This is a genomic window from Nocardia sp. CDC519, assembly GCF_059509835.1.
On record NZ_CM183377.1, the window covers coordinates 4,724,192 to 5,178,853 of the forward strand.

Consider the following 454,662-nt stretch of genomic DNA (forward strand, 5'->3'; position numbering starts at 1 on the left):
CCGTGTCGATGCGATCGAACTCGATCCGCAGCGTAAGGCCCGCGTGGAGTTCTCGGTGCAGTCGCGCCAGCAGCTCTACACCACCACCAAGGCCCTGATCAGGTATCAGAATCTGATCGGACAGCGCTATATCGCGCTGGCGCCGGGCGAGGGTGCGGGCCGGCGGCTGACGGCGGGCGCGTCGATTCCGTTGGAGCGCACCGAATCCTCCTTCGATGTCTCCACGCTGCTGGCCGGGTTCGAGCCGCTGTTCAGCATGTTGCAGCCGGATGAGGTGAATTCGCTGTCGGAGACGATGGTGCAGGCCTTACAGGGCGATGGGGTGTCACTATCGGCGCTGATCACCCGGGCGGCGAGTCTGGCGGGTACGTTCCGTGAGCGCGACGAGATTCTCGGCGCGGTGATCACCAACCTCAGCGGCGTCATCGCGGGGCTGGCGAACCGCAGCCAGGAATTGGAAACCCTCATCACCCAATCGCGTGCGCTGGTCACCGGCTTGTATGAGCAGGGCGAGACATTGAAGGGCGCGGTCACCCAGGTCGCGGATTCGACGGACACGCTCACCGAGCTGATCGGACAGGTGGCGCCGGGGATGGCGCAGGCGCAGCTGGATGCCACCGCCGGGGTGAATCTGCTGCTGTCCAATGGAGCCCGGCTCGACCGCGCGGCCGTCGAGCTGCCGGATGTGCTGGCCGGGCTGGCCCGGATCAGCGGCAACGGCACCTACATCAATTCCTATGTCTGCGGACTCGATGTGTCGCTCTGGGGCGTGCTGTTCCCACAGGGGCTGTTCTCGCAGGTCGGCGGGAACTCACATTCGGAGGTGTGCCGGTGATGCGGAGGTTCCTCGCACGGTTCCGATTGATCAACCGCATTCTGGTGCGGTTCGGGCTGCCCACGATGCCCGAGATGTGGGCGGCCATCCCCAGCTATTCGCAGAATCGGCACTGGTGGCTGGGGCTGACGGCCGGTGCGGTGGTGCTGGCACTGCTGGCCGGATCCGGTCTGCTCACCCGGGCGGGAATCGGCCACCGGACGGTGCGGGCGGAGTTCGCGCAGGCCGCGGGCCTGCGTCCGGGTGACAGCGTGGACGTCGCCGGTATCGAGGTGGGGACGGTACGGGCGGCACAGCTGCGGCGGGACCGGATCGTGGTCGAGTTGTCCATCCGCGACGATCTCACCCTCGGCGCGGACGCCGGTGCGGCGATCGAGATGTCGACGATCCTCGGCAAAATGCACGTCGAGCTGAATCCCGGCACCGGCAGCGATCTGCCCGGCGAGCTCATCCCGCTCGAACGCACCACCGTTCCGTACAACCTGTCCAAGGTCATCGACGATCCGGTCTATCAGAACTCCTTCGAGCACATCGAGCGCCTCGACCCGGACAAGCTACGGGCCGCGCTCGAGGCGGTGCACCAGCAGATGGGTGATTCGCCCGAGCTGACCTCGCAGGCGCTCGACAGCGTCGGCGTGCTGGCCGGGGTCATCGGCGATCGCCGTGCCGAGGTGGACAGTCTGCTGAAGAACATGGATGCCGTCGCGCAGCTGGTGGCCGACAACCAGAACGGCGTGCTCATGCTGCTCACCCACGGGCAGGCCATCGGCGATGCGGTGGCCCGCAGACAGGATTGGATTCGAAACCTGCTCGACGATATCGGAGCGGTATCGAAGACATTGCAGACCATGGGTGTGCAGAACAACGGCCAGTTGGGTCCGCTCATCCAGAACCTGAACACCATGTCCGAGGGCTTGCAGAAGAACCGCGACAATCTCGACGCCCTCTATCAGGTGATGCCGGTGGCGTTGCGGCAGTTCAACAATGCCTTCGGCAACGGCCCCTACGGCGAGGTCTATCTGCCGTGGGTTTTCCCCGACAACTGGCTGTGCCTGGCGCACGCCGTGGAGGAGTGCCGATGATCGGCAACGTTGTTCGTTTCGCCGTGCTCGCCCTGGTCGCGGTGTTCGCGGCCGGCTGTTCGGCGCTACCGCACAGCCTGACCTCGCTGCCGGATCGCCTGCGCGGAAATCTGCTGCGGATCAGCGCGGATTTCGAGAACGTCGCCGGACTGTACGCCGGTAACGAGGTGTCGGTGCTCGGGCTGCCGATCGGCCGGGTGGACGCGATCGAGGCCAAGGGCGCGTTCGTGGAAGTGCGCATGACCATCGAGGATGTCGGGCTACCCGCCGACACCAAGGCGGCGCTCATCTCGCCGCAGCTGATCACCAATCGGCATATCGAACTCACCCCCGCCACCACCGAGGACGGCGCGATGCTCGCCGATGGTGCCCATATTCCCCTGGCCCGCACCAGGACTCCGGTCGAGCTCGACCGCATCCTGCGCACCTTCGAACAGCTCGGCGACGCGTTGAAGGGCAGTTCCACCGAGGGCCCGATGGCGAGCCGGGTGCTGTTCCCGATGCTGGACGGCAATGGCGACAAGATCCGCGAAACCCTGGACGCGCTGTCGTCGGCGTTCGAGGTGACGCTGGCCAATAAGGACCAGATCTCCAACACCATCGTGAAACTCAACGACATCACCCAGGTCGTCGCCGAGAACGATCGGACCGTCCGTGATTTCAGTGCACGGCTCACCGAACTGGTGACGTTGCTGAGCGATCAAGCGCCCGGCTTGCAGGCGGTGCTCACCCAGCTCAACGACTTCGTCGCCAACACCAGTGCCGTCGTCGCAGAGAATCGCGCACCGCTGACGGCGGCACTGAACCGGCTCACCACCATCACCGCGCAGATGCGCGCCCACGCCCGCGGGTTGACCGAGATCGTGGATGTGGGCCCGCTGTTCTTCCAGAACTTCGCGGCCGCCATGAGCCCGGAGCATCGGGCCCTGCGACTACATCTGCTCACCGATAAATCCCTGCTGGACAACGAGACCCTGGCGCTGTTCTGCGAGCGGGTGCAACTGCGGTCGGACGGGTGCCGCACGGGGCGGCTCGCGGACTTCGGACCCGACTTCGGACTGACCGCCGCCTTGCTGGGGCTGACGGCATGAACGGCCGGCTCGCCCATATGACCGGGGCCGCGCTCGCCGTGCTCGCCGTCGGCGGCTGCGCGGTCACCGTCGACAACCTGCCGCTGCCGCAACCAGGAGTGGACGGCCCGACCTACACCCTGCACGCGGTCTTCGACGACGCGCTCAACCTGCCCGAACGCGCGCGGGTCAAGATCGGCGGCACCGACGTCGGCGTGGTCACCGAGATCGACACCATGGATTTCCGCGCCGAGGTGCGGCTATCGATCAGCAGCGGTATCCAGCTACCCGAAGGCACCCGCGCCGAGCTGCGCCAGGCGACGCCGCTCGGCGATATCTTCATCGGCCTCACCCTGCCCGCGAAGCGCCCCGGCTCCCCGCTGCTCGCCGACGGCGACACCATCGACCGCGAGCACACCTCGGCCGGCGCATCGGTCGAGCAGCTGATGATGTCGATGTCGATGCTGCTCGACGGCGGCGCGCTCAATCAGGTCGCGCGGATCACCAGCGAGATGAACTCGATGATCGGTGGTCGCGGCCCGCAGCTTGCGCATCTGCTCACCGAGCTGACCGCGACGCTGGACGCGTTGAACCAGCGCACCGGTCAGATCGATAGCGTGCTGCACGGACTGACCGGGCTCACCACCGTGCTGAACGCCCGCAAGGCCGAATTAGGCTCTGCCGCCGAGCAGTTCCCGCCGCTGATCGGGGTGATCGCGGAGAACAACCAGGCCATCGTCGACCTCACCGCGAAGGTGTCGGTGACCATGGCCGCGCTCGGCGATTTCACCACGACCACCGGCGAACAGTTCCGTAGCTTGTTCGACAGCGTGCAGCGGCTGATGGGCGGGTTCACCCGGATGGGCGACAATCTGGCGGGCACCCTCGACGGCCTGCACATCCTGTATCCGTCGCTGCAAGCGACCGCCGAGGGCACCAGTCTCGCGGTGGGGGCGCGGATCTCGTATCTGAGTCTGGGTGCACTGACCGATCCGAGCGGCAGCCGACTGCCCGACGGCAGCGATCCGGCCGCCTTCGTCGGCAGTCTCGCGCAGGTGCTGGCCCGGGTCCAGGAACGATTGCAGGGCGGGCACCGATGAAGCGGCACCTGATCTATCCGCTGCTGCGGCTGCTCGATGCCGGGCTGCGGTTGGCGGATCGCTGGCTCGATCGCGGGGCGAGTGTGCTCGTGCGGGTCGCGAGCTGGCTCTCGGACCGGGTGACGGTGGTCGCCTCGATCGGCCTGATCGCGATGTTGCTGCTCGGTTCCGGCTATATCGCGGTCGACATCGTGCGGTTCAACCCGTTGCGGGAGACCTACCGGGTGACGGTGATGCTGCCGGTGTCCGGTGGGCTGCTGGCCGACAACGACGTCACCCTGCGCGGAGTCCGGGTGGGCCGGGTGCGGTCGGTTGAGTTGTCCGATTCCGGGGTCACGGCGATCGCGGAAATCGAGTCCGGTACGCGGATCTCACAGCACACCACCGCCGCCGTGCAGCGGCTGTCGGCGGCCGGTGAGCAGTATTTGGATCTGCGGCCGAGCACCGGCGACGGCCCCTATCTGGCCGACGGTTCGGTGATCGACGCGGCCCGGGTGTCCACGCCCGTGACGATCGAATCGTTCCTGTCCAACACCAGCGCGCTGATCTCCGGGTTGAATCCGCAGCGCCTCACCGTCATCGTGGACGAACTGGACAAGGCCCTGGCGGCCGGACCCGACCAGCTGCGCAGCGTCATCGCGGGTATCAGCCAGGCCATGGCCGGGCTCACCGGGATGCTGCCGCACACCACCCAGCTCATCCGGAACCTGAGCGTCATCGCCGAGACCACCACACACGCCCAACCCGATCTCGGCACGCTGGTGCGCGGTTCCGGCGTCCTGTTCGATCAGATGACCGCCGCCGATCAGGAGGTGCGGCGCCTGCTCGACCTCGGCCCCGGCCAGCTGGCCACGCTCGGCGGCGTGATCGGCGAGACCACCGATCCGATCACCGATCTGGTGACCAACTTCGTCGCCATCACCCGCGCCGCCCGCCTGCGCACCCCGGCCATGCGAGCGCTGTTCCCGGCGATCCGGCTCGGATCGGCCGCCATGGGAATCCCCGCCCACGACAATGCCTTCCACACCCTCACCGATATATGGCCGCGCCCGACCTGCGAATACGACACCATTCCGGTCTCCCCCGCACAGGTCTCCGACGGCCGGGTCCGCCTGTACAACTACTGCGTCACCACCCGCCCGGAAATCCAGATCCGCGGCTCCGCCAACGCGCCACGCCCGCAGGTGCCCGACAGCGGTGCCGGCCCGCCGCCCGGTGTCAGCGGCGACGAACTCTCGGTCCCGTTGCCCGCGAAGTGAACTGCCACGAACCACAGGAGTGTCCATGAGCACCACCGATCCCGACCCGAACCGCTCGAACAGCGATACGGCCGCGGAACCGGCCGATCAGGCCGACGGGCACGCGGACGCGCAGCCGGATGCGACCGTGGCCGACGCCGACGACGCACCGACGGCGGAGGACACCGCAGCCGCCGCACCAACCCCGCGGCGGACGGGGGCTCGCGACAGGTTGCGCGGCAGTCGGATTGCCATGGCCGCCGGTGTCGCCCTGGTGATCGGTGCGGTGGGCGCCGCCGGATACTTCGCCGTGCGTGCCGAGCAGGTCAGGTCCCGCGAGGACGCCAAGGAGGCCGCTCGGCTGGCGGCGTGCGAATACGCGCCGGTGCTGGCCGACTACAACGCGCAGAACCTGGACACCTATTTCGCCGCCGTGCTCGACGGTGCGACCGGCGCGTGGAAGCAGGAATTCGACGCCACCAGCAAGGTTTTGCGCGAGGTCTTGACGAAGGGCCAGGTGGTGTCGAGGCCGGGTGAGGTGCAGTGCGCCATCGAATCCGGCGATGAGCACACCGCCCGCGCGGTCGTCGTCATCGGGCAGTCGATCAGCAGCGTCGGCACTCAGGGACAACCGCGCGAAGGGCAGCTCGCGGTCACCTTGTCCATGCAGCACGTGGACGGATCGTGGCTGGTGAACGAGGTCAGCTCGCCGCTGCTGCCGCAGTGACCACCACCTATCGAGGGATACGGCCCATGAAACAACTCGTCATCATCGCCGCGGTGCTCGTCGCCGTCGGCGCGAGCGCCGGGCTCATCGCCCTGATCGTCCTCCGTGCCAGAGCACGGAAACTGCTGTCCGCCGAGATCGAACCGGAATCGGAGACGCTGCTGCGCACCTTGCGATCGCGGCGACCCACCTTCGAGATGACCGTGGTCCGCCGGTTCGAGGCCCCGACGGAGCGGGTCTACGACGCCCTCGGCGAGGGTGCGTTCTCCTGGTTCCCGCTGATCGGCGGCGTCCGCTATCAGGGCCGTGAGCGCGGCGTCGGCGCCGTGCGAACCCTGGACGCGCTGCTGTTCGCGGCGGCAGAACAGGTCGTCAGGGCCGAGCCGGGCCGCCGCCTGACAGTGGTCGGCGTCCGCACGTCGGTGCCGCTGGTGGTGCTCACCTACCAGCAGGACTTCCGCCTGGAACCCACCGCGGACGGTGGCACCGAGGTCTCCTGGACCGTCGGCGGCCGCCCGGCCATCTTCGCGTTCCTTCCGGCGAGCTGGGCCGCCCCGTTCGTCCGCCCATTCGCCCGATTCGCTCTCGGTCGGCTCTCGACGCGGGTCTCGGAGCAGGCGGCATGACCGAAACCATCACCGAACCGGGACCCGACACCACCGACGCGCCCACGGACAGCCTGCTCACCAGCAGCTATCGAACATTGCGTACGGTGTGGAGGTGGTTGCGCCGCAAGGCTCTCGCGGTGCGCGCCGATCTGCTCGACCGCCTCCAGACCGCCCTCCTCGGCGCTGTCGCGCTCGGTGCCGCCGCCGTCGCGCTGGGGTGTGCGGGCTACCTGCTGCTCGCCGCCGGTGTCGAAGTGCTCGACCTGTGGGTGCCGCGCTGGGCTGCCCTCCTGATCGAGGGCTGCGCACTGCTGCTCGTCGCGGCAGCCGCGGCAGGCGTCGGCCTCTGGCTCCTGGCCCGCGCCCGCCGCCGGGGACCCGGCGCACCCGGCGGTCGAGTTCAGCGCCGCTGAATCCCTCGGCCGCTCACCGACTCTCGCAGTCGACCCACTCCATGTACCCGCTCCCGTCGACCGGCCGCCCCCGCCAGCTGCCCGCGTAGGTCATGGCGCCGGCGTATCCGCGGCCGTGGCCGTAGCGCAGCGGGGCGTCGACCGTGACGGTCAGCGCGAAGACCTCGCGGTTGCCGTCGCGCACCGACCAGCGCAGTTCGCGCGGTACGCGCATGACGCGGCCGAGTTCGTCGACGGCGTTGCGGTCGGCAAGCACCTCCATGCGCACGTCGGTGAAGGCGCGGGCGTCGCCGTCCAGTGAACGCAGATGCGCCATCCGGCAGGCCGTGGCGCCCGCGGCGCGGACGTCGGTGAGCAGCAGTTGGGTGCGCCGGTCGAGGTTGATGATCTGGTAGGTGAAGAAGTCGACCGGCACTTTGAGCGCCTCGGGCACCGGACGCGCGGTCAAGGCCTGTGGCGAGAGGCAGCGGGCGTATTCGACAGTGCCGAGGGTGTCGAAATCGGTGCTGCCCTCGGCGTCGGTGAGAGTGCCGCGGCAGGTGGCCAGCAGGCTGAAATGATCGTAGACGGGGGTGCGGATGAACCACGACACCTGCGGTGTCGCGGTGATCTCGGCGTCGACCCGGAAACCGGGATAGCGCCCGGTGAGGGTGAAATGCGGGTAGCTGCCGGTGATCTCGAGGTCCTCGCCCCAGCGCAGGGCCGAACCGTCGGCCGCGAACTCGCATTCGGTGCGGGTGTCGTAGGCTCGGTAGTGACGCTGCGCGGCGTGCGCGGTCGAGGAGAACACGGTGCTGGTGTGCCTGGCGTCGGCGACGGCCAGATAGTCGTTGTCGAAGCAGACCGAGCCGGTGGCGCCGATGAGCGTCATCGTGTTCAGGTAACGGTGGCGCCCCGGCAGACGGGGCAGGAAGACCCCGTAGTGCGTCCACGCCCACAGCGACGAATCCTGGTGCGGCCGAAGCATCTCCGGCCGCCCGAACGGGCGACTGGATTCGATGACCCGTCGATCCACCCGTGGCGCCAGCCCGGCGAGCAACGCCTTCGCCGCGAGCCGCACCGGCAGGCTGCGCTGTCCGGGCCGGGACCGATCGGTGATACAGGTTGCCGACATACGAGAACGTCCTCTCGACCAGCGTGGACGTCCACCGCAGCAGTCGTCCGGTGCACGCGCCGTTGCGTGACCTCACGGTAATTTACCGATCGGTCAAACACAGGTCAAGGGGTCGCCTGCCGATCGTGCATGCCCGCCTCGGCGATCAGGTCGACGATGCGCAGGCAGCGCGCGGCCATCTCCGGCGCCGACTGCTCCGGATGCCGCAGCCACCACCGCACCACCGAGCCGACCATGCCCGTCCACACCTCGGTGAGCACGGCCAGATCGTCGGCGTCGATCGTCCGCGGCACCGCTTCGCCGACGACCGCGACGCCGCGCGAGGCCTGTTCGACCAGCCGCCGACGCACCCGCATCGCCTCTGCCAATGCGTCTCCGTCCTCGGGCAAACCGCGATCCCAGATGACGTGCCAGTCGTTGGGCCGTGGTTCCAGGGCGGCGAAGATGGCGGTGAGCACCAGCGCGGGCAGCCGCAGACCCGCTGCGCCGTCGGCCATCGCGCGCTCGATATGGGCGGTCAGGTTGTCGCCCGCGCGGCGTACGCAGGCCGCGTACAGCCCGTCCTTGGAGGAGAAGTACGCCAGCACCATCGGTTTGGAGACGCCGGACCGAGCTGCCACAGCCGCCAGCGAGGTACCCGCGTATCCGTGCCCGCCGAACTCCTCGGTCGCGGCGTCCAGGATCTGCCGTTCCCGCTCCGCCCGCGGGACACCCTTCGTACCTGCCGTGCCCATTCATCTATCAGACCACAGGCAGCCAAGGATGCCGGTCACATTACTTAACGCACGAACTATTAATGCGCTAACGTGGTGGGCATGAACGGACAGCCGACGGATCTCGAGCTCGACGATCCGCTGCGCCTGGACCGCCAGGTGTGCTTCGCGCTCGCGGTGGCCAACCGCGCGGTGCTCGCGGTCTACCGGCCGCTGCTGGAACCGATGGGCCTGACCCACCCGCAGTATCTGGTGATGCTGGCGCTGTGGGGTTCGGCGCCGATGTCGGTCAAGGAGATCGCCGAGGCCATCCAGCTCGACTCCCCCACTCTGTCGCCGCTGCTCAAGCGGTTGCACAGCGCCGGGCTGATCACACGGGAACGCGATCCGCGCGACGAACGCAACCTGGTGATCGATCTGACCGAACAGGGCCGCGCGCTCCGCCGGCAGGCCGAGGCCATCCCGCCGGCGGTGGTGCAGCGGCTCGGGGTCAGCCTGGCCGACCTGGAGGAATTGCACACCGTGCTGACCCGGGTGAACCAGGCCGCGCGCCGATGGGTGCTCGCCGAGCCCGAGGCGACCGAAGCGAACACCCACCACACGCGCACCGAAGGAGCCCGCTCATGACCCGCGAACGCCGCCGCCCGAACCCGATCCAATGGCTCGGCTACGCCTGCGGGCGCAAGCTGCCCGATTCCATGCGCGACTGGGTCCGCAACGATCTCACCGGCAAGTACGCCTTCCCCCGGCACGTGCTGCGCGGCCTGGTGCCGTTCGTCCCGCTGTTCGCGGTGTTCCTGTTCTTCCCCGGTGAGCTGTGGTTGCGCGGTTCGATGGTGCTGCTGGCGCTGCTGCTGGCGCTGTTCTACACGGTGGCGTTCATGCCGATGAACCGCGCGCACCGGCTGGCGAAACACGGCCTGCCCGCCGACCTGGAGAACCCCGAGCGCGCCGACCGCCGCGCACGCGAACGCGCCAGGTACGCCGCACAACATCCGCACTGAGCGCCGCGTTTCGCGAACAGCGCCGCTGACACGCTCGACGAACTACTTGACGGTGACGCGGACCTTGACGGCGTCGTCGTCGGTGGACTCGAGCGCCTGCGCGATGAGCGCCGAGAGATCCAGGCGCGGGCCGGTGGCGGTGACGGCGTCGGCCAGCGGTTGCAGTCCGGGCAGCAGCGAGGCCAGCTCCGGGCCCACCTGGTGCACCCATTCGGTGAGCCTTTGCAGGAACGGCACCAGGCCGTTGCCCTCGAGGTACATCTGCGGGGCATCGCCGGTCTGGATCAGCCTGCCCACCGATTCGACCAGTTCGTCGAGGCGCTGGGCGAACTGGGTGAAGGCCGGAGCGGCGGCCGCGGTGGCCGGACCGGCCCAGTCGATGTCCTGGGAGACGGCTTCGAAATCGTTGAGCAGCTGCGCGATCTGCGGTTCCCTGGAGACGATGGTCGAGGCCAGCAGGTCGGCGGCGCGGGTGAGTTCGGGCATCACCGCGTCGGTGCCGTGCAGCGCCACGCTCATGGTTTCGGCCAGTGAACCGACCACCTCGGGGTCGAGCTGGTTCATCGTGTCGGTGACCATCCTGGCCGCCTCGGGAATCGACAGCGGGGTGCGCACGTCCTGCGACTGCAACCGCTGCCCGTCCTCGAGGTACGGTCCCGCACCGGTTTTCGGCCGGAACTGCACATACGGCTCACCGAGCGCGGACAGATGCTCGATGGTGACGACGCTGTCGGTGGGCACCTTGTGCTCGCTGTCGACGCGCAGCCCCACCTCCACACCGGCGGCGGTGCGGTCCACCGAGGTCACCCGGCCGACCTCGATACCGGTCAGCAGAATCGGCGAACCGACGCCGAGCCCACCGGAATTCTTCAGCACCATCGACGCCTCGGTGTAGTCGGCGAACGGATCGACCTGCACCACACCGAAGGTCAGGTAGCTCGCGCCGAGCACGGTGATGGCGGCGATTCCGCCGAGGGAAGCCAGCGGGCCGATCTTCATCGGATGGCTCCGATCATGCGCAGGGTCTCGATGATGCGGTCGATCTGGTCGTCGGCGGAGATCGGTGCGCCGCCGGCCGGCGTCACCTGGACGTCGGCGATGTTCACCTTGGCACCACGCTCGACGAACGGAATGATCTTGTCCCGCAACAATGCGGTGAGCAGCGCCAGATTCGATGGCGAGGCGGTGTTCAGCGGTGCGCCGGTGATCAGCGGTGCGAAGGCCAGCGCGGCCGCGTCGCCGGCCTGCACCAGCGGCGTCAGCCAGGTCATCGACGCACCGACGGGCGCGAGTGCGCCGAAGATATCGGTGACGCCGCCGATGGAGTCGGTGGCGTCGGTCATCTGCCGCACCGATTCCGGCCGCAGGATGTTGTCGAGTTCGGGCTGGATCTGGTGCAACACACTGGAATTGGTTTCCAGGCCGTAGAGCAGCCGGTCCACCTGATCGAGATTGGCCGCCAGATCGACGACGTCACCCGCGATCACCTGCGTGATGCGCTGGGTTTCCCTCGGATCCTGCGGCAGCACCGAGTTGAACCGGTTGATGATGTCCTGCAACTGACCGACCGCACCGCCCTGCACGAACACCGCCATGGCGGCCATCGTGTCCTCGAGCTGCACCGGCGGTTTGGTCTGCTCGAGGGTAATGGTGCCGCCGGGCGCCAGCAGCGAGTCGAATCCGTCGGGCGGGGTGGTCAGTGCGATGTGGATATCGCCGAGCACGGTGTTCTGCCGCAGTTCGGCGATGGTGGTGGCGGGCAGGCGCACGTCATCGGAGACGTCGATGTCGACCACCACGTAGCCGCCGCGCCCCTCGGGAGCCTCGTCCGCCGGCACCACCCGCACCGAATCCACGGTCCCGACCTGGGCGCCGTTGGCGATGACCTTGGCGCGCGCGGGCAGATTGAGCACATTCGCGAACTCGATGCTGACCTGGTAGGTCGAGCCGGACACCGAGGTACCTGGCACCGGCACCTGGGCCGGATCGAACGCACAGCCACCGGCGAACAGCGCTGCGGACAACGCGACGGCGATCGCGGCCGAACGCATCCGCTTACCGAGCAGCGCGGTCATCGCGCACCTGCCAATCCCAGCACCAGCTGAACGAGTTGGACGTCGACCATGCCGTTGCCCGCGCCCGCGCAACGGCCGGGCGCGACCGCGTTGATCGCGGCGCAGACCTGCTCGGCGTCGCGCTGGGCGATGGCCACCTTCGGCGGTGCGTAGACCAGGCCGGGTGCGCCCGTCGCCGGATCGGTCACCGAACGGAAGGCCGAGGTCAGCGCCGGCGCCATGAGGACGATGTCGCGCAGCGATCCGACGTTGGCGCGCAACATCTTCACCAGCGGGACCAGCCCGTCCAGGGTGCCCATGAGCGGGTCGGCCAGGATGGTGGTCAGGTCGTTGAGCATGGGCAGCACCTCGCGCAGCCCATCGAACAGGGCCGCACCGGGCACCAGCAGATCGTTGCTGGCCTGGTTGAGCACCGGCGCCAGCCGGGTGAGCATGGTCTTCAGGTCACCCCAGTGTGTGCTGACCTTCTGCGACACCGAGGAGAACGCGTCGAAGATGCCCGCGAGGTGGCCGATATCGGCATCCGGGGATTTCAGCGTCGAACCCAGCTTCATGACCAGGTTGTTGATCTGCGCGCCGGTACCAGCGGTGGCCGAATCCAAGGCGCGCAGACCGCCGGCCAGCGCATCCGGCTGGGTCTGCGGGGTGCCGCCGATCTCCTCGGACAGGGCCGCGAGCGCGGTGATGGTTTCGGTGAGGCTCTTGGGCGTCAGCGTTTTGGTGATGCACTGCCCGGCATCCCACTCGTCGGCGGTCTTGCCGCTGGCCAGCACCGCGAGTTCGCGGTCGGCGACCACGCTGTCGGACAGGGTGGTCGCGGAGGCGTCGGCGTAGACCGGGTGCTCGGCGTCGACCTCGAAATCGACACGCACGGCGGCGCCTTCGGGCCGGATGCCGGTCACGGTGCCGACGTCGATGCCACGCATCGAGACCTTGTTGCCCTCGTACAGGCCGACGCTGTCGGGCATGATCGCGCAGTAGGACCGGGTTTCCTTGATCGGATCGAACGCGACGACATAGCCGACCACGGCGAGCAACGCGATGACCAGCGCGCCCGCGATCGACATGAACGCCTGTGAGCCGAGAATCCGCTTCACCATCAGCACACCTTCCCCGGCACCGGAACACAGATCGGCCCGAGCGCCGCACCCGGATCCAGCCCCGGTGGCGCGGTGACGGTTTCCCCCGAGCGGTCGATCGTCACCGGACCGTCCGGGATCACCAGCCCACCCAGCCGGTCGCCGAGCCCCTGCACGGCGGTGATGAGCGGTTCGAGCTGGGTGCCGAACTCCTGCAGCCGCGGCAGCGCGTCCGCCAGTTGCTGCGCCTTCGGTTTCAGCGTGTCGTCCCAGGCGGGTGCCAGCGTCGCCAGCCGCTGCACCACCGAGGACAACAGCCCGACCGCCGCTTTCAGCTCGGCGCGCTTGTCCAGCAGCACGGTCTCCATCAGGTTGACGTTGTCCATCAGCCGGCCGAGATCGGTTTTCGCGCCGTCGTACATGGTGACGTACTCGTCGGCCACCGCGATCGCGTTGGACACCTGGGTGCGCTGACGTTCGATGGCGTCCAGGTACTGGCCGAGGGTGTCGAGAGTGGTGCGCAGCGTGTCGGGGGCGCCGTCGATCGAGGTCTGGATGGAGGCCAGGTTGCGGCGCAGGGTGTCGCCGTCGGTGGCCTGCAGGGGCGCGGTGGCGTCCTGGAAGGTTTCGATCAGGCTGTAGGGCAGGCGAACCCGCTCTGCCGGAATCGGCGTGTCCCCCAACGGCTGATCACCGGCCGGGAACAGCGCGACGTAGTGGCCGCCGACGATGGTGAGCATGCGGATGTCGAGCGAGCTCTGATCGCCGACGAACACGTCGGAATCGACGGTGAACCGCATGATCACCCGATCCGGTTTCAGCTCGAGCGATTCCACCGTGCCCACCGAGATGCCGGCCAGCCGCACATCATCGCCCGCCTTCACCGACTGCGCTTCGCTGAGTTCGGCGGTATAGGTGGTCTTGCCGAACGGCACCACGTACACCACGCCCGCGGCGACGGCGGCGATCACCAGCGCGACGGCGCCGATGATGCCCAGCCGCAGCTCCTTACGCAGCCGGGTGGGCTCGTCCATGATCGGGGTGTCGCCGTTGACCATGCGGCGGATCCGGTCGAGGCCGGGCAGTTTCACGCGTTGCATATCGCGACCTTCTGTCCGCCGATGAGCACCTGCACCGGCTCGGGCAGTTCGGCTTGTCCTTTACTGCACTCGGGCTTCCAGCCCGCGACTGTGCGCGGCAGGGCGTTGTCCACCGCGGCGAGCAGACCGGGCAGCCTGCCGAACACCTCGACCGCTTCCTGCGGGTCCGGGAACAGCCCGCGGATCATCGCGTCCACATCGGTGCTGCCGTCGGTGGCCAGGCCGAGCGCGTCCAGCAGCCGGTCGATGGGGCCGAGCACCGAGGGCGCGGTCATGGCGAATTCGGCCAGTCCGCCGACATTGGTGCGCAGCGCCTCGAAGATGTCGGACAGCCGTGCCAGCAGCGGCACCAGATGATGCACTCGCCCGCCGACCCGGTCGGCCAGATCGGACATGTTGCCGACCAGGGTGGCGATCACTTCCTGCCGGTTGCCGACATGCTCGCTGAGCTTGCCGATGGCGTCCAGCGCCGGACCCAGCCCCGCGCCGTCACCCTCGATCACCGCGAGCATGCTCTCGGTGAACTGGTTGATCGCCTCCGGAGACATGGTGGCCAGCACCGGCTTCAAACCGTTGAACAGGCTGGTCACATCGAACGACGGCAGCGTCATATCGGTACCGATGCGGGCGCCGTCGGGCAGCCGGGCACCGGGGTTCGGCTGCTGCTGCAGATCGATATAGCGCTGGCCGGTGAGGTTCTGGTACCGGATGGCCAGGACACTGTTGTCGTAGATCGGGGTCGAGGTCTCGACCGTCAGCCGCACCTCGGCCTGATAGCCGTCGAGCTCGATGCCCTCGACCTTGCCGACCTGCACGCCGTACATGCGCACGTCATCGCCGACCTTGAGGCCGTTGGCGTCGGTGAACAGCGCGCTGTGCGCCTCGGTGTCACCGTCGACCGGCCGCTTGATCGCGGTGATCACCACCAGCAGGATCACCACCATGGCCGCGGCGAACACCGCCAGCCGCCAGGCCGCACCACGCACCGTCATCGGGCGCCTCCCTTCACCGGCAGCCCGAGCAGCGGCACCGCGATACCCGGCACGCCACGCAGTTCCAATTCGAGATCGAGGACCGGACCGTCCGGGGTGTCCTTCATGGCGGCGCCGAGCCGGGTCAGCAGGGCACGCAGATCGGCCGCCGACTGCTGCGGGGTCGACACCGTGCGTGCCAGCACCGTGAGCATCGGCGCGAGCATGTCGGTGTAGCCGGAGAGCTGGCCGGCTTCGGTGAGGGTGGTGGCAAGCGCGGGCAGGATCTGCCCGGTCAGTGCGGCCACGCCCGCGTCGAGACGCTCGCGATCGGTGTTGAGCACATCGATCTCGACGAACTGATCGATCACCTCGATGGTGGCGCCGGCGAACTTGCCGCCGCCGTCGAAGGCGCCGCCGAGCCGGCCGACCAGGTCCGAGGACGGCATGGACTGGTTGTCGGCGACGGTGCGCGCGGCCGCGATCAGGGCCTGCGCGAGCGGCGTGAACGCCTCCACGTCGGCGGCGGCCTGCGCGATGACGGTCGCCATCTGCGGGGTGAACACCGTCGCGCCCACCTGCGACATACCGCGCAGCAAGCTGCCCATGGTGGCGTCGTAGACGTCGGCCGCGCGGTCACCGGTCAGGTCGATCACCATGTCCGCGCGCAGCGGGGAACCGCCGGAGCCGGGCAGCAGTTCGAGTTCGCTCACGCCGAACAGATTCGACGGCGCGTAATCGACCCTCAGGCTGTCGTCCAGCCCGGACAGCCGGGACTCGTCGAGGTCGAGGGTGATGCGCTGGGTGCCGCGCGCCTCGGGGGCGATCTCGGCGACCTCGCCGACCAGCACCCCGTCCACGCGCACCGGGGTGCCCGCGATGATGCCGTCACCGATCTGCTCGGTCTGCAGGGCGATGCGCAGCCCGTCCTCGGAGCGCAGCGTGCGATAGCAGACGGTGGCGAGCAGCACCGCGACGACCACGCCGACGATGGCCGCCCCCACGGTCATCGCGCGCGTCCGATCCGCTGCCACTCCTGGCATTCCGTATTTCGGCATCTGTCCCTATCCCGTGAAACTGATCGGCGCGTTGAAGCCCCACAGGGCGATGGACAGCAGCATGTCGATCGCGATGATCGCCACGAAGCTGGCGCGCACCGCGCGACCGGAGGCGATGCCGACGCCTTCCGGGCCGCCGGTGGCGAAGAACCCGTAGTAGGAGTGCACCAGGATCACCACCGTGCCGAAGATCGCGACCTTGATCACCGCGGCGATCACGTCGAACCCGGACACGAACTGGAAGAAGTAGTGGTCGTAGACGCCCGCGGACTGGCTGTGCACCAGCGTCAGCAGGCCGCGGCAGGCCAGGTAGCTCAGGATCAGCGCGATCAGGAAGGTCGGCACGATCGCGATGGCGCCCGCGATGACGCGGGTGGTGACCACGAACGGCACCGACCGCAGGCCCAGCGCCTCGATGGCGTCGATCTCCTCCGAGATGCGCATGGATCCGATCTCGGCGGTCATCCGGCACCCGGCTTGGGCGGCGAACCCGATGGCCGCCGCGATGGGCGCCAGTTCACGGGTGGAGGCGAAGGCCGACACGATGCCGGTGACCGGCCCCATGCCGAGCATGTCCAGGATCGCGAACGATTCCACGCCCACCGAGGCGCCCATCACCAGGCCGAGCACGATCATCATCGGCACCGTGCCGCCGCCGACGATGACCGAGCCGCGGCCCCAGGTCATATCGGTGATCGCGCGCATCGTCTCCTGGCGGTAGCGACGCATCGTCAACGGCACCGATGACAGCACCTGCCAGACGAATACCGCGACGAAACCCAGCGATTCGACACCGCGCAGCACCCGGCTGCCGCGACGGAAGTAGCGCGCGGCCCAGCCGAGCCCCTTCGGGACATAGGACGAGGTCGACATCAGACCAGCCTCGTCGGCATGAACATGGCGCTGATCTGCGACATCGCCAGGTTCACGATCACGATCGACACCACCGACAGCACCACGGCGGCATTCACCGCGTCGGCCACACCGCGCGGGCCGCCCTTGGCTTCCAGCCCGCGCTGGCAGGCGATGACGACCACGAGGAAGCCGAAGATCAACGCCTTCAACAAGGAGACCCACACGTCGGCGACGGTGGTGAACGAGCCGAACGTCGCCCAGTACGAACCGGGCGTGACGCCTTGGCCGCCGACGGCGACCAGGTATCCGGCGAGCACGCCGACGAAGATGATCAGCACGTTCAGCAGCGGCGCGACGATCAGCATCGCGACCATGCGCGGAATGACCAGCCGGTGAATCGGGCTGATGCCCATGGTGTTGAGCGCGTCGATCTCTTCCCGGATGGTGCGCGCACCGAGATCGGCCGCGATCGCCGCGGCACCCGCACCACCGAGCAGGAACCCGGTCGCCATCGGGGCGCCCTGTTTGATCACACCGAGCCCGCCGGTGGCGCCGAGCAAGGTGTCCGCGCCGAGGGTGTGGATCAGGTTGCCGACCTGCACCGACACGATCACACCGAACGGGATCGCCATCAGGATCGCCGGGATCGCGGTGACGGTGATCAACCGCCACGCCTGCACCAGCGTTTCTTGCCACTGGAACTTGCCACGCGCGATATCACCGACCGCGCCCGTCACCGACTCCTGCGCCATCCCGACCGCGCGACCGAAGGTCCGCAGCGACGACACCACCGTGCCGGAGAAATTCTTGCGCACGATCGCGACGGCGGAATCGCTCGGCGGCTTCCGGGTATCCAGCGTCATCGGCGAAGTCCTCGCGCCGCGCTCGCGATGCTCGAGCACCCGCGCGGGCGGCGGCGTGTTTCGGGGTTCATGGCGCACTCTCTGCTTTCGGCGTCGATGCCAACCCTCAGGAAGCTAATCGTTACGAGAGGTGACATACAAATTGACAGGTGGGTGACCCTGAACACAAAGAAACCGAATATGACATCACGCGAGAGGCTCGGTGTTATAGGTCACCATCGGGTGTGGAGCGGTCGGCTCGACATGCACCCACGCGCATCGAGCACCCGACGCTCGCAGACTGTTTGCGCACGTCAGGACGATGTGCCCGCACGGTTGGACCGCATCGTCGGCTCCCACAACAAGCACGCCTGACCGATTACCGTGAGTCTCCCCGCGCACCGACCGATATCGCCGGTGCGGTGACATCGGTGGGGCATGTGCCGGTCGACGACGACGTTGCCGCGAACCCGGCAAACGGCCCGCGAACCACTGATTCGTGGGCCATCTCAGGGGTGTTCAGACCCGAGAACGACGAGGAGCCGCCGGCCGCCACGATCCGCTCGTCGGCGCGATGCTCGCGCCCGTCGCCCGGTCCGCGGCGGGTCCGGAGGAGCGCCCGGCCGGGGTCTAACGGCCGGCGTCGGCGGCGCGCTCGCCGGTGGGCGATGGGCCGGCCGAATCCGCTGGCGCTCCGGCGGGTTCGGCGGCGGCGGGTTTGTCTACGGAAACCGCACGCGCCGTCGCGGGCGCGGCGGCCACGGACGACGCGGCGGCTGCACGCCCGGCGGCGTCCCATTTCTCCCGCAGGGCGGACACTTTCGCCATCAGGCTGCCCGGTTCGATACCGCGTCCCACCATCCACTGGGTCACCGCCGCCAAGGCGGAGACCACCGCGACGGCGGCGGCGGCCACGGCCGAGGGGGTGAACCGGGACGTCGCGACGTACTGTCCCTGGCCCGCGCCCGGCAGGATGAACTTGCCGTTTCCCTTGACCCAGCTCAAGAACTGGCCGACCTGACCGCCGAGGTCGTATTTGCGCGCGGTGAGAGCCTTGAGTTCGGCGCCCTTGCTGTCGAGGTACAGCATGGTGAACAGCACCAGCACCGCGACGCCCACCGACGACAAGGCCACCAGCCGGGCGAAATACTCCGAGCGCATCCGGAAATAGAGCACGACCAGACAGATCGTCAGCACGATCACGGCTGCCGTCGCGAACGCCCACAGTCCGCTGATCTGCGGGGTTTTCGGCGCCGACTTCGACCACACCGTCAGGTATTTGGTGGACACATCGATGCGCCCGAAGGCCGTGGACTCCACCGAACCATTGGCGCCCGTCGCCACCAGCCACGGTCGCGTCATCAGCACGAGCGTGATGAACGCCCCCACTGCGGCCACCAGATAACCCCAATGCCCGCGCAACGGAGTGCTCGCGCCGCGCACCGCCGCTGCCCTGGCCCGGACCGCGTCGGCCCGCCGCCTGCGCGATTCGCCGGCGCCTTCCGTCGCGGCGCCCCCGGCGACGGCCGCGCCACCACTGCCCGCTACGCCTTCCGGCGAATTCACCGCCACCGACTCAGCGCGTGTGTGCTCTGGTTCATCCCCTTGGCCCGCATCAGCTGATCTGGCGGCCGCGCCCTCACCGGCACCCGCTCCGGCATACTTCGGCGCGCCTGCCGCACCCGAGCGCGCCGCGCCCGATTCGACCGCTCCCCCGCCGACGAACTCACCCGAGACCGCGACACCACCGGCGGAACCCGCTCCGAAGAGCCCGCCGGATTCCGGGCTGTTCTGCTGATCGGAGCTGTGTCTGCTCGCGGATTCTCCGGTGTCTCGGGCAGCCTTGGCCTGCCAGGGGTTTGGGCCCGCCATTACCGCAGTTTATGGTGCCTGCACTGGTGGGAATACTGGTTGACCGGGTCGAATGGGCGCATCGCGGACGGGCGCGGCGGTGCGTCCAGCGGGGTCGCGGCAACGAAGATCACGCGATCAATCGACCGGCGGGGTGGACATAGGCGACAATTTGGCGCGTGCGGACCCAGTTCACCAATGAGCTCGTCGCGTTGACCGATGAGTTGACGCAGATGTGCCGGCTCACCCAAGACGCCGCCGAGCGCGTCACCGATGCGCTCGTCGAGGCCGATCTCACGGCGGCCTACGAGGTTTTCGCGCTCGACGAGCGCCTACAGGCCATGTACGCGGCCTGCGAGGAGCGCACGGTGGTGCTGCTGGCGCTACAGGCGCCGGTCGCCCGCGATCTACGGCATGTGGTGACCGCCATCCAGATCGCCGGTGAGCTGTCCCGCATCGGCTGGCTCACCAGCCGGGTGGCCGATCAGGTCTACAAGAGCAGCCCCGATCCGGTGGCGCCGGAGCCGATCGTGGCCTTGCTCGCCGAGATGGGCAGGCGCGCGGCCCGCGCGACCGCGCACGCGCTGCGCTCGGTCGCCGCGGGTCAACAGCCGCCCGAAGAGGCTCCCGATCCGCCTGCCGAGACCATGGAAGAGCTCAACCACCGACTCCACGCGGCACTCAGCGCCCCCGCCTGGACCGGAAGCACCGATACCGCAATCGAACTGGCCCTGCTCGGCCACCATTTGGAGCGCTGCGTCGATCACACCGCCCGCATCGAACGGCTCATCCGCTTCCTGGACACCGGCATCCCGCCCACCGCACAGCCCATCGAGGAAGAAAGGGACTGAACGTGGGCGGCCCGAAGCTGGTTACCCGCACACACCGCCGAACGCCCTATCGAGCGGACGACCCTGCCCTGCGGGCGATCGCGTAGAGGTCGCGCGCAGGCCCTGTCGGTCGCGTCCCCGCAGGCCAGACCGCCCGCAGCACTCGGTCGAGGTCGAGCCCGGTCACCGTCGGCGCGACCAGCGTGCCCGCCGCGACTTCGGCAGCCACCGCGAGTGAGCTGAGCACGGCCGGGCCGACGCCCGCGGCGACGGCCGTCTTGATCGCCGTGGTCGAGGACAGTTCCAGCGCCACAGCGGGCCGCACCCCTGGACGGGTGCGAGCCAGCGCGTGCTCGAACCAGTTCCGCGTCCCGGATCCGGTTTCGCGTTGCAGCAAGGGTGTTTCGGTCAGCTCGTCGACGCTCACCGAACCCCTGCGTGCCCAGCGATGCCCCGGCGCCACCACCACGACCAGGCGGTCCTTACCCACCACCCGGCTCTCCAGCCCCGCGAAACTCTGCCTGCTCTCGATGAATCCGATGGCTGCGCGCCCGTCGAGCACCGCCTGCGCGACTTCCACCGAGTTGCCGGATTCCAACGCGATGGTCAGATCGGCGGCCGCGGCCCGCAGGGCGGTGAGCCAGCCGGGGAACAGGTATTCCGCGACGGTCTGGCTGGCGGCGACGCGCAGGCGGGAATCGCGTTCGGAGCGCAGCGTGTCGATCCCGGCCTCCAGCTGTCCGGCGGCGTCGATGACGGCGCGGGCCCATTCCACGATGAGCGCGCCGGCGCGAGTGGGTCGCGAGCCGAGCGTGGTGCGTTCCAGCACCGGCACGCCGACCAGTTTCTCCAGGGTGCGGATCCGCGAGGACGCCGAGGGCTGGCTGATGCCGTGTGCCTGCGCGGCGCGCCCGAGGCTGCCGAGCTCGACCACTGAAAGCAGCAGGTCGAGCGCGGCGAGATCGGGCACCCGCGGCGACAAAGGCATAGAACCATTCTATGTACCCATAGACCGATGACGCCTACCAGCCACGCGGCAGGCCCGCGAGCCTGGATCCATGACCCTCACCGCGACCCACCGGCCCGTCACCGTCACCCGCCGCACCGTGTCCGCGCGCACCGGCGCGCTGGCGCAGGTCGGGCTGAACTGGTTCGCGATCGTCATGGGCACCGGCATCCTCGCCAATGCCGCCGCCACCCTGCCGCTGCAGCTCCCCGGGCAGCGCGCCGCCGCCACCGGCGTCTGGGTGCTGGCCACGCTGCTGCTCGCCGCACTCGGCCTCGTCTGGGCGGTGCGGATGATCCGCCATCGCGGTCACGTGCGAGCCGAACGCGATCATCCGGTGCTCGCCCACTTCTCCGGCGCGCCGCCGATGGCCCTGCTGACGGTCGGCGCCGGCGCGATGCTGCTCGGCAAGGACGTCATCGGCGAATCGGCGGCGGTAGCCATGGATTGGGTGCTGTGGCCGCTGGGCACCGCGCTCGGCCTGGCCACCGCCGTCGCCGTGCCCTATCGGATGATCACCCGCACCCCGGCCGGTGCACCCGATGCGGCGTTCGGCGGCTGGCTCATGCCCGTGGTGCCGCCGATGGTGTCCGCAGCCACCGGCGTCCTGCTACTGCCGCACACTCCGCCCGGCCAGGCCAGGGTGACGTTGCTGGCCTGCTGCGGCGCGATGTTCGGACTGAGCCTGATCGCCGCACTGATCACCACCACCATGATCTGGTCGAAGCTGATGCATTTCGGCGCGCCCGCGGCCGCGCTGGTGCCGACGGTGTGGATCGTGCTCGGCCCGCTCGGCCAATCGGTGACCGCCGCCGGCGCGATGGCCGATGCCGCCCCGGCCGTCGCCGCGCCCGCGCAGGCCGCCGGTGTGGCCTTGGCCGCCACCGTGTTCGGGATCGCCACCTGGGGTTTCGCCATGCTGTGGTTGACGTTGGCGCTCGCGGTCACCGTGCGCACCTTCCGGGCGGGCGGGCTCGGCTTCTCGCTCACCTGGTGGGGTTTCACCTTCCCGCTCGGCACCTGCGTCACCGGGAGCACCGCGTTGTTCGCGCACACCGGCGCCGAGCTGTTCGCCGTCGCGGCTGGCGCGTTGTACGCATTGCTTGCCGTCGCCTGGTGCACGGTCGCATCGCGCACCGCGCTCGGCGTGCGCGACGGTTCGTTGCTGCGTCCGGCCGCTCCGGCCCCGGTGTGATCGTGCCCACCGAAACCCGCAGCTCACCGCATACCTGACCGATGCGTGAGCCGACGAACCCCCAGCCTGTTCGGCATTTCCGTACTCCAACCGTAGATCTGACCGCCATGACCAGGACAAAACTCCCAATCCTGGGAAGTGGGTAGGGTGTTTGCAGAGAAGAAATCAGACATCTACTATCCAAATACGTAGATGAAAGCTTGGTCTGGGTAGCTCCCGGACCGCGAGCGTCACGACGAGTTCGCGCTCGTGCGACACGACACCCCGGGACTACCCCCTCATCAGCCTCGAGGTGTCGTGGCCGCGGCCCGGTCTGGACAACCGGCCGCCCTCAGTCGCGCGGGCGGTGATCGAATTCGCCCGTGGCACGCCATCCCCGGCCCGGCGCCGGCACGCCGGTCCGGGGATGGTCCACGCGGCCGTGTCATCGGCCTGTGCGTAATCTCATAGCCGTCAGTGCCTTCGAGTGCAGCTGGCACCGGGTAGCTTGACGCCCGGTAATTTTCGGGCGCAGGACAAGGAAGTCAGTTGAGTTTCACCGCACTCCAGATCGGTTCCTTCGTCCACGGTGAGGTCGCCCGGTGAACGATCTGCTCGCACGCACCTCCGGCCGCACCCGCACGATCATCGCGGCTGCCGTCTGCCTCATCGCGCTCGCCATCGTCGGCTACGGCTATGTCGACGACCTGTTCGCCAAGCGTGGCGCGGGTTCCGCCGGCGCGGCAACGACCACCGGGCGCGACGTCAGCGAGCTGCTCGGCCGCCTGGCCGTCTCGGCCGAGGGCTCGATGAGCGGCTACAGCCGGGAGAAGTTCCCGCACTGGGACACCAACAAGCCCGAACACGGCTTCGGTCCCGAATTCGCCCAGTACGCCAAATGCACCACCCGCGAAGTGATGATGCTGCGCGACGCCACCGGCAAGGTCACCCTCGACGCGAAGACCTGCGAACTGACCATCGGCACCGACGGCGGCTGGCGCGACCAGTACGGCTTCACCGACCGTAAGACCGGGCAGCTGAAGCCCTACAAGTGGATGACCGATCCGGCCTCCGTCGACGCCGAGCACATCGTCCCGCTCGCGGAGGCGTGGCGGTCGGGTGCCGACAAACTCGACGAGGACACCCGCCGCCGCATCGCCAACGACGCGGGCAACCTCATCGCCTCCGACCCGTCGGCCAACCGGTCCAAGGGTGACCAGGATGCCGCGCACTACCTCCCACCGGGCAATTTCCGGTGTGGCTATATCGATCACTACGTCAAGATCAAGGTAAAGTACGGCCTCACCGTCGACCCCGACGAGCAGAAGGCCCTCCGTACCGCCGTCGATGATTGCGTCAAGCGAGGAGAATTCCGATAAGCGACATCATCGAGCTCACCGCCGCGGCTGCCGTCATGACCGAAGAGGAAGGCACGGTATCCGGCGCCCTCGATGTCACCGTCGACGAATCCGGCAAGGGCTTGGTGCGCTACCGCGACACCGAAACCTGGTACACCATCGGCAACCTCGACGCCGAACCCCCACGGACCTGGACCTCCGTCACCGAACTGGTCGCCGCGATCGAAGCGGGCATCGGTGAGCGTGACGCTGCGGGTAACACCATTCCCTTCGAGGCATAGGCGGGTTCGCGCCGGGTGGACCGGATCCCGCCGGCCCACCCCTGCGGGTCCGCGATCAGCGAGCCGACACCGGCACCGCACCCAGTTCCGTACCGACCGGGGCGTCCCAATCGATCACGTACCGCTGCTCGGCACCCATCGTCTTCTGCTGACCCTTCATCATTTTCATCATCACCGGCATCACCGCCCGCATGATCCGGCCCGCGATCGGGCCCGGCGTCTTGGATCGGTTGATCTTGGCCGCGCGGGCCGCGATCCCCTCCACCCGCGGACGGCGCAACGCCTCATACGCGGCGAAAGCCTCCTCGGGACCGGCCAGATCGCGCAGGCAACGCGCCAATTGGACGGCACTCTCCACCGCCAGCGACGCGCCCTGCCCCGAACTGTTGGACGGCGCATGCACCGAATCGCCGGCCAGCACCATCCGCCCGCGATACCACCGCGGGACCGGCGGCATGATGTGCAGCGCGCCCGTGATCTGCAACTGGTCGGCCGTAGTGGCACGCGCCAACTGGCCGCCGGGGGTGTCCTCGGCATAGGTCTCGCGCAGGAGCGTCAGCCAATGCTCGGCCGGTATCGCGCGGGCATCGGTGAGCGACAGGTACTGCTTGTGCGGCAGGTTGGCGCCCCACGCGATCGTGCCCGCACCCTCCGGCCAGTACAGGTAGTACGCGCGTTTGCCGAACGCGAAGACCATGGTCTCGGGTGGGGTGTCGATCTCGCATTCGGTCAGCGCGCCGAATCCGAGCATGCCGGTGTATTCCGGGCCGGGCGCGTCCGGATCGATCAATCCGCGCACGGTGGAGCGGATTCCGTCGGTGCCGATGAGAACGTCGGCGGTCGCGGTACTGCCGTCGGTGAACTGGGCGGTGATGCCGTCGGCATGCTCGTCGACGGCGGTCAGCCGCTTGTCGTATTCGATCGGCACACCCGCCGCGATCGCGTGATCGTGCAGCACGCGATGCAATTCGCCGCGGTCGACGACCTGCATCGGCTCCACATCGGGCAGCGTCGGCACCTCGATGCGCTTGCCGCCGACGGACAGGTTCATCTTCGGGATCGGCACCGCGATCGCCCGGACGCGATCACCGGCGCCGATCACATCCAGGGCGGCAAGGCCATTGGGTGCGAGCGCGAGCCCGCTGCCGATGGTGATCGACGGCCCGGAATAGGCCTCGTAGACGCGGGCCTCGATTCCCGCCTTGCGCAGCGCGGTGGCGGCGACCGGGCCTGCGATGCCGCCGCCGATGACCAGCGCGGAACGAACTGTGGACATGAATAACTCCTGGTGGGGTCGTGTGTGTACGGCGAACCGCACCGCGAATCACCCACCCGGTTATCCTGTGGTTGCCAAACTCTGGCCGGGTGTGCGAATGCGGGCACGGTCCGAGACGGTTCCCCGAGTTCGGCGGCGGTGTTGCCGCACCTCCGCCGGACTCGGTCTCGGTGTTTGCTATGGGTGTGGCTTCCCCCCTTCCATGAGGTCGCCGGCCTTGGCCAGATCCATGCCTTCGCTGTGCCAGGTGCGCCAGCCTTCCAGCCCGGGGAACTTCCCGGACACCAGCTCGTCGCGGAATGCGGCGGTCCACGCGCGTTCGGCTTCGAGCATGGCCAGCCCGTATTCGGTCTCGACCATGAACAATCGCGGCAGGGAGCCCGCGGCCGCGTCGAATTCCGCACGCACGGTGGTGATCTGTTCGTCCAGGGCGTCGACCCGGCGTCCGAGCAGGTCGATCACCTCGTCCGGCGGCAGTGCCGCGAGAATCGACAGTCCGGCCACGTATTGCCGCTGTTCGGGCTGTGGTTCGGCGATGAGCTCCCTGGTCCAGTCGATCAGTTCGGCGCGGCCGGCGTCGGTGATCCGGTAGATCACGCGCTCGGGCCGCGCACCTTCCCGTTCACTGCCGACGACCTCGAGGAATCCGGCCTTCGCCATGTTCTGCACGACGGTGTACAGCGATCCCCATTTGATGTCCATATCGCGGTCTTTGCCGCGATCGCGCAGCGTGGACGCGATCTCGTAGCGGTGCATGGGCCGTTCGATGATCACCGAGAGCACCGCCAACGCCAGCAGATTGCCGACCTTGCGTTTGGTCGCCATGCACACCTCCTTACTCGTCTACGAATATACGTGCGCGAGTATTAGCGCCGCAAGAGGTGTGTCCGCTTTTCGGGGCTGGAGACGCAGGAGGATCCGAGCCTCGACCCATCCGGGGTGCCCCGTCGCGGTGGCGGTCAGTGTGCGGGGACGAGTTCGTGCACGTCCTGGTCGAGCAGTTTGATGGCAATGCTCTCCAGTGCCTGGTCGAGCAGCATCCGATCGGTGGGATCGGTGCGGTCCCAGTCGTCGAGCCGCACATCCAGCCAGCGCCGCCAGGCCGCCCTGATCCGGTCGACCTGCGCCTGCCCGGCCGGGGTGAGGGTGAGCAGTGGGCCGTCCAGGGCGAGGTATCCGGCGGCGCGCACTTCGCCGAAGACGGGAGCGATCACCTCGTCGGGCAGCCGGTGCACGCGCGCGATCGCGTCGAGGGTGGCCTCCCCGCGAATCCGGTTGTGCAGATATACCTGTCCGAGCGCCCAGGCCTGACCTCGGGTGAGGTCGGTGCCGGCGTCGGCGAGAACCACCGGGCCGATCGGGCCTTCGGCGCGCGCGGATCGCAGGGTGGTGGCGATCGCGCGTTCCAGCAGCACCACCCGATCGGCCGAGTCCGGCACCGAGAAACCCTCACCCACGTCGCGCGCATCCGCGCGGGCACTGTCACGCAAAGGCACTTCCCTCAGGAACCAGGCGACCGCGAAACCGGCCAGCGCGACCGGAACCACCCAGAGGAACACGTGGTCGATCGCCGCGGCGTAGGCATCGATGATCGGATCGGCCTGCTCCGGCGGCAGCGCCCGCAGCGCCTCCGGATTCGCCGCCACTTCGGGCGGAACCACCCGCACCTCGGTCAGCGCGCCGGCGAGTTCGGGATCGAGCTTGTTGGTGTAGAGGGTGCCGAAGACGGCGGTGCCGAACGCGCTGCCGAGCGTCCGGAAGAAGGTGACGCCCGAGGTGGCGGTGCCCAATTGTGCGTACGGGACGGTGTTCTGCACGACGATCGTCAGCACCTGCATGGCCAGACCGATGCCGAGACCGAGGATCAGCATGTACAGCGATTCCAGCCAGACGCTGGTGTCGCGGCCCATCGTCGACATCAGCAACAGCCCGACCGCCATCACGCCGGTGCCCGCGATAGGGAACCAGCGATAGCGTCCGGTCTTGCCGACCACCTGGCCGGACAGGATCGAGGTGACGAACAGGCCGAACACCAGTGGCAGGGTGCGCACCCCCGAAGCGGTGGCCGAGACACCGTCGACGTATTGCAGGTAGGCGGGCAGATACGTCATCGAGCCGAGCATCGCGAACCCGACGATGAAGCTCAGGATCGAGCACACCGTGTACACCTGGCTGCGGAACAGCCCCATCGGCAGCATCGGTTCCCGCGCGCGCAATTCCACCCAGACGAACGCCGACAACAGCACGACCGCCGCCACGAACAGCCCGATGATCTGCACCGAACCCCACGCGTATTCGGTTCCGCCCCATTCCAGGCCGAGAATCAGGCTCGACACACCGAGCGCCACCAGGCCGATGCCCGCGTAGTCGATGATCGGCTTGGCCATCGCTTTGACATGCGGGATGGTGCGCGCGGCCAACGCGATCATCAGGATCGCCAACGGGACATTGACGTAGAAGCACCAGCGCCAGCTCGCATGGTCGGTGAACAGCCCGCCCAGCGTGGGCCCGATGACGGTGGTGACGCCGAAGACCGCCCCGAGCGCGCCCTGATACTTGCCGCGTTCGCGCAGCGGAATGATGTCGGCGATCAACGCCATGGAGGTGACCATCAGCCCGCCCGCGCCGACCCCCTGGATCGCACGCGCGACGATCAACAGCAGCATCCCGTTGGCCAGGCCCGCGACCATCGAACCGACGATGAAGATCAGCGCACTGAGCTGGAAGATCAGTTTGCGCCCGAACAGATCACCGAGCTTGCCCGCCAGCACCGTCGCCACCGCCTCGGCCAGCAGGTACGAGGTGACCACCCACGCCATATGCCCGGCCCCACCCAGATCGGCCACGATCGTCGGCAGCGCGGTGGACACGATCGTCTGATCCAGCGCGGCCATCAGCATCCCCAGCACAATGGTCCCGAACACCACATTGGTCTTCGCCCGGCTCATCGGCTCAGGTGCCCGTTCAGCGACTGCCACCGCATCGCTCATCGGCCAAGTATGGGCCGCGTCCCCATCCCCAGGAAGGCAGCGACACGGCAGCGAATCCCGAGGTGAAGTCGGCCGGCCGGGCGTCGGCAGCGCGGGCGATCGGCTACACCGCGCCGGCGATGTCGCCGATCAGCGCACCGCGTAGGTCCCCAGGGATGGTTCGAGTGCGTCGAAGGCCGTCGCGATGTAACCGGTGAGGGCGGCGGCGATCTCGTCGTTGGATCGGCCGGCGAGGGTGCGGCGCATGGTTTCGTCGAACAGCACTCGGTGCACGCCGCCGAGTTGGGCGGCGGCGACGCGCGGGGTGATGTCGTCGGGGGCGGCGCCGGTTTCCTCGGCGAGGATGCGGGCCAGGGCGGCTTCGCGGTCGTCGTGGAACTCGCGTAACCGGGCGACCAGGGCCGGGCTTGCCGTGATCATCGCGGCGAATGCGGGGCCGGAGAAGCCGACGACGGGGTCCTGTTCGGCGGCAGCGGTGAGGTAGGCGCGGCGCAATGCCGCCAGCGCGGATTCACCCGGTTCGCGCTCACGGACGGTACGGGCGAGCTGATCGACGAACACCTCGCCCAAATCCAGCGCGAGATCTTCCTTGCGGGGGAAGTAGTTGGTCACCGTCATCTTGGCGACCTGCGCGGCCGCGGCGACGTCGGCGATCGTCACCTTGTCGAACCCGCGCTCGAGGAACAGCATGGTGGCCTGGTGGGAGATGTTTTCCCTGGTCTGCAGCTTTTTCCTGGCGCGAAGGCCCTGCGTTTCGGCGGTCTCGGTGGTCATGCGGACCAGACTACCTGAACTCGTCATAAATTTATGCTTGACATATTTTTAGGTCCACTCTAAGTTTGTCTTCGCGCTGCCACGGCGGCGCGGAACAGTCGAAGGAGAACGCGCATGACTCACGGCCCCGACAGCACCACCCGCCCCGCCAGCACCCACCGAAACGGAGCAGTCACCTTGGCCGAGAAGTCCACCCCGCAGTCCGCGTTCGATGCCGCGATCGAGCAGATGCTCAGCGCAGGCACCCAGCCACCGGCCCCCGCGGCCGCCCCGCGCACCCGGCGCACCGAAGCCGGTTTCCCGGTCGTCGGGCGGCGCCGGAAGGCTCGCGACGAGCGCAGCCTCCCCCGCAGCCAGCAGTTCCGCTCCGCGCCACACCGGCCGCTGCGCATTCCGGGGCGCTGAAATCGGCGGCGCCTGGGTACCTCCGTAGCGGAGGTGTCATCCAGGCCTGCGCGCGCACGCCGAGTCTTCGAGGCGGGCCAGCGGTGCCGACGATGCCCCGCCCACTGCGAATTCCGGCGCTGACACCGGGGGCGCCTGCATCCCATCACGCGATGCAGGCGCCATCCATGGCTGCCGTCCGCACGCCGAATCGTCGCGGCGGGCCAACCAGCGGGGCCACCGACGGCCCACCCGCTGCACTGCGCCGGTAGCCCCACCGAAATCCCGGATGAGATGCGATTCACCGAACAGCGCCGCAGGAGATTCCGCACAACGCCGCCTCGTCGCTGACCGCAGGCCACCACCGCGGATTCGCCCCGCACTCCCCGACTTCCGAGAGGAATCCTTTGACCACCCGATGCCTCCCCTCCCGCCGTACCGCCTCGCCCACCCTCGGCTCCGTCAGCGATGACCCGATCCGCGATTACCTGCGCGCCATCGGCCGCACACCACTGCTGAGCGCGGCGGAGGAAGTCGCGCTGGCCGAGCGAATCGAGGCCGGCGTCCGCGCCCAACAGCGGCTCGACCGATCCGGCGAGCTCCCGCCCGCCGAACTGCGGGCCCTGCGCCGCACGGTCGCCGACGGAGCGCGCGCGAAGGAACACATGATCCAGGCGAACCTGCGCCTGGTCGTCTCCATCGCCAAGCGCTACCCGACCAACACCGGCATGTCGCTACTGGATCTGGTGCAGGAGGGCACCTTCGGCCTGATCCGGGCGATCGAGAAGTTCGATCACCGGCGCGGATCGAAACTGTCCACCTACGCCACCTGGTGGATCCGCCAGGCCATCGGCCGCGCGCTGGCCGATCAGGGCCGCACCATCCGCATCCCGGTGCACGTGGTGGACGTGCTCAATCGGGTGATCCGCACCCAGCACACCCTGTCCCAGCGGCTCGGCCGCGACGCCACCGCCGCCGAGATCGCCGCCGACCTGGCGATGACGGAAACCCAGGTGACGCAACTGCTTCAGCTGGCGCGTGACCCGATCTCGCTGCACACGCCGATCGGCGAAGACGCCACCGAATACGGCAGTCTGATCCCCGACACGGCCCCCGGCCCCGACGAACTCGCCACCGCCGCCACCATCGGCACCCAACTGCGCGCCATGCTCGCCGCCCTGTCCGACCGCGAGGCCGAAGTACTCACCCTCCGTTACGGCCTCGATCACGACGCACCCCGCTCACTCGCTGAAATCGGTGCCGCGCTGGGTGTTTCGCGTGAACGCGTGCGCCAGATCGAAGCCAAGGGCTTGACGAAGCTACGCACGCCGGGCCGGGCGAAGGTGCTGGCGGGGATGCTGGGATAGCGCTCCACCGCACTTCTCATTCGCGCCGCCCGGGGCCGCTCCGGCTTCCCAGGGGGCACGAGGCGGTTGCTGCCAGTAATCTGGCGTCGGAGGGAGGGCACCATGTTCATCGATTTCGTTCCCGACAGGGATGTGTACCCATTCGAATCCAGGTGGTTCGACTCATCCGCCGGACGGGTGCACTACATCGACGAGGGGGCAGGGCCGACGATCCTGTTCTGTCACGGCGCACCGGCGTGGAGTTTCCTCTACCGGCACATGGTGCAGGCCCTGCGCGACCGGTACCGGTGTATCGCCCTTGATTACCTGGGCTTCGGATTGTCCGAGCGCCCCGAGGGTTTCGGCTACACCATCGCCGAGCACACCGCCGTTCTCGGCGAGTTGATCGATCATCTGCGGCTCGACGATCTCGTTGTGATGGGGCAGGACTGGGGCGGGCCGATCGGGCTCGGCGCGGTCACCACCCGCGCGGATCGCGTGCGCGGGATCGTGCTGGGCAATACGGCGCTCTGGCCCATCGACGCACCGGCCAATCGGGCGTTCAGCACGATCATGAGCAGCCGACCGATGCGCAAGCGAATCCTCGAACGGAATTTCCTGATCGAACGGGTTCTGCTCGGCGAACTGGGACGCACACTCAGCGCCACTGAGGCCGACCACTACCGCCTGGTGCAACCCACCGCTCGAGCCAGGCAGGCCCTCGCCGAGACGCCGAGGGAGATCCGCCGGGCCCGCCCGCTGCTGGCCGAACTCGAACGCGACGTGCCCGCCACGCTGGGCGATAAGCCGGCCCTGCTGGTGTGGGGAATGAAGGATGTGGTGTTCCGCCCGAAGGCGTGCATCCCGCGGATGCGGGCCATGTTCACCGACCTCGAGGTCGTCGAGCTGCCGAACGCACGGCATTTCATTCAGGAACACGAACCGGACGCGATCGCCACGGCTATCGCCGAGCGGTTTCCGTAATCACGGGCGCTGGCGAGAACGCTCGGCCACCCTTGCGACCGAAGCGGTGCCCGCCGGCCCGGCTAGCTCAGCGGCGCTGGTGCAGAGCCTGCGCGGCCGCTCGGGCAACGGTTTCCGCGACGAGCGCGAGCGCGGGCACGTCGAGCTTCCACTGCTGCCAGTACAGCGGCACATCCACCCACTTGCGGCGGCCGAGCGCGACCAGCGCACCCGATCGCAGCAGCGGCACGGCTTGCTGTTCGGGGACCAGGCCCCAGCCGAGGCCCGCGACGATGGCTTCGCAGAAGCCCTGCGAGGTGGGTATGTAGTGGCGCAGGTCGCCGGCCGCTGCCTGACCGGCGGTGATGGTGCGGACATAGCGGTCCTGCAGTTCGTCGCGCCGGTCGTAGACGATGACGGGCGCCTCGGGCAGGCGACGCCGCAGCGTTCCCGAACCGAAATGCCGGGCGACGAAATCCGGGTTCGCGACCGGCAGATACCTGGCCAGGCCGAGCAGCCGCGAGGTACAGCCGGTCCCCGGCTCGGCCGACGACGTCACCGCCGCCATCACCTGCCCCTCACGCAGCAGGGTCGCGGAATGCGATTCGTCCTCGCGGTGCAGCTCGAAGCAGATCGGCGGGTCCTGTGGGACGCGGGTCAGGGCGGGCAGGAACCAGGTGGCCAGTGAGTCACCGTTCACCGCGATGGACAGTCGCGCCGGATCGGATTCGTCACCGATGCCCAGCTCGCGCTGCGTGTCTCGTTGCAGCGCGGCGATCTGGCGCGCGAATTTGACGATCACCTGCCCGGATTCGGTCGGTTGCGCGGGCTTGGTGCGGGTGAGCAGCACCCGGCCGGTGCGTTGTTCGAGCGCCTTGATGCGCTGACTCACCGCCGACGGCGTGACGTGCAGTGCGGCCGCGGCGGCGTCGAAGGTCCCCTCGTCGACCACCGCCAGCAGCGTGCGCACCTGATCGAACGGCAACTCTGTCATCACAGCAGCTAATGATAGTTAAGAAACTTTAGCTGTACTGATTCCGTGGATCTCCCTAGCGTCGGGTGACGTGAACAGCGGAATCTTCCCGGCGGCGCTCGCCGGATTCGGTGCGGGGTTGTCTCTGATCGTGGCCATCGGCGCGCAGAACGCCTTCGTCCTGCGCCAGGGTGCGCGCGGGCACGCGGTTCCGGTTGTCGTGGCGATCGCCGCGATCTCCGATGCGCTGCTCATCGCCCTCGGTGTGGCCGGGTTCGGCTCGGTGATCACCGCCTGGCCCGCCGCGCTGACCATCGCCGGCCTGGCGGGCGGAGCCTTCCTGATCTGCTACGGCGCCATGGCCGCCCGCCGCGCGCTGCGACCGCCCGCCGGCCAGGCCCTGATCAGCGCGTCCGGCGCCGCGGGCACCCTACGCAACGTGGTGCTCACCTGCCTGGCCATGACCTGGCTCAACCCGCACGCCTACATCGACACCGTGCTGCTGCTCGGCACCGTCGCCACCCAACGCGGTTCGCTGCGCTGGATTTTCGGCCTCGGCGCCATGCTCGCCAGCTTCACCTGGTTCATCACCCTCGGCTACGGCGCCCGCCTCCTCGCCCCCATCCTGTCCCGCCCCACCGCCTGGCGTTTCCTCGACACCCTCGTCGCCATCACCATGCTCACCATGGGCGCTGCCCTGGTCGTGCGCGCACTGTGACATGCAAGGGCAACCGCGAGGACCCAACGCCAGCTGCGCCCAGCCACTACCACCGAGTTCCACTGCCCAAGAACATCTCCCGCCGACCTACTACCCAAGCCACCGCTACTCGCGGCCCGCGGCGGATGCTGGTTCCGAGTACCCGGAGTGACGGGCCCGGACGGTGAGCTGCACGTCGGCGTCGAACAGGACTTCCGGCCCGCTACGAAGGCGCACCCCGCCTTCATCGTCGACATCGACGCCACCGCAGCCGCAGTGACCGCCGCGGGCCACCCCGTGAACTGGCCCGACCCCGCCGAGATCCCCGGCCGCCGCAGGTTCCACACGATCGACGGCGTGGGCAACCGACTGGAATTCCTCGCCGCCGACCACTAGATCGTGAGCGGAGCGGCGGGCGGGAAGGTGACCGGGAGTTCCGCCAGGGCTCGGTGGAACGGTCCGGGGCGCCAGGTGGGGGTGTCGTCGGGGAGGTCGAGGCGCAGGTCGGGGAGGGCGTCGAGGAGTTGGTCGATGGCGTCCTGGGCGATCAGGTACGCCAGGGACTGAGCGGGGCAGGCGTGCGGGCCGACGCCCCAGGCCAGGTGGGCGCGGTTGCCGAGGAGTTCGCCGTTGCGCACGGCGGGGTCGTTGTTGCAGGCGGCCATGCTGATCACGACGGGCTGGTGGGCGGGTAGCCAGACGTCGTCGATCAGGATCGGCTGACGCGGGTAGGTGATCAGCAGGTTCGCCAGCGGCGGGTCGTTGAACAGCACTTCGTCCAAGGCGTCGCGCGAGGACAGGTTGCCGCCGAGCACGCTGCCGCCGAAACGTTCATCACTGAGCACCAGCAGCAGGGTGTTGGCGATCAGGTTGAGCTGGAATTCGATTCCGGTGCCGTAGACCTGCGAGACGTGGTGCGACACCTCCACGTCGTCGAGCGCGGATTCGTGTTGCAGCAGCGCGGAGGTGATGTCGTTGCCGGGCTCGGCGCGTTTGTAGGTCACCAACTTCATCAGCGCCTCACCGAGCAGCTGATTGCCCTTCTCGGCGTCGACTCCTTCGAGCAACGCCGCCGTGCCCGCCGCGACCTGCTGGCCGATCTCGGCTGGGCAGCCGAGCAGGAAGTTCACCACTTCGAAGACCAGCGGGAACACATATTGGCGGATCAGATCCGCCTGCCCGTCGGCGCAGAACGTGTTGATCAGCGGAACAGCGATGTTCTCCACGACGCCGTTGAGCGCATACAGATCGACATTGTCGATGCCGGCGGTGATGGCCTGGCGATAGCGCACGAAATCGGCCCCCGAACTGCGGCTTGCCATCGGCCGCCATTCCAGCAGCGGAAGAATCGGGCAGTCGGCCGGGACGTTCTTCTGCCACGCCCGCGGATCGGCGGGAAAATGCTCGGGATCGTTGAGGATGCGCACCGCGGTGCTGTATCCGATCACCAAGGTGGCGGGAACCTCGGGCGCCAGTTCGACCGGCGCCAAAGATCCGTAGCGGCCGCGCATTTCGCGGTAGTGCCGATGCGGGTCGGCGGCGAACTCGGCCGAGTGCAGCGGCACGCGGGGGCCGAGGGTGAGCGTCGGCGATCCGTGGGCCACCGGGCACGAGGTGACCTGCGCCCAAGGGGTGGAGGTAGTCACGCGGGAACTCCAGACTGTTCGGATTCGGTCAGACGCCGAGGGCATCCAATGAGTCGTGATCGTCCAATGCGGTGGTGATGCGTTCGAGCAGGGTCAAGCAGGTTTCGACGGACTGCATCTTGGGCTGGTAGGCGGCGCGGCCGATGGTGAAAGCCCATGCCGCGTAAGCGAACATGGACTGCTGCCGATAGGCGAGCCACGCCTCGTCGAACGAGGGCGCCGATCCACGGACCCGGGCGAGTTCATCCAGATAGGCCGCCAGCAGATCGCGATCCCATGTCCGCCGGTCCTCGGGCTCGCAGCCCGAGTTCACGGTGTAGGCGAAATCGTGTGCCCAGCCGCCGCGCATCACGACCTGCCAGTCCACGAATCCCATTCGCCCGTCGCCGGTGACGTAGGTCTGCCCGATATGCGGATCACCGTGCAGCAGCGTCGGGGGAAGCTCGTCGGTGGCCAGCTCGATCGCCCGCTCGACGCCCGCCCACAGCCGTTCGCTCTGGCCGCGCAGGGATTCGGGGATCACTTCCCCGGCCCGTTCCAGCCCGATCGCGCAGCGCTTCTTCATATCGATCGCGGCGAGATAGGCCTGGAGCATATAGCTCGGGTTGTTGAGGACCGCGATCGACGGATGCTCCCAGAACGTGCCGTGCAGGCGCGCGAGATTACGCACCAGATCTTCCATCTGGGTCTTGCTCACCGAGGTGGTCGGTTCCACGAACACGGCACCGCGGGTGGTGGCGATGTCTTCCATCAGCGCGATGGAACGCCACGACGATTCGTCGGCGGCGCCCCAGTATCCGACCGGCGCCTCCATCTCGACCTCGGGCCGGAAGTCGCGGAAGAAGCGGGTCTCGCCGGTGATCATCTTGCCGCCGCCGAGCAGAATGCGCTGGCTGAAAGCCGTGGTCGTCTTGGCGAACAGTGCCGTCGGCAGCCCGGCCTGCTCGCCCGCTTCGTTGTATTCGACCGCGATCGCGACTCGGGTCGAGGTGCCCCGGCTGCCGTTGGAGGTCGCACAGGAGATGACTTCGGCGCCGGGGACATCACGGCACAGCACCGCCGTCAGCCAGGCCGGTGTGATCGTTTCCCCGGATACCGGAACGTCGTCGATGGTTCGCGCCTTCGGCCGGACCACCTTCTCCCCCAAGATATGTCCGCCCACCGCGACCGATCGCCCGAGCAGCCATAGCTTGTGGTTCATTCGCTTGCCTCGATTTCCGAATCATGACGAACTGGTACGAGCGGCCTGCTTCGAATGCACTGGCCCAGACGACAGTACGCGAGACGAACGAAAAATATGGACTGACAACGTATTAAGACTGACCGGCCTGTTTTGTTACCGGTCGCCGATCGCCGGCCGAGCAGGCCGCGCCGGACCCCTCAGAACCGGTCGATCCCGGCGACGAGCGTCGCGATTCCCGACACCAGCAGCCCGGCCATCAGCAGCGTCGCACCCAGCCAGACGCTGACGATCATCCGGTTCGGCCGCTGCGGTTCGCGGCCGAGCACCGAGAGGAAGAAGCCGAGCGGCATCAGGATCGCGGCGACCAGCACGGCGATCGCGCCGCCATCGGCCCAGCTGCGGCTCGCACCCGTCGCGTTGCCGAGGACGGCGAGCAGCAGGCCGAGCACGACCAGCACCCCGGCATGCGCGTGGCCGGCGCGGAAGAAGGATTTCTGCAGATCGTTGGTGGGGTGGGCGCCGGTGAAGACGCGCAGTAGGAACGTGCCGCCGAAGGCGATGGTGACCACCGAGAGGATGGTCGCCCCGAGCACGATGCTCATGAACGGCGAGATCAGCGAGGTATCCATGACTGCTTCCTGGCGTCGTAGATCCGATTGGATAGTGTAGCTACCCAATAATGGATAGCTACACTATCCAATGTCAAGGGTGACTCGGAGGAGGACAGACGCGATGCTGATGTCGGAGCTTGCGGCCCGCACCGGAGTGCCGGTGCCGACGATCAAGTACTACCTGCGCGAGGGTGTGCTCATGCCGGGCCGCGCCACCAGCGCCACCCGTGCCGAGTACGGAGAACCGCACGTCAAACGGATCGCGTTGGTGAAGGCACTGTCCGGGCACGGCTTAGCGCTGGCGAAGATCAAGACGATCGTCGGCCTGATCGATGCCCCGGAGGAATCCCTGCTCACCGCCCTCGGCGCCGCCACCTCCGCACTCCCGCCATCACCCGAATCCGGTACCGACACCGAATTGCCGCGCGCCCGAGCCGCATTCGCCATCCTCGGCCGTCCGCTACCCGCCGACCTCCCCGCCGCCGCCCAACTCGAACAAGCCCTCGCCGACGCCGAAGCCGCAGGCCTGCCCATGACCGAGGACCGCCTGCGCGCCTACGCCCCCCACATCACCGCCATCGCCGCCTACGAAATCGACCGCATGCCGCTGGACTCCCCCGCCGCCGCCATCGAATACTCCGTACTCGGCACCGTCCTCTACGAACCCATCCTCGCCGCCCTGCGCCGCATCACCCACGTCGAACTCACCGCCCAGCGCCTCGCCGACTTCGGTCCGGACGCGTAGTTCCGGCCTTCCCACACTCGGGCCACGCGTATCGCAGTGAACCGCTGCCGCGAAGAAGCCCGCCCGTCGAACAGCTGCTCGACGGGCGGGCTCACCTCGGTGCAATTCGAGGAAGGGTGCGCTCAGCTGGTCCAGATGCGCACGGACATATCGCTGCGGGCCGTGAAGTAGCCCGTACCGCCCGGGTCGACTCGGTGAACGGTGCCCGGGCCCCGGCTGTCACAGGATGTCGTGCCTTGGAAGACGCTGGCTCTCCTATTGGTTTTGTTGGTGAATTCGACGACCTGCGTCGAGGCGCCGCCTGGCATGCGATGACAGCTGCCGTCCTTCGGATCTTTCAGCTCGGTGGTTTGACCGTTCACCCTCCAGATGAAGGTGCCGGTGGCGGCATCGGCGGGGGCGGCAGTCGCGGGCAGGAGTCCGATCGCGGCCGCGGTAGTGGCAAGGACTGCAAGGCCGAGGACGGATCGGCGAGTGCCCGAACGCGAGCCATCGCGAGCACGCTCAGCGCCCGCCGTGGCGAGATCGGCCCGTGAGCGAGCGCGGATGGTTGCCGGACCGATCCTGGACGATAGATCGAGTGGAACCGGATCGCGGTAAGGTGCGTCCTATTCAGTGTCGGTCTTTTCGCACCGAAAGCAGGAGGGGTATGGGTACCGCGAGTAGTGCACACAGAGGGGTCGCGGTCCGCGCGATGCTCGGCGCAATCGCCGCCGTCGGGCTGGTCGCCGGGTGCTCGACGTCGGTGGATGGGGAGCCGGCGGCGCAGGGGCAGAGTGAGACGACGCGGGAACAGACGGTGCAGTGGAATCCGTGCACCGACTTGGCTGATGAGGCGGTGGAAGCGACTCGCGCAAACCCGGCATCGAAGTCGACAGTGACCGACGCTTCGAGTGGACCGGCGGCGTTCCGAATCTGTAGCTGGGACTCAACCGAAGGGCCGTACAAGATAAATGTCGGATCTTCGACGTATTCGCTGGACGATGTCCGCAACAACCCAGATCTCACGGGGTTTCGAGAGGTCGAAGTCGGTACCCGCACGGGTCTGATCAACCAACAGAAATCAGACGAAGACAAACTCCATTGCTGGGTGAACCTCCCATGGGCCAAAGGGATGGTCTATGTGTCCGTGGGCTGGTCCTACAGCAAGCGGACGTCGATCCCACAATCGCCGCCATGTGACCTAGCTGTCGAACACGCCATCGAACTCGATCCCTACCTGCCCAAATGAACCCAGCACGTGCGATGGATCGATAATACACGTAAACCTCGGGAGGGAACGATGACGGAATCACCAGATGGGACCAGCGGCGAACTGACCGGGATGCTCGACCACTGGAAGACGCTGAAAACGCAGGCCGAGAACGGCGAGCTTCGTATGGACCCACAGATAGGCAGTGCGCTGAAAAGCCGCGCAGATACCATGCTTACGGCACTGGACGACATGCTGAACGCAACCACAGAACTCCAGTATGTCTCAGGTTTCGGCAGCCTGCCCTCCGCTCAGGCCCTCCAAGGAAAATTCGCAGCCAAGGCCGTTACCGCAGACGATTCCGCTCAGAATCGAATCAAAGAGAGCATCAACATCGTCACATTGATGAGCGAGACCTATGCCCTCGCGATCCGCCGAATCGAGGAAACAGATCAGTCCACCGCTGGTGTGCTCGGTACGACGGGAGCATAGCGATGGGACTCGACTTCCCCCAGTGGGTAGACCAACTCGGACACGCCGCAGGTCAAGCCCTCGGCCTCGGCGAAGCCGATCAAAACAAGCGCGATGACCAACAGCGCATGAATGATGAAAAGGCCAAGTGGGACGCTGATCGCGCAATAGTCAACAACGAATGGTCAGGGCTGCTCGGCGAGTACGGCAGCGACCAGTTCGACGAACGCGCGATCAAGGTGCTCGACCCATTCGAAACCATGAGCCACGAGGAGATTTATAACGCCGTCAAGGATGTCGACCCCGGTGTTATCAACTCCAAAGCGGATGGTTGGCGCAGCCTTACCAAGAAGGCACGCGATGCAGTCGAAATATTCTCCAAAGGCGTCGAGGAGGACATCACCGCCTACTGGAACGGCCAGTCCGGCACGGCCGCCATCGAAGGAACCCGCGCTTTCGCAACATCTTTCACACAGATCGCCGCGTGTTTCCAAATGGTTGCCCACGGCCTGGACCTGATGGAAGGCCACCTCGCGCAGGCGAAGAACTCCGTCGGCAAACCCGACAACACCACGGTCGGCGACAAGATCATCAACGCGATTCCGTTCCAGAGCGTCATCAAAGGCCCCGAGTACCGGGCGACCGAGGCGCAAGAAAACGCCCGGTTCGTGATGACCACGTACTACCGGCCGGGCGCCGAGGACGTCGACGGCCATACACCGGTCCTCCCCCAGCCCAAGAACCCCGTCGATGACAAGGACGAAGGCTGGAAACCTCCGGTCAACCCGCCCGGCACCTCCGGCTGGCCGCCGGGTGGGGGCGGGAAGAACCCGGGCGAGGAGATCGAGAACGGGGGTGGCGAGAACAACGGCAACGGCGAAGAGTCGAACTCGTCCGACGACACCACGGACGATACGACTCCGCAGTCGACCACTCCCGCCTCCACCACGCCTGCGTCCACCACTCCGGCGAGCACCCAGCTCCCGAACTCGGATCTTCCGCGCGGTACGTCCGGGCTGCCCGGCGGCGTCGGCACCGGTGGGATGGGGTCGGGCGGCGGTCCTGGTGGCGGCGGTGTGCCGTCGACACCCGGGATGGGGCGCAGTGTGCCCGGTGGCGGGGCGAATACGCAGGGTAAGGCGGCGGCGTCGACCGGCGCGGGTGCGGGCTCGGGGCGCAATGGCCGGATGGGGATGCCGGGCATGGGCATGCCTGCCGGACGCGGCGGCGGCAAGGGCGAGGACGACGACGAACACAAGACACCCGACTATTTGATCTACGACCACGGCGATGAATTGCTCGGCAGTCAACCGCCTGCGTTGCCACCGGGTGGAGTGATCGGCGGATGAGCGAATCACGTTGGCGGATGGACGGTTTGATGTTCACCCTGGCGGTGAACGCGTTCGGCCGTGACCGATTGCCGTATCCGATCAAATGGGAGCCGGAGCGCCGCGTCCCGGACGAACCGGTCCCCTATGACGACTATCAGCGGATGCGCAAGGAGGCCGGGCAGCGGCTCGCCGCCATCGCCGATCAGCGCTTGCACCGGGCGATTTCCACGCTGCTCGAACCGGAGGTGCGGGTGGAGGTGCACGGCTTCTTCGGCCAGGATTTCCGGCAGGTCGTGCGCATCCACGCCGGCATCGTCGGCCAGGCGGCCGCGATGGCGGTCCAATTGCCCGGCGCTACACAGGCTTACGGCCGCGATGTGATCCTGTCGATGCTGCCCGCGCCTGCCCTCGCCGGCCAGGTTGTTGCGCATCTACCCAAGTGCGCGGGCGGTAAGTACGAAGGGCTGCGGGCGCGTGGCTCGGATGTGAGTCGCGTCGAGTACGCCAAGCACCCGACCCGTCTGTCGCTCACCGAGAAGATCAACCGCATCGTGCGCCGCCCGCGCTCGGGCCTCGGCGAGATCGGCGTCTACGCCGGCGGCGCGATCGATGGACGCCCCACCCCGGACGTCCGCGGCTTCACCTGGATGGACTACCAGCCCAACGACGGCCGCTACCTCCTGCAACACCACCCACACGACGAATTCACCCTCGCCCCCGCCCCACCCGACGAGATCGTCCGCGCCCTCCAGCACACCATCGACACCACCCGCCGCGCCACCGCCCCTGCGTGGTGAGTCCCTCGACGAGGGGGCATGAGGCCGGCGACCTGCCGCAATCGTCCGGCCCATGTCCCCTTCCCCGCGCAAGGACAGGCGGCACCGCAACGTTGTGGGACGCCTGCGATTATCGCGGCGCCGCACAGGACGAACTCGACGGTGCCACCCGCGCCCAAGCTCATCGCCGACGTCCGCCGACTCCGTTCGCGGGCGTCGGCACGGAGGCGTCCGCGCACTGCGCTGGGTGCGAGCGGTGGGGCTCGAATGACCTCCGGCGGTTCGGGGCGGGTCATCCCGTGAATCGCACGGTTACTTGTCCTGCTGGCGGCGGACCATTTCGTTGATCCAGATGGGTGCGTAGGGCGAGGTGCAGCCGGGGGAGGTCGGGTAGTCCTTCAGAACCTCGAGGCGTTCGCCGATGGCGAGTGCTCGGGGGCGGTGGTCGGGGTTGGTGATGCCGATGTGGGCGAGACAGGTGTTCATCGACCATTGGAGGCGGTCGGGGGCCGCTTTCATGTGCGCTTCGATGAGGTCGAGCAGTTCGGTGAGGTCGAGGCCCTCGGGGTTCTTTACCACGCGGTCGGCGGTGAGCGCCCAGCCCGCGCTCGCGACCAGCGGGTCGGGGTCGGCGAACCAGGTGCGGCGCAGCTCTTCGGCGTGCGGGTTCTTCTTCACCACGTAGTTGATCAGCCAGTCCTGGACCTTGGGTGCGGTGGCCTGGCGCATCATGGCGTCGAGCTCGTCGCGGACGAAGGCCTTCGGGCGGCAGATCAGCAGAGACAGCAGTCGCGCCGCGGTGTCGCCGGTGTTCCAGAGTTCGCGGGCGAGATCGTGCTGGGTCTTCAGCCGTTTGGCAATCGCGCGCAGCTTGGTGAGGTTGACGCCGTGGCCGTCACCGTGCTTCTCGTTCACCGCCCGCATCTTCGGGTCGTCCAGCGCGGCCAGCTCGGCCAGCACCTGCGACACCGTCGTCTCGGTCGACATCGTCTCGGCCACGGCGAAACCTCCTGTCCGGCATCTGAGAGCTTCAGGCTACGACGGCAGGCGCCCGATCGCCGGTGATCGACGGCAAACCCGGCAGCCGCCCACGCCTCGGATATCCAGCGATTTCCCACTGTGGGGAATCTTTGCGCCCGGGCGCGGTGCAGGATCTTGACGGATCATGTATCGGCATTCCATTACCGCCGCTACGTGGTCGCTGGATTGTTTCTCGGAAGGAAAACTACAAAGATGCGCGTGTTCCACTATGGAGCCAGGTTGGGCCTTGCCGTAGCGGCAATTCTCACTGGATCGCTCAGCCTGGCCGCTCCCGCGAACGCCGCGACGCCGGCCTCCGTATGCGGAGGCGGAAGCTACCGAGTCATCGACACCCACGACCTGGGCAGTCTCGCCACCATCTACCTGCTCTACAACGGCCGGACCAATTGCGTCGTCACCTGGAAGAACGCCTATGTCGGAACCAAGACCCCCACGAGGGCCATGGTCGCGATCTGGGGACAGCCCAGCAGCCACCGGCAGGACTACGACCACTACGCGTATTACGCCGGCCCGGTGAAGGTGGATGCCCCCGGCAAATGCATCGCGTGGGGCGGTAGCGCACTCCGGCCCGGCGACATCACATCAGGAGGCGGAATCCATTGGGACTCGCCGTCGCCGAGCCACTGCGGTTGATTCCGCACTCCCGGTCCCTCGAACGCATAGAAAGCGCGTTCGTCGACGACGAGCGCGAACTACTCCTGGGACCGCCGGAAGATCCATCGGCAAACGATCGCCCGCCCATGTTCGGCGGTTGATCTTCTTCAGAAAGAATATGAGCAATGCGTGTGATCAAGAACGGAGCCCGGCTGGGCTTGGCCATCGCAGCGATCCTCACCGGATCGCTGAGCATGGCCGCGCCTGCAAACGCCGCGACTCCGGCTTCGGTCTGCGGTAGCGGCTACCGCGTCATCGACACCCACGACCTGGGCAGTCTGGCCACCATCTACCTGCTCTACAACGGCCGAACCAACTGCGCCGTCACCTGGAAAACCGCCTACATCGGCACCAAAACCCCCGTCGGGGTCGAACTCGGGATCTGGGGGAAGCCCGACTTGGTGCAGAAGGATTCTGGCTGGTTCGCGTACTACGCCGGTCCCGTGAAGGTGGATGCTCCCGGCACATGCATCGGGTGGGGCGGTTTCGCGAGCCGGCCCGACGCAACAGGGCAGGCCGGCTGGCGCTCCCCCGGCCCGAGCCACTGCGGCTGATCCCGTAGGCCGGGATCACGACGGACACCCCCGCCATCAGGACGGGGGGCGCACCAAAATCCGTCAATGAGACGGCCCGTCGCTCAGCCGTAACAGGCTGGGAGACGGGCCGTTTCGATGGGGGCTGCCGCCGACCACGGTAGGCGGCTCAGCTATGGTCGAGGCCCCCGGACCGGGTGCGGTTCAGAAAGGTATCCCACTCAGACGGCGTGAATACCAGGGCCGGACCGGTGGGATTCTTGGAATCGCGGACCCCGACCCTGCCACGTTCGAGGTGTGCAACCTCGACACAGTCTTGGCCCCCAGCGCTCTTCGTGGATTTGAACCAGTTGGCCGCGCCTAGTTCATCTTTCACGCTCGCACTCTGTCAGTCGCGTTCGAAATGCCCGCGGCGTGCACGCGACAGGAAAGCATCCCACTCAGCAGGCGTGAAGACCAGGGCCGGACCGGTGGGATTCTTGGAATCGCGGACACCTACCTGGCCACGACGGAGGTGAGCGACTTCGACGCAGTCGTTCCCACCTGCGCTGCGGCTCGATTTGAACCAGCGTGCATCACTTAGGTCAACGCTCACGTTCGAACTCCTTTGCTTTCGCCCGCAGCAGGTGCTTGCTGCCAACGGTGTCTACCGCTACATCTTGCATGGCCCTGAACGCCTTTCGATAGCGCTCGACCGAATCTGGCCGGTCGTAGTAGAGGTTGCCCGTGTAGGACTCCACGTACACGGTTGCCGGTTCGCGTGATGACGGATTGAAGTCGAGAACGGTAAACGGTCCAGTCGCCATACCTGTCGGTACGCCAACCGCAAACGGAAGTATCCGCACAGCGACGTTTGGTGGCAGGTCCGCAAGGTGCCGGAGTTGACTGGCCATCGTCTTGCGCCCACCCACAACTCGATTCAGCACTGCCTCGTCCAGGATCAGCGACACTCTCACTGGGTTGCGCTTCCTGGTGATGATCCGCTGTCGACCCATCCGCACTTTCATGCGTCGATCCAGCTCGTCTGCTCCGCCGTCAGGGAAGTACGCCACATCGAGAGCCCTTGCGTACCCAGCAGTTTGGAATAGGCCGCTGATCATGTCCGGACGGAAGATGGTCAACGCCGTCGCGGCGGCCTCCAACCCCACATACAGTTCAAAGTCCTCCGGGATCAGCTCTCCGTACTCATGCCACCATCCTCCGTTCTTCGACTCTCCTTCAGCCTCCTTGGCGAGTCCCAGCAGCGCCTCCTGCTGCTCCACCTCGTCATACAGCTCGCACAACCCCACGATGTCCGGGATGTGGATTCTCCCGGGATGCCCGGTCTCCAACCGCTGCACCGTCCCGGCTCCGCGCCCGATCTGCCGTGCGGCTTCGGCGATGCTCAGGCCTGCCGCCTGGCGCATTTCGCGCAGGTGCCTGCCCAGTTGACGTCGCGGCACCGTGTTGCCCGATGTGGGCATAGTGATCCCCTCCTGCGAATGGCACCCCTGCCGAGGACCCATTGTGGCCCAATCCTGGACGCGGCACAGGGAAAACGTGCAGATCGGTGCGATCTGCCTATCACCGCAGGTGGAACACCATCGCGGACTGGTTTTCTCGCTTCCGGCATCGGAGTCCGGGCCCGCCGTCACCACGCCCCTGCCGTGGCGGCGCATCCGGCACCGGCCATGGCGGCCGCGCTGGGTGGCGATCCATATCGCCCCGGCCTCCGATGCTCCATACCGGCGAGGAGGCACACTGGGAGATATCAGCGTCCGAGACACACTTCACAGGGAACTTACCCAGGAGTAAGGTCGGTGCATGGCGTGGAAACCTGAGCAGATATCCGATCAGACCGGGCGCACTTTCGTCGTCACCGGAGCCAATGGGGGCCTCGGTGTCGAGACCACGAAGGTGCTGGCCAGCAAGGGCGCGACGGTGGTCATGGCCTGCCGTAATACGGCGAAGGCACAAGAGATCGCCGACCGCATCGACGGCGATGTGAAGGTCGCGCCGCTCGATCTGGCCGATCTGTCGTCGGTGCGCGAATTCGCCGACAACTGCGGCGAATTCGATGTGCTCGTCAATAACGCGGGCCTGATGAACGTGCCGTTCTCGCGCACCAAGGACGGTTTCGAAACCCAGTTCGGCGTCAACCACCTGGGTCACTTCGCCCTCACCGGCCTGGTGCTCGACCGCATCCGGGATCGGGTGGTGTCGCTGGCCAGCATCGCGCACAAGCAGACCCCCAAGCTCTGGATCGACGATCTGAACTACGAGAACCGCCGCTACCAGCGCAATCTCGCCTACGCGCAGTCCAAGCTGGCCAATCTGATGTTCGCCCGCGAACTCCAGCACCGCCTGGAGGCGGCCGGCTCGACCAAGCGCTCCTACGCAGTGCATCCCGGCGTGTCGGCCACCGACCTGTTCGCCCGTACCGAGACCCCGCTCGACCGCATCAGCAAGCCCTTCATCCGGCTCATCGGCCACGCGCCCGCCAAGGCGGCCCACTCCACCCTGTTCGCCGCCACCGACCCCGACGCCGACCCCAACACCTACTGGGGCCCCACCCGCCTCTTCCAATCCCAGGGCCCGGTCGAACCCTCCCCCTCCACCAAACTCTCCAAAAACCGCGACCTCCAACGCCGCCTCTGGGAAGAATCCGAACGCCTAACCGGCATCCACTACAAGTTCTGAAAGCGCTGGCACACAGGCTGTCCGCGCTCACGGCCCTCACAGGTTATGTGACGGGCCGATACGGTGTGTGACAGCTGGACGCCGCCGCCCAGGAGCCGGAGCGGGGCACGGGGTTGGGGCGGTTGAGGGCGGCCAGCCATCGGGTGGGGTGGTCGAGTTCGGACCAGGTCCAGCGCACGACCAGCCAGCCGAGAGCGCGCAGCGCGTCCTCGCGTACCTTCTCCTTGATCACCGTCGTCTCAGGCGACCCGCCTCGGTACTTGACCAGGCCGTCGAACTCACCGATGACGCCCCGTTCCGGGAACAGGAAATCGACCCGACCGACGAACTCTCCCCAGCCGTCGAGGATGGTCGCTTGCAGCTGCGGCGGTGGCAGTCGTGCCTCCCGCATGACGAGTCGGCTCAGCGACTCACCCGGGCTCTCGGCCCGGCCGTCGAACTGCGCGACCGCGCGGCGGGCGGCCGGGCAGCCGCGACTGCCCTTCGCCCGCTCCAACTGGACGGCCAGGCGGTCGGCGGTAGTACGGTCGCGAAGCGCGGCGTCGCCCAGGACGACGGCACGGGCGAGAGGGAGCTTCCGTGCCAGGTCGACGACCGTCCGCTCGACGGACGTCACCCGCAGTCCTTCGACCTCTACGACTTCGTCGGCGTCGAGAGCGGCCGTATGCACCCTCACCTTGGGGCCGGTCCGGGCGCCGGTCCGCCGGTTGCGGGTGACGTGGACCCGGTTCAGCGGTAGGCACCAGATCGGCAAGCCGTGAACGACCGCCGCCGAGATATGGCTGACCACTGCCTCGTCGCTCAGCTCGCGCGTCACCGCCCTCGTCAGCACCAGATGACGCGCCACCTCGCTCATAGCCGTGGCCTGCCCGGCCGGCACGTACTGACCCCGACAGACCCGCTGCCAGGCACGTCCGTAGAGCTCACGGTCGGCAACCCCCTGCGCCAAGGCATCCCGTCGAGAGATCGGTTCCAACGTCCCCACCGCTACGATCCTGGCGCCCCCGATCCCCCACAACAACCACCTCCCCCACCACTGTGGACAACCCCCCGCCTGTGAATAACCGCCCCGCGCCCACCCCGGTGGCCGCGGAGTGATCACACAAGCAGTCTCCCTGTCACATAACGTATGGGGCCCAATTCGGTCGACAAGCTATGTGCTGGCTGCCCGGGGGGCTAACTGGTGTGTTCTAGTGCCTGCTTGATGCGTTTGATGTGCGACTCCCACATGCTGCGGGAGTGGTCGGCTTCCTGCTCGTCGGCGTTGTTGTCCTGGGTGAGAGTCAGGTGGGTGGTGTCGTCGCCGGTCAGTTCGTAGGTGAGGGTGTGGTAGTTCGCCGGGGTGTCCGGCTGGCCGGATAGTGGGCTGTAGTGGGTCAGCTTCAGTAAGCGGCCGGGTTCGGCGGCCAGGATCTCGCCCTTGTCGGTATAGGCGCGGTTCTGGTATTCGCCCTGCCAGACGATCGGGCTGCCGACCTGCCAGTCGGTGCGCACCTCGGCGCCGAACATGAAATCGCGGATCTGCTCCGGGTCGGTCAACGTCGCCCACACCTGCTGCGGCGAGGCATCGATGTCGATCTCGACGGTGGCGGTGAAGCCGGTCATCGCCCTCAACTCCTCTCGCTCGATACTTCGACCGTAGGCCGCGAGCGGGGATGAATCTTGCAGAAAGGCGTCAGACGCCGAAATCGCGCTTGACCTGCTGGGCGTTGCGGTGCTCGACGAAGAACGACAGCAGCGGGATGGTGCCGGCGAGCAGGGTGCCGACGGTGCGGCCGGCGGGCCAGCGCACCTTGACCGCGAGGTCGGCGGTGAAGATCAGGTAGATGAAGTACACCCAGCCATGCACGACGGCGATCCAGCGCGGGGTGTCGACGTCGAACCCGTACTGGGCGATCATCTCGGCGGTGAGCAGCAGCAGCCACAGACCGGTGGTCCAGGCCAGCACGCGGTAGCGCAACAGGGCGCTCTTGATCTTGCCGGTGTTCGCGGGGGCCTTGGCAGGGGTGGCGGGGGTGGCGTCGTCGGTCAGCGTGGTGTCGGTGGAGTTGTCGCTGGCGCTCAACCGGCGCTCCTCTCGGTGTCGCTGGTGTCGAGGCCCGCGGCGCGGACCCGTTCACCGATCTCGTCGGCGTGCAATTGCGCCAGGTACTTGTTGTATTCGGCCAGCGCGGAATCGCTGCCCCGCTCGGGCCCGGCCTTCGGCTGATCGGCCCTGGCCTTCGGCCGCTCGGGCAGGATGCCGGCCGGGATCTCACGCGGCGCGGCCTTCTTCACCTTCGCCGGTTTCGGCGCGGCTTCCGCGGCCGCGGTCTGCTCCTCTTCGGCTTCGCTCTCCAAGCGGACGAACCGGAAGTACGCGAATACCGCGAACGCCGCGAACAGCGGCCACTGCAGCGCATACCCGAGGTTCTGGCCGGTGCCGCTGGACGACTCGAACCGCTCCCACTGCCACCACCCCAGCGCCAGGCACGCCACCGCGGCCACGACCACCAGCGCGATCAGCGCGGGCCGATTATGCCGGGGGCGATGCTGCGCCGAACGGTCGGAAGGAGCGGACACGCTTACCACGGTACCCGTCTACTACAGCGACCGTAGGAGCAGGTGGGCGCTCTCACGCGCGGCCACAGCGCAGAGCTCGGGCGACCACGACGGTCACCGCGGGCAGCAACGGCCGGGAGGGCGAGCAGCGACCGACGCACCGAACCGAGCCGGTACCGCGCGAACGTTCAGCCGGCCACGGCGGTGAGGCAGGCAGCAGCGGCCGACCGCGCGCGGCGACGACCAGCAGCCCGAACAACAACCAGCAGCGCGAGCAACAACCGGACCGCGCGGAACGACCGACGCACCGAACCGAGCCGGTACCGCGCGAACGTTCAGCCGGCCAGCGCGGTGAGGGCGGGCAGCAGCTGCTGCAACGCGCGACCGCGATGCGAGACGGCGTCCTTCTCGGCGGGCGTCAGCTGGGCGGCGGTGGTCGTCCCGCCGTCGGGGATGAACAGCGGGTCGTAGCCGAAGCCGCCGTCGCCCGCCGGCTCGCGGCCGATCGAGCCGGGCCATTCGCCGCGCACCACGATCTCCTCGCCGCCGGGCACCACGAGTGCGCAGGTGGAGACGAAGCGGGCGCCGCGGCGCTCATCGGGGACGTCGCCGAGCTGGGCGAGCAGCAACGCGTTGTTGGCGGCGTCGTCGCCGTGACGGCCCGACCAGCGCGCCGACAGCACGCCGGGCATGCCGTTGAGGGCGTCGACTTCGAGGCCGGAATCGTCGGCGACGCAGGGCAGGCCGGTGGCCGCGGCGCCGTCGCGGGCCTTGGCGAGGGCGTTCTCCTCGAACGTCGCGCCGGTTTCGGGCGCTTCGTCGTAGGCGGGGACGTCATCGAGGCCGACGATCTCGAGCCCCGCCACCCCGGCGTCGTCGAGGATGCGGCGCAGCTCGTTCAGTTTCTTGGCATTGCGGCTGGCGACGAGTACCCGGCGAGCCATCACTTCTTCTTCGGTTCGGCCGGCTCGGGCAGCACACCCGGGTACGGCAGCGCCAGCGCTTCTTTCTGGACGGCGAACAGCTGCTCGCAGCCGGCGAGCGCGGAATCGAGCAGTTTGTCCAGGGTGGAGCGCGGGAAGGTGGCGCCCTCACCGGTGCCCTGCACCTCGACGAGGGTGCCGGTATCGGTGGCGACGACGTTCATGTCCACCTCGGCGCGCGAATCCTCCTCGTAGGGCAGGTCAAGGCGCACCCGGCCGTCCACCACGCCGACGCTCACCGCGGCGATGGCGCAGGAGATCGGCTGCGGGTCGGCCAGCTTGCCCGCGGCCGCCAGATAGGTGACCGCGTCGGCGAGGGCCACATACGCGCCGGTGATCGCGGCGGTGCGGGTACCGCCGTCGGCTTGCAGCACATCGCAGTCGATGGCGATGGTGTTCTCGCCGATGGCGGCCAGGTCGATGCAGGCGCGCAGCGAACGCCCGATCAGGCGGCTGATCTCCTGGGTGCGGCCGCCGATCTTGCCCTTCACCGATTCCCGGCCGCTGCGGGTGTGGGTCGCCGCGGGCAGCATGGCGTATTCGGCGGTGAGCCAGCCGAGCCCGGTATCGCGCCGCCACGCCGGCACGCCCTCGGTGACGCTCGCGGTGCACATCACCCGCGTCTGACCGAACTCCACCAGCACCGAACCGGCTGGATGCGTAGTGAATCCACGGGTGATCCGTACCTCGCGGAGCTCATCGTCCGCCCGTCCATCGGCTCGTCTCGACACGAGGGTCAGCGTAGTGGGACAGGGCGACCAGGGGACGGCGGGGGCTCGAGCGCGTCCCACTCAGTGGTCACGCAGATGGGTCAGAGGTCGAAAGTCTCCCCCGGCGCCACCGCGTGCACGGGTCCGGTGAACTCCGCCTTGGCTTCGGCGATGACGTCTTCGCGCGAGGTCCACGGCGGGATGTGGGTGAGCAGCAGCTCCTTGACGCCCGCCTCGGCCGCGATCCGGCCCGCCTCGGTGCCCGAAAGATGAATGCCAGGAGGGCGATTGGCGGGATCGTGGGTCCAGGAGGCTTCCGCCATCAGAACATCGGCGCCCTGCGCGAGCTCCTGCACCTGATCACACATGGCGGTGTCGCCGGTGTAGACGAAGGTGCGCCCGGCGGCGGTGACGATACGGAGGCCGTAGGACTCCGGCGGGTGGAACATCCGGCGCGCGGTGACGGTGTGGCCGGGGCCGAACTCGACCGCCTCACCCTCGTTCCACGGACGCATGTCGATCACGTCGGACCAGTCGTCGCATTCGCCGCCGACCTCGGCCGAGGCGTTGCCGATGCGCAGCGAGGTATCCGACGGGCCGCGCACGATCGCCCTGCCGACCGGCGGCGTCGGGTGATAGCGCCGCCAGACCAGCAGACCCGGAAGGTCTAGGCAGTGGTCGGCGTGCAAGTGGGTGAGGAAGATCGATACGTCCCCCGGGTTGGCGTAGCGCTGCAACGCGCCGAGCACTCCCGGTCCGAAATCGATGACGACCGGCTGCATATCCGGGCCGGTGAGCAGGTACCCCGACGCTGGGGAGTCCGGGCCGGACACACTGCCCGAGCACCCGAGGACGGTAAGGCGCATCCCACCATGCTGCCACGACGAATTCTCGCTCAAGAGCCGATCCCCCAAAAAGCCGGGCCGCAGCCGCTGGGACCGGAAACTCGCGACGAGACCGGTCTGCGCCGCACGACGGTGTGGACGTTCATCACCAGAGAGTACCCAGCCGGCCCCCGCTCCACCCCATTCGAACGAAAAGGCGGGGGCGCCACAAGGTTCCGCAGCCGACGGGCGGCATCGCTCGGATTACGTGAGCCTCCGATAGACCCGGCTCGACGGCCGAAACGACCGGTGTCGGCACCTACACCGAGCTGAACAAGCCGCGCTCCGGCACTGTCGGGCGTCCCGTCGACGGCCTGGAGCCGGCCGGACCGAGCCGCCGAGGGCAGAGGCGATGCCAGGAGCTGACCCCGAACTGCCGTGGGCAGACACGATGGCCGGGAGCTGGACCCGAGCTGCCGAGGAAAATGGGCCGGGAGGCCTGGCCGGGTGCATCATCCGCGGTGCAGGAACTACTTCAGCGCGACCGCGGCTGGGCTCCGGGTATCGCGCGCTGCCGCTTGCGCTCATCCCCCGACAGCATCCAGGCCGCGAGCACACCGCCGACCGCGCCGAACAGATGTCCCTGCCAGGAGATCCCCGACGGCCCCGGCAGTACACCCCACAGCAGCGAGCCGTAGACGGCGAACACGATCAATCCGATGACGATCTGACCGACGTGCCTGCCGAACCAGCCGCGCAGGATGATGAACGTCAACCAGCCGAAGACCAGCGCCGACGCGCCCAGATGCACGGTGCCCGATCCGCCGGTGAGCCAGGTGCCCACCCCCGCGACCACCCAGATGATCGCCGTCGCCGCGAGGCCGCGGCCGATGCCGGAGACCAGGGCGAGGAACCCGAGCACCAGGACCGGCAGGGTATTGCCGATCAGATGCGCCCAGCCACCGTGCAGGACCGGGGCGTACAGGATGCCGGAGAGCCCGTCGAGCTGACGTGGTTCGATGCCGGCCTGATCCAGATCGACGCTGGAGACGGCATCGACACCTTCGATCACGTAGAGCGAGGCGGTGAAGCCGAGGATGATCGCAGCGGCCTGTGCCCACACCGCGCCGAACCGGCCGGGCGATCCCGAGGGCCTGGTCGGCGGTGCTGAGCCGGGCGCAGGTGGACGTGACTGCTGAGCCCGCAGCGCCGCGATCCGCTCGGGATCGAACGAGGCCCCGATTCCGGTACCACCGGTCACCGCCATCACCTCCTCGCGGCGCCGGACCCGGGTCCGGCACCGGCAACGCCGATCGCCGGCGGCGCTGACACCGCCGAACGCACCTTCGAGGGTACCGGCGACCTCAGGCCCAGAGCTGGCCGTCGAGGCGTTCCTCGGCCTCTTCCAGCGTGCCGTCGTAGGCACCGGTGGACAGGTATTTCCAGCCGCCGTCGGCGACCACGAACGCGATATCGGCCCTGGTGCCGGCCTTGACGGCCTTCCGAGCGACACCGAGCGCGGCATGCAGGATCGCGCCGGTGGAAATGCCGGCGAAAATGCCCTCTTCCAGCACCAGTTCCCTGGTGCGGCGCACCGCGTCATAGGGGCCGACGGAGAAGCGGGTGGTGAGCACCGACTCGTCGTAGAGCTCCGGGATGAAACCCTCGTCGATATTGCGCAGCCCGTACACCAGCTCGCCGTAGCGCGGCTCGGCCGCGACGATCTCGATGCCCGGCACCTTCTCCCGCAGGAATCGGCCGGTACCCATCAGGGTGCCGGTGGTGCCGAGACCCGCCACGAAATGGGTGATCTCGGGCAGATCGGCCAGAATTTCGGGGCCGGTGGTCTCGTAGTGGGCGAGCGCGTTGGCCGGGTTGCCGTACTGGTAGAGCATCACCCAGTCCGGGTTGTCCGCGGCGATCTGCTTGGCCATGGCGACGGCCTGGTTGGAGCCGCCCGCCGCCGGTGAATCGATGATCCGCGCACCGAACATGGTGAGCAGCTGCCGCCGCTCCACCGAGGTGTTCTCCGGCATCACACACACCAGCTGATAGCCCTTGAGCTTGGCCGCCATGGCGAGTGAGATCCCGGTATTGCCGCTGGTCGGCTCCAGAATCGTGCAGCCGGGCGTCAACCGGCCGTCGGCCTCGGCCTGTTCGATCATGCGCAGGGCCGGGCGATCCTTGATCGAGCCGGTGGGGTTGCGATCCTCCAGCTTGGCCCACAACCGCACCGGATGCTCGCCCTCCCACTGCGGGGACAGGTTGCGCAAACCGACCAGCGGCGTGTTGCCGAGGGTCGCGATCAGCGATTCGTACCGCGCCACGTGGGCCTAGCCTCCGGCGACGGCGGGCAGGATGGTGACGCTCGCGCCCTCGGGCACCTCGGCCTCGAGGCCGCCGGCGAACCGCACGTCCTCGTCGTCGACGTAGATGTTGACGTACCGGTTGAGCTTGCCGTCCTTGAGCAGCCGCTCCTTGAGCCCGGTGAAGTTGGCGTCCAGGTTCTCGATCAGCGCCGCCAGCGTGGAGCCCTCGGCCTCGACCCGCTTCTCACCTCCGGTCAACGGGCGCATGATGGTCGGGATGGACACGGTTACCGGCATCGGAGAACTCCTCGGGTGACAAACGAATATCGTTGGCGGTCAGTTGGTTTCGTAGCTGTCGACGATCTTCACCGGCTCCTCGGTGACCTCGCCGTCCAGGATCCGGTAGCTGCGCAGCTCGTGCCGCTCGGGATCGCGGGTGGAGATCAGCACGTAGTGGGCGTCCGGTTCGGAGGCGTAGGAGATGTCGGTGCGGCTCGGGTAGGCCTCGGTGGCGGTATGGGAGTGATAGATCACCACCGGCACCTCGTCGGCGTCGTCCATGGCGCGCCACACCTTCAGCTGCTCGGCCGAATCGAAGCGGTAGAAGGTGGGCGAGCGCTCGGCGTTGATCATGGCCACGAAACGTTCCGGGCGATCGGAGCCCTCCGGCCCGGCAATGATGCCGCATGCCTCGTCGGGGTGGTCGGCGCGCGCATGCGCCACCATCTCGTCGACGAGGTCGGCCCTGATCACGAGCACAATCGAACCCTTCCGCCTATCCGCACAGCCGTCACCGATCTGACACAGCCGTCAACGAGTGAGGATATTCGGGTATTCCGGGCGGGCTGAATCTGGCTCCTTCCAGCGCGGCGACCAGCGGGGATCGGTGGCCTGATCCGCTCAGGGGCGGGGCACCAGCGGCGGAGACGCATGGACCAGCCCAGGCCGAGCGGGGACGCCGAGATTACGGGCCGAACCGCGGCCGGCAGCCGGCATCGGTGACGGCAGGACGCGCGAAGGCGTCGACCGGAACGCCGGCGCAAGACCGATGCACCCGCGTCGGGGCGCGCTCCGGCGTCCCAGCTCGCGGCGAGCGGCTTCGGGCGTGGTGCCGGCGGTGACGAAGTATGCGACGTGCCGATCGGGCTCCCGACCGCTTCCACACCGGCGGGGTCAGCGCGGAAACAGCTCGGTGTACGACGGGATCCCGGCCAATGACCGGGCGGAGAGGATGGCGTCGACGATCGCGCGCTCTACGCACACGGCGGCCGCGGTGCAGAGCTGGTCCAGAACCAGCAGGTCGGTCGGGAACGCCGGAGGCAGCGGCGGAGGTTCCGGTGCGGTGGCCGTTCCCGTGGCGAGGACGAAGATGGTGTCGCCGTCGAGCGGGGAATGCGCGGGGCGGATGGCTCGGGCGAGGCCGTCGTGCGCGGTGGTGGCCAGGCGGCGGGCGGCGAGGGTGTCCAGCGGGGCGTCGGTGGCGACGACGCCGATGGTGGTGTTGAGGATCGTGCCCTTGACCGGGAGGGCATTGGCGACGGCGAGTTGTTCGGGGGTGGCGGGAGTCAGGCCGAAGTGATCGGGGCCGTCGGTGCCCGCGCCCCAGAGCAGACCCGTGCGCGGGTCGAAGACCGAGCCGACCGGGTTGGCCACCATCAACGCGGCGACCGTCATCCCGGCCGCCGGACCGTCACCGAGCACGATGCTCGCACTGCCGATACCGCCCTTGATCGCGCCCGCGCGCGCCCCGACCCCCGCGCCCACCGTGCCGCGTTCGAATTCGACGGCCGCCTCGGCGGCGGCACGATAGCCGAATTCGGCCGTCGGCCGAATGTTCCAGTCCCCCACCGGAAGATCGAAGATCACCGCACCCGGCACGATCGGCACCACGCGACTCGGATCGGCCGGGTCCATCGGAATCCCGGCGCCGTTCTCCTCCAGCCACCGCATCACCCCGTCGGCGGCCGCGAGCCCGTACGCGCTCCCTCCGGTGAGCAGCACCGCATCCGCCCGGCGCACCGTGTTCAGCGGATCCAGCACATCGGTTTCCCTGGTGCCCGGCCCGCCGCCGCGCACATCCACCGCGGCCACCGCTGCGCCCGGTACCCGGATCACCGTGCACCCCGTCGCCGCACCGGACCCCACGGTCGCCTCGTCATCGAGCACGTGGTGATGCCCAACCAGCACACCAGGCACATCGGTCAACGAATTACGCGCGCCCGCCACCGCATTCACGAGAACTCCTTGTCGCCGGTCCCGCCGCCGACGCTACCGCGCGTGCGGCAGGTGCGTCGCCGAGCGGCCACGCAACCACGATCACGCACCTTCGAGATCCGGCGACCGGTCGGCGGAGACCCGGGGAACGCTTCGCATCGCCGCACCGCCTGGACTGCGGCAGTTGACTCTTGATCAGCGGGTTCGAGGTTCGCGTCTTCATTCAGGACGCCTGCGGCAACAGCGTGTGCACGGCTTTCGTTCCACCGGATCGAGTGGACGCGCCGGCCACCGTCCGCGAGCGCTGCGGGACAGGTCTACGGCGCGAGCGCTTGCAGCAGCGAATCCTGCATCCAGGTCAACCAGTGATAGACGTCCAGATGCGGGGCGCGCGGATCGTCGGGGTCGAACTGTTCGGGCGTGTCGGCATCGATACCGAGGACTGCGCCCAGGGCGAGGCGGACATCGGTGAGGGCGGTGAGCCAGGCGTCGGCCTGTTCGGGGGTGATGATGATGCGGCCGCCGTCGGAGGGGCAGGTGTCCAGCACGACGGCTCCTGCGGCCAGTTTGGCGTCGATGATCTCGGGTTCGTGCAGGCTGCGCAGGGCACTGTTGAGGTCGGCGCGGTCGGCGTCGGGGGAACCCGGTTCGCTGCGATGGAAATCCGGCAGCAGGCGCAGCAGGCGCGGATCGTCGGGTGGGGTGGCGTTACCGGTGCGCAGACCGGTGAGCGCGGCGAGATCGTCGTCGGGGGCCGAGGAGGCTCGATCGGTGAGCAGTCCGGAGACCGCACCGACCAGCGACCGCAGCACGCCGGCTTCCCGGGCGTCCATTTCGGATCGCAGTTTGAGACCGCTCAGCGAATTCTTCCGGCTCCACTTACGCACGTCGCTACGGTAGCCGTCCGAGTCAGTCGTCTCGCTGCATGGTCGCCCACAGTCCCGCGGCGTGTAGCCGACGCACATCCTGTTCCATTTTGTCCCGGGAGCCGGACGATACGACCGCCTTGCCCTCGTTGTGCACCTTGAGCATCAACTCGGTCGCCTTGGCTTTGCTGTAGCCGAACAGCTTCTGGAAGATGTAGGTCACGTAGTGCATGAGGTTGACCGGGTCGTCCCAGACGACCGTGACCCACGGCCGATCTTCCGCCTCCAGGATCTCGGTGTATTCCACCGCCTCGGGCGTCGCCTGTGCCGACAGCGTCGCGTTCGCGGCGACCGCGACGGCGCCGACACGGGCCGCGTCCGTCCGATAGCGGGGTGCTGTATTGCACAGGGCCATACCGTCAAGGGTACGACGAGCACCCGGATACACAACACCCGAGCATGATCAATTCCGCCGTTTCGGCCGTGATATCCGGCTTGACTGCCTTATCATGCCGCCGCGGTTCACCCAGGTCGGGCGAGGGATTCGCGGCATCGTCGGCCCGCCCCACCGCCCCCTGCGCCCGGCTCCGCGACGCTGGGCGGGCGCGCAGCCCGCATTACAGTGACAGCGTGGATCGCCGCGACGAGGTCACCAGCACCGCACTGCTGACCGATCAGTACGAACTGACCATGCTCGCCGCCGCGCTGACCGATGGTTCCGCGCACCGGCAGTGCACCTTCGAAGTGTTCGCCCGGCGGTTGCCACACGGACGGCGTTACGGCGTCGTCGCGGGTACCGGACGGCTGCTCGAGGCGCTGGACGAGTTCCGCTTCGGGGAACACGAGCTGGAGATCGTCTCCCGGTTCCTCGACAAGAACACCGTCGACTGGTTGCGCGATTTCCGCTTCACCGGCGATATCGACGGCTACGCCGAAGGCGACCTGTATTTCCCCGGCTCGCCCATCCTCTCGGTGCGCGGCACCTTCGCCGAATGCGTGCTGCTGGAGACCCTCGCCCTCTCGATCCTCAATCACGACAGCGCCATCGCCTCGGCGGCCGCGCGCATGGTCAGCGCCGCGGCACGGCGGCGGATGATCGAAATGGGATCGCGGCGCACCCACGAATTGGCCGCACCCGCCAGCGCCCGCGCCGCCTACCTGGCCGGATTCGACGCCACCTCGAACCTGGAAGCGGTGCGCCGCTTCGGCGTGCCCGGCGCGGGCACCAGCGCGCACGCGTTCACCCTGCTGCACAGCGGCGCCGACGGCGCGCACGAAGCCGCCGCGTTCCGCAGCCAGATCGACGCGCTCGGCGTCGGCACCACGCTGCTGGTCGACACCTTCGACATCACCAAAGGCGTAGCCACCGCCATCGAGATCGCCGGACCGGAACTCGGCGGCGTGCGCATCGATTCCGGCGACCTCGGCGTGCTGGCCCGGCAGGTGCGCGATCAGCTCGACGAACTCGGCGCCACCAAGACCCGCATCGTGGTCTCCGGCGATCTGGACGAGTACGCGATCGCCGCACTGCGCGCCGAGCCGGTCGACGTCTACGGCGTCGGCACCTCGCTGGTCACCGGTTCCGGCGCGCCGACGGCCGGAATGGTCTACAAACTGGTCGAGGTGGACGGCGTGCCGGTCGCCAAACGCAGCAGTCACAAGGAGTCGCGCGGCGGCACCAAGCGGGCGGTCCGGCTGGCCCGGCGCACCGGCACCATCGTCGAGGAGATCATCTACCCGGCGTCCGGCGAACGGCCCTCGGCGAACGGTTTCGAAATGCGCGACCTGCTGGTCCCGCTGGTCCGCAAGGGCCAGATCCTCGATCAGCCGACACTGGCGGAAAGCCGCGACTTCGTCGCGCGAGGGTTGGTCTCACTGCCGTGGGAAGGCCTCAAACTCTCCGCCGGCGATCCCGCCATCCCGACGACGTTCCTTACCTGACCTGCGCGGCGGCGGACGAGCGGTCCTCGGCCACCGCACCTGCACCCCTGAGGTACAGGGCAACTGCCGCTCGATGGATCCAGCCGGAGGCACACAAGCGACACCGATTGTTCGGTAGTGCGCGCGTGACCGGCCCCCAGCGCCCGCCGAACCATGACGCCGTGGACGTGCCCGGTGATCTGCGCGAGGGCAGAATTGGGGTATGGGACGAGCTCTGGTGATCGTGGACGTGCAGAACGATTTCTGCGAGGGCGGTTCGCTGGCCGTCGCGGGCGGTGCTCGGGTGGCCGAGCGGATCAGCGCGCACGCGCGGGCGCACGCCGACGAGTACGCGGCGGTGGTGGCGACCCGCGATTTCCACATCGATCCCGGCGCGCATTTCTCCGACACTCCCGATTTCGTGGACAGCTGGCCGCCGCACTGCCGGGTCGGCACGCCGGGCGCGGACTTCCATCCGAACTTCGACACCACGCCGGTGCAGGAGGTGTTCGCCAAGGGCGCCTATGCCGCCGCGTACTCGGGGTTCGAGGGCGCCGCCGATGACGGCACGCCGCTGGCCGACTGGCTGAAGACGCGCGATATCGACGCGGTGGACGTCGTCGGGATCGCCACCGACCACTGTGTGCGCGCCACCGCGCTGGACGCGGCGGCCGCCGGATTCGATACCCGCGTACTGCTCGGACTCACCGCGGCGGTCGCGCCGGAGACCACGGAAAAGGCGCTGGAGCAGTTGCGAGGAGCCGGAGTGGAGCTCGAGGGCGCACTCGACAGCTGAGCCGACGCTATCGGCGGGTTATCGCCATCCCCGGCACGAGCCCGCGCGACCGTCGGCGGCTTGTCGGTGCGGCGCAGTAGGCTGCCGGGGTGCCCGAACTTCCGCCCGTACCGGCCCTGTTGTCCGCTGCCGTCTCCGCGCTCGGCGGCAAGGAACGGCCCGGTCAGGTGGCGATGGCCGCCGCGGTCGATCACGCCATCGACACCAAGGAACATCTGGCGGTACAGGCCGGCACCGGCACCGGCAAGTCGCTGGCCTACCTGGTGCCGAGCCTGCGGCACGCGGTGCGCACCGGGCGCACGGTGGTGGTGTCCACGGCGACGATCGCGCTGCAACGTCAGCTGGTCGATCGCGATCTGCCCCGTCTCGCCGAAGCGCTGTCGAAACCACTGGGCCGCACCCCGCAATTCGCGATCCTCAAGGGCCGCAACAACTATCTGTGCCTGAACAAGATCAACAGCGCGATTCCGGACGAGCCGGCCGAGGCCGAACTGTTCGACGCCTTCGCGGTCTCACGGCTGGGCCGTGAGGTGCAGCGACTCAACGAATGGGCCTCCGATACCGAGACCGGCGACCGCGACGAGCTCGCCCCCGGCGTCTCCGATCGGGCGTGGCGGCAGGTCAGCGTGTCCTCGCGGGAATGCCTCGGCAAAACGCGCTGCCCGTTCGGCCAAGATTGCTTCGCCGAGAAGGCCAGGGCCGAATCGGCGCAGGCCGACATCGTCGTCACCAACCACGCCCTGCTGGCCATCGACGCCATCAGCGGCATCCAGGTACTGCCCGAACACGATGTGGTCGTGGTCGACGAGGCGCACGAACTGGTCGACCGCGTCACCGGCGTGGCGACCGCCGAACTGTCGGCCGTCGCGATCACCGCCGCGGCCCGCCGCTGCGCCAAACTCATCGATGAACAAGAGGTGGACCGGCTCGAAGCCGCGGGCGAGGCCCTGCACGCCGCCCTCGACGAGCTGCCCGCCAGCCGCTGGGACGCCATCCCCGAGGGGATCGCCCCGGTGCTCGCGCTGGTCCGCGATGCCGCCTGGAACGCCCACACCGCGCTCGCCCCGCAGGGCAGCAGCACCCCACAGGGCGATGCCGATACCGCCGCCGCCCGCACTCGCGCGGTCGCCGCCGTCGAAGAGGTGCACGACGCGGCGGTGCGCGCGCTCGCCGCCTTCGACGAACCCGATCCGGCGGCCCGCCGGGATGTGGTGTGGCTCGCCGCCGACGAACTGCGCGGCGTCACTCGCCGCACCTTGCGGATGGCGCCGCTATCGGTGGGCGGGCTGCTGCGCAGCAGGCTGTTCGGCGCGGCCACGGTGGTGCTGACCTCGGCGACTTTGCAGATCGGCGGCTCGTTCGACGGGCTGGCCATCACCTGGGGCCTGCCAGCCCAGTCCGCGGGCCGCACCGATACCGCCACCGCCAACGGCGCCGAAGCCCCCTCGGACAACGAGACGGTCCGCTGGAGCTCCCTCGATGTCGGTTCCCCGTTCGACCACGCGAAATCCGGGATCCTCTACGTCGCCAAACATCTGCCCGCGCCCGGCCGAGATGGCCTGTCCCCCGCCTACCTCGACGAGATCGAACGCCTCATCACCGCCGCCGGCGGGCGCACGCTCGGGCTGTTCTCCTCCATGCGCGCCGCCAAAGCCGCCACCGAGGCGCTGCGCAGCCGCTTGGACACCCCGGTGCTGTGCCAAGGCGAGGATTCGACCGGTGCGCTGGTGCGCAAGTTCGCCGACGATCCCGAGACCTCCTTGTTCGGCACGCTCTCGCTGTGGCAGGGCGTCGACGTGCCCGGCCCGTCGCTGAGCCTGGTGATCCTGGACCGGATCCCGTTCCCCCGGCCCGACGATCCGCTGCTCACCGCGCGGCAGCGGGCGGTCGAATCGCGCGGCGGCAACGGCTTCATGTCCGTCGCCGCCAGCCATGCCGCACTGCTGCTGGCCCAGGGCACCGGACGGTTGCTGCGCAGCGTCGACGATCGCGGCGTGGTCGCGATCCTCGACCCCCGTCTGGCCACCGCCCGCTACGGCGGCTACCTGCGGGCATCGCTGCCGCCGTACTGGGAAACCAGCGACCCCGAGGTGGTCACCAAGGCACTGCAACGACTCACCGCTGCGGCCAAGGTTTGAGGTTCGCCCGCCGCCGGTCGCGCCGCCCGGCGTCGTCGAAACCCCAGACTGCGCTCACGGGCATTCGGATCGCGGGTTCCGTATCAGCGCACGTGCAGGCCGAATCCCGTGCGGCCGGCGGGTTCCAGGCCGGGTTTCAGTTGCAGGGCGGGTAGTTCGTAGTCACCGAAGTTCTGCCGCCGGAAGGGGATCGGCTCGGTCGAGGCCAACGTCAGCAGCCGCTGCTCCCATGCCTTGGCGATATCGGGAAAGTCTTCGCTGGGTAACCGGTCGGCGCCGTACACCGCGAACGGCGGCAATACCTCGATGCCCGGATAGAAGAGGATGCCGTGGTGGATCGGGAACAGCAGGTCGTCGATGGGGCCGTTGATTCCCCTTGGGCCGTAATGCGATTCGAGGCCGCCGATGGTCACCGACAGCAATGCCCTGCGCCCCGCCAGCGTGCCCTCGCCGTAGCGCTCGCCGTACTTGGTGTCGCTGTGCTCGCCGACGCCGTAGGCGAAGCGATAGGTGAACACTCGGTCGAACCAGCCCTTGAGGATGGCCGGCATCGAATACCACCACAGCGGGAACTGGAAGATGATCGTGTCGGCCCACAGCAGTTTGTCCTGCTCGGCGCGCACATCGGGGGTGAGCAGGCCGGATCCGAAAGCCCGCCCCGAGTCCCCGGCCACCCGCAGCGGCGACGAGGCGGCGGGGCCGTAATCGGCGGCGTCAACGTTGGCTTTCCAGTTCATCGCGTACAGGTCGCTCACCCGCACCTCGTGCCCGGCGGTCTCCAGCGTGTCCACCGCGAGATCCTTCAGCGCGCTGTTGAGCGAGTTCGGTTCGGGGTGGGCGTGGACGATCAGCGTCTTCATGGGAGCTCCTATCGGATCGGATGAGTTCGATCCTGAGCGCTGGGAAGCTCCGCATTCAGGGGCGCCGCGACCGTCGGACGGGACTTCCTGGTATCGACAGGACCACGTTCGCGGGCGCGGCCGCGGCCATACTGGGGGCCATGGACGATCTCGCCGGCTTCCTGCGGACCAGGCGCTCCCGGGTGGATCCGGCCGACGTCGGCATCCCCGCCGACCGCCGCCGCCGGGTCGAAGGGTTGCGCCGCGAAGAGGTCGCGCATCTGTCGGGAGTGAGCGTCGACTACTACGTCCGCCTCGAACAGGGCCGCGCCACCCAGCCCTCCGAGCAGATCCTCGACGCCCTCGCCCGGGTGCTCGGCCTGGACGAGACCGAACGCGAGCATCTCTACCGCCTCGCCCGCCAACGCCGCCGCCGCGCGAAGGTCCCCGCGGCCCGGGTGCGCCCGGAGCTGCTGGGGTGCTCGACCTGGTCGCCGGCGCACCCGCGCTGATCATGGACCACCGCCTGGACGTGCTCGCGGGAAACCGTCTCGCCGAACTGCTCTACGGCCGGCCGCTGAAGGGCATGAACACCGCACGGCACATCTTCCTCGAGGAAGACCACCGCGGTCTGTACGCGGACTGGGAGACCTGCACCCTCGACGCCGTCGGTCACCTGCGCCTGGCCGTAGGCAAATACCCCGACGACCCGCGCCTGGCCTCGCTCATCGGCGAGCTGGCGATGGGCAGCGAACGCTTCCGCAAGCTCTGGGCCCGCGCCGACGTGCGCGCCCGCACCCACGGCCGCAAGGCCTACCGCCACCCGCTGGTCGGGCTGCTCGAACTACACCAGGAAAACTTCGCACTCCCCGACGAATCGGGCATGGAACTCCTGGTACTGACCGCCGAACCGAACAGCCCGACCGAAGACGGCCTGCGGCTGCTCGCCGGGTTGGGCGCGGACCACACCGCCGCGCAACCCGGCGCAAACGACGAGGCCCGCACCGCAGCCGACAACACCGGCCCGGCACCGCGAAAGCGCCCAGACTGACGGGCACCGCCCCGGCCCCCAGCGCTGTTTGGCACCGACATGGGCGGCCGTCCCAGACTGACCCAGCAGCATCGCGATGTCCCGGCGGTCGCCCGGCAGCGCGGCGGGCGGCTACGTAGCGCGACGACCAACTACCCGGCAGCCGGACAGCCTGGCAACGGGCGCGGCGGCCACGCAGCGGAGCGGCCCTGGAAGCCGTCGTGGCTAGCCAGCGTGGCAGCCCGACGGCGGGGCGGGCCAGTAGCGCGGTGGGCGGGCCAGTAGCGCGACGCTGACCCGGCAGCGGGGCGGCCTGGCAGCGGGCGTGGCGCCGTGGCAGCCCGGCGCGGGGCCGACGCGCAGCCTGATCGGCCCGGTAACCGGGTGGCGCCGTGGCGGTTCCGCGAACCGCGGCCCGTCGATCCCGCAGCCCGGCGGCGTGGCAGCCCAGCGCGTCGCAGGCGCGGCGACGCGCAGCCTCGTCGGCCCGGCAACCAGGCAGCGCGGCAGCCCGGCGGCGCGGCAGCCCGGCGGCGCGGCGGCCCGGCGCGTCGCAGGCGCGGCGACGCGCAGCCTCGTCGGCCCGGCAACCAGGCAGCGCGGCAACCAGGCAGCGCGGGAGCCCGGCGGCGCGGCGGACCAGCGCGGCGGCCCGGCGGCGGGCCGTGGGATCCGGGCCAAGGCGCCCTCCCGGGCCACGCCGGTGACCACCGCAGAACTACGGCCACGCCGAATTCCCTACTCCCGCACCGCCACCGCGTCCACCTCGAACAGCATCCCCGGCAGCGCGAGCGCCGCGACGCCGGTCAGCGTCTGCGTGGGCGGTTGCTTGCCCCAGATCTCGGCGATCTTCTCGCCGAGCACCGCCAGCTTGGGCAGGTCGTGGTCGACGATGTGGGTGCGCAGTTGGGCGACGTCAGCGTAGTCCAGTCCCACCGAGCGCAACGCGATGCCGAGGTTGGTGAACGCCCGGTCGACCTGCGCGCCGAAATCTTCGCTCGTGGTGTGGCCTTCGGCGTCGGAATCGTATTGGCCTGCGATGAAGACCAGTTCGCCGCGTACGCGCGCGACGTGGCTGTAGCCGAATCCGGTCGGGTCGTGCAGGCCGTCGGGGTTGCTGATCTCGATGCTCACCATCGTCTCCTTCGTCATTGTCGGGTCGACGTGGAGATGACGACGCGGCGCCTGCGGGTGTGACATCGTCTGCGCGGCCGGGTTCAGGACAGCGGCAGCGACTTCCACCAGTCCATGAATTCCTCCGGGGTCTTGAACTTCCCGGTGGTGTAGAGCAGGTACGGTGCACGGTCGGCGATCGGGAAGCCGCTGACCATGGAATGTTCCTTCGGGTCTTTGCCCGCGAGGTGGTAGTTCTCGTAGATCACCGAGCCGTTGACGTCGCTGGTGATATCCATCGGTTTCAGCCCGTCGAGCACCTGCTGAACGTCGTGTCCGTCTTCGTATTTCATCAGGTAGTAGTCGGTGCGGCCGTCGTAGCAGTGCCAGGCCCCGGACCATTCGCCGAAATCGGGCCCGTCGGCGCTCTGCCCCTTCCACAGTTCGCGTCCTCGGGAGGGGTCCTGCGATATGCAGGTGTGGCCGTCGAACCCGAGGGCGAGATCACTGTCGGGCACCATCTCCGGGAATTCTTCGCTGATCGCCTGGATCGCCGTCGGCCCGCCCTTCTCGGGGAGGTTCGCGACGACAACGGCGACCAGCACGGCGACGATCGCGAGGGCCGCCGCCGCCGACAACCCGATGACGAGCCATTTACGTGAACGCACCGCGTCGACCGACGGCCTCGGCGATGCCGCGCCCGTCGTCGCCGAGGCCCGGCCCGGCGCGGCCGCGGCAGGTCCCGTCGTACTCCGGCCCCCTGCTTGCGGCCCGGGCGCGCTGGTCGGTCCACCCGTATGCCGCATGCCCGCACCGACGGGCCGAGCCTGCGTGTACGGCTGCGCCGGTGTATGTGGTTGTGCCGCGATCGGCTGCCCGTGTCCGGTCGCCATCGGTGCCTGCATGGCCCCCGCCGCCCGCACATACGGACCCGACGGATACGCATGCGGCCCCGACGGGTACGCCCCGCCCACCCGCGCATGTGGCCCCGACGGATGCGCCCCACCCGACACCGCCGCCCGCACCGCGTCCGCGAATTCGGCGCAGCTGCCGAACCTTTCATCCGGCCGCTTCGCCAGCGCCCGCGCCATCACCGCGTCGAGCGCAACGGGTAGTCCGTGTCGGACGCTGCTCATGGCCGGCGGCTGATGCTGGAGGTGGCCCTGGATCACGGCCACCGGATGCGGTGACGAGAACGGGGCGGTACCGGTCAGCATCCAGAACAGGCTGCATGCCAGCGAATACTGATCGGTGCGGTGATCGAGCGGTGCCCCGGTGAGTTGTTCGGGCGAGGCGTAGGCGATGGTGGCGGTGAAGGAGCCGGTCTGGGTGAGGTGGCCGCCGTCGTCGCGCAGGCGGGCGATGCCGAAATCGGTGAGGTAGACCCGTTCGGGCCCGGTGTGCGCGTTGGACAGCAGGATGTTGGCCGGTTTCACATCGCGGTGCAGCACGCCCATGCTGTGCGCGAAGTCCAGCGCCTGCGCGGTCTCGGCGATGATCTGCACCGCCCGCAGCACCGGCAGCGTGTTCGGATCCAGCGACGCGGCGTCGACACCGTCGATGTACTGCATGGAAATCCACAGCTGGCCGTCCTCGGCGCCGCGGTCGTAGACGGTGACGATGTTCGGATGGTCGAGCTGGGCGGCCAGATCGGCCTCGCGTTCGAACCGCGCCCGGGTCTCCTTGTCGTCGAACAGGTCCGGATTCAGCAGTTTGAGCGCAGTGCGCCGGGGCAGTCGCGGATGTTTCGCGAGGTAGACCGAGCCCATCCCGCCGCGGCCGAGTCGGCGTTCGATCTGATATCCGGCGAAGACCGAACCCGGTTGCACCTGCGGCCCTCCTAGTCCGATCTGTCGAGCACGCCGATCCTATCGGGCGGGCCCCGCCCTGCCCCGCCCGCCTGCGCGTGCTCCCGAAAACACCGATGCGGCGCGGTGATCGCATCACCGCGCCGCATCCGCATGCGAGAGTTACAGCAGACCCTTGAGGATCAGCGTCAGCACACCGGTCACCACCGCGAGCGCAACCGCACCGACGCCCCACGCGAAACCGGAGCGGTACCAGGGCCGCCCGTGATCCAACGAGAACCGGCCCGGACCGGTGAAGGCCACGGCCACCGCGACCGTCGCGAACAGCAGGCCCATCTCGTACCCGGCCGCCGCGTCGAGCATCCCGCCGCCCCACATCACGTGGATGACGTTGATCATGGTGCCGAGCACGATCGCCGCGGCCAGCGGGGTGAACAGGCCGAGCAGCAACAGCAGACCGCCGACGAATTCGCTCAGGCCGGCGAGGGTGCCGAAGAGATCGCCCGGGTTGTAGCCCATGGCCTCGAAGCTCGCGTTGTTGGCCGTCAGACCGAGTCCGTCGAACCAGCCGAACAGCTTCTGTGAGCCGTGCGCGGCGAGCAGGCCGCCGAAGACGACGCGCAGCACCAGCAGTCCGATGTCGGAAGAGACGTTGTCGTAGCGAGTGGTGACGTTCAGACGCTCGAGCGTCGAGTTGGTGGTCATAGGTCTGTCCTCATCATCGTGCGGTCTGATCGAAACCGTTAGCTTCGGAAAGGAAGCGGACTACGGTCCGATTATTTCACGTCGGACACCAACCACGCGACCGGAGAAGCTATTCCGCGAGGAAGAAGAAATATCCGAGGAAAATCACCATCAGCGCCCACATCGCCGGATGGACCTCTTTGATCTTGCCCTTCGCGACCATCACCACCGGGTAGAACAACATGCCCATGGCCAGGCCGTTCGCGATCGAATAGGTCAGCGGCATCATGATGATGGTGATGAACGCGGGCACCGCGAACTCGAGCCGCTGCCAATCGATCTCACCGAGCGAACGTGCCATCAGCACACCGACGACGATCAGCGCCGCCGACGACACCGCCCCGGATTTGGCGACCACCTCGAACACCGGGAAGCAGAACATCGCCACCGCGAACCAGCCCGCCGTCGCCACCGCCGTCAACCCCGTGCGCCCGCCCGCCGATACACCCGCCGTCGACTCCACATAGGCCGTGGTGGTGGAGGTGCCGATGATCGCGCCTGCCGTGGTGCCCACCGAATCGGCGGCCAGCGCACTGGCCGCGCGCGGCAGTTTGCCGTCCTTGTCGAGCAGCCCGGCCTGATTCGCGACTCCGATCAGAGTGCCGGAGGCGTCGAAGAAATCGACGAACAGCATGGTCAGCACCACGACGATCATCTGGCCGGTGAAGGCGTCGGGCAGATGGATGATGGCCTGACCGAAGGTCTCGTCCAGCCCGCGCGGCAGCGCCGCGATGCCGTTCGGCAGGTCGACCAGCCCGCTGATCATGCCGACGATCGTGGTGAGCACGATGCCGTAGAGCACGGCGCCGTGCCAGCCGAGCACCACGAACACCACCGTCACCACCAGGCCGAACAGCGCGAGCAGCGTGGTGCCCTCGGTGAAATCGCCGAGCGAGACGAAGGTGGCCTCGTTGGCGACGACGATGCCGGCGTTCTTCAACCCGAGGAACGCCACGAACATGCCGATGCCCGCCCCGACCGCGAGCTTCATCTGCATGGGGATCGCGTTGAGGATGCGTTCACGCACCTTGGTCACCGCGAGAACGAAGAAGATGACACCCGACAGGAACGTCCCCGACAACGCGACCTGCCACGGGATCCCCATCCCGAGCACCACCGAATAGGCGAAGAACGCGTTGAGACCCATCCCCGGGGCCAGCGCGACCGGATACTTGGCCCACAACCCCATCACCAGCGTGCCGAACACCGCCGCGACCGCGGTGGCGGTGAAGACCGCCTGGGTGGGAATGCCCAGCTCACCGAGGACGCCGTGGTCACCGAGCACCGACGGGTTCACCGCAAGCACGTACGACATGGCCAGGAACGTGACGGTGCCGGCCATCAGCTCCCGTTTGACGGTCGAGCCGTTCGAGCTGACACCGAAATAGTTATCGATATGACCCCGGGTTCGGGTCAGCACGTCGATGGCCATGGGGGTACTCCAGTCGGGAACGAATGAGCGGGGTGCTCGAGACGTTATCCGATCCCGCGACAACAAGCCTGGTCAGCCACCTCGAGGAGTGATGTGCGCGACGTCGGGAGCGCACCGCTCGACCCCACCGGCGTCCGGCGCGTTCGCACCGACGGCCCACTGCGCCGCCGTGATTCACGCACTCGGCGCGGCGACCAACCCGAGTTCGGCATCGGAGGCCAGCAGCTCGCTGTGCGGCAACACCCGCACCGTGTAGCCCACCGCCCCCGACAGCGACACCGGTGCCTCGATCTCGAACAGCTCGAGACCCGAATCCGAGCCGGTGTGCTTCATCGGCATGGCCGTGACATCGGACAGGTCGTCGGTGGGCGAAACCCGCCCGAGCACCGCCTGCACCGTGACGTCGTCGGGCATCAGCCCGCCGAGGTCGATCCGCGCCGTCAGCGACAGCGGCGCCCCGATGATCGGCGTATCCGGCAGACCGGCGCTGTCGACCTGCACCACCCGCACCGACGGCCAGGCCGACTCCACCCGGCGGCGATATTCGGCCACCGCTCGGGCGCCGGCGAAATCATCGGCGACCGCGCGGCGGCAGGCGGCCGCGGCGGGCGCGTAGTAGTCGAGCGCGTAATCGCGCACCATCCGCGAGGCCAGCACCTTCGGTCCCAGCGTCTGGAGGGTGTGGCGCACCATCTCCACCCAGCGCACCGGCATCCCGGTGGCGTCGCGGTCGTAGAAGCGCGGGGCCACCGAACGCTCGAACAGCTCGTAGAGCGCTGCGGCCTCCAGATCGTCGCGGCAGTGTTCGTCGCGGATACCGTCGGCGGTGGGGATGGACCAGCCGTTCTCACCGTCGTACATCTCGTCCCACCAGCCATCCCTGATGGACAGGTTGAGCCCGCCGTTGAGCGCCGACTTCATGCCGGAGGTGCCGCAGGCCTCGAGCGGGCGCAGCGGATTGTTCAGCCACACATCGCAGCCCCAGTACAGATAGCGGGCCATGGACATGTCGTAATCGGGCAGGAAGACGATGCGGTGGCGCACCTCGGGATCGTCGGCGAAACGGACCACCTGCTGGATGAGCGCCTTGCCGCCGTCGTCGGCGGGATGGCTCTTACCGGCCACCACCAGCTGCATCGGGCGGTCCGGATCCAGCAGCAGCGACCGCAGCCGCTCGGGATCGCGCAGCATCAGCGTCAGCCGTTTGTAGGTGGGCACCCGGCGGGCGAAACCGACGGTCAGCACCTCGGGATCGAACACGCCGTCGATCCAGCCCAATTCGGCTTCGGCGGCGCCGCGCTGCAACCAGGACACCCGTAGCCTGCGGCGCACCTCGTCGACCAGGGTGGCGCGCAGCGTATTGCGCGTCGCCCATAGTTCGGCGGCGTCGATATCGCGGAGCTTCTCCCAGCCACGCGCCTCCTCGACGAGTTCGGCGCCGATCCGCTCGCGCGCCTTGTCGATCCACTCCCGCGCCGCCCAGGTGGGGGCGTGCACGCCGTTGGTGATCGAGCCGATCGGCACCTCCGCGGCATCGAATCCGGGCCACAGCGAGGCGAACATCTCCCGGCTGACCTCGCCGTGCAGCTTCGACACCCCGTTCGCGCGCTGCGCCAGCCGCAGCCCCATATGCGCCATGTTGAACACCGACGGATCCGACTCACGTCCGAGCCCGACGATGCGATCCACCGACAGACCCGGCAGCAGTGACGATTCGGCCTCCCCGTGCGGGCCACCGAAATACCTGCGCACCATCGGCATCGGGAACCGGTCGATACCGGCGGGCACCGGCGTATGCGTGGTGAACACGGTCCCGGCTCGCACCGCGGCCAGCGCGGCATCGAAATCGAGTCCGGCGGCCACATACTCGCGGATCCGCTCGAGTCCGAGGAAACCGGCGTGGCCCTCGTTCATATGGAACACGTCCGGATCGGGCAGCCCCTCGGCGTGGGTGTAGGCGCGCACCGCGCGCACACCGCCGATGCCGGCCAGGATCTCCTGTTTGATCCGGTGATCCTGATCGCCGCCGTAGAGCCGGTCGGTGACGGCGCGCAGTTCCGGATCGTTGTCGGCGATATCGGAATCCAGCAGCAGCAGCGGCACCCGCCCGACCTGCGCGATCCACACCCGGGCGCGCAGCACCCGGCGATCGGGCATGCCCACATGGATCAGCACCGGCGAACCGTCGGCGGTCAGCAACCGCAGCGGCAAGCCCTGCGGGTCCAGCGCCGGATAGTGCTCGGCCTGCCAGCCGTCGGCGGTGAGCGACTGCCGGAAATAGCCCGAGCGATACAGCAGCCCGACTCCGATCAGCGGCAACCCGAGATCGGAGGCGGCCTTGAGATGATCGCCCGCCAGGATGCCGAGCCCGCCGGAGTAGTTCGGCAGCACCTCGGTGACGCCGAACTCCATCGAGAAATAGGCCACCCCGCGCACCTCGGTGCCGCGCCGCTGGAACCAGCCGGGGGTCTCCAGGTACTCGCGCAGATCCGCCGCAGCGGCGTCCACCCGGGCGGTGTAATCGGGGTCGGCGGCCAGCTCGTCGAGCCGTTCGGGCGGCACCTCCCCCAGCATCCGCACCGGATCGTGGCCCACCTCGAGCCAGCGCGCCGGGTCGAGTTCGGCGAACAGATCCTGCGTCGGCCCATGCCATGACCAGCGCAGATTCGTCGACAATTCGCCAAGCGCCGACAGGCGCTCGGGCAGATGGGCGCGGACTGTGAACCGACGCAGTGCCTTCACCAGCCGAACCCTACCCAACATTGTCAGCCCGGGTAGACCAGCACGATCCCCGCCCGGGCGCTCATCACATGGATCCCGGCGGCGACCGGTACGGTTGGGAACGTGACCGGCCGCATCGCTATCGATGACACTGCCCCGTTCATCCCCGGAGGCCGGCCCGCCAAGGCCGTCGTCGGCGAGGTGTTCCCGGTGCGCGCCGTGGTGTGGAGCGAAGGGCACGCGGCCGTCGCCGCCACCCTGGCGGTGCGCGGGCCGAGCTCCTCGCGCACCACGCGCATCCGGATGACTCCCGACTACGAACCCGACGTCTTCAACGCCACCTTCACCCCGAACGCCCCTGGCACCTGGACCTTCCGCATCGAGGGCTGGCGCGATCCGATCGCCACCTGGCGGGCCGCGGTGGAGGCGAAGCTGGCCGTCGGCCAGAGTGCCGCCGACCTGGCCAATGATCTGGAGCTGGGCGCCCGGTTGTTCGATCGCGCCGCGCAAGCGGTGCCGAAGAAGCAGTTCGAACGGTTGCGCGCGGTCGCGGACGCCTTGCGCGGCGATGAGCAGCTGCCGGCCCGGGTGGCACCGGCGTTCACCGACGAGGTCGCCGAGATCCTGCGGGCGGCGCCGCTACGCGACCTGGTGACCCGCGGCCCCCAGCACACCGTGCTGGTCGAGCGGCAGCGCGCGCTCTGCGGCGCCTGGTACGAATTCTTCCCGCGCTCCACCGGCGGCCGCGACGCCGAGGGCGCACCGGTGCACGGCACCTTCGCCACCGCCGCCAAGGAGCTGCCGCGCATCGCGGGCATGGGCTTCGACGTGGTCTACCTGCCGCCCATCCATCCCATCGGCACGGTGAACCGCAAGGGCCGCAACAATTCGCTCACCGCCGAACCGGGCGACGTCGGTTCACCATGGGCCATCGGCTCGGCCGAAGGCGGGCACGACGCCATCCACCCGGAACTGGGCACCGAAGACGATTTCGCCGATTTCGTCGCCGCCGCCGAACGGCTCGGCCTCGAGGTGGCGCTCGACCTGGCCCTGCAATGCGCCCCCGACCACCCGTGGGTGCGCGACCATCCGGAATGGTTCACCACGCTGCCCGACGGCACCATCGCCTATGCGGAGAACCCGCCGAAGAAATACCAGGACATCTACCCCGTCGACTTCGACAACGACCCCGACGGCCTCTACGCCGAGGTACTGCGCGTGGTCCGGCATTGGATCGGGTTGGGCGTCAAGATCTTCCGCGTCGACAACCCGCACACCAAACCGGCCGATTTCTGGGAATGGCTGATCGCCACGGTGCGGCGTACCGACCCCGACGTGGTGTTCCTTTCCGAGGCGTTCACCCGTCCGGCGCGGCTGTACGGGCTGGCGCGCCGCGGATTCAGCCAGTCCTACACCTATTTCACCTGGCGCGTGCACAAATGGGAACTCACCGAATTCGGCCGTGAACTGGCCGCCAAGGCCGACGAAGCCCGCCCGAACCTCTTCGTCAACACCCCCGACATCCTGCACGAGAGCTTGCAACACGGCGGCCCAGGCATGTTCGCCATCCGCGCCGCGCTCGCCGCCACCCTCGCCCCCACCTGGGGCGTGTACTCCGGTTTCGAGCTGTTCGAGCATCAGGCCGTGCGCCCGGGTAGCGAGGAATACCTCGACTCGGAGAAGTACGAGCTGCGTCCACGGCCGTTCGCCGAGGCGCTGGCCCGCGGTGAATCGCTGGAACCCTGGCTGACCAGGCTCAACGAGATCCGGCGTGCCCATCCGGCGCTGCGTCAGCTGCGCTGCCTGCACTTCCACCACATCGACAACGACGCCCTGCTGGCCTACTCGAAATTCGATCCGGCCACCGGCGACGCCGTCCTGGTGGTGGTGAACCTCAATCCGTTCGCCGCCGAACAGGGCATGCTCTCGCTGGATCTGCCGGCCATCGGCCGCGAATGGCACGATCATCCCGTGGTGTACGACGAGGTCAGCGGCGAGGAATACCACTGGGCGCAGACCAACTACGTGCGCCTCGACCCCACCAGAGCCGTCGCGCACATCCTCGCGCTACCACCGATCCCACAGGCCGCGCGCACCGAACTGGCCTTCCGCAGGAACTTCTGATGAGCGGGGCCCGGCCGTGAAACGCCGCGACCTGATGCTGCTCGCCGCGGGCACCCACCCCGACCCGCACACCGTCCTCGGTGCTCATCCGCATCCGGACGGCACGGTAGTGCGGGTGCTGCGCCCGCATGCCAACACGGTGACCGCCCGCATCGGCGGCGACGAACACCGGCTCGATTCGCTCGGGCACGGCGTCTTCGCCGGGGTGCTGCCGTATCCGGAGCTGCTGGACTACCGGATCGTCACCACCTATCCGGGCGGCCAGACCGTCGTCGGGGCCGACGGCTACCGCTTCCTGCCCACGCTCGGCGAACTCGACCTGCACCTGATCGGCGAAGGCAACCATCAGCGGCTGTGGGAGGTGCTGGGCGCGCACCCACGCCGCTACACCACCCTCGACGGCGAGGTGCACGGCACCTCGTTCGCGGTGTGGGCGCCCAACGCGCGCGGTGTCAGCGTGATGGGCGATTTCGACGGCTGGAGCGGGGCGGGCACACCCATGCGGTCGCTGGGCAGCTCGGGGATCTGGGAGCTGTTCGTGCCAGGAGTCGAACCCGGCACCCGATACAAGTACCGGGTGCACGGCGCGGACGGGCGCATCGTCGACCATGCCGATCCGTTCGCCTTCGCGACCGAGGTCCCGCCCGCCACGGCGTCGGTGGTCACCGAATCGCGGCATGTGTGGACCGACGACGCCTGGCTCGCCGCCCGCACCGTCACCGAACCCGGCCGAGCGCCACTGAGCGTCTACGAAGTGCACCTCGGCTCCTGGCGGCCCGGCCTCAGCTACCGCGAACTCGCCGTCCAGCTGGCCGAATACGTGCGCGAGGCCGGCTTCACCCATATCGAACTGCTGCCCGTCGCCGAGCATCCCTTCGGCGGCTCCTGGGGCTACCAGGTCACCTCGTACTACGCGCCCACCGCCCGTTTCGGCACACCCGACGACTTCCGCGCCTTCGTCGACCACCTGCACGGCCAGGGCATCGGCGTGCTGCTCGACTGGGTGCCCGCGCACTTCCCACGCGACGAATGGGCCCTGGCCCGCTTCGACGGCACCCCGCTCTACGAGCACCCCGACCCGCGCCGCGGCGAACAACCCGACTGGGGCACCTACGTCTTCGACTTCGGCCGCAACGAGGTGCGCAACTTCCTCATCGCCAACGCCCGCTACTGGATCGAGGAATTCCACATCGACGGCCTGCGGGTCGACGCCGTCGCCTCGATGCTCTATCTCGACTACTCCCGCCGCGAGGGCGAATGGGAACCCAATATGCACGGCGGCCGGGAGAACCTCGAGGCCGTCGACTTCCTCACCGAACTCAACGACCGCATCCACGCCGACCATCCGGGTGTGCTCACCATCGCCGAGGAATCCACCACCTGGCCAGGCGTCACCCGGGCCATCGAGGTCGGCGGGCTCGGTTTCTCCATGAAATGGAACATGGGCTGGATGCACGACACCCTCGGCTACCTGGGGCGCGACCCGATCCACCGGTCCTGGCACCACAACGAGATCACCTTCTCGCTGATGTACGCGTGGAGCGAGAACTATGTGCTGCCCATCAGCCACGACGAAGTGGTGCACGGCAAGGGCACACTCTGGACGCGGATGCCGGGCGACGACTACACGAAAGCCAGTGGCGTGCGCGCCCTGCTCGCCTACATGTGGGCCCACCCGGGCAAACAACTGCTGTTCATGGGCCAGGAGTTCGGCCAGTTCCGGGAATGGTCACACGACCGCGGGCTGGACTGGCACGAGCTGGACAACCCGCTGCACCGGGGCGTGCAGCGCGTCGTCCGCGATCTCAACGCCGTCTACCGCGCCCATCCGGCGCTGTGGACCCAGGACACCACCCCCGGCGGCCACTCCTGGATCGAAGCCGACGACCGCGAACACAACGTGCTGGCCTTCCTGCGCTACGGCAGCGACGGCTCCGTCATCGCCTGCGTCTACAACTTCTCCGGCTCGGCCTACGACAAGTACCGCATCGGTCTCCCGACGGCCGGCCGCTGGACCGAGATCCTCAATACCGACGCCGTCGAATACGGCGGATCGGGAATGGGCAATCTCGGTGTGGTCGTCGCCGAGGAGCAGCCGTGGCATGGGCGGCCGGCGTCGGCGGTAATCGCGCTGGCGCCGTCGAGCGCGGTGTGGCTCGCCGCCGAACACTGATGAACGACCGGCACGACACGGTACGCAACAGAGGCATCGGCAGGTATGCCTCAATTTTCGAGCGAAGCGAGACCGAGCAGAGAGTTCGCGGCCCGTCGCGCGTTTCCGTTGCCGCTGCGCAAGCCGAAGGCGGGCAGCGGCTCCGAGAACGCGAGGCACCAGGGCGCCGCGAACACGCGGCGCCCCAGGTGACGCACATTCAGTACAGCGCGGCCGCCAGCTTGCGGCGCGCCGCCACCACGAACGGCTCCGCCTGATCGAACAGCTCGAACAGCTCCAGCAGCCGGGTGCGGACCTTGGTGCGGTCATCACCGGCGGTGCGCTTGACGACGCCGATCAGCCGATCGAACGCCGCTTCGGGGCGCTGGTGGAACAGCTCGATATCGGCGGCGTCGAGCTGGGCGTCGACATTGCCGGGGTCGGCGTCCGCCGTGGCGATCGCCGAATCCGGCAGCTGCTGAGCACGGGCCAGGAAACGCACCTGCCGGACCGCGGCCTTGGCCTCGGCGTTGTTCGGCTCGGCTTCGAGAATCGACTCGTACGCCGATTCCGCACCGGCCAGATCGCCCTGCTCCAGCAGCGCCTCGGCGGTGGCGAACCGCGGATCCTCGGCCGGCTGCGGTTGCCCGGCCTGGCCGCCTTCCAGCTTGCCCGCGACCGCGTCCACGACGGCGGCCAGCCACTGACGCACCTGCGGCTCCGGCTGCACGCCCTGGAAATCGGCCAATGGCTGACCGCCCGCGACGGCGATCACCGTCGGAATGCCCTGCACCCCGAAGGCCTGCGCGATCCGCATATTGCTTTCGGCCTCGACGGTCGCCAGGTCCCAGCTGCCGTCGCCTGCACCGGCCAGCCGCTCCAGCAGCTGCACCAGTTCGACGCTGCCGGGGCTGCGCTGCGAATACAGCGCCACCACCACCGGCACCTGGGTCGAACGCCGAAGCACCTTGGTTTCGAAGTCGGCCTCGGTCACCGTGTATCCGCCTTCGGGGCCCGCACCCGCGGGCGGCTGCTTCAGGGCGGACAGATCCACCGCACCGGACATGGCGGCGGCGACGGCTGGCGAAGGACGACGAGCGGATGGTCGAGTCACGCCGTCCAGTTTGTCACGAAGAGACGGGTGCGGTGGCCGGGGCTTCGCTCACGGCGCTCGGCTGCGCCAGCTTGCCGGTGCGCGCCGCCCAGATTTCGAAGATCACGGTGCAGAACGGCGGGATGCTGGAGGCCAATGCGAGCACTGTGGTCTTCCAGTTCCAGTTCAGCTCACGCGAGGCCAGCAGGGCGCTCAGCACGAACAGGATGAAAATGCCGCCGTGGACGGGGCCGAAGATCTTCACACCGATCTCGTTGCCCGGATCGGGGATGTACTTGAACGCCATGCCGATCAGCAGGCCTGCCCACGACACCGCCTCGAGGATGGCGAAGAACCGGAACCTGCCCGTGACGGTACGCAGATCGTAAGAACCCATGGCCCCCATTGTGCCGCATGCACTACGACGAGTCGTAGTTGAACCGGTCACACTGGACAGAACGGACACCGACCCGCGCGCAGCCGGCGGACACAGGGAGAACGACCGCGCCGGCGTACCTCGGCACGCCGGCGCGTCCAGCACTACACCTTGATGATCAGCGCGTCACCCTGACCGCCACCGCCGCACAGCGCGGCCGCACCGATGCCACCGCCGCGGCGCTTCAGCTCCAGCGCCAGGTGCAGCAGGATGCGCGCACCCGACATACCGAGCGGGTGACCGATGGCGATGGCGCCACCGTTGACGTTCACCTTCTCCGGATCGATGCCCAGCTTGCGGGTGGACGCGATGCCGACCGCGGCGAACGCCTCATTGATCTCCACCAGATCCAGCTCCGACGGCTCGATGCCTTCCTTCGCGCACGCCTTGGCGATGGCGTTGGCGGGCTGATCCTGCAGCGTCGAATCCGGACCGGCCACCATGCCGGCGGCGCCGATCTCGGCGATCCAGCTCAGCCCCAGCTCTTCGGCCTTGGCCTTGCTCATCACCACGACCGCGGCGGCGCCGTCGGAGATCTGCGAGGCCGAACCGGCGGTGATGGTGCCGTCCTTGCGGAACGCCGGGCGCAGCTTGGCCAGCGACTCGACGGTGGTGTCGGCGCGGATGCCCTCGTCCTCGGCGATCATGACCGGATCACCCTTACGCTGCGGCACCGCCACCGGGACGACCTCGTCGTCGAACACGCCGTTCTTCCACGCCGCGGCCGCACGCTGATGCGAGGCCGCCGCGAACGCGTCCTGCTCCTCGCGGCTGATCGGCTCGGCATCGTTGCGGGTCTCGGTGAGCGCGCCCATCGCCTGATCGGTGAAGATGTCGTAGAGCCCGTCGTAGGCCATGTGGTCGCGCAGGTTCACATCGCCGTACTTGAAGCCCTCGCGGCTCTTCTCCAGCAGATGCGGTGCCTGGCTCATCGACTCCTGGCCACCGGCGACGACGATCTCGTACTCGCCGGCCCGGATCAGCTGATCGGCCAGCGCGATGGCGTTGATGCCGGACAGGCACACCTTGTTCAGCGTCAGCGCAGGCACATCCATCGGGATACCGCCGGCGACGGCCGCCTGCCGGGCCGGGATCTGACCCGCGCCCGCGGTGAGCACCTGGCCCATGATCACGTAATCGACCTGGTCGCCGCGCACACCGGCCTTCTCCAGCGCCGCCTTGATCGCGAAACCACCCAGATCCGACCCGCTGAAATCCTTCAACCCGCCGAGCAGGCGGCCGACCGGGGTACGCGCACCGGACACGATCACGGAGTTGGTCACGACGAGCCTCGCCTTCTGCAGTTCACAGCATCGGTGGATCAGCGCTGCCCGCACCGCGGCGCGACGACAGCCTCGTACTCAACGGTAGCGGGTCCGGCCGCGACGACCCCGCGCAGGTACGCGCTACGTTCGAAGCGTGAGCACTACAACCGACTCGAACGAATTCATCCCCGCGGACTACGTGGTCGCCGTCGACCACGTCGGTATCGCGGTGCCCGACCTCGACGCCGCCGTCGCCTGGTACGCCACCAATCTCGGCATGGTGGAAACCCATCGCGAGGTGAACGAGGCGCAGGGCGTGCAAGAGGCCATGCTGTCGTGCCCGGCAGCCGCCGACGACGCGACTGCCTTGCAGTTGCTGGCCCCGCTCGACGAGACCTCCACCATCGCAAAATTCATCGAACGCAGCGGCCCCGGTCTTCAGCAGCTGGCCTACCGCGTCACCGACATCGAGGCGGTTTCCGCACATCTGCGCAGCCGCGGCCTGCGTTTGCTCTACGACGCCCCGCGCGCCGGAACCGCCGGGTCCAGCATCAATTTCGTGCATCCGAAGGATGCTGGTGGTGTGCTGGTGGAGTTGGTCGAGCCGAACCCGAATGTTACGCACTAGTACCAAGATCGGGGCGGAAGATCTCGTCTCGATGACATTCGCAGTCGACTCACCATCTACCCCACACAGGCTGTAGTTTGTTGGCCATGTCGTCACCTGAGTCCGATCGCAATCGCTTCGTTGCACTGCCCTTCACCGTTGTGCGCAAGGGTTATGCGCAAGACGAGGTGCGTAACTATTTCGACCGCTTCGATGCCGAACTGAGGGTCACCGCTACCGATCGTGATGCGGCCGCCGCGCAGGCTCGTAACCTTGCGAGCCAGCTCGAGGACGCGCGCGACGAGATCGATGAGCTCCGCAAGGAGGTCGACCGGCTGTCCGTGCCGCCGACCACCGCGGAAGGCATGAGCGACCGTATTTCTCGCATGCTGCGACTGGCCTCCGACGAGGCGTCCGAGGTCCGCGCCCTGGCGCAGGCCGAGGCCGCGGAAATGGTGTCGATCGCCGAGCAGCAGGCCACCGAGATGCGTGGCAAGTACGAGTCGCTGCTCGCCGAGACCAAGGAAAAGCGCGAAGCGCTCGAAATCGAGTTCGAGCAAACACTGGCGAACGCGCGCACCGAAGCAGCCAAGATCATCGAAGCCGCCCAGGCCGAGGCCGACCGCATCGGCAAGGAGGCCGAAGCCAAGCGCAAGGCCGCCCAGCAGGACTTCGAAGTCACCATGGCCGAGCGTCGCACCAAGCTCACCCGTGCCATGGAAGAGCTGGAGGCCACCAGCCGCGCCGAGGCCGCGCAGCGGATCAAGGACGCCACCGACGAGGCCAACCGCCTCATCACCTCGGCCACCCAGACCAGCGAGCGCAAGATCGCGCACGCCAAGGAACTGGCCGAAGAGATGCGCGTGCTGCGCGGGCGCGTCCTGGCCCAGCTGCTCGGCATCCGCGGCCAGCTGGATTCGGTTCCGGCGATGCTTGCGGCGGTCAACCGGGAGAGCGAGCTGCTCGACGGTGTGCCCGACCAGCAGCGCAAGTCGATCAGCGGCAGCGGCACCAAGTCCGTCACGGGTTCGCGCACCAAGGCCATCCCCGAGGTCACGCCCGAAGAAGACGACGTGGTCGACGAAGAGCGTGAGAACGCCGAGATCAGCAACTAACTGATTTCGGGCCTGCGCGGCGACAGAACACCATCAGCACCGAAGGCCGCCCCTACGGGGGCGGCCTTCCTCGTGTTCGGAGCCGGCTCGGGCTCCGAACCAGCCACCCGCGATGGCCGGTCAACTCCCCGCGACCACCACCTTGCCGAACGACTCACCCGAGCGCAGGTAGTCGTAGGCCGCCGCAGCCTCGTCGAAGCCGAATTCGCGGTCGATCACCGGGCGCAGCCGATGCTCGGTGATCACACGATTCATCGCCTCGAAGCCGGCGCGGCTGCCCACCGCGATCCGCCGGATCGACAGATACGACGAGCCGAAGGGATTATCCGGCAGGGTCGTTCCCGGCGCCGGCATCATCGCGCCGATCATCGTCACCATCGAGTTGTAGGCGCCGGCTCGAACCGACTGCTCGAGAGTCGGCAGACCCACGGCGTCGACGACGTGCTCCACCCCGTGGCCGCCGGTCAGTTCGAAGACGGCCATGCCCCACTCCGGCGTCTCGTTCCGATCGATCACCGTGTCCGCCCCGAGTGCGCGCAGTCGCCGCGCCTTGGCCGCACTAGAGGTGATCGCGATGATCTCCGCGCCGAGAATCTTCGCGAACTGGATCGTGAACAGCGCGACCGCGCCGCTGCCGACGGTCAGCACCCGCTCGCCCGGACGCACCGGTGCCGGGGTGGTGAGCGCCGACCACGCCACCACACCGGCGCAGGTCAGCGTGGCGGCCTCGGCATCGGTCAGCTGCGCGGGCACGTGCACGATCGAATCCTCCTCCACCACTGCGTAGGTGGCCAGGAAGCCATGGCGGTTGGCACCGTACTGTTCGGCGGCCAGCGCCGAGGTCTGCGGACCGTCGACCCAATGCACGAAATAGCTCGCGGTGATCCGATCACCGAGCGCGGCGCGGGTGACACCTTCGCCCAGCGCGATCACCTCGCCGACGCCGTCGCACAACGGCACGGTGCCCGGTGTGAGCGGCAGCGGATAGGTTCCGTCGAGCAGCATCAGGTCACGCCGGTTCACCGAGGCCGCGCGGACCCGGATGACTACCTGGTGTGGACCGGGTTCGGGCCGCCGCTGGGCGCCGACGATGAGGTCGTGCCGCCGATCCGCCCGATAGGCCAGGGCATTCACCGTGATCCCTCGATGAACTGGTGGTCGAACACGATCCGGCCGTCGGCATCGAGAGCGAGCAGATCGAAACCGCCGCCCTGCGGCTCGCCGTCGTTGCGGCGGTTCATCGTCCAGGCGACACCGACCGTGTTCGCGGGCAGTGCGACGGCTGGTCCGGCCGCGGCGAAGACGTATTCGCCACTGGCGAGGAACATTTCATAGGCGCGGGTGACCCGGCGTTCGAGAGCGTCGTAGCCGTGCACGCTGAGCGGCGGCGCCGGAATGGACAGGTCGGCGGCGGCCTTGCGGGCCTCGGCCGGCGGGTCGACCAGCAGCTGCATGCCGTCGACGGTGAACAGTTCCTCGATCCGGGCGCGGCGGGCAGTGGGGTCTGCTTCGTTCCAGAGTGCTACATAGCGGGTGGCGATGTCGTTGTTGCTCATGGCGGAAACTCTGCCGGGGCGAACGTCGACCCGCGATTCCCCGCAGGGAATGACTCGGCCGGTGTCCACGCACGATGGCCCATACCCTGGCGGGAATGGCGCGCGGTGCCCCCACACGGTTGACTCGCACCATGACGACCGCGCAGACCACCGCATTCGGCCCCCAACTGCGCCGCTGGCGCACGCTGCGCCGGGTCAGTCAGCTCGACTTGGCCATTCGCGCGGAGACGAGTCAGCGCTATGTGAGTTTCCTCGAACAGGGCCGGTCCCAGCCGGGACGCACCATGGTCGTCCGCCTGGCCGAATCCCTCGAACTGCCCCTGCGTGATCGCAACAACCTGCTGTTGTCCGCCGGTTTCGCGCCGGTGTTCCCGGAAAGCGATCTGGCCGCCCCGGAGTTGGCGCCGATCCGTGAAGCGCTCGCCGCCGTGCTCGACGGACACCTGCCCTACCCCGCCCTGGTAGCGCGCCCGCGCGGCGAACTGGTGACGGCCAATGCCGCGTTCGATCTGTTCACCGAGGGTGTCGCCGACCATCTACTGCGCGCACCGATCAACGTCCTGCGGTTGGCCCTGCACCCCGACGGTGTGGCGCCCCGTGTGATCAACCTGCCGGAATGGGGCAGGCACATCATCGACTCCTTGCGCAGCCGCGCGGCCCTCACCCTGGACCCCGCCGTGGACGCCCTCATCACGGAACTGTCGGGCTACTTGCCCACCGTCACTCCCGGCCCCGACCATCTCGGCTTCGCCGTGCCCTTGCACCTGCGCACCGACGACGGCGACCTGCGGCTGATCACCACACTCACCTCGTTCGCCACCGCCACCGACGTCACCGTTGCCGAACTCCATCTCGAGGCATTCCTGCCCGCCGACGAGCAGACCGCTCGCGTCCTGCGCCTGCGCGCGTCACGGCGCTGAGCGCGGCCGTCGGCGGCCTCAGGACCAGCGTCGGGTGATGCCTCGCGTGCGCCTGCCGTTCCAGCAGCCGCGGTGCCAGTGCCTGCGATCGTCCTCGCCGCCGTAGGCCGGCCAGGCGACGATATGCGCGACGCCGGGCATGATCTCGTGATCGCAGCCGGGGCACCGGTAGGTCTTCACCGCCCGAGTGCCGGGGATCGTGCGCACCACATACATCTCGTCGCCGGGGCCCGGCTCGGTGCGTCCGAACACATCGCCGAGCGGGCGCTCGGACGGCGCATCCGTCCGGCGCGCTGGGCGCGGTTTACGGCGGGGCATGGGTCCAAGCTTAGAAGAGCCGGAACTCGTTGCTCTCCGTGCCGCGCAGGGCGTCGTAATCCAGCGTCAGGCACCGTATTCCACGGTCCTCGGCGAGCGTGCGGGCTTGCGGCTTGATCTGCTGGGCCGCGAACACTCCCGCCACCGGTGCCAGCAGCGGGTCACGGTTGAGCAGTTCGAGGTAGCGGGTGAGCTGTTCGACGCCATCGATCTCACCGCGCCGCTTGATCTCCACCGCGACCGTCGCCCCGTCGGCGTCGCGGCACAGCAGGTCCACCGGGCCGATCGCCGTCATGTACTCACGCCGGATCAGCGTGTAGCCGGGCCCGAGCGTTTGCACGTGCTCGGCCAGCAGCTCCTGAAGATGAGCCTCCACACCGTCTTTCACCAGCCCCGGATCCACCCCGAGCTCATGCTTGGAATCGTGCTCGATCTCCTCGACGGTGATCCGCAGTTCCTCGCCCGCCTTGTTGGTGACCACCCACAGCGCCCCCGCGCCGTCGCCGTCGCGCTCCTCCATCCAGCAGGGCGGACTCATCCAGTTCAGCGGCTTGTACGACCCACCGTCGGAATGCACCAGCACCGACCCGTCCGCCTTCATCAGCAACAGCCTCTTGGCCATCGGCAGATGAGCGGTGAGCCGACCGACGTAGTCGACCTGACAGCGAGCAATCACGAGGCGCACCGGGACGAGTGTAGGGGGCGGGCTTACCCCGGCTCGAGCGGGCTCAGCCGACAGCGGTCAGTTCGGCAGGGCGAAACAGTAGGTCGCGTCTCTTCTCTGTTCACGAAGTGGAATTTGCCGAGCAGGATCATGTCCATCCGGCGGCCGGCATCGGCGCACTCGACCTCCCGATCGGCGTCGGTGACGATCTCCGAAGCTACGCTCTTCTTCGTCGCAGCCGGATCGGCACAGTCCAACACCTGCTGCCCTCATACGGGTTCGTCACGAATCCCCCTCGCTTCCAAGCCAACTCGGTTACGTCGGCCAGCCACCCCATTGATGAACCCTAGAAACGACGAAGGCCCCCGACCGTGGTCGGGGGCCTTCGTGAAAGGATGTTCCGGCGGTGTCCTACTCTCCCACACCCTGTCGAGTGCAGTACCATCGGCGCAGGTGGCCTTAGCTTCCGGGTTCGGAATGGGACCGGGCGTTTCCCCACCGCTATAGCCGCCGTAACTTCACCCACGTGTTACTCACCCGTTCGCCGCTCGTGTACCCCGAAGGGCCTTACCGCTCGACTTGCATGTGTTAAGCACGCCGCCAGCGTTCGTCCTGAGCCAGGATCAAACTCTCCGTTGAAGACTCACAATCACACCCAAAGGGTGTAATCAGAAGAATTAACCAGAGTCCGAAAACCTTGGCAAAACAAAACGCCAGCAAAAAGATTTGCTGACTAAATGTCCGACCCCAACACACGGGGGTATGCGAGGCCGGAACCAATAAATTATTGGCACTGACATTCATCGACACACTATTGAGTTCTCAAAGAACAGGCGCACACACATCCACTCCAGGTTCTAGCTGGGGCTTCTGTGAGGCAACTTTTCTATCCTAGCCAGTCCATGACTCGGAGTCAAACACCGGCTGGACCTGCTTCGTCAGGCGCTCCTCGTCCTACCTCGTTTCCCAGGCCCTGTGGGCTCCGGGTCGGTGTCCGTGTCGCTCTGACGTTGAATAAGTTACGCGGCGGAGAACACCACGTCAAATCGCCACGTCAGCGGGCTGTTCATGCAGGTCAGGGGCGTGCGAATGGGCCAGGAAACGGCCTGAATCACATGGATGTGACTCAGGCCACCAAGATCAATTTCCGGCCGCCCGCAGTACGCCGGCGAAGTTGCGCTTGCCACGACGCAACACCAGCCACCGTTCGTGCAGGTAGTCCCCCGCTTCGGGGGTCCACTCGATATCGGTGACGCGCTCGTTGTTCACCGAGGCGCCGCCCTCGTTCACCGCGCGACGGGCCGCGCCGCGGCTTTCGCACAGTCCGGAGGCCACCAGCAGGTCGACGATCGTGTTCGGTTGGCCGGGGACGACCTCGGCGACGGTGCCGTCGACGGCGGCCTCGCGCAGCGCCGCCGCGAGGGTCGGTTCGTCGAGTTCGCGCAGGTCGGCACGACCGAACAGGGCCTGGCTGGCCAACTGCACCGAGCGGGTGTGCTCGGGGCCGTGCACCAGGTCGGTCATCTCGGCGGCCAGCTGGCGCTGCGCTTCCCTGGCATGCGGACGTTCGGCGGTGGCCTGTTCCAGCTCGGCCAGTTCCTCGCGGTCGAGGAAGGTGAACCAGCGCAGGTAGCGGATGACGTCGGCGTCGGCGGTGTTCACGAAGTACTGGTACCAGGCGTAGGGGCTGGTCATCTCCGGGTCGAGCCACAGGCTGCCGCCGCCGGTGGACTTGCCGAACTTCTTACCGTCGGCCGAGGTCACCAGCGGGACGGTGAGGGCGTGCACGTGCGCGCCGTCGACGCGGCGGTTGAGCTCGACACCCGCGATGATGTTGCCCCACTGGTCCGAGCCGCCGACTTGCAGCACACAGCCATGGTTGCGGCGCAGCTGTAGGTAGTCGTTGGCCTGCAACAGCATGTAGCTGAACTCGGTGTAGGAGATGCCCTCACCGTCGAGCCTGCGTTTGACGGTGTCGCGGGCGAGCATGACGTTGACCGAGAAGTGCTTGCCGATATCGCGCAGGAAGTTCACGGCCGAAAGCTGACCGGTCCAGTCCATGTTGTTGACGATCATCGCGCCGGTCGGCGAATCGTCGATGTCGACGAAACGTTCGAGCTGCGAGCGGATGCGCCCGGCCCATTCGGCGACGGTGTCGGCGGAGTTCATGGTGCGTTCGCCCACGTCACGCGGATCACCGATGAGCCCGGTGGCGCCGCCAGCCAGCACGATCGGCCGATGACCGGCCCGCTGGAAACGCTTCAACGCCAGCAGCGGCACCAGATGACCGGCGTGCAGGCTGGCCGCGGTGGGGTCGAACCCCGCGTACAGGCTCTGCGGGCCCTCGGCCAGCGCGGCGCGCAGGGCGTCGAGGTCGGTGGACTGCGCGATCAAGCCGCGCCAGGTCAGTTCGTCGATGATGTGGCCGCTCACGCCGTCTCATCTTTCCGTACGGCGGTCCAGCACCGATGCGCAGGTCCCGGGGCGAATCCGTGACCTGCGCGTCACTCGGCGAACCGACCGGGACGGCGACGGCCACCTGGTACGACGCCCGAGGGCATCGCGACCAGATGGCCGTCGGACCGATCAGCGCCAACCCGACACATGATCGATCGCCGAAAGCACGACACGGCGATCGGTGGTTACCGATCGCCGGTCGTGCTCAGGGTCGGGTCATCGCGAGACTGCGGTGCGCAGGTCGGCGATGGTGGCGCGGCGCTCATAGGCGATCCAGGCGAAGATCGCGGCCAGCACCAGCGGGAAGATCGACATCTCGGGAGCGTCGGCGATGAAGGCCTGGGTGGCGGCGGCCAGCACGGTGAGCACGGACAGGCCCGCGGCGGCCAGGGCGCTCAGCTTCGGCACCATCAGCCCGATACCACCGGCGACCTCGACCACGCCGATGAAGATCAGCAGTCCGATCGGGATGGTCAGGTTCTCCGGGGCGTTGTCCACCAGCGACTGCGGCATCACGAGCTTCGGGCCGCCGGAGGCGATGATGAAGAACAGGCCGAGCACGATCTGCAAGGTCCACAGGACGCGGTTGCGGATGGTGCCGGGGCGGTGGGCGACGGCGGGGGCGGTGGTGGCGATGTTGGCGGTCATGTCGTTTCCTTCTGGTCGTGCGCGCCGGGTTGGTAGCGCGTTCACCAGAGAAGACGGGGACCTCTCGCGGAATTCATCGCATCGGCCGAGAAATTTTTTTCCGGCCCTCTCGCCGTGTGTCGACCGAGGTCAGGCGCTGCGTTCCGCGCGGGGAGCGCGCGGACTGCGCCGATAGGCCGAAACCGCAGGGGAATCGGGTAGCCACAATCGCCACGGGCGGTCGGCGGCCAGGCTCACACCGACTCTCGGGCCGACGGCGATCGCGGACGGATCCAGCGCCGGGCCGAGCTCGAGCCGGATCGGCGATTCCGGGTCGAACAACCGGGTTCCGTAGTCGTCCAAGGTGATTCCGAGTGCGCTGCCGAGATTCCCTGGCCCACGCGCGAGGTCGTGCCCGTTGCGGGCGGCGGCGCGGCGGGTGCGGGCCACGTCCTCGCCGGCGACCACCTCACCGGAGCGGATCAGCACGGCGCTGGCCACACCGTCGGGGCCGCTGGTGACGTTGACGCAGGTGTGCATGCCGTAGCTGAGATAGACATACAGCACGCCCGGCGGGCCGAACATCACGGCATTGCGCGGGGTGCGGCCCCGCCCGGAGTGCGCTGCCGGATCGTGCCACGGCCCCGCCGGATCACCCCCGTACGCTTCGACCTCGACAATGCGCACGCCCACCGGGCCCGACCACAGCGTCGCGCCGAGCACTCGACGCGCGGCCGCCAGCGGTTCGACGGCAAGTTCCTCGGCACTCACCCCTCGGATTCTCCCAGCCGAGTGGAATCGGCTCGCGCACAGACCCGATGTCGGGGTCGCGTCAGGGTGGAAACGGGGCCGCTGTCAGGGACGTTCCCGGATGTGCCGACCGGCGGGTAATCCCTAGCGTCAGATTATGTTTCGCAGGTCGCGGGCGGTGCGCCGTCTGATCATCACCGTCGTTTCGGCACTCTCGGTCGCGGCGCTCGCCATAGGAGGCGGCGTCACGCTCGTGTATCAGCGGGCCGATGTCTCGACGGTCGGCAGCGTGGACTTCACCGACGAGTTGCCGATCCCGCCGTTGGCCGATTCCCGGATCGCGGCCGACGGCGCCCGTGTGTTCGACCTGCAGATGCAGGCCGGTCGCACGGAGTTCCGGCCGGGCCGCTTCACCGAGACCTGGGGATTCAACGGCGACTACCTCGGCCCCACGTTGCGTGCGGCGCGCGGTGAGACAGTGCGGGTCCGGGTGCGCAATGCGCTGCCGGATGCGTCGACAGTGCACTGGCACGGCATGCATCTGCCCGCGGCGATGGACGGCGGCCCGCATCAGATGGTCGCGTCCGGCGCCGAATGGACGCCGCAGTGGACGATCGATCAACCAGCGGCGACCCTGTGGTACCACCCGCATCCGCACGGCGAAACAGAATCGCATGTGCGGCGCGGACTGGCAGGCATGTTCATCCTCGACGATCCGGCGGCCGCCACCGCGACGCTGCCGCGCACCTATGGGGTGGACGACCTGCCGATCATCGTCCAGGACGTGAAATTCCGCGGCGACGAGTTCGACGGCAGCCACGCGATGTTCCGTGACGTGGGGTTTCTGGGAGATCAGACCATGGTCAACGGCTCGCTCACGCCGTACCGCGTGGTCGGCGACGAGCTGGTGCGGCTTCGCCTGCTCAACGCCTCCACCGCGCGCACCTACACTTTCGGTTTCTCCGACGATCGCCCATTCGCGCTCATCGGTACCGACGGCGGGCTGCTGGAACGGCCGGCCGAGCTGAACCGGATCCGGCTGTCGCCGGGTGAGCGGGCCGAGATCGTCGTCCGATTCGAGCCGGGCGCGTCCGCCGTCCTGCGCAGCTATCCGCTCGATGCCGGCCTGAGTTTCTGGACCCAGCGCTTCAGCGGCGGCGACGACACGTTCGACCTCATGGAATTCCGGGCTGCCGCCACCTTGCGGCCCTCACCCCCACTGCCGGCCACCCTCATGCCGCCCGGCCGAATCGACGTGGCGGGTGCAACCGAGCGTGCGTTCGACCTCAGTTTCGGTTCCATCAACGGACAGGCGATGGCGATGGACCGCGTCGACTTCGCGGTGACGCGCGGCAGCACCGAGATCTGGACGATCCGCAATATCGACGGGATGCCGCACAACTTTCACGTCCACGATGTGCAGTTCCGGGTGCTCGAACGCGACGGGGCGCCGCCGCCGGTGGACCTGTCGGGTCCCAAGGACACCGTGTTCCTGCCGCCGGGTGGTTCGGTGCGGCTGGCCTTGCGCTTCGACGGACCGGCCGACCCGGAGACGCCGTACATGTATCACTGCCATCTGCTCTGGCATGAGGACACCGGAATGATGGGCCAGTTCGTCGTCGTGGAGCCGGGTGGTGTGGCCGGCACGCCGCCGGTGCACGGGCATTGACCAGTGCCCATTGCGCTTCCGCGAGCAGCGGCGCAGAATTCATCACATAGTGAATTCAACACTCGATGAATTGAGGCGGCCATGTCGCAGATCCCGTCATCGCCTGCCGTCGAAGTAGACGGCCTCACCGTTCGCCGCGGCGGACGCGATGTGCTGCACAACGTGTCACTCACCATTCCGCGCGGGTCGATCACCGGGCTGCTCGGGCCGTCGGGATGCGGGAAGACCACGCTGATGCGCAGCATCGTCGGCACCCAGATCGTCGCCGCCGGTGACATCAAGGCGCTCGGCCTGCCCGCCGGATCGGCGGCGTTGCGCAAGCGCATCGGGTACGTCACCCAATCGCCGAGCATCTATTCCGATATCAGCGTGCGCGATAACGTCGCCTACTTCGCCGCGCTGTACGGCGCCGATCGCGGCGATATCGACGAAGCGCTCGGGGCGGTTGGCCTGCTGGACCACCAGCATCAACGCGGCGACGAACTGTCCGGTGGGCAACGCACCCGCGCTTCGCTGGCCTGCGCATTGGTGGCCGCGCCGGAACTGCTCGTGCTCGACGAACCGACCGTCGGGCTGGATCCGGTGTTGCGGGTCGACCTGTGGAAGCAGTTCCGTGAGCTGGCCGCGGGCGGCACCACCCTGCTGGTGTCCAGCCACGTCATGGACGAGGCCGAGCATTGCGATCGGCTGTTGCTCATGCGCGAGGGCAACCTGCTGGCCCAGCTCAGTCCGGACGAACTGCGGGCCGACACCGGCGAACAGAATCTCGAACAGGCCTTCCTGAGCCTGATCACGATGGGAAAGACAGCATGAGCACCGTCGTCGACCGCGTCCCGGCCCGCCGGATGACGCTGCGCCCGTACCTGGCGACCACCACCCGCATTCTGCGGCAACTGCGCAATGACCACCGCACGGTGGCGATGATCCTCGTCGTACCCGCCCTGCTGATGACGTTGCTGTACTTCATCTACAAAGACACCCCGAAGGCGCCGAACCAAGCCACCACGCTGTTCGACCGGGTCGGCATCAGCATGCTCGGCATCCTGCCGTTCATCGTGATGTTCCTGATCACCGCGATCGCCATGCAGCGCGAACGCACCTCGGGCACGCTGGAGCGGCTGCTCACCACCCCGCTGTCGAAACTCGATCTACTCGGCGGCTACGGCACCGCGTTCTCCTCGGCGGCCGCGGCGCAAGCGGTGACGGCCTGCCTGGTGTCGTTCGGGTTGCTCGGGCTCGACGCGGCGGGCAGCCCCGGCTGGGTGGTGCTGATCGCGGTGCTCGACGCGGTGCTCGGGGTCGCGCTCGGGCTGCTGGCCAGCGCGTTCGCTCGCACGGAATTCCAGGCGGTGCAGTTCATGCCGGTGGTGGTGGCGCCGCAGATCTTCCTGTGCGGGCTGCTGGTGCCGCGCGATCAGCTGCCGGGCTGGCTGGAGGCGATCAGCAATGTGATGCCGCTCAGCTATGCGGTCGACGCGTTGCAGCAGGTGTCGGTCCACCCCGAACCCACCGGCGCGATGTGGCGGGATCTGGCGATCGTGGCCGGATTCGCGGTGGTGGCATTGATTCTCGGAGCGGCGACACTGCGGCGGCGTACCCCGTGAGCGCGGCGACACCAGGACGTGGTGCCGCGCGAACGCGCCGCGAGCGTCCCGCCGATACGCGCGAGACAGCCAACACGACGCGGACCGGACGCAGGCCGGGCCGATCCGGCGCGAAGCAGGCCATCCTCGAGGCGGCCCGCGCGCGCTTTGCCGACACCGGATTCGACAAGACCTCGATCCGGGCGATCGCCGCCGACGCCGGCGTCGATCCGGCGCTGGTCCATCACTATTTCGGCACCAAACAGCAATTGTTCGCCGCGGTGGTGCAGTTCCCGGTCGATCCCGAGATCATTCTCCGTGCCATGGACGACACGCCGCTGGATCAGCTCGGCGACACCCTGGTGCGGACCGCGGTGGGGATCTGGGATTCCCCGGCCGGGGCCGGCGTCATCGCGGTGGTGCGCAGCTTCCTCGGTGGCAGCGGGCCGGAGCTCACCCGCACCTTCCTCATGGAGGTCATCCTCGAGCGCATCCGTGCCCGGATCGCGACTCCCGACGACGACGGCAGGGTACGGGCGAATCTCGCCGCGTCACAGATGGTCGGGATTCTGGTCGCACGCAAGATCGCGATGCTGGAACCGATAGCGACGATGCCGCTGCCCGAGTTGGTTGCCCTGGTGGGGCCGACGGTGCAGCGCTATCTCACCGGGGAGCTCGGCGCCGATCGTCCGGCCGCCGGCGCGCCCGGGATTCAGGATTCGGCGAACTGAGCGCTGAACTTCTCGTGCTCGGCGTCATCGACGTCGCGGGCCTCGTCGATGAGCAGCACCGGGATGCCGTTGTCGATCGGGTAGGCGCGGCGCAGGCGCGGGTTGTAGAGCACGCTCGCGCCCTCACCCGTGCGCACCAGATGCAGCGGACCCTTGTCCTGCGGGCAGGCGAGCAGGCTGAGCAGAGTCGGGTCGACGGTGGTTTCCTCCGGCATGAGGGCTAACCTACCCGCCGCCGGAACGAGATATGACGGTGGCCGAAGAAGCTCACCACCGCAACGAATCCCATCACCACCACCGCGGCCGGTTTCTCCGGGAATCCGAGCACCGTCACGGCCAGTTCGAGCAGCACAACGTTCATCAGCAGCCCACCGGAATTGACCGCGACGAAGGCGAGGAAATCGCGCAGCAGCCGTCCGCGCACCCGGAAGACCAGCGTCCGGTGCAGCACGAAGGCGACGACGACGCTGAGGCAATAGGCCGCGACAACGGCCACCGAGGGCGGCACCCCATCGCCGAGAATCGCCAGCCAGGCGACGGTGAGCACGATGCCGAGCAGCGTATTGAACGCGCCGACCACGGCGAAGGCCAGCTCCTGACGGCGTACCAGGCGCAGCAGCGGGCCCTGATCGGCCGGCACGATGCCGTCTGCCTCCGGCGTTCGACCGGTGTTCGCGGTGCCCGGCAAGTGGTCCGGTGCCCGATCACTCGACGCGCCAGAGCCGGGCTCGACGGCGCCCGCATCCCGGGCGCGTCCGTCGGCGGTGTCGGCGGCCAGTTGTCTCCTGGGCGCTGAGGGCTGCGGCGCGGCCGGCGCCGGCTCCGCGGTGCCGAACCCCGGTATCCCGCCGTTGTGCACCCGGCCCGGCTGATGCGGATCCGGCCGGGTCGGGACGCCACTCACGGGCGGGCTTCCACGAGGTCGGGTCGGTCGGGTTCGGGTGCTTCTGGTTCTGCCGGAAGGCCCTCGGCCGGTTCTTCGTTGTCACGGCGGCGTCCACGCAGGTAGGCCCACTCCATGACGGCGAGCCCGAGCAGCCCGGCGACAATGGCCGCGCCGCCGATCTTCCAGCCCGGCGGACGCCAGCTCAGCACCAGTTCCGCGCCCTGAGTGCCCGGCGGGATCTGCACCGCGACGAACGTTTTCGCGACGACGCTGATCGGCACATCGCGACCGTCGAGGCTCGCGCGATAGCCGGGCCAGCCGAGCCGCGCGAACACGACCTTGCCGCCGTCAGCGGAGTCGACCCGGACCCGGCTGGTCAGATCGGTTTCACCGAGCGAGGTGGCGGTGACGCCGTCGGTGTGGGCGATGCGGCCGTTGACGGTGGAGACGGGCCCGTTCTCGCGTTCGAGCACCCAGATGTAATCCTCGTGGCCCGGGTAGTCGACCCACTTCCAGCCGGTGGGCGCGGGCTGCGAGCGCGCGTCGGGGAACAGGGCGCGCTGCAACACGACTCGATCGATCTTCATCAGGTCGACGAAGGTGCGGCCGGTGTCGGGTTCGGTGGCGAAGGCGCGGCGGTAGGCATCCGGGCAGACGCTGGTGTCCCAGCGCATGCACAGCAGTTCACCGAAGTAGAAGTGCCCGTTCGGGGTGTAGCCGCCGACGTAGGTCAGTTCCAGATCCTTGGCGTAATTGCCGAAGACGAGCGAACCGTAGGCGCCGTCGAGGGTGTTCTGGCCGGGCTGGATCAGCCCGCGCTCACCCAGTTGCAGTGTGGTGCCAGCGAAGTCGGGGAAGGCCGCTTTCGCCTCGTCCCGGTCGGCCGGCAGGTTCCAGCTCATCGGTGTGGGCTGCGCGGCCCGCACCTGGAGATAGGCGATGGGCGCGACCGCGATGATGCTGAGCGCGCAGGCCAGGGCGGTGCCGCGGGTGCGGCCGAGCCAGACCACGGCAGCGCCGAGGATCACGACCCCGAGCGCCGAGACGATATGCCACACCGCCTCCGACGGCGCCGCCGCCAGCGAGCGCAGCAACAGCACGCCGATCAGCAGCCCGGCGCCGATCCCGCGTCGACGCCATCCCGCGGTGGTGCCGTAGCGGCCCAGCAGCACGCACACCAGCAGCAGCAGGCCGAGCGCCACCATCGGCAGCACCCGCGCCGGCCAGCGCAGCGGACCCATCGTGCCCGGACCCGCGGTCCACAGCAGCGCGGCCACGGTGACAACGCCGACGGCACTCAGTTCCCTTGCCGCACCGGCCGCGCGACGCCAATCGATGAACGCCAGCGCCGGAATCAGGAACCAGGCGATGTAAACCATCGGCAGCGGCTGCACGAAACCCCACCACGAGGTGAACGCGGGCAGGGTGCTCGGCAGGCTGGCGTTCAGCGATTCCGACCACGGCACCGTCAGGAACGGGTCGTTCTTGATCTCGTCGGCGCCGCGCCAGGTGACGTCGGCGGTCAACAGGCTCGGCAGATAGGTCGCCAGACCGGCCAGCGCCGCACAGCCCGCGACCACCGCGAGCCGCAGCGACGGGCCCCAGCGCCGCTGGTAGATCACCTCGCCGACGACCACCGCGGCGATCACCACCCCCGCCTCCACCGCCGGGAAGATGTACTGCACCGAGATCGCCAGGTACAAGAACACGAATACCGGGATCGGGCCGCCGCGCCCGCGCGCGTACCGCACCCCCGACGCCCAGGCGTGCACCAGCCACGCCGTGCCGGTGAACGCGGTCATCCAGCTGGCGGCATCGAAGAACAGGAGGAAACCGGTGAACGGAAACGACACGCCCGCCACCGCGGACCAAGCCGGGCCGGCGCCGTAGGCCAGGGCGACGCGGTACACGCCGAGACCGAGGATCACCGCGAAGATCAGCTTGACGATCGTGGCGTAGAGCCCGATATCGGGTACCGAGGGCGCGATCAGATCGATCAGCAGCTGCGGCGGATTGAGCAGCCCCGCTTCCTCGATGGTGTAGTTGCCGGCCAGCCAGTGTTCGGGCACCATCGCCGGGAAACGGCCTTCGCGCAGGTAGCGGCCGGTCATCACCCACAGCGGGGCGTACTGGGATTCGGTGTCGTCGGTGTAGAAATGCCGGACGTTGGCGGCGAGCACCGCCAGATACGCCACGACCACCCCGGTCGCGGTGATGATGCCCCACCTGAACACGTCCGACCGGGTACCGGCTCGACTTTCCACCACGAGTTCCAGACCATACATGCCCCGCATCGGCCGGTCGCGGACCCGATGACGCACCGGCGAATCGGGTCGGCGGCGCGGCCGCGACCCCGTGTTATTGTTCACGGCGGCTCGGGCTCACCCATCCGTGACGAGTACCGGCACGTGCACCGTCATCGAAAGTCGATCTCGCCAATGCCGATTCCTTCCCAGCCGGTTCCTTCGCAGCCGCCGGCGTCAGCTCCGGATACCGCCGCGTCGGCTCGGGAGTCGGATTCGGCCAATGGTTCCGCCGCCGTGCGTTCGGTGTCGGTCGTGGTCCCGGTGTACCGGGGCGAACACACCATCGCCGCGCTGGTGCGTGAACTCGACCAGTTGTCGCGGCCGACGCTCACTCCCGACGGCATCGCGTTCGTCGTCGACGACATCGTGCTGGTGCACGACCACGGTCCCGACCGCTCCGACGTGGTCCTCGAACAGTTGCGCCGCGAGTACCCGCAGGTGCGGGTGGTGTGGTTGAGCCGCAACTTCGGCCAGGACGCGGCGACCATCGCCGGCATGTCGGCCGCGCGCGGCGAATGGATCGTCACCATGGACGAGGACGGCCAGCACGATCCGGCCTGCATCGCCGCGTTCCTCGACGCCGCCCTGGCCGGCCGCGCCGACCTGGTCTACTCCAAGCCCACCAACACCCGCCCGCACGGCTTCCTGCGCAATCTCACCTCGCGTGGCGCGAAGATCGTGCTGGCGACGGTGTTCGCTTTCCCCGATTCGACCCGGTTCGAAAGCTTCCGGCTGATCCGCGGCGATATCGGCAGACAGCTCGCCGACGTCGCCGCCAACGGCGTCTACCTCGATGTCGCGCTGACCTGGGTGGTCGGCACCACGGTCACGGTGCCGGTGACGTTGCGCGCGGAAGGCCGCGAAGAATCCGGCTACAACTATCGGCGGCTGTTCTCGCTGTTCTGGAAGATGGTGCTGTGCACCGGCACCCGCGGACTGCGGTTGGTGAGCCTGCTCGGGATCACGCTCGCGCTGGCCGGCGGAATTCTCGCCGCCGTCATCATCTACACCGCCCTGACCAGCGACAACAATGATCCAGAAGGCTGGGCCTCGATCATCGTCGTGCTGCTGTTGTGCTCGGGTGCGGTGCTGTTCTCGCTCGGTTTGATCGCCGAATATCTCGGTGTCGCACTCCATATCCTGGTGGGCAAGCCGTTATATCTGACCGTCGCCTCCCCGCCGCCGCGCCGCGACGAGGTCACCGCCGACGCCCGCGAGGGGGCCGCATCGTGAACGCCGACCGCATCATCTTCAGCAGGCCCTACCGTGCCGGCGCCGAACTGGAGAATCTGCGCGCTGTCCTCGACTCCGACCACAGCCACGGCGACGGCCGGTTCACCAAGGCCGCCACCGCCAAGATCAAGGCCATCACCGGCAGCCCGCACGCACTGCTGACCACCTCGTGCACGCACGCGCTCGAATTGGCTGCGCTGCTGCTGGAACTGGGCCCCGACGACGAGGTGATCGTCCCCAGCTTCGCCTTCACCTCCGCCGCCACCTCCATCGCCTTGCGCGGGGCGACCTGTGTGTTCGTCGATATCGACCCGGAGACCGGCAATATCGATCCGGTGGCGGTCGCCGCGGCCGTCACCGCCCGCACCAAGGCGGTGCTGGTGATGCATTACGGCGGAGTCGCCGCGGAGATGGCGCCGCTGCTCGATATCGCCGCCCAGCACGGGCTCGAAATCATCGAAGACAACGCACACGGTCTCGGCGGTACCTGGCATGGCCGGGCGCTCGGCACCATCGGCACCCTCGGCACGCAGAGTTTCCACGACACCAAGAACGTGCACTGCGGCGAAGGCGGGGCGCTGCTGCTCTCGGACGAGATCCTCATGGGCCGCGCGGAAATCATCCGGGAGAAGGGCACCGACCGGGCCAGGTTCCTGCGCGGGCAGGTGGACAAATACTCCTGGCAGGACATCGGATCGAGTTATCTGCCCAGCGAACTCAACGCCGCCGTGCTGGATGCGCAGCTGGCCGAGTTCGATCGCATCCAGGCCGGGCGCCACCGCGTGTGGAATGCCTACGCGGCGGCACTGCCGGACTGGGCGCGCCGCAACGACGTCCGGTTGATGCGGGTACCCGGCGACCGCGAGCACACCGCGCACCTGTTCTACCTGCGGCTGCCCACCGAAGATGCCCGCGACGCGATGATCGGGCAGCTGGCCGAGCGCGGCATCGTCGCACCGTTCCACTACGTGCCGCTGGATTCCAGCCCCGCGGGCCTGAAGTACGGCCGCACGCCGGTGCCGTGCACGCGCAGCGCCGAATTCTCCGCCACCATAGTGCGTTTGCCGCTGTGGCCGATGCTCGCGGATTCCCAGATCGAGCGGGTGGTCGACGCGGTCACCGCCTTCACCGCCTGAACGCCCGGGACCGCCCCCGGCCCCGGGCTCGCCGAGCTCAGCCGAGTAGTTCGCGCGCGGCCGTTTCCGTCAGCACCTCGTAGGACTCGGTGCCCGCGTCGTACCACCAGGTACCCGGCCCCGGCTGCGGCCGCCCCGCCGCCTGCACCGCACGGGTGGACGGCCGGTAGGAGGCGCTGCGCGGGATGTCGTCCACCACGTACACCAGATCGGGGCGCTGCCGCGGATCGAGCGCGCGCAACGCCTCGGTGACGTCCTTGGGCTCCAACCGGAATCCGTCGCGCACACTGACCGCAGCCACCGCGAGCGTGCGATCCCGCACCGGCAGCCCGTAGGCGACCTCCATATCGACGGCGGTGATGTCGTTGAGCACATCGACGATCGGCTGGGTGAACACCGGCCCGCGCGGAGTGAGCATGACCGTATCGGTCCGGTCGACCAACCAGTAATCGCCGTCGGAGTCGCGGCGGAACAGATTCTCGGTCGGCATCCATGAATCACCAGCGGTGAACACCCCGCGCAGGCCGCCGCGCGAGAGATCGACGCCCTCGGAGGCCGAACCGATGAGCAGACCTACCTCGTTATCGGCGCACCGCCGGGCGAAACCGGATTCGTCGACCTCGATCTGCTCGGTCACCGGGTCGTAGGCCACCAGTTCCACGCGCGCGGTGCCCGGCACCGGCCTACCCTTGCAGCCGGGCTTGCTGCCCGACACATGCGCCAGCACGACATCGCCTTCGATGGAGGCGTAGAACTCCAGCACCCGGGCGGGCGCGAACTGCTCGGTGGTGCGCCGCCACAGTCCGGCGGGCATGCCCGAGCCGATGAACAACCGGATCGGATGCCGGTGTCCGGCCGGGAAGACCTGCGCGTCGAGGATGTCGCGCAACATCGTCCAGGTGTAGGTGACCACGGTGACGCCGTAGCGGTGCACCTCCTCGGCGAAGCGCGCCGGGTCCAGCGACCGCGCCAGCGCGATCCGGCTACCGCCTGCGATCGCACCGCCCAGGCTCACCAGCAGCCCCGACGAATGATGCAGCGGCGCCAGGCAGTAGACGGTGTCGCGGCGGTCGAGGTCGGCCGCCGACGCCGTGCCGAACGCCGACAGCGCCCACCGGTGGTTGGTGATGTATTTGATGTCGAGCCGGTCTCCCGTGCCGGTGACCAGGACGAACGCCAGCTCCCGTGCCAGCCCCGGGTTCGGGCGGTACCACGCGGGCAACCGCACCTTCGCCGGATCCACCTGCTCCAGATCGATGACGTCATCGCCGAGTGGGATATCGAGCCCGCGCGCGTCACCGCCGCCGAGGACCAGCACCCGATGCCCGGTCGCGGCCGCGTGCCGCAGATTCTCCGGATCGGAGATGAGGATCTTGGTGCCGGTCTGCTCGAGCGCACCGCGCAACTCACTGCCGGGCGCGAGCAACACCGCGACGGCGCCGAGCCGCGACAGCGCGGCCACCGTGACCAGCGCGCTGGGCCGGGTCTCCATCACCACGCCGACGCGGGTGGCGGGCCGGATGCCCACCGAGATCAGGCCGCGCACCACATTGTCGATGCGCACGTCGACCGCGGCGTTGGTGTGGACGCGATCGTCGAACAGGAAGCATTCGCGCAGTGGCGCCCGCTTGCACTGTTCGGCCATGAGTTTGCCGAGCGAGATGCGGGTGTGCGGCTGGATCATGCCGAGCCGGGTGAGCCGGGGCAGGGCGCGCGCGGCTTCGCCGGCCAACTCGAGCGAACCACGCACGGTATTGCCCGCGATGCCCTCGAGAGCGCGCCCCATCCCGGTGCCCGCCTCGGCGAGCGCGGCCGCGGTGTGCACCACGCGGGTGGCGGCGGTGCGTGGGCGTTTGCTGTCCACGTGCTCCGACATCCGGGTGATCTGTTCGGGCAGCGCCGAGCTGCCCTCCACCCAGCCGATCCAGTCCTTGACCATCGGCCAGGTGTGGTTGGTGGCGACGCTGCCCGCGACCAGCCCGAAATGCCCGGCCAGCAGCGTCGCCTCGTACACCTCGGCGTTCGGTGCGGCCCGGACGATGCCGCGCACGGCGGCGGGCTGGCCGATATCGTCGACCTCGCCGACGAAGGCCAGGATCGGGCATTTCAGTTCCGCGAGCGAGATCGGCTGATCGCGGATGACGAATCCGCCCAGCATCATCCGATTGTGCGCGACGAACTGCTTGAGCAGATCCGCCGCCGCCGGGCCCGCGTAGCCGACCCAGCCGTCGCTGTTGAGGAACCGGCGCTGACGTTCCTTGGGCAGCAGCGCCTCCCGGTCGTGCAGCTGGCGCAGGAAGTCGATCCGCGATTTCGCGGTCTTCACCGGATCGAGCATCTGGAAGCCGATGCGCACCATCGAATCGGTGATCGGCAGCCGGGTCACCACGTGGTCGGCCAGGAAATCGGCCACATCGGAGGCCAGGCCGTAGGGCAGGCCGAACGGCATGCCCGCGACGATATCGACCGGGCTGCCGAAGGTCACGATGCTGGACACGCCCTTGCCGTAGCGGAAGGCGGTGGTCTGGTAGGCGAACATGCCACCCTGCGAATAACCCATCAGGTGCACGCCGGATCCGGTGGCCTCGCAGACGGTGTCGATGGCGCTGTCCACCGCGAGAACGTGATCGGCGAGATCACGTTCCCAGCCGCCCTCCTCGATCGCCGGCGAACCGAAATCGACCACCCAGCAATCGATTCCGGCGTTGTGCAGAATGCCGACGGCGCCGCCTTCCGCGTTCACGTCCCAGATGTCGGCATTGACCATCAGCGGCGGCACCAGTACCGCCACCGGACGCCCCGGCGTGGTGTCGTCGGGGAAGTAATGGCGCAGCCGGTACATGCGGCGTCGCTCGACCACCTCGAACGGCGAGGACTCCACATCATGACTCAGCCCGCCGAAACGGATCACCTCCAGACCGTTCTGCGCGGTCGCCATCAGCCGCTGCACCGATCCGGCCATCTCTTGCACACTCAACTTCACGATCCGCTCCCAGCCCTACCCTGAAACGTGACGCCCATCACACACCCCGATGTGTTCGAACGAGCTTCCCATACCGCGCCTCGATCATGTGTCCGCTGTGACGTGTTCCATGATGGACCGCCGTGCGCAGGGACGGCGCAAATGCCGACGATATGGTGGGTTGGTGACCGAAACCCTCGCTCAGCGGATCGACCGCGAGACCATGGACGTCGAGCTGGTCGACGATGCCGGGCGCGCGGTCGGCGCGTGCCAGGTGGCGCAGGCGCACCGGGCGCCGGGCATGTTGCACCGTGCGTTCTCGGTCCTGCTGTTCGATCGCTCCGGACGCGTGCTGCTGCAACAGCGCGCGCACATCAAGACCCGGTTCCCCGGCCGCTGGTCCAATACCTGCTGCGGGCATCCCGCACCGGGTGGCTCGGTCACCGAGGCGGCGAGCGTGCGGCTGATCGAGGAGATGGGGGTGCGCGCCGAACTCCGCGAGACCGGCGTGTTCCGCTACCAGGCCGAGGACCCGGCCACCGGGCGGGTCGAGCACGAATGGGATCACGTGCTGGTCGGCCACCTCGACAGCACACCGCATCCGCATCCCGCCGAGGTCGCCGATTACGCCTGGGTCGACCCCGAGGAACTCAGGACCGCGCTCGCGGCGGACCCGGACAACTACAGCCCGTGGCTGGGTGGGGTCCTCGAGATCGCGACAGGCTCGGGTACCGCCGGCTGATCGGCTTTCGCGGCGGGCGTCATCATGCGTCGGTCGCGGCCGGGGGTTGGGCCCTGTCGATCCCGGCCAACGCGCGCCGGTCGGTCTTACCGGTGGTGGTCCGTGGGATCTCGTCCACGAAGACGACGTCCCGCGGCACCTTGAACCGCGCGGAGTTCGCCTTCACATACGCACGCACGCCGGCCTCGTCGAGCTCGCCGGTCCGTACGATGAACGCCGCGAGCCGCTGACCGAACTCCGCGTCCTCGACCCCGATCACCGCGGCCTCCCCGATCGCCGGATGCGCGTACAGCAGGTCTTCGATCTCACCGGGGAAGACGTTCTCGCCGCCGGAGACGATCATGTCGTCGTCGCGGCCGTCGATGAACAGCCTGCCCTCGCTGTCGAAATGACCCAGGTCACCGGTACTCATCAGGCCGTCGATCGTCTTCTTCGACCCGCCGCCGGAGTACCCGGCGAAGGCGATGGCGTTGCCGACATACACGGTGCCGACCCGCCCTGGCCCCTCGATGCGGGTCCCGTGCTCGTCGTAGAGGGCGACCCTGATGCCGACCGGAGGTTTGCCCACCGTGCCGGGGGCGGCGAGCCAATCCTCGGGCGTGGCGATCGTCGCGGTGCCGGTCTCGGTGCACCCGTAGAAGTTGTAGATCACCGGCCCGAAGGCCGCGATGGCCTGATTTCCGAGCGCAGGCGCCAGCGCGGCACCTGCGGTGAAGATGACGCGCACCGAACCGGTGTCGAACCTCGCCAGCTCGCCGGGGCCCAGGTCGAGGATGCGCCGCAGCATGGTCGGCACCAGCACCACGCCGTCGCACCGGTGCCGTTCGATCTGCTCGACCGCCCGCCGCGCATCGAATCGGCCATGCAGCACGATCGTGCAGCCGAGATTGAGCGCGAGAATGAATTGCGAGAGCGCGGTGCCGTGGAACAGCGGGGCGCACAGCAGCATCGTCGCACCCCGGCGCCACGGCACCCGGTCCAGGAATTGCGCTGCGGCCAGCGGTGACCTGACGGTGCGCGGCGCACCCTTCGGCGTCCCGGTGGTGCCGCCGGTGAGCAGCACGAATTCACCGGAGCGAGCTGGGACCGGCGGTGCGGTCACCGTCTCGTCCCCGGCCGGCGGCGCCGCGAGGTCGAGGCTGGTCACCGAATCCGGGAGCGCCGCCATCACATCGGCGAACTCGCCGGAGCCGACGACGGCGGTGACCGCTTCCCGTTCGGCGACCTCCGCCAGCTGGGCGCCGCTGAACCCGGTATTCATCAACACCAGCCGCGCACCGATCTTGGCGACGGCGATCATGGTGGCGACCAGATCGCGATCATCGCGACCGAGTGCGGCGACGACGCTGTCGGTGCTGATACCGCGGGCGAGCCAATGAGCGGCGATCGCGTCGGTCCAGCGGTCGAGTTCGCCGTAACCGATCGCACCGGCCGCATCCACCAGGGCCACCCGGTCCGGCGTCGTCCGCGCCGCCGATCGCACCCCTCCGGCGATCGGGCCGAGTTCGCGCACGGCCTTGGCGGTGCGCGCCATCCGCAGCGGATGGCGCACATCGATGATCCCGGCCCGCTGGAGCACCGCCACCTGACGGCCTGCCACCGCAGCGGCCCGCACGGCGCTGGTCATACGTTTCATCGCAGGGGTCTCTCGTCTCGCCGGTCGGGGAACCCACTCAGCACAACGCAGCGCGGGGTGCGGCGACAATTGACAATCACTCGAAAACCGCCGCATCCGATTGGGCATACGACCAATCGGATGCGGTGGGGTCATCCGGTGAAGTGGCCGCTGTGGATGCGACGGGCCATCCGTGCGGCGGCGAGCTGCACCGCGCCTGCGGTCGAGGCCGGGTCGAACCCGGTGAGTTCGTGGATGCGGGAGAGCCGGTAGGTGACCGTATTGCGGTGCACGTAGAGCGCTCGCGCGGTGGCGAGTTGATTGAAATCGGTGTCGAGGTAGAGCTCGAGGGTCTGGGCCAGTTGCGGCTGGCCGTCGAGCGGGTTCAGCACCGCGGCGAGGTCGGCGCGCGCCGCACCGCTGCGCGCCACCGTGTATTCCAAGGGCAACTCCCGCAGCAGGCACACCCGCTGCGGTCGCTCCAGGCAGCGGCCGACCTCGGCGAGCACCCGAGCCTGCGCGAACGCCGCCGGGATCTCGGCTCTGGTGCCCGCCCGAGCGACACCGGCCCACCATCCGCAATCGGTGCGTGCGGCGAACTTCGGCACGAGCTCCGACAGCGACGACGGCACCTCCACATCGACGGCGGGGTCCCACGGCAGCAACGCCGTCCATCCGCGACGGTCCATCCGCACGAATGAACCCGCGGCCGCGTCGATGGCATTGCGCAGCTCGATCAACGCGGCCGGATCACCGTCACCGACCCGGAACACCACGACGTGAAATGCCGTGCCGATCGGCGTCGGCGAACCGGGCAACCACTCCCCCGGATCGGTGCCGGCGAGCAACGCGTCCGCCACCACGCGCGAGCGTTCCCGCTGCTCCCACCCGGGATCGTGGGCACCGTCGGCGGCGGCCACCGCGATCCGGCCGGTCACCGTCAGCAGATACTGAATCAGCGGTTCGGTGACCTCCCGCAGGATCTCGACATCCTCGGCCGAGCCCGACTCCGCCAGCTGCGAACGCAGCACGGACGCGCCGATCCGGTAATTGTTCAGCACCTCCGCAAGCGGCGCCCCATCCCGCACCCGCGCGACCGCCAGATTCACGATCTCCTCGGTGTCGGATTCGTCGGGCAGCCGCCCGGTGCGCAGGTAGGCGAAGAACAGCTCCACGTTCAAGCGTGAACCGTGCAGGAAATCGCCTTCGATCAACGATTGCGGCAGTCCCTCGTAGAGCGGCAGCTCGGCGGCGAACCGGTCCACCACCGCGATCGCCCGATCGTGCAGCATCGCCAGCGCGGTACCGGAGATGTGTGGCTGCATCGCGCACTCCTTCGCTGCGTCGCGGGGTCGGTCCGGGCGCCCATGCTACGAGTGGGCGTGGTGCTGCGGAGCGTATCGGTGCCGGTCGCGGTGGACGGCCGGGACCCTTCCCCGTCCTTGCACGCTTCGGGGGCTAGCTGGCGGGTTCATTCCGGCCAACTGCGTCCGACATAGTGTGATGCGCATATCTACGTAGGAAGATTTTTTGCAATGCTGGGTGCCCTGATTCGGCTCGCGGAAACCGAAGCCTCGCGGAAACCGAAACTCAGTGCGCCCCACCCAATTCCAGCGCCACAACGCCGAGGATCACCAGCACGATCCCGCCGACCTGCACCAGACTCAGCCGCTCGTCCAGGAACAGCGCCCCGATAACGGCTACCGCCGCCACCCCGACAGCCGACCAGATCCCGTAGGCCACACCGACCGCCATCCCCCGCTTCAGGGCTTGCGACAGGAATGCGAAGGCCGCGCCGTACCCGATGACGACCACCACGGACGGAACCAGCTTGGTGAAGCCCTCGGACAGTTTGAGCGAGACCGTCGCCGAGATCTCGGACACGATCGCCAGCGCAAGGAAGAGGAAGGTCATGGCCGCAGACTAGCGAACGGCCCGCTCCCCTCCCCCGGGCCACGAAACCGTTCGGGCACAGCGGCTGTCGGCCAGGCGAGCAATGAGCCGCCGCGCGCACCGCGAGCAGTGCTGTCGAACGGGATTCAGGACACCCAGGCGCGAGCTTCGGCCGCGGCGGCACGCACCTCGTCCAGCTGTTCGGCGACACGCACGCCCGCCGTACCACCGCGGGAATTACGTGAGGCGATCGAACCGCCGACCGTCAGCACCGCACGCACCTGCGGGGTGAGCGCCGGATCGACAGCGGCGAACTCCTCGTCGGTCAATTCGTCCAGACCGACGCCGCGAGCCTCGGCCGCACGCACGCACGCACCGGCGGCTTCATGCGCCACGCGGAACGGAACCCCTTGGCGTACCAGCCATTCCGCGATATCGGTGGCGAGGGTGAAGCCGGCGGGCGCGAGTTCGGCCATCCGCTCGGTGTGGAAGGTCAGCGTAGCGACCAGGCCCGCGATGGCGGGAAGCAGCAGTTCGAGCTGCGCCACCGAGTCGAACAGCGGCTCCTTGTCTTCCTGGAGATCGCGGTTGTAGGCCAGCGGCTGCGCCTTGAGGGTGGCCAGCAGCCCGGTCAGGTTGCCGATCAGGCGGCCCGCCTTGCCGCGGGTGAGTTCGGAGACGTCCGGGTTCTTCTTCTGCGGCATGATCGACGACCCGGTGGACCACGCGTCGGCGAGGGTGATGTAGCCGAATTCCGGTGTGCTCCAGATGATCACCTCTTCGGCCAGCCGGCTCAGATCCACCCCGATCATGGCGAGCACGAACGCGGCCTCGGCGGCGAAATCGCGGGCGGAGGTGGCGTCGATGGAGTTCGCGGCCGCGGCATCGAAATCGAGGTCGGCGGCGATCTGCTCGGGATCGAGGCCGAGCGAGGAACCCGCGAGGGCCCCGGATCCGTACGGCGAGACCGCGGCCCGCTTGTCGAAATCACGCAGCCGATCGATGTCACGCAGCAACGGATGGGCGTGCGCCAGCAGGTGGTGGGCCAGCAGCACCGGCTGCGCGGCCTGCAGGTGGGTCTTGCCCGGCATCACCGCGTCCGGATGCGCGGCGGCCTGCGCGACGAGGGCGTCGACCACCTCGAGCAGCCCGGCCGCGATCCGGCGCACCGCATCGCGCAGCCACATCCGGAACAGCGTCGCCACCTGGTCGTTGCGGGAACGTCCGGCCCGCAGACGGCCACCCAGCTCGGTGCCCGCGCGTTCGATGAGTCCACGTTCGAGCGCGCCGTGCACGTCCTCATCGGATTCGGCGGGGCCGAACGCACCCGAGGCCACGTCGGCGGCGAGCTGATCGAGTGCGGCCAGCATGCCGTCGAGATCGCCGTCGGAGAGCAGCCCGGCCTTGTGCAGCACCTTGGCGTGTGCCTTGGAGGCGCGGATGTCGTAGGGAGCCAGCGCCCAGTCGAAATGGGTCGATTTGCTCAGCGCCGCCATCGCCTCGGCCGGCCCGGACGCGAATCGGCCGCCCCAGAGCGCACCTTCGTTGGTTGCACCGCTCTGCGTCATGGTGTGGGTGTCTCCTCGGATCTGGTTTCGGGTGTACGGCGCTGTTCGGCCCGGCGCCCGGGCGCATCGAGCACTACGGTAATCGGCCGGATACCGCCCGCCCGCGCTGGGCGCGGGCCCGGGCATCCGGCGACCGACACGGCGATGCCGGGCCCCGTCCTCCGACGGCGGGCCCGGCATCACACGGTCACAGGACTACTTCTGGTTGAGATCGCGGCGCGCGGCCACCTTGGACGACAGGCCGTGGATCTGCACGAAGCCCTTGGCCAGCGACTGATCGAAGGTATCGCCCTCGTCGTAGGTGGCCAGGTTGAAATCGTAGAGCGACTGCTCGCTGCGGCGGCCGTTGACGACGACGTTGCCGCCGTGCAGCACCATCCGGATATCACCGGAGACGTGCTCCTGGGTCTCGCCGACGAAGGCGTCGAGCGCGCGCTTGAGCGGGGAGAACCACAGGCCGTCGTAGACCAGCTCGCCCCAGCGCTGCTCGACCTGCCGCTTGTAGCGGCCAAGCTCGCGCTCGATGGTGACCGCTTCCAGCTCCTGGTGCGCGGCGATCAGGGCGATGGCGCCCGGCGCCTCGTAGATCTCGCGGCTCTTGATGCCGACGAGCCGGTCCTCGACCATGTCGAGGCGGCCGACACCCTGGCGGCCCGCCCGCTTGTTCAGCTCCACGATGGCCTCGAGCACGCTGACCTGGCGGCCGTCGATGGCGACCGGCACACCGCGTTCGAAGGTGACGATCAGCTCGTCGGGGGCCTCGAAGTTGACCGTCGGGTCGGAGGTGTAGTCGTAGACGTCCTTGGTCGGCGCGTTCCACAGATCCTCGAGGAAGCCGGTCTCGACGGCACGACCCCACACGTTCTGGTCGATGGAGAACGGCGACTTCTTGGTGACGTTGATCGGCAGCGCGTTCTCCTCGGCGAACGCGATCGCCTTCTCCCGGGTCCAGGCGTAGTCGCGGACCGGCGCGATGACGTTCAGGTCCGGCGCCAGCGCGCCGATGCCGACCTCGAAACGCACCTGGTCGTTGCCCTTACCGGTGCAGCCGTGCGCGACGGTGCTCGCGCCGTGGAACTTGGCCGCCTCCACCAGATGCTTGACGATGAGCGGGCGGCTGATCGCCGACACCAGCGGGTAGCGGCCCATGTAGAGCGCGTTGGCCTGGATGGTGGGCAGGCAGTAGTCGTCGGCGAACTCGTCGCGGGCGTCGACCACGATGGCCTCGACGGCGCCGCAGTCGAGGGCGCGCTGGCGCACCACGTTCATGTCCTCGCCGCCCTGCCCCAGGTCGATGGCCACGGCCACGACCTCGGCGCCGGTCTCCTTGCCGATCCAGCTGATGGCCACGGAGGTGTCCAGCCCACCGGAGTAGGCGAGTACGACGCGATCGGACATGATCTGGTGCTCCTAAGTCTGTGTGGGTCTGCGCGGCTGCTCGGGGCAGCATGCTGGTCGCCGGTTCGGCTCGCGCCTCAAATGATTATGCATGATGATGCAATCTCATTCACAACCGGGGTTGCGATGGCCGCTGCCTGCGCAGATTCTGCCCGAAGAGCCTTGGCCCCGCCTCGCCGCTGTGGAAATGTAGGCCGTGTCCATGCGCATCCATGCCGAAGGACCGACACCATGTTCACCAACATCATCGAACCACTCCGCGACCTGGCCGAACAGAACCGCGACCTCATCGGTTTCGTCGTCATCAACCTCGGCAACGCCGCCCTCGGCCTCGCCAAGCACGGGCTCGATGTCGCGACGCCGCTGTTGCAGCAGTTCTTCTCCGAGTATCCGCCGGGCCGCAACTACTGACGGTGCTGCGGCGCGGCGCCCGAAGGCCACCGCGCCGGATCGCACACCGCCGCTACCGCGCAGTCCGCGCTGCCGACACCTGGTGCCGGCTGTCAGCGCGGGCAATAGACCGCGGTCGCCATCGCCGCGAATCGCAGGAACCCGTCGTCGGAGCCCGACACCTCGAGCAGGCCGAAGGTGCGTCCGTCGTCGCGCCGGTAGGCGTAGGTGACGTAGCCGAGCAGCTGTCCGCCGTGGCCCCACACCTGGCCGCCACAGGGCAGGTCGAACCGTTCGAGGCCGAGCCCGTAGTGGAAGCCGGATCCCATCGGGACGGTCCGCCGCATCTCGGCGAGGGTCTGCTCGGAGAGCAGCCGGCCGCCGAGCAGCGCGTCGAAGAAGGTCGCCAGGTCGGGCTGGGTCGAGATCATCTCGCCCGCGGCCCAGTCGAGGGACTCGTTCTGCTCGGTGACGTCGACGCGGCGTCCGTCGAGTTCCGCGACGGCGCGGAGCGCGGGTTCGGGCAGACGCGGATTCGAACCGGGTAGCGAGGTGCCGGCCAGATGCAGCGGTCCCAGGATGCGCCGGTCGATCTCGGTGCCGTACGGCCGCCCGGTGACGGCCTCGATCAGCAGGCCCGCGACGATGTAATTGCTGTTGGAGTACCGGAACTTCGCTCCTGGAGCGAAGTCCGGCGGCCGGGTGAAGGCCTGCTGGAGGAGTTGATCCGGGCGGTAATCGCGGAACCGGTCCTCGCCACGCCAGCGGTTGGTCGACCATCCCGGCGATTTCATGTAGTCCGGAATTCCGCTGGTGTGCTGAAGGATCTGGCGCACCGTGATCCGATCGCCGTCCCGCACCGTCCCGGGAAGGTATTTCGCGATCGGCGCGTCCAGCGCAACCCGGCCCTCATCGACCAATTGCAGGACGACGGTCGCGACGAAGGTTTTGGTGATGCTGCCGATCCGGAAATGTTCGGATCCGCTGACCGGCTCTTCCGTGCCGGGGGTGCGCGTTCCGGCGGTCCTGGCCGTGCCGTCCACCGTCAGCACGGTCGCGGTTGCGTCGGTCGGTGCATCGACGAGGATCTGCAGCGTCTCGTCGCGGGCGAAGGCCATGCCGGAGGTGACGATGGACAGCAGGGCCGAGACCGTGATGAGCGCGGCAACGGTGAGCCACCGTGTGGGTCGAAGAACTGTGTTCACAGTGGAAAACGCTAGAAATGCGGCCACTCCCGCACACTGCGGTCGGCCTCCCGATGGGATGTGGTTTTCCACATGATCGCTGTCGAGCCGGGAGGCGACCCGGCGCGCGCAGCAATGACGAAAGCCCACCCTCGCGCCGGCGAAGGTGGGCACAACCAGGGCCGTGTCCGCGCTCAGCCGCGGTCGGATCGCCCCGAGTCGTTCATACTCTCGAGATACAGCAGCACCGCGCCCACCCGTCGGCTGCGGTCGGTGTCCTTGGGCAGCTCGAGTTTGCCGAAGATCGAGTTCACATGCTTTTCCACCGCACTCACCGACATGTGCAGGCGGTCGGCGATCCCGGTATTCGTCAACCCCTGGGCCAGGGCCTCGAGTACCTCGCGTTCGCGGTCGGTGAGGGCGGCGAGCGGGTCGGCCCGCCGCATCGTGGTGAACAACTGCCGCACCACTTCCGGATCGAATGCGGTGCCGCCCGCCGCGACCCGCTCGAGATCGGCGAGGAAGGCGTCGACATCCGATACGCGATCCTTGAGCAGATACCCGATGCCGCCCAGCCCGCTGGTGAGCAGGCTGGTGGCATTGCGGTGCTCGACGTACTGCGACAACACCAGCACGGCCAGATCCGGATGCTGCTGCTTCAGCCTGCGGGCCGCGTCGATCCCCTCGGTGGAGAAGGTCGGCGGCATCCGCACATCCAGGAGCACGAGATCGGGCACCTCGGCCGCCACGGCGTAGTCGAGTTCCACCGCAGTGCCCACCGAGGCCAGCACCTCATGCCCCTCGTCGGCCAGCAACCGGGACAGCCCCTCGCGGAGCAGGGTCGAATCCTCGGCGATCACGATGCGCACGGAATCCTCGCTTCCACGACGGTCGGTCCACCCGCGGGGCTGCGCACCGATAATGTGCCGTCGAGCGCGGCGACCCGGCGCCGCAGGCCGGTCAAGCCCGATCCCGACGGGTCGGCTTCGCCGCAGCCGTCGTCGGTGGCGGTGAGGGTGACGGAGTAATCGTCGGCGGTCACCCGGACCGTCACCCGGTCGGCCCCGGAATGTTTGGTCGCGTTCGTGACGGCTTCGGCGGCAACGTAATACAGTGCGGCCGCCACATCGTGCGGTGGCCGGACATCCGGCTGTAGCTCGAGGTCCACCGGAAGGAAGGTGTGCGCCGACAGCCCCTCCAAGGCCGCGACGAGACCATGCTCGTCGAGCACCGCCGGGTAGATGCGCCACGCCACCTCGCGCAATTCGGTGAGCAGTGTCTGCGCCTGATCGACCGCGCGGTCGAGTTGGGCCGTGAGCCGCTGGTCGCCACGTTCGGCGGTGCGCCGGGCCCGGCCGATGTCAAGGGCGAGCGCGACGGCGCGCTGCTGGATGCCGTCGTGCAGGGCGCGTTCGATGCGACGTCGCTCGTCGTCGATCGCGGTCACCACGTCCGCCCTGGTGCGCTGGAGCTCGTGCAACCGGAACTGGGTCGCATCGCTGCCGAGGGTGCGCAGCGCCAGCCGGATATCCCACTGCCCGACGATCATCGCCACCCGAATTGCCAGATAGAACGCGATCGCGGCGACGATGAGCGCGGCGATGCCATCGGCGGCCGGGATACTGCCACGAACCAGCAGCACCAGCCCCCACCCCGCGTACCCGGTGCTGGCGATCAGCACCGCCGCCACCACGAGGCCGGCCGCCGGACCGTAGGCGAGGCGGACGAGCAGATACCCCGACGGGTCACGGTCCGGCAGATCGCGGACGACATCGGCGCCGAACCAGCGCACGAGCCGATCACGATCCCGCCGCGCCGCGCGAGCCAACGCGTCCCGCCCGCCACCGGCCAGTACCGCGGCCCCCGCGACGGCGGCCACTGCCCCCGCGACCACCCCGGCCACAGCACGGCACGAACGCTCGAACGAATGCCGAAGGTGCGCGATCACGCTCCGACCCTAACGGGCGCGCACGGACCGGACGCGACGCACGACGAACAGCCCCGCGGCTGCGATCACCGCGACGATCACCAGCTTCTGCAGGATGTCCGCGTACGGTTCGATACGAGTCCAGTTCTCGCCGAGGGCAAATCCGGAAAGCACGAACGCCGAGTTCCACAGTGCGCTTCCGGCGGCGGTCAGCACCAGGAAACGCCCGAGCGGCATCGCCTCGACACCGGCGGGCACCGACACCAGGCTCCGCACCAGTGGCACCATCCGGCCGAGAAACACCGCGGTGTTGCCGTGCCGGGCGAACCATTCTTCGCTGCGCGCCAGGTCGGCGGTGTTCACCAGCGGCAACCGGTCGAATATCGCGTACATCCGACGGCGCCCGAAGGCCTGCCCGATCAGATACAGCAGCAGGGCGCCGGCGACCGACCCGATGGTGGTCCACACGATGGCGGCGGCCAGCGAGATCTCGCCGCGCGAGGCCGCGAATCCGGCCAGCGGCAGGATCACCTCACTCGGAATCGGCGGGAACAGATTCTCCGCGGCGACCGCCAGCCCGGCCCCGGGGGACCCGAGCTGCTCCATCAGCCGCACGGCGGCGCCCGCGATTCCGTCCAGGTCACCGGTCTCGGTGTGCGACATGGCATGTACGAAGTTCATACATCGCACGGTACGAACGACGAACCCGCTGGTCGCTGCGGTTTTCCACCGGTTTCCGATGCCTCGGGGTGCGGATTACCGCACCCGGACGGCTAGGTGGTCGGTGGTGTGTAGGTGACCTGTCGGGCGACCGCGTCGTCGACCTGTTCGGGCGTGAGCAGCGGCACGGTGTGCGATATCGCGGCGCCGGACGCGGCGGTGCGGATGGCGAGCGCGGCGGCCGACACCTCGTCCGGCGCGTCACCGATGACGAACAAATCGTCCTCACCGAACGCGAAATAGCAGGCCTCCACATGCCCGCCCACACTTTCCACCATCTCCGTGATCGCCGCCCGGCGGACACTGCCGCCCTGCGCGAGCAACCCGGATGCCCCCTCCTGGGTGTAACTGACCCGCCACAAGTACTTCGGCATAACGCGACGCCTCCTTCTCGCAGGACGATCCCGGCCAGTCCCGACCCTAGGTTCGCGGAGATCGCCGCGCGGTCTTGCGGCGAGGCCGTCACCCCACTGATGCGGCACCGTGACAGTGGCGATACCCGCGTTCATGTTCCAACCATCGCAGCCTCAGTAGAGCCGTCGCCGAGCTACTCACGCAGTGAACTCTCCGGACGGTATCCTGCGCCGCTCCGGGAAGAACGCGTTGGGCGCCGAGGCGGGGATAGTGCCGTTTCGCTGTCGCGCCGAAGTATCGAGACGATCGAAGCGTTGGAGGAGTGCGACCCCGCGCAGCGCCGTGCGGTGGTGCACACGAAGTGCATCGTCGAACGAAACGACAGGATCGTCGCTGCGGAGGATCTTGGCGGTCGCGTGGATCGCGTGATTGCGTTCCACGGCCCATGTCCTGATCTCCTCGACCACTTCACGAAACTCGTCGTCGTGCTCGAGCCCCGCGCCGTCCCTCGCATCCGAACGACCGATCAGGGCTCGGCAGAGCGGCCCGATCGGCTCGATCCTGGGTTCCGCACCGCTGAGGTACCCGACCCGACTGGTCAACCGGTCGGTGATCAGCGAGTCGAGAATCGCCACGGCTTCCAGGTAGTACCCCCGTTCGATACAGTGCTGCACTCGATCAAATGCCCCGACGTAGCGGTGCCACCGCCGATAGCCGAGCGTTGCACCCTGCGATTTCTCACGACTCTCGCCCACGAGACCCTCCGAGATTTCGATCGAGCCGCGCCGAAACGACGCCGCACCAACCCCACCAACGTTTGCCTGTGCCCCAGTTCGGGCGGGCAGTGCAGCCTGAGCGCCGATCCACCCGACCCGCCAAATCTACACCGGCCCATCGGAACAACAGCTCGACTTGCCGACTAACTGCCCGGTATGAAGACCAAGATCGGGCCACGCAACGCCCGACCGAGACCGACCTGCGCGAGTATCGGTCACGAATAGCCACCGACACACCCCGGCCGCATACGAACTATGTCGACGTGTGGACTCATTGCCACATCGGAGACCGCGATGTCATCCGGCTGACAGCAGATTGCATCGCCCGATGCGACACCTGAGGTAGCCACGAGGCTGTCGTCCCCTTCCCGAGACACGGTGCCGCAGCGGATCACCGTGGCGGGCACGAATATTCACATCTCCGCCAGCCCGGACAACGCCGAGATACGGCCGCTCGGACATCGAAGAACTCGCCGTCACGCACGCCTGCGACGAAGGCGCCCCATTCGGCGGCGGTGAAGAGCAGGGTGACGCCGGACCCGGCGAGAGTGACCGAGCCGTCGAGGTGGTGAATGATCGCCGGGGCATCGGCAATCGCGTGCGGGGCGTTGGCGCATGCGGCGGCGAGGAAGGCCGGCCGGACGGAGGCGGGCAGCGCGATAACTGGTTGGGCGGCAGGGTCGTTCGCGGGATCGTCGCCGTCCGGACCGGCATGGACGGCGGTGCTGGTTGGCATGATCCTCAGGTCCACGTTGTCCCGATCCATCAGGTCACGCAGGTGGCGGAGCTGTTCGGCCATGACACCTACACCCCCGACCAGACGGTCGAGGGTTTGCTCTTCGATCACCGCTTGCAACCAGAGCGGGTCAGACCCGACGAGACGCTGCCTGGCCATCCGAGCCCGAATCACCTGAGGCAGATCCAATGGTGCGATCTGAAGCCGCCACCCAACAACGCCGTCGCATACCCCTCCGTTTGGAGTGCCCAGTCAACGTCATTGCCTGATAGGTGAACTGACTCTTCGCCAGACCTTCCAGACCGACGAAAGCTTTGAACCAGTTCGGCAGGACCTCACTGAACGGTGCCCACCAGGTGCCTTGATCAATGCGACCCGCAAGGGAGGCGATGCGGTCGATCTGCTCGACATCGGCGCCGTACCGGCGCATCACGTATGTCATTGCCGTCCCGCAGTCGGCCCGAAGAGTTGCGGGCAATTTACGCCAAGCGTTCGATCTCCGCCGCCAGTTCCGCTCCTGTCATCGGCTCCCGAGCGATGACGGCGATCGTGTCGTCGCCGGCGATGGTCCCGACGACGTATGGCAGCGAGGCCCGGTCCAACGCGCTGGCGAGGAAGTGGGCGGCGCCGGGTGGGGTGCGCAGGACGGCGATGTTGCCGCTGGCGTCGGTGGAGACCAGCAGGTCGCCGAGGAGTTTGGAGAGGCGGCCGGTGCCGCCGGTGACGCCGCGGACGGGGCTGCCGTCCTCGGGGACGACGTAGACGCCCGCACCGCCGTCGGCGGCGCGCAACTTCACCGCGCCGAGTTCGTCGAGGTCACGAGACAGGGTGGCCTGGGTGGTTTCGATGCCTTCGGCGGCGAGCAGGGCGGCGAGTTCGGTTTGGCTGCGCACCGAATGCGCTGACAGCAGCGCCACGATGCGGGACTGGCGGCCGGCCCGGGTCGCGGCGGTGGCCGGACCCGGGGCGCCGGTGTCGGAGGTGGGCACGCTCATCGTCGGCCGTTCTGTCTGTCGAGCAGCCACACCAGCAGCGCCTTCTGGGCGTGCAGGCGGTTCTCGGCCTCGTCCCAGACCACGCTCTGCGGGCCGTCGAGCACCTCGTCGGTGATCTCCTCGCCGCGATGAGCGGGCAGGCAGTGCAGCACAACGGCTTTCGGCTGCGCCTTGGCGAGCAGGCCGGCGTTGATCTGGAAGCGGCGGAACGGGCCGACGCGGTCGAGGCCGTCGTTCTCCTGGCCCATCGAGGTCCAGGTATCGGTGACCAGTGCGTCCGCGCCCTCGGCGGCGATGCGCGGATCGTCGGTAAGGGTGACGCTGCCGCCGGTGTCGGCCGCACGGGCCCGCGCGGCCTCCACGACCCACGGCAGCGGCGCGAAACCCTCGGGCGCGGCAATGGTGACGTGCAGGCCCGCGGTGACGCCGCCGAGCAGCAGCGAATGGGCCATATTGTTGGCGCCGTCGCCGAAGTAGGCGAGCTTGCGTCCGGGCAGCGGGCCGAGCTGCTCGGTGAGGGTGAGCAGATCGGCCAGCACCTGGCACGGATGGAATTCGTTCGACAGCGCGTTCACCACGGGAACCGTTGCGGTGGCGGCCATCTCGTCGAGCCTGGACTGTTCGAAGGTGCGCCAGACGATGGCGTCGACGTAGCGCGAGAGCACCCGTCCGGTGTCGCCGAGGGTTTCCTCACGGCCCAGCTGGGTGTCGCGGCCGTCGACGACGACGGCGTGCCCGCCGAGCTGGGCGATGCCGAGCTCGAAGGAGAACCGGGTGCGGGTGGAGTTCTTCTCGAAGATCACCCCGACCCCGCGCGGGCCCTCCAGCGGACGACGCGCGAACGGCGCGCCCTTGAGTTCGGCGGCCAGGGCCAGCACCTCGGCCTGCTCGGAGGGTGTCAGGTCGTCGTCACGCAGGAAATGCCGTACCGCCGTGGCCGGGATCGAGCCGTTCACGGGGGTGGAATCGGACAGCGTCATGCGGAGGCTCCCTTCGCGTCGGCCGCGGCGAGATCGAGGATCTCGGGCAGATCGGCGACGAAGTTGTCGGATTGGGTTTCGGTGAGCACCAGCGGCGGCGCCAACCGGATGACGTTCGGCTTGGCCGGATTCACCAGATAGCCTGCGTCCCGCGCCCGCGCCTCGACCTGCGCGGCCACGTCCTCGGTGAGGACGATGCCGATCAGCAGTCCCGCGCCGCGCACGTGATCGATCAGCGGGTGTTCGAGCAGCGCGATGCCGTCGCTGAGCCGCTTGCCCAGCGATTCCACGTGCGCGAGCAGACCCTGTTCGTCGATGGTGCGCAGCACCGCGAGGGCGGCCGCCGCGCAGACCGGGTTACCGCCGAAGGTGGTGCCGTGCAGGCCGGGAGTGAGCAGGTCGGCGGCCTTGCCGGTGGCCAGCACCGCCCCGATCGGCAGCCCGCCGCCGAGGCCCTTGGCCAGGGTGATGACATCGGGGACGATGCCGACGGCCTGGTGGGCGTAGAACTTGCCGGTGCGCCCGATACCGGTCTGCACCTCGTCCAGGATCAGCAGCGCACCGTGCTTCGCGGTGATCTCGCGGGCCCGCACCAGGTAGTCCAGCGGCGGGACCACGACACCGCTCTCCCCCATCATCGGTTCGAGGAAGACCGCGGCGGTATCGGAATCGACCACCTTCTCCAGCGCGGCGGCGTCACCGTAGGGCACGTGCACCACACCGGGCGGCATCGGCTCGAACGGCGCCCGCTTGGACGGCTGCCCGGTGAGCGCGAGCGCACCCATGGTGCGGCCGTGGAAGGCCTCGTCGCAGGCGACGATCTTGCGCCGGCCGGTGAGCCGCGCGATCTTGAACGCGGCCTCGTTGGCCTCGGTGCCGGAGTTGCAGAAGAACGCTTTGCTGTCACCGGTGCGGCCGTCACCGAAGTGGTCGAGCAGCCGTTCGGCCAGTTCGATCACCGGCTCGTTGCCATAGATGTTGGACACGTGCCCGAGCGTGCCGAGCTGCTGGGTGACCGCCTCCAGGATCGCCGGATGGGCGTGGCCGAGACTGTTGACGGCGATCCCGCCGAGGAAGTCGACATAGCGATTGCCGTCGGCGTCGTAGACCACCGCGCCCGCACCGCGCACCAGCACGATGTCGGGGGTCTTGTAGTTGTGCATCAGGGCGGCCGACCACCGCTGCCGCAGGTCCTCTGTGCTCATGCTCCGGCTCCGTTTTCGTTCGTCCGCCCGGACGGTGCCGGGGTGACCATGGTCCCGATGCCCTCTCCGGTGAACAGTTCCAGCAGCACCGAATGCGGGACGCGTCCGTCGATGACGTGCGCGCTCGGCACCCCGCCACGCACCGCGCGCAGGCAGGCTTCCATCTTGGGCACCATGCCCGCATCCAGGCGCGGGAGCAACTCCGCCAGGGCGTCGGCGTCGATGGACGAGGTCAGCGACGAGCGGTCCGGCCAGTCGGTGTAGAGGCCCTCGACATCGGTGAGGACCACCAGTTTCTCCGCGCCGATGCCCTCGGCCAGTGCGGCCGCGGCGGTGTCGGCGTTGATGTTGTGCACGACGCCGTCGGCGTCGGGGGCGATGGTGGACACCACCGGGATGCGGCCGGCACCGATGAGGTCGAGCACGGCGGCGGGGTTCACCTCGGTGACGTCGCCGACCAGGCCGATATCGGTGGCCTCGCCGTCGACGTCGACGGTGCGGCGGGTGGCGGTGAACAGATGCGCGTCCTCACCGGAGATGCCGACCGCGTACGGTCCGTGCGCGTTGATCAGCCCGACGAGCTCGCGCCCGACCTGGCCGAACAGCACCATCCGCACCACATCCATGATCTCCGGTGTGGTGACCCGGAAGCCGCCGCGGAACTCGCCGGTGAGCCCGAGCCGCTTCAGCATCGCGTTGATCTGTGGGCCGCCGCCGTGCACGACGACCGGGTGCACGCCGACGGTGCGCAGGAACGCCATATCGGCGGCGAAATCGCGCTTGAGCCGGTCGTCGATCATGGCATTGCCGCCGTATTTGACGACGACGATCTTGTCGTGGAACTTCTGCAGCCACGGCAGCGCGTCGGCGAGGACGTGCGCCTTGTCCAGGGCCGAGAGGCTGTGCAGGATATCGCCGGTCATGAGCTGTAGGCCGAATTCTCTTCGACGTAGCCGTGCGAGAGGTCGGTGGTGCGGATGCTCGCGGTGCCGTCGCCGAGCCGCAGATCGATGTGGACCTCGATATCGGTGCCCGACAGGTCCACCTCGCGTGCGCCCGGTGCGCCCATGCCGTCGACGCACACCGGCTGCCCGTTGAACGACACCGAGATCAGGTTCGGGTCGAGGGTGATCGGTGCGATGCCGACGGCGGCGAGCACACGCCCCCAGTTCGGATCCGAGCCGAACAGAGCGGTCTTGACCAGACTGTCGCGCGCCACGGCGCGGGCAGCGATCAGAGCCTCGTCCTCGTCGACGGCACCGGCGACGGTGACGACCACGCGCTTGGTGACACCCTCGGCATCGGCCATCAGCTGGGCGGCCAGATCATCGCAGACCGCGAGCACGGCGGCGTCGAGTTCATCCTGCGTCGGGGTGACCTCGCTGGCGCCGTTGGCCAGCAGCAGCACGGTGTCGTTGGTGGAGCAGGAGCCGTCCACATCGAGCCGGTCGAAGGTGAGCCGGGTGGCCTTGCGCAGCGCCTGATCCAGTTGCTCGGCACTGGCCTGCGCGTCGGTGGTGAGCACGACCAGCATGGTGGCCAGCGACGGCGCGAGCATGCCCGCACCCTTGGCCATGCCGCCGACGTTCCACTTGTTCTTATGGTGGAACGACGCCTCTTTCGGCACGGTGTCGGTGGTCATGATGGCGTAGGCGGCGTCGGTGCCCCCCGACATGCCGCCGCCCATCTCGTGCACGATCTCGGTCACGGCCGGAATGAGCTTGTCCATCGGCAGCCGGTCACCGATCAGGCCGGTGGAACACACCGCGATCTCGCCCGCGCCGGTCTCGGTACCCCAATTGCTCAGTGCGGTGGCCAATTCCTCGGCGGTGCGGTGCGCGTCCTGGAAACCGCCGGGCCCGGTGCAGGCATTGGCGCCACCGGAATTGAGGATGACCGCGCGCAGCGCACCGGATTTCAGCACCTGCTGCGACCACAGCACCGGCGCGGCCTTCACCTTGTTGCGGGTGAACACCCCGGCCGCGGCGTACTCGGGTCCCTCGTTGAACACCAGCGCCAGATCGGGATTGCCGTTGGCCTTGATCCCGGCGGCGATACCCGCGGCGCGGAAACCGAGCGGCGCCGTCACACCCTGAGTGCGGATCAGCTTGCCGTCGGCGGTGTCGGTTGTCGTCACGGTGCCACTCCTACGGTGGAAAGTCCTGCGGTCTCCTCGATCCCGAGGGCCAGATTCATCGATTGCACCGCGGCGCCCGCGGTGCCCTTGGTCAAGTTGTCGACCGCGCCGATCACCACGAGCAGGCCCGCGGCCTCATCGATGGCGACCTGCAGGGCGACGGCGTTGGAACCGAGCACCGCACCGGTCTGCGGCAGCACACCTTCGGGCAGCAGATGGACGAAAGGCTCGTCGGCGTAGGCCTTCTCGTAGACCGCGCGAGCCTCGGCGGCGTCGACCTTCACCGGCGCGGTGCAGGTGGCCAGGATGCCGCGCGGCATCGGCGCGAGCACCGGGGTGAACGAGACGCTGACGTCGGTGCCGCCGGCGGCGCTGAGATTCTGCGCGATCTCCGGGGTGTGCCGGTGGGCGCCGGCGATGTTGTAGGCGCGCACCGAACCCATGACCTCCGAGCCGAGCAGGCCGACGTCGAGTTTGCGGCCCGCGCCGGAGGTGCCGCTGACCGCGACCACGTTCACCTTCGGCTCGATGATTCCGGCGGCGATGGCGGGGGCCAGCGCCAAGCTGGCGACGGTCGGGTAGCAGCCGGGGACCGCGATCCTGGTGGCGCCGCGCAGCTTGTCCCGGCCGCCGGGCAGTTCCGGCAGACCGTAGGGCCAGCTGCCCGCGTGCGGGCTGCCGTAGTACTTCTCCCACGCGGCAGCGTCGGTGAGCCGGAAGTCGGCGCCGCAGTCGATGATGACCGTCGAGTGCGGCAGCTGCTCGGCGAGCGCCGCGGACTGCCCGTGCGGCAGACCGAGGAAGACCACGTCGTGACCGGCCAGTTCCTCGACGGTGGTGGGCGCGAGCACACGGTCGGCGAGCGGCAGTAGATGCGGCTGGAGCGCACCGAGCCGGGTGCCGGCGTTGGATCCCGCGGTCAGCGCCCCGATGACGAGGCGCCCGGTTCGGTACTCCGGATGACCGAGCAGCAGGCGCAAGACCTCGCCGCCCGCGTATCCGCTGGCACCAGCAACCGCGACCCGCACGACGGGTCCGTCCGAGGAATCAACCATGTGATGATTATGCACGACCATGCAAGCTCATTCACCGGCGGTGCGGGAATTTCCCTTATCCACACTACCGCCGGATGCGCTAGGCTTAGAACATGCGTTCGAATCGCGTGTTCGACGATCGGTTGAAGGCCCTGGACAAGGCCACCGATGGTCTGCTCGCGCTCGACCTCACCCAGGCCACCGACGCCGACCTCGACGAGCTCCAGCGCCGGGTGGAATCGCGGACACGGCATCTGGCGGGCTTCGTCGTCCGGGTGGTGGCGCACCGTCGCCGACCGGGCGATCGCGAGGAATAGGCGCAGCGCGAGACCGGCGTCGCCGTTGCGGCCGGGCAAGACCGGCCCGGCGGGTTCACTCGCGCCCGGCCGCCTCGTCCCGCCCGGCCGCCTCGTCCCGCCCGGCCGCCTCGTCGGCCCCGGTCACCCTGTCCCGTCCGGTCACCCCGTCCCGTCTAGTCGCCCCGTCGGACCCGGCCGTATCGCCACGCGACCCCTGGTCGCCGCGCGCACCCACCCACCGGGCCAGTAGCGGGAACAGCAGCACCGTCGTCGCACCGGCCGCCACCATCGTGGACGCCAGCCCCTGTTCCATCAGACCGGTGCTGGTCGCCACCTGGGTGACGGCGACGATGATCGGCAGCCCGGTCGCGGCGTACAACGCCAGCTGCAACCGTTCGCGCGGGTCGCCGAGATTGGCGCCGTGCGGAACGAACCGCTCGCTGAACCACACCGGCACCCCGCGGGCCACCGCGATCGACACCACGAACAACGCCCAGGTGACCGGCTCGTCGGCCACCGCGGCCACGTCGATGCCCATCCCGGAGACGACGAAGAAGATCGGAATGAGCACCCCGTAACCAATGGTCTCGAGCGAGGCACCGATCTCCTGGCGTTCCCCGCCGAGCAGTTTGCGCAGGATGATGCCGGCGGCGAACGCGCCGAGCACCACATCGAGCCCGAACTCCTCGGCCAGCGTCATCAGCACCAGCAGCAGCAGGAACACCACCCGCACCGGCAGCTGCGCGGTCCCGGCCGACAGTTCGGTGAGCAACCGCCCGAAGGCGGGCACCCGGTCCAGGATGTGCTGATGCATCAGGCCGATCAGGGCGGCCGCGATCGCGAACAACACCAGCACCACGATCGCGGCACCGATATTGCGGCTGGTCAACAGGATCGACATGGCCACAACGGGGCCGAGCTCGCCGACGGCGCCGTGCGCGAGCACCGCTCGGCCGAGACCGGAGTCGCGGATGCCGCGCGCCTTGATGATCGGCAGCAGCGTGCCGAGGGCGGTCGAGGTCATCGCGATGGCCACCGCCGCGACCGCGGTGAACGTCGCGTCGTTGGCGACCACCGCGACGAACAGCATCGCCATCAGCAGGCAGGCGAGCCAGGTGAACCAGGCGGTGCGCCCGCGCCTACCGCGGAGCAGTTGTGGGTCGAGTTCGTAGCCGGCCAGCAGGAACAGCATGCCGAGCCCGAGTTCGCTGAGCAGATCGACGCCGCCACCGGTATCGGCCAGGCCGAGCGCGTGCGGGCCCAGCACCACCCCGAACAGCAGCAGGATCACCACGTCCGGCACATAGCCGCGCAGCAGGCGCGCGATCAGCGGTGCCGCGACGGCGGCGGTGCCGATCCAGAACAGCGACACGATCGGCGCCACGCTCGCGCTGCCGGCCGCCTCGGCCAGGTTCACCATCCGGTCATGGTGGCACGGCGCGACGACCGGTCACGGGTACGACACCGGCGATGGTGGCCGGCCGTCGTCTTCGGAGCAGAAATTTTCCGCTCGACGGTGTCGATCCGGGTGTGCGCCGTTCGTGTAGGGGATGAGACCGTGCATCGGCCGGTCCGGAAAGGAGCCGGAACAATGAGCAGAATCATTGCCGTGGTGAGCGTGACACTGGACGGCGTCATGCAGGCACCGGGGCGCGCGCAGGAGGATCCACGCGACGGATTCGCCCACGGCGGCTGGGCATACCGATTCGGCGACGAGGTGCAGGCCAGGGTGATGGCCGAGCACATGGCCGAGCACCAGGGCGCCCTGCTGCTCGGACGCCGCACCTACCTGGATTTCGCCGGATATTGGCCACACCGGTCCGGCAATCCGTTCACCGAAGTACTGAACAAGACCGACAAATACGTCGCATCGACGACGTTGATCGAACCGCTGCCGTGGCAGAATTCGATCCTGCTGGACGGAGACGCGGTCCAAGCGGTCCCCCGGCTACAGCAGCGGCGGCCCGAGCTGGATCTCGTGGTGCTCGGCAGCGGGAATCTGCTCCGATCGCTGATGGCGCACGGTCTGGTCGACGAGTATCTGCTGCAGATCCATCCACTGGTGCTCGGGAGCGGGCGGCGACTGTTCGACGGACGGACCACGGTCGGCGATCTCCACCTGGTCGACTGTGTCCGCACCACGACCGGGGTGCTGATCGCGACCTATCGCACCGCCGAGAGGAGCTGACGATGCCGCAATACCTGCTGGGGATCTACCAACCCGATACCGAGAAGGTGCCCGACGATCTCGACGAGATCATGCGCGATCTCGAGGCTCTCAACGACGAGATCCAGGCCGCGGGCGCGTGGGTGTTCGCCGCCGGGCTGCACGCGCCGAGCGCCTCGACGGTGGTGCGGGCGAACGGGCCCGACACGCTGATCACCGACGGGCCCTACATCGAGGCGAAGGAACATATCGGCGGATTCACCATCATCGAGGTGGCCGATCTGGACGAGGCGCTGCGGTGGGCGAGCAGGCTGGCCGCGGTGGTGACCTTGCCGATCGAGGTGCGGCCACTGGCCGGGGGCTAGCGGTGCGCTCCGGCGAGCACGATCGGGACGACCGTGCGGCGCCGCCGGTGACCGAGGCGCACATCCGGGAGGTGTTCCGCGACAACTACGGTCGCGCGGTGGCCTCGCTGATCCGCGTCTTCGGCGATATCGGCCTCGCCGAAGACGCGGTCCAGGACGCGTTCACCGCGGCGGTCGTGCGCTGGCCGGCGGACGGGCTGCCGCCGAGCCCGCCCGGCTGGATCATCACCACCGCCCGGAACCGGGCGATCGATCGGCTGCGCCGCGACGCTTCCCGCGCCGACCGGCATGCCGAGGCCGCGCTGCTGTATGCCCGCGACGAACCGGCGCCACGGGAGGCGGTGCCCGATGATCGGTTGCGGCTGATCTTCACCTGCTGTCATCCGGCGCTGGCGATGAACGCGCGGGTGGCGTTGACCTTGCGGCTGCTCGGCGGGTTGAGCACCGCCCAGATCGCACGAGCGTTCCTGGTGCCGGAACCGACCATGGCGCAGCGACTCGTGCGCGCCAAGAACAAGATTCGTGACGCCCACATCCCGTATCGGGTGCCCGGCGCCGATGAGCTGCCGCAGCGGGTGCCATCGGTACTCGCGGTGATCTACCTGATCTTCACCGAGGGCCACACGGCCACCGGCAGCGCGGAATTGCTGCGCGCGGACCTGTGCGCCGAAGCGATTCGGCTGGGCCGGGTGCTGCGGGAATTGCTGCCGGACGACCCGGAAGTGCTCGGGCTGCTGGCGTTGATGCTGCTCACCGACGCCCGGCGCCCGGCCCGCACCGACGACGACGGCACCCCGATCGCGGTGTCCGAACAGGATCGCCGCCGGTGGGACCGGGCGCTCATCGCCGAGGGGCACGCACTCGTCCGGGAGTGCCTGCGCCGCAATACGCCGGGGCCCTACCAGATTCAGGCCGCGATCAATGCCGTGCACACCGACGCCGCGACCGCCGCCGACACCGATTGGGCGCAGATCGTGCAGCTCTACGACCAGTTGACGGCGGTCGCGCCGAGCCCTGTCGTCGCGCTCAATCGCGCGGTGGCGGTCGCCGAAACCGAGGGCCTGGCCACCGCGTTGCCCCTGGTCGAGGATCTTCCGCTCGCGGACCACCATCTCTTCCATGCCGTGCGCGCGGACTTGCTGCGTCGCCTCGGCCGAGCCGAGGAAGCCCGCACCGCCTACGACGAAGCCATTCGCCGGACCACCAACGAGGCCGAACGTCGCTACCTGCTCCGCCGGCGCGAGGAGCTAGCCCGGCGGCAGGACGGCGGGCGGTGAGTCGTCCTCGGCTCGGGTGCCGACCTGCTTGCGTAGGAAGGCCTCCAGTGGAGTGAGCACGGCCTGCGGGTCGTCGACGAACGGCCAGTGCCCGAGCCCTTCCAGGATGTGGATCTCGGCGTCGGGGAAGAAGGTTCGCTGCTGGTCGGCGAAGCGCACCGGGATGTAAGGGTCGCCGTCACCCCAGATCACGCAGACCGGCAGACCATCCGCCGCGAGGCCGGAGTCCTTCTCCGGGAACGCACTGCTCGGATCGCGCGAATTCCGGTAGAGCCGCAGCACGGCCCGCTTGTGGGACCAGTCCGCGTAGCGGGCCACCCGCTCGACGTAGCTGCGCGGGATCGGGCGTGGGTTGTCGCGGCTGAGCGCGATCCGCATGGCGCGCCGGTTGCTCATCAGCTGGAACAGCTCGCCCAGGAGGGGCGTCTGCCAGATCTTGGCGTAGCGATGCCAGCGGTAACCGTCGAGGACACCGCAGTTGATCACCGTGAGGCTCGCGAGTTCGTCGGGGTGGTCGAGCATCCACCGCATGCCCCACGGCCCGCCGAAATCGTGCAGCACCAGGTGCACCCGATGCACACCCAGCTGGTCGAGCAGCACGCCGAGGAACCGCGCGTGCCCGATCACGCTGTGGTCGAACGTCCGCGGACGTTCGGAGCGTCCGAAGCCCGGCATGTCCATGGCGATCACCCGGGCGAACCCGGCGATGACCGGAGCCAGCTCGGCCCAATCGTCCATGGGACCGGGATTGCCGTGCACGAACACGACCGCTTCCGCGCTCCCGCCGGGATCACTGTCGTAGACGGCGCAGCGCACACCGTCGACCGTGTGCTGGGTGAGCTCGAGTTCCGAAATGGTGTCAGACAAGTCGCAGCATCCTTGATCGTCGCCCCCGCCAGCTCCGATGCCACTGGCTGTGCCGCGAAGCCTACCGCCACCGGAGGCCGGCGGGCCCGGCTTCGACCGATTGCCCGCCCGGCCGCGGGCGCGTTCAGCGCTTCTCGACGACCCGCTCCCCCGCGCCCGGCTTCCAGATGGTGATCTCGAGGCGATCGTCGACCACCTCCACCGATGAGGCGGTGGTGAGATCGGCGACGAAGAAGTGATCGAACTCCTGGTCACGAATGTCGAAACCGCTGTCGTCGAACAGCTTCTGCGCGAATCGCGCATGCACCGCGCGGTCGGCGATATCGGTGACGCGCCCGAAGAGTTTGGCGTCACCATCGGAGACATGGGTGTCGACGGTGGCGGTGTGCAGGCAGAACCGGGGATCGCGGGCCAGATCCTTGAACTTCGTGGTGTTCGGCATGCCGACGATCACCAGCTGGTCCTCGAAGATCATCGGCTCGACCGGACTGATCCGCGGGAAGCCGTCGGAGCGGAGCGTGCCGAGCATGCAGAGGTTGCCGGTGGCCTTGTGGCGGCGCAGGAAGACGGTGGAGATCCGGGGCGCTTCTTCGGTGAACTGGCTCCAAGTGGTCATAACCCGACGGTACGAGCCATTGCTGACATCTTCTGTCAAGGTTTACGGCTAGTCTGCGGGTGTGCGGGCGAGCCGATTGGTGCAGTTGCTGTTGTTGCTCCAGACGCGCGGCCGGTCCACGGCGGCGCAGCTGGCGCGCGAACTGGAGGTCTCGGTGCGCACGGTCTACCGCGATATCGACGCGCTGTCGGCGGCGGGGGTGCCGGTGTACACCGAACCGGGACGGGCAGGCGGGGTCGAGCTGGTCGACGGCTACCGGACCCGTCTCACCGGGCTGACCAGCGACGAAGCCGATGCGGTGCTGCTGGCCGGCCTGCCGGGCGCCGCCGCCGATCTGGGGTTGGGCACGGTGCTGGCGACCGCGCAGCTCAAGGTGCTCGCCGCGCTCCCGCCGGAACTGCGTGGCCGTGCCACCCGGATCGCCGAGCGCGTGCACATCGACGCACCCGGCTGGTTCCACCGGCCCGAACAGACTCCGACGCTGGCGACCGTCGCCGATGCGCTCTGGCACGACCGCAGGCTGGTGATCCGCTACGCCCGCAAGGACCGCACGGTCGAGCGCACCCTCGACCCACTCGGGCTCGTCTTGAAGGCCGGCACCTGGTACCTGGTCGCGCGCGAGGGCACGGCGGTGCGGTCCTATCGCGTCGGCCGCATCGAATCGGCTACACCGAGCGGCGAAACCTTCGACCGCCCGGACGATTTCGACCTGTCCGCGCATTGGACGGCGTCGGCGGGGGAATTCGCGCGGTCGATGCTGCGGGTGCGCGCACGATGCCGGATCGCCGGGACGCATCTGGGCCTGCTCCGATTGATGAACGATCCCGCGGCCGTCAGCGAGGCGTTGGCCTCGGCCGGCCCACCGGATGACGACGGCTGGGTAGAGCTGACGGTGCCCTCCGAATCCTGGGATGTGCTGATGACCGGCCTCCTCCCGCTGGGCGAATTCGCCGAGGTGATCGAACCGCCCGAACTGCGAGCCCGCTTCGCTGCCACCGCCGCCGGCATGCACGCGCTGTATCGCTAGCCGCCCGGTGGCCTGCTCACCGGCGTCCTCACTCGGGTGGTTGCCAGGTGAGCGCGGGCGCGAACGAGCCGAGCATCGCGCGCCCGGGCGTCAGCCGCAGGAGCGTATCGCGCACCAGCACCGCGGGGGCCGATGACAGATGTGCGGCGATGCCGATGCGGCGCGAGCGGCGGGCGATGTCCTGGGTGCGGGGCCGGCGGATCCGGTCGTATTCGGCCAGCGCGGCAGGCACCGCATCGCTGCGGTCGAGCAGCGACGCGAGGGTGACGGCGTCTTCGAGGCCCTGATTGGCGCCCTGGCCCATATTCGGGGTCATGGCGTGCGCGGCGTCACCGAGTAGTGCGACTCGCCCGAGGACGTAGCTCGACAGCGGAGGCAGTTCGTAGATGTCGTGCCGCAGCACCGAGCCGGGCGCCACGGCATCGAGCAGCGCCGGGATCGGATCGTGCCAGGCGCCGAAACGCCGCCGCACCTCGGCGTATTCGCCGTCGGATGCGCGAAGTCCCGGCGCCGAGTTGGCGACACCGAACATGTAGACGCGATCGTCAGGCAGGGCGATGACGCCGAAACGCTCACCGCGACCCCAGCTCTGGCCGCCGTCGTGCAGCGCGGGAACCGGATGCGCGGTGATCATCCGCCAGGCGGTGTAGCCGGCGTAGCGGGGCGCGGGCGCGCCGGGGAACACCGTTTGCCGTACCGCGCTGTGGATTCCGTCGGCACCGATGACGAGGTCGGCGCTGGACACGCCACCGCTGTGCACTACCTCGACCTGATCATCGGCGTGTTCGACGCCGGTGACAGTGCAGCCGAGCCGCACGGTTTCGGCCGGTACCGCACTGCTCAGGATCTCGAACAGGTCCGCCCGGGGGATCATCACCACTTCGCCGAAGCGACGTTCCAGCTCGGCGGTGTCGGTGCGGGTGAGCCAGCGGCCATCGGGCCTGCGGATGCCCGCGTCGGTGTCGGCCATCGCTCGCTCGCGCACCGGGTCGCCGAGGCCGATCCGGTCAAGTGCGCGTAATCCGTTGGCCCACAGGGTCAATCCCGAGCCCGCCTCACCGACCGCCGCGGCGCGTTCGAGGATCTCGATCCGCCAGCCCCGCCGGGCCAGGGCGACGGCGGTCGCGAGACCGCCGATCCCCGCGCCCACGATGATCGCGCGCTGTTCCGTGTGCCGCGTCGCCGCCATCCCAGCCTCCACTACATCCGTAGTAACAATTACTACAAATGTAGTATGGATTCCGTGGAACAGAAACACTCGGTGGGCCAGAACACACCCGCGAGCCCGCACCCGCCCGGTCAGGGCGCGGAACCGACCAGGCGCGAACGCGTGCTCGACGCCGCGATCGATCTGCTCGGCGCCCGCGGCCCCCGCGCACTGACCCACCGCGCGGTCGATGAAGCCGCCGCCGTACCCGTCGGCACCACCTCCAACTACTTCCGCACCCGCGAGGCGCTGCTCACCGGGATCACCGAACGCTTGGAGCAACGCGACTACGCGGACTGGTCGGCGCTGACCACCGCCCCGCTGCCGGACACGGTCGAGCAGCTCGCGGCCGGAATGGCGCGGTTCGTCGGGCACGCCGTCACCGCCGACCGCACCCGCACCCTCGCCAGATACGCGCTGTTCCTGGAGGCGCAGTCCGCGCCGGCGGTGCTGGCGTCCTTGCAGCGCGGGCACTCCCGGCTGTCCGCATGGGCAGGCGCGATGCTGCGGGCCGTCGGTGCGGGCGAATGGACGACGACGCCGATGGTGGACTATCTCGAGGGCCTCATCATGCATCGCCTGATCTCGGACGAGGCGGCCAGCGATCCGGCGCCGCAACTGCACCTGATGTTGCGCGCGCTGCTCAGCGCATCGGACGACAGCAGCGGTTGAATCGCCGACCGGGCCGGAAACACCTGCCCGCAGCAGGATTTCGCGTGCTAACCGGAGTTGCGCAGCGCCGTGGCCAGTCCGTTCATGGTGAGCAGGATCCCGCGCTTCACCAGTTCGGAGTCATCGCCCGCCCGCAATCGTCGCAGCAATTCCACCTGCATCTGGTTCAGCGGTTCCAGGTAGGGGAAACGGTTGTGAATGGATTCGGCCAGTGACGGGTTGTCCGAGAGCAGGTGATCGTTGCCGGTGATGGCGGCGTGCATGCGGGTGGTGCGGGCATGCTCCTCGCTGATCATGCCGAAGATCTGCTCGCGCAGCGCCCGATCCTCGACCAGTTCGGCGTAGCGCTGCGCGATGGCGAGATCGCTTTTCGCCATCACCTGCGCCAGATTGGACAGCACGGTACGGAAGAACGGCCAGCGCCGATACAGATCGGCCAGGGTCGCCAGCCGTCGCGGATCGTCACCGACCCAGTCCTCGAGCGCGGTGCCGGTGCCGTACCAGCCGGGCAGCATCACCCGCGCCTGACTCCACGACATGACCCACGGAATGGCCCGCAGATCGGCGACCGAATTGGTGGGCTTGCGTGAGGCGGGCCTGCTGCCGATGTTCAGGTCACCGACCTCGGCGACCGGGGTGGACTGGCGGAAGTACTCGACGAAACCCGGTGTGTGGTGCACCAGCCGGGCATACGCGGCGCGCGCCCTGGCGGCCAGCTCGTCCATCAGCTGGTAGGACGGTTCGGCGTCGGCGCCGAGGCCCTCCACGTCCAGCAGTGTCGATTCCAGGGTGCCCGCGATCAGCGACTCCAGATTCCGGTGCGCCGAACCGGATTCGGCGTACTTGGCCGCGATCACCTCGCCCTGTTCGGTGAGCCGCAGCGACCCGTACACCGCACCGGCGGGCTGGGCCAGGATGGCGTCATAGCTGCGGCCACCACCGCGGCCGACCGTGCCGCCGCGGCCGTGGAACAGCCGCAATCGGATCCCGGTCTTGCGCGCCACCTCCACCAGATCCAGTTCGGCCCGGTACAGCGCCCAGTTCGCGGCCAGATAGCCGCCGTCCTTGTTGGAATCGGAGTAGCCGAGCATCACTTCCTGGCGCATCCCCTTGGCTGCCACCAGATCCCGGTACACCGGCACTTCCAGCGCCGCCGCCAAGGTCGCCGCACCCGCCCCGAGATCCTCGATGGTCTCGAACAACGGCACGATGCCGGCCGCGCAACTCGGCGAACCGCCGGGCGCACCCGGATCCAGCAGCCCGCCCTCCTTCAGCAGCAGCGCGGCCTCGAGCATGTCGCTCACCGAGGTGCACATGCTGATGATGTAGTTCGGGATGGCGGGCTCACCGAAGGTCGCGACCACCTCGGCCGCGGCGCGCACGATATCGAGTTCCTTGGCCGCGAGTTCGCTCAACCGCGCGTGCGGGCCGAGCAGCGGGCGGCGGGTGCTCAGCTCCGCCGCCAGGATGCGCACCCGCTCCGGTTCCGGCAGGCTCGCGTAGTCCTGGTGCACGCCTGCCCAGGCCAGCAGTTCGGCCACGACCTGCTCGTGCACCTCCGAGTTCTGCCGCATATCCAGGCCCTGGAGGTGGAAACCGAACGTTTCCACGGCATGGCGCAGCGCGGCGAGGCGGTCATCGGCGAGCAGGCCGTCACCGGAGGCGCGCAGGGAGGCGTCGATGGCGTCGAGATCGTCGAGCAGCGATTGCGGATCGGAGTAGGCGGGGGCGCCGGTGCCCGTCGCGTCGGGTGTGCCGGCGGTGACCTGGCCAACGCCGATGCCCGCTCCCACTCCGAGCGCGACGACACCGGTCGAACGCAACGGAACGCCGAGCGCGGCCTCCGCTGTGGTGGTCAACCTTTCCCGGATACGGTGCAGCGCACGGCGATACGGCTCGTCGGCGTGGATCGAGGGGTCGGCGTAGCCCGCGGCGGCCAGTTCCGCCACCGCCTCGCTCACCCGCACCAGCCGCCCGGACTGCGACAGCGTCTTCTCCAGCTCCACAAGTTCCCGCAGATAGCGGCCGAACGCCAGGCCGGCCGCCTGCCCGGCCGCGGTGCGCACCACCTCGGCGGTGACGTACGGGTTGCCGTCGCGGTCACCACCGATCCAGGAACCAGGCCGCAGGATCGGCTTCGGCAGCAGCTCGGCGTCGGGCCAGCGGGAGCGCAGCGCCGCCCGGACCTCGGCGTTGATCGCCGGGATGACATCGAACAGTGTGAGCTCGTAATAGCGCAGCCCCACCGCGATCTCGTCCTGGATCCGCAGCCGCGCCAGCCGGATCAACGCCGTGCGCCACAGGGTCAGGACCTGACGGCGGATTTCCACTTCGAGGCCCGCGCGGTCACGTTCCGGGTAGTGCTGACGCCTGCGCATCAGTTCGGTGATCCGGCTCTGCACGTCGAACACCGTGCGGCGCCTGGTCTCGGTGGGGTGTGCGGTGATCACCGGCGACACCAGTGCGTCGGTGAGCAGATCGGCGACCTTCGCAGCCGGCAGCGCGGCCGCGTCGAGCTTGCGGTAGGTGGCCGCCAGCGACGAATCCTGCGGCGGCTCCCCGGCCGCCTCGTGTGCGGCTCGGCGCCGGTCGCGTTGCAGATCCTCGGCGAGATTGGCCAGCAGGACGAAATAGCTGAAGGCCCGGATCAGCGGCAGGGCCACATCGATGTCGACCCCGTCGAGCATGTCGGCGACGGCGCTGCGCCCGACCTCCTCCCGGCGTACCCGGAACGCCTCGACCCTGACCCGTTCGATGAGGTCGAACACCTCGGGACCTTCGTGGTCCCGGATGGTGTCGCCGAGTACGCCGCCGAGGAATCGGATGTCCTCGCGCAGCGGCCGGGTCGCGTCCTGCTCGGTCTCGATCCGCGGTTCGGTCATGTTCCGACAGTACTGCCGGAGATTGCCGAACATCTGCTCGGTCGGGCGGTGCGCCGGGCGGGAGGAGACGGTGCGGCGGATGCTCGCGCACCCGTCACCGGCGAGGGCGCAACCTCACAGTTCCCGGATGATCCGCGCCGGGTTGCCCGCCGCGAACACCCGGTCCGGCAGATCGCGGGTGACCACGCTGCCCGCGCCGACCACCGTGTCGTCGCCGATGGTGACCCCGGGACAGACGATCACCCCGCCGCCGAACCAGACGTTGTTCCCGATGACGATGGGCGCCGCCGACTCCCACCGCTGCCTGCGCCGCTCATGGTCGTCCATCGGGTGCAGGGCCGTCAGCAGCTGGCAGCGCGGGCCGATCGAGACGTCGTCGCCGATGGTGATGGGCGCGCAATCCAGCAGGATCGCATCGTAATTGAGGAAACTGTTCGCGCCGATCTCGATCAGGTAGCCGTAGTCGCACTGGAAGCGGGGCATGATCCAGGAACCCTCCCCCAGCTTGCCGAGCAGCTGCCGCAGCACGGTCTCGCGCCGTTCGGTCTCCTCGGGGCCGGTGCGGTTGAACTCGTCGCAGAGTGCTTGTGCCCGCCGCCGCTCGGCGACCAGCTCCGGATCGTTGTCCCGGTACAGCTCGCCGGCCAGCATTCGCGCCTTCTGTTCACCCATGCGGCCAGGTTAGCGGCGCTCGACGATCAGCTGCCGTCGCGCGCGGACACCGGCTTCGGCACACCCTGTTCGGTATCGTTCTGCGCGTCGGCGCCAGATCCCATGGCCCGGCACGCAACGGGAGGGCGAGATGGTGGACGGGGAGCCGTTCGGTCGATACCGCTTGGGCCGGATCATCGGCGAGGGCGGCATGGGGCGGGTATACGAGGCGTTCGATACGGCGACAGAGCGCACGGTCGCGCTGAAGGTCCTGCCCGAGGCACTGGCGGGCAATCGGGAATTCCGCGAACGATTCCGGCGGGAAGCCCATGCCGCGGCCCGGCTCAGCGAACCGCATATCGTGCCGATCCACGACTACGGCGAGATCGGCGGACGGCTGTTCCTCGATATGCGCCTGATCGACGGCGTGGATCTGGCCACCGTGCTCGCCGAGCGCGGTCCGCTGAGGCCCGAGCGGGCGGTGCACGTCATCGAACAGGTGGCCGCCGCGCTCGACGCCGCGCACGCCGCCGGGCTGGTGCACCGCGATGTCAAACCGTCCAACATCGTGCTCGGCGATCGCGATTTCGCCTATCTGATCGATTTCGGCATCGCCCGCGACGATTCCGCGACCGCGATGACCAGCGTCGGCACCACCCTCGGCACCTTCGCCTACATGGCACCGGAACGCTTCACGCCAGGACAGCAGACCGACGCCCGCGCCGACCTCTACTCCCTTGCCTGCGTGCTCTACGAATGCCTCACCGGCGCTCGGCCTTTCCCCGGCACCGTGGTAGCCGAGCAGATCGCCGCCCATCTCACCGCCGAACCGCCGCGTCCCAGCCGCGCCCGGGACGAGGTTCCCGCCGCCCTCGACGCGGTGATCGCGCGCGGGATGGCCAAGTCGGCGGATCAGCGCTATCGCAGTGCCGGCGAGTTCGCGGTGGCCGCCCGGCGTGCGCTCGATCCGGTCGGACCGGTGGATGCGAGCTCGGGGCGGCAGGAGGCGGTGTCCGGTGGGTCGGTGGCGCCCACCGTGCGGGCTTCGCACGCGACGCACGAACCGGTCGCCACCCGCGAACCGGGGATCGGCGGGCTTGCGGTGGCCTGCCTCGTGGTGGTCTGCGGACTGTCGTCGGCGCGGCTGATCGCGGCGTTGGCGAGCTACGGTGAGCCGCACTCGCGAAGCTTTCCCGATTACTGGCTCCCGGTGTTGGTGCTGGCGGCGGTGGCGGCGCTTGCGGTCCGCGCCCTGATCGTGCGCAGGCGCTCCACCGTCATCGTGTTCGCCTGCGTGCTGTTCGTCGCGGCTTTTCCGATGGCGCTCGGCGATTGGCCCGCCGATGTCACCGCCGATGTGCTGACCATGCTGGGGGTGAGTCGTGCGCTGGTGTTGCTGATCGTGTTCGCTGCGGCGGCCGTGCTGATGGGCGTCGGCGTGGCCGCCGGCGCGCCGCGCCGCGCGGTGGTGCCAGGACCGGGCGGCGCTGGTTCCGGTGGCGGTGGCACCGCGATGGCGTACGCCTCCTGGACGCAGCGGGTGGGCGCCGCGCTGCTGGACGGTCTGCCCGCGGGCCTGCTCACGGGCTCGGGTATGGGGCTCATGCGGGCATCGAGCCCCTCTCCCGGCGAGAGCACCGGCGGTGGCGTCGCGGTGATGATGCTCTGCTATGCGGCGCTGCTGGCGTATCTGCTCTGGAACGTCGGATTCCGGCAGGGCAGGTCCGGGCAGACCTGGGGCAAGCAGGTCGTCGGTATCTCGGTGGTCGGCGCGCAGACGGGCCGCCCGCTCGGCGTCGGCACATCCGTCGGGCGGCAACTCGCGCACATCGTGGATGCCCTGCCGTGCTACCTCGGATTCCTGTTCCCGCTCTGGGATGCCAAGGCGCAGACCCTCGCCGACAAGATGATCGGCTCGGTGGTCGTGCGGGGGGCGATCGCAGAGACGATGCTGCCACCGGGCGCGGGCGGCATCGATATCTCGCACACACCGTCGAATCACGCTGTCGACGCCCCGCATCCGGCCATCAACCCCGTCCCGCATGCGGGTGCCGCCCAGCTGGACCCACGCATGGACACCACCCGCTCGGCTCCGTCTTCTGCCGCCGACTCACGCCACGCGGTCACGGAGGTGGCCCCGCATGCGGCGCCCGCCGACGCCGGTGCACGGGTGGCCGGCCCCTGGCCCGACCCTGGTTCGGCGGTTCCTCCGAGAGCCGAGGCCCGGACGACCGCAACCGATTCCGACCTCGGGCCCACGAGCCGGACGAGCACCGAGGTCATGATCGGTGCGGCGGCCCTGGCCGTGGTGGCGGTTGTCGGTGTCGCCGTGGCCGTCACCCAGGCCGAGTCGAGATCCGGCCGGGAGCGCATGCCCGCGATCACCTCCGCCATCGAGGTGCCGGCGGGAGCACACGACATCGCGCTCGATCCGGCCGGCCGGAAGGCCTACGTCAGGGGCAATCTCGGCGGACCGGTGTCGGTGATCGATACCGGGACGAACACGGTCGTCGCGACCATTCCCGTCGGTCCCGAAACCGGTGGTGTGGCGGTCGACCCGGGCCGCGGCACGCTCTACGTGACCGACCGCGGCGAGCGCACAGTGACGCTGATCGACACCGGAACGCACCGAGACGTCGCCACGATTCCCGTCGGCTACGACCCGCAGTCGGTGATCGTCGATCCCGATTCGGCGACGATCTACGTCATCGGTGGCAGCCAGGTGTCGATCATCGATACCGGCACTCGGACGGTGACCGCGACCATTCCGGTCGACAGCAGCACTCGCAAAGCTGCCCTCGATCCCGGCGCCGACACCCTCTACGTCGTCGCGGACCAGGGCCTGATGATGATCGACACCAGGAGCAACACTGTCACCGGCAGCCTGGACATCCCCACTTACGACGACTACACGAGCCCGCTCGATGTCACGGTGGATCCAGCCACGCACACCGTCTATGTGACCGCGTACGGCGGGAACGACTCCGAAGACCGGTCACTGTCGATCATCGACCCGAAGAGTGGTGCACTGCTGGCCGCCCCCACAGCCGACGGCAATGCCCTCGATATCGCCATCGACCCGAGCGAACACACCGTGTATATCGCCAACTACACCGACGTTCAGCTGATCGACACGCAGACGCGGACCCAGATCGGCTCGATCGAGCTCGTGGCCGGGCAGAGCGCCGAGGACATCGCGGTCGATCCCACCTCGCACACCGTCTACGTGGCCGACGGTCCGTCGGTGCAGGTGATCAGCCGCTGATGGCCGCGGCTACCCGAGGGCGGCGGCCAACCGATCGGTGACGTCGATCAACCACGCCTCGTCCCCGTGCCGCCGGCCCCACAGCGTGGACTCGACCGCCCGCACCTGCGCCCACCTGCGGGCCCGCTCGCGGTCGAGTTCGGCCGCCTCGCAAAATATTTCGAGCCCGCGCAGCAGCTGCGGCACCGCGTCGGGCGCGAACAGCAGATGCGCGAAACGCAGGCTGCGGATAACGGTGAACGTGTCGTACGCGGGGTCGCCGACGTAGCCCTTCGGGTCGATCGCCAGGAACGGCTCGCGGTCCCCGAGCAACACATTCGCATCGTGCAGGTCGCCGTGGACGAGCGTGCCCGGCTGATCCGGGCCGAGATCGCGCAGGGTTTCCAGGGCGGCGTCACGCACACGCGGCGGCAGCGGATCGCCGAATTCCATGGAGAGCTCGGTTATTTCGGTGGCCCACTCGGCGGTGAGATCGGCCAGCAGCGGAAGCCCGGGCGGGGCTTCGACCGCGAGCCGGCGCGACACCTGCCCGATGGCCGACACCGCGGTATCGAAATCCTCGATCTCGGCCAGGGTGCCGCAGGCACGTTCGAGCAGCATCGCGAACCGATCGTCGTCGCGTTCGAACAACCGGACCGCGCCGCGCCCGGCCCAGGCGGCGAACGCGTGCGGTTCGAACACGTTGCCCGGATGCGGGAACGACACCTTCAGCACCGCGGGCGGCAGATCCGCCCGCCGGACCGGCACCACCAGCCCCACCCGCCCGTGCAGCACCGGCCCATCCGGCACGCACGACCACCGGTGCAGCAGTTCGTCGACGAGGGCGGGCAGCGCGGCGATCCACCGCTGCCCGGATTCCCCTTCCCTGCCGACGGTCTCACGCACGAAGTCCTCCGGGATCGCGATCACTCCTCGACTCTAAGGACGCCGACCGCCGCGCCGGGTGTACGCCATCGGGACCACAGCCCCGCGCCCCAGGAGGCGGGGCGAGCCGGCGAGGGTCTACGACCGGGTGCGCTGGGCGGCGGCCGCGAACTTCGCCCGATAGCGGCTCGGCGAGATGCCGACATCGTGGGTGAAGACCGCGCGGAAGGTGACCGGCGAGCCGAAGCCCGCCTCCGAGGCGATCCGGTCGACCGTGAAATCGGTGGTTTCGAGCAGTTCCCTGGCCGCAGCCAGGCGTTCGGCCGCGACCCAGCGCATCGGGGTGGTGCCGATATCGCGGTCGAAGTGCCGCGCGAGCGTGCGCGGTGACATATTCGCGGCGCGGCTCAGCTCGGCGAGGCTGATCGGGTGCCGCAGCTGCCCGCGCAGCCAGGTGCGCAGCTCGTCGAGCCAGGTGGCGGCCGCGTCGAGGGGTTCGGCGTGCACGTATTGGGCCTGATCGCCGTCGCGGTGCGCGGCGATGACGAGGTTGCGGGCGATGGTGTTGGCCGCGCGCTCGCCGTGGTCCTGGCGGATCAGGTGCAGGCACAGATCCAGTCCGGCGGCAGAACCGGCGCTGGTGAATATGCCGTCGTCTTCGAGGTAGATGGCGCGTGCGTCGACCTCGACGGCCGGGTACATCCGTTGCAGCAGCGGTGCGTGCCGCCAGTGCGTGGTGGCCCGGCGGCCATCGAGCAGCCCGGCCTCGGCGAGCGCGAAGGTCCCGGTGCACAGTGCGGCGATGCGGGCACCCCGCCGGGCTGCCGCGCGCAGCTGCCGCACCAGCGGCGCACCGACCGAGCGGCCCGGCGGCACGGCGGGAACCAGCACGGTGGCGGCGGCCGACAGCGCGCTCAGCGGTCGCTGTGGGTGCAGGCGCGCGCCGGTGTGGGTGCGGACGCCGCGCGTATCGCCGCACAGCGTCACGTCATACAGCGGCGGCGCGCCCGGATCCCAGTCGTATCCAAGGGCTTCCAGTGGCATGCCGATCTCGAACAACGTCATTCCGTCGACGAGTGGTACCGCGATGGAGGGCTTGCGCAAGGTGTCGGTCGGATCGTTCATGGTGGCAAAATCCCATCACTTTATGTCGATTCTGCCACTCGCGACGTCGGGCGGGCAGTGCGATCGTCGAGTCATGACCACTCGCACGCCATCGAGGGAAACCGCCACGCCGCCGCGCCGGGCACGAGATCGCGGCCGCCGGGCCGGACGGGCGCTGCGCAATACCGTCCGCCAGATCGCCGGCGGCGTGGACGCGTTCTCGCGGGTGCGCCACGGCCTGCCCGTGCCGCCCGGCCACCCTGCTCGCGACGACCGAGCCGCCGCCGGGCGAGGTGCTGTTGGTTGAGCGCGGCCGATCCGGCTATTCCGCCGGTATGAGACGCGGAGCAACCCTTGCGACCCTCGCAGCCCTGCTACTGGTAGCGGGGTGCGGCACCGACGACGCACCGGGCGAATCGAGTTCGCACGCGGCCGGTAGCGAGGCACGCACCGGCGACATCACCCTGCGCAACGTGCACATCGTGCCCGCGGTGGTGCCCGGCCAGTGCGTCATCCAGGCCGACGCGCCGGCGATGCTGGCGTTCGCGGCGGTGAACAACAGCCCGACCGACTCCGATCGCCTGGTCTCCATCGACACCCCGGCGGCCGAATCGGTACGCATCCAGGCCACCCAGCAGCAGCTGACGCTGCGCCCGGAAACGATGCTGACCGCGGGGCAGCCGGTCGAGCAGGTGCGGCAACCCTCGGCACCGGACCAGCCGATCCGGGTCACGCTGATGGATCCGGCCGATTCGGTGCGGCCCGGTAAGCACGTCGAGATGACCTTCACCTTCGATCGGTCCGGCACGGTCACCGTCGCCGTCCCGATCGACTCCTGCCCGACGCAGCTGTCGGAGTAGGCGATCAGCGCTCGGCGCCGCCCAGGATGCCCAGCACCTGATCGGACAGATAGAACGGTTCCAGCCGCTCCCGGATCAATCCGGCGAGCACCCCGTTCTTCTTGGCCGCCTCGATCACCGCGGGCCCGTAGCGCAGGATTTCGGTGCTGATGTCCTCGGCGGTGAGACCGAGTTCGGGCAGCATCGCGCCGAGGGTGTAATCGCCGTACTTGCTGAAGAAAACCTGCACGCATTCGTCGACGAGCAGACCGAAGTACTCCTTTTCCCGCGTGGTGACCGCGATCTCGTAGCAGATGAGCACGAGTTCGCGCAGGTCCTTCTGAGTGAGGTAATCACGCAGGCCGCTGACCGGCTCGTCGGCGTGCAGATCCCAGAATTCCATCGCCGCGCCGTGCACCGGGGCATCGCGCAGCATCTCGCGGATGGCGTTGTTGGTGCGGCGCAGCGCGAACAGCGCGCCCTTGCCCGCCATATCGCCGATGAAGGTGTTGTCGGCGGCGACCTTCTTGGCCCGGTTGGCCGCCGACTGCCCCAGCGACATCAGCGAGGAAACGCCGGGGATCTTCTCCGCGCGTTCCCGGTTGGCCTGCATGAAATCGTTGATCAGCTTATCGACGAACTTCGAGGCGACGGTGGCCACCAGCGGGCTCTCGGTGAGCCGGTCCAGGATGCGCTCGTGGGCCTGATGCATGGCGAAGATCTTCTCCAGCAGCGCCTCCACCGGCTCACGCTCGACGACCTGGCCGAGGGTGTAGTCGTGGCTGCCGGAGATGTTGTCGTAGATGGCGTCGGCGAAGACGCCGACCATATCGGCGATCACCGGGCTGCCGCCGATGAGGTCGATGACGGTGGCGACGGTGGCCTCGGTCTGTTCGATCGACACCACGTCACGGAAGACGATGGTGTCGGCGACCTCGAGCACCGCCGCCACGTCCCGGGCGACGACCTCGGTGAAGCGGTCGCCACTCACCTCGGCCAGCAGGAATTCCACCTGAGCGTCGAGCAGCCGTTCGGCGATGTCACGCGGCTCGGTCATCTGGTCCACCCATTCGTCGTCCGGCGCCGGCCAGACCACGGACGGATTACTCGTCGTTGTCGCGCAACGATTTCCGGATCTGCTCCAGGCGCTCACGCGCGGCCTCTTCGCGCGCCTGCCACTGTTCGTCGGCGCTGCGGCCCGCCGGGGTCTGCCGATCGAGTTCACCCATCCCCTGCGCGGTGCCGTAGCGCTGCTCGACTTTATCCCGAACTGACTCGAAAGTAGGTACGCCGCCGGAGGAATATCCGGCCGTCCCGGACAGTCCCGGCGAACCCGGTACCGGCGGTACCGGCGATACCGCTCCGACCTGCCCCGATGCGGTTCCGGACGCGGCCGGATCATGCGTAGCGTCGATGCGAGTGATAGGAGACACATCCGGGTGCGGATGCACATGACCGGTTTCGGCGGGCATGTCGGCCGCGGCTTCGTGCACCGGTGCGAGCGCCGCCCGGCCCGCGGTCGCGATGCGGATGACGGCGAGCAGGTCGGCATCCGGCAGCTGCGCCAACCGCTCGGTGATCTCGGTGAACTCGCTCATACCGTCAGGCTACGCATGCGCCGCGCGCTGCCGCACCTGATCGCGGGCGCCGGCCAGCGGTCAGGTCGGGCAGACCGTGCGAGCCCAGCTTTCGATGGTGTCGATCCAGTGCCCGGCCGCCAAGACGACGATGTCGTTGTGGCCCGCTCCCGGATAGATGACCAGTTTCTTGGGCTCGGGCGCGGCCTCGTACAGCATCCGCGCATGCCGCAACGGCAATAGTTCGTCCTGGTCACCGTGCATGAGCAGCAGCGGTGCGCGCAATTGCGGGATGCGCCGCAGGCTCGGGTACGCGTCCGGAACGAGCGGCGCGGGAAGGAAGGGATATACCGCGCGGGCGGCCTCGCGCATCCCGGTGAAGGTGGACATCAGGATCAGGCCCGCGGGGGGATGCGCGAGTGCGAGCTCGAGCATCACCGCCCCGCCGAGTGATTCGCCCAGGTACAGCACCCGCCCCGGATCGACGCCGGGCTGGTCGAGCAGGATCGTGCGGGCCGCTCGGGCATCCAGTGCGGTGCCGCGTTCGCTGGGCCGTCCGGTGCTGCGGCCGTAGCCGCGATAGTCGAAGGCGAGCACATCGAACCCGGCCTCGGCCAGCAGCGCATAGATCGGCACCCGGTCGCCGATATTGCCGCCGTTGCCGTGCGCGTACAGCACATGGCCGATCGACCGCGGCGCCCGCACCCACCAGCCGTGCAGTGTCTCACCATCGGCGGTCGGGATGGACAGTTCGGCGTAGTCCAGGCCGAGCCGCGCCGGGGTCTGCTCGATCCGCCGCGGTTGTGGTTGGAAAACCAGCGCGTTCAGGACGGGAGTTGCCGGGTGACGCATGCTCTAGTCCTACCGCATCCGGGGCCGGCCTTCATCCCGCCGGATACCCGGCACCGGCATCGGTACCTGGCGAGTCCGACACATGCCGCGGCCCGGCCGCCGATCGAAGGCGGGCCGGGCCGTGGACACCAGGTAGTTATCCGCGCAGCACCGCGCCGACCGCCTCCGAGGCCGCCGCCACCGCCGCATCGCGCGCGGCGCTGGCCTCGTCTTCGGTCAGGGTGCGATCCGGGGCACGGAAACGCAGCGCGTAGGTGAGCGATTTGCGGCCCTCACCGGCCTGCGCGCCCTCGTAGACGTCGAACAGCGCGATGTCCTCGAGCAGCTCGCCGCCGCCACCGCGCAGCGCGGACTCCACCCGGGCTGCCGGTACGGCCTTGTCCACGCTCACCGAAACGTCTTGCAGCACTGCGGGGAACGGCGAGACCACCGGCACCGGACGCGCCTCGCGCAACGGCAGCGCGTCCAGGTTCAACTCGAAGGCACAGGTGCGCGGCGGCAACCCGGAACGCTCCAGCACCGCCGGATGCAGCTCACCGGCATGCCCGACGACCACACCGTCGACCACCAGTTCGGCGCAGCGGCCCGGATGCCACGGCAGGTACGCCCCGGCCCGGCGTTCGATGACCACTCCGGCGGCGTCGGCGACGGCATCGGCCAAGGCGAAGGCGTCGGCGGCCTCGGCCGGGCGACCCTCACCCCACGGGCCGCGCGGTTCCCGGCGTCCGCTCAGCACGGCGGCGACGTGCACCGGCTGGTCGGGCAGCGAGGCCAGCAGTTCGGCGATCTCGTCATCGGTCGGACGCCGATCCACCGGCAGCGGGTCGACCGGGCGGGTGTCCGGGCCCGGCAGCACGACCTGCGCGATGCCGTAGATGGCCAGGTCCTTCGCGCCGCGCGAGATATTGCGTCCGGCGACCTCGAGCAGGCCGGGCAGCAGCGTGGTGGCCAGTTCGGGGCGCTCGACATCGAGCGGGTTGAGCACCGAGGTGGTGGTGCGGCGCGGATCGTCGGCGTCCAGGCCCCAGGTGTCGAACACCCCGGCAGGCAGGAACACCGGCGGCGGCACCTCGACGGCCCCGGCGAAGGCCAGCGCGCGGCTCACCGCGCGACGGCGCCGCTGGGTGGGGGTCAGGCCACGGCCTGCGGGGGCTGCGGGCAGCACCGACGGGATCTGCTCGAGACCCTCCAGCCGCAGCACCTCCTCCACCAGGTCGGCGGGCTGGGTCAGGTCCGGACGCCAGCTCGGCGCGGTGACCACGAGCTGGCCGTGACCGGACTCGGGCACATCGACCTCGACGGTGCAGCCGATCTGCGCCAGCCGCCGCGCGGACGTGCCGGTCGGGTAGGTCACGCCGGCCACCCGGTCGGCGAGGTCGATGTCCATGTGGATCGGCTCGGGCGCGGGCAGCGGCACCCGGATGTCGGTGAGCGCGGATTCGATGGTGCCGCCGGCGATCTCGGCCAGCAGCGTGGCGGCGCGGTCGAGCGCGGCGACGTTGATCTCCGGATCGACCACCCGCTCGTAGCGCTTGCTCGCCTCGGAGACCAGCTTGTGCCTGCGCGCGGTGCGGTAGACCAGCAGCGGATTCCAGGTCGCGGCCTCGAGCACGATATCGGTGGATTCCGCCGACACCTCGGTGCTGGCACCGCCCATCACACCGGCCAGCGAGATGACCCCGGAATCGTCGGCGATCACGATGTCCTCGGCGTCCAGGGTGCGCTCTGTGTCATCGAGGGTGCGCAGGGTCTCCCCCGCGTTCGCCGGGCGCACCACCAGGCCACCGCTCAGCTTGGCGGCGTCGAAGGCGTGCAGCGGCTGGCCCAGTTCGAGCATCACATAGTTGGTGACGTCGACCGCGGGCGAGATCGGCCGCACCCCTGACAGCAGCAGCCGCCGCTGCAACCACCACGGGCTCACCGCGTTCGGATCGATCCCGGTGACCCGGCGCACCGCGAACCGGGTGCACTGGGATTCCGGCTCCAGCCGCACCGGCCAGGCATCGGCCTCGTCGTCGGGCAGCGTGCGCACCGCGGGATCGGCGTATTCCAGGTCGAAACCGCAGGCCAGCTCGCGCGCCAGACCGCGCACCGAGAAGCAGTAGCCGCGGTCGGGGGTGATGTTGAGTTCGATGACGGTGTCGTCGAGACCGAGCAGCTCGTTGGCGTCGGCGCCGGGCTCGGCGGTACCGGGCTCGAGCACCAGAATGCCCGAATGATCCTTGCCGATACCGAGTTCGGCGACCGAACAGATCATGCCGTTGGAGACATGGCCGTAGGTCTTGCGCGAGGAGATGGCGAAACCACCCGGCAGCACGCCACCGGGCAGCACCACGACCACCAGATCGCCGACGGCGAAATTACGGGCACCGCAGACGATTTCCTGCGGCTCGGGATTGCCGACGTCGACCTTGCAGAAGCGGATCGGCTTCTTGAACTCGGTGAGCTCGGTGATCTCCAGGACGCGGCCGACCACCAGCGGCTTCTCGATCTCACCGCCCACCCGCTGCAGGGTGTCGACTTCCTCGACCTCGAGGCCGACGCGGACGAATCCGGCGTCGAGTTCCTCGGGCGTCACCGACCACTCGGGGGCGGTGCGCGCGATGATGTCGGTCAGCCAGGACTGCGCTACTCGCACTTGACGTTTCGCTCTCTCGATCGAAGGTGGTCAGGACCGGATACCGAAGGGCAGCGTGAACCGCACGTCGCCCTCGACGATGTCGCGCATATCCGGAATGCCGTTGCGGAACTGCAGGGTCCGCTCCAGGCCCATGCCGAACGCGAAACCGCTGTACTCCTCGGGGTCGATCCCGCTGGCGATGAGCACCTTCGGGTTCACCATGCCGCAGCCGCCCCATTCGACCCAGCCCGCGCCACCCTTCTTGTCCGGGAACCACACGTCGACCTCGGCGGAGGGCTCGGTGAAGGGGAAGTAGTTGGGACGCATGCGGGTCCGCGTCTCGGGACCGAACAGTGCGCGCGCGAACGCGTCCAGCGTGCCGCGCAGATGCGCCATGGTCAGGCCCTTGTCCACCGCAAGACCCTCGACCTGCGAGAAGACCGGGGTGTGGGTGGCGTCGAGCTCATCGGTGCGGAAGGTGCGGCCCGGGCACACGACATAGATCGGCAGTTCGCGTTCCAGCATCGAGCGCACCTGCACCGGCGAGGTGTGGGTGCGCAGCACCTGCCGCGACCCTTCGGGCGCGATGTGGAAGGTGTCCTGCATGGTGCGCGCGGGGTGGTCGGGCAGGAAGTTGAGCGCATCGAAGTTGAAGTGCTCGGTCTCCACCTCGGGGCCCTCGGCGACCTCCCAGCCCATCGCGACGAACACGTCGGCGATCTGCTCGGAGATGACGGTGATCGGATGCCGGGCGCCCACCGGCTGCCTGCGCGCGGGCAGGGTGACGTCGATGCTCTCGGCGACCAGCACCGCGGCGTCGCGTTCGGCCAGCAGCGCCGCGCGCCGGGCCTCGAAGGCCTCCGAGACCCGGGTGCGCGCCACGTTGACCCGCTTGCCCGCGTCGGCCTTCTCCGTCTTGGGCAGCGTGCCGATGGCACGCTGGGCCAGCGCGATGGGCGACTTGCCGCCGATGTGCTCGGTCTTGGCGACCGCGAGCGCATCCAGGTCGGCGGCCGCCGCGAACGCCTTCTCGGCCGCCGCCGCGGCCGCGGCCAATGCCTCCTCGGTCAGCGAGGCGTTCTGCTCGACTGCGCTCTTGTCGTCGCCCACGATCGTTCGTCTCTCCCCTGGGGATCGGTTCTCCGGGTGCGGACCATTCCTTACCCACATTGCTGCTGGTCGAATCGTATGCGATGCGGATCGGGCGATTCATCCGGATTACCTCGGGCCGGGCGCGGGTGTTGTGCTAGCGCCGCCCTCGCGCTGGTCGGCGTGTCGACTCGGCAGCGTGCGCGGTGTGTCGGCCCCATACCGGCGGCCCGGTGGCCGCCGTGGACCACCGGGCGTACCGGGACGGGCGGTCAGGCGGTGCCGACCGGTACCTCGCCGTCCTCGGCCGGATGGAACCGAGCGTCGAGCGACTCCGCGTCGCTGGTTCCGGCCTTCCGGCCGGGCGCTTCGGCGGAACCCGCCGGTTCGATCCGGCTGGGCAGCAGCAGCGCGACGAACGCGCCGACCGCGACGATCGCGGCGCCCACCCACACCGCGGGGACCAGGCCGTCGACATAGCGCTGCGGGTCGAGGTAGGAACCGTGCGAGGCGAACACCGACGCCAGTACCGCGACCCCCATCGCGACGCCGACCTCGCGGACGGTGTTGTTGGTGCCGGAGGCGATCGCGCGGTCCTCCGGGTCGGCGGCGGCCATCACCACGGTGGCGCCGGGGGCGAAGGTCAGGCCCATGCCGAGCCCGCCCAGCAGGAACGGACCGACGAAGGCGCTGTAGCTCGTGTCGACGGTGATGACGGTGGCCATCCAGGCCAGCGCCACCGTCAGCGCGACCTGCCCGGCCGCCAGCAGCTGCCGTGCGCCGACCCGATCGACGATCAGCCCGGCGATCGGAGCGACGACCATCGGGGCCAACGTCCACGGCAACGTGCGGATGCCCGCCGCCAGCGGGTCCAGCCCCTGCACCACCTGGAAATACTGCGCAAGCAGGAAGATCGATCCGAAGACGCCGACGGAGAAGGTGAAGCCGGTCGTATTGCTCACCCGGAAGGCGCGCGAGCGGAACAGCCGCAGCGGAAGCATCGGATCCGGCGTCCGCAACTCCCAGGCAACCAGGGAGGCCAGCAGGATCGCGCCGCCGATCAACGCGCTCAGCACACCGGACGAGGTCCAGCCGTCCTCGGCACCATGGATCACGCCCCACACCACCGCGAGCACGCCCGCGGAGGCCAGCACCAGGCCGACCGGATCCAGGCGGCGCGCACCGCCGCGCGATTCGTCCAGGATCCTGGCCGCGAACGGCAACGCCAGCACACCGATCGGCACGTTGATCCAGAAGATCCACTGCCAGCTCAATCCGTCGACGACGGCGCCGCCGACCACCGGGCCCAGCGCGACCCCGAGGCCGGTGATCCCGCCCCAGATGCCGATCGCGGCGCTGCGCATCTTCTCCGGCACCGCCGCCGACAGCAACGTCAACGACAGCGGCATGACCGCCGCCGCCCCGAAGCCCTGCACCGCGCGGGCGGCGATCAGCTGCCAGGGCTCGGAGGCCACGGCGCAGGCCGCGGACGCGAGCGTGAACACCGCGATGCCGGCCAGGAAGATGCGCCTGCGCCCGAGCCGGTCACCGACCGCGGAGGCGGTGAGCAACAGGGACGCGAATGCCAGCGTGTAGGCGTTGACGAACCACTGCAGGTCGGCCAGCGAGGCGCCGAGTTCGGCCCGGATCACCGGCAGCGCATTGGTGACCACGAGGTTGTCCAGCGTGACCATGAAGGTCGGGATGCCGACCGCAGCCAGCACCGCCGCCAGCGGACGGCTGCCCGGCGTGCGGCGCTCGGTGGACGGTGGCGCGGCAGACGCCGCGGTGGTGAGTATCTCGGTCATGTCCAGCCCTTGTTGTAATCGACTGATAACTAATATCGAGAAGAGTATGCATCGACTGATAACATGTCAATGCATGGCCCGCACGAGACGATCAGGAGCACCTTTGACGACAAGGACCCGGATGAGCGCGACCGAACGCGGCGAGCAGGTGCTGACGGCGGCGATCCAGGCCTTCGCCGAAACCGGTTATGCGGCAACGAAAACCGATGACATCGCCCGACTGGCCGGGGTGTCCCAGCCGTATGTGATCCGGCTGTTCGGCACCAAACAGCAGCTGTTCCTCGCCGCGCTGAACCGGGTGTGCGACCGGATCGAGACGGTGTTCCGGGAAGCGGCGGCGACCGATCCGAACCCCACCGCGGCGACGCTGGGCCACGGCTACAGCACGTTTCTCGCCGAACGCGAACTGCTCCAGCTGCTCCTGCACGGCTTCGCCGCCAGTGCGGACCCGGTGATCGGCGAGCAGACCCGCGCCCGCTTCGGGCAGATCTATGATCTGGCGGGTGCGCTGACCGGCGCGTCGGTCACCGAGGTGCGCAGGTTCATGGCCACCGGCATGCTGCTGACGGTGATGACGTCGATGCAGGTGGCGGGGCCGAACGCGGTGCCTGCGCCATGGGCGGCCGAGATCCTGGAGGACCTGGGAAAGTCCGGCGACTGAGGCCGGCCGGGTACCTTGCGGTCGGCGCGTTCACGGCTGCCGGTAGCGCACCCGCGAGTTCGCGTAGAGACAGATCGAGGCCGCGGTGGCCAGATTCAGGCTTTCGGCACGGCCCCGGATCGGGATGCGCACCCGATGGTCGGCGCGGGCGGCGACAGCCGGATCGAGGCCGTGCGCTTCGTTGCCGAACAGCCAGGCAACGGGCCGGGTGAACAATTCGTCGGCGTCGTCGAGATCGACTTCGCCGCCTGCCGCGGTGGCCAAGATCGTGATGCCTGCGGCCGCGATGTCCTCGAGGATCGCACCGACGTCTCGACTGCGGGCGATCGGCACATGGAACAGGCTGCCGGCCGCGGCGCGCACGCATTTGCCGTTGTGCGGGTCGACGGAATCGCCCGCGAGGATCACCCCGTCGCCGCCGACGGCGTCGACGACACGGATCAGTGTGCCCGCGTTGCCCGGGTCGGCCATCTCCACGGGCACCGCCAGCATGCGCGGCTCGGCGGCCAGGACCGCACCCGGCTCGACGTCGAGCGTCTCGCAAACGGCCACCAGTCCCGGCGGCGTCACCGTCTCCCCCAGCGCCTGCGCGGCCCGATCGCTCACCAGCGTGGTCCGCACCCCTTGGGCGGCGGCGCCGGCGACGAGTTCGTGCTCACGGGTCGCGGCGGCGGCCGAGTAGAACAGCTCGCGTACCCGTCCGGTCTCCAGGGCCGCGATCACCGAATTGGCGCCTTCGGCCAGGAACAGGCCGGACTTGCGGCGCTGCGCGGCGCGATGGAGCTTGACCGCGGCCACGATCCGCGGATTGCGCAGCTCGATCGCCTCAGCAGCCACGATCATCCGCCGGGATCAGACAGCGCAGAACGACCCGTGGGTTGCGCTCGTCGAGCGCGTCCACGGGTCGTTCCGAAAGATGTCCGCGAATCACGGCACCCGGCTCAGGCGGCCGGGGCGTTGACGTCCTGCGGCAGCGCGGCCTTGGCGATGGCGACCAGGCCGGCGAAGGCTTCGGCGTCGGAGACGGCCAGCTCGGCGAGGTTCTTGCGGTCGACCTCGACACCGGCGGCCTTCAGGCCCTGGATGAAGCGGTTGTAGGTGATGTCGTTGAGCCGCGCCGCGGCGTTGATGCGGGCGATCCACAGCTTGCGGAAGTCACCCTTGCGCGCCCGGCGGTCCCGGTAGGCGTAGGTGAGCGAGTGCAGCTGCTGTTCCTTGGCCTTGCGGTACAGCCGCGAGCGCTGGCCGCGGTAGCCCTTGGAGGCCTCGAGGATGGAACGGCGCTTCTTCTGAGCGTTGACGGCCCTTTTGACGCGTGCCACTGGTCAGTCCTGTTCGATCGGGGGGCGCGAGCGGGCGCCCGGGTGTTGTCGGATTGGTCGGCGTCCGTGATCGGAGCGCGCGAGCGTGCCTGTGCGGCGGTATCAGATACCGAGCAGCTTCTTCACGCGAGCGACGTCGGCGGACGCGACGACCTCCTTGCCGTCCAGACGACGAGTACGGCGCGTGGGCTTGTGCTCGAGCAAGTGGCGACGGTTCGCCTGCTGACGCAGGAGCTTGCCCTTGCCGGACACCTTGAATCGCTTCGAGGCGCCGCTGTGGCTCTTCATCTTCGGCATGGATTCCTCAATCTGTCTCGTGCCCGCGGTCGCGCATGGACCGCCGGCGTTCTGATCGGTATTACTGCGGGCCGGCCTGCTCGGCCTGCTCCGCCTGCCCCGCGGTGCTCGGCTGCGGGCGGGCGGCCGAGTCCTGCTGCGCCTTGGCGCGCGTCTTCGCGCCCTTGTGTGGCGCGAGCACCATGGTCATGTTCCGGCCGTCCTGCTTGGCCGAGGTTTCGACGAAACCCAACTCCGCGACGTCGGAGGCCAGCCGCTGCAGCAACCGGAAACCGAGCTCGGGCCTGGACTGTTCACGACCCCGGAACATGATCGTGACCTTGACCTTGGACCCGGCCTCGAGGAAGCGAACCACGTTGCGCTTCTTGGTCTCGTAGTCGTGGTCGTCGATCTTGGGGCGGAGCTTCTGCTCCTTGATGACGGTCTGGACCTGGTTCTTCCGGGACTCGCGCGCCTTCTGCGCGGTCTCGTATTTGAACTTGCCGTAGTCCATGATCTTGCAGACCGGTGGTCTGGCATCCGGGGCCACCTCGACCAGGTCGAGGTCGGCTTCGAGCGCGACGCGTAGTGCATCTTCAACACGCACGATCCCAACCTGTTCACCGCCGGGTCCGATGAGGCGGACTTCGGGAACGCGGATGCGATCGTTGATGCGGGTCTCAGTGCTGATGGGGCCTCCTAGGTCAAGCGGTGTCGTCGGACGACCGCAGGCAATAACTGCAACCCCTTGTTCAACACAAAGGCCCCGTTGCGGTATTTCCCGCTACGAGGCCCGAGGTCGACCGATCATCGCAGGTGATCACACCTGCGATCCCGCATCGAGAGCAATGCGGGAACCCGCCGCGAAGGGCGAGCGACCGGACCGTTGTACCGTACGAATGCTCGCCGGCAACGGTGGGAGTCGGGCTCCACTTATCTGCCCCGGCATCGTCGTGCGCACACCGTCACCGGCCACACGCACGAACCACCCAGGGCGGTCGTCGCAGAACAGCGTAGCAGCTGCGCCGCCCGGAACCCAATCGGGTCGCGCGCACACAGGCAGCGGCGAAAATCGCTTGCCCGCGCATCGGCCGCGTGCGACCGTCCCCCGGTGCCTTATTCTCGCCGCGAGCTGCTGGCCTGGCAATTCGAGCTCACCTGGGCCCTGGCCGATTATCACCTCGACGCCCTGAGCGAGGACGACGTGCTCGCCACGCTCGCCCCATCGCACTGGACCGTCCATCCCGACGCCGACGGGGTCTGGCGCCCGGACTGGGCCGAGACCGAACCCGATCCGGTCCCGGTACCGACCATCGGGTGGCTGACCTGGCATATCGACTGGTGGTGGAGCACCGCCCTCGATCAGGTGCGCGGCCGCGCGCTGCGCTCGCGTGCGAGCGTGCACTGGCAGGGGACGGGCGCGGCGGCCGTCGCGCGGATCCGGCAACTGCACACCGACTGGCTGGCGGCATTGAACGCGCTCACCGACGCCGATCTCGACGCGCCCGTCGCGTATCCATGGCCCTCGGAGGCGGGCCTGACGGTGGCCCACCTGGTGGCGTGGGTCAACGCCGAACTCATGAAGAACATCGCCGAGATCGGCCAGCTGCGAATGATCCGGGCGGCGGTGTGAGCGGGCCCGGCCCGGGGGTTCTAGCCTGATAGCCATGACTGAACAGCCCGACAGCTCTGTGCGTGAACTGGCCGATATCCCCGCGGTGGAGGTGATCAGCCGGGCCGCGGTGATGTTGATGAGTTCGGCGGCGGAGAAACTGGGGCTGGCCGATGAGGATCCGGAGACCAGCAGCCGCCGCGATCTGGACGAGGCACGGCGGGTGATCACGGCACTGGCCGGCCTGGTGACGGCGTCGGTGGAGTATCTGGGCCCGCACGCGGGGCCGATCCGCGAGGGCTTGCAGTCGTTGCAGAAGGCCTTCCGGGAATCGTCGGCGCATCCCGACGAGCCGGGTAAGGGGCCGGGCGAGAAGTACACCGGTCCGGTGTACTGACGCGGCGTCGGCACGCCGGACACCACGAAGGCCGGGTCCCGAGGGACCCGGCCTTCGTGCGTCGATCACATCCCTGGCGTCACCGAGATGGCCGAGCCGGTGCTCAGCATGTTCGCGATGGCGGTGAAGATGTCGCCGAGGCCCGCGCTTCCTGAGTTCATGATGGGTGGTTCCTTTCGGTGGATCCGCGCTCAGGCAGGCGTGCCCGGGGTGTAGTTGAGAGACGAGCCACTGCTCAGAAATCCGAGGATCTGAGTGATCAGGGCCCCGATGTCGACGCCTTCCATGGCGGGCATTCCTTTCGTTCGCACCGGCCGCGCCGGCTGTCCATCGCCGCGCCCCAGGCCGCTGGGACGCGGTTGCGGCCGATCCTACACACGCATGTTTCACTTTTAGGGCGGTTTTCCGGCACAAGCGCCCACCCGTCGTCACCGGGTGTGGCCACGACCGGACGAAGCCAGGGGCGTCGACCCTAGAGATTGCGAAACATCGTGTCGCACACCACATTTCATTGAAATCTGCGGAACCGCGCGTTCTCCGGCGGGCCCGGCATGGGATGCTCTCCGAATGGCACGGATACTTCTGGTTCCCGGTTTCTGGTTGGGCGCATGGGCGTGGGACGAGGTCGCGGACGATCTGCGCCGCCACGGTGACGAGGTGCTTGCCCTGACCCTGCCCGGCCTCGACCCGCACGACGCGGACCGACTCGACGCCACCCTGGAGCGCCAGGCCGAGGCCATCGTCGAGGCCACCGACGGCCGGCCCGCCGTCCTCGTCGCCCACTCCGGCGGCGGCGCGGCCGCCTACCTGGCCTGCGACCTGGCCCCTGAGCGATTCTCCCGGGCGATCTATGTCGACAGCGCGCCCCTGCCGAACGGTTTCGTGCTCAACTCCGAGCTCGACCTCGCCGCCCGCGAATACCCACTGCCGCACTGGGACGAGCTGACCGCCGACGGGGACAACCTCGCCGGTCTCGACGAGGAAGCCCTGGCGACCTTCCGGGCCCGCGCGGTCTCCGAGCCGATCGCGGTGGCCACGGCGCCGCTGCGGCTCAGCGAGCAGCCCGCGGGCCGGCGGATCCCGACCACGGTGATCTGCAATACCTTCACCGCCGAGGTGGTCGGGAAGCTACGCGACGAGGGCGAGATGCCGATGTTCGCCGAGCTGGCCCGGATGGACGCCGAATACGTCGACCTGCCCACCGGCCACTGGCCCATGTGGTCGAAACCGCACGAGCTCGCCGAGCTGATCCACACCATCGCCCAGCGGTGACGCGCGCGGGGCGGCGGCGCACCGCCACCCCGCAGCGGTCAGCCGACCGCAGCCGCTTTCTTCGCCACCCGCTTGGTCGCGCGCTTGGGTTTCGCCGCTGTCGGCGTGGCGGGCTTGTCGAGCACCTCACGCAGGAATTGCCCGGTGTAGCTGTCGGGCACCGCTGCGATGTCTTCCGGTGTGCCCTGGGCGACGACGGTGCCGCCGCCGGAACCGCCCTCGGGACCCATGTCGATCACCCAGTCCGAGGTCTTGATGACGTCGAGGTTGTGCTCGATGACGATCACCGTGTTGCCCTTGTCGACCAGCCCGTTGATGACGCCGAGCAATTTGCGGATGTCCTCGAAATGCAGCCCGGTGGTCGGCTCGTCGAGGATGTAAACCGTGCGCCCGGTGGAGCGTTTCTGTAGTTCGGCGGCCAGCTTCACGCGCTGGGCCTCACCGCCGGAGAGCGTGGGCGCCGGCTGGCCGAGCCGCACGTATCCGAGACCCACGTCGACGAGGGTCTTGAGATAGCGGTGGATCGAGGTGACCGGCTCGAAGAACTCCGCGGCCTCCTCGATCGGCATGTCCAGCACCTCGGCGATGGTCTTGCCCTTGTAGTGCACCTCGAGGGTCTCCCGGTTGTACCTGGCGCCGTGGCACACCTCGCACGGGACATAGACGTCCGGCAGGAAGTTCATCTCGATCTTGAGGGTGCCGTCGCCGGAGCAGGCCTCGCAGCGACCGCCCTTGACGTTGAACGAGAACCGGCCCGGCTGATATCCGCGCACCTTGGCCTCGGTGGTGGCGGCGAACAGGGTGCGGATCTTGTCGAACACACCGGTGTAGGTGGCGGGGTTGGAGCGCGGGGTGCGACCGATGGGCGACTGGTCCACCTGGACCAGCTTGTCCAGATGGTCGAGGCCGTTGACCCGGGTGTGCCGGCCCGGCACCTGGCGCGCCCCGTTGAGCCGGTTGGCCAGCACGGTCGCGAGGATGTCGTTGACCAGGGTGGACTTACCCGAGCCGGACACCCCGGTGACGGCGGTGAGCACGCCGAGCGGGAACGCGACGTCGAGGCCCTTCAGGTTGTGCTCGTTCGCACCCACCACGGTGACCTGGCGCTTCTTGTTCACCGGACGCCGCACCAGCGGCACCTCGATCCGCTCACGACCGGACAGGTAGGCGCCGGTCAGCGAGTTCGGGTCGGTGAGCAGCTCCTGGTACGGGCCGCTGTGCACCACCCGGCCGCCGTGTTCACCGGCCAGCGGGCCGATATCGACCACCCAGTCCGAGGCGCGGATGGTGTCCTCGTCGTGTTCGACCACGATCAGGGTGTTGCCGAGCCTCTTGAGCCTGGTCAGCGTTTCGATGAGCCTGCGGTTGTCGCGCTGATGCAGGCCGATGGACGGCTCGTCGAGCACGTACAGCACACCCACCAGGCCGGAGCCGATCTGGGTGGCCAGCCGGATGCGCTGCGCCTCACCACCGGAGAGGGTGGCCGCGGCGCGGGAGAGCGTCAGGTATTCCAGGCCGACGTCGAGCAGGAAGCCGAGCCGGGCCTGCACCTCCTTGAGCACCTGCCCGGCGATGGCGGCCTCGCGCTCGCCGAGGGTGAGCGCGTTCAGGAACGCCGAGCAGTCACCGATGGACAGATCGCACACCTCGGCGATGGACTTGCGCTCGCCCTCGGCGGCGAGGGTGACGGCGAGAATCTCCGGACGCAGCCGGGCACCGTTGCAGACCGGGCACGGCACATCGCGCATGTACCCGTCGTAGTGCTCCTTCATCTGCTCGGACTCGGTGTTCTCCATGCGCCGCTGCAAGAACGGCATCACGCCTTCGAAATCGGCGTAATAGGAGCGTTTGCGCCCGTACCGATTGGTGTAGGAGACGTGCACCTGATCGGAGCTGCCCTCCAGCACCGCCTTGCGGGCCTTCGCCGGCAGCTCCCGCCAGGGCGTGTCCATGGAGAAACCGATGGCCTCGGCCAGACCCGAGAGCAGCCGGGTGAAGTACTCGGCCGTTTGCCCGCGCGACCAGGGCGCGATCGCGCCATCGGCCAGACTCAGATCGGGATCGGGCACGACCAGTTCCGGATCGACCTCTTTGCGGATGCCGAGGCCGGTGCAGTCCGGGCAGGCGCCGTAGGGCGAGTTGAACGAGAACGAGCGCGGCTCGAGATCCTCGATATCGAGGGGGTGGCCGTTGGGGCAGGCCAGCCGCTCGGAGAAACGGCGCTCGCGGTCGTGAGCGTGTTCGTCGCGGTCGACGAAATCGAGCACCACGATGCCGTCGGCCAGCCGCAGCGCCGTCTCGATGGAATCGGTGAGCCGCTGCTTGGAACCGGGCTTGACGGCCAGGCGGTCGACGACCACCTCGACATCGTGCTTTTCCTGCTTCTTCAGCTTCGGCGGATCGGTGAGCGGATACACCACGCCGTCGACCCGCACTCGCGCGTAGCCCTGGGTGTTGAGCTGGTCGAACAGGTCGACGAACTCGCCCTTGCGGGTGCGCACCACCGGGGCGAGCACCTGGAACTTGATGCCAGGCTCCATCGCGAGCACCTGATCGACGATCTGCTGCGGGGTCTGCTTCTCGATGAGTTCACCGCACACCGGGCAGTGCGGGGTGCCCGCGCGGGCATAGAGCAGACGCAGGTAGTCGTAGACCTCGGTGATGGTGCCGACGGTGGAGCGCGGATTGCGGTTGGTCGATTTCTGGTCGATCGACACCGCGGGCGACAGCCCCTCGATGAAGTCGACATCGGGCTTGTCCATCTGCCCGAGGAACTGGCGCGCGTACGCCGACAGCGACTCCACGTAGCGCCGCTGACCTTCGGCGAAGATGGTGTCGAAGGCCAGGCTCGACTTGCCCGACCCGGACAACCCGGTGAAGACGATCAGGCTGTCGCGGGGCAGGTCGAGATCGACCCCTTTGAGGTTGTGCTCCCGAGCTCCGCGCACGGTGAGGCGTTCCGCCACCAGGTGGGTCCCTTCTCTCTTCGATGTCCCGCGTACCGGGTTCTGGCATGCCGATATGTCCCCGGCGGCCATGCTAGGCCGGACCACCGACAAGTTTTCCCGGGCGAGGGGCGAGGCCCGCCAGATGACTTTCGGCCATCCCCCACGGCCGTTCGGCGAGCTACCTTGACCAGGGTAGACAAACGAACAGGAGTCGGCTGTGCTCGAGGTGTTCCTGGTCGACGATCACGAGATCGTCCGCCGCGGTCTGATCGACCTGCTGGAGAGCGATCCGGATCTCACCGTCGTCGGCCAGGCCGGTGACGTCGCGTCGGCGATGATCGGCATCCGCGCCCTTCGCCCCCGAGTCGCGGTGCTGGACGTGCGATTACCCGACGGCAACGGCATCGAGCTGTGCCGCGATCTGCTGGCCGAGTTCGACGATCTGCGCTGCCTGATCCTCACCTCCTACACCGACGACCAGGCCATGCTCGATGCGATCCTCGCCGGAGCCTCGGGATATGTGGTGAAGAACATCAAGGGCATGGAGCTCGCCGACGCCGTCAAAGAGGTCGGCGCGGGCCGTTCGCTGCTCGATACGCGCGCCGCGGCGGCGCTGAAGACGCGGCTGCGGCGCAGCACCGAGGACGACGGCCCGCTGGCCGGGCTCACCGAGCAGGAACGCAAACTGCTGACCCTGCTCGGTGAGGGGCTCACGAACCGGCAGATCGCCGCGCGCATGTTCCTCGCCGAGAAGACAGTGAAGAACTACGTCTCCCGGCTGCTCGCCAAGCTCGGCGTGGAGCGGCGCACCCAGGCCGCGGTGCTCGCCACCAAGCTCGGCGAGCGGTAGGCGCTAGCGGGCCGGGCGCACCAGGGCCAGGTCGCCGTCGTAGCGGCGGTAGAGCAGATGACCGCGGCCGGTGCGGGCATCGGTATAGAACAGGAACGGCAGGCCACGCCAGCACAGCTGGGTGGCGGCATCGCCCTCGTCCAGCCGCGGGGCGGGTGCGGCGTCCACGGTCAACGCCATCGGCGCGGGTGCGGCGTCGGTGGGCGCGATGCTGTGCTGGCGGATCATGTGCACCCCGTCCGGGTCGATCCAGTGCACCACGGCTTCCTCGCCGGTCGCGGCGTCGGTGAACAGGTGCGCGTCGTAATCCATGGCGTCGAGCACCTCGATCGCCTGCGCCGGGGTGCCCGTGAGCAGGGCGTAGTCCTTGCGCCGGGTGATCGGCCGCTGCTCGGTGACCCGGGCCAGCGGCGGCCGGGCCGGATCCGGCCAGACCCGCGGGACCGGATCGGCGCCGAGCCGGGCGATCTGGCGGTCCAGCCGTTCGGCGGCGAAGGTGACCGCGAAACCGCGTGGGCCGGGCACCTGCACCCGGGTGCGGGTATCGCGGGAATGGATATTGGCCTGCACGACCGTCGGCTGATCGGCGTCGGCCGGTGCGGTGACGCGCACGTGCGCGGCCGCGTCGAGATGATGACGGCGCAGTACCCGCCCGATCGCCCGCACCGCACGGGTCACGTCGGCCGGCGGTACCGCGCCACGGGTGGTGACCGCGAGGTCCGGCTCGGTCGCGGTGTCCCACAGCTCCAGCGAATTCATAGGAAACCCCTGCTTTCTATTCTCGCCGTGCGGATATGCCACCATCACGCGGAGATCACGAACAGGGCCGAAAGTCCCCGATCGCGCCATAGCATTGGTTACGACGCCGCATCGGACCGCCGCTGGGGGACGGGCCGCCTCGCGCGCAGACGACAAGGAAGCCGATGGCCGAGCAGACCGGAGCCCACCGCCGCGGGTCCTCGGCCGCCGACTCCCGGCCGGCTCGCCACACCGCTGCCGGGGCGGAACCGACCGCCGCACCGACTCACCGGGCCCCGAAGGAACGCATCGGCCCGCCCGCCGTGCGCGGCGCCCTCTACCAGCAGCGGTTGCGTGAACTGCTGGCCGAGGTCAGCGATCGGGTCGAGGTGTCGGCCGATTCCCGCGGCCGGATGGACGGGCTGATCGAAGCCATGCTGACGGTCACCTCCGGGCTGGATCTCGACGACACGCTGAGTGCGATCGTGCGGACCGCGACCACCCTCATCGACGCCCGCTACGGCGCGCTGGGGGTGCGCGAGCACAGCGGCAAGCTCTTCCAGTTCGTCGCCGAGGGCATCGACGACGCGACCAGGGCCAGGATCGGCGCCCTCCCCGCGGGCCACGGCGTGCTCGGGGCGGTCTTCGCCCAGCCCACGCCGCTGCGGCTCGACGATCTGACCGGCCATCCGGCCTCGGTCGGATTCCCGGCGCACCACCCGCCGATGCGCAGCTTCCTCGGCGTGCCCGTCCGGATCCGCGACGAGGTCTTCGGCAGCCTCTACCTGTGCGAGAAGTCCGGCGGACAACCGTTCACGGCCGAGGACGAGGTCCTGGTGCAGGCGCTGGCCGCGGCGGCAGGCATCGCGATCGACAATGCGCGCCTATACGAGTCGGCACGCACCCGGCAGGAATGGATCGAAGCCACCCGTGATGTCGCCACCGAATTCCTGGCCGTGGGCACACCGGGCAAGGCTTTGGAACGGGTCGTCGATCATGCGCGGGCGCTGACCGGCTCGCAGCTGTGTTTCCTGGCCGCGGCCGGTCCGGGCGACGTCAGCGAGTTGCTGATCACCCACTGGTCCGGCCCCGACGCGCGCCGGGCCGGGCATCCGATTCCGCTGACCGGCACTGCCGTCGGTGAGGCGTTCGACCGCCGCACCCCGCTGCGCTTCGACGACGCCGGGCAGGTGACGCTCGGCATCACCCTGCCCTCCCCCGGGCCCGCGCTGATCCTGCCGCTGTGCACCCCGGACGCCACTCACGGCACGCTGGTCACCGTGCGCCGCGCCGGCTCGGCGCCGTATTCCGACGAGCTGGTCGAGCTCACCGCCGCGTTCACCGATCAGGCGGCACTGGCGATGCAACTGGCCGACGCGCAACGACGGATGCGTGAGGTCGACATCCTGGCCGACCGCGATCGCATCGCCCGCGACCTGCACGATCATGTGATCCAGCGGCTGTTCGCGATCGGGCTGACCTTGCAGGGTGCGGTGCCGCGGGCGACGGTGCCCGAGGTCCGCGACCGGCTCTCACGAGTGATCAACGATCTACAGGAGGTCGTGCAGGAGATCCGCACCTCGATCTTCGATCTGCACGGTGGCGCCGACAGCGCGCGGCTGCAGCAACGCATCGAACACGCCATCCGGCAGCAGACCGCCGATACCGAGATCCGCGCCACCGTGCAGTTCTCCGGACCGCTGTCGGTGCTCGAACCCGAGCTGGCCGATCATGCCGAGGCGGTGGTGCGGGAGGCGGTGAGCAATGCGGTGCGCCATTCCGGCGGCGACACCGTCACCGTCGACATCGGGGTGTCCGACGATCTGACCATCGTGGTCACCGACAACGGTTGGGGCGTGCCGAATCACGTCATCCGCAGCGGGCTGCGCAACCTCGAGCAGCGCGCCGAGGAGGCCGCGGGCCGGTTCACCGTCACCGCCGCGGTGGCCAGGCACTCGCGCGCCGAGAGCGCGGACGCACTGCCGGGGACCCGGCTCTGCTGGACGGCTCCCCTGCCGTGACCGCCGATCCGTCGCGGCGGCTCACTCCGGCGGTGCCAGCACCACCACCGCGTTGTTGCCGCCCATCCCCAGCGACAGTTTCGCCGTGATCGCGCCCGCGCTCGCCACCGGCCCGTCCAGCAACCGCGGATGGGGTGACGCGACGATCGGCGCGGCGGGCACGAGCGAGCGTTCGAAGCCCATGGCCGCGGCGGCGATCTCCACCGCGGCCGCCGCACCCTGGCAGTGGCCGGTCAGCGGCTTGAGGGCGTAGATGGCGGGCCGGTCGTCGAAGACCTCGGCCAGCAGCGCCCGTTCGGCGTCGTCGCACTGGCGGGTGCCGGTGCCGTGGGCATTGAAATAGGCCACCTGATCCGCCGATACGCCTGCCGCGCGGAGCGCCCGGCGCGCGCATTCGATGATCTGGCCGTGCCCCGGATCCACCGACACCACGTGATAGCCGTCGTTGGTCATCGCACCGCCGAGCACCCGGGCATACGGGCGCGACGCCGAGCGGCTGAGCACGAAACCCACCGACGCCTCCCCCATGCTGAAACCACGGCTCCCCTCTTGGAACGGGCGGCAGGCCTGCAGCGGTTCGGCATCGGTGACGGCGGCGCCGAGCCGAACGAAATGCTCCACCATCTCCGGTGTCGCCGACAGGTCGCTCACCACGCACACCACGTCGTCGGCCTGGCCGCTGTCGAGCCACAGCTTCGCGGTGAGCAATCCGGCATTGCCGGAACTGCACGCCGCGGACACGTTCATCGCCGGACCGTGGAAACCGAACTCCTGCATCACCACCGAGATCGGCGTGGAGGGCAGCAGCGGAAGATACCCGCGGGAACGCCGGTGGCCGTCGTCGACGGTGTAGAAGTCACGCCAGTTGGCCACGTCGCCGAGCACGATCGCGTGCAGCAGGCCCACCGTGCGGCCCGGCCGCCAGCCACGGGCGCGCGCGTCCTCGATGGCCTCGCGCGCCGCCGCGTGCACGGCGCGCCCATATCGGCTGCCGCTCACCCGCGGATCGCCGCCCGACGGGACCAGCGACACCCATGCCGGCTCATCGCGTCCCACGCCGTAACCGGGCTGCACGCCGGCCGCCGACTTGCCGCTCAGCAGTCCGCGCCACAGCGCCTCGCGCCCCCATCCGTACCCGGTGACAGCGCCGACACCGGCAATGGACATATGATGATCAGGTTCGGACATGGCATCGCTCCTCGGCCCGATCTCCTCCGGCCACTCGCGCCGGCCCGCCGTCGTGAAGAACCGGTTCTGTCATGATCACCGGATCGAGCCCGGGCGCAGTACCCGACACACGGCAATCGCGTCGATCATGTGAACGGCGCACATGTCGGATCCAGAATAATCCCGTGCTCCAATGACCAGCTATCGGTGGACGATCGGGGGTTCGAGGTGGGAGAGGACAGGCTCAGCGCCGCCGAGCAGCTGGCGCAGCGGTACCGGTCTCTGGTCGAACACACTCCGGACGGTATCTGCGTGCACGAACGCGGCATCATCGTCTACGTCAACCCGGCTACGGTGCGCATGCTGGCCGCGTCGGGCCCGGAAGATCTGGTCGGACGCCCGCTGGTGCAGTTCGTGCACCCGGATTCGGTGCCCGGCATGCTCGACCGCATCTCCCGGCTCACCCGGGCGGGCGCGGCCTCCACCCCCGCCGAGATGACATTGCTACGGCTGGACGGCACGCAGGTGCCGGTGGAGACCGTCTCGGTGCTCACCGTCTGGCACGACCAGGCCGCCTACCAGGTCGTCATCCACGATCTGAGCGCCCAGCGCGCCGCCGAGGCCGCCCAGCGCCGCGCCGAACAGCACTTCACCACGGTGGTGTCCCAGCTCGAGGAGGGCGTGGCGGTCATCGACCGGGACGGCCGGATCGAATCGGTCAATCCGGCCGCGCGACGCATCTTCGGCATCGAGGACGCCGGTGACCTGGCCGGGGTGAGCATCGCCGAGCTGCCGCTGACGCTGCTGGACACCAACGCCCAGCCGATGTCCACCGCCCGGCATCCGGTCGCGCGCACCCTTGCCACCGGCGAGACCATCACCGGCTATGTCTTCGGCGTCGACCGCTCCGACGGGCAACGGCGCTGGCTGTCGGGGTCGAGCAGGCTGCTCAATCCCGGCGATCCGGATTCCTCGGCGGTGTCCTCGTTCGCCGATATCACCGAATACCGGGCCAGCAGGCGGCACCTGGAATATCAGGCCACCCACGATTCGCTGACCGGGCTGGCCAACCGGTCGCTGATCCTGTCGCAACTCGCGGGCGCGCTGGCCGCCAGCGAAGATCTGCCGGTGTCGGTGGTGATGTTCATCGACCTGGACGGATTCAAGGCGATCAACGACTCCCTCGGCCACGCCATCGGTGACACGGTGCTGCAGATCGTGGCGCAGCGTTTGCAGCGGGCGCTGCGCGCCGACGACATCGTCGGCAGGCTCGGCGGCGACGAATTCCTGGTGCTGCTGTCCGGGCGCACCCGGCAGGCCGATCTGGACGCGCTGATCCTGCGGTTGCAGCGGACGATGGCCGAACCGATCGTCGCGCGTGGGCATCGCATCGAGGTCAACGCCTCGATCGGGGTCACCGCGCTGCGCCCGGGCGACCGGCGCACCCCCGAAGCGGTGCTGCACGACGCGGACGTGGCGATGTACCGCGCCAAGCCGGCCGGGCATCGCGAGGGCCTGATCGGGCCCGCCCGCAGGCCGAACAACACCCACGCATCCTGAGCGCGGCGGCGACCACGCCGAACGCGCAGTAGACTGGACGATTCCGTTTTCCGATCGTCCGCGCCTTCCACCACCGCTGTCGTCTGCCTGCCCCACTGGTGCCAGTCACCGGGTGACAAGGAGTTCGTTTTGCCCGACCGCCTCACTCAGGATCACCGCTCCCCGATCCCGGACACCGAGACCACCACCGCATCGAGCACCGGCACCGATATCGATCGGGAACAGGCCCATCTGAACGTCCTCTACGACCGCCTCGACGGCATGCGCAAGTACGCCACCGAACGGCTGCGCACCGTCCTGCTGGAGACCGGCGGCACCCCACAGGCACGCAGCGAACGCGAATCGTTCACCCAGCTCTACACCGAGGACTTGGCCAAATACGATGCCGCCGAACACGGCCTGTGCTTCGGCCGCATCGATCTCGACGGCGACGGCACCGAGGACGGTGAGCCCGAGGCCGAGCGCCGCTACATCGGCCGCCTCGGCATCCTCGACGAGCACAACGACTACGAGACCCTGCTGCTGGACTGGCGCGCCCCGCTGGCCCGGCCGTTCTACCTGGCCACCACCGCCGCGCCGGACGGCGTGCTGCGCCGGCGTCACATCCGTTCCCGCAATCGCAGGGTCACCGCGATCAACGACGAATACCTGGATCTGGAGGCGGCCGAACGCGCCGGCGTCACCGAGGACGACGGCGGCGTCGGCAGTGAGAGCGCCCTGCTGTCGGCGTTGAACGCCGCCCGCACGGGCCATATGAACGACATCGTCGAGACGATCCAGAGCGAGCAGGACGCGATCATCCGCGCCGAGCACAAGAGCGTGCTGGTGGTGCAGGGCGGGCCGGGCACCGGCAAGACCGCGGTCGCGCTGCATCGCGCCGCCTACCTGCTCTACACCTACCGGCAGCAGCTGGCCAAGGCCGGTGTGCTGATCATCGGGCCGAACGCGACCTTCCTCGATTACATCGGCCAGGTGTTGCCCTCGCTCGGTGAGACCGGCGTGCTGCTGTCGACCATCGGCGACCTGTATCCCGGCGTGAAGGCCACCCGGGAGGATTCCTTGCGGGCCGGTGAGATCAAGGGTTCGCTGAGCATTCTGGAGGTGCTCAAGCAGGCGGTGCGGGACCGGCAGGAGGTGCCGCAGGAGCCGATCGCGCTGAGCTTCGACGGCTATCCGCTGACGCTCAACCGCAAGATCGTCACCAAGGCCAGGGGCCGGGCCCGCTCCTCGCGGCGGCCGCACAATCTGGCCCGCCCGATCTTCGCGTCCTCGGTGATCGACGCGCTCACCGAACAGCTGGCCGCGACCATGGGCGCCGACCCCGTCGACAGTGCGCGCAGCCTGCTCAGCAGCACCGATCTGGCCGAGATCGCCGACGAGATGCGCTCGGATCCGCAGATCCAGCGTGCCATCGGCGCACTGTGGCCGATCCTGACCCCGCAGCAGGTGCTGGCCGATCTGCTGGCCGATCCGGCCCGCCTGGACCGGGCCGCGAGTTCGCTGGACCCGGCCGACCGCGCCGAACTGTTGCGCCAGGACACCGGCGCATTCAGCGCCGCCGACGCTCCGCTGCTGGACGAGCTGGCCGAACTGCTCGGCATCGATGACGCCGAGGAACGCGAACGCGCCCGCCGCCGCTGGCGCGCCCAGCTGGCCGAGGCCCAGGACGCGCTCGACATCCTCACCGGTTCCGCACCGCAGGATCTCGAGGACGAACTCGATCCCGAGATCCTCATGGCCTACGACCTGATCGATGCCGGGCAGCTGGCCGAACGCCAGCAGGTGCGCACCCGCCAGACCACCGCCGAACGCGCGGCGGGCGACCGCACCTGGACCTACGGCCACGTCATCGTCGACGAAGCACAGGAGCTGTCGGAGATGGCGTGGCGGATGGTGATGCGCCGCATCCCGAACCGCTGGATGACCGTGGTCGGCGATGTCGCCCAGACCGGTGACCCGGCGGGCGCCTCCACCTGGCAGACGGTGCTGGAACCGTATGTGGCCACACGGTGGAAGCTCACCGAACTCACCGTCAACTACCGCACGCCCGCCGAGATCATGGACGTGGCCGCGCAGGTGCTGACCGCCATCGATGCGAAGGCCCGCGCACCACGCTCGGTCCGCGAGTCCGGGCATCCGCCGCAGGCGCATCGGTGCGACGAGCCTGCCTTCGGCACCGAATTGGCGCGGCTGCTCGCGGCCGAGCAGGGGCCGGGCACCACGGCGGTGATCGTGCCGCACGCGCTGGCCGGCGAACTGGCCGGACTTGCGGCGGAATCGGTGCGCGTGCTGACGGTGCACGAGGTGAAGGGCCTGGAATTCGACGCGGTGTATCTGGTGGCGCCGGAGCGGATCATCGGTGAGTCGCCGCGCGGGCTCAACGATCTGTACGTCGCGCTGACCCGCGCGACCCAGCGGCTGACGGTGCTGCACAGCACCGATCTGCCCGAGGTGCTGAGCTCGCTCCAGGCGCGCCCGGCCATGGCATAGGGCCACACGCAGGCGTGGTCGCCGCCGGTGCGGCGGCGACGACGCTGCTGGTGTCAGCGAACGGTGTGCACGATGAGGACGTCCGAGCGCGATTTGCGCGCGACGTCCGAGGGCACCGAGCCGAGCAGGCGCCCGGTCAGGGTGTTGAGGCCGCGGTTACCGACGACGAGCAGATCGGCCTGGGTCTCCTTGACCAGGTCGAGCAGCGATTCGACCGGCTCGCCGACGATGGCGCGCTCGACGATCTCCTTGGCGCCCGCGGCGGTGGCCCGGTCGCGGGCGGTGCGCAGGATCTCGTTGGTCGGCGCGGAACCGCGCACCTGGTAGGCCTCGTCCTTGAGCACATCGGCGGCCGCGGCGACCTCACGGTCGTCGGTCGGGTAGTAGGCGCAGGCCACGATCAGGGTCGAGCCTGCGGCCCCGGCCAGTGCGGCGGCCTTGTCGACGGCGACATACGACGAGTCCGAGCCATCGGTACCGACGACAATGGTCCGGTAGGCGGTCATCTCTCCTCCAACTGTGCGGGTCGGACGCCTGCGTCAGGTTTTTCGTCCCGGCGTGTCGGGGCTTCGGCGCGGCGACTGGGTCGACCATAGCGGCAATACGCCCGGAATTATCAGAATTCGCAACACATCACATTCGGAGTGTTCACCCGCGGTGGCAGCGGCCCGGCCTGGGCGAATACCGCATGGCCTGCTCTACCTGGGCGGACCCAAACCGGCCCGGGCTGGGCTGTGATCTGCCACAACATCGGTGAACGACGTTGCCGCTCTGGGACATTCATCACATGACCGGTACCGGAAACAGCTCCGGCCCGTCCGCGATCACGAACGGGCCGGCGGCCGGCAGGTACTGGGCTCAGGGCCACTGCCGGTAGTCGGCCCAGAAAATACCCAGAATCGCGCCGATGATGTCCATGCGTTCCCTTTCACTGCGGATGCGGACCGCAATATTAGCGCGTGCGCTCCGTCACAGGCTGAAAAGCGGTCCGGTGATGGTCAATCCCAGTTCGTCGGTGTGGGCGAAGAAGGCGAACAGCATCAGCGACGCTCCCGCCAGCGCCAGATCCTTGTTGAACTGGATCATCTCCATTTGCTTGGCCTCCGCATCGGTTTCGGACCAGAACCCGTGCATGAGCACCGCTGTCGGCAGCAGCATGATGAACAGCAGCAGCGCACCGAGATCGGCCCAGATGCCGAGCAGCACACTCAGACCGCCGAGCGCCATCAGCAATCCCGAAACGAGCACTCCGGCCTTGGCCGCGGGCACACCCCTGCTCTGCGCGTAACCGGTCATCGCCTCGGTCTGAGTGAAGTGACCGATGGCCGAGCCGAAAAAGAGCACAACGAACAACACCCGGCCGATCAACACCACGACATCCATGTCCAGCTCCTTGTTTCGCCGGTGGGTAGATGATGCGTAATTCAACCACTCGACCGGCCGGTGTTCGGCCGGAAATGATCTATCGGAACTGCTCCGGTATCTCCGCGCCGCGCGGGAGCATTTTCGCGGTGACCTCGTTGCGGGCGCGAAGGGTGTGTTTGGCATATTCCGCCGGCGCCATTCCGACTTCCGCGGTGAATTCGCGGGTGAAATGCGCCTGATCGTAATAGCCGAGCTCGGCCGCCAGTGCCGCCAGATCCTCGGCCCGGCCCCGGGCGAGCAGGTCGGCCGCGTCTTGGAGCCGGTAGCGGCGCAGCACCCATTTCGGACCGGCGCCGACATAGCGCCGGAACAGCCGTTGCAGGGTGCGGATCGACACCGCGTAGCGCTCGGTGACCTGATCGACACGGGTCAGTTCCTGGTCGCCTGCCATCGCCGCGACGATGCGCCGCACCAGGTCGTAGTTCGGGTCGGGCGCGGACAGTCCGCGGCCGAAGAACGATTCGACGATGTCGCGGCGGCCCGCATCGCCGGGCTCGACCAGTACCGCGGCGGTGAGCCGATCCGCGTCGGGCAGCACCTCGGCAAGGGCGACGGTGCGGTCGCGGAATTCGCCGACGTCGAGTCCGGTGAACGCGCCGAATCCGCCCGCGCGGAACCGGATCCCGAACGTTTCACCGGCGCCGGACAATTCGCGGACGAACTTGGTGGTGCAGACGCCGTTGACGAAGCCGCCGGTCTTGACGTCGGACCGCTCGAAGGTGACGTTCACGCACGGAAACGGCAGCACCTCGGCGATATACGGCGGCCGGCCGCGTAGATCCCAGCGCACCGACCAATACCAGTCGATGAACTCGGCCACCGCCGAGCCCACCGGCAGCCGGTTCAGGGTGCGATACCTGGCCTGCTCGTCCGGATGCAGGATCCCTTTGCGCCCGGTGAGGGCGCCGCGATCACCCCGCTCGGCCATGGTGTCGCTTTCTTACAAGATCACCGCGGCCGTAGCGCCGAGGATGAAAGACATGACAAGCACAGTGAATCCGATTCCCGACGGCTACCACTCCATCACCTGTTTCCTGGCCGTCGCCGACGCCAACAAGGCGATCGACTTCTACACCGAGGTCTTCGGCGCCGAGGTGATCACCCGCAACGATCTGCCCGACGGTCAGCCCGCCCACGCGGAGCTGAAGATCGGCGATTCCACGCTCCAGCTGGGCATGCCGATTCCGGACAACGGAGTGCTCGCACCGAACGGCGAGTGGGTGCACACCTCCCTCGTGCATTACTGCCCCGACACCGACGCGGCCGTCGCCCGTGCGGTCGAGCGTGGGGCCCGCTGTGTCGAAGAACCGCAGACCTTCGTCACCGGCGATCGTTTCGGCGTGATCATCGACCCGTTCGGCCACCGGTGGGCGGTGATGACCAAGGTCGAGGATGTCTCGCGGGAAGAGGCCGAGCGCCGCGTGAACGAATGGATGGCAACCCAGGGCTGAGCACTGTTCATTCCGGGCCGGGCGGCCGGGCGCCGTCGGCTGCGGCGGCACCCGGCCCGGGAGCCGCCGCGGGGCCGGCCGGCGAGCGGCGGCCCCGCAGCGCTCCGGACGACGAGACCCGATGGCCGACGACACCACTCAGCTCAACCCGGCCGCATCCATTCCGCGTAGCTCCTTTTTCAGGTCGGCGATCTCGTCGCGCAGCCGACCGGCGAGCTCGAATTGCAATTCGCGCGCGGCGTTCATCATCTGGTCGGTCAGTTCCTTCACCAGGTCGGCCAGTTCGGCGCGTGGCATGGACTTCACATCGCGGCCCTCGATGACGCCTGCGCTCACCGCCCGCCCCGGCTCGCCCTGGGCGCGCCTGCCGCGGCTGGCGTTGCGGCCCGAGCCGCCGACGGCGACCTCGTCGTCGGCCTCCTGATACACCTGGTCGAGGATGTCGGCGATCTTCTTGCGCAGCGGCTGCGGGTCGATGCCCATTTCCTCGTTGTAGGCGATCTGCTTGGCGCGGCGACGTTCGGTCTCGTCGATGGCGTGCCGCATCGAATCGGTGATCTTGTCCGCGTACATGTGCACCTCGCCGGACACGTTGCGCGCCGCGCGGCCGATGGTCTGGATCAGGCTGGTGCTGCTGCGCAGGAACCCTTCCTTGTCCGCGTCGAGGATCGCCACCAGCGACACCTCGGGCAGGTCGAGGCCCTCACGCAGCAGGTTGATGCCGACCAGCACGTCGTATTCGCCGAGGCGCAGCTGCCGCAGCAGTTCCACCCGGCGCAGGGTGTCGATCTCCGAATGCAGATACCGCACCCGTACCCCGAGACCGAGCAGATAGTCGGTGAGGTCCTCGGCCATCTTCTTGGTGAGGGTGGTGACCAGGACGCGTTCGTCGCGGTCGGTGCGTTGACGGATCTCGTGCACCAGATCGTCGATCTGGCCCTTGGTCGGTTTGACGATCACCTTCGGATCCACCAGACCGGTCGGGCGGATGACCTGCTCGACCACCTCACCACCGGATTGCCCCAGCTCGTAGTTGCCGGGGGTGGCCGACAGGTAGACCGTCTGCCCGATCCGCTCGGCGAACTCTTCCCAGGTGAGCGGCCGGTTGTCGATGGCCGACGGCAGCCGGAACCCGTATTCGACGAGGTTGCGCTTGCGCGACATATCGCCTTCGTACATGCCGCCGATCTGCGGCACCGTGACGTGCGACTCGTCGATGACCAGCAGGAAATCCTCGGGGAAATAGTCGAGCAGCGTCGCGGGCGCCGACCCGGCCGGGCGGCCGTCGATATGGCGCGAATAGTTCTCGATACCGGAGCAGAACCCGACCTGACGGATCATCTCCAGGTCGTACTGGGTGCGCATGCGCAATCGCTGCGCCTCGAGCAATTTGCCCTGCCGTTCGAATTCGGCGAGCCGCTGCTCGAGCTCGGCCTCGATATCGTGAACCGCGCGCTCCATCCGATCGGGGCCGGCCACATAGTGGGTGGCCGGGAAGATCCGCAGCGTATCCACCTGGCGCACCACATCACCGGTGAGCGGATGCAGGTAATACAGCGCGTCGATCTCGTCGCCGAAGAATTCGATACGGACCGCGAGCTCCTCATAGGAGGGGATGATCTCGACGGTATCGCCGCGCACCCGGAACGAGCCGCGCGTGAAGGCCATGTCGTTGCGGGTGTACTGCACATCGACCAGCAGCCGCAGCAGCGCGTCCCGATCGACCTCGGTGCCCACCTGCAGCTGCACCGAGCGGTCGAGATAGGACTGCGGGGTACCGAGGCCGTAGATGCACGACACCGACGCGACCACCACCACATCGCGGCGCGACAGCAGGCTCGACGTCGCCGAATGGCGCAGCCGCTCGACATCGTCGTTGATCGAGCTGTCCTTCTCGATATAGGTATCGGTCTGCGCGATATAGGCCTCGGGCTGGTAGTAGTCGTAGTACGAGACGAAATACTCGACCGCGTTGTGCGGGAGCATCTCGCGCAGTTCGTTGGCCAGCTGCGCGGCGAGCGTCTTGTTCGGCGCCATCACCAGCGTCGGCCGCTGCAGCCGCTCGATCAGCCACGCGGTGGTGGCCGATTTACCGGTACCGGTGGCGCCGAGCAGCACCACATCGCGCTCCCCCGCCTTGATGCGGCGTTCGAGCTCATCGATGGCGGCGGGCTGATCACCTGCGGGCTGATGCGGGCTGACGACCTCGAACCGGCCACCGGCGCGTTCGATCTCGCCCACCGGACGGAACTCCGAATGGGCCAGCGGGGTGCCGCCCTGTTCGTCGGCCGGGATCTCGGTTGCGAATGCCATGGTCACCAGGGTAGGCGCAGCCACCGACAGATTTCGGCCGAGGAGAGCCGCGCCACGACCGGCCTGGACAACGGCATCGCTGACGGTAGATTCTCGGGACATGACTCAGGCACCATCCGTGCACGTGCACCGGCCGAAGGTGGAGTACTTCAACGTCGCCGAGCTCACCAACACCGATCCCAAGGGGTTCGTCCGGCCGGTGCAGAACTACCGCGTCGAGCCGTGGGGCCTGTACATGGCGCGCACCGCCGATCATCCGTCGTTCCACTACATGGAGTCATGGCTGCTGCCCGAGCTGTCGATCCGCGCGACGGTGTTCCACTACACCGCCGCGCATCTGCGTAACCAGGACTACTACATCGACATCGGCGAGTTCACCGAGGTCGAACCCAAGAAGTGGCGGTCGGTGGACCACTATCTGGATCTGCTGGTGCGCACCGGACGCGATACCCGTCTGCTCGACGTGGACGAACTGCTGGCGGCGCTGCAGGCCGGTCTGGTGGACGCGGCCACCGCGGAAAAGGCGATCGCCACCGCCACCGCGGCCATCGACGGTATCGCCGCGCACGGCCACGACCTGCTGGCCTGGACCGCTTCGCGGGGTATGCCGCTCAGCTGGCTGTGAGCGGCGATCAGGCCTGCTCCGCGCGCCACCGCATGATCTTCGGGTACGCCTGGTCGAACCACGGTTCCTTCACCGCCAGGTAGGCCACCATCGCCTCGTCACCGGACAAGCCCGCGGCCTTCGACTCCCCCTCGCGCTTGACCCGCGCGTACTCCTCGCGGGCGCCGGCATCCGCGCGCAGCCAGTCCCGGAAGGCCAGCGCGAACTGCTGACCGGGCGAGCCGTCGACACGCAGGTGCACATTGGCCGGACGGCCCGGGTCGGCGCTGCCGTGGAACCGCTTGGCCCACAGCTCGGTGTCGACGCCCTCGGGATCGGCCTCGGTCGGCTTCGGGTTGTCGTGCGCGATCCGGGAGACCACCGGGAATCCGGCCGCGCCCAGTGCGTCACGCAGGCCGTCGGCGGCGGCGAGATCGGCCACGGTGATCTGGATATCGATGACGTCCTTGGCGAGCAGTCCCGGCACCGCGGTCGATCCGACGTGATCGATGCGCGAGGCCGCCGCCCCCGCGACCACCCACAGCCGGGCGATCAACCGCTGCGCCTGCGCCGCCCACTGCGGAGCGGGTGCGACCAGCCGCAGTTCGGTCTCGGCCACCCGGGCGGTGCGCATGTTGTGCTCGAAGGGCACAAGTCGTTCGTCCCACAGCTGGTGTACAGCGGATTCGATGGCTTCGGCCGGCCCGTTGTTGTCGAGCAGGACGTCGGCGACGGCCCGTCGCTGCTCATCGGTGGCCTGGGCCGAAATGCGGGCGCGCGCATCGGCTTCGGGCACGCCGCGCGAGTGCACGAGCCGCTGGATGCGGGTCTCGGCGGCCACGTCCACCACGATCACCAGATTCATCAGCGGCGCCAAGCCGTTCTCCACCAGCAGCGGAATATCTTGCACGACAATGGCATCCGGCGCGGCAGCGGCCAGCAGTTCAGTGGTGCGGCGGCCGACCAGCGGGTGCGTGATCGCGTTCAACCGGGCGCGCGCGTCGTCGTCGGCGAAGGCTCTGGCCGCCAGCGCGGGCCGGTCCAAACTACCGTCGGCGGCCAGAATATCGGGGCCGAAGGCCTCGACCAGAGCGGCGAGCCCCTCGGTGCCCGGCGCGACGACCTCGCGCGCGATCGCATCCGAGTCGATCACCACCGCGCCCCGTTCGGCGAGGATCCGCGCCACGGTCGACTTGCCGGCACCCATGCCTCCGGTGAGGCCGATTCGTAACATCCGACCAGTTTCGCATCCGGGCGGCCGAGCTCCCATTCGGTACCCATCCACGGGCGGTGCCGCCACGAACAGTGGATGCGGGCCGACGACGCCCCGCGTGAATCGGGGCCGGAAATCCGCGGCACCGCATGGAATCGGCCTTCGCTTTCGCGAGCAATATGCCGACCATGTTGGATACCCACTCCCGCATCCCTTTTCACCACCCTGCACCGCAATTGCCCGTTCCGTGACGCGGCCGAGACCATCTCGCAACATTTCCTGTCGAAGTCGGTTTCCAAGCGATAACTTTCCGACACGCCGGGCAATTACTTCGGCAAAATACACTGCCGACGACTTCGGGTCCGCTAATCTTCGCCGTGGCGATCCAGGCCAGAACCATCAAGCAAAGGAAGACCATTGGGCACCAGTAACAACCAGACGGGTCGCCACCGCCTGGGAATGGCGGGAGGCGTGCACTGCATCGAAATCCCCGCCGTCGCGGCTGCGCTCGCCGAGCATCGCCGCACATGGTTCACCTCGTTGATCAGTCCGGCTCGGCATAGTTTCGCCGCCATGCGCCGGCGTTCCGCGACGCCCTCGGTGCGCTGGGTTCCCGCCACCGCGGGCTGACGCCCACTTCCACGACAGTGGCCCGGTCCTCGCGACCGGGCCACTGTCGTGCGCGTCGACGACTATCGCCGCGGCAGCTGCGGCGACAGTCCCAGCGAATGCACCAGGTCGAGCATCTCGGCCCGGAACAGCCGCGCCGGATCCTGCGCCAGCGGGCGCAGATGGCCGTACACCTCGAGCGCGACCAGCCCGTGCATCCGGCCCCACATGCGCAGCGCGAGAGCCAGCCCCGCGGGCGGGAGATCGGGGAAATCGGTGCGCACATGGTCGACCAGATCGGCGTCGAAATCCGTCCACGCGAATTCCGGAGAGGTGTCCGCGCGGCCGTCGGCGCCGTGCGGCCAGGCCGCGGCGGCCAGCCCGACCAGGCCGGTGCAGGCCCGTAGCCGCGCCCCGGCGGCGGGGCCGCCGGGCGGGGGTTGGTAGCCGGGGACCGGGTCACCGTAGATCAGCCGGAATTCGGCGGGTCGCGCCACCGCCCAGTCCCGCACCGCCTCGCCCCACGCGATGATGCGAGCACCCGGATCATCGGCGGCGATGGCGTCGCGGGCCGCTTCGACGCGGTCCAGCAGCGCCGTGTAGACCTCGGTGATCAGCGTCGAGATGAGTTCGTCGCGAGTGGCGTAGTAGCCGTAGATGGCGCCCGCCGTCATGCCCATCTCGCGGGCGATGGCCCGCAGTGTCACAGCATCGGGACCGCCCTCGTCGAGCAATCGCAGCGCGACCGTCTTGATCTCCTGCGCCGTCTGAGCACGCAGCCGCTCTCGCCGACTCGTCATCGCCTCCACCACGGTTGACACTCTACAGCGTGCGAGTACTATCCGCCGTGCAGTCACTGAACGCCGTGTAGTAATTGCACGGCATGTACAGCAGAGGAGTCTGGATGGATATCGGGGTGTTCGGCGCGAGCGGGGTCATCGGTTCGCGGGTGGTCGAGGAGGCGCGGCGGCGCGGGCATACGGTGCGGGCGTTCGCCAGTGATGCGGCACGGTTTCCCGCGGCGCGCGAGGGCGTCAGCTGGCAGGTGGCGGACTGGCGCGATGCCGATAGTGTCGCGGAGGCTATCGGCGGCCTGGATGTGGTGGTCAGCGCGGTGAATGCGGGACATGGAATCGAGGACACCATTGCCAAGGCCGACGATTTCGTGGTCGGTGCGCGGGCGATGGTGCGGGCGATGACCCGTCATCCGGCGCTTCGGCTGATCGCAGTGGGCGGTGGCGGAAGTTTGGAGGTCGCGCCCGGGATGCAGCTGGTGGATCAGCCGGGGTTCGCCGAGGGGCTGCCGGAGAATCTCGGGGTCCCGGCCGAGTATCACCGGGTGATCTCGGCGCTGCGCGAGGCGTTGAACGTGTACCGGCTCTCCGACCGGCAGTGGACGTATCTGAGCCCGTCCTCGGGGCGGATCGATCCGGGTGTGCGCACCGGCCGCTACCGCCTCGGCGGCGATCAGCTCCTGGCGGCCGATACCGATATCTCGGCCGAGGATCTCGCGGTCGCGCTCATCGACGAGGCCGAGAATTCCCGGTTCGTGCAACGCCGGTTCACTGTCGCCGCCGCCTGATCGCCCCCTCGCCGCAGGTCCTGCCTGCGGCGATCCGGGCGGGCGGCCGAGATCACCGGGCCCCGCACCGGTGATCGGCCCGGACAAGCCCGAAGGCCCCGGTCCATTGCGGACCGGGGCCTTCGGTGTTGCTCTAGCCGTATCAGGCGTTGCCGGAGAGCTTCTCCCGCAGAGCCGCGAGCTGGGCGTCGCTGGCGAGCGAGCCGCCGGCGGACTCGGGCTGGCTGGAGGTGGACTGCGAACCGCTCTCGGAGGAGTAGTTCGACGAGCCGCCACCGTTCGCGGCCTCGGCCGCGGCGTCGGCCGCCATCTTCTCCATCTGCGCGGTGTGCATCTTGTGGCGACGCTCCGCCTCGGCGTAGCGGCCTTCCCACTCCTCGCGCTGCTTGTCGAAGCCCTCGAGCCATTCGTTGGTCTCGGGATCGAAGCCCTCGGGGAAGATGTAGTTGCCCTGCTCGTCGTAGCTGTCGGCCATGCCGTACTTCGACGGGTCGAACTCGGCGTGGTAATCCTCGTTCGCCTGCTTCAGCGACAGCGAGATCCGGCGACGCTCCAGGTCGATGTCGATGACCTTGACCATCGCGTCGTCGCCGACGGCAACGACCTGGTCCGGCACCTCGACGTGGCGCTCGGCCAGCTCGGAGATGTGCACCAGGCCCTCGATGCCCTCTTCGACGCGCACGAACGCACCGAACGGAACCAGCTTGGTGACCTTGCCCGGCACGATCTGACCGATCGCGTGGGTGCGGGCGAACTGACGCCACGGATCTTCCTGGGTGGCCTTCAGCGACAGCGAGACGCGCTCGCGGTCCAGGTCGACGTCGAGCACCTCGACGGTGACCTCGGTGCCCACCTCGACGACCTCGGACGGGTGGTCGATGTGCTTCCAGGACAGCTCGGAGACGTGCACCAGACCGTCGACGCCGCCCAGGTCCACGAAGGCACCGAAGTTGACGATCGAGGAGACCACACCCTTGCGGACCTGGCCCTTCTGCAGCTGGTGCAGGAACTCGCTGCGGACCTCGGACTGGGTCTGCTCCAGCCAGGCGCGACGCGAGAGAACCACGTTGTTGCGGTTCTTGTCGAGCTCGATGATCTTGGCCTCGATCTCCTTGCCGACGTACGGCTGCAGATCGCGGACCCGACGCATCTCGACCAGCGAGGCGGGCAGGAAGCCGCGCAGCCCGATGTCGAGGATCAGGCCACCCTTGACGACCTCGATGACGGTGCCCTTGACGGCCTCGTCCTTCTCCTTGAGCTCCTCGATCGTGCCCCACGCGCGCTCGTACTGCGCCCGCTTCTTCGACAGGATCAGGCGGCCTTCCTTGTCCTCCTTGGTGAGAACCAGGGCCTCGACCTCATCACCCACGGAAACGACCTCGTTGGGGTCGACATCGTGTTTGATGGAGAGCTCACGGGAGGGGATGACGCCTTCGGTCTTGTAACCGATGTCGAGCAGGACCTCGTCACGATCGACCTTGACGATGGTTCCCTCGACGATGTCGCCATCGTTGAAGTACTTGATCGTGGCGTCGATGGCGGCGAGGAAATCCTCGGCGGAGCCGATGTCGTTGACGGCTACCTGCGGCGAGGTGACGGTGGTGGGCATATGTGGATTTGCTCCGGACGGATTGTGGTCGGTTGCGGACATTGGATCTTTCGGTACTGTGCGACACACCGAAATTGGGCGCGGTGTGATCACTCGCGCGTTCAGCGTACGCGACCTGCATCGGGCCGGGCAAACCGGTCCCGTCGCCACGCCGATACTCTTACGGCGTGTCGGACGATCGCCATGCGCAAGCAAACGAACTGCTCGGAACCGTTGGTCCGGCACGTGCCCGAATCGATTCCACGGACTCCGAACGTGCCAGCCGGCGCTGGTGGGATGCCGACGCCGGCCAATACCACGATACCCATGCCGAATTCCTCGGTGTCGACTCCCCCGGCGGTGAATTCGTCTGGTGTCCCGAGGGACTGCACGAGGGCGATTGGCATCTGCTCGGCGATATTGCGGGACAGGGCATTCTGGAGATCGGTTGCGGTTCGGCGCCGTGTTCGCGCTGGCTGGCGAGCAATGGCGCGTTCCCGGTCGGCCTGGATCTGTCGGCGGGCATGCTCGCGCACGGGCTGACCGCGATGGCACGCGGCGGTCCACGGGTGCCGCTGGTGCAGGCCACCGCCGAGGCGCTGCCCTTCGCCGGGGAATCCTTCGACGCCGCCTGCTCGGCGTTCGGCGCGATCCCCTTCGTCGCCGATTCGGCCCGGGTGATGCGCGAGGTCGAGCGGGTGCTGCGGCCCGGCGGGCGCTGGGTGTTCTCGGTGAACCATCCCATGCGCTGGATCTTCCCCGACGATCCCGGGCCGGCGGGGCTGGTGGCCACCACCCCGTACTTCGACCGCACCCCTTATATAGAGGTCGATGCCGACGGCGAGCCCACCTACGTCGAACACCACCGCACCATCGGCGATCGGGTCCGCGAGATCGTCGCCGCCGGCCTGATCCTGGAGGACATCATCGAACCGGACTGGCCGGAATGGCTGGACCGGGAATGGGGCCAGTGGAGCCCGCTGCGCGGCGCGCTGTTCCCCGGCACCGCGATCTTCGTGGCCCGCAAACCCGGCGCCACGACATGAACGACCGGACCGCACGTCGTTCCCGAGCGTGCGGTCCGGTGTCATTCGCCCTCGTCGGCCGATGACCGGCCCGGCCGGGGTTTGCGCCCGGCATTGTCCAGGGCAAGGCGCAGTGCGTATTCGATCTGCGCGTTGACGCTGCGCAGGTCGTCGGAGGCCCAGCGGGCCACCGCCTCGTACACCGCCGGATCGAGCCGGAGCAGGATCTTCTTACGGTCGGCCATCGCGCTCGCCGGTCAGGAGTAGAGCGATCCGGCGTTGACCACGGGCTGGGTCGGTCGATCACCGCACAGCACCACCAGCAGGTTCGACACCATGCCGGCCTTGCGCTCCTCGTCGAGTTCCACCATGCCCTGGGCGGCCAGCCGCTCGAGCGCGAGACCGACCATGCCGACCGCGCCTTCCACGATGTGGGTGCGGGCCGCGACCACCTGCGACGCCTGCTGGCGCACCAGCATGGCCTGGGCGATCTCGGGGGCGTAGGCGAGGTGGGTGATGCGGGCCTCCAGCACCTCGATACCGGCCAGTTCGGTGCGTTCCCGCAGTTCGACGGTGAGTTCCTCGGCGACCTCGCTGCCGTCACGCAGGCTGGTGCGCTCGTCGTCGTGGGCATCATAGGGATGGGTGGTGGCCAGATGCCGGACCGCGGCCTCGGACTGGGTCTCCACGTATTCCTCGTAATCGTCGACGGCGAACGCGGCCTTGTAACTGTCGACCACCCGGTAGACGACCACCGCGGCGATCTCGACCGGATTGCCGTCGGCGTCGTTGACCTTCAGCTTCTGGGTCTCGAAGTTACGCACCCGCAGCGAGATGCTGCGCCGGTCGGTCAGCGGCAGCACCGAGAAGAAGCCCGGTTCGCTCACCGAGCCGATGTAGCGGCCGAAGAACTGCACCACTTTCGCCTCGTTCGGGTTCACCACGATCAGCCCGGTGATCGCGAGCAGCAGCGCGACCAGCACGACCGATCCGGCGATGCCGGCCCCGATCGCGGCGGCGTTGCCGTCCTTGGTGCCGACGACGAAGGCGAGCGCGGTGGCGCCGCCGACGGCGAGCGTCAGCACCAGCCACGTCAGTAGCACCACGAACCCGTTGACGTGGACAGCGGCACGAAGCTTCATGACATCCTCCCGGTATCAAAGTGATATCACGACAATAGCATGGTGCCGCCGTCGTAGACCTGGTTCGTTCCGATCTGCGGGCGGATCAGCTCGCCGGGCGGATATTGCGGTTGAAACGGAACATGTTGTGCGGGTCGTAGACCGCCTTCAGCGCGGCCAGCCGCCGGTAGGTCTCCTCCCGGTACCCGCCCCGGGTCTGCGCCTCGTCGGCCACATCGCCGGCGCCGTAGAGGAAGTTGAGACTGTGGCCGATCGTCCACGGCGCCAGTGCGGCGCGCACCGGAGCGCCGGGCTCGACGGGGCCGGCCCCCGGCTCCGGCATGGTGATCGCCCGCACCACGTAGCGGGCCTCGCGGTGGTCGAGGGCCAGATCCTCGCGGGCCGTACGCAGCGCGCCACCGAGATGCCGGATATCGATGACGGCGCCGAGCCCGGAATCGGGTCCGGCCACCGACAGCAAGGCCTGCAATGCCTCCGGCGTGAGGTCGTCGAGCAGGGCGTTGGTGGCGGCGTAGGCGTGCGGGTCGGCCGGATCGGAGTGGATGGTGTGCGATTCGGTGTAGGGCATGCGGCGCAGATCGTCCTTCAACGGTGTGCCGATCGCCCGGAGCGGCGCGACCAGGCGCTCGCCTGCCTCGGCGTCGCCGGCGATCGCGATCCGGATGGAGGCGACGAACCGGCCACGCAGCGGCTGCGGCACCGGCGGGATATCCGGGAAGGCGAGCATGGCGACGGTGGAGGTCACCGTGTCGGGCACGGTCGTGGTCCATTCCCGCCACGCCTCGAGCGCGCGCGGCACCTGGGCGGTGTCGAACATGAGTTGACCGCCGTAGACGGTGGTCACCGGCACCAGGCCCACTTCCAGCGCCGTCACGACGCCGAAATTGCCGCCGCTGCCGAGCACCGCACCGAACAGTTCGTCACCGGGGCGCAGCGTGCGCACCCGGCCGTCGGCGGTGACCAGCTCGATCGCGCGGACGTGGTCGGCGGCGTAGCCGTAGGTGCGCCCGAGCAGGCCGAGCCCGCCGCCGAGGACGTAGCCGACCACACCGACCGAGGGCGACGACCCGTTCAGCGGCGCAAGTCCGTGCCCGGCCGCGGCGTCGATCAACGCGCCGGCCTGTACACCCGCGCCGATACGCGCGGTCGCGGCGTCGGCATCGATGTGGATGCCGGTCATGCGCCGTGTGCTGATGAGCACGCCGCCCTCGGCGGCGACCGACAAGCCGTGTCCGGTGGCCTGCACCGCCACCGGCAGCCGGTGCCTGGCGGCGAATTCGACGGCGGCCCGGACGTCTTCGGTGTGCCGGGCGGCCACGACCACGGCCGGACGGTGCTGGTAGGCGGTCTGGAATCCGGAGATCTCGGTGGCGTACTTCGCGTCCGCCGGCCGGAGCACCGGCGCGGGGAAGGACGGCAATTCCGCCTCGGCGGCTGGAGTGAGAGCGAGGTATTCGGCTGCGATGTTTCCCATGCCTTCGACAGTGCCCCGGCCAGGGCGATAAGGGAAACAGCTAGTTTGTCTTGCTGCCATAATCATCAGTTATGGAATTGCGGCAACTGCGCTACTTCGTCACCGTGGTCGACGAAGGCGGTTTCACCCGCGCCGCGCAACGGCTGCATCTGACCCAGCCCGGGCTGAGCGCACAGATCCGGCAGCTGGAACGCGAGCTGGGCCAACCGCTGCTCGAGCGTGGTACGCGCCGGGTCACACCGACCGAGGTCGGCGCCGCGGTACTGGCCGATGCCCGCGCCGCGCTCGCCGCCGCCGAACGGATCGCGCAGACCGTCGACGAGTTCACCGGGCTGCTGCGCGGGCAGGTGCGGGTCGGGCTCATCTCCGGCGCCGCGATGGAGGCCTTCGATGTGCCCGCCGCGCTGGCCGCCTTCCACGACGATCATCCGCAGGTCGGCATCGTGCTCACCGAGGACACTTCGCAGCGCATGCTGGACGCGGTGGGCAGCGGCGAGCTGGATATCGCGGTGGTCGGGTTGACCGGGGCGGAACTCGATCCGGGTATCGCCGTCGACGTCATCCTCGACACCGCGGTGGTGGCCGCCGTCGCCGCCGACGACGGCACCGAGGGCGCGCTGATGCCGCTGCGCGATCTTCGCGACCGCCCGCTGATCTGCCTGCCCGCAGGCACCGGCATTCACGGCGTACTCCAACGTGCGTGCGCGGCAGCGGGTTTCACCCCGAATATCGCGTTCGAAGCCGCGGCGCCGCCACTGTTGCTGCGGCTGGCGGCGCATGGGCTCGGTGTCGCGGTGGTACCCGAACTCACCGAGGCCGAGGCCGCCGCGTTCGGCGTCCGAGCGCTGCCCATCGTGCAACCCGAACTGCGCGGGCAGTTGGCCATCGCCTGGCGCACCGCCCGCCCCATGCCTCCGGCGGCGAAAGTGCTGCTCGGCCAGCTACGCATCGCCCTGGCACGGCCGACGGGCGCGACGCCGGCGGCCCCGGGTCCGGCGCGCTGACACCGCACCGGATCGTCCGAACGCCGCGTCCGGGAATCTCGCGATCAGAGCAGCCGCGACAAGAACGCCTTGGTGCGTTCGTGTTTCGGCTCCGCCAGCACCGCACGCGGCGCGCCGGCCTCGACCACCACTCCCCCGTCCATGAACACCAGCTGGTCGGCGACCTCGCGGGCGAAACCCATTTCGTGGGTGACCACGACCATCGTCATGCCGTCGTCGGCGAGCTCGCGCATCACGGTGAGCACCTCGCCCACCAGCTCGGGGTCCAGCGCGGAGGTCGGCTCGTCGAACAGCATCAGCTTCGGGTCCATCGCCAGTGCCCGGGCGATCGCCACCCGCTGCTGCTGCCCGCCGGACAGCTGCGCCGGATACGCATTGGCCTTGTCCGCCAACCCCACCCGATCCAGCAATTCCTTGGCCCGGCCCACCGCCTCCGACTTGCGCATCCTCTTGACCTGAGTCGGCGCCTCGATGATGTTCGCGAGCGCGGTGCGGTGCGGGAACAGGTTGAAATGCTGGAAGACCATGCCGATATCGCGGCGCTGCCTGGCCGCTTCCCGCGGATGCAGCTCGTAGAGCTTGTCGCCCTTCTCCCGGTAACCGACCAGCTCGCCGTCGACGTAGAGCCGTCCGGCATTGACCTGCTCGAGATGGTTGATGCAGCGCAGGAACGTCGACTTGCCCGAACCTGAGGGCCCGACCAGGCACAGCACCTGCCCACGCTGCACCTCCAGCGAGATCCCCTTGAGCACCTGGAGCGCCCCGAAGGATTTGCACACCCGATCGGCGACGATCATCGGCTCGGCCGCGGAATCGGCGCCACCCTTCATCGCATCGCTCATTTCGCCTTCACCACATTCTGCGCATCGGCCAGTTCCTGCAACTGTTTGGCGGTCAGCTGCCGCGAGACCCCACGCGAGAAGTAGCGCTCCAGGTAGTACTGCCCGACCATCAGCACGCTGGTGATGGCCAGGTACCAGGTGGCGATGACCAGCAGCAGCGGGATCGGCAGGAAGTTGACGCCGTAGATATCGCGGGCGCGGCCGAACAGGTCGGTACTGAGCGGGATCGCGGTCACCAGCGAGGTGGTTTTGAGCATGCCGATCAGTTCGTTGCCGGTGGGCGGGATGATCACCCGCATCGCCTGCGGCAGCACCGTCCGGCGCATGGTCTGCGACCACGTCATGCCGAGCGCGACCGACGCCTCGCGCTGCCCCTCACCGACCGAATTGATGCCGGCGCGCACGATTTCGGCCATATACGCGGCCTCATTGAGGCCGAGGCCGATCACCGCGAAGGCGAACGCGGCCTGCAAGCCCTGCACATCCAGCTCCACCAGCTGCGGCCCGAACGGCACCCCGAGGGTGATCTGCTTGTACAGCGAGGGCACCAGTCCCCAGAACACCAACTGCACGAACACCGGTGTGCCGCGGAAGATCCACAGATACACCCACGCGGTCGACCGCAGCACCGGATTCGGTGACAGGCGCATCACCGCGAGCAGCGCGCCGAGCACCACCGCGATCGCCATGGACAGCACCGTCAGCTCGAGCGTGACGACGGCGCCCTCGGCGATGCGACTATCGCGCAGGTACCGCCAGTAGACGTCCCAGCGGTAGGCCGGATTCGTCGCGGCGCCATAGATGAACAGCCCGACCAGCACCAGGATGGCGGTCGCGGCGAGCCAACGCCCCGGCCTGCGCAGCGGGACGGCCTTGATCGGCTCCGGCTCGGTCTGTGATTCGCTCATTTCATCCCTTCGGCGCGCCGTTGATGACGGACTCGGTGATCGCGCCCTCCTGCACACCCCAGTTCTCGGTGATCTGGCGGTACTTGCCGTTGTCGATCAGATGTTGCAGCGCCTGCTGCAGCACCGGGGCCAACGGCGACCCCTTCGCCACCGCCCAGCCGTAGGGCGCGGCGTCGACGACCGGGCCCGCCGGTTCGATCTTGCCCTCGGTGAGCTTGATGGCATACGCGGTGACCGGCGAATCGGCCGACATGGCGTCCACCTGGCCGAGCACCAGCGCATTCGTCGCCGCGCTCTGCTCATCGAAACTCTGGATGATGATCGGGTCCTTGCCCGCCGCTTCGCAGGCCCGGCTCTTGGCGGGCAGCTCTTCCAGATGCTCGAAGGTGGTGGCCTGCACCGCCACCCGCTTACCGCAGGCATTGTCCGGGTCGACCGGCCGGTCGGCGCGCTGGGCCCATTGCACGCCCGCGCTGAAGTAGGTGACGAAATCGACCTGCTTTTCCCGTTCGAGCGAGTCGGTGATCGAGGACATGCCCACGTGGTAGGTGCCGGCCTGCACGGCGGGAATGATCTTCTCGAACGCCGACTCGATGTATTCGGCGCGCAAGCCGAGCACTGTGGTCACCGCGTCCATCAGGTCGACGTCGAAGCCGGCGATATTGCCGTCGCTGTCGCGGTACTCATTGGGCTGATACGGCACGTTCACCCCCACCTTCAGCACCCCGGACTGCCGGATCTCCGGCGGCACCAGCGCCGCGAGCTCGGGCACCTCGCTCACCGGCACCTTCGCGACGTCGGGTAGATCCTCGGTGTTGTGCGTGCAGCCGGTGACCGCGAGCACGATGGCACCGAGCACGGCGGCCCCCAGTATCGCCCAGCGTCCACGCCTGCCGGGTTCGGTTCGATCAGCCACCGCAGCCTCCACCTTCCGGTCCGGAGTACCCGACCCCACCCTTCTCGCGATCCAGGCGACCGAGCACCCGCGTACCGGACAGTAGCGGAGAATCCGGCCCCTGCGGTCCAATACACACCGAGCCGTAATGCGCGCTCGCCCGCCTCCGGTGCGCGCTCATCGGCGATGCACCCGCGCGCTCACCTGCTCGGTGAACTCACTCGTCGAGGCCAGTCCACCGAGGTCGGCGGTCGCGATCCCGGCTTCCAGCGTCGTCGCGACGGCACGCTCGATGCGCTCGGCGGCCTGGGTCAGCACCGGGTCGGCACGGCGAATTCCCATCCAATGCAACAACATTGCCGATGACAATTGCAGGGCGGCAGGGTTGGCGCGGTTGCGTCCGGCCAGCGTCGGCGCCGCGCCGTGCACGGCCTGCGCCATGGCGCGATCGGCCGAACAGTTCAGCGACGCCGCAAGACCGAGCGAACCGCTCAGCTCCGCGGCCAGATCCGAGAGGATGTCGCCGAAGAGGTTCTCGGTGACCAGGACATCGAAGTCGCCGGGCGCGCGGACCAGGTGCGCGGCGGTGGCGTCGACGTGTTCGTCGTCGACGCGCACACCCGGATACTGGTGCGCCACCTCGTAGCAGACGTCGCGGAACAGGCCCATCGTCATCGGCAGCACATTGGCCTTGTGCACGATCGTCACCCGTTTGCGCCGGGTGCTCGCCAGCCGCATGGCCTCGTGCGCGATCAGTTCGCAGGCTCGACGGGTGACCACGCCGACGGACATGGCGACGTCTTCGGTCGGCCGGAACTCACCGGTTCCGGCGAACATATTGCGGTCGGCGTAGAAGCCCTCACTGTTCTCCCGCACGATCACCAGGTCGATATCGGGGGCGGCCGCGCGCACACCGGGGAACGCCCTGGCCGGACGGATATTGGCGTACAGGCCGAAATGTTTGCGGATCGCGCCGCCCGGAGCCGCCCGGTGTTCGGGCGGATAAGAGGCGTTGTCGTGCGGGCCGAGGATCCAGCCGTCCAGCTCGGCGAGCGCGTCGAGGGTGTGCTGCGGCAACGCGCTGCCGTACTCGGCGATGGCGCGGTGGCCGATCGGTAGCCGCACCCAGTCCACGGCGGCCGCGCCCGAGGCCACCAGGGCCTCGTCGACCACGGCGCGCGCCGCGCCCACCACCTCGGGGCCGATGCCGTCGCCGTCGATCAGCCCCAATCGCAGCGGTTCACCACCTGTTTGCTTCGACTCGTGCACCCCGACATCCTGCCGTCGCCGTCGAACCGGCCCGCGCCCGGGTCCGCGGCGGCTAGTTTCTGCAGATCATGGTGCAGTCGGTGGAACTGGTGCTCGACGACACGGGCGAGGAGTACATCCGTCAGCAGTGGTCCGCGCTGGCCGCGGCGGGCCTGACGGGCGTCATCCGCAAGCCTGCCGCGGGCGATCCGCCCAAACGCCCGCACATCACCCTGGCGGTGGCCGGCCAGATCTGGCCGCGCATCGACCACGACCTGGAGAAATTGCCGTTTCATCCGTTCCCGGTGCGGCTGGGTGGCGTACTGGTGTTCGGGGCGCGCCGGCCCATTCTGGTGCGGCTGGTGGTGCCGTCCGAGCAGTTGCTGGCCTGGCAGCGCCGCGTCCACGCACTGGTTGCGCCGTGCCCTGGAGTTCCGGGCAATATGCATCCCGATCAGTGGACCCCGCATGTCACACTGGCCAGACGCGTGCCACCACCGCAGCTCGGCGCGGCGATTCTCGCTGTCGCGTCGGATCGTGATTTCACCGCGACCGCGGTGGGTATCCGGAGGTGGGACGGCGACGAACGGCGGGCCTGGCCGGTCGCCGGTGGAAGATAATACCGGCGCCCGGCGTTGGACCCGGCACACCCACACGAGAGGACGCCCATGGCAACGCAGACGCTGACCGACAAGAATTTCGATGAGGTCGTCACCGGAAACGACGTGGTACTCGTCGATTTCTGGGCCGAGTGGTGCGGTCCGTGCAAGAGCTTCGCCCCGACCTTCGAGAAGTCCTCGGAGCAGCACCCCGACGTGGTGCACGGCAAGGTCGACACCGAGGCCGAGCAAGGTCTCGCGGCCGCGGCCAACATCCGGTCCATCCCGACGATCATGGCCTTCCGCGAGGGCGTGCTGGTGTTCGCCCAGCCCGGCGCGCTGCCCCCGGCCGCACTCGAGGACCTGGTCACCCAGGTGAAGGCCCTCGACATGGACGAGGTGCGCAAGCAGCTGGCCGAACAGCAGGCTTCCACGGAGTAATACCCGCAACCGTGACGACGGGTCCGGCCCTCCCGATCGGGAGGGCCGGACCCGTCTGTCGTGTCAGGCGCCGAGGCGGTTGAGCCCGGCGATCATGGCGCGCACGGTGGATTCGGCACCGTCGCCGGCCAGGGCGGCGCCCCAGCCGCGGCGGCCGTTGAATTCGCACTGGACGAAGGTGGCGGTGGCCGAGCCGGTGCGGCGCTGATGGAATTGCAGGATCTCGACCGGGTAGCCCTCGTCGTAGAGGGCCGAGGTCATGGCCGCGACCGGGTTGCCGGTGGCCACCACGGTGCGCAGGTGACCGGCGAATTCGAGGGTCGCGGTGAAGGTGGCGTTCCGGTTCCCGGCCGGCGACCAGTCACCGAGGCGGATCGGCCCGGTGCTTTCGCCGTAGCGGTCGCGGAACTGGTCGGGGGTCAGGCCGGCGCTTTCGGAGCGAAGGCTCCGTGGGGCGGCGGCGATCAGGTCATGGCTATCGAGGGTGAGCATGGTCACGTAGGTCTTCCCGAGAATGCGTGAGGCGGCAGAGGGGACCAGCAACAAACGTCAAACGGCCCGCAGCGAGGGGGCCGGTCCGAATCAGACCCCGCTGCGGCGGGTTACTACGAGCGGTAGCCGACGCGCCACCATCGCGGTGTGCGGAACTAGCGCAACGCTGTCGCGGTCGGCGACATGCAGCGGCGCGCTGTGGCGGTCGGAGGGATTCGGCACGCGTCCGAGGATAGAGAGTCGATGCGGCGAAGGCAACCACATTTGCTTGTCGTTTCCTTTCGTGCCGGATGCTGTTCGCCCAGGTCATCGGGCGCGACCGGGTTACGCGCGAGTAGCAGGCGGGTAGCCGGAATCACCTACCCCGGTCTCTTGGGACATCGTGCTCGCGCACCAGGTCGTTTCGCTCGGTCCCGGCGTGCGCGGAACAGGTTTCAGCGCACGTCGGCGGGGCACGCCCGTGCAAACAGCGGCGAACGGAGGAACAGATGCGAGTCCCAGGTGGTTCGGGTCCGAAGAGCCGGTACGGCGCGCCGGTGGTGCTGGCCGGTGCCGCACTCCTCGCGGTGAGCGGGTGCGCCGACGGCAGCGACAACGATGCGGTGGCGACCACGGCGCCGCCGGCGACGACGGTGTCGGCATCCGTGACGGGCTCGGCAGCGGCAGCCCTCGACACCGACGCCTTGCACAAGGCGGGCAGCACCGCGACGGCCGCCGTGGCCGGTAGCACGCTCATCTCCATCGAGACCGAACGCGACCACGGCTGGGAGGTCCAGGTCGTCACCGCCGACGGCATCGAGCACGAGATGGAGGTGTCCGGCGACGGCGCGACCGTGACCATGGGGCCCGTCGCGAAGAACGAGGACGACGCCGACAAAGCCAAGCATCGCGACCGCATACAAACCGCTCGCGTGGACTACCGGGCAGCGGCCGACAACGTACTGCGGGAAGTCCCGGGCGGCACCATCACCGAACTGAATCTCGACAGCGACAACGGGACCACCGTGTGGGAGTCGGACGTGATCGACCCCTCCGGCACCAAGCATGAGGTCACCATCGACGCCGTTTCCGGACGAGTGATGGCGAATACGACCGAGCGCTGAATCCGCGACCGACGCACCGGCCGAGACCGGTACGGCTATCAGTGCGCGGCGGCGTCCCAGCTGCGGCCGGTGCCGACGGACACATCCAGCGGCACCGACAGGTCGATGGCCGCTGCCATCTCCCGCCTGGCCAGTTCCTCCAGGGCTTCCCGTTCACCGGTGGCGACCTCGAAGAGCAGTTCGTCGTGGATCTGCAGCAGCATCCGCGACTTCAGGCCCGCGTCCTGAATGGCCTTGTGCACGTTGATCATCGCGACCTTGATGATGTCGGCGGCGGTGCCCTGGATCGGCGCGTTCAGCGCCATCCGTTCGGCGGCCTCGCGGCGCTGACGGTTACTGGAATCCAGGTCGGGCAGATAGCGGCGGCGGCCGAACAGGGTCTGGGTGTAGCCGACCTTGCGGGCCTGTTCCACCACCTCGTGCAGGTAGTCGCGGATACCGCCGAACCGGGCGAAGTAGACCTCCATCTGGTCCTTGGCCTCCTGCGTGCTGATCTTCAGCTGCGCGGACAGGCCGTAGGAACTCAGACCGTAGGCCAGGCCGTACGACATGGCCTTGATCCGGCGCCGCATCTCCGGATTCACCTCCGAGATCGGGATGTCGAAGGCCTTGGACGCGACGAAGGTGTGCAGATCCTCCCCGGAGTTGAAGGCCTCGATCAAGCCGGCGTCGCCGGACAGATGCGCCATGATCCGCATCTCGATCTGGCTGTAGTCGGCCGTCATCAGCGATTCGTAACCGGGGCCGACGACGAAGGTGTCGCGGATCTGGCGGCCGGTGTCGGTGCGGATGGGGATGTTCTGCAGGTTCGGCTCGGTGGAGGACAACCGGCCGGTGGCGGCGATGGTCTGGTTGAAGGTGGTGTGGATGCGGCCGTCGTCGGCGACGGACTTGAGCAGGCCGTCCACGGTGACCTTGAGCCGGGTGGCATCGCGGTGGGCCAGCAGATGCGCAAGGAACGGATGCTCGGTCTTCTCGTAGAGCGATTCGAGCGCGTCGGCGTCGGTGGTGTAGCCGGTCTTGGTGCGCTTGGTCTTGGGCATGTCGAGCTCGTCGAACAGCACCACCTGCAACTGTTTGGGCGAGCCGAGGTTGATCTGCTTGCCGATCACGCCGTAGGCCGCCTCGGCGGCCTCGTTCACCTTGTCGGCGAACTGGCGTTGCAGCGTTTCCAGCTGGTCGACGTCGACGGCGATGCCCGCGTCTTCGAGCGTGGCCAGCACCTCCAGCAGCGGCAACTCCATCTCGCCGAGCAGTGCGGTGGATTCGATGTTCGCCAGCTCGCCGTCGAGGGCTTCGGCGAGATCGGCGACGGCGCGGGCGCGCAGCATCTCGGCCTTGGCGAGTTCGGTGTCGACGGCGTCTTCGTCGTCGAGCAGCGACAGCTGCGGGGTCTCGTCGGTTTCGGCGCGCAGCTCCCGGTGCAGGTAGCGCAGCGACAGATCGTCGAGGTTGAAGCTGCGCTGCCCCGGCCGCACCAGGTAGGCGGCCAGCGCGGTATCGCTGGTGAGCCCGGCCAGCGTCCACCCGCGCCCGCGCAGGGCGTGGATCGCGGACTTCGCCTCGTGCAAGGCTTTGGGACGCGCCGGATCGGCCAGCCAGGCGCCGAGGCGGGCTTCGTCCTCGGGCGTCATTCCGGTGACGTCGATATAGGCGCCCTCACCGTCGGCCGCGGCGATGGCGATCGCCTTGACGTCGCCGTGCGCCGGCGCACCGGAACCGACCACCGACACCCCGTGGCGCACCCCGGCCGGCGCGTGATCGGTGAGCCAATCGCCGACGCTGCCCGGCGCCAGCGACGAACCGCTGATCTCGAAACCGGACTCCGCCTCCGGACTGGGCGGTGCCAGCGTTTCGAACAGCCGGTCGCGCAGCACCCGGAATTCCAGGTCGTCGAAGAGCCGGTGGATGCGTTCACGGTCCCACGGCCCCTGAGCGAGCTGATCGGGGGTGTAGGGCAGCGGCACATCGCGCACCATCTCGGTGAGCTGACGATTGAGCACCACGCTGCTCAGGTTGGCGCGCAGCGCGTCGCCGACCTTGCCGCGCACCTCGTCGACCTTGTCGACCAGGGTGGCCAGATCACCGTATTCGCGGATCCACTTGGCGGCGGTCTTCTCCCCCACGCCGGGAATGCCGGGCAGGTTGTCGCTCGGGTCGCCGCGCAGCGCTGCGTAGTCCGGGTACTGCGCCGGGCTGAGACCGTATTTGGCCTGCACTTCCTCGGGGGTGAAGCGGGTGAGATCGGAGACGCCCTTGCGCGGGTACAGCACGGTGACGTCGTCGTTGACCAGCTGGATGGAATCACGGTCGCCGGTGACGATGAGCACCCGGTAACCCTGCGGCGCCGCCTGGGTGGTGAGCGTGGCGATGACGTCGTCGGCCTCGTAGCCGTCGATGGCCATCACGGGGATGCCGAGCGCGCCCAGCACCTCCTTGGTGAGCTCGACCTGGCCGCGGAACTCGTCCGGCGTGGTGGTGCGGTTGGCCTTGTATTCGGGGTAGGCCTCGGTGCGGAAGGTCTGGCGCGAGACGTCGAAGGCCGCCGCGATATGGGTGGGCTTCTCATCGCGCAGCAGGTTGATCAGCATGGCGGTGAACCCGTACACCGCGTTGGTGGTCTGGCCGGTGACGGTTTTGAAGTTCTCCGCCGGTAGCGCGTAGAAGGCGCGATAGGCCACCGAGTGGCCGTCGATCAGCAATAGCGTCGGCCGCTCCCCCGTGGCCGTCGCGGCGGCACTCGACGCGGTGCTCGGTGCCGTGCCGGATCCGGAAGAGGCAGAACGCGGGGCTGTCGTCGGTGAACTCACCCCCCAGAGTGTAGGGACAGCCACCGACAAGTCGAACCGCCGACACCCGGGCGCGCGCCACTCACCCGACACCCAGGTACGCCGACTTCACCGCCGGGTCGACCAGCAGGTCCGCACCGGTACCGGACTTGGTCACCGCACCGGTCTCCAGGATGTAGCCGCGGTCGCTGCGTTTGAGCGCCTGCCTGGCGTTCTGCTCGACCAGCAGCACCGTGGTGCCCTGCTGGTTGATCTCGCTGATGATGCGGAAGATCTGCTGGATCACCATGGGCGCCAACCCCATCGAGGGTTCGTCGAGCAGCAGCAGGCGCGGGCGCGCCATCAGCGACCGGCCGATCGCCAGCATCTGCTGCTCGCCGCCGGAGAGCGTGCCGCCGACCTGTTTGCGCCGCTCTTGCAGCCGCGGAAACAGCTCGAACACCCGCTCCAGGGTCGCGGCGTAGTCGGCCTTCTGTTTGAAAGGCCGTGCGTAACAACCCATGTCCAGATTTTCCTGCACGGACATACCGGGAAAGATGCCGCGGCCCTCCGGTGCCTGGATCAACCCGGCCACGACCCGTTCGTGGGCTTTCATCCGGCTGATGTCGCGACCTTCGAAGACGATGCGCCCCTTGGTCAGCGGCAGCAGGCCCGACAGCGCGCGCATCGTCGTGGTCTTGCCCGCACCGTTGGCGCCGAGCAGGGTGACCAGTTCGCCTTCGGCCACGCGCAGCGAGATGCCGTGCAGCGCTCGGATTCTGCCGTAGTTGACGTAGATCTCGTCGACTTCCAGCATCGATGTGGCTGTGCTCATGCGTCCTGTCCGTCCTCGTCGTCGGGCACACCGAGATAGGCGGCGATCACCGCCGGATCGGCCCGGATGTCGGCGGGCAGGCCATCGGCGATCTTGCGGCCGAATTCCAGGACGACGATCCGGTCGGTCACCCCCATCACCAGCCGCATGTCGTGCTCGATCAGCAGCACGGTGAACCCGTCGTCGCGGATCTTGCGGATCAGGTCCATCAACGCCGACTTCTCGCTCGGATTGAACCCCGCCGCCGGTTCGTCCAGGCACAGCAGCTTCGGTTCGGTGGCCAGCGCACGGGCGATCTCGAGGCGACGCTGATCGCCGTAGGACAGGTTGCGCGCCTTCTCCACCGCGCGCGGCGCGATACCGACGAATTCGAGCAACGCCATGCCGCGTTCGATGGCGTCGCGTTCCTCGCGCCGATGCCTGGCCGTGCGGAAGATCGCGCCTGGCACCGAGGTCTTGTGCCTGGCATCGGTGCCGACCACGACGTTCTCCAGGGCCGTCATCTCCCCGAACAGCCGCACGTTCTGGAAGGTGCGGGCGATGCCGAGGCGGGTGATGGCATTGCGTTTGGTCTTGGTGAGCGGCTTGCCGTCGAAATACACCGTGCCCGCCGAGGGCCGGTACACGCCGGTGATGGCATTGAAGCAGGTGGTCTTGCCGGCACCGTTGGGGCCGATCAGGCCGAGGATCTCACCGCGGCGGATCTCGAAGCTGACGGCATCGAGTGCGGTCAGGCCGCCGAACTTCACGGTCAACCCCTCGGTGCGCAGCAGTGGCGCGCCGACCTCGGTCTCGATCTCGCGGCGCGGAGCGACCGCCTCGGCGACCGCGGCCGCATCGGCCAGCGCCGGGTCGACGGCCTCGACGTCGACGGTGCCCGCTGACTCCACCTCCGGTTCCGGGGCATACCCCGCGGCCATATCTTCGTTGTCGAACAGTGCGTCGCCCGCGCCCGGCCCGGTCATCGCTTCGCTCCCACCGGTTCGGCCGTCATCGGTCTGCGCACCGCGAGATAGATCTGCCTGCCGTAGGCCAGCAGTTTCTGCCGCATCGGGAACAGGCCTTGGGGCCGCAGGATCATCATCACCACCAGCGCGATGCCGAAATACAGATACTTCAGGTCGCCGAGGGTCTGCGCGCCCTGCGGCCGGAACAGCAGCACGCTGCCGAGCAGGACCAGCCAGTACACCCCGAGCACCACCGTGACGGTGACGAACAGCCTGCGCGCCCACACGCCGCGCTCGTGCATCCACCGCTTCCACGCCAGCGCGAGTCCGGCGAACACCACCGCCAGCACGCCGAGCTGGATATAGCCCGCGGTTTCATCGGTGACCAGCTGCACCGACATCAACCGGTTGGGCAGGTACACGATCAGGAACGCCCCGACGATGACGCCGAGCTTGTTGCCCTGACCGCCGATCACCACCGCGCACAGGAACAGCATCGAGTTGATGATGTTGAACCCGGTCGGATTGATGAACTGCACCTGGCCCGCGTACAAGGCGCCGGACAATCCGCCGACGGCGGCGCCGATCATGAACGCCCACAGCTTGAATTTGAACGCCGGCACGCCCATGATCTCGGCCGCGTCCTCGTCTTCGCGGATCGCGACCCAGGCGCGGCCCACCCGGCTGCGTTCCAGGTTGCCGACGATGAGCAGCACCACGATCACGCAGATCATGCCGAGCCAGTACCACCAGGTGCCGGAGTTGGCGCGGTCGAGCAGGTTCGCGCTGTCGCCCGCACCGACATTGCCCGCCGAGAACACCCCGGTCGGGCGCTCCTCGGATTCGCCGACACGCGGGTAGGCGATGCCGGACAGGCCGAGGCTGCCGTTGGTCAGATCGCCGAGATTGTCGGCGAGCAGTCGCACGATCTCACCGAACCCGAGGGTGACGATGGCCAGGTAGTCACCGCGCAGCCGCAGGGTCGGCGAGCCGAGGATCAACCCGGACACCGCGGTCACCGCGATGGCCAGCGGCACACACGCCAGCCACGCCCAGTCGGAGTCGAGCCAGCCGCCGTCGGTCTGATTCCACGGGCTGTTCGGGCTGGTCAACAGGCCGACGGTGTAGGCGCCGACGGCGTAGAAGCCGACATATCCGAGGTCGAGCAGGCCCGCCTGCCCGACCACCACGTTCAACCCGATCGCGATCAGCGCGTACATCGCGAACTGGGCCATCACGCCGCCGAAACTGGTGCCGGGGGTGTCCAGCAGCGGCGGCGGGAACAGCGGAAGCAGGGCGAGCGCGATGATCGCCGGAACGCCGACCGCCCACTGCGCGGGCCGGCTCAGCCCCTCCCACCAGCCGCGTAACGCGTCGCCGACACCGTGCATCGGCCGCGGCGGCGGCTTCGGAGCCTCGATCGGCGTGGACTTCTCACTCATGCGCGGGCCCTCCCGAGACTCTCACCGAGGATGCCCGTCGGCCGGAACATCAGCACCAGCACCAGCACCACGAACGCCACCACGTCGCGCCATTCGGTGCCGAACAGGATCTGCCCGTAGTTCTCGGCCAGCCCGAGCAGCAGCCCGCCGAGCAAGGCGCCGCGAAGATTGCCGATGCCGCCGAGGACCGCCGCGCTGAAGGCCTTGATACCGAGCACGAAACCGCCGGAATAGATGATGCCGTTGGGAATCTTCAGCGCGTACAACAGCGCCGCCGCACCGGCCAGCACACCACCGATGAGGAACGTCAGCATGATGACCCGTTCCCGCGACACCCCCATCAGCGTGGCGGTATCCGGGTCCTGAGCCACCGCGCGGATGCCGCGCCCGAACTTGGTGCGGTTGATCAGCATCTCGGCTGCCGCGGCGAGCACCACCGCGGCCACCACGATCACGATCGTCACATTGGTGACGTCGGCGCCGCCGACACTGAACTGCACCGTCGGCTCGACCAGGATGATCGGTTGCTGGGCATTGGTGCCACCCAGATCCGGCCACAGTTTCGGCAGGATGAAATGCACGAATTCCTGGAGTACGAACGACATTCCGATCGCGGTGATCAAAAAGATCAATGGTTTGGCGCCGCGACGGCGCAACGGCCGATAGGCGACCCGCTCCAATCCCACCGCCGCCGCACCCGAGACCGCCATCCCGAACAGCATCGCCAAACCCAGATAGGTGACGGTGAGGATGACACCTTGGGAATACACATCACCGCTGGGCGAGAATCCCAGCAGCATCAACCCCACGTACTGCCCGAACATGCCGAGCATGAACACTTCCGAATGCGCGAAGTTGATCAACCGCAGCACGCCGTACACCAGCGTGTAGCCCACCGCCACCAGGGCGTAGATCGCGCCGTAGGACAGTCCGTCGACGGTCAGTCGCCAGAATTGATCGATCACCCCCTCGTAGTTGAAGTCGATCGAACCGTCGGCAAGCGGTAACGCGCCGACGTAAACGGTAGGAGTCATCCGTGCCTTGCCCTCATCGCTGTCGCCCCTGACGGATCGGCGCGTACCCCGACCCTCCGGCAGGGTCGTGGGGTACGCGCCGGTACCACTCCCGCTACTTGACCTCGTACACCCAGATCAGCGCGTTGGACAGTTCGCCGTCGGGGTTCCACTTGTACTGCCGGGCCAGGCCGGCGCCGTCATAGGAGCGGACGAATTCGAGCAGGTCGGGCCGGGTGAGCTTGCCCGAGTCGATGCCCTTGGCCAGGATGGTGGCCAGGTCATAGGCCTCCACCGAGTAGACGCCGGGGGCCTGGCCGTTGAGCGCCTCGTATTCGGAGGTGAATTCCTTCGGGGCCGGACCGCAGGGGCACGACAGCACCGCACCCTTGGCCGAGCTACCGGCCTGAGAGACGAACTGCGGGTCGTTGCTGCCGTCGGCGGAAACGAAGGTGGCGTCCACGCCGCCGGACTTCAACTGCTTGGCCAGCGGTGCGGCCTCGGCGTAGTAGCCGGAGTAGAAGATCGCGTCCGGGTTCGCGCTGGCGATCTTGGTGACGGTGGCGGAGAAGTCCTTGTCACCCTCTTTGATACTGGCCGCGCACGCCGGATCGGCCACCGGGCCGAGCGCGGCGGTGACGCTGGCGGCGAGGCCGGTGCCGTAATCGGTGTTGTCCTGGACGACGCACACCTTCTTGTAGCCGGCGGTATTGATCATGTAATTGGCCACGGACGGGCCCTGCACGTCGTCGTTGGCCAGGCCGCGGAAGAAGCTGCGCCAGCCGTTCTGGGTGAGCGAGGCGTTGGTGGCCGAGGACGACACCGCCACCAGGCCCGCGTCGCTGAGGATCTGGCCGGTGGCCTTGGTCTCGCCCGAGAAGGCCGGGCCGACCAAGCCGATGACGGTGGGATCGTTGACGATCTGCGGGATGATCTGCGTGGCCTTTTGCGGGTTGCCCTCGGTGTCGAAGTCCTTCAACTCGATCTGGCAACCCGGATTGGCCTTGTTGTGCTGGTCGATCGCCAGCTTCGCGCCGTTGAGGATATTGATGCCGAGCGCGGCATTCGGTCCGGTCAGTGCGCCCGCCATGGCGATCGAGGTGTTCTCCGGGCAGGTCGCCGAACCGTCACCGGTGGGATCGGCGGCCGCGGCGGTGTCGGTGGACGGAACTTCCTTGCCCTGGGCGTCGATCTGCATCACCGGCTGAATGGACAGGCCCCCGGTGTCGGCGCCGGTGGCCTCCGAATCCCCCGTCGATTTATCGCTGCATCCGGTCAACACCAGGGCTACGGCCGCACCGGCCCCCAGCACTCGCACCGTACGGTTTCGCCACGTCGAACTAAGCACGATTCACCTCTGCGTTCCTGTGCTTCCCCCGGGCAACCGAGGAGGCCGACCACTCAGCCTGCGCAGAAACATAGCGTCGGCAGGTTAGATCCGCATCACATTCGGATCATGCAGATGACATCGTGTCGAATTCTTTTTCGCGATCATGTTTCCGCGATGTAAATCGCGTCGGGTATAAGGCCCGAGCGGCGGTCACTGCGGGGTCAGATTCTCCAGAACCACTTCCGCGACCGCCTTCATGGTGGTACGGCGATCCATCGCGGTGCGCTGAATCCATTTGAAGGCCTGCGGCTCCGACAGCCCCTGGGTCTGCATCAGCACGCCCTTGGCCCGCTCGACCAGCTTGCGGGTCTCCAGCCGCTCCGACAGGCTCGCGACCTCACCCTCGAGCGCGGTGATCTCATGGAACCGGCTCGCGGCCAACTCGATCGCGGGCACCAGATCCGACTTGGTGAACGGCTTCACCAGATAGGCCATCGCCCCGGCGTCGCGTGCCCGCTCGACCAGATCGCGCTGACTGAACGCGGTCAGGATCACCACCGGCGCAACACGTTTGGAGGCGATCTCGGCGGCCGCGTCGATTCCATCGCGGCGCGGCATCTTCACGTCCATGATCACCAGATCGGGCCGGTGCTCCACCGCCAGATCCACCGCCTGCTGGCCGTCGCCCGCCTCGCCGACCACCTGATAGCCCTCTTCGGTGAGCATCTCGACCAGATCCATGCGAATCAAGGCCTCGTCCTCGGCGACGACGACACGCTTGGCCCCGGCGCCTGCCTTCGCGTCCGCGCCCGCAGTAGTGCTCATAGAAGACCCCTCTGGTTCGATGCTCGAGCCCCGACACGATCGACCGCGGCCAGAGCCGGACGAACCGGCCGACGACCCACCGTCACGCAATCGAGTGATGTAAAGAGTACCTTTCACCTCGGCATCGAACGCATATACCCAGCGCACACCCCCTACGTCACAACCGTGAGGCGACCGGTTGGGCGATTAACCCACTCACCCGCTATCATTTCCACCCGGTGCGCCGAGTTGGCGGAACTGGCAGACGCGACGGTCTCAAAAACCGTTGTCCTCACGGACGTGTGGGTTCGAGTCCCACACTCGGCACCAGGTCAGACGGTATTTTTGCCGTCGCTTCCGACGTCGTCATCTCATGCAGTCCGCAATTGGTCCGCAGCAGTTCTGGCGCCGGCGTCCATCCCGACCGCTACGGCGTCGAGATCGTCCGGGAACAGGTGCCCGTACAGGTCCAGAGTCAGCGTGGCCGTCTTGTGGCCGAGCATCCGCTGAACCACCTTGATATTCGCCCCGGCACTGATCGCCAGCGACGCCGCCGTATGGCGCAGGCCATGCGGAGCGATACTGCTCAACCCGGCCGCGGCGGCGGCCTGGTCGAACACCCACCGGAACTCCTCGGTCCATCAACCATGGGGTGAGCCGTGCACCCACGGCTACGGCGAGGAGGGTGTGGGGCAGGAAAGCCAGGCCCGTCTGCAGCGGACCGTAACCCAGGCCGTTCTGCATCGACAGCGTCAGAAAGAACCACATCGGATTCAAGCACGCCCCGGCCAGCAGCATCATCGCATTTCCCACCACCACCGATCGGATCCGCCACAACCGCACCGGGATCAGCGGGTTGTCTGCCCACAACGTTTCGACCAGAACGAATCCGCCCAACAACAAGATCCCGGCCGTCAGCGCGGCGATGGTGACCGGTGCCGTCCAGCCGCGCACCGCAGCCTCCCCCATCCCGTACGCCGTGGACATGAGCCCGGCGGTGACCAGGACCGCACCCGGGATGTCCGGGCGTGGACGAGACTGCGCGCGAACATCGGGGGCGATCACACCGAACGCGGCCACCGCAACGCCGACGCCGATCGGCACGTTGATCAGCAACGTCGCCCGTCACGAACCCCACTCGGTGAGAGCACCACCCAGCACATTGCCCGCCGTACCCCCGGGCTATCCCTATCGCGGTCCACAGCGCCAAAACCCGTGTCCGCGCCCGGCCCCTTATTGGCCATGACCGACCCCGAACTTGCCCAGCATCCGTTCATCGCCGGAATCGACCGCCTCGAACAGGAACTCACCGAAGCCCTTTCCCGAGCCGCGGCCGCGGGCGAACTCGCCGCCGGAATCGACGCCGCTACCGAAGCCACACGGCTGGTCATGCTCAGCCACGGACTGGGCACAGCGGTCCTGATCGGCCAGCACACCGCCGAAGCCGCCGCAGCCGTGTTCTGCTACCACCTCGATCAGATCTTCGATATCCGCACGACCTGACCGGCAGCCAGCCGCACCTGGTGACGACGAATTCCCCTTCCGGCAACGGCTGCCACCCTGTTCTCGCCGAACCACGGCAATGCCGGACCGAGGGCATGGCCCGACTGCGGATGGAACAGTGGCCTGCCAGTGAGAGCTTCCGGTATCGGACGGAGACCGGACACAGACCGGTCCGGCTCCGACTAGGGCACTGTGAGTTCCATTGTCGCCAAACGGTCATCGTCGGCGACCGCGTTGATCGCCGCGATGCGCTCGCCGGTGAATCGGATAGTCATGACCAGCTTCAGTGTGCCGTACTGCGCAAGCACCAGGCCCGGCTCGCCATCGAGCATGATCGCACGGGCCGGCTGCGCCTTTCCGCAGAACGCCTCGGCCAGCGCCTGGCGCCCGTCGAGATCTGTCCCCGCACCCAGTAGACGAGCGGCCTCATCAGGGCGGTAGGTGACCTCCGGGTCGAGCATTGCCAGCAGCGCCTCGAATTCGCCGTTCTGCGCGGCCCCCAGAAACGCTTCCACAGCGCGGTATCGCCGCGCCCGGTCGCCGCCCAACTCCGACTGGCCTCGCACCCGTCGCCGCGCCCGGCTGGCGATCCGTTGCGTCGTCTCCGGGCTGCGGTCGACGATCGGTGCGATGTCGGCGAACGGTACGGCGAACAGGTCGTGCAGGACGAAGGCGATACGTTCGGTCGGCGAGAGTTTGTCCAAGACCACCAGCAGCGCCGAGCCGACAGAGTCCGCGAGCACCGCCTCCTCCTCGGGATCGGCCCGAACCCGCGCAGCGAGCCCGGCACCGTGTTCGTCGAGGGAGTCCTCGTTGCGCGACTCTCGGGACCGGAGCATGTCCAGGCACACCCGGCTCACCACGGTCGTCAGCCAGCCTGCCGGGTTCGCGACGCCGCTGATGTCGGCGCCGGACGCTTTGATCCATGCCACCTGGACTGCGTCGTCGGCCTCACTGAGCGATCCCAGCATCCGGTAGGCCACTGCCCGTAAATGGCTGCGATGCTCCTCGAAGTGCTTCGCGAGCAGTTCGTTGCCGTTCATGTGTCTGGTTTCCTCGCCGTGATCCGTCAGAGAAACAGGAATTCCGTTTTCTGACATGAACATGTGGAGGTAGTCAATCATGAACGTCGCACTGTGGATCGTCGCCGGCGTGCTCGCGGCCGTGCTCCTGGCCAGCAGCGCCAAGCTCGTGATCCCCAAAGAGAAGATCATCGCTGCCGGTAAGTACGCCGCGTGGGCCGAGGATTTCAGCCCGGCCGCCCTGAAAGCACTTGGCGTAGTGGATCTCCTGGGCGCCGCTGGCCTGATTCTGCCCGCGGTGCTCGACATCGCGCCGATCCTGGTGCCAGTGGCCGCGACAGGCACGGCCCTACTGTTCGCCGGGGCGATCATCGTGCGGATCCGGCGCGGGTTGTGGGCGACAGCCGTCGCCGAGGTGTTCTACCTGGGCATGGCTGTCTTCGTGGCCGTGGGCCGTTTCGGGCTCGAGCCCTTCGCCTGACTCGGCCCTGGCGACCGCCCGCCCAGTATTCCGTCGGCGCATCACTGCTTCGATATGGCCTCAACCGCAGCGGCGAAGGCGGGGTGTGCTCGGACGACGATGTCGGTGTCGCTCTGGATCGGCTGCGCTTCGATGTATCTGGTTGATCGTTCGTGGATCGCGTAGGCGATGGTCAGGAGCCCGGGGAACCAGCCGGGCAGGAACGCGAGTGCCAACAACGGTGACAGCGGCCCGCGCACGAACCCGAGATAACCCCCGATCATCAACCCGATCATCGGAATCAGGCCGACCGATATCAGGGCGATGCTCACCACTCGCGACCATCGTCGGTGCCGCACACATCGTGCGCACAGAGGCCACTCACCGTAGAGTTCGGCTGCGGTCGAGGGCGGAACGCGCCGAAGCCTGCGCCATCCCCATGCCAGTGTTGAACCGAGGGTGGTTTGGACGCGAATGTTGTTGTCCCAGTGGAACTTCACCACCGCAGCCCGACGCTCAACCGCTGCTTCGCCGTGCTTGCTGCACACGGGCGGCAGCGGCCTGCGTAACTGCATCGACACGTGGGTTGGTTCGACGTCGGCCCGAACGGCAATCGTGACGTCCCGCTCTATTCGAGCCATCCACGCTGCCGACGGTCTCGGAAGTACAGGTCGTCATCGTCTGGCTCGTCCGGTGTGACGATAAGGTCGCGGTTGGGTTTGCGGGTGCCGGGAATCAGACGGCCGGTCGATGCCTTCTCCGGGGTAGCCGATGGCTGCTGCGGCTGCTCGGTTTGCCGCTGACCGTCCAGTGCCGGATCCGTTGTCTTCGCCGGTGGAGCTGATTGGGCCGGCTCTTGTTTGTAGCGATCGAGTTCCGCCTCGCCCTGTTCGGCCAGCCGCTGGCGCTGCTCCTCGGACATGGCCTCATAGTCGGCCAGCGCGGCGGGCATGACCCGGTCGAGCGTCTGATTGAATGCCTCGGCTCGGACGAAATCACGAACTGCGAGTTTGCCGTCGAGGACCGCACCGATCTGTTCTCTCAGAGCTGGATCGGGACTATTCGTCGCAAGGAGGCGAAGGGCCTCCTTCAGCTGACGTGACACGGCGGGGTCGCCTCCGGCCACGTCCAGCAATGGCTCTGGAGAATTCATACGTAGACCCCGGGATGGTCATAGCCGCTGGCGTTGATCGCAGGCAGCTCGGCGGAATCGACCGCCCCATTGATTCCGGCTGAGATCAGGCCGATCGTTCCTTCGGATCCGGCGAACATCAGCCCCAGCTTGCCCCAGATGTCGATCCAGGTCTTGATCATCCTCGCAGCATCCAAGGCTGCGGCTGCTTGCATGGCCGCCGCCGCAGGTGCCCCGGCAACCGTGGCGCTCAACGCTGCGACCGCTGCCTGCTTGATCGCATACATCGCGGCGAGGTCGAACAGCGTCTGCACCAGACCGGACACGGTCTGCGCCAGCCCGTACGACGAGAGCGCGAAGGCCTTGATTTCATCGGCGATCTGCTGCAGAGGATCTACTTGCTTGTTCAATCCATCGGTGAGCTTGGTGAAGTACGCGCGGGAGTTGTCGGCAGCGTTGCCACGCCAGGAGGCCTCGAACTCTTCGACCGCAGAATCAATGCTGACGGCATAGTCGGCGTTGTATTTGGCGAGGTTCTCGATCGCGGTACCGGCTTTCTGCATTGCCGCCCAGTCGCCCGCGACATAGTCGGTGATGATCGTCAACGCATCGAAGCCGGTGATGGTCTTGACGATGCTGTTGAGCCAGTACGCCGGTGACACGGCGTTTGCGTTGGTGGCCAACTCGACCATGTCCGGGACCGGGTCATCCGGCTCCGGCGTGGTCAGGTTGTCCGTCGGCGAGCTCATTTCTCACCGTCCTTGTCGTAGGTTCGGTCCAACGCTTCGGCGAATCCACGATCCGTGGTCCGGTACATCGTTGCCGCACTGGCCAGTTCGGTGGCCGATTCACTGGTTACGCGTCCGAGCCGCGCGTAATTCGATTGCAGCTCGGTCAGCGCGTCCTGGATGACGTCTATCACGCCCCGAAGGACCAGCCCGCCTTCTGAGCTCGGAAGATCGAGCCATTCCTTCAAATACGTTGCGGTCTGCGCGTTGCCTTCAGCCAGCGCGACCAGCTTCGCAGCCGCCCCATCCAGATGGTCGGGCTCCACTTTCAGCGTTTCGGTCACAAGGCCCCCGTCCGTTCTTCGAGTTCCTCGACCATAACGCACATGATTTGCCCGTACCGAACTCGCAAGCCACCAGCACGACGCGGTCCAAGCGTTTCGAGTGCCAACCCCGCGCGCACCTGCGCCAACGCGGAATCAAGGAGACGAGCCGATCAAGACCGACCAGCCCGGCCATCGCAAGAAGAAGGCTCTTGTGGTGGACGGCCGCCGGTCGTCGATGCCGAGGAATACAAGGTGCGTCACGCTGTGGAACACGGTATTCGCCGGTTGATAGAAAACCGTTCTGTGACAATCAGATTCGAGAATCTCGCCGTCCGCAACCAGGTCACCGACCTAGTCGATCGAACTCTCCAGCCAACGGCCATCCACCATGACCGTACGTCCGACGAACTCGTGGATGCCGTTCCAGACCTGGATGCGCCGGGGCTGCAGGCGCAGGTAAACGAACATGCCTTCGGGGTGGGTACGCGGGTCCGTGGACACCGTGGCGTAGCGCTCGGCAATGTCGTCGCCGATGTCGGTGACCTCGATTGTCGATGCGCTGGCGTCGACCATGACGACGTCGGCTGTATCGCCGAGAGCGACCCGTGCCCGCGGGCACGCCTTCGTGTTCATCACCGTCCTGCTGCCGGCGAAGGTCGCGGTGTACAACCTTGAGCCGTCCCATACACAAGCGACCGGAATCAGATGCGCGCCATGACCGTCACTACCGGTCGCCAGCCACATCTGGTAGCCGAATTCGAGCCGCCTGCGCGCATCCGCCTGTCGCTCGGCCAGGCTGCGCGGAACGGGGACCGATGTGAGTTCTTCGTCAGGGGTCATGACGACTTCTCCTTCACAGTGACCTGAGTGCGAGTGCCATCCCTACCGGGACGCCTACTTCTGAGACGAACGGGACATGGCACGATTCGACACACGCGGAACATCTGACTGGAGTACTCGAACCACTTTCAAGACACGCGCGCTGACGGGGTCAGTCGTCCTCGGGCGGTTCCGGGAACCGCCGGAGCAGCAGAACAGACGCCGCCAGCCCGCCCCACACCACAGTGATCGCGACGATCATCATGACGATCGCACCAGCCGACATCAATCTTCCGCCTTCCCCGTCTGTATCCGCCCCGCTACCGTTCCCGTCCCTGCGGCCGACTCATCGGTGGCCACCACTCGCCAGGGAATCATCGCCAGCAAGACACCGACGACCACGGCACCGATAGCGACTCCCCAACCGGCGATGAGCAAGAAGCTGTTGGAATAGCCGCCGTAGTTCTCCGCGAACTCCGCGCGCAGCGTGTCGATCATCATCCAGCCGAGGACGACCGGCGTGATCACCCCCAGCGTGACCGTCCAAACGCGTCCGAGGCGGATCGCCGAGATATCGTCGACGTGCTCTTGGAGCATCGGCAGCTTGCGCAGCAACCACACCACCGCGATAAGCGCTATCAGGCCGGCGAGCGCGATCCCGTAGGCGTTGATGAAGTGATCGGCCACATCGAGGAGGAACAGTCCGCCCTCGGTGGGGAACAACGCGATCGAGACCGCCGCCGTAGCACCACCGACGATGAGCACCGCGGGCACACGCCGCATTCCGGTGCGATCCTGCACCGCGGCGATGATGACCTGGACGATGCTGATCAGCGACGTCAGACCCGCCAGCACGAGCGATCCGAAGAACAGCAGGCCGAACCAGCCCGAGCCGACGGTGAGCTGGGAGATGATCTCCGGGAACGCCACGAAGGCCAGCCCAGTTCCGCTCGTCGCGACCTCGTTCACCGCCACTCCCGACTGGGTGGCCATAAACCCGAGGGCGGCGAAGACGCCGATGCCTGCCAGGATCTCGAACGAGCTGTTGGCGAATCCGGCCACCAGGGCAGATCCGGTGAGGTCGGCGCGCCTGCGCAGATAGGACGAATAGGTGATCATGATGCCGAACCCGACCGAGAGCGAGAAGAAGATCTGCCCATAGGCGGCAACCCAGACGCTGCCGTCGGTGATCGCCGACCAGTCGGGCGAGAAGAACGCGTCGAGTCCTTCCGTCGCGCCGGGCAGGAACAGCGCTCGTACGACCAAGATGGCGAACAGCACCACCAGCAGCGGGATGAAGATCTTGCTGGCGGTCTCGATACCGCGCCGCACGCCGAAGGCGAGCACACCCAGCGTCACCACCCACACCGCGATCAGCGGCACCGCGACACCTGCGACGTAGGAGGTGCCGAAGCCCGGCTCATCGGCTTGCTTGACGAAACCCGCGAAAAAGGCGTCCGGATCATCACCCCACTGCTGACCGACCGAGAAACCGACATAGCGGACGGCCCAGGCGATGATGACCGCGTAGTAAGTGGCGATCACGAAGCAGATCGCCACCTGCCACCAGCCGATCGCGGCCGCAGGACGTGACAGGCGCAGGAAGGCCCGCGGCGGTGAGCCACGGAACTTGTGCCCGATGGCGTATTCGAACACCAGCACCGGAATACCCGCGGTCAGCAGCGCGATCAAGTAGGGGACGAGAAACGCACCGCCGCCGTTCTCGTACGCGACGTAGGGGAAGCGCCAGATATTGCCGAGCCCGACAGCAGATCCGATCGCGGCCAAGAGGAACCGGCATATGGGGTCCAGTGACGAGAAAAGTCGCGGTAAGCGGTGATTGATCTGGCCGTGTCGGTGTTCGGCGGGCGTAAGCGGTCAAGTCGGCGTCATCGGTTGTGAGCGCGCCGCCCGCTGGCCTGGTGGATCCGGCCGAGATCCTTTCTGATCGGGGTTGATTCGGCCGAACGGCGAGCGCAGTTGTACCGCTGGTGGTTTCATGTGCGGCTGTGCGTGATGAGGGTGGCGTGGAGTACGGCGGGTTCGGTGTGCTGACGCGGATGGATTTGGAGCGGTTCTTTCACCTCGATGATGAGGATCGCAAGCTGATCACCGATCGGCGCCGCGACAGTAACCGTCTCGGCTTCGCGCTCCAGTTGGTCACTGTGCGGTACCTGGGCATGTTCCTGCCGGATCCGCTGGATGTTCCCGCCGATGTCGTCGAATACGTCGCCGAACAGCTCGGTATCGCCGATCCGGCGTGTGTGAAGTCCTATACCGAGCGCAAGCAGACGCGTTACGACCATCAGGACGAGATCGTCCGCTGTGACGGGTTGACCGAGTTTTCGCAGGTTGAGGCCGAGTTGGTGGCGTGGGTCGCCGATCAGGCGTGGATGACCGGCGACGGCCCGAAGGCGCTGAAGGCGGGCGCGGTGCGCTGGTTACGCGAACGCGCGGCCCTGCTGCCGGGTGTGACGACGCTGGAACGGCTCGTTACGGAGGGCAAGCAGGCCGCTGATCAGCGGTTGTGGACGCATCTGGCGTCCCAGTTGTCCGGCCGGGAGGCGGGAATCTTGTCGGGGCTGCTGGAAACCCGGGACGAGGGCCGCCGCAAGGTGGTCGAGCTGGAACGGCTGCGCAAGGGCGCGTTCGCGCCGTCGTCGACGGGCATGAAGCACGCGCTGGCGCGGGTGCGGGACCTCAACGGAGTGGTCCCGATGTCGGTGGACGTCACCGAGGTTCCGCCGCGCCGGTTGATCGCCTTGGCCGCGCATGGGATCACCGGAAAGACTCGCATCTGCGGCGCCTGCGCAGCCAGCGCGAACGTCTGCTGGCGTTGCTGGCGGCGACGGCGTTCACGTTGCGGGCGAAAGCGGTCGATGATGTTCTCGAGTTGTTCGATCTGCTCATGGTCACCGACTTGATGGCGAAGGCCGAACGTCAGTCCAAGGACGAGAAGCTGCGCCGCTATCCGCGGGTGACGCGCAATGCCGGCAAGCTCGCCCGTGCGGTGCGGGTGCTGCTGGAGATGAGCGAGGCCGACCCGGGGCTGTCGCTGGAGTTGGTGTGGGATCTGATCGAGAACAGCGTCTCCAAATCCGAGTTGCGTGTCGCGCTGGCCGCGATCGATGAGCTGGTGCCGCAGGCGGATCCGGAGTTCGACGAACATCGCCTCGAAGAGCTGGCGGGCCGGTTCGCCACGGTCCGCTCGTTCCTGCCCGGGATGATGCGCAACATCGACTTCGGTGCCACCGGCGACGCCAAACCGGTCTTGAAGGCCATGCACGACCTGGCCGACTTGATCTGTCCGCAGCGCGGCCGCCGGGGACTTCCCGCCCTCTGGCTGGACGCTCGCCGCGTGGATCACGACCTGGTGGGCGGCGGCTGGCAGCGGCTGGTGTATCCGGCGGAGCGGCCGGAGGAGACGGTGGACCGGGCCGCGTACACGCTGTGCGTGTTGGAGCAGTTCCACCGGCATCTGCGCTACCGCAACATCTTCGCCGAGCACTCCTCGAAGTGGCGCGACCCGAGAGCACACTTGCTGTCGGGCATGGCGTGGGAATCGGTCCGCGACACCGGCATGAACGCGCTAGGGTTGCCGGACAACCCGCGCCCGCTGCTCGCCGATCTCGCCGACAGCGTCGATGCCGCCTATCGGGAGCTGGCCGCGAGGCTCGGTGACGACACCCCGGCGAGCGTGGACGAGGAGGGAAAGCTGCACGTTGCCGCGTTGACCGCAGTCCCCGATCCACCCAGCCTCATCGATCTGCGGCGGCGGGTCGCGGCCATGATGCCGCGGGTGGACCTGCCCGAACTCGTCCTCGAGCTGATGTCGTGGTGCCCGGAGTTCGCCGAATCATTCACCCACGTCGCCGGCACCAGCGCCCGCGTCGCCGACCTGGGTGTCTCGGTGGCCGCGGTGCTGTGTTCGCAGGCGATGAACGTCGGTCTCGCACCGGTGACGACGCCGGGAACCGAAGCGTTGACGCGGGACCGGCTGCGCCACGTCGACCAGCACTACATCCGCTCCGACACCATGGCCGCGGCGAACACGGTGCTGGTCAACGCTCAAGCGCGGGTGCCGTTGGCGCAGCTGTGGGGCGGCGGCCTGGTCGCCAGCGTGGACGAAATGCGGTTCGTGGTCCCCGTCCGCACGATCCACGCCCGCGGAACCGGAAGTACTTCGGGCCGAAGAAGGGCGCGACCTGGCTGAATATGCTCAACGACCAGGCCGCGGGCCTGAACGGGATGGTGGTGTCGGGCACTCCGCGTGATTCGCTCAACGCCCTCGACGTGGTGCTGCGCCAACCCGCGGGAAGCACGGTGCCCGAGGACATCATCACCGATTCCGGCTCGTATTCCGACATCGTCTTTGGGCTCCTGCATCTGCTGGACTACAAGTACCGGCCACAGCTGGCGAACCTGCCCGATCAGCGCCTGTGGCGCATCGACCCGGCCGCCGACTACGGGCCCCTCGACAAGGCAGCGCGCGGCCGGATCGATCTGGACAAGATCAGTGAGCACTGGGAGGACATGTGCCGGGTCGCGGTGTCGATGCATCGCGGTGAGGTGTCCGGGCACGAGGTCACCCGCATGATCTCCCGCGACGGCAACCCCACCTCGCTGGGGCTGGCGATCGCGCACTACGGGCGCATCTTCAAGACCCTGCACATCCTGCGCCTGGCCGACGACGAACCCTACCGGCGCGAAGCCAAGGCGCAGGCGAACCTCCAAGAGGGTCGTCACGACCTGGGACGCACCATCTTTCACGGAAAGAAGGGCGAGATCACCCGCACCTACCTCGACGGCATGGAGGACCAGCTCTCCGCGCTCGGGCTGATCTTGAACTGTGTCGTGCTGTGGAATTCGGTGTATCTGGACCGGGCGCTCGACGAATTGCGCGCCCAGGACTACCCGGTGCGCGACGCCGACGCCGCCCGGCTCTCGGCGTTCGTCCGCAAACATCTTCGCCTGGAGGGGCACTACAGTTTTCACCTGCCCGACCTCGGCGGTAGCCACCGCCCGCTGCGCGATCCCGACGCACCCGACGATGACAACTGAGTACTACACCGCCTGCCGGCGCGAGTGCGATATCGGGTCGCGCAGACTGGCCGAGCCCGACGGTGCGGACTGATCGCGGTGTGGCGGGGTCAGGGCCTGGGTGAGGCCAGCGCGGATGGCGTAGCGGGTGGGTGTCTGCCCTGGATGCCTGCCCGGATTGTCCCGTTATGGTGGTCGCGTGAATGTTGAGGTGACGCCCCTGCCGGGTATCGGCGTGCGTAAAGATTTTCCGTTGAAGAGTTCTGGTCGGCGAGTGGGGGTCGTCGATCATCGAGACGGCACGATCGATCTGATCGTCAGCAAGCCCGATAACCCTGATGTGACCGACCAGATCTCGTTGTCGGCGCGTGAGGCGGCGATGCTGGCGAACTTGCTCGGCGCCCCTCAGTTGGTGGCGCAATTGAACGAAGAGCACAGCGAATTCGAGGGGGTCACCACCAAACAGCTGACGTTGCGCGGCGGCTCGGTGTACGACGGGCGCCTGTTGGGTGAGACGCGGATGCGGACTCGCACGATGACATCCATCGTCGCGGTAGTGCGCGCCGGGCACGCGATCGCCTCGCCGGGACCGGATTTCTTGTTCGCGGCCGGTGATGTGCTGGTGGTTGTCGGTACCGCGGAGGGCCTATCGGCCGCCGGCAGAGTCCTCGTGGACGGCTGAGGCGATGGTGGCGCACGAAACCGCGCTCGCGCTGATTCAGCTGGGCGCGGTCTTCTTCGGTCTGGGTCTGTTGGGGCGGGTGGCGGCGCGGATCGGGTTGTCACCGATCCCGTTGTATCTGATCGGTGGCCTGGTGTTCGGCACCGGCGGGCTGGTCGAGCTTGATCATGTGGACGAGTTCATCCACCTGGCCAGCGAGATCGGTGTGGTTCTGTTGTTGCTGCTGCTCGGTCTGGAATACAGCGCCAGCGAGCTGGTGACCGGGATGCGGAAGTCCTGGGCAGCGGGTGTGCTCGACATCGTCCTCAACGCCACCCCCGGGGTGCTGGTCGCACTCGCGCTGGGGTGGGGTCCCACCGGTGCGATCGCGATGGCCGGAGTCACCTATATCTCCTCTTCCGGCATTGTGGCCAAGGTTCTCAACGATCTCGGGCGGCTCGGTAACCGGGAGACGCCGACGATTCTGTCGATCCTGGTGTTCGAGGATCTGGTCATGGCCGGGTATCTGCCGGTGCTGACCGCGGTGCTGGCCGGTGTCGGGTTCGTGGCCGGGCTGACGACGTTGGGGATCGCGTTGGCGGCGGTCACCGTGGTCTTGGTCGTGGCGCTGCGCTATGGCCGGTATGTGTCGATGATCGTCGACAGCGAGGATCGGGAGATCTTTCTGCTGAAGCTGCTGGGGTCGGCGCTGCTGGTGGCCGGTGTCGCGTCGGCGGTGCAGGTATCGGCAGCGGTGGGCGCGTTCCTGCTCGGTATCGCGATCTCGGACTCGACTGCGCACAATGCCACCAAGCTGCTCGAGCCGTTGCGGGATCTGTTCGCGGCGATGTTCTTCGTGCTGTTCGGGCTGAGCACCGACCCGGCCAGCATCCCCCCGGTGCTGGGGTGGGCGTGTCTGCTGGCGGTGGTGACCACAGCGACGAAGGTGGCCACCGGCTGGTGGGCCGCCAAACGCGCCGGGGCTTCACGCCATGGGCGTGCGCGGGCGGGCACCGCGCTGGTCGCCCATGGCGAATTCTCCATCGTCATCGCTGGGTTGGCGGTCACCGCGGGCGCGGTCCCGGCCGAGTTCGCGGCGATGGCGACCACCTACGTGCTGCTGATGGCGGTGCTGGGGCCGATCGCGGCACGAGTGGTCGAACCGATCATGGCCTGGCGCGCCAGCAAACCCGCCCCAGAGCCCGACACCAGTGCAGCGGATGGGGGTGCGCCGCCTGATACCGGTGCGTCGGAGAAAGCGTCAGGGTTCGATCAGTCCAGCGCGGATGGCGTAGCGGGCCAACGCTAGGCGGTCGCGCAGCCCGAGTTTCGCCAGGATGTTGGCGCGGTGCCGGTCGACGGTTTTGACGCTGATGTAGAGGGTGTCGGCGATCTCGCGGGAGGAGTGGCCCTCGGCGATGAGCTTGAGGATCTCCTCCTCCCGCGGGGTGAGGATGTTCGCTGGTGCTGGTGTGCCTTCCCGGGTGCGCTGAAGCCACTCCCGGATCAGGGAGGTGACCGCCCCCGGGTAGAGGAACGGTTCGCCGCGCAGGGTGGCGCGGCAGGCTTCGAGCAGGTCGCGGTCGGCGACCGATTTCAGGACGTAGCCCGACGCGCCGGCTTTGAGGGCTTCGAAGAAGTACTGTTCGTTGTCATACATCGACAGCATCAACATCCGGACATCGGGGTGTGCCCGGTGGATTTCGCGGGCGGCCTGGATGCCGGTCATCCGGGGCATCGCGATATCGAGGATCACCAGATCGACCGGGGTGTCGGCCACCTGCTCGATGGCCTCGTGGCCGTTGGCGGCTTCGGCGACCACGGTGAGGTCGGGTTCGGCGTCGATGATCAACCGCAGCCCGGTACGCACCAGCGCGTGGTCATCGGCCAGCAGAATCCGCGCGGCAGCAGGTGGGCTTGTCATGGTCGGCTCCGTTGCTCATATCGCGGGATCGTCACTTCGATGTCGGTGCCATCCCCTGCGGGTGAGGTGATGGCCAGCGAGGCGTCGATGAGCAGCGCTCGTTCGCGCATCCCGCGGATCCCGGCACCGTCGACGGTGACACCGCCGCGTCCGTCGTCACGCACCCGCAACACCAGATGGTCGCCGTGGGCGTGCAGACTGAGCTGAGCGTGGCCGGCGTGGGCGTGGCGGACCACATTGGTCAACGCCTCCTGCGCGATGCGATAGCAGACCAGTTCAATCTCGGGCGCCAGCCGGGGCAGGGCCCGGTCGATGTCGCGGGTGACCTCGATTCCGGCGGTATCGCTGAACTCGTTACACAGGGCGCTGAGCGCGCTGTTCAGGCCGAGGTCGTCGAGAACGTCGGGACGCAGCCGGCGGGCGATGCCGCGCACCTCGTCCAGGCAGCCCCGCACCGTTTCCCGGGCGTTGCGCAACTCCTCGGCGACCGCGGCGGGAGCCTTGTCGACGGCGCGTTTCATCGACAACAGGGCCACGGTGAGGCTTTGGCCGATCTCGTCGTGCAGTTCACGCGCGATGCGCTGGCGTTCGCCTTCCTGAGCCGCCAATGCCGAGGCGCTGGCCGCGCTGCGTTCGGACTCGAGCCGGTCGACCATCGCGTTGAAGGCGTCGATCAACTGTGCCAGGTCACCGTTGGCGGGAGGGTCCAGGCGCCCGCTACGACGAAGCGGATCCACCCGCCGCATCGAGGCGATCAACCCGTCCAACGGAGCCAAACTCGACCGCAGCAGCAGCCCGTTCGCGGCCAGGATGACCGCCAACCCGATCACCAGCACCGGGATCTCGGTCACCCGCACCCGCGCGGACACCGTCGCCGGTGACACCGCCAGCACCAGAGTCCCCAACGCGAACACCAGCCCGTTGATCAGGAAGATCCGCCGGAACAACGTGTCCGCCGGAGTGCGGGTATGGCGTCGGAACAGGCCGATACCGCTGGCAGGACGTTCCATCCTGCCAGTGTGGCGCGTGCCTGGCGATGGTGTCCATGCGCCACAGCACCCATTCCAGCGACCCGGCAGCTACATACCGGACCCCCTCCGAAATGGGTGTTCGCACCGATAGCGACCGTGCCTGCCGCACCCCAGACTGTCAACACAACAGTTCGGTTCGGTCAGCGGAGGAGTTCACAGGTATGGACATCGACCGCGCGACAGTTCCGGGCAAGGGCGTGGTGCACCACTTCCGGACCCGCGCGGGTGCACGGTTCGCACTGCTGGCCACCGGTAACGGTGACAAGCAGCTGCTCGTCTACGGCGACCCGCCGCGCGACGAACCGCTGCGCGCGATCGTGCTGGAATACGACGAAGCCGACTGCCTCGCCGAGCTGCTGCACAGTGCGCCGTTGCCGGACCGGGTGGCCCGGCTGGAGCGGTGCCTCGACCAGCTCATCGACGAACGAGGCCGACGATGACCGCCACCTCCCTGGACACCCAACCGGATCCCGTCATGCAAGCACGCGATATCGCGATCCAGCTCCCGACCGTCCGTGTCGATGACCCGGTCGCCAAGGCTATGCGGCTGATGGTGGTCAACCGGCTGCCCGGAATGATCGTCGTCGACGCCGACGATCGCCCGGTCGCGGTGCTACCCGGCACCCAGGTGCTGCGCCTGGCCATTCCCAGCTCCTATCAGGACGACCCGGCGTTGGTGCGGACGATCGACGAAGTCCACGCTGAGCTGTTCTGGCACGAACCCGGCCGCTGGACCGTCGGTGACTGCCTGCCCGAGGCCGCCACCAAACCCGCCACCATCCGCCCCGGCGCCACCCTTCTCGAAATCGCCACCCTCATGGCGCAAAAACACAGCCCCCTGGTCGCTGTCGTCGACAACACCCGCCGCCTGCTCGGCGCGGTCACCCTCGAACGTCTGCTCACCAGCCTGGCCGTCGCCGGCCCCGACGACTGACCTCCGACGAGCAGCCCCGGACGAGCTGATGATGAGCCAAGTACTGGCGCTGACAATCTTCATCGGCGCGTTCTGGTTCATCGCCACCGAACGCGCCAACAAGGTCAAAATCGTCCTGATCGCCGCGGCCTTCATGACCATGCTGGGGCTGATCCCCGGCGAACAGGTCTTCTATGACGCCCACGCGGGCATCGACTGGAACGTGATCTTCCTGCTGCTGGGCATGATGATCATCGTCGGTGTCATCAAACAGACCGGGCTGTTCGACTACCTGGCCATCTGGGCGGCCAAACGCTCCAAGGGCCACCCGTTCCGGCTGATGGTCATGCTCATGACCATCACCGCCGTCGCCTCACCCATCCTCGACAACGTCACCATCATCCTGCTCGTCGCCCCGGTCACCATCGTTGTCTGCGATCGGCTGCGGATGGCCCCGCAACCGTTCCTCATCGCCGAAGTCCTCGCCTCCAACATCGGCGGCGCCGCCACCCTTATCGGGGACCCACCCAACATCATCATCGGCAGCCGCGCCGGCCTGAGCTTCAACGACTTCCTCATCCACATGGCCCCCGCCGTGGCTGTCATCTTCGTGCTGTTCGTCGCCTCCACCAAACTGCTGTTCCGAAACCACCTGCGCGACAACCACGCCCATATCGACACCGTCATGGCGTTGCAGGAGCGCCGCGCCATCACCGACCCCCGGCTACTCACCCGATCTCTGCTCGTGCTCACCGCGGTCATCGTCGGTTTCGGGTTGCACACAGTGCTACACCTCGCGCCCTCCATCGTCGCGCTCCTCGGCGCCGGCGCCATGGTCCTCGTCGCCGACCTCGACATCGGTGATGTCCTGCGCGAAGTCGAATGGGGCACACTCGTATTCTTCATGGGCCTGTTCGTCATGGTCGCCGGGCTCGTCCACACCGGTGTCATCGACCGCATCGGTGCCGCCGCGGTGAACGCCTTCGGTGACCAGCCCTTGCTGGCCTCGGGCGTGCTGGTTTTCGGTTCCGCTGTCGTGGCCGCCTTCATCGACAACATCCCCTACACCACGACCATGGCCCCGGTCGTGGAAGGGCTCGTCGAACAAACCCCCGACCACAACACCGGCCAAGCACTATGGTGGTCCTTCGCCTTCGGCGCCGACTTCTCCGGCAACGGCACCGCCGTTGCCGCCAGCGCCAACATCGTCGCCCTCGCCATCGCCCGCCGAGCCGGACACCAGATCACCTTCTGGCAATTCACCAAATACGGCATCATCGTCACCGCCGGGTCAACCATCCTCGCCTGGCTCTACATCTGGCTCCGATACTTCTGAAACCAAACCGGCCTACAACACCTCCGCCAGCAAACGAATCACCGCCTGGGCGCGCGGTGAACAACCACCACCGAAAGACCACCACCCGCCGCGCGGCCAACCCGGGTGAGCCACTGGGCGCAACGACTGGTCGGCCTGTCGAAAGAGGAGGTCGGGCAGGTATCCGCACCGTCTGGACCCCACCCGCGACCATTCACGACCGCCGACCGCGGCCGGCTCCATCACCATCCCGCCACCAGCGGCGCCGAGGAGGCAATACCGCTATTGCGACCGAGAAGCCGACTACCGCAACCAGCGCGCACCACCGCGCGAGCGTCGCACTGCCACCCAGATACGACACTGACATACCGGCCAGCGCCACTACGCCGACAACCGCGCACACCCGACTTATCCACACCCCACCATCATCGCTGCACCCGGGAGCGGTTCGCGCCGCGACGCCGATCGACCTACGACTGTCGGCGCCGGGCGGCCGGGTCGGTCCGAGCCTGCCACCGGATCAGGGCCTCGGCGGACGGGCGCGCATATTTACCGAGCGACCGCACCGAGGTGTGCCCGCTCATCCGCATCAGCATCGGCGTGGACGCGCCGTCTTCCGCCGCGTGCGTCAACCGACTGTGCCGGAGCTGATGCAGCGTGAATGGCCCGCGGGCGAAGTCGGCGGTGTGGTGCTCGAACAATTCCAATGCCCGTCGATACGACAAACGCCCCCGCAGGGTCGACGGGTCGATATCATCCACGGCCACACCAGGTTTTGCCCTACGGTCGGTCAAAAACACCGGCCCCCGCCTGCGGCCGGCCAGCAACCGCGGCAGCAGCCGCGCGGTCCCGGTCTGCCAGGCGACCACATCCCGCGCCCCGCCCTTACGGGTCACCGTGCCACACCGGTTCGCCGTGTCCAAGTCGCCGACATCCAGTCCCAGGAGCTCCTCGGCGCGGGCGGCGGTCTCGTACAACATCGTCCACAGCACTTTCTCCCGCAGCGACACCTCCTTCGCCAACAGCGCGGCGACCTCCTCGCGCAGCATCGCCCGCGAGTGATCCGGCGCCACCTTCCGCGGCACCAGCCGCACGAGCGGGTCACCGACCAGCCACTCCTGTGCACGCCAGTACTCGCACGCCGCACGCAGGGAGGCGAGGCGGACATTGAACGTCTGCGCGGAGCTGCCGCCCCACTTGAAGGTGAACCAGCCCCCGACCCGCTCGGCCTCCAGCAGACCCACATCCGAATCCGCGCCGAAGTCGCGCACGAGCTGCCCCAGCGCGACCGCATACCCCCGCCGGGTGTTGGCGCTCGGAATCGTCGACAAGAACTGATCGGCCGCGTCCTTCAATCGCACGCCCCGGCTCGACAGCGCCCGCACCAGTCCCACGATCAGTCCTTCCGCCCGCTCACCGGACCCCGATCGGCGCTACCGCAGATAACTTGCGGACCCGTTCTGAGAGGGGTATTGCGCCAGTTCGCCACCGCAGGTTACCGCAGATAATGAGCCCTTGTCTGCGGTAACTCCTTACCGCGACTTTTCACGGATCCGGGCAGAACGCCCGCGCCGACCGACACGAAATCTATTGCCGCACAGCAATTCTGACGAACCTGCCGGATCTTCGGCCGCTTACCGCGACTTTTCTCGTCGCTGGACCCCATATGCCTTCACCACGGCGAGCCTGGCCGGTGGGCTGGCCGAGACCGGGGCCTGGCTGATCGGCGCGCGAGCGGTGCAGGGGTTGGGTGCGGCGGCGTTGGCGCCGGTGACGTTGGCGATCTTGACCACGACCTTCCCCGAAGGCCCGGGCCGCACCCGGGCTCTGGCGGTATGGACCGCACTCGGGATGGCCGGCGGTACGGCGGGAAATCTGCTCGGCGGAGTGATGACCGAGTGGTGGTCGTGGCGGGGCACGTTGCTGATCAATGCCACGCCTATCCAGCCGCGTCGCGCCGAGGCCCCGATATGACCACCCGTGAACGGGCTCGCCGACGCGGCGGTTTGACCTGACCGCTGCCGACGATTCGAAAGGCGCATCCGATGAGCACGCCCGATTCCCGCCAACGCCTGTTCGCCCCCGGGTCCTGGCCCGAGGCCACCCGCATCGCCTCGATCCTGCGAACCGAAACCGCGGGCGGAATCCTCCTGATCATTGCCGCCGCCATTGGTCTGATCTGGGCGAATACCCCCTGGTCGGAAGCCTACGAGAGCCTGCGTCAGTTCGAAATCGGGCCACACGCCCTGCACCTGCACCTGTCGCTGGAAACCTGGGCGGCCGACGGACTGCTCGCGATCTTCTTCGTCGTCGTCGGACTCGAACTCAAACGCGAATTCGTCGCCGGGGATCTGCGTGACCCGCGACGGGCCGCGCTGCCGGTCGTCGCCGCGGTCGGCGGCATGGTCGGCCCGGCACTGATCTTCGTCGCCTTCAACCTCGGCAGCGCCGCCCTCAACGGATGGGCCGTGCCCACCGCGACCGATATCGCCTTCGCCCTCGCCGTCCTCGCGGTGGTCAGCTCCCACCTGCCGACCGCTCTACGCACCTTCCTGCTCACCCTGGCTGTCGTCGACGACCTGCTCGCCGTCACCGTGATCGCCGTCTTCTACACCGAAGAACTCCACCTCGGATACCTCGCCCTCGCCGCACTCCCCCTCGCCGCTTTCGGCTTCGCGGTGCAGCGGAAGGTCCGTTCGGTGTGGATCCTCGTGCCGCTGGCCGTGCTCACCTGGTGGCTGGTCCACCAGTCCGGGGTACACGCCACCGTCGCGGGCGTGCTGCTCGGCTTCGCCGTCCCGGTGCTCACCAAACCGGCCGCCACCGACCAGCCCGGTGACCCCGGCCTCGCCGAACGCTTCGAACACCGGCTGCGCCCGATCTCGGCAGCCTTCGCAGTACCGGTCTTCGCGTTCTTCGCCGCAGGCGTCACGATCGGCGGATTCACCGGCCTCACCGAATCACTCACCGAACGCCTCACCCTCGGCGTCATCGTCGGGCTCGTCTGCGGCAAAGCCATCGGGATCACCGCCACCACCTTCGCCACCGCCAAACTCACCCGCGCCGAGCTCGACTCCGACCTCAGCTGGATCGACGTCATCGGCGTCGCACTGCTCGGCGGCATCGGATTCACCGTGTCACTGCTGATCGGCGAGCTCGCCTTCACCGACGACCCGGCCCGCATCGACGACGTCCGGATCGGCGTCCTCGTCGGCACCCTCACCGCCGCCCTACTCGCCGCCACGCTGTTGACCCTGCGCAACCGGACCTATCGCCGCATATACGAACAAGAGCAACGCGACGACGACAACGACGGCATCCCGGACATCTACCAGCAACGGACCTGAGCACCGCTCGAGGTGTCACCACCAGCCGAGGACAGGCCCCAGTTGGCGCTTCAGTTCGGCGGCCAGAGAGCGCGAGTAGCTGGCGGTCAGATGATGTTCGTCGTGGTAGATCAAGATGTTGCCCTCCACGACCGAACAGATATCCGGGCCGCACACCGCGTCATTGAGGTCGATCGGGAAGACGTTCGGAAAGGCGGCCGCGGGTTCAGCCGCGGGATTGTTCGGCCCGAGCGCATCCGACCGGTGCATCCCGCAGCTGGTCGGGGTGCCGCGGCGGGCCAAGCAATCGATGGCCCGGTACCGGACGCCGTCGCGGCGCAGCCACGGAGTATCGCGCAAAGCGACCACATTCAGGCCGCGGTCGGACAACGCGGTCCACACATCGAGATACTCCGGCGGCGTCTCGTCTCCACCGCGGTCAACCGGGCGGGTGCCGACAGTAAACACCCAGTCCGGACGCTCCTCGCCCAACAGATCGATGACCTCACGTGACCAGTCACGGCAATCCGGATTGGGTTCGCCTTTGTAGCTGAGGTCATCCGACAATGTCAGCGGGCAACCCATTTTCAGGTGGACCAGAATGCGGAAGCGCTCCTGCTCGGCGATCACCTGCAACGCAGGCACCCAGTGCTCGGCATGGGAACTGCCGACCACGGCCAGTGTCCGCTCCGCGTCGGCGGCACCATACGTGCAGGTCACCACGTCACGGGTATCCCAGTCGGCGATACAGCCATCCACGGTCGGTGGTGGAAGTTCGGCAGGTGCTTCGAAGACCGTCGGCCGCATTCGCCGTGCCGGCACCTCGACCCCGCTGGCAAGCGCCTCGGCACCCGGATAGTCCAGCGGGTTCAAGGCGCCCACCGGCCGGGGCGGATTCGCGGTCAGATACAACTGCCAACCCGCCGTGGTCGCGAACACCACGACGGCCGTCGCCGCAACCAGCGCGCCGGTGAAGCGCCGAGAGCGCACTGCAGGAGGATCTGCTGGAGCTCGATGGCCAGCGCGCAGTCGCAGTGGCTGCTCGACGAACCGGTACGTCACGTACGCCAACAGCAACGAAACAGCGAGGACCAGCGCTCCACCGCGAAGACCGGCGTCGGCCTCTCCCTCCTCGGCGAGGTAGAAGATCAGCAACGGCCAATGCCACAGATACAGCCCGTACGACAGATCACCGAGCAAGACCAGCGGCCGCGACGCGAGTACCTTGCTGACCCACGGCCGTTCATCGGCAGCGATGTTGTTTCCCGCGAGAATCAACGCGATCGTCGCGCTGACCGGCAACAAAGCCGCCGGGCCGGGGAACCGATCAGCGCCGTCGATCAGCCACCCGCAGGCCAAAATCGCAGCAATTCCCGCTATCGCCAGCACCGACCGAGCGAGCCGCGACGGCACAACCACCCCCGCCAGCAGCGCCAAGCCCGCACCGGCCAGTAGCTCCCAGACCCGAGCGAAGCTGTCGTAATAGTTCCAGCCCTGCCTCGTCGCAACGCCCACCGCCGCGTAGACGAACGACAGCGCGCCGAGAGAAACCAGGACCACGCCAACATTTCGACGCAAGGCCACCCAGCGATTCGACACGGGAGACAGCCAGGCGATCACCGCCACGACCAGCACCGCCGCAACGTAGTACTGACCCTGAATCGCCATCGACCACAGGTGCTGCAGCGGACTGACCGAAGGATCTGCCGCCAGATAGTCCGACCAGGACACGGCCAACTGCCAGTTCTGCAAGTACAGCAGCGACGCCAATATCTGCCTCGCGATATCCGACCACTGAGTAAAAGGCCGGATCAGCACAGTCCCGGCGGCTACAGCCGCGAGAACAACGATCAGCGCCGGCAGCAACCGGCGCGCGGTCCGCCGGAACGTGTATCCGATGCCTACCGTGCCGGTCGACTCGACGCGGCGCAAAAGTAAGCCTGTGAAGAAGAACCCCGACAGCACCAGGAAGACATCCACACCCCCGGACACTCGCCCGAACCAGATATGGAACACCACGACCAGCGCGATCGCGACCCCACGCAGACCATCCAGATCCCGGCGATAAGTATCGGATTTCGACGTCGACGGGGCAGCCGCCACGCTCGACACCACGATGGCGCCGCTCACCGCTGCGAGAACAGGAGCCCGACACCGCGCCGAAAACATATGGACGGTGACGTTGGCACCACGAAATCTCCTACCACAAATCCCTTGCGCCCCCGCATATGTGGGCGCGTAGCCGATCGTCGATGCTGAACCACGAAACGCCGAGTCGGCGATCCGAGCAGCACTATAGCGCCGCAGCCCGGCCCGTCACAGTCCGGCCACCGCACTCCAGAGATGCAGGACCAGGCCCAGGCCCAGGGGACAGGCCCAGGGGACAGTGCCGGGAGTTCGCGGGCGGCCGCTGCACCACGACACCCAACACCACTACGAGCAGGAAGCGCGCAGCGCCTCTGGTGCAGGCCCTGCTCTAGCCCACGTACTACCTACCCTTTACACCATGCCCGGGGGAACCCAGCCCGCGCTCATCGGTCAGTCGCCTTACGACTTTTCAACGAAGTTCCGGCGAGATAGGCCACGACCCCGGTCCAGTCGTAGCTCATGGCCGCGGCCCGGTAGTGGCACGCCGACACCGGCCATGCGCACTCGGAAGCGACGGCCTTTCAGTGGGAACGAACCCAGAGCCATGAGCCTATAGGACCTGCGGAGATGGTGGGCTGACTTCATGACCATCAACACCCGGCTGCCCGACCTCCTAGCCGAACCCCTCCACCATCATCACGAAGACGCATACCGCGAGCGCATGACACGGGAGAATGGGCCCGTGGCCAATCGAGACTCGAAAACCACGCCAACGCGTGGGCGGTTCTGCCACGCCTGCGGTCGGCTGCTGTCCTCGGCGGCTCGTGCCGACGCCTTGTATTGCTCTTCGTCTTGCCGAGCGCGCCACTGGCGGTGGTTTCAACAGACGCGCACCCGCGTCAAGGCGATCCACAATCGTGCAGCGCCCCGAGCTACGTGCCCAGAATGTCGACGGACATGGGTGATCGGAGTGGACCATCGCTCCTCGGCGATCTACTGCTCGCACCGCTGCCGCACACGCGCCTGGCGGCGTAAGCGTTTGCAGTTAGCGTCACAGTGACTCTATCGCGAACGATTCCGACATAGTTTGCGAAACGCCATCTACCTGCACAAATATCTCCGGTCGACGCTTGTCCCTGCATCGGACCGCGCGCATAATCGATCCGCAACATTCGACATCCGTTCGCGAACGCATACCGTCCGCTGCCGCGACAGAGCGCGCAGGATGGCGATCGTCGAACGGCGGGCAGGACCAAGGAGATGGTTGCAATGCCCACTAAGATCGGAAACGTCACCGAGCGGCAGTACCAGCGACTGGTCGACCATTCGCGCGGGCTTGTCGAACAGGAGTCGCACGCACAATTCGGAATCGGCGACGACGCATTGAAGATTGCTCCGATGCAGCAGGTCGGCGGGGCACACGCCAGCGAGCCGTTGATGACGGTGACCTACAGCATCGAAAGGTTCGCCAACGACATCGGCATACCCGCGGCGACACTAAACACCTATCGATGGGTGTCGTCCCGATGGCCGAAGGGCAAACGACGCAAAGGGGTCTCTCACTACATTCACAAAACCTTTGCTGGACTGGACGAGGACGAACGCTTCGAGGTGATCAAGCACCCTCCCGACGGCGAAGACCGCTGGAGCTACGAGAGCGCCTGCCGTTATGTCGGCTGGAAGGCCCCCGTACCCAGAACCGCCCAGGAGAAGGTCGATCGCATCCACGAGTTGGCGAGGGACGATGCGGTCGCCACCACGGTGACCCGAAACTTCCTCAACCGGCCGAATGTCGCGTTCGAGGCAATGGCCGACCACACTGCTCGCCACGCCGTCAACACCGCGCAAGTCGACCATGCACGCCAGACCAACGAACGCGCCCGACGACGCCACCCCGTCATCAGGAAAGTCGAACACGGCGCCGAGTACATAGAACTCGTCGGCATGTGCGCCCAGTTCGTCGCCGCGGCCGGACGACTCGTTCCGACATTGCGCGGCCGCGAGTTCACCGACTCCGAACGCGAAACCATCCACATGAACACCACACGCGTGCGAACCACCGCGGACTGGATCGAAACCGCAGTCGATACCGGCGATGTGTCCCTGGACGAAGGGCTAGCTCGCCTTCTGTCGGAGGAGTGAACCATGTCGACACGACTGCCGAGACACATCACCGGCGAGCGAGTGCTGGCTGCCCTGATCGAAGCCAGGCCAGAACGATTGACCACCGAACAACTTGCCGCCGTGACCGGCCTGACCCTCAGCCAGGCTCGAACCGGCCTGACATGGATCAAGGACACCGGAGCCCTCGAACGTAGCCAACCGCTCACCTGGCGACGAACGGGAGGCCACGGCATGACCGACAACATCGACGACTGGATCGCCCAGGAACGCTCCACCGTGCATACGCTCTACACCCGCACGAAACGGCTAATTACCGGTACAGCCGCGCCACACGCCGACCGACGACCCGACGACGACTGGATCCGCCTCTTCCTGGACCAGATCAACGGAGTCAGAGCAATGCTCGAATCAGCCTCTCGGCTCTAACGCCACCTTCTGAGACTCGTCCAGCATCCAATCGAACGTGTAGTCATCACGAGACCGACTCGCGGTGACCGTCGGCAATACCGTCCTGGCTTGCCTCCGGCGGAATGCCGCCAGCGCCAGTCCCTCAGGCTCGCCGCAGATCTCGCTCCCTCCGAGGCGCCCTGTCGTGCGTATCGCCTGAGGTGACGGCGCGCGTCACCAGCCGTTGCCGATCGGGTTGCCCGAGTTGGGGTGCCAGCCGTGCAACGCGTCGGGGTCCTGCTGCCCATTGCCGGAGTAGTTGTACCAGCGCAGGAGGCCGTCGTCCGCGACGGCATACAGGGCATTGCCGAGAACTCATCTCCGAACGGCGGTTCGACGACGGCTTGACCGCAGAACAGGTGACGCAGGCCGTTCCAGCCGTTGCCGATCACGTTGCCCGAGTTCGGATGCCAGGCCTCGCTCGAACCAATGGGATCGTGCTCGCCCTCGCCGCGATAGTGCAACCAGTGCAGGTTGCCGTTCTCATGTGCCGCGAAGATCCACGGCCCGACCGACCCGACAACGTGTTCAAAATCCCGCCAGCCGTCGCCGATGACATTCCCCGAGTTCGGATGCCAACCGGTCGAGCCGCTCGGATCGTGCTCGCCCGAGCCTCGATACGAGTACCAGTGCAGGAGCCCTTCGGCATCGACGGTGTAGAGCGCGGGGTGGGCGAAGGGCGAGCTGATCCTTCCGCGAGCCACGACATGCCGCGCGTCGTGCCAGCCATTGCCGATCACGTTGCCCGAATTCGGATGCCAGCCGATCGAGCCGCTCGGGTCCTGCTCGCCGTCTCCGGTGTAGCGGAACCACACCAGGTCGCCGTCAGTGCGGACCGCCAAGATCACCCCGTCCCCTTGGCCGAGCAGGAGCTGGACGTCCGACCAGCCGGTGCCGATCGTGTTTCCGGAATTCGTGCGCCACCCGGCCGCCCCACCCGGGTCGGCGGTGCCGTCACCGGTGTAGCGATAAAATCTCAGGTCGCCGTCCGGGTCCACGGCGAAGATGCGGGCGACGAACCTACGGTGCTCGTTAGTGCCGCCGCCTTCACATACCAGTCGGGCTGTCATAGCAGAATGATCTCACTAGACGCCCCGTCTGCCCCGAGTATCGGACTACTCACTCTATGAGGCTGAAAACCCTCCGAGGAGGCGCGGACGCCCGCAGGCAACGTTGTGATACTTACGGCATCCCCTGGCATCTATCAACAGACACGGCAACGGCGGAACAGCTGTTGTAGATCCGGTCCTGAGTCCGCCTGCAAACGTGGCCGGCCCGCTCCATGGCCGTCACCGGGTCGGTGGCTCTCTGCCCGCGTGCTGCGTGGACCCGGGGGGGCTTGCCGGGACCAATCCCTTCACCGAGACCTGCCGGCTCGAGCAGTTTCGACAGATCGGTGGAGGTCTCGCGGAATGGTGGCTACGCCGGTGAACTCGGACGGCGGTAATCGGCGAACTCTGACGTCATCGGCGAGCGTGTCCGGTGCCGTCGGCGTGTGCGAGTGCACCCCTCACGCCGATGTGCAGACGCCGGTGATGCCGCTCGCGTGGCACGCTCACCGTCAGTCGCCGCGTAGTGCCCAATTCGTCGACACCGCCGTCAAAGTCTGCGGACGAAATCACCGTCGTAGATGCGAGCGAGCCGCAGTCTTGGCTGGTCGAAGCCTACGGCCTCTCCGGTATGGATCGCGATCAGCGAATCCGGCCCTCGCCACCACGTATCGGCGAGGCCGCGAACCTCGGGCACGGGTTCGAAGTCGCGGGGCGGCAGCTCATCGATCGCCTCTCCGCGAATTGTTGTGATCTGTCGAGCCGAGAGGGTTGCGTGGTGAGCCAGCGCGACCGATTCGATCCAGCCTTCGATGCTCGCGTGCAAGGACACCCAAGGGCCTCCGTCGATGGCGAATTCACCTGCGGGACCGATCATGAACGAGTAGGCCATAGAGGCACGCTGCAGACCCGCGTAGAACCACCCGACCCGTTCTGGCTGCTCCGCGGGCATCTCGCAGCACAGCATTTTCGGCCCGCCTTCGTACGCCCCGTACGGCGGCAAGACCAGTCCACCCCAGCGCCGTTGAAAGTCCAGCATGCGGTCGACCTGCGTAGCGGGAATGCCGAACTGGAGCCACCGGTCCCCCAACTCGTCGAACCTGGGCGATTCGACACGCACACACTGCGTCGAAACGAACCACTCTCCCCTATCCGTTAACCGCTCGGCCGAATCGATGACGGGCTGCATATCCACGGGGCCGACAGTAACCCCGCTCGGGGTGAACACGCGCTCATGCCGCTTACAAGGTTGTTCGGTTGGGCCGGGTCGCGGCCTAGCCGCTGGGGCGCACCACCCGGTGAAACCGCTAAGGGAGCCCGCGCTGTCGCCATCGACCGGGTCATCGCTGCGAGCGGTGTGCGAAATCGACCATGTGCGTACGCTTCCGAACGAAGGAAGACCTGGTGCAGGCATACCTGCCGAGCGCAACCCGCCCCCGGTCGAGCGCCTTCGATCTGTTCGACGATGACGCTCCACGCCTCCGGCTACCGCGCTGCCCGATCGGCAACCCCGCCCGCCGAGTACCCACCACGATGGAATCCGCGAGACGATGCCGTATCACCGCGGTGGATCAACGGCCTCTTCCCGAAGATTCTCGGCGAGCGCCGCGATCCGGAACTGGCAGCGATCCTCGTCCAGCTCCCCGACGGTGGTATCGCAGCGGCCCGCCTCGGCGGAGGCGCCGACGCCGCCCCGCGCGCACGACGCACCGCCGAGCGGCTCGGGGTGACAGGCCGGGCCGCCTCCGAGCACATGATCGGTTGAGATTGCCCTACGTGGTGTCGGCACAGAGCACGCGGTAGGCGCGCGGCGCGTCTTCCGGGAAGACGAGTACCCGGATGCGTGGGGGCCGGCCGGGAGCGGGATATCCGGTGGTAGTCGACCGAATGCCGTTGGCGCGAAGAGTTGCTCGCACACACCGCACGGCCTCGGCGCTGGCAGCGGTGGCAATCGGGAACAGCAGGCCGTAATCTTCCTCGCCGACCTGCCTGCCTCGCCCGAGTCTGCGCAGGATCACCGATCGCCTCCCGTGCCGATGGCACGTCGCTGGTATTCGCGCAGAACTGCCAACTGCCGGTGTTCCTCGGAGCGCTCGATCGCCACAGCTCGAGCGGCCTCGGATTCCGGGTCGGGGCGCAGGAACGACCCTTGCCCCGGTGCACCGGCCGCGCCGAGTGCGTTCATCTTCTTCGGAACCCGCGCGCCCTGGTATCCCAACGGAACCGGATGCCCGTGCTCATCGACCGGCCCCAGCGGCTGATGCATCTCGATGTATTCGCCATGGGGCAGCTGTGTGATCACGCCGGTTTCGATGCCGTGGGCGAGCACGCTGCGATCGCTGCGCTGCAAGCCAAGGCACATCCGGTAGGTCAGGTAGTAGGCGGCAGGGGGTGCGAGCAGGACCGCGATCCGGAAGAACCACGTGGTGGCGTTCAATGAGAGGTTGAACGTCAGGGCGATGATGTCGTTGACGCACGCCAGGGTCAATACGAGGTAGAAGGTCACGGCCATGGCGCCTATCGAGGTGCGCACCGGCACGTCTCGGGGCCGTTGCAGCAGGTTGTGGTGTGCTCGGTCTTTCGACAGCCGCTTCTCGATCCACGGATACACAACTAGCACTGCCAGAACCAGACCCATCACCACCGCGACCCAGAACGCCGCGGGGATCGTGTAGCGGCCGATGTACAGCTCCCATGGGGGCATGAGGCGCGCGATCCCGTCGGTCCACATCATGTAGAAGTCCGGCTGTGACCCTGCCGAGACGTGAGCCGGGTTGTAGGGACCGAGATTCCAGACCGGGTTGATCTGGAGCAGGCCACCCATCAGTGCCGCGGTCGCGAGGGTGAACATGAAGAACGCGCTCTGATCGAGCGAGAACACCGGGACGATGCGGGTACCGACGACGTTGTTCTCGGTCCGCGCCGGGCCGGGGAACTGGGTGTGTTTCTGGTACCAGACGATGCCGATGTGGGCGATGATCAGCGCCAGCATGAGCGCCGGGAACAGCAGGACGTGGGTGATGTAGAGGCGCGGAATGATGATGTCGCCGGGGAAGTCACCGCCGAAGAGCATCCAGTGCAGCCAGGTTCCCACAACCGGAACAGAGATCGTGATGCCGGAGAACGCGGCACGCAGGCCGGTGCCCGAGAGCAGGTCGTCGGGCAAGGAGTAGCCGAAGAACCCTTCGAACAGGGCGAGTATCAGCAGCAGGCAGCCGATGACCCAGGTGACTTCACGCGGTTTGCGGAACGCGCCGGTGAAGAAGATTCGGCCCATGTGCACGATCATCGAGGCCACGAAAAGAAGTGCGGTCCAATGGTGCACTTGCCGCACGAACAGTCCCCCACGCACTTCGAAACTGATGTTCAGGGTGGACTCGTACGCACGTGACATGGTCGTCCCGCGCAACGGCTGATACGCGCCGTCGTAGACGACCTCGCTCATCGACGGGTCGAAGAACAGTGTCAGGTACACGCCGCTCAGCAGCAGGATGATGAAGCTGTACAGAGCGATCTCACCGAGCAGGAACGACCAGTGCGTCGGGAACACCTTGTTGATCGAACGCCGGACGAACGCCGCGCCACGGTAACGCTCGTCCGCGGCGTCCGCGCTCCGGACCACAGTGCTCATGAATCCACGACCTCCCAAACCTCGATGGCGGCTACACACAAGACGTCGCAGAACCCTCGTTCCTGACATGTTGTGACGCACATCACTTTCGATTGCTTTCGCATGCGCGCCGGCGCATTCCACTCCCGGCGCGACCGACTGTGCCGGTATTCAGCGCACGGTCAGGGTTGTCTCGGTTTCGATGCGGGTCAGCTTCTGGGGGTTGCGGACGAAGTACAGGCCGGTGATGCTGCCCTCTTCGAACCGGAACGCCATGACCCCGTCGATCTCGTCGTCCAATCGGAATACCAGCGCCGGCCCGGCATTGAGCACCGTCGGCTCGACAGTGACCGTGGCTTCGGTTCTGCCGATGCCGCCGAGGATGTAGCGAACCACCCTGTCGGCCCCCGAGACCGGGCGCAACGCTGCCTGCTTGATGCCGCCGCCATCGCTGACTAGAACGACCTCGGGGGCGAGCACATCGAGCAGCACTTGCGGATCGCCGGTTTCGACGGCTCGCCGAAACGACTCGAGCGCCGCCCGGGCCTCGCGCACCGAGACCACCGACCGGGGTCGGCGGGCATCGACGTGACGGCGGGCACGGTGCGCGATTTGACGGACGGCCGCTGGGCTCTTCTCGACGGCAGCGGCGATATCGTCGTAGCCGATGTCGAATACCTCGTGCAGGACGAATACTGCCCGTTCGGTCGGCGACAGCGTCTCGAGAACGAGCATCACCGCCATCGACATGCTCTCGGCGAACTCGACATCGGCGGTCAGATCCGGTGTGGTGAGCAGTGGTTCGGGCAGCCAGGGTCCGACGTAGGATTCCTTGCGGCGGTTCATGGTACGGAGCCGATTCAGTGCCTGTCGGGTAGTGATGCGCACCAGGTAGGCTCGCTCGTCGCGCACCTGGCGCGGGTCCACCTTGATCCAGCGCAGCCACGTTTCCTGCAGCACATCTTCGGCGTCGGCGGCCGATCCGAGCATTTCGTAGGCGACGGTGAACAGCAGGTTGCGGTGGGCGATGAAAGCCTCCGTCGACGGGTCGGTGCCGTGGCCGCTGGCCAGCTCGCCGCTCGGCTTCGCCGGCCGTTCGGTTGAGCGCTGATCTTCGCGTGGAGTCTTCACTGCGCTGTCCTCCTTGATGATGACGAGAGCCGAGCGGCCGCTTCCGTGATCGAGGTGTCGGCCCTTTACGGGTGGAGACGATCTGCGTGGCCGAAAGGTCATTCAGAAGGTCGGCAACGTCTGGTCGTCGGGCGTCGCGTGCAGCAGTTGCCGCCGCTTGTCATCGGCAACCCAGGTGAGAGAGCCGGGCTTGTGTGCCTCGCTGCTCAGATGGGTGATCGTGTGCTTGCACACGAATTCCTTCAGCTTGGCTCCAGCGCGTCCGGCGATGTAGAACCTGTTGGCGGTGTCGTGCTTGTCGGCGAACTGGAAGATGCCTCCGCGGCGTCCCAGGCTGATGCACTGACCGAAGAATCCCAGATTGATGGGCTCGGGTTGCCCGCCCGCGATCCGCGCCAGCACCGTGTCGGCGGCGTGGGCACCGATCCGCGTGGCGGACTGGCAGCTCATCCGGAATGGCACTCCCGATGGCGCCGCCGCGTCCCCGGCAGCGATGATGCGTGGATCGTCGACGCTCGTCAGTGTCTCGTCCGTGAGTAGACGCCCTGCGGTGTCGGTCATCAGCCCACTCTGTGCGGCCAGGTCCGGTACTCCGAACCCTGCTGTCCAGATCGTGACCGCGCTCGGCACCGTCTGGCCCCCGGTGAGGTGTACGGCATCGGATGTCACCGCGGTCACCGTCGCTTCAGCACCTTCGAGCACGGCCACGCCGAGCGTGGCCATTCGCTTCGACACCGCGCGCCGGCCCCGAGGGTGCAAGTATGGGCCGACCACAGCGCCGCAGGCCAAGGTGACCGATCGGCCCTGCTCGGCCAGCTCGGCGGCGATTTCGATTCCGGTTGGCCCGGCACCGACCACCGTTATCGGAGCTGTCGCGGGCATAGCCTCGATGATCGGACGCAGCCGCTGCGCCTCCTCCAGCGTGGTGATCGAGTGGGCGAACTCGGCCGCACCCGGCACCTGCCGGTCCCCGCTGACGCTGCCCACCGCGTAGATCAGGTAGTCGTAGCCGATGCTGCCTCCGTCGGTCAACTCGACTCTGCGGGTGTCCGGGTCGATCCGGCTCACGGTATCGACGACCAGTCGCACCCGCTCGCTCAGCACCTCTCGGTAGTCCAGAACCGCCTCATGGTTTCCCGCCACCAGTTGATGCAGCCGGATCCGTTCGACGAAGTCGGGGCGCGGGTTGATCAGGGTCACGGTCACGTCGTCACGCTGCGTGAGCCGATTGGCCGCCATCACTCCGGCGTATCCGCCACCGATCACGATGACGTCGATGTACCCAGCCATGGTGTCTCCTTCGCTGTCGGGTCGGGCATAAGACACCGCGCACTGAGCCGCTGTGACAGTTCTGAGAGACGGATCACAGTCCAAACCAGAAGCCACGGGCTCGGCAGCCCACAGCGTTCAGGACGCTGTGGCACACATCACGAGCACAGCACTGTCACATGTGCGGGTCCGTTGGTGTCTGGTGCTCGACCGAATACCGCCGGGGAAGCTGTAGCGATGTCGATGGCATCCGGTGAGCAACCCCGCTGGCGACGAAAGACTCGACCGGGTCGCGTCGCCTGTACCTGCAGGAGAAGCTGATGGACCTCACACTCTGGATCGCCGCCGGGCTACTGGCCACGCTCGCCCTGTTCGGAGGCCTCACCAAAGCCTTTATGCCCAAGGACAAACTCGACGAACTGGGCAGGAAGTCCGGTCGCGGATGGACCGAACACGCCAGCGCTTGGTTCGTCCGGACCCTCGGTGCAGTGGAGATCTGCGCCGCTGCGGGCTTCGTCCTGCCCGCAATACTCGACATCGCGCCGGTACTGGTGCCGATTACCGCAGTCTGCTGGATCCTGCTGATGATCGGGGCGATGATCACCCACGGTCGCTACGGTCAGTACAAGTACGTCGCGTTGAACTTCGCCTACCTCGCCATAGCCGCGTTCGTTGCTTGGGGCCGCTTCGGCCCCGAATCGTTCACCGGCTGAGCCGACTATGACACCGCGGGTCAGTGACAACGCGAGCAACGATTTCCCACGGCCCCAGTTGGATCGAATGGCACAGTCCGACCGCAGGGCCACCGACAGATCGTGACGACATCTTGACTTCTGGTCCGCGCCGATATACCGCCAGCATGCGCTTCGCCGCCCGGACCGACTCCTTCTCACCGCAGGGCGTCGACAGCTCGGCCCGATGCCGATCCCCGAAATGTGGCACACGTCACGTGCCGGTGCTGTCACAGAGGCCCGTGCCGGTGACGTCTCATGCCGGACCTCAGGACTCGATCTCAGATCAGACAGGAATCAAGAGATGACTATGACGGAACAAGCAACGGTATCGCTGGCCGGAAAGGTGGCGGTCGTGACCGGGGCGGGGTCCGGCATCGGGGCGGCGACCGCGGTAACGCTGGCGGCGCGAGGCGCGCGAGTGTGCTGCGCCGGACGCACGCTCGAGAAGGTCGAGCGAACGGCCGAGCAGATCACGGCCGCCGGCGGCGAGGCATTCGGGCTGCGGGTCGACGTGGCATCACCTGATGACAATGAGGCGATGATCCGCGAGACGGTTGCCCGTTACGGTGCCGTCCATATCGCGCATCTCAACGCCGCGACAGGGCATTGGGCCAGTGTTCTGGACTACCCGTTGGAGGAATGGGACCGCACGATGGCAGTGAACCTGCGCGGTGTACTGCTCGGCCTGCAGGCGTCGGGCCGGGCCATGCGGGAGGTGGGTGGCGGCTCAGTGGTGGTTACCGCGTCGGCGGCCGGGCTCACCGGTGTGCGAATGTCGTCGGCGTACTCGGCGTCCAAGCACGGTGTCATCGGTTTGGCCAAGTCGGCCGCCCTGGAGCTGGGGCCCGTTGGTATCCGGGTCAACACCGTCTGCCCGGGCTACATCGCCAGCAACGACCTCACCCGGAAGATCGGCGAGGATCTCCACGTCGGCAGCCGATTCCCACTGGGCAGGCCCGGACGCAGCGAGGAGGTCGCCGACCTGGTCGCCTTCCTGGCCAGCGACAGCGCGTCGTTCATCACCGGCGCCGTGTTCACCATCGATGGTGGCTGGCTGGCCGGCGGCATCGACCTCCAGGGCGATTCCGTCGAAACAGCCGGCACCGACCGGGTTGCCGCGCTTGCCAATACCTATTCCCCGGCGCCCAGGCCGTGACCGAGAACAAGCGCCAGGACCCTGCCACCGAGGTTTTCCTCGCCCACCGCAACCTGCTCTTCACGGTGGCCTACGAGATGCTCGGCTCGGTTGCCGACGCCGAGGACGTCGTGCAGGAGACCTGGCTACAGTGGGCGCACGTCGATCTCGACACGGTGCGGCATCAGCGTGCCTACCTGGTCCGGATCGCCACCCGGCAGTCACTCACCCGGCTGCGTACGCTCACTCGGCGCAGGGAGTCCTACATCGGCCCCTGGTTGCCCGAACCGCTGCAGACCACGCCCGACGTGGCCGAGGACGTCGAGCTGGCCGACAACATCTCGACAGCGATGCTCCTGGTGCTCGAGACGCTCACACCGACCGAACGCGCGGTATTCGTGCTCCGCGAGGTCTTCGAGCTGTCGTACGGCGACATCGCCGCGACCATCGGTAAGTCCGCGGCGACAGTTCGACAGATCGCGCGGCGAGCACGCGATCATGTGGCGGCTCGGCACACGCGGATGCGGGTCAGTAGATCGGAGCGACAGGCCGTGGTGGAGCGGTTCCTGCTGGCACTGCGAACTGGGCACTTGCGAGACCTCATGGAGGTCATGGCGCCGGAGGTGGTCCTGATCGCAGACGGTGGCGGACTTGTCACCGCCACAAGGACTCCTCTGCGCGGGGCGGAACGGGTCGCGAAATCGCTCGCGCGCCTGAACCGGGTGGCAGCCACGTTCGCGACCACGACCGTGTGGCTCAACGGCGTGCTCGGGGGCCGAATCGAGATCAACAGCGAGACCGCGGCGCTGAGCCTCGTCGTGGAGAACGGCCGGATCACCCAGATCTACGCGATCGCCAACCCGCAGAAGCTGGCGCGGCTGGATGAACCGGTCGCACTCGCCCGGTGAGCCCCGAATGTCAGAGCGGGCGCAGTGGGTCGGGTTCCCAGTTTTCCGGATCTGCGACCGGCATGCCGTACCCAGGGCGTCCCGATTGATCGATGCCGTGGGCCTCCCATGTGTACAGGTGGATCTCCAGGCCATCGGGATCGTTGAAGACCAACAGCCAGCCGATCGAAGCATCAATGACCGGCGAATGCGGGATACCCAGCCCGTCGAGATGGGTCGCCCACTGCTCCAGATCGGCGCGGTCGTTCACCGCGAAGCCCACCGGATCGAAGCCCTTGCAACCGGTCGCCGCCGCGGGATTCTCGCGCAGAGCGACCATGACCCGGCCGAGACCGGGCATGTCGCCGGCCGCTCCACGCACCACGCCGTCGCTGCTGTCAGCGAACTGCAGGGTCGGGCGCATCCCGAAGACTTCGCGATACCAGCGCACCGAACGCGGCAGGTCGGAGACCGGGATCTTGACGTGATGAATACCTGCGAGGTCAGGCATCGGATCCACCTCCTACATTTAGCCGCAGTGACACTGCGGTGAATATTGATAGAATCCTCCTCGTGAGCCGACCCGTCAAGAGGCCCTACCGGGCCACCAAACGAGCCGAGGCCGCTGCCGCCACCCGATCCGCGATTCGGCAGGCCGCCACCGAACTATTCGTCGAACGCGGATACGTAGCCACGACGATGCGGGAGGTCGCACGCCGGGCAGAGATCGGGGAGCGCACCCTCTATGACGCATTCCCGAGCAAGCTCGCCCTGTTCCGGCACGCGCTCGACGTAGCCACGGTTGGCGACGAGGAACCGGTCGCCGTGGCCGAGCGACCAGAAGTACAGGCCGCCATGTCCGAATCCGACCCGATCGCGGCCGTCGGCATGATCGTGGACTACACCGCTGGCCTGCTCGAGCGCGCCGGCGATCTCATCATGGCCGGGGTCGACGCCGCATCGGCCGATCCAGACTTGAAATCCGGCGCCGACGCAGGAGCCGCGGCAACGCGCGCATTCTGGGCCGCCTTCGTGCGAAGCCTCGTCGAACACGGCAGCTTGCGGCCCGACATCGACCCCGACACCGCCGCAGACAGCCTTTTCGCTCTCGCTTCACCACACCTGTTCCGACTACTGCGCCGCGAAAGCGGCTGGCCGGCAACCAAATACCGAAATTGGCTGGCCAACGCGGTGGCCGCCCACCTACTCACACCCTGATCGGTTCACCAACACCGACCCCGCCGCATCCGCCGATTCTGCCCCGAAAATGGACCTCGATGACCGCCTTGGTGTGATTCCAACCCACAGCACCCGGCCCCTCCGAAGCAACGCTTCGTCGAGCATACGGAGGGCTCTCCGGAGCATATCGACGATGACGATCTCCAGCCGGTCGGCCAGATCCCGCAGCTGATTCAGTAACGCGATCGCGGCACCGACGACGATTTTGCCGTAGCATGACCCGACCATGGCGTCAGATGCTTGCGGCAAGTTCATCAACGAGATCGGCGACGCGGGTCGGATGGTCGTCGAGGGCCAAGTGTCCACAGTCTGCGATCACCCGTAGCTCGGTACCCAGATGTTCGCTGACGGCAGGGCGAAGGCGCTGCGGCGGCAAGAAGATGTCGTGGGAGCCAGTGGCGACCACGGTCGGAACCGACCGACAGCCGGCGAGTAGTTGCGGGCTCAAAGGCGCTGGCGCCAGGGTGGTCCGGCAGTACCGGGCGACCAAGGTCATCCATACGACCAGGTCCGGTGTGGCACCGCGTGTCGGGCTCGTCATCAGCTGCAGAAGTCGACCCGTGCTGGTGTAGGACGGGGCGGCGAGCCAGCGGAGGGTGGCCGTTAACAGGCGGGGCGGCACCGCCAGACGCACGAGCCCGGCGGGCGCGACCAGTACGCGCCCAGCGATCCGCTGCGACGAGCAGGCCAGCGCTATCGCGCCGCCCAGCGAGTGGCCGAGTAGCACGGCCCTATCGGGCACGGTTTGCTCCAGCGTCTCGCCGAGCCACCGGCCGTACCAGGTCATCCGGTCCCTGCTCGGCCGCTGCGACGCGCTGAGTCCAGGTTGGCCTGGCATGTCCAGGGCGATGATTCGGCGCCGCGAGGCCAATTCCGCCAGGAATGGCAGTGAGGCCGCGGTGTTCATATTCGTTCCTGGGACGACCACGATTGCGGGCTCCGGCTCGCGTGCGTGGCCGAGTTCCACGACACTAGTCAGCCCGGCCGAGGTCGTAATGCTCCACTGCCGGTGAGAGATGCCCGAGTCCTGCAACTGGGTGTTGCACCACAGACGGATCAGTTCACGACTGGGTGCGTTGAGGTAAGCCGACCTCATCGGCTCACCCGGCCCAGATCAATCTGATGACCGCGGCAATCAGCAGAAGCGCGCGGCAACGGGCGTCGATGAGCAGGATCGCGGTGATCTGTCGTGCTTCCGGCCAGGGTCCTCGATGCCAACAGCGCGGGCCGTTGCCGGGAAGGAGGTGAGCTCATCAGTGCAAGTCATCTTTCGTCGACGTCGGTCCCGACCCCGGATGGGGCCAGGCACGCCGACCAGACTTCCCGGCTCTCCTGGCCGTAAAAGATGCCGCATACCCGCTGAAATAGCAAACACAGCCCCGCGCAACCCCTCCGAGCAGCGCCCACCCGTTGCAGCCGCTGCCAGTGAAGATCTGGCTTATGCCGTATCAGCCTGAGGCAGGATGGTCCGCAGCGTACTGTTCATGCCAGCGGTCGACGAGCGGCACCAGTTCGTGAGCATGAACGTGCAGAAGCCCTGCATCCCAAGACCCGCGAAGAGGTGACCATGTCCGGACCGATCGCGTCTATGCTTTCCTGCGCCACCGCGCTACGCATGGCGGCGACCAAGCTGTTCTGCTGCGACATCAACGCCGCCCAGGCCGTGGATCGAAACCGGTGATGGTCTGTCGAATTCACCCCCGGAGGCGCCCTACTCGCACCGGCACCTTCGATGGGTATGGGCTTGATATCTGGGCAGTGCACAATCGCATCCTCCCGAGGCGCCTCGCCCACGGATTCGACCGTGGCCGAAACCGTTCCGTACGCGGTTCGGTCCGCAATCAGTCCGCAGCAGTGCCTGAGCGCGTCCATGACACCCAACGACACCAACGAACACATTCGCTGGTCAGCGCGATATCACCGTCGGGGCCAACACTCCCCCATCACTGCAAACGTCGAAAGCGACGGTCTCAAAAACCGTTGTCCTCACGGACGTGTGGGTTCGAGTCCCACACTCGGCACTCACATCCCTTCGCCCACCCCTGTTCGCGGAAAGCGCTCACCAACGGGGATGTTCGTCGTGTTTTCCGGGGGTGCACCCCCCCCCAGACCCCGCCCGGCGGGCTCCGCCCCGGACCCCCTCTTAGTGGCCCTTCCCGGCAGTGAGGGCCCCACCACGGTGAACCTGGGCTCCCGCGAGTTCTGGGCGCACCCGGTGAGTTACCCGGATACTTCCGAAATCAGTCGTCGCGTCGGCCATGCGATGTAGTCGATCGCCGTCGCCGCGGCATTCAGCGATGCTCGGGCGCGGGCGAGGATGGTGCCGAGCGTTCACCCATACCGCTGCGATGCCTCCGGATGGTCGCCAGCGAAGGCGTTCCCACACCTCGTCCCCGTTGGCCGTCAGCGACGTAGACGATCGTCTCGGCCAAGCCGCGGTATGCGTCGAGATCGGGGCTGCGGCCGCGAATCCGGCGATGGTGCCGTCGATTTCGGCGATCCATCGGCGGTCGGGTAGCCACGCCTTGGCGACGGGTGCGCCGCTGGGAGTTTCGGTGTGGAAGCCGGCCTCGCCCGTCGCGATGCCGTCAGTGTGGATCTCGCGCACGGCTTCCAATCGCTCTCGGTCATACGCCCGACGGTGATGTCGTCGGGGAAGGCGGTGGGCTGCCCGATTCCGCCCGGATGCCGAAAGACGCCAGTAGGACAACCTGTGTCGACCGCAGAAGCGACGGGCCGAGTCAGGCCGGGCGTGGTGCGTACATGATGACCGCGACCCCGATCAGGCAGATGCCGGCACCGATCATGTCCCAGCGGTCGGGGCGGAAGCCGTCGAAGGCCATACCCCAAGCGAGCGATCCGGCGACGAATACCCCTCCGTAGGCGGCGAGGATGCGTCCGAAATTCGCATCGGGCTGCAACGTGGCGACGAAACCGTAGACGCCAAGCGCGATGACGCCCGCACCGATCCAGGCCCAGCCGCGGTGCTCGCGCACGCCCTGCCAGACCAACCAGGCTCCGCCGATTTCAGCGACAGCCGCCAAGACGAACAACAGCACCGAACGCGCAACAGTCACAGCCGGTCAGCCTAGGCGGCGGGCCGAGCGCCATGGACGTGCCGGATAGTCATCGACACTGCCGCCCCCATGCCCGAACGAGAGGCCCTTGCCGACGGAGGTAGGACATTGTCCCCTACTCGGCACGACCGCGGGCCCTTCCCTCCGGTCTGTGAACGGCACCGGGCAATCAGGGCTTTCGCTACATCCGAGCAGGTCATCGCAGCCGGCCGCCAGCGCCGCACGCAGGGTGTCACGCACAGCGGTCAGCTCCGGGCCCGGCCGGTGACCGGCGCGCACATCGCCGACGAAGAACCGGTCGAACTCGGCGATCCGGATCGGGCGGTCAACCGCCCGCACAGTCCGGTCCTGCGATCCGCGCAACCGTTCACCGGAAGTTCGCTTGCCGACCATTTCGATAACTGTCAATATCGATGCATGTCTAAACCAGGGTTGCTCGCGGCGGACTGCGTGTGCGCGCCGATTGTGCGTGAACCAGTGGATGCCGAGACCGCTGCCGAGTTGGCGGTGGTGTTCAAGGCGCTGTCGGACCCGATGCGGCTGCGGCTGCTGAGCACGATCGCCTCCCGGCGCGACGGTGAGGCCTGCGTGTGCGACCTGTCCGAAGGGATCGATCTGAGCCAGCCGACGATCTCGCATCACCTGAAGGTGCTGCGTGAGGCCGGTCTGATCACCAGCGAACGCCGGGCGTCCTGGGTGTATTACCGCGTGGTTCCGCAAGCCTTGCAGCGACTGTCGGATGTGCTGCTCGTGGAAAGCGGCGCCGCGGAGGTACGCGCGTGAGCGTCACCACCGAGACACCGACCCCGGTGGTCGGCAAGCTGTCCACCCTCGACCGCTTCCTACCCCTGTGGATCGGCGCGGCCATGGTCGCCGGGCTGTTGCTCGGCCGGATGATTCCCGGCCTCGGCGATGCGCTGAGCGCAGTGGAGATCGACGGGATCTCGCTGCCGATCGCGCTCGGGCTGCTGATCATGATGTACCCGGTGCTGGCGAAGGTCCGCTACGACCGGCTCGACACCGTCACCGGAGATCGCAAACTGCTGCTCGGATCCCTGATCCTGAACTGGGTGCTCGGTCCGGCGCTGATGTTCGCGCTGGCCTGGCTGCTGCTGCCGGATCTGCCGGAATACCGGACCGGGTTGATCATCGTCGGGCTTGCCCGCTGTATCGCTATGGTCATCATCTGGAACGACCTCGCCTGCGGTGACCGGGAGGCCGCCGCGGTCCTCGTCGCGCTGAACTCGATCTTCCAGGTGATCATGTTCGCCGGGCTCGGCTGGTTCTATCTGTCGATCCTGCCCGGCTGGCTCGGCCTCGAACAGGCCACCATCGACGCGTCGCCATGGCAGATCGCGAAATCCGTGCTGATCTTCCTCGGCATCCCGCTGCTGGCCGGATTCCTCACCCGCCATTTCGGCGAGAAGGCCAAGGGCCGCGACTGGTACGAATCCACCCTGATCCCCCGCATCGGTCCGTGGGCACTGTACGGGCTGCTGTTCACGATCGTCATCTTGTTCGCGCTCCAGGGCGAGCAGATCACCTCCCGCCCGTTGGACGTGGTTCGCATCGCCGTCCCGCTGCTGGCCTACTTCGCGATCATGTGGGGCGGCGGCTACCTCCTCGGCGCCGTCATGGGCCTCGGTTACGAACGCACCACCACCCTCGCTTTCACCGCCGCGGGCAACAACTTCGAACTCGCCATCGCGGTCGCCATCGCCACCTACGGCGCCGCCTCCGGCCAAGCGCTCGCCGGCGTCGTCGGACCGCTCATCGAGGTCCCCGTCCTGGTCGGGCTCGTGTATGTGTCGCTGGCATTGCGCACACGGTTCCGCTCGGCCGGCAGGCCCACGTCGATTGCGGCGCACCCGCCAGCCGCACCCTGACAAACCGAACACCCTCGCTGACCCGAAAGGCACACTCCCCCATGGCGAAAAAGCCCAGCGTCCTGTTCGTCTGCGTGCACAACGCAGGCCGCTCCCAGATGGCCGCCGGATTCCTCACCGCGCTGGCGGGAGACGACATCGAGGTCCGCTCGGCCGGCAGCGCCCCGGCCGATTCGATCAATCCCGCCGCGGTCGAGGCGATGGCCGAACTCGGGATCGACATCTCCGCGCAGACACCGAAGATCCTGACCTACGACGCCGTCGAAGCCTCCGATGTCGTCATCACCATGGGCTGCGGCGACACCTGCCCGGTGTTTCCCGGCACAAGCTACCGCGACTGGGTTCTCGAAGACCCAGCAGGCAAGGGCGTGGAATCGGTGCGCCCGATCCGCGACGAGATCAAGTCACGCGTGGAGGCACTCATCGCCGAACTGCTGCCCGCCCGCGCCTGACTGCCGAGGCAGCTCGACCTCCCTGCGCACCATCGAGGTATCCGAACCGGCACCGTTCTGCACATACCCGGAACCTGCGATCCCGATGTCGACCCGGCGCTGATCACATTCAGTCCCGACTTGGACCGAGTCCGCAGCAACGGTGGCGACATCCGTCGGGAACGAGACAGGTACGGCCAGCAAGCTCGGTCTCGCCGGAACGGCGACACCCCTACTCCACCAACGACTCGACGCCTTCGGCATCAGCGTGCACCACATCGTCGATCTTGGTGACCGAGCGGTCCAGCTTCACCAGCGGCACACCCGCCAGCAGGGTCGGGATCACCGCCGAGAAACCGCGCAGCGAGCGCGGCTTATCGGTGTAGAGCTCGATCATTTCCTGGGTCATCCCCGCGCCGTGGGCTTCTTCGCACACGGCCGCGATCTGGGCTTCGGTCATTTCGGGCTTCCCGGCGGAACCGACCCGCACCACATCGGTGACGCCGGCGGTGGCCGATACCTTGAACCGATGCGTTCGCCCCGCTCGATCGCGTCGCGTTCGGCCACCACCTCGTAGGCCACGTCGCCGACGCTGCGCAGCGTGGTGACACCGCTGTTCAGCTGGGTCGCGATATTGCGTCGGGTCCGGCCGGCGAGCATGCGCCTGCCCAGCGGCCCGCGCAGAAACCACATCGTCACCGATTCGAGCGACTTGTTGGCGTAGATCGAGGGCAGTGGCCTGCCGTCAGGGCCGCCGCTTTGATCACCAGCCGGATGGTAGCCCGGCCGGATGCCATTGCGGGCCGATACGCCCCCGCTGGATTCCACCGGGAGAACCGAATCCGATGCCGGGAACGCCCCTGCGGTTATCGTCGATCCATGGCAGTTGGCGTGCGGGAAGTAGCCGTATTCGAGGATTTCCGGCCTCGCTTGGAGGCGATCGCGTACCGGCTACTCGGGTCGGCCGGCGACGCCGAGGACGCGGTGCAGGACACGTTCGTGCGCTGGCACGCCGCCGATCATGACGCGGTGGAAACACCACAGGCGTGGCTGACCAAGGTGCTCACCAACATCTGCCTCAACCAGCTCACCTCGGCGCGGGCGCGCCGTGAAGCCTATGTCGGCCAGTGGCTGCCCGAGCCGGTCTTGGCAGGCGACCGGATGGCGGGTCCGGCCGATACGGTCGAGCAGCGCGAATCGGTGTCGATCGCCATGCTCACGCTCATGGAAAAGCTCTCGGCCAGAGAGCGCGTCGTCTACGTGCTGCGTGAGGCATTCGGTTACCCGCACAGCGAGATCGCCGAGATCCTGGAGATCACCGAGGCCAACTGCACACAGATCTACCGGCGTGCCAAACAGCACCTGGTCAACGGCAAGACGCGCCGGGAGGTCGACGAGACCGCCGCGCGGAAGGTTGTCGAGGAGTTTCTCACCGCTTCGCTCAGCGGCGATATCGACGCGCTGGTGCGGATGCTCGCCGACGACGCGATCAGCATCGGCGATGGTGGCGGCATCGTCTTCTCGCTGCCGGAGCCGGTGACCGGTGCGTTGCGGGTGGCGCGGTTCTTGCGCCGTCTCTTCGAACCCAGCGAGGGCAAATGGGCCATGATCGGAGGCCGCGCCGACATCTTCGCCGGGATGGCCAACGGCATGCCCGCGCTGGTGATCACCGTCGGCGAGCGCATCGTCGGCATCATCAGCCTGGAGCTGACCACCGACGGTATCGCTTCCGTCCACACCCAGGGCAATCCCACCAAGCTCGAACGCGCGACCCGGCATTGGGCGGCAGCTGGGCACGCCGAACCCCTCACCCAGGGTTGGTGATGTAGCTCACAGTCTGCTTCCTGTCAGATTTCGCGCTGCTGTCCGGTTCAGGGACCGAACACCACCGCCAGACAGGAGCAAGACCATGAAGCACCGCATCGTCGTCCTCGGCGCCGGCTACGCCGGAGCCAACGCCGCCGGCCGCCTCGCCCGGCGGCTGCACCCCGCCGACGTCGACATCACCCTCGTCAACGCCGACTCCGAGTTCGTCGAGCGGATTCGCATGCATCAGGTCGCGACCGGTCAGCGGCTTCGCCGCCGTTCGCTGACCGATGTGTTCGCCGGTACCGGTGTGCGCGTGCTGGTGGCGCGGGTCCAGGCGGTCGACGCCGACCGCAAGACCGTCACCCTCGCCGATGCCGACGGCGATCGCGCCATGACCTACGACACCCTCGTCTACGCCCTCGGCAGCGCCGCAGCACACGGCGGCGTGCCCGGAGTAGCCGAATACGCGCTCGATATCGCCGGTAAGCAATCGGCGCTGCGGGTGCGCGATCGGCTGGCAGGCCTCGACGCGGGAGCGACCGTGCTGATCGCCGGTGGCGGGCTCACCGGCATCGAAGCCGCCTCCGAAATCGCCGACGCCCGACCGGATCTCGAGGTCGCCATCGCTGTGCGTGGCCGCCTCGGCGAGTGGCTGAGCGAGAAGGCACGGCAACACCTGCACACGGCGTTCGCCAGACTCGGTATCACCGTGCACGAGCACACCGACATCACGCGGGTCGAGCGTGACGGCGTGGTCGCCGTCGACGGGCGAACGATCCGATCGCAGCTCACGGTCTGGACAGCCGGATTCGCCGCGCACCCGATCGCCGCGGCCTCGACCCTCGAGGTGTCCGGCAGCGGGCAGATCGTTGTCGACGACACGATGCGGTCGATATCGCACCCGGATGTCTACGCCGTCGGGGACGCCGCGCTCGCACCCGGTAAAAACGGTGTGCCGCTGCGCATGTCCTGTGCGTCGGGAGTCCCGTCGGCTCAGTACGCCGCCGACGTCATCGCTGCCCGCTTGGCCGGCCGCGCGGTGCCGCGCAACGAGATCGGTTACTCCGCCCAGTGCATCAGCCTCGGCAGGCGTGACGGCATCGTGCAGTGGGTCACCCCGGACGACCGGCCCAAATCCTCCGCGGTGACCGGCCGATCGGCCGCGCGACTCAAGGAGTTCATCTGCAAGAGCGCTGTCTGGAGCACCTCACACCCGACCTCCATGATGCCGTCGCGCCGCCGCCGCGTCACCGCCATGGCGTAATAGCCAGGCCGCCGCTACCGCTATCGACACCGCCGCGCGGACCGTCACTCTCGACAGTGGGGTCACCCTGCACTACGACACGCTCGTCTACGCCCTCGGCAGCACCACCGACACCGGCGTCGTCCCCGGCGCGGCCGAGCACGCCTGGACGCTCGACGACCCCCGCTTGGCCCGCGACTTCTCGAAGCGGCTGGCCGAGACCGCGGCCGCCGGCGGCACGGTCACCGTTTGCGGCGGCGGCCTCACCGGGATCGCACCTCGACAACGGCGACACCATTGCCTCGGACCTCATCCTGTGGACCACCGGAGTAAAGGTGGCTCCGCTCGCCGCGCGGGCCGGAATCGCGACCGACGCGCGCGGGCTGATCGTCACCGATGCGACCCTGCGCTCGATATCGCACCCCGACATTCACGCCATCGGTGACGCCGCGCTGGTCCGTCAAGCGTGGGGGCAGTTGCACGGCACGTGCCAAAGCGGGGTTGTCACCGCCGATTACACCGCTTCGGTCATCGACCAGCTGCTGCGCGGCAAGCCGGTGAAGCCGTTACGCTTCGGCTATTTCCACCAGCCGGTCAGCCTCGGCCGCAAGGACGCGGTCATCCAGTTCACCAATGCCGACGACACGCCGAACCGGTGGTACCTCACAGGCAGAGCGGCGGTCATCTACAAGGAGCAGGTCAGCAGCACCCCGCCGCTCGCCGCCAAGCTCAGCCGCCACGTCAAACTGCCGGTGCAGCTGTCGAAGGGCGGCCGCGCGACTCGCAAGACGCCGTGAGGCGCAAGTATCGCGTATCGCGGTCGATCGCACGTCCGCCTCGAGACACGGCCGGATCACCACGTGAGGCGTGTCCGTGACGGGGTGTGGTGACCGCGATGGCGGGTACCGCTACAGCAGGTCAGCGATCTGCCCGGGCAAATCGGTGATCGAGAGTGCACCGGTTCAGGCCATGACGCCGGTGCACTCGTCGCAACCGCCCGCGGGGATATCCGCTTCCCGGGCGGAGCGCGGCCGCGGGGTTCGTGCCGCGCTGACCCGGGCGGGGTCAGCGGTCGGGGCGGCTCGGCGGGATCGCCTGGTCGATGAGGTCGACGGTGGCGCGGGGGTCGTCGACCTGGATGATCAGGCGGGCGTAGCGTTCGTCGCGCAGTTCGATGACGACGGCGCGGCTCGCGTCGCGGACGTCCCAGAACACCCGCTCACCCCCGGTGTAGAAGGTGCCTGCGGTGATGACGCCGGGCAGGTAGGTGCCGGGGGCGCGAATGCCCTTGGACTCCTTCACCACTCCGGGGTCGACGGTCGCGCCGCGGACGTTGGCCAGCGGAATCTCCAGGCGGCTCTTCAGGGCCCAGAGTTTGCTCAGGCCCTCCATCTCGACGACCAGAGTTCTCTCGCGAATCGCTATCTTGGCCAACGTCATTCCTCTCGATCACGCTCGGACGGATGGGATAGGAGGCTTCCGCTCGCCCTGGCCCGCAGGCGCAGACCGAGGACCGTCGCCGACAGCGCGGCGGTGTCACCGGTGGGGGTGGCACCGTCCGACACAGCCGCGTCGAGCGCATCCAGGGCGGCGGCGATCTCGCGAGCGACGTCCGGATCGACCGGTGCACGCTCGACCGCCGCCAGCAACAGAAAGTCCAGATCGGCTGCCGCCGGCAAAGTTTCGCGCAGGTTCGGCTCGTCGCCGACCCGTGCGAGCACTGGACGCAGCCGGTGCTCGACGTACCACCGCAGCGCGGCCAGATACAGGCCTCGCTTGCTTCCGAACACCTTGTACAGGCTGTTGCGATGGACGCCGAGCCGGTTCACCAGATCGTCCACCGACACACCGTCATAGGCCCGCTCGGCGAACAACCTCGCCGCCACGGCGATCACCTCATCCTCGTCGAAACCCCGCGGCCTTCCCATGACCACAGCATGCCAGTTGAGGAACGATCAGTCAAGAACGATCGTTCCTCAACCGAGTGGCCGCCACTGACCGGTGAGTTACGGCTCGGCCGGCGCGGTGGCAGCAACGGCCGGGACTCCGGAATCCGGCAGCCCCGCGTAATCGGGTAGCTCGACTCCATTGATGGCGCGCTCGACCAACTCGGCGAACCACTCCCCGGTGAAATCGGGGCCCGGCTCACCATCGGTCCCGGTGACGTCGCGGCTGCGAGCGTTCAATCGGGCGATCTCCTGATCGGCCTCGACGAACGAGCGCATCCGCGCCTCGTAGCGGGCGAAACCGATTTCCGGATCCCATCCGGCAGCAGCCAACTCGCCGGCCAGCACGTAGGCGCCGACCAGCGCCAGCCCGGTGCCCTGGCCCGACATCGGCGAGGAACTGAACGCGGCGTCGCCGAGCAGCCCCACCCGCCCACGCGACCAGCGATCCATGACCACTTGGGCGACCTGGTCGAGATAGAAGTCCGGGGCATCGTCCAGGTGCGCGAGGATGCGCGGGGTCAACCAGCCGAAGCCGTCCATCCGCTCACGCAGCAGCCGCTTCTGCGCATCGATATCGCGGTAATCGACGTCGACGTCGGCCGCGGGAAAGGAGAACATCGCCATCGCCCGGGTGGCGTCCCGGATCGGCCGCAGCCCGGCCGAGCGCCCGGCCTCCTGATACTCGAGCAGCCAGGTACCGAGCCCGAACTCATTGGGGACGCTGAAGAAGGCCAGCACATGGCCGAGGTGGCGGACGAACTGCTGTCCTCGTAGAGCACCTGCGACAAGTCACCGCGCAGGATCTCGATCTCCGCGATGAAGCCGTCGCCGCCGTCGTCGTCCACGCGGAAGGTCTCCAGCACGTTCCCGTCCGCGTCCACAGTGTGTGCGCCGACGGTCTGGGTGCAGGCCGCGCGAACCGCGGAGTCCAGCCCCATCCGCCGGATGACGTCCTTGGTCACACCACGCGCGTCCACGGCCTGGCCACCGGGGCGCAGTTCGGCGGCTCGTTCCACCACGGTCACCGCGGCACCACGCCGGTGCAGCCAGTGGGCCAGCGCGGGCCCCGCTATGCTCGCTCCCGCCACCAACACTCTGATACCGCTCACCGCGCCTCCCACCTGCCCCGCCGGATCATCGTCCGGATCGATTGGTTCCGACACACCGCAAGCGGTGCATCCAGAGGTATCGATGGCAGACACGCGAGGAATTCATCGGTGATGTCGGCACCGATGACGGACGCCGTCATTTCCGCAGGCGCGGCACACAGCGCAGCCGCCCGAGCCGGCTCATGTCGACCGAGCCTCGATATCGACGCGCATGAGCGCGATGCGTTCGGACCCCACCGAGTCCGAGCAGCATCATCCCCGTGACTGCCCGGCGGCGAGGCCACTCAACAGAGCGCGTGCCACGGCGGCGGCTTCGGCCCGACCCTTCTCGACGTCGTCGGATTCGGCGATGGTCAGTGACATCTCGGTCAGCGCGCCGTACAGCGCGCTCGCCACCAATTCCGGCGGATGCGGCTGGATCACGCCGGCGTCGAGCAGGGTGCGCGCGCCCTCGAGTACCAGGCTGTTCAGGTGACGCCGGTCCACTTCCCGCCAGCGCCGCCAGCCCAGTGCGATCGGAGCTTGCAGCAGCACGATATGGCGGTAATCGGGTTCCACACAGACGTCGAGGAATGCCTCCAGACCGCGATCGACACGTTCGGCCGGGTCCGTCGCGGAGTCGATGGCAGCTCTGATGCGTTGCGCTGCACGGACTTCCAGTTCGTCGACGACTGCCTCGAACAACCCCTTCTTGCCGTCGAAGTGGTGATACAGCGCGCCTCGGGTCAATCCGGCGGTACGCACGAGCTCCTCGGCGGACAGATCGGTGTATTCCCGCACCGCGAACAATCGCGCGGCGGTATCGAGTAGTGCCCGGCGAGTGTCCTCGATGTGCTTGTCACGCAGCGACGCCATACAGTACGTTTACCACATACACACTGTATGTCAGATGCGCGGTGCATGATTCTGGAGGATCGAGATGGACAAGTCAGTGGATGTCGTCGTCATCGGCGCGGGCATCGCCGGCCTCGTCGCCGCCCGCGATCTGGTGCGCGCGGGCCACGAGGTGCTGGTACTGGAGGCGCGGGACCGGGTGGGCGGGCGGCTGCTCAACGCCGAGTTGCCCGGTGGCGCGCCCATCGAAGTCGGCGGCCAGTGGGTCGGCCCGACGCAGCATGCGGCGATGGCATTGATCACCGAACTGGGCTTGCAGACGCATCCGACGCACACCGCCGGCCGCCACATCGCCGAACTGGACACGGTCCGCTCCGAATACACCGGCCGGATTCCCGCGCTGAACCCCCTGGCCCTGGCCGACATCGCGCAGACACAGTGGCGACTGGACCGCATCGGGCGCCAGGTGTCGCGCATCGAACCCTGGCGGGCGCGACGAGCCGAGGCGCTGGATGCGCAGACCTTCGACACCTGGTTGCGCCGCGCCACCCACACCGCGACAGGCCGGGCATTCTTCCGGGTGATCACCGAGGCGGTGTTCGCCACCGAACCGGCGGACATGTCGGCACTGTGGGCGAGCTTCTATCTCGGCGCGGGCGGCGGGGTCGATGCGATGATCGGCGTCGCAGGCGGCGCCCAGCAGGATCGGGTGGTCGGTGGGACCCAGATGATCGCGCTGACGCTGGCCGGCCGGCTGGGCGACCGGGTAGTGCTGAACAGTCCGGTGACCGAGATCGACTGGGACGAGGCCGGTGTGCGGGTCCGGGCCGGCGGTGCCGTGGTGCGAGCGCGGCGCGCGGTGATCGCGGTGCCGCCGCCACTGGCCGCGCGCATCCGCTTCTCCCCCGCCCTGCCGGGCGACCGCGACCAGCTCGTCCAGCGGATGCCGATGGGCCGCGTCATCAAAGTCAACGTCGTCTACGACGAACCGTTCTGGCGCGCTGACGGATTGAGCGGCCAGGCCGTCAGCGACCGGCGGCCACTCGGGACGGTGTTCGACAACACCCCGCCGGACGGATCACCCGGGGTGATCGTCGGTTTCCTGGAGGGCCGCCACGCCGACGCGGGCTCACGATTGGATCCTGCCGACCGTCGCGCGCTCGTCGTCGACGACCTGGTCGGCTACTTCGGCCCGCGGGCCCGCACACCGATCGACTATATCGAAAAGGATTGGGCCGAAGAGGAATACAGCCGCGGCTGCTACGGCGCGTTCACCGCGCCCGGCACCCTCACCCGCTTCGGGCACGCCCTGCGACCCGCGATCGGCCCACTGCACTGGGCGGGCACCGAAACAGCCACCCGCTGGGCGGGTTACATCGACGGCGCCGCCGAATCCGGTCACCGTGTGGCGCGCGAGATCGATCCTCGGTGATGCTCTGTCCTTCCTGGACGGTCTGGCGCCCCTACTCGGCCTGGCGGTCGATCCGGTCGAGGTAGCGCCGCCGGACGTCGTCGTCGACGCCGTTGATGGCCGCGTCGTCGTGGAACAGCTTGCGGGCGGTCAGGAAGACACGCTCGGGGATGAAGGGGACGGTTTTCGTCGCGAAGCCGACGTAGGAGGGGACGGCGATTTCCGCCGCGCGGGTTTTCACGGACCCGACGATCGCGGCGGCGATGTCCTCGGGGTCGACGGCGGGCAGTACGCCGAGGTCGATGCCCGAGCTCAACTCGGTACGCACCGCGCTGGGTAGCACTGCCGTCACACTGACGCCGGTATCGGCCATTTCCAGTCGCACCGCGGCGGTCAGGCCGACCGCGGCGAACTTACTGGCGTTGTAGACCGCAAGGCCCTTGAGCGGAAATTTTCCGGCCAGCGACGCGACGTTGACGACGTGGCCCCGGCCGCGCTCCACCATGGCGGGGAGCACCAGGCGCATGCCGGTGATGACGCCGTGGACGTTGACGTCCATCATCCTCCGGTCGATCCGCTCGGTCCCCTCCAGGAAGGCCCCGTTCGGCATGATCCCGGCGTTGTTCACCAGGACGTCGACGGGCCGGTCGTGTGTCCGCTCGGCGGCGGTGACGAACTCGGCGAACGAATCCGGGTCGGTGACGTCGAGGTGGTGCGCGCTCACGCCGGCACCGAGCTGCGCGGCCGCCTCCTGAGCGAGGCCGGCGTCGATATCACCGATCGCCACCCGTGCGCGCCGGGCCAGGAACGCCTGCGCGGTCGCCAGCCCGATGCCGCGGGCGCCGCCGGTGATGAGGACGAGAGCGCCCGCGAGGTCGATCGTGGGATAGCGGCTCATCTTGCGATCTCCTGACTGCTCACGCGGCGGTTCCGCGCCGTTCGGCGAGGGCGGTGCATGGTGGCCGGGACGGCGGCGCGTGCGGCCGCCAGGGTCGCCGTGCGCCTGCGGACATCCATGAAGTTGGGGCCCATGACATCGAGTTCGGCGTGGCCGGGCTCGACGCGGACGACGGCGACACCGGCGCGGCGGAGGAGTTCGACCTCCCGGTTCAGCCGCTGGGTCATCGCATGCCGCATGAGCCGTTCCAACCGCGACAAACCGCGGGCGGGTGCGCCGCCGTGTGAGGTCATCGGGGCGATCACGACGACCTCGTCGACGTCGGCGTCGAGCAGCAGATCCGCGGACGCGGTGGAGCACGCGCCGCCGTCGATCAGGTCGCGGCCGCCGATCCGGACCGGTGGAAACCATCCGGGGATGGCCCACGAGGCGGCGATCGCCTCGCCGAGTGACGCCGACGGTGCGCCCGGTGCGCCGAGGGTGACGCGCTCGCCGGTGCGTACGTCGGTGGTGCCGATCCACAGCGCCGGATGGTCCACCCAGCCCGCGTCGTTGCTCAGGGCGGCGCCGAGCGTGCGCAGCCACGAGGCGTCGCCGCGGCCACGGGGCAGCAGGCCCGCCGCGGCCACCAGTGGTGGCGCGTCCCCGGTGACGAGCCGGGCTGTCATGCCGAAGCCGGGCCAGCGGGGAGCCGGCAGCGGCGGCAGCATTCCCGGGTGGTAGGCGAGGTGCTCGCGCAGCCGGGCATCGGTGGCGCGGCCGTCCAGGGCGTCGTTGATCTCGCGGACGCTGATCCCCGCGCCGAGGATCGCCCCCATTTCGGCGCCGGCCGAGGCACCGACGATAGCGACGGCCTCGCGCGCATCCCAGTCCATGGCTCGTTCGACGGCCGCCAGTGCGGCCGCCGACCAGGCGAATCCCAGTGTCCCGCCGCACCCGAGTGCGAGTCCGCGGCGGGTCATCGACCGCCGCCGCGGAATGAAATGTCGTGAACGGAACCGTGCGTCATGAACGGAACGGTATGTCATTTCGAGGGGCCGGGCAACGAGCACACGACGATTCCGCCGATGCCGGCCATCCGAGCGCACACCCGGCGGTTCGAACCACGACCGGCTCCGCTGCGTATGCCACTACGACGTCGTGGAGGTTACGCATGCGGGTGAACAGGGCGACGGTGGATCTGTCGGGGTATCCGGACCTCGTGGTGATCTACCTGGGGATGCGGGTACGCAGGCCGCGCGGAATGCTGCGGCTGCTCGGGGTGGGCCCGAAGCTGTATCGATCTCATCGGGATCGGCCCGACGGGCTGCTGTCCCACGAAGACGTCATCTGGTCACTGTTCCCGCCGCACTGGGGTGCGCGCCAGTACTGGCGTGATCTCGACAGCCTGGAGCGATGGACCCGATCGGCGCCGCACCGCGACTGGTGGCAGCAATTCCTGCGGGATTCCGGCGGCACCGGCTTCTGGCACGAGGCCTACTTCCTGCGCGGCGGCATCGACGCCATGTACGACGACATGAGCACCACCACCGGACTCAGCCGATTCGCCCCGGTCCGGGCCAGCCGCGGCCGCATGTTCTCCACCCGCGGCCGCGTACACGGCGAACCCGCGGCATATCCACCGGTGGTGACCGAAACCGATTACTATCCGGGCGATTCCGTAGGATAGGAACGGATTCGCCGGCATCGCGCAATACTCGCGACACACCCGAACTCGAATGGACATCGCGCGGCGATTGTGTACGGGACGCTAAGCGCAGATGAATATGTGGCCGAGCGAGTGTGATTTTGCACTTTTCGTACTTCTGGTCGGTAATCGGGCGATTTACCGTATCCGCATGCACGTCCTGTTCGTCTGCAATGGCAATGTGTGCCGTTCGGTCATCGCCGAACGGCTCGCCCGCGCCATCGCGATCGAACACGGCCTCACCGGGCTCACCGCGGAAAGCGCCGGAACCCGCGCGCTGGTCGGTTTCCCGGTCGAGCCGCTGGCCGCGCAGACCATCGCGGGCCTGGGCGCCGACCCGGACAACTTCCGGGCCCGCAAACTCAAACCCGAGCACATCGACCGCGCGGATCTGGTGCTGGCCATGACCGAACAGATCCGAGATCAGGCCGCCGCCATGGCTTTCGGGGCCGCGGCGCGCACCTTCACCCTGCTCGAGGCGCACCGCATCGCCAAGGTCACCGGCGCGCGCACCGTCGCCGAATTGCACCGGGCCCGCAATGATCTGTCGCTGGTCGGCCGGGAGAATATCGCCGACCCGGTCGGCCTGTCCGAACCCGCCTACTGCGCCGTCGGCGACCGCATCGCCGAAGCCCTGCTGCCGCTGCTGCTGGCCCTCGACACCGGCGCACCGCAGCCCGAAGATGCCGAGCATCCGGGGCTTGTTCTGCAACCGGCGCACGGCCCCGCTCCGCTGGCAACGTTTCTGGCCGCTCAGCGCACGGGCTGGTATGCCTGACGCCCGCGCGGTTACGGACTACACTCCCGCGAAAAGACCTCCGCCGTCGACGTTTAGACCCGGTGGCGCCCTCCGCACACACGACAGGAATCAGACATGCCGAAACGCATTTCGGATGTTTCGCTCCATGTTTATGTGACACCGGAAAACCTCGAACGCATCGTCGATGCCGTGCGAACGGCCCTCGACGACCACCTACAAGACCGCGATGTGTTCGCCTGGCGGTTCACCCTGCCCGCCGCGCCCGACGATCCCTTGCATCGGGAATTCGAAAACAGCTGGCGCACAGCCCATTCCGGTGCCGCGCCGGAAGGGCACGGCACCTACGAAATCGCACTGAGCCTGGTGGGCGATCCCACCGAATTGACCGATGCCGACATGGTGGCGCTCCAGAACCGTCTGCGCGCCGGCCTCGACAGCGTCACCACCGCCGATACCCCGCTGACGATCCGCGCCCACCAGCGCACCGACGTCGACCTCTACCCCACCATCGAACGGATCTGAGCCGCGCAGGCGCCCGGCACCCGGGCGCCTGCCGGCACGATCAGCGGCGGGCCGGGAAGTGGCGGATCAGCCCTTCCTGCACCGTGGTCGCGAGCAGTTCGCCGCTGCGGGAGTAGAAGCGGCCGGTGGCCAGGCCGCGCGAGCCCGCCGCCACCGGGGATTCGGTCGCGTAGAGCGCCCAGTCGTCGAAGCGGAACGGGCGGTGGAACCAGATGGAATGGTTCACCGTCGCCGCGACGATGCGATCCAGGCCCCAGGACAGACCATGGGTGGTGATGATCGAATCGAGCACCGTGGTGTCGGAGGAGTAGCCGAGGGTCGCGACGTGGATCAGCGGATCGTCGGGCAGGATGCCGTCGGCGCGCATCCAGACCCGGTTGTGGTTGAGCCGCTCACCGGTGCCCTTGAGGATCCAGGCCGGATCGTTGGTGTAGCGCATATCGATCGGATGCGGGGCGTTGACGAACATCTCCAGCTTGTCCTCCAAGCCTTCGAAGCTCTCCTCCACCCGCGGCAACGTCTCCGGATCCGGGACCTTCGGCTGCTCGTGGGCATGCTCGAGGCCCTTGCCCCAGTCCTGGAAGGCGGCGAGCATGACGAACAGTTCCTGCCCGTCCTGGCTGGCGGTGACGGTCCGGTTGGCGAACGAGCGACCGTCGCGGTGGCGGTCCACCCGGTATTCGATCGGCTTCTTCACATCGCCGCCGCGCACGAAATGCGCGTTGACAGCGTGCACCGGACGGTCGCCGACCGTCCGGCCCGCGGCCATGATCGCCTGCGACACCAGCTGCCCGCCGAACGTGCGGCTCCACACCTTCTCCGGGTGCTGACCGACGAACACGTCCTCGTCGACCTGTTCCAGATCCAGCAGATCCAGCAGTACGTCCAGATCGGTACGCTGCGCCCGCGTCACATCGACGCCGACGGAGTCGTCAAGCGAAACGCTCACTCTAATGGTCCTCCTCACCGATACGGTGCACGTGGATCAGGTTGGTGGAACCGACGGTACCGGGCGGGGAGCCGGCCACGATGACGACCAGGTCGCCCTTCTGGTACCGGTTCATGCTCAGCAGCGCCTGATCGACCTGTTTGATCATGGCGTCGGTGCTGTCCACCGTAGGCACGATGAACGTTTCGGTGCCCCACGTCAAGGCCAGCTGGCTGCGCACCTCCGGCAGCGGGGTGAACGCGAGCAGCGGCAGCGGGGTGTGCAGGCGGGCCAGCCTGCGCACCGTATCGCCGGACTGGGTGAAGGCCACCAGCGCCTTGGCGTTGAGCCGCTCACCGATATCGCGGGCGGCGTAGGAGATGACGCCGCGCTTGGTGCGCGGCACATGCGTCAGCGGCGGCACCCGGGTGGATTCGGTCTCCACCGCGTGCACGATGCGCGCCATGGTGCGCACCGTCTCGATCGGGTAGGCGCCGACCGAGGTCTCACCGGACAGCATCACCGCGTCGGCGCCGTCGAGCACCGCGTTGGCGACATCGGAGGCCTCGGCCCGGGTGGGCCGGGAGTTCTCGATCATCGACTCCAGCATCTGGGTCGCCACGATGACGGGTTTGGCGTTCTCCCTTGCCATTTGGATGGCGCGCTTCTGCACGATCGGCACCTGCTCGAGCGGCAGCTCCACACCGAGGTCACCGCGCGCGACCATGACCGCGTCGAAGGCGAGCACGACGGCCTCGAGGTTGTCGATCGCCTCGGGCTTTTCCAGTTTGCCGATCACCGGCACCCGCCGGCCGACGCGATCCATCACGTCGTGCACCAGCTCGACATCCGACGGCGAACGCACGAATGACAGCGCGATGAAGTCGACGCCCAGTTTCAGGGCGAATTCCAGGTCTTCGATGTCCTTGTCGGACAGGGCGGGCACCGACACGTCCATGCCGGGCAGCGACACGCCCTTGTTGTTGCTGACCGGGCCGCCCTCGGTGACCCGGCACACGACGTCGTTACCGTCGACGGCGGTGACCGTCAGGCCGACCTTGCCATCGTCGACGAGCAGGCGGTCGCCGGGCTTGGCGTCGGCGGCGAGTTCTTTGTAGGTGGTGGAGACGCGGTCGTGGGTGCCGTCACAGTCCTCGACGGTGATGCGCACCTCTTCGCCCGTCGCCCACACCGTCCGGCCTTCGATGAAGCGGCCGAGGCGGATCTTGGGGCCCTGTAGATCGGCGAGAATGCCGACGGCGCGGCCGACGTGGTCGGCGGCCTGCCGCACCTTCTTGTAGTTGTCGGCATGGTCGGAGTGCTCACCGTGGCTGAAGTTCAGCCGCGCCACGTCCATACCGCTCTCGACGAGTTCTCGAATACGGTCCTCGGTGGCAGTGGCCGGTCCGAGGGTGCACACAATCTTCGTCCGTCGCATCACGAGTAGAGCCTAGTCCCGACCGCGGTGTGGGTCGCGTCGTGGATGCGCCGAGTCGCCGCGTGACAGTTGCCGAGGCGCCGCGTGGCAGTGCGGGGCCGCCGGGTGGGTGCACGGAATCGCCGGGCCGGGCCGGCTCACCGGGCGCTGAGTGAACGCGCGTAGTTCACCTGATGCAGCAGCATCGGGAAGGTCTGCTGATTCTGCGCCGGGATCATCGTGGAGTGGTAGCGGCCCTCGCTGGTGACCGTCACCTGGACGTAGCCGACCGTGGTCTTCTCCTTGACCAGCAGAAACAGCAGGCCGAGGAAGCACGCCGGGAACAGCAGGATCGCCAGCACCACCGCGTAGGTGGGAATCTTCTCCGAGGTCTGCGACATATCGGTGATCGTCCAGACCGCACCGCGCAACGGCATCGTGCCCGCCGGAGTGGTCACCGAATCCTCGGAGACGCCGATATCGCCGATGGACATCACGAACCCGCCCGGCACGCCGAACGGCATCGGACCGGCCGTGCCCGGCGGCATCGACGGATACATCACACCCGCCATGGGTGGGAAAACTGCGGTGTGTTGCGGCCCGGCGGGTCGCTGTGCGCCGGTCACCGGCCGGGCGGGACCGCCGTCGGCGGGGTAGGCCTGATCGCCCGGATGTGATGGTGGTGGATCGGTGGCCTTGCGCAGACTCGGCCCGGTGCCGGGCGGGCCGTACCGCGGGCCACCGGTTCCCGGCGCGTTCGGATCATTGTCGGCCACTCGCGTCCTCCTGTCTCCCGGGCGCTCGCGCCGCCCCCCGGTCAGCTCAACCTCTTCGCCCAACCATGCGGGCCCGCGCCGGACCCCACCGCCCCCATTCTGTCGGGACGGAGCGCGGTTGTCGCTCGAACCCGATCATGGGCTCCCAGCGCTGTCCTCCGCCGGCCGCGAAGGATCGGCGGTGAGCCCGGGCCGCCGGACATGACTGTCGCCGGCCTCTGAGCGACAACGCCCGACAATGTCGATCAAAGGTGGGCGAAAGGACCCTTCGCGCGGACTAACCGCCCTTCTTCACCGTGGACTGCGTCGGCTCGGCGTCGCCATCGGTGCTCGTCTCGGCGCCGGCGTCGGACTCGGCTGTCCGGGTCGCGGCGTCGGCCGGCGCTTCCGACTCGTCCGCGTCGGCACCGGAAGAGCCGCCCTCCGGCGACTTCGTTTCCTTGTCGCTCTCGTCGGCTCCCGCATCCTCGGCCGCAGGGGCACGGCGCAGGGCGCCGATCTGCCACGGCCACGGGCGCGGTTCGGCGCCGGGCTGCAGTTGTGCCGGCGTCTCGCGGCCCTTCGTCGCGAAGACGAAGTAAGCGATGGCAGCGAGGAAGACCAGGGCCGAGGTGAAGGAGTTGATGCGGATGCCCGCGATATGGGTGGCCTCGTCGTCGCGCATGAGTTCGACGAAGAACCGGCCGAAGCTGTAGCCGGCGACGTAGAGCGCGAACAGGCGGCCGTGGCCGATGCGGAAACGTTTGTCGACGTACACCAGCAGCAGCACCACCAGCACGTTCCACAGCAATTCGTACAGGAACGTCGGGTGCACGACCTTCTCCACCACGCCGGTGGAGACGCCGTTCATCATGTCGAGGCGGCCCTGGTCGTCGAAGCGCTGGTAGATCTCGAGGCCCCAGGGCACCTCGGTCTCGCGACCGTAGAGTTCCTGGTTGAAGTAGTTGCCGAGGCGGCCGATGGCCTGCGCCAGCAGGATCGGCGGAGCGATGGCGTCACCGAGGGCCGGCAGCGGGATCTTGTAGACGCGGCAGCCGATCCAGGCGCCGACACCGCCGAGGAAGACCGCGCCCCAGATGCCGAGGCCGCCCTGATAGATCTTCAGCGCGTCCATCGGGTTGCCGTCGGCGCCGAAGTACTTCTGCCAGTCGGTGGCGACGTGGTAGAGCCTGCCGCCGATGAGACCGAACGGAACCGCGAACATCGCCACGTCCAGCACCGCGCCCTGCTGTCCGCCGCGCTCGCGCCAGCGCCGCTCACCCCACCAGATGGCGACGATGATGCCGGCGATGATGCACAGCGCGTAGGCCCGCAGCGGGAAGGGCCCGACCTGCCACACGCCCTGCGGCGGGCTGGGGAGATAGGCGAGCACGTCGGCGGTGGCGGCGCTCAGGACACCGTCACCCGGCGTGCCGATGCTGGAAACACTGTCTGCCAGGACTCGTAAGGTCACGGGGGCCACCGTAGTCGAGGAGCGCGACGGTGCGCCTTCGGGTCAGGACGCGACGGTGGCCGAGCGCACGCCGTCGGCCAGTTCGGCCGTCAGCTTCCGCACCCCGTCCAGGCCGTCGGCGGCCGCGCTCACCAACGCCGAGCCGACGATCACGCCGTCGGCGTAGGCGGCGATCTCGGCGGCCTGCGCACCCGAACGCACCCCGAGACCGACGCCGATCGGGATGTCGGAATGCGCGCGGATGCGGGCGCACAGTGCGGGCGCGGCCGAGGACACCGCGTCACGGGCACCGGTGACGCCCATGGTGGAGGCGGCGTAGACGAACCCGCGCGACGCCTCAAGCGTCTTGACCAGGCGTTCCTCGGTGGACGACGGCGCCACCAGGAAGATCCGGTCCAGGTCGTGCGCGGCCGAGGCGGCGAACCACTCGCCGGCCTCGTCCGGGATGAGGTTCGGGGTGATGATGCCTGCGCCACCCGCGGCCGCCAGGTCGCGGGCGAACCGGTCGACGCCGTACTTCAGCACCGGGTTCCAGTAGCTCATGACCACGGCCTGGGCACCGGCGGCGGTGACGGCCTCGACCACGGAGAACACATCCCGCACCCGCACCCCGCCGCGCAGCGCCTGCTCGGCGGCCCGCTGGATGGTCGGCCCGTCCATCACCGGATCGGAGTAGGCCACGCCGACCTCGACGATGTCGCAACCGGCCTCGACCATCGCGCGCACGGTGGCGATGGAGCCGTCCAGATCGGGGTAGCCCGCGGGCAGGTAGCCGATCAGGGCGGCACGATGTTCGCTGCGGCAGGCCGCGAAGGTGTCGGCGAGTCTGGACTGCTGGCTCACTGCGCGTTCCCCTTGCCCTCTGCGTCGTCGAACAGTCCGAACCAGCGCGCGGCGGTGTCCATGTCCTTGTCACCGCGACCGGACAGATTCACCAGGATGATGGCGCCGGGGCCGAGCTGCTTGCCGAGTTCGAGCGCACCGGCCACCGCGTGCGCGGACTCGATCGCCGGGATGATGCCCTCGCTGCGGCTGAGCAGCAGCAGCGCGTCCATCGCCGCGGTATCGGTGACCGGCAGGTATTCGGCGCGGCCGATGTCCTTGAGGTAGGCGTGCTCCGGGCCGACACCCGGATAGTCCAGTCCGGCGGAGATGGAATGCGATTCGATGGTCTGGCCGTCCTCGTCCTGCAGCAGGTACGAGTAGGCGCCCTGGAACGCACCGGGCGAGCCACCGGTGAAGGTGGCGGCGTGGCGGCCGGTCTCGACACCATCGCCCGCGGCCTCATAGCCCACCAGGCGCACGCCCGGATCGTCGATGAAGGCGTGGAAGATACCGATGGCATTGGAACCGCCGCCCACACAGGCGGCGACGGCGTCGGGCAGCCTGCCGGTGAGCTCCTGCACCTGCTCACGCGCCTCCAGCCCGACCACGCGCTGGAAATCGCGCACCATCAGCGGGAAGGGATGCGGGCCCGCGGCGGTGCCGAAGCAGTAGTAGGTGTCATCGGCGTTGGAGACCCAGTCGCGCAGGGCCTCGTTGATGGCGTCCTTGAGGGTGGCCGAGCCGGTGCTCACCGACACCACCTCGGCGCCGAGCAACCGCATCCTGGCCACGTTGAGTGCCTGCCTGGCCGTGTCGACCGCACCCATGTAGACGATGCAGTCGAGGCCGAGCAGCGCGCAGGCCGTCGCGGTGGCCACGCCGTGCTGGCCGGCGCCGGTCTCGGCGATGACGCGGGTCTTGCCCATTCGCTTGGCCAGCAGCGCCTGCCCGAGCACATTGTTGATCTTGTGCGAGCCGGTGTGGTTGAGGTCTTCGCGCTTGAGCAGGATGCGGGCGCCGCCGGCGTGCTCGGCCAGGCGGGTGCATTCGAACACCGGCGAGGGACGGCCGGTGTAGTCGCGTTGCAGCCGGTCCAGCTCACCGAGAAATTCGCGGTCGCTGCGCACCTTGTCGTATTCGGCGGTGACTTCGTCGATGACGGCCATCAGCGCCTCGGGCACATGCCTGCCGCCGTAGACGCCGAAGTGGCCGCCGTCGTCGGGTTCGTGTCCGCTGCGGTGGGCGACGCCCTCGCTGGCCGCGGGCAGCCCGGTCGCGGCCATCAGCGCGCCCGCCGGGCGGGCTTCGGGCAGGACGGGTGGGTGCCCGCGGTCACCAGCTGCGATACCGCTGCCCGCGGGTCGCCGCTGGTCACCAGGCCTTCGCCGACGAGCACGGCGTCCGCGCCCGCACCCGCGTAGGCCATCAGGTCAGCGGTGCCGCGCACCCCGGATTCGGCGACGCGGATGACCTCGGTGGGCAGCCCCGGCGCGATCCGCGCGAAGCAGTCGCGGTCGACCTCGAGGGTCTTGAGGTTGCGGGCGTTGATGCCGACGACCGAGGCGCCGGCATTGAGGGCCCGGTCGGCCTCTTCTTCGGTGTGCACCTCGACCAGCGCGGTCATTCCCAGCGACTCGGTGCGGTCGATGAGCGAGCTCAGCGTGTCCTGTTCGAGCGCGGCGACGATCAGCAGGATGACGTCGGCGCCGTGCGCGCGCGCCTCGTGGATCTGGTACGGGCCCACGACGAAGTCCTTGCGCAGCACCGGGATGTTCACGGCGGCGCGGACGGCATCGAGGTCGTCGAGCGAGCCGTGGAAGCGACGGCCCTCGGTGAGCACGCTGATGATGCGGGCGCCGCCGTCTTCGTAGGCCTTGGCCAGGCTGGCGGGGTCGGCGATCTCGGCGAGCGGCCCCTTGGAGGGGCTGGCCCGCTTCACTTCGGCGATGACGCCGATGCCGTCTTCATGCAGTGCCGCGAGCGCGTCCTTGGGCGGCGGCGCGGCGGCCGCTGCGGCTTTGATGGCTTGGAAGTCCAGCAGGGATTCCCGTGCGGCCACATCCGCGCGGACCCCGTCGAGAATCGAGTCGAGTACCGTCATCTGGCTCGAATCCTTTCTGGGGAGACGGACTCACTGCCTGAGAAATCCCCCCAGGCGCTGTCTCACCGGTGCTGATCAAGAGTAAAGGGGCGGGTGTGACGCGCGTTCGCCGGGGTTGTCCCCCGGGTTGCGGGCGTCGGCTACTTGTGCTGCGCGAGGTCGCCGGATCATCGGATCACCTGGTGCCGGGCTCGGCCGGGCCGTCATCGGAGCCGCTCCGCGGGTGATCTTCGGTGGGGTCGGTCCCCGCGTCGAGCGCGTCCCAGAGGACCCGTTCGGTCACCGGCGGCGCGGTGGGGTCGCTCGCCTCGCCGCGCCCGGCGACCAGGTCGGTGGCGGCGGCGCGGCGGGCGACCGGCGTGTCGTACTTGCCCGACAGCTGTGCGCTGTCTTTGGGCATTCTGGCCAGCAGCACGCCCGCGGCGAAGGCGGCCAGCGCGCCTGCCATGGTCAGCACGGCGGGCGCGGCGGAAGTGCTCACCTGCTCGACCTGGGCGCGTGCCGGGAGTTCGGCGAGGGTGGCGGCGCGTTGCGAGGTCGCGCCGGAGCCGGTGAGCAGTGCCAGCGCGGGCACCGCGACGACCGCGCCGACCAGCGCCACCAGCACGCCGACGACCCGGCGCAGCCAGCCCTTGGTGGCCAGCACCGCGGCGATGGCGGCCAGCAGCACCAAGGCCAGCGGGGTGAGCGCGCCGAACCAGGTGCCGCCGTCGAGGTCGTCGGTGCGTGGTTCGGTGAGCCCGTCCGAGGAGCGCACGCTCACCCAGGTCATCCGTGAGGCGCCCCACAGGGCGGCCGCGGAGACGGCGAGCAGCACCACCGGAGCGACGGGATAGCGCCGTCCGGCCGGCGTGCCGGACGTGCCCGCACTCTGCGCTGACGTCCCGGGTTCCGGGGTGTTCTCGTCGCTCATGCGGGCGCCTCGCCGATTCCGGTGGTGCTCGTCGCCGGCCCGGTGCCGGTACCGGCGTCGGTGTCCGCGACGGTCTCGGGGTCCGCCCGATAGGCCCGCACGGTCTTCGCCGCGGCCACCGCCCGCAGCACCGCCATGGCCTTGTTGCGCGATTCGGCGTCTTCGTATTCGGGTTCGGAATCGGCGACCACACCCGCACCGGCCTGGACGTAGGCGGTGCCGTCCTTGAGCAGCGCGGTGCGGATGGCGATCGCGGTGTCGGCGTCGCCGGCGAAGTCCAGATAACCGACCACGCCGCCGTAGACGCCGCGGCGGCTGGGTTCGAGTTCCTCGATCAACTCCATCGCCCGCACCTTCGGCGCACCCGAGAGCGTGCCCGCCGGGAAGCAGGCGCGGACCGCGTCGAGCGCGATCTTGCCCGGCGCCAGCCGCCCGGACACCGTCGACACCAGATGCATGACGTGGCTGTAGCGCTCGACATGCCGGTACTCGGTGACCCGCACCGTGCCCGGCTGGCAGACCCGGCCCAGATCGTTGCGGCCGAGGTCGACGAGCATCAGATGCTCGGCGTTCTCCTTCTCGTCGGCGAGCAGGCCCTTCTCCAGCAGCAGATCGTCTTCCTCGGTGGCGCCGCGCCACCGTGTTCCGGCGATCGGGTGGGTGGTGGCCACGCCCTCCTTCACCGTCACCAGCGATTCCGGGCTGGAGCCGACGATGGAGAACGCGGTCCCGCCGGAGCCATCGGGCACGTGCAGCATGTACATGTACGGGCTCGGGTTGGAGGCGCGCAGCATCCGGTAGAGGTCGATCGGGGCGCCGTCGTAGTCCATCTCGAAGCGCTGCGACAACACCACCTGGAAGGCCTCGCCCGCCTCGATCTCCTTGACCAGCCTGCGCACTCCGGCGCCGAATTCCTCGCTGGTGCGCTGGCGGCGGTACTGCGGTTCGGGCTGGTCGAACACCGAGACCGTCGATGCGGCGGGCGCGGCGAGTGCGGCGGTCATCCGGTCCAGCCTGGCCACGGCGTCGTCGTAGGCCTCGTCGACTCGCTCGGCGGTGCCGTTCCAGTTCACCGCGTTCGCGATGAGGGTGATGGCGCCCTCGTGGTGGTCGAAGGCGGCGAGGTCGGTGGCCAGCAGCAGCACCAGATCGGGCAGCCGCAGATCGTCGGCGGCCAGGTTCGGCAGCCGCTCCATCCGGCGCACGGCGTCGTAGCCGAGGTAGCCGACCATGCCGCCGGTCAGCGGCGGCAGCCCCGGCATGCGTTCGGTGCGCAGCAGTTCCAGGGTCTGGTGCAGCGCGTCCAGCGGATCGCCGCCCGAGGGCGCGTCGGCGGGGGTGGCGCCGAGCCAGGCGGCCTCGCCGTCGACCACGGTCAGCGCCGACGGGCTGCCCGCGCCGATGAACGACCAGCGCGACCAGGACCGCCCGTTCTCCGCCGATTCGAACAGGAAGGTGCCTGCCCGGTCACCGGCGAGCTTGCGGTAGGCCGACAGCGGAGTCTCGGAGTCCGCCAGCACCTTTCGGGTCACCGGCACCACCCGATGCTCGGCGGCCAGCTGATGGAACTGTTCGCGGGTCGTGGTGGCCGTGGTGTCCTGGCGGTGGGATGCGCCCTGCATCGGTCCATCATCCCAGGCGGCTACGACAGGCCGATGGGCGCACCCGCCGGTAGGGTCGGTCCATGAAGACTGGCCAGCTCGCTCCGCAGTTCGAGCTCCCCGATCAATCAGGCACCAAACGTTCCCTCGACGAGCTGCTCGCCGACGGGCCGCTCGTGCTCTTCTTCTACCCCGCCGCCAATACCCCGGTGTGCACGGCCGAGGCCTGCCATTTCCGTGATCTGGCCGAGGAGTTCGCCGCGCTCGGCGCGAGCTGTGCCGGTATCAGCACCGACGCGGTCGACACCCAGGCCGGATTCGCCGACAAGCAGCGCCTCGGTTATCCGCTGCTGTCGGATGCCGATGGCGCGGTGGCTCAGCAGTTCGGCGTCAAGCGTGGCTTGCTCGGCAAGCTGGCTCCGGTCAAGCGCCAGACCTTCGTCATCGATACCGACCGCACCGTGCTCACCGTCATCACCGGTGAACTGCGCGCCAACGTGCACGCCGACGAGGCGCTGCAATTCCTGCGCGAACGCGCCAAATGATCCATCGCCGGTCCGGGTGCCCCCCGGACCGGCACTTTTCCTGCCGAAACACCGTCCGAGCACCCGCACCGTCGTCCCCGGGCAACCTACGCTGGAGTCATGACCACGCCCGAGCGCACGCCGGACACGCGGACCTCCACGATCTCCTGGCGCACCCGGATCATCGCGGGTGCGGTCCTGGTCGTAGTACTGATCGTCGCCTATCTGATTCTCGCCGCGTTCATTCCCCGCTGGTGGGCCCAGCGGGTGGGCGAGATGGTCAACGGCAGCTTCTCCAAGGGCATCGGCTGGGGCCTGGTCTACGGCGGACTGTGTACCGCCATCCCGTTGTTGCTGTTGCTCGTCGCGGCGCTGGTGTGGCGGCGACGCGGCGGCAAGGTCATCGCGGGCGGGGCCGTGGTGCTGGCCCTGGTCTTCGCGATTCCCAACCTGATGACGCTGACGGTGGTGCTCGGCGGCAACAATGCCGCGCACGCCGGCGAACGCATCATGGACGTCGACGCGCCCGCCTTCCGCGGCGCCTCGCTCACCGGCGCGATCATCGCCGCGCTGATCTTCCTGCTCGTGCTGTTCCTGGTGGTGCGGCGCGGGTGGCGGCGGCGCGCGGAAGCCAAGGCGCTCGTGCAGTCGGGCGGTTCGGCGCCGATCGACACCGGCCGGCCGGTCCGCGAACCCGGCACCGCACCCCGCGCGGAGGGACGCCGCCCCGACCACCTGTGAGTGACCTCACGTCGTTTCGTGTCTCGCAGACGGTCGAGCGAAGTCGTGGCAAACTCATGGGCGCGGGTGACTGTCAGGGCACGACCACGTCACTTGGCTCGAGAGAAGGCGCACAGTGACGAAGTGGCTAAACCCAGTAGAACAGCGAGCTTGGCGGGCGATTGTCGCGTTGATGACACGCCTGCCGGGCACTTTGGACACCCAGCTGCAACGCGAGGCCGGACTCACGCACTTCGAATTCTGGGTGCTGTCGCTGCTGTCGGAGGAGCCGGGACACCGGCTTCAGATGAGTGAGCTTGCCCACAGGGCAAACGCATCGCTATCGCGACTGTCTCATGTGGTGTCCAAGCTGGAGCGGATGGGCTGGGCCGAGCGCACCGTCACCGCCGGGCGGCGTGGTGTCCAGGCCGTCCTCACCGATGACGGGTACACGAAGGTCGTCGAGGCCGCGCCCGGATACCTCGACGCGATCCGCTCGCTGGTTTTCGACGGTCTCGACGCCGGTCAGATCTCCACCCTCGCCGATCTGGGCGAGGCGATGGCCACCCAACTGGCCGACCGGCTCGGTGTCCCCCGCACCAAGGGCGAACCCTCCGGTTTCTGATCAGCCCTCGGAACCGGCGGCGAGCAGCACATCCGCATCGAAGCAGGTGTGGGTGCCGGTGTGGCAGGCCGCGCCCACCTGGTCGACGGTGAGCAGCACGGTGTCGCCATCGCAATCCAGGCGCACCTCGTGCACGTGCTGGGTGTGACCGGAGGTCTCCCCCTTCACCCAGTACTGGCCGCGTGAGCGCGAGTAGTAGGTGGCCTTGCGGGTGGCGAGGGTGCGGGCCAGCGCCTCGTCGTCCATCCACGCGACCATCAGCACATCGCCGGTGCCCCGTTCCTGCGCGACGGCGGAGAACAGGCCGGCCTCGTTGCGCTTGAGGCGAGCGGCGATGGCTGGATCCAGAGTCATGCCACCGTTATAGCAGTGCCAGCTCTTCGGCGAGGATCGCGACGGCCTCGCGGATCTGCTGCTCGCTGTGGCAGGCGGTGACGAAGAACCGCAGTCGCGCCAGATCTTCTGGGACAGCTGGATACAGGATCGGGTTGACGTTGATCCCGCGTCGCAGTAGCGCGTTCGACAGCGTCAGTGTCTTCAGCGAATCGCCGACGATGCACGGGATGATCGGGGTGTCGTGGCTGTCACCGGTGTCGATCCCGGCGTCCTTCGCCAGCTTCAGGAACAGTTCGGCGTTGCGACGCAGCCGCGCCAGCGGTTCCGGATCGGTGCGCAGCAGGCGGATCGCCGCCGCCGAGGCCGCCGCGTTCATCGGGGTCATGCCGACGCTGTAGACGAAGCCGGGCGTGGTGTATTTCAGGAACCGGATCAGCTCCGCGCTGCCCGCGACATACCCACCGCACCCGGCCAGCGCCTTCGACATCGTGCCCGACCACAGCTCGACCTCGCCGCGATCCACCCCGTAGTACTCGCCGATGCCGCCGCCGCCCGCGCCGAGCACGCCGACGCTGTGCGCTTCGTCGATCATCAGCAGCGCCCGGTGCTTGTTCTTGATCTCGATGATGGCGGGCAGGTCGGGGATGTCGCCGTCCTGGCTGTACACGCCTTCGATGAGGATCAGCACCCGGCGATACCGGTGCCGCAGTTCGCTCAGCATCCGGTCGAGGGCGGCGTGGTCGTTGTGCGGGAACGGTCTGCGGGTGGCGCCGGAGAGCTTGCAGCCCTGCAGGATGCTGTCGTGGGCCAGGCTGTCGTGGATCACCAGATCCTGCGGCCCGACGATATGCCCGATGATGGTGACGTTCGTGGAATGCCCGCCCACCAGCGCCATCGCGTCCTCGGTGCCGAGCAGCGCGGCGAGTTCGGCTTCCAGCTCCCGATGCACCGGCTTCTCCCCGGAGAGCACCCGGCTGGCCGAGCACGAGCTGCCGTACCGGGCGACGGCGTCCTGCACGGCCGAGACGACCGCCGGATGCCCCGACAGGCCGAGATAGTTGTAGCTGGAGAAATTCAGCACCGGCACACCGTCGATCACCGAGGTGTCGCGGGTGACGCCGTCGTTGACCAGGAAGTACGGATTGGCCAGGCCGAGCGCCTGCGCCCCGGCGAGCCTGCCCTCGATCGCCTTCACCTCGGCGAACTCGCTGATGCGGAACTCGGGTACGACGTGCGGTTCAGGGGCCGCAGCAGTGGGCGCTGTCGCGGCACCACCCGCCGCGACGTACTCGACCACCTCGCCGAGCGTCGCCTGCTCCCCGAAGCGAGCCGGATCGATGACCAGCCCGGGCATCCGGCGGACGATTCCGGTGAACAGGTCGGCGGTCATGATCGAATCGAATCCCAGGTCGCCGCTGAGAGTTTGGGCGTTGCGCAGCCGGTCGGCCGGGTAGCCGCTCACCCTGGCCGCTTCCGCGTAGACAACGCCGATGGCCTGCTGACCGGACGTCCGCGCGCCGTCGGTAGCCGCTGCGGCGGGACCGGCGGCCCCGTGCGCGAGCTTCGCCAGTAGCGCGTTCTGTTCGCGGAAGAGCGCGATCATCTGGTCCATGGTGGTGATGTCCTCGGAGTGTTCGGATGTGGCCGTGCGGGTTCGTACTTCCGGTTGTGCCGGATGATCGGTGTTCTGCTGTTCGCGGGGTGCCGGTGCTGCCGCGCCGAGTTGTGGTCGCTGCTGTGCGCTGTGCGGGCCGGGCGGGTCGAACCAGAAACGGTGTTCGGTGCTGAACTCGTACACCGGCAGCCGGTGACGCACTCGGTGCGCGGGTTCGTAGAGCCGGTCCCAGTCCGGGTCGAAGCCGTCGCGGTACAGGGCGGCGATGGTGCCGGCGAATTCGTGGCCGGTGGCGCCTGGGCCGGGGCTGGGAACCAGGCAGCGGCCGGCGAACTCGGGTCGGATGCGGTTGATCATCGGTGTCAGCACGCGACGCGGTCCCACCTCGATCAGGTGGGTCGGTTCGGTGCCGAGTGCGACGTCGACGGCCTGACCGAACCGGACGGTGGCGCGGATGTGTTCGGTCCAGTAGGCGGCGTCCATCGTTTCGCCGGGCGCGAGCAGACGCCCGCGCACGGTCGAGTAGATCGGCAGGTTCGGCGCGCGGTAGGTGCAGGCGTGCGCGGCGGACTCGAACTCGGCCAGCATGGGTTCCATGCGAGGGCTGTGGAACGCGTGGGAGACGGTGAGCGTCTTGGTGCTCACCGCACGCTCGGCCAGGATCTCCTCGATGCGTGCGAGCGCGGCGGCGTCGCCGGAGAGCACGAGGTCGGCCGGTGCGTTGACGGCGGCGATCGCGACCTCGGGTTCCTCGGCGAGCAGGTCGGCCACCGCGGATTCGCCGGCGCGCACCGCGAGCATCGCGCCGCCGCCGGGCAGCCGCCGCATCAGCGCGCCGCGCAGCACCACCAGCCGGCAGGCGTCGTCCAGGTCGAGCACGCCCGCGACGACCGCGGCCGCGTATTCGCCGATGCTGTGCCCGAGCAACCAGGCCGGGCGCAGCCCCGTCTCGGCCAGGGCACTCGCGAGCGCGTACTCCATCGCGAAGATCGCCGGCTGCGCCAGATCGGTGCTGTCGATGTGGGCGGTGTCGTCGAGCAGCAGTGCGCGCACGGACCGCCCGAGGTGAGCGCGCATGGCGTCGTCGACCGTGCGCAGCGCCCGGCGAAAGCCTCGGCTCGCCGCGTCGAGCGCGCGCGCCATTCCGGCGAACTGGGAGCCCTGCCCGCTGAACATCCACCCGGCGGACACCGGCTGGGCGACACCGCTGTCCGGTGCCCGCCGCAGCTGCTCGATCGCCTCGTCCCGATCGGCGGCGACGACGGCGAGCCGCTGCCGACCGGAGGCCTTGACCTGATTGCTCGTCCAGCACAGCTGCGCGAACCGATCGCGAGGCAGGGCGGCCACCGCGTCGGCGATCCGTGCCGCGTTACGGCGCAACCCGTCGGTGGTGTCCGCCGACAGTGTCAGCACACCAGCGCCGGCCACCGGGTCGCCGTGCCCACCCAGGCCCACACCGTCATCGGTGTCCGCCGATGGCACACCACCGTCGACCGGATGGTCCGGCAGCGCATCTCGGCCCGGCCGGTCAACCGTGTCCGCAGACACCGACGGACCGCCGACCGCACCAGCCGAACCGCCGGCAGCCTGCGAGCCAGATCCCGGCGCGCGGCCGACGGCAGCGGGTGGCGATGACAGCGGCGCACTGCCCAGCACGATATGCGCATTCGTCCCGCCGACACCGAAGCTGCTCACCCCGCCCACCGCTTGCTCACCGAGCGGCATGGCCTCTCCCAGCAGACGCAAGCCGTGCCGTGCGAGCCGCAGTTTCGGATTCTCGGTATCGGCGAACCGGGTCGGCGGCACCAGTCGATGGTGCAGGCCGAGCGCGACCTTGATCAGCCCCGCGATGCCGGCCGCGCCCTCGGTGTGCCCGAGATTGCCTTTGACCGAACCGATGCCGCAGGGCCGGGCGCGGCCTGCGTGCAGTGCGCCCAGCGCCTTGACCTCGATCATGTCGCCGAGCACCGTGCCGGTGCCGTGCGCCTCGATGAAATCCACCTCCTGGGCCCGCACCCCGGCGCGCTGGTAGGCCTGCTCGACGACCTGCTGCTGCGCCCACCGGTTCGGCGCGGTGATGCCGTTGCTGCGGCCGTCGGAGTTGACGGCACTGCCCTGGATCACCGCGTAGATCGGCAGTCCGGCGGCTTGCGCGTCGGCCAGCCTGCGCAGCACCAGCACGGCCGCGCCCTCGCCGCGGACGATGCCGTCGGCCGAGCCGCTGAACGGTTTGCATCGCGCGTCGGGCGCCGACAGGCCGGCCTGGGTGTAGAAGATGCCGACCGCGGGCGTCAGCACGAGGTTCACTCCACCGGCCAGCGCCTGATCGCATTCCCCCGAGGCCAAGGCGGTGCAGGCGAGGTGGACGGCGCTCAGCGACGACGAGCACGCGGTGTCGACAGCCATGCTGGGACCCCGCAGATCCAGCTGGTAGGACAGCCGGTTGGCGGTCATGAAGTACCCGTTGCCCGACCCGTGCTGCGCGGTGATCGCGGAATAGTCGCTCATCTGCACGTTCGCCCACTCGTTGGCCATCACGCCGACGTACACGCCGGTGCGGGACCCGGCCTGAGCTCGCGGATCGAGGGTGGCATCTTCCAGGGCGCGCCACGCGGTGTGCAGCAGCAGCCGCTGCTGCGGGTCCATCGCGGCCGCCTCGCGCGGGGTGATGCCGAAGAATGCGTGGTCGAAAACGTCGGCGTCGGTGAGGAATCCACCGCCGCGGTTGTTGATGGTGCCGGGACCGCCGGCCGGATCGTGGACGTCCTCGGCCGCCCAGCGGTTCACCGGAACCTCGGAGATGGCTTCGTCGCCTTCGATCAGCAGCCGCCACAGTGCGGCCGGGTCGGCGGCGCCGGGGAATCGGCAGTCGATACCGACGACGGCGATATCGGCGTGCTCGCGCGAACTCTCGGATCCGGTAGGCGAACTCATCACGCCGCGCAGGGGGTGTCGATGGCGAGGAACGCGGCGATATCCGCGATGGTCGGATAGTCGAACACCAGGGTCGGATCCACCTCGATCGACCAGCGGTCCTCGATCTCCCCGCACAGCGCCACCGCCGAGACGGAGTCGAGGCCGAGTTCGGCGAGCGGGACAGCCGGATCCACCTGGTGCGCGGCGCGTCCGGTGTAGTCGGCGACGCGCTCGGCGAGCCAGCCGGTGATCGATGTCGGAGGGGTGGTTGCGGTGGCGAACACGGTCGTCTCCCGGGTGGAATAGGGGTGGGTGGTCACTGGCTCGGCGCCGGTTCGAGGTCGTGGTGCAGCACGCCGTCGACGCGGCGGTGCAGCAGTGCGGTGCGCATCGAGTTGCGCTGCACTTTGCCGCTGGTGGTGCGGTGCACCGAGCGCGGTTCGACGAGCACGACATTCGGTGCGGGCACCGCGAATTCGCGCGCGACGGCGGTCTTGATCACGGAGGTGAGTTCGGCGAGGCTGACGCCCTCTTGCCGCGCGGTCTTCACGCTGTGCACCACGACCAGGCGTTCCCGGTCGCCGGCGTCGACCGAGACCGCGACGCCTGCGCCCGCCAGCGCCGGATGCAGCCCGCGCACCAACTCCTCGATGTCCTGCGGATAGATGTTGCGGCCGTTGACGATCAGCAGATCCTTGCGGCGCCCGGCGACGAACAGCTCGCCGTCGGCCATGAGCCCGAGATCACCGGTGCGCAGGAACGGCCCTTCCGCGCCGAGGTGGGCGCCGAAATCGTCGCTGGTCTCGGCCGGGCGATTCCAGTAACCGGCGGCGACGCTGGCGCCGCGGATCCAGATCTCGCCGACGACGGTGTCGGGCAGCGGCCGGCGGGTATCGGGGTCGACGATGCGGATGTCGAGCCCACGCGCGGGCTGCCCACAGCCGACCAGGGGCGCGTCGGCGGTGTGGAAGGAAGCCGGCAGCGACGGCGTGCGTGCGGCGCTGGCCAGCAAGGTCACCTCGGCCAATCCGTAGGCCGGACGCAACGCCGTCGCCCGCAAGCCCGCGGGCGCGAACCGTTCCCGCACGGCCGCCATGGTGCGTGCGCGCACCGGCTCCGCACCGCACAGCGCGATCTCCAGACTGGACAGATCCAGTTCGGCCAGCTGTTCGTCGGTGACCCGGCGGCTGATCAGTTCGTAGGCGAAATTCGGTGCGGCCGTGGCGGTCGCCCGGTATCGGTCGATGGCCTGCAGCCAGCGCACCGGGCGCTTGAGGAACGTCATCGGCGCCATGAACACCAGGTTCGCCCCGGCGTGGACCGCGCCGAGCAGCATGCCGATCAGACCCATATCGTGGAAGTGCGGGATCCAGCTGACGGCGGTCGTGGTGTCGTCGATGCCCAGTTCCGCGATCGCCGCCTCGTTGTGCAGCAGATTGCCGTGCGTGACGACGACGCCCTTCGGGTTGCCGGTGGACCCCGAGGTGTACTGCAGAAACGCCACCGTGTCCCGGTCGATCTCCGGCATCTGCCAGGCGTCGGGGTCGCCCAGCGCGGCGTCGGTGGCGGAAACCGTCACCGTGGGGGCGGCGGCCGCGATCAGCGGCGCGAGGTCGGCGGTGGTGAGCACCAGCCCGGCACCGCAGTCGGCGATCACCCCGGCGACGCGCCGGGTGCTGCGTTCATCATGCGGAACCGGCGCCGGAACGGCGATCACACCGGCGTACAGGCAACCGAGGAACGCGCGCAGGAACGCCATCGGGTCGGCGTAGAGCAGCACCACCGGCCGCGTCGACGCCTGCTGCCCGGCCAGCCAGACCGCGAGGGCCCTGGCGTCGCGGTCGAGATCGCGATAGCCGACGACCTCCTCGTCGAGCTCGCGGCCGCGCTCACGGAGATAGGTGAAGGACCTGGTATTGCCGTATACGGCGACCTGTTGCCTGACGTGCTGCACAAAACTGTCGTGCACGGGCGGATTCCTTCGCGGTGGGTGGTGGGAGTTCTCACTCTCACCGATTCACCGCTGCCGAAACAGCACCCTCAGGGACCGGCCCGCGCACCCGCAGGGTGCGTCCGGCCTCACCCTTGGTGTGCGAACGCCGAGCCGGCGCCGCTACCGGACGACGATGTCCGCGGCCCGCATCGCGTCCTTGACCTGCGGGATGCTCAGGTCGCCGAAGTGGAACACGCTCGCCGCCAGCACCGCGTCGGCCCCGGCTTCCACCGCGGGCACGAAGTGCTCGACCTTGCCCGCGCCGCCGCTGGCGATCACCGGGATCGAGACCGCCGCGCGCACGGCGCGGATCATCGGCAGGTCGAAACCCGCCTTGGTGCCGTCGGCGTCCATCGAGTTGAGCAGGATCTCGCCCACGCCGAGTTCGGCGCCGCGCACCGCCCACTCGACCGCATCGATGCCGGTGCCGCGCTTACCGCCGTGCGTGGTGACCTCCCACCCCGACGGCGTATCGGGTTGGCCGTCCGGCACCGTGCGGGCATCGACCGACAGCACGATGCACTGCGAACCGAACCGCTCCGACATCTCCCGCAGCACCTCGGGCCTGGCGATGGCCGCGGTGTTCACCGACACCTTGTCCGCACCGGCGCGCAGCAACCGGTCCACATCGTCGACGGTGCGCACGCCGCCGCCGACGGTGAGCGGGATGAAGATCTGTTCCGCGGTGCGGGTGACCACGTCGATCATGGTGCCCCGGTCGGCGGAGGACGCGCTGACGTCGAGGAAGGTCAGCTCATCGGCGCCCTGGGCGTCGTAGAGGGCCGCCAGTTCCACCGGATCGCCCGCATCGCGCAAGTTCTGGAACTTGACGCCCTTGACCACCCGGCCCGCGTCCACGTCCAGGCACGGAATCACGCGTACCGCGACCGTCATCGCCTCATCCTTCCCGGCCACCGCGCGCGGCGGTGGGTTCTGTTTCCGCCGACACCGAACCGATCATCTCCAGCAGCTCGGCGTGCACCCCCGGCGCGGCGGCCAGCACCGAGCCCGATTCGATATGCCACGGCGCGCCGGCCAGGTCGGTCACCACGCCCCCGGCCGCGCGCACCAGCGCCACACCGGCCGCGTTGTCCCACGGGTGATGGCCGAACACGATGGCTCCGCCCAGCGCGCCCGAGGCGGTGAAGGCCAGGTCGATGCCGGTGGAGCCGTGCATCCGCACCCGCGAGGACAGCCTGCTCAGCGCACCGAGCAGATCGAACCGGAAGCGGCCGGGGATGCGCCCGCGCGAATCGAGGTTGAACGCGCCGAAGCCGATCATCGCCTCGGCCAGCGTTCCGGTGGGCAGCGGCGGCAGCGGCACACCGTCGAGCAGCACCGGACCACCGGCGACGGCGGCGTAGCGGCGGCCGAGCACCGGCAGCCAGGTCAGGCCGAGCACCGGTTCCCCGTCCCGCACCAGCGCCAGCAGCATGCCCGAGAGTGGATGCCCGGACGAGTAGTTGAAGGTGCCGTCGATGGGGTCGAGCACCCACGCGGTGCCGCTGGTCAGCTGCGGGCCGCCGAATTCCTCGCCGTGCACCTCGATTCCGGTGAGCTGGTGCAGCCGCGCGGAGATGGTGCGTTCCAGTTCCAGATCGAGTTCGGTGGCGAAATCGTTGTGGCCCTTGTCGACCGCGCTCGGCGCGCCGAGGCCGTCGACGAAGCGCACCGCGGCCGCGTCGAGTACCTCGGCGGCGATGGGCAGCAGTGTGGCGGGATCGGGGTTCGGGACGTTCATATCGGTGGGTCAGCGCACCGCGGCGAGCGCCTCGGGCAGCGTGAACCGGCCCGCGTAGAGCGCCTTGCCGACGATCGAGCCCTCCACCCCGTCGGGCACCAGCTCGGCGATGGCGATCAGATCGTCGATGGTCGACACCCCGCCGGAGGCGATGACCGGGGCGTCGGTGGCGGCGCACACCTCGCGCAGCAGATCCAGGTTCGGGCCGGTCAGCGTGCCGTCCTTGGTGACGTCGGTGACCACGTAGCGCGAGCACCCGTCGCGTTCCAGGCGCTCGAGCACCTCCCACAGGTCGCCGCCGTCGCTGACCCAGCCGCGCCCGCGCAGCCGGTACTCGCCGTCGATGATCCGCACATCCAGGCCGACGGCGACCCGTTCGCCGTATTCGGCGATCGCGCGGGCGCACCACACCGGGTCCTCCAGCGCGGCGGTGCCGAGGTTGACCCGCGCGCAGCCGGTGGCCATCGCGGCCTTCAGCGATTCGTCGTCGCGGATGCCGCCGGACAGCTCCACCTTCACATCGAGTTCGCCGACCACCTCGGCCAGCAGTTCCCGATTGGATCCGCGCCCGAAGGCCGCGTCCAGATCCACCAGATGCACCCATTCGGCGCCGGCTTCCTGCCAGGCGAGCGCGGCCTCACGGGGCGAACCGTAGCTGGTCTCGCTCCCGGCCTCCCCCTGTACCAGGCGGACGGCCTCTCCATTGGCGACATCGACGGCGGGCAGCAGCACAAGACTCACTCCGAACAGCCTAGTAGCTCACCTTCGGCAACCCGGCCCCGGGCCTGCGGATTCACCGATCGCCGAGGCAGCCGCGCCGCGCCTTCGAGCACCGGTTCGGTACGTGCCGCCGTCAGAGTGCCGCGGCGAACTCGTCGGCCGCGGTCTCCAGCACCCTCACGCGATAACAGACCAGCGCCGCGACCACCGCGCAGACCGCGGTCACCCCGGCGGCCGCGATGCGCACGCCCTGCCCGAGCAGGAACTCCGAGGCGGCCTGCTCGATCTCGGCCAGGGTGTGCTCGTCGCGGTCGTCGAACAGAATGGACGCACGCGGCCACTGGTACAGCACCGAGAGCAGGAACTGCCCGCTGATCAGCGAGATCAGCGACGCCGTCATCCAGGCCCGGCCCATGCGGTAGCGCACCGCGACGGCGCAGGCGATGAGCGCGGTCAGCGTCAGCACCCCGCCCATCGGCCGCATCACGTCGCCGACGGCGACCACGGACATGAACTCCTCGGTCTGCGCCAGCGAGTCCGGCACCTCACGAAAGATGTTCGGGTACAACAGCATCGTCTCGACGGCCGTGGTGGCGAAGGCGAAACTCGCGACGACCGCGTACACCCCGATCACGGCCGACGCTACGGTGACGGATCTCATGGCGACCTCCTGCCGACCACGCTAGATCCGTGGGCGGGCACCCGAATCCGGGAGCGCCCCGGGGATTTCGCATCCTCCGGGTCAGGGTTCTCCCCGACTCGGCGCCGAGGCCCGCACGTACTACGCCCACCTCCGGCGCGTGGGACCATCGCCGACCTGCCCGAGGACCGAAGACCTGGTGCCGGAACCCCGTGCGAGCTCGACCGAGGTCACGGCGCACCGCTGCCCGTCCGCCACAGCGGACGGCCGAGGAGTGCTCGAGACATGGACCGCGTGATCGCCGACCACCGCGAGCTGCGCTCGGCCCGACGCCGACCTACAGCGACCGCACCCAGTTGCGCAGCAGCTGCGCCCCCGCATCCCCGGATTTCTCCGGGTGGAACTGCGTCGCCGACAGCGCGCCGTTCTCCACCGCGGCCAGGAACTTGGTGCCGTGTTCGGCCCAGGTGAGCTTCGGTGCGGCGATGTGCTCGCTGGTGGGCAGGTCCCACTGCTGGGCGGCGTAGGAGTGCACGAAGTAGAAGCGGGTGTCGGCGTCCATGCCTGCGAACAGCACGCTGTCGGCGGGGGCGTCGACGGTGTTCCAGCCCATGTGCGGGAGCACCGGGGCGTCGAGGCGGGCGACGGTGCCGGGCCATTCGCCGCAGCCCTCGGTCTCCACATCGAACTCGACGCCGCGGTCGAACATGATCTGCATGCCGACGCAGATGCCGAGCACCGGGCGGCCGCCGGCCAGGCGCTGGCCGATGATGCGTTCCCCGCGCACCGCGCGCAGCCCGGCCATGCAGGCCGCGAACGCGCCGACGCCGGGCACCACCAATCCGTCGGCGGCCAGCGCGGCCTTCGGGTCGGCGGTCACCTCCACCTGGGCGCCGGCCCGCACGAGCGCGCGTTCGGCCGAATGCAGATTGCCGGAACCGTAATCCAGCAACACCACCGAGGTACTCACAGCGCCCCCTTCGTCGACGGGACGCCGCTGACCCGCGGGTCGGGTTCGACGGCCGCGCGCAGTGCCCGCGCCACCGCCTTGAACTCGGCCTCGGTGACGTGGTGCTGGTCGCGCCCGTACAGCACCCGCACATGCAACGCGATGCGCGCGTTGAGCGCGATCGATTCGAAGACGTGCCGGTTGAGCACCGTCGAATACGGCGCGCCCGGCTCACCGCGCCCGCGCACCGGCGAACCCGGGATCACCGCGTGCAGCAGGTGGTCCGGTTCGCCGACATGCACGCAGTAGGGCCGCCCGGAGACGTCGACGGCGGCGTGGGCGAGGGTTTCGTCCATCGGGATGTAGGCGTCGCCGAAGCGGCGGATGCCCTTCTTGTCGCCGAGCGCCTGGCCGAGTGCCTGGCCGAACACGATCGCGGTGTCCTCCACGGTGTGGTGGGCCTCGATCTCGATATCGCCGTCCGCGCGCACGGTCAGGTCGAAGCTGGCGTGCGCGCCGAGGGCGGTCAGCATGTGGTCGTAGAACGGGACACCGGTGGAGATGTCGGTGCGGCCGGTGCCGTCGAGGTTCAGCTCGACGACGATGCTCGACTCCTTGGTGGTGCGCTCCACCCGCGCGGTTCGGTTCATGCTCGCTTCCGTGCTCATCGGGCGGACCCGGCGGTCAGTTCGGTGCCGGCCAGTTTCGCACTGACCCGCAGGAATTCGTCGTTCTCGGCGGCGAGGCCGATGGTGGTGCGCAGGAAGCCGGGGATCCCGACATCGCGGATGAGCACACCTTCGTCCAGGTAGTGCTGCCAGGCGCGTGGCGCGTCGGCGAACCGCCCGAACAGCAGGAAGTTGGCATCGCTCGGCACCACCTCGAAGCCGAGGGCAGCCAGTTCGGCGGCCACCCGGTCGCGCTGGGCGGCCAATTCCGCGACGCTGCCGAGGGTTTCGTCGGCGTGACGCAGGGCCGCGCGAGCGGCGGCCTGGGTGACCACCGACAGGTGATAGGGCAACCGCACCAGCAGCAGCGCGTCGATCACCGCGGGCGCGGCCACCAGGTAGCCGAGGCGCCCGCCGGCGAAGGCGAAGGCCTTGCTCATGGTGCGGCTCACCACCAGCTTGGCGGGGTACCGGTCGATCAGGCCGATGGCGCTGGGCTGGGCGGAGAACTCGCCGTAGGCCTCGTCGACGATGACGATGCCCGGCGCCGCGTCCAGGATCCGCGCCAGCTCGGCCGACGGCACGCTGTGCCCCGTCGGGTTGTTGGGGCTGGTCACGAACACCACATCGGGCCCGCGCTCGGCGATGGCGGCGAGGGCGGCGTCGATGTCGAGGGAGAAGTCCGCCGATCGCCTGGCTTCGATCCATTCGGTGTCGATGCCCTCGGAAATGATCGGGTGCATCGAATACGACGGCACGAAACCGAGCGCGCTGCGGCCCGGGCCGCCGAAGGCCTGCAAGAGCTGTTGCAGGATCTCGTTGGAACCGTTGGCCGCCCACACATTGCTCGCGTCCACCGCGACACCGGTCTGCCTGGTCAGGTAGGCGGCCAGGTCGGTGCGCAGGGCGACGGCGTCGCGGTCGGGGTAGCGGTGCAGGTCCGCGGCGGCGGCGCGGATGGCCTCGGCGACGTCGTCGATGAGGGCGCGGCTGGGCGGATGCGGGTTCTCGTTGGTGTTGAGCTGCACCGGCACCGTCAGCTGCGGGGCGCCGTAGGGGCTCTTGCCGCGCAGGTTCTCCCGCAGCGGCAGATCCGCGAGTCCGATGCGCGCACCGGGCACGGCGCTCACGACAGCGCCTCGAACCGCGCCTGCACTGCCTGGCCGTGCGCGGGCAGATCCTCGGCGTTCGCCAGCGCCACCACGTGACCGGCGACATCCTTCAACGCCGCCTCGGTGTACTCCACGACGTGGATGCCGCGCAGGAAGGTCTGCACGCTCAGGCCCGAGGAGTGCCGCGCGCAGCCAGCGGTGGGCAGCACGTGGTTGGAGCCGGCGCAGTAATCGCCCAGGCTGACCGGGGCGTAGGCGCCGACGAACACCGCGCCCGCGCTGCGCACCCGCGCGGCCACGGCCGCGGCGTCGGCGGTCTGGATCTCGAGGTGTTCGGCGGCGTAGGCGTTGACAACGCGCAGGCCCTGCTCGATGTCGTCGACCAGCACGGTGCCGGACTGGGCGCCGGTGAGCGCCTCGGTGACCCGGTGCGCGTGTTTCACCACTGTCATCTGCGCGGTGAGCGCGGCGTCCACGGCGTCGGCGAGGGCGACGCTGTCGGTGACCAGCACGCTGGCCGCGAGCACATCGTGTTCGGCCTGGCTGATCAGGTCGGCGGCCACGTGCACCGGGTCGGCGGTGGCGTCGGCGAGGATGGCGATCTCGGTGGGGCCGGCTTCGGCGTCGATGCCGACCAGGCCGCGGCACAGCCGCTTGGCGGCGGTGACGAAGATGTTGCCGGGGCCGGTGATCATGTCCACCGGTGCGAGCTGCTCGCCGGTGGTGTCGGTGCCGCCGTAGGTGAGCAGGGCCACCGCCTGCGCGCCGCCGACCGCCCACACCTCGTCCACGCCGAGCAGCCGGGCCGCGGCCAGGATGGTCGGATGCGGCAGCCCGCCGAACTGCGCCTGCGGCGGCGAGGCCACCACCAGCGATTCCACGCCCGCGGCCTGCGCCGGGACCACGTTCATCACGACGCTGGACGGGTAGACGGCGTTGCCGCCGGGCACATACAGCCCCACCCGTTCCACCGGAACCCACCGCTCGGTGACGGTGCCGCCGGGCACCACCTCGGTGACGGTGTCGGTGCGCCGCTGATCGGCGTGCACGGTCCTGGTGCGTTCGATGGCGACCTCGAGCGCGGCCCGCACCGCCGGGTCGAGCTGGTCGAGCGCGGCGGCCAGTTCGGCTTCGGGCACGCGCACGGCAGCCGGGGCGACGCCGTCGAACTTCTCGCTGAATTCCTGTGCCGCGGCCACACCACGGTCGCGGATCGCCTCGACCACCGGCCGCACCTGATGCAACACCGAGTCGACGTCGACTCCCCCGCGCGGCAGCGCGGTGCGCAGCTCGGCAGCGGAGGGAGTACGACCGCGCAAATCGACGCGGGCGAGCTCGATGCGGGATGTCATATCGGTGTCGATCCTTGTCTGCAGCGGGTCCGCAACGGGAAAGTTGCCTCTACCAGCCTAATGGGCCGACGCCACCGGTTATCCTCGCGGGCTGCCCAGTGTGTGACGGGCACCCCGCCTTCGTCCGAATCGGCACGTCACACTGCCCGCGCTACGCGAGGTGGCGCGCACGCCCCGATACCGATGCTCAGGCGCAGCGGCGGCGCAGTTCGGCGACGCCGTCGCCGGTGAGGTCGTCGAGCGCGGCGGTGCGCCCGACCATCGCCAGGGCGAGTGCTTCGCCCGGGCCGCGCACTTCCGGCCCCGCACCCGAGGACCAGGGCACGTCGGTGGCGACGAAACGCAATCCCTTGGTGCGGCGGCGGGGCCGGGCGAACGGGTCGGGATGGTCGAGGAGGGTGATGAGCTGGTCCTCGGGGATGGCACGGGTGCGGCCGAGCGGGCGGCGGATGTCCTGCTGGTGCACCATCAGGTCGGCCAGCAGCAGCTGGGGCGCCAGCCTCGACAGCCGTCCGGCCCGGTGTTCGAGCGCGTCCACGAGTTCGCCGGTGGACAGCCGCGCCGACGCGGTGACGATGGCGGCGTTGGTCTTGTCCACCGACCCGAGGACCCGCGCCGTCAGCACCGCGTAGGCGAGCGGAGAGTAGGTGTCGTACATCAGATGCCCGGCGACATCACGCACCCGCCACCCCGCGCACAGCGACGGCGTTTCCCATTCCGCCGCGGACAGATCGCGCAGCAGCTCGATCAGCTGCGCTCGTTCGGCAGCGACCATCCCCCGAATACCCATGCGGGCGAGGGTATCTGCTAGCGGGTGTCGCTGTCGATGAGCAGTCGTCCGCCGCCGGCGTCGATGATGCGCAGGTCGGGGTTCTTGCTCTGGCCGCCGTAGGTGAGGCCGGTGACGCGCATGTCGACCGAGCCGTCGGCGTTGACGCCGTTGGGGGCGTAGATGCGGCCGAAGCTCTGGATGGTGCGGTTGTCGGCGCTCCAGTACTGCCGGAAGCCCTGCTGGTCGGTGTAGACCTTCTGCGCGGCGGGCGTCAGCAGCGACCACGAGCTCTCCGGATCGCTGTAGAACCGCTCCACCAGCTGCCCGGCGGCGCCGATATCGGTGACCTTGCCGCCGACGCTCGGGGTCTGCCCGAGCAGCGGCACCGCTGCCGAGGTGCTCGCATCACCCGAGGGCGCGGTGACCACCGACGAGGCCGAGGCCTGCGGCGAGGAGTTGTCGTCGGCCGTGTTGAACGCGCTCACCAGCAGCGCCGACACCGCCACGACCGCACCGACGAGCGCGCCGATCAGCACGGCGCGCCGTTTGCCCGCGGCCGGTGAGGTGGTGCGCGGCTGGGTGGTGGTGCGGGGATGGGCCGCGGTGTCGGGATGATCGCGCGCTGGCGCCACCGGACGATGCGCGGCGGTGTCCACCGCGACCGAACTGCGCCGCGGCGCGGGCTGACGTTCGGTGGCCGGTCCGGCGGCCGCGGCGCGCGAACGCAGCGCGCGGGTGGCCACCACTTCGGTGGCGCCGTCGCCGTTGCGGCGCCCGAACGCCTCACTGGCCGGGACGAATCCGGCGGGCACCGCGTCCTCACCGGCGTCGGCGAAGGCCGCCAGCTGATCGCGCGCCATCCGCATGGTCGGGCGGTCCTCGGGCTGCGGGCTCAGCAGCTGGAGCAGGAAATCGGTTGCGGGACCGGCATTACGCGGCTCGCTGACCTGACCGTTGGCCGCCGCGTACAGCACCGCCAGCGGGTTCGAGCTTGCGCCGTAAGGCGGTTCGCCTTCGAGTGCGTGAAAGAGGGTGGCGCCCAGGGCGAAAACGTCGGCGGCGGGGGTCGGATCGGCGCCGCGCGCCACCTCCGGCGCGAGATAGGCGGCGGTACCGCAGATCAGGCCGGTTTCGGTGAGTGTCACATCGCCTGCGGCGCGGGAGATGCCGAAGTCGGTGATCTTCACGGTGCCGTGGTCGTCGAGCAGCACATTGCCGGGTTTGACGTCGCGGTGCACGATTCCGGCCTGATGCGCCGCGATCAGCGCCGAGGCGACCTGTTCACCGATCCGCGCGACCTGGTTCAGCGGCACCGCGCCCTGCGCCGAGAGCACCTGCGCGAGACTGCGCGATTTCAGGTATTCCATCACCAGGCACGGGTCGCCGTTGTGTTCGGTGATGTCGAAGACGACGATCGCGTTCGGATGCTGGAACCTGGCGGCGTTGCGGGCTTCCCGGATGGCGCGTTGGCGCAGCACATCGCGTTCCGCCTCGGGCAGACTGGGTTTGATGTGGATCTGCTTGACCGCGACCGATCGCTGCAGGCGCTCGTCGATGGCACGCCAAACTACGCCTGTGCCGCCGCTACCAATCCGCTCGACCAGGCGGTAATGCTCCGCGATCAACTGACCGGTATCGATGGCGCCTACTCCGAACCTTCTCGAAATGTGACAAATCGCGTAACTGACCGCTCGCGCGTTCGGGACGAGTGTAGCGGGCGTGCGGGCCGCACCGGCCACTGATACACCCCTCCACCCGCCTTCGGGGCCCGCCCTTACCCCGCCACCTGCGGGCACGCGGCGCGCGGCTGGTCGGACGGGTCCGAACTCGGCCCGACACGCCGTGCGACTCGCCGAGAGCGCCGGGTACCCACCTGCGCTCCGGACACCCATGCGCCGTCTGGTCCGGCCGGTCCGGTCGAACGTCTGTTCAGCGGCTGGCGCGCAGCATCCGTCCCGCGGCCTCGACGGCGGGAGCCGAACTTCCCGCGTCCGCCACGAACACCGCGAACGCCAGATCACCGTCGATGCCGATGAACCAGCCGTGCGCGTGGGAGTTGTCGCCGTATTCGGCGGTGCCGGTCTTGCCGAGCAGTCCGGGGATGTCGGCGAGCTGGGTGGCGGTGCCCGCGGTGATCGTTTCGCGCATCATCGTGCGCACCTGCTCGGCGACACCGGCCGGCAGCGGCTGCGGTGTCCGATCTGCGACGCCTGGCGCACCCGCGACCAGCATCGGCGCCGGTGTGCTTCCGTGCGCGAGCGAGGCCGCGACCAGCGCCATCCCGAACGGCGACGCGGTGACGGCACCCTGGCCGATACTCGATTCGACCCGTTCGGCGGGCGTGTCGGCGGGCGGGACCGACCCGGTGACGGTGGTGAGCCCGGGCGTGACGTAGTCGATGCCGAGGCCCAGCTGTGCGGCGGTGTCGGTGAGCGCGGTCGGCGGCAGATTCACCGCGAGCCGAGCCATGGTGGTGTTGCAGGAGCGGGCGAAGGCGGTGTGCAGCGGGACGTCGCCCAGGTCGAAGCTGTCGTCGTTGGGGATGCGGCGGCCCTCGATATTCGCCTCGCCCGGGCACATCAGCACGGTGTCCGGGGTGACGGCGCCGTCCGCGAGCGCCGCCGAGACGGTGATCGTCTTGAAGGTCGAGCCGGGTGGATAGAGCCCGGTCAGCGCGATCGGGCCTTCCCCGTCGGCGGCCTCGTTCTGGGCGACGGCCACCACCTTGCCGGTCGAGGGTTGCAGCGCCACGATCGCCGCCGGTTGGGTCAGCGGTGTCAGCGCGTCCTCGGCGGCATGTTGCAGGTCGATGTCGAGAGTGGTGGTGAGGTCAGCGGTCGGTTGGGGATCCTGGCCGGCGATGCGTTCGGTGCCCTGCGGGGTCTGGGCGCGCACGGCCCAGCCCGCGGCCTCGTCGGCACGCTGCTGCCACAGTTCGTTCAGCCCCGACAGTGTCGGCGCGGCCAGCGCTTTATCGGTGGTCAGCAGCCGGGTCTGCGGTGCGAGGGTGACGCCGGGGACAGCGGCCAGCGCCTGCTGGATCGGGGCGATATCGGTGGCGCGCAAGCTGATCGGCGTAATGGGTTTGCCCGCGGCGGCGGCGAGCTCAGCGTCCAGCGAGGCGGCGGTGATGGTGGGCGCCACCGGGGCGAGCACGGCGGCCAGCGCGGCGGTGTCGGCGCCTGGCGCGACGTTGACCAGGGTGACGATCTGCTCGGTCATGAGTTCACCGCCGCTCGCGTCCAGCACCCGCGCGGGTTCCGGATACACCGGCGCGTAGGTCAGTGGGCCCTTGTCCAGGCCGGGCGCGACGGTCGCCGGGTTCCAGTGGATCGTCCAGTCGTCACCGGATTCGGCGGCCGTTCCGGTGGTGGTGTAGGTCCATTCGTGCGTGCCGTCCTTGCCGAGCTTCCAGGTCGCGGTAAGGGTGAAGCGGTCGTCGCCGGCGTCGTCGACCCGGAAGACGACCTCCGATCCCAGCCCCTCGTACAGCCCGCGCAGCGCCTCCCCTGCCTGCGCCGGATTGTCGGTCAGTGCGGCCGCCGCGGGCAGATCATCCCTGTTCAGGGCCTCGACGAACTCGCCGGCCACGGTGTCGGGCTGCTCCGGCCCCGAAGAGCATCCCGCAGCGAACAATGCGACGGCGGCCAGTACCACGAAGACTTTCCGATCGGTGCGCACTCGCCCGAGGGTAGCCATGTGCGCTCGATCCGACCCGTCGCGCGGCCGACCGGCGCGCCGAACGCTGCTCGGACCGGTCGACACCGGCTCGTCTCATTCGCGCTCGGTCCAGGGGGCGGAGATCACCGCCTTCGCGTCCTCCTCGGTGAGATCGATATCGAAGACCTCGCTCAGCACCTCGGGCAGTTCATCGAGCTTCACCGCACGGGTTTCGCTGGTGCCGTCCGGGTATTCGGTGGTCCAGGTGGCACCGTCGAGAATGTGGTGTGCGGCGGGGTGGAAGCGTTGCACGAAGGGCCGCTGGGTGAACGGGGACCGCGGCGAGGTCGAGACGAAATGGTTGCCGACTTCGAAATCGATGCGGTACTGCGGGTTCAGGGTGAAGGTGTAGCGATCCACCCAGCCGTCGCGGGCGAACTGGTGCAGCGTCCACAGCTCGCTGTCGAGCTCACCTGTGCCCTGTTCGAGGCGGAACTTCCATTCGCCCAGCCCGAATTCGCCGCCGGAATCCACGAGTTCGTACGGCGCGGCCGGCCCGGCGCCGAAACCGACGTCGACGATCCAGACCCGGTCGTCGTCATCGGTGGTGACGCGCAGCAGCGCGTGCGTCGCCGGACGCAACCCGCCCGAGCCCATCGTCACTCGCCCGCTGAGCCCGGTGACCCCGAATCCGAACCGCTCCAACGCCGCCGCGAACAGCCCCACGTTCTCGTAGCAGTACCCGCCGCGCCGCCGCCGCACCAGCTTGTCCTGCAACGACGCCACGTCCAGCGGCACCGGCCTGCCGAGCACCGCCTCGAGATTCTCGAAGGGGATGGAGGTGGTGTGTGCGGACACCAGCGCCCGCAACGCGGCGACGGTGGGAGCGCGCTCGCCGTCATAGCCGATTTTGGTCAGGTACGCGTCCAGATCGATCTCGGCGCCGTTCCAGTGGTAGGCCGGGTCCGCGGGCTTGCTCATTGATGTCCTCGATTCGTCGCCGTGTCGTCTCGGACAACCGCACCGGGCCCGCGCATGTTCCAGGCCCCAGGCGGTCCGCAGCCGCGGCAGCCCGGAGTGATTGCCGTCACAATGCCGAACCGGTGGGAACCGGGCGTGCGCTCCTGCGTCCAAGCCGTTGTAGGACAACCACATTCGAGTGAGGATCACATGATGAAGCTTCGGACCGCGAGCGTCCTGGTCGCCGCAGCGATCGCCGGATTCGGCGTCATCGGCGCCGGATCGGCCATGGCCGCGCCCGTCGAGACCGTGTCCGTGACGCTGGCAGGTGCCCCTGGCGACGGCTGCCCACCCCCGCCGCTCGGCCCGGACGGCCGCCCGCTCCCGCCTCCGTTCGGCCCTGACGGCAAGCCGCTGCCACCTCCGATCGGCGCCGACGGCAGGCCGTGCCCGCCCCCGGTCGGGCCCGACGGTCATCCGCCGCAGCCGCCGGCCGACCGCTGAGGTTTCGCACCGCTCGAGCGCGCACCCGGCTCAGATGTCCTCGTCCGGGTGCAGCGCATCCAAGATCAGCGTCAACCCGAACTCGAATTCGTCGGCATACGCGTAGTCCGGGCGCAGGGCGTGGTCGGCGATGAGTTCGGCCAGGTGCGGGTACTCGTCGGCCGGTGCACCGGACAGAATGCCGGTGGCGACCTCGTCGAGTTCGGCGCGGTCACCGAACGGCAGGCTCAGCTCCTGGAGCACGAACCCGTAGAGGTAGCTGTCGATCACCGAAAAGGCATGCGCCGCCATGGCCGTCGAGAAGCCACCCGCGCGCAGCACGCCGAGCACGGCGTCATGGTGGCGCAGCGTGGCCGGCCCCGGATGACTGCGTGAATCCATCAGCCCGACGGCCCAGCGGTGCCGCCGCAGCGCCGTACGCGTTGAGTGCGCACGCTCGCGCATCGCCGTCTTCCAGTCGGAATCTGTAGCGGGCAAGTCGATTTCGGCGAACACCGCGTCGACCATCCCGTCGAGGATGTCCTCGCGCCCGGCCACGTGGTTGTACAGCGACATCGCTTCCACCCCCAGCCCGGCCGCGACCGCCCGCATCGTCACACCGGCCGCCCCCTTCTCATCGGCCAGCCGCACCGCGGCGGCGATCACCCGATCCCGGCTCAGCGGCGCCCGGTCCGTTCTCCCGCGCCGGCGCGTGCCCTGCTCGCCCATCCGACTCCTTCCACCCTTGACGCACTTACGCCGTAAGTCTACCGTGACTTACAACGTAAGTTCACATGATCAGGAGCGCGGGAACATGAGCACAGACCAGATACGCAAGGTGTGCATCGTCGGAGCCTCGGGCAAGCTCGGGCAGTACATGGTCCGGCACGCCCTGGACCGCGGATACGAGGTCGTCGGCGTGTGCCGCGAACGCAGCGTGCCGAAACTGGCCGAGGTCGCCGACCGGATCACCATCGTCGCCGGCCCCACCAACGACCGCGAGGTGATCCGGCGGGCGGTCGCCGGATGCGACGGCGTGCTGACGGTGCTGGCGCCCTGGGGCATCCAGCAGTACTCCTCAGGGACGGCCCAGGCGGTGCTCGATTACGCCGAACCTCATGCGCGCCTGATCTTCTCCTGCGGCTGGCATGTGCCCCGCGACGACAACGACCGCTACACCTGGCATTTCAAGGCCATCGTCCGGGTCACCACCTGGCTGGCCCGGCTGGTCCGCGCCGTCGAAATCGACGATCAGGTGGAGGCGGCCCACCGCATCTACGCCAGCGAGCGCCGCTGGACCCTGGTGCGCGGCAGCGATCTCGAAGAAGGCGACAGCCAAGGCCTGCCCGTATGGAGCCCCCATGTCGGCGACCCCATCCTCGCCAGCAACCGCACCCGCCGCACCGACTTCGCTCTCTTCATGGTCGAAGCCCTCACCGACGACTCCCTCATCCACCAGGCCCCCGCCATCGTCGGCCGCCTCACCCCCAGCGCCCTCGCCCACGGTGAGCAGAGCCGGATCGAGAAGTGATCATCCGGCCTCAGCAGATGGGACTGCGCTGTCGCCTCCAGGTCGCCAGAGCCGGACGCAGCCGACGAACGCGCGGCCGACCGGCGGCGTAATCACCCGATCGAGTTCTGCCCCCGTGGAGCTGTGGCGAGCGCCCAGACACGGTATCCGCGCGACGACCACCGAGTATTGCGGACCGTCGAGCGCTCCCGCCGGGTGGATGAGCGTGGCTCCATCATTGCCGAATCTGCGGGCAGTTCCCTTCTCTCCAGGTACCTGTTCGCCCGCATATGAGCGACAATCGAGCGACAACGCGATCAGTTGTCGCTCATACGCGGGCGAACAGTACCTTGTAGGTAGCCGCCGCCTGCCGAATGCGGATGAGCGTCGCTTCATCGTTGCCGGAACTGCGGGCAGCTCCGCTCCTCCCGAAGCACCTTTCGCCCGCATATGAGCGACAAACAAGCGACAACGCGATCAGTTGTCGCTCATACGCGGGCGAACAGTACCTTGTAGGTAGCCGCCGCCTGCCGAATGCGGATGAGCGTGGCTCCATCGTTGCCGGAACTGCGGGCAGCTCCGCTCCTCCCGAAGCACCTTTCGCCCGCATATGAGCGACAAACAAGCGACAACGCGATCAGGTGTCGCTCATATGCGGGCGAACAGTACTTTGTAGGTGGCAGCCCGCCGAATGTTGTCGTACCCCGCGTGCATACTGCACGGCATGGACGGGGAGGGATTGCGTATTGTTTCGGGGATCGAACTGCGATACGCGCTGACAGCAACGGTATTCGAGGCCGAAGGCCCGCTCACCGTCGCCGAACTCGTGGACGCACTCGAATTCGCCGGCCTAGGAGTACGCGGGCGACCATCGAAGACGGTATCGGACGCACTGCGCTGGGAAGGGCGGCGCGGACGAATCATCCGCAGGGGTCGCGGCCTCTACGGCCGAGGCCACATGCCCCGCCAAACCGCCGCCCGAATCCGCGACCGCGTACACCGACTACGCCGCCCACCCGAACCGACCCCCACTCCCCCCACCGAGCCCGCCCCCGGGCTCCGCCCGCCACTCGAGCCCACGAGGGAGACATGAGACTGGCGACATGCCGATGCGACCTGCCTCATATCTCCCTCGTCGGTTAGTCGAGGTGGAAGGGGTGGGCGTCAAGGGCGGTCGAAGCGGCCAGAGCGAGCGCCGGTGAGGAAGGCATCCCACGCGCCCGGCGCGAAGATCAGGGCCGGGCCGGTGGGGTTCTTCGAGTCGCGGACGGCAACGTGATCGGCAGGCAGGTAGGCAATTTCGACGCAATCGTCGCCAGTTCCGCTACGGGTGGACTTGAACCACCGTGCGCCCGCAAGATCGACTTTCATCGCTTGTACTCCCTTGCTATTTGCCTGAGTAGCCGCTTACTGTCCGCCGACGTCAACGCTACCCGCTTCAATGCCTCGTGAGCTCGCCGATATTCGTGGACCGTCCGCGGACGGTCGTAGTAGATGCTCGACCGAAGGTGTTCGAGATGCACCACTGACGGCTCGTTCGGCATATCCAGGACGAGAAAGGAACCCGGCTGGTATCCGATGGGGAAGGGCGCTCCTATGGGGATCACCCGCAGCTCGACATTCTTCGGCACATCAGCCATGCGTATGGCCTGTTCGGACATGACCGTCGAGTTACCAACCATGCGCCGCAGCACAGATTCCTCGATGAGTACGTCGTACTCCAGTGGGCTTCGCGTGCGGGCGATCAACCGCTGGCGTTTGGCGCGGATGCGCACCTGATCTTCAACCTCTTCGGGAGGCCAGTCCGCCAACCGTCCGAGCGCCCTGGTGTAATCCGGCGTTTGCAGCAATCCCGGGCACAGATAGGGCTGGTACTGAGTTATCTTCGAAGCGCTGGCTTCCAAACTTAGATACGAGGTGAAGATCTCGTTGAGTGCATCCGAGTACTGATGCCACCACCCTTGGTCGGGTTCCCCCGCCTCCTCCGCCAGCTTCACCAGCCCCGCGAGCTTCTCTTCCGCATTACACAGCTCGCAGATCCCTTCCAGATCGCTGATCCGGATCGTGTTCGCCGTCCCGGTCTCCAATCGCTGCACCGTCGTGGCTCCCCGTCCGAGCAAGCGGGCGAGGTGTTCGATGGAAAGTCCGGCTCCCTGGCGGATTTCCCGTAGCTGCCGACCGAGCTGCCTGCGTGGGATGTTGGTCGGCACCGGCTTGGTGGTCATCGTTCGCCTTCCCCCTCGTGGATGGATGTGCGGTCGATTCGTGGATGGGATTCGGCACCGCCACGGAGGGTTCTCAGGGGGAACTCGACGAACTCCTCCGAGCCGCCCGTGAGAACTGGAAACCGCTGGCAGAGCCATGTTCTCCTGTCGCCGGCCACCAGGGCCGGGACAGCCGAACCGGGAGGATGGGACCCCTTACCGACCCCCGGAACGGACATTCGCACGATGCCTGGAGCGCGGGTTGCGGATGGCGATTGCCCCTCGCCCCGGCCCTGGCGGCTCCCAACCAATCGTGAGGATGACGTGGACGACGATACACCGGTAGCACTGGCGCTCATCCGTTTTCGCAGCGCGCCGCACACCTCGACGTGCTGGGACGAGGCGCGCATATACAAGCTCGCCACGCGGCTCGGCTACACGCTGGGGCACCCGCTCTTCGTCTTCGGGCCGGAGGCCTCGTTCTGGGAATCCGATATCACCGACGCGATCGGCCGATACCGCGCGGAGGCGCTGTTCGTGCCCTCACTCATCCACCTCGACCACGCCTTCCGGGCGTTGGAACAACAGGTCGACGTCATCACCCTCGATCCGTTCCACGTCTACGCCCGCTGGCCGCTGAAGAATCTGGAGCCCTTCGAATGATCACCGAAGCCATGCTGGAACCGCTGCTCGGGCACGCCCGCCTGCCCGTCATGGACGTGACCACCGCCCATCTGGTGATGCAGAAGCACCGGCGCTGCCTCACCACCAACTGCCCGATCCGGCATCAGGCGAAAATCCGTCTGGTGGAGGCGAAAAGGATGGTTCCGGCCGACTGGCCGCATATGTAGGACGCCCGGTACCGCCGCGTCTCAGCGCGCGTACGGCATCACCGGCGGTTCCTCGCTCAGCCGCGGCGCCGACAACGTCGACTGGACCGACACGTTCAACGCCATCGCCGAATTCTGCACGAACCCGGCCGGGTCGACGCCGGGCATCAGCATCGCACCGCAGCCCGCTGCGCCGACCCGCTCCGGTCGCGCGGTCCCGTTGTGGGTGAGTGCGTCGAGGGCGAGCTCGAAGGCGGTGTTGTCGTAGGCCATGCCGAAATGTTCGACGAGCCGGCCCGGGCACAGGTTCTGAACGGACACGTTGGTCACGTTCGGGCCCGTCGGCAGGTAGGAGGAGGTGTAGGGCACGACGATTTCGTCGAGCTGGGTGGTGATCACGGTGTAGTCGATCTGCGGGAACGTTTCCGGCTGCCGGTTGAGTGCGCTGAGGAACGCCGATCCCGCGGTCTGCTGCCAGCGGGCCGCCGAACATTCCCTGGTGCGGTGACAATCCTGTACCGGGTTACGGGAGCCGTGATTCGACGAGGCCAGCCCCACGTAATCGTCGACCATGGCGCGGGTTTCGGGCCAGAACGCGAACGCCCAGCGCGCCACCATCCCGCCCTGGCTGTGCCCGAGGATCGAGATGGGGCGGCCCGCGCGCTCGAACATGATCGTGATCGCGCGGGCGACGTACTCGCCGCTGAGCTGGATATCGCCGTTGGCGTTGTCCGGCGATTGCAGATCGCAGTGCGCCCAGCCCCGCGCGTCCAGATAGCGGTCCCAGTTCCAGGACCAATTGGCGACGGCGGTCGAGGTGGTGCCGTGCAACAGCAGCAATGGAGTGGGTCCGGTGCGCGGATCGCCGGTGCAGGTCAGCGCCTCTTCGACGGTCTGCACCGACGGTCGCGGCTCAAGTGCGGGGGCCGCGGCGGACACGCCGGTGCCGGAAGCCAGCAGGCAGAGGGTCGCTACGGCCGGGAAAACGCGGCGGATGATCAGCCTCATCGTCGAGGGTCCTTCGGTTGTGCGGGAGCGGTCAGCGGTTCAGGGCACCGGAGCGGGTGATCGCGCCGGCGACCAGGTCGGCGACGCCGCGATGGCTTTCCGGCGTCGGGTGATACGGGAGCAAGGTCTGGTCGGCGAGGATCGGATCGAACCAGCGCACCGCCGGATCGGCGCACATGCCCGCGGGCGGGGAGGCGGCGATGGTGTCGAGGTAGATCGCACCGTGCGCGGCGGCCTCGCGGGCGACGACGGTGTTGAGGCGGGCGAACTTCGACTGGATGTAGCGCGCGTCGGCGTCACGCAGGCCGAGCATCGCCGCGCAGCTGGATTCACCCAGGTAGGTGGGCCAGCCGTCGACGAAGATCGTCGCCTGCGGCGCGCGACGCGAGATCTCGTCCAAGGCAGCGGCGTAGGCCGGGGCGATCGCATCGATATCGGCGTCCCACTGCGGATCCGCGGCCGCCGCGCAGCCGCCCGTCGCCAGACCGGCGTGGCAGCCGCCGAGAATGTATCTGGTCATGTTCGCGTCGTTGGCTCCGATGTGCAGGGTCACGATCCGGGTGTCCGGGCCGAGCGCCTCCACTTGCGGTGCGACACCGGGAGATTGCGAGCGCGTCAGATCGGGGATCTTGGCGCTGCTACACGTCCGGTCGTCCAGTTCGAGGCCCAGTTGCCGCGCCACCAGGGTCGGCGCGTTGGAGTTGGACCGGATGCACGCCAACGGCGCCGTCGGATCGATATCCACCACACCCGCCGTCGCCGCCCCGGAATCACCGAGCGCCACATACTCGGCACCGCCGGCCGCACCCGGCGCGGCATGCACCGCCGCTGCCGGCGACAGCGCCAGCATCGATAGCGCGAGCGCGGTGAAGAGTCGAGTGCGACGGAGGGCCATCGGATGTCCTAGGTGTCGAGCGATGGTGGCGTGCCCTGCGCGCGGACGCCACCTTTGAGACTGGGCCGTCTCAATTGATGGCATCGTAGCGAGACGGATCGCCGAGCGTGGGCACTTTCCCGCTTCGAGCAAGTGACCCGGAGCCCCTACTGGCGAAATCGCAGGCAGCTGGCGACGAAATCATGCACGGCCGAGTCGGCGGCGATCGCCGGGTCCCAGGCGACGGCCACCTGGGTGGGCGCGATGCCGTTCACCGGGCGATACACCACGCCAGGACGCTGGAAATAGCGCCCGGCCGATTCCGGCGCGAGCGCGACGCCGTAACCGTTGGCGATCGCGCTGAGCCATTCGTCGGTGTGCTCGGTGACGGCACCGATCCGCACCGGATGGCCACGGCGCTCGGCGATGGCGAGCCAGTAGTCGCGCCATTCGCCGGTCGCGTCCGGGGCGGAGATGAACGGCTCGTCCCACAGTTGCGGGAAGTCGATGACCTCGGCCGCGGCGAGCGGATGCGTGCTCGGCAGCATCACCCCGCGCGGTTCGCTCAGCAGCACTTCGACGCCCCACGACTGCTGGCCGGGAAACGGCACCCGCAGCAGCGCGGCGTCGACCTCGCCGTCGGCGAGCCCCGCGGTGGGATCCCACCAGGAACTCTGCCGCATCTCCACCCGCCAGCCGGGGCGCAGCTCACCGAACGCGGCGATGATGTCCGGCGTGGCCTCGTTCGCCGCGCTGGCGAGAAAGCCCACGCGCAACACGCGGTCTTGTTCGGCCGCAGCGGTTTTCACCTCGGCCACCGCCCGCTGCCAATCCGTCAACAGGGCCGGTACCGAGCGGGCCAGCGCCTTGCCCGGCTCGGTGAGCGCCATGCCCGCGCGTGAACGCACGAACAGCGTCACTCCGAGCAGTTCCTCCAGGCGGTGGATCTGCTTGGTCAGCGACGGCTGCGACACGTACAGCCGTTCGGCCGCGCGGGAGAGGTTGCCCTCCTCGGCGACCGCCGCGAAATACCGCAGCAGCCGGGTGTCGACATCCATGCCATCAGGTTATGGATGCGGGTATTGGACGGGCAACAGGGCCGGGCGCGAGGGTGGAAGCAGCCCCCGTCCACGCAAGAAAGGCCACCGATGTTCGCCCTGTACGTGATCTCGACCTGTCTCACCGCGCTGCTGTGCGCCGGCGGGGCGTGGATGAACTTCACCCGTCATCCGGTCACGGTGGCGGCGGCCGAGCAGGTGCAGGTCCCGCTGTCGTGGACGCGGCCGATCGGCCTGGTGTTCGCGGCCGGCGGAGTGGGTGTGCTCGCGGGATTCGCGCTGCCGGTCGTCGGCGTCGCCGCGGCCGCCGGGCTCGTCTTCCATTTCGTCGGCGCGATCATCGCCCATCTCCGCGTGCACGACCTCGACCTCGGTAAGGCGGGCGGCGCGCTCGCGCTCATGGCTGGGAATTTCGCAGTGACCCTGGCGTATCACCTCGGCTGAGGGGGTGGGTCCGCGCCGCCGAGCGGGATGGCCGCGGCGGGGCGGTTTCGCGCCGACCCGACCCGGCCCGCCGTAGCTCGGCCGAACCCACCGGGCGCAGCGGCGCATCGACCACCCGTCCCGGCCGGGCGGCCGCTGCTCGCCGACCCCGCCGTAGGCTTCTTCCATGGCTCTCAGCGCAACCCTGTACACCTTCACCATCCAGCTGGCCGACGTCGATCGCGGCGTCTACCAGGACCTGGAGCTGCGGGTCGCGCGCCACCCCTCCGAAACCGCCGAATACATGCTCACCCGCGTCCTCGCCTACTGCCTGGAATACGCCGACGGCATCACCTTCAGCGACGGCGGCGTCTCCGCCACCGACGAACCGCCCGTCCTCATCCGCGACCTCACCGGCCGCCTCACCACCTGGATCGACGTCGGCGCCCCTGACGCCGACCGCATCCACCGCGCCGCCAAACTCGCCGACCGCGTCGCCATCTACACCCACCGCGACCCCGCCAAAGTCCTGGCCGCCCTCACCGGCAAACGCATCCACCACGCCGACGCCATCCCCCTCTACAGCTTCGCCCGCCCCTTCATCGACGCCGCCACCCCCGCCCTCGACCGCCGCACCACCGCCACCGTTTCGATCACCGAACGCCAGCTCTACCTGGAACTCAACGGATCCGGATTCAGCACCGAGATCAGCGAACACGCGCTCGCGTAGTCCGCCGCACCTGCCTGCCGGACCGCGTGCCGAACGCTGCTCGACCGCGCTCTTCACGCGGCCCGATTCAGCACGATCCGCCCGCGCCGCCCGGCCAGGGCGAGCGCACGGGCGGATCGTGCTGCCCAATCGCATTCAGTCCGACTGTGCGGACCGCCCCCTCACCCGAGGTCGGCGAGTTGCGGGACGATCGGGGCCAGCCCGTCGATCCACTTGGCCGGGGAGCCGGTGAGCGGAATGGCCATCACGGCATCGACGCCGAGTTTCGCGTAATCGGCCATGGCGCGGACGAATTCGTCGCGGGTGTCGGGGGTGGCGTAAGAGCGGTCGGCCATGATGGTTGTGCGGATCGTGCTGTAGTCACGGCCCACGTCGTCGCAATGGCGGCGCAGGACGTCGAGCTTGTGTTCCACCTCGGCGGGTGAGGTGGCGAAGAGGTTGCAGGCATCGCCGTACTGCGCGACCAGGCGCAGGGTCTTGCGTTCGCCGCCGCCACCGATGAGGACGGTGGGCCGGTGCAGAGGCTGTGGGGAGCACAGGGTTTCGGCCAGCTGGTAGTGCTTGCCGTCGAAGGGGCCGTTGTTGTCGGGGTCCCACATCTGCGCGCAGATGCGCAGAGCTTCCTCGAGCCGTTCGAAGCGTTCGGAGATCGGCGGGTAGGGCACGCCGAGGCCGTGGTGTTCGCGGTCGAACCAGGCGGCGCCGAGGCCGAGGGCGGCGCGGCCGCCGGAGAGCACGTCGAGGGTGGTGACGATCTTGGCGAGCAGGCCGGGATGGCGATAGGTGACGCCGGTGACCAGCAGGCCGAGTTCCACACTCGAGGTGTGCGCGGCCAGAAAGCCCAGCGTGGTGTACCCCTCGAGCATGTGCGCCTCGGCGGGCAGACCGGTCGGCGGGATCTGGAAGTAGTGGTCCATGAACGACAGCCAGGTCGCGCCGGCTTCTTCGGCCGCCGCGCCCACCCTGGTCAATTCACCGGCGATCGCGCCGGGGCCACCGTCGATGTCGAAGTTCGGAATGTGAAAGCCGAGGTCCATACGATGATCTCCTCAGATCGGCAGGCTGTACGGCACAGGTTATGAGCTGGAGTGCACTCCAGGTCAAGGCCTGCTCGTCGCGCGCGAACCTGCCCCTACGGCCGCCGCTATCCCCGCATCCGCGACGGCCGACGCGCATCCGTATCGTCAGCGGCGCAGTCCACCGGCGAACGGCATCTCCCGCCACTGGTCGATGGCCGGCTTCATGAAGTCGACCAGCACCGGAAGTTGCGGTGCCAGCGAGAGGTAAGCGACAACCCGCAGCATGCCGACCGCGTTGACGAACTTCATCGCCTCGGGATTCAACGGCCGCAGACCACGCCGGCGCGCCCCACGGTCGTAGGCGGCTTCCAGCTCCGGTCCGAGCGCCGCCAGATCCCATTCGACCGGGCCGAGCGTCACCAGCTCGAAATCGGAGAACAGGTCGCCGCGCACACCGGGGAAAATGTTCGCCGGTGGCGAATCGCCGTGGATGGGTTGCAGGTCGACCCCGGGAAATGCCTCCTCGAAGGCCGGGCGGGAACGCACCAGCGGCTCCAGGATCGACCACTCGCGGCGCGCGCGGTCCAGATCAGTGGCATCGAGAAGGTCGGGGCGGGTACCGAGCGCGGCCAGAGCTTCGGTGACGAACCCCGGTTCGGCCGCGGACAGGAACGACAACTGCCCGGGGTAGGCGCGCAGGGCCGCGTGCAGGTCGGCGACGCGTTCGCAGTTCGCCGCGTAGTCGGGTTCGGCGTCCGGTTGCTCGTCGACGTACTCCCAGAAGGTCATCGAGAACCCGTCGCGGCGAACGGGTTCGGCCGGGACGAGCGAACTGGGGGCGATGACGGGCGTGCCCTGATCGGCCAGCCACCGCGTCACGTCGAGTTCCGAACGTTGCCGCCGGGCCAGCGCGTCGAGGCCGCCGCCGGCCGGCAGCACGGTCGGTATCCGCGCGACGACCGGCGCGGGCGCGAGGTGGACGACGACGGAGAACAGATCGTGCAGCACCCGCGCCTCGGTGACGGTGAGACCGAGGTCGCGCCCCGCTCCGACGGCAGCGTCGACGGCGGCGGCGGTGCGATCGGCGAGGGCTGAGGGGCTCATGAAATCGGACACCGGGCCGATCCTGCCACCTCGCCGAGCCCGCGCCCACCGATTTCGGGCGGGCATGGCGGCCCGGGCGCCCGCTAGTATTCGCATATGCGTTCGATCACCACCGCACAGCGGCGCGCACGGCTCGGGGTCCGGCATCGGCTGGCCTACCGACAGCGCAGTGCCGACGTCGCGGATATCGCGCGGTCGATGGTGGTGCTGCACGCGACCGATCCGGCGACGGTGTTCCTGTCGGTGGCCGCGCGTGGCGACGGGATCATGCCCGCCGATATCGAACAGGCGCTGTACGAGGATCGTTCGTTGCTGCGGATGCTGGCGATGCGGCGCACCATGTTCGTGGCGCCGGTGGAGCTGGTGCCCGTCCTGCAGGCCTCGTGCGCGGATGCACTGGCCGATAAGCAGCGCCGCACCTACGGAAAATTCCTCGAGCAGGCCGGAATCGGTGATGGTGACGTGCGGTCCTGGTGGACGGCGGTCGAGGAGCACACGCATCGGGCGCTGCTCGCACGCGGCGCCGCCACCGGTGCGCAGCTGAGCAAGGATGTGCCGCTGCTGCGCACCCAGGTGAATACCGCACCGGAGAAGGCGTATTCGCGTCCGACGAATATCACCACCTGGGTGCTGGTGACGCTCGGCGCGGAGGGGCGCATCGTGCGTGGGCGACCCAACGGCAGCTGGTCGAGCAGCCAGTACACCTGGTCGCCGATCGAATCGTGGCTGCCCGGCGGCGTGCCCGTCCTGCCCGCCGACGACGCCCGCGACGCACTGGTCCGGCAGTGGTTGCGCGCGTTCGGCCCGGCACCGGTGAGCGATATCAAATGGTGGACCGGGTGGACGCTCGGTGAGGTGCGAAAGACACTGGCGCGCCTCGACATCACCGAGGTGGAACTCGACGAAGGCACCGGCGTGATCCTCACCGACGACCTCGATCCGGTGGCCGAACCCGAACCATGGGTGGCGCTGCTGCCCGCGCTCGATCCCACGCCGATGGGCTGGCAGTCGCGCTCCTGGTACCTCGGCGACCACGCCGCCGCCCTGTTCGACCGCAACGGCAATATCGGACCGACCATCTGGTGCGACGGCCGCATCGTCGGCGGCTGGGCGCAACGCAAGAACGGGGAGATCGCGCTGCGGCTGCTGGAGGACGTCGGGTCCGACGCCATCGCGATGATCGAGGCGGAAGCCGAACGGATCGGCGCCTGGTTCGGCGATGTCCGCCCGGTTCCCCGCTTCCGCACCCCGCTCGAAAAGGAACTGACCGCCTGAGCCGATGGCCGGTCGCGGCGAACACACCCGTGCCGGGAGTTCACTACTGTCGGGTGCATGGATGCTCGCCCGTACCGGGAAACCGACCGCGCCGAACTCCGCGAGCTGTTCGGCCGCGCGGGTGCGGGTTCGCCCACCGAACGCCTCTGGGGGCACGCCGATTCCGAGCACATCAATGTCGCCCCGGAAGGCCGCGGCACCGGCGCCGCCGACGCGATGATGCGGTTGTGGTTCACCCGCCTGCGTTCGGTCGACTCCCCCGGCTGCCATCTACAGACGTTGGTCCAGAACGCCCGGGCGGTGAAGTTCTTCGACCGCATGGGTTTTCGGCCGCACGGCCCCCGGCCACTCGTCCCCGGCGTGCGATACCAGGGCAAGCGGGTGCGTCAGCAGACCATGGTGCGGGAGTTCTGACCCTATCGACCGACGTCGAGTATTCGGCGGCAGACGGCGGCCGTCGGCTCGGCGACCGTGTCGATGGCACGCAGATGCGGCGTCGCCGCGAGGTCGTTGACCACGGTGAACGCCGCGTGGATCCGGATGCGGGTCTCATCGGCGTCCCAGTGCGGATGGATCTGCCGCAGCAGTTGCGCCCATTCGGCGATGTACTCGCGTTGCACCTGGCGGGTGCGGCGGCGATCGTCGGCGGGCAGCCGATCGGCCTCCGAGATCAGCAGGCGCATCAGATCGTTGTACTCGAAGACGAACTCGCAGTAGCTCGTGATGAGCAGGCGCACGGCATCGATGGCGCTGCGGGCGCGGCCGAGCTGGCGGATCATATCGGCGCGCAGCAGTTCGTTCCCGCGGCGCATGGCCGTGGCCAGGATGTCGGCCTTGCTGTCGAAATGGTTGTAGATGCTCGGGCCCGCGATGCCGACGGCGGCGCCGATATCGTCGTTGCCGACGCCGGCGAATCCGTGCCTGGCGAACAGCGTGGTGGCGGTGCGCAGGATCGCTTCGCGCCGATTCGGCGCCCACCGCGGCGCGGGCTCATCGGCTCGGCTCGGGCTCGGCAGCGGCGCGATCGGCATCTCCGCGACCGCCCTGCTGAGACCGGCGATCAAGGCGACGAAGCGCTCCTTCGGCAGCTCGAGGTGGTAACAGGACGCGCTGGTGGTGACACCGAGGACACACCACGACAGGTAATCGGCCTCGGCGTGCCCGAGTTCGGGCCGGGCGCGTCGCAGGATCTCGGCCAGCCGGGCACCGATGCCGCGCAACCGATGGCGTAGCTCGGTGCGCGCCGCACCGCTCAGATGCCTGGCCTCGGCGTGCCAGAGCACCCCGGCACCGCGATGCTCCAGCATGGTCTCGGCCAGGATGACGGCCGGATCGGCGCTCGGATCGGCGGCGAGGCCGTCGAGGGCGGCTTCCACCGTGGTCAGCGCGCCGGCCACGACGGCATACAGCAGGTCCTGTTTGCCGGTGAAGTGGCGATACAGTGCCGACGGCCCGATGGCGACCGCGTCGGCGACATCGCGCATCGACACACCTGCGTAGCCGCGCCGGAAGTACAGGTCGGCGGCCGCGGCGAGGATCAGGTCGCGCCGGTTGGCCGGGCGAGTGCCGCGAGCCGGCCGGGCCACCTGCGTCGGCTCGGCTCGGCTCGCGATCACTGCCCGCTCCTCCCGCATCGTCAGACGTTGAACCCGCCACCGCAGACGAGTGTCTGGCCGCTGATGTAATCGGATTCCGGGGTGCACAGCAAGTACACCGCACCGGCCGCTTCGACCGGGGTGCCCGCCCGGCCCAGCGGGATCGAGTGTTCCATCGCCGCCAGCAGATCGGGGTTGACGCCGACTTTCAGCTCCCGGCCCTGCACGTCGATGGTGCTGCTGCCGTCGGCAGGCGCTTCGGTGAGCCGGGTCTTGATGAGCCCGAACGCGACCGCGTTGACGGTGACGTTGTAGCGACCCCATTCCTTCGCCAGGGTCTTGGTCAGGCCGAGCACACCCGCCTTGGCGGCGGAGTAATTGGACTGTCCGGCATTGCCTCCGGTGCCCGCCATCGACGAAATGTTGACCACCTTCCGGCACGGCACCGGCTCGCCCGCCTCCTTGGCTCGCTTCACCAGACCGGCGATCACCGGCTGGGCGGCCCGCAAGATCCGGAACGGCGCCTTGAGGTGCACGTCCAGGATGGCGTCCCACTGCTCGTCGGTCATCTTCTGGATCACCGAATCCCAGGTGTAGCCGGCATTGTTGACGATGATGTCGAGGCCGCCGTAGGTGTCGACGGCGGTGGCGACGAAGCGCTGCGCGAAGTCCTCATCGGTGACGCTGCCGGGCACCGCCACCGCCTGGCCGCCCGCGGCCTCGATGGCGGCGACGGTCTCCTTCGCCGGTTCGGCATCGAGATCGTTGACGACCACGCGCGCTCCCTGCGCGGCGAACTTCAGCGCGATCTCGCGGCCGATGCCGCGGCCGGAGCCGGAGACGATGGCGACCTTGTTGTCCAGATTTCCCATGGTGAATCTCCTTACGTGCGAAGGTCAGAGGGCGATGACGGCGGGGTCGAGCGGCATGGGTCAGCCCACCTTCTGGTACAGGGTGACGACGGCGGCGCCGCCGAGGCCGATGTTGTGTTGCAAGGCGACCCGCGCATCGTCCACCTGACGCTGCTCGGCCTCGCCCCGCAGCTGCCACACCAGTTCGGCGCATTGGGCCAGACCGGTCGCGCCCAGCGGATGCCCCTTCGACAGCAGCCCACCCGACGGGTTGGTGACGACCCGGCCGCCGTAGGTGTTGTCCCCGTCGGCGATGAACTTCTCGGCCGTCCCCTCCGGGGTGAGTCCGAGTGCCTCGTAGGTGAGAAGTTCGTTGGTGGTGAAGCAGTCGTGCAGCTCGACCACGCGGATGTCCTCGGGCCCGATGCCCGCGCGCTCGTACACCTGCTGCGCGGCCGAGCGGGCCATATCGGCGCCGACGATATCGATCATCGAATCGCTGTCGAAGGTCGCGGGACCGTCGGTGGTCATGGCCTGCGCGGCGATCGCGACGTCGCGGCGCAGCCCGTGCTTGCGTGCGTACTCCGCGCTCACCAGCACTGCCGCGGCCGCTCCGCAGGTGGGCGGGCAGCACTGCAATCGGGTGAGCGGTCCGTAGATCCGCGGTGCGGCCAGCACCTGCTCGACGGTCAACGGGTCGCGGAACACCGCGAACGGGTTATGGGCCGCGTGCTTGCGCGCCTTGACCGCGATCTGGGCGAACACCGCCGGATCCATGCCGTATCTGTCGGCGTACTCGCGGCCGGCGCCGCCGAAGTACTGCGCCGCGAACGGTGCGTCGCTGCCACCCTGGAGGCGGTCGACGACGGCGCCGAAACTGTCGAACGGGCTCGGCCGATCGGTGTAGGACATGGTGAGCGCACCGCGCTGCATCTGTTCGAACCCCACCGCGAGCACCACATCGGCGACGCCGTGCTCGATGGCCTGCCTGGCCAGGAACAGCGCCGACGAGCCGGTCGAGCAGTTGTTGTTGACGTTGACCACCGGGATACCGGTGACGCCGACCCGGTACAGCGCGGCCTGACCGGAGGTGGAATCGCCGTAGACGTAGCCCGCATAGGCCTGCTGGACGGCGGTGTAGTCGATGCCGGCGTCGATCAGTGCGGCGCGCACCGCGCGTTCACCCATCACGTCGTAGGTCTGGCTCGTGCGCGGGGTGGTGAACGGGATCATCCCGACACCGGCGACGAGGGTCGTGACTCCCATAGCCTTTCTCCAATCAGCTATCAGCAATTCACTTACATGGTTGCACCAGCAGGAGTACCGGTGTCAATACTGAAAAAGTGCTCCACCCAGCCCACGTGACGGATCTTTACACCTATCAGTCGTTTACTTACACTGCCTGGTGTGACCTAGGTCGCACTCTGATCACCTGCTCCAGGAGGACACGATGTACCTCACGCAATCCCTGCATCGCGCGCTACAGCAGCGGCCCGGCGAGATAGCCACGATCTGCGGCGACCGGGTGCGCACCGTCGCCGAGTCGGCGGATCGGGTCGCGCGGTTGGCCGGCGCGCTGAATGCGCTCGGGGTGCGACAGGGCGAGCGCGTGGGGATCCTGGCGTTGAACAGCGATCGCTACCACGAGTACTACCTGGCGGTGCCGTGGCTCGGCGCGGTCGCCAATCCGGTGAACATCCGCTGGAGCGTCGCGGAAATCGTCTACTCGCTGCAGGATTCGGACACCACCGTGCTACTGGTCGACGATGCGTTCGCGCCGATGATCGCGCCGATCCGCGAGGCCTTCGACCGGCTGCGCACGGTGATCTTCATCGGTGACGGCGACGCACCGCCGGACACCGTCGACTACGAAGAACTGATCGCGGGCCACGAACCCGTGCCCGACACCCGCACCGGCGGCGACACCCTGCTCGGCATCTTCTACACCGGCGGCACCACCGGTCACCCCAAGGGCGTCATGCTCAGCCACGACAATCTGGTCACCTCGGCGCTGGGCTCGCTGTCCACCGGCCACGTACTCTCTCGCGCCGGACGCCTGCTGCACGCCGCGCCGATGTTCCATCTGGCCGATTTCGCCCTGTGGACCTGCGGCAACCTGGCCGACGCGACGCACGTGTTCGTCCCGGCCTTCACGCCCGCCGGCGTACTGGAAACCATGGCCGGGCAACGGATCACCGACGCACTACTGGTGCCGACCATGATCCAGATGCTGGTCGACGATCCGGCCGCCGCCTCGCATGATCTCAGCAGTGTGCGGCATCTGATCTACGGCGCCTCACCGATTGCGGAGGCCGTGCTGGAACGGGCGATGGCGATGTTCCCGGACGCCGGTTTCACCCAGGCCTACGGCATGACCGAACTCTCGCCGATCGCCACACTGCTCTCCCCGGCCGACCATCTGCGCCCGGAACTGCGTCGCTCGGCCGGCCGGGCGGCGCCGCACGTGGAGGTCAAGGTCGTCGACGAGACCGGCGCGGAGGTGCCGCGCGGTGCGGTCGGTGAGGTGGTCGCGCGTGGTGACAACGTGATGCTCGGCTATTGGAACAAGCCCGAAGCGACCGCCGAGGCGATCCGCGACGGCTGGATGCACACCGGTGACGGCGGCCGGATGGACGAGCAGGGCTATGTGTTCATCGTCGACCGGATCAAGGACATGATCATCACCGGCGGCGAGAACGTGTATTCGGTGGAGGTCGAAAACGCGGTGGCGGCCCACCCGTCCGTCGCCGCCTGCGCCGTGATCGGGGTACCCGACGACCAGTGGGGCGAACGGGTGCACGCGGTCATCGTCCGGCAGCCGGGCGCCGAACTGGACTCCGACACCGTGCGTGAGCACTGCAAGAGCCTGATCGCGAACTACAAGATCCCCCGCAGTGTCGCGTTCGTGGACTCCCTGCCCGTTTCGGGGGCGGGCAAGATCCTCAAACGCGAACTGCGCAAAGAGTTCTGGAGCGAGTCGGCGCCCGCGGTGCACTGACCGGGCGCCGGGCCTACATATCCAGGCCGAGATCCAGCACCGTCACCGAGTGGGTGAGCGCACCGACGGCGAGGAAGTCGACACCGGTGCGGGCGTACTCGGCGGCCACATCGAGGGTGAGGCCGCCGGAGGACTCCAGTTTCGTGCGGGGTGCGGTGGCGTTGCGGCGCTGAACCGCGGCCTGGGTCTGCCAGAGCGGGAAGTTGTCCAGCAGCACCAGCTCCACGTCCTCGGCGAGCACCGCGTCGAGCTGTTCGAGGCTGTCGACCTCCACCTCGCAGGCGATATCGGGGGCGAGTTCGCGGACCGCGCGCAGCGCCTCGACCACCGAACCGGCGGCGACGACGTGGTTGTCCTTGATGAGGGCGGCGTCCCCGAGGCCCATCCGATGATTGACGCCGCCACCCACCCGCACCGCGTACTTCTGCAGAGCCCGCAGACCGGGCAGGGTCTTGCGGCTGTCGCGGATACGGCATTCGGTGCCGGAGACGGCGTCCACCCAGGCGGCGGTGGCGGTGGCGATGCCGGACAGGTGGCACAGCAGGTTCAGCATGGTGCGTTCAGCGGTGAGCAGCCCGCGAGTCGGTGCGACGATGCTCAGCACGGCGTCGCCCGGCGTGACGCGGGTGCCATCGGCCACCCGCTCGGCGACCTCGTAGTTGCCCGCGCCGATGACCTCGTCGAGTACCAGCAACCCGACATCGATCCCGGCCACCGTCCCCGGCTGCCGCGAGACCACCGAGGCCTTCACCACCGCGTCCTCGGGGACCGTCGCGACGGTCGTCACGTCCGGGCCGTAGCACAGGTCCTCGTCCAGCGCGGTGCGGATCAGCGTGCGCACTTCCTCGCGGTCCAACCCCGCATCCAAACCCATTACGAACTCCTACTCTCATGTCTGTGGCGGCCGAATGGCCCACGGCGGCACGGGTTCGGCCGCCTTGTGTCACCGGCGGGCGCTATCCGGTGGTGACCGGCACGGTCAGTGGCGTCGAAGACGGGTTGCCGTCCGGCCCCAGCCGGATCGCTGTGCTGGCGCGGGCGGCATCGACCGGCACCGGGTGATCGGAACGGGTGTGGCAGCCCCGGCTCTCCTCCCGCGCCGCCGCCGCGAGCAGCAGAGCGCGCGCGGTGACGGTGAGGGCCGCGTCCTCGAACGCGGCGATGCGCCGGGCCAGCAGTTCGGAGCGACCGGCCGCATCCGCGTCGGCGCCTGCCGCAAGCTGCTCCGGCGCAAACGCATCCATCACCGTCGAGTCAGGAGTGAGCGGCGAATCTTCCGTACCGCGCGCAGCCCTTCCCAGGGCATCGAGTGCCGCTGTGAGGCCTGCGGCGTCGCGCACGACGCCCGCGTGCGTGGTCATCATCCGCTGCACGAGTTCCCGTGGTGCCGCGGGGGCCTCGACTCTCGCACCGAAGGTGAAGCCGGTCGGTTCGCCCAGGCGCGCCACTGCGGCGGCTCCCGCGCGTTCGCCCACCACCAGGCCCTCCAGCAAGCTGTTGGAGGCCAGACGGTTCGCCCCGTGCAGACCGGTGCGCGCCACCTCCCCCGCCGCGTACAGCCCCGGCACCGAGGTGCGGCCGCACACGTCGGTGACGACGCCACCACACTGGTAGTGAGCCGCCGGTGCCACCGGGATCAGCTCGGTACGCGGGTCGATCCCGGCCGCCAGGCAGGAGGCGGTGATCGTCGGGAAGCGCCGGGTGAAACCCTCGACGGCGCGCGCGTCGAGATAGACGTGATCCTCCCCCAGCTGTCGCATGCGGTCGGCGATGGCGCGCGAGACCACATCGCGGGGCGCGAGATCACCGAGCGGATGCACACCGGCGGTGACCGACTCGCCTCGCGCATCGACCAGCACCGCACCCTCGCCGCGCACCGCTTCACTGATGAGCGGCCTGCGGCCGAGCCCGCCCGGCGTGTGCAGCACCGTGGGATGGAACTGCACGAACTCCAGGTCCGCCACCTCGGCGCCGGCCCACAGGGCGAGCGCGATGCCGTCGGCGGTGGCACCCGGCGGATTGGTGCTCAGCGCGTAGAGCTGACCGAGCCCGCCGGTGGCCAGCAGCACGGCGGGCGCGTGCACCGCGCCGATCCCGCGCTCCGACACCGCGATCACCCCGCGCACGCCGCGATCTCCGGTGACGATCCGCAGGGCGGCGGTGCGGAACAGCACCGGCAGCCCCGCCGCGTTCAACGCCCGCTGCACCTCCGCGCCGGTGGCGTCACCGCCGGCGTGGATGATCCGGCGGGTGCTGTGCCCGCCCTCGCGGGTGCGCGATATCTGCCCGTCGCGGCCGAGGTCGAAGACGGCGCCCAGATCCGTCAGCGCGGCGACAGCGTCCTGACCGCCGGCAACGATCGACTCGACCGCCGCGACATCACAGAGACCGCCGCCCGCGTCGATCGTGTCACGCACATGCGATTCGACCGAATCCCCGTACGGCGCAACCACGGCGATGCCGCCCTGCGCGTACTGGGTGGAGGTGTCGGTCGGCCCGCCCTTGCTGAGCACCAGCACCCGCAGCCCACGCTGGGACGCCGCGCGGGCCGCGGTCAGCCCCGCGACCCCACCTCCGATGACGACGAAATCCGCGTCCGCGGTCCAGTCGAAGCCCATCCCGTTCCTACCTTCTTCCCGCATTCGCGGTTCCCGCGGCCGGCGCCGCATCGCGCGCCGTGGCGGCGATATCGGCACGCGGCCGCGATGCCGGGCTTACTCCCCGCCGCCGGGATTACCGATCTCGATCATGCGCTGCACCGAATTGCGGGCCAGAGCCGCGGTTTCCGGATCGACGTGCACCTCGTCGGTGTTCTCGGCGAGGCTGCGCAGCAGGGCTGCCGGGGTGATCATCTTCATGTACTTACAGGCCGCGCGGTCGTTGACGGCCTGGAAGTCGATGCCGGGCGCGGCCTTGCGCAGCTGGTGCAGCATGCCGACCTCGGTGGCCACCAGCACCTGATTCGACTTGGCCGCCTTGGCCGCGTCGATCATGCCGCCGGTGGACAGGATGTGCACCCGGTCGGCCGGGAACGAGCCCTCGCCCGCCAGGTACAGCGCCGAGGTGGCGCACCCGCATTCGGGGTGCACGAACAGCTCGGCGTCCGGGTGGGTGCGCGCCTGTTCCTGGAGTTCGTCGCCGTTGATGCCGGCGTGCACGTGGCATTCGCCCGCCCAGATGTGCATGTTCTCCCGGCCGGTGACGCGCTTGACGTGCGCGCCGAGGAACTGGTCCGGCAGGAACAGCACCTCGCGGCCGGGGTCGATGGAGGCAACCACGTCGACGGCGTTGGAGGAGGTGCAGCAGATGTCGGTGAGGGCCTTCACCGCGGCGGTGGTGTTCACATACGACACCACGACCGCACCCGGGTGCTCGGCCTTCCACTCGCGCAGCTCGTCGGCGGTGATCGAATCGGCCAGCGAGCAGCCCGCGCGCTGATCCGGGATCAGGACGGTCTTGTCAGGGCTGAGGATCTTGGCGGTCTCGGCCATGAAGTGCACGCCGCAGAACACGATGGTGTCCTCGGGTGCTTCGGCCGCGATCCGGGACAGCGCCAGCGAGTCACCGACGTGGTCGGCCACGTCCTGGATCTCGGGCAGCTGGTAGTTGTGCGCGAGGATGGTCGCGTTGCGCATCCTGGCGAGGCGTTTGACCTCGCTCGCCCACTCGGGTGTCGCGTCGACCCCGGCGAATCCCGACGGGGTGTCGGTGACCCGCTCCAACAGTGCGGGGGCGAGTTCAGCTCCCATCGTCGCCATGACGGCTCCTTCCTTCGTGCGAGCCGGCATCGCCGCCGATTCGCACCACACCATGTTTTCGACTTATGATCGAAAACATGGCCCATAGTAGCACCATCCATGAATCGCTCACCGCGGTGTTCCAGGTTCGCCGCTTCCCTGCCGACATCTCCACAGGTCAGAGCGGTGACTCGGGTTCTGGCGGGCGTAGCGGGCGGCGCACTCCTGGTCAACGGACCGAATTGGCGGTGTTGCTGTGGCAGCGGGCGCTCGACCCGCAGGCGGGCACCTGGTCGCTACCCGGTGGCCGGTTGCGCGACGACGAGGACCTGGATTTCTCGGCCCGCAGGCAGCTGGCCGAGAAGGTCGATGTGCGCGAGCTGACCCATCTCGAGCAGCTGTCGGTGTTCAGCGCCCCCGACCGGGTGCCGCCGCCGCGCCGCATCGCCTCGGCCTACCTGGGCCTGGTGCCGTTGACCGCCGATCCGCAACTGCCCTCCGACACCGCCTGGCATCCGGTGACGGCACTGCCGAACATGTCCTTCGATCACGGCATCGTCGTCGACCATGCGCGAACTCGGTTGGCCGCCAAGCTTTCCTACACCAATATCGCCTTCGCGCTCGCCCCGGATACCTTCACCATGTCGACGTTGCGCGAAATCTATTGCGTGGCACTCGGATACGACGTCGACACGACGAACCTGCAACGAGTCCTCAGCCGCCGCAAGGTGATCACCCCCACCGGCGAGACCGCCGCTCCCGGCCGCGCCGGTGGGCGCCCCGCCGCCGTCTACCGCTTCACCGACTCCGAACTCCGCGTCACCGACGAGTTCGCCGCGCTGCGCCCACCGACCTGAGCGGCACACAGCCGTGTTTCGGCGTGGACCGGCAGCCGACTCCGGACGGGGCCTGCCCGACCAGTCGGCGGCGGTTCACCCGGTGCGGAAGGCCCGGCGGTAGGCGCCCGGCGTCGTACCGACGTGGGTGCGGAAGTGGCGGCGCAGGTTCACCGCCGAGGACAGGCCGACGCGGGCCGCGATCGCCTCTACCGGCAGATCAGTCTGTTCGAGCAGGGTACGAGCTTCGGCCACGCGCCGTGCCAGTAACCAGGCACCCGGGCCGGTGCCGAGCTGTTCGGTGAATCGCCGGGCCAGGGTGCGCGGCGAAACATTCAGGTGCGCGGCCAGATCCGCGACCGACAGCGGGGTGTCCAGGTGCGCGGCCGCCCATTCCAGCAGTCCGTCGAGGGCGTCCTCCGGCGGCGGGGCGGGCGCGTACTGGAGTTGGCCGCCGTCGCGGTGCGGCGGCATCACCATATGGCGGGCCACCAGGGCCGCGTGCGCGGCGCCGTGATCCTTGCGGACCAGGTGCAGGCACAGGTCGATGCCCGCGCCCGCGCCCGCGCTGGTGGCGACGTCACCGTGGTCGACATAGAGCACGTCGGGCTGCACCCGCACGGCCGGGAACTCCCGCGCCAGCTGGGCGGCCCGCGCCCAGTGCGTGGTGGCCTCGCGACCGTCCAGCAGCCCGGTGCGGGCCAGAGCGAACACCCCCGAACAGATCGTCACCAGCCGCGCACCCCTGCGGTGCGCGGCCAGCAGTGCCCGGCGCACCCGCTCCGGTAACGGCGCCTCGACGGGCGCCCATCCCGGAATGATGACCGTATCCGCCGACCGCAGCGCCGACAGCCCGTGCGCGACCGACATCGAGTATCCGGCCGAGGTGGGCACCGACCCGGGTTTCTCCGCGCAGACCAGGAATTCGTAGCGCTGCGGAATCCCGGCCCGCGCGGTGCCGAAGACCTCGGCCGCGCAACCGAGCTCGAATGTGGACTGGACCGGCCGCACCAGAGCGACGACGCGATGCATGGCAGGAAAATACCCTATGGTGTCTTTACCGCCACTGGTGTGCCGGCCCGATGGCCCGGCAGGGTGGGTGGCATGCATTCGGAAATCCTGGCCCAGCAGGGCTACACGTCCGTATCCGTCGACGACGCGCCTGTGCGTGAACTCTTTCCCGGCATCCGGCTCCGGCCGCTGTGGCGCGGGCCGGACGGGGCACACGCGAACGTGCTGGAGATGGATCCCGGCGCCTCCTGGCCGCGGCGCGACGTGCACGAACCCGGCCCGGAGGAAGTGTTCGTCGTGGCGGGTACGTTCAACGACGGGGCCCGCGACTATCCGGCGGGCACCTTCCTGCACGCACCGGCGGGCACCTGGCATGTGCCCGCGACAACGACCGGCTGCACGCTGTTCCTGTTCTATCCCGAAGGCTAGGAGCAGCCGCGCACCGGCCGAATTCCCCTACTGGTGATCGGCTTTCGCGTGTTTGCGTTCGCGCCGGTAGCGCCGCTTGTTCGGCAGTGGCCGGGCGGCGTTGGAACTGCGGAGGGCGTGGCGCCTGCGCCAGGCGGTCAGGTCGGGTCGCTCCCATGCCTGTCCGCCGGCGCGCGACGCCGAGTCGCCGGCAGCCGCTGGGGTGGTGCTGCGCATGGGTTCACCTCCTCTCGGCGATGCGCGGCTACTCACGCGTGGCGACGCACTCGTGTAACGCTGTCGCCCCGGATGAATGCCGTGCCACCGTAGGCGGGTGCGGTCGGGCCGGGCCAGCGGTTTGTCGCGGCGGGCCGACCGCCCCGTGCGATTCGCGACGCGGACCGTTGCGGGGTCAGGCCGATTTCATATCCGGCGTAGGAGCCGGTTCGGGTGGACGGTGGGTCGATCGGTGGATCGCCCAGGCGATCAACTCGATGAACCAGAACAGGATCAGATACACCGTCACCACCGTCACCGGGACGGCCAGGAACAGCACCGACAGCACCGCGACGAGCAGGAACCGCGCAATATCGCCTGCGGTGGCGCCGCGCAACCGGCTGGCGAAACGCACGGCCGCCCACATCATCCAGCGGCGCGGCACCGACACCCCGAGCTCACCCAGGGTGCGGCGGAAGATGCCGTCGGCATCGGCGGCGCTCACCACGCCGGAACTCAGCAGATAGTCGTGCAGGATGGCGGCTTTCGTGTACGCGCCGTAGCGCGGGATCAACCACACGACCGGGCGCGGCACCGAGGCGAAATCGGTGCGGAAACCCGCGGGCACCACGAATCGCTCGGTGGCGCCGTGGTACTCCAACGGTTCGGCCACCTGCCAGAACCGTTCGTCGAGTTCCTCGACGACGATCCCGCCATCGGAGAACGGCATGGCTCGCCTCCCCTGAAAGTCCAGCGTATGCACCAATTCTAGGGTCGGCAGGTAGCTACTCGGCCGAACACACGGCAACGGTTGGGCCAACAACCGATTCGACCGGGCAGGCCCGCGCACCGCGGGCGTCAGTTCGACGAATCCCGTTCCGGCAGCGTCTCCGGCCGCTGCGCACCGGGCTGAAGCGGCGCACCGTAGACCCCGGGGTTCGCGGGCACCCGGTACGGGTCGTACACCGCCGCGGGGTCGTCGGCGTAATCCGGCACCGGTCGCGACGCCCCCACCGGTCCCGCGTACCCGGTCCCCAGATCCTCCGACGAACTCAGCGCGGCCAGGAACAACACCACCAGCGCCGCGATCAACGGCTGCGGCACCAGGGCGAGCCAGGTGCCGACCTCCGGCGGCAGGGCCACGATCTGACCCACCGGCGGATCGGTGGGGCGCGGATGGTTCGCATCGGCGATGTACTGGCCGAGCAGTGCCATCAGCCAGCCGCCCGCCAGCGATCCGAACAGCAGGCCCGCGAACGCGATGGGCCCGCGCACCCGCCGCCACCGCCATGCGCCCACCGCCGAGACCAGCCCGATCACCGCGCCCACGCAGACGAAGATCGCCACCGCGTCGAACCGGTGCGCGCTCTCCCCGGTGAGCGCCGCGCCTCGTCCCGGCTGCACCACGAGCAGCTGTTCGGCCGGCGCGAGCAGCGCCCACACCACCGCCCCGATCAGGTTGGCGACGATGACCGCGGCCGCGATGACGCCCGCCGCGCCCACCTCGCGGCGCACGGCAGCGCCCGGTTCCGCCGTCACGGGGTGGGCTTGCGTAGACGCTTCGACCATGTGCGCGATTATGACCGACCGCCCCGGCTGCGGCCCTAGCGGCGCTCCAGGCTGCTCGAATCGGTCACCCCGTGCCGGGAGCATTTGGCCCACCAGCCGTCGGGGTTGACCTGCACGATCATCCTGCGCCCGCAGTGCTCGCAGAACCGCGGCGGCTCCAGACCCAGCTCGGCGGCCTTCGGGATCGGGTCGTCGAGGCCCGGCACGATCCGTTTGCCGGTGAACGGGTTGTAGCGCTCGTCCATCTCCATGACCGCCGACCGTCAGATGGTGTCGTTGAGCGCCTTGATCGGCATCTTCAGCTCGCCGAGCAAGTCGAGGTCGCTCTCGGCGGGGCGGCCGAGCGTGGTCAGGTAGTTGCCGACGATGACGGCGTTGATGCCGCCGAGGATGCCCTGCTTGGCGCCGAGATCGCCGAGGGTGATCTCGCGGCCGCCGGCGAAGCGCAGGATGGTGCGCGGCAGCGCCAGCCGGAACGCGGCCACCGCACGCAGCGCATCGGCGGCAGGCAGCACCTCGAGGTCACCGAAGGGGGTGCCCGGGCGCGGGTTGAGGAAGTTCAGCGGGACCTCGTCGGGCTCCAGTTCGGCCAGGTTGGCGGCGAATTCGGCGCGCTGTTCCAGGCTTTCGCCCATGCCGAGGATGCCGCCGCAGCAGACCTCCATGCCGGCCGCACGCACCATGCGCAGGGTGTCCCAGCGCTCCTCCCAGGTGTGGGTGGTGACGACGTTGGGGAAATGCGAGCGCGAGGTCTCCAGGTTGTGGTTGTAGCGGTGCACGCCCATGGCGGCGAGCTGGTCGACCTGTTCCTGGGTGAGCATGCCGAGCGAGCACGCGACCTGGATGTCGACTTCATTGCGGATGGCTTCGACACCGGCGGCGACCTGGGCCATCAGCCGCTCGTCCGGGCCACGCACGGCCGCGACGATGCAGAATTCGGTGGCGCCGGTCTTGGCGGTTTGCTTGGCGGCCTCCACCAGGCTCGGGATGTCGAGCCAGGCGGCGCGCACCGGCGACTGGAACAGGCCCGACTGGGAGCAGAAGTGGCAGTCCTCCGGGCAGCCGCCGGTCTTGAGGCTGATGATGCCCTCGACCTCGACCTCCGGTCCGCACCACTTCATCCGCACGTCGTGGGCCAATGCCAGCAGGTCCTCGAGCCGGTCGTCACCGAGCTTCAGTACCTCGAGAGTTTGCTCCTGGGTGAGCCCGACGCCGCGCTCGAGCACCTGCTCGCGGGCGATGGCCAGAATGTCGGTGGTCACGGGTGCCTGGGTCACTGCACGAATCCCTTTCATCCGGCCGGGGCGCGGCCGTCGACGGCCGATCGAGAGGGCGTTCACACTGGAAGGAGTGTGCACACTGAACCGACCCGGCAACTTGAACGGTGTTCAGGATAGGCTAGCTCGAGAGTGAGACACAACACGACGGGAGGGTTCCAGCGTGCAACTGCACCGGTCCGATGTGGTCGACGGCGCCATCGCCATCCTCGACCAATACGGTCTCGCCGACCTCACGATGCGTCGCCTGGCCGGATCGTTGCGTGTACAGCCGGGCGCCCTGTACTGGCACTTCCCGAACAAGCAGGCCCTGCTCGGCGCGGTGGCCGACCGCATCCTCGCGCCCATGGAGGATCCGCTGACGGCCACCGACTGGCCGGGCCAGCTCGCCGAACTCGCGCACCGGCTGCGCAACTGCCTGCTGGCCTACCGTGACGGCGCCGAACTCGTCTCGGCCACCTACGCCTCGCGGCTGACCACCAGCAAGGGCCGCGAGCGTTTCGCCGGCGCCGCCATCCGGGCGGGCATGCCGCGCGCCGAGGCCGAACTGGCGGCGTTCACGCTGCTGTATTACGTGCTCGGGCACACCGTCGACGAGCAGTCGCGGATGCAGATGGATTCGGCGGGCGCACTCGCCGACGCGGCGTCACCGCTCGAGCAGACCGAATCCATCGACCCCACAGCCCGTTTCGATTTCGGACTGCAGTTGTTCGTCGGCGGTATCCGGCACCTGCTCGGCTCACGCGTGCGCTGAGCGGGCCGGCGCAGTGCTCGCGCGCCGGCCCGCTCGGAGCCGGATGGCTATCGGGCGCTCACCGGGCCAGTGCGGGCCGTCGCGCGAACCGGCTCTCCGGACGCGGCAACCCGAAGTGATCGCGCAACGTGGTCCCGCGGTATTCGGTGCGGAACAGCCCGCGCTCACGCAGGATCGGCACCACGGTCTCGGTGAACACCTCGAGCCCGCCCGGGTAATACGGCGGCATCACATTGAATCCGTCAGCCGCACCGTGGCGGAACCATTCTTCGATGGTGTCGGCCACCTGTTCCGGTGTTCCGGCGACGACCCGATGCCCGCGCGCACCGGCCAGTCGATACAGCAGTCCACGCACCGTGGGACGTTCCCGCTCCACGATTCCCGCCACCACTTGCAGGCGGCTCTGGGCGTTATCGGTGACGTCGCCGGCATCGGCGAACAATTCGTACGGCACCGGCTCGTCCAGCGCCAGATGCCGCAGGCTCTTGCCCGCGATGCTCTCCAGCTGCGTCAGACCGTATTCCGGCACGGTGAGCTCGTTGAACTCCCGTTCCAGCCGCCGCGCCGCCGCTTCGGTGTCGGCGATGAACGGGCTGATGCCGGGCAGGATCTTGACGTGCTCGGGATCGCGGCCGAAGCCGCGCGCCCGCTCCTTGATGTCGCGGTAGAACCGCTGCGCGTCCTCGAGCCGCTGGTGCGCGGTGAAGATGGCCTCGGCGTAGCGGCCCGCGAAGGCGCGGCCGTCATTGGACGCACCGGCCTGCACCAGCACCGGATAGCCCTGCGGCGTGCGCGCGGAGCTGAACGGGCCACGCACGCGCAGGTATTCGCCGTCGAAGTCGATCCGGTGGATCTTGTCCGGGTCGGCGTAGCGTCCGGCCGCGCGGTCGAACACGATCGCGTCGTCTTCCCAGCTGTCCCACAGCGCGACCACCGCGTCGACGAATTCCCGTGCCCTGGCATAGCGTTCGCGATGATCGGGGTGCCGGTCGAGACCGAAGTTGGCCGCCGCCGCCTCGGTTCCGGTGGTGACGATGTTCCAGCCCGCGCGGCCGCCGGAGATGTGGTCGAGCGAGGAGAACAGCCGCGCCAGGTTGTAGGGCTCGTAGTAGGTGGTCGAGGCCGTCGCGATCAACCCGAGATGCGTTGTCGCCGCGGCGATCGCGGTGAGCAGCGTGATCGGCTCCAGCCCCGGCGCGGCATTGAACTCCACGTTGGTGCGCAGGGCGGGCCCGTCGGCGAAGAACACCGCGTCGAAGGTCGCGGCCTCGGCGGTGCGGGCGATCTGCTGGTAATAGGACACGTCGTAGATCCGGTCGGCGCCGCTGTCGGGATGCCGCCAGGCCGCCTCGTGATGGCCGGCCGGGTAGATGAACGCGTTGAGACTCAACTGTCGCTGCTCGGTCATGACGCCTGCTTCACCTGCGCTGCCTGCGGCTCGACACCGAGCCCGCCGAGCAGCTCCTCTCGATACTGCGCGAAGGCCGGATCGCTGTGCCGGCGTGGGTGTTCCAAATCTATGCGGCGGTCCAGCACGATGCGCCCCGCCTCCAGGACGAGTACGCGATCGGCCAGCGACACCGCCTCGTCCACATCATGGGTCACCAGCAGCACGGCCGGAGTGTGCTTGGCGCACAGCTCACGCAACAGCGCATGCATCCGGATCCGGGTGAGCGCGTCGAGCGCGCCGAAGGGCTCGTCGGCCAGCAGCAGGGCCGGTGCGCGCACCAGTGAACGGGCCAGCGCCACCCGCTGCTGTTCACCACCGGACAGCTCGCGCGGCCACGCCTTCTCCCGGCCGGCCAGGCCGACTTCGGCGAGGGCGTCCCGGCCGCGGTCGGCGGCACCGGGCCCGGGCAGCCCGAGGGTGACGTTGGCGAGCACCCGTGTCCACGGCAGCAGCCGCGAATCCTGGAACACCACCGCCTTTTCCGCGGGCACCGACAACTCCCCGAGCCGGGCACACCGTCGTCGAGTTCGGCCAGCGCCCGCAGCAAGGTGCTCTTCCCGGAGCCACTGCGGCCCAGCAGCGCCACGAATTCGCCGCGCGCGATATCGAGATCGAGGCCGTCGAGAACCACCCGCTCACCGAAGCCGCGAGTGAGCGCGCGGGCCCGGACGAGGTTCAGTCGCCGAGAGTCTGCCGCCATGACAGCGCCTTCCTTTCCACGGTGCGTACCGCGAGATCGCCGAGCAGCCCGAGCAGGCCGTAGATGACCAGGCCCACCACGATGACGTCGATCTGGCCGTAGGTGCGGGCCTGGGTCATCAGATAGCCGATGCCGCTGGTCGCGTTGACCTGTTCGACCACCACCAGCGCCAGCCAGGAGATGGTGACGGCCAGCCGCAGCCCGGTGAAGAACCCGGGCAGCGAACCGGGCAGGGCGATGGTGCGGATGAACGCCGTCCGCGACAGGCCCACCGTCTCGGCGAGTTCGACATAGCGTGCGTCGACGCTGCGCAGATGCGCGTGGGTGTTGATGTAGACCGGGATGAGCACGCTGGTGGTGATGACGATGAGCTTCATCTGCTCGCCGATGCCGAACCACACGATGAACAGCGGGATCAATGCCAGCGTCGGGATGGAGCGTTTGATCTGGATCGGCCCGTCCACCAGTGCCTCACCGAGGCGGCTGAGCCCGGCGATCAAGGCGAGCACCACCCCGATGACCACGCCGAGCACCAGACTGATCCCGGCCCGTTGCAGCGAGGTGAGCAGGTTGGATTGCAGGCGGCCGTCGGCGATGAGCTCGCCCGCGGTCTGCGCGACCGTCCACGGCGCGGGCAACGTCTCCGGGTCGAGCGCACCGGAGGCGGACCCGGCGATCCACGCGGCGATCAGCAGCGCGGGTCCGAGCGCCGCGCCGAACGGGATCGCCCGGCCCGGACCGAGCGTGCGGCGGGTGCGCTTGCGTGCGGCGAGCGCGGGGGTGGATGCGGTGCGCGGTACCCGTCCGACGACGCCCGCGCGTGCGGTATGGACCGCCATCAGTTGCTCCCGGGTGCGAAGCCGGCGCCGACCTGGCCGACGGTTTCGGTGATGACGGCGTCGAATCGCAGGTCGATGCCGTCGGCGGCGTCGACCTTGCGCGGCAGTTCGCCGGCGGCGTCGATGACGTCGATGGTGGCCTGCTGGCGATCGATCAGCTGCTGGTCCAGATGCGGGAAGGTGATGGTGCCACGCGATTCCACGATGCGGGTGGCGTCGTCGAGGCTCACCTTCTGGTTGTCCACGTAGTACTTCTGCCCCCATTCGCCGCGGTGCTCGTTCACCCACTGCCACGACCGCACGTACGCGGCCACCAGCGCCCGCACCGCGGCGGCCTTGGCCGGATCACGCACCACCTCGCGGCGCGCGTACAGATAGGTGAGCCCCGGGTAGGTGCCCTCGGTTTCCTCGGCCGGGATCAGCGAGGTGCCCGGAGTGCGCAGGAACCGGGTGGTGTTGGGTTCATTGAGCGGCGCGAGATCGACCTGGCCGGTGCGTACCGAGACACCGGGCGCCACCGCGAATCGCAAAGCGCTGGGATCGATCTGCGCCGCCGCGACGATCGGCACGTCCTGTTTCGCGGCGAGGGCGTGGATGGGCGGGACGTCGCCGACCCAGGCGGCGTCGGCGGCCCCGGCGCGGAACGATTCCAGGATGGCCGGCCCGCCGACGAAGTTGGCGAACTCGACCTCGAACGGCAGCTTGTCCAGCTCACCCGAGAGCAGCAGTTGATGGCGCAGCAGTTCGGATTGGTCGGCGAGGACGAGCTTGGTGCCCGGCGGCACCTCGGTGGGCAGCGGCCCGTCGACGACAGACCCCGCCTCCGTCGTGTCGGAGGCACATCCGGTCAGCGCGAACGTCGCGAACGATACCGCGGCGAGCAGGAGGGCGGCGGTGCGGCCGCGCGGGCCGGTGCGGGAGATACGAGGTCGAGCCATGCCGGAATTCAACAATCCGGGCCCGCCGCCGAACACCGTTAACGGCACCGTGATCCGAACTCGGGCTCACCGTCCGGCGTCGACGCGGTCGGCGCTCTGCTGTTCGAACCGTTCCACGAACGGCTGCACCTGCTGGGCGAGCACGGTGTTGTACTCGTGCGGGCGCTGCCGTGGATTGGCGTGGCCGGTGCCGTGCGGCAGCACCACCAGCAGCGCGCCGTCCACGCCGCCGACCTCGTCGATGAGCACCTGATGGGTGCGTTCGACGTCGACCACGTCGTCACGGTGGGCGTCGTGCGGGCGGATGAACACGATCGCCGGACGCGGCTTGCCGTCGGCGGGCTCGGACAGCGCGCGCAGGTTGTCGGCCGAACCACCGGCCACGATGGCCAGGAATTGGGATTCGATCAGGCCGTTGCTGGCGGCGTCGGGGTTGAAGATCTTGTCGCGCAGCACTTCGGCCACCACGTCACCCAACTCGGCGACGCGGATACCGGGGACGCCCTCGCGGTCGACGAAACGTTCCCGGCGCGCATAGGTTTCGACGGTCAGGCGCAGCGTGCGGCTCTCCCTGGCACCGGGCAGCCAGCCCATCCAGCGCACCATGTCCTGGCCGCGGCCGCGTTTGTCGGGTCGTACCGCGTCGAGGTCGAGCGGGGTGCAGTCGAGCAGCACCGCGACCAGGCGCAGCTCGCTGCCGGTGTGGATGTGCTGGCCCACCTCGAGCGCGATCACCCCACCCATGCTGTGGCCGGTGAGCACGATATTGCGGATCCCGGACATCACCGCGGCCCGGATGATCAGATCGGCGATCACCTTGGTGTCGATACCGCGATTGTCGTAGCGGATCGCCCACACCACGCCCATCGTGGCCAGTGCGGGCAGCGCCTCGGCGGTGTCGGAGGCGTTGAGACCGCCCAGACCGACCATGTCGACGACGGCGGTATCCCAGTCCCCCGGATCGGCGGGCGCGGAGATCGGCAGCAGCGACGGCTCGGTGCCCGCCAGCCGCGCCCGCTCCGGCGCGACATCGTGTACCCAGTACTGGACCATGCCGATCAGCACGATCAGCACCAGCGCACCGACCCGCGACAACACCAACCGGGTGCGGCGCAACGTCGTCCAGTTGTGCCCGAGCCGGGTCTCGGCCAATCGGGCCCGCCGTCGCGCGTCGTCCCAGTCGGTGACAGTGGACGGGTGTGGATCGTCCAGCGGCGACATATTTTCACTGTAGGCACGGCGCGCGAACCTCTGCCATCGCCGCGACCCGGCGCCACGGCGAACCGGACCGATCGGTAGAGTTCGGCCTCACCCTCGGTGGGTGCGGGAATCCGGTGCAAATCCGGGACGGTCGCGCCACTGTGAGCGCCCACTGCGGGCGCGAGTCAGACCTCCCCCACCGGACGAACTCTGGAGAGGCCGCGACTTGCCTGTGGAGCGCTGTTCATCGATGGTGCGTGCGCGATGACTCGTGTCAGCACCGCTGTCGTCGTCCCGTTGCTGCTGGCCGCGCTGGCCGCGGTCATGGTGCTGGCCACCGGATTCGGCGCGGAATCGCTTCCGGTATCGGGCGTGGTCGAGGTCCTGACCCACCGCCTGAGAGGCCGGATTCCGCCGGATCCCGGCCTGGACACCATCGTCTGGCAGTTGCGGGTGCCGCGCACCGTGCTGGCCGCGATCGTCGGTGCCGGGCTGGCGCTGGCCGGTGCGGCCATGCAGACGCTGGTACGCAACCCCTTGGCCGACCCGTTTCTGCTCGGCGTGTCCTCCGGCGCCGGGGTCGGTGCCGCGGCGGTGATCACCTCGGGTGTGTTCGCGGGGGCGGGGATCTGGGCATTGTCCGGTGGCGCGCTGATGGGCGCGTTCGCGGCGGCGGCGCTGGTGTTCATGATCGCGGTGACCCAGGGCGGGCTGACCCCGCTGCGGCTGGTGTTGACCGGCACCGTGCTGGCCTCGGCATTCTCGGCGCTCACCAGCTATCTGATCTTTCGCAGCACCGATCCGGCGGCCGCGCAGTCGGTGCTGTTCTGGCTGCTGGGCAGCCTGGCGGGGGCGGACTGGACCAAGATCGCGGTGCCGCTGGCGGTGGTCGCGGCCTCCGCGGTGGCGCTGATCGCGGCGTCGGGCTGGCTGGACGCGCTGCATCTGGGCGCCGATTCCGCCGGTTCCCTCGGGGTTCCGGTGCGTGAGCTGCGGATCGCGCTGTTCGTGCTGCTCGCGGTGCTGGTGGGTGTGCTGGTGGCGGTGTCGGGCGGGATCGGCTTCGTCGGCCTGGTGGTGCCGCACGCGGCGCGCCTGGTGGTCGGGCCACGCCATCGCACGCTGCTGCCCGCCTGCGCGCTGCTGGGCGCGCTGTTCCTGGTGATCGCCGATGCCGCGACCCGAGTCCTGGTGCGCCCCACCGAGATACCGGTCGGGGTGTTGACCGGGCTGATCGGCGCGCCGGCGTTCCTGATCCTGATGGGCCGGCGTCATTACCGGTTCGGTGCGTCGTGAGCAGCGCGTTCACCGCGGCCGAGGCCGGCGACCGGAGCGGCGGCGAGACCGCTGGACGGCCGCAGCCTTCGATGACCGCGAGCGCCCCCACCGGCGGGGCGGTCGTCGCCGTGCACGATCTGGCCTGCGGGGCCGGGCGGCGCGAGGTCCTGACCGGCGTCGGCTTCGAGGTCCGTGCCGGCGAGATGATCGGCATCGTCGGGCCGAACGGCGCGGGCAAGACCACGCTGCTGCGCACGCTCGCCGGGCTCACGAAGCCGCGGCGTGGGCGGGTGCTGGTGGGCCCGGACGACCTGCACGCCCTCTCGCCCCGCCGCCGCGCGCGCACTGTCGCCCTGGTGGCGCAGGACGAACGCCCGCCCGATGATCTGCTGGCCTGCGAGGTGGTCGCGCTCGGCCTGACGCCGTATCTGCCGCCGTGGGGTGCGGGTTCGGCGCGCGAACGCACGGTCGTCGACGACGCGCTGGCCGCGGTCGATCTCGCGGGATTCGGCGACCGCCCGGTGCATCGGCTCTCCGGTGGCGAACGTCAGCGTGTGTTGCTGGCGCGCGCACTCGTGCAGGACACTCCGGTGCTGCTGCTGGACGAGCCGACCAATCATCTCGACATCACCCACCGGCTCGAGCTGCTCGCCCACGCCAGGCGCCTGGGCCGCACCGTGATCGCCGCGCTGCACGACCTGGCGCTGGCCGATCGCTACTGCGACCGGGTGCTGGTGGTGCACGAGGGGCGCGCCCAGCCGCTGGAGCCACCCGAGATCGCGCTGCACGCCGACGTCATCGACGCCGTGTTCGGGGTGCGGGCCACCCGCGTGCCGCATCCCGAGACGGGCGAGAACCATCTGTTGATCACTCCGCGAGAGGCGGCGCCATGAAACACCCGATCCGAATGCTCTGCGCGGCGGCGCTGGCGGTGACGCTGGCCGCCTGCGGCAACCCCCAGGCGGCCACCGGCGATCTGACCGTGCGCAATTGCGGTGTGGAGTCCAGCTTTCCGGCTCCCGCGCAGCGCATGTTCGTCAACGACAGCAATATGATCTCGATGGTGCTGGCGCTCGGCGCGCAGGATCAGGTAGCCGCGGTGTCGAGCATGCAGCAGGACATCACCGTGCTGCGCGAGCACTACGGCGACGCCGTGGACCGGCTCCGTTCCGTGGCCGACGAATCCCCCTCGCGGGAAACGGTTCTCGCGCAGGGACCGGACGTCGTCGTCGCCGGCTGGAATTACGGCTACGACGAATCCAAGAATCTCACCCCCGACTCGCTGCGGGCGGCGGGCATCGCCGCCTACATCCTCACCGAGAGCTGCCGCCAGCGCGCCGGTGAACGCCCGCGCGGCGTGGTCGAACCGTGGACGGCGCTGCGCGAAGACCTCACCAATCTCGGCGCCATCACCGGCCGCACCGAACGCGCCGCCGCGCTCGTCGATGATCTCGATCGCCGCCTCGCCGCGCTCGCGGCCGCGCCGAAACCCGCACGCACCCCGCAGATCTTCCTGTTCGACAGCGGCAGCGACACCATCTTCTCCAGCGGCAGTTTCGGTGCGCCGCAGGCGATCCTGGACGCGGCCGGTGGGCGCAATGTGCTCTCCGATGTCCCCGACACCTGGACCGCGGTGTCCTGGGAGCGGCTGGCCGGCGCCGACCCGGACGCCATCATGTTCGTCGACTATCCGATGCAGAGCTACGCGCAGAAGGTCGAGATGCTGCGCGCCAAGCCGGGCATCAACCAACTGCGCGCCGTGACCGAGGGCCGCTTCCTGAACCTGCCGTACGCGATGTGGACGAGTGGGCCGCTCAATATCGACGCGGCCGAACAGATTCGCAAGCACCTCGAGCAGTGGGGGCTGGTGCCGCCCTCGGACATCGCGCCGCGATCCGACGACGCGATTCGCTGAACCCGGTGCCCGGCACGTTCCAGCACCGCTGGATCGGCGCGGGCCGAACGTGACACTCACCACATCGACACAGGTAGAGCGGCGTTTCCGGCGAATATCACACCGATCGTGTCGGACCCCGGGTCTAGCGTCGGCTCCGTGACGCATACGTCGCACGGCCACCATCATGACGTCCCACCCAGCAGGCGTGACGTTAGACACAAACGCGCAATATTCGCTTGTACGCGACTATTGCGTGCGCATTATGATCGCGCGGTGACGAGTGAATTGGGAATCAGCGAGACGCTGGAGCGTTTCCTGACGGGCCTGTTCAGCGCGAGCCGCTCCGGGGGTGCCGATCGTTTGGTCGACCTGGATCTGTCGCTCTCGCAGGCACGCACCCTGTTCGTCCTCGGCCACGACGATCGTCAGCAGCTGCCCATCCACACCATTGCCGAACGACTCTCGTTGTCGGTGACCGCGGCGGGGCGCAATGTGGATCGGCTCGTTCGTCTCGGGTTGCTGACCAGGGACGAAAGCCCGGAGGACCGGCGGGTCAAACTGGTCGGCCTCAGCGAACATGGCCGCGAGGTCATCCGCGATCAGATGATGTGCCATCGCGACGCGATCGACCGCCTGGTCGAACGCCTGCCCGACACCGTGCGTGACGATCTGCACGCCGCCCTCATCGGCGTGCTCGACTCCGGGGCACTCGCCTCGGTGCAATCCATCCCAGCCGTATCGACGGGAGACCCCTCGTGAGCAAGTCCGCCGGCAATACCGCCGCAGCGGTACCCGACAAGATAGACGGCGCCGTCCTCAAGGTCGCCGGTGTCGTCGTCCTCGGCGCCATCATGTCGATTCTCGACATCACCGTGGTCAACGTCGCGCTGCCGACGTTCCAGACCGAGTTCGACGTCGCCAACTACTCCACGGTGGCCTGGACGGTCACCGCCTACACCCTCGCCCTGGCGACGGTCATCCCGCTGACCGGTTGGGCCGCCGACCGATTCGGCACCAAACGCCTGTATCTGGCCGCGCTGGTGCTGTTCACCGGCGGTTCGGTGCTGTGCGCGGCGGCATGGAACATCGAGGCGCTGATCGCCTTCCGGGTGATCCAGGGCCTCGGCGGCGGCATGCTGATGCCGCTGGGCATGACGATCATGACCAAGGCCGCCGGACCGGAGCGGATCGGCCGGCTGATGGCCATCCTCGGCATCCCGATGCTGCTGGGCCCGATCCTGGGCCCGATCCTGGGTGGCTGGCTGATCGACAACGCCTCCTGGCACTGGATCTTCCTGATCAACCTGCCCATCGGCGCCATCTCGCTGGTCTACGCCTACGTGGTGCTACCCAAGGATGATCCGCAGCCGAGTGAGAGCTTCGACTTCATCGGCATGCTGATGCTCTCGCCGGGTCTGGCGCTGTTCCTGTTCGGTGTGTCCACGATTCCGGAGGAGGGCACCGTCACCGCGCCGAAGGTGTGGGCGACGATGCTGCTCGGCGCGCTGCTGGTGATCGCGTTCGTGTTCTACTCGTTCAAGCCCAAGCATCCGCTGCTGGACCTGCGGCTGTTCAAGAACTTCGACCTGTCGATCTCCACGATCACCATGTTCCTGTTCGCGGCCTCGTTCTTCGGTGGCCTGCTGCTGGTGCCCACCTACTTCCAGCAGGTGCGCGGGGAGAGCCCGCTGATGGCGGGTCTGCTGGTGGCGCCGCAGGGTCTGGGCACCATGCTCACCATGCCGCTGGCGGGTGCGCTGGCCGACAAGCTCCCGGTGGGCCGGATCGTGCCGGTCGGCATGCTGACCATCACCGTCGCGATGTTCGGTCTGTCGCAGACCGATGCGCACACCTCCTACCCGGTGCTGCTGGGTCTGCTGTTCGTGCTGGGTCTGGGCATGGGTGGCACCATGATGCCGCTGATGACGGCCGCGCTGCGCACCCTCACCGAGCACGAGGTGGCCCGTGGTTCCACGCTGCTCAACATCGCACAGCAGATCGCGAGCTCGGTCGGTGTCGCCATCATCTCGGTGGTGCTGACCAACCAGTTCAAGGCGTCGGAGCCGGTGTCGGCGGCCCAGGCCGTCGGTGAGGCCGAACGCACCGGCACGCCGCCGGATCCGTCGATCCTGGAATACATCCAGTCGCTGGGTGCGAAGTTCGAGTCGATCGTGCTCGACGACATGGCTTCGGCGTTTTCCACCAGCTACCTGGTGGCCGCGTTCCTGTGCCTGGTCACCCTGATCGCGTCGTTCTTCCTGCCGCGCAAGAAGATCGAGGCTCCCGCCGAGGGCGAGCAGCCCAAGGCGCCGGTCATGATGCACTGACCCGCGACAACCGACAACAGCCGATCCCCGTGCGAGCGAATGCGCACGGGGATCGGCTGTTCGCGTATCGGAACCGGCTCAGGCCGACACCGCAGCCATGGTGGCCGCGACATTGTTCGCGTTGGCGATCCGCTGACCGCGCGCCTCGCCCGAGCTGCGTTCGTAGTACTGGTCGAACACCGCCGCCGCGGCGGCAGGCGTGTCGGTGGCGCGCAGCCTGGCATACGCCGCCGACTCGCTGCCCTGCAACTCGTGCATCATGAAATCGACCTGGGTTTCCCAGTCGCCGACCGGTTTACCCCGGGATGCGGCAAAGGCTTCCAGGTTCTCGCGCCGCCCGCCGAGCCACTGGCACAGCCCGTAGGCACCCTCGTTCGGGTTATAGGCACCGGTGTTCAATCCGGGGGCCTCGACCTGCATATTGCCCACGATCCCGGCCGCCTGGGCAGGCGTGAGACCGTAGACGTCGATGAGCCGCCGGTAGATCTTCTCCGCCGTGGTCCGCTCACCACCGTCCAGCGGTGCCGCGTCCGCCGTCGTCGGGACATCGCCGCCGGTGTAGACATCACCGGGCAGGTTGCTGCCGAAGGTCGGCGTCCACGGCGGCGCGCCACCGCCGCCGTATCCACCACCACCGCCACCGGTATTCGCACCGCCCGGAGGCGAATTCCACGCCTGCCGGTCCAGCTCGTTGAACGCGTCCCACACGGCGTCGACGGCCTTGGCGATGAGCTTGTCGATCGCGTGTACCGCGCCGACCTGTTCGGCGGGAGTCGGGCGGTCCGGCGGATCGTCGACCACCGTGCCCAGGGCTTCCTTGATCGCGTCCTCGAGCAGATCGACCTGCTTGGTGACCTCGTTGGCCACGTCGGCGGAGGCGGCGGCCATCTCGGCGATCTGGTCGTCGAGGGAGTTCCACTGGTCCTGATAGTCCTTGACGTCGGCGGCCCGGAGTTTGTATTGCTGCTTCATCTCTCCGGTGCCCGGCATCTCGGCCCCGCCGAGACCGTCGAGGTATTTCGCGGTGATCCGGGTGGCGTTCTTGTTGCCGAGACCCTTCTTCAACGCTTCCAGCGTTGCTTCCGCCCGCGCGATATAGGGATTCAGAATGGGGGCGTCAGTAAATCGCCGAAACTTCACCGGTTCCGGAGCCACCGTCCACCTCCACCACACGATGCCGCAGCATGCGCTCCCTGCCCTGTCTGCCACAGGCGCAGGTGACCACGGCAAGAAGTAGCAGATTCCGCCCGCACGCACGAGCCGCGATATTCCCTCCGGCGAGAAGGCCACCGCGGGATCGGCCTCAGATCACCGCGCCGACATCGGTGGCGACGAGATGATCGAGCGCGCGTTCGGCGACGGCGGCGATCGTCATCGACGGATTGCACGCGGCGGTAGTGCCCGGCATCAGCGCCCCATCGAGCACGTAGAGCCCGCGCTGACCGAGCACCCGGCCCTCCAGGTCGCAGACGCTGCCCATGCTCGCCCCGCCGAGCGGATGCCAGGTGGACGGGAACGCGGCATTGGTGTCGAGCAGGGCGGTGCCCGGTCCGGCGATGCGGTGCGCGGTGGGCCCGATGTGGTTGTCCTGGATGAAGGAATCGCCATCGACCGGCCAGTGCAGCACCGCCTGTTCGGCCGCCGCGTCGTAGTGGAACGCGCCGCGGCCGGCGCTGACGCCGTAGCCGACCATCATGGTCGACTTCGGATCGACAGGCATGGGCGGGATCGAGGCCTGGATGAGCGTGCACGCGGAGTTCGGGTCCGCCCAGTTCAGGCTGCCGTACACGACCGGACCGCCCTGTGCGGGACCGAAATCCGCGGCCGGGTTGGTCCAGACGTAGATGCGGTCGGCATTCGTGCCCCAGTTCTGGCCCAGCGCATCGGGCAGATCGGGGATCAGTCCCCTGGCTCCGGCGCGCACCAGCAGCTTCGTCGTGTTGAGGCTGCCCGCCGCAAGCACGAGCGCCCCGGCGGTGATGACGATGTTCTCCTGGACCGTGCCGGTGCTGTCGATGCGGTCGACGTGCACGATCCAGCGTCCGTCGGCGCCGCGTTCGATATCGGTGACCTCGTGCAGGGTGCGGACCTGCACCCGCCCGGTGGCTTCGGCCGCGGCGACATAGGTGACGTCGACGGAGTGCTTGCCGCCGTTGTTCACCCCCATCGCGCCATCACCGTTGGTGTAGGACGGTTTCATCTCCCCGCGCAGCTCGGCCAGCGCGAAGTTCCAGTCGATGGGCATGGGAATCTTCGACAGCGGCAACCCGGCGCGGCGCACGTGGTCGGCGAAGACGCGGGCGGCGGCGTAATTCGGGTGAGCGATCAGCTCCTCGGGCGCGACCGCGAGCCCGAGCATCCGCGCGACCCGCGGGTAGTGCACGCGATCCATGGTGGCCCAGTCGAGTTCGGCCGGGAAATGCGTGTTGAACACCGCTTCGTCCGGCTGCAGCGACATGCCCTGGTAGATCAGCGATCCGCCGCCGAGCCCCGCCGCGCACAGCGCCGTCATGTTCTGCCCCGGTACCGCTTCGACCAAGCCGGTGTAGGGCTCGAAGGCCAGTGGCTGCCCGAACAGGTTCGGGCTGGACCGATGCCAGAGCATGCGCTTGTCCGGTGCGGAGGCACGCGGGAAGGTCTCCGCGTTCGGCCCCGTCGGCCAGCGCATGCCGCGCTCGAGCAGCAGTACCGGCACTCCCGCCTCGGCCAGCCGCAGCGCCGTCACTCCGCCGCCGAAACCGGAACCGATCACCACGACGCGGTGCTCTTCCCTGGTGAGCCGAACTCCGTTGACCCGCGCGGCGATGGCCGGCTTCGGGTCGGACATCCTGGCTCCGGCGAGCACGGCCGCGGTGGCCACCGCCCCGGTCAGCAGCGAGCGGCGGGAGAGCAGTGACATGAAAGATCCTTACGACGAGCCGAGTGCGGGTGCACGGCGCATCGCTCGGCAGCACTGGCGAGTCCTGCCATCGGGTGGCCAGCGCTGGTCACGTGATGGTCCGGATGCGCCGTGCGTCGGTCACCGAGGATCCCGGCGCGACCTCTCCACGCCGGTAACTCGGTTACCGAGTAACGACGTTACTGCACCGGAGTGCCTCGTGCTCGAGAAATCGAAGAACTCGATCCTGATTCGTCGCCATGCATCGTCTGCCACGCCGGCATCCACCGCGGGGCATGATGTCGTCGAGCCCGCCGAAGACACACGATCTGCCCGTCGGTGTAGCCCCGCCGGTCTCGAGCGCCGCCGGGCGGATCAATTCAGCCGAGCAGGTGGCGCCGTGCCCAGTCCGGATCGAACCAGCCGGGGGCCTCGGCCCGGAACGCGGCCGCCGGCCACGCGCCCGCCCCGGTGGGGATCGAGCCGATCAGCTCGGCGCCGGTCACGCGCGGCAGGTCGGTGCGGTTGGTTTCCATGGCCAGATCGGGAACGTCCGGCCAGGACCCGATGACCAGACCAGCGCATTCCACACCGGCCGCCGCCAGCGCGCGGGTGGTGAGTTCGGTGTGGTTGAGGGTGCCGAGACCGGGGGCGGTGACGACCACGACCGGCGCGCCGAGCTTTGCCGCCAGATCGAGCAGGGTGAACTCACCGATACGGACCAGCACGCCGCCCGCACCCTCGACGAGGACGAGGTCGGCGGTGAGTTCGGTGATGGCCGACAGTGTTTCGTCGATGGTGAGCAGTGGTGCGCCGCAACGGCGGGCCGCCGTGTCGGGGGCCAGCGGTTCCGGATAGCGGGCCAGTTCGAGCGTGCTGGTGACGCCGGAGAGTTGCGTGATGGTCGCCAGATCGCCGGGCTCGTCCTCGGCGACACCGGTCTGGGCGGGTTTGCACACCGCGACCGAGCGCCCGGCCGCCGTGGCCGTGGCCGCCAATGCGGCGGTGACAATGGTCTTGCCGACATCGGTCGACGTTCCGGTAACGAACATCAGCGTCATCGCTACCCCCGCACCGTCGACACGAGCCCCGCCGAGAGCGCCGCCGTCGCGGGCCAGCCGCCGACCGGATACGTCGGACTGCCCGCTGCCTGCCGTGCCGCGGCCAGCACCTCGCCGAGAACCGTGGCAATGACCTCGATCTCCGCCGGGGTCAGGTTCGCGCGCGCCGTGAGCCGCAGCCGGGACGTCCCTTCCGGCACCGACGGCGGACGGAAACAGCCGACGTCGAGGCCGCGCGCCCGGCATTGCTGCGCGGCCTCGAAGGCCACCTGCGCCTCACCGAGCACCACCGAGACCACCGCCGAATCCGGTTGCGGCACACCGGCGATCCGCGCGATATCGGCGGCCCGATCCAGCACCCGCTGCGCGATACCCGGATCGCCGCGCAGGATCCCCAGCGCCGCGCGGGCCGCGCCGACAGCGGCGGGCGCCAGCCCGGTATCGAAGATGAACGTGCGCGCCGCGTCGATGAGGTGGGCGCGCACCCGGCCACTGGCCAGCACCGCTCCCCCTTGGGCGGCAAGGGCTTTCGACAGGGTCGCGGTGATCACCAGATCCGGTTCCCCGGCCAGCCCCACTTCCTGCACCAGCCCACGGCCACCGGTGCCACGGACACCGAGCCCGTGCGCCTCGTCGACGACGAGCACCGCACCGTTGGCGCGCGTCACCCGGTGCAGTTCGGCCAGCGGAGCCAGGTCGCCGTCGGCGCTGAACACCGAATCGGTGAGCACCAGTGCGCGTTCCTCGGTGCGATTCGCCAGCAGCCGGTCCACCGCCGCGACATCACAGTGCGGCGCGATCTCCACCCGCGCCCGCGACAGCCGGCAGGCGTCGACGAGCGAGGCATGACTGCCCGCGTCGGAGACGATCAGCGAGCCACGACCGGCCAGCGCCGTCACCACGCCGAGATTGGCGGCATACCCGGAGGCGAACACCAGCCCGGCTTCGGCACCCATGAATTCGGCGAGCTCGGCCTCGAGCAGTTCGTGTTCGGTGGTCGTCCCGGTGACCAGCCGCGATCCGGTGGAACCGGCGCCCCACCGTCGCACGGCCGCGACCGCGCCCTCGATCACCTCGGGGTGGCGCGCAAGCCCCAGATAGTCGTTCGATGCCAGATCGATGGACGGTGACTGCGGTTCCCGTGCCCGCAGCTGCCGCCGCAGCCCCGCCCCCACCCGCTCGGCAGCACGCGCGTCCAGCCAGCTCAATGGATCGGTACTCACAGCTGAACACCATACTTGAACGGCGTTCAGGAGGGTGACCGGGGCCACCGGATACGCACCGGCGACGGCCTCACGAGCCGAACCAGCTCGGCGTATCCATCCGGAAGAGCTCACCCGGCGCCAGCACCCGGAGATCGGCGTCGAGTGCGGCCATCCGGTCGGCGCCGAGCAGGGCCGACCAGCGCGCGTGGATGCGGTCGAAGGTCTCGGCAGAGCGGTCCAGCACCTCGATGCCGCGATCGCTGAGCGTGTAGACCTTGCGCCGGGCGTCGGCCGGATCATGGCCACGACGCAGGTAGCCGAGGTGTTCGAGGTTGTCGATGTGCTTGCCCGCGGCCTGTTTGGAGATGCCGAGGGCCCGCCCGAGGTCGGCCGCAGTGCACCCCTGCGGCCCGCTGCGCGCGATCGCCTGGAACACGAAGCCGTGCATCGGCCGCAGATCGGGGTGGCCGCGCTCGGCCAGGCCGGCGTGCACTTCGTCGATGACCGCACGGAAGGCAGCCAGCATCCGCAGTGGCAGCTCGAAGCCACCGGCATCCCTTGACATGATGGACAACCTCGTTAACTATATGGACAACATCGTTGTCTATCTTAAGGACGTAACTCCGTGACCGTCATCCGACACTCCGAAACCCGCCGCACGGAAACCCCCGGCGGCATCATGACCACCCTCGCCTCCCCCACCCAGGGCGGCGCCTCGCTCCCGCTGTGGCGTGTCGAGCTCGCGCCCGGCCAGTCCGGCCCGCTGCATTTCATCGATGCCGAACAGGTGTGGACCGTCCTCAGCGGAAGCGCCGAGGTCACCGTCGACGGCGCCGATCACGTCATCGCCGCAGGCGACACGATCATCCTGCCGCCCGATGTGTTGCGCCAGATCAGCGGTGGTGCAGAAGGTTTCACCGCCATCGTCACCGCTCCCGCAGGCGCCCGAGCCGGCGCCCCGGACCGGGACGGCACCATCGTGCCGCCCTGGATCGCATAGCGGCCGGGCACGACCCGCACAGCCGAATCAGCTCGCCTCAGCGCTCATGCGACCCGGGCCGCCGCGACCATCGCCGAGGTGATCGCCTGGACATCGCCGGTAGTGCTGATGAACGGCGGCATCGTATAAATGAGATTCCGGAAGGGCCGCAACCAGGCGCCTGCCGCAACGGCCGCATCGGTGGCCGCGCGCATGTCGACGGGGTGATCGAGCTCGATCACCCCGATCGCGCCGAGCACCCGGACGTCGGTGACGCCGGGCAACTCCCGCGCCGGAGCCAGGCCGGTACCCAGCTCGGCTTCGATGCGGGTCACCTCGCCCTGCCAGTCGCGGGAGAGCAGCAGTTCGGTCGATGCCACCGCGATCGCGCACGCCAGCGGGTTACCCATGAAGGTCGGCCCGTGCATGAGCCCACCGTGTGCGGCGCTGAGGGTTTCGGCGATCTGCTCGGTACTCAAGGCGGCGGCCAGCGTCAGATAACCACCGGTCAATGCCTTGCCGACACACATCACATCCGGGCTCACTCCCGCGTGTTCGGCGGCGAAAAACGTTCCGGTCCGGCCGAATCCGGTGGCGATCTCATCGAAGATCAGCAGCACGCCGTTGGCGTCGCAGAGCCGGCGCAGTTCACCGAGATAGCGCGGATCGTGCCAGCGCATCCCGCCCGCGCCCTGCACCACCGGTTCCACGATGACGGCGGCCAGCTCGTCGGCGTGCTCGCGCACCGCCCGCTCGAGTTCGGCGACATAGCCGGGATCGAAGTCTGTCGGCGGAGCGGGCACGAAGACCTGCTCGGCGAGGATGTCGGTCCACAGCGAGTGCATGCCGCCCTCTGGATCACACACGCTCATCGGGGTGAAGGTGTCGCCGTGGTAGCCGCCGCGCCAGGTGAGCAGGCGGCGTTTCCCGGGGTGGCCGAGCGCGCGCTGATATTGCAGACACATCTTGGCTGCCACCTCCACCGACACCGAACCGGAATCGCAGAGGAACACCTTGTCCAGCCCGGGCGGGGTCAGCCGCACCAGCAGCTCGGACAGCCGCGCCGCCGGCTCATGAGTGAGCCCGCCGAACATCACGTGACTCATCCGCTGCGACTGCACCAGCAGCGCGGAGTCCAGCACCGGGTGCCGGTATCCGTGCACCGCCGCCCACCATGAGCTCATGCCGTCGACGAGTTCGCGGCCGTCGGCCAAGCGCAGCCTGGTCCCGGACGCGGAGGCCACCACCAGCGGCTCGGTGGTGGCCGGAAACCCGCCGTAGGGGTGCCACACGTGTTTCGCGTCGATGGCGGTGATCTCGTCGGGCGTCAGCACCACAGCAATCCTTCGCACAGTGGACGTGCCGCCACGAGCAGGCGGCCTTGAACGCTGTTCAAGTTAACATCTGAGCAGGTGCTGATGCCACGGCGGGACCGAGCAGGGCGAGACCGTCGGCCCCCGCCGCGAAACACCAGCGGCGCGGCATCCACCCTGCGCTTACCGCTCCGGCGCCTCGAGCACCCCCGGCACGGCCGCGAGACCCGCACGCAGCGCCTCGAACTCGTCCACCCCGAGGTGAGCGCGCAGTTCGCGCTCGATGCTCGCGATGCGATCAGCGGCCAGGGCGAGCGCCTGGCGCCCGGAATTGGTCAGCAGCACCACCCGCGCCCGGCGGTCGGCCGGATCGACCCGGCGTTCAACCAGCCCGTGCCGCTCGAGATGGGTGACCAGTTCACCCATGGACTGCTGAGTCATCCCCGCCGCGTCGGCCAGGGCGGTGACGCGCGAGCCCGCCGGGTCCAGGTACCGGAAGACCGCGTAGTGCGCGGGCCGCAGGCCATCACCGAGCATCGCGCCCAGTTCGCGGTTCAGTTCCCGTTCCACGGACCTGGTCGCCAAGGTGAGCAGTTTCAAGATGGAGGTTTCGCCCATTGACACAATAGGAAGGTTACCTTTATATCTGGTTTCATGCACGAAACCCTCACCTTCCGCGACGGCCATCGCGTCACCCTGATGGCTCGTGGCGTCGACGACGACGGCCCCTACCTGCGGCTACAGCATCTGCTGCCGGTACCGAAACGGCAGGCCGGCCGACACTGGCACCCCGAAATCGCCGAGAGCTGGACCATCCGCAGCGGACGGCTGCGCTTCCGCATCGACGGGCGCGAGGTCATCGCCGACCCGGGCAGTACCGTCACCGCCGCACCTCGCGCGGTGCACGAATTCTGGAGCGAGCTGCCCGATACCGTCGTCGACCACGAGATCCGGCCGCCACTTCGGCATTGGCAGATGTTCCAGCTGTGGTCCGCCCTCGACAACGCGGGCAAAACCACCGGCGCGGGCGTCCCGCGCAATCCCGTCGCGCTCGCCATGCTCTGGGAGCTCCAGGACGGCTACCTCGCCGGCATCCCGGCCCCCGTCCAGCGCGCGGTCCTCGGCACCCTCGCCCGCCTCGCCCGCCGCACCGGATACCACCGCCGCTGGCTGCCCGCGACCTCGGCCACCGCCGGTCCGCCCGCTTAACGCGCAGGGCCGCAGCGGCGGCGACCGAGCGACCGTTAGTGTCGTTGCCATGGTTTCGCCCGATCCCGCGTCCGCCGCGGCACCGCTGGGTGTCTGGCCGGGTAGCGCGTATCCGCTGGGCGCCACCTACGACGGGACCGGCACCAATTTCTCGCTGTTCACCGAGGTCGCCGACGCGGTGGAGTTGTGCCTGGTCGACAAGCAGGGCACCGAGACCCGGATCGGGCTGGAGGAGGTCGACGGGCACGTCTGGCATGCCTTCCTGCCGGGGGTCGGTCCGGGACAGCGCTACGGGTTCCGGGTGCACGGCCCGTTCGATCCCGACCGCGGCCTGCGCTGCGATCCGAGCAAATTCCTGCTCGACCCGTACGGCAAGGCCTTCGACGGCACGTTCACCGATCACCGCTCGCTCTCTACCTACGGCGAGGATTCGCTCGGCCACACCATGACCGGTGTGGTGATCAACCCGTTCTTCGACTGGGGCACCGACCGATCGCCGAAGCGGCCCTACCACGAGACGGTGATCTACGAGGCCCACGTCAAGGGCATGACCATCACCCACCCCGACGTTCCCGAGGAACTGCGCGGCACCTACGCGGGGCTGGCGCATCCGGCGATCATCGACCATCTGCGCGGCCTGGGCGTCACCGCGATCGAGCTGATGCCGGTGCACCAGTTCCTGCACGACCGCATCCTGCTCGACCAGGGCCTGCGCAACTATTGGGGCTACAACAGCTTCGGCTACCTCGCCCCGCATCACGAGTACGCGGCGGGCGCGCGGGCCGGCGCGGCGGTGACCGAATTCAAGGCGATGGTGCGGGCACTGCACGCCGAGGGCATCGAAGTGATCCTGGACGTGGTCTACAACCACACCGCCGAGGGCAATCACCTGGGGCCGACCATCGGTTTCCGCGGCATCGACAATGCCGCCTACTACCGGCTGATGGACGACGACCCCGCGCACTACATGGATTACACCGGCACCGGCAACAGCCTCAACGTGCGCCATCCGCACACCTTGCAGCTGATCATGGATTCGCTGCGGTACTGGGTGCTGGAGATGCACGTCGACGGTTTCCGGTTCGATCTGGCCGCCACGCTGGCCCGCGAACTGCACGATGTGGACCGGTTGTCCACGTTCTTCGATCTAGTGCAGCAGGATCCGGTGGTCAGCCAGGTCAAGCTCATCGCCGAACCGTGGGACGTCGGCGAGGGCGGCTATCAGGTGGGCAACTTCCCGAGCCTGTGGACCGAATGGAACGGCAAATACCGCGATACGGTGCGCGACTACTGGCGCGGTGAGCACGCCACCCTCGGCGAGTTCGCGTCCCGGTTCACCGGGTCCTCGGATCTGTACGAGGCCACCGGGCGCAGACCCAGCGCCTCGATCAACTTCGTCACCGCCCACGACGGCTTCACCCTCCGGGACCTGGTGTCCTACAACGACAAACACAACGAGGCCAACGGCGAAGGCAACCGCGACGGTGAAAACCACAACCGGTCCTGGAACTGCGGGGTGGAAGGACCCACCGACGACCCGGAAGTGCTCGCGTTGCGTGATCGCCAGTCGCGCAACCTGCTGGCCACGCTGATCCTGAGCCAGGGCACCCCGATGCTCGCGCACGGCGACGAGATGGGCCGCACCCAGCTCGGCAACAACAATGTCTACTGCCAGGATTCGGCATTGTCCTGGATGGATTGGTCGCTGGCGCACAAGAACGCCGATCTGCTCGCGTTCACCCGCGCGGCGATCGCCTTGCGCACCGCGCATCCGGTGTTCCGCCGCCGTCGGTTCCTGGCCGGCGGCGCCGTGCGCGAGGGCGGGCATCCCCGCGATATCGCCTGGCTGACCCCCGACGGCGCGGAGATGACGGTCGCGGACTGGGACAGCGGCTTCGGCCGGGCGCTGGCGGTGTTCCTGAACGGCGAAGGGATCCCGGAGCCGGGCCCGCGCGGTGAACGCATCACCGACGATTCGTTCCTGCTGTGCTTCAACGCCCACGACAGCGCCCTGGATTTCACCCTGCCCACCCCCGATTTCGGCGCCGAGTGGTCGGTCGCCCTGGATTGTTCCGCACCCGACGGACGTGCCGAGGCCAGCTATGCCGCGGCGAGCACCGTCACCGTCACCGCCCGTTGTCTGCTCGTCCTCCGCCGCACCGCCTGACCGATACGAACATGACCGAGAAGAACCTGACCGCCACGCATCTCACCGATCCACAGTCCATGCGCCGCCCGGCCCGGTCGACGCCGGTGCGCAGCACCTACCGGCTGCAACTGCGCCCGGACCTGCTCACCTTCGCCGACGCCGCCGCCATCGCCGAATACCTGCAGCAGCTGGGCATCTCGCATCTGTATCTGTCGCCGGTGATGACCGCCGCGCACGGTTCGACGCACGGCTACGACGTCACCGATCCGACCACGGTGTCGGCGGCGCTGGGCGGCCCGGCCGGGCTCAAGGCGCTCTCGGACGAGGTGCGCAGCCGCGGCATGGGGTTGATCGTCGATCTGGTGCCCAACCATGTGGGTGTCGGCGATCCGCGGCAGAACCCGTGGTGGTGGGATGTGCTGCGGCACGGACCGGAATCGCAGTACGCGCATTACTTCGATATCGACTGGAGCCCGCTCAACGGCGCCGGCGGACGGCTGGCGCTGCCGGTCTTGCAGAGCGAGAACGATCCGGCGGCCTTGACGGTGGACCGGTCCGGTCCAGAGCCGATGCTCGCGCTGCACGATCTGCGGTTTCCGATCGCGCCCGACACCGACGGCGACAACGCGCTGCGCATCCACGACAAACAGCATTACCGGCTGGTGAGCTGGAAGGCGGGCCTGTGCAGCTACCGCCGGTTCTTCGCGGTGAGCGGGCTGGCGGCGCTGCGTCAGGAAGATCCGGAGGTGTTCGAAGCCACCCATCGTGAGCTAGCGGCCTGGTGTGAACACGATCTGATCGACGGTGTGCGCGTCGACCACCCCGACGGGCTGTCCTATCCGGCGGCCTATCTCGCCCGGCTGCGCAGCCTCATCGGCCCCCACCGGCTGCTGCTGGTGGAGAAGATCCTCGCCAACCGGGAACCGCTGGACGCGACCCTGCCCATCGACGGCACCACCGGTTACGACGCGCTCGCCGATATCGGCGGGGTGCTGATCGACCCCGGCGGTGAGCAGACGCTGACGGAGTTGTCCCAGCATTTCGCCGGCCACGGCAGCGACCGCGCCTGGATCGGCGAGAAGCAGCACCGCATCAAGCGCGCGGTGGCCGAAAGCATTCTGGCACCGGAGATCCGGCGGCTGGTGGCGGCGGTCAAACGCGACGCGGGCGTGAACGGCTTCGACGCCTCCGGGATCAGCGATATGGCGCTGACCAACGCCACCATCGAGGTGCTGGCGTTCCTTCCGGTGTACCGGGTCGATTACACGCCGCTGGCCGGGATGACCGGCGCCGTGGTCGCCGATGTGGAAAAACGCAACAGCGAACTCACCGCGCCGCTGTCGGTACTGGTGGCGGCGCTGGCCGCCGGCGGCGAGGCGGCGGTGCGGTTCAGCCAGGTGGGCGGCGCGATCACGGCCAAAGCCGTCGAGGACACCATGTTCTACCGGGCCGCACGGCTGGTGTCGCTGCAGGAGGTGGGCGGCAACCCGGCCCGATTCGGGCATTCGCTCAACGAGTTCCACCTCGCCAACAGCGAACGCGCACAACGCTGGCCCGCGACCATGACCGCGCTGTCGACCCACGACACCAAACGCGGTGAGGATGTGCGCGCCCGCATCGGGGTGCTGTCACAGGTGGCGACGCGGTGGGCGCGGTCGGTGGCGACCTGGCTCGAGCTCACCCCCGGCCCCGACGGCGCGACGGCACTGTTCCTGTTGCAGAACATGTTCGGGGTGTGGCCCGCCGACGGCCGTCCCGCCGCCTCGGTGCCCGGGCTACGCGATCGGCTGCACCGGTTCGCGGAGAAGGCGATTCGCGAGGCAGGCGAGCACACCTCCTGGGAGGAACCCGACCCCGAATTCGAGACCGCCGTGCACACCTGGATCGATGCGGTGATCGACGGCCCGGTCGGTTCCGGGCTCGGCGATCTGGTGCACGAACTGGCCCCGCATGCCTGGTCGGATGCGCTGTCGCAGAAACTGCTGCAACTGTGCGGGCCCGGGATTCCGGACGTCTATCAGGGCTGCGAGCTGTGGGAGGACTCGCTGGTCGACCCGGACAACCGGCGTCCGGTGGATTTCGCCACCCGCGCCGGCATGCTGCAATCACTGACGGGCACACCGGGTTTGGACACCACCGGGGCGGCGAAGATGTGGATCGTCGCCTATGCGCTGTGGTTACGCCGGGAGCGGCCGGACTGCTTCGTCGGCGGCACCTATCTGCCGTTGTTCGCGACCGGCGAGCAGGCGGGCAAGCTGGTGTCCTACGCCCGCGGCCGCGCCGGCGACGCGCCGGAGGTGATCGTGGCCGCGACCCGGCACAGCGTATCGCTGGCCGAGACCGGCTGGGGTGACACGGTGCTGGATCTACCGCAGGGCACCTGGACCGACCGGCTCACCGGGCACACCTTCCAGGGCCGGGCGCGGCTGGAGAAGCTGTTCGCCCGGCTCCCGGTGGCGCTGCTGGTGCGCTGAACGCTCAGGCGCCCAGTTTCGCCGTCACCGGGACGGTCTTCTCGATGAGTTCCTCGGGGAACATTCCGCCCAGCTCCTCGCGCCAGCGGCGCAGGTTGGCGGGGCGGTACTCGTCGTTCTGGGTGCAGGAGGCCAAACGGATGCCGATGTCCTCGGCGACGCCGAGTTTGCGCCAGGAATCCCAGTGGAACCGCGGACTGCGCGGATTCCGCAGCGCCCGCGCCAGATTCAGGACCCGGTAACCGATGCCGAGCGAGTCGTGCCTGCGCATGTGGTCGGCGCCCGCGGTGCAACGCTCGGACAGCGCGTCGAGGCGCTCGCGGTCGAACACCAGCCCCACCGATTCGGCTTCGGCCACCATCCACCGCAACGTGATATCCGACAGCCCGCATTCGGCGTAACCGCCACCGATATCGCTGTGCACGCCCTCGAACCACACCTGCTTCACCCGCTGGAAACCCCTGCGGTACTTCACATTCGGCTCCACCGGGACCTCCCACAGGCAGGGCTCGAAGTTGCGGCGCCGCTCGTCGATGGCCAGGGCCTGGCGCGCGCAGTGCACCGCGGGACCGAGGCGCACGTCGTGGAATTTGTGCCGCAGCGACGTCAGCCCCGGCACCCCCAGCGCGCCGACAGTGTCGAAGACGCCGAGGAAATCGATCTTGGCCGGACCGGGGTGGCAGTTCTCGCTCCGGAACTTCTCCCACTCGGCGGGTGTCTCACCGTCCGCCGGTACCGGCTGCTTGTGGATCTTCAACGCCTCCGGGTACATGCCGTCGATCATCGCTTCCGGCGTCATGATCCCGATCCGCCCGATGAGACCCGCCAAACTGCGCGCGGTGAAGGCGCCGCGGCTGAAACCGAAGATGAAGATCTGATCCCCTGGCTCCCAGTTCAACGCCAGATGCCAGTAGGCCGCCGATAGATTCGCCTCCAGTCCGAGGCCGAACGCCCCGCCCATCAGGCGGTCGGCCAGGAAGCCCTGGGTGCCGGGCCCCGGTACGTAGGTGACCCACTGGGCGACCGGCCGCCCCTGCTCGTCGGGCGCCTCGATCCGGATGGTCTGCGCGATCTTGATGATGTTGGATACCGTCGTGCTCGACTCGGCCTTCCAGGTGCCGTCGCAGCACACCACAAGTCGTTTCATATCCAGATCCTCCCGCCGCGCCCGCTCCGGGACCCGCGTACTCGACTACCCGAATATTCGTTCCCGCCCCCGGGGCCGTTAATGAGCGATTACTCGTGCCACCGTAACGACCCGCGGGTTCGCCGCGCCAGACCTCGACGCGTCGTCAGTTCTCGTCGTAGACGACGTGATAGCGGCGGGTGTAGCGGTTGAGCGCCGCCGGATCGAAACGGCCGCCCGAGGTGACCTCGGTGCGATGTTCGATGATCGCCTCGACCACGCACTCCCAACCGCCGGGTGAGGAGATCTGGACGACGCGCGGGGGCGGGTTCGAGCCAGGACGAAGCGCGTGCGGCACACCATGCGGCAACAGGACCACCTGGCCTGGACCCGCGACCTGGATACGGTCGTCGAATTCGACTTCGAGGAGACCGTCCAGCACATAGATGCACTCATCGGCGACGTGGTGCGTGTGCCGCGGAATCGGTTGGGCAACCGTGACTTCCAGTGCCGAGAACAGTCCGTCGGTGTCCTCGGTACGTGCCTTCACACTGAAGGCCGGGGGAATCGGGATACGGCCGGGCCGGGCTTCCCCCTTGCCGAGCAGGTAGAAACGATCGGGGTCGCCCCACTCCTTCGGGTCGTCGTGGCCCAGGTGGTAGCGCATGCCGAAGGGCTTGCCGATCTCGTTGGCCTCGACCCAGTCACGATCGGCGGTCCAGTCACCACTCTGCCGCGCCTCGGCCACCGCCTCCAGGTAGCGCTCCCAACCGGACGGCGCGGACAGCTGCAACGCGTGTACCGGAGTGTCCGCTCCGCCGAGGTTGCGCATCGCGTGGGTGATGCCGCGCGGAACCAGGAAGCACATTCCGCTGGTGAAGCGGTGGGTGTTACCGCGGTAGTCCAGCCCGAGCTCGCCGTCGATGACATAGACGAACTCGTCGAAGTTGTCGTGCACATGGGCGGGAATGTCGCCGTTGCCGCGGTTCTCCATCAGGGTGAACCGGCCCTCGGTGTCGTCGGTGCCCGCCTTGACGGTCGTCCACGGCGGCAGCGGGACTCGGGTGGGCCGTGAGGCGCCGGCCTCGAGCAGATAGAAGCGATCCTTGGACATCACAATCCTCTCCCGAACCGGATTCGGATTCCGGTTCCGATTACCGACCATCGCAGAGCCCGCGGCCGCTGTCAATCCCCGGGGCACGCCCCCCCGGCCGCCCGCCGGGTGTCGATCAGGTAACCGGATCGCGACCATGGAGTACGCTGCCGAATCGGAATCCACTTCCGTCGACCGAAAGCCTCCACCTCATGTCGAATCCACCCCGCCGCCTGCGCGCTGATGCCGGACGTAATCGAGCTCGCGTGCTCGAGGCCGCGACCGCGCTCTTCGCCGAGCGCGGGGACGAGGTCCAGATGTCGGAGGTCGCCGGCGCCGCGGGCGTGGGCGTCGGAACGATCTATCGCCACTTCCCCACGCGGCAGGCGCTCATGGAGGCCATCGCCGAACAGCGCTTCATCCAGATTCTGGACTCCGCCCGGACCAAACGGCCGGAATTCGCCACCGGCATCGAGGCGGTGCGATGGCTGCTGTCACATGTCGGCCAGGTACACGAAGGGGGGCGCACCCTCTCGAGGATGATCGAGTCGACGCTCGGCAGCATCGCCCCACAGGGCCCCGTCGAAGCCGAACTCTTCGAGTTCGCTTCATCGATTCTCGAGCAGGGCAGATCCGACGGATCCCTGCGCCCTGATGTCACCTCCGACGACCTCTACATGATCGTCGGTTCGCTCGCCACCGTGGTGCGCGCCGATCTCGGCGACTGGCATCGGTTCATCGACATCGTCCTCGATGGCCTGAAGCCCTGAGACTTTCGGCATTCCAGCACACGGGCGTCGCGTCGGCCACACATTCCGCTCACCCGGCGAGGGATTCGATGAGGTATCGGCCGACATCGCCGAGGACTTCCTCCGTGCGCGCCGCAACGCCGGTCGCCAACTCGGTCATAGCCGACATCGCCGCACACTGGGCCTGGCCACCGCACTGATCCTTCGAGCTCCGCGCACGGTCACCGCGTCGGCCATCGGCACGGGTGCCGTCATCGCGGCCGCGGGTATGGCGTGGTGGCTCAGCCATCCGGTCGACCAGAGCCGCCCGGGGGCACCGGAATGCCTACCGGGTAACGCGATCTACAACGTCACACACGGCTCCACCTGCTGACGGGCACCCCGGGGCATGGCCGCCGTCGGCGTGCCATGCCCCGAGACGAGCCCCCAGGCCACCATCGACGCCCACCAGGGCGGCGATCGCATCCAGAAGTTTCCTTGACAAGCGCGATATCTCCTCCTGTACCGTATCGGAATGTGAATCCGCTTCCGAATAGAGCGTCTGTGGACTCGGCCGCCCGGCGCAGGAGGTATGACATCTCATGAGCACAACGCTTCTGGCGACGCATGTGACCGCAGCGCTACTGCTGGCGGTGCTGCTCGGTGTGCAGTGCGGCGAGCTGGGCCGGCTGCGGCGCGCGTCGACGACTCGGGCACCGAGGCGAGTGCTGATCTCGATCGGCGCGATCCTGCCGGTCACCGTGTTCGTCGCGGGAACCGGTGGCCGGCTGTTGAATTCGGGATCACACGTCGGCGCGTGGGCCGCCGCCGGCATGGTCTCCAGCACACTCATCTTCCTCACCTCCCTGAACGCACTGCGAGTGCTGGGGCGGCGGAAGACGGCCTCGGTCGCCATCGGCGCCGCTGCCGCGGTGACGATCGCCGCATCGCAGTGGGGCACACCGGCATTCACCCTGGCCGGCGCCTACCTCATGGCCGCTCGCCCCACAGACCTGATCCCGGCGTTCGCACCGATCGCGCTGGCGGTCGCGGTCACCGTGGTGATGTGCGTGCGGGCCACGGCGGGTCGCGTCGCGGCGGCCTGACGAATCGAATCATCGACACATCGAGCAGTGAGGAATTCAGATGACACCCACACACACCACCGAGGCGTCGTCGGAGGACGTCGTCCGACTCAAATATTGGTCAGCGGCAACAATTTTCGCGAGACTCGCGCTCGGCGTGGGCTTCCTGTCCGCGGTCGGCGACCGGTTCGGACTGTGGGGTGAACCGGGTACCGGCAATGTCGCCTGGGGCGAATTCGAGGCGTTCACCGCCTACGTCGACGATCTGGCGCCGTATATGCCCGAACTGCTGGTCGACATCACCGCCTGGACCTCGACTGCCGCCGAAGCGGTGCTCGGCGTCGCACTGCTGCTCGGAATCGCGATGCGGTGGACGGCCGCGGCGACGCTGGTGACCCTGCTCGCGTTCGGCGGATCCATGTTCTTCTTCTCGGGCCCCGAATCACCGTTGAACGCCTCGGTGTTCAGCGCGGCCGCCGCCGCGGCGCTGCTGGCGCTGTCGCCGGAACGCGCGCACGTACTCAGCGTCGATCATCGCCGCCGCGGCCCTTCCGCTCGCGCAGGAGCCGAGCGATGACATACATCGACGAGGACATGCGCCGCGTTGTCGACCGGGCCAAGCTGGCCTTCGTCGCGACCGTGCGGCCCGATCATTCGCCGAACATCTCGCCGAAGGGGTCGGTGCGCGTCTACGACGACCAGCACCTGGTGTTCATGGACATCGCCTCACCCGGCACCGTGGCGAATCTGGCGCAGAACCCGGGTATCGAGATCGCCGTGGTGGACTTCATCGCCCGCCGGGGATACCGATTCACCGGCCTCGCGGAATTTCGCGATCCCGGCACCCCCGAGTACCTGTGGCTCCAGTCCTGGCTGCTGGACCGAAACGGGCCCGGCTACCCCGCGCATCGCGTCATCTTCGTCCGGGTCGAGGAGATAGCGCCGATCAATTCGCCCGCATACGAGTTCGGAAACGCCACCGAGCAGCAACTGTCGGCGCAGTGGCGCACGATCTACACCGAAGCCGGTTACTGAACGAGGACGAGACCGCGCCGTGTCCCGGTAGCACCCGTGCGGTGCCGGTCCCGTTATCGAACTACGACGAATCCGGTCGGGAGATCCCGACCGGATTCGTCGATGTTCTTGTGCCGAGCAGCTTTCCGAAATCAGCGCGCGCGGCGCAGGCCCAGGTATTGCATGGCCGCGAAGGCGCCGACGACGATGGCCTGGAGGACGGCCCATACGGTGCCGATCGCGTTCACGTCGAGTACGCCGGCGATCAGGGCCGCCAGGCTCACCACCACCCAGGCGGCGTTACCGGTGATCACCGCGCGCACGGCGACGGGGTTGATGTTCGCCGGGAGGCCCACGAGGGCGACGCCGATGCCGTAGAGGGTGAGGAAGATGCCGATGGGGATGCCGACAGCGGTGTCCAGGCCGAGCAAGGATTCGATCGGGCCGGACAGCGCGAGGTAGGCCAGGCCGTTGGCGGCGGTCACCACCGCGTCGAGGCGCAGCGAGAACCGCAGCAGGGCGGGGCCGGGGGCGAGCAGGGTGGACACGTAGCCGGGGGCGGTGGTGGTCATGATGACTCCTGGAGGTTTCGGAAGGTGGTCGAGGTCAGGCGGCGGTGGGGACCTTGTCGAGGAAGCCGTAGACGCCGGCGATGCGGCCGTCGGCGATGATCGCGACGTCGAACCCGACGATGACGACGGGCCCGTCGACGGGGCCGAGTTCCCAGGTGAAGCGCACCTGATCGTGGTGGCCGTCGACGGGGCCGGCCGGGCGGAACACCCAGCCGGGGAACTGTGCCTGCACGCCGGCGATGGCGGCGCACAGCTGCGCATGGCCGGCGACCGACACCAGCGGGTCGACGTAGGTGGCGTCGGGGGTGAAGACGCGCTCGACGGCGGCCACGCGGGCCTGCTCGTCGGTGGTGTTCCAGGCTTCCAGGTACTGCGCGACGAGAGTGTTCATCGAGTCCTCCATAACGTTCTGATCTGCGGTTTCTCCGCTCGATCCGGTGCTGAGAACTACGTTATGGGCGGGCAGGGGGTCGCCGAATCAGTCACCTATAAGTACTTTTCCGACGGCATTACCTATGGGCGTGGTCAACCGCTCGTGCGTCGGCACGACACTCTCCACCCGGCGTCACCGCGGGGCGACCCACCCGGCTCCACGACGTCGGCAGGCCGGTGACCCGCCACCGACGAGCCGGTGAGTCGCGGTGCCCCGGGCACGGTAGTGTTCGCTGCCGAGACCGGCGCGTGGACCGCTGGCTGAAAGAGGGGGATCCCAGTGGATTTCGGCACGAACGACGACTCGGCGACCGAGTACGAGCCGTACCCCACGGGCGCGAACAGCGCGCCGGGCGCCTGGCAGGCGCCGCATGACGCTGCGCCGCAGCAATGTCCGGTCGCCATGCCCGCGCCGGTGCGAGCGGCTCAGATCATCTCCTGGGTGTTCGGTGCGGTGGGCGCCGGGCTGATTGCGGTGGCGGTGGCCGCCGACAACTGGGAGCTGGTCGGCGCGCTCATCGGGGGTTACCTGCCCGCCGTCTTTCTCGTGATCCTGGCGTTCGGTTTCGGGGTGAACGGGAACGGCGTGCGGGTATCCGCGATCGTCGCCGCCTGCCTCGGCATGTTGCTCGGCCTCGGCGCGGTGACACAGGGACTTCCGCCCGGTCTCCTCGGCGTCGGCATGTGCCTGGCGATTGTGATCCTGCTGTCGCAGCGCAGCGCGGCGGACTGGTTCCAGCGGCCGCAGTGAGTTCGCGTGCACAACCCCGCTCCGGGGAAACCCGCTCTCCGAGGACGTCCGCTTAGCAGGCTGCGACCTCCGAGGTCGGCGAAGCGCAGCCGTGCTCGCGCCGCCATTGCCCGGCGCTCGGCCGTGCTCATACGACCGCAGGCACGGCACCCAGCTCGAGGTGTGCGCCGCGCCAGCGCTGACGCAGCCGCCGGTCATGGCTGACGATCACCAGCGCGCCGGGATAGTCGGCGAGCGCCGCCTCCAATTCCTCGACGAGCCCGGGTGAGAGGTGGTTGGTGGGCTCGTCGAGCAGCAGCGCGTCGGTCGGCTCGCTCACCAGGCGGGCCAGCGCGAGGCGTTGGCGTTGCCCGGTGGACAGTTCGGCGACGCGGGCGGTGAGCTGGGCACGGTCGAACAGGCCGAGCGAGAGCAACCGTTCCGCCTGCCGATCCGGTGCGCCGCGGCCGCGGGCGAACGCCGCGAGCAGGGTCTCCCCCGGCCTCGGCGCCGGTGGTTGCTGGGCGAGGTAGCCGATGCGGCCGCGCCGCACGACCGTGCCCGCATCCGGGGCGCGTTCACCGGCGAGTACCCGCAGCAGAGTGGATTTGCCCGCGCCGTTGGGGCCGGTGATCAGTAGCCGGTCACCGGCGGCGAGGGTCAGGCCGGTCCGGCCGAGGCGGCCCTCGACCAGGACGTCGGTGGCCGCGAGCACCGCGCCGCGGACCGCACCGCCCCGCACGCTCGGCGTGAAGCGCAGCGGTTGCGGGGGCGGCGGCACCGGGTCGTCGAGCAGACGCCGCAGCCGCTCCTCGGCATTGCGGACGCGGCTCGCCAGCGACTGCTGGACGCGGCCGCCCGCCCGGTCGTAGGCCATCTTGTTGTTGTCGCGCATCACCCGTCCCGGCGCGACCCGACGCGCGGTGGTCGCGGCGGCCTCCCGCTGCCGGGCGACGTCGCTCTGCCATTGCGCGTAGGACTGCTCCCAGCGCTGCCGGGCCGCCGTCTTCGCGGCGAGGAAACCGCGGTAGCCGTTGCCGTGGCGCACCACCCGGCGGCGGTCGGCGTCGACCTCGAGCAAGCCGGTCGCGACCCGATCCAGGAAAACCCGGTCATGGGAGACCGCCACGGTGGTGCCGCGGCGGGTGCGCAGGTGATCCTCGAGCCAGGTGAGGGCATCGTCGTCGAGATGGTTGGTCGGCTCGTCGAGCAGCAGCACCTCCGGTGCCGCGGCCAGCAGGGCGGCCAGGCGCAGACGCACCTGTTCGCCGCCGGAGAGGCCGCCGACGGCACGCGAGCGCGACACCAGCCCGAGACCGAGACCGTGCAACGCCTGTTCGAGGCGGGCGTCGGCGTCGTAGCCGCCGCGCAGTTCGAAGACGGTCATCAGCTCGCCGTATTCGGTCATCGCGGCGTCGTCGCCGGTGGCCATGGCGGATTCGAGCCCGCGCATGCGGTGCTCGATGGCACGCAGTTCGCTCATGGCACGGTCGACGACCTGCTGGACCGTCAGGTGTGGTGGCAGCTGCTCATCTTGGGCGAGATAGCCGACGTCACCGTCGGAGTGGACGACGATCTCACCCCGGTCGGGGCGCTCGACCCCGGCGAACAGGCGCAGCAGGGTGGATTTGCCCGACCCGTTCTCGCCGATGATGCCGGTGCGCTCACCCGCGCCGAGCGAGCAGCTGATCTCGTCGAGAACGACGCGCCCGTGGAAGGACTTGGTGACCGCCAGCGCGGTGATCTGAGTTGGCATGCACACACTCCGAAGCATTCGAGGTCGAGGCGGCCGTGACGGACCGCTGGGACGGGTGAACACTTCGAATGAGCATCGGCAAGTACCTCACTAGTGCGACAACTGTCGTAATAGGATGACAGCCCAGACCCGTTCCGTCAAGCATCGGATGACCGACGATGAATTCCGCACCGGACAACGATCCGCCCACCAGCACTCCCCGGCCCCGGCCCGGCGGCCGGACCGCCCGTATCCGCACCCAGGTCCTCGAGGCCGTGCACGCCGAGCTGACCGAACACGGCTATGACGCGATCACCATCGACACCGTCGCCGCCCGCGCCGGGGTCCATCGCGCGACGGTGTACCGGCGCTGGCGCGATGTGGGCGGCTTGATCGCCGATGTGTTCGCCGCCGCGGCCGATATCGACTGGCAGCCCCGCGACACCGGCTCGCTACGCGGGGATCTCGCCGCGCTCAACGAGGAGATCCAGGCGTCACTGACCGAACAGCCCTCGATCGCCGGCGCGCTGATCGCGGTGTCGTTTCGGTCGGAGGAAGCGGCCCGCGCGCTGCGACAACTGTGGGAGCAGCGCTACGGGCAGTCGGAGATCGTCGTCGAACGGGCGGTGGCGCGCGGGGAGATTCCCGCCGGGACCGATGCGCAGGAGCTGTTGATCGCGGCGACGGCGCCGCTGTACCACCGGTTGGTGCTGATGCGGACACCGGCCGATCCGGGGCTGGCCGAGCGGGTCGCGGACAGTGCGGCGCGCGCGGCGGCGGCCGGGGCTTTCGTCGCGCCAGGGGCGAGCGGCCGTGCCGGCGACGATAGGTCGATCCGGCCCTGACCTCCTGTTGCGCGCTGCACTTCGCGTCCGGTCGCAGTACAGTGCTCGGCTGCCTCGTCGTGCGAGGTGTCGACGGGGCTCGAGGCGAGCGGTCGGCGCCTGGGGCCATCGGCGCGCGCCTATCCCGGGGCTCAACCGGGCCGACCGCGCCCGACGGCCCGGCTCGTCGCGCCCTCAGCTCGCGGCGGCGAATGCGCCCGCCTCGTAGGAACCGCCCTTGGTGCGGGTGATGACCAGCAATCGGTTGGCGGCGTTGATCATGGCGACCAGATACACCATGGCGGCGATCTGATCGTCGTCGAAGTGCTCGCGCACCTGGGCCCAGGTCTGGTCGGACACGCCGTGATTCGCGTCGGCGAGGCGGGTGCCCTCCTCGGCGAAGGCCAGCGCGGCGCGTTCGGCGTCGGTGAACACGGTGGATTCGCGCCAGGCGGCGACCAGGTTGATCCGGACCGCGGGTTCTCCGGCGGCGGCGAGCTCCTTGGCGTGCGCGTCGACGCAGTAGCCGCAGCCGTTGATCTGGCTGGCTCGCAACTCCACCAGTTCGATCAGGGATTTCGGCAGCGTCGAGCCCATGATCGCCATGCTGGTGTTGGCGAAACGCTTGCCGATCTTGGCGCCGAGTTCGTTGGCGTTCAGGTCGAAACGGGGTTCCATGATGTGGTCCTCACTGGTTGTCACTGGATCGGAACAACCATGAGACGAACGACCCCTGGCCCGCGTAACGACACGACCGAGTGACGTGCGCCACTGCCGCACGGTGTTACGCGAGGGCCGCGTCCGGCGTCTTGTTGGTGACATCCGAGGAGAACAGGAGCGCAGCCATGGCCGCAGCGAGCACACCGGACGCCCACCAGGACGCGGACCCGGCCACCGCCGCCTTCCTCGCGCATCGCGATCTGCTGTTCACCGTCGCCTACGAAATGCTGGGCTCGGCCGCCGACGCCGAAGACGTCCTCCAGGAGACCTGGCTGCGGTGGGCGGGCGTCGACCTCGGCGCGGTGCGCGATCAGCGGGCCTACCTGGTGCGCATCACCACCCGGCAATCGCTGGACCGGCTGCGCACGCTCGGACGGCGCAAGGAGTCCTACGTCGGCCCGTGGCTACCGGAGCCGCTGTTGACCACACCGGACGTGGCCGAGGACGTGGCGCTGGCCGAGAGTGTCTCCATGGCGATGCTGCTGGTGCTGGAGACCCTGGCACCGATCGAACGGGCGGTGTTCGTGCTGCGCGAGGTGTTCGATCTGAGTTACGAGGAGATCGGCGAGGCCGTGGACCGCAGCCCCACGGCCGTGCGCCAGCTCGCCTATCGGGCGCGGGCGCATGTCGCGGCTCGCCGGCCGCGCGGAGCAGTGTCCGACACCGAGACCCGCGGGGCGCTGGCGGCGTTTCAGCACGCGGTCGAGACCGGCGAATTACAGGGCCTGCTCGACATTCTCGCGCCGGAGGTGGTGTTCCTCGGCGACGGCGGCGGGATCGCGCGTGCCGCATCGGCGCCCATCGTGGGAGCCGAGGCGGTGGCCGGACTGCTGGCGGCCGGGCTGGGCAATCTCGCCGCGCGGTCGATGGAGGCGGCGCGGATCAACGGGTATCCGGCGCTGATCCTGCGGCTGGACGGCGAGATCGACACCGTCATCGCGGTGCGCATCGACGACGGGCTGATCACCGGGCTGTACTCGGTGCGTAATCCGGAGAAGCTGTCACGGGTGCAGCAAGAAGTGAGCTTGCGGCGCTGAGGTCCAGCGCGGGACGGCGACGGGCACGTGCGCCGCGCCGCCGAACGGTGAACCCGACTGCGGGCACCGGCGCGACGAGAGACGCTACCGTTGCCCCATGCTGCATGGACGCGAAGCCGAACAAGCCGAGATCGACCGGCTGCTCGATGCGGCGCGGGCCGGGCGCAGCGGGGCACTCGTGTTGCGCGGGGAGGCCGGTATCGGGAAGACAGCGCTGCTGGATTATGCGGCGGCGCAAGGTATTCCGGCGGCGCGCAGCGCGGGCATCGAGTCCGAGGCGGAGCTGCCGTTCGCGGGACTGCACATGCTGGTGCGGCCGGGTATGGCGTTGGTGGACCGGCTGCCCGAGCAGCAGCGCGACGCACTGCGCGGTGCGTTCGGGCTAGCGCCGCGCGACCCGGGCGATCGGATGCTGATCGGTCTGGCCGTGCTGACGCTGCTGGCCGAGGAATCCGCGGACGGACCGCTGCTGTGCCTGATCGATGACGCGCACTGGCTCGACCGTGCCACCGCCGAGGCGCTGTTGTTCGCCGCGCGCAGGCTCGACGCCGAGGGTGTGGTGATGCTGTTCGCCACCCGCGCAGGCGCTTCCGACTTTCCGGCGCCGGGCCTTCCAGAACTCCGGTTGACCGGTTTGCGGCAGGAGGACGCCGCCGCCCTGATCGACAGCACCGCACCCGACCTCGCGCCGGTGCTGCGCTACCGGCTGCTCACCGAGGCCGCGGGAAATCCGCTGGCATTGCTGGAATTGCCCGCACTGCTGGCGGCCGAAGCGCCAGGGGCAGGCCCGAATCCACTGCCGATCACCGACCGGCTGCGGATGGCGTTTCACGGCCAGATCAGCGGGCTGCCGCCGGCCACGTCGACGTTACTGCTGGTGGCGGCCGCCGCGCACACGGCGGAGCTGGCGATGGTGCTGCGGGCGGCCGAAACACTTGGCGCCCGGGTCGGTGATCTGCGGCCGGCCGAGGATGCCGGGCTCGTGCACAGCGACGGGAGCACTCTCGTGTTCCGGCATCCGCTGCTGCGCTCGGCGGTGTACCAGGGCGCGGGACTGAGCCGGCGACTGGAAGCCCATCGCGCGCTCGCCGACGTGTCGACCGCGCCGCAGGATGCCGACCTGCGCGCCTGGCATCTGGCCGCCGCCACGACCGGACCGGAGGAATCCACAGCGGCCGCATTGGAGGCGACCGCCGAACGGGCCCGCGTACGCAGCGGCCACCACGGCGCGGTCGCGGCCTACGAGCGCGCCGCGGATCTGAGTACCGACGCCGAAGCGCGAGTACGCAGGCTGCTGCTCGCCTCCGAAACCGCCGTGGAGGCCGGGCACTTCGACCGGGCCCGGCTACTGGCCGAACGCGCCGCGGCACATGGCTGCGACGAATCGGTGACCGCGCGACTCGACTCGGTGCGCGGCGCCGCCGAATTCGGTGCCGGTCGCCCACGGACCGCACACGAGTTGCTGTCGCGGGCCGCCGACGCCACCGCCGATCCGTCACGGGCCGCACGCATTCTGGCTCAGGCCGTGCACGCCGCCTGGTACGTCGGGGCCGAGGAACTCGCCGAGGTCGCCGGGCGAGTGCGCGCCCTGAGGTTGCCCGCGGCCGACCCGATGGCGCCGATCATCGACTATCTGCTCGCCGCCCTCCTCGACGCCCCGCGGGGATCGGCCCTGCCCTCGACGACCCCGCGAACCGATCTGCGTACCGCGGCGGCGGCCGCGGTACGCAATGGCGCCGACAGCCCGCGCGATCTGGTGCAGATGTGCGGCGCAGGCCTGGTCGTCGGCGCGGATGAGCAAGTGGGTGAACTCGCCAGGACGCTGCTGGCACAGTGCCGCGAACAAGGCCGGATCGCGCTGCTGCCACCGCTGCTGTTCTTCCGCGCCGAAGCCGAACTGTTCCTCGGCAGGCCACGGGAATCACGGATCGCGGCGGCCGAAGGGCTGCGGATCGCCGAGGACATCGGCAATGGCCACTGGGTCAGCCAGCTGTGCGGGTTTCTCGCCTACCTCGGCGCACTCGAAGGTGCCGAGCGCGAATGTGCCGAACTGGTCGGCACAGCCCTGGCCGACGAGCTGGGCGGCCCGGAGGCGGCGGGCGCGACCTGGACGCACGCCGCGCTCGGCCTGCTCGATCTGGGTTTCGGCCGGGTGGACGGTGCGTTGTCGCGGCTGACGGCGCTCACCGTCGAACCGGCGCGTCATCAGGTGATCGGGCTGCGGGTGCTGGCGGATCTGGTGGAGGCGGCGGTGCGCGCCGATGCGGCACAGCAGGCGGCCGACGCCCGCGACAGGCTGACGGCGTGGGCGCAGGCCACCGGCGCCGGCTGGATCGGCGCACTCGACCACCGGGCCCGCGCACTCACCACACCGGATGCGACCGCCGAACACCACTTCCGCGCCGCGCTCGCACCCGTCGGCCACCCCTTCGACACCGCACGCACGCAACTGCTGTTCGGCGAGTGGCTGCGCCGCGACAAACGCAAGACCGAGGCGCGCACCCTGCTCGAATCCGCCGCCGAGACCTTCGATCGGCTCGGGTTCGCGCCATGGGCGCAGCGGGCACACACCGAACTCGCCGCGCTCGGCGTCGGTGCGTCGAGCCGGCCCGCACACGGGCTCGCGGCGAGTTTGACACCGCAGGAACTGCAGATCGTGCGGTTGGCCGCGCAGGGCATGTCGAATCGGGAGATCGCCGCGCAGCTGGTGCTCAGCCCGCGCACCGTCGGCCATCACCTCTACAAGGCGTATCCGAAGCTCGGGGTGGTGTCACGCGGGCAGTTGGCCGGACTGCCGCTGGGGCCGGAGTGAACCGAGCGGCTAGCGCGCTCGGATCAGCCCGGCGATCCACACCAGGCTGCCCACCGCGGCGGCGGCGAGTACCGCGACCTGCGCGGAGCCGACGATCAGGGCGAGCGCCAGCAGCGTCGCCAGACCCGCGGCGAGCGCTTCCAGCTTGTAGACCGGCCAAGCGCTACCCGCGAGGTCGATCGCGGCCGGGCGGGCCGGTAGGGGACGGCTCGCGGCGCGAAGTTCGGGGTAGGACGCGGTCATGTCTTCAGGGTATACCGGACAGCAAAGTTAGGGCCAGCGAACTTTTTGTCGCGGGCGCCACAGCCGCCGGTTGCCGGGGCCTTTCGAGGGCGCGGGAACAACGGCACGGTCCCGAACTGTTTCCGCAGTCATGCCACTTACAGGGGAATACGCACCGAGCACCTCCGACTGGGCCCGCAAGCAGGCCGAGACCTACGAGAACTCCGGCGGCGAGAAGGGCACCACGCTCAACGGCGTGCCCGTCGTGCTGCTCACCACCCGCGGCGCGAAAACCGGCAAGCTGCGCAAGACGCCGTTGATGCGGGTCGAGCACGACGGCGAGTACGCGGTCGTCGCCTCGCTGGGCGGGGCGCCCAAACATCCGGTCTGGTACTACAACATCAAGGCCGATCCGCACGTCGAACTGCGCGACGGGACGGTGACCAAGGATTACACCGCCCGCGAGGTCGTCGGCGCGGAGAAGGCGCTGTGGTGGGAGCGCGCGGTCGCGGTCTGGCCCGACTACGCCGAATACCAGAAGAAAACCACCCGCGAGATCCCGGTCTTCGTCCTGACCCCGCGCTGATCGTTTCGCACACTCGCCGACCACCCGCCGCACCAGCCGCCCGCGGCGGGTGGCACGATATTCGGGTGTCGGATCCGGTCGATGTCCTCGCAGAACTGCCCACCCGTCCGCCGTTGAACGCGGACGAGATCGACGCGGCCGCGAAGCGAATCGCCGACATCATCGAGCCGACCCCGCTGCAACTGTGCCCGCGGTTGTCCCAGCTCACCGGCGCGCAGGTGTACCTCAAGCGCGAAGACCTCACCGTGGTGCGCTCCTACAAACTGCGCGGCGCCTACAACCTGGTGGTCCAGCTCAGCGCGAGCGAACGCGCCGCGGGCGTGGTCACCGCCAGCGCGGGCAACCATGCGCAGGGCGTGGCCTTCGCCTGTAAGGCCATGGGCATCGTCGGCCGCATCTACGTGCCGACCACCACGCCGAAGCAGAAGCGCGACCGCATCCGCACCCACGGCGGTGAGTTCGTGGAATTGATCGCGGTCGGCGAGACCTACGATGCCGCCGCGGCGGCCGCCGCCGCCGATGTGGCGCGCACCGGCGCGACGATGGTGCCGCCGTTCGACGACACGCGCACCGCCGCCGGGCAGGGCACCATCGCCGCGGAGATCCTGGAACAGCTCGGCCGCACCCCGGACCTGGTGGTCGTTCCGGTGGGTGGCGGCGGCTGCCTCGCCGGCATCGGCACCTACCTGCGTGAGCGGTCTCCGCAGACCGCGATCCTCGGCGTCGAACCGGCGGGCGCGGCCTCGATGACGGCGGCGCTGGTGGCCGGTGGCCCGGTGACGCTGCCCGAGATCGACCCGTTCGTCGACGGCGCGGCGGTGCGCCGGATCGGCGATGTGCCGTACGCGGCGGTGTCCGGCTTCGGCGGCCGGGTGGTCACGCACGGTTCGCTGCCGTTGCTGGTGGCGACCGAGTCACCGTCGGGGGCGGGATCGTTCCGGATGATGCAGGTCGACGAGGGCGCCATCTGCACCGCCATGCTGGACCTGTACCAGAACGAGGGCATCATCGCCGAACCCGCGGGCGCGCTCGCGGTGACCGCGCTGGCCGGGCTCGAGATCGCACCGGGGTCGACTGTGGTGTGCCTGGTGTCCGGCGGCAACAACGACGTCTCCCGCTACGGCGAGGTGATCGAACGGTCCCTGGTGCATCAGGGGCTCAAGCATTACTTCCTGGTGGACTTCCCGCAGGAGCCGGGCGCGCTGCGCCGCTTCCTCGACGAGGTTCTCGGACCCGACGACGACATCACCCTGTTCGAATACGTCAAACGCAACAACCGCGAGACCGGGGCGGCGCTGGTGGGTATCGAACTCGGCGCGCCGGAGGAGCTGGAATCGTTGCTGGCGCGGATCGAGGCCTCGCCGATTCAGTGCGAGCGGCTGGAGCCGGACTCACCGGCCTACCGGTACCTGACCTGAGCTGCCGCGCGCGATCCGAGCGCCGCCGGATCATGCGCTGGTTCAGCGATCCGGAGCACTGCGGCTCGTGTCGAGGACCACGAAGGAATGGCCGCTCAGTCCCGTCATGCCCGCACGCCGGGCCGGTGTGCCCCAGCTGAGCAGTACGGCTCCGGCCGCGGGCACCGTCACCTGGTCGGCGGACAGATTGCACGCCAGGGCCAGCGCGCCGCGGCGGATGACGATCCAGCGGGCGTCCTCGTCGTAGTCGATAGCGCCGTCGCACGCCCACCCGTCGGTGATCTCCGGACGGCTGCGGCGCAGGGCGATCAGCGCGCGATAGCAGTCGAGCAGCCGGGCGTGGGTGGGCATGCCGAGTTCGGTCCAGTCCAGCGTCGAGCGTGCGAAGGTCGCCGGATCCTGCGGATCCGGGACGTCGTCGGTGGACCAGCCGTGTTCGGCGAACTCGGCCAGCCGCCCGGCGGCGGTGGCCGCGCCGACCTCGGGATCGGTGTGCGAGGTGAAGAACTGGAACGGCGTGCTCGCACCCCACTCCTCCCCCATGAACAGCATCGGCGTGTACGGCGAGAACAGCACCAGCGCCGCCTTCACCGCGAGCTGACCGTCGGACAGGTAGGCGCCGGGACGGTCGCCGAGCGCGCGGTTGCCGATCTGATCGTGGGTGCAGGTGTAGGCCAGTAGCGCCGAGGCGGGCAGCGCGGCACGGTCCAGCGGGCGGCCGTGGGTGCGGCCGCGGAAGGTGGAATACGTTGCGGCATGGAAGAACCCGTGCGCCCAGGTCCGCGCCAGGCACGCCAGGGAACCGAAATCGACGTAGTAGCCCTGCCGTTCACCCGAGACGGCGGCGTGGATGGCGTGGTGCAGGTCGTCGTTCCACTGCCCGGCCAGGCCGTGACCGCCCGCCGCGCGCGGGGTGATCAGTCGTGGATCGTTGAGGTCGCTCTCGGCGATCAAGGTCAGCGGACGGCCCAGGTATGCGGCCAGGCGCTCGGTTTCGGCGGCCAGTTGGGTGAGCAGGTGGGTGGCGGTGGTGTCGGCCAGCGCGTGCACCGCGTCCAGCCGCAGGGCGTCGATGTGGAAGTCGCGGAACCAGCGCAACGCGTTGTCGATGAGGTAGCGACGCACCTCGTCCGATCCCTGGCCGTCCAGATTCAGCCGCTGCCCCCAGGTGTTGCGCTGCTCGGTCAGATAGGGGCCGAAGCGCGGCAGGTAATTGCCCACCGGGCCGAGATGGTTGTAGACCACATCCAGTGCCACGGCCAGACCGCGCGCGTGGCAGGCCCGCACGAAGCGGCGCAGCCCGTCCGGCCCGCCGTACGGCTCGTGCACCGCGTACCAGAGCACTCCGTCGTAGCCCCAGTTGCGCGGACCGTCGAAGGCATTGACCGGCATCAGCTCCACCACGGTCACCCCGAGGCGCACCAGATGATCGAGACGTTCGATCGCGGCATCGAAGGTGCCCGCGGCCGTGAAGGTGCCGATGTGCAGTTCGTAGAACACCGCGCCGGCGAGCGGCCTGCCGGTCCAGTCGGTGTCTCGGGCCTCAGGGTCCATGCGGTGCAGTGCCGAGCGGGCGTGGACACCCTCGGGCTGACGCGGTGAGCGCGGATCGGGCAGCACGACCGGGTCGTCGTCGAGCAGGTAGCCGTAGCGGGCGGCCGGTGCGGCGGCCACATCCGCGCGCCACCAGCCGCCGGGCGCGCGCGTCATCGGATGGACGACGCCGTCGACGTCCAGGCGCACCAGCTCCGGCGTCGGCGCCCACACCTCGAACACGGTCACCGCGCCAGCATCGCACGCACCCGCCGCCCCGGGCAGCCCGGCGCGGCACTGGTGTGCCGGTGTGGTTGCTGACACAGTGGAGGCCGTGGGTATCTACAACGATCAGGTCGTCCCCCGGCTCGTCGAGGTCGCGTGCGGCATCAAGGCCAATGACAAGCTGCGCGCGCAGGTGTGTGGCGGGCTGTCCGGCCGGGTGGTCGAGATCGGGTTCGGATCGGGTCTGAACGTGCCGTTCTATCCGCAGGCGGTGCGGTCGGTGAGCGCGGTGGAACCGGCCGACCTCGGCTGGAAACTCGCCGGGAAACGCGTGGCCGCGGCGACGGTGCCGATCGAACGCGCCGGGTTGGACGGCCAGTCACTGCCCTTCGCCGACAACAGTTTCGACGCGGCGGTCTCCACCTGGACCATGTGCACCATCCCCGATATCGACGCCGCGCTGGCAGAAGTGCGCCGGGTGCTGGCGCCCGGCGGCACGCTGCATTTCGTCGAGCACGGGCTCGCACCGGACGCGAAGGTGCAGGCCTGGCAGCACCGGCTCAATCCGATCCAGAACGCGGTCGCCGGTGGTTGCAATCTGAACCGCGATATCCGCGGGCTGATCGAGCGCGCCGGGTTCGAGATCCGCGATGTCGACGTCTTCTACGGCGGGTGGCCGAAGTTCATGGTGGCGCAGACGATCGGGGTCGCGGTCTCGCCCTAGCGCGCCGGGCACCGTCTGTACCGCTGCCGCCCGCAACATTTGTATTGATCGGTCCAAAACTGCTACGGTTGTCCCATGGCGCGACCACGAGGCTTCGACGAGGACGCGGCGGTCGACGCGGCGATGCGCGCGTTCTGGTCCGCGGGGTACGAGGCCACCTCCACCCAGGATCTCTGCGCGGCGACCGGGCTGGGCCGCAGCAGCATCTACAACACCTTCACCAGCAAGCACGACCTGTTCGAGCGCGCGCTCGACCGCTATATGGCAGTCAAGAACGCCGCCACCGAGCAGGTACTCGACGCCGACACCCCGGCGCTGGAGAAGCTGCGAACCCTGCTGTGGATCGTCGTCGACGCCCCCGACGACGATCCGATCGGCTGTCTGGTGGTGAATTCGACCGTCGAGCTCGGCCCCCGCGACGCGGAGGTGGCCGCGAAACTTCGCGCCGATCAACGGTATCGGCTCGAGCTGCTCACCGCCGTCATCGAGCGCGGGCAACGCGACGGTGAGATCGGACGCGACAAGGACGCCCGCACCCTCGCCCTGTTCGTGATCGCCACCATCGGCGGGCTTCAGGTGGCGGCGCGCGGCGGGGCCGATCGAGCCGAACGCGCGGCCATCGCCACCACCGCGCTCGACGCCCTGTAACCACATCCCAGCGGCTTTCGAGCCGACCTTTGCGCTGCCCACATTTTGGACCGATCAATTCAAAACAATGGAAGGTTTCCCGTGCCCGTAGCCATCTACATCCTGGGTCTCTCGATCTTCGCCCAGGGCACCTCAGAGCTCATGCTCGCCGGATTGCTCACCGAGATGTCGGCCGACCTCGGTGTCTCGGTTCCCCGTGCGGGACTGCTGATCTCGGCCTTCGCCCTCGGCATGCTCGCGGGTGCGCCGGTTCTGGCCGTGCTGACCCTGCGCTGGTCGCGGCGCACCGCCCTGCTGGTGTTCCTCGCGGTCTTCATCGCCGCGCATATCGTCGGCGCGCTGGCCACCGACTACTGGGTGGTGTTCGGCACCCGCGTCGTCGCGGCCTTCGTCTACGCCGGGTTCTGGGCGGTCGCGGCCGCCACCGCCATCGGACTGGTGCCGGAGAACATGCGCGGGCGGGCGATGAGCGTGGTAGCGGGCGGCTTGACCGTGGCCACGGTGGTCGGACTGCCCCTCGGCACCGTCATCGGGCAGCATTTCGGCTGGCGGGCCGCCTTCTGGGCGGTCGCGATCCTGTCCGCGCCGGCCATGATCGGGGTACTGGCGAAGGTCCCCGGCGGGCGTCCCGCCCGGACCCCGCGGGTGCGCAGCGAACTCGCCGCCATGGTCCGGCCCCGGCTGTGGTTGTCCTACGCCATGACGGCCGTGGCGACCGGTGCGCTGCTGGTGACCTTCTCCTATCTGGGCGCCATGCTCACCGAGACCACCCGGCTGGACGAGTCCTGGGTGCCTGCGGTCCTGGCCGGATACGGTGCCGGCGCGTTGCTCGGCATCGTCGTCGGCGGCCGGGTGGCCGACCGGTACCCGATGCGCACGCTCGCCGTCGGCGTCACCGGGTTGATCGTCACCTCGGCGCTGATCGCAGTGGCCGCCGCCCATATCGCGCCGATGGTGGTGCTCGCACTAGCGTTGGGCGCGTTCGGGTTCGGCACCAACCCGGTGCTGAACTCCCGGGTGTTCGCCCTCGCCCCCGAGGCGCCGACGATGGCGGCGGCGGTGAACACATCGGCGTTCAATGTCGGGATCACCGCGGGACCGTGGCTGGGCGGGCTGGCGCTCACCGCCGGGTTCGGTTATCCGGCGACGGCGTGGATCGGCGCGGCGCTGGGTGTGCTGGCATTGGGGTTGGTGGGCTGCGTGGCGGCGGTGCAGCGGCGCGAGGTCACCGCCCGGCTCGGCGAGCAGGTGCGCACGCCCGCTATGGAACAGGCACCGGTCCGCGTCTGATACGCGCCGCATGACGCCGCGCCCGGGTAACCGTCCGGGCGCGGCTCAGGTGCCCGGCGGCCGCGGCTCCCGTTTCCGTGGGGTGCCGGGGCGCCGCGCCGCCTCCTCGGCGACGGTGGCGCGGTGCTCGGCGGGCACCAGGGCGATGATGTCGTCGCGGGAGCCGATGGTGAGCTTCTGGAAGATCGCGGCCATCTGCGCGTCGACGGTCTTGAACGAGCTCCCGCGGCGGGCGGCGATCGCGGTATTGGTCCAGCCCGCCGCGGCCAGCGTCGCCACATCCTGTTCGGCCGCCGACAACTCCTGCCAGCGGGTCGGCCGGTGCCGCCGGACCGGATGCCGCACCGGCAGCGCGTCCAGCGACAGCGTGCCGAGGGCCAGCTGGGCCACCTCGTCGAGTTCCGGGCGCAGCATCGCGCCCTCGCGTTCGGCGGCGGTGAACGCGGCCTCACCGAGCACCGCGCGCGCGGCCCGCGCGGCCTGCTCGGTCTCCAGCCGGAAGGGGCCGAGGTCGCGCAGCTCGACGCCGAGCCGCCGCCGCAGGGTGGCAGCACCACCGAGAATCCGCGCGATCTCCAACGCCCAGTCTCGCTGTGGCGCAGCCGATCCCCGCGATGCCGCGGTTGAGGATGTCTGCGCGTCGGTGATCTTGCGCGCCAGCACCCACGAGTACATGTGCACCGCCCACACCACGCCCCATCGGTCGCGCATGGCGAGCTGGTTGGCGAGGGTGGTGCGCACGGTGGTCAGCGCCGTCTCCGTCTCGCTGTTCTTGATCAGGGCGAGCGCCCAGGCGAGTTCGGCCCAGGAGATCTCCCAGCCGGCCCCGGACCGGCGGGCCGCGTCGAGGTGGCGGCGAGCGGATGCATGGGCCTGCGCGGGCTCGCCGGTGAACCCGGTGGCGAGGATCTCGAACATTTCGCTCATCGACGCCGCACCAGGGTCGCCGGCGGCGAGGAACTTGCGGCGGGCCCGCTCGAGCACCTCGATCGCACTGGCGTCGTTGTGTACGAGCATCAGCTGGTTGCCCCAGGTGAATTCGACCGGTGCGGGCAATCCGAGATCGCGGCCGGGGTCGCGGTGCGCGCGCGCCACGGCATCGGGACCCAGGCAGGACGCGATGCATTCGTCGAGCAGACGCTGCGCGTCGGCGGGAATGCCCTGGCACAGGCTGATCCAGCCGATCATGGCCAGCGCCGTCACCTGCAATTCGACCGGCTGCGGGTCGAGGTCGCGGGTGGCGGCCAGCGCCCGCTCGGCCAGATGCCGCGACTCGCGCAGCGAACCCTTGAAGAACGGCACCCGGACAGCGATCAGCCCGACCACGATCTCCAGGCCGATCGCGGCCTCACCGGGGGTGGCGAGCGCGGTGTCGATCGCGCACAGCAGGTTGTCCCAGCCGGCGCGGGCCCAATCCAGTACCTGCTGCTCGCCGGGCCCGAGCCACTGCTCGCGCGCCTGCACGACCTTGTCGCGGTAGTAGCGGCGGTGGCGGGCGCTGAACCGAGCCGCCTGCTCACCATCGCGTTCGCGCAGCCGCTGCTGGGCGAACACCCGGAAACTCTCCAGCAGCGAATACCGCACCGCGTCGGCGGTCAGGTGCACCGAGACCAGTGATTGGTCGACCAGGCGCTCCAGCAGGCCCTCGACCTCCGCGCGGGCGATACCGTCGGGGCTCGCGTCGGAGTCGTCGTCGGAGCAGACCGCTTCGATGGCCTCGAGGTCGGCGCCGATATCGCGTGCGCCGGTATCGCCGGGGTCGGCGTCGTAGCCAGCGGCGAATACCGACAGCCGCTCGAACAGCAGCCGCTCCTTGTCGTGGCACAGGTCATAGGACCAGGCGATGACATCGCGAATGCCCTGATGCCTGCCGTCGGTGCCCACCCGGTGCCCCGGCGACCAACCCAACCTACGGTCGGAGGCCTCACCGGTGAGGTCGCGCAGGATCATCGACAGCGGTTGTTTGCGCAGCCGGGCCGCGGCCAGCTGGATCGACAGCGGATGGTTGTGCACCCGGCGGCAGATCTCCTCGGCCGCTCGGCGATCCGCGTCGCTCGCGACGGTGTGCCCGGTGAGCTCGGCCCGGCCGCAGAACAGCGTCAACGCCTGCTCCGGGGTCAGCGAGCCCACCGGCACCAGGTGCTCGTCGACCCATCCGATGGCCTCACGGCTGGTCGATACGACGGTGAGGCCGGGCACCGCGCCGATCAGATCCGCGATGACGCTGCCCGCACCGTCGAGGACGTGCTCGCAGTTGTCCATCACCAGAATCGTTTGCAGTGTGCGCCCGACGGCATCGGTGCGCGCGAGGGTGTCGACGAGCGCGTCCCAGGCCGGACGCCCGGAGAAATCGTCGTGCACCAGCGCCTGGGCCAGTTCCTCCTCGACCGCGTCGGCGTCGGCGTCGCGGGACAACCGGGCCAGCCGGACCCAGTGCACCGGCACCCGCTTGGCCTTGTGGAATCGGTGTACCGCCTCGGTGGCCAGCCTGGTCTTGCCGATACCACCCGCGCCGATCAAGGTGATGAGCCGGGCCGAGCCCAGCAGCAGGGTGCCGATCCGCTCCAGTTCCCGCTCGCGGCCGATGAAATCGCTGGTGGTCGCTGGCGGAGCACCGGTGCGCGGAGATCTGGCCGTCACAGTGGTGCAGCATAGCGGCCGCGCCCGGCACGCACGCCCGATAGCGACCACGGATGCGCGAAACCTACCTATAGGCGCAGGCTCGTGGGTCTACTTGCCGCCCAAGGCATCCGGCGGTGCCCGGGACGAACGGCACGAATACGACAGTGTCAGGACAGTGTCAGATGACGCCTCTGCGGGACAACCATGACCACGCGGCGGATCAGGGCGCCCCATGCCAGGACCCGTGCCGGATTCGCGTGCGCTTCGCCGATCCGCCCATCGAATTGAACTATCAGGACGATCGCGGCGTCGCCCAGCGCTTCGCCGCCGCGGCCGCGGCCGCCGGGGTGGTGGTGACGATCGACCATCACCTGCAGTACGGCCTGCCCGCGCTGCCGTGCCGGCGGTTGTGGACATGACGACCAGCGACCCGGGCCGGGACCGGCCGCGCCCGGATGACCGGTGGCGCCCGGCGGCCTACTGCACGGCGTTGGCCTCGGGCGCCGCGGGTGCGGTGCCCGCGGCGATCCGGTGGGCGGCCACGCATCCGCCGCGACGCGACGACGGCCGGGCAGACGAACGGTGACGCATCGGCTACCGATGCCGCACGCCTACCTATCCGCCGAGCATTTGCCCGGTAACCACGATTCGATTCCGGAAGGATCCGCAGATGGCACAGATTCAGGTGATCGGCGCCGGCGAGTGCGGCCTGCCGTTGGCGCTACGGCTGCTGCGCGGCGGGCATGAGCTCACCCTGGTCACCGACCGCGACGCCGATGCGGTGCTGGCGGGCACCGTGACCAGCACCCAGGTCAAGTTCGCGCGGACCGTTGCGCTCGAATCGGCGGCCGGGCTCGACCACTGGGCCTCGACCGCCCCCGCCATCGCGGGCATCCGGTTCACCATGGCCGTCGATCGCACGGCGGTCGCCGGCTGGGCCGGGCGGTTCACCACCGGACCGGCCCGCAGCGTCGACCAGCGCACCGTCTTCGCACGCTGGCTCGGCGATGTCGAGGCCGAGGGCGGACGGGTCGAGATCGCCGATCTGCCACTGACCGAACTCGACCGCCGAGCCGGGGCTCAGGACCTCACCGTGGTCGCCCGCGCCTCGCGGGAACTGGCCGCGTGCTTCCCCGCCGACACCACGCTCACCCTGCCGAACCAGCCCGTGCGCAGGCTGGCCGCGCTGTATCTGGACGGCGTCGAGCCCGACCCCGAGGGCCTCGGCATGTACGTCGCGCTGCCCGGACTCGGTGAAGTGGTCTCCACGGCCGCACTGACCGGCGCGCCGGGCCGGGAACGGCGCTGCCACACCCTGATGTTCGAGGCGCATCCGGGCGGCGGCCTGGACGTATTCGATGCGGCAGGCACCCCGGCCGAGCGGCTGCGCACCGCGCTCGACCTGCTCGACCGGCACTTCCCGGCAGCTCTGGCCGCGCGTTTCCGTGACGCCGAACTGACCGACGCCGGCGCGACGATCGCCGGCGCGGTGATCCCGGCGCTGCGTCACCCGGTCGGCACGCTGCCCTCCGGGCAGCCGGTGCTCGGCGGCGGCGATGTCGTCTGCCGGATGGATCCCGGTGGCGCCCAAGGCGCCAACAGCGCCGCCCAGTGCGCCGCCTATTACGCCGCGGCGGTGCTCGACAGCCCCGGCGACGGCTTCGACGCGACGTGGATGGCCGCGGCGGCCAAGCCCTGGCTCACCGATATCGCCCGGCCGGCCGCGCTGTGGACGATGACCCTGCTGGACCCGCCCGCCGCATTGCAAAAGCTCATGGACGCCGCCCAGTACGACTCCAGGCTGGCCGACCTGTTCGCCGAGACCTTCATCGTCCCGGCGAATATGTCGCAGCTGGCCGCGGCCCTGTCCTGAGCCCTCGGCCGGTCGGCTGTCACGAAGGGGATGCGGGAAAGACGACCGGCAGCGCGGCCAGGGCCCGATGGAAAGGCCCTGGCCGCCAGGACAATTCCGGCACCGGTACGGCCAGCCGCAGCTCGGGCAGCGCGTCGAGCAACTGGTCGACGGCATCCTGCGCGATCAGGGACGCCACATCCCTGGCCGGACAGGCATGCGGGCCCGCGCCCCATGCCAGATGCGACCGGTTGCCGGTGACCGGACCCGCGCCGATCTCGGGATCGTTGTTGCACGCGGCGAGCCCGATCACCACCGGCTGGTCGGCGGGCAGCCAGGTGTTGTCGATCAGGACGGGCTGGCGCGGATAGGTGACGCTGAAGTTGGCCATCGGCGGATCGTGGAACAGCACCTCGTCGAGGGCGTCGCGGGTGGAGAGGCTGCCGTCGAGCATGCTGCCGGCGAAGCGGTCGTCGGTGAGCATCAGCAGCAGCGAGTTGGTGATCAGGTTCAGCGTCGGCTCGGTGCCCGCACCATAGAGGATGCCGAGCTGATGGATGAGCTCCTCGTCGGTGAACGCCGCCGGATGCGCGATCAGCCGGGAGGTGATGTCGTCGCCGGGTTCGGCGCGCTTGTCTTCGATCAGCCGCAGCATCGCCGCGGCCAGCCGCAGATCGGCCTGTGCGGTGTCGACGCCCTCGAAGATGGCCGCGGTGGCCGTCGCGATCTCGTTGCCGATCTCCGGCGGGCACCCCAGCAGCGCGTTGATCGCCTGGAACGCCAGCGGCGCGGCGTAGTCGCGCAGCAGATCGGCGGCGCCGGTGCCGCGGAACGTATCGATCAGCGCGATCGCGATCCGTTCCACCGTGTCGTGCAGCCGGTGCAGATCGACACCGTCGATGCCCGCGGTGGCCGCGCGCCGGTAGCGCTCGTGCTCGACGCCCGCGCTGCGCAGGGCGTTGGGCCGCCAGGCCAGGATCGGCAACACCGGGCAGCCGGGATCGATACGCCGCTGCCAGGCGCGCGGATCGGCCGGGAAATGGTCCGGGTCGTGCAGGATCCGCACCGCGACCCGATAGCCGACCACCAGCGTCGCCGGCACCCCCGGCGCCAGCTCCACCGGCACGATCGACCCGTATCGGTCGCGCATCTCCCGGTAGGCCCGGTGTGGATCGGTGGCGAACTCGGGCGTGTAGAGCCGGACCCGGTCGTGATCGGTATGCACCGGTGAGCTGTGATGGGGCACCGGGCACTGTCCGGCACGAAGGGATTCGGGTGGGATGTGCAACGGTGGAGCTCCCCTGATAGACCGGCGTCGAAGCCATGACCGGGCCACACTGCACGGTCGGACGGACCGAGGATGCGCCGATAGGTAGACCGGCGGCATCGGTAGGCGCCGCGGGGGTGTCTCAGGCGCGCCGTGTCCCGTTCGCGACGCGCCGACGGCCCCGCCTCCGGCGACACGCCGAGCGGGGTGCGACGTCGGTCTCCCCGCCGGAGAGCCTCGGAAATACTGTCGGCCCCCCGGCCTAGAATCTGATCCGCCAACCCCCGTCGAGACCTTGGGAGGAAGGACCGTCTTGGCCGACTCGTCCGGATCGTTCGTTCACCTGCACAACCACACCGAGTACTCGATGCTGGACGGCGCGGCCAAGATCTCGCCGCTGTTCGCCGAGGCCAACCGGTTGGGCATGACGGCGGTCGGGATGACCGACCACGGCAACATGTACGGCGCCTCGGAGTTCTACAACTCCGCCAAGAAGGCGGGCATCAAGCCGATCATCGGCATCGAGGCCTATATCGCGCCCGGCTCCCGGTTCGACACCAAGCGCGTGCAGTGGGGCGATCCGAGCCAGAAGGGCGACGACGTCTCCGGCTCCGGCGCCTACACCCATATGACGATGGTCGCCGAGAACGCGACCGGCCTGCGCAACCTGTTCAAACTGTCGTCGCTGGCCTCCATCGAGGGCCAGCTCGGCAAGTGGGCGCGCATGGACGAAGAACTCATCGCCCAGTACGCCGAGGGCATCATCGCCACCACCGGCTGCCCGTCCGGCGAGGTGCAGACCAGGCTGCGCCTCGGCCACGAGCGCGAAGCGCTGGAAGCCGCCGCCAAGTGGCAGGAGATCTTCGGGCCGGAGAACTTCTTCCTGGAGGTGATGGACCACGGCCTGTCCATCGAACGCCGGGTGCGCGAGGGCCTGCTCGACATCAGCAAGAAGCTCGGCATCCCGCCGCTGGCCACCAACGACTGCCACTACGTCACCAAAGACCAGTCCACCAATCACGAAGCGCTGCTGTGCATTCAGACCGGCAAGACGCTGTCGGACCCCACCCGGTTCAAATTCGACGGTGATGGCTACTACCTCAAATCCGCCGCCGAGATGCGCGCCATCTGGGACGCCGAGGTACCCGGCGCCTGCGACAACACCGTGCTCATCGGTGAGCGCGTGCAGTCCTACGACGACGTGTGGCAACACCGTGACCGGATGCCGGTCTTCCCGGTGCCCGAGGGCGAGACGCAGGCCAGCTGGCTGCACAAAGAGGTCATGCGTGGCCTCGAGCGCCGCTTCCCCGACGGGGTGCCGCCCGAATACATCAGCCGCGCCGAATACGAGCTCAGCGTCATCTGCGAGATGGGCTTCCCGGCCTACTTCCTCGTCGTCGGCGACCTGATCAACCACGCGCTCGAGGTCGGCATCCGGGTCGGCCCCGGCCGTGGTTCGGCCGCCGGTTCGCTGGTGGCCTACGCCATGGGCATCACCAATATCGACCCCATCCCGCACGGACTGCTGTTCGAGCGATTCCTCAACCCCGAGCGCGTCTCGATGCCCGATATCGATATCGACTTCGACGATCGCCGCCGCGGTGAGATGGTCCGCTACGCCACCGAGAAATGGGGCAGCGATCGGGTCGCGCAGGTCATCACCTTCGGCACCATCAAGACCAAGGCCGCGATCAAGGACTCCGCGCGGGTGCTGTTCGGCCAGCCCGGCTTCGCCATCGCCGACCAGATCACCAAGGCGCTGCCGCCGCCGATCATGGCCAAGGACATCTCGGTGTCCGGCATCACCGACCCGGACCACGAGCGCTACAAGGAAGCCGCCGAGGTCCGTGAACTCATCAACAGCAACCCCGACATCGCCAAGATCTACGAGACCGCGCGCGGACTGGAAGGCCTGATCCGCAACGCCGGTGTGCACGCCTGCGCGGTCATCATGTCCTCCGAACCGCTCACCGACGCCATCCCGGTGTGGAAGCGGGCCCAGGACGGCGCCATCATCACCGGCTGGGACTATCCGTCGTGTGAGGCCATCGGCCTGCTGAAGATGGACTTCCTCGGCCTGCGCAACCTCACCGTCATCGGTGACGCGCTCGACAACATCAAGGCCAACCGCGGCATCGATCTGGATATGGATCATCTGCCGCTCGACGATCCGCCCACCTACGAGCTGCTGGCGCGCGGCGACACCCTCGGCGTGTTCCAGCTCGACGGCAGCGCCATGCGCGATCTGCTGCGCCGGATGCAGCCCACCGGCTTCGAAGACATCGTGGCCGTGCTCGCGTTGTATCGCCCCGGCCCGATGGGCATGAACGCGCACAACGATTACGCCGACCGCAAGAACGGGCGCCAAGAGGTCAAGCCGATCCATCCGGAGCTCGAGGAGCCGCTGAAGGAGATCCTGGCCGACACCTACGGCCTGATCGTCTATCAGGAACAGATCATGCAGATCGCGCAGAAGGTGGCCGGGTATTCCCTCGGCCGAGCCGATATTCTGCGCCGCGCCATGGGTAAGAAGAAGGCCGAGGTCCTGGAAGCCGAATTCGAGGGCTTCGAAAAGGGCATGCTGGACAACGGTTTCTCCAAGCCCGCCATCAAGGCGCTGTGGGACACGATTCTGCCGTTCGCCGGATACGCGTTCAACAAATCCCATGCCGCCGGCTACGGCCTGGTCTCGTTCTGGACCGCCTACCTCAAGGCCAACTATCCGGCCGAATACATGGCGGGCCTGCTCACCTCCGTCGGCGACGACAAGGACAAGGCCGCGATCTACCTGTCGGATTGCCGCAAGCTCGGCATCACCGTGCTGCCGCCCGACGTCAACGAATCCGAACAGAACTTCGCCTCGGTGGGTACCGACATCCGCTTCGGGCTCGGCGCGGTGCGCAATGTCGGCGCGAACGTGGTGTCCTCGATCATCGCCGCCCGTAAGGAAAAATCGAAGTTCACCGATTTCTCCGACTACCTGAACAAGATCGACGCCATCGCCTGCACCAAGAAGGTCACCGAATCCCTCATCAAGGCAGGCGCCTTCGATTCACTCGGGCATCCGCGCAAGGGCCTGATGCTGATCCATTCCGACGCCATCGACGCGGTGATGTCGACCAAGAAGGCCGAGGCGATGGGTCAGTTCGACCTGTTCGGCGGCATGGACGACGACGATTCGGTGTCGTCGGTGTTCAACGTGAAGGTGCCCGACGAGGAATGGGAGACCAAGCACAAGCTCGCCCTGGAGCGCGAGATGCTCGGCCTGTACGTCTCCGGGCATCCGCTCAACGGCGTGGAGCATGTGCTCGCCGCCCAAGTGGATACCCCGATCCCGACCATCCTGGAAGGTGAGGTCAAGGACGGCCAGCAGGTCACCATCGGCGGCATCCTGGCCTCGGTGAACCGCCGCATCAACAAGAACGGCCTGGCCTGGGCGTCGGCGCAGCTCGAAGACCTCACCGGTGGTGTGGAGGTGCTGTTCTTCCCGCAGGCGTACTCGGTGTACGGCATGGACGTCGTCGAGGACGCGGTGGTGCTGGTGAAGGCGCGGGTGTCGGTGCGCGACGACCGGATCTCGTTGATCGCCAACGATCTTGCCGTGCCGGACCTGTCCGCCATCGGCGTCGCCAAACCGCTCGCCGTCACCATCCCGACCCGCATGTGCACCCCGGAAAAGGTCTCGGCGCTCAAGCGTGTGCTGTCCAGCCACCCGGGCACCTCCGACGTACACCTGCGGCACGTCGGCGCCCGCGACAAGACGACGCTGTTGAAACTGGATGACAGCCTGCGGGTTTCGCCGTCCTCGGCATTGATGGGCGATCTGAAGGCGCTGCTCGGCCCGGGGTGCTTGACGAGTTAGGACCTGTCGCCCGGACCGCGGGACCTGACGGTGATCGCGATCCGGGCGATGAATTGTGCTGCGCGAGCAGCGGATGAGGCGCTGCTCGCGGGGATCTCAGGAGGAGAACAGCATTTTGCCGAAGCCGCGGTGCTGGTAGTGGTGTCCGTGGCGGTAGTGCGGTGCGGGCGCGCCCCACGCGGGGGCCGGGGCGGCGGGCGGAGGCGGCGGCGGGGCAGCGTAGCCCGCTTCGAGGCGGGTCAGGTTCTCGAGCTCGCCATAGTCCAGGAAGATCCCCCGGCAGTGACCGCACTGCTCGATATGCACCCCGCTGCGGTTGTACGTCTGCATCATTCCACGACATTTCGGACACTGCATGCCGGTCACGTTACCGGTTTCACCGATTCCATGCAGACACGGCAATCTGTCGTCGGGGCGTGGCCGCGGCCGGTTCCCGAGGATCGTGGTGCGCGGGGCGATCAGGTGGTCGATGGCGCTGAGATCGGCTCAGGGACAGGGGTTTCGGTGAGGCGCAGGCAGGTGTCGACGAGTGCAGTGTCCAGCTCGTCCAAGGGCCGGCCCGACGCCACCGCCAGGGCCGCTGCCTGGACGACGACGGCGCGGGCCGGGAGATCCAGCGCCGGCCAGATGTCGCCGTCGGGTGGGACAGCGCGTCCGCCCGCCGCGCGGTAGGCGGACAGGAAGCGCGTCCAGGCGTCCGGTTCGAGGATGCCCGCGGCGAAGAAGGCGGCGGGGCGGGCGAGATCCCAGGAGGGGTCGCCGAGGCCGAGATCGTCGAGGTCGATCAGCCGCCAGTCGCCGTCGGCGGGACGGACCAGCTGGCCGAGGTGGAAATCGCCGTGCGTGAGTGCGACCGGCGCGCAATCGAATTCGGGGAGGCTGCCGAAAGCCCGCGACACCGCCGCCGCCGCCGTCGCGTCGACGCCATGGCCTGCGCCGTGCAGTCGGCGCATCGCCCGGCGCACCCGGGCCGGGCCACCGGCGGCGGGCAGGCCGCGGCAGGCGTCGACGGGTACCGCATGCAGGGTCGCCAGCAGCTGGGCGGCCGATTCCCATGGCGCGGCACCGGGGTCGTCCGGGTCTACCGGGGTGCCGTACGGCCACACCGTGATCGGCCTGCCCGCGTATGTCAGCAGCACCTCACCGTCGACCGGAATCGGGGACAGTGTCACCGATTGCAGGTGAGGCGAATCGGCTGTGCGCAGCCGAGCGCGCAGGGCGGCGAGATCGGATTCGGCGGGATGCGCCTTGACGACGACGTCGCCCACGCGGATCACCAGCGCGTCCACCCGGTCGGCCACTACCGCGGAAGGTCCGGAAGCCCCTGTCCGGCGGGCGATCTCGGTCAGCACCGCGATCAGCTCGGGCCTGCGCTCCGACCGGTCGGCATCAGCCGACGACACGACGGCCTCCACGGGGACGGTCACGCCCTCCGCACCCAGGGCTACGGCATTCTCACTCGACGGCACGGCGCCCTCGCCCAGCTTCCCCGCGACCTCCACCGCCCCTCCGGGGTTCTCGCCCAACATCATCGACTTCTCCCCTGGCCGGTCGACCGCGTCCCCCGCGCACCATGCCCGGTCTTCCGGCGTGGTCCATCTGCCGCGCTGTCGACGCATGCTACCCAGTGCCCCGGCCCGAACCTCGGTGCCGGCGAGGCGACCACCGTCATGCCGGTTCGGCACAGTCTGTCGCGGCGGTCACCTCGAGAACGGAGACGATGGCCGAGGTGGAACTGCTCGGCCGACGGCGCCTCGTCAACCGCTGGTGTCCACCGCGGCATCGACGCCCGCACCCATTGCGGGAGGGACGGCCTCGGGACAAGGCGACTGCGACCGTCGCGAATCCGCCATGGCAGCGCCCCGTCCGCTGGTAGCGTCGCCGGGCAGCAAGCGTGATCCCATCCATGACGAGCCCCTCGAGGTGGTCGAAGATGACAAGCAAGCTCGCTTTCGCCGTTCCGGCGGCCTCCGCCCTGGCCGCAGCCGCGCTGGCGGTGACCGCGGCGCCCGCGGCCGCCGTGAACGGCGGCCAGTTCCAGACGGTCTATTCGCTGACCCAAGGCCTGTGTGTGGCGCAGATCGAGGCGTCGGTCAATGGCGACGCCTATCCCGAGCACGCGGCGTTCACGGTGGCCTCGACCATGTGGGGCGTCGGCGACTGCCAGCTGCCGGTCACGCTGAACTGGCGCAACCTGGAGACCGGTGCGACGGGCAGCAAGACCCAGACTCCGCACGGGCCCGGCTACTGGATGAACGACGGCAAGGCCGCCCTGTTCGCACCGGGCATCGGGAAATTCTCGGCGACCATCACCATCGGTGCGGCGCATGTGCCCGAGCCGGGGACCATCGAGTTCACCGTCGCCGACTACCAGGGCTGACGAGCGCATACCGCGCAGCACCGGCCGCGACAACGATGATCGGCGGCACAATCAGGGCATGAACTGTCATCGGCAGGCGGCGCAGCGCGTCCCCCGGGTCGCATCCGGCCGGCCCGGTCGGCGCCTCGGCTCACTCCACCTCGGCAGACGACGGACCGTGCGCGGGCGATGCCCGGCGTTCGACCGGCGCAGGCCCGGGCACGACCCGAGGCAGACGCGCGCTGGCCTGCCCGGCGACGACCACCACAGCGCATGATCACCACCCTCGTCGCGATCGCGGTCGCCGCGGCGGTGCTCGCGGTGGCGCTGCTGATCTGGTCGCGGACCCGCCGGGTGGTCACGACACCGGCCGAGCGGGCCGTACATTCGGCGCTGCACACCGCGTCGCTGGCGGCGCGTCCGCTGCGGCGCGGGCTCGACACCAGATCGGCTGCCGAGGCCGCACCGCATCTGCGGGCACTGACCGGAGCCGACGCGCTCGGCGTGGCCGATGCGGAGGCCACGCTGCTGGCCTGGGACGGGCCCCATACCGACCTGAGCGAGCAGTTCACCGAGGCGGCGCGACGCGCCATGGCGGGGGAACGACCGGTGCTGGTCGGCGGGCCCGGCGGGCAGCCGCGCGGGCGCGGCGGCGATCACGCGGGACGCACGCTCATCGCGCAGCCGCTGATCATCGAGGGCACCGGTGTGGTGGGCGCGCTCGGCGTCGTCGGCACCGGCACACCCGGGCCCGGCACGCTCGGCGCGGTCGCCGAAGTGGCGCGGTATGCCTGCGGGCAACTGGAACTGGCCGAACTCGACGCCTCGCGGGCGCGGCTGGACCGGGCCGAGGTGCGGGCGCTGCGGGCGCAGATCAGCCCGCATTTCATCTACAACGCGCTCAACACCATCGCCTCGTTCGTGCGCACCGACCCGGCGAGGGCCCGCGAGCTGATCCTGGAATTCGCCGATTTCACCCGCTACTCGTTCCGGGCCGCCGGCGAATACACCGTGCTGGCCGACGAATTGCGCAATATCGAGCGGTATCTGGCGCTGGAGCGGGCCCGATTCGGCGATGCTCTCCAGGTGAAATTGCAGATCGCCCCGGAAGTGCTCGGTGTGGTGCTGCCCTTCCTCGCGCTGCAACCGCTGGTGGAGAACGCGGTGCGGCACGGGCTGGCCGGTTCCCCCACCGGCGGCACGGTCAGCATCGTGGCCGCCGACGCCGGCACCGACTGTGTGATCAGCGTCGAGGACGACGGCGCCGGCATGGACCCGGAGCTGCTGCGCTCGGGTGCCCTCGACGCGGTCGAATCCGGTTCCGGCGCCACCGCTTCCAGCGAATCGGCGCACGTGGGGCTGGCGAATGTGGACGATCGCCTGCGGGCCGCGTTCGGCAACGACTACGGGCTGGTGGTGGAAACCGCGCCCGGCGCGGGGACGAAGGTCAGCATGCGAGTGCCGAAATTCCGCGCGGGAATCCAAGCCTGACCGCCGGATCGCGCCGCAAGACCTGCCCGCGCCCACCCCACCGCACTGTCTACGATGGGTGGGCTGTGATGTAGGACACTGGAAGGGGCTGGCGATGCTGCGGGTGCTGGCCGTCGACGATGAAAAGCCGGCCCTGGACGAACTCGTCTACCTGCTGCGCGCGCAACCGGCGGTGGACGAGATCCATGCCGCCGGCGATGCCACCAGTGCGCTGCGGCTGCTGCGGGCCAACCCGGTCGACGCGGTGTTCCTCGACATCAATATGCCCGGCCTGGACGGCATGGAACTGGCCGGAATCCTGTCCGAATTCGCCAGCCCGCCCGCGGTGGTGTTCGTGACCGCCCACGATGACAAGGCGGTGGCCGCCTTCGACCTCGGGGCGGTGGACTACCTGCTCAAACCGTTGCGCGAGGCCCGCTTGGCCGAGGCCGTGCGCCGCATCGCCGCCGCGCGCGGCACTGCCGCGACGACCGAGGCCGAAGCCGCATCGGAAACACCCGACACCAATGAGGTGATCCCGGTGGAACTCGCCGGAGTCACCACGCTCGTGCACCGCTCCAGCGTGAGCTGGGTGGAGGCCGACGGTGATTACGCGCGGCTGCACACCAGTGCGGGCTCGCATCTGGTGCGGATCCCGCTCTCGGCGCTGGAGGCGCGCTGGCAGGACGCCGGGTTCCTGCGGGTGCACCGGTCCTATCTGGTGGCGCTGCGGCAGGTGACGGGCCTGCGCACGGTCGGCAGCGGCACGGTGGTGTGCCTGCGCGGCGAGGGCGAGGCGGCCGCGGTCGAGCTGCCGGTCAGCCGGCGTCAGGTGCGCGAACTCAAACAGCGACTGGTCCGCGGCCCGCGCCAGACCTGGACCGGCCGATGACGGGCCCGCAGCCGCGCCCGCCCCGGGAACGGGTGGTGCTGGCCGAGCGGCGCGGCGCCCGCCGGGTGCACACCAGGATGGAGGTGGCCGAGCAGACCGAGATCGGTGCCGCCATGATCGGCGGGCTCATCCGCGCCCAGCTCGGCCTCGCGCTGCGCCTGGCCCTGGTGACGGTGGCCGTGCTGGGTGCGCTGCCGCTGCTGTTCGGCGTCGAATCGGTCGCCGAGGCCGAGGTGCTCGGGATCCGGTTGCCGTGGCTGCTGCTCGGCGCGGCGGCCTATCCGGCGCTGTACGGGATCGGCCGGCTCTATCTGCGGCTGGCCGAACGCAATGAGCACGATTTCCTCGAGCTGGCCGAGGATTGACGATGACGCAGGCGTCGACGGCCGGGACCTGGCTGACGGTGGCGGCGCTGCTGCTGGCGGCGGCCGCGACGGTGATCATCGGCGGCTATGGGGTCCGGCTGGCGCGCACCACCTCCGACTTCCTGGTGGCCTCCCGCAGCGTCGGTCCGCGCTGGAATGCGGCGGCGGTGTCGGGTGAATACCTGTCGGCGGCCTCATTTCTCGGTGTCGCGGGCCTGATCGCGAAGTACGGTGCGGATGCGCTGTGGTATCCGGTCGGCTTCACCGCAGGCTATGTGGGTCTGCTGATGTTCGTCGCGGCCCCGCTGCGGCGCTCGGGTGCCTACACGGTGCCCGATTTCGCCGAGTTCCGGCTCGGCTCCCTGCGGTTGCGGCGGCTCGCGGCACTGGTGGTGGTGCTGATCTGCGGGGTGTATCTGATTCCGCAGTTCCAGGGCGCGGGCCTGACGCTGCGCATTCTGCTCGGGGTGCCCGGCTGGGTCGGTGCGGTGGCGGTCGGCGCGATCGTGATCGCCAACGTCGTTGGCGGTGGCATGCGCTCGATCACGCTGGTGCAGGCCTTCCAATACTGGCTCAAGCTCACCGCGGTGGCCTTGCCCGCGCTGGTACTGCTCGGGCATTTCCTCGGTGCGCAGCAACCCGTCGGCGCCCCCGCCCCGCCGACGGTCGCGCAGAGTACGACCGTCGAGGTCACCACACCGGTGATCGTGCAAGTCGACGCGCCGCAGCGGGTGCTGATCTCGGGCACCCTCGACGGGCGCCCGGTCGACGGTCCGGTCGACCTCGGCCCCGGCACACACGAACTGGCCGCCGACACCCGGCTCGTGCTGGAGGCGGGGGCCACGGTCCCGGTGGTCGCGGGCGCACCCGCCGACGGCACGGCCTGGCTGCGACCCGGCGGCGGATTCGGTGACCCGCATCCGCTCTATCAGGTGTATTCGCTGATCATCGCCACCTTCCTCGGCACCATGGGCCTGCCGCATGTGCTGGTGCGCTTCTACACCAACCCCGACGGCCGCGCCGCCCGCGCCACCGCGCTGGCGGTGATCGGACTGGTCGGCGGGTTCTACCTGTTCCCGATTCTGCTCGGGGTGTTCGCGCGGCTGTATGTGCCGCAACTGCTGATCACCGGCACCTCCGATGCGGCGGTGCTGTTGCTGCCCGGTTCGGTGCTCGACGGCCTGCCGGGTCAGCTGCTGGCCGCGCTGGCGGCGGCCGGCGCGATCGCGGCCTTCCTCGCCACCTCCTCCGGGCTGCTGGTCAGCATCGCGGGCGTGCTCAGCACCGATGTGCTGCGCGGGCGCATCCGCGACTTCCGGGCGGCGGCGCTGGTGGCCGGGGCGGTACCGCTCGGACTCTCGCTGACGGTGGTGTCGCTGGACCTGTCGCGGACGGTGGGCCTGGCGTTCGCGGTGGCGGCCTCGACCTTGTGCCCGCTGCTGGTGCTCGGCATCTGGTGGCGCGGGCTCACCGCGGCGGGCGCGGTGGCCGGGTTGCTCGCCGGCGGCCTGGCCTCCGGCGGCGCGACCGTGGTGTCGGTGCTCGGCGGAATCTCCGAGGAACTCGGCGACGGCTGGCCCGCCGCGCTGCTCGGGTATCCGGCGGCGCTCAGCGTGCCGCTGGCGTTCCTGACGATGATCGTGGTCAGCCTGCTGACGCGGCGGCAGGACGAGCTCACCGTCGCGCGCATCTTCGTCCGCATGCATGCCCCCGAACGGCTCGGTATGGGCGCCGACCGCGAAGGCGGGCTGTCGGCGGGCTGACCGTTCGTCGCACACATCCGACCGTTCACCGCACGGTCGGCTACGCCTGCCGAGTGACCCAGGACACAGCATTCTCACCGAGCGCGGGTGGTCGTAACTTCGGTACACACCGTAAGCCACGTCACAGGTAGGACCGGGTGATGACCACAACCGATACCGACGCCGCACCGCCGCCGCGTACGCCGACACCGGAGGAGTTCCTCCGGATGCAGGCCGGCCCGGAGTTCCAGGAACTGCGAAGCCGATTGCGGCGCTTCGTCTTCCCGATGACCGCACTGTTCCTCACCTGGTACCTGGTGTACGTGTTGCTCGGCGCCTACGCGCACGACTTCATGGCCACCACGCTGTTCGGCAACATCAATGTCGGGCTGGTGCTCGGCCTCGGGCAGTTCGTGTCCACCTTCGTCATCACCGGGCTCTATGTCCGGTTCGCCAACCGGGAACTCGACCCGCGGGCCGCGGCCATCCGCGAGGAACTCGAAGGGGTCAAGGCATGAACGCGCAGTATCTGGCCGCCGACGCCACCGTCGGCAATCCGATCGCCAATATCAGCATTTTCGCGCTGTTCGTGGCCGTCACCATGGTCGTGGTCATCCGGGCCAGCCGCAAGAACACCACCGCCGCCGACTATTTCACCGGCGGACGCGGCTTCTCCGGTCCGCAGAACGGCATCGCCATCGCGGGCGACTACCTGTCGGCGGCCAGCTTCCTCGGCATCGCTGGCGCCATCGCGGTCTACGGCTACGACGGGTTCCTCTACTCGATCGGCTTCCTGGTCGCCTGGCTGGTCGCACTGCTGCTGGTGGCCGAAATGCTGCGCAACACCGGCAAATTCACCATGGCCGACGTGCTCAGCTTCCGGTTGAAGCAGGGCCCGGTGCGCACGGCGGCGGCATTGACCACGCTGACGGTCTCGTTGTTCTATCTGCTGGCCCAGATGGCAGGGGCCGGCGGTCTGGTGGCGCTGCTGCTCGATATCTCCAGTAAATCCGGGCAGGCCGTGGTGATCGCCGTGGTCGGTGTGCTGATGATCGTCTACGTCCTCGTCGGCGGGATGAAGGGCACCACCTGGGTGCAGATCATCAAGGCGGTGCTGCTCATCACCGGTGCCGCGGTGATGACGCTGGTGGTGTTCGCGAAGTTCGGGTTCAACCTGTCGGAGATCCTCGGTTCCGCGCAGGCCGCGGTGAGCGGTTCGGCCAACGACGCCGTCGCCGCCCGCGATGTGCTCGCCCCCGGCGCCCAGTACGGCGGCAGCGAGATGTCGAAGCTGAATTTCCTGTCCCTCGGTCTGGCCCTGGTGCTCGGCACCGCCGGTCTGCCGCATGTGCTGATGCGCTTCTACACCGTGCCCACCGCCAAGGAAGCCCGCCGCTCGGTGGTGTGGGCGATCGCCCTGATCGGCGCGTTCTACCTGTTTACCCTGGTACTCGGGTATGGCGCCGCGGCGCTGGTCGGCCCGGACGAGATCCTGGCCGCGGCCGGCGGACAGAACTCCGCTGCCCCGCTGCTGGCGTTCGAACTCGGCGGTGTGCTGCTGCTCGGCGTGATCTCCGCCGTCGCCTTCGCCACCATCCTCGCGGTGGTGGCCGGGCTGACGATCACCGCGTCGGCTTCCTTCGCCCACGACATCTACGCCAGCGTACTCAAGCGCGGTAAGGCCGATGAGTCCGCCCAGGTGCGGGTCTCGCGGATCACGGCGGTGGTGATCGGTGTGCTGGCCATCGGCCTCGGCATCCTGGCCAACGGCCAGAACATCGCCTTCCTGGTGGCGCTGGCCTTCGCGGTGGCGGCCGCGGCGAATCTGCCGACGATCCTGTACTCGCTGTTCTGGCGGCGGTTCAACACCACCGGCGCGCTGTGGAGCATGTACGGCGGCCTGGTCTCGACCATCGTGCTGATCGTGTTCTCCCCCGCCGTCTCCGGGTCGAAGTCGGCGATGATCCCCGGCTCGGACTTCTCCTGGTTCCCGCTGTCCAATCCCGGCATCGTGTCCATCCCGCTGGCCTTCGCGCTCGGCGTCGCGGGCACCTTCTACGGCGGACGCCGCGGCGGCGAGGATCCGGCCAAGGCCGCCGAGATGGAGGTGCGCTCGCTGACCGGGGTGGGCGCGGAGAAGGCGGTGGTGCACTGAGCACTTCCCGATCCCCGTTGTCCCCCTTGCTCATTCGATAGGAGTGCACGCGTTGACCACCGTCACCGTCGACCATCTCGACAACCCCGCCGCATACCCGCCGCCCGCCGAATTCGCCGCGAACGCCAATGCCGGTGCCGCCCTGTACGACCGGGCGGCCGCGGACCGGCTCGAATTCTGGGCCGAGCAGGCCCGCCGGTTGCACTGGGAACGGCCGTGGAACCAGGTGCTGGACTGGAGCAACGCGCCGTACGCGGAGTGGTTCGCCGGCGGCACCCTCAATGTGGCCTACAACTGCGTCGACCGGCATGTGCTCGACGGTCACGGCGATCAGGTCGCCATCCACTGGGAGGGCGAGCCGGGCGACTCCCGTTCGATCACCTACCGTGACCTGCTGGCCGAGGTGAGCCGGGCGGCGAACTACTTCACCGAGCTGGGATTGGTCGCCGGAGATCGGGTCGCCATCTATATGCCGATGGTGCCGGAGGCCATCGTGTCGATGCTGGCGTGTGCGCGGCTGGGGCTGACGCATTCGGTGGTGTTCGCGGGCTTTTCGCCGGCGGCGCTGCGGCAGCGCGTCGACGACGCCGGCGCGCGCTTGGTGGTCACCACCGACGGGCAGTGGCGGCGCGGCAAGCCCGCGCCGCTCAAGGCGGCGGTGGACGAGGCGCTGGGTGTGCCGGGCGAGACCACCGTCGAACATGTGCTCGTGGTGCGGCGCACCGAGATCGAGGTGCCGTGGACCGAGGGCCGCGATCTGTGGTGGCACGAAACCGTCGCGAACGCCTCCCCCGAACACGAAGCCGAGGCCTTCGACGCCGAACACCCGCTGTTCATCCTCTACACCTCCGGCACCACCGGAAAACCCAAGGGCATCCTGCACACCTCCGGCGGCTACCTCACCCAGACCGCCTACACCCACCACTACGTCTTCGACCACAAACCCGGCGCCGACGTCTACTGGTGCACCGCCGACATCGGCTGGGTCACCGGCCACAGCTACATCGTCTACGGCCCCCTCGCCAACCGCGCCACCCAGGTCGTCTACGAAGGCACACCGAACTCTCCGAACGAGCACCGGCATTTCGAGATCATCGAAAAGTACGGGGTGAGCATCTATTACACCGCTCCCACCTTGATCAGGACGTTCATGAAGTGGGGCAGGCAGATCCCGGACGCCCACGATCTGTCCTCGATCCGGGTGCTCGGCTCGGTCGGCGAACCGATCAACCCGGAGGCGTGGCGGTGGTATCGCGACGTGATCGGTGCGGGCACGGCGCCGATCGTGGACACCTGGTGGCAGACCGAGACCGGGTCGATCATGATCTCCCCGCTGCCCGGCGTCACCGCGGCCAAGCCCGGCGCGGCGATGACCCCGCTGCCCGGCATCTCCGCGCGCGTCGTCGACGATGACGGCACCGGGCTCGGCCGCGACCGCTCGGGCCTGCTGGTCCTCGACCAGCCGTGGCCGTCGATGCTGCGCGGTATCTGGAACGATCCGCAACGGTTCCAGGAGACCTACTGGGACCGGTTCCGCGAATCCGGTTGGTACTTCGCCGGCGACGGCGCGCGGCTGGACGCCGACGGTGACCTGTGGGTGCTCGGCCGCGTCGACGACGTCATGAACGTCTCCGGCCACCGCATCTCCACCGCCGAGGTGGAATCGGCGCTGGTCTCCCATCGCGCCGTGGCCGAGGCCGCCGTGGTCGGTGCCAGTGACGCCACCACCGGGCAGGCCATCGTCGCCTTCGCCATCCTCACCGCCGAGGCCGGGGCCGGCGAGCAGGATCGAGAGGCACTGATCACACAGCTGAAAGCCGAAGTGTCCCAGCAGATCAGCCCGATCGCCCGCCCGCGCGATATTCATATCGTGCCGGAGCTGCCGAAGACCCGCAGCGGCAAGATCATGCGCAGGCTGCTGCGCGATGTCGCCGAGGGCCGCGAACTCGGCGACACCTCGACCCTGGTCGACCCGACCGTTTTCGAGTCCATCGCCCGCGGGTAATCCCGGGGACAGGCGGCGGACCCGCTCCGTGAGGGGGATCGGGTCCGTCGTCAGCTCCGGGCGACGTCGCGGCCGGTGGCCAGCAAGAGCAGATCGATCGCGGGAGCGCGCACCTGCTCCGGCCCGTCACCGTAAGACCAGTCCGCGTCGGTCGCGGTCAGCCGCAGGCCACGCAGCCGCTTGCGGGCACCGTAGAACCGGCTGGCCAGCACATGATCCAGGGCGGCGACGACCCGGGGCGGCGGGGTGTGCAGGGTGCGTCCGAGCGGGCGGGCCACATCTTGTTCGTGCACGATGATGTCCACCAGCGGGTCGGCGGGCGCGGCGCCGGGCGAGCGCCGCGATGATCCCGCCGCGGCCCGCAGCTGTGCGATCAGCTCGGCGGGTGCGTAGCGCGCCGACACCCGGCGTGCGGCGTCGGCGTTCATCCGATCCCAGTTGCCCCTGGCCCGGATCAAGCCCATGAGGGTGGAGCCGAGGCTGTCGACCGAGGTGATGTGGGCGAGAACGTCGTGGATGGTCCAGCCCGCGCACAGCGATTCGCGCTGCCATTCGTCGTCGCTCAATTCGTCGAAGAAATCGGCGAAGGCCAGCCGTTCGGCACGCAACCAGGTCGAGATCAGGTCAGGGTCCATCGTCGGGTTCTCCCGGATCGCAGGGGCGTCACCGATATCGACGGCGCGGGGCCGCCGGAATCATCGGTGGCCCGGAATCGGCGTCGTCCGCCGGCTACGCCCAAGTGGACGCATGACCTGGCGACGCTGCGAGATACCTTGCGCGAAGCGGTTATTCAGAGTTGGAGTACCTTCTTGCGCATGGAGGTTCTGCTGCATCAGATCGACGCGTTCGCCGACGCACCGTTCTCGGGCAACCCGGCCGCGGTCATGCCGTTGCCGACCTGGCTGCCCGATGCGCTGTTGCAACACCTGGCCGAGGAGAACAACCTCGCCGAAACGGCCTTCTACACCCCCGGGTTACCGGCCGAGGCGGGGCCGCCGCCGGGCGAATGGCCCGCCTTTCACCTGCGCTGGTTCACCCCGCGGGTGGAGGTGGACATGTGCGGGCACGCGACGCTGGCGAGCGCGGCCCAGATCCTCACCGATATCGCGCCCGGCGCCGACCGGGTCAGCTTCTACACCCGCAGCGGCTGGCTGCACGTCGACCGTACCGATGACGACGAATACGTGCTCGACCTGCCCGTGGTGCCCTCCATCGAAACCGAGCCCGATCCGGTGCTGGTGGCCGCGCTCGGTGTACGGCCGGTGCGCGCCTACACCGGTGCGGACGCCGTCATCGTGGTCGGCAGCGAGCAGCAGGTGCGCACGCTGCGCCCGGCCCTCGACCGGTTTCCGCCGCTGCCGCGCGGCGCCATCGTCACCGCTCGCGGCGACGACGTCGACTTCGTCTCCCGGTTCTTCGGCCCCGGCGTCGGCGTACCCGAGGATCCGGTGACCGGCTCGGCGCACGCGCAACTGGTTCCGCTGTGGAGCCGCGAACTCGGTCGCACCGCCATGACGGCGCGTCAGCTCTCCCGCCGCGGCGGGCGGCTGCGCACCGAACTCGTCGGCGACCGGGTACTGCTGATCGGACGCTGCCGCCGCTACCTCGACGGTGTGGTCACCCTGCCCGACGACTGAGCACCGGCAGCGGTCACAGGTCGAAGACGATCTCGAGATGGTCGCTGCGCGGCACGGACTGGCAGGCCAGGCGGGTGCCGCGGGCCAGATCGTGATCGTCGAGGGTTTGATTGTCGAGCAGCTCCACCGCACCGGCGCGCAGCGTGTAGGCGCAGCCGCCGCAGGTGCCTTCGCGGCAGACATACGGAGCGTCGAGGCCACGCTCGAGTAGCACGTCGAGCAGGACGGACTGCTTCGGCCACTCGATCTCGTGCTGCTCGCCGTCGAGTTCCACGGTCGCGGTGACGCATGCACCGCCCGATACCGCGCCGGCGGAAACCGGCTGGACCGCGAAGGCATCGGAGTCCAGCGAGACGAAAACCTCGGCGTGAACCCGTGATTCGCCGATTCCGCGCGTCAGCGCCGCGGCGCGGGCGGCGTCCATGAACGGAGCCGGGCCGCAGAGATAGACCTGGGCGTCGTCGAGCGTGGGCAATGCCGCCGCGATGGAAGCGGTGGTCGGCACACCGTGATCGGCATCGAACAGGTGGGTGACGGTGAGCCGGTCGCAGTGACGCTGGGCGAGCTCGGTGAGTTCGCGCGCGAAGATCACCGACGCGCGATCGACGTTGGCGAAGATCAACGTGATCGAATTCCGATGCGCGGCAAGAGCGGTCCGCAGGATCGACATGATCGGCGTGATACCGCTGCCCGCCGCGAGCAGCACGAACGGCACGGCCCAGTCCTTGGGCACGAATGTCCCGGCCGGTGGCAGCGTTTCCAGCTCCGTCCCGGCGGTGACGTTGTCGCAGATCCAGTTCGACGCGCGGCCACCGGGGACCCGCTTGACGGTGACGGCGGGCCGGGCGTCGATCACCGGCGAGCTGGACAGGGAATAACACCGTGCCAGCGGCCCGTCCGGTCCCGGAATGCGCAGGGTGAGGAACTGGCCCGCCCGGTAGCTCAAGGCCGAGCCCGGCGGTGGGTCCAGGACCAACGTCACCGCGTCCGCCGTCTCCCGCACGACCTCCTGCACGGTGACCCGCACCGTCGGTGCCGACGGCGGGGCGAGATCCGGGGTCAGCGTCATCGCAGTGCTCCTTCACGCAGGTCAGCGGCTCGGCGACGCCGCCCGACGATTACAGTTCATGAATGTGCCATTGACAACTGGCTCATTGCGTGATGATGCTAAGAGTATGGTGATAACAGAGTCAACGGCGACTTTGCGACGCCCGGTCCCTCGTTCCGCGTCCCTGCGGACCCGCATCGCGGCGACCGGGTCGGTCCTGAGCATCCGGCAACTGAACGGCCTCCTGCCACCCACCCGCTGGGGCATCGGGGCAGGACGCGGCCTGATCGCGAGCGTGATGGCGGTAGGCGGACCCACCCTGCCCGGGACCACGGTCATGCCCGTGCGTGCGGCCGGGGTGCGCGCAGAAATGGTGCGCGCACCCGGCGTCGGGCTCGGCAATCGGGTGATCTACTACGTGCACGGCAGCGGCTATGTGATCTGCTCGGCGCGCACACATCGCGGGCTGGCTTCGCGGCTGTCCGCACAGACCCGGCTGCCGGTCTTCGTCGTCGACTACCGGCTGGCACCCGAGCACCCCTTCCCCGCGGCCGCCGACGATGTGGCGGCCGGGTATCGGTGGCTGCTGGCCAACGGCTACCAGGCCGAAAACATCGTCATGGGCGGCGATTCGGCCGGATGCCACCTCACCCTCGATCTGCTGCTGGACAACGCCAGAACCGGAGCGGCCCAGCCCGCGGGCGCGTTCATGTTCTCCCCACTGATGGATCTGAGCTTGACCGCGGCCGAACAGCTCGACCGGCGCAAGCCGGACCCGATGGCACCGGCCCCGGTGGGACGCCGGATGATCCAGCTCTACACCCGCGACGAGCCCGCGGACTCCCCGCGGCTGCGCTTGACCATCCCGCCGGGCACCACCTTGCCGCCGCTGTACGTACAGGCCGCGGCCGAGGAGATGCTCGCCGCCGATGCCCGCCATCTCTGGGAGATGGCCACCGCGGCCGGGACCTCGTGCCGGCTGGAGCTGTGGCCCGGCCGCATCCACGTCTTCCAGGCGCTGCCACTGATCGTGCCCGAGGCGGCTCCCGCGCTGCGCCGGGCCGCCGCGTTCGTCTCCGACGCGCTGGCGCAGGCGAATGCCTCGGTAGTAGAGAAGGTGAGCTGAGATGTGGCCGTTTTCCACCAGGCGCAGCTATGACGCGCGGGCCGTCGTCACCGGCGCCGGCAGCGGCATCGGGCGCGCCTTCGCGCTCGAGATCGCCGCGCGCGGCGGCGAGGTGATCTGCGCCGATATCGACAAGGACCGCGCCGACGAGACCGTGCGGCTGATCGAGCAACGGCACGGGCGCACGGCCTACCCGTTCTTCTGCGATGTCGCGATGCGCGCGGATGTGCAGCGGCTCGCCGATTTCGCCGAGGAGGTCTTCGCGGGCCCGCCGACGGTGGTGGTGAACAACGCCGGAGTCGGCATCGGCGGTAAGCCGGTCGGTGAGATCGGTTTCGACGACTGGGAATGGGCGCTCGGCATCAACCTGTGGGGCGTGGTGCACGGCTGCGAGATCTTCGCACCGCGGCTGCGCGCCGCGGGCCGCGGCGGCATCGTGAACGTCGCCTCCGCGGCCGCGTTCGCCGCGGCCCCTGGAATGGCGGTGTACAACACGTCCAAGGCGGCCGTGCTGTCGCTGTCGGAGACCATGCATGCCGAACTCGCGGGCAGCGGCGTGGCGGTGACCGCGCTGTGCCCCACCTTCGTCAAGACCAATGTGGTCGCCGACGGACGGATCACCGCGGGGCCCTCGCGCCTGGCCGATCAGCTCATGCGCTGGACCGGATTCTCACCAGAACGGGTCGCCGCCGGCGCCCTCGACGCACTCGACCGCGGCCGCCTCTATGTGGTGCCGCAGCTGGATGCCCGGCTGGTGTGGCAGCTCAAACGCACCTTCCCCGCCACCTACGCCGGCGCCCTCGGCCTGCTCAATCGCCTACTGCCACTTGAGGATCCGGCCACCACGGCCGCATCCTCCCCCACGACTGGAGCCTGACATGTCCTTCAACTTCGACGATATGCTCGCCAAGATCAAGGCCCGCCAGTGGGCCCTGGCCGATATCGACTGGGACGCCCCCGGCGCCGAGGAGATCGACCCGGAGCTGTGGACCAAACTCAAGCCGTTCATCTCCGATCTGATGTGGATCGAGAACGTCGGCGCACGCGGTTTCGCCGCCATGGCCAAGAAGGCGCCCACCGACACCCTCAAGGAGATCTACCGGTACTTCCACGCCGAGGAGCAGCGCCACGCCAATGCCGAGCTCGCGCTGATGCGGCGCTGGGGCATGCTCGACGGCGACGAGCTGCCGGAGCCGAATATCAACGTCAAGCTGGTCATCGACTTCCTGGACAAGCACGCCGACGGGATGTCGATGTCGTTCCTCGGCACCGTGATCCCGATGCTCGAGGTGGCCCTCGACGGCGCACTGATCAAGTTCGTCACCGACGAGATCAAGGATCCGGTGGCGCAGGAGGTGTTCAAGAAGATCAACGCCGACGAGGCTCGGCATCTGGCCACCGATTACGCGGTGATGGAACTGCTCGGCCACGCGACCGCGCGCAAGCTGGCCATCGATTTCGTCGGCGGCTGGGCCAAGCCGTCGCTGATCGTCGGCGCGCTCAGCTATTTCCCGCTGCTGAACAAGATGCGCGACAACATCGTGGAGATGGGTGTGTCCGAGGAACGCCTGTACTCGGCGATGGCGCGGTTCAAGGCCGTCGGTGAACGTGCGCCGATCGTGAACCGGCTGCCCATGTACCGGCTGGTGAAGATGCACAGCGGCTGGGTGATCAACCGCGATCACCCCTACCACCTGTTCGCCGACGCCCTGGTCAAGGTGACCGGCCGGATTCCCGAACGCTATTTCGCCGAGCAGCCGTCGTGGTCGAAGGCGCTGACCCACGAGCCGGTCGCATGAGCGCGGCGGCGAAGCCACTGGACGTGGCGATCATCGGCGCGGGTTTCGCGGGCATCGGCGCGGCGATCCGGCTGCGACAGCGCGGGATCACCGACTTCACGATCCTCGAGCGCGATACCCGAGTGGGCGGCACCTGGCGCGACAACACCTATCCCGGTGCCGCCTGCGATATCCCGTCGCGGCTGTACTCCTACAGCTTCGCGCCGAATCCGAACTGGTCGCAGACCTATTCGGGCAGCGCGGAGATCCTGGACTACATCGAGTCCATGGTCGACCAGTTCGCGATCCGGCCCTTCATCCAGTTCGGCCAGAATGTCACCGGATTGGATTTCGACGAAGAAGCGGGACTGTGGTCGATCGCCGTCGCCGGCCGCAGGGGCCGGCTGCGTGCGCGTGCGGTGGTGATCGCCTCGGGCCCGCTGTCGAACGCGAGCTTCCCGGACATCGACGGTATCGACAGCTTCGCCGGGCACAAGATCCACAGTGCCCGCTGGGATCACGACTACGACCTCACGGGCATGAAGGTGGCCGTGGTCGGCACCGGCGCCAGCGCCGTGCAGATCGTGCCGGAGCTGGTGCGGCGGGCCGGATCGGTGAAGGTGTTCCAGCGCACGCCGGGCTGGGTGTTGCCACGGGTCAACCGCTCCACCACCGACATGACCAAATCGATCTACCGGCGGTTCCCGCGCACCCAGGCGCTGGCCCGCGACGCCTGGTTCTGGGGGCACGAGTCGGTGGCCCTCGGTGTGGTGTGGACCAGCCCGCTGACCCGGGTGGTCGAGCAGGTCTCGCTGCTGCATCTGCGCACCCAGGTGCGCGACCCGTGGTTGCGCCGCCAGCTCACCCCGGAATTCAAGGCAGGCTGCAAACGACTGCTGATGAGCAACGACTACTACCCGGCCCTGCAAGCCGACAACTGTCAGCTCATCACCTGGCCGATCGTGCGCATCGTGCCCGAAGGCATCCAGACCGCGGAAGGGGTGGTGCACGGCGCCGACTGCATCGTCTTCGCCACCGGATTCGATGTGTCCAAGGCCGGGGCACCGATCCCGGTCACCGGGCGCGGCGGCCGCTCGCTCAACGAGGAGTGGAGCCGCGGGGCCTACGCCTTCAAGAGCGTCGCGGTCGCGGGCTATCCCAACATGTTCCTGACCTTCGGGCCGAATTCCGGCCCCGGCCACAATTCGGCACTGGTGTACATGGAGGCGCAGATCGAATACCTCACCGAGGCGATCCAGATCCTGTTACGCCGCGACCTGCGGATGCTCGAAGTCGACCGGAACCGCCAGGACCGCTACAACGCCCGGCTGCAACGGCGCCTGGCCGCGACGACCTGGAACTCCGGCTGCCGCAGCTGGTACCTCACCGAGGACGGCTTCAACGCCACCATGTATCCCGGTTTCGGTACGCAGTACGTGCGTGAGCTGTCGCGGGTGAACCTCGACGACTACGTCCTCACCGCCCGTTCGGCACATCGCCCGCTGGCCGGCAGCGGAGCCCGGCTCGGCTGATGCCCCAGCCAGATTCGCGCCCGTGTCCCGGTACCGGTTACCGGGACACGGGCGCGCGCGTGAGCGCCCGGAGCGGGAAGGTACGGACGTGACCGAGGTGGGCGAATACCGCATCGACGAGCTCGCGCGAGCGGCCGGAACGACCAGCCGCAATGTGCGCCTGTACCAGGAGAAAGGCCTGCTGCCCGCGCCCGTCCGGCGGGCGGGACGGGCCAATATCTACGGCGATGCGCATCTGGCGCGGCTGCGCATCATCGATGGGCTGCTCGCACGCGGATTCACCACCGCCCACATCGCCGATTTCATCACCAGCTGGGAGACCGGCAAAGACCTCACCGAGATCCTCGGCCTCCAGCACGCCGTGACCGCGGCGTGGGGACAGTCCCGAGCACCGGTCGAATTCACCCGCGACATGGTCGACGCCATCCTGGGCGATCCGGAACCCGGCCACGCCGACGACGCGCACCTGGATCGCCTGGTGCGGCTGGGGCTGGTGCGGGTGCACGACGGCGGCAGCACCATCGAACTGCTGCGCCCGCAGCTGCTGGAAGCCGTGTTCCAGCTGAAGGCCTACGGCATCGAGGTGCCCATCCTCATCGACCTGTACGCGGAGGTGATGGGCCGACTCGACGATATCGCCCGGCGGATGGTGGCCGCCGCCAAGGACCACATCGTGTCCGAGCACGGCCTCGGCTGGCTGCCCGACACCGACGACGCGATCGCCGACACCACCCAGATGTTGCGGCATTGGCGCGAACTCGGCACCGGCATGGTGCATTCCGGGCTCGATCAGGCGCTCGACCGGGCACTGGAGCGCGAACTCGGTGACTATCTGGCCGCCGCGGCGCGGGCGCACACATCGCCCGGAGCCGACCTGTTACCGGTCGGGGACGGGGCCGTCGTCGGGCGCCGGGCCGATGACGCCGGTGGCGTCGGGCAGCAGCGGCACGATCGCGAAGGCGCCGGCCACCGCGTCGGCGGGTAGCGCCTCCACCGCGCGGATACCGTTGTGCGTGGCGAGGTTTCGCAGTTGCTCCGGCGTGCCGCGCACGACCAGGCCCACCGCGCAGGCGCAGCCGGCGCGCAGCCGGGCGACCGACACGGTGACGATCTTCTCGGTGCGTTCGTCGACGGATCGCGAGCTGCGCAGGTTATCCAGCAGCTGCCAGGCGGCGTCCTCGGCCGATCGCAGCACCACGACCTCGGTCGCCGGGACCTGCACGGTCACCAGCTGCGTCTGCACCCGCGGTAACGGCACCTGGTACAGCACCCGGCCGATCCGCAGACCGGCCGCGAGAGCCGGAAGGCGTTGCGGGGTCTGGTATTCGGTGAACGACACCAGCGCCCAGCGCTCGGCGGCATCGGTGCCCGACAGCGAATCCCGCGCTCGCGCCAGGTATTCCGCGACCGATTCGCCCTGTTGCGGGCCGAGGCGGTCGGTGGACACGCCCTCCGAACGCGGCGGCTGCATGGCGCCGACGGCGACCAGGACGACCACGACCACCCCGGCGACCGCCGCGAACACCGCTCGCAGCAGTCGGGTCGACCGGAGGTTGGATCGGCAGCACCGCTCAGGCATTGCGCAGCACGTCGAGGGCGTGCCTCAGATCGGCCGGGTACTCGCTGGTGATCTCCAGATATCTGCCGTCGGCGGGATGCTGGAATCCGAGCGAACGCGCGTGCAGCCACTGCCGCTGCAAACCGAGGCGCTCGGCCAGGCGCGGATCGGCGCCGTAGGTGAGGTCACCGCAGCAGGGGTGGCGGATCGCGGAGAAATGCACCCGGATCTGATGGGTGCGCCCGGTTTCCAGATGGATGTCGAGCAGGCTCGCCGCCTGGAATGCCTCGACGGTGTCGTAGTGGGTGACGCTGGGGCGGCCGTCGGCGGTGACCGCGAACTTCCAGTCGTTGCCGCGGGCCCGGCCGATCGGGGCGTCGATGGTGCCGCTGCTGGGATCCGGATGCCCCTGCACCAGTGCGTGATAGCGCTTGTCCACGGTGCGCTGTTTGAACGCGCGCTTGAGCACGGTGTAGGCGTGTTCGGACTGGGCGACCACCATCACCCCCGAGGTGCCGACATCGAGGCGGTGCACGATGCCCTGGCGTTCGTGTGCGCCGGAGGTGGAGATGCGGTAGCCGGCCGCGGCCAGCCCACCCACCACCGTCGGCCCGGACCAGCCGACACCGGTGTGCGCGGCCACCCCGACGGGTTTGTCGACCGCGACGATGTCGTCGTCGGCGTAGAGGATCTTCATCCCCTCGACCGGTTCGGCCTCGATGGTGAGCTCACGTTTGGGCTCGGGGAACACCACCTCGAGCCAGGCGCCCGCGGTGAGCCGATCCGATTTGCCGGCAGCGACACCGTCGAGCTGCACCGAACCCTCTTCGGCCAGCGCCGCCACCGCCGTCCGGGACAGGCCGAGCAGCCGCGACAGGCCCGCGTCGACCCGCATGCCGTCCAGCCCGTCGGGCACCGGCATGGTCCTGGTTTCCCTCATGCCGCGCTCCCCTCGCCGGCCCCGGTGTTCTTCGTGTTCTCTGTGTTCTCGGATCGCGCGCTGTTCACTGTGTTCTCGGACTCTTCGGTGGTCTTCTCGGCCCGGCCGGCCCTGGTGCCGTTCGGCTCGAATCCGAACACCGTCAGCACCACCAGCAGGATCGCACCGCAGACGATGGCCGAATCGGCGACGTTGAACACCGGCCACCAGCCGACGGCGACGAAATCGACCACATGCCCCTGCAACGGCCCCGGCGAGCGGAACAGCCGGTCCACCAGGTTGCCCAGCGCACCACCGAGCACCATGCCGAGCCCGACGGCCCACCACAGCGAGCGCAGGGTGCGGCCGATGCGGATCACCCCGATCACCACCGCGGCCGCGACCAAGGTCAGCAGCCAGGTCATGCCGGTGGCCATGGAGAAGGCCGCGCCCGGGTTGCGCACCAGGCTCAGCCGGGCCCAATCGCCGATGAGGTACACCGGATCGCCGGGGGTCAGCGTGGCAACCACGATGACCTTGGTGAGCAGGTCGAGGGCGAACAACACCGCCGCGATCACCAGCAACAGCCGCAGTCGCTGCGGTGGGCGCGCCGGGCCCTCGGAGGGCTGCTCGGCGGTGCTTGGCTCGGGTGGCCGGTCGTCACTCACGCCGACCATCATCGCTCGAGGCGCGAACGGGCCTGTGCTGCGGGCACCGCATGTCCCGGCACCGCGGCCGTCGGCTGTCCCAGCCGATCCTCAGCCCGCGCTGCCCACATGTCCCAGCTGACACTCAGGAACCGGTCGTACTCTGTTGCTCGTGACGGTGTTGTCTTCTCCCCACGCACCCCGGATCGGCCGTTCCGGCGTGCTGATCATGGTGCTCGCGGTCGGGTTGTCGGCGTTCGGTGTCGGGTGCAGCGACGGCGCGGAGCCGTCCTCGGACGCCGAGGGCACCGAGCCGCTCGGCATCGGGCGTGAAGTGACGGTGCCGATCGCCGCGGCGGTGGCCACCGTCGAGTCGCCCGGCGAAGAACCGCGCGGCGCGCTGCGGGCCGGTTTCCCGGACGGCACCGTGCAGGAGGTGACGCTGCGTACCGATCACCGCATCCAGCAGCAGATCGATGATCAGCCGCCGCGCGATTTCTCGCATCCGGCGCTGACCATCCCGTTGACCGCCCGCACGGACGACTCCGACGTCGACCTCACCCTCGGTGCCGTCACCACCCCCGACCCGTCGTTGTCGCAGGCGCTGACCGCCGCCGACGGCTCGCACGCGGGCCTGGACATGAGCGAGCTCGGCGCGATCACCGCGCTGCGGCTTGCCCCCTCACCGGAAACCTCGAACTCCGCGCGCGCGGCCATCGAGCAGGCGTTCTATCAAGCGGTGTACCAGTCGATCACCTTCCCGGACGATCCGGTGGGCGTGGGCGCGGTGTGGACGGTGCGTCAGGAGGTCACCGGTGGGGTGGCCCTCGACCAGGTGACCACGGCGACGTTGACCGAACGCGAGGGCAACCGCCTCACCATCGACCTGACCGTGGCCCAGACGCCGAAATCGCGGACCTGGAACCTGCCCAACGAGGCAGGCACCCTGCACATCGAGGATTACGCGATGACCGGCTCGGGCACCATCATCGTCGATCTCGGCCTGCCGCTGCCGGTATCGGGCGCCATCGATATCGGCGGGCACCAGTCCTACCGCGACCCGCGCACCGACACGCTGCTGCGCCAGACCATCAGCACGCGGGTGTCCTGGGGTGGATAGCACCGCGGGATCTCGCGATCGGCGGATGTCTGTCGGTGCCCGGGCATAGGCTCGAACCCGTCCGACAACCGATCGAGACCTGGAGGTCTTGCGATGTCCGATGTCTCCCCGATTCCCGAGGGCTACCCGCGCCTGTCCCCCGGCCTCGCCGTGGACGGCGCGGCCGAAGCGATCGAGTTCTACAAGAAGGTCTTCGGCGCCACCGAGCGCATGCGCATGCCGCGCCCGGACGGCAAGGTCGCCCACTGCGAGCTGCTGGTCGGCGATTCGGTGATCATGCTCGGTGATCCGGCGCCGGAAATGAAGTTCCTCGACCCCAAGAGCGTCGGCGGCACCCCGGTCAATTTCAACATCTACGTCCCCGATTCCGATGCCGCCTTCAACGCGGCCATCGCGGCGGGCGCGACCGAGCTCATGCCGATGGAAAACCAGTTCTACGGCGACCGCACGGGCAGTTTCACCGATCCGTGGGGCCACCAGTGGACCGTTGCCACGCACGTCGAGGATGTCACCCCCGACGAGATGGAGCGGCGGATGGCCGAGTTCACCGGCGCATCCTGACGGCGCGGTGATGCCGGCTGCGGGTAGCGCCCGCAGCCAGCGCCGACGCGTCGCTCAGGCGGCCCCACCCGGGGACGCCGGGATGAGTTTGTGCTCCTCATCGCGCAGCGACGCGGTGATCCACCAGGCCGCCTCGACCAGCACGATGCCGACCACACCGCAGACCACCGCGGCCGTGGTGAGCCCGACGTTGGACGGGTCGAGTTTGAAGAACTCCCTGGTGAACGGGATGGTGAACAGCAGCAGATAGGCCAGCACCGAGGCGCCGAGCAGCACCACCTTCCACCACACATAGGGCCGGGCCACGATGGCCAGCACCCACACCGCGATCATGATCAGCGTGATGAGCGCGGTGGTGCCCGCCTGCACCGTCTGCTGCTCGGTCGCCTCCGGCCCCGCATAGGCGATCAGATACGCGACGAAGGTGGCCACGCCGATCACCACACCGGAGGGAATCGCCAACCGCATCACCCGGCCGACGAAACCGGGGCGAGCCCGCTCGTTGTTGGGCGCCAGCGACAGGATGAACGCCGGGATGCCGATGGTGAACCAGGCCGCGATGGTGACATGTCGCGGCAGGAACGGATACCCGATCGGCTCGTAGTCGAAGATCTGCGACCCGGCACCGGCCAGACCGACCAGGAACGCCAGCAGCACCGAATACACCGTCTTGGTGAGGAACAGATTCGAGACGCGTTCGATATTGCCGATCACCCGGCGACCCTCCCCCACCACATACGGCAGGGTCGCGAACTTGTTGTCCAGCAGCACGATCTGGGCCACCGCGCGCGTGGCCGGACTGCCCGAGCCCATGGCGACACCGATATCGGCGTCCTTGAGCGCCAGCACATCGTTGACGCCGTCACCGGTCATGGCGACGGTGTGCCCGCGCGACTGCAACGCACCCACCATGGCGCGCTTCTGATCCGGGCGCACCCGGCCGAAGGTGGTCTCCCGGTCCAGCACATCGGCGAGCGCGTCGCGGTCCTCGGGCAGCCCGCGCGCGTCGACGGCATGGTCGCCGCCCGGCAGCTCGAGCGAGGCGGCCACCGCGCCCACCGATACCGCGTTGTCACCGGAGATGACCTTGATCGCCACGTCCTGACTCGCGAAGTAATCGAGGGTGTCGCGGGCGTCCGGACGCACCTTCTGCTCCAGCACCACCAGCGCGGCCGGGGTGACGACGCCCGGCGCGTCGGGCGCGTCGACGGCGCGATCGCTGGTGGCCAGCAACAGGATCCGCAGGCCGGAGGACCCGAGTTCCTCGGCCCTGCGGGCATCCTCGGAACCGGCATCGAGCAGCACATCGGGGGCGCCGAGCAGCCAGTTCCCGTGCTCACCGTAGGAGAAGCCGCTCCACTTCTTGGCCGAGGAGAACGGCGCGACCGCGGTGTAGGACCAGTCCGGCCGGTCGGGAACCGCCTCGGCGATGGCCTGCACGCTGGCATTGGGGCGCGGATCGTCGCCGGCCATGGCGGCGAGCGCGCGGCGGATTTCGGCCTCGTCGCCGGCACCGAGCACCTCGAGATCGGCCAACCGCATCCCGTTCTCGGTGAGCGTGCCGGTCTTGTCCGCGCACACCACGTCGACGCGGGCCAGGCCCTCGATCGCGGGCAGTTCCTGCACCAGGCATTTGCGCCGGCCCAGCCGCACCACCCCGACCGCGAACGCGATCGAGGTCATCAGCACCAGCCCCTCGGGCACCATCGGCACCAGCGCCGCCACCATGCCGGTGACCGCGGGCCGCCACGACTGACCGCTGGAGAACAGCTGGTTGTAGATGATCAGCGCACCGGCCGGGATCAGCAGGTAGGTGATGACCTTCAGGATGGTGTTGATGCCGTTGCGCAGTTCGGAATTGACCAGGGTGAACTTGCTGGCTTCCTCGGCCAGCTTGGCCGCATACGCGTCGCGACCGACCTTGGTGGCCCGGTAGGCACCGGAGCCGGACACCACATAGCTGCCCGAGAGCACCTGCGCGCCCAGCTCCTTGTGCACCGGATCGGCTTCGCCGGTGAGCAGCGACTCGTCGACCTCGAGCAGTTCGGATTCGACCACCTCGCCGTCGACCACGATCTGATCGCCGGGACCGAGTTCGATCAACTCGTCGAGCACCACATCCTTGGGTGCGATCTGCTCCGAGCGGCCGTCGCGGCGCACCGTCGGCTTGGCCTGGCTGACGATGGCCAGCTGATCGAGGGTGCGTTTGGCGCGGATCTCCTGAATGATGCCGACCGCGCTGTTGGCCACGATCAGCAGCCCGAACATGCCGTCGATCACCGAACCGGTTGCCATCACCAGCACGAAAAGCACACCGAGGATCGCGTTGATCCTGGTGAACACATTGGCGCGGACGATATCGCGCACCGAACGGCTGGCCCGGTCGGGCACATCGTTGGTGCGGCCGTCACGACGACGTTCGTCCACCTCGGCGGCGGTCAACCCGGTCGAACGCGGCGCCTGCACGGATATCGACATGGCTGCCAGCCTAAGCGACGGCGCCGGGCGCGGGCCGTCACCGGCCACCGGTGGTGAGCAGCCGTGTGGCGCCGCGACGGTAGGTTCGGACGAGTGCGGCGGACCGAATCGATTCCTGGGGTTGCGTTCGGGGTCGGCGCGTACGCGTCCTGGGGCGCGTTCCCGGCCTTCTTCGGGCTACTGGCCTTCGCCTCGGCCACGGAGGTGCTCGCGCAACGCATCCTCTGGACCCTGGTGGTCGTGCTCATCGTGCTCGGCGCGGTGGGCAGGCTGGGCGAGCTGCGCCGGATCTCGGCGAGCACCTGGCGCTACGCGGCCGCGGCCTCGGCGGCGATCTCGCTGAACTGGGGTGTCTACGTCTACGGGGTGATCTCCGAGCAGGTGGTGCAGTGCGCGCTCGGCTACTTCATCAACCCGCTGGTCACCGTGGCGTTCGGGGTGCTCATCTTCCGGGAACGCCTGGCCGGCGCGCAGTGGGTGGCGCTCGGGCTCGGCGCGTCGGCGGTCGCGGTGCTCACCGTCGATTACGGGCGCCCGCCGATGATCGCGCTGACGCTGGCGTGCTCGTTCGCCGTCTATGGACTGGTGAAGAAGGTGATCCCGCTGGACGCGTTGCGCGGGGTGGCGGCCGAGGGCTTGATCGCGGCACCGTTCGCGCTGGTGTTCGTGATCGTGCTCGCCGTCACCGGGCAGGGCAGCTTCGGCGGCGGGTTCTCCGAGAGCGCGCTGCTCATGTCGACCGGCCCGGTGACGCTGGTGCCGCTGTTGCTGTTCGCGGTGGCCGCCCAGCGAGTCCCGCTGTCGACCATGGGAATTCTGCAATATCTGACACCCGCCCTGCAGTTGGCATGGGGCGTCGCGGTGGCAGGAGAGCCGATGCCCGCCTCGCGCTGGGCCGGTTTCGCGCTCATCTGGGCGGCACTGGCGGTGTTCACCGTGCACGCGCTCGTCCGCTCCCGCCGGCGGGTGGAGACGACAGAACCGGACTCCGCTGCCCGTGGCTCGGGCTCGGAAGGCACCGCGGCTCGCTGATTCGCCGGGCCGATACGACACTCATACCGCCCAGCTATCGGTCACCGCGGCTGTGAGGACCCACAGACGATGGGCGCGGGGGGCTCGCGTCGGTTACATTCTGCCGTCGAATCGATCTCAAGATGCCCTACGACAAGGGGTTTTATGTGACAAGGGGTATCAGTGACATTGGATGACGCGCAACTGGATCGGGCCGCGGGCGCGCTGCTCGGTAGTGCGGCCGGAGACGCGCTGGGCGCCGGCTACGAGTTCACCTATCCGAGCGCCGACCAGGTGATCGATATGGTCGGCGGCGGCATGTTCGGCTGGGCGCCCGGCCAGTGGACCGACGACACCTCCATGGCCGTGGCGATCGCGCTGGCCGCGGACACGTCGGACAAGGGCATCGATCTGGACGAGGTGGCCGCCGGGTTCATGGCGTGGTGGGATTCCCAGCCGCCGGATGTCGGGGTGCAGACCTCGAAGGTGCTCAGTGCGCGGCCCAGTTCGGCGCGCGGCATGCAGGCGGTCGCCATGTCACTGCCAGGGCTCACCGGCGGCAACGGCTCGCTCATGCGCACCGGGCCGGTCGCCCTCGCCTACCTCGGCGATCCGGTCGAATGCGCAAGGGCGGCCGGCGCGATCGGGCTGCTCACCCATCACGATCAGCAGGCCGTCGAGGCCTGCAAGATCTGGAGCCACGCCATCCGGCACGCGATCCTCGAGGCGAACTTCGACGGCGTGCGCGACTACGTCGCCGCCTGCCCCGCCGCCGACTACTGGAACCCGCTGCTCGATCAGGCCGAAACGGGGACCCCGCAGGACTTCCCGAAGAACGGCTGGGTGGTGCACGCCCTGCAGACCGCATGGTGGGCCATCACCACCACCGATCAATCCGGCCCCGACCACCTGCCGCGCGCGCTGGAGCAGTGCGTGCGCGCGGGCAACGACACCGACACCACCGCCGCCATCGCGGGCGCGCTGCTCGGCGCCCGGTGGGGTGCGTCGGCGGTGCCGGCGCGCTGGCGCGAGCTGCTGCACGGCTACCCCGGACTCACGGGGAACGACCTGGTCGCGCTGGCGCACCGAATCGTGGTGAAGAACGCGGGATAGCCGATCCGAGTGCGCGGGCGCCCGGCCGTGGCTGCGATGGGCGCGAGCGTCGCCCAGCGCAGCCACAGGCTCAGTACGAGGTGATGATGTGGCCGGGCGTCCACGTGCCCGAACGCCGGACCTGCTCGACCGAGACCCTGGCGGCCTCGGCCTCCGGATCCACCGGAATGAACTGCTCGATGGAACCCCAGTCCTTGTCCCAGTCCTGATCCAGATACGCCGGCAGGGTGCGGGCGGTGAACAGCAGCTGGGTCCAGCCGAGCGGGCCACCACCATCGTGGGCCTGCCACATCGTGGTGATCGAAGCGCCACCACGGTCGGGCAGGATCCGGTACTGCGGCAGCTCGGAGACGCCGTAGCGGGTGGGCAGATGGTTCTGGCACGGGAAGTTCAGTCCCACAGCCCAATCCAGCAGCACCGGGGTCTGCGAGCCCAGCAACTGCGTCACCGTTGTCGTCTGCGGCACCCGCGGCGGGGTGACGGCCAGCCACTGGTCGGCGCCGAGATCCTTGTCCTCGGCGACCACGCGCACCACGTCGGCGTCGCCGGGCAGCTGGTCCAGCGGGACGCGCAGGTTCCGCCACACCGGTGCGGGGCCGATATCCAGCGGCAGGATCGTGCCGCGCGGGGCGACGCTGCCGTCGGGCCGGGTGCTGCCGTATTCGAGTTCGAGCCGCTGGCCGGGCCGTTCGATCCCGTCGGCGTCGACGGAACGGATCCGGCCCGCGACCGCGATGGCGATGATGTCGCCGCGGCTGCCGTCGACCACGTCGGGCAGCCGATACCAGTCGGTGGTCAGGGCGGCCGGAACCTGATCGTCGGCGCTGTAGGTGCCGAGCACCGGCGTGGTGGCCGGATCCAGGCCGAAGGGCAACGGCACGTTGCTGCCGTTCACGCCGCGACCGGTCGAGGTGTCCGAGGTGGAGCCGGCCGAGGCCGCCGCATCGCGGATCTCGTCCGGGTCCGAGGACACCGTATTGGCTCGGCCGGTACTGGTTTCGAGCTCCTCGGACACCAGGACCGGGGCCACACCATTGGGTGTGAAGCCGGTGGATTCGGTCCCGGCCAGCGCGGCGGCGCTGTCACCGGACAGCGGCCGCAGCATCGAGGCGTTCGGATCCGGCTCGACCAGAACGTCGTCGGCAAGGCCGCAACCATCCGAGAAGGTCGCGGCGATATTGGATTTCGCCAGCGAGTAGGCCGGGTACTGGGCGACCGCGGCCTTGGCGAAGGACGCCACCTCGAACACCACCATGGCGGCCGCCACGATCATCAGCACCGGTGTGCGCGCGAGCCGCCCCGCCGCCGACCCGGGTGCGGGCTCGGCGCCCGGGCGGATGTGGAACCACGCGGCCACCGCCAGCGCGAGCACCGTCAGGCCCATCATGAACGTCGAGAACCCGAAACCGGCGAACGACGGCGGCTTGTCCCACCACGGGATACCCCACGACGACACATACCAATAGCCGTTGGCGGCAACGAAACTCATCGCAAGGGTGAAGAAGACCGCGGCCGCGAACAGCGCCCGGTTGCGCACCGGGCGCATCACCTTCGCGCTCACCGCGACAGCGGCGAGCGCCGCCGCGCAGGCGGCCAGCCCGGCGAAGACACCGAACTGATGGTTCCACTTGGTCGGCGCGAACATCATCAGCACCATGGCGCCGAAGGTGATGCCGATGATGCGCCGCGACGGCCCGGCCGCCGTACCGGGGATGTGGCCGCCGCGGCGCAACATGGTGACCACGCACACCAGCAGGCACACGAACATCAGGAACACACCGAAGCGGCGGGTCAGCCAGCCGTCGCCGCTGGGCTGGATCAGGTACTGGTAGCGCAGGTATTCGAAGAACCAGGATTCACCGGGACCGATCCGGTCGTGCACGTACAGCATCTCGGTGAACGCGCTGAAGCTGCGGTCGGCGAAGATCACCGTCAGCACCAGCACGCCCACCGCGAACAACGGCAGCAGCTGTGCCGGATAACCGACAGTCTTGGCGCGGTGCACGATCACCGCGGTCACCGTGCGCGCCCCGGCGATCAGCGCGGCCACACAGATCACACCCGACGGCGCGGCGGTCAACGTCATCGCGGCGATCAGAATCGCCAGCGCCGCGGGCAGCAGCCGCCGGGTGGCGATGGCGCGCTCGACCGACACCCAGGTCAGGATCACGCCGGTGGCCACGACGAACTCCGCGCGCAGGCCGTTGTTGTAGGGCAGCCAGAACGCCAGGAACACCAGCGCCGAGGTCCACACCGCGATCTTGCTGTCGCGCACACCGGCACCGAGGCGCGGAATCACCTCGCGGCTGATCACCCACCAGCAGACCAGTGCCGAGAGCAGCACCGGCAACCGCACCCAGGTGCTCGCCACCGACACATGCGTCATCCAGCCGATGACGTCGGTGTAGGGCGTGTAGAACGGCGCCTCGTCGACGGAGAACCAGCGGTAGTAGTTCGACATGTAGCCCGAGCTCTGCGCCCCGCGCGCCATGCCGAGGATGTAGCCGTCGTCGGAGGTGTTGGCGCCGATGAAATGCCACACCAGCAGCGTCGCGAACACCACCAAGTCGACCGGGGTCAACCGCCACCAGCGCGCGGGCAGGAACCGGCGGGCGCGGCGGCCGTCGAGGCGGTCCAGCCGATACAGCGCCACCAGCGAAACCAGCGTGGCCAGCACGGCGAGCACGATGACGACGAGCTTGATCGGCGTCGGCGAGGTGGAGTAGCGCGAATCGACCTCGATATCGACACGCATCCCGGCCGGCACGGCACCGGCCAGATCGCTGAACACGCCGACCACCTGCGGACGCAGATCGCGTTCGGTGGCGGCGCCCGCGGGGCCCGCGCCGGTCACCGACACCGCCGCCCGCGCGGTGGAGACGTCGATCGACAGCGCACAGTCCTGACCACGCACCTGATCCAGCGGCGCCGACCACAGCAGGGTGTTGCGCGAGACCGCGTCCACGCGGCCGGGACGTTCCGGGGTGTCGGCGACGACCTTGACGACGAAGCCGTAGCGTTCCATATCGGCCGACTGGCGCGGGACGGTGGAGAACACCACGCCGCCGGAATCGGCCAGCTGGGAGATCGCCGCGCACGGCACCTCGGCGGTCAACCCGATCGGCGCATACGACACCAGCGGGGCCGCGACGCTACGGGCCGCGTCGTCCTGCGGCCAGCTGATCGCGGCGGCGTCCATGCGCACCGGGAGGAACGGCACCGCGAGCGCGCACAGCGCGCCGATGAGTGCGGCGACGATGGCGACCGGCCGCGCCCGGCCACCACGATCAACGGGTGCCGGACGGGGTTCGGTTGTCTCGCCGGGCCGTTCGCCCGCCCACACCATCGTGTCAGCCACGGAGCTCGATACTAGCGGGTAGGGCTGTGTGGTCGGTTCGCCGCCGATCGGGGTGGCGGCGGCGCACCTACGCGTAACGGCCGATGCCCCGGTGGGCATCGACCGTTACGCGTTGTTCAGGTGTGCGAGCCGATCAGGCCGGGCAGGCCGGCGACTGCATGCTGGCCGCCTTGAGCATGTCGCAGGCCCACTGCTGCTGGACCTTCCACTTGCCGTCCTCGGCGACGAACGGGACCGTGACCGGGTTGGTCTGGCCGTTGATCACGAAGTTCGCGTCAGCGCTGACCGTGTCACCGAGGGCGGTCACCCGGACCACCTCGATGGAGGCACCGGACTGCTGGTAGGCCTGGGTCAGCGTGTTCGGCAGGTTCGGATCCGCCTCGGCGCCCTGGATCCACTGCAGCTTCTCTTCGTTCGGCACGTTCGGGTCGAGCGCGCGCTGCAGCTGCTGGTTGAGCTCCTCGACGGTGGGGACCGGCGGCAGGTTGGGGTCGGCGGCGTCGGCGGTCGTCGACTGGCTGGTGGTGGTCGACTTGGCCGGCTTGTCCGATTCCTTGTCGTCGCTACCACACGCGGTCATGGTCAGCGCGGCGGCCACGGCCAGGCCCGCGATGGCGATGCGTCCGGTCTTACGAAGCTTCAACTGCTCGTCCTTTGCGTTCGAGTGGGGTTGTGTCGTTGGCACTATGGCAGCCCCGCCCGACCGGCGACGCTGCACGAGTTACCAAGGCTACCCGCCGGTCGGTCGGGCGCGTACCCGTCAGTCCAGACTGCCCAGCGGGTCGGCCCGCGACAGCGCGGGATCGTCTGCCGCGAAGGTACGCGCCGAGCCCGGTCCCGTCGAGCGGGTCTCGAACCGCACCGTCACCCGGCCGTGCCCGGCGCCCTGCACCCAGCCATGACCGAAATCCGGGTGGCGGACGTCGGTGCCGCGATGCCAGAGCGGTGCCGCCGCCTCGGCCGGAGCATGGCGGATCGCACTGGTCACCGCGGAACCGCCACTCGCCGGACCACCGCCCGACCCGGCATCACCGCTCGGCCCCGCGCCGCGGTCCGGCACCGCGTCACGGCTCGGCCCCGTATCACGGCTCGGCCCCGTATCACGGCGTACCGCAGCACCGCCCGGCCCCGCAGCACGGTCCGGCCCCGCCTCACCGCTCGGCCCCGCAGCACGGCCCGGCCCCGCATCACGGCTCGGTCCTGTATCACGGCTCGGTCCCGCAGCACGGTCCGGCCCCGCAGCACCGCCCGGCACCGCGTCACCGCTCGCCCCCGCGTCACGGCGCGGCCCCGCATCACCGCCCGGCACCGCGCCACCGCCCGGCCCCGCGCCACCGCCCGGCCCCGCGCCACCGCCCGGCCCCGCATCACGGCGCGCCCCCGCATCACCGCCCGGCACCGCGCCACCGCCCGGCCCCGCGTCACGGTCTGACACCGCGTCTTGGCCCAGGCCTGCGTCACCGCTCGGCTCAGCGTCACCGCTCGGCTCCGCGTCACGGCCCGGCTCCGCGTCACCGCTCGGCTCCGCGTCACCGCTCGGCTCCGCGTCACGGCGCGGCCCCGCATCACCGCCCGGCACCGCGCCACCGCCCGGCCCCGCAGCACCGCCCGGCCCCGCGTCATGGCCCGGCCCTGCGTCACGGTCCGGCACCGCGTCTTCGCCCAGCCCTGCGTCACCGCCCGGCCCCGCGTCATGGCCCGGCACCGCGTCATGGCCCGGCACCGCGTCACCCCGCGGCCCTGCATCACGGTCCGGCTTTGCGTCACCACGCGGCGCCTGGTCGGCTGACGACTCGGGACCGAGGCGGGCGCTACGCCCGGCGGAGGTGAGGACCGGCTCGTCGACCTCCAGCTCGTCGTCGCGGACGATCGCGGCGAGCTCCGGCATCCGGTCCAGCTCCGGGAACAGCGATTCCTGGCGCACATCCGACAACCCCCCGTAGCCGACGCCGACCAGGCGGATGGGGCCGAGTTCCTGCGGGTCGATGGCCGAGCGCTGGGCGGCGGCGGTGAGGGTGGCGAGGTCCTCGGTGGCGTAGGGCAGGGTGAACGATCGGGTGACGATGCTCATATCGGACTTCTTGAGCTTGAGCACCACCGTGCGGGCGGCGCGGCCGTCGCGGGCCAGGCGGCGATGCGCGGATGCGGCCATGTCGTCGATGGCCGGACGCAATCGATCCAGGGTGACGATGTCGTGTTCGAACGTGGTCTCGGCGCTGATCTGTTTGGCCTCGGCGCGCTCGGTGACCGGCCGGTCGTCGATGCCGCGCGCCAACCGGTGCAGCGCCGCGCCGACACTGCTGCCGAGGATCGACACCGCCTCCGCCTCCGGTAGCGCCGCGAACGCGCCGACGGTCTCGATGCCGAGCGAGCGCAATTTCGCATCGGCCACCGGGCCGATCCCCCAGAGTTTGCGCACCGGCAGGGCGGCGAGCAGCTGCTGTTGTTCGGCGGGCGAAACCACCCGGATGCCATCGGGTTTGGCCAGGCCGGAGGCGATCTTGGCGAGCTGTTTGCCGGTACCGGCGCCCACCGAGGCGACCAGCCCGGTGCGTTCGCGCACCAGCGCCCGCAGCTCGGCGCAGAATTCGTGCACCTGAGCAACGGATGCGCCGGCCAGTTCGGCGGGTTCGCCGAACGCTTCGTCGAACGACAACGTCTCGAGCACCGGGATGCGGCTGCGCAGCGCGTCGAACACCCGCCCGCTCATCACGCCGTAGACGGCGCCGCGCGGCGGCACGACCACCGCCGTCACCCCGACCAGCCGCCGCGCCTGATGCATCGGCATCGCCGAGCGCGCCCCGTACACCCTGGCCTCATAGCTGGCGCCGGCGACCACGCCGCGACCGCCGGTGCCGCCGACGAGCACCGGCCTGCCGCGCAGGGTCGGCCTGGTCAGTTGTTCACAGGAGGCGAAGAAGGCGTCCATGTCGATGTGCAGTACCCAGCGGCGGGAAGTGACGGCGGCCGGATCGGCAGCGGGGGCCGGATGCTGCCGGCTCACCATCGGGTCGCCGGGCGTTGGCTGGGACGGTCCGGCAGCTGTCCCGGGCATTCCGATCATGAGCGCGCCCGGGTCGACCGGTCATCGGCACCGGCGCGGGTTTCGGACGCACCACGGTCTGCGTGCACCGCCCCGGAATCCAGCGGCCGACACCGGGCTGCTGCGCCGCTCCCCGCTCGAAGAAGAACGCCATACGCGGTGACGGTCCCAGGACTGGCGCACATGGGCAGGAATTTACGCGTGCGCACCGACAGGTTCGGCGCAGTCGCGCATCACCGGTCCCGGCGCGGCCCGGATGCCTGCTCGTCGCTGCCGGTTTGCCTGCGGATTCCTCCCCGGCCCAGCTACCGCCGCAACGGCGCTGACCTGCCATGATCAACCGGGCCCCGGCACCGGTGAACCGCCGATCCGGCCCGGGGATCGGACTCGGCGCGGCGCCGGATATGTGATGATCGGTCCATGATGATCCGCAAGGCTGTGATTCCCGCCGCCGGTATCGGTTCCCGCCTGCTGCCGCTGACCAAGGCGATCCCCAAGGAGATGCTTCCGGTCGGCGACAAGCCGGTGATCGAGCACACCGTGCGCGAACTGGTCGCCTCCGGCATCACCGATATCACCATCGTGGTCAGCGGCGGTAAATCGCTGATCCAGGACCACTTCCGCCCCAATCCGGCGCTGGTGGCGCAGCTGCGCGCGGACGGGAAGACCGCCTACGCCGATGCCGTCGAAGAGGTCGGCGAGCTGTCGCGGGCAGGCCACATCACCTACCTGGACCAGCACGGCCCCTACGGCAACGGCACCCCGGTGCTCAATGCCGCCCGCGCCCTGGGCGACGAGCCGATGCTGGTGCTGTGGCCCGATGACGTCTTCGTCGCCGAGACCCCGCGCGCCCAGCAGCTGATCACCGCCTACGAGACCACCGGCTGCCCGGTGCTGGCGCTGATGCCGATGGATCCGAACGAGTCGCAGCGCTACGGCGTGCCGATGGTGCACGAGGATCTCGACAACGGGTTGCTGCGCATCTCGGGGCTGATGGAGAAGCCGAAGCCCGAGGACGCCCCGTCGGCGTACGCGGCGATCGGTGGCTACGTGGTGACGCCCGGCATCATCGAGGAGCTGCGCAAGCAGACCGAACGCTGGTACACCCACCGCACCGGCGAGGTCTATCTCACCGATGCCATCAATGCCTTCGCCTCCGGGCACGCGGTGTACGGCCAGGTCATCAAGGGCCGCTGGTACGACACCGGTAATCCGGCCGACTACCTGGTCGCCCAGTTCGCCACGGCGCTGGCCCACCCGGATTACGGCCCGCGGCTGCGCCAGCTGATCGACTGAGTCAGAACCGCCGGATCGAGTAGATCTCGAACTGGTTCAACGGCGCGAGCCCGACCGGGACGCCGCGGCCGTAGGCGTTGAAGATCTGCCCGAACCCGGCGTAGATGCCGACGTGTGAGGCGTCGGCGTTGAGGATCACCACATCGCCGGGCGAAAGGGCATAGCGCGGGACCTCGGCACCCACCTCGGCCTGTTCCCAGGTCGTGCGCGGCAGCCGCACCCCGACCTGCGCGTAGGCCCACTGGACCAGCGCCGAGCAGTCCCACGAATGCGGCCCCTCACTGCCCCATTCGTAGGGTTTGCCGGCCTGGGTGATGGCGGCGGCCAGCGCGCCGAGCCCGGCGGGGCTCGGCAGCGGCAGCGCGGCCGAACCGCTGGAACTTCCCGAGCCGGAACCGGATCCGGAACCCGAGGACGATCCCGAGTCTCCGCTACCGGACGAGCTGCCGGTGTCGGGTGCGGCGACGGCGGGGGTGGCCAGAGTGATTGCCGCGAGGGCGGCGAAGCAGAAGCCGGTGATGGTCCGGCGCAGTGGGGTTCTCGTCACGTGCTCGCCCTTCGGTCGGCCCGGCCGACGAGCCGTCCACCGGGACGCGTATCAGGTAGAACAATCCGTACCGATAGTCACTGCGGCACCGGCAGGAACTTCAGCCCCAGCAGCAACAGCCCGATTGTGCCGCGCCGGAAATGCGAGCACCGCGGATTCAGCTAATCCTCGGTGTGTGATTTACATCACCATGCAGATCGTGACGAAGCGCGCGAACGCGGAGAGGACGAGGGGCCACACCGCCCGGCAGGACCGGAGGAACCGACCCGCATCCGGCACGACCGAGATTCGACGGCGCCGAGCTACCGGCCGAGCACACTCGCCCCTGCGCCTCTGGCCAGCGCGGACGACGGCCCGCAGCACGGACCGGCCCCCGAACGAACCGGTGTGGGCGGCGATCCGATCCCGCCGCCCACACCGGCCGCACTCATGCCTTCGCCACCGCGGCGCGGGCACCGCCGACCAACTCGGCCGCCTCGGCACCCGCCGCACCGAACGTCAGCTCGGTAGCCAGGATTTCGCCGGCGATCAGATCCCGATGGGTTTGCGCCCACGCCTGCCGGTCCTCGGGCACCTCGAGCACCACGGTGATCCGGTCGGAGACGTCGAGGCCGAGTGACTTTCGGGTCTCCTGGAGATCGCGGATGAGGTCGCGAGCCCAGCCCTCGGCCTCCAACTCCTCGGTGACCACCGAGTTCAGCACGACCAGACCGGCATTGCCCGGCAGGGCCGCGGTGGACTCCGGCTCGGCCGCCACCAGCCGCTGGGTGTACTCCTCGGGCAGCAGCTCGATACCGGCCGCGCTCACTACGCCGTCGGCACTCTCCGACCACTCGCCGGCCTTGACCGCCTTGATCACCGTCTGCACGTCCTTGCCGAGGCGCGGGCCGGCCGCACGGGCATTGACGACCAGCTCGAACCGGCCGTGCGAGGCGACATCGGTGGTGAGATCCACCTTCTTGACGTTCACCTCGTCGGCGATGATGTCGGCGTAGGGCACCAGCCGCTCGGCGTCGGCCGCGGCGATGGTCACCTCGGCAAGCGGCAGCCGCACCCGCAGGTTCTGCGCCTTGCGCAGGCTCAGCACCGTCGAGCACACCGTGCGCGCCTCGTCCATCGCGGCGACCAGCTCGGGATCGTGCGGCAGCTCCTCGGCGGCCGGCCAATCGGTCAGATGCACCGAACGCCCGCCGGTGAGCCCGCGCCAGATCACCTCGGTGATCAGCGGCAGCAGCGGAGCGGCCAGCCGGGTGGTCACCTCCAGCACGGTGTGCAGGGTGTCGACGGCGTCGCGCTCCTCTTCCCAGAATCGCGAACGCGACCGGCGCACATACCAGTTGGTCAGCGCGTCGGCGAAGGTGCGCAGTTCATCGCAGGCGCCGGCGATGTCGTAGACCTCGAGCGCCCCGGTGATCGCGTCCCTGGTCACCGCGAGCTTGGCCAGGATGTAGCGGTCGAGCACATGCGCCGAATCCGTGCGCCACACACCCGGTTTCGAGGCGTAGAGCTGCAAGAAGGTCCACGCGTTCCACAGCGGGCGCAGTGCGTGGCTCACGCCCTCGCGGATGCCGCGCTCGGTGACGATGAGGTTGCCGCCGCGCAGGATCGGCGAGCTCATCAGGAACCAGCGCATCGCATCGGAGCCGTCGCGGTCGAACACCTCCTTCACGTCCGGGTAGTTGCCCTTGGACTTGCTCATCTTCAGCCCGTCGTCGCCCAGCACGATGCCGTGCGCGGCAACGGTTTTGAACGCCGGGCTGTCGAACAGCGCGGTGGCCAGCACGTGCAGGGTGTAGAACCAGCCGCGGGTCTGGCCGTTGTACTCGACGATGAAATCGCCCGGGAAGTGGCTGTCGAACCAGTCCTTGTTCTCGAACGGGTAGTGCACCTGGGCATAGGGCATCGAACCCGACTCGAACCAGCAGTCGAGCACCTCCGGCACCCGGCGCATGGTGGACTTTCCGGTCGGATCGTCCGGGTTCGGGCGGGTGAGCTCGTCGATCATCGGACGGTGCAGATCGGTCGGGCGCACACCGAAATCACGTTCGAGCTCATCGAGCGAGCCGTAGACGTCCACCCGCGGGTAGGCCGGATCATCGGAGACCCACACCGGGATCGGGCTGCCCCAGTAGCGGTTACGGCTGATATTCCAGTCCCGCGCGCCCTCGAGCCACTTGCCGAACTGGCCGTCGCGGATGTGCTCGGGCACCCAGGTGATCTGCTTGTTCAGCTCGACCATCCGGTCACGGAACCGGGTCACCGCCACGAACCACGACGGCACCGCCATGTAGATCAGCGGCTGGCCCGAGCGCCAGCTGTGCGGGTAGGAGTGCTCGATGGTCTCGTGCCGCAGCAGCTTTCCGGCGGCCTTGAGGTCCTTGATGATCACCGGGTTGGCGTCGAAGACCATCAGGCCCTCGTACGGCGGCACCATCGAGGTGAACTTGCCGCCAGGGTCCAGCGGCTGCACGATCGTGATGCCGTTGGCCGTGGCGACATCCATGTCCTCTTCACCGAACGCGGGCGCCAGGTGCACGACGCCGGTACCGGAGTCGGTGGTGACGTAGTCGGCCGACAGCACCCGGTGGGCGTTGGGGTGGCCGAGGAAGAAGTCGAACGGCGGCCGATACGTCAGCCCGACCAGTGCGGCGCCGTCGTATTCGGCGAGCACCTCGGGCTCCTCGCCGAACTCACGCGCGTAGTGCGACACCCGTTCGGCGGCGAGCACGTAGCGCTTGCCGTCGGCGCCACGCAGATGCACGTAGCGCACATCGGGATGCACCGCGATCGCGAGGTTGGACGGCAGCGTCCACGGGGTGGTGGTCCAGATCAGGGCATTGGCGCCGTCGAGTTCATGCAGCGGATGCTCGGCGGGCACCGTCAGCACCATGTCCACGGTGACCGCCGGGTCCTGACGCATCTTGTAGGCGTCGTCGAGGCGGGTCTCCTGATTCGACAGCGGGGTCTGCTCGTACCAGCTGTAGGGCAGCACCCGGAAACCCTGATAGATCAGGCCCTTGTCGTAGAGCGACTTGAACGCCCACATGACCGACTCCATGAAGTCGAGATCGAGGGTCTTGTAGTCGTTGTCGAAGTCGACCCAGCGCGCCTGCCGGGTGACATAGTCGCGCCATTCCCCGGTATACCGAAGGACCGACGTTTTACACGCGGCATTGAATTCCGCGAGCCCCATCGCATCGATCTGTGATTTGTCCGTGATACCGAGCTGCTTTTCCGCCTCGATTTCCGCGGGAAGTCCATGACAGTCCCAGCCGAATCGCCGATCGACGCGCTTACCGCGCATCGTCTGGAAACGCGGGATCAGATCCTTCACATATCCGGTGAGCAAATGACCGTAATGTGGCAGACCGTTGGCAAACGGCGGGCCATCGTAGAAGACGAACTCGCCTTCGCCCGAAGTGCCTGCCTGCGAGCGGTTTTCGATGCTGGCGCGGAAGGTGTCGTCGGCGGCCCAGGCGTCGAGTACGGCGCGTTCCAGGTCGGGGAACGACGCGCCCGGCCCGGCGCCGAGGTCGACGCGGGGATATGCGCTGCTACTGGAATTCTCGTCCGCCATCGCGGTGCGTCTCCTCGTGCCCGTGCGCCGTAGCGCACTCTCCTCGGCACGGGGACGACTCCGGCGCCCGGTGCGCCGAAACCGCGGTACCACCCCGCTTGTCCAGGCGCCCCCACCGGCGCCGGACCTCTCGTCCTGAGCTGTGACGGGCTCACCCGTTCGGTTCTAATGAGTGTGCGGCGGCCCTAGCTGGGCGAACACACCGTTCTTCCGAAGGCTCCCCGGTGATGGCCGGATCGACGCCGTATTCATGTTTGATTCTAACCAGTTCGGTCAAACCAGTATTTCGACGGCCACGCCGCCGCGACGGCCACGCGAACCGGCAAACGCTCAGCGCTTGGCATGCCTGCCCTGCGGGGGCCGGTCGTCACCTTCGGGTTTGCCCATCGACAACGCGCTCACCAGCAACAACACAGCTCCGATCACGCACACCACGATGCAGCCCCACGCCCAGACGACCGAGCCGGTGGTCAGCGCTGCGACCAGTAGGGCGAAGCCGATAGCGGCGAGGACAAGCGTCAAGACGAGCATGGTGACCCCCAGGGGATGCCAGGCGGCCCGACTGCGTCTGAGGTGTGACTATTTGCCACCCTTGGCGAACGACGCGGGCGCGAGGTTGTTCGAACCGGTGTCGAAGGCCTCGCCGCCGTCGACGGGCACCGCGGACCCGCGGTTCTCCAGCTCTTCGAGCTGCGATTCCAGGTAGGACTTCAGCCGCACGCGGTACTCGCGTTCGAAGGTCTTGAGCTGCTCGATCCGGCTTTCCAGCACCGTGCGCTGCTGGGTGATGGTCGCCATGATCTCGGTGTGCTTGCGCTCGGCGTCGGCCTGCAGGGCGTCGGCCTTTTCCTTGGCCTGGCGCAGCTGGTTGTCCGAACGGGTCTGCGCGTCCGACAGCATCGCTTCCGACTTCTGGCGGGCGTCGGCGATCATCGCCTCGGACCGGGTGCGGGCATCGCCGACGAGTCGCTCGGAATTCGCCCGGGCATTCGACAGCAAATTCTCAGCTTCGGACTTGGCATCGCTGGTGAGGCGATCGGCCATCTCCTGGGCGAGGCTGAGCACCTTGGCGGCCTGCAGATTGGAGTCGGCGCCCGCGGGATCCTTGGCGGCGGGCGCGGGCGCGGCAATCGGCGCCGGCGGCGCCGCGGGCACCGGTGGTTTCACCGGTTCGGGCGGAGGTGCCTGCTGGACCGGCTGTTTCGCGGTGGCGACGGCCGCATTGCCCCGGTTCTTCTTCGCATCGGCCAGCTCGGAATCGAGCTCGGCAACCCGCTGGCGCAGGTCTGCGTTCTCCTCGATCAGGCGCGAAAGCTCCTGCTCCACGAGATCCAGGAAGGCGTCTACTTCGTCTTCGTTGTAGCCGCGCTTCCCGATCGGCGGTTTGCTGAACGCGACGTTGTGCACATCGGCTGGGGTCAGCGGCATGGAAGGATCCCTTCACGCGTCTTTTGGAGATCTAGCAGATCTGGCGAGCTGTGTCCTCGGCCCATTCTGTCACACCGGGGCTACCGGCTGCCCGAGCCTGCTCACGATCGACATCAGGATGAAGACGATGAATAGCAGGACCATTATCGACAGATCGAGCCGAATTCCCCCCAATGACACCGGTGGTATCAACCGCCTCAGGAGTTTCACCGGAGGATCGGTGATCGTGAAGATCACCTCGAGGATGACGACCACGATGCCACTGGGGCGCCAGTCACGGGCGAAGCTACGGATGAACTCGACGATCACCCGGCTGATCAGCAACAGCCAGAAGATGAACAGCACGAAGTACAGCACCGCGAACAAGGCCACGACCTCACTCTGCCGCAAAATCGGCGTCGCGCAAAATGGCCGCGCCGACCAGTTCGACCCGCATCCGGCTCTCCCCCCGGTTCATGATGCTATTTCTGGTTGTAGAAGCCTGTTTCGGCGATCCGGCGGCGTTCCTCGGCCGATACGTCGACATCGGCAGGTGAGAGCAGGAACACCTTGGTGGCCACCTTGTCGAAGGAGCCGCGCAGCGCGAAGGCCAGGCCCGCGGCGAAGTCGACCAGCCGTTTCGCGTCGGCATTGCTGAGATCGACCAGGTCCATGATCACCGGGTTGCCCTCGCGGAACCGCTCGCCGATGATCCGGGCCTCGCTGTAATCGCGCGGGCGCAGCGTCGTGATCTTGGACAAGGGACCTCCGTCCTCGAAGATCGCGGGACGGCGGGCGACGACGGGATCGGGACGCATCCGCTCTTCCAGTCGCCGTTCCTCGGCCTCGGGATCGACGGCGAGCGCACCACGGGTGGCGCCACGCATGATCGGCGCGCCGGCGCCGGCCCGGAACCGGCCCGAAGCCGCGGCGTCGATGCGCGTGGGGCGGCGCGGCGCCTCGTAACGGTCCTCGCCGTAGCTCTCGGCGGTGTAATCGTCGCGCCGGGCGGGCGGGTAGCCGGCCTGGTACGGCGACTTGTAGGCCGGCTCGTCGAACTCGGCGTCGTCGTAGCGGTCGTCGGCGTACCGGTCGGCGCCGTAGCCGGGACGGTCGGCGTAGTCGCGAGGCCGGCGCGTACCGCGTTCGTCCATCGGGCGAGGGCCACGATCGTCGACGTAGTCGTCTTCGTAATCCTCGAGCGGAACCATGCCGAAGTAGGCCTTGAATTTGTGCAGGGTACTCATCGTTCCACCTCGCTAACGCTCGCCTCGGGCATGGCCACGACGGCCCTGGTCCCACGCTCGCTCATTTCCTCCCCCTTGCCGACACCCGACTCCGCCGTGACCACGATGGTGGCGGTGTGTATCGCTCGCTCACTTCGCTCGCTCATCCTGGTCGACCTTCCTTCGGCCCCGGTGACGGCCGGGTGTTGAAGTCTTGCTCAGCCCCTCGTCGGTCCCAGCATATGTGTCGAATGTGACTGATGAGGTTTCTTTGCTACGCCGAGGTTATCGGTCGGGCGCCCATGAGAGCGGTACCGACACGCACACACGTGCTCCCGTGTTCGATCGCCGATTCCAGATCTCCCGACATTCCGGCCGACAATTCCGACGCGCCGGGATGAGCGGCGGTCAGCTCGGCGTGTACAGCCGCCAGCCGCGCGAAGGCGGCGGCCGGCTCCACCTCCAGCGGAGGTATCGCCATCAGGCCCGACAGCCGCAGCGCGGGCGCCTCGGCGATCCGATCCGCCAGTGCCGCAACGGCATCCGGCGCGACACCGCCGCGACCAGGATCCTCGTCCAGGCTCACCTGGATGAGCACGTTCAGCGGTGCGCCGCGCTCCCCCGCCTCGAGCGCCGCGGCGGCCGCGACGTCAAGGGCCGTTGCCAATCGTTCGCTGTCCACCGAATGCACCGTATGCGCCCAGCGGGCCACCGATTTGGCCTTGTTGCGTTGCAGTCGCCCGATCATGTGCCACTGGATATCCGGGTGCCGGGTGAGTTCGGACACTTTCGCGCTGGCTTCCTGCTCGCGTGATTCACCGAACTCCCTGCGGCCGAGGCTATAAAGGATTTCCACGTCCGCGGCGGGAAAGAATTTCGTCACCGGCAGCAGGCGGACGCTGCCCGGGTCGCGGCCGGCGGCCGCGCAGGCGGCGTCGATGCGGTCGAGCAGCGCGGCCAGATTGGCGGCCAATTCGGTGGTGCGGCGGTCGAGGGTCTGAGCGGTGCTCGTCGGACTCACGCCTGCGGCTCCCCTTCCTCCATCCAGATGACTCCGCCGAGCCGGCCGGTCGGTGCGCCGCGGCGGTGGCTGAACAACGTCTTGTCCTCGATCGTGCAACGCGGATCGACGGCGACGGCGCCGACGCCCGCGGTGGTGAGCTGACGGCGCAGCCCGGCCCGCAGATCCAGGCCGGGTGTGCCGCGTTCGGTGGTGGTGGCACTGCCGGGCAGATGCCGTTCCACATCGGCGCGCATCTCGGCGGGCACCTCGTACTGCCGCCCGCTGGCGGCGGGCCCGAGGAAGGCGCCGATGCGGTCGATGCGAGCGCCGACCGAGACCATGGCATCCAGGACGCGGGGCACGATGCCGATGCGGGCGCCGATCCGGCCCGCGTGCACCGCGGCGATCACCCCGGCTTCGTCATCGGAGAGCAGGATCGGCACACAATCGGCGGTGACGACCACCAAGGCCAAGCCGCCGACGGTGGTCACCAGCGCATCGGTGGCCGGTACCGGTTCGGCACGCGGCCCGTCGACGATCTCGACGTTGCGGCCGTGGATCTGTTCCATCCAGACCAGCCGCTGCGGCGGCAGGCCGATGGTCTCGGCGAGCCGCTCGCGGTTGCGGCGCACGGCCTGCGGATCGTCACCGACATGGTCGCCGAGATTGAACGAGTCGTACGGTGCGGCGGAGTAGCCTCCGGCGCGCGTCGTGACCACGCGCCGGACTGTGCGAACCGAAACCGATGTCATGCCGACGAGCGTAGTCGGCTCTCGCCTATCCGCCGGTCAGCGCGGGTGCGCGGGTGATCAGCGTCGCATGAACGACGGGACGTCGACATCGTCGTCGTCATCGTCGCCGGTGTCCGGCGGCGGGGTGTGCGAACGGCCGGTGTGGCCTGCGATGGGATCGGTTGCCGGACGGGGCCGCTCGTCGCGGTAGCTCGGCGCCGGTCCCCTGCTCACGCTGCTGGAGGTGGCGGCGGCCGGGCTCTCCGCCGGACGCGCGCTCGACTCGGTGCTGCGGCTCTGGCCGATCTCGCCGGCCCGGCCCGCGCCGATGGTGCCGCGGGTGGTGGCCGGGTCGAAGGTGCGTCTGGCCGGTCCGCCGCCGTCGAAGCCCGCCGCGATGACGGTGACGCGCACTTCGTCGCCGAGCGAATCGTCGATGACGGTACCGAAGATGATGTTGGCCTCGATGTGCGCGGCCTCCTGCACCAGCGAGGCCGCCTCGTTGATCTCGAACAGACCCAGATCCGAGCCGCCGGCGATCGACAGCAGCACGCCGTGCGCACCGTCCATCGAGGCCTCCAGCAGCGGCGAGTTGATCGCCGCCTCGGCCGCCTTCACCGATCTGCCCTCGCCCCGCGAGGAGCCGATGCCCATCAGCGCGCTGCCCGCACCGGACATGACGCTCTTGACGTCGGCGAAGTCGACGTTGATCAGGCCGGGAGTGGTGATCAGGTCGGTGATGCCCTGGACACCGTTGAGCAGCACCTCGTCGGCGGAGCGGAAGGCGTCCATCAGGCTCACCGCCGCGTCGCCGAGCTGCAGCAGCCTGTCGTTCGGGATGACGATCAGCGTGTCGCAGGATTCGCGCAGCATATTGATGCCGACCTCGGCCTGGTTGCCGCGCCGCTTGCCCTCGAAGGAGAACGGGCGGGTGACCACACCGATGGTGAGCGCACCGAGCTTGCGCGCGATGCTGGCGACGACGGGGGCGCCACCGGTACCGGTGCCACCGCCCTCGCCTGCGGTGACGAAGACCATGTCGGCGCCCTTGAGCACCTCTTCGATCTCGTCCTTGTGATCCTCTGCGGCCTTGCGGCCGACTTCGGGATCGGCGCCGGCTCCGAGGCCGCGGGTGAGTTCGCGACCGACGTCGAGTTTGACGTCGGCATCACTCATCAGCAGCGCCTGGGCGTCGGTGTTGACCGCGATGAACTCGACTCCCTTGAGTCCCTGTTCGATCATCCGGTTGACGGCGTTCACGCCGCCGCCGCCGATACCGACGACCTTGATCACTGCAAGGTAGTTGTGCGGGGGCGTCATGGGCTCTCGCCTTCCTTCGATCCAAAGCCTGTCGTTTCCGGATGCTCGGCACCGATCCGCGTCGGCCGGGCCGTGTCTCCCAGCGGTCCGCGACTCGAGCAAACCCTAAACCTCAACCATAGGGTTGGCGTTATGTCAAGTATCCGACTGGTGCCGAACGCTATTCGCAGCCGACGCGATCCGCGCGCAGGCGCGCCGAGACGAGAATCAGAATCTTGTGTGATCCCGCTCGTGCGGACACGCCGGACGTCGTATCGTGGTCGGTTGCCCCCCGGCGGGAATCCCGTTGCGGGGACGCCTCCCGGACCGCCACCGAAAACTCGCCGGACACAAGGGGTATCACGCCGAGTTCGATGGACTTCGATCATTTTACCGTCACCAGATCGGGGCTCGACACGTCGAAGACCGTGCCGGGGCGGGTCAGCAGCGGGCCGACCACCGCCACCTTGCGTTCGGCATCGTCGGCCCCGCCCCACAATACTGTCCGGCCATCGCGCAGCCGCAGCGAAATATCCGAAATCGACCGCACCGCAACCTCGCCCACCTGCACTCTCAGCGCCGGTGGCAGCGCGGTGACCACCGCGACCGCGGCGCGGGTACCCGCGTCGGCGCTGCCGGGATGGTCGGCGGTCAATTCCGGCACTCCGATCGGCGGCGGCTCGATCGCGTACTCGACACTCTCGGCATCGAGCAGATGCGCACCGCGTTCGCTGGTGTAGAACAGCACCGGTGCGCGCTCGGTGATCGTCACCCGCACCGTCGACGGGAACGAACGCTGCACCCGTACCGTGCTCACCTTCGGAATGCTCGCCACCCGTGCGGCCATGGCGGCGGTATCGATCCGCAGCATCGACTGGCCGTCCGGAATCTCGAGTAACTCCCGCACCTGCTCCTCCGGCACCGCCGACAGCCCCTGGATCTGCACCGTCCGCACCGACAGCAGCGGCGTGAACCAGGCCACGACGATCACGGTGATCAGCAGGCACACCGCGGGCAATCCCCACAGCCGGATCCGGCGCCATCCACGCGCACCGAACAGCTCGGCTCCGGACCGCACCCGCGCTCACCGCCCGAACTGCGGACGCGCGCGTAGGCCGTCGAGGATCTGGCTGCCGAGCATGGTGACATCGCCCGCGCCCATGGTGATGACCACGTCGCCGGGCAGTGCCAGACCCGCCACCTGCCGTCCGACCCGCGACATATCGGGTTGGTAGTGCACCGGTGTGGTGACCGACTGGGCCACCAGCGCGCCGTTGACACCGGGCAGCGGCTCCTCACGGGCGCCGTAGACATCGAGCACCACCACCTCGTCGGCCAGGTCGAGGGCGGCGCCGAACTCCTTGGCGAAGGTCGCGGTGCGGCTGTAGAGATGCGGCTGGAACACCACGATCACCCGGCCGCGCCGCGAACGCGCGCCATCGGCGGCTTCCTGTTCGACCAGTGCCGCCGCGGCGCCGAGCACCGCACGCACCTCGGTGGGATGGTGGGCGTAATCGTCGAAGACCCGCACGCCGTTCTCCCGGCCGACGAACTGGAACCGGCGGTGCACCCCGCCGAAGCCCTCCAGGCCCTGGATGATCTCGTCGAGATCGGCGCCGGTGGCACGCGCGGCCAGCAGGGCGGCCAGCGCGTTGAGCGCCATATGCCTGCCGGGCACGGACAGCCGCAGGGTGCGCGGGGTCGACTCGCCCTCGAGCTGGAATTGCGCCAGGCCCCCCACATCGCGCGGTTCCCAGCTGTGCAGCCGGACTCCGACCGGTACCGGGGCATCGGCGAGATCGCCGGAGCCGTAGCCGAGCACCCGCACGCCCTTCTCGGCCAGCCGGTCACCGACGCGCTCGGCCAGCGCGCGCGAACCGGGATCGTCCAGGCACACCACCAGCAGGCCGCCGGGGGCGAGCCGGTCGGCGAAATCGTCGAAGACCTGGGTGTAGGCCTCGTCGGAGCCGAAGTAATCCAGGTGATCGGATTCGATATTGGTGACCACGGCGACGTCGGGGTCGTATTGCAGCAGCGAACCGTCGCTCTCGTCGGCCTCGGCGACGAAGATGTCACCGCTGCCGTGGTGGGCGTTGGTGCCCGCCTCGTTGAGTTCGCCGCCCACCGCGAAGGACGGATCGACCCCGCAGTGCTGCAACGCCACGATCAGCATCGAGGTGGTGGAGGTCTTGCCATGGGTGCCCGAGACCAGCAGCGTGCGATGCCCGCTCATCAGCGAGGCGAGCACGGCCGGGCGCAGCAGCACCGGGATATCGCGCCGATTCGCCTCGACCAGTTCGGGATTGGTCTTGGGGATCGCGGCATAGGTGGTCACCACCACGGTCGGGCCGCCGGGCAGCAGATCCAGCGCACTGGCGTCATGGCCGATGCGCACCTGGGCGCCGCGGGCGCGCAGCGCGAGCACACCGCGGCTCTCCTTGGCATCGGAGCCGGACACCGCACCACCGCGGGAGAGCAGGATCCGGGCGATGCCGGACATTCCCGCGCCGCCGATGCCGACCATGTGCACCCGTTCGAGCAGGGGCGGCAGGGCAGCCCGCGCGTCGAGGCTGCTCGCTTCCCCGGTCATCGGCCCGCCACCCGGACAGCGATGCGGGCAACCTCGTCCGCGGCGTCGCGATGTCCGGCGCCTGCGGCGGCGCGGCCCATCTCGGTCAGCCGTGCGGGGTCCGTGAGCAGGGCAATCACCTCATCGATCACGTAGGAGGGCGTCAGCTGGGAATCGGCCACAATTGTGCCACCACCCGCGGCGACGACGGGGCGGGCGTTGAGCTCCTGCTCGCCGTTGCCGTGCGGCAGCGGCACGTACACCGCGGGCAGCCCGACCGCGGACACCTCGGCGACCGTCATCGCGCCCGAGCGGCAGACCACCGCGTCGGCGGCGGCGTAGGCCAGATCCATCCGGGAAAGATACGGCACCGCCACATAGGGCGCCGACGGCGTGCCCGGCGGCAGCTCCAGGGTGTTCTTCGGGCCGTGCGCGTGCAGCACCGAGATACCGGCGGCGGCCAGCTCCTTCGCCGCGCCCGAGACCGCCTCGTTGAGCGTGCGCGCGCCCTGGGATCCACCGAACACCAGCAGCACCGGGCCCTCGGCGGGCAGGCCGAAATGGGCGCGGGCCTGCGCGCGCAGCGCGGCGCGGTCCAGTGTGGTGATGGCCGCGCGCACCGGGATGCCGATGACCTCGGCGCCGGCCAGCCCGGAATCCGGCACGGCGGCCAGCACCCGGGCCGCGACGCGCGCGCCGACCTTGTTCGCGATCCCGGCCTTGGCGTTGGCCTCGTGCACCACCACCGGCACCGCGCGCCTGCGCCGCAGGGCACCGCGACCGGCAGCCAGGTAGGCGGGCAGGGCCACGTAGCCGCCGAAACCGATGATCACATCGGCGTCGACCGCGTCGATGACGGCGCGGGCGGCGGCCACCGACGCGCGCACCCGGGCGGGCAGGCGCAGCAGATCGGCGCTGAGTTTGCGGGGCAGCGGCACCGGCGGGATCAGCTCCAGCGGATAGCCGCGCTCGGGCACCAGCGTCGTCTCGAGGCCGCGGGCGGTGCCGAGCGCGGTCACCCGGATCGACGGGTCGAGGCGGCGCAGGGCGTCGGCCACGGCCATGGCCGGTTCGATATGGCCGGCGGTGCCGCCGCCGGCGACGACCACCGAGAGTGCCTTCCCATGCGCGTCCGAGGTGCGGGTCGCCCCGCTCACCGCGGTGTTCTCGTTCGCGGACTGGCGTGCACTCACCTGGATCTTCCTCGTTCTCTCGCGTGTGTGACCGGATAGTTCGGCTCCCAGGCGCGGGTCGCGCGCGCGGAGCCGGTGCCGCGGCTGGTCGCCGAGCGTCGCCGTGGATCGGCGTCGCGTTGCCCGCCGGTGCGTGGCCTGCGCGCCGGTGGCGGCCCGCCACGTTGTCCCGGCTTGGCCCGCGCGGCCGACCGCGCCCTGGCCGCCTCCGCCTTCGCCGGTGCGTACACCTCCGGTTTGGGCAGTCGGAGCAATCTACTGAATCGGCCGTCCTGGCCCGCGTGCAAGGCCGCGACCGCCTCGGGCTCGTGCCTGGCGGCATTGGCGATGATGCCGAACATGAACAGCGTGATCGCCAGCGAGGACCCACCGGCCGAGACCAGCGGCAGCTGCAAGCCGGTGACCGGCAGCAATCCGACGACGTAGCCGATATTGATCAGCGCTTGCCCGGTGATCCAGGTGGTCGCGGTCGCGGTGAGCAGCCGCAGGAACGGATCGGCCGAGCGGGCGGCGATGCGCAGTCCGGTATAGACGAACAGCGCGAACAGGCCGAGCACCAGCGCACAGCCGAGGAAGCCGAGTTCCTCGCCGATGATGGCGAAGATGAAGTCGTTGTGGGAGTTGGGCAGATAGTTCCATTTGGCCCGGCTCTGGCCGAGCCCGCGGCCCCAGATGCCGCCGTCGGCGAGGGAGAACTTGGCCTGCATGGCCTGATAGTTGATGCCCTGCGGATCGTCGCCGGGGTTGAAGAAGGCGCGCATGCGGTCGGAGCGGTATCCGGCCGAGAGCGCGAGCACGCCCGCCGCGATCACGCCGGAGATCGCGATCGTCACGAACAGCCGCACCGGCAGCCCGCCGAACCACAGCAGTGCCGCGAGCACGATGCCGACGGCGATGGTGGTGGACAGGTTGGGCTGCAACACGATCAGCAGACACACCAGCAGTCCGGCGGGCACCAGCGGCACCAGGATGTCTTTGAGCGCGGCGTGCTCGGAGCGGCGCGAGGCCAGCAGATGCGCACCCCACACCACCAGCGTCACCTTGACGATCTCCGAGGGCTGCACCGAGAACGCGCCGAGATCGATCCAGCGGCGGGCACCGTTGACCTGCGCGCCGATGCCGGGAATCAGCACGAGCACCAGCGCGAGCACCGACAGCGCGAACACCGGGAACGACAGCTGCCGCAGCCGGCGCAACGGAATCCGCAACGCCAGATAGAACAGCACAGCACCGAGCGCGGCGTACACCGCCTGCTGGACGAACAGCGAATACGCCGACCCACCGTCGGCGTAGGCCTCCACGCTCGACGCCGACAGCACCATCACCAGCCCCAGCACGGTGAGCAGGGTGGCGATGGTGACGACGAGGTGGAACGAGGCCAGCGGACGCGCCAGCCAGGCGCCGAAGCGCGTGCCCGGCCGTGGAGCCCGCGCCGGGGTCACAGCCGCCGCCCGATGTCCCCGTCCTCCAGGGTGTGCACCGCGGCGGCGAAGCTACGGCCACGATGGGTGTAATCGGCGAACATGTCCAGCGAGGCCGCGGCCGGGGCCAGCAACACGGTGTCGCCGCGGCGGGCCAGTCCGGCCGCCGCGCGCACCGCCTGTGCCATCACCTCGTCGGCGGCGGCTCTGCCCGCATCATCGTCACCCATGCCTGCATAGTCTCCCGAGGCCAGCTCCACTACGGGGACTTCGGGCGCGTGTCGCGCCAATGCGGACGCGATGACCTCCGCGTCGGTGCCGATCAGCACGGCCCCCACCAGCCGGTCGGCGACCTCTTCGATCAGGTCCTCGACGCCGGCGCCCTTGAGTTGACCACCGGCCACCCACACCACCTGCGGATGCGCCAGGATCGACGACCGCGCGGCATGCGGATTGGTCGCCTTGGAATCGTCGATGAACTCGACGCCACCCACCTCGCGCACGAAGGCCGCCCGGTGCGGGCCGACCTTGTGCTCGACCAGCCCTTCCCGCACGAACTGCGGGGCCACGTCGATGGCCCTGGTCAGTGCGGCGGCGGCGAGGGCGTCGGCGACGCCGGCCGGGCCGGGCGGACTGATCTCCTTGGTTTCGGCCAGGATCGCGGCCTTGGTGAAGGCCCGGTCCAGCAGTTTGCCGTCGACCACGCCGAGTTCACCGTCGGCGGGGACACCGACCCGGAACCCGACGGTGCGTTTGGCCTTGGATTTGCGGGCCAGCGAGGCGGCCACCGGATCGTCGAGGCCGACCACACCCACGCGCCCGACCAGCGCCCGCGCCTTGGCAGCGGCGTAGGCGTCGAGCCCGCCGTGCCAGTCCAGATGATCCTCGGCGACATTGAGCACCACCCCGGCCTCCGGCCGCACCGACGGCGCCCAATGCAGCTGGAACGACGACAGTTCCACCGCGAGCACCTGCGGGCCCGGGTTGCGGCGCAGCGCGTCCAGGATCGGCAGCCCGATATTGCCGCAGGCCACGCTCGCGATGCCGGCCGCGCGCAGGATCGAATGCACCATCTGGGTGGTGGTGGTCTTGCCGTTGGTTCCGGTCACGACCAGCCATTTGCGGACTTCGCCGTAGATGCGGGCCTGATCGACCCACCAGGCGAACTCCACATCACCCCAGACCGGGATGCCTTCCGACACCGCCGAGACCAGCACCGGTGAGTCGGGGCGCCAGCCGGGGCTGGTGATCACCAGCGCGAAACGGCTCCAGTCGGCGTGTTCGAGTTCGGCGCAGGTGGCGACCTCGAGGCCGAGTTCGGCGGCCTCGGCCAGGGCCTTGGCACCGCCGTCGGTGACAACCGGTTTGGCGCCGATGTCCTGCAGCGGCTCGAGCAGCGAGCGCCCGGAGACACCCCAGCCTGCCACCAGCACCTCACGGCCACGCAGGAATTCGAGCATGGGGCCCGGCGACCGCAGGGCCCGCGGAGAATGTTCGACCATTGTCAGCTCACCCGACCGCGGAGAGGTATTCGCTGTAGAACAGGCCGAGTCCGACCGCGGAGGCCATCGCGGCCAGCAACCAGAACCGGATGATCACCGTCGTCTCCGCCCATTTACTCAATTCGAAATGGTGATGGAACGGCGCCATCTTGAACAACCGGTTGCGCGTGGTGCGGAACACCGCGACCTGCAACACCACCGACGCCGCCTCGGCGACGAACAGCGCGCCGATGACCACCATCAGCAGTTCGGTGCGGGTGGTGATGGACAGGCCGGCGAGCAGGCCACCCAGCGCCAGCGAGCCGGTGTCGCCCATGAAGATCTTGGCCGGGGCCGCGTTCCACCACAGGAAACCCATGCACGCCGCGGCGCCCGCGGCGCACACCAGCGCCAGGTCCAGCGGGTCGCGCACGTTGTAGCAGCCGGTCTCCGGCTTGGTCTCGCAGGCGTGGTAGTACTGCCAGAACGTGATGATCACGTATCCGCCGAGCACCAGGCTCATCGATCCGGCGGCCAGGCCGTCGAGACCGTCGGTCAGGTTCACCGCGTTCGACCAGGCCACCACCAGCAGGCAGACGAAGGCGAGGAACACGATCACGCCCATCGACACCGTGGTGATGTCGCGGACGTAGGACAGATGCCTGCTGGCCGGGGTCAAGCCGCTGGCGCCGCGGAACTGCAAGGCCAGCACACCGAACACCACCGCGGCGGTGAGCTGGCCGATGTACTTACCGGCGGCCGTCAGGCCGAGATTGCGGCCCTTGCGGATCTTGATGAAATCGTCGACGAATCCGACCGCGCCCAGCGCCGTGGCCAGTCCGAGCACCAGCAGCGCCGAGGCCGAGGGACCTTCGGCGTCGTAGCCGATGCCGATCAGGTGCGAGCCGAGGTACCCGGCCCACATACCGATGATGATGGCGACGCCACCCATGGTCGGCGTGCCGCGCTTGGCCTGATGGCTGGCCGGGCCATCGACCCGGATCTCCTGGCCGAACCCCTGCTTGGCGAACATCTTGATCAGTAGGGGCGTCAACAGAATCGACACCGCCAGCGCGATCCCCGCCGCGAACAGAATCTGTCTCATCGCACTGCCTCCGCGCTACCCCTGCGTCCATCCGGGCGAGCATCGCCGGTCAAATGCTCGGCGACGGCCCACAGGCCGACCGACTGCGACGCCTTGACCAGCACCACATCACCCGGCTCGACCGCGTCGTCGAGCAGCGCGATCGCCGCGCCGATATCGGGGACGAGGACCGATTCCTCGCCCCATGAGCCTTCCATCACCGCACCCTGATGCATCGCCCGGGAGGGCCGGCCGGTGCCGACCACGACGAGCCGGTCCACATCCAGCCGCACCGCGAGACGTCCGATGGCGTCGTGTTCGATCACCGACTCCGCGCCGAGTTCGGCCATCTCACCGAGCACCGCCCAGCTGCGGCGCGGGGTATCACCGGCCTTGGACATGGTGACCAGCGCCTTGAGCGCGGCCCGCACCGAATCCGGGTTGGCGTTGTAGGAGTCGTTGACGACGGTGACACCCTCGGAGGTGGTGCGCACGTCCATCCGGCGGGCCGAGGCCGCACGGGCTCCGGCCAGCGCCGCGACGATGGTGTCGAGGTCCGCGCCGCATTCGAGGCCCACGGCCACCGCCGACAACGCGTTGCCGACCTGATGTTCGCCGTGCACCGACAGCCGCACCTGCGCGCTCCCGGCCGGGGTGTGCACGGTGAACCGCGCCCTGGCCGCATCGTCGAGGACGACGTCGGTGGCCCGGATATCGGCGCGTTCGGCCTGCCCCACCATGACCACCCTGGCCTCGGTGCGTGCGGTCATGGCCGCGACCTGCGAGTCGTCGGCATTGAGCACGGCGAGGCCGGTCGAGGGCAGTGCCTCGACCAGTTCGCCCTTGGCCTTGGCGATCGCCGCACGACTGCCGAACTCGCCGAGGTGGGCGGTGCCGACATTGAGCACGACGCCGATGTTCGGCCGGGCGATCTCGGTGAGCGCGGCGATATGGCCGACACCGCGCGCGGACAGCTCGAGCACCAGGAACCGGGTCGTCTCGTCGGCACGCAAGGCCGTCCACGGATGGCCGAGTTCGTTGTTGAACGAGCCGGGTGGGGCCACCACCGGGCCCAGCGGCGCCAGTACGGCGGCCAGCAGATCCTTGGTGGAGGTCTTGCCGGAGGAGCCGGTGACGCCGACGACGGTCAAACCGCCTGCGGCGACCAACCGTTCGACGCTGGCGCGCGCCAGCTTCGCCAGCGCCGACAGCACCGCCGCGCCGGAGCCGTCGGTATCGCCTGCCACCACCGCCGAATTCGCGGGCAACGTGCCGGGGCTGGGCGCGACCACGATCGCGGGTACACCCACCGGACGCGCGGCCAGCACGGCGACCGCACCGGCCTCGACCGCCGCGGCCGCGTAATCGTGGCCGTCGGCGCGCTCACCCGGGAGGGCGAGGAAAACATCTCCGGGACCGATTCTGCGCGAGTCGAATTCGACCGAACCGGTCACCGTCACCTCCGGGTCCGCGACGTCGTGCAGCGTGCCGCCGACGACGTCCGCGATATCCCGCAGTGTCATCTCGATCATGAAACCGTCAAGTCCTCCGCGTCCGAACCCTGCGGACTTCGCTGCTGTATCGCGGCCGCGAGCACCTCGCGGTCGTCGAACGGGTGCTTCACCCCGTGGATCTCCTGCCCTGCCTCGTGTCCCTTGCCCGCGACCAGTACCACGTCACCGGCGCGGGCCCAGGCCACCGCCGTTTCGATGGCTGCGGCCCGGTCGCCGATCTCGCGGATCTCGCCGCGTTCGGATTCCGGCACACCGAGCGCGCCTGCGCGCAGGGCGGCCCGGATGGCCGCCGGATCCTCGGTGCGCGGATTGTCGTCGGTAATGATCAGTAGATCGGCGCCGCGCGCGCCGGCCGCGCCCATCAACGTCCGTTTGCCCGCATCGCGGTCGCCGCCCGCGCCGACCACCACCGCGAGCCTGCCGCCCGCGCCCGCTTCGGCCAGATGCGCACGCAGCGTGGCGATCACCGATTCGACCGCCGCCGGTTTGTGCGCGTAGTCGACCAGCGCGAGGAAATCCTGGCCGCGCTCCACTCGCTGCATCCGCCCCGGCACGTCGACGGTGGCAAGGGCAGGCGCGGCGGCCGAGGGCTCGACACCCGCAGCCGCGCACAGCGCGAGCGCGAGCAGCCCGTTGGCGACGTTGTAGCGGCCCGGAAGCCGCAGGCGCACATCGGTTTCGCCGTGCGGGCCGGCCGCGGTGAATTCCTGTTCGCCGCCGTGGGTGCGCACCGTGTCCGCGACCTGCCAGTCGGCGGGGCCGGTGGTGGCGACTGTGATCGGTGCGTCCAGCCCGTCGGCCAGGCGCCTGCCCCATTCGTCGTCGACGCAGATCACCGAGGTGCGCGCGGCCACCGGCGACTGCGGCTCGAACAGCCTGCGCTTGGCGGCGAAGTAATCCTCGAAGTCGGCGTGGAAATCCAGGTGGTCCTGGGACAGGTTGGTGAACCCGCCCACCGCGAACCGCACGCCGTCGACCCGGCCGAGGGCCAGCGCATGGCTGGACACCTCCATCACCACCGCGTCCACGCCCTGTTCGACCATCAGCGCGAACATCGCGTGCAGCTGCGGCGCCTCCGGCGTGGTCAGCGCGCTCGGCACCCGGCGTCCGCCGATGCGGGTCTCGATGGTGCCGATCAGCGCGGTGGACAGTCCGGCGGCGGCCAGCCCGGCCTCCACCAGATAGGAGGTGGTGGTCTTCCCGGAGGTCCCGGTGATGCCGACGATGCGCAACCGATCGGAGGGATGGCCGTAGATCGCGGCCGACAGCTCGCCGAGCACCTCGCGCGGGCGTTCCCGCACCAGCACCGGCACCCCGAGCTCACCGGCGAGCCCGGCGCCTTCGGCATCGGTGAACACCGCCACCGCGCCACGCTCGACGGCGGCGCGGGCGAACCGTGCGCCGTGCGCCTTGGAGCCGGGTAGCGCGGCGAACAGATCGCCGGGGAGCACCGCGTCCGAACGCTGTTCGATACCGGTGATCACCAGGCCGGACGGCAGGTCCGAGCGCAGCTCGGCGCCGGTCAGATCCAGCAGGTCGGGCAGCGTCGACGACGTCGGCTCGGCCGGTCGTAGCGCGTGCTGGCTGGACTGCGCGGGCACAAGGTTCCTCTCTGCGATTTGTGGTGCGTACACCGACGACGAGTCAGGTTACCGACGCCTGCTTCGCGGCAGGCAACGCGGTTCACGGATTCGGGTCCGCCGCACCCGCGCCAGCCCACCGCGACACCGGTCGCGGCAGGTCCAGCGATGGCGAGCAGTGGCATGAACTCACGAGGCCTGCAGCACGAAACGCCTGGCAGGCTCGGTGGAGGGCGGGATGCGGTCGCGCTGCAACGCCCAGGACGCGATGTTGTGGAACAGCGGGGCCGCCGACTGTCCGCCGCTGCCGTCGGCGCTGCGGACCGGGGCGTCGAGCATCATGCCGATGACATAGCGCGGGTCCTCGGCCGGGGCCATCCCGGCGAAGGTGATCCAATACGACGAGCTCGAATAGCAGCCGCAGGCCGGGTCGACCTTCTGCGCGGTGCCCGTCTTGCCCGCGATCCGATAGCCCTCGACCGCGGCGGGCACGCCGGTGCCCATCTGCACGCCCATCGGATCGCGCTGCACGACCGCTTGGAACATGGTGCGCAGGGTCTGCGCGGTCTGTGGGCTGACCACCCGCACGCCCTCGGGGGTGGGTTCCTCGGTGCGGGTGCCGTCGGGGGCGATCTTGGCGCGGACGATGCGTGGCGGGATCCGCAGGCCGTCGTTGGCGATGGCCTGGTACATGCCGGTCATCTGCAGCGTCGTCATCGAAAGGCCCTGGCCGATCGGCAGGTTCGCGAAGGTGCCGCCGGACCACTGGTCGCGCGCGGGCAGCAGACCCGGGCTTTCACCGGGCAGGCCGACGCCGGTGCGCTGGCCGAGGCCGAACCGGGTGAGCATGTCGGCGAAGCGGTCCTCACCCACGCGCTGGGCGAGCATCAGCGTGCCGACGTTGGACGACTTCCCGAAGATACCGGTGGTGGTGTAGGGCGCGACGCCGTGTTCCCAGGCATCGCCGACGGTGACGCCTGCCATATGGATCTGGCCGGGCACCTGATGGACCTCGTCCGGGTTGGTGAGTCCGTATTCGATGGCGGCCGCGGCGGTGACGATCTTGTTCACCGAGCCGGGCTCGAAGGCATGGGTCACCGACGGGTTGTCCAGCGCTTCCGGTTTCCAATGCTCCGGCCCGAGTGACGGATTGAAGGTGTTGTCGTTGGCCATCGCCAGCACCTGGCCGGTCTTGGCGTCCAGCACCACCGCCGACGCCGATTGCGCGCCGGAGAGGTCCTTGGCCTGCTGCACCTGCTGCTGGACGTAGTACTGCAGGTCCGAATCGAGGGTGAGTTCGACGCCGTAGCCGTTGACCGCGGGCACCCGGTCGCGCCAGCTGCCCGGGATCACCGCGCCGTCGGCGCCGCGGTCGTAGGTGTGCGAGCCGTCGGTGCCCGCGAGCACCGAATCCATCGACGATTCCAGCCCGATCTGGCCGTGGCCGTCCCAGCCGGTGGCACCGATGATATTGGCGGCCAGCGATCCGCCCGGGTACTCGCGCGGATTCTGCGAGTCGGCGCCGACCTCCTTGAACTCGACGACGATCTCGGCGGCGATGCGCGGATCGACATTGCGGGCCAGATACACGAACTGCTCGTCGCTGTTGAGCAGTTCCAGCAGCTTCTTCTCGCTGGGCCCCTTGTCGCCGAGTTTCTCGTGGATGGTGGCGGCGATATCGCGCAGCCGCTGCTCGGGATCGGGCGCGGAATCGTCCTTGGCCTTGGCCTCGGCCAGATCCTTGCGCACCTTCACTGGCTGGAAGTGCAGTTCCTTGGCGGTGACGGTGAACGCGAGCGCCTTGCCGTTACGGTCGGTGATGGGCCCGCGCATGGCCTCGTCCACCCAGTGCGCGGTGCGCTGGCTGGCCGCCTGCGCGGACAGTCCCGGCGCCGAAATGCTCTGCACCCACAGCAATTGGATCGCGACGACGGCGAGCGCGCCGAACATCGCGATCCGCCCAACCCCCAACCGCATCCGCACCGGCCGGTCCAGCTGCGGCGCCGCAGGCCTGCGTCTGTTCACCGGCCCGCGACGGGAACGCTTCGCGGGTCCGGGCCGCCTCATCGTGCGGCCTCGCCAGCGGTCGGCCGCACGGCGGGCGCGACGCCGGGTTGCCCGGGCGCGTTCTCGATGAGAGCCGGTGCGGCGGGGGCTGATTCAGCAGCCATGCCCTGCCCTTCGACGGGACCTGGATTCGACGGCGGAGCGGGGACGTTCGGCGCCGGGACCGGCACCTCGGCAGTGTCTTGCCGCTGATCCGCGGCAGGCCCGGCGACCGGGCCGGCGGCCGGGGCCGAAGCCGCGGACTGATCCGGCATCTGGGCGGGGGCCGGAGCCGCAGGCGCCGACGCGGTGGCCGCCGCCGGTGACTGCGCGATCGGCGCCGCGGCAGGTGCCGGTGTCGCGGCCGGTGCTCCTGCTGGGGCCGGAACCGTGGCAGGGTCCGGTGCGGCAGCGGGCGCTCCGTCTGCCGGGGCCGGTGCAGCGTCGGCCGGCGGGACCGGGGCGGCGGCCGGGACCGGTGCCGGGCCCGCGGCCGGGTCGACCGGAGCGGGTGCCGGGCCCGCGGCCGGATCCGCCGAAGCGGGTGGGGCACCTGCGGGAATGGGCGCTGGTGCGGGAGCACCGGCCGGAGCGGGCGCCGACGCCCCGGCCTGGCCCGCAGCTGCGCCTTCCGGTGCCGGAGCGCCGGCGGGCGCGGGGCTCGGCGCCGCAGGGCTCGGCGCGGCAGGCGTCAACCCGGCTCCCACCGGCGGGGCGGCGTTGATCTGGGCGCCGTCCGGACGCGCGGCCGGAGCGCGGGGCGTCGAGGTGACCGGGACAACTCGTTCGCCGTGGCTCTGCGGCGCCCCCGGGCGGTCCGCGGCGCGGGTGGGCGGCGGGTTCAGCGGCGGCACCGGTGCGCCCTCGGCGGGCTTCGGGTCACCGATGACGATGATGCTGCCATCGGGCCCGACCACCAGGCGCGCCGGGTCCTTGGCCGGGATCATGCCGAGTTCCCTGGCCCGCGCGGCGAGTTCGGGCGCCGAATCGGCGGCCTCCACTTCCCGTTGCAGTGCGGCCCGCTCGTCGGCGAGGGTCTGGTTCAGCTTCCTGGCATCGCTGAGCAGGTAGCTGTCCTCCGCGGCACGGGTGGTGAGCAGCAGGGTCAGCGCGAGCCCGCAGCCGAGCAGGGCGAGAATCGCCGCGACGAACGGGATGCGGGTGGCCATGACCGAACCGCGCGGCAGCACCGCATCGAAGGCGCCTGCCCCTTCGGCGCGCAGCTTGCGGCGGGCGTAGGCGCGTTGCGCCGCACCCGATTTCACCCGCTCGGCGGCCTGCACTCGGCGGGCGATCCGCCTGGGCTCGGCGACGGTCGGTGTCCGTACGCTCACGCTGTGCCCTCCTTTGGCCTGACCGGGCCGCTCTGCTCGCTCAGCCGAGCTGCCCGCGGGCACCGACCCGCTCGTGCGGACCGCCCCCCGTCTCCCCGTGGAAGGCTGCCCGAGCGTCGTCGTCGCCCTGCTCATGCACCCTCCTGAATCCGTTCTGCCGCGCGCATCCGTACCGGGGCGGCGCGCGGGTTCTCCTCGATCTCTGCTTCGGTGGCCTGCTCCGCGCCGCGGGTGAGCAACCGGAATTCCGGCCCCATGCCGGGCAGTTCCATCGGCAGGCCGACCGGCGTGCGCGAGGCCGCACGCTGGGCCAGTTCATGTTTGACGACGCGGTCCTCGAGTGACTGATACGACATGACCACGATCCGCCCGCCCACTCGCAGTGCGTTCAGCGCCGCGGGCAGTGCGGCGCGCAGCGATTCCAGCTCACCGTTGACCTCGATCCGCAGCGCCTGGAAGGTGCGTTTGGCCGGATGCCCGCCGGTGCGCCTGGTGGCGGCGGGGATCGCGTCGTAGAGCAGTTCCACCAGCTGCGCGCTGGTGGTGAACGGCCGCTGCTGCCTGCGTCGCACGATCTCGCTCGCGATGCGGCCCGCGAAACGTTCCTCGCCATAGGTTTTCAGGATCCGGGCCAGCTCGCCGTGGCTGTAGGTGTTGAGCACGTCGGCGGCGGTGGGGCCGGTGGTCGGATCCATCCGCATGTCCAGCGGGGCGTCCACCGAGTAGGCGAAGCCGCGATCGGTCTCGTCCAGCTGCATGGACGAGACACCGAGGTCCATCAGGATGGCGCTGACCGAACCGGTGGCCGACAGCCCGGCCTCGGCGAGGGCATCGGGGATTCCGTCATAACGGGTGTGTACCAGGGTGATTCGGTCCTGGTATGGCCGCAGTCGCTCGCCCGCGAGCGCGAGGGCATCGGTGTCGCGGTCGAGCCCGACCAGCCGGATCCGCGGGTAGGTGCGCAGGAAATGTTCTGCGTGCCCGCCCAATCCGAGGGTGGCATCGAGGTAGACGGCGCCGGGTTCGCCGAGCGCGGGCCCGAGCAATTCGTCGGCGCGCTGCAGCAGGACCGGGACATGGCGCGGGCCGTGCTGTTCACGGTTCACCTCGACCTCCCGGATCTTGCCTCGCTTCGTCACGCACCGATATCGGGTCGCCTTGTTCCGCAGTGTTTTCGGCGAACACCGCGGGTAGATGGGTCGTGCTGTCGTGAGTGATTGCTCTGGATTGCGGAGCAGCGAATGCTGCGGGATTCGGACCGGATGTCGGTGACGAATGCCCCGTGGTCTCTGACCGAAGCGGCACCTGGCGTCGGGGAAGTACGTCAGGGTCCGCATCCGGGCAGAGGCCGCGTGGCACTCGTACGGGCTAGAAGATCCCGCCCAGCGACTCGTCTCTGGCTTGTGCGTAGTCCTCCTCGTGTTCGGCGAGGTAGGACTCCCACGCCTGCTTGTCCCATATTTCGAGGAAGTCGACCGAACCGATCACCACGCAATCCCGTGACAGGTTGGCGTAGCGACGATGATCCGCCGACAGCACGATCCGGCCCTGAGCGTCCGGACGCTGTTCGTCCGTGCCTGCCGCGAGAGCCCGGACGAACGCCCGTGCCTGCGGGTTGCTCCGAGACGCCGCCGCGGCTCGCCGCGCGAGCGCGGTGAACTCCTCTTTGGGGTACACGGCAAGGCTGTGGTCCTGCCCCTTCGTGACCATCAACCCTCCCGCCAGATCGTCTCGAAACTTCGCAGGCAACGTGAGTCGCCCTTTGTCGTCCAATCGAGGTGTGTAGGTACCGAGAAACAACTCGACACCTCCCTACCGGACCACCTCGATCACGCATGGCCGGAACTCGCTCCGGCCGAGCGCCTTACGGCCTCTCCTGTAGTGCGCGCTCCACATTACCCCACTTTCCCCCACTTTCAATCGAAACACGGGGTGATCTGGCTCCCCGCTTCGGCGATTCCGCAGGTCATCCCAGCTATCACTGTGTGGAAGAACTTTTCCGGCGCTTCACCTCCCCGCGCGCGTCCACATCGACCCACCCCGACAACAACCAGCAAACTCCCTGGTGTGCCCTCGGATCGAGGAGCGGTGGGGGAAGGTGGGGCGCGATCGTGGGGCGATGTGGGGCTCAGCGGGCCGAGCCGGCCCGTGCCGACCGGTCGGCTCGACACGCCGTGGACGCCAAGGGGTGTGGACAGACAGACGAACGGCGGTGCGGCACCGGGAATCCGGTACCGCACCGCCGTTCGGAGTAGAGCTCGGGCGAGCGGAGGTTACTCCTGCTCGAACCTTCTGCGGAAGCGATCTTCCATGCGCTCGGAGAAGCCGCCGGACCGGCGCTGACGTCCGCGCCCACCGGAGCCGGGGCCGGACGGACCGCTCGACGGCGCGTCGCCACCGCGATCGCCGCCGCCGGCCTTCTTGGAGCCACCGAGCAGCAGCAGCACTCCGGCACCGAACATGACGATGAATCCGATCAGGCTGATGATCGGGAAGCCGCCCGGCTTCACCGGTGCGGCGATACCTGCGACGAGTAGGAACAGGCCGAGGACGAACAAGGCGGCGGCCTGAAGTCTGCGTCTACTCGAGGTCGTACGAAGGCGTCCGCCGCGGACGGACGAGGCGAACTTCGGATCCTCAGCATAGAGCGCGCTCTCGATCTGTTCGAGCATGCGCTGCTCGTGCTCGGAGAGTGGCACGGTACCTCCCCCGGCACTAGGACGTGGCTGTCGCCTCCGGGTAGGCGACAGATAGCCGACCTTGGCGGCTATCTGTCTCCAATGATACGAGTTCGATCAGGGCCGTACCACCTACTCGCCGATAACTCGCGGACCGATCCCGAAGTCGGGCTCCGCCGGGCCACGCAAACGGGCGGCGGGCGCGATCAAATCCTCCACGTCGTGCAGGAACGCGCCGACCCGGGAGTAGAACTCGTCGGCCTGGGTGTGTCCGATCTCGCGCGGCAGGCCCGCCTCCAGCGCGGCCCGCGTCTCGGAATGGGCACTGAAGTAGTCGGCCCACATCACGAATTCCGGGGCCGCGCGTTGCAGCATCACCCAGGCATTGCGCGATCGCGCTCGCGGCGCGGCATCGGCGCCGGTGGCCGCGAGCACGGCGCCCGCACCGCGCAGGGCGGCCAGATAGGCGGTGCGGAAACGTTCGCGTGGATCGTGCTCCCCCGCCGCTTCCATCAACAGCCCGTCGGCGCGGCGCAGCAGCATGCCCGCGCGCCCGGGCCGGCCCGGATGAACGTTTCGACCAGACATCAGCCGTCCCTCCACCAGTCGCACACCTCGGCCCGAGACCGATGGCCGACCGGACGGTCGGCACCGCACGAACCGAACAGGTATTCGAACGTTTGAATTGAGCTTGAATATAGAGACGACCACCGACACGTTTTCCCGCTCGCATGTCGAGCGTCCCCACGACACGAGAGCCATGACCGCCGTCAAGCCACATCACACGCCCGCACCCGTCGTCGTCGACCTCTCGGTCACGGCGCTGCGTGCCCGGTTGCACGACGCGCTCGCGGTGTACGTCGCGGCGATGGACTACCCGCGCGGCACCGAACACCACCGCGCGCCCATGTGGACCGAACACACCTCCCGCGCGGGCTGGCAGGCCGTGGCCGCGGTGATCCCCGACGACTCCGGCTACTTCGATGTGCGCACCTCGCCGATCGTGGCCATCGGCTACGGGTACCGGGGCGCACCGCATCAGTGGTGGCAGCAGCAGGTCTATACGGGCATGCGGCGGTCGAGCTGGCCGGAGCATTCGGCACGGGAGCTGCTGTCGGACTATTTCGAGCTCACCGAACTGCATGTGCACCCGTCGGCGCAGGGTCGCGGCATCGGCTCGACGCTGCTGGAGCGGCTGCTGCGGGATCGGCCCGAGCGGGCGGTGCTGCTGTCGACCCCCGAGGTCGACGCCGAGGACAACCGGGCCTGGCGGCTGTACCGGCGCGCCGGGTTCGGCGATGTGGTGCGGCATTTCATCTTCGCCGGGGACACCAGGGAGTTCGCCATCCTGGGCCGGCGGCTGCCGCTGTGAGCTCGCGATGACGATCGTGGTCGTCGGTTCCGGCCACAACGCGTTGGTCGCGGCTTGCTATCTGGCGCGGGCCGGGCAGCGGGTGGAGGTGCTCGAGCGCGACGAGGTGCTCGGCGGTGCGGTCTCCACGGTCGAGCGATTCCCCGGGCATCTGGTCGATCGCGGGTCCTCGGCGCACATCATGATCCGACACACCGGCATCATCGAGGAGCTGGACCTGGCGCGCTTCGGGCTGCGCTACATCGATTGCGATCCATGGGGTTTCACGCCCGCGGGCCCGGACGGCCGCGCGCCCATCGTGTTCCATCGCGACCTCGACCGCACCTGTGCGTCCATCGCCGCGGCCTGCGGGGAACGCGAGGCCGATGCCTATCGCCGGTTCGTGCGGGACTGGGGTCCGCGCAGCGCGCGGGTGATGCGCGCGTTCGGCGGCGGCCCGACGCCCGGGCATCTGCTGCGCTCGTTCTGGGGGCTGGACGCGAGTGCCGGCGGCAGCGCGCTGTCACACGAATTCCTGCAATCCGGTGACGCGCTGCTGGACGGCCTGTTCGACGACGAGCGGCTCAAGGCATCGCTGGCCTGGTTCGGCGCGCAGTCCGGCCCGCCCATGTCGGAGCCGGGGACCGCGCCGATGGTGGGCTTCGCGGCACTGATGCACACGCTGCCGCCCGGGCGCGCTGTCGGCGGTAGTGGCGCGCTGACCTCGGCGTTGGTGGCGCGGCTGCGGTCCGACGGCGGGGTGGTGACCAGCGGTGACGCGGTGACCGAGATGCGCCGCGACGGCGAGGGCTGGCGGGTGCGCACCGCCTCCGGCCGGGAACTCACCGCGCGCGCCGTCATCGCGGGCACCCACATCCTGACCACGCTGGAGCTGCTGGGTGCGGGCGGTTTCGACGCCGCGACGCTGGCGGACTGGCGCCGCCGGATCCGGGTCGGGCCCGGCATCGGGATGGTGGTGCGTGCCGCGACCGACGCGCTGCCCGCCTACCCCGGTAGCTCGGCGCGGGAATCGGCGCGCGGGCTGCAATTCCTGGTGTCCGAGCGCAGGCAGCTGCGGGCGGCGCACGGCGCGGCGCTGGCCGGTGCGCTGCCGCCGCGGCCGGTGGTGCTGGCGATGAGTTTCAGTGCGCTGGATCCGAGTATCGCCGCGCCGGGTGAGCATCAGCTGTCGCTGTGGTCGCAGTGGCATCCCTACCGGCTCGCCGACGGCGCCGACTGGGCCGCGCTCGCCGACGCCGAGGCCGACCGGATCATCGGCGAAGTCGATTCCTACGCACCCGGTTTCGCGGATTCGGTGCTGCGCCGATTCGTGCAGACCCCTGCCGATCTGGAGCGCGAACTCGGGTTGCTGGGTGGCAACGTCATGCATGTGGAGATGTCGCTGGACCAGATGATGCTGTGGCGGCCGCTGCCGGAGTTGTCGGGGCAGCGGGTGCCCGGCGCACCTGGGCTGTATCTGACCGGCGCCTCGACCCATCCCGGCGGCGGCGTGTCCGGGGCCAGCGGCCGCACCGCCGCGCGGCTGGTGCTGCGCGATCAGGGTCGGTTCGCGCGGCTGTTGCGACGATGAGCCGCGTCCGGCACGCCGCGACCGACCGAGGCCTCGGCCGGTTCTCGGCGGTCGCGTCCCGCGGCCACCGACCGGAGATCGGTGCGCTCGTTCCCGGCGCACTCGCCGTTGCGTGGGTGCTCAGCCAGATCGCCTACCCCCTGACCAGCGGCGCGGACCGCGACCGGGTGACGGTGACGGTGGTCGTGCTCGCGGCCGCGACCGCCTTGACCCACGCCGCCTACACCCGCGGCCCGCGCTACGCGCTCGGCGTCCTGATCATCGTGTCCGGCAGCGGCCTGCTCGCCGAGATCATCGGCACCGCGACCGGGATACCGTTCGGCTGCTACGACTACGCCACCGATCGGCTGGGGCCTGCCATCGCCGGTGTTCCGCTGGTGGTCCCGCTGGCCTGGACCGGCGGGGTGTACCCGATCTGGGTGGTCGCGGGCCTGCTGACCGGCCGGACGTGGCGGCGGATCCCGGTCACCGCGGTCGGCGCGGTGGGCTGGGATCTGTTTCTCGACCCGCAGATGGTCGCCGACGGTCACTGGAGCTGGTGCGTCACCGACGCGGGACTGCCGGGCATCGAACACATTCCGCTCACCAACTATCTGGGCTGGCTGCTGGTGGCGACGCTGATGGCGGTGCTGCTCACCGGCTGGGAACGCACGGCCCCGTGGCGGCGCGGCGGAAACGCGGTGCCGGTGGCGGCGTTCGGGTGGACCTGGCTCGGTTCGGCGCTGGCGCACGCCGTGTTCCTGGATCTGCCCGCCTCCGCCTGCTACGGCGCCGTCGGCATGGGGCTGCTCGGTGTGCCGCTGGCGGTGCGGCTGGTGCGCGCACGAGGTGCGGTGCCCGCGCCGCCCGCATCGAGCTGATCGGCGACCGCTTCCGGTCGGGTTCGCCCATGTCGCGACCCGGATCGAGTAGGTTCGGAGCAGTCGGCTGTGGCAGCGGGCGGGCCGGACCGCGGTAGCGCGAGCGGGCCGTCCCGGCGCCACACCCCCGACGCCCGATCGGCTTCGTCGTCCACGATCCGGAGGGAAGATGCAGGTATCGACCGCGGTATGGATCCCGACCCTGGTCCTGATCGCCGGATTACTGCTGTTCGACTACTTCTTCCACGTGCGCAAGGCGCACACCCCCACCTTGCGCGAGGCGGCGATCTGGTCGGCGATCTATGTCGGGATCGCGGTGGTCTTCGGGTTCGTGGTGCTGATCTTCGGCGGCGTGCAGATGGGCACCGAGTACTTCGCCGGCTATGTCACCGAGAAGGCGTTGTCGGTGGACAACCTGTTCGTCTTTCTCGTCATCATCGGCAGTTTCCGCGTTCCCCGCGAGTACCAGCAGAAGGTGCTGCTGGTCGGGATCGTGTTCTCGCTGATCGCGCGGACCGGGTTCATCTTCCTCGGCGCCTCGCTGATCAACGCCTTCGCCTGGGTGTTCTACATCTTCGGCCTGTTGCTGCTGGTCACCGCGGGCAATATGCTGGCTCCGGCGGAAACCGAGACCCGGTCGGCGGACAACATCGTGATCCGGGTGGCCAAGAGATGGTTTCGCACCACTCCCGATTACGACGGCGACAAGCTGTTCACCGTGCGCGGCGGCAAGCGCATGCTCACCCCGATGCTGCTGGTGATGGTGGCCATCGGCGGTACCGACGTGATGTTCGCGCTCGATTCGATTCCGGCGATCTTCGGGCTCACCCAGAACGTCTACGTGGTGTTCACCGTGACCGCGTTCTCGCTGATGGGGTTGCGGCAGCTGTATTTCCTGATCGACGGCCTGCTCGATCGGCTGATCTACCTGTCGTTCGGACTGGCGGCGATCCTCGGTTTCATCGGCGTCAAGCTGATTCTGCACGCGCTGCACGAGAACAATCTGCCGTTCATCAACAACGGCGATCCGGTGCATGTGGGCGAGATCAGTACCGGTGCGTCGCTGCTGGTGATCCTGCTGGTGCTGGTGGTCACCGTGGTTGTGTCGGTGATCAGTCCGCGCGGGCGCGCCCAGCAGGCCGTGGCCAATGCCCGCAGGCACGCCACCGACTACCTCGACCTCGGCTACACCGCCGATCAGGCCGAACGCGACCGGATCTTCGGGCTGCTGCGCAGCGAGGAGCAGCGGCTGCGCGCCCTGCCGGAGAAGTACCGGCGACGGATCCGGCAGGAGGACGAACTGATGGAGCTGCTGCACCGTGCCCATCGCCGCCACGACGAAGCGGTGGCCGCGCGCAGCCGGTAGCGAGACCCACCTGGGACTATCGCGCCGATGCGCGGTGTCGCGTGCGTGGCGCGGCGCGCGCCTGGCACGATGTCACCCGTGCAGCCGAGTCCCGACACCACGACACCCGACGTTCCGGCCCCCTCGCCGCGCGCGCCCCGCCCCGGGATCCGGGTGACGGCGGCCGTGTTGCTGGCGGCTCTGCTGGTGCCGGTGCTGGCCGGCTGCCTGCGGGTGCAGGCCTCGATGGGTGTCTCGTCCAACGACCGGGTCTCCGGCCGTATCGTCGCCGCGGTGATCCCGGCCAACCCCGAGGACAAGGGCCCGCAGTTGAAGGCGCCGGACGCGCTGGCCACCAAGATGCGGGTGGAGCCCTACAGCCAGGATGGCTACGTCGGCAGTCAGGTGTTCTTCGACGATCTGAACTTCGGTGAGGTGCAGCAGCTCGGTCAGCTGTCGGAGCAGACCCAGGGCATGTTCCAGTTGCAGTTCCAGCGCACCGGCGATCTGGTCAGCCTCAATGGCCGCGTCGACCTGAAATCGGTGCCGCCGCACGGCTCGGACGTGCAGTTCAGCATCGCGTTCCCGGCCCGCATCGCTAAGACGAACGGTAATCGTGAGGGCGATTCGGTGGTGTCGTGGAAGCTGCCGCCCGGCGACGTCACCAATATTCGCGCCGAGGTGAGTTACGCCGACCCGAACACCCGCTCGTTCGCCGGCTGGGCAGGCATCGTCGGCGGCATCACCCTGGCCGTGGCGGCCGTGGTGGCGGCGATGGCCTACGTCAACCGCAATCCGGCGCCGCCGAACGCCCCGGAACCGAGCTTCGACCTCGGCCGTTGGTGGCGCGAAGTGCGCAGTAAGTAGGTAAGGGTGTGCCGGCCCGGCGTGGTCGAGCGACGATGACCGGCGGGGCTGGTGGGTTGCGGCGTCGGCGCGCCGCTTCCGATGCGCGAGCGCGGCGCGAACCGCATCCGCTGGTCGCGCGGGCGGTGCGGGTGGGCGCCGGGATCGCGGTGGCGGGATGCGCTGTCGCGGTGGGGAATCTGCTGACGATGCGCCGGTTGCGCCCGGGCCCGCCGGTGCCCGAGCCCGTGGCCGTCTGTGTCCCCGCGCGCGACGAGGCCGAGCGGCTGCCGCGGCTGGTCGCGGATCTGCGCGCGCAGACGGGTGTGCCCGGGTTGCGGGTGCTGATCCTCGATGACGGCTCGACCGATGGCACCGAGACGGCGGCGCGGCACGCGGCCGGCGACGACCCGCGCATCACCGTGCTGCGCTGCGACGACGAACCCGAGCCGGGGTGGACCGGTAAGGCCGCCGCGTGCGCCGGGCTGGCCGAGGCGGCCGCCGCGACCGGCGCCACCGCGTTGATCTTCGTCGATGCCGACGTGCGGCTGGCACCCGCGGCGATCGCCGCGGCGGTGACCGAATTGCGGGCGCGGCGTTGCGCACTGGTCTCGCCCTGGCCGCGGCAACTCGCGCACTCGGCCGCCGAACAACTGGTACAGCCGCTGCTGTGCTGGTCGTGGGCCACGACGCTGCCGATCGCGCTCGCGAACCGGGGTGCGCGCCCGTCGATGGCGGTGGCGTGCGGGCAGTTCCTGGCCTTCGACGCGGCGGCCTACCGAGCCATCGGCGGGCATGCTGCGGTGGCGGGCAGCGTCACCGAGGATCTCGATATCGCCAGGGTGATGCGGCGTCAGGGCCTGCGCACCGAAGTGGTGGCGGCCGGATCGATGGCATGCACTCGCATGTACCGTGATGCGGCCGAACTGGAGGCCGGGTATACGCGGTGGCTCTGGTCGGCCTACGGCGGTTCGGCGGCAGGTGGTTTCGCGGTGGGCGCCGTTGCCGCGCTCGCCTACTGGGTGCCGCCGCTGGCCCTGATCGCCGGGCACGGGCGGGTCCGGCGGATCGGCCTGATGGGCTATGTGGCCGCGGTCGCGGGACGACTCGTGACCTGCCTCCTGGACAGCGGTGCGGCACCCGGTCGCGACGACATCCTCGCCGCGTGCGCCCATCCGGTATCGGTCGCGGCCTACCTCTATCTCTGGGCACGTTCACGCCGCGCCCGGCGGCGCCGGACACTCGTGTGGAAGGGCCGCTCGCTCACGCAGTGAGGCCGAGACCCGTGATCTCACACTCTCCGAGCAGGCGCCCGCGGCACCGTTTCGCACCCCTACCCGACCGCGCACCGGCTCGCCGGACAAGGGCTCAACTCACCCTGATTACTACCATTGTGCTGCGGTTTCCCTGCGACGCATGATGATTCGGCCCGACCGGAGGCCCACCCGGTTCCGGTCCGGCGACACCATCCAGAGCGACCGAGAGACCTGGCTCGCCGACGTCGCAGCAACCCCCCGGTCAACGGGTGCGGGTGCTTCTGCCGGGACCGATGGAGGCACACATGGTCGAGTCCGCAGGCCGCACGTCGCGGCGCCGCGCCGGGCTCGTCGGTCGTGTCAGAAAGGACGACGACATGGCCGTACCCGTCAAGGCGGCTTTTGCCGGCGCGGTGCTCACCGCCGCCGCCACCCTGGCCGCCTGCGGCTCCGGGACCACGACGCCGGGGCCCGACGCGGGCCCTCCGCAGCCGGGCGGGGTGTTGCGCTATGGCCTGTCACAGGCACCGACCTGCGCCGATCCCGCGCAGGCCGGCACCAACCAGACGATCTATGTGACGCGGCAGGTGGTCGATTCGCTGACCGACCAAGATCCCGAGACCGGCGAGTTGCGGCCGTGGCTGGCCACCAGCTGGGAGATCGCCCCGGACGCGAAGACGTTCACCTTCCACCTCGCCGACGGGGTGAGTTTCAGCGACGGCTCACCGCTGACCGCCGACTCGGTGCGCAAGAGCTTCGATTCGATCGTGCGCACCCTCGGCGCCGTCAAGGCACCGCTGGGCAGCAGCTACCTCACCGGCTATGTCGGCACCACGGTGGTCGATCCGTTGACGGCGCGGGTGGAGTTCAGCGCGCCGAATACGCAATTCCTGCAAGCGTCCTCGACGCCGCAGCTCGGCATCCTCGCCGACGCCACCACCGCCTTGCCCGCCGAGGACCGCTGCGCGGGTACGGCGACGGTCGGCTCGGGTCCGTTCACCTACGCCGACTACCGCCAGGACGTCTCCGCCACGCTGGTGAAACGCCCCGGCTACCGCTGGGGCTCGGCGGTGTTCGGCCATCGGGGTGAGGCCTACCTCGACCGCATCGAGTTCACCGTGGTGCCCGAATCCGGGGTGCGGACCGGTTCGCTGTCCTCGGATCAGCTCGATGCGGCCAGCGACGCGCTCCCCCAGGACGCGCCGCAGATCGAGGCCGGCGGCGGCCGGGTGCTCAGCACCCCCAATCCGGGTATCCCGTTCGGATTCCAGCCGAATGTGACCCGTGGACCGTTGCGTGATCCCGACGTGCGCCGTGCGCTGCTCACCGCGATCGACCGGCGCGAGCTCGTCGACACCGTGCTCGGGCCGCAGTTCCGTCCGGCGACCAGTGTGCTCGCTTCCAGAACGCCTGGCTACCAGGATCTTTCCCGGACAGTGGGTTTCGATCCCGACGCCGCGCGGGCCACCCTCGATCGGGCGGGCTGGCTGCCCGGCGCGGACGGCATCCGGGCCAAGGATGGCCAGCGCCTGGGATTCGCGGTGACGTTCAGTCAGGTGTTCGCCGGTAATCAGGCGATCCTCGAACTGATCCAGCAGCAGCTGCGGTCGGTGGGCGTGGACCTCACGCTGGACCTGGTGTCCATTGCCGAGTACACCGCACGGCAGAACAGCAAGGATTTCGACGCGCTGTACTACAACAGCACCCGCGCCGACGGCGACATCCTGCGCACCGGATTCGGCCTGGACGGCCGCAATTTCAATGTCCGCCCGCCGATCCAGGCTCTCGACGACGTGCTCAGCGCACAACTCGGTGCGGTGGACCCACAGGCACGGGCGGCGCTGATCGGGCAGGCACAGCAGCAGATCCTCGATCAGGGACTGTGGATCCCGACCGTCGAGTTGTCGCAGGCCATCGGTGCGGGCCCGGCCGTGCAGGACCTGAAGTTCGACGCCTCGGCACGGTTGCAGTTCTTCGACACCTGGCTGAGCGGACGCCGGCCATGACCCGGTATGTGCTGCTGCGGTGCGTGGCCGCGGTCTGGGTGCTGTGGGCGGCGTTCACCATCTCCTTCGTCGTGCTGTACCTGCTGCCGTCGGATCCGGTGGCCATCGCGGCCGACGGTGGTGGCGGCGGCACCCCGGTGGACGCGGCCGCCCTCGCCGAGATGCGCGCCAGGTACGGCCTGGATCAACCGCTGTGGGAGCAGTACTTGAGTTCGCTGTCGCATGCGGTGCGCGGCGATCTGGGCCGCTCCATCGCCACCGGGCAGCCGGTCACCGAGGCGATCGTCGACGCTCTGCCCTCGACTCTCGCCCTCACCGGGCTTGCCCTGCTGTTCGCCGCGGCCGGCGGCACCGCGCTGGCCTTCGCCACCACCTACACCCGCACACCGTGGCTGCGTTCGGCCCTGGCCGCGCTGCCGCCGGTCGGGGTATCGATGCCGACGTTCTGGACCGCGCTGATCCTGTTGCAGCTGTTCTCCTTTCGCTGGCAGCTGGCGCCCGCGTTCGGTGGGCTGGTGCTGCCGGCAGTGACGCTGGCCATCCCGATCGGGGCGGTGATCGCGCAGGTGCTGGCCGCCGGGCTGGAATCGACGTGGCGGCAGCCGTTCACCGAAGTCGCGCTGGCCAAGGGCGCCTCGCGCTGGTGGGTGCAGCGCAGGCATGTGGCGCGATTGGCGAGCGTGCCCGCGTTCACCATCGCCGGTGTGCTGGTGGGCACCATGCTCGCCGGTTCGGTGGTGGTGGAGACGGTGTTCGCCCGGCCGGGGCTCGGCCGGCTCACTCAGACGTCGGTGCTGGCCCAGGACATTCCGGTGGTGCAGGGCATCGTGCTGGTGAGCGCGCTTGCCTTCGTCGTCGTCAACCTCGCGGTGGATCTGCTGTATCCCGTGCTGGATCCGCGAATCGCCGGAGGTGGGGGTCGTGCCGGGCACTCGGTGCGCCCGAGCGAGCGCAGGGAGGTCACCGATGTCGCTTGAGCTGCTCGAACGGCCCGCGACGACGACCGCTGCGGCCGAGGAACGGAAGCAGCCGCCGCGCCGGCGCCGGGCGTGGCACCTGGTGCGCGGCAACGCGGCCCTGATTCCGGCGAGCGCGGTGCTCGTGCTGGTTATCGGCTGGGCGCTGGCGCCGTCGGTGTTCGCCGGCGGCGACCCGTTGAAAGGTGTTCCGGCACAGAAATTCCAGCCGCCCAGCGCCGAGCACTGGTTCGGTACCGACAATCTCGGCCGCGACCTGTACACGCGGATGGTGCACGGAGCGGGCCTGTCGCTCACCGCGACCCTGACGGCGGTCGCCATCGCCCTGGTGGCCGGCACGCTGCTCGGCCTGCTCGCCGGTGCGCTCGGCGGTGTGGTGGACATGGTCGTGATGCGGGTTGTGGATGTGCTGCTGTCGGTTCCGGCGCTGCTGCTGTCGCTGGCGCTGGTGACCGCGCTCGGTTTCGGCACCCGGAATGTGGCCATCGCCGTGGGCGTTTCGCTGATCGCCAACTTCGCCAGGGTGATGCGCTCGGAGGTGCTTCGGGTGCGCCGGGCGGCCTATGTGGAGGCGGCACGGGCGTCGGGAGTGCGCTGGTACACGGTGCTGGCCCGGCACATCCTGCCCAATTCCTATCCCCCGGTGCTCGCGCTGGCCGCGGTCGAGTTCGGCATGGCGGTGCTCGCGGTGTCGGCGCTGAGCTTCCTCGGGTACGGCACCGCACCGCCCACCCCCGAATGGGGATCGCTGATCTCGGAGGGCCGCAACTACCTGGCCACCGCCTGGTGGCTGACGACGCTGCCCGGCCTGGTGATCATCGCCGTCGTCCTGTCCGCCCAGCGCGTGGGTCGCGCCGTCACGAGGAGTGCACACCGATGAGCGACAACACCGCCGTCGACGTCCTGTCCCCCGCCGACGACCACGAGGCGCCCACCGACGCCGAGGAACTCCTACGGGTCCGGCAGTTGCGGGTGCGTTACCGCACCGGCGACGGGCCGGTCACCGCCCTCGACGGCGTCTCGCTCGCGGTGCGCCGGGGTGAGGTGCTCGCGCTCGTGGGCGAATCCGGTTCGGGCAAGTCGACGCTGGCGCATGCGGTGATCGGCTTGCTCGGCGAGACCGCCGATATCGCCGCCGGCTCCGTCACCTTCGCCGGAGAGCCGGTGGACTTCCGATCCGAGCAGGCCCTGCGCCGGTTGCGCGGGCTCCGGGTCGGGTTCGTGCCGCAGGATCCGGGCCTGTCGCTCAATCCGGTGCGCCGCATCGGCGATCAGGTGGCCGAGGCGTTGCGGGTGCACCGGCTCGACGACCGGCACGGTGCGCTGGAGCGGGCCACGGCCCTGCTGGCCGAGGTGGGGCTGGATCGGCCGCAGTTGCGCGCCACCCAGTACCCGCACGAACTGTCCGGCGGGCAACGCCAGCGCGTGCTGATCGCCATCGCGCTGGCCTGCGGCCCGGATCTGATCATCGCCGACGAACCGACCAGCGCCCTGGACGCCACCGTCGCGCGCCGGGTGCTCGACCGGCTGGCCGAACGCATCGCCGCGCGCGGGACAGCGGTGCTGTTGATCACCCACGATCTCGCGATGGCCGCCGAACGCGCGGACCGGCTGGTGGTGCTGCGCAACGGCACCGTCGTCGAATCCGGCCGCACCGCCGAGGTTCTCGGCGATCCGCGCCATCCTTACACGCGGCAACTGCTGGCCGCCGCGCCCGCCCTGACCGCCGATCGGGTGGCGCGCCCGGCCGCGGTGCTCGACGGCGGCCCGCTGCTCACCGTCCGCGAGGTGCACAAGGTGTTCCGCGCCGGGGCGGGCAGCACCGTCACCGCGGTGGCCGGGGTCGGCTTCGAACTCGGTCGCGGCGAAACACTGGCGCTGGTCGGCGAATCGGGCTCGGGTAAATCGACCACCGCGCGCATCGCGGTCCGGCTGACCGAACCCGACCGTGGCGAGGTCGTCTTCGACGGTGAGCCGTTGACCCGCGCCCGCGCCGGGCAGCTGCGGGCGCTGCGACGGCGGTTCCAGATCGTCTACCAGAACCCGTACTCGTCGCTGGACCCGCGGCTGCGCGTCGGGTCGGTGATCGAGGAACCATTGCGCGCCTACGGCATCGGCAACCGCAAGGCCAGGGCACAGCGGGTGGCCGAGCTGCTCGAACAGGTGGCACTGCCCGCCGGATACGCGCGGCGGCGACCGGCCGAACTCTCGGGCGGGCAACGTCAGCGGGTGGCGATCGCCCGTGCCCTTGCGCTGCGGCCGGAGCTGCTGGTGCTCGACGAACCGGTCTCCGCGCTCGATGCCTCGGTACAGGCCCAGATCCTGGAACTACTCGACGATCTGCAACAGCGGCTGCGGCTGAGCTACCTGTTCATCTCCCACGACCTGGCCGTCGTGCGCCGCATCAGCGACCGGGTGGCGGTGATGCGGTACGGGCGCATCGTCGAAACCGGCACCACCGACGAGATTTTCGGCAATCCGCGGCACGACTACACCCGCGAGCTGCTCGCCGCCATCCCGAAACCGTCGGTCACGCTGCGCCTGCCCGCACCACCCGACGACCCGTCCTGACGACGCTCGACCCACCCACCACACCGAGGAGACCTCCGATGACCACCAGCCTCACCTCCTTCGCCACCGACTGGACCGCGTGGCACGCCGAACGCGAAGACGCCCTGCGCGACCCGCTCGGCTTCCTGAGCCTCACCGCGCTGCACTGGCTCACCGACCGGCCCGAACAACTACCCGGCGTGCCGGGCACCTGGTGGGTGATCGAGGACCGGGTGTTCGTCACCGCCAAACCCGCCGACCGGCTCGAGCACGACGGCGAGCGGATCGCGGGCGTGCACATCGTCGTCGCCGAGGAAGGGGCGCCCGGAGTGCTCATCCGGCACGAGAGCCGGGTACTCGAGGTGATCCGGCGCACCGGGCAGTCCGCCGTGCGCGTGCACGATCCGGCCGCACCCACCCTGGCCGCGTTCACCGGGGTGCCTGCCTACGCACCCGACGAACGGTGGGTGCTGCCGGGCCGGTTCGAGGCATTCGGCGAGCCGACCACCGTCACCACGGGCGCGGTGGTGGCCGGCCTCGAACACCATCATCGCGGGGCCGGCGTCATCGAGTTCGGCGTCGGTGAGGTGACCGAACGGGTCGTCGCCTTCGGCACCCCGGATGCGCTGCGGGTGCTGTTCACCGACGCCACCAGCGGCATCACCACCTACCCGGCGGCCCGCCTGCTGGATGTCGGCGCGGCCGACGACGACGGCACCGTGCTGCTCGACTTCAATCGCGCGATCAACCTGCCGTGCGCGTTCACCGACTACGCGACGTGCCCGGTGGCGCCCGCGCAGAACCGGTTGCGGGTGGCGATCGAGGCGGGCGAACAGGATCCACGGCTCGGCACCGCGGAGCGCCGGGCATGACGGTTCCGCTATCGATCCTCGATCTGGCGCCCATCAGCGCCGGATCGAGCCCGCAGCAGGCGCTGCGCAATACCGTCGAGCTGGCCCGGCGCGCCGAGGAGTGGGGCTATCACCGGTTCTGGCTGGCCGAACATCATTTCGCGCGAGTGGCCAGTTCGGCCTCGATCACCCTGATCGGGCAGGTCGCGGCCGCCACCTCGCGGATCCGGGTCGGCTCGGCGGCGGTTCAGATCGGCTATCACACCTCGATCTCCATCGTCGAAGCGTTCGGCACCATCGATGCGCTGCATCCGGGCCGGCTCGACCTCGGGCTCGGCCGCTCCGGGCACCGCGCGCGGCACTTCGGCGCCGAATCGGTGCGGGCCCGCAATGTCCGGCCGCTGGACGACACTGTGCGCGGCCGCACCGAAGTGCGTGACGGCGTGGTGATCCCGCCGCCCTTCGATCCGCTGCGCATCGCCGACCCGTCGATCTTCCTCGCCGGTCAACGTGCCCTGTACCAGCAGGGTGCCCGACCGGCGGAGTTCGCCGACCAGGTGGCCGAGATCAGGGCCCTGCTCGACGGCAGCTACGTCGACGCCGAGGGCATCGCCCTGCACGCGGTGCCGGGTGAGGGCGCGCAGGTGCAACTGTGGGTGTTCGGCAGCACGGCCGGCGCCAGTGCGGAGCTGGCGGGCAGGCTCGGGTTGCCGTTCGCGGCCGCCTATCACGTCTCCCCCGGCACCGCGCTGGACGCGGTGGTGGCCTACCGCGCGGCCTTCCGGCCCTCGGAGGTGCTGGCCGAACCGTATGTGGTGGTGTCGGCGGATGTGGTGGTCGCCGCCGACGACGCCACCGCCGAACGGCTGGCCGCACCCTACGGGCACTGGGTGCACAGCATCCGCAGCGGGGCGGGCGCCGCCGATTTCGCCGATCCCGCGACGCTGACCCCGCTCACCCCCGATCAGCGCAGGCTGGTCGAGGACCGGCTGGCCACCCAGCTGGTCGGCGCGCCGGAGACCGTGGTGCGGCGGCTGGCGGCGCTGCAACGAGTCAGCGGCGCGAACGAACTGCTGATCACCGGGATCACTCACGATCATCGCGACCGGCTGGAATCGCATCGGTTGCTCGCCGAAGCGTGGGGGCTGCGGCAGGCGCGGGCCGCCTGACCCGGCGCCGGCCGGATCCGCACCCGGCGGCCGGACTCAGGCGCTGATCGGTGCGGCCGTGACGCCGTAGCCGAGGTTGGTGAGCACCTCGCCGGTCGCCTTGGCGAAGTTCAGGGTGATGAAATGCAGGCAGGGCGCGCCCTCGTCGATGAGCCGCTGGGCCATCTCGGTGGCGATCTCGATGCCCACCGCGCGCACCGCCGCCGCGTCTTCCTCGGGGCCACTGCCCGCCGCGCGCTCCAGCCGGTCGATCACCGAACGCGGCAGCGGCCTGCCGCACAGTTCCTCGGCCCGCTTGACCGTGCGCAGCGAGGTGATCGGCATCAGCTCGGGAATGATCGGCTTGGCGCCCTCGATCGGATCCATGGCGACGAGGCGATCGCGTAGCCGCAGATAGTGCTCGACGTCGAAGAACATCTGGGTGATCGAATACTCCGCGCCCGCACGCAGTTTCGCGGCCAGGAACCGGGTGTCGTGGTCCAGGTCGGGCGAGCGGTGGTGGCCCTGCGGGAACGAGGCGACCCCGACATGGAAATCACCGAGATCGCGCACGATGCGCACCAGCTCCTCGGCGTATTCGACGCCCTCGGGATGCCTGTGCCATTCCCCGAGCGGATCGCCCGGCGGATCGCCGCGCAGCACCAGGATGTTGCGGATACCGGAATCGGCGTAGGCGCCGACCAGCGAACGCAGCTCCGCCACGCTGTGCCCGACCGCGGTGAGATGGGCCACCGGCAGCAGTGTGGTCTCGCCGGCCAGCTCGCCGGTCACGCGCACGGTGCGGTCCTTGGTGGACCCGCCCGCGCCATAGGTCATCGACACGAACGCCGGATGCATGCGTTCGAAGGTGCGCACCGCACGCCACAGCCTGGCCTCACCCGCGGCGTCGCGGGGCGGGTTGAACTCGACGGAGAAGGGCACCGCCCGGCTCGAGTGCAGCCGCAAACTCTGCACGACCGACGGCGTCCCCGAGACGATCGGTGGGGTTTGCGGCGGCCGACCACGGGTCGAGGACGGCCGGCCAGGGGTCGAACGTCCCCGCACGTTGTCGAAAGTCACCGGTTCAGTGTAGAGGTGAGCGGCCCGCGGGCCGGAGTGTCGTCGGACCGGACGCGTATTGTTCGAGCCATGAGCGGGTGCACCGCCGTGCACGCCGGCAGCGGCGCGCCCGGCGTCATCCGCCGAGCCGACCCCTTCCCCGGACATCCTTGGAGGTCATCCTGTCCGCCGGACCCGGTACCCCGACCAAGCCGAGCCCGACCTCGGCGATCCCAGGGACGCCCGCCTTCGCCGCCGCCGTGGAACAGGCGCTGACCTCGTTCTTCGCCACCCGCCGCGATACCGTCGGCGAGCTGGGGCCGATCTTCGTCGACGCCGCCGAAGCGCTGGAATCGTTCGTGCTGCGCGGCGGCAAACGCACCAGGCCCGGCTTCGCCTGGACCGGCTGGCTCGGCGCGGGCGGCGACCCCGAGGGCCCGGACGCGCCCGCCGTGCTCACCGCCTGCGCCGCGCTGGAGCTGGTGCAGGCGTGCGCGCTCATCCACGACGACATCATCGACGCCTCCCGCACCCGGCGCCGCTTCCCCACCGTGCACGTCGACTTCGAGCAGCGCCACCGCGAGCGCGGCTGGGCGGGCGACGCGCCCCGCTTCGGCACCGGCGTGGCCATCCTCATCGGCGATCTGGCGCTGGCCTGGGCCGATGACATGGTGCACGCCTCCGGGCTGGCCCCGCAGGCCGTCGCCCGCTTCGCCACCGTCTGGGCGCAGATGCGCACCGAGGTGCTCGGCGGGCAGCTGCTCGACATCCACGGCGAGGCCAGCGGCGACGAATCGGTGGCCGCGGCGCTCCGGATCAACCGGTACAAGACCGCCGCCTATACCGTCGAACGACCGCTGCACCTGGGCGCCGCCCTCGCCGACGCGGGCCCCGAGCTGGTGCGTTCCTATCGCGATTTCGGCACCGACATCGGTATCGCGTTCCAGCTGCGCGATGACCTGCTCGGCGTCTTCGGCGATCCCTCGGTCACCGGTAAACCTTCCGGCGACGACCTGCGCGAGGGCAAACGGACGGTGCTCATCGCCGAGGCGCTGGCCCGTGCCGATCAGGCCGATCCGGCCGCCGCCGAGCTGCTGCGCGGCAAGGTCGGCACCGATCTCAGCGGCGCGGACGTCGACGAGCTGCGTGCGGTGCTGGTGCGCCTCGGCGCCGTCGACGCGGTCGAAGCCCGCATCGCCGAGCTCACCGAGCGCGCGCTGGCCGCCATCGACACCAGCTCGGCCACCCCCGCCGCCAAGGACCAGCTGCACGCCATGGCGCTGGCCGCCACCCGCCGCACGGCATGAGCGAACACGGCCACGGCGGAGGCAGCGTGCGTAACCACGGAGAGGTCGCTCGCTCCTGTCCACACCGCGTGAGCGCAGCCACGGCACGTCCGCTGCGGGGCCTGCGATGAGGTCGGTGGCGGGGCCCGCCGACCGGGTGGTCGTCATCGGCGCGGGGTTGTCGGGCCTGGCCGCCGCGCTGTACCTCACCGGCGCCGGACGCCGGGTCACCGTGCTGGAGCGGGCCGATCACGTCGGCGGGCGTGTCGGCCGCTACCGCTTCGACGACTACGAGATCGACTCGGGGGCAACGGTGTTGACGCTGCCCGAGCTGATCGACGACGCGCTGGCGGCGGTCGGACACGACCGCGAGTCGCTCACCGCGCCGCTGCGCATCCACCGGCTCGCGCCGTCGTATCACGCGCGCTTCGCCGACGGCTCCGATATCCGGGTGTTCGCCGACCCGGATGAGATGGCGGCCGAAGTGGCACGGACCTGCGGTCCCGACGAAGCCGGGCGTTATCGACGGCTGCGCGAATGGCTGGCCCGGATCTACCGCGCCGAATTCGGCGAGTTCATGGACACCAACTTCGACTCGCCGCTGGACATGGTGCGGTTGCCGCGTAAACGCGCGGCGCTGCTGGAGCTGGTGCGCCTCGGCGGATTCGGGCGGCTCGGGCCACGGGTCCGCGGCTTCCTCCGCGATCCGCGGCTGACCAGGCTGTTCACCTTCCAGGCGCTGTACGCGGGGATGCCGCCGAACCGGGCACTGGCCGTCTACGGGGCGATCCCGCATATGGACACCTCGCTCGGGGTGTACTTCCCCGAGGGCGGTATGCGCGCGGTCGCCGACGCCATGGCCGAGGCGCTGGTCGCCGCCGGTGCGCGGCTGGAACTCGGCGCCGAGGTCACCGGCATCGACTACGACCGCCGCCGGGCGCGCCGGGTCCGGCTGGCGGACGGCACGGCGCGCGACTGCGACGCCGTGGTCGTCACCGCCGACCTCGGCGATATCGAACGCTTCGGGCTGCGCCGCAGGCGCGGGCTGCGGGCCTCTCCATCGGCGGTGGTCGCGCACGGCACCATTCCGGCCGACATCGCCGCGGGCTGGCCGATCCAGGCCCATCACACCATTGATTTCGGCGCCGCCTGGGAACGCACCTTCACCGAGATCGCCGCACCGCGCGGTGGCCGGTTGATGAGCGACCCTTCCCTACTGCTGACCAGGCCCGCGCTCTCGGATCCCGGCCTGTATCTCGACCGCGCCGACGGCCGCTACGAGCCGTTCTCGCTGCTGGCGCCCTGCCCGAACCTGGATTCGGCGGCACTGGACTGGGCGAGCCTGGGCCCGGCGTACCTGCGCGAGCTGCTCGGCGTCCTCGAGCAGCGCGGCTACCGCGGCATCGCCGAACACTTCCGGCTCGACCACCTCGACACCCCGCAGACCTGGCTGGAGCAGGGCATGCTCGGTGGCACGCCGTTCTCCGCCGCCCATCTTTTCCGCCAGACCGGCCCGTTCCGGCCACGGAATCTGCCGCGCGGCAGCGACAACGTGGTTATCGCCGGTTGCGGCACTACGCCGGGCGTCGGTGTACCGACCGCCCTGCTGTCGGGGAAACTCGCGGCAAACCGGATAATCGGGACACCGGAACGGCTCGGAAACGAAACCCCGCGCACCATCGGGACAGCCCCGCGCGAACAAGCCGTAAACTAAGCGCCGACCTATCAGCTCGCGGTTGCGACCGCCGACCACACCCGGGGGGAACGACACCACATGCCACCCCCGGAAACGACTGCCCACGTGACTACCCCGGCGCAGGCCACCGTGTCTCCGACACCCGCGGCTCGATCCCGAAAACCAGCATCCGCACCCGCCCCGGGCAGCCCGCAGACGCTGCTGACGTGGCTACGCACCGCCGCCGACTTCGCGCGCAGCCCCGAGGGCCATGCGGCACTGCTCGGCCTGGTCGGCGCGATCATGATCACCTTCGGCGGTTTCGGCGCGGGCGCGGTGCGCAAACGCGATCCGCTGTTGGAAGCGATGCACCTGTCGTGGCTGCGTTTCGGGCACGGCTACGCGCTCTCGACGATCTTCGTCTGGATCGGCGTGCTGATGATGATCACCGCCTGGGTGCGGCTCGGCCGGGCCACGCTCGGTCGCGGCAGCTACTCCGGCGCGGGCGTCACGCTCAACGAGCTGCGCGCGATCGTCTGCATCTGGGTCGCGCCCATGCTGTTCGCGGTGCCGATGTTCAGCCAGGACGCCTACTCCTATCTGGCGCAGGGTGCGCTGCTGCGCGACGGCTTCGACCCGTACAAGGTCGGCCCCGTCGCCAATCCCGGTGTGCTGCTGGACAACGTCAGCACCGTGTGGACCACCACCACCGCGCCCTACGGCCCGATCTTCCTGCTGCTCGGGCGCGCCATCACCACCATCACCGACGACAACGTCGTGGCGGGGACCATCGCGCTGCGGCTGGTGATGCTGCCCGGCCTGGCATTGATGATGTGGGCCATCCCGTACCTGACCAAGCATCTCGGCGGCAAGCCCACCGTCGCGCTGTGGCTGGCGGTGCTCAACCCGCTGGTGCTGATCCACCTCATCGGCGGCGTGCACAACGAACTGCTGATGGTCGGCCTGATGTGCGCCGGTATCGCCCTGGTGCTCGAGCGCAGGCATGTACTCGGCATCGTCGTCGTCGCGGTCGCGGTCGCCATCAAGGCCACCGCCGGTATCGCCCTGCCGTTCCTGGTGTGGATCTGGATGTTGCACGAACGCGAACGACGCGCCGCCCAGGACAAGGAGTCCGGCGGCACGCTGCCGCATCCGGCGCTGCTGTTCGCCAAGATCGCCGGGCTCGGGTTGTCCGTGTTCGCGGTGGTGTTCGCGCTCGCGTCCGCGGCGGCCGGCGTCGGCATCGGCTGGCTGACGGCGCTGTCGGGCTCGAAGAAGATCATCAACTGGCTGTCGCTGCCGACCATCATGGCGCACGGCATGACCTGGATCGGCCCGCTGCCCTTCGACCCGGTGCTGACCGTCACGCGTGCGCTGTGCGCCGCGGCGCTGGTGGCGATCCTGGCCTGGACCTGGTGGCGGTTCCGGCACAGCGAACGCGAGGCCGTGCTCGGCATCCTCATCGCGTTCGTCGCCATCGTCATCCTGTCGCCTGCCGCGCTGCCCTGGTACTACTCGTGGCCGCTGGCGCTGGCCGCCGCCTTCGCGCTGTCCACCAGGACGCTCATGGTGCTGGTGGGGTTGTGCACGTGGTTGATGCTGGTGTTCCAGCCCGGCGGTTCGATCGGGCTGTACAACTTCTGGCATGTGGCCGCGGCGACCTTCGCCGCGGTGGTGGCGGCGCTGTCACTGCGCACGGTCGACCCGCTTCGGCTGCGCAGCACGCGCACGGTCACGGGCCCGGCGATCCCCTCGCCGGCCGATCCCGTCATCCATGACCGGCGCTGAGCGCGGCCTCGACCTCACCGCCGGACCTGCCGGGCGCACGACCGAACGGCTGCGACCCGCCGACGCCACGGAACTCGCCGAGGCGTATCGGCTGTGCCGCCGCATCGCCGCCGAACACGGCCGCACCTATTTCCTGGCGACTCGGCTGCTGACGGCCTCGCAGCGGCCCGCCGTGCACGCGCTGTACGCGTTCGCGCGGATGGTGGACGATATCGTCGACTGCGCGCCGCACGATGCTGCGACCGGCGCGCGGCGACCGGCGCACCACCTCCCCGTCACCGGCGCCGCGCTCGCCGCTCGGATCGATCTCATCGAAGAACAGCTCAGGGCGGCACTGGATCCCGCCGCCGCGGCACGACCGGCAACCGCCGTCCCCACCGACCAGCTCCGGGACGCGATCCTGCTCGCGCTCACCGACACCATCCGCCGTTACGGGATTGCGGCCGAACACTTCTGGACCTTCCTGCACTCCATGCGGATGGATATCCCCGGCACACCGCAGTTCCGGAACCGGTACGCCGATATGGCCGAACTGAACGAGTACATGCGCGGTTCGGCGGCGGCGATCGGGCTGCAACTGCTGCCGGTGCTCGGCACCGCCGTCCCGGTCGCCGAGGCCGAACCGGCGGCGGCCGCCCTGGGCAACGCCTTCCAGCTCACCAATTTCCTGCGCGATATCGGCGAGGACCTGGATCGCGGCCGGATCTATCTGCCCGCCGCCGAACTCGCCGCCTTCGGCGTGGATGACGACCTGCTGGCCGAATGCCGCCGCACCGGCCGCACCGATCGACGGATGCGGCGGGCGCTGGCCCACCTCATCGCCGTCAACCGGGATCTCTACCGCACCGCCGCACCTGGCATCGAACTGCTCGCACCGCGAGTACGTCCGGCGATCCGCACCGCCGCGACCCTGTACGGCGCGATCTTGGAGCAGATCGAGGAGGCCGACTACCCGGTCTTCGACCGGCGCGCCGTGGTGCCGATGCACCGCAAGCTGCGCGTCGCCGCCGGCGCGTACCTGAGCGCCCGCTGAACCGGCTCTACACCGGCCGCACCGCGCGCGCTTCGGGCCCTCGGCGCGCCTCCTCCACGTCGAATTCGACTTCCTGACCGGCCTCCAGTGACCGGAAGCCCTCGCCGAGGATCACCGAGTACTCGACGAACACATCCGCGCCACCCGGACGGGCGATGAACCCGAACCCTTTCTCCCGGTCGAACCATCGCACGGTGCCACGCACCATCGGCCATTTCCTCCTCGAACACCGTCCCCGGCCCTACTCGGTACATCACAATGCGCCTGCACCGCGTTTCGGGCAAGGCCGGAGTGCGCGGATCGACGGACTCAGGGCAGGGCGACGATGGTGACGGTGGCTCCCGCCTGGACGTTGGCGTTCATCGCCGGAGTCTGGGAGACCACCACCGAGGAATCCAGTGGGGCCAGCTGGCGCACCTGCACCGACAGGCCGAGTCCTTCGAGCACATCACGGGCTTCGGCGACCGACTTGCCCAGCACCTCGGGCATCTTCACCGCATCGGAGACCAGCAGCACCACCGACGAGCCGGCCTCGACCGTCGTCCCGGCCCCGGGATCGGTGCCGACGACCTGTCCGGCGGCCACGCTGCGATCGAAGCGGGGCCGGTTCTCGCTCACCGTGATGCCCAGGTCGGTGAGCATCTGCTGGGCTTCCGCGGTGGTCTTGCCGCGCAGGTCCGGCAGCGTCACCGGCTGCGAACCCTTGCTGCTGTACACCTTCACGTGCGCGCCCATCGGCAGCACCGTGCCCGGCGCCGGGTCGACCTTGGCGAGCGTGCCCTCGGGAGCCGCACTCGGCGCCTCACCGGCGTCCACCGGCTGCAGGCCCTGATCGCGGATCAGCTGGTTCACCTCGGAGATGTCCGCACCGGGCGCCACGTCCGGCACCTGCGGCTTACCGCTGGAGATCAGCACCGCGACGGTGGAGCCCTTCGTGACGCGGGAACCGGCCGAGGGATCGCTGCCGACCACGCCCCCCACCGGAATGGTGTCGGAGGCCTTCTGCCGCGTCGTGGTCTCGAATCCGGCGCTGCTGAGCACCGCCGTGGCCTTCTCCACGTCCATCCCGGCGATGCTGGGCACCGCCTCGAACCGGCCCACCCCGAGCCACCATCCGCCGACACCGACCAGCAGGGTCAGCACCGCCACAATGGCGATCCAGACCGCTGCGGTGCGGCGGGAATTGCCGCGATCGCCGGCGAAGGCCGGTGCCGGCCCCGGATGTGGGCGCACATGCTGCGGCGGCGGGGGCGCGGCGGCGAACTCGGTGCGCGGCCGCTGCGCCGTGACCACCCTGGTGTGCTGGGGCTGTGCCACCGGATGCGGGCGCGGCTCGGGCGGACGCGGACCGTCCGCACCGGGCACGGCCCGGTAGGACGAGCTCAGATGCTCGGCCGATTCCTGCGGCGCGGGCACCCGATAGGCGGGCAGTTCCAGCGACGCGCTGATCGCGCGCAGTTCGGCGACCATCTCGTTGGCGTCGGCGAACCGATGCGCGGGTTCGCGGGCGGTGGCGCGGGCGATGAGCGCGTCGAACTCCGGCGGCACACCGGCGATGAACTGGCTCGGGCTCGGCACATCCTTCTCGATGCGCTGATAGGCCACCGACAGGGAGGTGTCGCCGGTGAACGGCACCCGCCCGGTGAGCAGTTCGAAGATCAGGATGCCGAAGGAATACACATCGCTGCGCGCGTCGGCGGTGCCGGAGGTGACCTGCTCCGGGGACAGATACGCGGCGGTGCCGAGGATGACGCTGGCGGAGGTGGTGTTGGCCGCGGCCACCGCGCGTACCAGGCCGAAGTCGGCGATCTTCACCTCGCCGGAATCGGAGATCAGCACGTTCTCCGGCTTGATATCGCGGTGCACCAGCCCCGCCGCATGCGCCACCCCGATGGCCGCGAGCACCGGCTCGGCCACCGCGCGCACCGCGTGCGGCGGCATCGGACCGCGTTCGCGCAGCAGCTCACGCAGCGTGCCGCCCTCGACCAGCTCCATGATCAGGAACGGATGATCGCCGTCGACGCCCTGGTCGTACACTGCGACCAGCGACGGATGTTTCAGCTTGGCGACCGCACGGGCCTCGAATTCGAAACGGGACAGGAACTGCGGATCACCGGCGAATTTGGGATCCATCACCTTGATCGCGACCGGGCGATCCAGACGGGTGTCCTCGCCGCGGAACACCATGGACATCCCACCCCGAGCGATCGGCGCATCGATGCGGTAACGCCCTTCCAGCATGTGGCCGATCAATTGATGTCCTCCGGCTTTCACAAACCCTCTCCACCCCTCGCTGCGCGCGACAAGAGCAGCCGCGCCCTGCGGCCCCCACGATGGTATCCACCGAACGTCCCCGGGTGTCTCACGACGTGGTCGGCGCCAACGTCTACCGTTATCCGGGTGAGCGCATTTCCCTGCAGTGACGATGTTCTGCCCGCCTCGGTGACCCTGTTGTCACTTCCCGAAGTGGCAGAACGGCTCGGCATCGTGGTGACCAGGGTGCATCAGATGCTGCGCGACCATCAACTCCTGGCCGTCCGCCGGGACGGCGTGGCCGGCGTGCCGGAGATCTTCTTCGACGAGGACGGCAACGTCATCCGGTTCCTGCCCGGCCTGATCACCGTCATGCGTGATGCCAAATACACCGATGAGGAGATCCTGGAATGGATCTTCACCGACGACGATTCGCTGCCGGGTAAACCGGTCGAGGCGCTGCACGGCCCGCTGGCCCGCGAGGTGCTGCGCCGCGCCGCCGCCGAACCCTTCTGATCGACCCCGATAGATCCCGCACTCACCCGGTCGACGCTCGCGTCGGCCGGGTGAGCGGACTGTCCGGTCAGCTCAGCGCAGCATCTCCGCGACCAGGAACGCCAGCTCCAGCGACTGCTGGGTGTTCAGGCGCGGATCGCAAGCGGTTTCGTAGCGGCCGGACAGATCCAGATCGGAGATGTCCTGGGCACCGCCGAGGCATTCGGTGACGTCCTCACCGGTCAGCTCGATGTGCAGGCCGCCGGGGTGGGTGCCGAGGGCATGGTGCACCTCGAAGAAGCCCTGCACCTCGTCGACCACCCGGTCGAAGTGGCGGGTCTTGAACCCGGTGGACGATTCGTGGGTGTTGCCGTGCATCGGATCGCACTGCCAGATCACCTGGTGCCCGGTGGCCTGCACCTTCTCGATGATCGGCGGCAGCACCTCGCGGACCTTGCCGTTGCCCATGCGCGAGACGATCGTCAGCCGGCCGGGCTCGTTGTTCGGATCCAGGCGCTCCACGTACTCCACGGCCTGATCCGGGGTGGTGGTCGGGCCGATCTTGAGGCCGATCGGGTTGGCCAGCAACTCCGCGAACGCGATGTGCGCGCCCTCGAGCTGACGGGTGCGCTCACCGATCCACAGGAAGTGCGCCGACAGGTCGTAGAGCACCGGCTCACCGGTGGCCGGGGACTCCCCCAGCCGCAGCATGGCCCGCTCGTAGTCGAGCACCAGCGCCTCGTGGCTGGCGTAGATGCGCGCCGATTGCAGGCTCGGATCGTTGACCCGGCAGGCGGTCATGAACCGCAGGCCGCGGTCGATCTCCTCGGCCAGCGCCTCGTAGCGGGCACCGGCCGGGGACTGGGCGACGAAATCGCGGTTCCAGTCGTGCACGCGGTGCAGATCGGCCATGCCCGCCCCGGTGAGCGCGCGCACCAGGTTCATCGCCGCGCTGGCGTTGGCGTAGGCGCGCACCAGCCGTGACGGGTCGTGTTCGCGCAGCGCGGCGTCCGGGGCAAGCGAGTTGATCATGTCGCCCCGGTAGGACTTCAAGCCCAGCGCGTCGGTGTCGGAGGAGCGTGGCTTCGCGTACTGGCCCGCGATCCGCGCCACCTTCACCACCGGCAGGCTGGCGCCGTAGGTGAGCACCACCGCCATCTGCAGCAGGGTGCGGATATTGCCGCGAATATGGGGCTCGGTGTTGTCGGCGAAGGTCTCCGCGCAGTCACCGCCCTGGAGCAGGAAGGCCTCACCGCGCGCCACCTCGGCGAGCCGCTCGCGCAGCTCTTCCACCTCGGCGGGCACACAGACCGGCGGGACGCTCTCCAGCACGGTCCGCATCATCGCCGCCTGCCCGGGATCCCAGGACGGCTGCTGCAGCGCGGGACGGGCCAGCGCGTCGTCCAGCCGTTGGCGCAGCTGCGTGGGCAGCGGCGGCAGCTCGGGCAAACGATCGATGGGTACGTCGACGGTCCAGTTCACCCACTCAGAATACGGACCCGCGCGCGGCGGCGGGCATCCGCGCGGCCAACTCCAGGTGCGGCGACCGCTCCGCGAGCCCTCGCGGCGGTGTTCGGGCGGACCGTCGTGCGACGGGTATACCACCAGGCCGTACCCTCGAGCGGACAAGTTTCGGGAGGAGACCGGCTTTGTGAAGTACTTCTATGACGCGGAGTTCATCGAGGACGGGAAGGTGATCGACCTCGTCTCGATCGCGGTGGTCTGCGAGGACGGCCGCGAATACTACGCCGTATCCACCGAATTCGATCCCGAGCGGGCCGGGCCATGGGTGCGCAAGAACGTGCTGCCCAAGCTGCCCTCGCCGGCGTCGCCGCTGTGGCGCAGCCGCAGGCAGATCCGCGACGAGCTGTACAAGTTCCTGGTGCCGCGCCCCACGGTGCAGCCGGAGCTGTGGGCGTGGGTGGGCGCCTACGACCATGTGGTGCTGTGCCAGCTGTGGGGGTCGATGGTGGATCTGCCGCCCGCGCTGCCCCGCTACACCAACGAGCTGCGCCAGCATTGGGACGCGCACGGGCGCCCGGATCTGCCGCCGATCCCGGCCGACGCCCACGACGCGCTCGCCGACGCCCGGCACAACCTGGCCAAGTACGAGGCCATCGAGGCCGCGCGGCGCCGCTGAGGCCGTGCCGGTTCTGGTCGGTCCCCACGATCGGCCGCCCAACGAACAGCAGGCCCCGAGTCGAATCCGACTCAGGGCCTGCTGCGGTGTCAGCGGTCAGTGGCTGTGCTTGCCACCATTGCCGTTGGCGTTCTCCTGTACCTTCTTCAGCACGGCGAGCTGCTTGTGCTCCTCCTCCAGCTCGGTGGCGAAGTGCTGCTCGCTCTCCTGCCACGGATCCGGGAAAAGGAAGCTGCCGGTACCGGGCTGGCCGGCCGAACCCAGCTGGTTCATCTTCTTGGGCACCGGGGCGCCCTGGTATTCCAGCGGGATCGGGTGGCCGTGCTCGTCCACCGGGCCCAGCGGCTGGTGCACCTCGATGTACTCACCATGCGGCAGCCGCTTGATCACACCGGTCTCGATGCCGTGCTCGAGCACCGCCCGGTCGCTGCGCTGCAGACCGATGCAGAACCGGTAGGTCAGGAAGTAGGCGATCGGCGGACCGAGCAGCAGGCCGATACGACCGACCCAGGTGGTGGCGTTCAGCGAGATGTCGAACTTCAACGAGATGATGTCGTTGACGCAGGCCAGGGTCAGGATCAGGTAGAACGTGATCGCCATGGCACCGATCGCGGTACGCACCGGCACATCGCGCGGACGCTGCAACAGGTTGTGGTTGGCGGTGTCCTTGGTGAGCCGCTTCTCGATCCACGGGTAGGCGATCAGCAGGGTGAACACCAAGCCCATCACCAGCGCGACCCAGAACACCGCCGGAACGGTGTAACGGCCCAGGTACAACTCCCACGGTGGCATCAGACGCGCCATACCGTCGGTCCACATCATGTAGAAGTCGGGCTGGGAGCCGGCCGAGACCTGCGAGGGGTTGTACGGGCCGAGGTTCCAGATCGGGTTGATCTGGAGCACGCCGCCCATGATGCCGACGAAGCCGAGGGTGAAGGCGAAGAACGCGCCCTGGTCCGCGGCGAACACCGGCACGATGCGGGCACCGACGACGTTGTTCTCGGTGCGGCCCGGTCCGGGGAACTGAGTGTGCTTCTGGTACCAGACGATGGCCACGTGCGCGGCGATCAGCGCGAGCATGATGCCGGGGAACAGCAGCACGTGCGCGATGTAGAGGCGCGGGATGATGATCTCGCCGGGGAAGTCGCCGCCGAACATCAGCCAGTGCAGCCAGGTACCCACCACCGGCACACCGATGGTGATACCGGAGAACGCGGCGCGCAGACCGGTGCCGGAGAGCAGGTCGTCGGGCAGCGAGTAGCCGAAGAAGCCTTCGAACATCGCCATGATCAGCAGCAGCGAACCGATCACCCAGTTCGCCTCGCGCGGCTTGCGGAACGCGCCGGTGAAGAAGATGCGCAGCAGGTGCACGATGATCGAGGCCGCGAACAGCAGCGCCGCCCAGTGATGCACCTGGCGCACGAACAGGCCACCGCGCACCTCGAAGGAGATGTTCAGCGCCGTCTCGTACGCCCGCGACATGCCCACACCACGCAGCGGCTGGTAGGCACCGTCGTAGACGACGTGGCTCATCGACGGGTCGAAGTACAGCGTCAGGTACACACCCGACAGCAGCAGGATGATGAACGCGTAGAGGGCGATCTCACCCAGCAGGAACGACCAGTGGGTCGGGAAGACCTTGTTGATCGACCGGCGCATGAACGCGGCGGCGCGGTAGCGCTCGTCCACGGCGTCGGCGTGGGCACCGACCTTCCGGCCGATTGCTGTTGGAGAACTCATGAACGACGCTCCCAGAAGGCCGGGCCGAGCGGCTCGATGAAGTCGCCGTTGGCGACCAGGAAGCCCTCGGAGTTGACGGTGATCGGCAGCTGCGGCAGCGCACGGGCGGCCGGACCGAAGACCGGCTTACCCCATTCGGTCGCCGAGAACTGCGACTGGTGGCAGGGGCACAGAATCCGGTTGGTCTGCTGCTCGTAGAGCGAGGTCGGGCAACCGAGGTGGGTGCAGATCTTCGAGTAGGCGAAGTAGTCGCCGAAGTTGAAGCTCTCCTGGCCCTTACGCTTGATCGCCTTCTGCGCGTCCTCGGTGCGCAGCCGGATCAGCATGACGGCGTTGCGGATACCGCGCAGCGACTGCAGGGTCGCGTGCTCGTCACCGCGCCAGACTTCCTTCCACGGGAACACCGTCTCCATGCCGCCCGCGTCCAGATCCTCCGGACGCACCAGCACGATGTCCTCCGGACGGCCGGTGTCGCGGCGCAGGTAGATGGTCTGGCCCTCCCAGTCCGGGGTCCAGCCCGACACCCACAGCGGCGACTTGTCGCCCTTGGCCCACGGGTTCTTGATCATGCCGCCGACGAACAGCGCGGCCGAACCCAGACCGACGATGCCGAGGCCGGCGCCCGCGGTGCGGGTGATCATCTTGCGGCGACCCAGCGTGGAGGTGTCGAGCGCGTCCTGCAGCTCGGCCACCAGGGTGCGGCGGTCGACCTCGCTGGAGCGGCCGTCGTGGCGCTCCTGGATGGACAGCTCGGCCGGGATGAACTTCTTGCGGATCAGCACGACCGCGATGCCGATCGCGAGGATCGAGACACCGAAGGTGATGCCGTACAGCGGGGTGGCCAGCGAGTACAGGCCGTGTCCGTCGGACTCCTTGCCCTTGTACTCCCACGGCCAGAACAGGAACACACCGACCAGTGCGGCGGCGGCCAGACCGGAGATGGCGAACCACAGCGCCACCTGACGCTCGGCGCGCTTCTCGGCGCGGGTGCCCGGGACCGGGAACCGCTCGCGCCGGTAGGCGACGTCGACGCCGTCCATCTCGGTGCCGAGCTTGACCAGCTCGTCGCGCGACATCGCGTCCAGCTCGGCCTCGGTGGGCTCCGCGGCGGCGTGGCCGGTGGGCTTCACCGTCTCTTTCGACGGCTCGGCACTGGATCCCTCATCCGGGCGCCCCATGTCGTCTCGCTCCTTATCTGTCATGACCTCGATCCGATCCACATCGCGGCGCCGACGGTCAGCACGATGCCGACCACCCAGATGGCCAGGCCCTCGGTCGCGGGGCCGAAGCCGCCGAGGCCGTAACCGCCGGGAGACTTGGCCTCCATCGAGTCCTTGACGTAGGCGATGATGTCGCGCTTCTCCTCCGGGCTCAGCTGCCGGTCGGAGAATTTCGGCATGTTCTGCGGGCCGGTGAGCATCGCGGCGTAGATCTGCTGCTCGGAGGCGGGCTCGAGCGGCGGCGCGAACTTACCCGACGACAGCGCGCCACCACGACCGGTGAAGTTGTGGCAGGAGGCGCAGTTCATCCGGAACAGCTCGCTACCGCGGGCGATGTCGTCACCGCGCAGCGACTCCTGGGCGATGGTGCCGTCGGCGTTGCGGACCACGGTCGGGCCGCCGCCGTTGGCCGCCACGTAGGCGCCGATGGCATCGGTCTGGTGGGCGTCGAACTTGACGGGTTTGCGCTCGGCCTGGGCCTCGTTGCGGGTCATCGGCATACGACCGGAGGACACCTGGAAGTACACCGCGGCCTCGCCGACACCGATCAGGCTGGGACCACGGTCCTGCACACCCTGCAGGTTTGCGCCGTGGCAGGTGATGCAGGAGGTCTCGTACAGCTGCTGACCCTCGCGGATCAGCGCCGAGGTGTCCTCGTTGGCGGTCGCGATCTGCGGGTCCGGGGTGAGGGCCGAGGCGAGAAAGCCGGCTCCGACGAGACCCACCAGAAGCGCGAGCCCGCCCGCGATGCGGCGGCGGACGCGGCGCTGCCTGCGCGTCTTGCTGGCCTGGCCGTGCCCGGGGCTGGCGGGCTCTGGCGCTGATGGGGGAGATGAACTCATCTGTGTCCCTTTGGAGTAGACGGAACCGACTGGTGCAAAAGCTTCCACTGAGCCCGGGTCAGCGGACGAAGTAGATCGTGGCGAACAGCCCGATCCAGACGATGTCGACGAAGTGCCAGTAGTAGGAGACGACGATCGCGGCGGTGGCCTGCGCCGGGGTGAACTTGCTCAGCTTGGTGCGCACCAGCAGGAACACGAACGCGATCAGACCACCGATGACGTGCAGGCCGTGGAACCCGGTGGTGATGTAGAACACCGAGCCGTAGGAGCTGCTCGAGATCGAGGTGCCCTCGTGCACGAGGTGGTAGTACTCGTAGCCCTGGCCGAGCACGAAGAAGGTGCCCATGGCGAGGGTGAGGACGTACCAGCGGCGCAGGCCGAAGACGTCACCGCGCTCCGCGGCGAAGACACCCAGCTGGCAGGTGAACGACGACGCGATCAGCACGGCGGTGACCGGAACGGCGAGCTTCATGTTCAGCTCCGTCGGCTCCGGCGGCCACTCGGTGGACTGCGCACGCGCGACGAAGTACATCGCGAACAGGCCGGCGAAGAACATCAGCTCGCTGGACAGCCAGATGATGGTGCCGACACTGACCATGTTGGGCCGGTTCAGCGAATGCACACGCTGGGTAATGGCCGATCCTGGGGTGCCTACTGCGGTCGTCACGGGGGTAAGTATGACTCGTCGTAGTACGACAGCAGTACCCGGGTATGAAACTTGCCCGTGCGTGTCGGATTCGGTTGTGCCACTGCCTGCGGGAACGCCGGAAAATCGGGTCGCGAAGATCAAGTTCAGCGGGCCGGAACGGCTCGCGCGAACAGATATCGAGAGACCACCCGCGCCGGAGCCCATTAGGGTTGTCCCCTACGAGACTGCTGGGCGTACCAGTGTGATGGGAGATGTTGATGAGCGTGCGCAGCTGGCCCCAGGTGCTCGGCACCCTTGCCGACGGTGGCGACCTGACCGCGGACGACACCGAATGGGTGATCAACGAGATCTTCTCCGACAATGCGACGCAGGCGCAGATCGCCGCGTTCGGGGTGGCGATCAAGATCAAGGGGCCGACCGCGGAGGAACTGTCCGGCCTGGCCTCGGGCATGCTCGGGCACGCCAGGCTGGTCCATATCGACGGCGACGCGGTCGATATCGTCGGCACCGGCGGCGACCGTTCGGGCTCGGTGAACATCTCCACCATGTCCTCGATCGTGGTCGCGGCGGCGGGTGTGCCGGTGATCAAGCACGGCAACCGCGCGGCGACCTCCAAGAGCGGCGGCGCCGACGTGCTCGAAGCGCTCGGTGTGCGGCTGGCGCTCGGCCCGGAATCGGTGGCGCGCTGCGTACGCGAGGTGGGCATCGGGTTCTGCTTCGCACCGCTGTTCCATCCCGCGCTGCGTTTCGCCGGGCCCGCGCGCAAGGAGATCGGCATCCCGACCGTG

General features: G+C 68.8%; 436 protein-coding genes, 1 tRNA gene, 1 rRNA gene, 5 pseudogenes and 2 riboswitches (2 of these 445 only partly in view). Of the genes and pseudogenes, 181 read left to right on the top strand and 262 right to left on the bottom strand.

From position 1 onward, the window contains the following. The 8 genes in view from AC5W7N_RS21130 to AC5W7N_RS21165 are tightly spaced (at most 26 nt apart) and all read left to right on the top strand, a layout consistent with a single transcriptional unit that may run on beyond the window. Positions 1-835: the 3' portion of an MCE family protein gene (locus AC5W7N_RS21130; RefSeq protein WP_163815892.1), read on the top strand. Its footprint begins 188 nt before the window's first position; the window shows 835 of its 1,023 coding nt (coding positions 189-1,023); its start codon lies off the left edge, out of view; its stop codon occupies positions 833-835. Beyond that, positions 835-1,917 carry an MCE family protein gene (locus AC5W7N_RS21135; protein ID WP_495922040.1) on the top strand — a complete coding sequence of 361 codons (1,083 nt, stop codon included), beginning with the start codon at positions 835-837 and terminating at the stop codon, positions 1,915-1,917. Before AC5W7N_RS21130 ends, AC5W7N_RS21135 begins: the two co-directional genes overlap by 1 nt. After that, positions 1,914-3,008, top strand: coding sequence for an MCE family protein (locus tag AC5W7N_RS21140; protein WP_495922041.1), 1,095 nt, complete (start codon positions 1,914-1,916; stop codon positions 3,006-3,008). Before AC5W7N_RS21135 ends, AC5W7N_RS21140 begins: the two co-directional genes overlap by 4 nt. Continuing rightward, positions 3,005-4,087 carry an MCE family protein gene (locus AC5W7N_RS21145; protein ID WP_495922042.1) on the top strand — a complete coding sequence of 361 codons (1,083 nt, stop codon included), beginning with the start codon at positions 3,005-3,007 and terminating at the stop codon, positions 4,085-4,087. Before AC5W7N_RS21140 ends, AC5W7N_RS21145 begins: the two co-directional genes overlap by 4 nt. Then, complete coding sequence (locus AC5W7N_RS21150; protein WP_495922043.1) at positions 4,084-5,346, top strand: MlaD family protein; 1,263 nt, start codon at positions 4,084-4,086, stop codon at positions 5,344-5,346. Before AC5W7N_RS21145 ends, AC5W7N_RS21150 begins: the two co-directional genes overlap by 4 nt. A 25-nt stretch (positions 5,347-5,371) precedes the next feature. Then, the gene (locus AC5W7N_RS21155; RefSeq protein ID WP_495922044.1) at positions 5,372-6,052 is read left to right on the top strand and encodes an Rv1363c family protein; all 681 of its coding nucleotides are present in this window, start codon (positions 5,372-5,374) and stop codon (positions 6,050-6,052) included. A gap of 26 nt (positions 6,053-6,078) precedes the next feature. Beyond that, complete coding sequence (locus AC5W7N_RS21160; protein ID WP_495922045.1) at positions 6,079-6,678, top strand: SRPBCC family protein; 600 nt, start codon at positions 6,079-6,081, stop codon at positions 6,676-6,678. Continuing rightward, positions 6,675-7,073, top strand: coding sequence for a phage holin family protein (locus tag AC5W7N_RS21165; RefSeq protein ID WP_195021464.1), 399 nt, complete (start codon positions 6,675-6,677; stop codon positions 7,071-7,073). Before AC5W7N_RS21160 ends, AC5W7N_RS21165 begins: the two co-directional genes overlap by 4 nt. Positions 7,074-7,086: 13 nt before the next feature. Here AC5W7N_RS21165 and AC5W7N_RS21170 read toward each other — a convergent pair whose 3' ends face one another. Together AC5W7N_RS21170 and AC5W7N_RS21175 are read right to left on the bottom strand one after the other, a co-directional pair. Then, positions 7,087-8,187, bottom strand: coding sequence for a DUF6670 family protein (locus tag AC5W7N_RS21170; protein WP_495922046.1), 1,101 nt, complete (start codon positions 8,185-8,187; stop codon positions 7,087-7,089). A gap of 104 nt (positions 8,188-8,291) precedes the next feature. Beyond that, positions 8,292-8,921 (bottom strand): TetR/AcrR family transcriptional regulator, encoded by a 630-nt coding sequence (locus AC5W7N_RS21175; protein ID WP_163815910.1) that lies wholly within the window; start codon positions 8,919-8,921, stop codon positions 8,292-8,294. An 81-nt stretch (positions 8,922-9,002) separates the two neighbouring features. Here AC5W7N_RS21175 and AC5W7N_RS21180 point away from each other — a divergent pair, with 81 nt between their 5' ends. Both AC5W7N_RS21180 and AC5W7N_RS21185 read left to right on the top strand, forming a co-directional pair. Then, entirely contained in the window at positions 9,003-9,527 is a 525-nt protein-coding gene (locus tag AC5W7N_RS21180; protein ID WP_163815912.1) for a MarR family winged helix-turn-helix transcriptional regulator, read from the top strand. Next, a complete protein-coding gene (locus AC5W7N_RS21185) occupies positions 9,524-9,904 on the top strand; it encodes a DUF5313 family protein (RefSeq protein ID WP_163815914.1) in 381 nt (126 codons plus the stop codon). Before AC5W7N_RS21180 ends, AC5W7N_RS21185 begins: the two co-directional genes overlap by 4 nt. Before the next feature lie 42 nt (positions 9,905-9,946). Here the strand turns inward: AC5W7N_RS21185 and AC5W7N_RS21190 are convergent, their stop codons facing one another. The 9 genes from AC5W7N_RS21190 to AC5W7N_RS21230 all read right to left on the bottom strand — a co-directional run bounded on the left by AC5W7N_RS21190 (position 9,947) and on the right by AC5W7N_RS21230 (position 19,756). Further along, positions 9,947-10,903 (bottom strand): MlaD family protein, encoded by a 957-nt coding sequence (locus AC5W7N_RS21190; RefSeq protein ID WP_163815916.1) that lies wholly within the window; start codon positions 10,901-10,903, stop codon positions 9,947-9,949. Beyond that, the gene (locus AC5W7N_RS21195; protein WP_163815917.1) at positions 10,900-11,979 is read right to left on the bottom strand and encodes an MlaD family protein; all 1,080 of its coding nucleotides are present in this window, start codon (positions 11,977-11,979) and stop codon (positions 10,900-10,902) included. The genes AC5W7N_RS21190 and AC5W7N_RS21195 overlap by 4 nt, the downstream gene beginning before the upstream one ends. Next, positions 11,976-13,079 carry an MlaD family protein gene (locus tag AC5W7N_RS21200; protein ID WP_495922047.1) on the bottom strand — a complete coding sequence of 368 codons (1,104 nt, stop codon included), beginning with the start codon at positions 13,077-13,079 and terminating at the stop codon, positions 11,976-11,978. The genes AC5W7N_RS21195 and AC5W7N_RS21200 overlap by 4 nt, the downstream gene beginning before the upstream one ends. After that, complete coding sequence (locus AC5W7N_RS21205; RefSeq protein WP_256673473.1) at positions 13,079-14,158, bottom strand: MlaD family protein; 1,080 nt, start codon at positions 14,156-14,158, stop codon at positions 13,079-13,081. The genes AC5W7N_RS21200 and AC5W7N_RS21205 overlap by 1 nt, the downstream gene beginning before the upstream one ends. Next, entirely contained in the window at positions 14,146-15,150 is a 1,005-nt protein-coding gene (locus AC5W7N_RS21210; protein WP_163815921.1) for an MlaD family protein, read from the bottom strand. The genes AC5W7N_RS21205 and AC5W7N_RS21210 overlap by 13 nt, the downstream gene beginning before the upstream one ends. Then, positions 15,147-16,139 (bottom strand): MlaD family protein, encoded by a 993-nt coding sequence (locus AC5W7N_RS21215; protein ID WP_495922048.1) that lies wholly within the window; start codon positions 16,137-16,139, stop codon positions 15,147-15,149. The genes AC5W7N_RS21210 and AC5W7N_RS21215 overlap by 4 nt, the downstream gene beginning before the upstream one ends. Positions 16,140-16,193: 54 nt before the next feature. Beyond that, complete coding sequence (locus AC5W7N_RS21220; protein WP_195021467.1) at positions 16,194-17,060, bottom strand: MlaE family ABC transporter permease; 867 nt, start codon at positions 17,058-17,060, stop codon at positions 16,194-16,196. Then, entirely contained in the window at positions 17,060-17,905 is an 846-nt protein-coding gene (locus AC5W7N_RS21225; RefSeq protein ID WP_163815927.1) for an MlaE family ABC transporter permease, read from the bottom strand. Before AC5W7N_RS21225 ends, AC5W7N_RS21220 begins: the two co-directional genes overlap by 1 nt. A 609-nt stretch (positions 17,906-18,514) precedes the next feature. After that, complete coding sequence (locus AC5W7N_RS21230) at positions 18,515-19,756, bottom strand: hypothetical protein (protein WP_495922049.1); 1,242 nt, start codon at positions 19,754-19,756, stop codon at positions 18,515-18,517. Between the two features lie 158 nt (positions 19,757-19,914). On the opposite strand from AC5W7N_RS21230, the gene AC5W7N_RS21235 reads away from it, so the two are divergent. Beyond that, positions 19,915-20,586 (top strand): phosphate signaling complex PhoU family protein, encoded by a 672-nt coding sequence (locus AC5W7N_RS21235; RefSeq protein ID WP_163815931.1) that lies wholly within the window; start codon positions 19,915-19,917, stop codon positions 20,584-20,586. A gap of 46 nt (positions 20,587-20,632) precedes the next feature. On the opposite strand, the gene AC5W7N_RS21240 is transcribed toward AC5W7N_RS21235, so the two are convergent. Further along, complete coding sequence (locus tag AC5W7N_RS21240) at positions 20,633-21,553, bottom strand: LysR family transcriptional regulator (protein ID WP_194990491.1); 921 nt, start codon at positions 21,551-21,553, stop codon at positions 20,633-20,635. Between the two features lie 70 nt (positions 21,554-21,623). On the opposite strand from AC5W7N_RS21240, the gene AC5W7N_RS21245 reads away from it, so the two are divergent. The 3 genes from AC5W7N_RS21245 to AC5W7N_RS21255 all read left to right on the top strand — a co-directional run bounded on the left by AC5W7N_RS21245 (position 21,624) and on the right by AC5W7N_RS21255 (position 24,384). Beyond that, entirely contained in the window at positions 21,624-22,766 is a 1,143-nt protein-coding gene (locus AC5W7N_RS21245; protein ID WP_495922050.1) for a TDT family transporter, read from the top strand. Between the two features lie 581 nt (positions 22,767-23,347). Then, on the top strand, positions 23,348-24,124 hold the full coding sequence (locus AC5W7N_RS21250; protein ID WP_195021470.1) for an HNH endonuclease family protein: 777 nt from the start codon (positions 23,348-23,350) through the stop codon (positions 24,122-24,124). A 35-nt stretch (positions 24,125-24,159) separates the two neighbouring features. After that, positions 24,160-24,384, top strand: a complete 225-nt coding sequence (locus AC5W7N_RS21255; protein ID WP_163815940.1) for a hypothetical protein — start codon at positions 24,160-24,162, stop codon at positions 24,382-24,384. Between the two features lie 55 nt (positions 24,385-24,439). On the opposite strand, the gene AC5W7N_RS21260 is transcribed toward AC5W7N_RS21255, so the two are convergent. From AC5W7N_RS21260 to AC5W7N_RS21275, 4 genes are all read right to left on the bottom strand, one after another. Further along, the gene (locus tag AC5W7N_RS21260; protein WP_195021471.1) at positions 24,440-25,660 is read right to left on the bottom strand and encodes an FAD-dependent monooxygenase; all 1,221 of its coding nucleotides are present in this window, start codon (positions 25,658-25,660) and stop codon (positions 24,440-24,442) included. 177 nt (positions 25,661-25,837) lie between these two features. Continuing rightward, complete coding sequence (locus AC5W7N_RS21265) at positions 25,838-26,485, bottom strand: PadR family transcriptional regulator (RefSeq protein WP_194990488.1); 648 nt, start codon at positions 26,483-26,485, stop codon at positions 25,838-25,840. 134 nt (positions 26,486-26,619) lie between these two features. Beyond that, complete coding sequence (locus AC5W7N_RS21270) at positions 26,620-28,650, bottom strand: MDR family MFS transporter (RefSeq protein WP_495922051.1); 2,031 nt, start codon at positions 28,648-28,650, stop codon at positions 26,620-26,622. Between the two features lie 129 nt (positions 28,651-28,779). Then, the gene (locus AC5W7N_RS21275) at positions 28,780-29,424 is read right to left on the bottom strand and encodes a TetR family transcriptional regulator (RefSeq protein ID WP_490725328.1); all 645 of its coding nucleotides are present in this window, start codon (positions 29,422-29,424) and stop codon (positions 28,780-28,782) included. A 114-nt stretch (positions 29,425-29,538) separates the two neighbouring features. On the opposite strand from AC5W7N_RS21275, the gene AC5W7N_RS21280 reads away from it, so the two are divergent. The 3 genes from AC5W7N_RS21280 (at position 29,539) to AC5W7N_RS21290 (ending at position 32,138) form a co-directional block, all read left to right on the top strand. Continuing rightward, entirely contained in the window at positions 29,539-29,829 is a 291-nt protein-coding gene (locus AC5W7N_RS21280; protein ID WP_495922052.1) for a hypothetical protein, read from the top strand. A gap of 386 nt (positions 29,830-30,215) precedes the next feature. Further along, positions 30,216-31,175, top strand: coding sequence for a sigma-70 family RNA polymerase sigma factor (locus AC5W7N_RS21285; RefSeq protein ID WP_495922053.1), 960 nt, complete (start codon positions 30,216-30,218; stop codon positions 31,173-31,175). Between the two features lie 102 nt (positions 31,176-31,277). Further along, positions 31,278-32,138 carry a haloalkane dehalogenase gene (locus AC5W7N_RS21290; protein ID WP_495922054.1) on the top strand — a complete coding sequence of 287 codons (861 nt, stop codon included), beginning with the start codon at positions 31,278-31,280 and terminating at the stop codon, positions 32,136-32,138. Positions 32,139-32,205: 67 nt separating this feature from the next. Here AC5W7N_RS21290 and AC5W7N_RS21295 read toward each other — a convergent pair whose 3' ends face one another. Beyond that, complete coding sequence (locus tag AC5W7N_RS21295; RefSeq protein WP_495924161.1) at positions 32,206-33,111, bottom strand: LysR family transcriptional regulator ArgP; 906 nt, start codon at positions 33,109-33,111, stop codon at positions 32,206-32,208. Between the two features lie 70 nt (positions 33,112-33,181). On the opposite strand from AC5W7N_RS21295, the gene AC5W7N_RS21300 reads away from it, so the two are divergent. Together AC5W7N_RS21300 and AC5W7N_RS21305 are read left to right on the top strand one after the other, a co-directional pair. Beyond that, the gene (locus AC5W7N_RS21300; RefSeq protein ID WP_495922055.1) at positions 33,182-33,808 is read left to right on the top strand and encodes a LysE/ArgO family amino acid transporter; all 627 of its coding nucleotides are present in this window, start codon (positions 33,182-33,184) and stop codon (positions 33,806-33,808) included. A 147-nt stretch (positions 33,809-33,955) separates the two neighbouring features. Next, a complete protein-coding gene (locus AC5W7N_RS21305; RefSeq protein WP_228816070.1) occupies positions 33,956-34,183 on the top strand; it encodes a hypothetical protein in 228 nt (75 codons plus the stop codon). Here AC5W7N_RS21305 and AC5W7N_RS21310 read toward each other — a convergent pair. From AC5W7N_RS21310 to AC5W7N_RS21320, 3 genes are all read right to left on the bottom strand, one after another. Next, on the bottom strand, positions 34,180-35,433 hold the full coding sequence (locus tag AC5W7N_RS21310) for a cytochrome P450 (RefSeq protein ID WP_163817875.1): 1,254 nt from the start codon (positions 35,431-35,433) through the stop codon (positions 34,180-34,182). The two genes, AC5W7N_RS21305 and AC5W7N_RS21310, sit on opposite strands and share 4 nt — an antisense overlap. Before the next feature lie 28 nt (positions 35,434-35,461). Then, complete coding sequence (locus AC5W7N_RS21315; protein ID WP_163817877.1) at positions 35,462-36,634, bottom strand: aminoglycoside phosphotransferase family protein; 1,173 nt, start codon at positions 36,632-36,634, stop codon at positions 35,462-35,464. Between the two features lie 179 nt (positions 36,635-36,813). Continuing rightward, a complete protein-coding gene (locus AC5W7N_RS21320; protein ID WP_178128459.1) occupies positions 36,814-37,245 on the bottom strand; it encodes a hypothetical protein in 432 nt (143 codons plus the stop codon). 103 nt (positions 37,246-37,348) lie between these two features. Here AC5W7N_RS21320 and AC5W7N_RS21325 point away from each other — a divergent pair, with 103 nt between their 5' ends. The 5 genes from AC5W7N_RS21325 (at position 37,349) to AC5W7N_RS21345 (ending at position 41,763) form a co-directional block, all read left to right on the top strand. Next, entirely contained in the window at positions 37,349-37,972 is a 624-nt protein-coding gene (locus tag AC5W7N_RS21325; RefSeq protein WP_495922056.1) for a MerR family transcriptional regulator, read from the top strand. A gap of 649 nt (positions 37,973-38,621) precedes the next feature. Then, entirely contained in the window at positions 38,622-39,203 is a 582-nt protein-coding gene (locus tag AC5W7N_RS21330; protein WP_495922057.1) for a DUF3558 domain-containing protein, read from the top strand. Positions 39,204-39,254: 51 nt separating this feature from the next. Continuing rightward, a complete protein-coding gene (locus tag AC5W7N_RS21335) occupies positions 39,255-39,656 on the top strand; it encodes a hypothetical protein (RefSeq protein WP_194989932.1) in 402 nt (133 codons plus the stop codon). 2 nt (positions 39,657-39,658) lie between these two features. Then, complete coding sequence (locus AC5W7N_RS21340; RefSeq protein WP_495922058.1) at positions 39,659-40,984, top strand: hypothetical protein; 1,326 nt, start codon at positions 39,659-39,661, stop codon at positions 40,982-40,984. Next, the gene (locus AC5W7N_RS21345) at positions 40,981-41,763 is read left to right on the top strand and encodes an ESX secretion-associated protein EspG (RefSeq protein WP_194989930.1); all 783 of its coding nucleotides are present in this window, start codon (positions 40,981-40,983) and stop codon (positions 41,761-41,763) included. The genes AC5W7N_RS21340 and AC5W7N_RS21345 overlap by 4 nt, the downstream gene beginning before the upstream one ends. A 291-nt stretch (positions 41,764-42,054) precedes the next feature. Here the strand turns inward: AC5W7N_RS21345 and AC5W7N_RS21350 are convergent, their stop codons facing one another. After that, positions 42,055-42,741, bottom strand: coding sequence for a DNA alkylation repair protein (locus AC5W7N_RS21350; protein ID WP_495922059.1), 687 nt, complete (start codon positions 42,739-42,741; stop codon positions 42,055-42,057). Positions 42,742-42,975: 234 nt separating this feature from the next. On the opposite strand from AC5W7N_RS21350, the gene AC5W7N_RS21355 reads away from it, so the two are divergent. Then, positions 42,976-43,416, top strand: coding sequence for a hypothetical protein (locus AC5W7N_RS21355; RefSeq protein ID WP_375139440.1), 441 nt, complete (start codon positions 42,976-42,978; stop codon positions 43,414-43,416). A gap of 146 nt (positions 43,417-43,562) precedes the next feature. After that, positions 43,563-43,991, top strand: a complete 429-nt coding sequence (locus AC5W7N_RS21360; protein ID WP_495922060.1) for a hypothetical protein — start codon at positions 43,563-43,565, stop codon at positions 43,989-43,991. Positions 43,992-44,139: 148 nt separating this feature from the next. Here the strand turns inward: AC5W7N_RS21360 and AC5W7N_RS21365 are convergent, their stop codons facing one another. Genes AC5W7N_RS21365 through AC5W7N_RS21375 form a run of 3 tightly spaced genes read right to left on the bottom strand, consistent with a single transcriptional unit; the run spans position 44,140 to position 45,433 of the window. Then, a complete protein-coding gene (locus tag AC5W7N_RS21365; protein ID WP_195021482.1) occupies positions 44,140-44,346 on the bottom strand; it encodes a DUF397 domain-containing protein in 207 nt (68 codons plus the stop codon). A gap of 12 nt (positions 44,347-44,358) precedes the next feature. Then, positions 44,359-44,565, bottom strand: coding sequence for a DUF397 domain-containing protein (locus AC5W7N_RS21370; protein WP_195021483.1), 207 nt, complete (start codon positions 44,563-44,565; stop codon positions 44,359-44,361). After that, positions 44,555-45,433 carry a helix-turn-helix domain-containing protein gene (locus AC5W7N_RS21375; protein WP_195021484.1) on the bottom strand — a complete coding sequence of 293 codons (879 nt, stop codon included), beginning with the start codon at positions 45,431-45,433 and terminating at the stop codon, positions 44,555-44,557. The genes AC5W7N_RS21370 and AC5W7N_RS21375 overlap by 11 nt, the downstream gene beginning before the upstream one ends. Positions 45,434-45,773: 340 nt before the next feature. Here AC5W7N_RS21375 and AC5W7N_RS21380 point away from each other — a divergent pair, with 340 nt between their 5' ends. Then, positions 45,774-46,649, top strand: coding sequence for an oxidoreductase (locus tag AC5W7N_RS21380; protein WP_194989925.1), 876 nt, complete (start codon positions 45,774-45,776; stop codon positions 46,647-46,649). Positions 46,650-46,692: 43 nt separating this feature from the next. On the opposite strand, the gene AC5W7N_RS21385 is transcribed toward AC5W7N_RS21380, so the two are convergent. From AC5W7N_RS21385 to clpS, 14 genes are all read right to left on the bottom strand, one after another. After that, on the bottom strand, positions 46,693-47,634 hold the full coding sequence (locus AC5W7N_RS21385; protein WP_195021485.1) for a hypothetical protein: 942 nt from the start codon (positions 47,632-47,634) through the stop codon (positions 46,693-46,695). Positions 47,635-47,825: 191 nt separating this feature from the next. Then, positions 47,826-48,254, bottom strand: a complete 429-nt coding sequence (locus tag AC5W7N_RS21390) for an SRPBCC domain-containing protein (RefSeq protein ID WP_195021486.1) — start codon at positions 48,252-48,254, stop codon at positions 47,826-47,828. Between the two features lie 70 nt (positions 48,255-48,324). Further along, the gene (locus tag AC5W7N_RS21395; protein ID WP_495924163.1) at positions 48,325-48,681 is read right to left on the bottom strand and encodes a DUF3817 domain-containing protein; all 357 of its coding nucleotides are present in this window, start codon (positions 48,679-48,681) and stop codon (positions 48,325-48,327) included. A 29-nt stretch (positions 48,682-48,710) separates the two neighbouring features. After that, positions 48,711-49,211, bottom strand: a complete 501-nt coding sequence (locus AC5W7N_RS21400) for a transcriptional regulator (RefSeq protein ID WP_495922061.1) — start codon at positions 49,209-49,211, stop codon at positions 48,711-48,713. 314 nt (positions 49,212-49,525) lie between these two features. Further along, positions 49,526-50,134, bottom strand: a complete 609-nt coding sequence (gene rdgB, locus AC5W7N_RS21405; RefSeq protein ID WP_163817626.1) for an RdgB/HAM1 family non-canonical purine NTP pyrophosphatase — start codon at positions 50,132-50,134, stop codon at positions 49,526-49,528. Beyond that, the gene (gene rph / locus AC5W7N_RS21410; protein WP_104362029.1) at positions 50,134-50,904 is read right to left on the bottom strand and encodes a ribonuclease PH; all 771 of its coding nucleotides are present in this window, start codon (positions 50,902-50,904) and stop codon (positions 50,134-50,136) included. The genes rdgB and rph overlap by 1 nt, the downstream gene beginning before the upstream one ends. Before the next feature lie 80 nt (positions 50,905-50,984). Continuing rightward, complete coding sequence (locus AC5W7N_RS21415) at positions 50,985-51,749, bottom strand: cyclic nucleotide-degrading phosphodiesterase (RefSeq protein ID WP_163817624.1); 765 nt, start codon at positions 51,747-51,749, stop codon at positions 50,985-50,987. Positions 51,750-52,242: 493 nt separating this feature from the next. Continuing rightward, a complete protein-coding gene (locus AC5W7N_RS21420; RefSeq protein WP_228806150.1) occupies positions 52,243-52,974 on the bottom strand; it encodes a rhomboid family intramembrane serine protease in 732 nt (243 codons plus the stop codon). A 97-nt stretch (positions 52,975-53,071) separates the two neighbouring features. Then, positions 53,072-54,034, bottom strand: coding sequence for a PLP-dependent cysteine synthase family protein (locus tag AC5W7N_RS21425; RefSeq protein WP_163817621.1), 963 nt, complete (start codon positions 54,032-54,034; stop codon positions 53,072-53,074). A 6-nt stretch (positions 54,035-54,040) separates the two neighbouring features. Continuing rightward, positions 54,041-54,313, bottom strand: coding sequence for a MoaD/ThiS family protein (locus AC5W7N_RS21430; RefSeq protein WP_163817619.1), 273 nt, complete (start codon positions 54,311-54,313; stop codon positions 54,041-54,043). A gap of 39 nt (positions 54,314-54,352) precedes the next feature. Beyond that, positions 54,353-54,775 carry a M67 family metallopeptidase gene (locus tag AC5W7N_RS21435; protein ID WP_014349442.1) on the bottom strand — a complete coding sequence of 141 codons (423 nt, stop codon included), beginning with the start codon at positions 54,773-54,775 and terminating at the stop codon, positions 54,353-54,355. A gap of 414 nt (positions 54,776-55,189) precedes the next feature. Further along, positions 55,190-56,251, bottom strand: a complete 1,062-nt coding sequence (locus AC5W7N_RS21440; protein WP_195007207.1) for a P1 family peptidase — start codon at positions 56,249-56,251, stop codon at positions 55,190-55,192. Positions 56,252-56,547: 296 nt separating this feature from the next. Beyond that, on the bottom strand, positions 56,548-57,195 hold the full coding sequence (gene aosR, locus AC5W7N_RS21445) for an oxidative stress transcriptional regulator AosR (protein ID WP_178128428.1): 648 nt from the start codon (positions 57,193-57,195) through the stop codon (positions 56,548-56,550). After that, positions 57,140-57,511: an ATP-dependent Clp protease adapter ClpS gene (gene clpS / locus AC5W7N_RS21450; RefSeq protein WP_036533908.1), complete on the bottom strand. Its 372-nt coding sequence runs from the start codon at positions 57,509-57,511 to the stop codon at positions 57,140-57,142. The genes aosR and clpS overlap by 56 nt, the downstream gene beginning before the upstream one ends. A gap of 215 nt (positions 57,512-57,726) precedes the next feature. Between clpS and AC5W7N_RS21455 the strand changes: the two genes are divergently transcribed. The 3 genes from AC5W7N_RS21455 to AC5W7N_RS21465 all read left to right on the top strand — a co-directional run bounded on the left by AC5W7N_RS21455 (position 57,727) and on the right by AC5W7N_RS21465 (position 61,950). Continuing rightward, the gene (locus tag AC5W7N_RS21455) at positions 57,727-59,037 is read left to right on the top strand and encodes a nicotinate phosphoribosyltransferase (protein ID WP_163817613.1); all 1,311 of its coding nucleotides are present in this window, start codon (positions 57,727-57,729) and stop codon (positions 59,035-59,037) included. A gap of 202 nt (positions 59,038-59,239) precedes the next feature. After that, complete coding sequence (locus tag AC5W7N_RS21460; RefSeq protein WP_163817611.1) at positions 59,240-59,812, top strand: isochorismatase family protein; 573 nt, start codon at positions 59,240-59,242, stop codon at positions 59,810-59,812. An 89-nt stretch (positions 59,813-59,901) separates the two neighbouring features. Continuing rightward, complete coding sequence (locus tag AC5W7N_RS21465; RefSeq protein ID WP_163817609.1) at positions 59,902-61,950, top strand: ATP-dependent DNA helicase; 2,049 nt, start codon at positions 59,902-59,904, stop codon at positions 61,948-61,950. Between the two features lie 83 nt (positions 61,951-62,033). Here the strand turns inward: AC5W7N_RS21465 and AC5W7N_RS21470 are convergent, their stop codons facing one another. After that, positions 62,034-62,810, bottom strand: coding sequence for an NAD(P)H-dependent oxidoreductase (locus AC5W7N_RS21470; RefSeq protein ID WP_495922062.1), 777 nt, complete (start codon positions 62,808-62,810; stop codon positions 62,034-62,036). Between the two features lie 140 nt (positions 62,811-62,950). On the opposite strand from AC5W7N_RS21470, the gene AC5W7N_RS21475 reads away from it, so the two are divergent. Together AC5W7N_RS21475 and AC5W7N_RS21480 are read left to right on the top strand one after the other, a co-directional pair. After that, a complete protein-coding gene (locus AC5W7N_RS21475; RefSeq protein ID WP_495922063.1) occupies positions 62,951-63,301 on the top strand; it encodes a helix-turn-helix domain-containing protein in 351 nt (116 codons plus the stop codon). Then, positions 63,268-63,840: an MmyB family transcriptional regulator gene (locus AC5W7N_RS21480; protein ID WP_495922064.1), complete on the top strand. Its 573-nt coding sequence runs from the start codon at positions 63,268-63,270 to the stop codon at positions 63,838-63,840. Before AC5W7N_RS21475 ends, AC5W7N_RS21480 begins: the two co-directional genes overlap by 34 nt. Positions 63,841-64,557: 717 nt before the next feature. On the opposite strand, the gene AC5W7N_RS21485 is transcribed toward AC5W7N_RS21480, so the two are convergent. The 5 genes from AC5W7N_RS21485 to glgP all read right to left on the bottom strand — a co-directional run bounded on the left by AC5W7N_RS21485 (position 64,558) and on the right by glgP (position 71,658). Continuing rightward, positions 64,558-64,953: a RidA family protein gene (locus AC5W7N_RS21485; RefSeq protein WP_495922065.1), complete on the bottom strand. Its 396-nt coding sequence runs from the start codon at positions 64,951-64,953 to the stop codon at positions 64,558-64,560. 83 nt (positions 64,954-65,036) lie between these two features. Then, complete coding sequence (locus AC5W7N_RS21490) at positions 65,037-66,701, bottom strand: serine/threonine protein kinase (RefSeq protein ID WP_495924164.1); 1,665 nt, start codon at positions 66,699-66,701, stop codon at positions 65,037-65,039. 201 nt (positions 66,702-66,902) lie between these two features. Further along, positions 66,903-67,445, bottom strand: coding sequence for a DoxX family protein (locus AC5W7N_RS21495; protein WP_163817683.1), 543 nt, complete (start codon positions 67,443-67,445; stop codon positions 66,903-66,905). A 109-nt stretch (positions 67,446-67,554) separates the two neighbouring features. Then, positions 67,555-68,916: an NCS2 family permease gene (locus AC5W7N_RS21500; RefSeq protein ID WP_163817681.1), complete on the bottom strand. Its 1,362-nt coding sequence runs from the start codon at positions 68,914-68,916 to the stop codon at positions 67,555-67,557. A 174-nt stretch (positions 68,917-69,090) separates the two neighbouring features. Beyond that, positions 69,091-71,658: an alpha-glucan family phosphorylase gene (gene glgP, locus AC5W7N_RS21505; RefSeq protein WP_495922066.1), complete on the bottom strand. Its 2,568-nt coding sequence runs from the start codon at positions 71,656-71,658 to the stop codon at positions 69,091-69,093. Between the two features lie 102 nt (positions 71,659-71,760). Between glgP and AC5W7N_RS21510 the strand changes: the two genes are divergently transcribed. After that, entirely contained in the window at positions 71,761-73,761 is a 2,001-nt protein-coding gene (locus AC5W7N_RS21510; RefSeq protein WP_194991677.1) for an alpha-1,4-glucan--maltose-1-phosphate maltosyltransferase, read from the top strand. Positions 73,762-73,795: 34 nt separating this feature from the next. Then, positions 73,796-75,934 (top strand): 1,4-alpha-glucan branching protein GlgB, encoded by a 2,139-nt coding sequence (glgB, locus tag AC5W7N_RS21515; protein ID WP_280499205.1) that lies wholly within the window; start codon positions 73,796-73,798, stop codon positions 75,932-75,934. Positions 75,935-76,133: 199 nt separating this feature from the next. On the opposite strand, the gene AC5W7N_RS21520 is transcribed toward glgB, so the two are convergent. The 3 genes from AC5W7N_RS21520 to AC5W7N_RS21530 all read right to left on the bottom strand — a co-directional run bounded on the left by AC5W7N_RS21520 (position 76,134) and on the right by AC5W7N_RS21530 (position 78,725). After that, positions 76,134-76,979, bottom strand: a complete 846-nt coding sequence (locus AC5W7N_RS21520; RefSeq protein WP_163817687.1) for a tetratricopeptide repeat protein — start codon at positions 76,977-76,979, stop codon at positions 76,134-76,136. Positions 76,980-77,040: 61 nt separating this feature from the next. Then, on the bottom strand, positions 77,041-77,412 hold the full coding sequence (locus AC5W7N_RS21525; protein WP_175586024.1) for a DUF3817 domain-containing protein: 372 nt from the start codon (positions 77,410-77,412) through the stop codon (positions 77,041-77,043). A gap of 134 nt (positions 77,413-77,546) precedes the next feature. Further along, entirely contained in the window at positions 77,547-78,725 is a 1,179-nt protein-coding gene (locus tag AC5W7N_RS21530) for an acetyl-CoA C-acetyltransferase (protein ID WP_194991974.1), read from the bottom strand. Between the two features lie 136 nt (positions 78,726-78,861). On the opposite strand from AC5W7N_RS21530, the gene mce reads away from it, so the two are divergent. Beyond that, positions 78,862-79,335 carry a methylmalonyl-CoA epimerase gene (mce, locus tag AC5W7N_RS21535; protein WP_194991975.1) on the top strand — a complete coding sequence of 158 codons (474 nt, stop codon included), beginning with the start codon at positions 78,862-78,864 and terminating at the stop codon, positions 79,333-79,335. Positions 79,336-79,421: 86 nt separating this feature from the next. Then, positions 79,422-80,429: a coiled-coil domain-containing protein gene (locus tag AC5W7N_RS21540; RefSeq protein WP_163817669.1), complete on the top strand. Its 1,008-nt coding sequence runs from the start codon at positions 79,422-79,424 to the stop codon at positions 80,427-80,429. Between the two features lie 120 nt (positions 80,430-80,549). On the opposite strand, the gene AC5W7N_RS21545 is transcribed toward AC5W7N_RS21540, so the two are convergent. Continuing rightward, a complete protein-coding gene (locus AC5W7N_RS21545; RefSeq protein WP_280498800.1) occupies positions 80,550-81,563 on the bottom strand; it encodes a zinc-dependent alcohol dehydrogenase family protein in 1,014 nt (337 codons plus the stop codon). Beyond that, complete coding sequence (locus tag AC5W7N_RS21550) at positions 81,560-81,985, bottom strand: hypothetical protein (protein WP_195007206.1); 426 nt, start codon at positions 81,983-81,985, stop codon at positions 81,560-81,562. The genes AC5W7N_RS21545 and AC5W7N_RS21550 overlap by 4 nt, the downstream gene beginning before the upstream one ends. 131 nt (positions 81,986-82,116) lie before the next feature. Here AC5W7N_RS21550 and AC5W7N_RS21555 point away from each other — a divergent pair, with 131 nt between their 5' ends. Then, positions 82,117-82,905: a helix-turn-helix domain-containing protein gene (locus AC5W7N_RS21555; protein WP_194992838.1), complete on the top strand. Its 789-nt coding sequence runs from the start codon at positions 82,117-82,119 to the stop codon at positions 82,903-82,905. Positions 82,906-82,923: 18 nt separating this feature from the next. Here AC5W7N_RS21555 and AC5W7N_RS21560 read toward each other — a convergent pair whose 3' ends face one another. The 6 genes from AC5W7N_RS21560 to AC5W7N_RS21585 all read right to left on the bottom strand — a co-directional run bounded on the left by AC5W7N_RS21560 (position 82,924) and on the right by AC5W7N_RS21585 (position 87,742). Beyond that, complete coding sequence (locus AC5W7N_RS21560) at positions 82,924-83,223, bottom strand: Rv1322 family protein (RefSeq protein ID WP_014349418.1); 300 nt, start codon at positions 83,221-83,223, stop codon at positions 82,924-82,926. Positions 83,224-83,233: 10 nt separating this feature from the next. After that, a complete protein-coding gene (nucS, locus tag AC5W7N_RS21565; protein ID WP_138457645.1) occupies positions 83,234-83,908 on the bottom strand; it encodes an endonuclease NucS in 675 nt (224 codons plus the stop codon). Positions 83,909-84,285: 377 nt separating this feature from the next. Then, a 5S ribosomal RNA gene (rrf, locus tag AC5W7N_RS21570) occupies positions 84,286-84,402 on the bottom strand. 625 nt (positions 84,403-85,027) lie between these two features. Then, complete coding sequence (gene tyrS / locus AC5W7N_RS21575; protein WP_495922067.1) at positions 85,028-86,320, bottom strand: tyrosine--tRNA ligase; 1,293 nt, start codon at positions 86,318-86,320, stop codon at positions 85,028-85,030. A gap of 240 nt (positions 86,321-86,560) precedes the next feature. Continuing rightward, positions 86,561-86,992, bottom strand: a complete 432-nt coding sequence (locus tag AC5W7N_RS21580) for a DoxX family protein (RefSeq protein ID WP_163813815.1) — start codon at positions 86,990-86,992, stop codon at positions 86,561-86,563. 129 nt (positions 86,993-87,121) lie between these two features. Next, positions 87,122-87,742 (bottom strand): DNA-3-methyladenine glycosylase, encoded by a 621-nt coding sequence (locus tag AC5W7N_RS21585; protein ID WP_324197415.1) that lies wholly within the window; start codon positions 87,740-87,742, stop codon positions 87,122-87,124. 136 nt (positions 87,743-87,878) lie between these two features. On the opposite strand from AC5W7N_RS21585, the gene AC5W7N_RS21590 reads away from it, so the two are divergent. The 4 genes from AC5W7N_RS21590 (at position 87,879) to AC5W7N_RS21605 (ending at position 91,704) form a co-directional block, all read left to right on the top strand. Next, entirely contained in the window at positions 87,879-89,390 is a 1,512-nt protein-coding gene (locus tag AC5W7N_RS21590; RefSeq protein ID WP_195020954.1) for a multicopper oxidase family protein, read from the top strand. A gap of 81 nt (positions 89,391-89,471) precedes the next feature. Continuing rightward, complete coding sequence (locus AC5W7N_RS21595; protein WP_194989505.1) at positions 89,472-90,203, top strand: ABC transporter ATP-binding protein; 732 nt, start codon at positions 89,472-89,474, stop codon at positions 90,201-90,203. Next, positions 90,200-90,994, top strand: a complete 795-nt coding sequence (locus AC5W7N_RS21600; protein WP_416381953.1) for an ABC transporter permease — start codon at positions 90,200-90,202, stop codon at positions 90,992-90,994. The genes AC5W7N_RS21595 and AC5W7N_RS21600 overlap by 4 nt, the downstream gene beginning before the upstream one ends. A gap of 122 nt (positions 90,995-91,116) precedes the next feature. Continuing rightward, the gene (locus AC5W7N_RS21605; protein WP_495924166.1) at positions 91,117-91,704 is read left to right on the top strand and encodes a TetR/AcrR family transcriptional regulator; all 588 of its coding nucleotides are present in this window, start codon (positions 91,117-91,119) and stop codon (positions 91,702-91,704) included. Here the strand turns inward: AC5W7N_RS21605 and AC5W7N_RS21610 are convergent. The 3 genes from AC5W7N_RS21610 to AC5W7N_RS21620 are packed head-to-tail and all read right to left on the bottom strand — an operon-like array spanning position 91,686 to position 94,875. Next, positions 91,686-91,919 carry a Trm112 family protein gene (locus AC5W7N_RS21610; RefSeq protein ID WP_163813809.1) on the bottom strand — a complete coding sequence of 78 codons (234 nt, stop codon included), beginning with the start codon at positions 91,917-91,919 and terminating at the stop codon, positions 91,686-91,688. The two genes, AC5W7N_RS21605 and AC5W7N_RS21610, sit on opposite strands and share 19 nt — an antisense overlap. A 5-nt stretch (positions 91,920-91,924) precedes the next feature. Then, positions 91,925-92,608 (bottom strand): GtrA family protein, encoded by a 684-nt coding sequence (locus AC5W7N_RS21615; RefSeq protein WP_280211622.1) that lies wholly within the window; start codon positions 92,606-92,608, stop codon positions 91,925-91,927. Then, a complete protein-coding gene (locus AC5W7N_RS21620; RefSeq protein ID WP_495922068.1) occupies positions 92,605-94,875 on the bottom strand; it encodes a hypothetical protein in 2,271 nt (756 codons plus the stop codon). Before AC5W7N_RS21620 ends, AC5W7N_RS21615 begins: the two co-directional genes overlap by 4 nt. 255 nt (positions 94,876-95,130) lie before the next feature. Here AC5W7N_RS21620 and AC5W7N_RS21625 point away from each other — a divergent pair, with 255 nt between their 5' ends. Together AC5W7N_RS21625 and rffA are read left to right on the top strand one after the other, a co-directional pair. Beyond that, positions 95,131-96,129 carry a glycosyltransferase gene (locus AC5W7N_RS21625; RefSeq protein WP_163813832.1) on the top strand — a complete coding sequence of 333 codons (999 nt, stop codon included), beginning with the start codon at positions 95,131-95,133 and terminating at the stop codon, positions 96,127-96,129. After that, the gene (rffA, locus tag AC5W7N_RS21630; protein WP_195007352.1) at positions 96,126-97,265 is read left to right on the top strand and encodes a dTDP-4-amino-4,6-dideoxygalactose transaminase; all 1,140 of its coding nucleotides are present in this window, start codon (positions 96,126-96,128) and stop codon (positions 97,263-97,265) included. The genes AC5W7N_RS21625 and rffA overlap by 4 nt, the downstream gene beginning before the upstream one ends. A 37-nt stretch (positions 97,266-97,302) precedes the next feature. Here rffA and AC5W7N_RS21635 read toward each other — a convergent pair whose 3' ends face one another. Continuing rightward, positions 97,303-100,227 carry an acyl-CoA synthetase gene (locus tag AC5W7N_RS21635; protein ID WP_178127904.1) on the bottom strand — a complete coding sequence of 975 codons (2,925 nt, stop codon included), beginning with the start codon at positions 100,225-100,227 and terminating at the stop codon, positions 97,303-97,305. 184 nt (positions 100,228-100,411) lie between these two features. Here AC5W7N_RS21635 and idi point away from each other — a divergent pair, with 184 nt between their 5' ends. Beyond that, the gene (gene idi, locus AC5W7N_RS21640; protein ID WP_280499647.1) at positions 100,412-100,969 is read left to right on the top strand and encodes an isopentenyl-diphosphate Delta-isomerase; all 558 of its coding nucleotides are present in this window, start codon (positions 100,412-100,414) and stop codon (positions 100,967-100,969) included. Between the two features lie 22 nt (positions 100,970-100,991). Here idi and AC5W7N_RS21645 read toward each other — a convergent pair whose 3' ends face one another. The 5 genes from AC5W7N_RS21645 to AC5W7N_RS21665 all read right to left on the bottom strand — a co-directional run bounded on the left by AC5W7N_RS21645 (position 100,992) and on the right by AC5W7N_RS21665 (position 107,443). Continuing rightward, positions 100,992-102,605: an AMP-binding protein gene (locus AC5W7N_RS21645; RefSeq protein ID WP_495922069.1), complete on the bottom strand. Its 1,614-nt coding sequence runs from the start codon at positions 102,603-102,605 to the stop codon at positions 100,992-100,994. 131 nt (positions 102,606-102,736) lie between these two features. Continuing rightward, complete coding sequence (locus tag AC5W7N_RS21650; protein WP_194992288.1) at positions 102,737-103,909, bottom strand: PucR family transcriptional regulator; 1,173 nt, start codon at positions 103,907-103,909, stop codon at positions 102,737-102,739. A 265-nt stretch (positions 103,910-104,174) separates the two neighbouring features. Continuing rightward, the gene (locus AC5W7N_RS21655; RefSeq protein ID WP_036535958.1) at positions 104,175-104,498 is read right to left on the bottom strand and encodes a DMT family transporter; all 324 of its coding nucleotides are present in this window, start codon (positions 104,496-104,498) and stop codon (positions 104,175-104,177) included. 125 nt (positions 104,499-104,623) lie between these two features. After that, on the bottom strand, positions 104,624-106,045 hold the full coding sequence (gene argH / locus AC5W7N_RS21660) for an argininosuccinate lyase (protein ID WP_163813802.1): 1,422 nt from the start codon (positions 106,043-106,045) through the stop codon (positions 104,624-104,626). A 195-nt stretch (positions 106,046-106,240) separates the two neighbouring features. Then, positions 106,241-107,443, bottom strand: coding sequence for an argininosuccinate synthase (locus AC5W7N_RS21665; protein WP_014350404.1), 1,203 nt, complete (start codon positions 107,441-107,443; stop codon positions 106,241-106,243). A gap of 231 nt (positions 107,444-107,674) precedes the next feature. Between AC5W7N_RS21665 and AC5W7N_RS21670 the strand changes: the two genes are divergently transcribed. Next, entirely contained in the window at positions 107,675-107,854 is a 180-nt protein-coding gene (locus AC5W7N_RS21670) for a hypothetical protein (RefSeq protein WP_036535955.1), read from the top strand. A gap of 92 nt (positions 107,855-107,946) precedes the next feature. Here AC5W7N_RS21670 and AC5W7N_RS21675 read toward each other — a convergent pair whose 3' ends face one another. From AC5W7N_RS21675 to argC, 13 genes are all read right to left on the bottom strand, one after another. Continuing rightward, entirely contained in the window at positions 107,947-109,038 is a 1,092-nt protein-coding gene (locus AC5W7N_RS21675; RefSeq protein WP_495922070.1) for a serine hydrolase domain-containing protein, read from the bottom strand. Positions 109,039-109,211: 173 nt separating this feature from the next. Then, positions 109,212-109,886, bottom strand: coding sequence for a response regulator (locus AC5W7N_RS21680; protein WP_163813801.1), 675 nt, complete (start codon positions 109,884-109,886; stop codon positions 109,212-109,214). After that, positions 109,874-110,965 carry a sensor histidine kinase gene (locus AC5W7N_RS21685; protein WP_495922071.1) on the bottom strand — a complete coding sequence of 364 codons (1,092 nt, stop codon included), beginning with the start codon at positions 110,963-110,965 and terminating at the stop codon, positions 109,874-109,876. The genes AC5W7N_RS21680 and AC5W7N_RS21685 overlap by 13 nt, the downstream gene beginning before the upstream one ends. Before the next feature lie 9 nt (positions 110,966-110,974). Then, positions 110,975-111,625 carry a DedA family protein gene (locus tag AC5W7N_RS21690; RefSeq protein WP_194991380.1) on the bottom strand — a complete coding sequence of 217 codons (651 nt, stop codon included), beginning with the start codon at positions 111,623-111,625 and terminating at the stop codon, positions 110,975-110,977. A gap of 92 nt (positions 111,626-111,717) precedes the next feature. After that, positions 111,718-112,038: a GYD domain-containing protein gene (locus AC5W7N_RS21695; protein WP_194991379.1), complete on the bottom strand. Its 321-nt coding sequence runs from the start codon at positions 112,036-112,038 to the stop codon at positions 111,718-111,720. 177 nt (positions 112,039-112,215) lie between these two features. Continuing rightward, a complete protein-coding gene (locus AC5W7N_RS21700; protein ID WP_163813797.1) occupies positions 112,216-112,773 on the bottom strand; it encodes a hypothetical protein in 558 nt (185 codons plus the stop codon). Between the two features lie 412 nt (positions 112,774-113,185). Next, the gene (locus AC5W7N_RS21705) at positions 113,186-113,689 is read right to left on the bottom strand and encodes a DUF397 domain-containing protein (RefSeq protein ID WP_495922072.1); all 504 of its coding nucleotides are present in this window, start codon (positions 113,687-113,689) and stop codon (positions 113,186-113,188) included. A 320-nt stretch (positions 113,690-114,009) separates the two neighbouring features. Continuing rightward, positions 114,010-114,525, bottom strand: a complete 516-nt coding sequence (locus AC5W7N_RS21710; RefSeq protein WP_163813795.1) for an arginine repressor — start codon at positions 114,523-114,525, stop codon at positions 114,010-114,012. Beyond that, positions 114,522-115,505 carry an ornithine carbamoyltransferase gene (argF, locus tag AC5W7N_RS21715; RefSeq protein WP_195020967.1) on the bottom strand — a complete coding sequence of 328 codons (984 nt, stop codon included), beginning with the start codon at positions 115,503-115,505 and terminating at the stop codon, positions 114,522-114,524. The genes AC5W7N_RS21710 and argF overlap by 4 nt, the downstream gene beginning before the upstream one ends. Continuing rightward, the gene (locus AC5W7N_RS21720) at positions 115,502-116,710 is read right to left on the bottom strand and encodes an acetylornithine transaminase (protein ID WP_195020968.1); all 1,209 of its coding nucleotides are present in this window, start codon (positions 116,708-116,710) and stop codon (positions 115,502-115,504) included. The genes argF and AC5W7N_RS21720 overlap by 4 nt, the downstream gene beginning before the upstream one ends. Continuing rightward, positions 116,707-117,633, bottom strand: a complete 927-nt coding sequence (gene argB / locus AC5W7N_RS21725; RefSeq protein ID WP_163813792.1) for an acetylglutamate kinase — start codon at positions 117,631-117,633, stop codon at positions 116,707-116,709. Before argB ends, AC5W7N_RS21720 begins: the two co-directional genes overlap by 4 nt. After that, a complete protein-coding gene (gene argJ, locus AC5W7N_RS21730; RefSeq protein WP_195020969.1) occupies positions 117,630-118,847 on the bottom strand; it encodes a bifunctional glutamate N-acetyltransferase/amino-acid acetyltransferase ArgJ in 1,218 nt (405 codons plus the stop codon). Before argJ ends, argB begins: the two co-directional genes overlap by 4 nt. After that, the gene (argC, locus tag AC5W7N_RS21735; RefSeq protein ID WP_194992840.1) at positions 118,844-119,902 is read right to left on the bottom strand and encodes an N-acetyl-gamma-glutamyl-phosphate reductase; all 1,059 of its coding nucleotides are present in this window, start codon (positions 119,900-119,902) and stop codon (positions 118,844-118,846) included. The genes argJ and argC overlap by 4 nt, the downstream gene beginning before the upstream one ends. Positions 119,903-119,994: 92 nt before the next feature. Here argC and AC5W7N_RS21740 point away from each other — a divergent pair, with 92 nt between their 5' ends. Continuing rightward, positions 119,995-120,198: a hypothetical protein gene (locus AC5W7N_RS21740; RefSeq protein ID WP_195020970.1), complete on the top strand. Its 204-nt coding sequence runs from the start codon at positions 119,995-119,997 to the stop codon at positions 120,196-120,198. 55 nt (positions 120,199-120,253) lie between these two features. Here AC5W7N_RS21740 and AC5W7N_RS21745 read toward each other — a convergent pair whose 3' ends face one another. Continuing rightward, on the bottom strand, positions 120,254-121,600 hold the full coding sequence (locus AC5W7N_RS21745; RefSeq protein ID WP_195020971.1) for a cation:proton antiporter: 1,347 nt from the start codon (positions 121,598-121,600) through the stop codon (positions 120,254-120,256). Positions 121,601-121,771: 171 nt separating this feature from the next. Here AC5W7N_RS21745 and AC5W7N_RS21750 point away from each other — a divergent pair, with 171 nt between their 5' ends. The 3 genes from AC5W7N_RS21750 to AC5W7N_RS21760 are packed head-to-tail and all read left to right on the top strand — an operon-like array spanning position 121,772 to position 123,989. Continuing rightward, positions 121,772-122,368 carry a dihydrofolate reductase family protein gene (locus AC5W7N_RS21750; RefSeq protein ID WP_195020972.1) on the top strand — a complete coding sequence of 199 codons (597 nt, stop codon included), beginning with the start codon at positions 121,772-121,774 and terminating at the stop codon, positions 122,366-122,368. Positions 122,369-122,370: 2 nt separating this feature from the next. Continuing rightward, positions 122,371-122,712 carry a YciI family protein gene (locus tag AC5W7N_RS21755; protein WP_195020973.1) on the top strand — a complete coding sequence of 114 codons (342 nt, stop codon included), beginning with the start codon at positions 122,371-122,373 and terminating at the stop codon, positions 122,710-122,712. 47 nt (positions 122,713-122,759) lie between these two features. After that, positions 122,760-123,989: an RNA polymerase sigma factor gene (locus AC5W7N_RS21760; RefSeq protein WP_195020974.1), complete on the top strand. Its 1,230-nt coding sequence runs from the start codon at positions 122,760-122,762 to the stop codon at positions 123,987-123,989. Here the strand turns inward: AC5W7N_RS21760 and AC5W7N_RS21765 are convergent. Both AC5W7N_RS21765 and AC5W7N_RS21770 read right to left on the bottom strand, forming a co-directional pair. Further along, complete coding sequence (locus AC5W7N_RS21765; protein WP_195020975.1) at positions 123,960-124,856, bottom strand: alpha/beta fold hydrolase; 897 nt, start codon at positions 124,854-124,856, stop codon at positions 123,960-123,962. The genes AC5W7N_RS21760 and AC5W7N_RS21765 overlap by 30 nt on opposite strands. A gap of 124 nt (positions 124,857-124,980) precedes the next feature. Further along, positions 124,981-125,472, bottom strand: a complete 492-nt coding sequence (locus AC5W7N_RS21770; protein ID WP_163813784.1) for a pyridoxamine 5'-phosphate oxidase family protein — start codon at positions 125,470-125,472, stop codon at positions 124,981-124,983. A 61-nt stretch (positions 125,473-125,533) separates the two neighbouring features. On the opposite strand from AC5W7N_RS21770, the gene AC5W7N_RS21775 reads away from it, so the two are divergent. Next, a complete protein-coding gene (locus AC5W7N_RS21775) occupies positions 125,534-126,499 on the top strand; it encodes a helix-turn-helix transcriptional regulator (RefSeq protein ID WP_194990249.1) in 966 nt (321 codons plus the stop codon). A gap of 28 nt (positions 126,500-126,527) precedes the next feature. On the opposite strand, the gene AC5W7N_RS21780 is transcribed toward AC5W7N_RS21775, so the two are convergent. Next, positions 126,528-127,688, bottom strand: a complete 1,161-nt coding sequence (locus AC5W7N_RS21780; protein WP_195020976.1) for an FAD-dependent monooxygenase — start codon at positions 127,686-127,688, stop codon at positions 126,528-126,530. Positions 127,689-127,742: 54 nt separating this feature from the next. Here AC5W7N_RS21780 and AC5W7N_RS21785 point away from each other — a divergent pair, with 54 nt between their 5' ends. Further along, positions 127,743-128,378 (top strand): TetR/AcrR family transcriptional regulator, encoded by a 636-nt coding sequence (locus AC5W7N_RS21785; RefSeq protein ID WP_324197418.1) that lies wholly within the window; start codon positions 127,743-127,745, stop codon positions 128,376-128,378. A gap of 47 nt (positions 128,379-128,425) precedes the next feature. On the opposite strand, the gene ppc is transcribed toward AC5W7N_RS21785, so the two are convergent. Both ppc and AC5W7N_RS21795 read right to left on the bottom strand, forming a co-directional pair. Then, on the bottom strand, positions 128,426-131,260 hold the full coding sequence (gene ppc / locus AC5W7N_RS21790; protein ID WP_195020978.1) for a phosphoenolpyruvate carboxylase: 2,835 nt from the start codon (positions 131,258-131,260) through the stop codon (positions 128,426-128,428). 114 nt (positions 131,261-131,374) lie between these two features. After that, on the bottom strand, positions 131,375-131,932 hold the full coding sequence (locus AC5W7N_RS21795) for a sugar O-acetyltransferase (protein ID WP_163813779.1): 558 nt from the start codon (positions 131,930-131,932) through the stop codon (positions 131,375-131,377). Positions 131,933-132,062: 130 nt separating this feature from the next. Here AC5W7N_RS21795 and AC5W7N_RS21800 point away from each other — a divergent pair, with 130 nt between their 5' ends. Then, positions 132,063-135,176, top strand: a complete 3,114-nt coding sequence (locus AC5W7N_RS21800; protein ID WP_195020979.1) for a protein kinase domain-containing protein — start codon at positions 132,063-132,065, stop codon at positions 135,174-135,176. 9 nt (positions 135,177-135,185) lie between these two features. Here AC5W7N_RS21800 and AC5W7N_RS21805 read toward each other — a convergent pair whose 3' ends face one another. Both AC5W7N_RS21805 and AC5W7N_RS21810 read right to left on the bottom strand, forming a co-directional pair. Continuing rightward, positions 135,186-136,085, bottom strand: a complete 900-nt coding sequence (locus AC5W7N_RS21805) for an aminoglycoside phosphotransferase family protein (protein WP_195020980.1) — start codon at positions 136,083-136,085, stop codon at positions 135,186-135,188. Positions 136,086-136,178: 93 nt separating this feature from the next. Beyond that, on the bottom strand, positions 136,179-137,165 hold the full coding sequence (locus AC5W7N_RS21810) for a GlxA family transcriptional regulator (RefSeq protein WP_195020981.1): 987 nt from the start codon (positions 137,163-137,165) through the stop codon (positions 136,179-136,181). Between the two features lie 73 nt (positions 137,166-137,238). Here AC5W7N_RS21810 and AC5W7N_RS21815 point away from each other — a divergent pair, with 73 nt between their 5' ends. Both AC5W7N_RS21815 and AC5W7N_RS21820 read left to right on the top strand, forming a co-directional pair. Continuing rightward, the gene (locus AC5W7N_RS21815; RefSeq protein WP_163813775.1) at positions 137,239-137,451 is read left to right on the top strand and encodes a hypothetical protein; all 213 of its coding nucleotides are present in this window, start codon (positions 137,239-137,241) and stop codon (positions 137,449-137,451) included. Positions 137,452-137,479: 28 nt separating this feature from the next. Next, a complete protein-coding gene (locus AC5W7N_RS21820; protein WP_163813774.1) occupies positions 137,480-138,004 on the top strand; it encodes a copper chaperone PCu(A)C domain-containing protein in 525 nt (174 codons plus the stop codon). Between the two features lie 4 nt (positions 138,005-138,008). Here AC5W7N_RS21820 and AC5W7N_RS21825 read toward each other — a convergent pair whose 3' ends face one another. The 6 genes from AC5W7N_RS21825 to AC5W7N_RS21850 all read right to left on the bottom strand — a co-directional run bounded on the left by AC5W7N_RS21825 (position 138,009) and on the right by AC5W7N_RS21850 (position 145,929). Continuing rightward, positions 138,009-139,040: a hypothetical protein gene (locus AC5W7N_RS21825; RefSeq protein WP_495922073.1), complete on the bottom strand. Its 1,032-nt coding sequence runs from the start codon at positions 139,038-139,040 to the stop codon at positions 138,009-138,011. Positions 139,041-139,086: 46 nt separating this feature from the next. Beyond that, a complete protein-coding gene (locus AC5W7N_RS21830) occupies positions 139,087-139,581 on the bottom strand; it encodes a hypothetical protein (RefSeq protein WP_495922074.1) in 495 nt (164 codons plus the stop codon). Positions 139,582-139,641: 60 nt separating this feature from the next. Continuing rightward, positions 139,642-140,412, bottom strand: a complete 771-nt coding sequence (locus tag AC5W7N_RS21835) for an alpha/beta hydrolase (RefSeq protein ID WP_163813771.1) — start codon at positions 140,410-140,412, stop codon at positions 139,642-139,644. A 136-nt stretch (positions 140,413-140,548) separates the two neighbouring features. Beyond that, the gene (gene pheT / locus AC5W7N_RS21840) at positions 140,549-143,050 is read right to left on the bottom strand and encodes a phenylalanine--tRNA ligase subunit beta (protein WP_163813770.1); all 2,502 of its coding nucleotides are present in this window, start codon (positions 143,048-143,050) and stop codon (positions 140,549-140,551) included. A gap of 30 nt (positions 143,051-143,080) precedes the next feature. Beyond that, positions 143,081-144,142: a phenylalanine--tRNA ligase subunit alpha gene (gene pheS / locus AC5W7N_RS21845; protein WP_495922075.1), complete on the bottom strand. Its 1,062-nt coding sequence runs from the start codon at positions 144,140-144,142 to the stop codon at positions 143,081-143,083. A gap of 251 nt (positions 144,143-144,393) precedes the next feature. Beyond that, positions 144,394-145,929 (bottom strand): MFS transporter, encoded by a 1,536-nt coding sequence (locus AC5W7N_RS21850; protein WP_495922076.1) that lies wholly within the window; start codon positions 145,927-145,929, stop codon positions 144,394-144,396. A 121-nt stretch (positions 145,930-146,050) separates the two neighbouring features. On the opposite strand from AC5W7N_RS21850, the gene AC5W7N_RS21855 reads away from it, so the two are divergent. Next, positions 146,051-146,590, top strand: a complete 540-nt coding sequence (locus tag AC5W7N_RS21855) for a TetR/AcrR family transcriptional regulator (RefSeq protein WP_163813767.1) — start codon at positions 146,051-146,053, stop codon at positions 146,588-146,590. Positions 146,591-146,620: 30 nt separating this feature from the next. On the opposite strand, the gene AC5W7N_RS21860 is transcribed toward AC5W7N_RS21855, so the two are convergent. From AC5W7N_RS21860 to infC, 4 genes are all read right to left on the bottom strand, one after another. Then, a complete protein-coding gene (locus AC5W7N_RS21860) occupies positions 146,621-147,433 on the bottom strand; it encodes a TrmH family RNA methyltransferase (protein ID WP_495922077.1) in 813 nt (270 codons plus the stop codon). Between the two features lie 98 nt (positions 147,434-147,531). Beyond that, positions 147,532-147,912: a 50S ribosomal protein L20 gene (gene rplT, locus AC5W7N_RS21865; RefSeq protein ID WP_011208447.1), complete on the bottom strand. Its 381-nt coding sequence runs from the start codon at positions 147,910-147,912 to the stop codon at positions 147,532-147,534. Positions 147,913-148,014: 102 nt separating this feature from the next. Beyond that, positions 148,015-148,209, bottom strand: coding sequence for a 50S ribosomal protein L35 (gene rpmI / locus AC5W7N_RS21870; protein ID WP_036535836.1), 195 nt, complete (start codon positions 148,207-148,209; stop codon positions 148,015-148,017). A gap of 61 nt (positions 148,210-148,270) precedes the next feature. After that, positions 148,271-148,924 (bottom strand): translation initiation factor IF-3, encoded by a 654-nt coding sequence (gene infC / locus AC5W7N_RS21875; RefSeq protein WP_163813829.1) that lies wholly within the window; start codon positions 148,922-148,924, stop codon positions 148,271-148,273. Positions 148,925-149,299: 375 nt separating this feature from the next. Here infC and AC5W7N_RS21880 point away from each other — a divergent pair, with 375 nt between their 5' ends. From AC5W7N_RS21880 to AC5W7N_RS21890, 3 genes are all read left to right on the top strand, one after another. Beyond that, a complete protein-coding gene (locus AC5W7N_RS21880) occupies positions 149,300-149,821 on the top strand; it encodes a DinB family protein (protein WP_495922078.1) in 522 nt (173 codons plus the stop codon). Positions 149,822-149,855: 34 nt separating this feature from the next. Continuing rightward, positions 149,856-150,197, top strand: a complete 342-nt coding sequence (locus AC5W7N_RS21885; RefSeq protein ID WP_048833249.1) for a DUF1844 domain-containing protein — start codon at positions 149,856-149,858, stop codon at positions 150,195-150,197. Positions 150,198-150,764: 567 nt separating this feature from the next. Further along, entirely contained in the window at positions 150,765-151,469 is a 705-nt protein-coding gene (locus AC5W7N_RS21890) for an alpha/beta fold hydrolase (RefSeq protein ID WP_495922079.1), read from the top strand. A 38-nt stretch (positions 151,470-151,507) separates the two neighbouring features. On the opposite strand, the gene uvrA is transcribed toward AC5W7N_RS21890, so the two are convergent. After that, on the bottom strand, positions 151,508-154,435 hold the full coding sequence (gene uvrA, locus AC5W7N_RS21895) for an excinuclease ABC subunit UvrA (protein ID WP_495922080.1): 2,928 nt from the start codon (positions 154,433-154,435) through the stop codon (positions 151,508-151,510). Between the two features lie 199 nt (positions 154,436-154,634). Between uvrA and AC5W7N_RS21900 the strand changes: the two genes are divergently transcribed. Beyond that, on the top strand, positions 154,635-155,267 hold the full coding sequence (locus AC5W7N_RS21900; protein ID WP_163813763.1) for a response regulator transcription factor: 633 nt from the start codon (positions 154,635-154,637) through the stop codon (positions 155,265-155,267). 3 nt (positions 155,268-155,270) lie between these two features. Here the strand turns inward: AC5W7N_RS21900 and AC5W7N_RS21905 are convergent, their stop codons facing one another. Further along, positions 155,271-156,026, bottom strand: coding sequence for a sigma 54 modulation/S30EA ribosomal C-terminal domain-containing protein (locus tag AC5W7N_RS21905; protein ID WP_194992572.1), 756 nt, complete (start codon positions 156,024-156,026; stop codon positions 155,271-155,273). Between the two features lie 164 nt (positions 156,027-156,190). On the opposite strand from AC5W7N_RS21905, the gene AC5W7N_RS21910 reads away from it, so the two are divergent. Beyond that, positions 156,191-158,026, top strand: coding sequence for a sensor histidine kinase (locus AC5W7N_RS21910; RefSeq protein WP_495922081.1), 1,836 nt, complete (start codon positions 156,191-156,193; stop codon positions 158,024-158,026). A gap of 21 nt (positions 158,027-158,047) precedes the next feature. Here the strand turns inward: AC5W7N_RS21910 and AC5W7N_RS21915 are convergent, their stop codons facing one another. Further along, positions 158,048-159,193 (bottom strand): beta-ketoacyl synthase N-terminal-like domain-containing protein, encoded by a 1,146-nt coding sequence (locus tag AC5W7N_RS21915; RefSeq protein ID WP_195007372.1) that lies wholly within the window; start codon positions 159,191-159,193, stop codon positions 158,048-158,050. 207 nt (positions 159,194-159,400) lie between these two features. Here AC5W7N_RS21915 and AC5W7N_RS21920 point away from each other — a divergent pair, with 207 nt between their 5' ends. Together AC5W7N_RS21920 and AC5W7N_RS21925 are read left to right on the top strand one after the other, a co-directional pair. Next, the gene (locus AC5W7N_RS21920) at positions 159,401-160,753 is read left to right on the top strand and encodes a diguanylate cyclase domain-containing protein (RefSeq protein ID WP_163813761.1); all 1,353 of its coding nucleotides are present in this window, start codon (positions 159,401-159,403) and stop codon (positions 160,751-160,753) included. 165 nt (positions 160,754-160,918) lie between these two features. Continuing rightward, a complete protein-coding gene (locus tag AC5W7N_RS21925) occupies positions 160,919-163,243 on the top strand; it encodes a HelD family protein (protein WP_495924169.1) in 2,325 nt (774 codons plus the stop codon). A 53-nt stretch (positions 163,244-163,296) separates the two neighbouring features. Here the strand turns inward: AC5W7N_RS21925 and AC5W7N_RS21930 are convergent, their stop codons facing one another. From AC5W7N_RS21930 to AC5W7N_RS21940, 3 genes are all read right to left on the bottom strand, one after another. Then, a complete protein-coding gene (locus tag AC5W7N_RS21930) occupies positions 163,297-163,749 on the bottom strand; it encodes a universal stress protein (RefSeq protein ID WP_014350356.1) in 453 nt (150 codons plus the stop codon). A gap of 463 nt (positions 163,750-164,212) precedes the next feature. Beyond that, positions 164,213-164,626, bottom strand: coding sequence for a DoxX family protein (locus tag AC5W7N_RS21935; RefSeq protein WP_163813760.1), 414 nt, complete (start codon positions 164,624-164,626; stop codon positions 164,213-164,215). Between the two features lie 79 nt (positions 164,627-164,705). Next, entirely contained in the window at positions 164,706-165,596 is an 891-nt protein-coding gene (locus AC5W7N_RS21940) for an AraC family transcriptional regulator (RefSeq protein ID WP_195020990.1), read from the bottom strand. Between the two features lie 52 nt (positions 165,597-165,648). On the opposite strand from AC5W7N_RS21940, the gene AC5W7N_RS21945 reads away from it, so the two are divergent. Continuing rightward, a complete protein-coding gene (locus AC5W7N_RS21945) occupies positions 165,649-166,119 on the top strand; it encodes a VOC family protein (RefSeq protein ID WP_194991988.1) in 471 nt (156 codons plus the stop codon). A gap of 138 nt (positions 166,120-166,257) precedes the next feature. Here AC5W7N_RS21945 and uvrB read toward each other — a convergent pair whose 3' ends face one another. After that, positions 166,258-168,432: an excinuclease ABC subunit UvrB gene (gene uvrB / locus AC5W7N_RS21950; RefSeq protein ID WP_104359525.1), complete on the bottom strand. Its 2,175-nt coding sequence runs from the start codon at positions 168,430-168,432 to the stop codon at positions 166,258-166,260. 100 nt (positions 168,433-168,532) lie between these two features. Here uvrB and AC5W7N_RS21955 point away from each other — a divergent pair, with 100 nt between their 5' ends. After that, entirely contained in the window at positions 168,533-169,057 is a 525-nt protein-coding gene (locus AC5W7N_RS21955; RefSeq protein WP_163813757.1) for a ribonuclease FAU-1 family protein, read from the top strand. A gap of 7 nt (positions 169,058-169,064) precedes the next feature. Here the strand turns inward: AC5W7N_RS21955 and coaE are convergent, their stop codons facing one another. Together coaE and AC5W7N_RS21965 are read right to left on the bottom strand one after the other, a co-directional pair. Beyond that, positions 169,065-170,270 (bottom strand): dephospho-CoA kinase, encoded by a 1,206-nt coding sequence (gene coaE / locus AC5W7N_RS21960; protein ID WP_194992560.1) that lies wholly within the window; start codon positions 170,268-170,270, stop codon positions 169,065-169,067. Between the two features lie 671 nt (positions 170,271-170,941). After that, positions 170,942-171,658: a TetR/AcrR family transcriptional regulator gene (locus tag AC5W7N_RS21965; RefSeq protein WP_195007339.1), complete on the bottom strand. Its 717-nt coding sequence runs from the start codon at positions 171,656-171,658 to the stop codon at positions 170,942-170,944. A gap of 104 nt (positions 171,659-171,762) precedes the next feature. Here AC5W7N_RS21965 and AC5W7N_RS21970 point away from each other — a divergent pair, with 104 nt between their 5' ends. Then, entirely contained in the window at positions 171,763-172,440 is a 678-nt protein-coding gene (locus AC5W7N_RS21970; RefSeq protein WP_495922082.1) for an NAD(P)-dependent oxidoreductase, read from the top strand. Positions 172,441-172,582: 142 nt separating this feature from the next. On the opposite strand, the gene rpsA is transcribed toward AC5W7N_RS21970, so the two are convergent. Continuing rightward, complete coding sequence (gene rpsA / locus AC5W7N_RS21975) at positions 172,583-174,049, bottom strand: 30S ribosomal protein S1 (RefSeq protein ID WP_014350347.1); 1,467 nt, start codon at positions 174,047-174,049, stop codon at positions 172,583-172,585. A gap of 167 nt (positions 174,050-174,216) precedes the next feature. Here rpsA and AC5W7N_RS21980 point away from each other — a divergent pair, with 167 nt between their 5' ends. Continuing rightward, positions 174,217-175,074 (top strand): class I SAM-dependent methyltransferase, encoded by an 858-nt coding sequence (locus AC5W7N_RS21980; RefSeq protein WP_495922083.1) that lies wholly within the window; start codon positions 174,217-174,219, stop codon positions 175,072-175,074. A gap of 41 nt (positions 175,075-175,115) precedes the next feature. Here AC5W7N_RS21980 and AC5W7N_RS21985 read toward each other — a convergent pair whose 3' ends face one another. From AC5W7N_RS21985 to AC5W7N_RS21995, 3 genes are all read right to left on the bottom strand, one after another. After that, the gene (locus AC5W7N_RS21985; protein ID WP_195020992.1) at positions 175,116-175,298 is read right to left on the bottom strand and encodes a type II toxin-antitoxin system antitoxin; all 183 of its coding nucleotides are present in this window, start codon (positions 175,296-175,298) and stop codon (positions 175,116-175,118) included. Positions 175,299-175,310: 12 nt separating this feature from the next. Then, on the bottom strand, positions 175,311-176,195 hold the full coding sequence (locus AC5W7N_RS21990) for an SPFH domain-containing protein (RefSeq protein WP_163813751.1): 885 nt from the start codon (positions 176,193-176,195) through the stop codon (positions 175,311-175,313). Between the two features lie 85 nt (positions 176,196-176,280). Further along, positions 176,281-177,669: an FAD-binding oxidoreductase gene (locus tag AC5W7N_RS21995; RefSeq protein WP_495922084.1), complete on the bottom strand. Its 1,389-nt coding sequence runs from the start codon at positions 177,667-177,669 to the stop codon at positions 176,281-176,283. A gap of 71 nt (positions 177,670-177,740) precedes the next feature. On the opposite strand from AC5W7N_RS21995, the gene AC5W7N_RS22000 reads away from it, so the two are divergent. Beyond that, positions 177,741-178,673 (top strand): LysR family transcriptional regulator, encoded by a 933-nt coding sequence (locus tag AC5W7N_RS22000; RefSeq protein WP_195020995.1) that lies wholly within the window; start codon positions 177,741-177,743, stop codon positions 178,671-178,673. A 44-nt stretch (positions 178,674-178,717) separates the two neighbouring features. Here AC5W7N_RS22000 and AC5W7N_RS22005 read toward each other — a convergent pair whose 3' ends face one another. The 4 genes from AC5W7N_RS22005 to AC5W7N_RS22020 all read right to left on the bottom strand — a co-directional run bounded on the left by AC5W7N_RS22005 (position 178,718) and on the right by AC5W7N_RS22020 (position 182,587). Then, positions 178,718-179,470 carry an amino acid ABC transporter ATP-binding protein gene (locus AC5W7N_RS22005; RefSeq protein ID WP_163813824.1) on the bottom strand — a complete coding sequence of 251 codons (753 nt, stop codon included), beginning with the start codon at positions 179,468-179,470 and terminating at the stop codon, positions 178,718-178,720. A 41-nt stretch (positions 179,471-179,511) separates the two neighbouring features. Then, positions 179,512-180,423 (bottom strand): amino acid ABC transporter permease, encoded by a 912-nt coding sequence (locus tag AC5W7N_RS22010; protein WP_104359452.1) that lies wholly within the window; start codon positions 180,421-180,423, stop codon positions 179,512-179,514. A gap of 1 nt (position 180,424) precedes the next feature. After that, positions 180,425-181,339, bottom strand: a complete 915-nt coding sequence (locus AC5W7N_RS22015) for an ABC transporter substrate-binding protein (RefSeq protein WP_495922085.1) — start codon at positions 181,337-181,339, stop codon at positions 180,425-180,427. Positions 181,340-181,495: 156 nt separating this feature from the next. Further along, positions 181,496-182,587 (bottom strand): isocitrate/isopropylmalate dehydrogenase family protein, encoded by a 1,092-nt coding sequence (locus AC5W7N_RS22020; RefSeq protein WP_163813747.1) that lies wholly within the window; start codon positions 182,585-182,587, stop codon positions 181,496-181,498. 68 nt (positions 182,588-182,655) lie between these two features. On the opposite strand from AC5W7N_RS22020, the gene AC5W7N_RS22025 reads away from it, so the two are divergent. Beyond that, positions 182,656-183,186: a 2'-5' RNA ligase family protein gene (locus AC5W7N_RS22025; RefSeq protein WP_163813746.1), complete on the top strand. Its 531-nt coding sequence runs from the start codon at positions 182,656-182,658 to the stop codon at positions 183,184-183,186. 48 nt (positions 183,187-183,234) lie between these two features. After that, positions 183,235-183,606, top strand: coding sequence for a thioredoxin (gene trxA / locus AC5W7N_RS22030; protein ID WP_163813745.1), 372 nt, complete (start codon positions 183,235-183,237; stop codon positions 183,604-183,606). Positions 183,607-183,669: 63 nt separating this feature from the next. Here trxA and AC5W7N_RS22035 read toward each other — a convergent pair whose 3' ends face one another. After that, complete coding sequence (locus AC5W7N_RS22035; RefSeq protein WP_194992274.1) at positions 183,670-184,098, bottom strand: alpha-isopropylmalate synthase regulatory domain-containing protein; 429 nt, start codon at positions 184,096-184,098, stop codon at positions 183,670-183,672. A 488-nt stretch (positions 184,099-184,586) separates the two neighbouring features. Here AC5W7N_RS22035 and AC5W7N_RS22040 point away from each other — a divergent pair, with 488 nt between their 5' ends. Beyond that, complete coding sequence (locus AC5W7N_RS22040; RefSeq protein ID WP_495922086.1) at positions 184,587-185,201, top strand: PepSY domain-containing protein; 615 nt, start codon at positions 184,587-184,589, stop codon at positions 185,199-185,201. A 38-nt stretch (positions 185,202-185,239) separates the two neighbouring features. Here the strand turns inward: AC5W7N_RS22040 and polA are convergent, their stop codons facing one another. The 7 genes from polA to AC5W7N_RS22075 form a co-directional block, all read right to left on the bottom strand. Beyond that, positions 185,240-188,011 (bottom strand): DNA polymerase I, encoded by a 2,772-nt coding sequence (polA, locus tag AC5W7N_RS22045; RefSeq protein WP_495922087.1) that lies wholly within the window; start codon positions 188,009-188,011, stop codon positions 185,240-185,242. Between the two features lie 61 nt (positions 188,012-188,072). Beyond that, positions 188,073-188,804: an ABC transporter ATP-binding protein gene (locus AC5W7N_RS22050; RefSeq protein ID WP_228807136.1), complete on the bottom strand. Its 732-nt coding sequence runs from the start codon at positions 188,802-188,804 to the stop codon at positions 188,073-188,075. Continuing rightward, positions 188,801-189,769, bottom strand: coding sequence for an ABC transporter ATP-binding protein (locus AC5W7N_RS22055; RefSeq protein ID WP_163813742.1), 969 nt, complete (start codon positions 189,767-189,769; stop codon positions 188,801-188,803). The genes AC5W7N_RS22050 and AC5W7N_RS22055 overlap by 4 nt, the downstream gene beginning before the upstream one ends. After that, positions 189,766-191,193, bottom strand: a complete 1,428-nt coding sequence (locus AC5W7N_RS22060) for a branched-chain amino acid ABC transporter permease (RefSeq protein WP_163813741.1) — start codon at positions 191,191-191,193, stop codon at positions 189,766-189,768. Before AC5W7N_RS22060 ends, AC5W7N_RS22055 begins: the two co-directional genes overlap by 4 nt. Beyond that, the gene (locus AC5W7N_RS22065) at positions 191,190-192,227 is read right to left on the bottom strand and encodes a branched-chain amino acid ABC transporter permease (RefSeq protein WP_163813740.1); all 1,038 of its coding nucleotides are present in this window, start codon (positions 192,225-192,227) and stop codon (positions 191,190-191,192) included. Before AC5W7N_RS22065 ends, AC5W7N_RS22060 begins: the two co-directional genes overlap by 4 nt. 94 nt (positions 192,228-192,321) lie before the next feature. Continuing rightward, positions 192,322-193,518 (bottom strand): branched-chain amino acid ABC transporter substrate-binding protein, encoded by a 1,197-nt coding sequence (locus AC5W7N_RS22070; RefSeq protein WP_495924171.1) that lies wholly within the window; start codon positions 193,516-193,518, stop codon positions 192,322-192,324. A 228-nt stretch (positions 193,519-193,746) separates the two neighbouring features. Beyond that, the gene (locus tag AC5W7N_RS22075; protein ID WP_014350328.1) at positions 193,747-194,361 is read right to left on the bottom strand and encodes an ANTAR domain-containing response regulator; all 615 of its coding nucleotides are present in this window, start codon (positions 194,359-194,361) and stop codon (positions 193,747-193,749) included. Between the two features lie 222 nt (positions 194,362-194,583). Between AC5W7N_RS22075 and AC5W7N_RS22080 the strand changes: the two genes are divergently transcribed. Beyond that, positions 194,584-194,670: transfer RNA gene (locus AC5W7N_RS22080), tRNA-Leu, on the top strand. A 41-nt stretch (positions 194,671-194,711) separates the two neighbouring features. Here the strand turns inward: AC5W7N_RS22080 and AC5W7N_RS22085 are convergent. Then, positions 194,712-194,972 (bottom strand): annotated as a pseudogene (locus tag AC5W7N_RS22085) (tyrosine-type recombinase/integrase); the annotation flags it as partial. Positions 194,973-195,582: 610 nt separating this feature from the next. Between AC5W7N_RS22085 and AC5W7N_RS22090 the strand changes: the two are divergent. Beyond that, entirely contained in the window at positions 195,583-195,843 is a 261-nt protein-coding gene (locus AC5W7N_RS22090) for a TetR family transcriptional regulator C-terminal domain-containing protein (RefSeq protein WP_194991984.1), read from the top strand. Between the two features lie 182 nt (positions 195,844-196,025). Here AC5W7N_RS22090 and AC5W7N_RS22095 read toward each other — a convergent pair whose 3' ends face one another. Further along, entirely contained in the window at positions 196,026-196,886 is an 861-nt protein-coding gene (locus AC5W7N_RS22095) for a sigma-70 family RNA polymerase sigma factor (protein WP_194991987.1), read from the bottom strand. 79 nt (positions 196,887-196,965) lie between these two features. Here AC5W7N_RS22095 and AC5W7N_RS22100 point away from each other — a divergent pair, with 79 nt between their 5' ends. After that, positions 196,966-197,346, top strand: coding sequence for a DoxX family protein (locus AC5W7N_RS22100; RefSeq protein WP_495922088.1), 381 nt, complete (start codon positions 196,966-196,968; stop codon positions 197,344-197,346). Between the two features lie 41 nt (positions 197,347-197,387). On the opposite strand, the gene AC5W7N_RS22105 is transcribed toward AC5W7N_RS22100, so the two are convergent. From AC5W7N_RS22105 to AC5W7N_RS22135, 7 genes are all read right to left on the bottom strand, one after another. Beyond that, positions 197,388-197,657, bottom strand: a complete 270-nt coding sequence (locus AC5W7N_RS22105; RefSeq protein ID WP_495922089.1) for a hypothetical protein — start codon at positions 197,655-197,657, stop codon at positions 197,388-197,390. A 296-nt stretch (positions 197,658-197,953) separates the two neighbouring features. Beyond that, positions 197,954-198,478 (bottom strand): hypothetical protein, encoded by a 525-nt coding sequence (locus AC5W7N_RS22110; protein WP_195007334.1) that lies wholly within the window; start codon positions 198,476-198,478, stop codon positions 197,954-197,956. Continuing rightward, complete coding sequence (locus AC5W7N_RS22115; RefSeq protein ID WP_195007333.1) at positions 198,475-199,206, bottom strand: WXG100 family type VII secretion target; 732 nt, start codon at positions 199,204-199,206, stop codon at positions 198,475-198,477. The genes AC5W7N_RS22110 and AC5W7N_RS22115 overlap by 4 nt, the downstream gene beginning before the upstream one ends. Further along, positions 199,203-199,529 carry a type VII secretion target gene (locus tag AC5W7N_RS22120; RefSeq protein ID WP_195007332.1) on the bottom strand — a complete coding sequence of 109 codons (327 nt, stop codon included), beginning with the start codon at positions 199,527-199,529 and terminating at the stop codon, positions 199,203-199,205. Before AC5W7N_RS22120 ends, AC5W7N_RS22115 begins: the two co-directional genes overlap by 4 nt. A gap of 333 nt (positions 199,530-199,862) precedes the next feature. Next, complete coding sequence (locus AC5W7N_RS22125) at positions 199,863-200,351, bottom strand: pyridoxamine 5'-phosphate oxidase family protein (protein WP_195007331.1); 489 nt, start codon at positions 200,349-200,351, stop codon at positions 199,863-199,865. Between the two features lie 151 nt (positions 200,352-200,502). Further along, entirely contained in the window at positions 200,503-200,616 is a 114-nt protein-coding gene (locus AC5W7N_RS22130) for a methionine/alanine import family NSS transporter small subunit (protein ID WP_195007330.1), read from the bottom strand. Continuing rightward, entirely contained in the window at positions 200,616-202,118 is a 1,503-nt protein-coding gene (locus AC5W7N_RS22135; protein ID WP_228821641.1) for a sodium-dependent transporter, read from the bottom strand. Before AC5W7N_RS22135 ends, AC5W7N_RS22130 begins: the two co-directional genes overlap by 1 nt. 221 nt (positions 202,119-202,339) lie before the next feature. Here AC5W7N_RS22135 and AC5W7N_RS22140 point away from each other — a divergent pair, with 221 nt between their 5' ends. The 5 genes from AC5W7N_RS22140 (at position 202,340) to AC5W7N_RS22160 (ending at position 207,340) form a co-directional block, all read left to right on the top strand. Next, positions 202,340-203,254, top strand: a complete 915-nt coding sequence (locus tag AC5W7N_RS22140) for a DUF4158 domain-containing protein (RefSeq protein ID WP_280499823.1) — start codon at positions 202,340-202,342, stop codon at positions 203,252-203,254. After that, on the top strand, positions 203,239-204,543 hold the full coding sequence (locus tag AC5W7N_RS22145; protein ID WP_495922090.1) for a Tn3 family transposase: 1,305 nt from the start codon (positions 203,239-203,241) through the stop codon (positions 204,541-204,543). The genes AC5W7N_RS22140 and AC5W7N_RS22145 overlap by 16 nt, the downstream gene beginning before the upstream one ends. 2 nt (positions 204,544-204,545) lie before the next feature. Further along, positions 204,546-205,391 carry a Tn3 family transposase gene (locus AC5W7N_RS22150; protein ID WP_267469126.1) on the top strand — a complete coding sequence of 282 codons (846 nt, stop codon included), beginning with the start codon at positions 204,546-204,548 and terminating at the stop codon, positions 205,389-205,391. A 178-nt stretch (positions 205,392-205,569) separates the two neighbouring features. Then, positions 205,570-206,052 (top strand): cation:proton antiporter regulatory subunit, encoded by a 483-nt coding sequence (locus AC5W7N_RS22155; RefSeq protein ID WP_195007329.1) that lies wholly within the window; start codon positions 205,570-205,572, stop codon positions 206,050-206,052. 4 nt (positions 206,053-206,056) lie between these two features. Further along, positions 206,057-207,340: a cation:proton antiporter gene (locus AC5W7N_RS22160; protein WP_195007328.1), complete on the top strand. Its 1,284-nt coding sequence runs from the start codon at positions 206,057-206,059 to the stop codon at positions 207,338-207,340. On the opposite strand, the gene AC5W7N_RS22165 is transcribed toward AC5W7N_RS22160, so the two are convergent. Both AC5W7N_RS22165 and AC5W7N_RS22170 read right to left on the bottom strand, forming a co-directional pair. Continuing rightward, positions 207,293-207,955: a response regulator gene (locus AC5W7N_RS22165; RefSeq protein ID WP_195007327.1), complete on the bottom strand. Its 663-nt coding sequence runs from the start codon at positions 207,953-207,955 to the stop codon at positions 207,293-207,295. The genes AC5W7N_RS22160 and AC5W7N_RS22165 overlap by 48 nt on opposite strands. Then, positions 207,952-208,965: a sensor histidine kinase gene (locus tag AC5W7N_RS22170; protein ID WP_195007326.1), complete on the bottom strand. Its 1,014-nt coding sequence runs from the start codon at positions 208,963-208,965 to the stop codon at positions 207,952-207,954. Before AC5W7N_RS22170 ends, AC5W7N_RS22165 begins: the two co-directional genes overlap by 4 nt. Before the next feature lie 182 nt (positions 208,966-209,147). Here AC5W7N_RS22170 and AC5W7N_RS22175 point away from each other — a divergent pair, with 182 nt between their 5' ends. Genes AC5W7N_RS22175 through AC5W7N_RS22185 form a run of 3 tightly spaced genes read left to right on the top strand, consistent with a single transcriptional unit; the run spans position 209,148 to position 211,235 of the window. Further along, positions 209,148-209,426 (top strand): cation:proton antiporter regulatory subunit, encoded by a 279-nt coding sequence (locus AC5W7N_RS22175; protein ID WP_495922091.1) that lies wholly within the window; start codon positions 209,148-209,150, stop codon positions 209,424-209,426. Next, on the top strand, positions 209,423-209,920 hold the full coding sequence (locus AC5W7N_RS22180; protein ID WP_228821640.1) for a CBS domain-containing protein: 498 nt from the start codon (positions 209,423-209,425) through the stop codon (positions 209,918-209,920). The genes AC5W7N_RS22175 and AC5W7N_RS22180 overlap by 4 nt, the downstream gene beginning before the upstream one ends. A gap of 28 nt (positions 209,921-209,948) precedes the next feature. Further along, positions 209,949-211,235 (top strand): ArsB/NhaD family transporter, encoded by a 1,287-nt coding sequence (locus tag AC5W7N_RS22185; RefSeq protein ID WP_495922092.1) that lies wholly within the window; start codon positions 209,949-209,951, stop codon positions 211,233-211,235. Positions 211,236-211,684: 449 nt separating this feature from the next. Here AC5W7N_RS22185 and AC5W7N_RS22190 read toward each other — a convergent pair whose 3' ends face one another. After that, positions 211,685-212,608: a tyrosine-type recombinase/integrase gene (locus AC5W7N_RS22190; RefSeq protein WP_195007324.1), complete on the bottom strand. Its 924-nt coding sequence runs from the start codon at positions 212,606-212,608 to the stop codon at positions 211,685-211,687. A gap of 196 nt (positions 212,609-212,804) precedes the next feature. Between AC5W7N_RS22190 and AC5W7N_RS22195 the strand changes: the two genes are divergently transcribed. Then, a complete protein-coding gene (locus AC5W7N_RS22195) occupies positions 212,805-213,188 on the top strand; it encodes an MFS transporter (RefSeq protein WP_495922093.1) in 384 nt (127 codons plus the stop codon). Between the two features lie 71 nt (positions 213,189-213,259). Beyond that, positions 213,260-214,561 carry a Na+/H+ antiporter NhaA gene (nhaA, locus tag AC5W7N_RS22200; RefSeq protein WP_195007323.1) on the top strand — a complete coding sequence of 434 codons (1,302 nt, stop codon included), beginning with the start codon at positions 213,260-213,262 and terminating at the stop codon, positions 214,559-214,561. Between the two features lie 15 nt (positions 214,562-214,576). On the opposite strand, the gene AC5W7N_RS22205 is transcribed toward nhaA, so the two are convergent. Then, positions 214,577-216,670, bottom strand: coding sequence for an acyltransferase family protein (locus tag AC5W7N_RS22205; protein WP_416382078.1), 2,094 nt, complete (start codon positions 216,668-216,670; stop codon positions 214,577-214,579). Between the two features lie 1,227 nt (positions 216,671-217,897). Here AC5W7N_RS22205 and AC5W7N_RS22210 point away from each other — a divergent pair. Both AC5W7N_RS22210 and AC5W7N_RS22215 read left to right on the top strand, forming a co-directional pair. Beyond that, positions 217,898-218,770 carry a DUF6192 family protein gene (locus tag AC5W7N_RS22210; protein WP_495922094.1) on the top strand — a complete coding sequence of 291 codons (873 nt, stop codon included), beginning with the start codon at positions 217,898-217,900 and terminating at the stop codon, positions 218,768-218,770. Positions 218,771-218,773: 3 nt separating this feature from the next. Beyond that, on the top strand, positions 218,774-219,178 hold the full coding sequence (locus tag AC5W7N_RS22215) for a hypothetical protein (RefSeq protein WP_195007320.1): 405 nt from the start codon (positions 218,774-218,776) through the stop codon (positions 219,176-219,178). On the opposite strand, the gene AC5W7N_RS22220 is transcribed toward AC5W7N_RS22215, so the two are convergent. After that, positions 219,175-220,269: a tachylectin-related carbohydrate-binding protein gene (locus tag AC5W7N_RS22220; RefSeq protein ID WP_195007319.1), complete on the bottom strand. Its 1,095-nt coding sequence runs from the start codon at positions 220,267-220,269 to the stop codon at positions 219,175-219,177. The two genes, AC5W7N_RS22215 and AC5W7N_RS22220, sit on opposite strands and share 4 nt — an antisense overlap. A gap of 529 nt (positions 220,270-220,798) precedes the next feature. Then, the gene (locus AC5W7N_RS22225) at positions 220,799-221,443 is read right to left on the bottom strand and encodes a hypothetical protein (protein WP_195007318.1); all 645 of its coding nucleotides are present in this window, start codon (positions 221,441-221,443) and stop codon (positions 220,799-220,801) included. A gap of 270 nt (positions 221,444-221,713) precedes the next feature. Between AC5W7N_RS22225 and AC5W7N_RS22230 the strand changes: the two genes are divergently transcribed. Then, positions 221,714-222,013, top strand: coding sequence for a hypothetical protein (locus AC5W7N_RS22230; RefSeq protein WP_195007317.1), 300 nt, complete (start codon positions 221,714-221,716; stop codon positions 222,011-222,013). Between the two features lie 7 nt (positions 222,014-222,020). Here AC5W7N_RS22230 and AC5W7N_RS22235 read toward each other — a convergent pair whose 3' ends face one another. The 4 genes from AC5W7N_RS22235 to AC5W7N_RS22250 form a co-directional block, all read right to left on the bottom strand. After that, complete coding sequence (locus AC5W7N_RS22235) at positions 222,021-222,266, bottom strand: hypothetical protein (RefSeq protein WP_195007316.1); 246 nt, start codon at positions 222,264-222,266, stop codon at positions 222,021-222,023. Continuing rightward, positions 222,263-223,879, bottom strand: a complete 1,617-nt coding sequence (gene qcrB / locus AC5W7N_RS22240) for a cytochrome bc1 complex cytochrome b subunit (RefSeq protein ID WP_495922095.1) — start codon at positions 223,877-223,879, stop codon at positions 222,263-222,265. The genes AC5W7N_RS22235 and qcrB (AC5W7N_RS22240) overlap by 4 nt, the downstream gene beginning before the upstream one ends. Positions 223,880-224,029: 150 nt before the next feature. Then, entirely contained in the window at positions 224,030-224,989 is a 960-nt protein-coding gene (locus AC5W7N_RS22245) for an RNA polymerase sigma-70 factor (protein ID WP_495922096.1), read from the bottom strand. A gap of 102 nt (positions 224,990-225,091) precedes the next feature. Then, positions 225,092-226,279, bottom strand: coding sequence for an NAD(P)/FAD-dependent oxidoreductase (locus AC5W7N_RS22250; protein ID WP_195007313.1), 1,188 nt, complete (start codon positions 226,277-226,279; stop codon positions 225,092-225,094). Between the two features lie 299 nt (positions 226,280-226,578). Here AC5W7N_RS22250 and AC5W7N_RS22255 point away from each other — a divergent pair, with 299 nt between their 5' ends. The 3 genes from AC5W7N_RS22255 to sigJ (AC5W7N_RS22265) all read left to right on the top strand — a co-directional run bounded on the left by AC5W7N_RS22255 (position 226,579) and on the right by sigJ (AC5W7N_RS22265) (position 229,035). Beyond that, entirely contained in the window at positions 226,579-226,971 is a 393-nt protein-coding gene (locus tag AC5W7N_RS22255; protein ID WP_495922097.1) for a DoxX family protein, read from the top strand. 205 nt (positions 226,972-227,176) lie between these two features. Beyond that, positions 227,177-228,148 carry an SDR family NAD(P)-dependent oxidoreductase gene (locus AC5W7N_RS22260; protein ID WP_195007311.1) on the top strand — a complete coding sequence of 324 codons (972 nt, stop codon included), beginning with the start codon at positions 227,177-227,179 and terminating at the stop codon, positions 228,146-228,148. A 77-nt stretch (positions 228,149-228,225) separates the two neighbouring features. Then, positions 228,226-229,035: an RNA polymerase sigma factor SigJ gene (gene sigJ / locus AC5W7N_RS22265; protein WP_228821672.1), complete on the top strand. Its 810-nt coding sequence runs from the start codon at positions 228,226-228,228 to the stop codon at positions 229,033-229,035. Positions 229,036-229,045: 10 nt separating this feature from the next. On the opposite strand, the gene AC5W7N_RS22270 is transcribed toward sigJ (AC5W7N_RS22265), so the two are convergent. Further along, the gene (locus AC5W7N_RS22270) at positions 229,046-229,525 is read right to left on the bottom strand and encodes a VOC family protein (protein WP_195007309.1); all 480 of its coding nucleotides are present in this window, start codon (positions 229,523-229,525) and stop codon (positions 229,046-229,048) included. Between the two features lie 62 nt (positions 229,526-229,587). Here AC5W7N_RS22270 and AC5W7N_RS22275 point away from each other — a divergent pair, with 62 nt between their 5' ends. After that, on the top strand, positions 229,588-230,232 hold the full coding sequence (locus tag AC5W7N_RS22275) for a TetR/AcrR family transcriptional regulator (RefSeq protein ID WP_495922098.1): 645 nt from the start codon (positions 229,588-229,590) through the stop codon (positions 230,230-230,232). Between the two features lie 253 nt (positions 230,233-230,485). On the opposite strand, the gene AC5W7N_RS22280 is transcribed toward AC5W7N_RS22275, so the two are convergent. Both AC5W7N_RS22280 and AC5W7N_RS22285 read right to left on the bottom strand, forming a co-directional pair. Further along, the gene (locus AC5W7N_RS22280) at positions 230,486-231,160 is read right to left on the bottom strand and encodes an alpha/beta fold hydrolase (protein WP_228821636.1); all 675 of its coding nucleotides are present in this window, start codon (positions 231,158-231,160) and stop codon (positions 230,486-230,488) included. 1,834 nt (positions 231,161-232,994) lie between these two features. After that, the gene (locus AC5W7N_RS22285; protein WP_163816290.1) at positions 232,995-233,330 is read right to left on the bottom strand and encodes a YnfA family protein; all 336 of its coding nucleotides are present in this window, start codon (positions 233,328-233,330) and stop codon (positions 232,995-232,997) included. A gap of 417 nt (positions 233,331-233,747) precedes the next feature. On the opposite strand from AC5W7N_RS22285, the gene AC5W7N_RS22290 reads away from it, so the two are divergent. From AC5W7N_RS22290 to AC5W7N_RS22300, 3 genes are read left to right on the top strand one after another with little or no spacing between them, the layout of a single operon-like run. Then, a complete protein-coding gene (locus AC5W7N_RS22290) occupies positions 233,748-234,113 on the top strand; it encodes an ArsR/SmtB family transcription factor (protein WP_163816288.1) in 366 nt (121 codons plus the stop codon). Further along, positions 234,110-235,216: an ACR3 family arsenite efflux transporter gene (gene arsB, locus AC5W7N_RS22295; protein WP_195007306.1), complete on the top strand. Its 1,107-nt coding sequence runs from the start codon at positions 234,110-234,112 to the stop codon at positions 235,214-235,216. The genes AC5W7N_RS22290 and arsB overlap by 4 nt, the downstream gene beginning before the upstream one ends. A 41-nt stretch (positions 235,217-235,257) precedes the next feature. Then, positions 235,258-235,668: an arsenate reductase ArsC gene (locus tag AC5W7N_RS22300; protein WP_163816284.1), complete on the top strand. Its 411-nt coding sequence runs from the start codon at positions 235,258-235,260 to the stop codon at positions 235,666-235,668. A 211-nt stretch (positions 235,669-235,879) separates the two neighbouring features. Here AC5W7N_RS22300 and AC5W7N_RS22305 read toward each other — a convergent pair whose 3' ends face one another. After that, positions 235,880-236,107 (bottom strand): hypothetical protein, encoded by a 228-nt coding sequence (locus AC5W7N_RS22305; protein WP_495922099.1) that lies wholly within the window; start codon positions 236,105-236,107, stop codon positions 235,880-235,882. After that, positions 236,104-236,475 (bottom strand): hypothetical protein, encoded by a 372-nt coding sequence (locus AC5W7N_RS22310; protein WP_495922100.1) that lies wholly within the window; start codon positions 236,473-236,475, stop codon positions 236,104-236,106. The genes AC5W7N_RS22305 and AC5W7N_RS22310 overlap by 4 nt, the downstream gene beginning before the upstream one ends. 51 nt (positions 236,476-236,526) lie before the next feature. Here AC5W7N_RS22310 and sigJ (AC5W7N_RS22315) point away from each other — a divergent pair, with 51 nt between their 5' ends. From sigJ (AC5W7N_RS22315) to AC5W7N_RS22330, 4 genes are all read left to right on the top strand, one after another. Next, entirely contained in the window at positions 236,527-237,471 is a 945-nt protein-coding gene (gene sigJ / locus AC5W7N_RS22315; protein WP_495922101.1) for an RNA polymerase sigma factor SigJ, read from the top strand. A gap of 85 nt (positions 237,472-237,556) precedes the next feature. Continuing rightward, positions 237,557-238,720, top strand: a complete 1,164-nt coding sequence (locus tag AC5W7N_RS22320; RefSeq protein ID WP_163816278.1) for an NAD(P)/FAD-dependent oxidoreductase — start codon at positions 237,557-237,559, stop codon at positions 238,718-238,720. Between the two features lie 67 nt (positions 238,721-238,787). After that, a complete protein-coding gene (locus AC5W7N_RS22325) occupies positions 238,788-239,144 on the top strand; it encodes a hypothetical protein (RefSeq protein ID WP_495924173.1) in 357 nt (118 codons plus the stop codon). Next, positions 239,035-239,496: a hypothetical protein gene (locus tag AC5W7N_RS22330; RefSeq protein ID WP_495922102.1), complete on the top strand. Its 462-nt coding sequence runs from the start codon at positions 239,035-239,037 to the stop codon at positions 239,494-239,496. Before AC5W7N_RS22325 ends, AC5W7N_RS22330 begins: the two co-directional genes overlap by 110 nt. Before the next feature lie 268 nt (positions 239,497-239,764). Here AC5W7N_RS22330 and AC5W7N_RS22335 read toward each other — a convergent pair whose 3' ends face one another. The 5 genes and pseudogenes from AC5W7N_RS22335 to AC5W7N_RS22355 form a co-directional block, all read right to left on the bottom strand. Beyond that, the gene (locus AC5W7N_RS22335) at positions 239,765-240,139 is read right to left on the bottom strand and encodes a hypothetical protein (protein WP_195021001.1); all 375 of its coding nucleotides are present in this window, start codon (positions 240,137-240,139) and stop codon (positions 239,765-239,767) included. Beyond that, on the bottom strand, positions 240,136-240,627 hold the full coding sequence (locus AC5W7N_RS22340) for a TetR/AcrR family transcriptional regulator (protein WP_195021002.1): 492 nt from the start codon (positions 240,625-240,627) through the stop codon (positions 240,136-240,138). Before AC5W7N_RS22340 ends, AC5W7N_RS22335 begins: the two co-directional genes overlap by 4 nt. Before the next feature lie 78 nt (positions 240,628-240,705). Then, complete coding sequence (locus tag AC5W7N_RS22345; RefSeq protein WP_324197420.1) at positions 240,706-241,386, bottom strand: FAD-dependent monooxygenase; 681 nt, start codon at positions 241,384-241,386, stop codon at positions 240,706-240,708. Between the two features lie 203 nt (positions 241,387-241,589). Next, positions 241,590-241,850 (bottom strand): annotated as a pseudogene (locus AC5W7N_RS22350) (NAD-binding protein); the annotation flags it as partial. Positions 241,851-242,009: 159 nt separating this feature from the next. Next, on the bottom strand, positions 242,010-242,612 hold the full coding sequence (locus AC5W7N_RS22355) for a TetR/AcrR family transcriptional regulator (RefSeq protein ID WP_195021003.1): 603 nt from the start codon (positions 242,610-242,612) through the stop codon (positions 242,010-242,012). A gap of 64 nt (positions 242,613-242,676) precedes the next feature. On the opposite strand from AC5W7N_RS22355, the gene AC5W7N_RS22360 reads away from it, so the two are divergent. Beyond that, positions 242,677-244,023 (top strand): flavin monoamine oxidase family protein, encoded by a 1,347-nt coding sequence (locus AC5W7N_RS22360; RefSeq protein WP_195021004.1) that lies wholly within the window; start codon positions 242,677-242,679, stop codon positions 244,021-244,023. Between the two features lie 31 nt (positions 244,024-244,054). On the opposite strand, the gene AC5W7N_RS22365 is transcribed toward AC5W7N_RS22360, so the two are convergent. Both AC5W7N_RS22365 and AC5W7N_RS22370 read right to left on the bottom strand, forming a co-directional pair. Further along, positions 244,055-244,900 carry an SDR family oxidoreductase gene (locus AC5W7N_RS22365; protein WP_194992632.1) on the bottom strand — a complete coding sequence of 282 codons (846 nt, stop codon included), beginning with the start codon at positions 244,898-244,900 and terminating at the stop codon, positions 244,055-244,057. Then, a complete protein-coding gene (locus AC5W7N_RS22370; RefSeq protein ID WP_195021005.1) occupies positions 244,897-245,862 on the bottom strand; it encodes a patatin-like phospholipase family protein in 966 nt (321 codons plus the stop codon). Before AC5W7N_RS22370 ends, AC5W7N_RS22365 begins: the two co-directional genes overlap by 4 nt. Positions 245,863-246,053: 191 nt before the next feature. On the opposite strand from AC5W7N_RS22370, the gene AC5W7N_RS22375 reads away from it, so the two are divergent. From AC5W7N_RS22375 to AC5W7N_RS22385, 3 genes are all read left to right on the top strand, one after another. Next, complete coding sequence (locus tag AC5W7N_RS22375) at positions 246,054-246,569, top strand: monooxygenase family protein (protein WP_163816265.1); 516 nt, start codon at positions 246,054-246,056, stop codon at positions 246,567-246,569. A gap of 169 nt (positions 246,570-246,738) precedes the next feature. Further along, positions 246,739-247,365, top strand: coding sequence for an arsenate reductase/protein-tyrosine-phosphatase family protein (locus tag AC5W7N_RS22380; RefSeq protein ID WP_163816263.1), 627 nt, complete (start codon positions 246,739-246,741; stop codon positions 247,363-247,365). A gap of 96 nt (positions 247,366-247,461) precedes the next feature. Beyond that, a complete protein-coding gene (locus AC5W7N_RS22385) occupies positions 247,462-247,869 on the top strand; it encodes a hypothetical protein (RefSeq protein ID WP_163816261.1) in 408 nt (135 codons plus the stop codon). Positions 247,870-247,909: 40 nt separating this feature from the next. On the opposite strand, the gene AC5W7N_RS22390 is transcribed toward AC5W7N_RS22385, so the two are convergent. From AC5W7N_RS22390 to AC5W7N_RS22430, 9 genes are all read right to left on the bottom strand, one after another. Further along, positions 247,910-248,818 carry an acyl-CoA thioesterase gene (locus tag AC5W7N_RS22390; protein ID WP_375139421.1) on the bottom strand — a complete coding sequence of 303 codons (909 nt, stop codon included), beginning with the start codon at positions 248,816-248,818 and terminating at the stop codon, positions 247,910-247,912. 1 nt (position 248,819) lies between these two features. Beyond that, a complete protein-coding gene (gene pyk, locus AC5W7N_RS22395; protein ID WP_175585991.1) occupies positions 248,820-250,238 on the bottom strand; it encodes a pyruvate kinase in 1,419 nt (472 codons plus the stop codon). Positions 250,239-250,372: 134 nt separating this feature from the next. Continuing rightward, on the bottom strand, positions 250,373-250,990 hold the full coding sequence (locus AC5W7N_RS22400; RefSeq protein WP_195021006.1) for a hypothetical protein: 618 nt from the start codon (positions 250,988-250,990) through the stop codon (positions 250,373-250,375). A 277-nt stretch (positions 250,991-251,267) separates the two neighbouring features. After that, complete coding sequence (gene lgt / locus AC5W7N_RS22405; RefSeq protein ID WP_228816091.1) at positions 251,268-252,383, bottom strand: prolipoprotein diacylglyceryl transferase; 1,116 nt, start codon at positions 252,381-252,383, stop codon at positions 251,268-251,270. 102 nt (positions 252,384-252,485) lie between these two features. Further along, entirely contained in the window at positions 252,486-253,286 is an 801-nt protein-coding gene (gene trpA / locus AC5W7N_RS22410; protein WP_495922103.1) for a tryptophan synthase subunit alpha, read from the bottom strand. Then, a complete protein-coding gene (gene trpB / locus AC5W7N_RS22415; protein WP_194991647.1) occupies positions 253,283-254,551 on the bottom strand; it encodes a tryptophan synthase subunit beta in 1,269 nt (422 codons plus the stop codon). The genes trpA and trpB overlap by 4 nt, the downstream gene beginning before the upstream one ends. Further along, the gene (gene trpC / locus AC5W7N_RS22420) at positions 254,551-255,369 is read right to left on the bottom strand and encodes an indole-3-glycerol phosphate synthase TrpC (protein ID WP_104359429.1); all 819 of its coding nucleotides are present in this window, start codon (positions 255,367-255,369) and stop codon (positions 254,551-254,553) included. The genes trpB and trpC overlap by 1 nt, the downstream gene beginning before the upstream one ends. Before the next feature lie 175 nt (positions 255,370-255,544). Then, positions 255,545-256,282 carry a TIGR02234 family membrane protein gene (locus AC5W7N_RS22425; protein ID WP_495922104.1) on the bottom strand — a complete coding sequence of 246 codons (738 nt, stop codon included), beginning with the start codon at positions 256,280-256,282 and terminating at the stop codon, positions 255,545-255,547. Then, on the bottom strand, positions 256,279-257,904 hold the full coding sequence (locus AC5W7N_RS22430) for an anthranilate synthase component I (protein ID WP_228807166.1): 1,626 nt from the start codon (positions 257,902-257,904) through the stop codon (positions 256,279-256,281). Before AC5W7N_RS22430 ends, AC5W7N_RS22425 begins: the two co-directional genes overlap by 4 nt. A 62-nt stretch (positions 257,905-257,966) precedes the next feature. On the opposite strand from AC5W7N_RS22430, the gene AC5W7N_RS22435 reads away from it, so the two are divergent. From AC5W7N_RS22435 to AC5W7N_RS22445, 3 genes are all read left to right on the top strand, one after another. Beyond that, positions 257,967-258,428, top strand: coding sequence for a peroxiredoxin (locus AC5W7N_RS22435; protein ID WP_195007299.1), 462 nt, complete (start codon positions 257,967-257,969; stop codon positions 258,426-258,428). Positions 258,429-258,527: 99 nt separating this feature from the next. Continuing rightward, positions 258,528-259,148 (top strand): permease, encoded by a 621-nt coding sequence (locus tag AC5W7N_RS22440; protein ID WP_194991100.1) that lies wholly within the window; start codon positions 258,528-258,530, stop codon positions 259,146-259,148. A 70-nt stretch (positions 259,149-259,218) separates the two neighbouring features. Beyond that, positions 259,219-259,752, top strand: coding sequence for a MarR family winged helix-turn-helix transcriptional regulator (locus AC5W7N_RS22445; RefSeq protein WP_178128273.1), 534 nt, complete (start codon positions 259,219-259,221; stop codon positions 259,750-259,752). Here AC5W7N_RS22445 and hisI read toward each other — a convergent pair whose 3' ends face one another. From hisI to AC5W7N_RS22525, 16 genes are all read right to left on the bottom strand, one after another. Next, positions 259,753-260,106, bottom strand: a complete 354-nt coding sequence (gene hisI / locus AC5W7N_RS22450; protein ID WP_437198434.1) for a phosphoribosyl-AMP cyclohydrolase — start codon at positions 260,104-260,106, stop codon at positions 259,753-259,755. A gap of 7 nt (positions 260,107-260,113) precedes the next feature. After that, positions 260,114-264,637 (bottom strand): type I polyketide synthase, encoded by a 4,524-nt coding sequence (locus tag AC5W7N_RS22455; protein WP_495924176.1) that lies wholly within the window; start codon positions 264,635-264,637, stop codon positions 260,114-260,116. Further along, positions 264,637-264,903, bottom strand: a complete 267-nt coding sequence (locus tag AC5W7N_RS22460) for an acyl carrier protein (RefSeq protein WP_495922105.1) — start codon at positions 264,901-264,903, stop codon at positions 264,637-264,639. The genes AC5W7N_RS22455 and AC5W7N_RS22460 overlap by 1 nt, the downstream gene beginning before the upstream one ends. A 32-nt stretch (positions 264,904-264,935) precedes the next feature. Further along, positions 264,936-266,588, bottom strand: a complete 1,653-nt coding sequence (locus AC5W7N_RS22465) for a fatty acyl-AMP ligase (protein ID WP_495922106.1) — start codon at positions 266,586-266,588, stop codon at positions 264,936-264,938. Positions 266,589-266,732: 144 nt separating this feature from the next. Further along, the gene (hisF, locus tag AC5W7N_RS22470) at positions 266,733-267,506 is read right to left on the bottom strand and encodes an imidazole glycerol phosphate synthase subunit HisF (protein ID WP_163816236.1); all 774 of its coding nucleotides are present in this window, start codon (positions 267,504-267,506) and stop codon (positions 266,733-266,735) included. A gap of 4 nt (positions 267,507-267,510) precedes the next feature. Next, the gene (locus tag AC5W7N_RS22475) at positions 267,511-268,353 is read right to left on the bottom strand and encodes an inositol monophosphatase family protein (RefSeq protein WP_495922107.1); all 843 of its coding nucleotides are present in this window, start codon (positions 268,351-268,353) and stop codon (positions 267,511-267,513) included. A gap of 9 nt (positions 268,354-268,362) precedes the next feature. Beyond that, the gene (gene priA, locus AC5W7N_RS22480) at positions 268,363-269,094 is read right to left on the bottom strand and encodes a bifunctional 1-(5-phosphoribosyl)-5-((5-phosphoribosylamino)methylideneamino)imidazole-4-carboxamide isomerase/phosphoribosylanthranilate isomerase PriA (protein ID WP_130915903.1); all 732 of its coding nucleotides are present in this window, start codon (positions 269,092-269,094) and stop codon (positions 268,363-268,365) included. 112 nt (positions 269,095-269,206) lie between these two features. Next, complete coding sequence (locus AC5W7N_RS22485) at positions 269,207-269,734, bottom strand: hypothetical protein (RefSeq protein ID WP_495922108.1); 528 nt, start codon at positions 269,732-269,734, stop codon at positions 269,207-269,209. A 316-nt stretch (positions 269,735-270,050) separates the two neighbouring features. Then, positions 270,051-270,683: an imidazole glycerol phosphate synthase subunit HisH gene (gene hisH / locus AC5W7N_RS22490; RefSeq protein ID WP_163816230.1), complete on the bottom strand. Its 633-nt coding sequence runs from the start codon at positions 270,681-270,683 to the stop codon at positions 270,051-270,053. After that, the gene (hisB, locus tag AC5W7N_RS22495) at positions 270,680-271,312 is read right to left on the bottom strand and encodes an imidazoleglycerol-phosphate dehydratase HisB (RefSeq protein ID WP_085996188.1); all 633 of its coding nucleotides are present in this window, start codon (positions 271,310-271,312) and stop codon (positions 270,680-270,682) included. The genes hisH and hisB overlap by 4 nt, the downstream gene beginning before the upstream one ends. Positions 271,313-271,326: 14 nt before the next feature. Then, positions 271,327-272,460 carry a histidinol-phosphate transaminase gene (locus AC5W7N_RS22500; protein ID WP_490724892.1) on the bottom strand — a complete coding sequence of 378 codons (1,134 nt, stop codon included), beginning with the start codon at positions 272,458-272,460 and terminating at the stop codon, positions 271,327-271,329. Beyond that, positions 272,457-273,794 carry a histidinol dehydrogenase gene (gene hisD, locus AC5W7N_RS22505; protein ID WP_194992336.1) on the bottom strand — a complete coding sequence of 446 codons (1,338 nt, stop codon included), beginning with the start codon at positions 273,792-273,794 and terminating at the stop codon, positions 272,457-272,459. The genes AC5W7N_RS22500 and hisD overlap by 4 nt, the downstream gene beginning before the upstream one ends. 187 nt (positions 273,795-273,981) lie before the next feature. Further along, entirely contained in the window at positions 273,982-274,584 is a 603-nt protein-coding gene (locus tag AC5W7N_RS22510; protein WP_495922109.1) for a maleylpyruvate isomerase family mycothiol-dependent enzyme, read from the bottom strand. Between the two features lie 17 nt (positions 274,585-274,601). Next, entirely contained in the window at positions 274,602-276,191 is a 1,590-nt protein-coding gene (locus AC5W7N_RS22515; RefSeq protein WP_194992337.1) for a serine/threonine-protein kinase, read from the bottom strand. Positions 276,192-276,495: 304 nt separating this feature from the next. Then, positions 276,496-278,247, bottom strand: coding sequence for a penicillin-binding transpeptidase domain-containing protein (locus AC5W7N_RS22520; RefSeq protein ID WP_495922110.1), 1,752 nt, complete (start codon positions 278,245-278,247; stop codon positions 276,496-276,498). A gap of 93 nt (positions 278,248-278,340) precedes the next feature. Continuing rightward, on the bottom strand, positions 278,341-279,207 hold the full coding sequence (locus AC5W7N_RS22525; RefSeq protein WP_194991945.1) for an arylamine N-acetyltransferase family protein: 867 nt from the start codon (positions 279,205-279,207) through the stop codon (positions 278,341-278,343). Between the two features lie 192 nt (positions 279,208-279,399). Between AC5W7N_RS22525 and AC5W7N_RS22530 the strand changes: the two genes are divergently transcribed. Then, positions 279,400-279,690: a hypothetical protein gene (locus AC5W7N_RS22530; RefSeq protein ID WP_194991946.1), complete on the top strand. Its 291-nt coding sequence runs from the start codon at positions 279,400-279,402 to the stop codon at positions 279,688-279,690. A gap of 30 nt (positions 279,691-279,720) precedes the next feature. Here the strand turns inward: AC5W7N_RS22530 and AC5W7N_RS22535 are convergent, their stop codons facing one another. After that, positions 279,721-280,398 carry a TetR/AcrR family transcriptional regulator gene (locus tag AC5W7N_RS22535; protein WP_194991947.1) on the bottom strand — a complete coding sequence of 226 codons (678 nt, stop codon included), beginning with the start codon at positions 280,396-280,398 and terminating at the stop codon, positions 279,721-279,723. Between the two features lie 85 nt (positions 280,399-280,483). On the opposite strand from AC5W7N_RS22535, the gene AC5W7N_RS22540 reads away from it, so the two are divergent. Further along, positions 280,484-281,200: an NAD(P)-dependent oxidoreductase gene (locus AC5W7N_RS22540; RefSeq protein ID WP_194991948.1), complete on the top strand. Its 717-nt coding sequence runs from the start codon at positions 280,484-280,486 to the stop codon at positions 281,198-281,200. 703 nt (positions 281,201-281,903) lie between these two features. After that, the gene (locus AC5W7N_RS22545) at positions 281,904-282,272 is read left to right on the top strand and encodes a hypothetical protein (RefSeq protein ID WP_228806879.1); all 369 of its coding nucleotides are present in this window, start codon (positions 281,904-281,906) and stop codon (positions 282,270-282,272) included. Positions 282,273-282,343: 71 nt separating this feature from the next. Here AC5W7N_RS22545 and AC5W7N_RS22550 read toward each other — a convergent pair whose 3' ends face one another. After that, entirely contained in the window at positions 282,344-282,550 is a 207-nt protein-coding gene (locus AC5W7N_RS22550; protein WP_194991949.1) for a DUF397 domain-containing protein, read from the bottom strand. Beyond that, the gene (locus tag AC5W7N_RS22555) at positions 282,547-283,404 is read right to left on the bottom strand and encodes a helix-turn-helix domain-containing protein (protein ID WP_194991950.1); all 858 of its coding nucleotides are present in this window, start codon (positions 283,402-283,404) and stop codon (positions 282,547-282,549) included. Before AC5W7N_RS22555 ends, AC5W7N_RS22550 begins: the two co-directional genes overlap by 4 nt. 303 nt (positions 283,405-283,707) lie before the next feature. Between AC5W7N_RS22555 and AC5W7N_RS22560 the strand changes: the two genes are divergently transcribed. Both AC5W7N_RS22560 and AC5W7N_RS22565 read left to right on the top strand, forming a co-directional pair. After that, a complete protein-coding gene (locus AC5W7N_RS22560; RefSeq protein ID WP_194991951.1) occupies positions 283,708-284,046 on the top strand; it encodes a hypothetical protein in 339 nt (112 codons plus the stop codon). Next, a complete protein-coding gene (locus tag AC5W7N_RS22565) occupies positions 284,043-284,234 on the top strand; it encodes a hypothetical protein (RefSeq protein WP_194991952.1) in 192 nt (63 codons plus the stop codon). Before AC5W7N_RS22560 ends, AC5W7N_RS22565 begins: the two co-directional genes overlap by 4 nt. Before the next feature lie 21 nt (positions 284,235-284,255). On the opposite strand, the gene AC5W7N_RS22570 is transcribed toward AC5W7N_RS22565, so the two are convergent. From AC5W7N_RS22570 to AC5W7N_RS22580, 3 genes are all read right to left on the bottom strand, one after another. Further along, the gene (locus AC5W7N_RS22570; protein WP_194991953.1) at positions 284,256-285,221 is read right to left on the bottom strand and encodes an esterase/lipase family protein; all 966 of its coding nucleotides are present in this window, start codon (positions 285,219-285,221) and stop codon (positions 284,256-284,258) included. A gap of 31 nt (positions 285,222-285,252) precedes the next feature. Continuing rightward, complete coding sequence (locus AC5W7N_RS22575; protein ID WP_495922111.1) at positions 285,253-286,116, bottom strand: SGNH/GDSL hydrolase family protein; 864 nt, start codon at positions 286,114-286,116, stop codon at positions 285,253-285,255. A gap of 146 nt (positions 286,117-286,262) precedes the next feature. After that, positions 286,263-287,153, bottom strand: coding sequence for a LysR family transcriptional regulator (locus AC5W7N_RS22580; protein ID WP_495922112.1), 891 nt, complete (start codon positions 287,151-287,153; stop codon positions 286,263-286,265). Positions 287,154-287,243: 90 nt separating this feature from the next. Here AC5W7N_RS22580 and AC5W7N_RS22585 point away from each other — a divergent pair, with 90 nt between their 5' ends. After that, positions 287,244-287,597, top strand: a complete 354-nt coding sequence (locus tag AC5W7N_RS22585; protein WP_195021026.1) for a DoxX family protein — start codon at positions 287,244-287,246, stop codon at positions 287,595-287,597. A gap of 166 nt (positions 287,598-287,763) precedes the next feature. Further along, positions 287,764-288,306, top strand: a complete 543-nt coding sequence (locus tag AC5W7N_RS22590; RefSeq protein WP_195021027.1) for a YaeQ family protein — start codon at positions 287,764-287,766, stop codon at positions 288,304-288,306. A 161-nt stretch (positions 288,307-288,467) separates the two neighbouring features. Here AC5W7N_RS22590 and AC5W7N_RS22595 read toward each other — a convergent pair whose 3' ends face one another. Further along, positions 288,468-289,343 carry an LLM class F420-dependent oxidoreductase gene (locus tag AC5W7N_RS22595; RefSeq protein WP_163816463.1) on the bottom strand — a complete coding sequence of 292 codons (876 nt, stop codon included), beginning with the start codon at positions 289,341-289,343 and terminating at the stop codon, positions 288,468-288,470. Positions 289,344-289,490: 147 nt separating this feature from the next. Next, a complete protein-coding gene (locus AC5W7N_RS22600) occupies positions 289,491-290,441 on the bottom strand; it encodes a phosphotransferase (protein WP_495922113.1) in 951 nt (316 codons plus the stop codon). Between the two features lie 84 nt (positions 290,442-290,525). Here AC5W7N_RS22600 and AC5W7N_RS22605 point away from each other — a divergent pair, with 84 nt between their 5' ends. Then, positions 290,526-291,704, top strand: coding sequence for a winged helix DNA-binding domain-containing protein (locus tag AC5W7N_RS22605; RefSeq protein ID WP_490724901.1), 1,179 nt, complete (start codon positions 290,526-290,528; stop codon positions 291,702-291,704). A gap of 57 nt (positions 291,705-291,761) precedes the next feature. Next, positions 291,762-292,118, top strand: a complete 357-nt coding sequence (locus AC5W7N_RS22610) for a GNAT family N-acetyltransferase (protein WP_490724902.1) — start codon at positions 291,762-291,764, stop codon at positions 292,116-292,118. Positions 292,119-292,120: 2 nt separating this feature from the next. Here AC5W7N_RS22610 and AC5W7N_RS22615 read toward each other — a convergent pair whose 3' ends face one another. From AC5W7N_RS22615 to AC5W7N_RS22625, 3 genes are read right to left on the bottom strand one after another with little or no spacing between them, the layout of a single operon-like run. Then, the gene (locus tag AC5W7N_RS22615; protein WP_495922114.1) at positions 292,121-293,320 is read right to left on the bottom strand and encodes a TetR/AcrR family transcriptional regulator; all 1,200 of its coding nucleotides are present in this window, start codon (positions 293,318-293,320) and stop codon (positions 292,121-292,123) included. 20 nt (positions 293,321-293,340) lie between these two features. Next, the gene (locus tag AC5W7N_RS22620; RefSeq protein ID WP_163816474.1) at positions 293,341-294,171 is read right to left on the bottom strand and encodes an SDR family NAD(P)-dependent oxidoreductase; all 831 of its coding nucleotides are present in this window, start codon (positions 294,169-294,171) and stop codon (positions 293,341-293,343) included. Between the two features lie 60 nt (positions 294,172-294,231). Continuing rightward, positions 294,232-295,416 carry a lipid-transfer protein gene (locus tag AC5W7N_RS22625; protein WP_163816476.1) on the bottom strand — a complete coding sequence of 395 codons (1,185 nt, stop codon included), beginning with the start codon at positions 295,414-295,416 and terminating at the stop codon, positions 294,232-294,234. Positions 295,417-295,600: 184 nt separating this feature from the next. On the opposite strand from AC5W7N_RS22625, the gene AC5W7N_RS22630 reads away from it, so the two are divergent. Continuing rightward, positions 295,601-297,148 carry a long-chain-fatty-acid--CoA ligase gene (locus tag AC5W7N_RS22630; protein WP_195021032.1) on the top strand — a complete coding sequence of 516 codons (1,548 nt, stop codon included), beginning with the start codon at positions 295,601-295,603 and terminating at the stop codon, positions 297,146-297,148. A 13-nt stretch (positions 297,149-297,161) separates the two neighbouring features. Here AC5W7N_RS22630 and nadC read toward each other — a convergent pair whose 3' ends face one another. From nadC to nadA, 3 genes are all read right to left on the bottom strand, one after another. Continuing rightward, a complete protein-coding gene (nadC, locus tag AC5W7N_RS22635; protein WP_495922115.1) occupies positions 297,162-298,022 on the bottom strand; it encodes a carboxylating nicotinate-nucleotide diphosphorylase in 861 nt (286 codons plus the stop codon). An 82-nt stretch (positions 298,023-298,104) separates the two neighbouring features. After that, the gene (locus AC5W7N_RS22640) at positions 298,105-299,766 is read right to left on the bottom strand and encodes an L-aspartate oxidase (RefSeq protein WP_495922116.1); all 1,662 of its coding nucleotides are present in this window, start codon (positions 299,764-299,766) and stop codon (positions 298,105-298,107) included. A 96-nt stretch (positions 299,767-299,862) separates the two neighbouring features. Further along, positions 299,863-300,906 (bottom strand): quinolinate synthase NadA, encoded by a 1,044-nt coding sequence (gene nadA, locus AC5W7N_RS22645; RefSeq protein ID WP_163816484.1) that lies wholly within the window; start codon positions 300,904-300,906, stop codon positions 299,863-299,865. Positions 300,907-300,983: 77 nt separating this feature from the next. On the opposite strand from nadA, the gene AC5W7N_RS22650 reads away from it, so the two are divergent. Beyond that, positions 300,984-301,742 (top strand): NUDIX hydrolase, encoded by a 759-nt coding sequence (locus AC5W7N_RS22650; protein WP_495922117.1) that lies wholly within the window; start codon positions 300,984-300,986, stop codon positions 301,740-301,742. Between the two features lie 75 nt (positions 301,743-301,817). Here AC5W7N_RS22650 and AC5W7N_RS22655 read toward each other — a convergent pair whose 3' ends face one another. Beyond that, complete coding sequence (locus AC5W7N_RS22655; protein WP_495922118.1) at positions 301,818-302,753, bottom strand: GlxA family transcriptional regulator; 936 nt, start codon at positions 302,751-302,753, stop codon at positions 301,818-301,820. Positions 302,754-302,825: 72 nt separating this feature from the next. Here AC5W7N_RS22655 and AC5W7N_RS22660 point away from each other — a divergent pair, with 72 nt between their 5' ends. After that, positions 302,826-303,161 carry a cupin domain-containing protein gene (locus AC5W7N_RS22660; protein ID WP_194990710.1) on the top strand — a complete coding sequence of 112 codons (336 nt, stop codon included), beginning with the start codon at positions 302,826-302,828 and terminating at the stop codon, positions 303,159-303,161. Positions 303,162-303,188: 27 nt separating this feature from the next. On the opposite strand, the gene AC5W7N_RS22665 is transcribed toward AC5W7N_RS22660, so the two are convergent. The 5 genes from AC5W7N_RS22665 to bioB all read right to left on the bottom strand — a co-directional run bounded on the left by AC5W7N_RS22665 (position 303,189) and on the right by bioB (position 306,202). After that, positions 303,189-303,377 (bottom strand): hypothetical protein, encoded by a 189-nt coding sequence (locus AC5W7N_RS22665; RefSeq protein WP_195021035.1) that lies wholly within the window; start codon positions 303,375-303,377, stop codon positions 303,189-303,191. A gap of 175 nt (positions 303,378-303,552) precedes the next feature. Then, on the bottom strand, positions 303,553-304,086 hold the full coding sequence (locus tag AC5W7N_RS22670; protein WP_163816495.1) for a DUF1353 domain-containing protein: 534 nt from the start codon (positions 304,084-304,086) through the stop codon (positions 303,553-303,555). Positions 304,087-304,214: 128 nt separating this feature from the next. Next, positions 304,215-304,925, bottom strand: a complete 711-nt coding sequence (locus tag AC5W7N_RS22675; protein WP_195021036.1) for a DUF2567 domain-containing protein — start codon at positions 304,923-304,925, stop codon at positions 304,215-304,217. A gap of 35 nt (positions 304,926-304,960) precedes the next feature. After that, positions 304,961-305,176: a biotin synthase auxiliary protein BsaP gene (gene bsaP, locus AC5W7N_RS22680; RefSeq protein ID WP_163816500.1), complete on the bottom strand. Its 216-nt coding sequence runs from the start codon at positions 305,174-305,176 to the stop codon at positions 304,961-304,963. A gap of 12 nt (positions 305,177-305,188) precedes the next feature. Then, positions 305,189-306,202 carry a biotin synthase BioB gene (gene bioB, locus AC5W7N_RS22685; RefSeq protein ID WP_194990708.1) on the bottom strand — a complete coding sequence of 338 codons (1,014 nt, stop codon included), beginning with the start codon at positions 306,200-306,202 and terminating at the stop codon, positions 305,189-305,191. A 163-nt stretch (positions 306,203-306,365) separates the two neighbouring features. Here bioB and AC5W7N_RS22690 point away from each other — a divergent pair, with 163 nt between their 5' ends. Continuing rightward, positions 306,366-306,956, top strand: coding sequence for a TetR/AcrR family transcriptional regulator C-terminal domain-containing protein (locus AC5W7N_RS22690; RefSeq protein WP_195021037.1), 591 nt, complete (start codon positions 306,366-306,368; stop codon positions 306,954-306,956). 58 nt (positions 306,957-307,014) lie between these two features. On the opposite strand, the gene AC5W7N_RS22695 is transcribed toward AC5W7N_RS22690, so the two are convergent. The 5 genes and pseudogenes from AC5W7N_RS22695 to AC5W7N_RS22715 form a co-directional block, all read right to left on the bottom strand. Next, positions 307,015-308,364 carry an LLM class flavin-dependent oxidoreductase gene (locus AC5W7N_RS22695; RefSeq protein WP_163816507.1) on the bottom strand — a complete coding sequence of 450 codons (1,350 nt, stop codon included), beginning with the start codon at positions 308,362-308,364 and terminating at the stop codon, positions 307,015-307,017. Next, positions 308,361-309,106 (bottom strand): annotated as a pseudogene (locus AC5W7N_RS22700) (ABC transporter ATP-binding protein). The gene AC5W7N_RS22695 and the pseudogene AC5W7N_RS22700 overlap by 4 nt, the downstream one beginning before the upstream one ends. After that, positions 309,082-309,945 carry an ABC transporter permease gene (locus AC5W7N_RS22705; protein WP_163816509.1) on the bottom strand — a complete coding sequence of 288 codons (864 nt, stop codon included), beginning with the start codon at positions 309,943-309,945 and terminating at the stop codon, positions 309,082-309,084. The pseudogene AC5W7N_RS22700 and the gene AC5W7N_RS22705 overlap by 25 nt, the downstream one beginning before the upstream one ends. After that, positions 309,945-310,883, bottom strand: a complete 939-nt coding sequence (locus AC5W7N_RS22710) for a type 2 periplasmic-binding domain-containing protein (protein WP_495922119.1) — start codon at positions 310,881-310,883, stop codon at positions 309,945-309,947. Before AC5W7N_RS22710 ends, AC5W7N_RS22705 begins: the two co-directional genes overlap by 1 nt. Positions 310,884-310,949: 66 nt before the next feature. Further along, positions 310,950-312,104: an alpha/beta fold hydrolase gene (locus tag AC5W7N_RS22715; RefSeq protein WP_195021039.1), complete on the bottom strand. Its 1,155-nt coding sequence runs from the start codon at positions 312,102-312,104 to the stop codon at positions 310,950-310,952. A gap of 65 nt (positions 312,105-312,169) precedes the next feature. After that, a riboswitch (cobalamin riboswitch) is annotated at positions 312,170-312,296 on the top strand. A 51-nt stretch (positions 312,297-312,347) separates the two neighbouring features. Between AC5W7N_RS22715 and AC5W7N_RS22720 the strand changes: the two genes are divergently transcribed. The 5 genes from AC5W7N_RS22720 to AC5W7N_RS22740 all read left to right on the top strand — a co-directional run bounded on the left by AC5W7N_RS22720 (position 312,348) and on the right by AC5W7N_RS22740 (position 317,585). After that, entirely contained in the window at positions 312,348-313,379 is a 1,032-nt protein-coding gene (locus AC5W7N_RS22720) for a FecCD family ABC transporter permease (protein WP_195021040.1), read from the top strand. Further along, complete coding sequence (locus AC5W7N_RS22725) at positions 313,376-314,254, top strand: ABC transporter ATP-binding protein (RefSeq protein WP_324197421.1); 879 nt, start codon at positions 313,376-313,378, stop codon at positions 314,252-314,254. The genes AC5W7N_RS22720 and AC5W7N_RS22725 overlap by 4 nt, the downstream gene beginning before the upstream one ends. Further along, a complete protein-coding gene (locus tag AC5W7N_RS22730; RefSeq protein WP_195021041.1) occupies positions 314,251-315,276 on the top strand; it encodes an ABC transporter substrate-binding protein in 1,026 nt (341 codons plus the stop codon). The genes AC5W7N_RS22725 and AC5W7N_RS22730 overlap by 4 nt, the downstream gene beginning before the upstream one ends. Positions 315,277-315,531: 255 nt before the next feature. Continuing rightward, on the top strand, positions 315,532-316,017 hold the full coding sequence (locus AC5W7N_RS22735) for a MarR family winged helix-turn-helix transcriptional regulator (RefSeq protein WP_194990702.1): 486 nt from the start codon (positions 315,532-315,534) through the stop codon (positions 316,015-316,017). After that, complete coding sequence (locus AC5W7N_RS22740) at positions 316,014-317,585, top strand: DHA2 family efflux MFS transporter permease subunit (RefSeq protein ID WP_195021042.1); 1,572 nt, start codon at positions 316,014-316,016, stop codon at positions 317,583-317,585. Before AC5W7N_RS22735 ends, AC5W7N_RS22740 begins: the two co-directional genes overlap by 4 nt. Positions 317,586-317,663: 78 nt before the next feature. Here the strand turns inward: AC5W7N_RS22740 and AC5W7N_RS22745 are convergent, their stop codons facing one another. The 5 genes from AC5W7N_RS22745 to AC5W7N_RS22765 all read right to left on the bottom strand — a co-directional run bounded on the left by AC5W7N_RS22745 (position 317,664) and on the right by AC5W7N_RS22765 (position 323,294). Continuing rightward, positions 317,664-318,740: a phage tail tip lysozyme gene (locus AC5W7N_RS22745; protein WP_163816519.1), complete on the bottom strand. Its 1,077-nt coding sequence runs from the start codon at positions 318,738-318,740 to the stop codon at positions 317,664-317,666. Positions 318,741-318,888: 148 nt separating this feature from the next. Next, positions 318,889-320,484 (bottom strand): GMC oxidoreductase, encoded by a 1,596-nt coding sequence (locus AC5W7N_RS22750; protein ID WP_195021043.1) that lies wholly within the window; start codon positions 320,482-320,484, stop codon positions 318,889-318,891. Between the two features lie 359 nt (positions 320,485-320,843). Then, positions 320,844-321,524, bottom strand: a complete 681-nt coding sequence (bioD, locus tag AC5W7N_RS22755; protein ID WP_195021044.1) for a dethiobiotin synthase — start codon at positions 321,522-321,524, stop codon at positions 320,844-320,846. Between the two features lie 2 nt (positions 321,525-321,526). Next, positions 321,527-322,747: an 8-amino-7-oxononanoate synthase gene (locus tag AC5W7N_RS22760; protein WP_324197422.1), complete on the bottom strand. Its 1,221-nt coding sequence runs from the start codon at positions 322,745-322,747 to the stop codon at positions 321,527-321,529. A gap of 70 nt (positions 322,748-322,817) precedes the next feature. Continuing rightward, positions 322,818-323,294 (bottom strand): MarR family winged helix-turn-helix transcriptional regulator, encoded by a 477-nt coding sequence (locus AC5W7N_RS22765; RefSeq protein WP_163816525.1) that lies wholly within the window; start codon positions 323,292-323,294, stop codon positions 322,818-322,820. 60 nt (positions 323,295-323,354) lie between these two features. On the opposite strand from AC5W7N_RS22765, the gene AC5W7N_RS22770 reads away from it, so the two are divergent. Next, positions 323,355-323,729, top strand: coding sequence for a cupin domain-containing protein (locus tag AC5W7N_RS22770; protein ID WP_194990782.1), 375 nt, complete (start codon positions 323,355-323,357; stop codon positions 323,727-323,729). A gap of 44 nt (positions 323,730-323,773) precedes the next feature. On the opposite strand, the gene AC5W7N_RS22775 is transcribed toward AC5W7N_RS22770, so the two are convergent. Next, positions 323,774-325,045 carry an adenosylmethionine--8-amino-7-oxononanoate transaminase gene (locus AC5W7N_RS22775; protein WP_195021046.1) on the bottom strand — a complete coding sequence of 424 codons (1,272 nt, stop codon included), beginning with the start codon at positions 325,043-325,045 and terminating at the stop codon, positions 323,774-323,776. Positions 325,046-325,204: 159 nt separating this feature from the next. After that, positions 325,205-325,639 carry a MarR family winged helix-turn-helix transcriptional regulator gene (locus tag AC5W7N_RS22780; RefSeq protein WP_163816531.1) on the bottom strand — a complete coding sequence of 145 codons (435 nt, stop codon included), beginning with the start codon at positions 325,637-325,639 and terminating at the stop codon, positions 325,205-325,207. A 36-nt stretch (positions 325,640-325,675) separates the two neighbouring features. Between AC5W7N_RS22780 and AC5W7N_RS22785 the strand changes: the two genes are divergently transcribed. From AC5W7N_RS22785 to treY, 3 genes are read left to right on the top strand one after another with little or no spacing between them, the layout of a single operon-like run. Continuing rightward, positions 325,676-326,230, top strand: coding sequence for a cupin domain-containing protein (locus tag AC5W7N_RS22785; protein ID WP_163816533.1), 555 nt, complete (start codon positions 325,676-325,678; stop codon positions 326,228-326,230). 49 nt (positions 326,231-326,279) lie between these two features. After that, entirely contained in the window at positions 326,280-328,397 is a 2,118-nt protein-coding gene (gene glgX / locus AC5W7N_RS22790; RefSeq protein ID WP_495922120.1) for a glycogen debranching protein GlgX, read from the top strand. Positions 328,398-328,456: 59 nt separating this feature from the next. Continuing rightward, complete coding sequence (gene treY, locus AC5W7N_RS22795; protein ID WP_163816558.1) at positions 328,457-330,853, top strand: malto-oligosyltrehalose synthase; 2,397 nt, start codon at positions 328,457-328,459, stop codon at positions 330,851-330,853. Between the two features lie 4 nt (positions 330,854-330,857). On the opposite strand, the gene AC5W7N_RS22800 is transcribed toward treY, so the two are convergent. Next, complete coding sequence (locus tag AC5W7N_RS22800; RefSeq protein WP_195021047.1) at positions 330,858-332,000, bottom strand: T6SS phospholipase effector Tle1-like catalytic domain-containing protein; 1,143 nt, start codon at positions 331,998-332,000, stop codon at positions 330,858-330,860. Between the two features lie 145 nt (positions 332,001-332,145). Further along, the gene (locus tag AC5W7N_RS22805) at positions 332,146-333,093 is read right to left on the bottom strand and encodes a cupin domain-containing protein (protein WP_195021048.1); all 948 of its coding nucleotides are present in this window, start codon (positions 333,091-333,093) and stop codon (positions 332,146-332,148) included. Between the two features lie 191 nt (positions 333,094-333,284). Here AC5W7N_RS22805 and AC5W7N_RS22810 point away from each other — a divergent pair, with 191 nt between their 5' ends. The 4 genes from AC5W7N_RS22810 to AC5W7N_RS22825 all read left to right on the top strand — a co-directional run bounded on the left by AC5W7N_RS22810 (position 333,285) and on the right by AC5W7N_RS22825 (position 335,920). Further along, entirely contained in the window at positions 333,285-333,842 is a 558-nt protein-coding gene (locus tag AC5W7N_RS22810; protein ID WP_495922121.1) for a TetR/AcrR family transcriptional regulator, read from the top strand. A 560-nt stretch (positions 333,843-334,402) separates the two neighbouring features. Further along, a complete protein-coding gene (locus AC5W7N_RS22815) occupies positions 334,403-334,906 on the top strand; it encodes a hypothetical protein (protein WP_495922122.1) in 504 nt (167 codons plus the stop codon). A gap of 40 nt (positions 334,907-334,946) precedes the next feature. Further along, complete coding sequence (locus AC5W7N_RS22820; protein ID WP_495922123.1) at positions 334,947-335,462, top strand: hypothetical protein; 516 nt, start codon at positions 334,947-334,949, stop codon at positions 335,460-335,462. Continuing rightward, a complete protein-coding gene (locus tag AC5W7N_RS22825) occupies positions 335,459-335,920 on the top strand; it encodes a pyridoxamine 5'-phosphate oxidase family protein (RefSeq protein WP_194989821.1) in 462 nt (153 codons plus the stop codon). Before AC5W7N_RS22820 ends, AC5W7N_RS22825 begins: the two co-directional genes overlap by 4 nt. Before the next feature lie 131 nt (positions 335,921-336,051). On the opposite strand, the gene AC5W7N_RS22830 is transcribed toward AC5W7N_RS22825, so the two are convergent. After that, positions 336,052-336,471 (bottom strand): hypothetical protein, encoded by a 420-nt coding sequence (locus AC5W7N_RS22830; protein WP_194989820.1) that lies wholly within the window; start codon positions 336,469-336,471, stop codon positions 336,052-336,054. A gap of 34 nt (positions 336,472-336,505) precedes the next feature. Further along, positions 336,506-336,862: a nuclear transport factor 2 family protein gene (locus tag AC5W7N_RS22835; protein ID WP_195007292.1), complete on the bottom strand. Its 357-nt coding sequence runs from the start codon at positions 336,860-336,862 to the stop codon at positions 336,506-336,508. A gap of 321 nt (positions 336,863-337,183) precedes the next feature. On the opposite strand from AC5W7N_RS22835, the gene AC5W7N_RS22840 reads away from it, so the two are divergent. Next, a complete protein-coding gene (locus AC5W7N_RS22840) occupies positions 337,184-337,654 on the top strand; it encodes a hypothetical protein (RefSeq protein ID WP_195021054.1) in 471 nt (156 codons plus the stop codon). A 127-nt stretch (positions 337,655-337,781) separates the two neighbouring features. Here the strand turns inward: AC5W7N_RS22840 and abc-f are convergent, their stop codons facing one another. Next, complete coding sequence (gene abc-f / locus AC5W7N_RS22845; protein WP_194989818.1) at positions 337,782-339,389, bottom strand: ribosomal protection-like ABC-F family protein; 1,608 nt, start codon at positions 339,387-339,389, stop codon at positions 337,782-337,784. A gap of 158 nt (positions 339,390-339,547) precedes the next feature. On the opposite strand from abc-f, the gene AC5W7N_RS22850 reads away from it, so the two are divergent. After that, positions 339,548-340,213 (top strand): TetR/AcrR family transcriptional regulator, encoded by a 666-nt coding sequence (locus AC5W7N_RS22850; protein ID WP_495922124.1) that lies wholly within the window; start codon positions 339,548-339,550, stop codon positions 340,211-340,213. 174 nt (positions 340,214-340,387) lie between these two features. On the opposite strand, the gene AC5W7N_RS22855 is transcribed toward AC5W7N_RS22850, so the two are convergent. Beyond that, positions 340,388-340,870, bottom strand: coding sequence for a carboxymuconolactone decarboxylase family protein (locus AC5W7N_RS22855; protein ID WP_195007291.1), 483 nt, complete (start codon positions 340,868-340,870; stop codon positions 340,388-340,390). A gap of 167 nt (positions 340,871-341,037) precedes the next feature. Here AC5W7N_RS22855 and AC5W7N_RS22860 point away from each other — a divergent pair, with 167 nt between their 5' ends. Both AC5W7N_RS22860 and AC5W7N_RS22865 read left to right on the top strand, forming a co-directional pair. Then, on the top strand, positions 341,038-341,949 hold the full coding sequence (locus AC5W7N_RS22860; protein WP_495922125.1) for an RNA polymerase sigma-70 factor: 912 nt from the start codon (positions 341,038-341,040) through the stop codon (positions 341,947-341,949). 97 nt (positions 341,950-342,046) lie between these two features. Next, on the top strand, positions 342,047-344,761 hold the full coding sequence (locus AC5W7N_RS22865; protein ID WP_195021057.1) for a LuxR family transcriptional regulator: 2,715 nt from the start codon (positions 342,047-342,049) through the stop codon (positions 344,759-344,761). Between the two features lie 9 nt (positions 344,762-344,770). On the opposite strand, the gene AC5W7N_RS22870 is transcribed toward AC5W7N_RS22865, so the two are convergent. Continuing rightward, on the bottom strand, positions 344,771-345,004 hold the full coding sequence (locus AC5W7N_RS22870) for a hypothetical protein (protein ID WP_163815771.1): 234 nt from the start codon (positions 345,002-345,004) through the stop codon (positions 344,771-344,773). A 130-nt stretch (positions 345,005-345,134) separates the two neighbouring features. Here AC5W7N_RS22870 and AC5W7N_RS22875 point away from each other — a divergent pair, with 130 nt between their 5' ends. Next, on the top strand, positions 345,135-345,569 hold the full coding sequence (locus AC5W7N_RS22875) for a nitroreductase family deazaflavin-dependent oxidoreductase (RefSeq protein WP_163815773.1): 435 nt from the start codon (positions 345,135-345,137) through the stop codon (positions 345,567-345,569). 65 nt (positions 345,570-345,634) lie between these two features. After that, complete coding sequence (ilvA, locus tag AC5W7N_RS22880) at positions 345,635-346,987, top strand: threonine ammonia-lyase IlvA (protein WP_195007289.1); 1,353 nt, start codon at positions 345,635-345,637, stop codon at positions 346,985-346,987. 42 nt (positions 346,988-347,029) lie between these two features. Here ilvA and treZ read toward each other — a convergent pair whose 3' ends face one another. Beyond that, a complete protein-coding gene (treZ, locus tag AC5W7N_RS22885) occupies positions 347,030-348,769 on the bottom strand; it encodes a malto-oligosyltrehalose trehalohydrolase (protein WP_495922126.1) in 1,740 nt (579 codons plus the stop codon). 85 nt (positions 348,770-348,854) lie between these two features. Between treZ and AC5W7N_RS22890 the strand changes: the two genes are divergently transcribed. The 3 genes from AC5W7N_RS22890 (at position 348,855) to AC5W7N_RS22900 (ending at position 351,407) form a co-directional block, all read left to right on the top strand. After that, positions 348,855-349,469: a class I SAM-dependent methyltransferase gene (locus tag AC5W7N_RS22890; RefSeq protein WP_495922127.1), complete on the top strand. Its 615-nt coding sequence runs from the start codon at positions 348,855-348,857 to the stop codon at positions 349,467-349,469. 75 nt (positions 349,470-349,544) lie between these two features. After that, the gene (locus AC5W7N_RS22895) at positions 349,545-350,117 is read left to right on the top strand and encodes a TetR/AcrR family transcriptional regulator (RefSeq protein ID WP_195007287.1); all 573 of its coding nucleotides are present in this window, start codon (positions 349,545-349,547) and stop codon (positions 350,115-350,117) included. A gap of 81 nt (positions 350,118-350,198) precedes the next feature. Then, positions 350,199-351,407 (top strand): Cmx/CmrA family chloramphenicol efflux MFS transporter, encoded by a 1,209-nt coding sequence (locus AC5W7N_RS22900; protein WP_280498609.1) that lies wholly within the window; start codon positions 350,199-350,201, stop codon positions 351,405-351,407. Between the two features lie 45 nt (positions 351,408-351,452). Here the strand turns inward: AC5W7N_RS22900 and AC5W7N_RS22905 are convergent, their stop codons facing one another. Beyond that, complete coding sequence (locus AC5W7N_RS22905; RefSeq protein WP_490724923.1) at positions 351,453-354,047, bottom strand: helix-turn-helix transcriptional regulator; 2,595 nt, start codon at positions 354,045-354,047, stop codon at positions 351,453-351,455. Positions 354,048-354,211: 164 nt separating this feature from the next. Here AC5W7N_RS22905 and AC5W7N_RS22910 point away from each other — a divergent pair, with 164 nt between their 5' ends. The 3 genes from AC5W7N_RS22910 to AC5W7N_RS22920 all read left to right on the top strand — a co-directional run bounded on the left by AC5W7N_RS22910 (position 354,212) and on the right by AC5W7N_RS22920 (position 355,902). Beyond that, entirely contained in the window at positions 354,212-354,448 is a 237-nt protein-coding gene (locus AC5W7N_RS22910) for a hypothetical protein (protein WP_163815785.1), read from the top strand. Further along, entirely contained in the window at positions 354,445-354,615 is a 171-nt protein-coding gene (locus AC5W7N_RS22915) for a hypothetical protein (protein WP_163815787.1), read from the top strand. The genes AC5W7N_RS22910 and AC5W7N_RS22915 overlap by 4 nt, the downstream gene beginning before the upstream one ends. Before the next feature lie 84 nt (positions 354,616-354,699). Further along, on the top strand, positions 354,700-355,902 hold the full coding sequence (locus AC5W7N_RS22920) for a styrene monooxygenase/indole monooxygenase family protein (RefSeq protein WP_163815789.1): 1,203 nt from the start codon (positions 354,700-354,702) through the stop codon (positions 355,900-355,902). A 19-nt stretch (positions 355,903-355,921) separates the two neighbouring features. On the opposite strand, the gene AC5W7N_RS22925 is transcribed toward AC5W7N_RS22920, so the two are convergent. After that, positions 355,922-357,169 carry a cytochrome P450 family protein gene (locus tag AC5W7N_RS22925; protein ID WP_495922128.1) on the bottom strand — a complete coding sequence of 416 codons (1,248 nt, stop codon included), beginning with the start codon at positions 357,167-357,169 and terminating at the stop codon, positions 355,922-355,924. Positions 357,170-357,515: 346 nt separating this feature from the next. Between AC5W7N_RS22925 and dnaE the strand changes: the two genes are divergently transcribed. Beyond that, entirely contained in the window at positions 357,516-361,010 is a 3,495-nt protein-coding gene (gene dnaE / locus AC5W7N_RS22930; RefSeq protein WP_228816106.1) for a DNA polymerase III subunit alpha, read from the top strand. Between the two features lie 96 nt (positions 361,011-361,106). Here dnaE and AC5W7N_RS22935 read toward each other — a convergent pair whose 3' ends face one another. Beyond that, entirely contained in the window at positions 361,107-361,343 is a 237-nt protein-coding gene (locus AC5W7N_RS22935; RefSeq protein WP_228783959.1) for a TFIIB-type zinc ribbon-containing protein, read from the bottom strand. A 125-nt stretch (positions 361,344-361,468) separates the two neighbouring features. Beyond that, entirely contained in the window at positions 361,469-362,629 is a 1,161-nt protein-coding gene (locus AC5W7N_RS22940; protein ID WP_495922129.1) for a phosphotransferase, read from the bottom strand. Between the two features lie 314 nt (positions 362,630-362,943). Here AC5W7N_RS22940 and AC5W7N_RS22945 point away from each other — a divergent pair, with 314 nt between their 5' ends. From AC5W7N_RS22945 to acs, 8 genes are all read left to right on the top strand, one after another. Then, complete coding sequence (locus AC5W7N_RS22945; RefSeq protein WP_163815796.1) at positions 362,944-363,390, top strand: hypothetical protein; 447 nt, start codon at positions 362,944-362,946, stop codon at positions 363,388-363,390. A gap of 252 nt (positions 363,391-363,642) precedes the next feature. Beyond that, positions 363,643-364,860 carry a sensor histidine kinase gene (locus AC5W7N_RS22950; RefSeq protein WP_195021061.1) on the top strand — a complete coding sequence of 406 codons (1,218 nt, stop codon included), beginning with the start codon at positions 363,643-363,645 and terminating at the stop codon, positions 364,858-364,860. Positions 364,861-364,954: 94 nt separating this feature from the next. Next, positions 364,955-365,731, top strand: coding sequence for a LytR/AlgR family response regulator transcription factor (locus tag AC5W7N_RS22955; RefSeq protein WP_195007285.1), 777 nt, complete (start codon positions 364,955-364,957; stop codon positions 365,729-365,731). Further along, positions 365,728-366,096, top strand: a complete 369-nt coding sequence (locus tag AC5W7N_RS22960; protein ID WP_195007284.1) for a hypothetical protein — start codon at positions 365,728-365,730, stop codon at positions 366,094-366,096. The genes AC5W7N_RS22955 and AC5W7N_RS22960 overlap by 4 nt, the downstream gene beginning before the upstream one ends. Positions 366,097-366,098: 2 nt before the next feature. Then, on the top strand, positions 366,099-367,859 hold the full coding sequence (locus tag AC5W7N_RS22965) for a sodium/solute symporter (RefSeq protein WP_194990103.1): 1,761 nt from the start codon (positions 366,099-366,101) through the stop codon (positions 367,857-367,859). Positions 367,860-367,999: 140 nt separating this feature from the next. Then, positions 368,000-368,356, top strand: a complete 357-nt coding sequence (locus tag AC5W7N_RS22970) for a DUF485 domain-containing protein (RefSeq protein ID WP_163815806.1) — start codon at positions 368,000-368,002, stop codon at positions 368,354-368,356. After that, positions 368,353-369,993, top strand: a complete 1,641-nt coding sequence (locus tag AC5W7N_RS22975) for a monocarboxylic acid transporter (RefSeq protein ID WP_195021062.1) — start codon at positions 368,353-368,355, stop codon at positions 369,991-369,993. The genes AC5W7N_RS22970 and AC5W7N_RS22975 overlap by 4 nt, the downstream gene beginning before the upstream one ends. Before the next feature lie 52 nt (positions 369,994-370,045). Continuing rightward, entirely contained in the window at positions 370,046-371,998 is a 1,953-nt protein-coding gene (gene acs / locus AC5W7N_RS22980; RefSeq protein ID WP_195007283.1) for an acetate--CoA ligase, read from the top strand. 50 nt (positions 371,999-372,048) lie between these two features. On the opposite strand, the gene AC5W7N_RS22985 is transcribed toward acs, so the two are convergent. Then, on the bottom strand, positions 372,049-372,633 hold the full coding sequence (locus AC5W7N_RS22985) for a maleylpyruvate isomerase family mycothiol-dependent enzyme (RefSeq protein WP_194992888.1): 585 nt from the start codon (positions 372,631-372,633) through the stop codon (positions 372,049-372,051). 180 nt (positions 372,634-372,813) lie between these two features. Between AC5W7N_RS22985 and AC5W7N_RS22990 the strand changes: the two genes are divergently transcribed. Continuing rightward, positions 372,814-373,635 carry a PhzF family phenazine biosynthesis protein gene (locus tag AC5W7N_RS22990; protein WP_195007282.1) on the top strand — a complete coding sequence of 274 codons (822 nt, stop codon included), beginning with the start codon at positions 372,814-372,816 and terminating at the stop codon, positions 373,633-373,635. A gap of 13 nt (positions 373,636-373,648) precedes the next feature. On the opposite strand, the gene AC5W7N_RS22995 is transcribed toward AC5W7N_RS22990, so the two are convergent. After that, complete coding sequence (locus tag AC5W7N_RS22995; RefSeq protein WP_195021063.1) at positions 373,649-374,704, bottom strand: ferredoxin--NADP reductase; 1,056 nt, start codon at positions 374,702-374,704, stop codon at positions 373,649-373,651. Between the two features lie 316 nt (positions 374,705-375,020). On the opposite strand from AC5W7N_RS22995, the gene AC5W7N_RS23000 reads away from it, so the two are divergent. From AC5W7N_RS23000 to AC5W7N_RS23020, 5 genes are all read left to right on the top strand, one after another. Beyond that, positions 375,021-375,809 (top strand): alpha/beta hydrolase, encoded by a 789-nt coding sequence (locus tag AC5W7N_RS23000; protein ID WP_228816017.1) that lies wholly within the window; start codon positions 375,021-375,023, stop codon positions 375,807-375,809. 1 nt (position 375,810) lies between these two features. Beyond that, the gene (locus AC5W7N_RS23005; protein WP_195021064.1) at positions 375,811-376,686 is read left to right on the top strand and encodes an SDR family NAD(P)-dependent oxidoreductase; all 876 of its coding nucleotides are present in this window, start codon (positions 375,811-375,813) and stop codon (positions 376,684-376,686) included. A gap of 1 nt (position 376,687) precedes the next feature. Then, the gene (locus tag AC5W7N_RS23010) at positions 376,688-377,608 is read left to right on the top strand and encodes a ferritin family protein (RefSeq protein WP_163815820.1); all 921 of its coding nucleotides are present in this window, start codon (positions 376,688-376,690) and stop codon (positions 377,606-377,608) included. Further along, positions 377,605-379,119 (top strand): flavin-containing monooxygenase, encoded by a 1,515-nt coding sequence (locus tag AC5W7N_RS23015; protein ID WP_195021065.1) that lies wholly within the window; start codon positions 377,605-377,607, stop codon positions 379,117-379,119. Before AC5W7N_RS23010 ends, AC5W7N_RS23015 begins: the two co-directional genes overlap by 4 nt. 88 nt (positions 379,120-379,207) lie before the next feature. Further along, complete coding sequence (locus tag AC5W7N_RS23020; protein ID WP_495922130.1) at positions 379,208-380,104, top strand: MerR family transcriptional regulator; 897 nt, start codon at positions 379,208-379,210, stop codon at positions 380,102-380,104. Here AC5W7N_RS23020 and AC5W7N_RS23025 read toward each other — a convergent pair. Genes AC5W7N_RS23025 through lspA form a run of 3 tightly spaced genes read right to left on the bottom strand, consistent with a single transcriptional unit; the run spans position 379,997 to position 382,276 of the window. After that, entirely contained in the window at positions 379,997-380,644 is a 648-nt protein-coding gene (locus tag AC5W7N_RS23025; protein WP_495922131.1) for a hypothetical protein, read from the bottom strand. The two genes, AC5W7N_RS23020 and AC5W7N_RS23025, sit on opposite strands and share 108 nt — an antisense overlap. A gap of 46 nt (positions 380,645-380,690) precedes the next feature. Next, positions 380,691-381,617 (bottom strand): RluA family pseudouridine synthase, encoded by a 927-nt coding sequence (locus AC5W7N_RS23030; protein ID WP_163815826.1) that lies wholly within the window; start codon positions 381,615-381,617, stop codon positions 380,691-380,693. Next, positions 381,614-382,276 (bottom strand): signal peptidase II, encoded by a 663-nt coding sequence (lspA, locus tag AC5W7N_RS23035; protein WP_163815828.1) that lies wholly within the window; start codon positions 382,274-382,276, stop codon positions 381,614-381,616. The genes AC5W7N_RS23030 and lspA overlap by 4 nt, the downstream gene beginning before the upstream one ends. Before the next feature lie 196 nt (positions 382,277-382,472). Between lspA and AC5W7N_RS23040 the strand changes: the two genes are divergently transcribed. Both AC5W7N_RS23040 and AC5W7N_RS23045 read left to right on the top strand, forming a co-directional pair. Further along, positions 382,473-383,363, top strand: coding sequence for a hypothetical protein (locus AC5W7N_RS23040; RefSeq protein ID WP_495924178.1), 891 nt, complete (start codon positions 382,473-382,475; stop codon positions 383,361-383,363). 93 nt (positions 383,364-383,456) lie between these two features. Further along, positions 383,457-383,924 carry a VOC family protein gene (locus AC5W7N_RS23045; protein WP_163815830.1) on the top strand — a complete coding sequence of 156 codons (468 nt, stop codon included), beginning with the start codon at positions 383,457-383,459 and terminating at the stop codon, positions 383,922-383,924. Positions 383,925-383,978: 54 nt separating this feature from the next. Here the strand turns inward: AC5W7N_RS23045 and AC5W7N_RS23050 are convergent, their stop codons facing one another. After that, entirely contained in the window at positions 383,979-386,402 is a 2,424-nt protein-coding gene (locus AC5W7N_RS23050; protein ID WP_195021067.1) for a cation-translocating P-type ATPase, read from the bottom strand. A gap of 93 nt (positions 386,403-386,495) precedes the next feature. On the opposite strand from AC5W7N_RS23050, the gene rarD reads away from it, so the two are divergent. Together rarD and AC5W7N_RS23060 are read left to right on the top strand one after the other, a co-directional pair. Next, complete coding sequence (rarD, locus tag AC5W7N_RS23055; RefSeq protein WP_495922132.1) at positions 386,496-387,434, top strand: EamA family transporter RarD; 939 nt, start codon at positions 386,496-386,498, stop codon at positions 387,432-387,434. Positions 387,435-387,596: 162 nt separating this feature from the next. Beyond that, positions 387,597-388,526, top strand: a complete 930-nt coding sequence (locus tag AC5W7N_RS23060; RefSeq protein ID WP_163815836.1) for an ADP-ribosylglycohydrolase family protein — start codon at positions 387,597-387,599, stop codon at positions 388,524-388,526. 70 nt (positions 388,527-388,596) lie between these two features. Here AC5W7N_RS23060 and AC5W7N_RS23065 read toward each other — a convergent pair whose 3' ends face one another. From AC5W7N_RS23065 to AC5W7N_RS23080, 4 genes and pseudogenes are all read right to left on the bottom strand, one after another. Beyond that, positions 388,597-391,872, bottom strand: a complete 3,276-nt coding sequence (locus tag AC5W7N_RS23065) for an arabinosyltransferase domain-containing protein (RefSeq protein ID WP_495924180.1) — start codon at positions 391,870-391,872, stop codon at positions 388,597-388,599. A 145-nt stretch (positions 391,873-392,017) separates the two neighbouring features. Beyond that, complete coding sequence (locus AC5W7N_RS23070) at positions 392,018-392,527, bottom strand: WKL family lipoprotein (RefSeq protein ID WP_194991245.1); 510 nt, start codon at positions 392,525-392,527, stop codon at positions 392,018-392,020. 117 nt (positions 392,528-392,644) lie between these two features. Further along, positions 392,645-392,824 (bottom strand): annotated as a pseudogene (locus tag AC5W7N_RS23075) (DUF3553 domain-containing protein); the annotation flags it as partial. Between the two features lie 939 nt (positions 392,825-393,763). Further along, positions 393,764-394,891 (bottom strand): annotated as a pseudogene (locus AC5W7N_RS23080) (DNA polymerase IV); the annotation flags it as partial. 456 nt (positions 394,892-395,347) lie between these two features. On the opposite strand from AC5W7N_RS23080, the gene AC5W7N_RS23085 reads away from it, so the two are divergent. Next, positions 395,348-396,223: a UTP--glucose-1-phosphate uridylyltransferase gene (locus AC5W7N_RS23085; protein ID WP_036535374.1), complete on the top strand. Its 876-nt coding sequence runs from the start codon at positions 395,348-395,350 to the stop codon at positions 396,221-396,223. Position 396,224: 1 nt separating this feature from the next. Here AC5W7N_RS23085 and AC5W7N_RS23090 read toward each other — a convergent pair whose 3' ends face one another. The 24 genes from AC5W7N_RS23090 to AC5W7N_RS23205 form a co-directional block, all read right to left on the bottom strand. Continuing rightward, on the bottom strand, positions 396,225-396,770 hold the full coding sequence (locus tag AC5W7N_RS23090) for a C40 family peptidase (protein WP_375139413.1): 546 nt from the start codon (positions 396,768-396,770) through the stop codon (positions 396,225-396,227). A 427-nt stretch (positions 396,771-397,197) separates the two neighbouring features. Further along, positions 397,198-400,347, bottom strand: coding sequence for an isoleucine--tRNA ligase (ileS, locus tag AC5W7N_RS23095; RefSeq protein WP_195021069.1), 3,150 nt, complete (start codon positions 400,345-400,347; stop codon positions 397,198-397,200). 330 nt (positions 400,348-400,677) lie between these two features. Next, complete coding sequence (locus AC5W7N_RS23100; protein ID WP_163815577.1) at positions 400,678-400,878, bottom strand: DUF2207 domain-containing protein; 201 nt, start codon at positions 400,876-400,878, stop codon at positions 400,678-400,680. 48 nt (positions 400,879-400,926) lie between these two features. After that, positions 400,927-401,775 carry a DivIVA-like cell division protein Wag31 gene (gene wag31, locus AC5W7N_RS23105; RefSeq protein ID WP_163815579.1) on the bottom strand — a complete coding sequence of 283 codons (849 nt, stop codon included), beginning with the start codon at positions 401,773-401,775 and terminating at the stop codon, positions 400,927-400,929. Between the two features lie 69 nt (positions 401,776-401,844). After that, positions 401,845-402,147, bottom strand: coding sequence for a YggT family protein (locus AC5W7N_RS23110; RefSeq protein WP_036535351.1), 303 nt, complete (start codon positions 402,145-402,147; stop codon positions 401,845-401,847). Between the two features lie 89 nt (positions 402,148-402,236). Continuing rightward, positions 402,237-403,001 carry a cell division protein SepF gene (locus tag AC5W7N_RS23115; RefSeq protein ID WP_194992552.1) on the bottom strand — a complete coding sequence of 255 codons (765 nt, stop codon included), beginning with the start codon at positions 402,999-403,001 and terminating at the stop codon, positions 402,237-402,239. Further along, the gene (locus AC5W7N_RS23120; RefSeq protein ID WP_194992553.1) at positions 402,998-403,147 is read right to left on the bottom strand and encodes a hypothetical protein; all 150 of its coding nucleotides are present in this window, start codon (positions 403,145-403,147) and stop codon (positions 402,998-403,000) included. The genes AC5W7N_RS23115 and AC5W7N_RS23120 overlap by 4 nt, the downstream gene beginning before the upstream one ends. Positions 403,148-403,254: 107 nt before the next feature. Continuing rightward, positions 403,255-404,001 carry a YggS family pyridoxal phosphate-dependent enzyme gene (locus tag AC5W7N_RS23125; protein WP_194992554.1) on the bottom strand — a complete coding sequence of 249 codons (747 nt, stop codon included), beginning with the start codon at positions 403,999-404,001 and terminating at the stop codon, positions 403,255-403,257. Next, entirely contained in the window at positions 403,998-404,735 is a 738-nt protein-coding gene (pgeF, locus tag AC5W7N_RS23130; protein WP_194992555.1) for a peptidoglycan editing factor PgeF, read from the bottom strand. The genes AC5W7N_RS23125 and pgeF overlap by 4 nt, the downstream gene beginning before the upstream one ends. Before the next feature lie 57 nt (positions 404,736-404,792). Further along, entirely contained in the window at positions 404,793-406,034 is a 1,242-nt protein-coding gene (ftsZ, locus tag AC5W7N_RS23135; RefSeq protein WP_495922133.1) for a cell division protein FtsZ, read from the bottom strand. Positions 406,035-406,398: 364 nt separating this feature from the next. Continuing rightward, complete coding sequence (locus AC5W7N_RS23140) at positions 406,399-407,091, bottom strand: cell division protein FtsQ/DivIB (RefSeq protein ID WP_495922134.1); 693 nt, start codon at positions 407,089-407,091, stop codon at positions 406,399-406,401. A gap of 6 nt (positions 407,092-407,097) precedes the next feature. Beyond that, on the bottom strand, positions 407,098-408,603 hold the full coding sequence (gene murC / locus AC5W7N_RS23145; RefSeq protein WP_163815592.1) for a UDP-N-acetylmuramate--L-alanine ligase: 1,506 nt from the start codon (positions 408,601-408,603) through the stop codon (positions 407,098-407,100). Next, positions 408,600-409,646: an undecaprenyldiphospho-muramoylpentapeptide beta-N-acetylglucosaminyltransferase gene (murG, locus tag AC5W7N_RS23150; protein ID WP_228816108.1), complete on the bottom strand. Its 1,047-nt coding sequence runs from the start codon at positions 409,644-409,646 to the stop codon at positions 408,600-408,602. The genes murC and murG overlap by 4 nt, the downstream gene beginning before the upstream one ends. A gap of 125 nt (positions 409,647-409,771) precedes the next feature. Next, a complete protein-coding gene (gene ftsW / locus AC5W7N_RS23155; protein WP_163815593.1) occupies positions 409,772-411,217 on the bottom strand; it encodes a putative lipid II flippase FtsW in 1,446 nt (481 codons plus the stop codon). Beyond that, entirely contained in the window at positions 411,214-412,656 is a 1,443-nt protein-coding gene (murD, locus tag AC5W7N_RS23160; RefSeq protein WP_194991631.1) for a UDP-N-acetylmuramoyl-L-alanine--D-glutamate ligase, read from the bottom strand. Before murD ends, ftsW begins: the two co-directional genes overlap by 4 nt. 49 nt (positions 412,657-412,705) lie before the next feature. Beyond that, on the bottom strand, positions 412,706-413,782 hold the full coding sequence (mraY, locus tag AC5W7N_RS23165) for a phospho-N-acetylmuramoyl-pentapeptide-transferase (protein ID WP_138446661.1): 1,077 nt from the start codon (positions 413,780-413,782) through the stop codon (positions 412,706-412,708). After that, positions 413,779-415,293: a UDP-N-acetylmuramoyl-tripeptide--D-alanyl-D-alanine ligase gene (locus AC5W7N_RS23170; protein ID WP_495922135.1), complete on the bottom strand. Its 1,515-nt coding sequence runs from the start codon at positions 415,291-415,293 to the stop codon at positions 413,779-413,781. Before AC5W7N_RS23170 ends, mraY begins: the two co-directional genes overlap by 4 nt. Next, a complete protein-coding gene (locus tag AC5W7N_RS23175; RefSeq protein ID WP_495922136.1) occupies positions 415,290-416,876 on the bottom strand; it encodes a UDP-N-acetylmuramoyl-L-alanyl-D-glutamate--2,6-diaminopimelate ligase in 1,587 nt (528 codons plus the stop codon). Before AC5W7N_RS23175 ends, AC5W7N_RS23170 begins: the two co-directional genes overlap by 4 nt. Before the next feature lie 168 nt (positions 416,877-417,044). Continuing rightward, the gene (locus AC5W7N_RS23180) at positions 417,045-418,922 is read right to left on the bottom strand and encodes a peptidoglycan D,D-transpeptidase FtsI family protein (protein WP_416381999.1); all 1,878 of its coding nucleotides are present in this window, start codon (positions 418,920-418,922) and stop codon (positions 417,045-417,047) included. Beyond that, positions 418,919-420,235, bottom strand: a complete 1,317-nt coding sequence (gene ftsL / locus AC5W7N_RS23185) for a cell division protein FtsL (protein WP_495922137.1) — start codon at positions 420,233-420,235, stop codon at positions 418,919-418,921. The genes AC5W7N_RS23180 and ftsL overlap by 4 nt, the downstream gene beginning before the upstream one ends. Positions 420,236-420,366: 131 nt before the next feature. Then, positions 420,367-421,356, bottom strand: coding sequence for a 16S rRNA (cytosine(1402)-N(4))-methyltransferase RsmH (gene rsmH, locus AC5W7N_RS23190; protein ID WP_495924182.1), 990 nt, complete (start codon positions 421,354-421,356; stop codon positions 420,367-420,369). A gap of 247 nt (positions 421,357-421,603) precedes the next feature. After that, entirely contained in the window at positions 421,604-422,035 is a 432-nt protein-coding gene (gene mraZ / locus AC5W7N_RS23195) for a division/cell wall cluster transcriptional repressor MraZ (RefSeq protein ID WP_036535307.1), read from the bottom strand. 473 nt (positions 422,036-422,508) lie between these two features. Continuing rightward, a complete protein-coding gene (locus AC5W7N_RS23200; RefSeq protein WP_163815600.1) occupies positions 422,509-422,934 on the bottom strand; it encodes an SCO2097 family morphological protein in 426 nt (141 codons plus the stop codon). A 111-nt stretch (positions 422,935-423,045) separates the two neighbouring features. Further along, complete coding sequence (locus AC5W7N_RS23205; protein ID WP_228807086.1) at positions 423,046-423,501, bottom strand: SAV_6107 family HEPN domain-containing protein; 456 nt, start codon at positions 423,499-423,501, stop codon at positions 423,046-423,048. A gap of 172 nt (positions 423,502-423,673) precedes the next feature. Here AC5W7N_RS23205 and AC5W7N_RS23210 point away from each other — a divergent pair, with 172 nt between their 5' ends. The 12 genes from AC5W7N_RS23210 to AC5W7N_RS23265 all read left to right on the top strand — a co-directional run bounded on the left by AC5W7N_RS23210 (position 423,674) and on the right by AC5W7N_RS23265 (position 437,715). Then, positions 423,674-424,285, top strand: coding sequence for a GNAT family N-acetyltransferase (locus AC5W7N_RS23210; protein WP_163815602.1), 612 nt, complete (start codon positions 423,674-423,676; stop codon positions 424,283-424,285). Between the two features lie 7 nt (positions 424,286-424,292). Next, positions 424,293-425,855 carry a phytoene desaturase family protein gene (locus AC5W7N_RS23215; RefSeq protein WP_163815604.1) on the top strand — a complete coding sequence of 521 codons (1,563 nt, stop codon included), beginning with the start codon at positions 424,293-424,295 and terminating at the stop codon, positions 425,853-425,855. Positions 425,856-425,932: 77 nt separating this feature from the next. Further along, the gene (locus AC5W7N_RS23220) at positions 425,933-426,715 is read left to right on the top strand and encodes a carotenoid biosynthesis protein (RefSeq protein WP_495924184.1); all 783 of its coding nucleotides are present in this window, start codon (positions 425,933-425,935) and stop codon (positions 426,713-426,715) included. A gap of 169 nt (positions 426,716-426,884) precedes the next feature. After that, positions 426,885-428,081 (top strand): TerC family protein, encoded by a 1,197-nt coding sequence (locus AC5W7N_RS23225; protein ID WP_163815608.1) that lies wholly within the window; start codon positions 426,885-426,887, stop codon positions 428,079-428,081. 78 nt (positions 428,082-428,159) lie between these two features. Then, entirely contained in the window at positions 428,160-428,927 is a 768-nt protein-coding gene (locus AC5W7N_RS23230) for an LppM family (lipo)protein (protein ID WP_416382007.1), read from the top strand. Positions 428,928-428,962: 35 nt separating this feature from the next. Then, positions 428,963-430,180: a glycosyltransferase family 2 protein gene (locus tag AC5W7N_RS23235; protein WP_495922138.1), complete on the top strand. Its 1,218-nt coding sequence runs from the start codon at positions 428,963-428,965 to the stop codon at positions 430,178-430,180. Positions 430,181-430,368: 188 nt separating this feature from the next. After that, positions 430,369-430,462: riboswitch (SAM riboswitch) on the top strand. Between the two features lie 77 nt (positions 430,463-430,539). Further along, complete coding sequence (locus AC5W7N_RS23240) at positions 430,540-432,168, top strand: ABC transporter substrate-binding protein (RefSeq protein WP_495922139.1); 1,629 nt, start codon at positions 430,540-430,542, stop codon at positions 432,166-432,168. Further along, positions 432,165-433,145, top strand: a complete 981-nt coding sequence (locus AC5W7N_RS23245) for an ABC transporter permease (protein WP_495922140.1) — start codon at positions 432,165-432,167, stop codon at positions 433,143-433,145. Before AC5W7N_RS23240 ends, AC5W7N_RS23245 begins: the two co-directional genes overlap by 4 nt. Further along, positions 433,135-434,025 carry an ABC transporter permease gene (locus AC5W7N_RS23250; RefSeq protein ID WP_195007278.1) on the top strand — a complete coding sequence of 297 codons (891 nt, stop codon included), beginning with the start codon at positions 433,135-433,137 and terminating at the stop codon, positions 434,023-434,025. Before AC5W7N_RS23245 ends, AC5W7N_RS23250 begins: the two co-directional genes overlap by 11 nt. Beyond that, positions 434,022-435,716, top strand: a complete 1,695-nt coding sequence (locus tag AC5W7N_RS23255; RefSeq protein WP_495922141.1) for a dipeptide ABC transporter ATP-binding protein — start codon at positions 434,022-434,024, stop codon at positions 435,714-435,716. Before AC5W7N_RS23250 ends, AC5W7N_RS23255 begins: the two co-directional genes overlap by 4 nt. Before the next feature lie 38 nt (positions 435,717-435,754). Continuing rightward, complete coding sequence (locus AC5W7N_RS23260) at positions 435,755-436,567, top strand: DUF1684 domain-containing protein (protein WP_195007277.1); 813 nt, start codon at positions 435,755-435,757, stop codon at positions 436,565-436,567. Continuing rightward, positions 436,564-437,715 carry an LLM class flavin-dependent oxidoreductase gene (locus tag AC5W7N_RS23265; protein ID WP_194991885.1) on the top strand — a complete coding sequence of 384 codons (1,152 nt, stop codon included), beginning with the start codon at positions 436,564-436,566 and terminating at the stop codon, positions 437,713-437,715. The genes AC5W7N_RS23260 and AC5W7N_RS23265 overlap by 4 nt, the downstream gene beginning before the upstream one ends. Positions 437,716-437,751: 36 nt before the next feature. Here AC5W7N_RS23265 and AC5W7N_RS23270 read toward each other — a convergent pair whose 3' ends face one another. Then, the gene (locus AC5W7N_RS23270; protein ID WP_375139414.1) at positions 437,752-438,774 is read right to left on the bottom strand and encodes a methylenetetrahydrofolate reductase; all 1,023 of its coding nucleotides are present in this window, start codon (positions 438,772-438,774) and stop codon (positions 437,752-437,754) included. 149 nt (positions 438,775-438,923) lie between these two features. Between AC5W7N_RS23270 and AC5W7N_RS23275 the strand changes: the two genes are divergently transcribed. The 4 genes from AC5W7N_RS23275 (at position 438,924) to AC5W7N_RS23290 (ending at position 444,535) form a co-directional block, all read left to right on the top strand. Next, positions 438,924-440,060, top strand: a complete 1,137-nt coding sequence (locus AC5W7N_RS23275; RefSeq protein ID WP_495922142.1) for a polyprenyl synthetase family protein — start codon at positions 438,924-438,926, stop codon at positions 440,058-440,060. Positions 440,061-440,166: 106 nt separating this feature from the next. Further along, positions 440,167-441,753: a phytoene desaturase family protein gene (gene crtI, locus AC5W7N_RS23280; protein ID WP_495922143.1), complete on the top strand. Its 1,587-nt coding sequence runs from the start codon at positions 440,167-440,169 to the stop codon at positions 441,751-441,753. 60 nt (positions 441,754-441,813) lie between these two features. Then, positions 441,814-443,502 (top strand): alpha-(1->6)-mannopyranosyltransferase A, encoded by a 1,689-nt coding sequence (locus AC5W7N_RS23285; protein ID WP_375139415.1) that lies wholly within the window; start codon positions 441,814-441,816, stop codon positions 443,500-443,502. Continuing rightward, positions 443,489-444,535: a phytoene/squalene synthase family protein gene (locus tag AC5W7N_RS23290; protein ID WP_495922144.1), complete on the top strand. Its 1,047-nt coding sequence runs from the start codon at positions 443,489-443,491 to the stop codon at positions 444,533-444,535. The genes AC5W7N_RS23285 and AC5W7N_RS23290 overlap by 14 nt, the downstream gene beginning before the upstream one ends. A gap of 7 nt (positions 444,536-444,542) precedes the next feature. On the opposite strand, the gene AC5W7N_RS23295 is transcribed toward AC5W7N_RS23290, so the two are convergent. Together AC5W7N_RS23295 and pknB are read right to left on the bottom strand one after the other, a co-directional pair. Continuing rightward, complete coding sequence (locus AC5W7N_RS23295; protein WP_014350101.1) at positions 444,543-444,743, bottom strand: cold-shock protein; 201 nt, start codon at positions 444,741-444,743, stop codon at positions 444,543-444,545. A 101-nt stretch (positions 444,744-444,844) separates the two neighbouring features. Beyond that, the gene (gene pknB / locus AC5W7N_RS23300; RefSeq protein ID WP_490724946.1) at positions 444,845-446,776 is read right to left on the bottom strand and encodes a Stk1 family PASTA domain-containing Ser/Thr kinase; all 1,932 of its coding nucleotides are present in this window, start codon (positions 446,774-446,776) and stop codon (positions 444,845-444,847) included. Positions 446,777-446,935: 159 nt separating this feature from the next. Here pknB and AC5W7N_RS23305 point away from each other — a divergent pair, with 159 nt between their 5' ends. Next, entirely contained in the window at positions 446,936-447,304 is a 369-nt protein-coding gene (locus AC5W7N_RS23305; RefSeq protein WP_163815633.1) for an Rv2175c family DNA-binding protein, read from the top strand. 72 nt (positions 447,305-447,376) lie between these two features. On the opposite strand, the gene AC5W7N_RS23310 is transcribed toward AC5W7N_RS23305, so the two are convergent. Continuing rightward, positions 447,377-448,765: a class II 3-deoxy-7-phosphoheptulonate synthase gene (locus tag AC5W7N_RS23310; protein WP_163815635.1), complete on the bottom strand. Its 1,389-nt coding sequence runs from the start codon at positions 448,763-448,765 to the stop codon at positions 447,377-447,379. Between the two features lie 169 nt (positions 448,766-448,934). Between AC5W7N_RS23310 and AC5W7N_RS23315 the strand changes: the two genes are divergently transcribed. Then, positions 448,935-449,423 carry a polyadenylate-specific 3'-exoribonuclease AS gene (locus AC5W7N_RS23315; RefSeq protein WP_163815637.1) on the top strand — a complete coding sequence of 163 codons (489 nt, stop codon included), beginning with the start codon at positions 448,935-448,937 and terminating at the stop codon, positions 449,421-449,423. Positions 449,424-449,519: 96 nt separating this feature from the next. On the opposite strand, the gene qcrB (AC5W7N_RS23320) is transcribed toward AC5W7N_RS23315, so the two are convergent. Genes qcrB (AC5W7N_RS23320) through ctaE form a run of 4 tightly spaced genes read right to left on the bottom strand, consistent with a single transcriptional unit; the run spans position 449,520 to position 453,892 of the window. Then, complete coding sequence (gene qcrB / locus AC5W7N_RS23320) at positions 449,520-451,163, bottom strand: cytochrome bc1 complex cytochrome b subunit (protein ID WP_495922145.1); 1,644 nt, start codon at positions 451,161-451,163, stop codon at positions 449,520-449,522. After that, positions 451,160-452,341 carry a cytochrome bc1 complex Rieske iron-sulfur subunit gene (gene qcrA / locus AC5W7N_RS23325; RefSeq protein WP_138458984.1) on the bottom strand — a complete coding sequence of 394 codons (1,182 nt, stop codon included), beginning with the start codon at positions 452,339-452,341 and terminating at the stop codon, positions 451,160-451,162. Before qcrA ends, qcrB (AC5W7N_RS23320) begins: the two co-directional genes overlap by 4 nt. Positions 452,342-452,361: 20 nt before the next feature. Continuing rightward, positions 452,362-453,225 carry a cytochrome bc1 complex diheme cytochrome c subunit gene (qcrC, locus tag AC5W7N_RS23330; RefSeq protein WP_163815641.1) on the bottom strand — a complete coding sequence of 288 codons (864 nt, stop codon included), beginning with the start codon at positions 453,223-453,225 and terminating at the stop codon, positions 452,362-452,364. A gap of 58 nt (positions 453,226-453,283) precedes the next feature. Further along, positions 453,284-453,892, bottom strand: a complete 609-nt coding sequence (ctaE, locus tag AC5W7N_RS23335; RefSeq protein WP_081505355.1) for an aa3-type cytochrome oxidase subunit III — start codon at positions 453,890-453,892, stop codon at positions 453,284-453,286. A gap of 239 nt (positions 453,893-454,131) precedes the next feature. On the opposite strand from ctaE, the gene trpD reads away from it, so the two are divergent. After that, positions 454,132-454,662: the 5' end (the start) of an anthranilate phosphoribosyltransferase gene (gene trpD, locus AC5W7N_RS23340; protein WP_495922146.1), read on the top strand. Its footprint extends 531 nt past the window's final position; the window shows 531 of its 1,062 coding nt (coding positions 1-531); its start codon is at positions 454,132-454,134; its stop codon lies off the right edge, out of view.

Excerpts from the sequence above, each read along its gene's own strand:
- AC5W7N_RS23170 (WP_495922135.1), bottom strand. The coding sequence starts at position 415,293 with ATGATCGAGATGACACTGCGGGATATCGCGGACGTCGTCGGCGGCACG.
- bsaP (WP_163816500.1), bottom strand. The coding sequence starts at position 305,176 with ATGGAGATGGACGAGCGCTACAACCCGTTCACCGGCAAACGGATCGTG.
- AC5W7N_RS23295 (WP_014350101.1), bottom strand. The coding sequence starts at position 444,743 with ATGGTGCGTGGCACCGTGCGATGGTTCGACCGGGAGAAAGGGTTCGGG.
- AC5W7N_RS23040 (WP_495924178.1), top strand. The coding sequence starts at position 382,473 with ATGGTGCTCGCGGTCGGGTTGTCGGCGTTCGGTGTCGGGTGCAGCGAC.
- AC5W7N_RS23250 (WP_195007278.1), top strand. The coding sequence starts at position 433,135 with ATGTCGCTTGAGCTGCTCGAACGGCCCGCGACGACGACCGCTGCGGCC.
- AC5W7N_RS21985 (WP_195020992.1), bottom strand. The coding sequence starts at position 175,298 with ATGGCCGACCGTAAGAAGATCCTGCTCCGGCTCGATCCGGCGGTGTAC.
- AC5W7N_RS22750 (WP_195021043.1), bottom strand. The coding sequence starts at position 320,484 with ATGTCACTGCTCTCCCGCCGCTCGCTGCTGACCGGGGCGGTGGCCACC.
- AC5W7N_RS21345 (WP_194989930.1), top strand. The coding sequence starts at position 40,981 with ATGAGCGAATCACGTTGGCGGATGGACGGTTTGATGTTCACCCTGGCG.
- AC5W7N_RS21965 (WP_195007339.1), bottom strand. The coding sequence starts at position 171,658 with ATGACGAGTCGGCGAGAGCGGCTGCGTGCTCAGACGGCGCAGGAGATC.
- AC5W7N_RS22010 (WP_104359452.1), bottom strand. The coding sequence starts at position 180,423 with ATGAGCGAATCACAGACCGAGCCGGAGCCGATCAAGGCCGTCCCGCTG.
- AC5W7N_RS22920 (WP_163815789.1), top strand. The coding sequence starts at position 354,700 with ATGGCACAGATTCAGGTGATCGGCGCCGGCGAGTGCGGCCTGCCGTTG.
- AC5W7N_RS21955 (WP_163813757.1), top strand. The coding sequence starts at position 168,533 with ATGACTCAGGCACCATCCGTGCACGTGCACCGGCCGAAGGTGGAGTAC.
- AC5W7N_RS21165 (WP_195021464.1), top strand. The coding sequence starts at position 6,675 with ATGACCGAAACCATCACCGAACCGGGACCCGACACCACCGACGCGCCC.
- AC5W7N_RS21855 (WP_163813767.1), top strand. The coding sequence starts at position 146,051 with ATGAGCGCGACCGAACGCGGCGAGCAGGTGCTGACGGCGGCGATCCAG.
- AC5W7N_RS22525 (WP_194991945.1), bottom strand. The coding sequence starts at position 279,207 with ATGAGCAAGCCCGCGGACCCGGCCTACCACTGGAACGGCGCCGAGATC.
- AC5W7N_RS21155 (WP_495922044.1), top strand. The coding sequence starts at position 5,372 with ATGAGCACCACCGATCCCGACCCGAACCGCTCGAACAGCGATACGGCC.
- AC5W7N_RS21905 (WP_194992572.1), bottom strand. The coding sequence starts at position 156,026 with ATGAATTCGCTGGAGCTGTGGGACACCGCGACCGAGCCGGACCTCGCG.
- AC5W7N_RS22915 (WP_163815787.1), top strand. The coding sequence starts at position 354,445 with ATGACGACCAGCGACCCGGGCCGGGACCGGCCGCGCCCGGATGACCGG.
- AC5W7N_RS21340 (WP_495922058.1), top strand. The coding sequence starts at position 39,659 with ATGGGACTCGACTTCCCCCAGTGGGTAGACCAACTCGGACACGCCGCA.
- trxA (WP_163813745.1), top strand. The coding sequence starts at position 183,235 with ATGGCAACGCAGACGCTGACCGACAAGAATTTCGATGAGGTCGTCACC.
- AC5W7N_RS22230 (WP_195007317.1), top strand. The coding sequence starts at position 221,714 with ATGACGCTCCACGCCTCCGGCTACCGCGCTGCCCGATCGGCAACCCCG.
- AC5W7N_RS22355 (WP_195021003.1), bottom strand. The coding sequence starts at position 242,612 with ATGGCGTCGCTGCGTGACAAGCACATCGAGGACACTCGCCGGGCACTA.
- AC5W7N_RS23050 (WP_195021067.1), bottom strand. The coding sequence starts at position 386,402 with ATGTCGATATCCGTGCAGGCGCCGCGTTCGACCGGGTTGACCGCCGCC.
- AC5W7N_RS23260 (WP_195007277.1), top strand. The coding sequence starts at position 435,755 with ATGACCACCAGCCTCACCTCCTTCGCCACCGACTGGACCGCGTGGCAC.
- AC5W7N_RS22485 (WP_495922108.1), bottom strand. The coding sequence starts at position 269,734 with ATGAGATCCGTCACCGTAGCGTCGGCCGTGATCGGGGTGTACGCGGTC.
- murC (WP_163815592.1), bottom strand. The coding sequence starts at position 408,603 with ATGACCGGGGAAGCGAGCAGCCTCGACGCGCGGGCTGCCCTGCCGCCC.
- AC5W7N_RS21160 (WP_495922045.1), top strand. The coding sequence starts at position 6,079 with ATGAAACAACTCGTCATCATCGCCGCGGTGCTCGTCGCCGTCGGCGCG.
- AC5W7N_RS22720 (WP_195021040.1), top strand. The coding sequence starts at position 312,348 with ATGACTCGTGTCAGCACCGCTGTCGTCGTCCCGTTGCTGCTGGCCGCG.
- AC5W7N_RS22110 (WP_195007334.1), bottom strand. The coding sequence starts at position 198,478 with ATGAATTCTCCAGAGCCATTGCTGGACGTGGCCGGAGGCGACCCCGCC.
- AC5W7N_RS22935 (WP_228783959.1), bottom strand. The coding sequence starts at position 361,343 with ATGATGCAGACGTACAACCGCAGCGGGGTGCATATCGAGCAGTGCGGT.
- AC5W7N_RS21275 (WP_490725328.1), bottom strand. The coding sequence starts at position 29,424 with ATGACCACCGAGACCGCCGAAACGCAGGGCCTTCGCGCCAGGAAAAAG.
- AC5W7N_RS21135 (WP_495922040.1), top strand. The coding sequence starts at position 835 with ATGCGGAGGTTCCTCGCACGGTTCCGATTGATCAACCGCATTCTGGTG.
- sigJ (WP_228821672.1), top strand. The coding sequence starts at position 228,226 with ATGCTCGGCTCGGTTGCCGACGCCGAGGACGTCGTGCAGGAGACCTGG.
- AC5W7N_RS22650 (WP_495922117.1), top strand. The coding sequence starts at position 300,984 with ATGGCCCATAGTAGCACCATCCATGAATCGCTCACCGCGGTGTTCCAG.
- AC5W7N_RS23010 (WP_163815820.1), top strand. The coding sequence starts at position 376,688 with ATGTCCTTCAACTTCGACGATATGCTCGCCAAGATCAAGGCCCGCCAG.
- AC5W7N_RS22320 (WP_163816278.1), top strand. The coding sequence starts at position 237,557 with ATGAAGCACCGCATCGTCGTCCTCGGCGCCGGCTACGCCGGAGCCAAC.
- AC5W7N_RS21180 (WP_163815912.1), top strand. The coding sequence starts at position 9,003 with ATGAACGGACAGCCGACGGATCTCGAGCTCGACGATCCGCTGCGCCTG.
- AC5W7N_RS22365 (WP_194992632.1), bottom strand. The coding sequence starts at position 244,900 with ATGAGCCGCTATCCCACGATCGACCTCGCGGGCGCTCTCGTCCTCATC.
- AC5W7N_RS21500 (WP_163817681.1), bottom strand. The coding sequence starts at position 68,916 with ATGGCCATCGACGTGCTGACCCGAACCCGGGGTCATATCGATAACTAT.
- AC5W7N_RS21230 (WP_495922049.1), bottom strand. The coding sequence starts at position 19,756 with ATGGCGGGCCCAAACCCCTGGCAGGCCAAGGCTGCCCGAGACACCGGA.
- AC5W7N_RS22800 (WP_195021047.1), bottom strand. The coding sequence starts at position 332,000 with ATGAAACGACTTGTGGTGTGCTGCGACGGCACCTGGAAGGCCGAGTCG.
- AC5W7N_RS23065 (WP_495924180.1), bottom strand. The coding sequence starts at position 391,872 with ATGGTGTGGGCGGGCGAACGGCCCGGCGAGACAACCGAACCCCGTCCG.
- AC5W7N_RS21830 (WP_495922074.1), bottom strand. The coding sequence starts at position 139,581 with ATGAGCGAGTTCACCGAGATCACCGAGCGGTTGGCGCAGCTGCCGGAT.
- AC5W7N_RS21525 (WP_175586024.1), bottom strand. The coding sequence starts at position 77,412 with ATGGGGGCCATGGGTTCTTACGATCTGCGTACCGTCACGGGCAGGTTC.
- AC5W7N_RS22075 (WP_014350328.1), bottom strand. The coding sequence starts at position 194,361 with ATGAGCACTACTGCGGGCGCGGACGCGAAGGCAGGCGCCGGGGCCAAG.
- AC5W7N_RS22705 (WP_163816509.1), bottom strand. The coding sequence starts at position 309,945 with ATGGCGGTCCATACCGCACGCGCGGGCGTCGTCGGACGGGTACCGCGC.
- argC (WP_194992840.1), bottom strand. The coding sequence starts at position 119,902 with ATGGTTGATTCCTCGGACGGACCCGTCGTGCGGGTCGCGGTTGCTGGT.
- AC5W7N_RS23210 (WP_163815602.1), top strand. The coding sequence starts at position 423,674 with ATGACCGCCGTCAAGCCACATCACACGCCCGCACCCGTCGTCGTCGAC.
- AC5W7N_RS22185 (WP_495922092.1), top strand. The coding sequence starts at position 209,949 with ATGATGAGCCAAGTACTGGCGCTGACAATCTTCATCGGCGCGTTCTGG.
- AC5W7N_RS22895 (WP_195007287.1), top strand. The coding sequence starts at position 349,545 with ATGGCGCGACCACGAGGCTTCGACGAGGACGCGGCGGTCGACGCGGCG.
- AC5W7N_RS22995 (WP_195021063.1), bottom strand. The coding sequence starts at position 374,704 with ATGACGCTGACCCCGGATCTCGCCCCGCCGTCGGCACCGACGGTGCGG.
- AC5W7N_RS22360 (WP_195021004.1), top strand. The coding sequence starts at position 242,677 with ATGGACAAGTCAGTGGATGTCGTCGTCATCGGCGCGGGCATCGCCGGC.
- nadA (WP_163816484.1), bottom strand. The coding sequence starts at position 300,906 with ATGGCGACGATGGGAGCTGAACTCGCCCCCGCACTGTTGGAGCGGGTC.
- AC5W7N_RS22440 (WP_194991100.1), top strand. The coding sequence starts at position 258,528 with ATGACCACGCCCGAGCGCACGCCGGACACGCGGACCTCCACGATCTCC.
- AC5W7N_RS22835 (WP_195007292.1), bottom strand. The coding sequence starts at position 336,862 with ATGAACACTCTCGTCGCGCAGTACCTGGAAGCCTGGAACACCACCGAC.
- AC5W7N_RS22210 (WP_495922094.1), top strand. The coding sequence starts at position 217,898 with ATGCCCACTAAGATCGGAAACGTCACCGAGCGGCAGTACCAGCGACTG.
- AC5W7N_RS22805 (WP_195021048.1), bottom strand. The coding sequence starts at position 333,093 with ATGTCCAAGGATCGCTTCTATCTGCTCGAGGCCGGCGCCTCACGGCCC.
- AC5W7N_RS21470 (WP_495922062.1), bottom strand. The coding sequence starts at position 62,810 with ATGAAGACGCTGATCGTCCACGCCCACCCCGAACCGAACTCGCTCAAC.
- AC5W7N_RS21850 (WP_495922076.1), bottom strand. The coding sequence starts at position 145,929 with ATGACCGAGATACTCACCACCGCGGCGTCTGCCGCGCCACCGTCCACC.
- uvrB (WP_104359525.1), bottom strand. The coding sequence starts at position 168,432 with ATGGCATTCGCAACCGAGATCCCGGCCGACGAACAGGGCGGCACCCCG.
- AC5W7N_RS21580 (WP_163813815.1), bottom strand. The coding sequence starts at position 86,992 with ATGACCGCCAACATCGCCACCACCGCCCCCGCCGTCGCCCACCGCCCC.
- AC5W7N_RS22510 (WP_495922109.1), bottom strand. The coding sequence starts at position 274,584 with ATGGGTATTCGGGGGATGGTCGCTGCCGAACGAGCGCAGCTGATCGAG.
- AC5W7N_RS21540 (WP_163817669.1), top strand. The coding sequence starts at position 79,422 with ATGTCGTCACCTGAGTCCGATCGCAATCGCTTCGTTGCACTGCCCTTC.
- AC5W7N_RS21290 (WP_495922054.1), top strand. The coding sequence starts at position 31,278 with ATGTTCATCGATTTCGTTCCCGACAGGGATGTGTACCCATTCGAATCC.
- AC5W7N_RS22290 (WP_163816288.1), top strand. The coding sequence starts at position 233,748 with ATGTCTAAACCAGGGTTGCTCGCGGCGGACTGCGTGTGCGCGCCGATT.
- AC5W7N_RS22065 (WP_163813740.1), bottom strand. The coding sequence starts at position 192,227 with ATGACTCCTACCGTTTACGTCGGCGCGTTACCGCTTGCCGACGGTTCG.
- AC5W7N_RS21800 (WP_195020979.1), top strand. The coding sequence starts at position 132,063 with ATGGTGGACGGGGAGCCGTTCGGTCGATACCGCTTGGGCCGGATCATC.
- AC5W7N_RS21910 (WP_495922081.1), top strand. The coding sequence starts at position 156,191 with ATGGCCGAGCAGACCGGAGCCCACCGCCGCGGGTCCTCGGCCGCCGAC.
- AC5W7N_RS22695 (WP_163816507.1), bottom strand. The coding sequence starts at position 308,364 with ATGACCGAGCAGCGACAGTTGAGTCTCAACGCGTTCATCTACCCGGCC.
- AC5W7N_RS21255 (WP_163815940.1), top strand. The coding sequence starts at position 24,160 with ATGACCGAAGAGGAAGGCACGGTATCCGGCGCCCTCGATGTCACCGTC.
- AC5W7N_RS23015 (WP_195021065.1), top strand. The coding sequence starts at position 377,605 with ATGAGCGCGGCGGCGAAGCCACTGGACGTGGCGATCATCGGCGCGGGT.
- AC5W7N_RS23265 (WP_194991885.1), top strand. The coding sequence starts at position 436,564 with ATGACGGTTCCGCTATCGATCCTCGATCTGGCGCCCATCAGCGCCGGA.
- AC5W7N_RS22305 (WP_495922099.1), bottom strand. The coding sequence starts at position 236,107 with ATGACCGAAGCCCAGATCGCGGCCGTGTGCGAAGAAGCCCACGGCGCG.
- AC5W7N_RS22555 (WP_194991950.1), bottom strand. The coding sequence starts at position 283,404 with ATGACCACCAAGCCGGTGCCGACCAACATCCCACGCAGGCAGCTCGGT.
- AC5W7N_RS22765 (WP_163816525.1), bottom strand. The coding sequence starts at position 323,294 with ATGTCAAGGGATGCCGGTGGCTTCGAGCTGCCACTGCGGATGCTGGCT.
- sigJ (WP_495922101.1), top strand. The coding sequence starts at position 236,527 with ATGGCAGTTGGCGTGCGGGAAGTAGCCGTATTCGAGGATTTCCGGCCT.
- nadC (WP_495922115.1), bottom strand. The coding sequence starts at position 298,022 with ATGGGTTTGGATGCGGGGTTGGACCGCGAGGAAGTGCGCACGCTGATC.
- AC5W7N_RS23000 (WP_228816017.1), top strand. The coding sequence starts at position 375,021 with ATGCCCGTGCGTGCGGCCGGGGTGCGCGCAGAAATGGTGCGCGCACCC.
- AC5W7N_RS22115 (WP_195007333.1), bottom strand. The coding sequence starts at position 199,206 with ATGAGCTCGCCGACGGACAACCTGACCACGCCGGAGCCGGATGACCCG.
- AC5W7N_RS23100 (WP_163815577.1), bottom strand. The coding sequence starts at position 400,878 with ATGCTCGTCTTGACGCTTGTCCTCGCCGCTATCGGCTTCGCCCTACTG.
- AC5W7N_RS22940 (WP_495922129.1), bottom strand. The coding sequence starts at position 362,629 with ATGCGTCGACAGCGCGGCAGATGGACCACGCCGGAAGACCGGGCATGG.
- AC5W7N_RS21220 (WP_195021467.1), bottom strand. The coding sequence starts at position 17,060 with ATGTCGACCTCGTCCTATGTCCCGAAGGGGCTCGGCTGGGCCGCGCGC.
- mraY (WP_138446661.1), bottom strand. The coding sequence starts at position 413,782 with ATGAGACAGATTCTGTTCGCGGCGGGGATCGCGCTGGCGGTGTCGATT.
- AC5W7N_RS21940 (WP_195020990.1), bottom strand. The coding sequence starts at position 165,596 with ATGGCCGAGCGGGGTGATCGCGGCGCCCTCACCGGGCGCAAAGGGATC.
- AC5W7N_RS21995 (WP_495922084.1), bottom strand. The coding sequence starts at position 177,669 with ATGGGAAACATCGCAGCCGAATACCTCGCTCTCACTCCAGCCGCCGAG.
- AC5W7N_RS21260 (WP_195021471.1), bottom strand. The coding sequence starts at position 25,660 with ATGTCCACAGTTCGTTCCGCGCTGGTCATCGGCGGCGGCATCGCAGGC.
- AC5W7N_RS21750 (WP_195020972.1), top strand. The coding sequence starts at position 121,772 with ATGAGCAGAATCATTGCCGTGGTGAGCGTGACACTGGACGGCGTCATG.
- AC5W7N_RS21555 (WP_194992838.1), top strand. The coding sequence starts at position 82,117 with ATGACGACCGCGCAGACCACCGCATTCGGCCCCCAACTGCGCCGCTGG.
- AC5W7N_RS21325 (WP_495922056.1), top strand. The coding sequence starts at position 37,349 with ATGCTGATGTCGGAGCTTGCGGCCCGCACCGGAGTGCCGGTGCCGACG.
- AC5W7N_RS22815 (WP_495922122.1), top strand. The coding sequence starts at position 334,403 with ATGAGCACAACGCTTCTGGCGACGCATGTGACCGCAGCGCTACTGCTG.
- AC5W7N_RS21780 (WP_195020976.1), bottom strand. The coding sequence starts at position 127,688 with ATGGCGGCGACGCGGCACACGGAACAGCGCGCGATCATCGTGGGCGCG.
- AC5W7N_RS21215 (WP_495922048.1), bottom strand. The coding sequence starts at position 16,139 with ATGACCGTGGGGGCGGCCATCGTCGGCGTGGTCGTCGCGGTGCTGCTC.
- AC5W7N_RS22970 (WP_163815806.1), top strand. The coding sequence starts at position 368,000 with ATGACCACAACCGATACCGACGCCGCACCGCCGCCGCGTACGCCGACA.
- AC5W7N_RS21495 (WP_163817683.1), bottom strand. The coding sequence starts at position 67,445 with ATGACCACCAACTCGACGCTCGAGCGTCTGAACGTCACCACTCGCTAC.
- AC5W7N_RS22280 (WP_228821636.1), bottom strand. The coding sequence starts at position 231,160 with ATGAACACCGCGGCCTCACTGCCATTCCTGGCGGAATTGGCCTCGCGG.
- AC5W7N_RS21420 (WP_228806150.1), bottom strand. The coding sequence starts at position 52,974 with ATGGCGGTGACCGGTGGTACCGGAATCGGGGCCTCGTTCGATCCCGAG.
- glgB (WP_280499205.1), top strand. The coding sequence starts at position 73,796 with ATGCTGCTCGCCGCGGGCACCCACCCCGACCCGCACACCGTCCTCGGT.
- AC5W7N_RS22865 (WP_195021057.1), top strand. The coding sequence starts at position 342,047 with ATGCTGCATGGACGCGAAGCCGAACAAGCCGAGATCGACCGGCTGCTC.
- hisD (WP_194992336.1), bottom strand. The coding sequence starts at position 273,794 with ATGACATCCCGCATCGAGCTCGCCCGCGTCGATTTGCGCGGTCGTACT.
- AC5W7N_RS21490 (WP_495924164.1), bottom strand. The coding sequence starts at position 66,701 with ATGGGCTCGGTCTACCTCGCGAAACATCCGCGACTGCCCCGGCGCACT.
- AC5W7N_RS22730 (WP_195021041.1), top strand. The coding sequence starts at position 314,251 with ATGAAACACCCGATCCGAATGCTCTGCGCGGCGGCGCTGGCGGTGACG.
- AC5W7N_RS22035 (WP_194992274.1), bottom strand. The coding sequence starts at position 184,098 with ATGCTCACCCTCGATAGCCATGACCTGATCGCCGCCGCCCCACGGAGC.
- AC5W7N_RS21330 (WP_495922057.1), top strand. The coding sequence starts at position 38,622 with ATGGGTACCGCGAGTAGTGCACACAGAGGGGTCGCGGTCCGCGCGATG.
- AC5W7N_RS22255 (WP_495922097.1), top strand. The coding sequence starts at position 226,579 with ATGGACCTCACACTCTGGATCGCCGCCGGGCTACTGGCCACGCTCGCC.
- AC5W7N_RS21595 (WP_194989505.1), top strand. The coding sequence starts at position 89,472 with ATGTCGCAGATCCCGTCATCGCCTGCCGTCGAAGTAGACGGCCTCACC.
- AC5W7N_RS21635 (WP_178127904.1), bottom strand. The coding sequence starts at position 100,227 with ATGGCCGGATCGGTGCAGCGGCTGATGGCGACCGCGCAGAACGGTCTG.
- AC5W7N_RS22130 (WP_195007330.1), bottom strand. The coding sequence starts at position 200,616 with ATGTCGGCTGGTGCGATCGTCATGATGATCGTCGCGATCACTGTGGTG.
- rdgB (WP_163817626.1), bottom strand. The coding sequence starts at position 50,134 with ATGGCTCGCCGGGTACTCGTCGCCAGCCGCAATGCCAAGAAACTGAAC.
- AC5W7N_RS21335 (WP_194989932.1), top strand. The coding sequence starts at position 39,255 with ATGACGGAATCACCAGATGGGACCAGCGGCGAACTGACCGGGATGCTC.
- AC5W7N_RS22850 (WP_495922124.1), top strand. The coding sequence starts at position 339,548 with ATGAATTCCGCACCGGACAACGATCCGCCCACCAGCACTCCCCGGCCC.
- AC5W7N_RS22150 (WP_267469126.1), top strand. The coding sequence starts at position 204,546 with ATGCTCAACGACCAGGCCGCGGGCCTGAACGGGATGGTGGTGTCGGGC.
- trpC (WP_104359429.1), bottom strand. The coding sequence starts at position 255,369 with ATGACGGTACTCGACTCGATTCTCGACGGGGTCCGCGCGGATGTGGCC.
- AC5W7N_RS21430 (WP_163817619.1), bottom strand. The coding sequence starts at position 54,313 with ATGCCGGTAACCGTGTCCATCCCGACCATCATGCGCCCGTTGACCGGA.
- AC5W7N_RS21820 (WP_163813774.1), top strand. The coding sequence starts at position 137,480 with ATGAGACGCGGAGCAACCCTTGCGACCCTCGCAGCCCTGCTACTGGTA.
- AC5W7N_RS21755 (WP_195020973.1), top strand. The coding sequence starts at position 122,371 with ATGCCGCAATACCTGCTGGGGATCTACCAACCCGATACCGAGAAGGTG.
- AC5W7N_RS21930 (WP_014350356.1), bottom strand. The coding sequence starts at position 163,749 with ATGACCGCCTACCGGACCATTGTCGTCGGTACCGATGGCTCGGACTCG.
- AC5W7N_RS21945 (WP_194991988.1), top strand. The coding sequence starts at position 165,649 with ATGACAAGCACAGTGAATCCGATTCCCGACGGCTACCACTCCATCACC.
- AC5W7N_RS22715 (WP_195021039.1), bottom strand. The coding sequence starts at position 312,104 with ATGTCGCCGCTGGACGATCCACACCCGTCCACTGTCACCGACTGGGAC.
- clpS (WP_036533908.1), bottom strand. The coding sequence starts at position 57,511 with ATGGCCCTGTGCAATACAGCACCCCGCTATCGGACGGACGCGGCCCGT.
- wag31 (WP_163815579.1), bottom strand. The coding sequence starts at position 401,775 with ATGCCGCTGACCCCAGCCGATGTGCACAACGTCGCGTTCAGCAAACCG.
- AC5W7N_RS21150 (WP_495922043.1), top strand. The coding sequence starts at position 4,084 with ATGAAGCGGCACCTGATCTATCCGCTGCTGCGGCTGCTCGATGCCGGG.
- abc-f (WP_194989818.1), bottom strand. The coding sequence starts at position 339,389 with ATGCCAACTCAGATCACCGCGCTGGCGGTCACCAAGTCCTTCCACGGG.
- AC5W7N_RS21835 (WP_163813771.1), bottom strand. The coding sequence starts at position 140,412 with ATGCGTCACCCGGCAACTCCCGTCCTGAACGCGCTGGTTTTCCAACCA.
- AC5W7N_RS21280 (WP_495922052.1), top strand. The coding sequence starts at position 29,539 with ATGACTCACGGCCCCGACAGCACCACCCGCCCCGCCAGCACCCACCGA.
- AC5W7N_RS21695 (WP_194991379.1), bottom strand. The coding sequence starts at position 112,038 with ATGCCGAAGTACTTGTGGCGGGTCAGTTACACCCAGGAGGGGGCATCC.
- nhaA (WP_195007323.1), top strand. The coding sequence starts at position 213,260 with ATGAGCACGCCCGATTCCCGCCAACGCCTGTTCGCCCCCGGGTCCTGG.
- AC5W7N_RS22955 (WP_195007285.1), top strand. The coding sequence starts at position 364,955 with ATGCTGCGGGTGCTGGCCGTCGACGATGAAAAGCCGGCCCTGGACGAA.
- AC5W7N_RS21690 (WP_194991380.1), bottom strand. The coding sequence starts at position 111,625 with ATGAACTTCGTACATGCCATGTCGCACACCGAGACCGGTGACCTGGAC.
- AC5W7N_RS21140 (WP_495922041.1), top strand. The coding sequence starts at position 1,914 with ATGATCGGCAACGTTGTTCGTTTCGCCGTGCTCGCCCTGGTCGCGGTG.
- AC5W7N_RS22220 (WP_195007319.1), bottom strand. The coding sequence starts at position 220,269 with ATGACAGCCCGACTGGTATGTGAAGGCGGCGGCACTAACGAGCACCGT.
- AC5W7N_RS23045 (WP_163815830.1), top strand. The coding sequence starts at position 383,457 with ATGTCCGATGTCTCCCCGATTCCCGAGGGCTACCCGCGCCTGTCCCCC.
- AC5W7N_RS22570 (WP_194991953.1), bottom strand. The coding sequence starts at position 285,221 with ATGAGGCTGATCATCCGCCGCGTTTTCCCGGCCGTAGCGACCCTCTGC.
- AC5W7N_RS21560 (WP_014349418.1), bottom strand. The coding sequence starts at position 83,223 with ATGCCCCGCCGTAAACCGCGCCCAGCGCGCCGGACGGATGCGCCGTCC.
- AC5W7N_RS22050 (WP_228807136.1), bottom strand. The coding sequence starts at position 188,804 with ATGAGCACAGCCACATCGATGCTGGAAGTCGACGAGATCTACGTCAAC.
- AC5W7N_RS21320 (WP_178128459.1), bottom strand. The coding sequence starts at position 37,245 with ATGGATACCTCGCTGATCTCGCCGTTCATGAGCATCGTGCTCGGGGCG.
- AC5W7N_RS22100 (WP_495922088.1), top strand. The coding sequence starts at position 196,966 with ATGAACGTCGCACTGTGGATCGTCGCCGGCGTGCTCGCGGCCGTGCTC.
- AC5W7N_RS23225 (WP_163815608.1), top strand. The coding sequence starts at position 426,885 with ATGCAGGTATCGACCGCGGTATGGATCCCGACCCTGGTCCTGATCGCC.
- rpmI (WP_036535836.1), bottom strand. The coding sequence starts at position 148,209 with ATGCCGAAGATGAAGAGCCACAGCGGCGCCTCGAAGCGATTCAAGGTG.
- AC5W7N_RS22455 (WP_495924176.1), bottom strand. The coding sequence starts at position 264,637 with ATGAGTTCGCCTACCGGATCCGAGAGTTCGCGCGAGCACGCCGATATC.
- AC5W7N_RS21935 (WP_163813760.1), bottom strand. The coding sequence starts at position 164,626 with ATGGATGTCGTGGTGTTGATCGGCCGGGTGTTGTTCGTTGTGCTCTTT.
- AC5W7N_RS21795 (WP_163813779.1), bottom strand. The coding sequence starts at position 131,932 with ATGGGTGAACAGAAGGCGCGAATGCTGGCCGGCGAGCTGTACCGGGAC.
- AC5W7N_RS22585 (WP_195021026.1), top strand. The coding sequence starts at position 287,244 with ATGTTCGCCCTGTACGTGATCTCGACCTGTCTCACCGCGCTGCTGTGC.
- AC5W7N_RS22985 (WP_194992888.1), bottom strand. The coding sequence starts at position 372,633 with ATGGACCCTGACCTGATCTCGACCTGGTTGCGTGCCGAACGGCTGGCC.
- AC5W7N_RS23255 (WP_495922141.1), top strand. The coding sequence starts at position 434,022 with ATGAGCGACAACACCGCCGTCGACGTCCTGTCCCCCGCCGACGACCAC.
- AC5W7N_RS21225 (WP_163815927.1), bottom strand. The coding sequence starts at position 17,905 with ATGACGCTGGATACCCGGAAGCCGCCGAGCGATTCCGCCGTCGCGATC.
- AC5W7N_RS23205 (WP_228807086.1), bottom strand. The coding sequence starts at position 423,501 with ATGTCTGGTCGAAACGTTCATCCGGGCCGGCCCGGGCGCGCGGGCATG.
- AC5W7N_RS21170 (WP_495922046.1), bottom strand. The coding sequence starts at position 8,187 with ATGTCGGCAACCTGTATCACCGATCGGTCCCGGCCCGGACAGCGCAGC.
- AC5W7N_RS21475 (WP_495922063.1), top strand. The coding sequence starts at position 62,951 with ATGGACGATCTCGCCGGCTTCCTGCGGACCAGGCGCTCCCGGGTGGAT.
- AC5W7N_RS22055 (WP_163813742.1), bottom strand. The coding sequence starts at position 189,769 with ATGACCGGGCCGGGCGCGGGCGACGCACTGTTCGACAACGAAGATATG.
- AC5W7N_RS22060 (WP_163813741.1), bottom strand. The coding sequence starts at position 191,193 with ATGAGTGAGAAGTCCACGCCGATCGAGGCTCCGAAGCCGCCGCCGCGG.
- AC5W7N_RS22545 (WP_228806879.1), top strand. The coding sequence starts at position 281,904 with ATGGACGGGGAGGGATTGCGTATTGTTTCGGGGATCGAACTGCGATAC.
- AC5W7N_RS22595 (WP_163816463.1), bottom strand. The coding sequence starts at position 289,343 with ATGGACCTCGGCTTTCACATTCCGAACTTCGACATCGACGGTGGCCCC.
- AC5W7N_RS22665 (WP_195021035.1), bottom strand. The coding sequence starts at position 303,377 with ATGCGCAGCACCACCCCAGCGGCTGCCGGCGACTCGGCGTCGCGCGCC.
- AC5W7N_RS22860 (WP_495922125.1), top strand. The coding sequence starts at position 341,038 with ATGGCCGCAGCGAGCACACCGGACGCCCACCAGGACGCGGACCCGGCC.
- AC5W7N_RS22380 (WP_163816263.1), top strand. The coding sequence starts at position 246,739 with ATGCACGTCCTGTTCGTCTGCAATGGCAATGTGTGCCGTTCGGTCATC.
- AC5W7N_RS22340 (WP_195021002.1), bottom strand. The coding sequence starts at position 240,627 with ATGGGAAGGCCGCGGGGTTTCGACGAGGATGAGGTGATCGCCGTGGCG.
- AC5W7N_RS21590 (WP_195020954.1), top strand. The coding sequence starts at position 87,879 with ATGTTTCGCAGGTCGCGGGCGGTGCGCCGTCTGATCATCACCGTCGTT.
- AC5W7N_RS23290 (WP_495922144.1), top strand. The coding sequence starts at position 443,489 with ATGACCGGCGCTGAGCGCGGCCTCGACCTCACCGCCGGACCTGCCGGG.
- AC5W7N_RS21380 (WP_194989925.1), top strand. The coding sequence starts at position 45,774 with ATGGCGTGGAAACCTGAGCAGATATCCGATCAGACCGGGCGCACTTTC.
- AC5W7N_RS23120 (WP_194992553.1), bottom strand. The coding sequence starts at position 403,147 with ATGAGCGAGCGAAGTGAGCGAGCGATACACACCGCCACCATCGTGGTC.
- AC5W7N_RS22875 (WP_163815773.1), top strand. The coding sequence starts at position 345,135 with ATGCCACTTACAGGGGAATACGCACCGAGCACCTCCGACTGGGCCCGC.
- hisB (WP_085996188.1), bottom strand. The coding sequence starts at position 271,312 with ATGAACCGAACCGCGCGGGTGGAGCGCACCACCAAGGAGTCGAGCATC.
- AC5W7N_RS21460 (WP_163817611.1), top strand. The coding sequence starts at position 59,240 with ATGGGACGAGCTCTGGTGATCGTGGACGTGCAGAACGATTTCTGCGAG.
- AC5W7N_RS21915 (WP_195007372.1), bottom strand. The coding sequence starts at position 159,193 with ATGTCCATTGCCGGTGTCGGCGCTGTCACCGGGTACGGATGGGGGCGC.
- AC5W7N_RS22160 (WP_195007328.1), top strand. The coding sequence starts at position 206,057 with ATGGTGGCGCACGAAACCGCGCTCGCGCTGATTCAGCTGGGCGCGGTC.
- AC5W7N_RS22435 (WP_195007299.1), top strand. The coding sequence starts at position 257,967 with ATGAAGACTGGCCAGCTCGCTCCGCAGTTCGAGCTCCCCGATCAATCA.
- AC5W7N_RS21360 (WP_495922060.1), top strand. The coding sequence starts at position 43,563 with ATGCGTGTGATCAAGAACGGAGCCCGGCTGGGCTTGGCCATCGCAGCG.
- AC5W7N_RS22270 (WP_195007309.1), bottom strand. The coding sequence starts at position 229,525 with ATGCCTGACCTCGCAGGTATTCATCACGTCAAGATCCCGGTCTCCGAC.
- AC5W7N_RS22605 (WP_490724901.1), top strand. The coding sequence starts at position 290,526 with ATGCGTTCGATCACCACCGCACAGCGGCGCGCACGGCTCGGGGTCCGG.
- AC5W7N_RS21770 (WP_163813784.1), bottom strand. The coding sequence starts at position 125,472 with ATGACCACTTGGAGCCAGTTCACCGAAGAAGCGCCCCGGATCTCCACC.
- AC5W7N_RS22300 (WP_163816284.1), top strand. The coding sequence starts at position 235,258 with ATGGCGAAAAAGCCCAGCGTCCTGTTCGTCTGCGTGCACAACGCAGGC.
- AC5W7N_RS22550 (WP_194991949.1), bottom strand. The coding sequence starts at position 282,550 with ATGAAAGTCGATCTTGCGGGCGCACGGTGGTTCAAGTCCACCCGTAGC.
- AC5W7N_RS21145 (WP_495922042.1), top strand. The coding sequence starts at position 3,005 with ATGAACGGCCGGCTCGCCCATATGACCGGGGCCGCGCTCGCCGTGCTC.
- AC5W7N_RS22165 (WP_195007327.1), bottom strand. The coding sequence starts at position 207,955 with ATGACAAGCCCACCTGCTGCCGCGCGGATTCTGCTGGCCGATGACCAC.
- AC5W7N_RS21415 (WP_163817624.1), bottom strand. The coding sequence starts at position 51,749 with ATGCGCCTTACCGTCCTCGGGTGCTCGGGCAGTGTGTCCGGCCCGGAC.
- AC5W7N_RS22540 (WP_194991948.1), top strand. The coding sequence starts at position 280,484 with ATGAGCACAGACCAGATACGCAAGGTGTGCATCGTCGGAGCCTCGGGC.
- AC5W7N_RS21665 (WP_014350404.1), bottom strand. The coding sequence starts at position 107,443 with ATGTCCGATCGCGTCGTACTCGCCTACTCCGGTGGGCTGGACACCTCC.
- glgX (WP_495922120.1), top strand. The coding sequence starts at position 326,280 with ATGGTTTCGCCCGATCCCGCGTCCGCCGCGGCACCGCTGGGTGTCTGG.
- AC5W7N_RS22950 (WP_195021061.1), top strand. The coding sequence starts at position 363,643 with ATGATCACCACCCTCGTCGCGATCGCGGTCGCCGCGGCGGTGCTCGCG.
- lspA (WP_163815828.1), bottom strand. The coding sequence starts at position 382,276 with ATGATGGTCGGCGTGAGTGACGACCGGCCACCCGAGCCAAGCACCGCC.
- AC5W7N_RS23030 (WP_163815826.1), bottom strand. The coding sequence starts at position 381,617 with ATGAGGGAAACCAGGACCATGCCGGTGCCCGACGGGCTGGACGGCATG.
- AC5W7N_RS22175 (WP_495922091.1), top strand. The coding sequence starts at position 209,148 with ATGGACATCGACCGCGCGACAGTTCCGGGCAAGGGCGTGGTGCACCAC.
- AC5W7N_RS22430 (WP_228807166.1), bottom strand. The coding sequence starts at position 257,904 with ATGCAGGGCGCATCCCACCGCCAGGACACCACGGCCACCACGACCCGC.
- AC5W7N_RS22910 (WP_163815785.1), top strand. The coding sequence starts at position 354,212 with ATGACGCCTCTGCGGGACAACCATGACCACGCGGCGGATCAGGGCGCC.
- AC5W7N_RS21240 (WP_194990491.1), bottom strand. The coding sequence starts at position 21,553 with ATGCCTTTGTCGCCGCGGGTGCCCGATCTCGCCGCGCTCGACCTGCTG.
- ftsZ (WP_495922133.1), bottom strand. The coding sequence starts at position 406,034 with ATGACGCCCCCGCACAACTACCTTGCAGTGATCAAGGTCGTCGGTATC.
- AC5W7N_RS21810 (WP_195020981.1), bottom strand. The coding sequence starts at position 137,165 with ATGAACGATCCGACCGACACCTTGCGCAAGCCCTCCATCGCGGTACCA.
- AC5W7N_RS21740 (WP_195020970.1), top strand. The coding sequence starts at position 119,995 with ATGCGTTCGAATCGCGTGTTCGACGATCGGTTGAAGGCCCTGGACAAG.
- pgeF (WP_194992555.1), bottom strand. The coding sequence starts at position 404,735 with ATGACATCGGTTTCGGTTCGCACAGTCCGGCGCGTGGTCACGACGCGC.
- AC5W7N_RS23235 (WP_495922138.1), top strand. The coding sequence starts at position 428,963 with ATGACCGGCGGGGCTGGTGGGTTGCGGCGTCGGCGCGCCGCTTCCGAT.
- AC5W7N_RS22475 (WP_495922107.1), bottom strand. The coding sequence starts at position 268,353 with ATGAACGTCCCGAACCCCGATCCCGCCACACTGCTGCCCATCGCCGCC.
- crtI (WP_495922143.1), top strand. The coding sequence starts at position 440,167 with ATGAGGTCGGTGGCGGGGCCCGCCGACCGGGTGGTCGTCATCGGCGCG.
- AC5W7N_RS22385 (WP_163816261.1), top strand. The coding sequence starts at position 247,462 with ATGCCGAAACGCATTTCGGATGTTTCGCTCCATGTTTATGTGACACCG.
- AC5W7N_RS23285 (WP_375139415.1), top strand. The coding sequence starts at position 441,814 with ATGCCACCCCCGGAAACGACTGCCCACGTGACTACCCCGGCGCAGGCC.
- argF (WP_195020967.1), bottom strand. The coding sequence starts at position 115,505 with ATGACGCTGTCCGATTCCACCCCCGTGAACGGCTCGATCCCGGCCACG.
- AC5W7N_RS21245 (WP_495922050.1), top strand. The coding sequence starts at position 21,624 with ATGACCCTCACCGCGACCCACCGGCCCGTCACCGTCACCCGCCGCACC.
- AC5W7N_RS22655 (WP_495922118.1), bottom strand. The coding sequence starts at position 302,753 with ATGCATCGCGTCGTCGCTCTGGTGCGGCCGGTCCAGTCCACATTCGAG.
- AC5W7N_RS22040 (WP_495922086.1), top strand. The coding sequence starts at position 184,587 with ATGCGAGTCCCAGGTGGTTCGGGTCCGAAGAGCCGGTACGGCGCGCCG.
- AC5W7N_RS21195 (WP_163815917.1), bottom strand. The coding sequence starts at position 11,979 with ATGACCGCGCTGCTCGGTAAGCGGATGCGTTCGGCCGCGATCGCCGTC.
- AC5W7N_RS21185 (WP_163815914.1), top strand. The coding sequence starts at position 9,524 with ATGACCCGCGAACGCCGCCGCCCGAACCCGATCCAATGGCTCGGCTAC.
- AC5W7N_RS22565 (WP_194991952.1), top strand. The coding sequence starts at position 284,043 with ATGATCACCGAAGCCATGCTGGAACCGCTGCTCGGGCACGCCCGCCTG.
- AC5W7N_RS22095 (WP_194991987.1), bottom strand. The coding sequence starts at position 196,886 with ATGAACGGCAACGAACTGCTCGCGAAGCACTTCGAGGAGCATCGCAGC.
- AC5W7N_RS21645 (WP_495922069.1), bottom strand. The coding sequence starts at position 102,605 with ATGAAACGTATGACCAGCGCCGTGCGGGCCGCTGCGGTGGCAGGCCGT.
- AC5W7N_RS22975 (WP_195021062.1), top strand. The coding sequence starts at position 368,353 with ATGAACGCGCAGTATCTGGCCGCCGACGCCACCGTCGGCAATCCGATC.
- AC5W7N_RS21745 (WP_195020971.1), bottom strand. The coding sequence starts at position 121,600 with ATGGTGAACCTGGCCGAGGCGGCCGGCAGCGCGAGCGTGGCGCCGATC.
- AC5W7N_RS22170 (WP_195007326.1), bottom strand. The coding sequence starts at position 208,965 with ATGGAACGTCCTGCCAGCGGTATCGGCCTGTTCCGACGCCATACCCGC.
- AC5W7N_RS22530 (WP_194991946.1), top strand. The coding sequence starts at position 279,400 with ATGAAGCTTCGGACCGCGAGCGTCCTGGTCGCCGCAGCGATCGCCGGA.
- AC5W7N_RS22675 (WP_195021036.1), bottom strand. The coding sequence starts at position 304,925 with ATGGTCGAAGCGTCTACGCAAGCCCACCCCGTGACGGCGGAACCGGGC.
- AC5W7N_RS21610 (WP_163813809.1), bottom strand. The coding sequence starts at position 91,919 with ATGCCGGAGGAAACCACCGTCGACCCGACTCTGCTCAGCCTGCTCGCC.
- qcrB (WP_495922095.1), bottom strand. The coding sequence starts at position 223,879 with ATGAGCACTGTGGTCCGGAGCGCGGACGCCGCGGACGAGCGTTACCGT.
- AC5W7N_RS22710 (WP_495922119.1), bottom strand. The coding sequence starts at position 310,883 with ATGGCTCGACCTCGTATCTCCCGCACCGGCCCGCGCGGCCGCACCGCC.
- AC5W7N_RS21825 (WP_495922073.1), bottom strand. The coding sequence starts at position 139,040 with ATGACCGAGCCGCGTGACATCGCCGAACGGCTGCTCGACGCTCAGGTG.
- coaE (WP_194992560.1), bottom strand. The coding sequence starts at position 170,270 with ATGTTACGAATCGGCCTCACCGGAGGCATGGGTGCCGGCAAGTCGACC.
- AC5W7N_RS22825 (WP_194989821.1), top strand. The coding sequence starts at position 335,459 with ATGACATACATCGACGAGGACATGCGCCGCGTTGTCGACCGGGCCAAG.
- bioD (WP_195021044.1), bottom strand. The coding sequence starts at position 321,524 with ATGACGCTGATGTTCGTTACCGGAACGTCGACCGATGTCGGCAAGACC.
- AC5W7N_RS23180 (WP_416381999.1), bottom strand. The coding sequence starts at position 418,922 with ATGAGGCGGCCCGGACCCGCGAAGCGTTCCCGTCGCGGGCCGGTGAAC.
- AC5W7N_RS21890 (WP_495922079.1), top strand. The coding sequence starts at position 150,765 with ATGGCACGGATACTTCTGGTTCCCGGTTTCTGGTTGGGCGCATGGGCG.
- AC5W7N_RS21860 (WP_495922077.1), bottom strand. The coding sequence starts at position 147,433 with ATGATCGTGGCTGCTGAGGCGATCGAGCTGCGCAATCCGCGGATCGTG.
- ppc (WP_195020978.1), bottom strand. The coding sequence starts at position 131,260 with ATGACCGAACCGCGGATCGAGACCGAGCAGGACGCGACCCGGCCGCTG.
- pknB (WP_490724946.1), bottom strand. The coding sequence starts at position 446,776 with ATGCTGGAAGGGCGTTACCGCATCGATGCGCCGATCGCTCGGGGTGGG.
- AC5W7N_RS22025 (WP_163813746.1), top strand. The coding sequence starts at position 182,656 with ATGGTGCAGTCGGTGGAACTGGTGCTCGACGACACGGGCGAGGAGTAC.
- AC5W7N_RS22610 (WP_490724902.1), top strand. The coding sequence starts at position 291,762 with ATGGATGCTCGCCCGTACCGGGAAACCGACCGCGCCGAACTCCGCGAG.
- AC5W7N_RS22370 (WP_195021005.1), bottom strand. The coding sequence starts at position 245,862 with ATGACCCGCCGCGGACTCGCACTCGGGTGCGGCGGGACACTGGGATTC.
- AC5W7N_RS22830 (WP_194989820.1), bottom strand. The coding sequence starts at position 336,471 with ATGACCACCACCGCCCCCGGCTACGTGTCCACCCTGCTCGCCCCCGGC.
- AC5W7N_RS22945 (WP_163815796.1), top strand. The coding sequence starts at position 362,944 with ATGACAAGCAAGCTCGCTTTCGCCGTTCCGGCGGCCTCCGCCCTGGCC.
- AC5W7N_RS21710 (WP_163813795.1), bottom strand. The coding sequence starts at position 114,525 with ATGAGCGTGCCCACCTCCGACACCGGCGCCCCGGGTCCGGCCACCGCC.
- AC5W7N_RS22625 (WP_163816476.1), bottom strand. The coding sequence starts at position 295,416 with ATGGGAGTCACGACCCTCGTCGCCGGTGTCGGGATGATCCCGTTCACC.
- AC5W7N_RS22785 (WP_163816533.1), top strand. The coding sequence starts at position 325,676 with ATGCACGAAACCCTCACCTTCCGCGACGGCCATCGCGTCACCCTGATG.
- murG (WP_228816108.1), bottom strand. The coding sequence starts at position 409,646 with ATGGCCGTGGCCGACGCCCTGCGCCGCCTCGACCCGTCGATCCGGGTG.
- ileS (WP_195021069.1), bottom strand. The coding sequence starts at position 400,347 with ATGGCGGACGAGAATTCCAGTAGCAGCGCATATCCCCGCGTCGACCTC.
- AC5W7N_RS22250 (WP_195007313.1), bottom strand. The coding sequence starts at position 226,279 with ATGGCTGGGTACATCGACGTCATCGTGATCGGTGGCGGATACGCCGGA.
- AC5W7N_RS22580 (WP_495922112.1), bottom strand. The coding sequence starts at position 287,153 with ATGGATGTCGACACCCGGCTGCTGCGGTATTTCGCGGCGGTCGCCGAG.
- qcrB (WP_495922145.1), bottom strand. The coding sequence starts at position 451,163 with ATGAGTTCTCCAACAGCAATCGGCCGGAAGGTCGGTGCCCACGCCGAC.
- AC5W7N_RS22870 (WP_163815771.1), bottom strand. The coding sequence starts at position 345,004 with ATGACCGCGTCCTACCCCGAACTTCGCGCCGCGAGCCGTCCCCTACCG.
- AC5W7N_RS22375 (WP_163816265.1), top strand. The coding sequence starts at position 246,054 with ATGCGGGTGAACAGGGCGACGGTGGATCTGTCGGGGTATCCGGACCTC.
- hisI (WP_437198434.1), bottom strand. The coding sequence starts at position 260,106 with ATGACTCTGGATCCAGCCATCGCCGCTCGCCTCAAGCGCAACGAGGCC.
- AC5W7N_RS21990 (WP_163813751.1), bottom strand. The coding sequence starts at position 176,195 with ATGAAGCTTCGTGCCGCTGTCCACGTCAACGGGTTCGTGGTGCTACTG.
- AC5W7N_RS22145 (WP_495922090.1), top strand. The coding sequence starts at position 203,239 with ATGGTCACCGACTTGATGGCGAAGGCCGAACGTCAGTCCAAGGACGAG.
- AC5W7N_RS22640 (WP_495922116.1), bottom strand. The coding sequence starts at position 299,766 with ATGGGCTTCGACTGGACCGCGGACGCGGATTTCGTCGTCATCGGAGGT.
- AC5W7N_RS22180 (WP_228821640.1), top strand. The coding sequence starts at position 209,423 with ATGACCGCCACCTCCCTGGACACCCAACCGGATCCCGTCATGCAAGCA.
- AC5W7N_RS21190 (WP_163815916.1), bottom strand. The coding sequence starts at position 10,903 with ATGAAGATCGGCCCGCTGGCTTCCCTCGGCGGAATCGCCGCCATCACC.
- AC5W7N_RS21670 (WP_036535955.1), top strand. The coding sequence starts at position 107,675 with ATGTTCACCAACATCATCGAACCACTCCGCGACCTGGCCGAACAGAAC.
- AC5W7N_RS22005 (WP_163813824.1), bottom strand. The coding sequence starts at position 179,470 with ATGATCGTCGCCGATCGGGTGTGCAAATCCTTCGGGGCGCTCCAGGTG.
- AC5W7N_RS22670 (WP_163816495.1), bottom strand. The coding sequence starts at position 304,086 with ATGCCGTTCTCCGATGGCGGGATCGTCGTCGAGGAACTCGACGAACGG.
- AC5W7N_RS22855 (WP_195007291.1), bottom strand. The coding sequence starts at position 340,870 with ATGGAACCCCGTTTCGACCTGAACGCCAACGAACTCGGCGCCAAGATC.
- AC5W7N_RS21600 (WP_416381953.1), top strand. The coding sequence starts at position 90,200 with ATGAGCACCGTCGTCGACCGCGTCCCGGCCCGCCGGATGACGCTGCGC.
- AC5W7N_RS22425 (WP_495922104.1), bottom strand. The coding sequence starts at position 256,282 with ATGAGCGACGAGAACACCCCGGAACCCGGGACGTCAGCGCAGAGTGCG.
- AC5W7N_RS21175 (WP_163815910.1), bottom strand. The coding sequence starts at position 8,921 with ATGGGCACGGCAGGTACGAAGGGTGTCCCGCGGGCGGAGCGGGAACGG.
- rpsA (WP_014350347.1), bottom strand. The coding sequence starts at position 174,049 with ATGCCCACCACCGTCACCTCGCCGCAGGTAGCCGTCAACGACATCGGC.
- AC5W7N_RS22965 (WP_194990103.1), top strand. The coding sequence starts at position 366,099 with ATGACGCAGGCGTCGACGGCCGGGACCTGGCTGACGGTGGCGGCGCTG.
- AC5W7N_RS21550 (WP_195007206.1), bottom strand. The coding sequence starts at position 81,985 with ATGAGCAACAACGACATCGCCACCCGCTATGTAGCACTCTGGAACGAA.
- AC5W7N_RS22335 (WP_195021001.1), bottom strand. The coding sequence starts at position 240,139 with ATGACGTTGGCCAAGATAGCGATTCGCGAGAGAACTCTGGTCGTCGAG.
- AC5W7N_RS22960 (WP_195007284.1), top strand. The coding sequence starts at position 365,728 with ATGACGGGCCCGCAGCCGCGCCCGCCCCGGGAACGGGTGGTGCTGGCC.
- AC5W7N_RS21205 (WP_256673473.1), bottom strand. The coding sequence starts at position 14,158 with ATGCAACGCGTGAAACTGCCCGGCCTCGACCGGATCCGCCGCATGGTC.
- AC5W7N_RS23215 (WP_163815604.1), top strand. The coding sequence starts at position 424,293 with ATGACGATCGTGGTCGTCGGTTCCGGCCACAACGCGTTGGTCGCGGCT.
- AC5W7N_RS21655 (WP_036535958.1), bottom strand. The coding sequence starts at position 104,498 with ATGACCTTCCTCTTCCTTGCGCTGGCGATCGTGTCCGAGATCTCGGCG.
- qcrC (WP_163815641.1), bottom strand. The coding sequence starts at position 453,225 with ATGAGTTCATCTCCCCCATCAGCGCCAGAGCCCGCCAGCCCCGGGCAC.
- AC5W7N_RS22215 (WP_195007320.1), top strand. The coding sequence starts at position 218,774 with ATGTCGACACGACTGCCGAGACACATCACCGGCGAGCGAGTGCTGGCT.
- argH (WP_163813802.1), bottom strand. The coding sequence starts at position 106,045 with ATGACGCAGAGCGGTGCAACCAACGAAGGTGCGCTCTGGGGCGGCCGA.
- murD (WP_194991631.1), bottom strand. The coding sequence starts at position 412,656 with ATGCTCGAATTCCTGCGTGGCCGTGAGGTGCTGGTGGCAGGCTGGGGT.
- AC5W7N_RS21885 (WP_048833249.1), top strand. The coding sequence starts at position 149,856 with ATGACTGAACAGCCCGACAGCTCTGTGCGTGAACTGGCCGATATCCCC.
- AC5W7N_RS22990 (WP_195007282.1), top strand. The coding sequence starts at position 372,814 with ATGGAGGTTCTGCTGCATCAGATCGACGCGTTCGCCGACGCACCGTTC.
- AC5W7N_RS21355 (WP_375139440.1), top strand. The coding sequence starts at position 42,976 with ATGCGCGTGTTCCACTATGGAGCCAGGTTGGGCCTTGCCGTAGCGGCA.
- AC5W7N_RS22810 (WP_495922121.1), top strand. The coding sequence starts at position 333,285 with ATGTCGAATCCACCCCGCCGCCTGCGCGCTGATGCCGGACGTAATCGA.
- argB (WP_163813792.1), bottom strand. The coding sequence starts at position 117,633 with ATGACCGGCGATATCCTGCACAGCCTCTCGGCCCTGGACAAGGCGCAC.
- AC5W7N_RS21815 (WP_163813775.1), top strand. The coding sequence starts at position 137,239 with ATGACCACTCGCACGCCATCGAGGGAAACCGCCACGCCGCCGCGCCGG.
- AC5W7N_RS21720 (WP_195020968.1), bottom strand. The coding sequence starts at position 116,710 with ATGAGCACAGAGGACCTGCGGCAGCGGTGGTCGGCCGCCCTGATGCAC.
- AC5W7N_RS22575 (WP_495922111.1), bottom strand. The coding sequence starts at position 286,116 with ATGGCCCTCCGTCGCACTCGACTCTTCACCGCGCTCGCGCTATCGATG.
- AC5W7N_RS22590 (WP_195021027.1), top strand. The coding sequence starts at position 287,764 with ATGGCTCTCAGCGCAACCCTGTACACCTTCACCATCCAGCTGGCCGAC.
- AC5W7N_RS22660 (WP_194990710.1), top strand. The coding sequence starts at position 302,826 with ATGCATTCGGAAATCCTGGCCCAGCAGGGCTACACGTCCGTATCCGTC.
- AC5W7N_RS22780 (WP_163816531.1), bottom strand. The coding sequence starts at position 325,639 with ATGGGCGAAACCTCCATCTTGAAACTGCTCACCTTGGCGACCAGGTCC.
- AC5W7N_RS23085 (WP_036535374.1), top strand. The coding sequence starts at position 395,348 with ATGATGATCCGCAAGGCTGTGATTCCCGCCGCCGGTATCGGTTCCCGC.
- AC5W7N_RS22260 (WP_195007311.1), top strand. The coding sequence starts at position 227,177 with ATGCCGATCCCCGAAATGTGGCACACGTCACGTGCCGGTGCTGTCACA.
- trpB (WP_194991647.1), bottom strand. The coding sequence starts at position 254,551 with ATGGCCGCGACCGGGCTGCCCGCGGCCAGCGAGGGCGTCGCCCACCGC.
- dnaE (WP_228816106.1), top strand. The coding sequence starts at position 357,516 with ATGCTGGACGGCGCGGCCAAGATCTCGCCGCTGTTCGCCGAGGCCAAC.
- AC5W7N_RS22620 (WP_163816474.1), bottom strand. The coding sequence starts at position 294,171 with ATGGGAAATCTGGACAACAAGGTCGCCATCGTCTCCGGCTCCGGCCGC.
- AC5W7N_RS21650 (WP_194992288.1), bottom strand. The coding sequence starts at position 103,909 with ATGCAGCCACACATCTCCGGTACCGCGCTGGCGATGCTGCACGATCGG.
- AC5W7N_RS23005 (WP_195021064.1), top strand. The coding sequence starts at position 375,811 with ATGTGGCCGTTTTCCACCAGGCGCAGCTATGACGCGCGGGCCGTCGTC.
- AC5W7N_RS21210 (WP_163815921.1), bottom strand. The coding sequence starts at position 15,150 with ATGACGGTGCGTGGTGCGGCCTGGCGGCTGGCGGTGTTCGCCGCGGCC.
- AC5W7N_RS22090 (WP_194991984.1), top strand. The coding sequence starts at position 195,583 with ATGACCGACCCCGAACTTGCCCAGCATCCGTTCATCGCCGGAATCGAC.
- AC5W7N_RS23240 (WP_495922139.1), top strand. The coding sequence starts at position 430,540 with ATGGCCGTACCCGTCAAGGCGGCTTTTGCCGGCGCGGTGCTCACCGCC.
- AC5W7N_RS21375 (WP_195021484.1), bottom strand. The coding sequence starts at position 45,433 with ATGCCCACATCGGGCAACACGGTGCCGCGACGTCAACTGGGCAGGCAC.
- AC5W7N_RS21970 (WP_495922082.1), top strand. The coding sequence starts at position 171,763 with ATGGATATCGGGGTGTTCGGCGCGAGCGGGGTCATCGGTTCGCGGGTG.
- AC5W7N_RS23245 (WP_495922140.1), top strand. The coding sequence starts at position 432,165 with ATGACCCGGTATGTGCTGCTGCGGTGCGTGGCCGCGGTCTGGGTGCTG.
- AC5W7N_RS21315 (WP_163817877.1), bottom strand. The coding sequence starts at position 36,634 with ATGAACCACAAGCTATGGCTGCTCGGGCGATCGGTCGCGGTGGGCGGA.
- aosR (WP_178128428.1), bottom strand. The coding sequence starts at position 57,195 with ATGTGCGTCGGCTACACGCCGCGGGACTGTGGGCGACCATGCAGCGAG.
- qcrA (WP_138458984.1), bottom strand. The coding sequence starts at position 452,341 with ATGGGGCGCCCGGATGAGGGATCCAGTGCCGAGCCGTCGAAAGAGACG.
- AC5W7N_RS21270 (WP_495922051.1), bottom strand. The coding sequence starts at position 28,650 with ATGAGCGATGCGGTGGCAGTCGCTGAACGGGCACCTGAGCCGATGAGC.
- AC5W7N_RS21620 (WP_495922068.1), bottom strand. The coding sequence starts at position 94,875 with ATGTATGGTCTGGAACTCGTGGTGGAAAGTCGAGCCGGTACCCGGTCG.
- hisF (WP_163816236.1), bottom strand. The coding sequence starts at position 267,506 with ATGACGGTCGCGGTACGCGTGATTCCGTGCCTGGACGTGGACGCGGGC.
- treY (WP_163816558.1), top strand. The coding sequence starts at position 328,457 with ATGCGCCGCCCGGCCCGGTCGACGCCGGTGCGCAGCACCTACCGGCTG.
- AC5W7N_RS21265 (WP_194990488.1), bottom strand. The coding sequence starts at position 26,485 with ATGGCGACCAAACGCAAGGTCGGCAATCTGCTGGCGTTGGCGGTGCTC.
- AC5W7N_RS21295 (WP_495924161.1), bottom strand. The coding sequence starts at position 33,111 with ATGACAGAGTTGCCGTTCGATCAGGTGCGCACGCTGCTGGCGGTGGTC.
- AC5W7N_RS21520 (WP_163817687.1), bottom strand. The coding sequence starts at position 76,979 with ATGTCCGGTGCGGTGGATCTGTCCGCCCTGAAGCAGCCGCCCGCGGGT.
- AC5W7N_RS22820 (WP_495922123.1), top strand. The coding sequence starts at position 334,947 with ATGACACCCACACACACCACCGAGGCGTCGTCGGAGGACGTCGTCCGA.
- AC5W7N_RS22000 (WP_195020995.1), top strand. The coding sequence starts at position 177,741 with ATGGAATTGCGGCAACTGCGCTACTTCGTCACCGTGGTCGACGAAGGC.
- AC5W7N_RS23115 (WP_194992552.1), bottom strand. The coding sequence starts at position 403,001 with ATGAGTACCCTGCACAAATTCAAGGCCTACTTCGGCATGGTTCCGCTC.
- AC5W7N_RS21705 (WP_495922072.1), bottom strand. The coding sequence starts at position 113,689 with ATGGCCAGGCAGCGTCTCGTCGGGTCTGACCCGCTCTGGTTGCAAGCG.
- AC5W7N_RS21200 (WP_495922047.1), bottom strand. The coding sequence starts at position 13,079 with ATGGTGAAGCGGATTCTCGGCTCACAGGCGTTCATGTCGATCGCGGGC.
- AC5W7N_RS22630 (WP_195021032.1), top strand. The coding sequence starts at position 295,601 with ATGTACCTCACGCAATCCCTGCATCGCGCGCTACAGCAGCGGCCCGGC.
- AC5W7N_RS22535 (WP_194991947.1), bottom strand. The coding sequence starts at position 280,398 with ATGGGCGAGCAGGGCACGCGCCGGCGCGGGAGAACGGACCGGGCGCCG.
- AC5W7N_RS22125 (WP_195007331.1), bottom strand. The coding sequence starts at position 200,351 with ATGACCCCTGACGAAGAACTCACATCGGTCCCCGTTCCGCGCAGCCTG.
- AC5W7N_RS21390 (WP_195021486.1), bottom strand. The coding sequence starts at position 48,254 with ATGACCGGCTTCACCGCCACCGTCGAGATCGACATCGATGCCTCGCCG.